Origin of the sequence: Anaerocolumna chitinilytica (genome assembly GCF_014218355.1) — a bacterium.
GTDB classification, from domain to species: domain Bacteria; phylum Bacillota; class Clostridia; order Lachnospirales; family Lachnospiraceae; genus Anaerocolumna; species Anaerocolumna chitinilytica.
Genome location: NZ_AP023368.1, coordinates 961,372 through 1,422,744, shown reverse-complemented (window position 1 = coordinate 1,422,744; position 461,373 = coordinate 961,372). Strand labels below are relative to the sequence as shown.

Here is a 461,373-nt window from a genome sequence, read left to right as displayed (position 1 = left end):
TCATTATCTGATTCGGTAAATGGAATCCGCAGGTTTTGTGCAAGTTTCTTCCATGCCAGAAAATGATATTTTGCAGTGTCTACAATTACACCGTCCAGATCAAATATCAATCCTTTTATTTCCTTCATCTTTTGCCTCCGTCTAAGTATGCTTAAGTTGTTTGCACCTTTGTTTGGACAGCCATTTAAATAGTGTTACTGGCTCTCCGTCTAGGTAGACAGGTTTATTATTATAATCCAGAATACATTCATTATTTAAGGCAGGAATCCAGCTGAAATGCCCATTATATTCATAAGGTGTCCGATCTTCTTTCACATACATGCCGGTACGGTCTGTGACAGAGTGAAAACAGGAGAAATGCACATCTTCTGCACCTGAGTTTATTAACCTCTTATAAGTCGCCTCGCTATGCTTATGTACATCAACAATTGGATCACTGACTGCATGGGTAAACCATATAGGTACGTTCTTAATCCGTTCAATATCATTTTCTGTTATAAAGTCGTCATTCAAAGCCTCACAGATTGGGAATGCTGCCGCAAATATACTTGGATAAGCAATAATCATTTTAAGTGTCATAAAGCCGCCATTGGAACAGCCGCCTATATAAATCCGTGTTCTGTCTATGTCATCGTGTGCAGCCACATACTCCTCAATTAAGGTCCTTAAGCTTTCAACGTACATGGAACTGCCATCCTTGTTATACTCTCCTGTTCCGTCATCCATCCACATGGTAGGTGCCTGGGGAGCCAGAACATAACTGCCGTCAAAATAGTCCTGAATGGCATCCGAGATTAAGTTCACAACTTTATTACCGCTGATTGCAATGATAGGATCATCACCGCCTTCCCCTGCGCCATGAAGCCATATCAGTAACGGACGCTTTTTCCCGTTGCTTTCCGGCTGAAAAGAAGCATAGCCTAACCCTATTCCCTGATATATTCCGTTGCCGGTAACAAAATCGTCTGCTAATATTGTTCTTTTTGTATTTAACTCAGTAAATTCCAGCCCATCTATCCTGCTATCCCGGCAGATAATGGCTTTCCTTTGGGTAATTGTATAATCACTCTCTACCTGTACATTAAAAGTTCCATTAAAGGCTATGGCTGCTCCCAGTGGATTTCTTGGGTCCACCTCTAAAACAAGTGTTATAAAGGAACCACTTTTCCGGATATTTCCTTCTCTGTCTGATACATAAGCTGCACATACCTTTCTTTCCCCCTCGGAGGGGTATACCTCATCAGAATCCCAGGACTTTCGAACCTGAATCGTTTTTCCAGTCTTTATATCCCTTCTTACTACCCTTACCTGGAAGGTTTCACAGTCAAGGCTGCATTCCGACAGTGGTTGGTCCAGTTCTAAAACTAATTTAGTAATAAAGGGCCCCAGATCATAGACTCTGCTATTGTATTGTATTTCATCTGCTTTTCCTCCATAAATTTAGTTTAATACCTTCCTAAAATCTATTATAACATGGAATATTTTACAAAGATATATCACCGGTCCGGAATAGACTTCTTTATTTGTATGATTTTCTATTCCAATGAAGTGGAATCCTTCCAATGTAATATCTTGTTTTTATACCATTTCTGCTTCTTCTTTCAGATAATCCGTCTCCACCTTCTCCTCAAAACGAATTATCTTTCTTTTCCATCTACCGGACAAAAAGAAACATAAGCTGATAATGACCGCATTTAGCGATGCCGCCGGTGCTGCCAGTCCCACACCAAACAATCCGTTATCAAGAAGTGTATATAACAAATACGCCATGGGAATTCTTACTACAATTCCTGACAGCATATTATTAATCAAGGTAAATCTTGTATGTCCTGCACCGTTAAAGAGCCCGTTCATCGTAAAGGTTATCGGCACAAATAAATAATCCAAACTAAAAGCTTGCAGATAAGGGGTTCCAATCCGAATTAGATTCTCATCATTTGAAAAGATACTTAGAATCTCTCCAGGGAAAATAATAGTCAGGATAAAGATGATATATGAAATGACGCAGGCTATGCCCATTCCATATAACCAGGTCTTTTTCGCCCTTTCCACTTCTCCCGCGCCAAAGTTTTGAGCACACATGGTAGATATTGCGGCACTCATAGCTATTGCAGGTAATATTGCAAAACCATTGTATTTTCCTACTGCTCCCACTGCCGCAGAAGCTGTCACTCCGATTGTATTTACCAATGCCGTCATAAATATAAACGATAAATTGGTTATAAGGTTTTGAACAGACATTGGTATACCAATTTTTAATATTGCTTTTAATTGTATACTATCTATCAAAAAGGAACGTAATTTAAAATCAAATACAAATTTCTTTTTCATCAAATAAATCACACATAATAACATACTGATTCCTTGAGAGATGACTGTTGCAATTCCAGCTCCCAAAGCACCTAACCCTAAACCCCCAACAAGGATAAAATCAAGGATTACATTAACTATACAAGCTATGGTTACAAAATAAAGAGGATTCTTACTATCTCCCATACCTCTCATGATGGCACTCAAAGCATTATAGCCAAATATAAATACAATACCTAATGCGGTAACAATTAAAAAGTTTTTGGCTTCCTGAAAAGATTCTGCCGGGGTATTTATCAGTTCTAGAATAGAGTTTGAGAGCAGTAATATCAGACCTGTCATAATAACTGAGACGATTCCAAGTACTGTAAACAAGGTCCCGATAATTCTTTTCAGTTGATTCAGCCTTCCGGCTCCAACAGACTGGGCAATTAATATTGTTGTTCCTGCACACAGGCCGATTGCAATATTCATTACCAGATTTGTTACCTGCCCTCCGATATTCACCCCTGACATACTATCAGTCCCGCAGAACTGCCCAACAATAATCATATCGATAACACCATATAAAGTCTGAATTATATTGGTAATGATAAAAGGAAAGGCAAAACTTAACAATTGTTTTGCAACATTTCCCGTTGATAAATTATTATATTTATACATATTTATTTTATCCCGACTTTCTGATTATGTAACACAAGCTGTTCCAAACCATTTCCTAAAGTCCCCTCTTTTCCGTCCTGTAATACTTCTTCCATAGCGGCATCCTTGTTACATAAACGTTCCTGTTAACCCTTGACTCCTCCCAGGGTAATTCCCTTTACGAAGTTCTTTTGAATGAAGGGGTAGATAACAACTACAGGCAGAATACCAAGTGTTGCCATGGCCATACGCACAGTTGCTGTTGGTATCTGAGCCAGTCCCTGGTTAGCGTTAGTCAGATTCGATGCATTCTGGGATAGCGCCTGGATATTCTGCATCAAACGATTTAAGAGATTTTGAATACTATATAAATCCGTGTGTTTTACTAAATAAATATATCCGTTATTCCAATCGTTCCAGTATGCAATCCCTACAAACATGCCAATGGTGGCAATAATCGGCTTCGCCATTGGAAGTGCTACAGAATACAAGGTTTTAAACTCTCCTGCCCCGTCAATATAAGCAGCTTCAAGAATCTCATCCGGAACACCGGTGACAAAGTAACTTTTCATAAGAAGTACATTAAAAGCATTCATTAAAAGCCCCGGCACTAAAAGACCAGCAAAAGTATCCTTCACATGAAAAACATTGGTATAATTAATGTAGGTAGGTACAAGACCTCCGTTAAATAGCATGGTAAAAAACACCAGAAAGGTTAAAAGCCCTCTGAAAGGAATTCCTTTTTTGGATAAGCCATAGGCCAGCAAGGTTGTTATTATCAAACTGGAGGTTACTCCAACTGCTGTTAACAAAAAGGACATTCCATATGCACGCATCACCACGCTGCTGTTGGATTTAAAAACCCACTCATATGCAAAAAGACTCCATTTTTTAGGGAAAAAGGAATAACCGTTCTGCAACAGAGCAGCATTGTCCGTCACAGAAGAAATAACCATTAATATAATTGGTATAATTGCTAACAAGGATAGGATTGTCATGATCAGATGACCAACCCCATCATATATTCTTGCTTCCTTCGTTTTCATATTCACCTCCGCAATACCGCTTAGCGGCATCTTAAACAATCCTGTATGAGAATTTTCCCGCAATCTATGCCTAAATCAATGCACTGTCCTTATCAACCTTACGAACCAGCATGTTTGCACCTAATACCAGGATAAATCCGATAACAGACTGGTATAAGCCTGCTGCAGCGGACATGGATATATTACCAAGCTGTAATAGGCCGCGGTATACATAGGTATCAATGGTATTAGTAGTAGAATACAAAGCACCTTGGTTCATTGGCACCTGATAAAACAGTCCGAAATCGGAATAGAAAATCCTGCCGATTGCCATCAGGGTAAGCATTATTATCGTTGGTTTCAATAACGGCAGAGTAATATACTTAAATTGCTTCCACCGGTTTGCCCCATCTACCAAAGCCGATTCATAATATGCTCTGTCAAAGCCCAGGATTGTTGCCAGATATACGATACAATTATAGCCGACACTTTTCCAAGCACTTACAAAGATAATAATGAAAGGCCAATATTTTGGTTCACTATACCAGTCAACTGGTTTCAGACCAAATGCGGGTAATATTGAGTTATTTACAAAACCGTTTTCAACGCTGAAGAACGAAAACACCAGGTAGCCTATGATAACGGTTGAAATTAAGTTTGGCAGAAGTATTACGCTTTGATATACTTTTTTTCTTTTTCCATTCAGCTCACTTAATATCACCGCAACTAAGACCGCCATTACGGTATTAACAACAATAAAAGCAAGGTTATACAATATCGTATTTCGGGTAATAACAAAGGCATCACTTGTCTTAAATAAATACTCGAAGTTCTTAAAGCCGATCCAATTGCTCCCGAATATTCCTTTTCTGGCATTATACTGTTTAAATGCAATAACCAGCCCGGGAAGAGGCATATAATTATTGATAAACAAATATAGGAAGCCCGGCAGCATCATAATATAAATAGGAATAAAACGCTTCCACTTTGCCAATTTCTTAAGTAAGTGGGTTTTATGTAACTGTATCGTTCTGTTTTCTCTCACATCAGTCAAGCCATCATCTCCTTACTAGTCTGATAATTGGCAATGGTCAATATCTGTTGACCATCGCCAATTATCAATTATAAAACCAATGGTTTATTTGTTATTGGCAGCAGCCCAAGCATCCAGCTGCTTTTGTTTTTCATCAATAATCTTATCGATGCCGGCTTTCTTCATTTTTGCATTCATTTCGTCAATTCCCGTTGCCGGATCTACAAAGCCATACTCAATGCTCTTTTGGAATTCATCATATACATTCTGAACACTGGTCATTTCAGTCGCTACATTTGTTGTGTCGAAGCTAAAACCAAGAGCAGCGGATTTTTTAGCATTCTCATTAAAGTTCTTGATATTTGTCCATAAATTAGGATCATTTCCGTTCCATACATGGGTTATATATTGATTTGGCATTAACCAGCCCACGGAATGACTCCAACCGGATTTTGTGGCATCCACACCATCAGCAAAGTCAATCAAGCCACTGTCCAAAACCTTATAATGCTGTCCTTCAATTCCCCAGCTAAGCAGATTTGCCAGGTCGGCATCCGTATAAAAAGCATTTAATAAACGCATGGAAGCTTCTGCATTAACGGTATTGATAGATATTGCCCAAGGGAAGGATGCAACAGCAGAAGAACTTATAAAGTCATCCATTGTCTGAAAGATTGTCATGGGACGTCCGCACAAATTACTTTCCTGTGCTTTAATTCCGGGTTTACCGCTGGTATTATAGCTTATTAAGGTTCCGGCTTTCACAAGCTCTCCAACTGCAGTTGTATCAGTTATCGCATCCTTACTGATGTAGCCTTTTTGATTGTAGCCATAGATACGGTTACATAATTCTTTATATACATCACTGGTAAACACATTTTCAACCTTAAGCTCTTTTCCCCAATTCATTAATACACCAAATGCATTACCGCCAATTAAGTCAACATCGGTTAACTGGGATATACCAAGTGTGGTAGGTCTGTATAATTCAATATTAGGGTACTTTTCGTGAAGCTTTGCATATATATCATCCATCTCTTGTTGTGTTACTTTGACAATTTCTTTGCTTTCATCCACCGGATATCCGATACCTTTCAGATATTCCGTAGCTACTGCTGTACTGCCGCGGCCCTGAGCCATATCACGGTTATTGGGAACACCATATAACTTGCCGTTGATTCGGCATGCATCAACATATTCTTTTCCTACTGCATCAACTATTCCGGAGCCAAAGTTCTTTAACAGGTCATTCTCCTCCAGATCCATTAGATATCCCTGCTGCACCATTGAATTATAGCCGCTTAATATTGTACTTAGAATGTCAATCTGCTCTCCGCCGGATAAAGCAAGGGTCATATTTTGCTTATAAGAGCTGCTGTCTGAAATTTGGAATTCAACTTCAATTCCGTAACGTTCCTTCGTAATTGCATTAATTGCATCCTGAACCTTTTTCGTGTCGGCCGGAGCACCTGTCCAGGTCATAAAACTCATTACAAGATGTGTAATTTCCCCATTGCTTTTTGTATCCTCTGTTTTCTGGGTAGATTCGGTTTTGTTTCCACTGGAAGTCTCGGTATTTCCAGTATTTGCATTATTGGTTTTGCTGCATGCGGCTAAACTAATTAGCATCACAACCGTTAAAATTATAGCCAGTCCTTTTTTCATAACTATCCTCTCCTTACACAATATATTTTAGAATGATTTTCTGTAACAAATTCATTATAGTTGAAATCACCTATCCAGCAAAAGAATTATCCTGTTGTGAATTTGCACAATTATGCTATGATTTATCACCATTCTTTGACATCTTTGCAAACAGTTGCATAGCATTTTTCTATATGATATCATTATGCATAGGCAATATCCACAACACTCTACTATAGGGGGTACTCAATTGAAGCATCTTCAGCTCCGCTCCTTGCGCGTTCGTCTGGGAGCCTTTATTATCTTAATATTTCTACTGCTTATAGTTCTAATGGCAGCAAATAATATTATTGCCTTTCGGGAAATCCAGAATAAAATATATGATTCTATGAAAGAGACTCTTACGATATATCAGAACCGACTCAATGCAAGTTTCAGTACAACAGAAAAATATCTGAAGAATTTTGCTTACGATGACGGTGACATCCGTATCATTGATAAAAGTGATTTCTCTTCCGAACAATACTTTTCTTCTGTGTACCATGTACAAAAAAGCTTCCGGTCGGCTTTATCCATCTATGCTATAGATGGTTTCTTCCTTTACTCCTTAAGCGGCGATACCTTTATAGAAGAGACCCAATCCGACTCGGCGTATAATACCTATAAGAATATACAAAATGAGATATGCCGGAAATTAAAGCTTAATACATTCCTGACAAGCGAAAATAAAGGCAAATGGTTTCCGGTAAAGATAAGCGGCAGATATTACCTGTTTCGTGTAATTCAAATACACGACAGTTATGTCGGAGCCTGGATTAGTACACAGAATGCACTCCAGCCCTTAGTAGGTAATAAATTAAACCAGAGTATCTTCCTTATCAATGATCAAGGATTAGTCGTCAGCGATAATCCCCCCCTAAAGAAGCTATCCATGGAGGGGCTTTCGGAAAATGATAGCTATCAATACACAGTAGTCAATAAAATAAAGAATCTAATCGTTTCCTGTCAGGTGGATTTTGGCAAGCTTTATATCATATCGCTTATTCCTGAAAATCAGTTTTTTATGGATATTAATAAATATATTCCGTTTTTAATCGTGATTTTTATCATTGTTATAAGTCTGATGACACTTACAGCCTATATAATCAACCGATGGGTACTCCATCCCCTTAAATTATTAAATACTGCCATATACTCACTTAAAAGCGGAAATTTGGAAGTACAAATTAAAGCAGATGGCGTATGTATTGAATACGAAGAAGTGAATAATGCTTTTAATGAGATGGTAAATGAAATTAAAACCTTAAAAATAGATGTTTATGAGGAAAGCTTATCCAAACAGCAGATTCATATTCAATATTTGATGCAGCAGATTGCTCCTCATTTTTTAATCAATTGTTTAAATATGTCCTACCAGCTGGCAGAAATTAACCGGACAGATTTAATGAAGACCATGCTCAAAGATCTAAGCCAATATTTGCGCTACACCCTTTCCTCAGGGCAAACCGTAGCGCTAAAACAAGAGATCATGCATGTACAAAATTATATCGAGCTGTCAAAAATCCGTTACCCGAACAGTATTACCTTATATACGGACTTCATTCCTGAAACCATGCAAGCAACGGTTATCCCTCTATTAATTCAGAATTTTGTAGAAAACACTATAAAATACGAAGTCGTGCCGGGAAAAGAAATTGCTATCCACATCAGTTCAGCTCTTATACAAAGAGATAATGGAACATTCGTACATTTTACTATCTGGGACACCGGCTGTGGATTCAACAGCGAAGTATTAGAGCGTTTACAGGATATCGGTGGGTATTCAAAAGATGCTTCGACAATGCATATAGGAATCAATAATGTACTGCAACGGGCTTCCCTGATTTTCGGCCCCGAAAATTGTTCCTTTCATTTTTCCAATCGTTTGCATGCAGGTGCTCAGATTGATATTGAATTACCGTTTATACCGTTCTTTATTAAGGAGGAATTATTTTGAATTTACTATTAGTTGATGATGAATATTACAGTATAGAAGGTTTACGGACTTCTCTAGACTCCCTGCAGCTTGGGATGGAACAGATCTATTGTGCCTATAATATGCAGCAGGCCCAGGAATGCTTTCAGTCACACAAGATTGACATTATGATAAGTGATATTGAAATGCCCAAAGGCAGTGGTTTAGATTTATTAAAGTGGGTTCGAGACCAGGGGTATAATACAGTAACAATCTTTTTGACATCCTATGCAAACTTTAATTATGCAAGCAATGCCATCAAATTACAAAGTATCGACTATCTTCTAAAGCCTGTAGATAACACACAATTAAACGATTGTATGATGGTTGCCATCGACAAGGTAAGGCAGTTGGAAATTCAGGAATCATACCGGGAAAAATCCAAATACTGGGATACCAGTAAAAAGAAATTGGAAGAACAGTTCTGGAGTGATATCTGTACCCAGATAATTCCTTCAGAACCGGAACAAATTGCAAAAGAATTAAAACAATATCACTTACCTCAAGCAGTCTTAAGTCAACATTTTTTTATTGGACTCCTTCAGGCTTACATGAAAAACTCAGAAAATCGCTGGGAAATAAACTTATACGAATATGCAATCAAAAATGTAGTCAGCGAAATTCTGGCAGCAGAAAATATTTCGCCTTACCTGGCACGAATCAGTGAAAAACAGTTCGCGGTTATTATTAATCAAGAGGCTGTTACTGACCGTTCCCACTATATGCAGGTGTGCGGTAAGATACTAAAAGCCCTTACTTCCTCCCTGCCTGGTTTATTCCAGTTATACATTGGAAATGAAACCCCTCTGGAGCATACCGGACAAGCCTTTAAGGCTTTATGCGACTTCGCCCGTAATAATATCAGTGAGGATTGCAAAGTTATAGATACCATGAAACCTGCAGTGATAAAATCTTATACCAGCAGCCCCTTTCTGAATGAATGGACCAACCTGCTAATGCAGCATAAAAAGAAAGAAGTGAAGGAACAGGCTCTGCATTTTTTATATCAGATGCAAAAATCCGGTGTGGCAAGCCGAAGTGACTTAATACGCTTTAATCATGATTTTATGCAGGTCATCTATTCAATTCTTGAAAAAAACGGGGAGTCTGCTAATCGGCTATTTGATAATAATACCTCCGAGCAAATATTCGAGCAAGCCTGCAATTCCGTAGCTTCCATGGAAATCTGGTTAAACCACGTAATAGATGTATTTGATAATTGTCTCTTAGCCATAAAACAATCTGATTCCTCTATTGAGCAAATTAAAAAATATATCAGAGAACATCTGGATGACGACTTAAACAGAAAAAAACTGGCTTCCCTTGTTTATTTGAGTCCGGATTATCTCTCACACGTATTCAGTGAAAAAACAGGTGAATCCCTTTCAACCTACATACTGAATGAACGCATAAAAAAAGCAAAAGAATTATTGTTATTAAGTAAAAATAGTATCCGAGATATTGCTTTGCAAAGCGGTTTTCCGAATATATCGTATTTTTCAAGACAATTCAAGAGTTTAACCGGAAAAACACCTCAGGAATTCCGGAAGAAATAAATAAAAATCCATGAAATACAGGTTGGCCCTTTTAGCCTTTCCGTATCTCATGGATTATATTTCTAACTCTTTATTTTCTTAGTATGCCATCTAATCGCTTTCCTATTTCTAACGTTAGAAACTACTTCTTTCCGTATTTAATACAATTGCTACCGCTTTCTTCCATGCTTCATATTTGCTCTCTCTTACTTGAGGGCTCATCTGAGGACTATATCTATTGTAGGATAAATTCTGAAACACTTCTTCTTTCTCATATAGACCTGCTTTGATTCCTGCCATATACCCGGCTCCGATTGCCGAAAGTTCCTCACTGCTTGCCACGCAAAGGACTGCCTCTGCCATGTCACTTTGAAACTGCATCAGATATTGATTGCCGGTTGGTCCGCCGTCAGCTCGCAGTTCTTTGATATCTGTCTTGCTTATCTGCTCCATCATCTTTATTACATCGGTAATCTGATAAGCTATACTTTCAACAGCAGCTTTTATAACCTCTGCTCTTCCTGTAGTACGGGTCATTCCATACAACATAGCCTTGGCATCTCCCCTCCAGTAAGGTGCTGATAATCCGGTAAAAGCAGGTACCAGTATAGCAGAATCCTCTTCCTTTGCCAGTTTTAACTGCTCCTCCAGTTCTTTTGGTGTCTCAATCATGTGCATGTCATCCTGCAGCCAGGCAACTACGGCACCGGTATAATTAATATTTCCTTCTAAGACATACTCCGCTTTACCGTCAATACACCAAGCTAAGGAAACCGCCAAGCCGGAATCCGTTTCCAAAGCTTTTTCACCAATATTCATCATAATAGAGGAGCCTGTTCCATAAGTGGTCTTAACCATTCCTTTCATATGACAGCCCTGTCCGTATAAAGCCCCATGAGAGTCACCAAGAACTGCATGTATTGGTATTGCCTCCTCTAAAAATCCTTCAAAATCCGTGTATCCGAAGCAAGAATTACTGTCGCAGATTTCAGGCAAGGATTCTAGCGGTATTCCAAATAGAGCGCACAGTTCTTCATCCCATGCTAAGGTATGAATATTAAATAACTGTGTTCTGGAAGCATTGGAATAATCCGTTTTAAAGCTTTTTCCGCCTGTCAGCTTAAACAGTAACCAACTATCCATTGTGCCAAGATGATATTCCTCTTCCCTGATTTCATTCTCGATTAACCAGGTCATTTTAGAGGCTGAGAAGTAAGGTGATAAGGGAAGCCCTGTCTTCTTATGAATATCTTCCGCTCTTTCTTTCAGTCGTTCTGCTACTTTTTCCGCTCTGCTGCATTGCCATACCACAGCCAGTCCCAGAGCTGTGCCATTCTTATCCCAGGCAGCTGCTGTTTCTCTCTGATTGCTGATGCCAACTGCTATCAGATCACTTTTTGCTATACCGGAGGCTTCTACTGCATCTCTTACAGCTAGTAGAAGATTTTGATAGATTTCTTCCTGGTCATGAGAAACCCACCCCTTATCATTAATAATCTGCTTATGTCTGCGGTCTGCTCTTTTAATAATTTTCCCTTTTTCATCAAGAAGAACCGCTTTTGTTGCCTGGGTACTCTGGTCAATACTAAGTATATATTTCATGTACTACTCCAATTCTTTCTCAATAGCTTTTACGATTCCTTCATCATCAAGCCCGTAATATTGAAAGATTTCGTGATTATTTCCTGCAATGATATGACCATCGGGCAAGGCAAGATTGATTACCTTTCTGGGACAGTTTGCAGATATAATCTGTGCTATTATACTTCCCAAGCCTCCAAAAGGTGAGTGCTCCTCTGCTGTCACCACAAGCTTTGTATGTTGAGCAGCTTTGATAATTGCCTCTTTATCAATTGGTTTAATACAGTACATATCAATTACGCCAGCACTTATACCTTTTTCCTCCAGCTTCTTCTGTGCTTTGATAGCATAAGGCACCATTTCCCCACAGGCAATAATCACAGCATCTGTTCCTTCTGATATGACATTGGCTTTATTCAGAGTGAACTCTATGTTCTCCTCGTTTACATCTTCCGTAGCGGAACGGCTTACTCGTACATAAGCAGGCTTTTCATCCATTAACAATGCTTTGATTAGCCTCGCTGTTTGAAAACGGTCACTTGGAAGATACACTCTCATTCCGGGCAAGGCTGCCATAGCAGCAATATCCTGGCAGGAATGATGGGTCATACCTAAAGCTCCGTAGCTCACTCCTCCGCTGATACCTATCAGTGTCACATTGGTTTCTGAATAAGCTACATCCACCTTTGCCTGCTCATAGCTTCTGGTGGATAAAAAACTTGCAGGAGATGCCGCAAATACTTTTTTCCCGCAGGAGGCAAGTCCTGCCGACACGGTAACCAGGTTCTGCTCTGCAATGCCAAGCTCGATAAACTGCTCCGGATACTGCTCCGCAAAAGGCGCTAAAGAAGCGGAACCTCTGGAATCGGAACATACTACCAGAATGTCTTTATCCTTCTTAGCAGCTTCTAATAATACATCACATATTACCTGTCTATTGGTTATATTATTCACAGTAACACCTCCTCAATCTCTTTTACTGCCTGAATATACTGCTCCTCAGTCATAACCCCGTGATGCCAGCTTTTTTTATTTTCCATAAAGGAAACGCCTTTTCCTTTTACCGTATGAGCTATTACAATACTTGGCTTTCCTTTGAACTCCTCTGCCTTTTTGTAACCTTCCAGAAGCTCGGTGCAATCGTTGCCGTCTGGCACCTCTACCACATTCCAGCCAAATGCTTGAAATTTCTCACTGATGTCATCACTGGACATTACATCTTTGGTCCGCCCGCTTATCTGCAAGCCGTTTAAATCCAGAGTGGCACAAAGATTATCAAGTTTGTAATGACTGGCTGCCATCATAGCTTCATAGTTTGACCCTTCTGCCATTTCGCCGTCTCCAAGGACTACATAAGTGCGGTAGGCCCTCCCATCCAGTTTAGCTGCAAGAGCCATTCCGACGCCAAGGGAAATTCCATGTCCGAGAGAGCCGGAATTCATCTCGATACCCGGAACATCGGTATTGGGATGCCCGATAAACCTGGAGTTATAAGCACTGAAATTCTTAATAGCCTCCTCTTTATCAAAATATCCCCTGTTTCCAAGTACAGAATATAAAGCATCCACACAATGACCTTTACTCATGATAAAACGGTCACGGTCCGGATCCCTCCTGTTCTCAGGTGATACATTCATAACTTTATAATAAAGAACAGTCAGGATATCAATTACACTTAAATCTCCTCCCACATGACCGGCTTTTGAGCGATAGATCATTTCAAGGATGTCACGCCTTAGTTCATATGCTTTCTTTGTAAGACTGTCCATATATACCTCATTTCTGCGCTGCGCCTTAATTTACAATCCCAACAGTTAGCAGATTTATGTGCCAGCGCTGTCACAACTCTGTCTTCTGCTATTCCGTCAGGTAAGTTCTCTACTTATTCACCGCGTATATAAGCTTTTACCTCTTCTTCGTTGTCATCATATAAATCCGGTTTTACCCCGATATACTTACAGGCTTCATAAAGCACCGGTACAACATTCTCATGAATACCAACGCAATGATGGATATACGGGCCTTCCACGATCTTTGCTTCCAGCTTTTTCAGATTCTTTACCTCTACCCATACATAAGTACCTTTTGTATAAGGGCCTGGAATACCTTTAGCATTTCCCAGCAATAGGGAGTATTCACCATTATCACCGTCAAATCTGCATAACGTCATATCTCCCTGCTTTGCCTCAGCTTCCACAGCACCCGGATGACGAAAAGCCAGCGGATATCCTATTTTAGGCTTGCAGGCTGCACAGGATATCGGCCATGGACCGCAGTGCTGCAACAGTTCCCCGTTTTCATTGTCCGGATGTCTTACGGTCCAGTCCGCAAAGAAAGTGCGGGCTTTATCCATCCCGGCCGCTTCACACATAATTGCCGTAACCGCACCATGAATATCGGTTTCACAGACCACCGGAAGTCCTTCCTCGTTCAGTAGACTGTTTGCCGCACAGGGCATGATTCCAAGCTCACCCTGGAGTGCATTCCAGCATTGTATTGCAACTGCATTACAGCCATATTGATTCGCAAGCTTTCTCATTGCTACTTTTAGAGCTGCGATACTTTCCAGCTCACTGTCTTTGACAGCTACTTCAAAGTTTTCTTTACAATACTCCATTACCTTAAGAACTTCCGCCTTCTCTTCCTTGGCTTTTCTAACTTCCAGTGTCAGTTCCGGTATGGGTATAGGTGCCAGTTGTATATTAAATCGTTCCAGCAATTCTCCTTCGTTGCACATGGTGGACCAGAAGTCATAGGGCCTTGGTCCGATCTGAAGAATTCGGATGTTACGGTAAGCTTTTACTACGTTACAGACGGCTATGAAATTTCGAATTCCCCGTTCAAATTCAGGATCCTCTAACCGGCAGTTTGTCAGATATGTAAATGGTACCTGAAAGCGGCGCAGTACCTTTCCGGTTGCAAAGAGTCCGCACTGGCTGTCCCTGAGCCTGATTCCGTTCTCATCCGGACTCTCATCTCTGGGTCCCCACAAAAGCACCGGAACATTCAATTCCTTGGCTAACCTTGCCACTTCATACTCCGTTCCGAAGTTTCCGTGTGGGAAGAATAATCCGTCAATCTTCTTTTCTTTGAATTTGGCAGCAATTTTAATTCTGTCAGCATCATCATGAAGTAATCCGTCCTCTGCAATATCATTGATATCTGTAAAACAGACACCCAGCTCTTTTAGTTTACTCCTGGTCAGTTCCGCATATTTCACTGCATCCGGTGCCGAAAATATACTTCTTCTTGTTGGTGCAAATCCCAAAACAATATTCTCCATATTCTTTCACCTCAAAGTTAAATTTGATAATACTATTATTAAGTGAATTTAACTTAATTACAATGAATTATTAAGTGATTATCTCTGTGTTTGTTGACTTAATTCACTTAATCGCCTATACTTGTCAGTGAAAGAAACAAAAGACTTTTTCAACTACAGATCAGGAAAGAGGTAATATGGCTATTACAGCAAAAGAACTTGCTAAATTACTGAATTTATCAGAAGCCGCTATATCGATGGCTCTAAACAACAAGCCAGGTGTCAGTACAAAAACAAGAAAAAAAGTAATGGAAGCCGCGAAACAGCAAGGTTACGACTTTACCCGCATTAACGAGGATAATGCTACCCCGGTAACCACCAACGGCACCATATATTTTATTAATTACCGTAAACATGGAGCAGTCGTTTCCGATACTCCCTTTTTCTCACAGCTCTCAGAAGGAATCGACTGGGGATGTAAGAAGGCAAGGTATTATCTGAATGTCTATTATTTGTATGAGGGTGATGATATTGACAGCCATTTAAGCCAGATACTGAGCCAGGGCTGCAAGGGTATTATCCTTCTTGGCACAGAAATGAAGGAAGAAGATTTCAGACCGTTTTCTATATTAAACATTCCCCTTGTTTTATTGGACAATTACTTTGAAACAATTACCAAGGACTGTGTGCTTATCAATAACGTACAGGGTTCCTATCAGGCAACCGCATACCTGATTTCAAAATGCAAAGCTCAGCCCGGATATCTGCATTCGGCTTATCCCATTAATAACTTCAATGAGCGTGCTGACGGCTTCTATAAAGCAGTTCGTGCTAATGGTATGTCCACTTCTAAGTCAATCGTACATTTGCTATCCCCTTCGGTAGAAGGTGCCTATGCTGATATGCTGGCGCTACTCGACCAGAAAGAAGAAACAGCAAGATGTTATTTTGCGGACAATGACTTAATTGCTGCGGGGGCCATGAAAGCTTTCAGAGAACGGGGCTTTCGCATACCGGAGGACATAGCTGTAATCGGTTTTGACAATATGCCTGTCTGTACTTATGTTGAACCGCCTTTAACAAGCATCAATGTACCGAAACAATACATGGGCGAGATGGCAGTTCAAAGATTGGTATCTATCCTCGGTTCCAAAGAATATACTCCCGTTAAGATCGAAATATTAACGAATTTGATTAAACGTAAATCTGTCTGATTGCAGAGCAAACACTTGAAATCAACTATAGAAATGAGGGTCTGGGACCTAATATATGGTTTCAAGCATTTGCCGTGTGTTTAATAACTTGTTACATTGATTTTCAAAATGCACAGGAGTATAATTAACTATGAATGGTATTTTTTGTACATATACCAATACAGCGGGCAAAGAAATAAATATCAGAAAGGATGCCGCAGAGATTTTTTGCTCCTGTTTTTACGGCAATACTGCAGATCATTGCAGAAGGAAGATAAAAATATGAAATACTTAAAGTTTCTTTTAGTTTGTATCCCCTTGTCCATTGCAGGTTATTATCTGAAATGGAACTCCACACTTACCTTTTTCCTGATATGTTTTGCTATTGTTCCTTTGGCAGGGTATCTGGGCAGTGCTACAGAAGAAATTGCGGTTTATACCGGCCCCAAATTCGGTGGTTTTCTCAATGCAACTTTTGGTAATGCAACGGAACTTATTATTAGTTTCTTTGCCATAAGAGCGGGCTTATATGATGTCGTAAAGGCCTCTTTAGTTGGTTCCATACTGGGAAATATTCTTTTGGTACTTGGCTGCAGTATTTTTGCAGGAGGACTAAAACACAAAAAATTAACCTATGACTCCGGTCTCGGAAGCTTTACGGCAACTATGCTGCTGTTTGCGGTTATAGGGCTTTCTGTTCCGGCTGTATTTACTTACCATGTTTCTGAAAGTTTGGTTTCCTCCAAATACGAGAATCTAAGTATTATTACCAGTGTTATAATGCTGTGTATCTATGTGCTTGGTATGTTTTACTCCTTTAAGACACAAAATGACCTATATGGTGTTGAACATGCGGAGGATATCGATTCCAAATGGAGCCTTACCTTAAGCATTGTTATCCTTGCTGCCTGCACGGTATTTATAGCTTATGAATCAGAACTTTTAGTTGATACCATCAAGCCAATGACTTCCTCAGCCGGTATGTCACAGATGTTTGTCGGTATTATCCTCATTCCTATCGTCGGAAATGCAGCAGAACACAGTACAGCAGTTATTATGGCTCTTAAGAACAAGATGGATATTGCAATTGAAATTGCTGTGGGTTCAAGTCTTCAGATTGCCCTCTTTGTAATTCCTGTCTCCGTCTTAATCAGCTTGTTCTTTACTCCCATGAGTATTGTATTAAAGCCGATTGAATTGTTCTTATTATTCTCCAGTGTACTGGTGGCCAACCAGATTGTAAAATCCGGCAGTTCTAACTGGATGGAGGGCCTAAAGTTAGTCTCTATCTATATCATTGCAGCAGCGGGATTTTTTATAATCGGCTGAGTAAGAATTATATAAATATATAATTCTTACTCAAGATTTCGCCTGCGAAATCCTCGGCTCAATCTTGAAGCTAATTGAATAGGTTTTACTTCTTGTAAGAATTATATAAATATATATTTCTTTCACAAGATTTCGGTACTAGTATATTTTCTTGGAAAGGATTACGATTGATATGACAGAAGAAATGCACAATCTCAATACAGATATGAAAGAACTTTTTACAGAGAATAAATTGGAGGAACTTGCAGCTTTATTGGATAATACGGGTTCAGAAATTGTCCTTACCATAACCAATTTTAATTATTCAATTATTAAAGGCTATTTGGATTCGGAATCTTTTGAATTATTAAAACAATATATCCGTTTTGTAGCATTTGTAAGTTTTCTTTGTGAGTATGCCGGTAAGAGTCAGCTTGTTTCTGAATCAGATTATCAGGAAATGGCACAAAGCTTCCAAAGAATCCTGGAATATGTCCACCAGAATAAAAACGTATAAGCTCGATTACTTCGAATATTTTTCAGTTCTTTGTACATGCTAATCAAAACAAGGAACAAAAGGAGAATATTATGGGTATTAATAAAAACAAAGTCGAAGCTCATACAAAGAGTAAAAAAGATGGTACCTTAAAGAGTGCCCCAACAGATAAAATAAATCTTGATTATGACTTTAATACAGAGTATGGTGACGGTGACATCCCGGACATTGACAAACCCTCCGGCTCCAGTAAGTCCGAAAGTGAATAATAAAAGCTTTAGTTGACCAAGTGTTGATTTTAAAATAAAATCCACCCTTGGTCATCTTTCACATATTCAAAAAAATTGTTTCCCTGATATCCACCGACGAATATATATTTTACTTGCCCGTCCACAACAGATATCGTATAATGAAGTCATTCTTAATTCCTACACTTTTAAGGAGTACATAATGAAACAAATCAAAAAAGCAGCGCTTGCGCTAATAATGGCAGCAACTCTTGCGGTATCACCGGTAACACTTCCTGTTGTGCCGGCTATAATTCATGCAGAGGCGGCCACCGTAAAACTGAATACTACAAAAGCAACCATATACACCGGAAATACCATTACTTTAAAGTTAATCGGTACTTCCTCTAAAGTAACCTGGTCATCCAGTTCAGCTAAAATTGCAACTGTATCCGCAAAAGGAGTCGTAACCGGCAAAAAAGCCGGTCAGGCAACCATAACAGCCACTGCCGGTAAAAAGAAATATACCAGCAAGATCACGGTAGTGAATAAAGTATCAAGGCTCTCTGCAAGTGCTTCTTCCATTACCTTGAATCAGGAAAGCTTTGTGACGGTCACACTGAAAAACTCCACCTTAGATGATGTGGTACTTTATGATGTATCCGATGAAAACATCGCAACCTGTAAATGGGGTGATTGGGCTGATAATGAGGACAGTCTAAAACTCTATATCATCCCTAAGAAGTCCGGTACCGCTACTATTACGGTAAAGACCAAAGACGGAAAAGAGAAAACTTCATTCAAAGTAATCGTTGCCAAAGATTCCCGTGCAATATCTTCAGCACCTGATTCCGCTAAAATCGCAGAAAAATGCACCCCTTCCGTTGTGGAAGTAACCACTGACTTAGGACTTGGAACCGGCTTCTTTTTAGAAAAAGGTGTGATTGCTACGAACTACCATGTTATTAAAGGAGCGTCTTCCATCTCCGTTACGCTTAACAACGGAAAGGAATATAAGATTGAGACGATTCTGGGTTATAATGAAGATCTGGATATGGCTCTCTTAAGCCTTCCCGGTATCGGTACACCGCTTACAGTCAGCAAATATGCCCCTAAGACCGGTGATACCGCTTATGCTATCGGTAATCCCCTGGGCTTGGAAGATACTTTCAGCAAGGGCATCATATCCAATGCCTCCAGGATATCAGAGGATATTAAATACATACAGACAGACGCCGCCCTCTCTTCCGGCAACAGCGGAGGACCTCTCCTAAATGCATTTGGCGAGGTAATCGGCATGAATACCATGCAATACACCGATGGTCAGAACCTCAATTTTGCCCTTAACATTACACAGATTTACAGCATTAGTACTCTTGCACCTGTTTCTGTTGGCAGTATTGATGACTCCGATGATACGGACTACTCAAAGATTACCATACAGGAAGATTCAACTAAAAGCGGAGCTACCGCTACTGCTCAGGATATACCCGATGGATACTATGTCACAGGAAGCATTGATCCATCTACAGACCCGGCAGGACTTGGAACTGATTCTTACCGAATTACGATTGATAAATATTCCCGTATCAGTGTTTTGGCCACTACAACAACTTCCTATCCATCTGATTTGAATAATATGCACCTGATGATATTAAACTCCAGCAACAAGACCATACTATATGATTATACCGATGAGGATGATGACGGCTACCTGAATATCTTTGCTGATCTACCCGCCGGAACCTATTATGTTCAGGTGAATGCGGTACCAGGAAAGGTCTATGCCTCCTTACCGTATTTCCTCTATTTCAAACAAGTTAAATAATACCCTTATGAAAGCCCCTCCCATTGTCTGAAGACAGTGAGAGGGGCTTTCTTGCATTTGTCTTTATTCTATTATTTTAGCGAGCACCAGCTCCCGTTAACACTTCTCCTTACGGAAGAGTTTTTAATTTCGCACTTACCGTATTGGCAAAATCATAGTTATTGCTGGCATCCCAGTTAATAGACCAGGTCATAGCACCGCGAATTGCAGGATATGTCCTCGGAGGTTTATAGGACCCGCCGCCGGTACCGTATGCCAGACAATCAAGGGCAGAATTTACTACACTTGGAGCTACATATCCGCTGCCGGCTGCTCTTGAAGTAGCAGGCAGGCCAAGTCCCACCTGATCGGGACGAAGCCCATTCTCCAGCTGGATAGCTGCCAAAGCTGTTAAGAAGTCTACAGAACCCTGATAATATACTTTTCCGTCCTGTCCTAACATACTGCCTGAATTATAGTACTGGGTATTAACTACCGTTAAGATGTCCTTGATGTTTAATGCAACCTGGAAATATCCTGAACTGACAGACTGCATGTCAAGAGTCTGAGGAGCCATCGTAATAATTAATCCGCTGCCGGCTTTTGAAGAAAGCTGACGAAGTGCTGAGGTCATATAGGTTGCATTAATACCGTTCTCTAAGTCAATATCAACACCATCAAATCCGTATTTTACCATAAGTGAATATACGCTATTAGCAAAATTAGTAGCAGATGCTGTACTGTTTACACTTACAGAACCTGTCTCACCGCCTACGGAGATGATTACCTTCTGCCCTTTAGTCTTCGCTGCAGCAATATCATTGATAAACTGCTGCTCCGTATAACCGCCCAGTTTAGAAGCAAGACTGGAATCCAAAGAAAAAGTAACTTCACCCGGATTGGCAGTTGCCATTGCAAAGGCTACTGCGATAATATTATAGGTCTGAGGTACTTCGCTGATCTTTAGGCATTTAGCACCATTATCAAAGTTCTGCCAGTAACCTGTCAGGATATGTGCAGGCAGTCCTGTCTGACTTGATGATATGGTATATGTTGCAGTTACAACAGAGGAATCCTTCAGTCCGGATGCTGTTGCATAAGCTTTAATCGTAGTTGTAGCTGTAAGTGCTATTGCCGAAGTATAAACTTTAGAGGATGATGTGGGGGTGGAGCCGTCTGTTGTATAACGAATGGTTGCATTGCTTGTTGAACAGGTTAAGGTTACGTTCAGATTTCCATAATAGGTTCCTGCTGCCGGTGAGAATACCGGATTTGCTGTGGTATCAGCCTTGTTGATTGTATAAGTAGCTGAAGCAGTCTGAGAATCCGTCATACCGGATGCAAAAGCCTTTGCTTTTACAGTAGTGGTAGATGCAATCGCAATGGCACCTGTATAGGCTGTGGAAGAAGAAGTGGGTTCACTGCCATTCAAAGTATAGCGGATTGTACTTCCGGCAGTAGAACAGGCAATCGTCACATTTTGTGTAGTTGTGTAGGTCCCTCCTGCCGGACTAAAGGTCGGTGTGGCAACGGTTTGAGTTCCCCCTCCATTATAAAGTGACCAGAGAGCTGGTACAATCGGCGGCTCCCAGCCGGTCAGCGCTGTATGTCCCTGAATACATTGATAGTTACTGGAACCATAGGAAACAATGTCTCCGACCTTATAGGTTACTCCTGCCTGCCAGGCGGGATATGCAGCTTTTACAATCGCATTGGATGAAAAGGAAAATACCATGACAAACATTAATATAATAGCGGTTACTTTAACCAGCCTTTTTCTATTCATATAATCTCCTCCTATGAGTAAGCTTTTAGCTTGGATTTAAAATCAAAAGGACTATCGCTTTCGTAACAACATCATTTACACCAATTGCCACAAAGCCGGAACAATCGGCGGCTCCCAACCGGTCAAGGCAGTATGCCCCTGTATACACTTATAAGTCTTTCCGCCATAGGTTACCAAATCTCCTGCCTTATAGGCTGTACCGGCAGTCCAGGCTGGTGTCTGGGCAGAGTTGATAGTATAAGTCTGAGAAATGGTAGCAGAACTGTTCATACCGCTTACAAATGCTTTTGCTTTTACCGTAGTGGTACTGCTTATCGTAAGTGCAGCAGAATACAATGCAGAAGAAGCGGTAGGCTCCGTACCGTCAGTAGTATAGCGAATCTGGGCTCCTGAAGTGGCACAGGTTATAGTTACTGACTGGGTACTTGTATAAGTACCTCCTGCAGGATTAAATACCGGTGATGCCACTGTCTGAGTTGAACTTATTGTATAGGCCGCTGTTGCAGTTACGGAAGCAGTCATGCCGCTCTTAAAAGCTTTGGCTTTAACTGTAGTCGTTGTGCTTATTGTAAGCGGTGCAGTATACAGTGAAGAAGAAGTGGCAGGCTCTGTGCCGTCTGTGGTATAGCGGATTTCTGCTCCGGAAGTAGCACTGGTAATAGTTACTGATTGAGCACTGGTATAGGTACCGGCTGCCGGACTAAATACCGGTGCAGCCACTGTTTGAGTGGTTCCAATTGTATAAGCAGCTGTTGCAGTTGCCGAATTGTTCATTCCGCTCTTGAAGGCCTTTGCTTTTACCGTAGTGGTGGTGCTTACCGTAAGTGCAGCAGAATAAAGGGCAGAAGAAGTGGAAGGCTCTGAACCGTCTGTCGTATATCGAATTTGTGCTCCGGAGGTAGCACAAGTCATGGTTACTGACTGTGCACTGGCATAGGTACCGGCTGCCGGATTGATGACCGGGGTAGCTACCGTCTGTGTCTGATTTGAGCCTATCAGTTTATTATAAGCTACCGTTGTCAGTTCATAATCGCTGGTATCACCTGAGATTTCCCAGATAATAAGTCCGCCATATCCGTTGCTGTTGATGTAATCACATCTGGCACCTAAGGAAGTGGCATCCTCATAACTTAAAAGAATTCCCTGGGATGCATTATATAACCAAGGTGTTTTCGTGTAGGTATCATCACGGTATTTCACATAGCCGCCCTGATTCTCCATGGTCTTTAGTGTGAAATAAGGATACTGTCCGCCAGGGGACTGAGCATTATCCCAGGTACCTGTTGCGGCTCCCGTAGCAGTTCCGTACATGCCGTTTACTCCACCGGTAACCCCCTTCCAGCCTCTGGAATAAAAAGGTGAACCCACATACAATTTTTCTGCAGGTATATTATAGACCTGCTGCAATGTCTTCATGGCAGAGTCTGTATTATACTTGTTCTTTATATCAACCGGCGAAGTACCTGAAGGATCATTTGGATTGGCATAAAGCGGAGACTGATGATTTGTAGTCGTCTCCCAGGCTCCATGCATATCATAGGTCATAACATTCAGCCAATCGAGATACTGTGCATACACATTCGGTTCCTGCAGAGCAAGCTTGTCATAGCCTGAAGGCGCAGCAATCGTTAAGAGCTTACCGCTTAGACCATTGTTATTATAAGCCTGTCGTATCTCGCGAAGGAGAGAGGTGAAGTTCTGTTTATCCTCCGGACCTCCCGGGCATCCCCTATCATACTGGTCATTGGGATCTGCCGCCCTGTTAACACCGGGATATTCCCAGTCCAGGTCAATACCGTCAATAAAAGGATATTTCTTCAGAAAATCAATAACACTCTGGATAAACACCGCTCTGGAAGAGGTGCTTGCAGCCATAGCATGGAAATTCTGGCCCCTTGTCCAACCACCAACGGATATGATTATCTTTACATTAGGGTAGAGGTTCTTGTAATACTTATACTCACCGAAATGCCCTCTCAGCTGATTGGTATCCCATCCTTCCGAATGGTCCATCATCTTATCAAAGTCTGCAAAGGTATCTGTGGATGCCAATTTGAAGGAAGAATCTACTTCAAAAAAAGCATGGTTAATAACGGTTACCTTGTCCCATGGAATCATTCCAACTGTAATTGAACGGTGGGCAGCGTTGTAGATTCCCCAGTTAGGAAAATAAACAACGATATTTTTCCCCGAAGCTGCTTTTACAGTTTCGGAACCTGCCGGTGTCATTGTGACCAATAACGCAAGCGCCAATATTATACCTATTATTTTTCGAATATGTTTCATAAGTTAACCCCTTTCTCATGATATATACTCATCTTGGCAATTCACAACTTCCCCGATATGACCCGTCTTTCATACTTAGGTCAGAATCCCCTCCTTCCTTATCGCGTATTAGTTATTATGAATTGTCAGGTAAGCCGATATGACATGCTGTCCCCTCGTAAGCTGTCATTCCTCTATTTTAATCACCTGGTAAACTTAAACCTCCTTTATCAAAATTGATAGCTTGGCCTAAATTAGGCTGCAAAAAATAAACCTACGGGATAATGCTCTGTTAAAAACAAAGAAGCAATATCAAAGGATATGATACTTATATTTATAAATAGCATAAATTTGCTTTTGAATAAAATTGAAATAGAAATAGAATCAAGAGCAGGAATAAAAAGAAAACCTGCAGCCAAGCTTCTATATTAATTAACCATATATCCGTTTATTGAGAGTCCTTCTATATGCGCAATTCTCTCCTAAGGATCTGTCTATTCAACAAGGTTAAGAAGTATAATAACTGCTGCCGGTCCAGGAAAATACAGACAAAAATACTTTTAAATTAACTTCATTATAGTATAATCCTTCCACTTTGTAATTGTTTATATTTGTTGTTTTTATTCATTTTTTGGCATATTGTGAAATTATAGACTTGGTTCTGCACTTGACCTTCTATTTCAAAGAGGGTATAATTGTTTTTTGCACGGTCACTTTCGTCTCCGTAATAAAAGATTAAAGGTGATTAATAATGAAATTTAAATTTCTAAACCAAAACATGGAGCAGCGCAGAGAACTTATATTGCGGGGAAATCTGCTCCCGACCTTACTTATGCTATCGGTTCCGGCACTTATGATGGGCATAGTACAATCCTTAATACCGGTTATTGACGGTCTATTCCTGAATAACCTGGCAGGTACTAGGGCTGCCAGTGCAGTAACTTACTGTACGCCAATAGTTAACATGACCTCTGCCCTGTCTCAAGGCTTAAGCGTTGCCGGTATGGCGATTATTGGACAGTCTAACGGTCGTGGTGATTTCAAAGGCAGCAGGCGTATTACCGTTCAATTAGTAGTATTTGCTTTTATACTGGGTTTTATCTTAGCTCCTCTCCTGGTAGGCCTGGCTTTTCCAATATCCGCTCATGTAGACAGCGAGATATCACATAATGTCTTTTTATACCTCTCATTGAATGCACTGGTAATCCCATTCTCCTTTCTGGAATCCATCTACAATGCAATCAAGAACGCAAGCGGCAAACCGGAAGATTCCTTTATCCGGATGATTATTATGCTTATCTTTAAAATATTGTTTAACACCTTATTTGTTGCCGTTTTTTCAATGGGACTTATAGGTTCAGTTATGGCTTCCCTAGCCTCAAACATACTGATAACCTTTTGGATGTTTTATGAGCTGTTTATGAAAAAGAACGGAGACAGGCTGGAATTCAAGGGCTTCCATTTTGATAAGGATATCATAAAACAGCTGCTGTATATCGGCTTTCCTTCTATGCTCTCAAGTCTCATGCTCAACCTTGGGTTCTTCTTAATCAACAATGAAGTAGAAAAATATGGTGCAATCGTTCTAAACGGACAGGGAATTGCCAACAACATAACCTCCGTCTGTTTTATACTTCCTTCCTCCTTTGGTTCAGCGGTTACCACCATGGTCAGTATGAACATCGGTGCGGGGCAAAGTAAAAGAGCAAAGTATTCCTGTCTGGTAGGGTGTATTACCAGTGCAATAACTGCTATTATTCTGATAGCCGTCATCGTCCCGCTGTCCTCCCACCTGACAGTATTATTTACCAGAGAGCAGGATGTACTCTCTATTGCTAACAGGGCCTTACATATTTACACCTATTCTGTAGTAGGATTTGGTATCTGTATGGTGGAACAAGGTGCCTTTATCGGACTTGGTAAAACAAAGGTAACTCTGGTTATCAGCGTACTGCGTGTATGGCTGTTACGTTATCTGTTTATACTTGCGACAGAGCATTCTCTCGGTTACTTTTCTGTATTCTGGGGAAATCTATTTTCCAATTATATGGCTGCCTTACTCATAACTCTCTTAATATTTAAAGTAAAATGGAGATCCAATCTGCATTAATCCAAATAGCCTAACGAATATTTTCGAAGTCATGTTTACAAAAAAGCTTTGGAGCTATAAACTCCAAAGCCTTTTTAAACTCCAAAGCTTTCTAGAATGCTCCGGGGCATAAAGTTATTTTTTGATTACACAAAATGAAAGGCTATCCAAGCAACGATATTATCCTTATGGAGCCTCATTGCAAGACGCAGCAGTTTATCAGTCAGCTTATTTCCTTTAAAAGGTACCTGAGCTAATGTAGTCAGGCCGATTTGCTCTAATAGTTTTGTATCCTCGGCTTCTTTTGGCATGTGAAAGGTAATGGAAGTAGTCCCATTTCCTCTGATATCAAAGAAATTATCTGACAGAGGTGTATCCACTCCCGGGATATCAACAAAGACATAGCGGGCATAGGTATCTGCCTTTAGAGTAAGTATTCCCTTTTCACCTTCCCTTTTTAATTCCTTGGTTATTTTTACATTTTGCAGTAAAGCTTCCTTATCCGGTACTAATAATCGGTTTTGTGTGAAGATGATTTTTTCTCCCTTTAACAAGTGAATCACCAACACTTTATCTTCCTTTCTTTTGTCCTTTAGCACAGTTCTCAGGGGAATACTCAGCGCTTTTACAGATTGAACTGCTTTCATAGTAAGATTCTTTTCTTCCTGCCATATTAAATTTCCGCTAAAGTCTTCAATCTGGCACTGAAGCTTTACTTTTTCCTCTCTCTGATATTCATTGACCACATAGATCTCTGCGTTATCCTTTCGAAGATCTAAGGAAGCACTTAAAGTCTGGTTAAAGGTTCTGGAACTGTAGATAACCGCCTTATACTGTTTTTCATAATCAATACCGGCCCAGGATGCAACCGGCCAGCAATCATTGTACTGCCAATAGATAGCGCCATTGCACTTACCTATATTACGTTTCCATTCCTCAGTAGCTTCCCTTATCGTCTCAGCCTGTACAATCTGAGAAAGATACACAAAATCTTCAAATCTGACAGGGTTTCTGAACTTAGCCAGAAGATAGAAAAGCATCTTTTGATTTCCGCCCTTTGACTTCTGGTGAGCCATCATAACAGAATCAAAAATATCCGGTTCTTTTTTTTCTGTAAAAGTACGGACGGCTTTCATAGAGGGCAGGGATTCCATTCCGAATTCTGAACAGAATCTGGTTGGCATCTTGCGGAAGTGCTCAATAGGAAGCATGCCATGCCATACCTGCCAAAGATGTGTATCCCCTCGTTTAAAATCATTGGGTTTATCATACGGGGCACCGGAATTGGGTGACCCCGGCCAGTAAGGCGTAATTCCATCTTCTTTCTGTACCCAATTCTTAAGCGTATCATGAAAGAACGTTGCATTGGCCTCTTTTAATCTTGCACTCATCTTCATAAACATGGTAATTAACTCTATTTCATTGTTTCCGCACCATAATGCCAGAGAAGGGTGATGCTTGATTCTCTGTACATTGTCTCTTACCTCCAGTTCCACACTATCCAGAAAATCCTGGTTATAAAAGGGATATGGAAGGCAGGCAAAACCAAAGTCCTGCCATACTAAGATCCCGTACCGGTCGCACAAATCATAGAAGGTATCGGATTCATAATAACCTCCTCCCCAGACCCGGAGCATGTTCATATTGGCATCCTTTGCACCTGCTATATAGAACTCCAAATCCTCTCTTAAAGTCCGGGTTATGAAGGAATCACTCGGTATCCAATCAGCCCCCTTCACAAAGATTGGTACACCATTCATAAGAAATCGAAAATTATTACCAATATGATCTTTTTGGGTATCCAGTGCTATGGTCCGCAGACCGATATTCTTATGTTTCTCATCCAGAAGCTTGTCACCATCAAAGAGTTCTACCGTTATTCCGTATAAAGGTTGATCTCCAAGACCATTGCACCACCAAAGCTGCGGATTCTCTATTTTGATGCTTTGTTCCGCAATATCTCCCGAAATATTTGATTCTAATATCTCTGTCTTACCGGAAGGATAATGGATGCTTGTTTTTAGTAAAAAGGCAGGTGTAGTTTTGCTGATTTTTAAAGTATGACTAGTTTGATATGTAAGGATATCCGTACTAATATGTAATACGACGCTCTCTGTGTTATGTTCCTGTCTGATGGAAGTTTGCTGTATTCTTGCCATCGAATAACCTTCCAATTCAATACTACCGCTGATACCAACAGGCGGCAATACAGGACCCCAATCCCAGCCAAAGTGACATTGAACCTTTCGAATATGGGATATTCCTTCAATTCCCATTCCGGTATGAAACATAAGATTATCTTCTTTGTTCTTTTCTTCCAGAAAGGGAAGAGGTGAGAAGAAATGAATCCGTATCTGATTTCCTTCTTCTTTTAAAAACTCCTTAACAGGAAAACGATAGGTCCGATGAACATTGTTTGTTTTGGCAATGACCTTTCCATTTAAGCTGACCTCAGCCAGGGTATCAAGGCCTGATATAACAAGGTCTATACTATCATTGTCCAAAAGCCCTGAATCAGAGTCAAAAGCCCTGGAATACTCATAATCCCTTTCGATGTATTCCATCATATCCTTCTCGTTTTCCCCCCAGAACGGGTCCTTAATAACCCCATTTTCCATTAGGTCAAGAAAATTACATCCCGGCAGATGTCCTGAAATCTTAACAGCATTTTTACTATCCGTAAGCTCCCAGGCTCCGGACAGACTTTGCTTTAGCATAACAATACCTCCTTCTAAAGTAGTACCCCAAAGTAAAACTATCTTTCTATAGTTTACCAGTAATATAAGACTAATTCAATAGAATTACCTTGCGGCACCCTAGTATATATTGTATAATTTAAACATTAATATTCTAACATAATAAGCTCCACGCACTTTCCAAAGTGCCGGATACAAAGGAGAAACGAATGAGACGTATAAAAAGAACCATTCTTGCTATCATCACTGTTATGACTCTGGCAATATCACCTATGCACTTTCCAGGTACCCAGGTAGTAATGCAAGCTCAAGCTCAAACAACATTAAAAAGCCCTGCTATCAGCCAAGCAACATTAAAACTAGTAAAGGGTAAAAGCGCAGCCCTTTCAATTAAAGGTGCTAAAGGCTCTGTAACCTGGAAAAGCTCTGCTCCCAAAATAGCCTCTGTAAACAGCAAAGGCCTGGTTACCGGTAAAGCCGCCGGCACTGCCACTGTAACTGGAACTTATAAAAATCATAAGTATACCTGTAAGGTAACGGTAATACTCAAAACGGGAAGAATAGCAGTAAATCAGAACTCTATCAACCTTAACCAAGCAGGATTTATAACTGTATCGGTAAAGAACTCCACAGCTGATGACGAAGTTTATTATCGTGTTGCGAATTCTGACATAGCGGAGTGCAAATGGGGCTATTGGGCATCCGATGCAGATAGTCTGAATCTTTATATTTATCCCAAAGAAAAAGGCTCTACCTCGGTTACCATTACATCAAAAAATGACTCAGATAAACTTGTCATTAAAGTAAATGTTGCAGATGACAGCCGGACAGCTCCTCCAACCGCTACCTCAGTTGCAGAAAAATGTCTTCCTTCCGTCGTACAGATAACAACGGACAAAGCACTTGGTACCGGTTTCTTTACGGAAAAAGGGGTTATCGTAACAAATTACCATGTCATTGAGGGTGCTTCCCAAATTAAGGTCAAACTTAATAATGGTGAAGAATATAGTGTTCAAACCATATTAGGTTATGATAAAGATTATGATATCGCCCTGTTAAGTCTGCCGGGTAAAGGTACCCCTCTTACAGCAAGCCGCTTTGCTCCCAAAACAGGTGATACCGCTTATGCAATCGGCAATCCTCTAGGGCTTGACAACACTTTCAGCAATGGAACCATCTCTAACGCATCAAGAGTCTACGATAATGTGGAATATATTCAGACAACTGCCGCCATCTCTTCCGGTAACAGCGGAGGTCCTTTATTAAATGCTTATGGTGAGGTAATTGGAATAAATACCATGCAGTATGTTGACGGGCAGAATTTAAATTTTGCTCTTAACATAACACAGGTATATGATATAGACAGAAGCAATCCTACTGCAGTTAGTAAGATGCCCACCGATGAACCTGCTTCGGATTCCTCTGAACAGATATTAAAGGAGGATACAGCAAAAAGCGGAAATATTGCCACCGCCCAGGAACTTCCCTCGGGCCAATATGCCGATGGTAGTATCGATCCTACTGTAGACCGCACCGGAACAGATTATTACCGAATAACATTGACAAAGAATTCTCGTATTATGGTAATTGCAGCTGCAGATACGAAATACAGCAGTGACATTAATAACATGACTGCCAAAGTAGTAGATGCAGCCGGAATGGTTAATATAGACAGCGAAATCTATTATTATGATGATACTCCCTACTGGTATATCTCCAAAGAGCTTCCTGCCGGAACTTATTATATTAAGGTATTTACCGATCCGGGAAAGTTATATCTGCCAATGCCATATTATGTTTATTTTGGAATATCTGAGGATTAAATAAAAGCAAAAGGCGCGGTATTAAACTGACCTCCCATTATTTAAATTTTAATCTACCCGAAGGAGTCAGTTGATAAAACCGCGCCTTTATTCTTACCTATACTTTATCTTATCCTTAGTTTCACAAATAAAAACCGACACTCTGCAAACGTTTACAAAGTGTCGGTAAAATACTATTATTCTTTTTTAACTAGAAAGCTCAAATTAGTCCAATACCAAAGAAGGTGCTGTATAGACCCTTGCCTTCAGTTCATTATCCAGCATATATAATCCCTTCGGATCCAAGCCAAATAAATCATATCTTTTGATATTATCATCGGCATTCTTCTCTTCCTCGCCTTGCTCTTTGATAAACCAGTCAAGGAACTGCATCGTACGGAAATCTTTATTCTTATAGGCTGCTTCATATATCGTATTGATAGAAGCTGTTACAAATTGCTCATGCTCTAAGGCCTGTGTTAATGGCTCTCTGAAATTTTTGTAGCCGCTCTCCGGAGCTGCAATCTGTGTTAAAGTTACTTGCTCACCATTATTTAATAAATATTGACGGAATAAAAGGGCATGATCTCTTTCTTCCTGCATCTGTACAATAAACCAGTGCTCAAACCCATTCAGGCTCTGGTCTGCATAATAATTTGCCATATCCATATAAAGATAAGCTGAATAGAATTCCTTGTTCACCTGTTCATTTAATAATTTTGATACTTCCGGGTTTAACATATGCTATCATCCTCTCTGTTATTTTCTGTAGAATTATGTACAAACTGATTCTGCAGTATTCTATATGTTGTACACAAAATGATTATATCACATGTAGCCCGATTTGAAAACGGATTACAGGAACTCTCTGGTAATTTATCCATATATTTTTAATAAAGCACAAAACAGTATCAACTATATTGAGGGGTAATAGAGTCTTATCTGCCTTATGCTTTATTAAAAGTATATGGCATAATTTTTACTATGCTGATATTACTATTATAACCAATTTTTAACTATATGTCAAATATTATTGGAATAATTCCAGTATTAATAGATTCCTATTTTAAAAATTTATATTTATGTTACTATTTATTGGAGTGATTAAGTTGATAAACCAAAGTACTTTCAACAAACGATTATATCCAATCCAAGACTACATATTCAGGAAAGAGGTTATTATGGATATCGGTAAAAAGATTAAAACCCTTCGTCTGGCAAAACCCCTAACTCAAAATGAACTGGCAGGAATCCTTGGGGTCAGTAAGTCAACTATGTCTAATTACGAACGAAATATCAGCACCCCCGATCCTGACACTATTATAAAATTAGCTTCTTATTTTAACGTTTCCGTTGACTATCTGTTTAATGATGGTATGGATAAACCCAAAGATCTTATTAAAGAAGGGAATAGCTACAATACGGGGAAAGCGTTAGATAAAGACGAATGGAATGCTATTTACTATTACAGACGCCTTAGCGACGAACAAAGGGATTATATAAAGGGACAAATGATTCAATTATATCAAAAGAGCTCGAGTTCTAACAAGAGCTAAGGAGGAATGCCTTACAGGCATTCCTCCTGTTATTTACTTTGATATAATTCTATTAAAGCATCGTCAAATTCTCTTGCCAATTCCAAAATCTCTATGTGATTTACAGATCCCCCATAGAAATTCAGCAGTCTGTGTAACTCCTGCCTTTTCTTCTCAATGTAAAAATACTTTAATTTTGAACTTTCACCTTCCATAACCGGATTACTATACTTACTCTTGTAAAGCTTACTCTTTACTTCCATCATTTTATCCTCCTCCAACCGTATTTTTTACCCCATTCTCTCCCAAGCTTTCTGTAAATACTGTCGAACAACGATATGAAATTAGTACAATCCGTTTTTTATCACTTGCTTCCTAAGCAAATAATATATATTAATAATATACATATTTTGCTTTTTTTTCAAGTGTTTTCACTAAATATCTACACAAATTTACAGCTGCCAATTTTCTTCCTGCCAGAGTCTGTACAAATGTTTGTATTTGAGTTAGAATATTATTAATAATGTATTTTGGTAATAGAATCAGGAGGTACTTATGCTTATAACTTACATTCACCACAGTTGTTTCAGTGTGGAAACCGAGCAATGCGTGTTTCTCTTTGATTATTATAAAGGTAATATCCCCAGTTTTTCAAAAGAAAAACAGCTTTTTGTATTCTCCAGCCATTCCCACCAGGATCATTTTAATCATGAGATATTTAAACTGCTGGATGAATACCCACGGATTACTTATGTTCTTTCGAAGGATATCCACCTTCGAAAATCTTTTTTTGAAGATCCCGCCGCTTATGAAGTGATTAAGAATCATATTATTACTATTGATAAAAATGAATCCCTTACCTTATCCTCTTCTTTAACCATTGAAACATTTCGCTCAACGGATAAGGGAGTTGCTTTTTTGTTAACTGAGAATGGACGCACTCTTTATCATGCCGGTGATTTGAACTGGTGGGTATGGAAGGAAGATACAAAAGCTGAATATCAGAACATGACAAAGAAGTTTAAATCTGAAATGGAAAAGCTAAACGGTAGGAAAATTGATGTGGCTTTCCTGGTATTAGATCCACGGCAGGAGGAGAATTATTTCCTGGGCTTTGATTTCTTTATGCGAAATACTAATACTGCTGTTGCTTTTCCCATGCACTTCTGGCTGGACTACAGTATCATCGATAAATTCAAAGCTTCAGAAGAGGCTGCTCCTTATAAGAATAAGATTATGGAGATTTCAGAAGAGGGTCAGACCTTCCAGATAACCGACCACTAGATATTGCAACAAGTATGTAACCTTCCAAAAAGGGTTAACATGTATTATATCATTTCATTTCTGAACTATCATTGAAAGGAGCTATTATGAAATTTAAATTTGCACACAATAATATTAATGTTCTGGATTTGAATAAATCCATTAAATTCTATGAAGAAGCTTTAGGATTAATAGAAACCAGGCGTATTGAACCGGAGGATGGCCGCTTTATCATTGTTTATCTTGGTGATAAGGAAACCGCACATCTGCTGGAGCTTACCTGGCTAAGTGACTGGGATCATCCTTATGATCTGGGAGATAATGAATTTCACTTGGCTTTTGTTACCGACGACTATGAGAGCGCTTATAAAAAACATAAAGAAATGGGCTGTATTTGTTTTGAGAACCCCGGCATGGGTATTTATTTTATCAATGATCCGGATGGATACTGGTTGGAGATAATTCCGGCTAAATAGTTTTCAGGGAGGTAATACATGGATATCAATTATGAGCTGTATAAGGTATTTTATTATGTAGCGAAAACATTAAGCTTTTCCGAGGCTGCCGCTTCTCTCTATATTTCTCAATCCGCTGTAAGCCAGTCTATTAAAGTACTGGAGGGAAACTTAAATCAAACACTATTTCTTAGAAGTACAAAGAAGGTCTCCTTAACTAAGGAAGGAGAATTGCTATTTAAGCATATAGAACCGGCGATTAATCTTATCAGCCGGGGGGAAAATCAGCTGCTGGAAGCCTCCTCATTGGGTGAAAGCCAGCTCCGCCTGGGCGCAAGTGATACTATATGCCGCTACTATCTGGTTCCCTTTCTGGAAGATTTTCACCGGAAATATCCCAAAATACACATAAAGGTCACGAATGGCACCTCCTTTCAATGTGCAAAGATGTTAGAGAATAACGAGGTGGATATTATCGTCACCAACTCCCCCAACTCCTCCTTGATTAACAGCATGCACATAGAAACAGTTCTTGAATTTAATGATATCTTTATAGTAAATAAAGACTTTTTCGACGTAAAAGAAGAACCCCTGTCACTGGAAGAATTGCTTACCTATCCTATTTTGATGTTAACAAAGCACTCTACTACCAGTGAATTCCTGCACACTTTGTTTTTACAGCACTCCCTTGATTTGGTACCGGCTGTAGAACTTAGCAGTAATGATTTATTGATTGACCTGGCTAAGATTGGTCTTGGCATCGCCTTTATTCCTGACTTTTGTTATAGAAAAGACGGTTCTGAGCGATTAACACCCATTGCACTGGAAGAAACTCTTCCTACCCGAAGATTGGTAGCTGCTTATAACGAAAATATCCCCCTTTCCAATGCAGCCAGATATCTGATAGAACAGCTTACAATGGTGCCCTGATATAAAAGTCCCCCCTTTGCTGGTTTTGTCCAGTAAAGGGGGGACTTTACTAAATCCCATGCATTCCGCAGGCTTACCTGCGACACTATCCAAACTAATTGCCTTTGCTGCTTAAAGGATTACTTCTCTCTTCAAAGAAAGCACCATTGTCCGGATTGCATTCAGACTGGGGTTCCCAGGCAGCTTTATGCACCATAGCAGAACCTACACCAATATCTCTGGTCTGATTATATTTATCTTCTGTTTTTTTAGGTCCTTCTTTTGAAGTTATCTTAATGTTATTGTTTTTAGAATTATTCTTTTCCATAGGTTTACTCCTTTCCGCTACCAATAAATATTTCGCTTAGAATATTTATCCGTCCTTTGTAAATAATATCAAAGAACAGATAAATAGACATAATAATTGCTGCGGAATTAGTATCCCCCGGATTGCAAGGCATATCCTTATTTTTGAACCTTTAAGTTTATTTATAAAGTTAATTTATAGATTTATCCGACTTATACTTCTGAACCTTATAGTTTCTTTATTGCTCTTTCTGTTACTTTATCAGATTCTGTTATAGCTCCAATTAACAGGCTTCCCCTGACATCATGGATTTTTTGATTCTGTTTTGCTCCTTCCATACTGGTATTCGCATAACAATACAGGCACCCATTACTGCAGGTATCGTATGCCCCGATATCTACACTTTCAATACAGTTGCAGCCCTCTCTCTGACTGACAGCCTTTAACCGCTTTATGGGACGATTCAATATCCGTTCTACCAATTCAGGATCAATACAACTTCCTTTATAAATACCGGGTACAGTAAGAAGTATTTCTTCGCAGCAGCTTCTTATCCTCATACCATAATGTGCCCCGATTTCAGAAAATCCTTCTGCAATCAGTATCATTTCCACCTTGGTAATTTCCCGAAGGGCAGCTGTCAATGTTTGTTTTTTTATCTTCCGGTATATATCCACAAAGCTGATGTATACTGTCTGGGTATATCCGCAAAGCTTGCTGCAGAATTCTTCAAAGGCTTTAAAATGATACGGTATTGTATACTTTTCATTCAATATGATAGGGTCATAACGCCATACCATTTTGTCTGCCCCAATAAGTTCTGAAAGAGTAATAAATGTTTTGATTATCTCTGATTTTTCCCGTACATTTATCTCCAGCTCTTTCTCGTAAGATGTTAAGGTAAACTGAAAATAAAAGGGGTATTCCTTCTCAATGAGCCAGGGTATCTTAGATAGCATGGGCAAAGGGTCTTTCGTCCAAAAACAGATACAGTCTATACCCTCTTTCTTCAAACTAATACAGCTTACCTGCCTTGGGTTCATAGGGTTTCTGACATGGACGAATCCTTCTTCCAGCCTCCTAAAAAACCAGGGGGAATAAAATCTTGGTATATCTGTTCTTCTGGAAGCACTGATAATCATACTAACCACCAAACCCTTTCTAATGTCCGAATATTGTTCTATTTTACCTTTTATTTCGCTTTTAATACAAACATTCTGCTTCCAAAATCACCCCAGGCAAAGTCTTTCGGAATATTCAAACCGTAATTCATTAATTGCTGTCCGCTGATTTCCTGCTCCATTCCTTCTATTTCATATATTAAGTCTTCTGAAAGTCCTGCCAGGCGGAAACGGAACAGAGCATCATTGGGAATATTCATAATGCGGTAGAAAAATACCACTGCCTCCCTTTTTTCTTCCGAAACAAACATCCAGGCTGTATGATTTCCTTTGAAGGGACTTAACAGACGGTAGAAATCACCATATTGAATAATCCCTCTCAGCCTTTTGTAGTCTGCTATCTGAATTTTAATCTTTTCTTTCACCTCATCCGACAGCTTTGTGGCATCCAGCTCGTATCCAAAATTTCCTGCCATAGCTACATTTCCCCTGAATTCAAAGGGAGTAACTCTACCGGTCTGATGACTGGGTGAATCCGCTACATGGGCGGTCATAGCACTTACCGGATACACCATACTAGTTCCGTATTGTATTTTCAGTCTTTCTACCGGATCAGTATCATCACTTGTCCAGTTCTGCGGCATATAATGAAGAATGCCGGGGTCAAAACGTCCGCCGCCGCCGGAGCAGCTCTCAAAGAGCACTTCCGGAAATGCTGTTATAAGTTCTTCCATTACCCGGTAAACACCGAGAATATACCTATGGGCCGTCTCCATCTGGCGGTTCGCAGGTAAAAGCTCTGAACCAATCTCTGACATATTACGGTTCATATCCCACTTCACATAGGAGATAGCCGCACTGCTTAAGATATCCGAGACCATCTTAATAATAGCATCCTGTACATCTTTTCTGGAGAAATCCAGTACCAGCTGATTTCTTCCAAGATTACGGTATCTATCCGGCACATGCAGGCACCAATCCGGATGCTCTCTATAGAGCTCTGAATCAGGTGATACCATCTCCGGTTCAAACCAAAGACCAAACTTAAGGCCTTCCTCATTAATTGCCTTTGCAAGGTTATTCAGACCTCCGGGAAGTTTTTCCTCGTTAACAAACCAATCACCAAGACTGCAATTATCAGAATTTCTCTTACCAAACCAGCCATCATCAAGTACCAGCATCTCAACGCCAAGAGGTGCTGCTGCTTTCGCCAGTTCAATCAGTTTCTCTTCCATAAAATCAAAATAAGTTGCTTCCCAGTTATTAATGATAACCGGTCTTTCAGCATTTCTATACCTGCCTCTGGCCAACCGGTTACGGTATAGTCTGTGGTAGGTTCTTGACATCTCACCAATGCCATTACCGGAATAAACCATTACCACTTCCGGTGTAACAAAGTCCTCTCCTGCTTCTAATTCCCAAGTGAAATCAAAAGGATTTATACCCATTGCTACTCGGGCAGTCTTATATTGATCAACCTCTACACTTGCTAAAAAATTACCACTGTATACCAAACTGAAACCATAAGCCACACCTGACTCTTCTCCTGCATCTTTTGATACCATTGCCATAAAGGGATTCTCGCTATGTCCGCTGGCTCCTCTGCGGCTTTCAATGGACTGTGTTCCGTTCACCAGAGCTCTTCTAACCTCATGGCGCTCCCTAATCCAACTACCGGATAAGGTTATTAAATCATAGTCGCAGTGGTCAAAATCCATACTCATGCTCAATGCTCTAAGAAGTTTGAGCTTCTGCTGCCCTTCGTTCTTCAAATGAGCAGATCGAATAATAACATCATAGCCCTTCATTACTGTGTAGCTTAATATCACTCTAAGGCCAGTCAGTTCATCTTTTAAAGTTAGATGCAAGGTATCCGCCTCTGTATCGCTCTCTGTATAAACACTGGGGAGACCCTTAAGAGCCGGCTTTCCTCTTACAATTTCATAGGATTCATATACGAGATCTGTAATTCTGCTGCCATTTTCAAGCTGCAGCTGGTAAGCCGGCATGCGAAGGTCTGAATTGCCATAAGCCGGATATTCGTTTGGCATGGTATCCAGTGAAAACTCCCTGTCTCCATCTGTGGTGGCGTTAAAGGAAGCTCTTCCTGCGGACTTTATCATAGCTTCTACCACTGGTTCCTTAATTTTAGCCCCCCAGTACACATGGGATAGGAATTTCTCTCTTAACAGCTGAATTACATAAGTAGAATTCTCTGTCTGCAAGATGAAACTTTTACTCTTTTCCTCAAATTGAATGCTCATAATTACCCCTATTCCGCTACTCTTGGCAGCAATATTCTAATGAGTGAAAGTGTTTTTCCCTCTTATTTTTTTTCATTTTATCGGAATCCTAAGCCAAGTACAATGTATTATTTTCTACAATTTCCTTCCTTGTTTTTCAATATGAAAAATGGTATGATAGTATGAATTCTTGAAATCAAATTTCTAAACTACTGAAAGGATGTGTTTTTTTGATTAAATCTGTATTTTCTATTGACCTTCCGGTATTGGAGAGTATGCATATATGGAAAAACCGAATCGAACCTCTTCATAAAACTGGCAACGAAGAACGCATCTGCATTGTATCCGGTATTCACGGCGACGAACTTGAAGGCCAATACATATGCTATGAAATAATCCGTCGTATTAATGCGAATCTCCAACATCTCCACGGAATAATTGATATATATCCCTGCCTTAACCCTTTAGGTATTGAATCCCTAACAAGAGGTATTCCCGCCTTCGACCTGGATCTAAACAGATGCTTTCCGGGAAATAAAAATGGTGATATGGCAGAAAATGCAGCTCAGGCAATTGTAGATGATATCCTTGGCGCAAAGCTATGTGTAGATCTTCATTCCTCTAATATCTTCTTGCGTGAAATACCCCAGGTCCGTATGATAGAAGAAAATGCTAAGATGCTGTTACCCTACGCCAAACTCTTAAATCTTGACTTTGTATGGATACACCCTTCAGCCACCGTACAAAATGCTACCCTTACCCATGCCCTTAATTCAAGCGGAGTGCCTACCATAGCCGTGGAAATGGGTACCGGCATGCGTATAACCAAGCAATTCGGTGACCAGATAACCGAAGGTATTTTCTGCCTGTTAAAGGAACTTGGCATGTGGGACGGCGAGGTAATTACGCCGAAGACTCCCATCATTTCCTCCGAGGGGCAAAGTGAGGTTACTATGGTTCATGCAGATGCCTCCGGTGTTTTTCTCCCAGCCGCCTCTCATTGGATGGGTATAAAAAAGGGAGAGGTTATCGGTGATATCGTTAACAGCCTGACCGGTGAGATTAATCAGCATATTCTGGCTCCCTGTGACGGTATGATATTTACCTTAAGGGAATATCCTGTGGTTAACAAAGGCTCTTTAATAGTCCGTATTCTGGGAGGTAACTTCTGATGATAAAAAGTACTATATACTCCAGCACCTCCCCCTTTCGCGGTGACATGGATATACCTGCCTATCACTTCGGTAAAGGAGAGAAATCTGCCTGCATCGTAGGGCCGACCAGAGGTAATGAAGTGCAGCAGCTCTATATCTGTTCACAGATAATTAAGACTCTCTCTCGACTTGAAAAAACCGGCAATATAGTTAATAACAACGAGATTATGGTTATCCCCTCTGTCAATCACTATTCCATTAATGTGGAAAAACGCTTCTGGGCGATGGACAATACCGATATTAACCGAATGTTTCCGGGTGATGCCGAAGGTGAAACCACAAGAAGGATAGCTGATGGCATCTTTGAAGCTGTTAAAGGGTATAATTACGGTATCCAGTTTGCCAGTTTTCATACCCCCGGAGACTTTATTCCCCATGTACGAATGATGGAGACCGGTTATCAGAACACCAGTCTTGCCAACCTCTTTGGGCTTCCCTATGTAGTTACCAGAAACCCACGGCCGATTGATACGGCAACCTTAAACTACAACTGGCAGATGAATGGGACTAATGCATTTAGCGTATATACCTCTGCTACTGACCATATTGATGAAAAGTCCGCCAATCAGGCAGTATCTTCCGTTCTTCGATTTCTTACCAGAATGGGTATTATTAAATACAACTGCCACAGCGGCTTTATTGCAACGACCCTGGAAGAGGAAAGCCTGATGTCCATCCGTGCGGACGTATCCGGTATCTACAGACGCTTTAAGGAACCGGGTGAGGAGGTTACTTTTGGAGATCTTTTAGCAGAAGTGGTTGATCCAATCGAGGGAGAGGTGATTTCCCAGATAATCTCCCCCAGCGATGGTATCATCTTCTTTGCTCACCGAAAACCTCTTGTAATTGAGAATTGTACTGTTTACAAACTTATCCGAAGGCTCCACGAATAATCTTAGTTAAGAATTTATACCACAATTAAGCAAGAGAAATACCACAATATATCCAAAAAATATAGGATATAACTTGACTTATATGGAAAAAGTATTAAAATGTTAATATGTGCGTCCTATTAATTATTACGCATGAATCACATATAATGGAGGAAACACCGTGAAAAATTCAAAAAGAATCATTTCAAAGCTGTTAGTTTTTACTCTGATAGCAGGAATGATATTCGCTGCCGGCTGCAGCAAGAAGACAAGCTCTACTGGTGACTTGGTAGTAACCATTAACGATGAAAAACTTTATATGCAGGATATGATGTATTTCATATATGCCATGGAAGCACAGGGACAGATGTATGCCCAGTATTATCCTGGTTATTGGGATATGGAGTATAAAGAAGGCGTTACTATGAGACAGCAGATGAAACAGAGCGTAATGGATGCCGCCGTTATGTGGGAAATCCTTTACCTTAAAGCACAAGAAGCAAAAGACACCCTTACTGCTGATGAGAAAACAACAATAAAAACAAATGTTGAATCTATCATGACTTCTTTAAAAGACAAGAAAGAACAGTTAAAGCTTACCGGATTCACTACCGAAAATCTAACTGCTGCTCAGAATAAGCTGCAGCTTGCAAATCAATACTACCAGACAGTTATTGATGGCCTGGGCATAAAAGAAGACGATGTTAAAGCCACTGTTGACCGCGATAAATACAGAGAATATGATACAGAATATCTGTTTGCAGCAACAACTAAATATGATAAAGACTCTAAGGTGGTAGACCTTTCTGATGAAGAAAAAGCTGCTGCTAAGGCAAATATCAACAAGGCCTTAACGGAAGCAAAAGCTGGAAAAGCATTTGCTGATATAGCAAAAGAATACGATAACCTGACTACAAGTACTCTTAACTTTGTGAAGGATGACAACAAGGCTGATAAAGAGTACCAAGCCGCTGCTTTAAAGCTTGATAATGATGCTTTGGCTGATGGTGTTGTTGAAACTACTTCCGGTTACTACATCATCAAGATGAAAGATAATAACAGTTCTGCAAGCTATGATGCTGCTGTAAAAGAAGCATTATCACAAGCTCAGAATGACGCTTTCACTAAGAAGTACGAAAATGAAATTAAAAAAGACTATAAAATTACTGTTAATGACAAGGTATGGGATAAGATCGTTATGGGTGAAACAACAATACCTGTAGCAGAGAGAATAACCTCAACTCCTACACCTTCCGGAACTGATGCAACCGCTACTCCTACGGCAACAGCTACCCCTACACCTACAAAGAGCGGTAAGTAATTACTTCGTATAAAAACAATTAACAAAAAGAACTTCTGTAATGATACAGAAGTTCTTTTTTATTTCTTTATTGACTTTATATTTAACTTTATAGAAACATCTAGATTAACTTTTCGAAATCACCAACCGGTATTGGCCGGGAATACAAATATCCCTGTGCCATATCGCACCTTACACTTCTTAAAAAGTCTGACTGATTCTGAGTTTCCACACCTTCAGATAATACCTTCATATTAAGCTGTTTTGCCATACTGATAATACTGGAAACAATTATCTGCTCTTCTCTTTGCATATTATCATGACCAAAAAATTCTTTATCCAGTTTAATTACATCTGTAGCCATGTCTTTTAATAGATTTAAGGAAGAGTATCCCGCCCCAAAGTCATCAATAGAAACACCAAAGCCTAAACCTCTTAACTGCCTCATGGCTGTAAGTGCTGCTTCCGTATTACTTAAGAAAATACTCTCCGTAAGCTCCAGTTCCAGCAGATTATATGGTATTCCATAGGAATCCACTAATGATTTTATGTTGTCCACAAATTTCTCATCATGCAGATGCACCCGAGAAACATTTATAGATATCGGAACCAGCTTCTTGCCCTGTTTCATCCATTCTTTCAGAATCTTACAGACTTCCTCATAAACAAAAAAATCCAGATTAACTACAAATCCATTATTTTCGAATATAGGAATGAAATCTCCCGGCATAATGATAATACCGTCACGTATCCAACGAACCAGTGCTTCTGCCCCTACAAGACTGTTATCATGCAGGTTTACCTTGGGCTGCAGATAAACAACAAATTCTCTGTCCTTTAATGCCTGTTCCATTGTATTGTTGATTTCTGCTTCTCTTTGCAGGTTCAGCTGCATATTAATATCAAAGAAACAATAGGTTGAGTGGGGGGCACTCTTTATTGTCTTACGAGCTATATTGGCATTATCAATTGCTACTGTAATATCTTCTTCCGGATTTATGTATGCAATTCCACTGGCTACAATAAATTTTGTACCGGGATATTTTGCTTTTTGTATTTGATTGAACTTGTCATAGATATTCTGAACATAAGCTATAATATCCGCTTCATCCTGATACGCTAAGCATACCGCAAAATTATCATCCGATATTCTTGCAATTCCTTCGCCATTGGTATTACCGCTTGCTATAATAGAGGCAAAATCACATAAAATCCGATCTCCCGTTTCATACCCGAGGGTATTATTAAGGTATTTGAATTTCGTAATATCCGAATAGATAATCGCACACTTACTTTTTGTACTGTTTACAATATTTCTGGCATCTTTTTTTAATTTATGAAGGGTCGGAAGACCGGTAAGTGCATCGAAATTCTTTAGGATATACAATTGCCTGCTGGCACGCTCAGAGGCTCTTAGTTTCAATAAATAAGACGATATAATTTTTGTAATAGTAAGGAAGGAATCTAACTCATAATCGCTCCAATTCCTTAATTTTTCATAATCATGGACGCTGATACAACCCTTTAGATTATCATTTTCAAAGATTGCACATTGCAGCAATGCCTTTACGCCAAGCTTCTTTAGAATAGCTTCCTTCTTATCAGCCTCTGTTAATTCTGTCCGGGAATATACTCCGGATTCACTAAAGGTAAACTCATGCTCACCTAAATAATGAAAAAACTCTTCCTTTTCCTGCTCATTTGCCTCCATCCTGTCATTGGAACAAAAATAAGTCATCGCAAAATCAGGAGATTCCGATACATATTCAAAAATACATATCTGAGTACAATCAAATTGCACTCTTACTTTATTTAGAAGCAGATTAATAGCACTGTTTACATCCTTTGTTCTGGACATAATATCAAAAGCAAATGCAGTAATCTCCTTATCAAAATTATTACTGCCAAAACCTTTTGTACGATTAATCTGGTATTTATAAAAGCATTCTGTATCCAAATACAAACCGGGGTTTGGAATTTCATGATAAAAGCATCCGTAATCAAACTTTTCATTCCCGGTTTTATTCTCTCGGTCATATAAAAGTGCAGCATCTGCTTTTAAGAAAAGTTCCTCAAAGTTCATACCATCTTTGGGATAGGTTGAAATTCCAATGCTGCAGGATAACTTGTAGTTCTTGTTCTCTCCGGTGTAGGTATTGGCAAAAACGGAATAAATAATTCTTGCTTTTTCTTTCAGAAGTTCAATATTGGAGACATTCTTAATGAAAATCAGGAATTCATCACCGCCAATACGACCGGCTATATCGGTATCATAGAAATTTTTACGCAGAGCTTCGGCAATATTAACTAAAACTGTATCACCAAAAAGGTAGCCCAGATTTTCATTTACTGCATCAAAATTGTCGATGTCTACCAGCATTAGAGCATGATAGTGATTTGTATCAGAAGTCTTTAGGAATTCTTCTATCACCTTTTTACTGTACTCCTTATGGTACAGCCCGGTAAGCGTATCCAGCTTTTCCTTTTCCATTATTCTGTTTTTCTCCATCACTTTTAACTCTTTCCGATGTGTCAGCTCCCGTTTGATCTCTTCCCAATTACTTCCATCAATTAGTACACAATAAATCGTGTCATTACAGATAAATTCAATACAATTATCTTTCTGTACATAATTGCTGATGATACCATCTGGCAAAGGGGTCTTAATAAAGAAATCCATTAGTTGCTCTCTCGTATATATGTACCTTTTGGGAAAGGCGTTTTCTCTTATGTCAGACATATTTAATTTTTACCATCCATGTTGTAGATTACTGTCATCCTTGATCATTTACCTGTAGAATTGTACTTATTATAACATAATTTACGGGTTTCCACAACCGCAATTTCAAACATACATAAGCGGGATTAAGTCGAAACTTAGGAAAATAGTCCTAAAATCACCTCTGCCTGATTGATTTAAGATACAAGTGAATATTACTGATATTTGCTCATATATTTAGTTAGTAAAACTATTTTAGGAGACGGACCATGGACCAGGATTGCAGACAATATATCATTAGTGATGAGTACGCTGACTTCATTGTGGAAAATGGTTCACCGCTGAGTCGATTTCTTGCAATAGAAAATACCTGTCAGACCCCTTTAACCAATAGTCATACGGCAGTATATGTACCTATAGCAAATATTCCTGAAAACATGATTCAAACTTTTGGGTATGGCGTATTCCCCAGCTGCTTCGGACTTATGGACACTGGAAGTCTGGAAAGTTCTGGTATTACAAAAATACGTAATATACCTGTGTTTAATCTGAGAGGAAACGGCACTCTGGTTGGTATTATAGATACTGGAATTGATTATACTCACGAAGCCTTCCGAAATGCAGACGGTACTTCCAAAATCGTTGCCATATGGGATCAGACTATTCAGACAGGTCCTCCTCCCCAAGGATTTCTATACGGTACGGAATATACCAGGGAACAGTTAAACCAAGCACTAACGAATCCAAATCCCCTGTCTGTAGTTCCCACGAATGACGAAAGTGGTCATGGTACCTTTCTAGCCGGAATCATAGCTGGCAATACCAATGAATCTCAGAACTTTTCCGGTATTGTGCCGGATGCAGCTATTGTTATTGTCAAATTAAAACAGGCCAAACCTTATATCAGGAGTTTTTTTCAGATTCCTGATAATGTTATCTGTTATTCCGAAACAGACATTATATTTGGCATTAATTATCTAATGGCTATGGCAAGAACTCTTGCCGTACCGGTATCAATCTGTATTGGCTTTGGTACCTCACAGGGTGCTCATGACGAAAGGGGAATCTTAAGCAGTTATATCTCTCTACTTGCTGATTACAGCGGTGTTGCAATTACTGTCGCCGGTGGAAATGAGGGAAATACCGGACATCATTTTCAAGGTAATATACAAAATACTACGAATTATGTTACCGTAGATCTTCATGTAGGAAGTAATGTAAATGGATTTTCCATGGAATTATGGGGTGAGGCTCCCAGCACCTTTTCCGTTGATATCTTATCCCCCTCCGGAGAATATATACCGCGTATTCCTGCAAGAATTGGAGAAACCAGGGTTATTCGTTTTATATTTGAAAAAACAGTTATTTATATCGATTATCAATTAGTGGAATCTCAAACCGGTGATCAGCTGATATTAATGCGATTCTCTTCCCCTTCCGAGGGTATCTGGAGATTTCGTGTTTATTCCAGCAGTGATTTGCAGTCAAGCTTCCACATATGGCTGCCGATTTCTCAATTTCTGGATCCGACAACCGCTTTTGTGGAGCCGAACCCTTATACTACTTTAACTTCTCCCGGTAATACCTTAATCCCTATTGTAGTGACAGCCTATAATTACACCAATAACAGCTTGTATCTGAATGCCAGCAGAGGCTTTACCAGAACAAATGCAATAAATCCGGATCTGGCAGCACCTGGTGTGAACCTGGTTGGTCCGGCTCCCGGCGGGGGATATACAACTATGTCAGGTACCAGTGTCGCGGCTGCCCATACAACAGGGGTTGCAGCTATGGTATTACAATGGGGCATTATCGATGGTTATTATACACAGCTTGACAGTGTAGAAATTAAGAACCTAATGCTGCGCGGCGCTAGAAGAGATCCAAATCAGACATATCCGAACAGAGAATGGGGTTATGGTATTCTGGATATCTATAATTCCTTCAACAGTTTGCGGGGTGAAACAGTTCCCGGAGCAGTCCAATAATCATTTTTATACAGACGAAAGGAGCAGCCCATTTCTCTATACAATGGCTTTAAGGCATACTACCAGCTTATAAGTACGAATTGCTTATAAATATAAGCCGGCAGTATGCCTTCCAGACAGTGTAATGTAAGAAATCAGCTGCTCCCTTTGTAAGTTCAAGGTAGCAGGTCATTTCAGGTAGTAGGTTGCTTCAGGTAGCAGGTTACTTCAGGTAGCAGGTCGCTTCAGGCAGCAGGTTACTTCAGGTAGCAGGTTGCTTCAGGTAGCAGGTTACTTCAGGTAGCAGGTCGCTTCAGGCAGCAGGTTACTTCAGGTAGCAGGTTACTTCAGGTAGCAAATTACTTCATATTCGGAGGATTTTCTTATAATGCTGCAATATTAACCAGTGAAATATTTTTCATATCTGCATTTTCAAGACTTGTTACCAATGCTCCTGCTGTATCCAGCGAAGTCAGACAGGTTACTCCATTTTCAATAGATGTTCTTCTTATTAAGAAGCCATCTCTGTTTTTATCTCTTCCCTGGGTAGGTGTATCAATAACCAGATCAATTTCATGCCCCATAATCAAGTCAATAATCGTAGGTGATTCTTTATCCAGCTTATTTACAGGGATTGCTTTTACACCATTATCATTTAAATACTTAGCAGTACTTCTGGTGGCATAAATCTCGTAACCCAGATTTTTGAACCTTCCAGCTATCTCAACCGCTTCTTGCTTATCTGCATCTTTCACGGTCATTATCATCTTCTTATGCTTCGGCAAATTAATTCCGGCTCCCAGGAAGGCTTTATAAAGCGCTTCATTAAAGGTCTTTGCAATTCCTAAGCACTCTCCTGTGGATTTCATTTCCGGCCCAAGGCTGATATCTGCTCCATAGAGCTTTTCAAAGGAAAATACCGGCATCTTGATGGCTATATAACCGGCTTCTGCAGCAAGTCCTGTGCCATACCCTAATTCTTTTAATTTATCTCCCAGAATCACCTGAGATGCAAGCTCAACAATCGGAATACCGGTTACCTTACTGATATATGGTACTGTACGGCTGGAACGTGGATTCACTTCGATTACATATACTTCATCATGATATACAATAAACTGTATATTGATTAAGCCGATTACATGAAGGGACTTTGCCAGTCTTCTGGTGTATTCCACAATGACCTTTTGAATCTTTTCAGAAACATTCTGGGCCGGATATACGGAAATACTGTCTCCGGAGTGGATACCTGCACGTTCCACATGCTCCATAATACCTGGAATTAAGATATCTTCTCCGTCACACACTGCATCAACTTCCACTTCCTTCCCCATCAGGTATTTATCTACCAGAATGGGATGTTCCTGTACATTTAAGTTGATGATGTCCATAAATTCGTGGATATCATCATCGCTGATAGCAATCTGCATTCCCTGTCCGCCTAATACATAGGAAGGTCTGACCAATACCGGATACCCGAGCTCACCGGCTGCTTTAATTGCCTCTTCCGTGGTAAACACAGTCTTTCCGGCAGGTCTAGGTATGGAGCATTCCTCTAAGATAGCATCAAAGAGTTCTCTATCCTCAGCTGCATCCACATCTTCCGCACTGGTGCCAAGGATTGGTACTCCCATTTTAAGAAGGGCTTCCGTTAATTTGATAGCAGTCTGACCGCCAAACTGAACAACCGCTCCGTCAGGCTTCTCAAGGTCTACGATGGATTCTACATCTTCCGGTGTAAGGGGTTCAAAATAGAGTTTGTCAGCGATATCAAAGTCTGTACTTACTGTTTCCGGGTTATTATTTACAATAATCGTTTCATAACCTGCTTTTGACAGTGCCCAAACGCTGTGCACCGAACAATAATCGAATTCGATACCCTGACCGATACGGATTGGACCGGAACCTAGAACCATAACTTTTTTTCTTCCCTTTGTCTCCTCTACTTCATTAAAGCTCTTATAGCAGGAATAGTAGTAAGGAGTACTGGCTTCGAATTCTGCAGCACAGGTATCTACCATCTTAAAGGCCGGGAGTATCTTATATTCTTCCTTACGAAGTCTCTTTATTTCTTCCGGACTCTTACCGGTAAGTTCAGCAATAACACGGTCTGGATATTCCAGTCTCTTTGCTTCCTCCAGAAGCTCCTTGGTAAGTGGCTGAGTTTTAAGTTCTTCTTCCATTTCAACCAAAATAGCTATCTTATCTAAAAACCACCTGTCAACCTTTGTAATTGCAAATATTTCATCATAAGAAATTCCTCTCCTGATAGCTTCTGCGATTACAAATAATCGGCGGTCATCAATGCGGTGCAGAAATTCTTTGATATCCTCCATTGAGTACTTACTGTAATTACCATAATTTAAGCTGTATATATTCTGTTCCAGTGAACGTAATGCCTTCATAAGAGCACCTTCAAAATTGGTGCAGATACTCATAACCTCACCGGTGGCTTTCATCTGAGTGGTCAAGGTTCTCTTTGCCATAATGAATTTGTCAAAAGGCCACTTTGGTATTTTGACTACCACATAATCAAGGGCAGGTTCAAAGCTGGCATAGGTCTTGCCTGTAATTGCATTGGGGATCTCATCCAGATTATAGCCTAAAGCGATTTTAGCTGCTACTTTTGCTATGGGGTATCCGGTAGCCTTAGAGGCTAATGCAGAGGAACGGCTTACCCTTGGATTTACTTCGATTACACAGTACTCAAAAGAATCAGGATTTAAGGCATATTGTACGTTACAACCACCTGTGATTTTTAGCTCAGTTATGATATTTAGAGCTGAAGTTCTAAGCATTTGATATTCTTTATCAGATAAGGTCTGTGAAGGTGCCACAACAATACTATCTCCTGTATGAACACCAACGGGGTCGATATTTTCCATATTACAAACGGTAATGCAATTTCCTTGATTATCTCTCATTACCTCATACTCAATTTCTTTCCAGCCTGCAATACTTCTTTCAATCAGGCACTGGCCCACACGGCTTAATCTAAGTCCATTCGAGCAGATTTCTTTTAAAATATCTGCATCAGCTGCAATACCGCCGCCGCTTCCACCAAGAGTGTAAGCCGGTCTTACCACTACCGGATAGCCAATAGTTTCTGCAAAGCTTAATGCATCTTCCACTTTGGTTACTACGGTACTTGATGCACAAGGCTCACCGATTTTCTCCATTGTGGATTTGAATTCCTGGCGATCCTCAGCCTTCTTAATTGTCTCTGAGGTAGTTCCAATCAACCGAATTCCATTATCCTTTAAAAAGCCGGATTCCTCTAATTCCATAGCAATATTTAACGCTGCCTGACCACCAAGAGTAGGAAGTACACTGTCCGGCATCTCAAGAAGTAGTATCTTCTTTACCATATCCGGTGTCAGAGGCTCAATATATACCTTATCCGCAATATCTTTATCTGTCATTATGGTTGCAGGATTCGAATTGACTAATATTACTTCAATTCCTTCTTCTTTTAAAGAGCGGCAAGCCTGTGTACCGGCATAATCAAATTCTGCTGCCTGACCAATAATAATTGGACCAGACCCTATCACCAGTACTTTTTTGATATTCTCTATTCTTGGCATCCCTGCACCTCCATCATTTTTATAAATTCATCAAACAGAAACTCAGAATCCTGAGGGCCAGCACAGGCCTCGGGATGGAATTGCACCGTGAAAATATTCTTTCCCAGATAATGATAGCCTTCATTGGTCCCGTCGTTGGCATTGATAAAATATTTTTCCGCAATCTCTTCTTTTAAGGTACCGTCTTCAACTACATAGCCATGATTCTGAGAGGAGATATATACACGGCCTGTCTTTAGGTCCTTAACCGGATGGTTAGCACCTCTGTGTCCGTACTTTAACTTTCTGGTATCTCCACCGCAGGCTAATGCCATAAGCTGGTGTCCCAGGCAGATTGCAAAGATGGGAATATCGCTTTGATACATTTTCTTTATCTCTTCAATTACTTCCACGCATTCCTTCGGATCTCCCGGTCCGTTTGAAAGCATAATACCATCCGGCTTATCTCCAAAGACTTCTTCAGCCTTTGTGAGCGCTGGATAAACAGTCACGTCACAGCCTCTTTTCAGCAGACAGTCCTTTATATTATCTTTGGAGCCATAATCCATTAATGCGACCTTATAATGACCTGTTTTGTAAGGATTAACCTTTAAGCCGCTTCTTGCAAGGTCTGCGCTGGTAGGTGTAAAATCTTTCGCCTGGTAGCTTTTCTTTTCCAAACAAGTTACCTTATTTACCACACCTGTTACCTTATGTCCTTTAAGTTCCTTTATTACTTCCTGAATATCCAGATCTTCCCTGCAGGTAATCATACCGTTCATGGTACCCTTTTCCCTTAATATCTTCGTAAGAGCTCTTGTATCAATCCCTGCAATTCCTGGGATATCATTCTGCTTTAAAAAATGTTCAATGGTATCCTCGCTGCGGAAGTTACTGGGTCTCCTTGCAATTTCTCTTACAATATACCCGTCAACCCAAGACTTTTTAGATTCCATGTCTTCATAGCATACTCCATAATTTCCAATCAAGGGATATGTCATAACAACAGCCTGTCCTGCATAGGAAGGGTCTGTCAATACCTCCAAATAGCCTGACATTGAGGTATTAAATACGATCTCACTGATAGCATCCCTTGTTGAACCAATACTTGTTCCTGCAAATACATTGCCGTCTTCCAGTATTAAGAAAGCTTGCATAACTTCCACCTGTTCCTTTCAAAGTCTTACATTTAACAGTTTCTCACCTGCTTTTGCCCGAAAAAAAAGAGTAGATAATATTCTTTACCATACTACTCCCACGCATACCGCAATCCCACTGTAGACTTTAACAAATCTACAATCATGTCTGCAGACTGCGATAGTGTTTAACAGGAAGTTTGAAAAATGTATTATTAACAAACAACTCTCTCCCTTGAGCCTACAGATACCCAAATTGCTAAAATTCTATCACATCTCTTTTTAAAACACAAGAAGTTTTTTATTAGAATTTTACTGCTCATTTATAAGGAGTTATTATTTATTTTTATTCATAGTTTTTATAATTATACATTAATACGAATAAATAATCAAGTCACCTGGGTTAAAATTTATTTTACTTTGTTATACAGCTGGAAGGTAGAACATTATAAATTTACTACCGATAAATACTAGTTCAGAATAATTTAAAGGATAATTGTCCGTATCAAAACAAGAAACAAGGAGCAGAAGTGTAAATTTCTGTTCTTTGTTTCTTATTAATTGAATTCCTTTTTTCTGATTAATGTAATATTAATTTTTTTGCCCGAATTTCTCCATCAACGTTCATTTATAACTACGTTATACCTACTTATTTGTCTTGTTAACAAGTAATTCTCCAATACTATATGAATAATTTAACTTTTTATTTTTAGAAGTAACTATATTAATTGTTATTTTATCTTCTAAGTAGCATTCTTTTAATTGCTCAAATGTTAAACCCTGCATATCAAAAGTAATTTTACCGATTGACCATGCCTTGGCTGAATTTGAATTATTTATCTCTGATGTACTGGCTTCTTTACTTCTTACCTTATCAATCTTATCTATTGAAAGTAAATTAGGTATCTCAATTTTACGGATACAGTTTTTAGCATTTGAGATACTTGCTTCAATATATATTTCTTTCATGAATTTCTCGTTCGGTACATCTCTTAATTCAGCTAAGGCAGTAATTTGTGGCTCGACACTAATTATTTGTTTAAATATTATAATAATAATAAAAATCAAAGCTATTGAAATAGTTAAAATAAGTAATTTTTGTTTCATATAGTTAACCTTCACTATCTAATAATTAAGCAAAGTATTCCTCTCTATATTCATCAGCTACTATGTAAATATTACCACCATATATTTCCTATGTAAACTATTGTATTAGTTGTTTTATTACTTTTTTGTTTGCATTATTTTGCTGATAATCGGATACAAAAAGGGACCTTCCAGTATATCATACAAGATCAGTCCCTCATAATCATTATATTCTATTGATTTAATTCACCGATTCTAGTTACTGCAACATAAATTCCAGATATTCTATACCAGGTAGGCAGGTCTACAATACCATTCGCCGGGAGACCGAAAGCCTGCTGAAATGCCGTAACCGCAGCCTGTGTTTGAGGCCCAAAGGCACCATCTACAGCGATTACCGGAATGGAAGTATAAACTCCCGCAATGGCATTTAACTGATCTTGCATCTGTCTGACACTGTCTCCTCTGGAACCTATGGTAAGATTAGCGCCCGGCCAGGAACTGGGAACTCCAGCCACTTCAGAGGCAGAATTAATATATATATTTGCTCCATAGAAATTCCGTAAAATCTGTATAGCCGAGAGCCCTTGGTCACCCAGTGCTTTAGAACCCCATTGGGTCAACCATATTGGTATAGGGTATATACAGAATCAAGGTTGCCAAGCCAGAAAGCGTATGTATATCTATCATAATTATTATTCTTCATATAGTTTCTTGTCTTTTATTTATAATCGTTAGAAATACGGGTTCTAGATTGCCTAAATGAGCGCTTTTTAGTTTAGAAAAGTCTTTAAGTCTCTTCAGGTAATCCGAAAAGCATGCTTGTAGATATACATTATCTAGTAATTTATTATCATACAAAGGTTTCAGCAACCTAAGAATACTAGGTAGATCATACTCTATATCCTCATATCTATCTATAATACTTGAAAAAATTATCTCATCATTCTTAAATAATTCTATAACTTTATTAATACCGGATTCTCTTACCTTTATCAGATATAATACAACTTCTTCTAGAGTTTTGGGAATAGCTAAATCTATATCATTACAATATGCATCGTTAAAACTATTATCAAACGAACTAATTTTATTTCTTAAATCCTCAATGTTTACTGTTGATTGATTACCAGTTAACCATTCTGTTGATATTTCATTACCACACCATCTAAATTTATTTTTTTTATCATTTTTATTCATAATATTATTTATTGTGGATTCCTCTAGTCTTCCACCATAATAAAGTTCCATTTTATTGTAAAATAAAATTGGATTTTCTCCTATAATGAATTTTTCAGTATCTCTATTTTTTTGATGAGCCAGAAAAATACTGATTAGAACATTGTCACATAAGTCTTCGTCATCGAATAAATCATATTTAATAACAGTGCTAATAAATGAAAAAATTATATAATTTAATCTTCTTAAATTTTTTATTTTTGTTTCATTCCACATATAACTTAAACTATTTATTTTATTAAAGAGTATTACTTTTATTATATTAGCATGTTCATTCGATGTATAATTAAATGACTCTAACTGAGCTTGAACCAGATTCAAAATACTTAGGTTTTTATTTTCTAAATTAAACTTTTGACAAGATAATTTATCTATAAACTGATTCTGAAATATACTTGGAGGTATTTTATCAATATTTGCTATAATTATTACTCTCATTTTATATTGTTCAATTAATTCATTAAGGAGACCTGTTATTATATTAAATCTATCAGCAATATACATATTAATTAGTTCCTTTGCTGTACCTATAGATTCAAATATTTCTTCGTTTATTACTGATATACGTTCCAAGTCATCAAAAATGAAAATAGAGCGTTTTTGAATATTATTTAACTCATAATCCTTTTTACATAACGAATATATTAATTCACCTATAACTGGTAAGCTTCGACTTATATTAACTATTTTTTTATTGATGCTTTTATCTTCAGCCTCACATACATTTTTTATTTCTTTTAATATTTCAGATCTATTAGTTAATCCAAAGCAAGAAATTCTATAGAATCTATAAGAACCACATTTATTCATTTTTTCCATAAATTCATTTATTCTATGGCTTTTCCCTGAACCCCAATTACCGTTGAGTAAAAATGCAGTCATGTTAATAGAATTTATATAATTAAATAGAGCATTATCTAAATCATCTTTAATATTTTCCTTGAAAATATTTTTGATATACAATTTTCTTTTATAATTATTCATTATATATAAACATATCAAAATAAATGATAATACTATCCACATTATATTAATTGCTGGTTTTAAAAATTGAAATGCTTGATATAATATCTCTAAAATTTCTTGACCCAAAAATGAGATAATAATGCCCTTTAAAATATCTCTACACCATTTAAATGAAAATAATAATAATAATATGAATAATGAAAGCCAGCCTATATAAAAAACTTTATAATACCATTTTTGGATCCAAGTTAATAAAGACTTCATATTTCACCCCTTATTTCTTCCAATATTAGAGATTATAAGTTATAATCCGTCATTACACAACTATATTTATGCTAATTTCACCATATTATTCTATATATTATTTCAATAATAATGTAATAAACGTGACAAAATAAGTAACTAATATAGTATTCCAGAGAAACATGTTATAAAGGCGGCTCTTACATATTTCTGTGACACTTAGTTGCACTTAAGTACAGGTTTTTCTTATATTAATTAGCATTACTGGTCCTTATTTAATTTTAGTAGTACTAGCACGGACAAGATGTTTTCATTTCCCAGCTCTCGCTGAATAGTTCTATTTTACTATTGTAACTTTGTATTAGTCTAATATATTATATAATAAGAAATGTTTTAGCAAGCAATCATCCCCGCTCTAAAATCAATCCCCTAGGTAACGTAAAGTCTTGGGGGATAATATTAGCCTTATAATTATTTAACTTCTTCTAAATATGTAAGTATACTCTTATTTAGCCTATTTTGATTTATAAAACCAATTGATGAAAGTAAAATCCCTAATATACCAATCATGAATAGTGCATTAACAGCACTCAAATATTCTTTTACTCTTTGACTTCTATAATCATCTAACATCTTTTCAAATTTATCATTTATTTCTTCTTTGGTCATTTTATTACTAATCATTTCAGTAATTAATCTTTGTTCTGCTACTTTATATTGAATAGGACTATATGTAATAAATTCCTTGTTAGCAACTGCAATATTAAAACAAGTTATGATACAAGTGAGAACAAAGGGTATTATAAATTCATAGCCTAATCCAGATTTTATCTCTGCCTTAACGGCTACTTTGTCACTGTAACATAATAAATTTATTATTTCATATCTAATTTTATTTACTTCTTCAGATTTTTTTGCTCGTACAAATTTTATTTCAATTTCTCTAAGTTTGCTTTTCTTATCATTTTTATAAGATTTAAAGCCTGATATCACTCTTTTAATAATAATTATAGTTAAACAAGCTCCATAAATTATTAAACTTGAATCTTTATTAAGCATTAATTGATTCGTAAGATAAATTAGCGGTGATAACCACAATATTATATCGAACAATATGTGCCTTATTTCATAAGCTAACACCCTTCTTTTTAAAACTCCATTATATTTTTTTTCACCAGCTTTATGCTCATTTATTCTTTTCCTCATCATTTTCCCTCCTTATTTAACTTTAATCGTATATATTTTACAGTAAACATCCAATAAAAACAATATTTTCCTTATTTTTAATCATTTATTAATTCCCGAATATATCAGATGGAGGTCTTTATGTTCAATTCACAAGAACTATCCTTAGTTCAAACTCGTTATTTTTCCGACTACTCATACATAAATGGAGTTATCGAGATCCGCTCTAAAAATACCGGGCACTGGTGGCAGATTGTAAAAAAGGACATGCCCAGGGCTAAAATGGTTATTGTTCGACATAGGTATCCCGGGGTAAAGAAGTATCATTTACAATGCCATGTACATACTTTTGAAAAAACAATACGCATGATTATTGAACATGATAAATACGTACTTTCAGATTCAATCACTCTCACCAATGCAATAAGCGTCTAAAAAGTTTTTTCGTCTTGCTTCAGAACATATGTTCTGTTATAATGACCTCATAATTCTTTGAAAGGTGATAAAACAATGAACATACCTGTAGACATAATAGCGTACTTTCACAAAGATGGAACAGTCCGGCCTAATTATATCCGTCTGGAAGATGAAGATCATACTGTTGTTACCCATAAAATTACCAATACTCTTTTAAATGAGACTTGCTTTGCGGGAATTCATTCCATGGACTTTCAGTGTCAGTTGGAGAATGAACGAACACTTAATCTTTCATTCCTCTTAGACCGACACATATGGGTTATGCGGTGATTTACAAATATTTCATAGGAAGGCATAATAAAGGTATTATTTTACATAGGAGGAGCAAAATAACCTTTTTAAAAATACCCGGTGAATTAATAACCCTCCGGGTATTTTATGTAATATACTTGTTATTTTATGTAAAACTTTCATTGTATAATGAAAATTTTGGTATTAATAGACTGTTTCTTTGTACTCCTCCGGACTATAATTTAGGCATTAAAAGATAAATCTCACACGGAGGAAAATAATATGAAAAGACTTAAGTATTTATTTATGGCATTAGTTATGGTTACATGTTTAGTTAGTCCAAGTGGTATTGTTTCAGCAAGTAGTTATAGTACCGGAAAGGCAGTTATACCTTGGTATGTTCAAAGTAGTAGCACAATGTGCGGCTTTTCAGTCTCGAACATTACTGATAAACCTATAAATGTCACCATAACACTTTATAATTCAGACGGAACAATTTTATTAGATGATAATAGTGCTAGTACAGGTTTCATTACAGGAACATCAGAATTACTGAATTATTGTGATCAAAACACTGACTCAACATTAACATTTACCTTAAATGCACATAGCACAGGTACTTTCCAGACATACTATAATACTATAAGTAAAAGTGGATATGGAGTAATCAAGTGGGAACAAGATGGAACTGCGATACAAGGGTTAGTAGCTCATGGTGGCTATCAAAATAAAGTTTCAAATACTGTGAATTCTGCTTTTGCCATTCCGATTAATGGAGGATTACCATTTTAATTTAAAGCTATCACATTTTATAAATAACAGATTAACACCCGGAGGAGCATATCATTAACCCTCCGGGTATTTTTATTTATATATCTCCTATAGCATCTTCTCTACTATATAAAAAGAATTATTTACATATTTAGACACAAAACCAATTGACTATTAGATTAGTTAATGGTAATATATGTATGTATTAAAACCCCTAATCCGGATAGAGCTTATTAATACCTAACTTTACAAATTATATAATGCGCAAAAGAAAGGTGGTTTATCTATGAAAAAGGTTTTATCACGTATTTTGGCTGTGGCAATTGCTATTGTACTATTTTCTTCACCATCAATTGTTCAAGCAGCATCCAATCCTGTATTAATTTATGATGAATATGATCTTAAAGTATTTGAACTTCAACCTGATCCTTACAAGTTAATTGCAGGACAATCAGTTACCCTAGAAAACACAACATCAGGAAATGGTTGGTGGTACGTACCTGCTGGTTACACTGTGAAGTTAGGATATTTTTTAGATAACCCAGGATATCATCAAATGAAAGTTTTCCGATCTGGTGTCAATGGAGAAAACACAATGGTATATTATGATAGCCAAATGACAAATGATGGTTACCCATCGGTACTTATACCACCACAATCAGAAGGATATCGTTATCTTGTAACAGCAACAGCTTACTCGAATATAACAATTTCACAGTATTGGGGTTATGTAAAAGTTGAATAATATTAATTGGGTGTCCAAATGGGCAACTATTTATTATTTATACACCTATATTTATATACTTTAAATTATATATTAAAAATTAATTCGGATTTAAGTATATGAAAACTTCACATAACTATAACAACAGTTTAACAAAGAAAGGTGGTTATAATTTATGAAAAAGGTTTTATCACGTATTATAGCAATGGCTATAGCAGTAATACTTTTCGCAGCTCCTACTGCAACTGTCTCTGCTGCTACTTTACCAACATTGGTTATGAATGTAGATGGGATTAAGGTTTACAGGTATATACCAGATCCATATTCTTTATCTGCAAATCAATCCTTAATTTTAAATGATACAACAACCAGCGATGGTTATTGGAAAGTTCCTGCCGGAAATAAATTCACTTTTAATGTTACTCTCTCTGATAACGCAGTAAATCAATACCAACGTGTACTGGTAGTTGGTAAGAAACAGGGAATGATTACATATACAGATATTAGCTCATATAAATATCCTCAGTTTAATCTTCCTGCTCTTCCTTATGATGAGGAATATCAATTCTGGCTTGTAGCAATAACAGATTTATCTGTAGCGGGATATGATGGGTATGTTAGAGTTGATTAATTAATTATTAGGCTACTTCGGTGTATTATCGAAGTAGCCTAATGACTTTTATAGATTTGCTAAAGGGATCTCTTAATATATGATTCTAAACTATTTTTCGATTTTTCTTCCAGCCACGAGTGCTTTTTTAGTATTTACTCCTACACTCCATCCTGTGCTTTTATTCCAACCTAACAAGTCCCAGTACAACAGTACTGCCGCCCTGGTCTTTACTCCGTAATCTCCGTCAACTTTTAAGGTATCAAAACCCTTGACTCCAGCCAGACATGTATTAAGTCCGTTCTGTAGCCAAACAATAGCCAGGAAATTAGTGTCTGGTGTAATATTTCCCAGCGGTCCTTTCGGATATATTGCCTGTAGATCAAACTTCCAGAGCTCATTATCCTTAACCAGTGTAACGAGCTTGGAAGTATAGGATAGGTCCGTAGCCCAACCATCCTCTCGAATAAGTCGGCAAGCTTCCCTATAATCTGTCTGCCCTTTTAAATTTTTATACCTGGTATAGTTCAGGAAATCATAGTACCCCTTAATTCCCTCTATAACTCCTGGATACTTTCGAAATTTTGCCTTAATCGTGTACCATGTACCATCTTTCTTTTGCTCCTTAGTAGAATACTCTTCGTAATCTACCCCGCAGGAGCTCGTCCATTTCATACCAAAAAAATTATTACAGTCTTTCGCAAGGCCAGTCTTTCCCCAAGCGGACTCCAAACAAGCCTGGGCAATCGTCATGCTGGGAAGGATTTTGTATGTAGGATAATATTTTAGTGAGGCAGCTGCAATCTGCTCAATAAATTTTCTATTTGCCATTACTGGAATCCTCCTCTTCTGTTTTCTGTTTTAAGATGTCTATAGCTTTTTTTAAAGGCGGAGGAATAGGTACTCCCATAAGACCGGCATTTTCAGTAATGCTAACAGTCTCGTTCGTTATGTATGCAATTATCACAGCATCTTTAATGAATGTAGTCCCGACTGCCAGATCGAGCCGGTAAGCAATCAAAACGATTAAAAGTGTCATCCCCTTCCTGAATAATCCTGCCCATCCAGCCTTACTTTCCAATGCTCCTGTTTTACTTTTAGGTGACTTTTTAAAGATGCCAGCAACCGCCAGCCCACTTATGTAATCCACCGCCATTACAATGATTAGTGTAGTCAATGCTGTACTCCATCCCCCGAATAATGTTGTTATAAATCCCCCTGTTATACCGATAATTGTTAATACAAATGCTCTTAATCCATCCATTTTCATTATCCTTTCTCAATAAAGAAAAGAGAGCTTTCGCCCCCATATGATAAATTTGCTAATATTTCTATTTTCTCTGTTTCGGTCAACTTAGTATACTCTGTGATAATATCTTCTGCTGTCCTGTTTTCCTGTATCATCCTGGCTTTTATGGCATTAACAAAGATAATTTTCTTCCAACTCGGCATAATTTACACCCCCATCATTTCAGCAAGAGCAATCTGTACTGCTGTAAGCTGTTCTTTTACATCGTCAATCTCTGTTTTTGGCACCTCTTTGTATATCGGTGTGTGAATGGGCTTTGATGTATCAATGCTCTTAAGAATCTTTCCTGTTGGGATTTCTAGCCAAAGAAATGGAATCCCAACAGGTTCCAATACATCCCCGCTACCCAGATAAATTATCCTACCTGTTGTATCATAAATTACTAATGTTTTCATGTTTTCTCCTTCCTTACTCCCATGCAAACCAATCAAATAATGAGTTATTCCATGCAGGTATATATCCATTGTAATAATCCCCTGTACCTCTGCAATAATCGTTATTAAAGGCTGTTTGATAAACAATTCCATTACCAGCGTCAGTAAATATACCTTCACTGAAATATACACCGACATAAACACTAGAACTACCAGAATTTCTAAACATTACGATTTTAGGGACAAAAGTTAATCCGAGGTTACTAATGGGTATCATGTAATAAGTGTTATAATTATAATGAAATGAGCGGCATTGTACCAACGTAGCACTGCTAAGATTTATTTGTCCGCTTGCAAACCTTTTACCAGATATAGCCGCCCCAGCAATCCCTAAAATATTTTTCCCACTCAAAATATTTTGAGGTAGTAAATCTGGTGCTTGAGCAGTTAGATACATATCCCCATCAATACACTGTCTTGCATTTGCAAGACCTGGGCGAAGATATATTCGATTTATTCCATCGGGACTATAATTTCCAACAGTTGCTCCTGCTGAGGCAATATGACCAGTTCCGCTAATAAGACCGGGATTAACCGGGATATTTCCGGTTACCAATGCTCCATCAACATATGCTTTTTTTCCGGAAAGAATATCGCCTGCACTAGCATCTCCGGCACTGGTATCTACAACATTCGCATTGCCAGCAACTCCAAAGATATTTACTCCGGCTTTGATATTCGCTGAAATCAAATCAGCATCGCCGACAACTTTTCCTGACCCATTATGATAACCGGCTGCAATCACCTGGTCTGTTGTCCCGGGTGTTATTGTTACTGCTCCTCTATCTGTCATTGTTCCGGTAATTCCTGTATCACTGTCATTGCTGAATTTTTTTCCTGCTAGTACGTTCGCAGCAACGGCATCCCCCTCCGCACTAGCCTTGATAAAAAAACTTGTACCATTATACCAGACTGTAACTACCTTTCCCGCTGTGAGGGTAGGTGCTGCCGTTCCTCCAAACTTATATAAATTCTTTCCATTAATGGTAGTTGTAGCCCCGTTATTATTGGAAGCAACAAGAAAAGAAATAGTAAATCCATTAACCAGATTCACATTAGTCAATGTAATTGCTGTCGCACTACCTCCAGCCGTTTGGATTATATTTATTTGCTCTAACATATCCTCTACGGTACTATCACCAATTTTCACTACGGAGGCATCTGTATGGGGATAATAGATATTTCCATCACTATCTTGTATTTCGATTTTATTAATTGCCATATGATGTCCCCCTTAATTAGTTACTTTAAAGAATAGCTTTGCCTGGGTGCCGGTTGCATAATCTGTTCCAATTCTTACTGAGTCTCCGGCATCCCCTTTAGGTCCGGTTGCTCCGGTAGCTCCAGTGGATCCAGTTGCACCAGTAGCCCCGGTTGCGCCTTTTATAGATCCGCTATATACCCACTTTGCTACAGATGCAGTTCCGGCAAGTGTACAGGTATATACATATCCCGTACTATTGTTTAAGTACATATCATTTTCAACAGCAGAAGTCACACCTGAACTAGAAAATACAGTCCCTGTTGTACTCGTCCCGGTTACTCCGGTTCCGGTATACCACTGGCTGCCTCTTTGCCCTGTTGCCCCGGTAGCTCCCTGGGCTCCGGTGGATCCAGCTGAGCCTGCGGGCCCTTGGTCACCCTGAATTCCCTTAATCGAACCGACATAAGCCCATTTTGCTACGGATGCAGCTCCGGCCAAGGTACAATTATATACATATCCGGTCGATGAATTAAGAAAATAGTCTCCTAAAAGAGCGGAAGATACACCAGAACCAGAAAACACAGTACCTGTTGTACTAGTCCCGGTTACTCCAGTACCGGTAAACCATTGACTACCTCTTTGACCAGCTGCACCTGTACTTCCGGTATCACCTTTTACTCCTTGGGCACCGGTTGCACCTGTGTCACCCTTTTGCCCTTTTAGTGTACCTGCATCTAACTTCTGTTGAAATGTTTCTCCATCTGAAAAAAGCACGGCATCCGCACTGGTCAAAACATCAACTTCTTTTATTACCGCACCGGAATTTTCATCTAAGAGCTGTACTCTTACTTTGTCTAAAGCCATTAATCCTTCCCCCTCTAATTTATTTTAAGTCCCATATTGGGGCTTACGATTATATTACTATTAACACCTTGTGATATAGTATCTGTAATCTTAAAGTACAAGGTATTTTCCTTTCGCTGGCTGACTTCCGGAATTACATTTGAGATATAGATTTCCCATTTTGTCAGAAGTTCTAATTTCGTTGCATAAGCTGCCGGATCAGTTTTTATCGTAACATTTGCAGCATCACCAATAATCACAGATATACTTATTACCTTTTCAACTATCTCCGTTGTTTGGGGCGGTATGTATTCTGCCAACGAACCAGCATTTCCATAGCAATAAAGAATCTCACCAAGGTTTGGATCTTGAGCGAAAATTCCTATTTCTCTCCAAGAGAAGCCTGTACCTACATCAGCATTTGTGAAGTATCCCTCAACTGTGGCATAGGTACCTGCTTTCTTTATCTGAGATATTGTTATAAATACCTTAGGATCAATTAGATTATTAAGTGTAATCTGAGATTGCCCTGTTAATGTACCAGCTCCCATCCCTATCCGGGTAAAATTTAAGGCCATCCCTGCTAATGCTTTTGATTGCAAGGCTCGACCTTTTTCTGTGAATAGTATTGTACTAAAACTCAATTTAACCCTCCTGTCTTAATGAAACATAGGAACCTGTGCTTAGTTTGAAACTATAATATGTGTTCATAGTTGCTGTAAGAGATATTTCAATGGTATCCAATATTGCAATTTTTCTTTTAACCTGTTCTATTACTGCATTAAATTGATTAATAGCATCTGATTGAAGCTGTGGGTTTTTACTAACAATCTTGAAATGATATGGATCACCTTCATAATCAAACCACTCAATTACTTCAGCTTCACCTAAGGTATCCTTTATAACGCTCTCAATTGCAGATATAGTCCCTAAATTCCAAAAGACACTTTCAGAATTTTTTATCAAATCAATTTTACTACTCATGGGTGCTGATTTTTTATACCATATTATCTGATTAGCATCTGCTATGTAATCCAATTCTGCTTCCCCAAGCATGTCTAAGTTCTCAAAAAAATTAATTTTTGAAATCTCATCATGTAACTTCTTGTAAATAACATCTGCAGCTGCACACAATCCTATTACGGTTTGATCATCCTGCATATAGGGAGGTAATAGTTCAAGTAGACTAATTTTATTTAATTGCATTTTTACCTCCTACACTATACCAGTATATGTAACCTCTGGTTCTCCTGAAATCTGTGCTATGGATTGCTTATTAACTGCTATATAGCTTGGTGAATTGATCGTACAGGTATATGCTCCGGCATTAAGGATATATTTTCTTAGAACATCAGGATTAATAGCTTTTCCAAGTTCAGAACTTTGATATATGACATACGCCTTAATCGCAGCTTCCACATTTGTCTTGATACTATTCTCATTAGACCTATCTTCTTCGCTTACTGTAAAGTTTATATTTATATCATAGCTTACTGTTGTAGGTTTCTGAATAATTACATTATCGGTAAGCGGGCGTACTTCCTTACCATTAAGGGCATTCTGAACACGATCAACAACGAGGTCGCTGGGAATAGTACCATCTTTATTTAATATAGTAATTATAACTGTCGCAGGTTCAGTCGTTACGGTTACACTCCCTATACTGCTGTCCGCTGATTTTGTATGATAGATATAGGCTTCTTCAGCTCCTGCCGTGTTATAGCCAAAGGGCTTTAATAAAATGCGTTCCCTGTACGATTCTGTATCTTCCGTTTCAGAACCTCCGGAGCTAGTATCAATGTTTGTTACATTGGAAATATAAAGTACATTATCAACTAATGTATTAATAGTACCGGCTATAAAACCATTATGCCCTTTACCAGCTACAGTTGCTTCACATATAATATCTGTATATAAACTGTTCTGAATGATTATTCCTGCGTTTTGAGTTGCATAATAATGAATTCCATCTGGTGTAACTCGAATTCCTGCAGGTATAGCTATATCAAATGTTTGTAGAGCTGCAATACGAAAGCGCATTGTGACCAAGGATTTTTCCGCCTGAAGGATATAGACATTCCTTCCTTCACCAATATACTGTAAAAAAGGCATTTCGGCTGTCTGAGCAAAATATTGATTTGCCAAATAATTTGCTTTTTCAGCAATAAGCTTTGCAGGATACATAAAACTATTTATTAATATTCTTCTTTCATCTCCTGCATAAAGCGTAGTCTTAGTTGCCTCTTCATATTTTGCAATTGCTTCTTCCAATACTGCACTTTCATCAAATTTAATAAAATCATACACTGCTAATCACCGCCTTAAAACTATATTCCCCATTCTCATTGAAAGTAATAAGATTGCCCACACTCACAGCTGCTCTTGGTTCTTTTTCTGACAGCATTTCTTGTATTTCAGTAAGCATTAGTGAGGTTATTTTATTCTCAGTTTTATCAATATAGTCTGCGGATACTCCCATATCTCTATCAAAACACACTTCATTTTTACGTATATTTAGTAGATTCAACACATTCTTTTTTATACGTTCTGATTCTGACAGGTTACTATCCCATTTAAACATTCACTCACCCACCCTTAGTATTTCTTGTCTGTTTGGCAGTATTAGCCTTTTTGGATGTGATACTTTCTTTGAAGCTAAGACTTAATGTAGCTTTTTTTAAGATACCACCGGCAGCAAATTCCTGATTGGATATTTCTACCCCTACCAGTTCCCATTTATTTAAGCCGTATGTCTCTTTGCCTATGATAAAGAAATAAGCTTTTCCTTTCATCTGTATCCATTCGTCTATCTCTCTTCTGACATTTGAAAAATCAGATCTAAGAGAGATTTCAAACGACATAGATTCAAGTTCCGGAGCCTTATTTTTAAGTCTCGGTTTACTGCCTCCGTTTTCCTGCTCTTCTGTGTTATAATTTGCAGATCGTGATATATTACCAAATGTATTTATTTTATTATCACTAACAGAGAATACTTTTGAGCCAAATGTTCCAATTTTCATTAAATCACCCCTATCACTGTACCTGTACGAAGGTCATTATCATAAATGGCTACAATGACGATTGAATTCATCTCAAGGTTAGTAACATGCCTTGCTACATCAAGATAAGGTGTCATTATCCCCTCATTCTCATAAATGACTTTAACCTTATCCCCCGAAATCTCTGCTATCTTTCCTCTCTTATTCATCAATAATCACCTTCTATCGGTTTCCTAAATTTAATAGCCTTAGTATCATTTATCAAATCATGATTCACTTCATAAATGAAGTTAACACCACTCCAATTAGCAAAATTACCATCAATATTAATAGTAATACCTGCTGCTATGTTCTTATTCGTAATTACTCCACTGCCTGTATATTCATACTTATTAAAATACCTTAACATACCTTTACAGAATCTTTCACCTTCGCCAAGAGAGCTGACAGGAAAATAAAACCGAAGCTTCTTACCAGTGAGGTTCGAACTAACTTTACTCTTAAAATTTGTACTACCTGACTGATAGGTATTCTCTATTGAGGAAACAATATCTGCATCACTGGTTGAGAAATTGGGATAACTTATAAAATCGTCCTCTGTAATCGTAATTCCAGGTAGAGCCTGCTCCATTTTCTTTTCTGAATATACAATGAGCTTCCCATTATAGACCTTTTGTATATACCCTTCTCTTCGTAACAGCTCTTCCAAATATTCAAGCGGCTTCCTGTCTATTCTCTCTACATAGGAATACAGATAGTTTACTAAATCGTATGTACTTAACTGCAGTCCGGCTTCTTTGCTGATTTCAGAGCATATCTCATACAATTTGATATTCTCACGTATGGTCGAAATTTCGTTAAAAGCTTTTTCAGAGGTTGATAACGCTCGGAGCTTGTACATACCATAATTTAACGAGATGCCGCTTATATACATATCACCTGTATCAATGTTATCCTTAACTACTCTGATTTTATCGTTCTTTGTTAATCCCCAAGTTCGCCAGAGGTCAAAAGTATCATTAAAAGTAATCTGGAGGACATCAGCATGTCCTCCAGCATAATCAATATAATTGCAAGCCCTAATAGATTGATCAGACTCCGTAATATCTACATCCTTTATAAACAGCTTCATGATAGCCTCCAAGGAGGAAGGAGGGAGCTTTTTTCTATAGCTAGTTCCGGTATGATTAACACCTCTCCACCATCAAATACAACAGTATTGATATATTGATAATTCGCTAAGACTAATTCTGTAATGTGATATTCACTCCCATAGGAACGATAGGATATTAAATCCCAGGTATCTCCTTGCCTTGCTACATATTCATTACCCAAAGACCTCTCTCCTTTCCTCTTCATTCATTTGCTTTACCCAAGCTTTGAATTTCTCAAATTCGTCTTCTAGTACTTCTTTCACACCTTTCGCATCTTTGGCATTTACTACTGGCTGATAATAATAATTCACAACCCTGCTATTGTTTGAATTGTCACTGTTCTGTTGAGGAATAGATGCACTTTTATTGTTCATCTTAAAGTAAGAAAGAGCTTCTGTTATTCTATCAATAACCGGTAGGATAGATATTTCTTTAACACCTACTCCCCTTGCTGCTTCACTTAATAATGCTCGTGATCTTGGATTATTATTATGAGGTACTACTGTTTCAGGGACCCTACCTTCACCAATCATTGCAAGTGTAGGACTTGTTACCGTAGCTCCCTTTGCTAAGTAGGGTATCTGTGGTATTTTCCCTATCTCAACACCTGGTATTTTGTTGATTATCCCTGTTAAGCCATTAATACCTCCAATAGCTGTATTTATAAGTCCAATTACTATATTTAGCGGTGACTTTGCATATCCTACAAATCCCCTAAATACACCTGCAAAAATATCCTGAACATTTTGCCAAGCTGCTGACCAATTTCCAGTAAAGATATTTACTATGAAATCAACAATTGAGCCTAAAGTAACTACTACATTGTTAAAATAGCTTATTATTCCTTGAATAATTGGAAGAATTGAATTCAACGCCCCTCCTAATATAGATACAAATACCTGAGCTACAACAGAAATCACTGGTGCAAGCTTTGTTAAAAGACTAAACACCGAATTAATTAACTGTACAACTACCGGTAATATAGAGGTAATAACCTGCATTACTATAGGAATGAGTGCACTTATGGCTGGCATAAGGGCTTTTAAAAGTAAGGCAACTAACGGAGCAAATTGCTTAATTATATTTGTTATTTCTGGAGCTAACATATTAAAAAGCGATATTAAGACCGGCAATAAAGTGCTTATAATATCTGTTATTGGAGGTATAAGTGTCTCAAATGCAGGTATCAACATAGTAATCATTTTACTTATCAACGGAACTAAAGATTTTATAAGCATTTGAACAGATGGTGATAGTTTTCTGATTAACTCCAGGATCACCGGCAAAATCTGCATGAAGAGTCCCATTGGTACTTTTAGTTGTGTAATAATAGGTAAAATGTCTGATATTGTACCCATTACATCCGGAAGAATGTCTGATAACTTAGCAAATCCCTTATCGATGATTCCTTGAAGTACCGGTCCAAACTTTGCGGATGCTGCCTGCAAACTTTGTAATCCTTTCGTAGCATAAGGCAGAATACCTTTGAATAATTTATTCATTAAAGGTAATATGAAATATCCAATTTCCTCATGAATTGCATCAAAAGTATTCTGTGTCTGGAGTAACTGCCCCTGATCTGTCTCTCCTAACGCCTTATTTACTCCACCTACATTTTCTTGTAGTACCTGTGCAATGGTGGCAGCTCTTAACGTTGCATCACCAGTTTTAATAGCTTTTGCTTGAGCTTCATCAAACGTAATACCTACACGAGATAGAGCCCCCACATTACCCATCATAGCCTTACCAATAAGGTTTCCTATTGCAACGCCATCACTCTGGGAAGCATTCAATCCTTTTTGCTGTGCAAGGAGATCTGTCATACCGGTTGATAAAACAGATATTTCTTTTTCTGAAAGCTGATATGTAGCCAACTGCTGCATTCCGGCCATTGTAATATCTGCGCCTATTACACCGTTCTGCTCTATCTTATCTGCTACATTACTAAGCACTTTTGCTGCATCTGCTGCAGCGTTAGGCCCTCTAATTTGAATTGACTTTACATTTTCAAGAACAGAGGCAAGTTTTGTTTGAACTTCTATCTGTGCCTTTGCAGCCGTTACTGTTTCAGAAGCAAAATCCTTTAATTTTGATATAGCTTTTATGGCACCAAAAATCTTTAAAGCACCTGTAGCTACAGAAGTCAAAGATTTTGTCATAGCCTTTGCAGCTACTTTCGTCCCTTCTCCCATTGCTTTTTGCATTGATTTTGCAGTGTTCTGCGTTTGATTCTTGGTCTTATTCAAGGCTTTTAAGAGGGTTCCATCCACTTTACCGCCAAGTGAAATAACTGTATTTAGAATTTTTCCGCTCACTTCTCACCTCTTTTGCTCTTTTCAAGGCTATTTCTCATTTCCTCATTTCGCTTTTCTGAAATAAAAACAAGGGTACTATAACAATCCAGAAATATGCCCATTGGCATGTCCAAAGCAGTCATATAATCAGTCGAGGTATCCATTGTAATAGTACCTGCTACTAATTTTATATACTCTATTCCTCCTCGCTCTCCATATCCGATGTTCCTAGCAAAAAATTACGCACCAACGAGCAAGCCGCTGTAAAGTCCTGTGTACTTGGCATACGCTTAAGCTCAGATACCGGGATACCGGATGCAAGTGCAAAATAACCGATCTGAACGTTGATGTTAAGCTCCGGTACTGATATGGACTCCTTTTTACCGAGTCTTGTAACCAAATTAATGTATTGAATAGGTTTCACAAAATTCAAATCATAAGAGATTTCTTTGGTAAGTTCTCCATTGATTTCATATGGCTTTGTTAATTTCAATACCCCTGCAGCTTTTTCTTCCTTTTCACCTACTTCTTCAGCATCCTCCTGCATTGTTTCTTCAATAGTCTCAGCTTTTAATTCATTGCTATCTTCATAAATATTCATATGAGTCCTCCTAAATTAAGATAGACTGGATTATTGTCCAGTCTATTTATTTAATGCTTTATTCAATTCCTTTGAGTAATCCTTACCATTAATGATAAGAACTCCATTAAGTGGATCTATTTCAAAGAGTACAGAACCATTTTTAACCAGCTTATAGTAAGTACAAGCTATATTAATCGTCATTTCAAGCCCCTCACCCTTCTTCGCTTCCGCTGCTGGTATATTCTTAGGCCGTCCCTTTATCGTAGCGGTATAAGCCGTATAAGAAGTATCATATGTACCACCTATATTATCTACCGCCCAATTAAGCCTAAGATCAACCCCACTGGGATTAATAGCAGCTATAACACCTGAACTAAAAGATTTTGCAGTAATGGAGGCTTCCATTGCTTCGATATTATAGATATCCGGGATATTTACTGTCCCAAAGATACCGGCACCAGAGACTTCTCCATCTGCAAAGGATATTTCCGGTGTAGCAAAAGCTGTTACATCCTCAATCTCGATATATTTTCCACTCTTTTTAATGGTTGGAAATAAATCAGCGACTTTATTTGCATAATATTTCATCTTACTCCTCCCCGAAATATGATTCTAAACCGGCTGCTGTATACTTAACCTTTCCTGTAATACTCTTGCCGGGAGGTGTGCTAGTTTCAGCAATATTAAATACAAATTCTCCGTCTGCAAGTGAACCTATTGGATTTTCAGAACTTGTAAAGGTTATAACTCCATACAGCAATGCTCCGCTATTGACAAGGTTATTTAGTTTCACCTGGTAATCATCTACGATTTCTTTTGCTTTTCTGGTAGGAATAGGCTTATCAATGTAATCAAAATTTTCAACTTGAAAATCATTGCATACATAATCCCTCATCTGAACCGCTACATCACTTAGATACTCCGGAAGAATATTGCTTTTATTACTCTCCAGATAGTTCGCCATGCATACACCCCAAGTTCGCCAAGAGCCGGAAGCAAAATTACATGTGGCAACTCCGATTTCATTTAATGAATTGGCTGCCTTTTCATTCTGTAAGATTAGATTACCGTTGCTATCACATAAGCCTTCAATATCAAGTATTTCATTGGATGCAGATTCATACGGTATATTGTCGTTAGCAATATCAACCTTCATCTTGGCAACAATAAAAGCTACCACCAGACTGTATATCAGTCCTCTTTTTCGAGTATACGGCCAGCAAACTTTCATTTTAGGGCTGTCATATCCTTTTGTAGCTTTCTCTGAAGCCACGTTTGAATGGTCTGCAGATTTTAGTTGAATATATGACTGTGTATACCAATGACTATTAATCTGTCCTTCTGAACACTCCTGTAACTTGTCCGCAACAGTTGTTCCAGCTACGCCATTCACAGCTTCATCTTCCCACCCAGGTGCTGCAAGAACAGATGGAACTGCTCCAATAGTTTGTTCAAAATAATCTATTACACTAAAAGTTTGAGATGTCATAACCAAAGTACTCAGATTAGAAACGACTGAATATGTAACACTGGTACTATTTCCAAGGCTCTTCTTTAAATCTGTAATGATGATATACCTTCCATTATCATCATAAGCTGCAGTATAATCAACGCCTCTTACTTTTCCGGTAATTGCAACGGAATTAAGGATAGCAAGTCCATTAACATTAATAGAACCTACACCATTTGAAATTGCAACAGTCTGAGTAACTGAATCTTCTGATATCTCAATCTCTGCAGCATTTACTAGTAATATAATTGGTCCTACAGCACTTAATTTGTTTCCGAAATGGGCATTTACTGCCTCACACAGGCTGTATTCCCTAGGCCATTTTCCCGATACCGGCTCATAATATCCTAGAGTATTTCTGGCAGCTTCTAGGCTACTGACAATATATGCTTTCCCTGCGATATCAGCCCAATTTGCTACATCAACCTGCCAATAAGGGGTGGACCCGATATAGCATGGTATAAGAGAGCTTTTTTCTGCATCCAACAACTCACTATCCTGTTGGATAGCATTAATACCTCTTGCCATTGTTATTTCCTCCTAATAATTTATTTTGTTCCTGTTTATATCATGGGAAGCTGAGTTGATTTGAAAGCTCAAATACCCAAAACTATAGGGGTAAGTAAGTTCCTTTGTATTGTACGATCCCAGTTTAACAGGCCTTTCTATTGTAGTTCCGCCCACTCCTCCCACAAAAAGCAGTCTATCTTTCAACCATTCCAGCAAATTAATCACATCTTCATATGCCTTATTATCTGGAATATCCAGGTCATTTTTTGGATCTTGCAGATCATTCACATATGACTCAGATGGATAACAACAAGTTTGAATAAGCAGCTGCGTACTGGAATTTTCAAAGTCCGAAACATTCTCATCAAATCCAATCATAATATAAGGAGCCTGAAAAAATTCATTTTCGGCTCCATATAATGAAAAATTGGCATGTGGGAGATTTCCGGTTGTAACTGCAGGTATAACCAAACAGGGCTTTTCAATTCCCTGTTTATTTAACGGAGGTGCTTTCGCAAGCTTATAATCTGCATCCACTAATTCCCGATGAATAAATTCAGTATATTCATGTAAAATCCTTAGTACTGTTTTTGCCATATTATTTCCCTTTCATCCTCTCTAAGGTGCGGTTCCTGTAATGCTCGAAACGTTCTAAATACTTTTCCTGCATGTTCTTTTGCATCGGCTTATACACTTCGGGATTGGATACCATCTGCGGAATAGATATTGTCTTTAACGGTGCAATCCCACCATTATTATTAAGTTTAATCCATAACATAGTATTTCCTCCCTTAATACTTGCAGGATTCGCAATAAAGGCATGTTTTACTTTTTCTTTCCCTTTCTTCCGGATGGTTGCAGTAGCTGTCTTTCTCTTAGTACTCTTAATCCCCTTTTGAGATGTATACTCTCGTGGTGTGATACTAAAATGTGTACTGGTTCCAACCGTAAGCCTCCGGCTTGAAACTGTTATTTTTCCATTTTTCAAGTTTGAAAATGTTGCTCTCTGAAGCTTGGTATTTTCTACTATTTCTTTTTGTTTTAGATTATACCGAAGACTTACTTCTCTTTTTTCAGTTGTAATGCCGGCTCTTAGAGCATCATTAATAGCCATGCTCATGTCCTTCTTCCCATTAACTGTGGAAACTGTTTTTAACTGTTCAAAGAAAGGAGTATCAATTTTGGTATTAATCTTAATCACTTAACCACGCCCCATACGTAAGAATATGCACAGCATACCAGCATCTGTTTTAACTTCATCAATGGTATAAGTATTATAATCAAACACAACAACTTCGTTCATGATGGGAAGCGTAGTAAATTGCTTTTCGGATACAAATACCATCCGGCCACCTTGCCCAAGTGCTTCAAACTCAGAGGAGTATTTTCGTATTAAGGAATCATCATCAACAACTGCTGTAATCTCCTTCTTATTCCATTGATATTTATCTGCAAACTCATTTGTATTGAAGAATACCCGGTCAAGATCATCTTCTAAACTTTCCTTAAACCCCATTGCCACCTCCAGTTAAATGTTCCTCAGTATAATTAGCAATGGCATCAATCAAAACCTCTTTTTTATCCTCTTCCTCCAAAGTATGCAGACCGATTGACTGAGCATATTCAATTAATTCTTTTTTTGTCCTCATTCTTTTTAGCTCTTCAAAAGTTTTAAACGGAGCTTCTTTTCCATCATCGGTATCTGCTTCACCAAGCTCATCAACATATTCGGCTATCTTTTTATTTACCAGAATTTCTTCTTTGCTCGGATCCAGATTAAGGACAGTTCCTGGGCCTAAAAGTTTAGGCCCATACCTTCCAGAAATTATTCTTATCATAGAATCCCTCCTACAATACCTGGGCAACTACCCAAGCCTTCTTATCGTTTGGTACCGGAACAGGTGCCGAAGCTACACGAATTTCTCTTACTTCATTCTTTGCATCGGAGAGATATTTCGGAATCTTCTTTCCACGATATGTATGGAATTGGTTATCCTCCTGTTCAATCTGTGATACAGCACCATACAGCATTCGTCCCATACCGGGAGCTGTAATAAAGAGCGTTCCTGAAGGCATGAAAGGTTCAATATCTCCATCTTCATCTTCATATACTTCATCATAAACGAAAATATCAAGTTTCTTACCTCTTATGATAATCGTTCCAACATGAGCAACCCCATCCGGAGTTTCGATAGGATCTATATTACCAATGTTAATGCTCTTATTATCAAGCAGTTTCTGAATCTTGGGATCATTTATGAATCTGGCATAAACATCTGCTGCCATATTCAAATCTTTCGCAGCACACCCTTCCGTTGTCAGCATAAAGACCATCGCATCCAAATCTTCATACAAGTCCGCGGTACTTTCATCCCACTGAGCAGTTGGTGTATAGACATTCTGAAATCCATCCTGGTTATCGTAGTATCTTAATACCTTCTCAACCGGTTCACCTTCCCCATACTTTTCAGCATAATGTTTCATGATAACTTCACCTGTCAGAAGCAACTCCCTGCACATCCATTCTTCTCTCCGGTCAATCATAGCAGAAAGGTCTGCCAAATCTTCTCCCAGTACCTGCGCTTGTCTTTGCTCCGGTGTCATATCAGAATACAGGTCCTCTCCAAAGCCTTTATCATTTAAATCATCAATGGTAAGTGGTCTCTGTGGTGCAATATAAGGCGGTATATATTCTTTGGCAGTGTATCCTTCCCTATCAATTGTAATTCCACCTTTTCTTGGTATTACAAAAGGTGCGAGTTTTCTGTTTCCTTGCTTGTATTCAATTAAAACTTTCTTAGTAGGAAAAATATCCTGATCGGATGTGGGAAAGTAACGGTTTCTGAACCAGTTTAGCACCGGGTAAATCTTCTTAACTGTTTTAATAAGTGTTCTGGTATCGTAAATTGACATATAAAAAATCCTCCTTCGATTATAGTGAACTTGATAAGAAAATACCTACAGCTCTTAAGGTTTCTTCATCGGTTAAACTCAGTTCGTGGCCAGCTGCTACTATCAGCTCATTGCGGTTAAAATGCCCTGAAATATAGACAACTGCTGTTACATCTCCCGTTGTTGATGTTGTATCCACATCATCTGATATGATACCGTTGGCTTTTGAAGAATCCTGGCCAGAGGTAAGAGTTGTACCAAAAACAATATAGTCATTGGTAGGGGATACCAGCGAAATAACTGTTCCTCGCTTTACAATCCCCTGGTTAGCCTTCAATTTAATAGTTTTTACATCAATAGGATGTTTGCTGTCATATATCAGCTTATCCGGCTTCACTTCATAACTATCCTGATTAAGAAGTTCCATCATTATTTACCTGCCTTTCTTTTTGAATTAGCGGTATTCGCCATAAGGTTAATCAGCTCTTCATCATCATCTTCCTCTTTTACATCAGATGGTTCTGATTTTACGCCGGACACTCCGGATTCCTGATTATCTTTTAAAGCATCATTAAAATACTTATTCCCACTGGCTGCATTCGCAGTTATAACCTGAAGAGCCAATTCAGAAGCTGTTATTGTTTCGGTATACTTCGCCTTGTTCACAAGGTCTTTTGGAACAGAACCTGCAATATTATCAATTGCCTGTAATCTGTTTCTTTCCTCCGTCACCCCTTCCTGTCGTGCTGTAACCTGAAGAGTATTAATTTCATTTTGCACTTCCGGATGTTCGTTGAGAATTTCTTCTAAGGTCATTTTAGTTCCTCCTTGATTAATATTATTTTTATTTATATTAAAAGCCTGCTGCTCTTCTGATTTATCCAGAATGGCATCAGGCTTATTATCAAGTAATGGTTTTCCTTTTACTTGTACCTTAAGTGTACTTCTTAATTTTTCAATCGTTTCTGAGCTTAATTGAGGTGTATTATTGAAAATACCAATATTACCAGAAGCTGAATTACTAAACTGATTTTTTACAGTATCTTGAAACATTACTGAATCTATGAACCCCTTCTCAACTGCTTCTTGTGCTGTCATCCATGTTTCTTCATCCATAAGAATTGTCAGCTCCTCTTCTGTCAGACCAGTTTTTTCGATATAAGCATTCATGATAGAGCGATCAACCGTCTTTAAGACTGAGGATTGCTTATCCATGTCCCTATAATCCCCTTGTGCCCAACTGGATGCATTATGTATCATAACAATTCCAACAGGAGTGATCTGGCTCTTTCCAGCCTCCATAATAATCGTTGCTGCACTGGCTGCAAAAATTACAGTGATAATAGCATTTCCTTTATACGCCCTTATAGCTGTATAGATTTCATAGGCTGCCATAACATCCCCGCCACCAGAATTGATTTCCACCTCAATATCTTGGTTTCCAGCTGCCTCTAATACCGCAGCTACATCCCCTGGCGATGTGGCTTCATAACCTAACCAGTCATATATCCACTTATCGTCATTCGATACGATAGTACCTTTTATATTAACTTTCATAGTTTGTAGTACCTCCATCTAAATTTATTATTTTACTCATCTTTTGATTTTCAAGAGCAAGTTGTTCCACATTACTATCAAAATTACCTCCGTTCATTTCGATGGTTTCTTTTTCTCTCGTAGAAAAACCCTTTTCAACCTTAAGTGCCGCTGCCTGAACTTCTACTACAGGATTTAATTGCCCTTGTGCCGGCCCATTCCATTCCGCTCTGCAGTATGCTTTTTTAATAAGCGGATCCAGGAAGAATCCCGGAGCATTAACTCGACCCTTTGCTACAGCTTCTGATAGCCATAGTTCATATATTGGCTGACAAAATCCATTCGCAAACCATGTCCTTCTCATTCGAAATGACTTCCAAGCTTCAAGTAATGCAGCTCTCGAAGCAGAATAAGAAGCTGTAAAATTCTTTGTCAGTAATTCCACCGGTATTTCCAGTGCAGCTCCTATGTATTTTGTCATGGCATTTACAAATCCATCAAAGTTGATGTTTGGTCTTTTGGCATCTACAACCTCAATGTCTTCACCTTGTTTCAGAAAATTAATCAGCCCGTTTCCTAATTCATAAGAGGATTTATCTAATCCATCAACCAGTTCCTCTTCCACTCCTTCAAAGTCAATATCATCCTCTCCTTCCGTGGTTTTTACAAACACAGTAAACATCCCATTAATAACTGCTGCCATTATTTCAGCTTCTGTATACCTGGTTAATTGTTTTAGTGTTTCGATAACTGGAGCTAAAAAAGGAACGCCTCGATATTGTTCACAGCGTTCCGCTTCAAATATGTGAATAACATTTGGATTTCCTGTTAATTCTCCGTAAGCTTCAACTCTTGTCCACTCTTTATGCGTATCATAATCATCAATATAAGAATTCGATACATAATAAGCAATAACCGCACCATCATCATCTACTTCTATACCATTAACTATTCTATTACTGTTCTTTTCATTGGTTAAGCTTAAGTCAATGGAGTATCCATAGGAATTTGGATTAGAAATCTTATCTCCTTCAATTAGCTTAATCCTGAGTTGGTATGGCATGTAGGGAGTTGCATCTTTATATTTAATCAACCCAATGCAATCACCATTCATTAACCATGAGACTAACGCTATCTGCTGAAGTTCTACAAAAATATGCTGCCTGTTATTATCACACATCTTCGATTCAGACCAGAGTGCCCATTCTTTCTCAATTTGCTTTTCGAGTATATCAGCTTCTTCATGAGATATCCCAATTACTTCATGATCTATACGTGATTTTAAGACTAGGCCGGATCCAATTACATTTGTACGGTTTGTCTTAATAGCTGAAGTCGCAATTGGAGCAGTCATATATAAGCTTCTTGCCCTCTGTCTTAGAGTATTCAGATTCAGATCAATATCTTTTTGTGGAGATTTACTTTTAGCGGGCCACCCTTTCATACTATTTTTTCTTTTACTGGCACCGCCTTCATCATATCCGCTATTTTTAAATCCCATATCCCGTAGCATATCAACTTTATATCTAGCTGTTTCCCTTTTTAATGCCTTTTCAGGATTAATGTTATAATAAAAATTATCTATAATACCCATTTAACATCCCCCTATAAATCCATAGGAATAATCCGAGCTACTTTCCTTTTCGTAGTTCCCCTTGTCTCCAGACTATTAATCTTAGCTTCCAGCTCTCTTATCATATTTTGGACTTCTCCTAAATTTGTCCTTGTTAAGCTTCTGGAACCTAAAGAATATGATTGTCCTTCAAGAATCTTGCTTTCTGCTTCGTAATACTGCGCCAATCGTGTCCGCAATGTATCCAATTTCACTTTATTCCTGTCCATTTACACCTCTATTCCCCGGTTTACTACACCGGACTTTCTTTTCTTTACCTGGGTAGGTCTTTTCTTCATGTAGTTAATACCATTTTCAATTTTAGTCTCAAGACTTGACCAATTTGGGTTCAGAAGTTCAACCGCTGCATATGCATAATTTCTAAGGTCAAGAGGTTCATTTCTTACCCCTGTCTTTTTCACCCAAACAATCTTAAGCTTATTCTTAACAAGCTTCTGAACCTTTTCCTCCGAAGTAATACCTTGCATATAAGTCTGGTTATATCCTCTTTCCTTATTAACAGGAAAATGACAATATCCAGGCCCGGGTTCCGTCAGCTTCAGCCAGCCTGTAATATCTTCTTTACCGGCATCAACTCCTAATATCCATATTTCTGTATAATCAATGACTCTTCCCTTATCATTCTTAATTTCTACCTTGGTCTTTTTATAAATTAAGGGTATTCCAGGAGTGTTGGAATACCCTTTGACACCATATATTCTTTTGTTTTTCTTTGCCATTGCTTTAATAAACTTATATGTCATATTAGTATGATGCCCACCTGTATCAATGCACATGGCAGCTATCATAAGGCCGGTACCATTCTGAAAGAACATTTCTGTATCAAACAATTCTTCAAGTTCATTCCACGCACCTTGCTTCTGAGGATCACTGTTGATGACTTTTTTATATATACCCCAACTTTCATTCCCTCTAGTCCAACCAACGATTTCACATTCCAGACGATCATCCTGCACATCCACACCAGCAGTGATAACGAGCACTCCATCCGGTATTTCTGCAGTATAAGGTTCTCTTCTTTTTAATAGATCATTCTCATCTGCTCCATCCCCTTTTTCTTCCCAGGTCTCTCCTAATGAAGTATTGATAAAAACTTTTAATGCTTCTGTAGAACCTGTCTTTTTTAAGTCCTCATTTGCATTAACAAAATCTTCAATGATTTCCTCCCATGTCTTCCACGGTGAACACAGCTCGTTTAAATGAAAACTCCTTCTTCTCTTTACATCCGGATTACCCGCTATCCATTTATGCGGTTGAGCTTTCCAATCTCTTTCTGAAAATCCTTCATTACAATACAAGCAATGCATTTCTACTGTATCAAAGACAATCCTTTTGAATTCATATGGCTGATATTTACCACAACATGGGCACTGTACACACCATTCTTCTTGCGTACCAAGTTTGAACTCCTTTTCAATTTTAGAATGTCCTGCTACTGTCGGAGTCGATACCTTAATTCTTTTTCTATTCCAGAAGGTTGTTGTTCTTTTTTCCGCTAATTTAACTGGATCACCTTCAGAACCTGCACTATCAGGGTATCTGTCTATCTCATCACACAATAATATCTGTATTGGTCTAGATGCTAAACTGGACGGTGAATTAGCTCCTGCTATAGTGATATGACCACCAGGAAATTTTTTATGTAATATGGTATTATCACTGTCTTTCGTTCTTGGTTCCTTGACTTTTACCTTTAATACATCCGAATCTCGAATTGCTGGTGCCAATCTATCTTTTGAAAAGGTTTCACCCATTTCTATGGTAGGTTGAAGTACCATTATTGGTGCAGGGTTGTAATCCATGAAGTATCCACATACATTTAGTATTATCTCAGTTTTGCCCACCTGTGCGCTGGACTTGATCACAATATCCTGTATTGTAGGATCATTTACGGAATTCATTATTTCTCGCTGAAATTCCGCTCGGCTAGTATGCCATTGTCCTGGTTCTGCAGATGCTTCAGGAGAAAGCTTACGATAAGTATCGGCCCAATCACTCACAAGGAGCTGTGGAGGCGGTGCTAATATCTTCGCAATATTATGAAAAAGTGTGATGGTCTTAAAATCAACTTTCATCATCTTCATCATCCTCACAAACATCGAATATCATTTCTTCTTCCTTGCCTTCCTCAGTGATATCAATATAATCATCACTGTAAAAATCACCTGCATTGTAATTAGACAGTTCATTTAACGCTTCGTAAAACTCATTTGTTAATAATTCGAGTATATATTTCTTATCAGATCTATCTACGAGAAGAGGAGTTAATTTTGAAGGAAGGTTCATAATCTTTGTCTTAAAGTTCGTAAGCATGTTAGTCATTACGGCTTCCACGTCTTCTGACTTATGGACATTACCTTTCATCAAAGCATAATGAAGCTCTGTAATATGCCGCTTAACCCTCTCATGCATAGCCTTCTCTAAGCCATAATCTAATTCATCCTCCAAGTCTTGCTGACTCTTAGCAGCATCGTTAGCTACTCTTAAATTAAGAATATAACTATGCAGGCTTTCTTGTAAGTTATACCGGCCAGATGATACCTTTGTCAGAATCCCTTCTTCAGCTAACCCACGAATTCTACGATCACCAACACCGATAATTTTACCTAACACTTTAGCTGATACCGTAATCTTAGATATATCATCTACTTTCTCATTTTCTGCCATGTGCAACACCTCCCAACTTTATAAAAACGGAAATGGCAATTTAAAATTTTAAAAATTAGTCTCTAGCGGAATTCTGGGCTCGACAGAACCGCAAGGGTTATTGTATTTTTGGAAGAACCTAATATATAATTAAAACATTGAAAAAAGCACAGACATTATCTGTGCTTTATTTATATAATTATTGTTCCTCAATAACTTTATGATCTTCTTGCCATTTTATAAACTTACTTGTTTGCTCCAATAATTCACTGTAATCTATCATTGATTTTGGAACAGATAATTTTTTATTTGCATAATTTATTTGAACTTTGTGAACTTCATAATTCAAATCAGTTAATTCTCTATATGTTTCTTCACACCAATCATAAATATTCAATAATGTTTTATATGTACTTTCTTGCATATATAAATAATACTCTAAAACCTTAGGTTTTGGAATGCCTTCTCTCTCATCAACTCTTCTAATAATTACCGTATTACGCATAGAATCAAACAGAAGGCTGTCATTAAGAAGATAGTGTAGTTCTTTATATAGATTGGGTTCAAGATATATAAAATAACGATTTAATATAGCGTTACATCTATCTTGAAATTCCTTTCCATTACTTTCAAACCAATTCCACCATGTAGTTTCAGGATATACATTAGCATTGCTATCCATATTTAGATTTATACGCATCTTTTGAAAACAATCAGCATTAAGTAAATCTCTTACATTTTGTGGATTATCTCCAGGTACTGAACAATCATAAACTTCAGCCCAAAACCCTATGATTCTAGACATCAATACTTGAATCTCTCTGTACACAGCGGCCTTAACAGGTATCATTTCTTTAGATTTTTGTTTGCTAATTATTCTTTCTACTAATGCTACTGTAATGAAAATACCTATTAGCTCAGTAAATAAATTCAACCCAAAGTCACCAATATTTCCACTCGGACCATTAAGCTTCCATAATAAAAATGCCATTAAAATTAGGATTAATAATACCAGGTAAAGTTTGTATTGCTTGTAAAGTTTTTTTATCATAACTCTCCCCCTATATTAGTTTATATATATTTTATACACTATATTTTTACATAAATCTATAATATTGGATAATAATTTTACATTATACAGTCCATGAATTTGTCATATCTTAATATTGTGTAAAACTCATTATTTTGTGTTGCTTCTATATAATTCATTAAATTCTTCATATTCACTTTAACACTCGCTCAATATGTCAAACTCATAAGTATTCTTATTTGGGGTTCCGTTTTTATAGATAAAAGGTAAAAATAAAAAGCCTACTTTTTCTTAGTAGGTTTAAATGATAATCGTTTCATTGTGGAATCCTTTATATCTTGATTTATACCGATATATCTCAAGGTTATTGATATATCGCTGTGATTCAATATTTCTTTAATAGTAACAATATCCTTTGTTTGCTGGTACATATGATAGCCAAATGTTTTACGGAGCGTATGTGTTCCAATTGCCATTAATCCAAAAGCAGCTGCAGCTTCTTTTAGAATGTTGTAAGCTTGTTGTCTGGTAATAGGTTCATTCTTACCTTGCCTAGATTTAAATAAATATTCATAATCTTTTTTATCTTCTATATATTCATCAATAATAGGGATTAGTTCATCATTCATAGCAAATTTCTTTTCTTTCTTAGTCTTCTGTTCTCTTATCATGAGATAATGCTTATCCCTTACATCACGTACTCTAAACTTCAATATATCTGAAATACGCAATCCTGAATATATACCAAACATAAACATTACGAAATCCCTTTCACTTCTTATCTTTAAGAAATCAGCAATGTCTGAGATCAGGTTAATATCTCTTATTGGCTCTACAGTATTAATGGCGAACACCTCCTCACTAAAAGAGAAATATCAATAACTGATATCCCTCTCAAGAATAAATCATAAATATGTTAATAACAGACTGTTAAATTGTAAAATATAAGATTATAGCAATTTTTTCTGGTTGCCATGGTGGCCTTAGGGTCTATCAAATATTCATCTGCAAATAACTTCTGTTATTTTTTATGTATCAGGTCCCACCTCGTTTCCAACTTATTAATAAAATATCCTACTAAAAATCTTCAATGTTATTTTAGTAGATATGAGTTAATTTTATTAGTAATTGTAACAATATTCTTTCCTAATAAATTAGTAATACTGTTGTATTTAGCAATAGCTTCTTCAGTTAATTGTCTTACTTTTTCATCCTTATTATCATTTTTATACTTAATAATTTCTAACAACTTATTATTGATTTCAGTAAACCTTTGCTCTATAACTTCTCTTTGTTCATCAACATCTATATCTATTTCCAATATTATTTTTGAACAATTGTAATAACTTAATAAATAATCGCTCTGACAATACATCTTAATTTGCATTTCGCCACTTAGATTATAATGATTCATATTCTCTTCTTTACTCAAATTTGATGATTCAAAAATGAATATTTCTTTACGCCATTCATATAACATTTGCAAGAGTATATTGTATTCGGTCAAAAGTTTACTTAAAAATTCTCTTCTAATCTCATCAGATTTATACTTGTTTTCCCTTTTTTCGGTTTTTCTAGATTCATAATATACTGTTAATACTGCTATCAATGACGCAGTCACTATGGACAATAAGCCTATAATTGCTTCTCCTATATTTATTTCATTAATTATTGTCATTAGCTGTTCCTCCTACATTACACATTCTTATATTAGCATTTAGTCACATTTTTGTGGTAGAAATATATTATCTTAAAAACTGTAAATACAATTAGAGAAAAAGCACCCCGAAGGATGCTTATTACTATACTTATATTAAAATTTTCTTAACTTTTTCAACCGCTGTTGGTGATTCAAGTAAACCTGTTATATTTAATAATTTAACAGCTGACCATATTATTCCAACATTAAATAAATCATTTAATACATCAACATTAATTAATTTTCGATAAAAATCAATAAATGATTCAAGAGTAACTTCACCGACACCTCTCGCCTCCCTTGTTTCAATAACATACAAAATCGATTTGTTAAGAACATCTAAAGCAGGCTGTGAATTTGCAAGAAGTTGTATGTTTTTTACTAATCTTATATATTCATCATCAGTATATTGTTCACTAGTATTTTGTTTAGACAATGTAATTTTATTAAAGTCAAACGCTTCTTGCACGTACTCTTTAGTTGAAACCACCTCACTTTTTACACTTTCCAATTCCAAAACAACATTACTAAATTCAGTATGAATATTTTGTATAGATTCCACTTTTTCTTTAAAACTTTTATCAAATGTTTTATTAATATCCTGTACATTTATTACTGCATTATCTAACCTATCAGTAGCATCTATTATTTTGGTTTTGATTTCATTGGTTGTACGTTCTCCAGATATACTCATCCAAATAGCTACAACAGAAAGGACTATTGAAGTAATTGTACTTGCAAAGGAAAATTGTCCTACAAAAGATTGATTATCATAACCTGCTAAAACAAGTGACCCTAAAGTGATTATTATTGCTATTATAACAATATATCTAATATGTAATCTGCTTTTTTCGTCCATTAATACGCCTCTGATTATTTTTAGTTTGCACTATTCATTTATAACATTTTTTTCTTTTAAAATTCTTATTTCTCTATCCCAACGATTTTGTACTAAATGGTCAACCTTAGTTATTAAATTTTTTGTTCTTTCGTCAATTAAATTTGTATTTTTTTTATCAAAGAACATTATTCTATCATATTTTTGGGCCAATTCGTTGTTTGTAAGTAAATCTATTGAATCAATTACCTCTCTACAAAGGGAATAGATTTCATCCTCTTGTGCTCTAAATGTAATGTTTCTATTAGTTTCCTTTATTTGCTGTAGATCATTTTTTATAGAATTTAATATTATTTGTAATTTCTCATCTTGTGTTATGGCATCTGCACTTACATTAGCCACTCCAGCTTTTACTACTTTAACAATTGATCCGCCTAATCCTTGACCATCTCTTGTCGCAATTATTGCATCTCGAATTTTATTCCTTGCATCAATGACATCTTCGTATAATCTGCTATCATTATAAAAAACAGTATTTATGCCTCCAACATCAAATATTTTTTCAGTTCGTGTATCTTGAAGCAAAACAACTGGTTTATCATAAGCTTGCCGCAAACCCAATTCATATAATACATTCGGATTTTTAGAGCTTAAATCACATATAGCCATTTCACAATTTTGAATAGCATCAAATATTTTGTTAATTATGGGGTCGCATATCTTATTCTCATCAACTCTATATGCAACGTACCCAGCTTCTTCTATAGCTGGTTTTAATATCTGGTCATACACCTTTTGGAAATGCCCTGAAGGATACCCCTCTTGATCACTTATTGGCATAATAACGAAGCATTTCTCTTTCGATTCCCTTATCTCTCCCATAAATTCTCCTAATTGGTATTTTCCCCATTATATACCTATTTACAATTTTTTTCAACAGAAAGACAAATACTATGTTTCAGACATGTTCTGATTAATAAAGTTTATTGATTTTCTAATAAGCCCTGCTAGCATTAAGGTCTATCAAATATTCATCTGCAAACAACTTCTGTTTATCTGTTAATGCCATCAAGGCTCACCTCGTTTTCAATTATTGCATTCAAAAAGGTACTTGAAAATAACACTCAAGTACCTAAATTATACTTACTCTTTTTACCAAAAAGTATCTTTAAAAATTATCTTAATCCTCCATATTAACAATATACCATATTATATTGTGATTTGTGTGACATCTTAAAGAAATCTTTTGGTCAATTCCACTACACGAGTCATTTCAATTTCTGCGATATTTGCACCTTTACGTTCATAATATTTATTATCATAAAAAGCAGGTTCATCTAAAGCATTTATTTTAAAAATGATAACTTTTTTATTACCATATGACATAAACCTAACTAAATTTCCAATTGAGGATTTGTATTTAGGAGAAATAGGTTGCTTATCTAACTTTTGTATTATATATTGGTAATATTTATCATCAGTAATATTTAAAAATTCCATATCATGATTAATTCCTGTGATTTTAAAATTTCCACATTGTATAGATTTTTCACCAGTGATTTTTTCCAGTTCTTCAGCATCTATATTTTTATCAGCTACACCTATTATTACATAACCGACACTTCCCTTCCCTTTATTAGCCATTGCAGTCAATGTTTTTACAACTTTATCAAAAGTTTTATCTACAAACTCTCTTTTAGATAAGGATGTAAAGCCAATCTTAAAATCAAAACAAGTTTGCTCAGTAGTGGATTGTCTTAATATTGTCTCTAACTCAGTGCTCCATTTTAACATAGCAGGATCTTCTAAATTCTTAATAAAACATTTATTTAATATACCTACAACACCTTCAATGTTTGTTTCTCTTTCCTTGGCGCTCCAATTGCCACCTCCTTGTCCTAAGCTTATATGATTACCTATGCCCTGAAATACTTCAGCTAATCTGGCAATTGAGCTGACTTTTTTATTTTGAAATACAGCCAATTGGTACAGTGCTAAAAATACTATTTGAAAATATCTAGGTATTTGATCTGAGCTTTTCTCTTTAAACATAAGTTGTTGTAATTTTTGATTTGAAAAATTTACGACACTTTTGATTATATCGTATACTGTAAAAAATTCAGATTTTATTTTATCTATACCTCTAATTTTTATTTTTTCGTCTAACTCTTTACTCTTTTTGTTTTCAGAATTAAATCCATAAAAGTCATCAAGAGCATTACTACTAGATAAGGGTTTCTCATCCAGTAAGACATAAGCTAAAATATCTGCAACTATTTCTTCATCCTTTGATTCTCTTACTTTTTCACGTCTAATTATAGAATTAGTTACCCAAAAAACATTATCAACATTTATTCCGTACTCTAAATCTTTATTTGTTATGCTTATTTTTTTCATGTCATTTAGTAATAATCTATTTTCTAATGATACATCTCCTCTGATTTCAGATGATATTAGTCTTACTAATTCAGCAAACTTTGACACTGAACCCGCCTGCCTTATTTCTTGTCTTGATAGATGCTTCCCATTAGAATTTATTCTTCGGAAAATTTCATCTATTTGTTCTTCACTTTCTTTTTTATAAATAGATAATGGAAGCACATATGATGCGAATATATTAGAACATATATTCCTTTCTAACTTAGGGGTTTTCTGTATAAGTCCTCCATTATCTAAAAGTAGTTTACTCTCTGCCATAGAGTCCAGATCAAAGTATTTCCCTTCTACAGAAAACTGCCCTTCTATAAATGATGTAATTGCATCCAATCTTTGCATGCCATCGATGATCTCAAATATAGATCCTTGCTCTTTTGTATCTTCCGCTAATAAAAATAAAGGCACTGGATATTCTTTAAGTATAGAATCAATGAAAGCAGCCTTCTCATCTATAGTCCAAACAAGTTTTCGTTGATATCTTCGATTCACTAATAACTTATCATTAATATAAAAACTATAAATTCTTTGTATACTTTCTGAACGCACAGTCAGATCTTGCATAAAAGCCTCCCCAAAGTTAAAATATATAAATAAGTTTAATACAAATGTTACCATTTATCAATATTATTCTACTATTTTTGGGATAATACTATATTTAAATATCGTCTTTTTTTTTGAGATATGGTACTTCTTTCATACCCTAGCTTCTTAGCTATCTCCCACTGACTTAGCCCATCAATGTAAAACATCCGGAAGATTGTCCTAGTTGTACTATCTTGAATTCCTATTATGTACTGCTCTATCTCTACCTGTTTCTTTAGTAATTCATCCCTCTGAATCTCACGCAACCTTAACAGCTCTGATATTTCTTCCTGCCTCTGTTTGGCGTCCGCAGGATCTATCCCTGCAACCTTGAAGGTCTGGGGAGTATATGGAAAATACTTGCTCGATCCCTTCACTGTCCCGAACGGTACAATCTCAGCTTCCTTCGCTTCAGCTATGCGCCGGTTCAAGTCTGCTATTTCATTCTTTATAGCCTTATACTGGCTTAATTCCTTTTCTGTCAATAAACCCCCTCCTTCTGTTCACAAACTTTTCAATAACCGGTCATACCCCGTACACATATGAACGGTATACTATATCCATAGCGTAAAACAAGGTTCCCCACCTTGCTAACATAAATTTTTTTCATAAATCGGCCAGTAGGATAACCTGCTGGCCACTCCTCTGTCTTAAAGGAGCTTTGCCACAGCTGTTATAATAGTCATTCCAATCATTACTCCTGCGCCAAGTAAAATAGCCTGAAACAACAGTTCTATGTATCCTTTGATTTTATCTTTCATGCTTTCCTCCTTAATTCTGGGTACAAAAAAACTACCAACTGATTTGATAGTTGGTAGTTTTAGTTAATTCTTATTTATAAACCTATATGTAGCCAATGGACATTTCTTACCGCATTCTACATAATGACACTCTTGACATTGATATAAATCCCCAAACCATTTATTTAAGTCGCTCAACCCTATTTTATACAAGCTTGTATTTAAAAGTCTATATCTCCTATTGTTAACTTTAATCGTATACTTGATTGATTTAAGTTTTCTTATTTTTCCACCATAAATATCCTCCTGAATTATATTATTCACGCTAATATAAAAATTAATCAATTCCTGATGCAATACAATTCCTAAAATTTTCAGATCATCGTCACTTCTATCTTCAACTATCTTCCAGATATTAAGTAGATAATCATTAATAAAGTCCAATTCAGCGGACACTTTATTATCTATCCACAAAACATTTTTACTACAACATTTTTGTAAATTTATAGAGTATTCAATCAAATCACTTTTTGTCATAAAAATATATGGTATAGCAAGGCTTATCCTAAGATTTTTCTTTTCATTTAAGAATATGCACTGTGAAGGTAAAGTATTTACATCAGTAGCTGTTATTGAATGACCTAATTCAGATATAGTATCAACTATATCTTCATAAGCTTCAAAACGTTTATCAACAACTTTCTGATTATAGCTCATTCCTTGATTTTTAATATTTAAAAAATATGTGAACATAAATGTAACGATAGCTCCAAGGAAAACATTAAATACATTACTATTTATTAGCCCGCTTATTAATGCCATAAATCCCCCCTATTTGTATAATATATATATACACCATTTTCTACCAACTATCAATATTCAGTTGTCAATGTTCGTCAATTATTTACATCATTGGCAATAATGCCGGCATATTCCCGGAACTGTATACCTGCTCTATCTGCGGCCTCATGAAATTACCTACCAGGGAACCATCAGGAAGGACGATATTTGCCAAAAATTCATCCTCGAAGCAGCTTATTCCGGATTCTACTGCCTCCAGTTTAGCCTTAATCACCAGATACAAAGCTCTCCACTTCTGCCTGCAGGCTTGTTCCCATTCCTTCAAAGCAGCCTCATCTGTCCGTCGCATGTTCTTACCAGGTGTATAAAGGAACCTATTTTCTGACTTGTCCGGTAACTCTATGATAAATCTAACCTGTCGATCATTTAATGTGAATCCAATAGCTGCTCTATTTCCCTGGTATCCGGATACAAACTGATCGGCTCCATATTTTTGAATTATCTCTTCTATATCAGCCTTTGTCTTTACAACTGGTACTGAAGTTGTTTCTGCATATTTAGGCATTATGTATTACCTCCTTTATCCCTTATTCCATTTTCTTCTCTTATCCGGCGGGTCCTTCTTTTCATCTTCCACCTGGCAGCTGTACTTGTTTATTCCTACCTAAGAAAGATTTAATCATATTTTAACTTCCATTATTAACCATTATCTGCTATTATTAAGTGTACAAGGAGGCGTAAAGTGAACGATAGTATAATAAATGAAACACTTAAAAATTTTGCAATTGACCTTAATCGATTAATCTTTGAAAGCATATTCCATTCATTCAGTGAATTAATTAAGGCTATTTGGCTGTACCCTGTTACCAGGACTCTGATTATAAGTTTAATTATTTCTGGTATTATAGGCTGTATTATTTCCAATGCTACATATGGTTTAAGTAGATTATCTGGAAAGTCTGTTAGGTCATCAAAGAAAGCAGCACGTTTATTATCTGGCATATATGATCTTTTTGGTTCATTAAGTGATTTATTTAAGAAATAAACTCACTTATAACCCTTTGTCCGGCCGGAACTTTTATCCTTTCTTTTATGCCAATTAATTGTTTTATTTACAAATCATGCTATAATATTAATATAATCAGTTTAGGAAAACCTTGGTCGTTGGTTCAAATCCAACTATCACATAATAACCAATAATATTTTACTTTTGTCCGTTGCGTACTATATTTCATTTTGTTTACTAGAAAAGGAAGTGGTGCTTATGAAGTTTATTGGAGCAGTTATTTATGTTTTAGTATCTTCTTTGGTTAGTGATATAGCTCAGCTAGGTAGAGCAAGGGTCTTCCTAAGCTGATTATTTTACTCACATTCCTACACTATTTCATGAACATCTGCCGATTCCCAGTAAGTATATCCAACCTCTCCACCTTCCCAGTGACAACTCTTACAGGGCTCATCAAACAATGATAATTTTCTATATTTACAGTCCTTGCATTCCTGGTCCTCTACATTCATTACTTTTACTCCTTCCCAATAATTTCTGCTCCATAGTGGAGTAATCTTCCATTGAGTAATCTCTTTGTGGGAACTGATTAAATCTATTAGCTGCAGGCTTATTGCTGCTTTTTTTAGTGTGCTGCTCCTTTGGTGCTGCTGCCTTTTGATTCAGATAGCTTTCAAAGTTCTTACCGAAAAGAGTGGAAGGCCGGAGAAATTTCTGCATTTTATCATCACCAAGCCATTCAGCAGCTTTTATATCAATAACCTTTATAAAATCCTCATAGTTAAAACCTCTGCTTAACTTATCAAGGATGAGCTGTATAGTCTCTATGGCGGTGTTTTGATATTTAGTACCGCATTTCTGATTCAGGTAGTCTACAATAGACATATATATATTATTATTTTCTTTACTTTCCTTTTGTTGAATATCCGATGCAGTAACCTCGGTTTCTGTTACATTAATTTGAGTTTCTGTTACAGAAACCTGCGTTATAGGTGCATTTAATACAGGTTGACCATTTTTATCAATCAACCAGTATTTTTCTTTTTGAACCTTGTTCCTAACAGTCACTTCTTGATAGCGTCGCTGAATTCCTATAGAGGTTATAACATTTTGCATCAGGAGGTCATTATGGAAAAGTCCTATATCCGCGCAATAATGAATAACTTGTAACACAAGGTTTTTGTCTTTAATCCACCGGTTCCCAATAATCCGGATGATTTTACTCACCAGCTTATCCAGAGGCACTTCCAGGTAATAGCCTTCGTGATACACCATGGATACTACAATATCGTAGATTGTCTGCCCTAAGGGTCCATACGTATTCAGCAAATCCATGATTTTGAAATCTTCGTAATAGTCAACATCTTTCGGAAAGTAGTCTAGCCCTTGCTTTGGAGGTCTCCCCATGGTAAGCCACCTATCTTCCTATTTTGGTTTATTCTTTTCAGCCATCTCATATAATTCCATCCAATATTTAAGAGGCATTGTAACAAGCCATTCTTTATTATTCCTACGGTGGAATACTGCCGGCAAATCATAATCGTATGGTAAATCTTCGCACATACTATCTTGCTTTGACTGGTCTATCGCATCATATAGGTTTAATTTCTCTACCCTTTTGCATTCAATATGTATACCAGGAAGGCCGACAACGTCATCTCATTCTATACCACTATATTGCTGCCCTCTGCGCGCCTTATAGTCGTATTCTTTTAATTTATTCGCAAGTTCACGTTCGCCCCTGGCACCTTTTTCTCTACTGTTTTTCATACCTATCCTTTCCCTGGTACCCAGTCATTGGATACCAGGAGGTCTATGTCATGCCATTACATCATTGTGATATGTTATAATGGGAGGTACTGTGGTAAATTATCCGATAATTGTGATATTCGGGAACTCTTCCAACTCTTCCAGAAGGTATGATTTAATTTCTTTCACTGCATCATACTTCCACATGCCGCCGTCAGCTCCTACAAGCTTGAAAACAGGTTCACCGCCTCTTCCTTCGCCAATACGGAAAATGAAAGCACTGAGAGGTTGCTGTACTTCCAAGAAGGTACGATAAGGAGCTAATAATACCGGATTAGGAACAATCACATCCACCTTGGACGCTATTCCTTTCTTGATAGTTGTCTTCTGAGACACACCATCGTCTCCATAACTGGCAGTGGCATTGTTTTCTACATTACCGGCCACCTGCAGGATTAGAACAAGATCATCATTCTTCTGGAAACCTGACTGCAGGTTGATAATGAAATCTTCCTGATCATAGTAATTATCAAAACGGAAACCGTTAGGGTTAATACCGGATTTAAACAGGCATTCCCTGTTTCTTTCCTTAGTAAGACCAGATATCAGTCTGACTTCTTCAGGACCGACAATCTGTAAAATCATATCTCCCTTGAATTCAGAATATTTATTCTTGATATAATCAACCATAGCAGTCAAGGAAGCTGCCTTTAAAGGTTCTGCCATTTCTTCCTTATCATATCTGGTAAGGTTCTTCGTGCAGTAGGTTTTTCCATTAATCTCAACAACTTCAGGCTTTGAACCTTCTTCCCCTAAACCTACTAAGTACTGCAATGCATCTTTTAAATTACCATATTCCATGTTCTTATCCTCCATATAATAATGTAATATTTGTTTATCTGGCAGCCCTGAGGTCTACCACCTTGTTATTAGGCTCTAAAACTTCAGGTTCTTCCGTATCAAAGAATTCTCCAGTTGACTGGTCATATCCTTTTTTCTGTCTATCTGAACCAGTAAACTCATGAGCCTGTTCGGATTCAGTCTTTATATCTTGGATATTCATCTGGCCCTTTACCTGCTTGCTGTACTCCCTGTAATCAACTTCATTCGTTGTGATGTCCTTACCCATGACAAAAGCAGTAGCAATACCCATTGAAGGAGCTAAAGTTGATTTCACATCAATACTAGTTGCGACAAGGTCCCTCTGTTCACTTGGACTAAAGGTAAATGTACAGGTGATTTTTCTTTTTGCGGTTGCCTTGGTATTCGGGTCCTGTACATTCTCCGTAACCTCACGCAATGCCTGATTGATCTTTTCAGCAAGCGCACCACCAGCAAAGTCTTCTAAATTGATTTTTTCCATAGTCTTTTTTCCTTTCTTAAAACGGTGCCAAGTCCAGATTGACTTTTAATCCTGACTCAGCTATGTATGTAGGTTTTTGAGTTACTCTCTGACACTCTTCAATCAAGCCTCTATAATTGCAGCACCAACTTTTTCAGCGCAAGCATGGCATAGTTTATGACCATTAACCTCTATTAAATCCTCTGTCTCATCGCACCATTCGCAGCCGTATCTCCGAATGCAGACTTCTTTACCTTCCATGTAAATGTCAAGTGCTTGTCCAATGTCCCAACTCTGTGTACGTCTGACCTCCATTGGAATTGTATATCTTCCAAGCTTGTCCAGTTTACGGCCTTTCCCTTTTGATAATGTCATTGTCCCGTTTACAAGATACATATCTAAGGCATCTCTATTCATAATTTCTGCAGATCTTCTCAATTCAATCGGGATTACGATTCTTCCCAGGTCATCTATTTTTCTAACAAATCCTCTTGCCATATTGCAAATTCTCCTTATTCCGTGCTACAATAGCACTATAGTTTATTTTCTATTTGGCTTTCTGATATTCGCAGTATCGGAAAGCTTTTTTTCATTCTCTTTTACAAATTCAATAACTTGTCCATCGTTAATAACTGCAGCAACATTCTTCATAAAATAGTTATCCAAACAGTCCTGTATAGTAATGGCTTCATAGTTCATAAACGCTCTGCCTCCTTAAGCTCTAGTATAGGATTTTTTGAATCCTTCAGCTTCGCTTAAATCATCAAAGAGATCTATCCAAACATCACAGGTTCTGGTCTCTGTGCAGCCTTCCATGTCATCCGTTCTAGCCGGTCTGACTCTGGCTACTATTTGACCGCTATTAAAAATCTTTGCTTCTACTGCATAGCTCATATGCTTGTCCCTCCTTTCCTGACCGCTTAAGCGGTTTTATCAGGTGTTATTCTTACAGGTTCGTACCCAATAGCCCGTAGTGATCTGTCATTAAGAGCCTGGCCGAATTCCATTTGTTTTTCTTTCTCGAGCTCTTCCCAATTCACATAATTATCTTCAAGCTTAAGAAAAATCCTCACCTTTATTTCATCCTTAATAACTATCACCTCCAGTAAAGTTTATGTTGTACTGGTTGTACATGTTGCGAGCTTTTAAGTAATAATTTAGGGTACCGCCTAGCCATTAACTAGGCGGTTTGTCTTTCTCTTTCTTGTTGCTCTGCCTTAATTTCCATTCCTTCCCCAATCCCAAGCAGTCTTGCTTTTTGAATGTCATTTAGGTTAGGTATTACCCTACGGAATGTCTCGAGTATTTTCTTTTCTGTTTCACTCATATGGGTTTCTCCTTTCCTGTGTTCTAATCACATTATAATGTGCTTCTATATCATTGTCAAGCATTATTTTGTGATTGACACACATTTTTAATTGTGCTATTATTTACTAGATAGGAGGTGATTGTTTCTTGGATGTAAATAAGAGAATTAAAACATTGAGAAAAGATTATTTGAATTTGACTCAGGAGCAGTTTTCAGATGCTATATCTATAAGCCGAGCTAATTTAGGAAGTATAGAGGTTGGTAGAATAAATGTTACTGATAGGGTAATTCAGGATGTGTGTAGAGAATTTAATGTTAACGAAGAATGGCTTCGATCTGGTATCGGCAATCCTATTATAGAAATGAGCAGAGATGATGAACTTGCAGCTTGGACCGGTGCTGTTTTAAATCCAAATAATAATAATGAGTTTATGAAAAAATTTGTACATATGCTTAGTAAATTAAAAGAAGAAGACTGGAAAGTACTTGAGAAAATGGCATTGTTAATGGCTGAAGAAAATAAAGAAAGCTAGGCATAAAGCCTAGCTAGATATTGATTGAATAAATATATAAATATGTTTCAAAAGCTTTACATCTGTTATTTTTTCAATCAATTCAGTAATTAGTTCTCGATAATTTTCCTCCATATGTACGCCCTCCAAAATATGCAATCACCAAAGTAGCTGATTCATATTATAGAACGTTTGTTCGTATTTTTCAACCCAAATTTGAAAATTCTTACATAATGCGTATTTTACAACTATCTTTTTAGTTGATAAACCAAATAAAAAAAACCGCTTCTGTTACCAGCAGAAACGGTTTGCACTTAACCAGATTAACTGATATATGTGCCCTCGACAAGCATATTATATCATATTCGGTATGTCTTAAACAATACCGAACATACGCTCTGGTTTGGCAACCGGGGTATTTTTTTACCCTGACTATCATAAGATTAAATATGATAAGGAGCTGAGAGAAAATATGCGAAAGCTACAAATAGCAGCACTCTATATCCGTGTTTCTACGGATAAACAGGAGGAGCTTTCTCCTGATGCGCAAAAAAGACTACTTCTTGAGTATGCATCAAAAAATGATATGTCTGTACCTGAAGAGTTTATATTTATCGAGGGGGGTATATCCGGAAAAAAAGCAGACAAGCGTCCTAAGTTTCAGCAAATGATAGCTTTGGCCAAATCGAAGGATCAACCGATAGATGTTATTCTCGTATGGAAGTTTTCTCGTTTTGCACGTAACCAAGAAGAAAGTATTGTCTATAAGTCTTTACTAAAGAAAAATAATGTTGATGTTGTAAGTATATCAGAGCCGCTTATTGATGGCCCGTTTGGATCGTTAATTGAGAGAATTATCGAGTGGATGGACGAATACTACTCCATTCGCTTATCTGGTGAAGTCTTTAGAGGTATGAGCGAAAATGCTCTACGTGGCGGATACCAGGCAAGTCCACCTCTCGGATATAAAGTTCTTCACTCTGGAGAACCTCCAGTTATTATTCCTGAAGAAGCTGAACTAATAAAACTCATATTTCAGAAGTATGTTTATGAAGGTTATACTTTTTATCAGATTGCCAAGTACATGAATTCTCTAGGATATAAAACAAAATCTGGTGGAGACTTTGAAAGACGATCTATAGAATATATAATTCAGAACCCTACATATGCGGGATATAGTCCCTGGAACCGTACTGAAAGTGAGACTAAAAAAGCTAAAGATAAATCTGAATGGATAATTGAAAAAGGCGAACATGTACCCATAATTTCTGAGGATCTTTTCGAACAGGCGATGCAACGATTTACAAAGGAGTACATACCAAAGAACGCACGGCCAGAATCTGAATATAAACATTGGCTATCCGGGGTAGTAAAATGTGCCCACTGTGGTCGCAGCATGATTGCTTCAAAAGTAAAACATTCTCAATATATGCATTTTTCCTGTAACGGATATGCAAAAGGTAAATGTAAATACTGTAATAGTATATCTGAAAGTAAGCTTCTTCCCTTTATTTTCGATACCTTAACTAAAGTAATTACAACTGGAGATGTGGAATACTCAGTCATACGCAAGCGTGAGGAGATCCCGGAGTATCTATTACTTGAGCAACAATTACTTAAACTCATTGAGAAAGAAAAACGAGTAAAAAATGCTTATTTGAATGGAGTAGATACTCTAGAGGAGTACAAGCAGAACAAAACACTGATTCAGAAAGAACAGGAGTCCATACAAGCTCAGATAGATGCAGATAAGGCAAGATATACAGAAGATACAAAGCCTGATATGCTCTCAAGAATACGCAGCGTAAATGATATCATACATAATAACAATATTGATAATATAACAAAAAACAAAGCTATTAAGTCAGTTATAGAAAAAATAATATTTAACAAAGAAGAAGGTCTGCTGGATGTTTACTTTTACTACTCGTAAGCATCCGCAAACCGCGGAATATAAAGGTTTTTTATTGTATATACCCTGTTGTAATATGGTCATCCAGCCAGGACAAGTTACATTCCTTCCATCACAATACTGGGTCAGGATAGGCTGAACTACATTCGGTCTGGATAAGTAATTATTAAATACCTGATCAACAGCTGCGGAGATTGTATCATATATATTCCTTCCGTTCATCCACTTATGATCAAATGCAGTAGAGGATGTTATCGTGAAATTATATCCTTTATTTCTATACCACTCTGTATATACACGGTTTAGAGTAAAAGACATAATAGCTAGTATATTTGCTGTTATGGTAGAAGCAGGCCATGTAGCATATATTTCACTGGAAGCCACATTTTTTACATAATCCCTGTATCGTACGTAGTGATTTTCTGCACTGGTATCAGTAGGAGGGCCGTCATGTACTATTACAAATTCCGGAACAACTACTCTTGGTAGAACTATTTCGCCGCTTTCACTGGTAGGCTTTATTTCAGATTCTGCTATTTTAGGTGGATAATCACCATAAAGAGTATGAGGAGGTATGACATATAACTGATTTCCCGGCTGGGCTCTTAAACTTATAGGTTGAATAGCTGTAACATCCGGCAATATTTGTGAGCCATCTACATCTACATTATCAAAACCTTCCGAAGAAACGGTAATGTTATATTCTGAGTATGGCTGTGCATCGGAAGTTGCATCGAGGCTGTAATCAAGTGAAGGTGCCGGCAAGTCAACCTGGGGTGTTCTGCCTTGACTATCCGTAGTCAATTCCTCTACGACGGAATCGGGATTACCGGTATAAGTAATTCTGACTTTGGCACCCGGAATCGGGCGAAACCCCTGCTCTGAGGTTACATCAACCTGAAGTTTTCCAAAGTTCTGAGTTCCCATCTGTGCCGGATATACTTTTATCTGATTATACTTATAGCTTTCCATTTTTCACACTTTTATACCAAAGATTAATTCAATATATGCAGGAGTAACAGGAAAAATACGATGCATTTTTATTTTTTCTTATATTTTAAATACAACAAGAGGCCCGGTACAATCTTCTTCCCACTTGCACCGCAGCCTCTTATTGTAATTATTAATATTTATACAGTAGACAAATCCCATTCTTCATATATCTTGGGCACATCACTTATTAGACGTTTTGTATAATCTGCCTTGGAATGAAGAATCACATCATCTGCAGTACCTCTTTCAACGAACTTACCGTGCTCCATAATATAAACACTATCTGATATATAATAAGCAAGGCCGATGTCGTGGGTAATGAATATAATTGTCATACCCGTTTCATCTCTAAGATGCAGCAACATATCCAAGATTGTAGCACGTGAACAGGCATCAATCATGGAAGTCGGCTCATCTGCAAGCAAAATCTTAGGTTTTAATAAAAAGATACGAGCAATCATAAGGCGCTGCATCTGCCCTCCGGAAAGCTCGAAGGGATATTTATTCGTAAGCTCAGCGAATTTCAGATTTACAAAGCTGCAGGCTTCTGTCATCATCTCAATCTTCTTTTCCATCGGATAATTTCTTCCGCCACGCATATTGATGCAATCAATAAGAACCGTATCTATTTTAGAAAAAATATTATAGGAAGAAAAGGGATCTTGAAAAATTGCCTGGATATCCTTCCAGTATTCTTTTTTCTTCTTTCGGCTGCCGATATCTCGCGGTTTTCCTTGAAAAAAGATCTCGCCTTCTGTTTCATTGTTAAGACCCAGAAGTAACTTACTAAGAGTAGTCTTACCGCTTCCGGATTCCCCAACAATTGAAATTAATTCTCCTTCATGAAATTCAAAATCTACATGGTCTACAGCAACTGTTTTCTTGTTTCCATAACCAAATACTTTGGTGACACCTTTTCCGCTTAAACATAAATTCTTTTGAACCTTATTCTCTCTCGCCTTTTCACTCATTGCCATACACCTCCCTCAGCTTCTGGACATCATAAATGCAACGGTAGCTGCGTCCTTCTCCAAAATCTTTAGAATCAATGGTGGTTGCACGGCATTCAGTTGTGGCATATTTACATCTCTCGGCAAAACGGCAACCCGAAGGAGGCCTCTTTAAGTTGGGCGGAGTTCCAGGAATAGCTGTAAGTTTTACATCGCGGCTTCCTGCTTCCGGAACAATAATAGAACCCATAAGTCCTTTGGAATAGGGATGAATAGGATCAAATACCATTTCTTTGGCCAAGCCTTTTTCAACAATCTGTCCGGCATACATTACCATAATGTCATCTGTTACATTATATAACAACGGCAACTCATGGGTTATAAATATCATGGATTTAATATATCCCTTCTCCATGAGATTCTTTAACATCTTAATAACCATCTTCTGACTGGTTACGTCAAGAGCACTGGAAGGCTCATCAGCGATTAATACCTTTGGTGAAAGAATGGTAGATATAGCAATTACAGTCCTCTGTTTCATACCACCGGATAACTCAACCGCATGTTTTTCAAGAACGGAGGAGGGAAGCCCAAGCTCTTCAAATCTAGCTTTTGCCATCTCATAAATTTCTTGCTTCGTCTTCTTCGGTTCATGAACATGTATAACGTCTTCGATAAAACGAATAATCTTCTGAGTGGGGTTTAATGCATTCATGGCAGCCTGAGGTATATAAGCAATTTCCGTTCCCAATATGTTTCTTCGTATATCATCCGGATTCATCTTAGAGATATTATTGCCTTCTACAATAATATCGCCGCTGATGTAATGAAGCGGGGGGAAGTAATATCCCATAAGACTTAATGCCAAGGTGGATTTTCCACAACCTGATTCACCTGCAATACCAAGGGATTTTCCTTCTTCAATCTTTAAGGATACCCCGTCAACAGCATAAACATCTTCCCCGAATCTTGTAATATATTTTGTCTTGAGGTCTCTAACCTCCAGAATTGTCTTTCCCATAGCGGACCTCCTAATCTCTTAAAGTGGGGTTGAACACCTGATCGAGACCAGTATTCATCAAATTCAGTGAAAATGATATCAAAGCAATAACTAATATTACAGGGAAATATGCCCACCAAGCACCATTAAGATGAGCGGAGTAAGACATTGCCCAATCCATCATTAACCCCAGAGTGGAAACATCAGCAGTTTTAGGGCCTAAACCAATCATGGAAAGTGAAGCTTCTGCCAGGATTGCTGAAGATATCTGTAATATGAATGCCATTACTACATAGGAAGCTATGTAAGGTAGAATATCCTTGGTTATAATACTAAAAAGGCTATGTCCCGAAAGCTTGCTTAGATTAACGTGATCTCTGTTACGAAGAGAGATAACCTGCGATCTTACGGACCTGGTAGTCCATACCCAGGAAGTTATACCGATTACAATAGCTACTGTAGAGGCACCTCGTTTATCCTGCCCGATACTATAGGATATTAATATTAAGAGTACAAAGGAAGGAATTACTGTAAAAAGGTTTGTGATAAACATAATAAAATCATCAATTACCCCGCCAAGATATCCGGCCAATAAGCCAAGGGTCAGACCAATTAAGGTCGCAATGGAACCGGCTATCAATCCGATTATTAATGAGGTTCTTGTTGCTGATACCAGCTTCTTCAGTACATCATCACCAAAGTTATCCGTACCTAACGGTAATACTTTTACATTTGGAACATCACTCAGATTTACATAATCGGTATCAGAAATCTTCTTAATTTCATCCAGAGACTGGGTCTCTGTATTCTGTGCAGAAACTACTAATGGCTGTTCATTTAACGCATTATCAAGACTCTTGTCAAGTCTCTTATAGAAATTACGCTGCGCCATAGTCATACCTTCGGGTTTCGCAGTGGGATCATATTTTTCCTGCCAAAGTTTTATCAGGCTGCTGGAATCCTGCATATCAATATCCTCTGCAGGCACTCCCACCGCTGTAAGCCACTGAACCATGGATACTTTATCCGTATCACTTAATTTATTGGTAAGGCGCTTTGCATTGGCATCAGGTAAATCTATGGTTTTAGATTCTGTATTAATACTATCATATACAGAGAAGTATATTCCAGGTTTTAAAAAGCTTCCTTTGCTTATCATCTGCAGGGGATCTCCCGGAGAAATGATAGGGTAAATAATAATTGTCAGAAGCATAAACGCAAAGATTACAAACCCAACAACAAATTTAGGGGAGTGGAACACCTGTTTTAACGTATTTTTCATCCTGTCTACCTCCCTTAATCAAATTGAGCCGCTTTTACACGGGGATCAATAAATCCATAAACAATATCAACAATAAAGCTTGCCAGCAATACCATGATAGTAATGATCAGAGTAGTTGCTGATAAAAGCGGATAATCAGAATTTGATACAGCCTTCAATATTGTAGAACCAAGTCCCGGATAACTAAAGATAACTTCGGAAACCAAGGCACCACCTACCATAGTACCGATAGAAAGTGCAAGTCCAGTAATCTGGGGAAGCATGGCATTACGAAATACGTATCCTACGATCTTTCTGTCCTTTATACCAAGGAAGCGGCTGTATTTCACATAATCGGCATTTAATTCATAAATTGACATAGAACGCATACCTATAGCCTGGCCGCCGATAGAAATAAGTACAATGGACCAGAAAGGTAATTGGTAATGGGCTATTACTGAGCTCACAAATTGCCAGCTAAACTGAGGAATCAGATCATATCCATATCCGCCGGAAATAGGTGCAACTTTTAATTTGATAGCAAATATAATCATTAGAATTACTGCAAGTCCAAATGCTGGAAGACTGCTGAAAAACAACGTAACAGGCATTAAAACCCTGTCAAATCCCTTGCGGATATAAGCCGCTAATGCTCCTAAAACATTTCCGATTATCCAGCCTACAATAATTGCCGGAAATTGCAAAGCTAGAGTCCAAGGAAGTGCGGAGCCTATAATATCAGATACTTTACGAGGATATTGGCTAAAGGAAAGTCCAAAATCACCTCTAACCGCATTTTTACAATATGTGAAAAACTGAACATACATAGGTTTGTTGGTACCAAACTGTTCAGCGTAATGGTTATATATTTCTTTTGCCGCAGATGCATCTGTCATACCCTGAGCCGATTTAGCCGTAATGGCTGCAACAGGATCTCCTGGCATTAGCCTTGGAAGAATGAAATTAAGCAGGATAGCAGCAACGAACGTAATGAGGAACCATATAATCTTTTTGCCGAAATATTTACGATAGCCTTTCATTGATTACCTCCATAATCTATCAGCCATGTTCCGGATCTTCCGAAACATGGCTGACCGTTTGTATTCAGGTACTACTTAACCAGATCAATTTTATAAAGACCAGCAATACTGTAACCATTTAAAAGTACTAACGGAGGTATGTTATTGCCATCGTCTTTTTCGGGATAACCGGTCCATACGGATTCATTTACAACATGGAACTGGTCAGGTCTGTACATTAAGGAGAAAGAAGGAACATCTGTCAGATAAATCTTAACAGCTTCTGTATAATATTCTTTCTGCTTATCAGGATCTGCGCCAGGGATTAACTTAATCAGCTCATCCATACGTTTGTTGCTGTAATGTCCCCAGTTACCGGCCCAGTTATTGTCATTACCGTTGAATTCGGAACTTGTTAACATTCTTAAACGTCCCCAAGGCTGTGTAGGACCTGCGGAATCCGTCCACATCATGAAGATATCGTAATCTGTCTGTTTCTTAGAAGTTACAGTTGACTGGAATACGTCAGCCTGAGGATACTGTGTAGTAATATCAATACCAATGTTCTTACCAGCTGCTGCTACGATTTCAATAGCTGCCTGCCAGTCAGTCCATCCATCGGGGCAAGCTGCAACGAAGGAAAGTTTCTTTCCGTCTAATTCACGGATTCCATCTCCGTCTTTGTCTACGATACCGGCAGCATCCAATAACTTCTTAGCGCCTTCAATATCATTTCCTGTCCACTGGAGATCTTTTACTGCATCATGGTCATATTTAGCCTGCTCACCATCAGTAGGATTCATAACAGAACGAGGAACATCCTTAAAGCTGGGTGACTGGCCTGTCATAGCATTTGCATTAATCGCATCATAGTCAACTGCCATAGCAATTGCTTTTCTGATGTTAACATTCTGAAGTAATTTGTTATCCATGTTATACCAAGCAGTAGGCATATTTACACAAATACCATAAGGTGCATCCTGAAGGTAGGTAGAGATAGGAAGGCCATCTTTCTCCCACAGATCCTGAACATTGGGAATAAACTGCTGGTCAACATCAACTTCACCTGCTTTAAGTGCTACTTCGGTAGCAGGGTTATCAGCATAAATAGTATGGCATAAGTACTTAGGTGAAGGAAGTTTTCCCCACATGGAAGCATCCTGGCCCCAGTAATTATCATCACGAACTAAAACAACTTTCTGATCGTCATTATAGAAATTGTGGTAAGGACCGGACCATACAACATCTTCGCCGGCATCCTTCTTAATAGCAGCAGGATCATTATTGCAGCGAGCTTCTACCTTCTGAATCCAAGCTTTCTGAATAACATAAGTCTGGCCCAGGTAAGCTACAACCAAAAGGGGATTAACTGCTTTGCCCTTATCATCAAGTTTAGCTTTAATTAATACGGTAGAGGGATCTACTGCTGTTACGCTTTCAATATAAGGTGCAAGGCCAACGCCCTGTCCGTTCTTAATTTTAACATCTGTGTCAAAAGTATAAGCAACGTCATCAGCTGTAACTGGTGTTCCATCGCTCCACTTTGCAGCGCTCTTGATCTTAACGGTTATTTCTGTTTTCGCATCATTCCATTTATAATCGCCATCAGCTAATAATGGAGTCATGGAATCATCAAGCATATTGTACATATAGAGTGTTTCAAACATAGGAGTACGTGAACCGCTACCGGACTGTGTAATTGCCAATGCGTTGTTCATATCATCGGAAAGAGGATTCCATCCGTTAACTGCACCCCATTGCAGACCGCCATAATATAAGGTTTCAGTTCTGGGTAATTCACCACCGGGTTTTACTTCCTCCGTAGGTGTTGCTGTTGCTTCCGGTGTTGCTGTTGCTTCTACCGTTGCAGTAGGTGTCGGTGTATCTTTTGTGCTTGTTTCATCTGATTTGGATTTACAAGCTGTCAGCATGCTTAATACCATGACCGTGGTAAGAAGTAGCGACATAAATCTCTTTACATTCTTTTTCATAATGCTTCCCTCCTGTTTTTTTTATCGCAATAACCACTTTGGTTAAAAACGAGCTTTTTATGTAAAATAACGTTTCTATTTACATATGATAATATATGTTGTAGAATAAAACCATGCTAATTTCTATTTATTTGTATATATTTTATACATGATTTAGCTTTATTTGGAATTTGAATTTATATATTATTACCTAAATAAGCAATATTGCACATATTTTTGTGTGATTTATATAAATTTTATTCCATATGCAAAACAATGTGTCTTTATATGCGCTTATTGCATTGCTTGCTTATATTTTTTGCATCAGTTGTGTACAAATCATGCATTTTTTCGCATTAAAATGGTAATATGTTAAAATGAAACGTTTTTTCTAAAGTATCACAACAGTTTCGAGAGGAGTATGTTATGGTATCAAAGCACGAAATAATCGATTACAGCAATGAAATGCCGATTAAAATCAGCATTCAGAATATGGAGGATATGTCCAGGCACTGGCACAGCAGCCTTGAAATCTATCTGATATTGAGCGGTAGTTTGACAGTTATGTTTGAGGAAGGGTCTTTCAAGCTCAAAGAAGATGATATTATTCTTATTAACAGCAATCAATTCCACGAAATTAAGAGCAGCAATACGGTTGCTGCCGTTCTTCAGATAAAACAAAGTTTTTTTGAACGGTGGGTCGATGAAAACACCTATTTCGAATGTAACTCCGTACTTTACCACTCAAGGAATAAGTATCTTAAATTAAAAAAATTAATCGCCAAGCTTGTACATGCAAGCTATAATGTGACAGAGCATAAAAGTCTGCTTATCATTCCCTTGTCCTATAATATCTTATATGAGCTGATTTATAATTTTAGAAGTTTAAAGACCAATACTACGGAAAAGAATTCAAAGAATCTGAAAAGACTGAAAGGAATTATTCAATATTTAAATGATAATTATACTGAGAATATAACTCTTGAGGCCATTGCTAAAAGAGAATATCTATCTGCCTCCTACCTGTCACACTTTTTTGAAAAAAACATGGGAATCAGTTTATTTAACTATTTATCAGGCATTCGTCTGCGTCATGCTGTCTCAGACCTGCTCCATACCGACCTTACCATTGAACAAATAGCTGTAAACAACGGCTTTTCCAACAGCCGATATTTTGTAAGTTTATTTAAAAAAGAATATGGAGTACTTCCCAAGCAATATAAAAAGGAGCAAAAGGAACCCGCGGTCTCAGACAATGGCTCCAAATCCCTTCAGCCTTCCATGCTTCTTTTAAAACAGCAGGATTTCTTAAGCAAGCTGGGAGAATATCTTGATAAAGAATCTAAAAATGATCTCCCATCGGAAAAATATCCTACAAGATTAATCGTACACAGCATTAATACTACTATAAAAAAACAGTTTCTTCATCATTCATTTAAAACCTTTACCAGCGTCGGAAGAGCAAAAGAGCTTATGTATAAGAATGTCAGAGATAATTTACAGGAGCTGCAAAAAGAAGTGGGCTTTCAATACATCAAATTCCACGGCATCCTAGATGATAGTATGATGTTATATAACGAAGATAGAAACGGTAATCCCTATTTGGTTTTTACTTATGTCGATGAAGTACTGGATTTTCTTTTGTCTCTCGGCTTAAAACCACTGATTCAATTTTCCTTTATGCCAAAACAACTTGCAGATGACACAGACAGGACACTTTTCTATAATCCTGTCATATTAAGTAAGCCTAAGGATTATAAGAAATGGGTCTACCTTATTACTGAATTCACCAAGCATCTGCTAAAGCGCTACGGCTCCAGTGAGGTCAGATCCTGGATGTTTTCCTTTTGGAACGTCCCTTTCTTATCCTATATCTTTTCTTTTGAAAACAACGAAATTGCCTATGATCTTTACCGAATAACCAGAAATTGTGTCAAAGAGTGCGACCCTTTGCTTTCCTTTGGTAATCCTTCTTACGGCTCCTTAGACTTTAGCAATTCTGAATTCTATGATTTTTTAGAATACTGTAAACAGCACGATTGTTATCCTGACTTTTATAATATCCACTGTTATCCGGTTAAAACCTCCTCCATCGGAACCTTTGTCATACTTGGTAAGAGTCATACGGAAAACAGCGATAAGGATGCGATAATCCTCTCTGATGACCCGGATTATATGGCTCATAGTATAGAAGGCTTTAAGAATAGTATTGCAGCCTATCCAAAGCTTCCTATATATATAACAGAATGGGCTTCCACCTCCTCCCACTCTGATTGGTTGAATGATACCTGTTACCGTTCGGCTTATATCGTAAAAAACATACTGGAGAACTATGACGAAGTTGAAAGCTTCGGCAACTGGTGTCTTACGGATATCCTGGAGGAAATGCCCATGGACAATGATGAGTTTCATGGAGAACTGGGATTATATACCTGCCACGGAATCAAGAAACCTGCTTACCATGCGTTTACTTTCTTAAATAAATTGATGGACATTCTGGTAGACAGAGGGGAAGGGTATTTTATAACTACAAATGGCAAGGGTGATTACTCCATCCTTCTTTATAATTACCACCATGTTTCTCCTCTTTATGCTCAGGGCGTACTGTTTAATGTTACTTTTACAGAACGTTATAATGCTTTTGTAAATCCTTCTTCCCTGGACATCCATTTGACTTTGACCCATGTAGAAAATGCAGAATATACCGTTACCCACCATGTGGTTAACAGAGAAAGCGGAAGTGCTTTTGACGAGTGGGTACGTATGGGAGCAGTACCGCTTACTACGGAAGAAGAATATATAACGTTAAAAGGCCGATCCATGCCTAGAATAATGAAAGAACAGGTAACGGTTACGAATAATACCATGGCACAGTTTGCACTGCTTCTACCACATGAAATACGTCTGATTCATATTAAAAAAGTGGAATACAGCCCTTCTGTTTACCGTTGACATTTAATAATAGGTATTATAGAATACTTACGTGAATTTAACTTATATATTGGAATCAAAAGTCAGTCTATCTAGGTGGGACGGCAATTTAAAACTCATGTAATTTATAAGAAATAACAGAAAATAAGAGGCATCTATGATTAATTCAGATAATTATTATAAAGCACTGCTAGACAATGTATCCTCCACTGTTTCAGAAGGAATCTTAAAGCTTGGATTCACAAAAGGCGAGAGCTTTGGAATCTACTACGAACAGGATTTAATTCATTATTTATTAGGAAAAGCTTATGAAAGCCCGGAAGAAACAGAAAGGGAATTAAATGATTTCATAACCTATGGAAGGGAAAACCATATTCCCCTTTCTATAACCCACGAAGGCCGCCGGTTCCGTTTTCTTGTGTCTCCGGAAGGTGTGTCTTATATCAATGACTGCTGTTCTTCTTCTGTCTTTTTAAAAGAATTGATATCCCTTGTAAGTACACATGCTTTTAATCTGGAGAAAGTACTTAATGTTTTCACCGATTCCGGCAAAGAATACACGGTAAGGGAAGTCGAGAATCCCGAATTTGAATATGTCATTTCCTTTGAAGACAAAGTCTTTGATCCCTATTTTTACTGCTTTCATTTTGAACATGGACACGGTCATTACCACCGACTGTTAGAATACAGCTATAAGAAGCTGTTTGAAGAGGCTTAAGAAAGATTTTCTTCCCACAGGCTACTGTACTTTAGCTTGCCGGCAATTCTCTCTGACTTCATCAGATGAACACTATTTACCGGCAAGCTTAGCTTAGGAAGATAAGAAGAAAGTACTTCCGGTGTAACTTCCTTTTGTAATACCACACCTCTTCCTATCGTAAGATGAGCTTTGAACTTTTGCTCTTCTATGAAGAAACCTTCTGCTCTTAAGCTTTTTGTAATTTCTTCATTAAGCTTTATTAATTCCGGTGATTCCGTAAGCCCTACCCAAAGGATATCTCCTCCCTTGTTTTGAAAGCGTCCAAGCTTTTTGGTCTCTATCGTAAATGGAGGTACCAAACTATTTTTTACTCCTATCTGTAAGGCCTCTTCCGCTTCTTTTATCTTTCTGGTTTCCCCAATAAACGCAAGGGTCAGGTGAAGATTATCCTTTTGTGTAAAATTTCCTTTTACCGAGTTTTCCTTCACTTTCATTGCAAATTGATATAAGGTCTCTTTATCCCTCTGTGAGAAATCGATTGCTACAAAAATCCTATAGAGTTTTTCCATCCTCTTCACCATCCCTTCGATAACAGATTATATTTCATCCACGGTAATAACATCCTCCAGTCCGCTAAGCAATAGAAGGACTTTCTCATGGTCGTGCTTTTCCTGTTGTTTTATAGTGATAAACAATCCAACGGAATCTTCTACATTTCTGGTCTTACTGATTTCCACATCAGAAATATTCATATTATTAAGTCGAATCGTCTCAAACACTTTACTTATTGCATTCACCGTTGTAACCTGCACATATACCTCTACCAGCTTTGTTCTGGACATAGAATATACGTCAAAGCGGTGTAATATGGTATTACAGATATAAATGAATACACAGGCAATGATAGCTCCTTCGTAAAAACCAATTCCAAGAGCAAGACCCATACAGGCGGAAGCCCATAAACCGGCTGCTGTTGTAAGTCCCTTTACCTGCTGCTTAAGAGTTATTAATATGGTACCTGCACCCAAAAAACCGATACCACTGATGACTTGTGCCCCGAGTCTGCTGGGGTCTGTACTGTAATGCCTGACTTCCATCATATACTGACTGGTTATCATAACGAGGGCGGAGCCGATGCATACAAGGATATGTGTTCGAAAGCCTGCAGGTCTCCTCTTTCTTCCTCTCTCATAACCAATGACACCGCCAAAAAGTATGGCTAGTGTCAGCCTTGTTATGATAGAAAGCGTGTTAATGTCCTGCAGCGATACTGCTAATTCATTCATAGGAACCTCCCTTATGTTTTAATATTCCTTGGATAAATGAAGGTGCTTTACCGCCATAAACCCTATTATAGAATCTATTCAAAGTTCCTATAATAAAAACAGGATTGTTGAAAATAAGCCAAGCTTCAAGCTTTTTTACAACAACCCTTATGCTGTTCTAATCTCTTAAACTTCAACTGTCCAATGCAGGGTATCCTCTAATTTACCTAATTGAATTCCGGTAATGGTATCATAAATCTTCTGGCTGTATTCACCGATTCCGCCATCCTTTACCTGCATAATATTATTCTCCCACCTTAACTGTCCTACGGGAGATATAACAGCAGCTGTACCGCTTCCGAATACCTCTTCTAAGGTTCCGTCATCAAAAGCTTTCTTAATCTCTGCAATATCAATTCTTCTCTCTTCAACTGGAAGGCCCCATTTCTTGCAGAGACTGATAACAGAATCCCTTGTAACACCAGGGAGGATACTTCCGTTTAAGGCAGGCGTTACAATTCTACCGTCGATCTTAAAGAAAATATTCATAGCACCTACTTCTTCAATATATTTTCTATGAACACCATCCAGCCATAATACCTGGGAATATCCCTCTTCATGAGCCTTTACCTGGGATTTTAAAGAAGCAACATAATTGGCACCGGTCTTTGCTTCCCCAATTCCCCCCTTCACAGCTCTGACAAACTCATCTTCAATCCAGATCTTAACCGGGTTCAGTCCCTCCGGGTAATAAGCTCCAACAGGACTTAGAATAATAAGAAATTTGTACGTATCAGAGGGTCTTACGCCTAAGAAAGGGTCTGTTGCAATAATAAAAGGTCTGATATAGAGAGAAGTACCTGGCTTGGTAGGAATCCATGCCTCATCCGTTTTCACAACTTCCTTTATAGCCTGCAGAAAGTCTTCCTCAGGTATTTCCGGTATACAGATTCTTCGATTGGTATTATTGGCTCTTTCAATATTTTTCTCCGGACGGAACAATAATACTCTTCCATCCTCTGCTTTATAAGCTTTTAATCCTTCAAACATTTCCTGCCCATAATGGAATACCATGGCAGAAGGCTCCAGACTAATAGGTTGATAGGGTATAATTCGCGCATCATGCCATCCTTTACGCGTCTCGTAATCCATCACGAACATGTGATCCGTAAAAATGGTTCCGAACTTTAGAGGATTATCCTGGGTTGGCAGTTCCTTGGGGGTTAATGTTTTTTCATATCTGATATTTAACATGATGCATACCTCTTTCCTTTTCCTATTTTTGATTCCTATGTAAAAGTAATTACAGCAACTGAATCATTTTTTTGTATAGCAACTATATTAGCCTTTCGGAAGAGGTTTTTCAAGTGTTTTTGAGAGAATTTTTAACTTTCCTTCCAGGTTATCTCAGGAACCTGCAATGGTGCTTCCTGGCGAAAGAAGAACACCCCAACACCACCGATTCCAAGATGGCTTCCTAGTACACCACCTATTTTATTAATTATAAATCGTGAAAATCCAAGTCTTTCTCTTATTAAAGAGACTAATTCATCCGCTGCTGCTTTATCATCAGCATGGCTGATTCCGATAATCTGGTCCTTATTCTTACCGGCTCTCTCTTCCAGTAAATCAACCACCATTGCAAAGGCTTTTTTTCTTCCTCTGGTTTTTCGTATTACTTCCATCCGCCCATCATTTACATCCAATATGGGATTTATACCAAGGATATTTCCTATCATTCCTTGAGTCTTACCAATACGGCCGCCTTTTATTAGCCAATTCAAATCGGAAATTGTAAAGATATGTTCAATACAGCTAGTCAGGAGCTTCATATACTCTAAGACTTTATTAAATTCATCATTACATTTTTTCATAAATTCAATGGTTTGTATTACAATTAGACCGGTTGCAGTGGAGCCGCCCATAGAATCCACAACCGCCATATTAAGAGCGGGGTGCTCTTCTTTTATTTCATCTAGAATAGTTGCCGCTAGCTGAAAGGTACCGGACATAGCGGAAGAAAAAGCTAGATAGATGAATTCCTGTCCCTTTACTGCGTAGTTCTTAAAGATATTAAATATTGTTTCCGGGGCAGGCTGAGAGGTCATTGGCATAATACCTCTCTTCATAGCAGTGTAAACTTCCTCTAAACGAATTGTCTCACCATCCAAATATTCCTTCTCTTCTAACAAAATCTTAAGGGGCAATACCAGGATATCGTTTTCTTCTAAATATTCCTCCGGCAGATCGCAGGTACTGTCTACAATCAATTTTAACATAACAATCTGGCTTCTTTCTATATTTGATATCATATCATGTAGTTATTATTACTACTTTATGCAAATTATACCACTTTCACTGCAGATTGCAACTCTTCCGGCTCCCAAATTACACCCCCAAATCAACCTATTGCCTTACTTTCATATATTTATAGAAAGCATATTCAATGTCATAATACGTACGCTCTTCTGATTCCGCAACAATCTTCCAGTCCTTCCTCTCATCCAGATTCGGAAAATACGTATCTGCATGGTAGGCATAATCAATCTTTGTAACATGAGCGGTATCGCAGTAATCAATCATCTGGTTGTAAATACTCTCACCACCTATTACATAAACATCTTCTGATTTATATTCCTTTACTGCTTCCAAAGCTTCTTCTATGCTGTGAACTACAATAGCATCATTTATCTGAATATCTTTTGTGGTTATTACGACATTCAGCCGGTTCTTTAAAGGCTTACCTCCCTGAAAGGTCTCCATAGTCTTACGTCCCATAATGACTGCTTTACCGGTAGTCTCATCCCTAAAAAAACGCATATCCTCAGGGATACTGATTAGCATATTATTCTGGTAACCTATCGCCCAGTTTTTATCTACTGCAACAATTAAATTCATTGTAACCTCCATATTACGGCACACCTTCTATTCAGGTGCCGTATAAATTTATCATTCTATATTGCCACAGGTATATCCATTATCTGCGGTCCGGTTATATAATCTTTCAATTCAAAGTCGCTTGGTGTAAACTCATAAAAATTCCTGATATCTGTGTTGATTATAAATTTTGGTGCCTCATGCACGGGTCTGTTTATTAATTCTTCCACCAGCGGGATATGCCTGTCATAGATATGGGCATCCGCAATTACGTGAATCAGCTCACCCGGAAGCATATCTGATACCTGCGCCAGCATATGTATAAGTACTGCATACTGGCAGACATTCCAATTGTTTGCTACCAGAACATCCTGTGATCGTTGGTTAAGAATTGCATTCAGTTTAAGCTTACCGTTAATCTGATCTTTCGTAACATTAAGCGTAACACTGTAAGCGCAGGGATAGAGATTCATCTCATAAAGGTCCTGGTGAACATATAGATTCGTTATCATTCTCCTGCTGAAAGGATTTGTTTTCAGATCATATAGCAGCCTGTCTACCTGATCCATCATGCCTTCCTTATATTGATGCTTCACGCCCAGCTGGTACCCGTAGGCTTTTCCGATAGACCCCTTATCATCCGCCCAACTATCCCAGATATGACTGTTCAGCTCCTTTATATTACTGGACTTTTTCTGCCAGATCCATAAAAGTTCATCGATGCAGCTTTTGATTGCTGTCCTTCTAAGTGTGATGGCCGGAAATTCCTCCGATAAATCATAGCGGTTAACTATACCGAATTTCTTAATGGTATAAGCTTCTTCTCCGTCTTCCCATCTGGCACGGACTGCTTCACCTTTGGTACTGATTCCATCTTGTAATATTTCTTTACATGTATTGATAAAAATATAATCTGCCTGACTCATACTTACCTCAATTCCACCGCCCTCTGCGGCACAATATTCTCGAAATGAAGGGGAAACGTTAAGGATAACAAAAAATAAAAAATCCGGTATCAATAATTATTAACCCTTTTCTAATAATTATCAATACCGGGTTTACTGCTATTTATTATTTACTGCAACATCATCTGTAAATCTTTTGATATTAGAGGCATTAACATATTTTCTAACTTTACCTTCATCCAGTATTACCAAGGTAGGTGCCTGCATAATTCCATATCTATTTGCAAGGTCGGCATTTTCCTCTGCATCTACTATCTTTACAGGATAATCCTTTAAATATTCTTTCGCAATCTTACAGTTAGGGCAGGTCTTGGTGGTAAAAAGCAGCGCTTTCTTTTCTTGAGAGACTGCTACTTCCTCTTCTGTTATTTTACTGCTGTTAATTACTGCGCGAATACCTGTTATCTTTCCTGCCTTGCTCATTTCATAAACTTTACGATTCTTGTATTCCTGAGATTTTCCTTCATTCCAGTTCTGAACAGGCCTATAATAACCTGTGATACGGGAGTAAACTTCTGCATTCTGGCCGCAGTGAGGACAGGTGTACTGCTCTCCGCTCAAATAACCATGATCCTTACAGATAGAATAAGTAGGAGAGAGGGTATAATAGGGAAGCTTATAATTCTCCGCGATGGTCTTTACCAGCTTCGCCGCTGCCTGCCAATCAGGGAGCTTCTCACCTAGAAATGCATGGAATACAGTTCCGGATGTATAAAGTGTCTGAAGCTCATCTTGAATATCCAAAGCTTCAAAGACATCTTCTGTAAATCCTACAGGAAGATGGGAGCTGTTGGTGTAGTAAGGTGTATCTCCTGCTTTACCTGCAGTCTTGATATCTGAATAATGTTTTTTGTCATGCTTTGCCAGACGATAGCTGGTAGATTCTGCAGGGGTTGCCTCCAGATTAAAGAGATTGCCGTACTCCTCCTGATAATCGGACAGGCGTTCTCTCATATGGTTTAGTACCTTTATACTAAATTCCTGGGTTTCTCTGCTGACCATATCTTTTCCCAGCCATTTTGCATTCAATCCGACCTCATTCATTCCCAACAGACCAATCGTAGAAAAATGATTGTCAAAGGTTCCAAGATATCTCTTTGTATAAGGATACAGACCTTCATTTAACAACTTCGTGATTACCTGGCGTTTTACATGTAGGGAGCGAGCGGATATATCCATCATCCTGTCAAGGCGTGCAAAGAAATCTTCCTCGGAATCAGCCAGATAAGCAATACGAGGCATATTAATGGTTACAACCCCGATGGAACCGGTACTTTCACCGGAGCCAAAAAAACCACCGGTTTTCTTTCTAAGCTCTCTAAGATCAAGACGTAATCTGCAGCACATGGAACGTACATCGCTGGGTTCCATATCACTGTTTATATAGTTAGAGAAATAAGGAGTTCCGTATTTCGCTGTCATCTCAAATAACAGGCGGTTATTCTCCGTGTCGGACCAATCAAAATCCCTGGTAATGGAATAAGTAGGAATCGGATACTGGAAGCCTCTTCCGTTGGCATCACCTTCAATCATAATCTCAATGAAAGCTTTGTTCACCATATCCATCTCTTCTTTACAGTCTTTATAGCAGAAGTCCGTCTCTTTTCCGCCAACAATACAGGGAAGCTCTGCTAAATCCGCCGGTACGGTCCAATCCAGAGTAATATTGGAGAAAGGAGCCTGGGTACCCCAACGGCTGGGAGTATTAACGCCATAAATAAAGGACTGTATGCATTGCTTTACTTCTTTATAAGAAAGATTGTCTATTTTAACAAAAGGTGCAAGATAGGTATCAAAGGAGGAAAAGGCTTGCGCACCAGCCCATTCATTCTGCATAATTCCCAAAAAATTCACCATCTGGTTACAGAGGGTGGAGAGATGGCTAGCAGGAGAGGAAGTAATCTTCCCGGGAATTCCCCCTAGACCTTCTTTAATAAGCTGTTTTAAGGACCATCCGGCACAATAGCCTGTCAGCATGGATAAATCATGCAGATGAATATCAGCATTTCTATGAGCTGCCGCAATCTCTTCATCATAGATTTCAGACAGCCAGTAATTTGCAGTAACTGAGCCGGAATTGTGAAGTATCAGTCCTCCCACAGAATAAGTAACAGTGGAATTCTCTTTTACTCTCCAATCTTCTTCTTTTACATAACTATTAACTATCTCCTTATAATCCAAGATTGTGGATTTCATATTACGAATCTTTTCACGGTTTTTACGGTATAGAATATAAGCCTTTGCCACATCGGTATAGCCTGTCTGCTCCAGCACATGCTCCACACTGTCCTGAACATCTTCAACCGATATCTTCTCATCTTGTACCTTCTGCTGGAAATCCGCCGTCACTCTTAACGTCAGTAAATTAATAATATCCCCCGTATAAAACTTATCAGTTGCCTTAAATGCTTTTTCAATTGCAGCAGAAATCTTGGAAAGATTAAAGTCGGCTATCTCGCCATCTCGTTTTACTACCTGAATCATAATTAGCTCCCATCTGCGTACTTTAACACGCTTACAATTCAAGGAATGTGAAAAATAAATCTTCCTTAGAAAGTTTTATCTTTCTCCCCTCTTTCTTAAACCATACAATTTCATTTCAAAACAGCTTCCTATATAGACTACAACGTGATACTATTAAACAGCTTTTAGCCCCTTTGCCTCTGCTGTCAATACAGTATCACGTAGTCCGATTCTTAAAAGCTAATTTTCAATTGTTATGTACCACTGATCATCCGTTCCCCTGGTGTCAAATCTCTGCCCATAGGGTTCTGGCCGTTTTAACTAGGCTCACTGACCGTTAGTTAAATGATAGCAAATTAATCTTTTCTAGTCAATAAAAAAATACTATATATATTATTTAATTATAATACCTAAACTATATATAGTATTTTCGTATAGTGCCTTTTACCTATATCTTTCGACGATATCAGACACTTTTTTTATGCGTTATTCAATTATTTCATATCTCCTGCAATTGCTTTTGTTACTCAAATTACTTATAATATTTTAGCAGTTTAAACAATTAAATCATTAATTTTCCATGTACCTCCTTCGGTACATAAGCTTTTATATAGATGCCATCCTCTCTGTAGTCTTCACATAGAAGCTGTCCATATTTACGAATCATCTGGATTTTCCCGGCATCCTGATAGGAAAATACTTTTTCGATTAACACCTTACGCTCTCTAAGAAGTTCTTCTGTAATATTTAGAAGTTCTTCTAATCCCATATCGGCTTTTGCAGAAATCTTCAGTGTCCTTTCTGCTTTAAAATCTTTAATAATGTTATCTGAAATAATTAGATCCTGCTTATTAAACAATGTAATAATCGGTTTTTCCTTAATACCGAGACTCTTTAAAGTTTCATATACAACATGCATATGCTTATAAGCGGAAGGATTGGAACTGTCCACCACATGTAGTATAATATCTGCATATTTAGCCTCTTCCAGCGTACTGCGGAAAGCATCTATCAGATGATGGGGAAGTTTTCTTATAAAGCCTACCGTGTCCGTTAATAGGATCTGCTCACCCCCGGGTAATACTACATTTCTTGTTGTAGGGTCTAATGTAGCAAAAAGTTTATCTTCTTCTAATACCCCTGCACCGGTCAAATGATTTAACAGTGTGGATTTTCCGGCATTGGTATAACCCACGATAGCAACTACCGGAATAGCATTTTTATTTCGTAATTCCCTGGTTGTCTCTCTGACTTGTTTTACCTCGGCAAGCTCTCTGTTTAACTGTGAAATCCTGTCTCTGATTAATCGTCTGTCTACCTCCAGTTTTTTTTCACCTGGACCTCTGGTTCCAATACCGCCTCCCAAACGGGATAGAGAATTTCTCATACCTATAAGTCGTGTGGAGCGGTACTTTAACTGTGCCAGCTCAACCTGAATCTTACCTTCTTTTGTTACTGCATGCTGAGCAAAGATATCGAGTATCAGCATTGTCCGATCCATAACTTTCATCTTAAGGGCATCCTCCAGATTCTTAAGCTGTGCCGGTGACAATTCATCATCACATACCACACCGGTAGCTCCAAGGCTCTCTGCCAGTTCCCTCACTTCGTCTATCTTACCTTTACCTATATAAGTACCGGGATGGACACTTTCTCTGTTTTGAATTACCATCTCAAGAGTAGCTGCTCCCGCAGTAGCTGCAAGCTCCTTTAGTTCTTCTAAGGAGTCTTTGGTGTCGTCTCCAGGACCGGTTTCTACTCCGACTAATATCAGTCGCTCTTCCTGTTCTTTTATTTCATATAATTCACCCATGCCTTTAATGATATCTCCTTTATTGATCTGTTTTGGGAATAGTTACCCTATCGGCAAGCCGGCTGTTTAAGAATATTTCTTCTTTCTTCGCTTCTTCGTCCTCCGGGTATTCTTTTCGGTATTCTTTGATTAATTTATATGCTTCTTCAAATCTGTCAAGATGTTCATAAACGATAACCTGACTGCGTTTTAACATCTGATTCACATCTACATCATTAACCTTTATTCCGTCCTCTATTAATCCCAAGGCTTCTTCGTATTTTTTAAGCTTAATCAAACATTGTGCAGCCCGGTTATAAGCATTCGCATTGTCTCTTCCTTCTTCGTCTTCTATATACTTACTGTAATTTCCCGCAGCATTTTTATAGTCCTTATTTTGCTCATAGATTAAACCAAGATAATAATAGCTCTCTGCAAAACCGTTGCCAAAGGCTTCTCCGAACATCTGCTTTGCCGTATCATAATCTCCTTTATAATACTTGACCTTTGCCATATTGAATTTATCTTTTTCAGTAGTTCCATTAATAGCTTCGGCCTTGGCTAGTACCTCCTTTGCTCCTGCCTTATCATTTTTTGCAAGCAGCAGAAAGTACTTACCAAAGTATAGATCATAATTACGAGGCTCCAGCTTTATGGCTTTATCATAATCTGATAAACTCTTCTTATCTTCTCCAATCTTGCTGTAGATATCCCCTCTGGTCTTATAAGCCTCCGCATTATTTTTATCCTCCTGGATTAATTCTGTATAGGTGGCAGCAGCTTCTTTGTATAAGCCTGATCTTGCCTGTGCCATACCTTTATAGGATAAAATATCCGAATTGATCTCATCTGATTCTTTTATTGCAAGAGCTTTATCAAATTTATCAATTGCTGTTTTATAGTCATGGGCTTTATAATATGCAATTCCTTCGCCTCTATAAGCCTGTTTATTATTTTTTCTTACAATTGCATTGTCTTTATCCAGTATACTGCGTTCAAAATAAACAACCGCATCCTCATATTTTTTTTGTTGTATCAAATTCATGGCATACCCGATATAGTATTCCGCTCTATCCTTCTTTCCCTCAACAGCCTTCTTAAGACTTTCACCTGCCTTTTCATAATTGCCGCTGTGAAAATAGGCCATTCCTTCCTTATAATAATCTCCCGCAGACTTTGTACTGCAGCCGGTAATAAATAACGCTGCGGTAAGAATCAGTATCCCATATTTTATTCTTTTGAAATTCGTAGAAAAGGTACAGCTCCTTTTCTGATTCTTTATTTGATATCTCATTCGATGCATCGAATTTCCTCTTTTCTGAATGATCTAGCTAGTGTACTTTCATATGGATATTTTGTCCATTGCATCTGCATACTAGTACGACATTTCATAATCTATACAAATTATCTAAAAAGTACCACCATTTGTCAAGTAAATAAGACGGAAACACCACGAAAAAGAGTCCGGCAGGTTTCATGAAAACCTGCCGGACCTTTTGTTATCCTTATATAATATTACTTAATTTTAATCAAAATATACAGTCTTTCCTGTTCTGCCGGCTTCATAAATAGCTTCCAGCACCTGTGTTACAACTAAAGCCTGCTCCGGTTTTACAACCAGCTCTTCACCCTTTGTAATGGCATTATAGAAGGTTCTCTGTTCAACATCAGAATCTTTCTCGGATTTGCCGTCATAAAAAGCAACTCCGCCGGAACCCAAATCAGGTTTCTCTACACACTGCTTGTTGTACTGTACTCTATTAATTCTTAAACCATCTTTCATGTCTGCACCGGCTTTGGTTCCGCAAAGGCTTACTTTTGCTTCATCCACATCCAAAGTATTTAATGCCCAGGAAGCTTCCAAATGGATAGTAGCACCATTCTTCATCTTAATGAAGCCAAAAGCGGAATCTTCAACAGTGAAGATAGAGGAATCCCAGTCTCCCCAAGCATTGCCCTGTTCCTTCTGGTCAGCCAGCTTGCGGTATACGGAACCACTTACAGACTCCACTTCATAGTTATTCATCATCCACAGGGTCAAATCAAGTGCATGTGTTCCGATATCAATTAAAGGTCCTCCGCCCTGCTCTTCTTCGTTTAAGAATACGCCCCAGGTAGGAACTGCTCTTCTTCTAACCGCATGTGCTCTTGCATAATAGATTTCACCTAAATCATCATTTTCACAAGCTCTCTTTAAGTAAGCGGAATCAGAACGGTATCTGTTCTGGTATCCGATGGTAAGAATCTTGCCGGTTCTTTTTGCAGTCTCTACCATTTTCTTTGCATCAGCATAAGTCTTTGCCATAGGTTTTTCACACATTACATGCTTATCAGCTTCCAGCGCATCAATGGATATAAAAGCATGAGACTTATTAGGGGTTAATACATAAACCGCTGTAATATCCTTTTCAGCAAGAAGCTCCTTATAATCTGTAAATACTTTAGAGTTTTCTGTGCCGTATTCCTTTTTCGCTTTTTCTGCTTTTTCTTCCACTAAATCGCAGAAAGCAACAATTTCAAAATTACCATTTCTTTTAATTGCCGGCAGATGTTTTCCGTTAGCAATACCGCCGCAGCCAATAATTCCAATCTTTACTTTTTCCATTGTTAATTTCCAATCCCTTTCAAGTATATGTGAATGAAGCTTAAATTTTATTTATTCGAAGTCGATTACTTGTTTCTTTTCAGCTGATTCAAAAACAGTTTCCATCAGTCTCATAACTCTGGCCACCTCGGGAAGTTTTACTATAATCTCTTCTTCTCCTCTGATTGCCTTCATTACATTGCGGTAGAAATCTCTGATATCACTCTTTACAATCGGAAGCTCTGTCTTTGCTATGGTATCGTCTCTTCTGGGTGCCATTGTTTTTGTAAGACCTGCTGCTGTTATTACCGGAACGACATCTTTCTCGTTCTGACCCTTTGCACTGACAATTTCACCTTTCAGATTCCAATCCTCAATAATCGCTGTACCATTGGCGCCAAGCATATACCATCTTGGAAGATTTACAAAATTACTGGTTCCAACTTCTACAATAACTTCAGTTCCATTCTCAAAGAGCAAGCTTGTGGTAAAACCGTCGTCAACCAGCTGGTTGGTGATATGTGTTACGGTTGAATAAACTTTCTTTAACTTGATTCCTTCCATCATAAGAAGTATCTGATCCAGTAAATGAACACCCCAGTCAAGAACCATGCCGCCGCCGTGTTCTTTCTCCTGTCTCCAGTCTCCCGGTATTCCTCTGGAACCATGAACTCTGGATTCAATTCTAAAAACATCTCCCAACAGATTCTCTTTATAGATCTTTTTCATAGTTAGGAAATCTTCATCCCAGCGTCTGTTCTGATGAACGGTAAATAACTTGCCGGTCTCCTTTGATGCATCTATCATTTCCTGTAAATCTGCTGAGCTTAACGTTACAGGCTTCTCACTTACCACATGCTTACCAGCCTTCATAGCTGCAATGGCAAGAGGTTTGTGAAGGTCATTGGGTGTTGCAATAAGACAAAAGTCAACTGACTCATCCGCTAAAAGTTCCTCAAAGCTGTTATAAACATGAACCTTCTTTTCTCTTGCATACTCTTGTCTTTCTTCTTTGATATCATAAATTCCAGCCAAAGTAAGACCGTCAATGGATTCGATAAGCTGTCTGTGCCAGTCTCCCATTCCGCCAAGTCCTACGATGGCAATCTTCATTTCCTGCTGTGACATACTATACTGTTCCTCCATGCTACCGGCACCTGCATAATTGGGTGTCAGCACAAATTTATGCAGAAAAAGCTTTCCTCTTTCCTGCCATTTTCTTTCTGTAAAACATAATAGTTTAAGCCCAGAACATCTCTCCGCGCTCTTCGTAAATCAAAACATTCTGAAGGAACTTGATTGCTTTATTTAAGCCTTCTGTTCCTGTCATAAGACTGTCTTCATGTTCAATGCTGATTGCATAATCATAGCCTGCCAGTCTTAATTCTGAAATCATTGCCTTCCAGTATTCTTCTCCATGACCATAACCTACGGAACGGAATATCCAGGAGCGGTTGATTTCATCGCCGTAATGGGTAGTATCAAGAACACCATTTACGCTGCAGTTAGGTCCGTCAATTTTTGTATCCTTCGCATGGAAATGGAAGATTGCTCCCTGCTTACCAAGTTCTCTGATGCTGGCACAAGGATCCATACCCTGCCAGATTAAATGGCTGGGATCAAAGTTTGCACCGATTTCAGGGCCGGCTGCTTCTCTTAAGCGAAGAAGTGTCTTTGTGTTATAAACACAGAATCCAGGATGAAGTTCTAAAGCAATTTTAATTCCGTGTTCTCTTGCAAAAGCAGCTTTTTCCTTCCAGTAAGGAATTAATACTTCCTCCCACTGATATTCCAAAGCATGCAGGTAATCTTCCGGCCAAGAGCAGGTTACCCAGTTAGGTGTCTTATCGGAAGGACTTCCGCCAGGACAGCCTGAGAATGTATTAACTACAGGAACACCTAATTTCTCTGCTAGAAGGATAGCATTGGTAAGATCCTTATCAAAATCTGCTGCAATTTCCTTCACGGGATGTACCATATTACCGTGGGCACTAAGAGCACTGATCTGTAACTCATATTTTGCTATCGTATCTTTGAATTCCTGTAACTTTGTTTCGTCATTCAAAAGAATCTCCGGGTCGCAATGTGCTTTGCCAGGATGACCGCCGCATCCGATTTCAATCATCTGAACACCTTTACTATGCAGGAATTCACAGGCCTTTTCTAAGGGTAATGCTCCTAATACCACTGAAAATACTCCTAATTTCATATGTTTCCTCCTTTTTTACTACATTCCATGTATTATTTTTAAAGCAATTTTGTCCCTACTACTTGTATCTTATACCATCATACAATTTATCCTTTAAAAATGATATAGATGTATTGCTGAAAAGTCATATTATTTTGCTATTTCATGTTCTGGAAGGTGGAAAACCATAGTATTTCCGAAATAACCTTCCGAAATTATTATAATCCGAAAATCCTACCATAACCGCTATCTCTGAAATACTATTATCTTTTCCTTTTATCAGTTCATATGCTTTCTTTAACCTGACTTCATTAATATAGTTAATAGGGCTCTTCCCCATGCTTTCTTTAAACAGATGGCAGAACCGGTACTCACTGAGATGGATTAAGTCTGCCAGTTCTTTATTGGTCAAAGGCTCGCTGTAGTTTTCCTGAATATACTGCACCACCGTGTTCAATCGTCCGAGATTGTGAAGACGCAGGGTATTTTCCCTGGGCGAAAGGCTTTCTGTTACATAATTGCGGAACAGATAGGTAATAAGGTCGTATAACTTTCCTTTAATTGCAAGACGGTACCCATGGCTTCTTTCCACATCTTCCTTATAGATAGACAGCATGATATCTTTAATAATTTCATCTTCCTCAATCAAATTCTGAAAGATTACATTATAATCTGCAATTTCTTTGGAAAAGGAACTCATTTCAAATATGATAACCAGAGCCTCAAAATTATCACCTTCGCTGACACCTTCATGAAGCACATTGCTGTTAAAGATCACAAGATTCCCTTCCGTGACCGGTATCGTTTTCCTGTCACAAATAAAGGAACCTTTCCCATTTAAGATATAATGCAATTCCAGATGCTCATGCCAGTGAATTCGAAAATAAAGCCCAGGTTTTCGTATATGGTTCTTGAACATCTGCACCGGGAATTCTTCATCTTTTATAATCTTCTTTTCGTATAAACTTAAGTCACGCATTTCTACCTCATTCCTGCTAGATACCCTGTACAGAGTCCTTAATACAACCAAGAAAAACACTTTATTTCTTTATTATAATAATAGAAAAAAGCCTTGTAAAGCCCATCCTAAAAAACGGCTGTGTATAACGCAGCATAACCTGAATTCCGGTCTGCTACCTATACACAGCCTATAGAAGTTATTTCTCAAGCGCTGTTCTTAACAATTCCTAAATCACTTTAAAAGATATTGTGATTGGTGAATATCTCACTGATTTTTGCAATCTGCTCAGTATCAAGCTTAAGTGTAGGAGAATTCAGGTCAGAGGTATCCCTGTTCTCAACAATCAGTACAGTTGCTTCTTTATCAAGGGTATGAGTATGCCAAACTCCTCTCTTTACATTGTAAAGCTTCATGGGTTCCATCGCTATTCCGTCCATATGATTGATAACATCTCCGCTGCCTCCTGTAAAGAGCGTACAGTTTCCCCCAAGGAGTACAAATACTTCATCGGACTCATTGTGCTTTTGCATGGTTTTTAGATTCTGAACCTCCAACTCCTCGCAATACCGAAGAATGGCAACTCTCCAGCTCATGTAATCAATAACCGGTTTGTATCCTTCTCCTTCATAGGAGGTTATATCAATATATTGTTTTTCCATGTCCCTGTCACCTTTCCTTTTCTTATGGGCTATGCCAACCTGACAGTTATCTTATGCTGAGAATTATCAAGTTTCTCAATAACCTCTTTTGAAAGAAGGAATCTTCCTTCCGGAAGCATAAGTTGTTCTTCCTCCAGAAAAGCTTCGAGAATACGGTAATCTCCGACTTCCTTTCTTTCCTTATTCTCATAAGTCACTGTAAAATTCTTTCCTTGGAATACAAAGGATACCGCTGCCTTTCCCTCTTCGTCAAACTGTTCCTTTACAAGCTTAGGTTCTAGGAGAAGACTGCCGTAATCGCCTTTAATTCCGAATATTTCTGTCAGAACAGTAAGCAGCAGCCAACTTGCGGAACCAGTCAGATAATGATACAATCCTCTTCCGTTATCACCGATATATTCCGGAATTCCCGGATAAATCCTGCTCTTTGTGAAATCACTTAAATGGGAATAGAGGCTGTTTATTACTTTGTAGCCTTCCTCCGCAAAGTTTCTCTGATACAGGGCATTGGCATACATAACAGCCATATGGGCAAATACTGCTCCATTTTCCTTACTGCCATAGGCGAAGCCGAACATTCTGCCAAGGTCTGTCTTTAATTCATGGAAGTTCGTGTTCAGCTTATAACCTCCCAACTCCGGTGCATAGAGATACTTATCTGCGGCGGCTGCAATCTCTGTAACCTGTTCATCCTTGGCAATACCGGACATAATGGCAAATACCTGACCGGTTAACATCATTCGAAGACCCTGTTCGTGATCTCCCTCGACTCTTCTTCCGTTATTATCGTAATAGCTGTTATACCAGGAGTAACCTTCTTTACTGTTAACCCACTCGGTATTCCTTATATGCTCCTTAATCCAGTTCCCTTTGCCTATAAGATTTTCTGCAAGCTCTGTTAAAGTAATTTCTTTCTTTATACCGCTTACCGTATGTCTGACCTTATCACAATAATCATGAAGCAGACTAATTTTTGCTTCCGTATTTTCATAGATATTCCTATCCTCATTAAGAAGCAGGAATACTTCTTCCAAGAGGGATACTTTCTCCATACCTTCTGCTTTTAAATGTAAGAGCATCTCCCCCAACTGTACCAGATTCTGCCCGTAAAGAGCGCTAAAGGCTACGCTTTCTCCACGATCTTTTGCCATATCAAGGGCATCATTCCAGTCGGCACCGCGAAGTCTCATATGATTATGCTCACCTACATCATAAAAAGCTGTTAAGAGCTGAATTAAAACATGCTCTAATATGGTCCCTTTGTAATCTTCCTTTTCTTTTGTCTTAAGAAGATTGCCGTCTTCCGCTTTCCATAGAAGATCTTTTTCTTCCCCGCGTACTGCCTGAAGATCTTTAAAATATGTACTCTCTTTGAATAAAAGCCCGGTATCCCCTGTCTGCATGATATAAAGTCTGGTTGTCAGGAAAGGCCATACACCATGATCCATCCATACTCTGGTGATATTATTCCGGTCTGCTATGAACTCTCCCTGCTTTGTACCGATAATAGTCGCATTACTGCCATCAGCTCTAACGCCTCCATAATTAGCCCATAGCATCTCTCTGACACCGTCCGGGTTCATAATAAGGAGGGCCAGACAGTCCTGCCATAGGTCTCGCCAGCCTCTGCCGCCCTTTCCGTAATCATGGTGAGGAAGGAAGGAACAGCCATATATTCTCCGAAGAATCGGTTGAAAGTCCACCCACTGCATCCATCTGTCAAAATCTTTGGAGCCTGTGTGGTATTTAATATTTAATTTCTCAAGCCAGTATTGCTTCGTTTCTTCCAGTGCTTTCTCACAGCGTTCTTTGGAAAGATAGGGTCTTGCCTGGTTAAGAAAATCTTCTTTGCTCTGAGCATATCCAAATACTACAAGGTAAGTCTTTTCTTCTCCCTTTTTCAGAGTACAGGTATTATACGCCAGACCACCTAAGGTCTCATAACCATCTCTGGTAAATCCCTTCTTTACAGGTTCTTCTTCAAAAAGCAGTGCCTTAGGATTGGTAAGAGAACCGCCTTCTCCAATAAAGTCTTCTATTACAGGATAAAAGCCAATGGGCAGCTCTGTCTTTTTAGTTTCCTCTGATTCTAAAGTGAAGGCTGATGCCCCTCCAGCTACACCGTATATTACTTCATTCTTTCTATGTCCTCTTTCATCAAAGGTAAGGGTAGGGTTTAAGATAATTCCCTCCTCAACGGTTTCCATACGGTGAAGCAAAGAGGTCACATGCCTGTGATCTCTTATATTGTCTGCTGAACGGCCGTATAAAGGAATCGCTGCGGTAGGTGTTACCGTAAGCTCATCCTCCAGAGCTCTCAGGGTTACCATCATGATTTCAAGAGTTTCTGCTAAAGGTACAAAAGAAGTAACTTCTGCTTCAATTCCATTTTTCTTTGAGGTTCTCTTTAGCGTTTGCCACATCATTCCGGCTGTAAGAACAGTCTTGTCCTTTTCTTTCCCAAAAAGTTCTGCCTCCTGCCAGGCAGAAGCACCTGTAACGGACCATAGACCTTTTCCTTTTATATTTACCCAAAAATTCCTGGTACCTCTTTTATCATGAAGTTCCTCACTGCTTACCGGGGCCAGCAAAAATGTATTCTGACCCATTTTATTATCTCCTGCGAGAGTCGGTGTAATGCTTGCCATAACACCTTTTTCATTGGCGATGGGAAAATACAAATACCCTGTTAATTCAGGATCTTCCAAGCAAAATGTTCCATTCTCGTCTAAATACTTATATCCCTTCATGTTCTCTCCTATCCGCCCTCCTTGCATTGGGCCGCGACCTAGTACATGTAAAATGTCAAAAAAACGTTTCAATTAAAATTCGTGTCAATTTACACAAATTTCATTTTTACTTGTCCATTGTCACCTAATAATAAAGTTTTTTTTCTGTTATAATAGAAATTATAAACAATATCTCTAAAAAAAACAACCTTATTTTTGCCTTCTGTGATCATTTTGAAATTGTTTCGTTTTTATTGATGTCCACAGTAACAACAGGCCTTAGAGTAAATCTTATAATTTTTTTATAGATAAAAAAGCCCTGCGAAGTAGTTATATTACTCCGCAGGGTTTTATTTTTGTGATAACTCTTTATGATGCTTTACGGTATGGATACTTTTACTCTCACTTACCTTAATTTAAATTCTCCATAAAAGGTCTGTCCGTTGATATTTTTAACCAAACGGTATTTTCCTGCGTCCAGTGAAGGCTTAATCTGGCTTAAATCCGCGGTAAATTCCTGTTCACTTCCCGGTGCGACAGAGTAAGCAATATCAATAAAGGCCATGTCCTTCATGCCCGGAACAACTACCCATTTGCTGCCCTTTAATTTCTCCAGACTGTAATCTGCGCCAAAGAATACATCTTCGCTGCCATTATTTTTAATAGTAGCCTTTAATTCCTTCGTTCCTACCGGCAAGGAGCTTTCCGATAAGGTTAAAGCCAAAGCTGCATTCGAAGTATCACCGTTTGAAACAGAACCATCTGCTGTGTCAGTAACCGGCATAGTATCCCAGAAAGTCTGGAATGCTTTGTCATCTACTTTAAAGAAACCTATCTGTGAATCATATACATAGCCACTCTTAAAAAGGCGCAGAGTGGTTACCAATTTATCCTTCGTTTTAATATCTACGAACTTCTGACCGTCATAGTCCGTATTTTCCGTTAACATATCAAGATTCTCACCAAGGGGCACTGCCGTATTCAAACTATCCAAGAAAGCTTCAAGAGCCTTTGTATCTTTACCCTTTTGGATATCATTCACACCATTATTCCAGCTGTTAAAACTCTGCCACTGGTAAGAAGCAACATTACCATTTAAATTCAGCAGTTTAAAATAATCTTCACCGGTTTTGATTGTCATACCTCCAAAGCTGTCATACAACTCACATCCAAAACCGCCGCCCTCATATTCATAATAAACCATTAACCTATGGTCACTGTCATAACCCTTAACCGTATATACATCTCCTTCTCCAATGGTAGACGCAAATTCCTTATCGTAATCCTTCTGGCTGCTCCATTCATTCAGGCTACCCTTGGTTTTTCCAAGGAAATCACCTCTTAAAGCTAAAACATCTTCCTTATCTAAAGTCATACCATCGGTAGTTTCAAAGGCTGTAGCACTCTGAACATATATATGCCCTTTATAAACGAAAAGGGGCAGCATCCTAGCCGTAACAGCGGAGTTGCTATCAGGAAGCTTTACCGTAGGTACGGTAATTCCGCCAGTAGCCTCAGCTCCTGCAGGAGTTGTTGTTCCTGCTGCTGTCTTTTTACCGGTATCAATACTCTCAACTTTTAAGCTATTTCCTTTCTCTGGGGAACCATTGCCCGGCAGATGAAAAGCAACAGTGCCTACAGCAACCAGTACTGCAAGGCTGGCAGCAGATACTGCAAATCTTCGAAATACAACGGAATTCTTTCCGCTTTGTTTATTGTCCTTAGGATTTATTTTCATAGTTGTCTCTTCCTTTCTTGCTTCCTTCATTTTAATAGTTGTTCTATCTATAAAATCTTCCGAGATTCTCAGTCCGTTCATTGCTTTTTTGTAATCATTCTTATTCATATTCAAAACCTCCGATTAACTCTGATTTCAACAAGTTACGTCCTCTTGACAGCCAAGTTCCTATGGTTGCAGGCTTTTTGTTTAATATTGACGCTATTTCATTTATAGAGTAATCCTCATAGTAATATAAATGAATGACAGTTCGGTATTTGGAGGGCAGATTCAGTACCGTGTTAAGAACTTCACTCTCTTCTTCCGGCATATAGCTGACATCCTCCTCCAAAGGGACCTTTAGCTTGTTCCAGGAGGACTTTAAGTAATTCTTTGCTTTATTTATCGTAACCCTTATAAGCCAGGCTTTCTCATGCTCTTCACTTTCGAAACCATATCCTCTCTTAATCAGACTAACAAAGACATCCTGTGCAATGTCTTCTGCATCTGCTGTATTTTTCACATAGGTGAAGGCAAGCTTAATTATCATTTTTGAGTATTTATCTAAAACATGCTGTATAAATTCATCGGTACCAAATGAATTCTCCATTGTTTCAACTCCTTTCACTTATAATACAATTGAAATATTGAAAATTTTTCATGTAAAATTTATTTTTTCATTTTTTTCTATAAAATATATCGGAGAATAAAAATCTGCCGTAAAAGAAAAAGTCATGGCATATGCTCCATGACTTTTATAAAATAATTTTAGTTAAACAGTTTACTTTTTGCTGATTCTAATCTTTTTAAAAAAGTTCATAAAATAATCCTTTGATACAGTCCTTCCGCTTTCTGTCTTTAAAGCCTCTTCAATAAAACTCTGCTGTGAATCCAAAGGTGTAACGGTCCCCTCCAGTTTCTGATACATTCCTTCGCTGTTTAAGACTCTTGCCTTTACTGTATCTGAAAACATAACCTCCAATATATGAAAGAGCCTTTCTCTGATATCCACATCCAAAATAGGGCAGGCAATTTCTACTCTTCTTCTGGTGTTTCTGGTCATCATATCCGCTGAAGAGATATAGATTGCTGCATCCTTTCCTGTACCAAAGCAATAGATTCTGGAATGTTCCAAAAATCTGCCTACTATACTATAGACCTTTATATTTTCTGTCCTTCCTTTAATTCCCGGAAGGAGACAGCAGATACCTCTTATTATAAGTTTGACCTCAACACCGGCATTGGAGGCTTCAGAGAGCTTCTCCATAATTTCTCTATCCGTAAGAGAATTGGATTTCATAATAATACTGGCTGCTTCTCCTCTTCTGGCCTTATCTGTCTCATTATCAATCAAAGCTATTATATTATTTTTGAAAAAATACGGGGCAACAAAAAGGTTGTTATAGTTTCCCTGAAGGTTGGCAATAGACATGTTCTTAAAGAATTCATTTGCTTCCTGGCCGATTTGCTGGTTAGCAGTTATGAGAGACAGGTCTGAATAGAGCTTGGCAGTCTTTTCATTATAGTTTCCTGTACCAATCTGAGTGATATAGAATACTTTGTTTCTGTCTCTTCTTGTTATCAGGCAGATCTTGCTGTGAACTTTAAAGCCCTCAAAACCATAAATCACCGTACAACCGGCATCCTCTAACCTCTCTGCCCATTCGATATTATTCTTTTCATCAAACCTTGCCTTCAATTCCATGAGCACTGTGACTTCTTTATTGTTCTCTGCTGCATTGCATAAATAATCAATTATCCTGGAATTACTGGACAAGCGATAAATGGTAATCTTTATGGATATTACGGTAGGGTCCTGAGCACTTTCCCGAAGCAGCTGCAGATAAGGTTCCATTTGGTCATAGGGAAAGAAAAGTAAGATATCCTTTCGCTTACACTGAGCTGTGATATTTTCCCCACTGCTTAAACAAGCCGGGAACTGAGGTCTGAAGTTAGGGTAACTTAGCTGCTTCATTACAGTCTGCGGCAAATGGTTATGCAAATCAAAAACATAACTTAATACAAGAGGGATTTCACTGGTAAAAACCTGCTCTTTGGATAAATGAAGCTTTGAAAGAAGAAAAGCACTCAATCCCTTTGTCATGTGTCCCTGGACTTCCAGTCTTACAGGGGATAGCCTGGATCGCTTTTTAATAACCTTCTTCATCCGTTCCCTGAAATCATCGTCAACATCGAAGTTCTCATCCTCCGGACTGATATCTGCATTTCGTGTTACCGATATAATGGCAGCACATTCTATTTTGTACATTCCAAAAACATCAGAAACACGCTCCAAGACAATCTTTTCCGTCATTATGTAGCCGGATTCCGTTCCCTGCAGCATATAAAATGCCGGAAGAGACTGTGATATTGGTATTAAACCAAATTTTGTCGTCTCTCCTGTGAACTCACAGATAATATAGATTCCTTTATTGACAAGATGCGGAAACGGGTGTCTGGAATCAATGACCTGAGGGGAAAGAATAGGCGCTATTTCATCTTCAAAAATTCTGTCCAACTGCTTTTTGTCACTTTTTTTCAGTTCCTTGATATCCAGATGACGAATTCCAAAACGCTTTAATTCATCCTCTACTATATGAAAAATCCGGTCCCTTTCCTTATACAAAGGCACTACTGCCTGGAAGATAAGTTCTAATTGCTGTTTAGCAGTCAGACCTGTCTTATCATCTACATTATTATCCATAAACATAAGATCAGTAAGGCTCCCGACTCTTATCATAAAGAATTCATCGAGATTGCTTGTGAATATAGATATAAATTTAAGGCGTTCATAAAGAGGTACTGATTCCTCTTCCGCTTCCTCTAACACTCTGCGGTTAAAACGAAGCCATGACAGTTCCCTATTTTGCATAAAGGAATTCTGGAAATTATTTTCCGGACGGGGCATAGACATTCTCCTTTATTATTCTTTCGTATAGATATCCTTCTCTAACACCAAATTTGCTGACAATTATCTGTTCGGCTCCATAGAATTCGGCTATGGTATCAACAGCAATTAGCCCCGGTATTATGGTGTGAATTCGGTCCGGTATAACCTGCAATATAGGAGCTATCGTCTGTTTCTTACTATTGTGAATCATCTCAAGGATTTCCTTGATATCTGAAGTCTTTACCGTAATATTGTCTTTGGGATAACCAAATATCTGATTGCTTAACTTGGCAGAAGCACGCATAGTTCCCCCGACTCCGCAAATACAGGGTATCGTCTCCTTATTAAGCTCCAGAGATTTCAGAACCTCTTTTACATGATTTCTGATTTGATCTCTCTCCTCACCCTTGGGTATAATCTTCTTGACATAATTTACATACAAGTTAAGTGAACCTACCGGCATACTGGTTGCATATTGTATCTGCCGGTCCTTAAAAGAAACCAGCTCAGTACTGCCGCCGCCAATATCCACTAAGGCTCCGTTGTTTCCCTCAAATAATTTAATGGCACCCATAAAATCTAGGGTAGCCTCTTCTTCACCGGACAACAGTTCTATTGACAGTCCGGTGACGGATTTAATATTATCAACAACCTCACGGGTATTAACAATATTTCGAAGGGAAGCAGTTGCAAAAACATGTAAATCTGCCGCATTCAAGCCAAAATTAGCAGCATATTGCTTATATTCCTCCAGAATTGTACAAGTTCTGTTAATACCGGCTGTGCTCAGTCTTTCGTTCTTTATATAATTTACAAGACCGGCCATGGTTTTCTTTTCATAGATTGACTTCAGGCTATTGTCTTTCTGCTCATAGATACATAATCTCATAGTATTGGAACCTAAATCTACAATTGCATACAGCATATCAGACCTCCTAGGCATGTTTACTTACCAAACTTCTGCCTGTCTGTCAGTCTACAATCTGTAACCATTGTATCCTGACATTGTTTTCTTTATGTAAAGCATATATTAAGGCAGTGTAAAATTGGTAGCTTAAACTAATCTTTTTCTCTTATAACGTCATATCCCTTTGTAAAAACTAATGTTTTAATGTAACGAAAGGTTTCTTCTTCTCCTTTTTCCTTTAACATAAGGAGAAGCTTATCCAGGAGTTTTTCTGTATCGGGGTGAATGAGTAAATGTTTCTTATTTGTACTAAAGTAAATATACGGGTCGCTGTCTTTATACGCTTTTTTGTTGTAAGTTCTGCAGGCAGCAATCCTGTCACAAAACATTTCTATCACAAATTTAACCGGCATCCGCATACCCGCCATAGGAGCACCTTCATTTAAGCTATAATCAATCCAGTATTCCAGATGATGCTTGTTTCTCCCCTTATGATGAAGCCAAGCCGAACTGTAACCCTTGACTTCTCTTTCAGCATTATTCGGACTTCGATTTCCCTGAAAATATTTTGCACCTACAAGAAATTCCACAGGACTATATTTTGACATATCATGCAAGAGTCCTTGTTTATATAAGCCGGCTTTAAAGCAGTATTTCATAACCAGACCTTTATGATGATTAATTGTCTTTAAATGTTGTAACCATTTCATAATTCCAGAGACCTCTTTCGATTATGTCAGCAAGTTATCAGAGATCACAGCAAAACATGCTATGACCTCTGCTTTTAAGTTTGGGTTAATTATATGCCCTAGACCTTTCTAATGCAACTATTAATAGGTAAAAACTTAAGAATCTTCACGTTTTTTATTCTTATTTGCTGAATTATCTGATTCCTTATCCGTCTCAGATAATTCTTTTGATATTTCATATTGAAACCTCTGTTCTGGCCTATATGAGCTTTTCTTTTCCCCTCTTGCTTTTTGGAACAACTTCATAAAGAAATATGAAATTCCATAAAAGCCTAAGATGGCAAGCCCTGCAATTAATCCGTCGCCCTGTCCTTTGATAAAAGGCATACAGGCAATGGCAGCAATCAGGCATAGCAGTACAAATAGAGAAGAATAAGGAAATCCGGCAAGCCTCAGCTTATCCTCCGGTTTACCATGTTTTTTTCGGAAATGAATATGGGAAGCCATAATCATTGCATAGGTAAAAAGGGAGGAAAACCCGCCTGCACTAATTAAAAACAAATAAACCTGAGGCAGCAAAAGCCCGATAAACAGCCCCAGAAGCATACATATACCGGAAAAAACAATTCCTTTATAGGGTACTTCCTTTTTATCCTTCAAAAACCCGGGTGCCTGGCCTTCATCCGCCAAGGAACGTATCATTCGTCCCAAACCAAACATTGATGCCAGCATGGTTGACAGGATAGCAGTGATCAAAACAATATTCAACACCGTCCCGGCCCAGCCAAATCCAAAGCGGTTTAAGACTGCCACCATAGGACTGGTATCTTCACGAATGTCATTTGTCGGAATCAGGAATAATAATACTCCAACTGATATAATATAAAGACTGAGCAGCAGAACTACAATTTTACGGATTGCTTTTGGAACAGTAACCTTGGGCTGCCTTGCCTCTGAGGCTGCTAATCCTACAACTTCAAAGCCGGCATAGGCAAACATGATGATTAACATACTGCCGGCAAGCCCACGAAAGCCATTGGCAAAAAACGGCTCAGACAGAAAAGCCGGACGTGTATAATTAACTGTTCCTCCTGTCGTAGTACCTTTTATCAAACCAAGTATTAAAAGCAGTGCCATTAATATAAAGGCAACAATCGTTATAAGCTTTACGCCAGCCAAGCTGCTCTCTAACTTACTCAGTCTGCTGGCTCCCAATAAATTAACCAGGGTAACTCCAACTATAATGGAAGTTCCGACGATGGTTGTTGAAATATTCGGAAACCAGTTCTTTACCAAAATAGAAATTGCAGTTGCCTCACTGGACATTGCAAGTATCATACCTGTCCAGTATACCCAGCCTGTTATAAAACCCGCTCCTTGTCCATAAGCTGCTGCCGCAAACCCTTTAAATGATCCGGCTCCCGGATTATTGGCAGTCATTTCAGAAAGGGCAAATAAGATAAAATAGACAAGAATTCCTCCTAATATATAAGAAATAATAATGGAAGGCCCGGCAGAGTGTATGGCTACTGAAGATCCCAAAAAGAAGGAACCTCCGATAACTGAGCCGATGGCCATCATTGTCAGCTGCGAGGCCGATAAGCCTTTTTCACGTTTTTCTTCCATATTAACCTCCATGGTGCAAATCAATCTATCGCGGAAATGTTAAATAAAATTATTCTTTTATAGTATCTCACTTTACAGTTAATAGATGCATGGACGTATTTTCCTTTTGATTTTTTGGAATTTATTTTTTGACGAACGGACGATGACCGGAAGGTATGTGGGGGAGTTGGGTTACTCGAGAACCTTATTCCACTAGAGCTGCAGAAAATGTAACTGACAGTCAAAATAGTGCCAAACTCGCTGTTACCATTATGTACGCGATAATTTTCTGCGCTCAAACATGGCACTATTTTTCCTAGTTACATTTTCTGCGGCTTTAGTGTCATTATGGTCCTCTCGAGACCCAACTCCCCCACATACCTTCCGGTCATCTGCTTGTTGCATGTATTATTTAAAATTATACTGTGAGTTTACTTTCTTTATAGTTTTATGAATTTATAGCTTTATGGATTTATAGCTTTATGGATTTATATTCTGTATAGCTTTATTTATATTGTTTGTTCTGTTAGTCATTCTTATTTTTTCTACTTTTTTATGTTGACTTTTTTTACTATAGTTTAAACTACAAACCATTTTATTTACTGTTGTTTATTCTTACAAATTTATTTTTTTACATTTTATTATATTTATTACTTTGTTCTACAGCCTATTACTTTTCCTTATAGTTATTTATCACTTTATTAAGTATTCTTCCGTTTTTTTCCATTTCACTTCTATATTTTTTAGTTATATAATCTATCTCTTTCTTGTAAAATCTTTCACTTTAAAAAATTCTATGCTACAATAAAAAAATCTCATATATTTACCTATATGGAAAATGGTATCTACGTATTCAGGCATTGAATTATAGTTTTACACTGGATTTTCTTTTTAGAAGGTTTATAAATATCTGCAATTACTAATTATCTTAGACAGAAGAAAGAAGAATTACTTTGAAAAAATTTGGATCAGGCTCCAGAAAAGAGCAGGTAATCAATGATTTTACAAAAGGAAGCGTGGTTGAGAATATTTTAAGGCTTGCGCTTCCCATGACTCTGGCACAATTGGTTAATGTTTTGTATAGCGTTATTGACCGGGTGTATATCGGATTGATTCCACAGAATGCAACTCTTTCTATGACGGGTATCGGCCTTACACTTCCCATCACTACTATTATTATAGCTTTTGCCAACCTCTTTGGTATGGGTGGTGCCCCTCTTTGCTCTATTGCCAGAGGCAGAGGTGACAGGGAGGAGGCGGAACGGATTATGGGCAACTCTTTTGCCCTACTGTTATTATTTTCTGTTTTTCTGACTATTCTTGGGTTTATGCTGAAGCGTCCTTTATTATATCTTTTCGGTGCAAGCAATGAGACTTTTCCCTACGCCAATGCTTTTATCAGCATATATCTTCTGGGGAATCTTTTTGTAATGGTAAGCCTTGGCATGAACAGCTTTATCAATTCCCAAGGTTTTTCCGGTATCGGTATGGCAACAGTACTGCTTGGTGCTATTACTAATATTATTCTTGATCCGATTTTTATTTTTGTTTTTCATATGGGTGTTACCGGTGCTGCTCTTTCAACGGTAATTTCGCAGTTTCTGTCCGCCTTCTGGGTCTTTCGTTTTCTTATCAGTAAAAAGGCTCTGATTCGATTAAAGTTCTCAAATATCCGTCTTCAGCTCTCCACCGTCAAAAAAATCTCCGCCCTTGGCCTGTCGGGCTTTATGATGGCAATCACAAATAGTATTGTCCAGATTGTGTGTAATAAAAGCCTTCAATTCTATGGGGGAGATTTATATGTAGGTGTTATGACAGTATTAAATTCTATTCGTGAAATCATATCCATGCCGGTATCCGGTCTGACAAATGGTTCCCAGCCGGTTATAGGTTATAACTACGGTGCGGGAGCGTATAGCAGGGTGCGCAGGTCAATCAAGTTCGTATCCGTTACCTGTATTTCCTATACCCTTGCTGCCTGGGGATTATTACATGCATTTCCTCATTTTTTTATTCGGATATTTAATCATAACCCTGCCTTGGTTCAGGCTGCCATGCCTGCTGTTCGGATTTATTTCTTCGGTTTCTTTATGATGTCCCTGCAATTCGCCGGTCAATCCGTCTTTGTGGCCTTGGGAAAGGCCAAATATGCGGTGTTTTTCTCTATCTTAAGAAAGATTGTAATAGTAGTTCCTTTAACACTAATACTGCCTCACTTTTTTAACTCCGGTATTACCGGTGTTTTTTTAGCGGAGCCTGTTTCCAATTTTATTGGCGGAACTGCTTGTTTTCTGACTATGTTAAATGTTGTATTAAAAGAGTTAAAAGAGAAGGAGCAAAACTGATGCCCCCCTAATATCACTCTTGATGATTATACATCGTAAAATAAAGGTCCTTATTCGCCATAAGCGTCTCATGGGTTCCTGATTCTACAATTTTACCTTCCTTTAAAACATATATTTTATCAGCATTTTTTATACTGCTTAATTTATGAGTAATGGTTATTACAGTACGATTCCTTGATATTCCATCAATAGCCTTTAAAACCATATCATCAGCCAAAGCATCTAATGAAGAGGTCGCTTCATCCATAATTAGTATTGGGGCGTTTTTTGCAAATTCTCTTGCTATACATAACCGTTGCTTTTCACCTCCTGACATCGATTTTCCCTTTTCGCTAACAAGCGTATTGACGTCTAATTGCCAATCTGAAATAAAAGAATCCGCATATGCATCATTAAGAACTTTCTCTATTTCCGAAAGTGTTAAAGCTTTACCTTGAGATATGTTTTCATAAACAGTTCTGCCAAACAAATAACTATCTTGCTGTATATAGCTAAAAAAATCTCTTACTGTATGTAAGTCAAAGTCTGTTATTGGCTTTCCACAAAGATAAATACTACCCGTGGAAGGCTCTTCAAGCCTCATTAAAAGATTAGCAAGAGTACTTTTTCCAGATCCACTAGGACCTACAATAGCTATGTGTTCATTAGGATATACTGAAAAAGTAATATCTTTCACTGAATATTGGTCATCGTTGTTATATGAAAATGATACCCGATTAAACTGAATAATCGGCATAGTATCACATTTTCTCAAACTGTCTTTATAATCGTTAAAATTACTCTCATTAAAAGATGCTGACTCCTCATCTCCTGGTATGTTAAGAAATTCCTGAATCCGTTCCGCTGCTCCAACTGAAATGTTAAACTGAGGAAAAAAGGTTCCAATCGTCATACAACTTGATGCAAAGAGGTTATATAGCATGATAAATGCAACAATTATACCAACTGTACACTGTCCCTTTAGAATTAATATCCCACCTACAAAATAAATCACTGGTGTTCCTAATGCGTAAAGATAGGAACTGGCTGTACGTCTGAATATATCTGCAAATTCTCGCTTATTTTTCACCTGAATTAAGTTTGAAATAATACTTTCAAATCTATCCTGCTCATATGCCTGACTATTGTGTACTTTAATCACTCTTAATCCCTGAAGAGTATCAAAAATATCTTTATTATACTTTGAACGTACTTCAGCAAAATTTTTATATAATTCTTTTAGGGGATAAAAAAATTGAACGCTAACATAACCTATAGCAATTATAATCGCGCAAATCGCCAAAATCTGATTCATACGAATCATTAAAATCAGCACCCAAATTCCTTGTATTATTGAAAAAACGAAACCTATCAAGTTATCACACATCAGACCGTCCAATGAGTCAGCATCATCATTCATTCTAGAACTGATATAACCTGTCCCCATTTCTTCTGCTTTTCTTGAAGATAATTGCATGCTTTTTCTGAATATTTCCTTCTGGATGTTTTTTATTACTCTGCCTCTATGAATAGTGTATGTTCGTTTTTTAATATATTCAGTAATGGATTTTACAGAAAAAACAATTATCCAAAGTACACCATAGAATAAAGTTTTTTCATTTTTAATTGCATATATAACTTTATTAATAAACATTTGAGCTAAAATAGGTTCCGACAGATTAAAAAACAAGATAAGTACAGATGTACAAAAAAGAATAATAATATATATTTTTTCATAATAAATAATTCTCATTATGCTTTTTATATCAAAGTAATTTTTATTCATTCATTTACCTATAATTAACTGCATTTTGAATTTTCTTTCCCAGTTACAATGAATTAATAAACATGAATGGTTCTCTGGATCAAGTCAATATTGTTTGCCAATTATCCTCTGAAAGTGTATACAAATGTTAGTAGAAATTTTTTTGTGTTCTTCTCAATATTGTACCAAATTATTCCTTTTAATATATGCACTATTTTACTATGCTTTATGAATTATTTACTTGTTTCCTTCCTTAAGAATTTATCGGCAAAGCCTAGTACTAAGTGGCAAATTTATATTAAATAAAACTATGTACTTAAATAGCCAGAGGAACATTTATCAATGTCTCCTCTGGCTATTATATATTTTAAATATTACTTTACTCAAACCTCGCAATGAATAAGTACCTATGCACCTTGATAATTCAACAAATACTAGTTTTAAAATAGAATAATAATAAAATTACTGTAACTATCCGAAGATTTTTTACAAGATTTCATCTTTCTTTGGCTCTCAATATTGCCTACTTTGCATAATCCTGCCAGATACTCAGCTTTCCTGAGCTCCTCGTGCACTTTTTTCAGACAGTATGACCATCAGACAAAGGAAGAAAAGCAGTGCTGCCGGATAAAGCAGGAAAGTAGTAGCATTGGCTATTGCTCCGAAAAGCGGAGGCATGAAGGTTGCCCCGATATAAGCAAATGCCATCTGCATTCCCATCAAAGACTGGGATATTACCTTTCCAAATCGCCTTGGAGTCTCATGAATCAAGCTGGGATAAATAGGCGCACAGCCAAAGCCCATCAAAAGAAGACCAGCCATTAAAGTGAAGCTGCCGCCAGGAAGGAACAACAGCAATATACCAATGAAGATGATTCCTTCTCCAAATCGAATCATAGTATGATTGCTAAACTTCATAGTAACAAACCCTGCCAGAAACCTTCCTATCGTAATACCCAGATAAAAAAGAGATACATACTTCGCAGCTGTTTCCGGAGCTATTCCCTTCGAGAAGACAAGAAAACTGCTTCCCCAAAGTCCTGACGTGGATTCCACCGCACAATAGCAAAAGAAGGCAAATAGAGCCGGCAATACCCCTTTCTTTTTCAGAATCTCACTTCGGCTTAATTCAACACCATTTTCCTCTTCCTCTGCTTCTGCCTCCTGTTTCACTTTTTTCCAAAGGGGCAGGGAAATAAAAAGAATCACGGAAAGCCCTAACTGAATCAGTCCAATAGTCCGGTAACCCAAGTCCCATCTTCCCTGCTCCTTTATAAAGGACGCCATAACCACTGGTCCTAAAGTAGCCCCTACTCCCCAAAAACAATGGAGCCAACTCATATGCCTTGCTTCATAATGGATGGCTACAAAATTATTCAGAGCTGCATCTACAGAGCCTGCTCCAAGCCCTAAGGGTACCGCTAAGAGACAGAACCAAATGAAATTATGAGAAGCTGCAAAGCCTAGGAGTGCAGCAGCGGTCATAATAACACTGATTGCCGTTACCAGTCCTGTTCCAAGCCTCTTTATAATTGTTGAGCTAAAATAACTGGAAATAATGGTTCCTCCGGAGACTATCATGGTTACAATTCCAGCATAGGATACCGGCACATGAAGTCCCGGCTGAATGGCAGGCCATGCGGACCCAAGGAGGGAATCCGGAAGACCGAGACTGATAAATGCAAGATAGATAATAATTAGTAATAGTAATGTCATTTTATAAACCCTTTCTTGATAAGATATATTTATTGCCCGTCTGCTCTAAGATAAAGCGTATCATTCCCTGTTCAAAGTCTTCTTCAAACTGCTCGGATACCACCACATAGGCATCAAATTTTCCATTTAAAAGAATCCTGACATACTCTTTTATTCTTATAGCATCGCCTTCTTGAAAGAAATCACCATACAGAACAAACTGCTCCGGCGCAATAACGCATGCAAAGGAAGCGACTAATTTGCCGATATTCTCTGCTGTCTCTTCTCTGCTGCTGTAATTAAGTTTAGGCCAGTCAATTCCTAAGGGCATTGTTCCTATCTCACCGGCAAAGCTTTTATAACCGGTATAGACTTCTCCGCTAAGCACTAGTCCCGCTCCCGGATTATAGAGTCTTGGAAAATAAATGCCGGCAACATTTCGAATACCGCCAGCCCCTTTGTAATGAAAATAACCGTTCACAGCTGCATTTACATCATTTACAAAGATAACAGGGACCTTATATCTCTCCTTGTAATGGGACATGAACTCTTCACCGATTAATCTGCTATAATCATTTATCGTAACAATTCCTTCCTCTTCTTCTCCCGGCAGTCCAAAACCGATGATTGAAACAGATTCTACTTTTTTAATACCTCGGTCTATCATCTCTTCAAAACTGTCGATATGAATATCTTCTATAAATGTCTCTTCACGATAAACAATCTCTCCCGACAAATCAACAACCGCCAGGTGAATGCAGTTCTTATTCTCTTTCTGATGGCCGAATACTACAATCCCATGACTAAAGTTAACATTATAATGGTAACTGAGAGAAGGACGTCCTCCATTGGATGGAACCATCTCTCCTTCAAATACTTCGCCTTCTTTTATCATATCTGCCAGCAGCGAATTGACTGTTACGACACTAAGCCCGGTCTTAGCCGCAAGCTCCTGCTTTGTTGCCTGACGGAGCAATTTTAAGCTCTCCCTGACTAGATTTTTATTCACTTCTTTAATAAGAAGGGTATTGCCGCTTAACATTATCTCACCTCCTTGAAATCACTAGTTATAATTAAAGGTAAATTTTATATTTAAAGTACTTTTTAAAAGATATTTAATAAGTGTCTTTAGTATAATATTTATTGCAGCAAATGTCAATCCAAAAAATTTACCTCAAATAGTATTTACCATACACATCAAAAAACTACCTTTGTGATAATTCAGTAAAAAAGTAATAGATCTTAATGTCTAAATTCATTATGAAATCCCAATACACTATATCCTCTCGAATAAGTACCTTAAAAATAATACCCTGCATATATTGGAACTAATAAAAGAAAGCAGGTTCATGCTATGCCTAATAGCGGAAAAGCAGACAATCAATTGAATCTGGCTCTAGATGTTCCGGAAGATGTAAGGGCCAAAACCCTTGACTTAAATGTCGGTTTTATACCGGAGGTTAAAATATGGGAGCTAATTGTAAAATACAGCGGTGATCTCTCCCGGGTTGCCAGTGATTTAGGTGCTACCGTAGTTCCTCTCCAGAATGAGTATGCGATTATCACTCTCCGTCAGGATCTCATCCCCAAACTTACCGGTTATCAGGAAATCGAATTTATTGAAAAACCAAAGCGTATATTTTATTCCGTAAACCAGGGAAGAAGCGTCTCCTGTATCAATCCCTTACAGACTGCCCAATATAATCTCTTTGGGAACGGAGTAATCGTTGCTGTTATTGACTCAGGAATTGATTACTCCCATCCTGACTTTCGAAACCCTGATGGAACCACTAGAATTATCGAACTCTGGGACCAGACAATAGAAGGAACTCCGCCAGCCGGTTATGCCATAGGTACTCTCTATTCCAGAGAACAGATTAATGAAGCCCTGAAAGCTCCTACCCAGGCAGAGCAGCTTGCTATCGTTCCCAGCGTTGATTTGTCCGGTCATGGAACACATGTGACCGGAATCGCTGCCGGTAACGGCAGGGCAAGCAACGGGGTGTATCGGGGTGTTGCATCCCAAAGTGATCTGCTGATTGTAAAGCTTGGTTCCTCCATCAGTAATTCCTTTCCCCGTACCACCCAACTAATGCAAGGAATTGACTTTTGTGTGAAACGTTCTCTGGAGCTTAATAAGCCTATGGCAATTAACATCAGCTTCGGTACCAACTACGGCTCTCATACCGGAAATTCACTTCTGGAAAATTACATGAGCGAAATTGCAAACAGAGGAAGGATTAATATCTGTGTCGGTACCGGAAATGAAGGCACTACCAGCAAACATACCAGCGGAATCCTGTCTATGGCTCCTGGAGCAGCCCGAGAAATCGTAGAGCTTGGTGTAGGTGAATATGAATTCACCTTTAACCTTCAGATATGGAAGAATTTCTATGACAAGTTTGATATTACCCTTATATCTCCCGGAGGTACGAGAGTTGGCCCTATTCCCGAGAGACTTGGCACCCAGCAGTTTCGAATTGGCCCAACAGAGATATACTTATTCTATGGAGAACCGCTTCCCTACAATGCCCAGCAGGAAATCTACCTGGAATTCATTCCTGTAAACGATTATGTAGAAACCGGTATCTGGTCGATTGAGCTGGTTCCAAGAAGTATTGTTGTGGGAAATTATGATATGTGGCTTCCCTCCGGCGGTGTGCTAAATCCACAGACTGCTTTTCTGCGCCCGACTGAGGTAACTACTCTTACCATACCTTCCACCGCCGAGAGGGTAATTTCGGTAGGTGCTTACGACGGCTCCAACGATAGTCTGGCTTTCTTTTCCGGACGGGGATTTCCAAGAAACGGCTTTCCAATTAAACCTGATCTGGTAGCTCCCGGTGTAGGTATTAATTCCTGTGCTCCCGGTGGCGGCTATAGAGTCCTTTCCGGAACCAGTATGGCAACTCCTTTTGTTACAGGAAGTTGTGCTCTTATGATGCAATGGGGTATTGTGGAAAATCACGACCCGTATATGTACGGAGAGAAAATGCGTGCTTACTTAATAGCCGGGGCAAGGCAGTTAAGCTTTGAGCCTACGTACCCTAATCCGACTTTTGGTTATGGTGCTTTGTGCTTGCGGAATTCTTTTATGTTGACACAGTGATGTTTTACACAGAGAAACAGGGGCTGTTGCAAAATTAAATACTTTATTTTTTAATATATAAAACTATTCCGATTATTATCCAAACAATTCCTCCAATTCTATATATTATTAGGGATGTACTACTAGGTTGGGCGCTATCTTGAAATTTCCAAAAATTCGAGATATACCATGATACTTTTGGAAAAACAGTAAAAATAACGCCCAATATCAACAATAAAATCCACATAGTATGACCCCCTTACAATCATTTCCCTTGTTTAGCAATTCTCCACTCAAAAAGCATCTTTAATTTTCTCTTCTCCAATCATATACATCTTTTTTAACCATCAAGGAATGTCCATTTATAACAACTGTATCTTTATCCTTCCATTCTACTTTAGCTTCTGTTTCTCTATAATTCCAGTATATAGTTTTAGGTTTTTTATTCCCTATATTATATTTCAATTCACCGCGTATACAATATGCAACTGTAGTGCCACCATTGACCAAATAAGCTTTCAATGTGTATTCACCATTTGGCGAAACTACCTCTGATATTAATTCTCCCTTGGGTAGTCTGTTCATATCATAGAATGCCCAGTATATACCATATAATGCTATTACACAAATGATTAATAAAATAAATCCAACTCTTACAGGTTTTTTCAGGTTAATCCACTCCATTTAAAAATATATGATCTTAGCGAACAGTCGGCTCCAATAATTTACTTAAGACCAATTTTGGGGTTTTTATATATGGTTATAACTGTTACGTATGTTTATTAGTAGGTTAATTAAAATCAAATTCAACTACACCGCAATAGTCAACAGCGTCTCCACCTGCTAAACATCGAATTAACTCGCCATGTGCAACAACAATAAACTTGCTATACCTAGAGCTATAACTTTTTAAGCATTCGGTTGCCCTATTGAGCACCTGTTGTGCTGTTTCCCAATTTTTCTTTTCATTTGCAGGATATAATCCATTATTTAAGCGATAATCTTTATATGCATTACTAGCTTCTTTATGTGATTTATATTGGAAGGTCAAATCCGGTTGCCACTCACGCAAATCCATCTCAACAATTACATCAAGTTTTGTTTCAATAGCGATATAGGACGCGGTTTGTAGTGCTCTTGGATATGGAGAGGCCAATATAATCTCAGCATTATCGAAAAATCTACTCTTAGCAACATTCTTAGCTTGTTCTATACCCATAACAGATAGCGGAGCAAGCTCCATGCCTTGTCCAATAAAATTTCGCTCTTCGCATGGTCGGTAATTAGGTTCTCCATGTCTTACCATTATTAATTTCATAATAACCTCCCGGAATTGTTCGTTTAGATTTATTTCGCTTTCATAAGAGAATATGAATTAAAGATTATGCTCATTTTACAGAGCTAAACATTAGAATAATGTATTAAATCAAGTTCAAAATTGTTTCTTTTAAACCCATTTCTTTCTATATATGTTTGTTTTAATCCAATTTTTTTCAATACAGCTGCACTTGCTGGGTTTTCAGATACTGCTTCTGCTTTAAAAATGGCATTTGGGTATTCCTTTAAAACATATTGTACTATTACACTGGCTGCTTCACTTGCATAACCGCACCCCCAGTGAACACGAGAAATCTGATAATAAAGCCCGTAAACCAAATTTTCTTTATCCATACAAATACAACCAATCATACCAATAGCTTTATTATTTAGCAGAATAACAAATCGGTCCATGAAGTCTTTGTTCGTTCTTATTATCTGTTGTTCAATTAAGTTAATACATTCATCAATGGTGGTCAATAAAGGTGTAAATGTGTATTTTATTACTTCAAAATCGCTCCATAGTTCAAAGAAATCCTTTGCATATTTAACATCAAATCCAACCAAGTCAAGCCGTTTTGTTTTCAACATACTATGCCTCCAAGAACAAATAATCTTACTTCGCGATAGCAAACATTAATGAGTTACCAACCCCATACAAATTCATATTGTTTAATTTAATATTGCTATTTTACTCTTTCCCATTCATTTGTTCCGCTTATTTTTTGCAATTTCAACTTGTATTCATCATTTCCGCTGTAAAAATATATTTCTTCACAGAATGGATCTAATTTAACCTGAAATTCATTTTTAGCACCGATAACACTATTTAAGCCGTATGTTGAATAAAAAGTAATAAGTTTTTTATTTCCGTCTTCCGTCGTTTTAAGCGTTCTAATATATCCCATACTACTTGCTAAACCAACCTTAAGTTTAATTACATCTCCACCTTCGGCTACCGAGTAATCAGTTATCATAACACTTGTAACTTTTCCCCCGGTACTTATTAATAGCAAACCAAATACTATTATTAATGAAAGTACAGCAATAACTCCAATTTTCTTTTTCACCGATAATCCTCCATCAACATTTTTGGTGTCAGTATGTAAGTCATACATTCAATTCAAATATGCTATTAAAGGCTTTACTATATAAATGAACTTAATTAATAATTTTTTGCCTAGCAATTGATTAAGTGCTTAAAATTTATACTCTAAATAATATTAATGCTGCTCCTAATGTAAATAACAAGAGATATATTGCCCACCCAACACTGGTGAAACGCTTCCCTTTAATCAGAATTTTTCTGCCACACCAAGGACATCTAACATCCCTGAACTTAACCTCAGCATCACAATATTTACACGTATATAATTTCATTAGACATACCTCAAGTCTGTTTTGTTAAATTATACCATAAACCAATACTGGATTGCTATCATTAACATTATGTAATCTACGGTGGGTTATATTTGTAGTCCGGAAATCTCAATTATTATAGTGAAATACATACTTCTCTTATTTAATATCACCAGTTGCACCTAATTTTCTTCACGAATTACGCGGCGAATCCTGCTAAGAGAGACCGGAGTAATGCCGAGATACGAAGCAATGTGTATTTGGTTTACTCGTTTCTCTATACCGGGATACATTTGTTTGAAGTCAATATAGCGTTCAGTGGCGTTTTTATTGACAAGACTCGTTTCACGAATAATCTTATGTTTCATAGCTTCTTCCAGCTTTTGGACATACAACCATAAAAGCTGGTTATTTATTTGCATGCTTTCCCTTAATTTCCTTGTATTAATGGATAAAACTACGCAGTCTTCCAGAGCCTCATAGCTGCATACTTGTGGCTTGTCTGTTGTCAAGAAGTTCGATGCATAGCTCTGATTCTCAAAAATGAAGTGATGAGTTATATCATTGCCTTCTTTGTCAAGATAGAACCCACGAAAAATACCAGAAAGCAAAAAGAAAGCTTCCTCTTCTGCAACAATAAGTTTACCCTTAGGAATCGTTATTGGGTGATTAACGTCGACAATACTGCCTAGAGTATCAATATCTATATATTTCGTGTATTTAATTATGTTTTCCTGAATCCTAGCCTGAATTGATACGTCCATATTAACCTCCATATGCTACACATTAGCGTATATTTAAAATAAAAATGAAATTGTTCTTTCATTTTCATACATCATTCATTCTAAAAATTATAGCTTTGATATATCTGCTTAAATATCAAACATTACACCGGTAAGTTCTTCACTCAGCTGCCAGAGTCTCTTCGCATAATCTGGATTAATAGCCCACGGACGTACACCATTGGCTTTTAGACTGTCTTCCGGGACTTCTTCTGCAATGTTGCAATCTTCACAATAAACACCACCCATTCCTTTTAGTTCATCACTAGTTGCACACCATACGGAAGTTGCTGCACCTTGTTCAATGGTTTTAAATTCATTAGCAAGCTCATTCACAGAGGTCTTTTTTTCCTGAGAAGTTTTATTCGATTCCACTTTTATTTCTTGTTTGGTAGCTTTTCCGTTCTCAGAAAATCTGCCAAGGTTAGTAGTTGGAATTAATCCGGGGTGAACTGCGAAAGCTCTCACGCCATACGCTTTACCAAGCCTGTCAAGTTCGAGGGCAAAAAGGATATTCGCTGTTTTAGACTGTGCATATGCTTTCCATTTATCATATTCTGTATGTTCAAAGTTCAGATCATCAAAGTTGACACCGCCAAGTCTCTGAGCCCGTGAAGAAACAGCAACAACCCTGGCATTACCAGATTTTTTGAGTGCCGGCCAAAGTTTTGCTGTTAATTGAAAATGCCCTAAGTGATTTGTTGCAAATTGGGATTCATAGCCTCTCTCATCTCTCATCAGGGGCGGAGCCATAATACCGGCACTGTTAATTAAGATGTCTAGCTGCCTTCCGGAAGAAAGGAATCTATTTGCGAAATCATTAATAGAAGAGTACTTCATAAGATCTAAGGCTTCTAATTCTATATTAGGGATTCCAGCTAATGCCTCTTCCGCTTTTTCAACCGTTCTTGCCGGGACTATGACTGAAGCACCTGCTTGTGCTAATACCCTGGCTGTTTCAAGGCCAATCCCTGAATAACCTCCGGTGACGATTGCGGTTTTCCCCCTTAAATCTAAATTACCGATAACATCTGCTGCTGTTGAAAAAAAGTTAAATCTTGAGTTTATAGGTGCCTGAATTGTATTTTTCATATATTTTAATCCTTCCAATCTGATGTCGAGAAAAATGGATTTACTTTTCTAAATACCACCTCGCATAGTAATTGTAGCACTTTGGTGGTTTTAAGTATTAACATATGATAAGAGCATGTATAATAACAAGAACGTATCTCACTATTATATATTACACCTTTTCTTACTCTTAAAGAATATTAACCCACCACAAATAATATAAAAAACGAAAACTATAATCCCAATTGGTATTTCATTGATAATTTGTCCTGTATCCTGTGTTCCCATATAAATCATATGAATTGCAGGTAATACACCTAACAAACTACCCCAAAAAATATTTTTACTTAAAAGAATACCACTTATTAAAAAAAGAATTAACCAAACAGCTGCAACAGATGAAATAATGCTAATACCGCCACCGATCACTACTAAGCCATAAAAAACTGAAAAGATAATTGTAGGTATAAAATATACTGATTTTCTCACTTTCATATCCTCCAACAATAAAAATAATTCGAAGTTATCGTACTCTTTTCAGATAAACCATATCAACCAGTTGTTTTCCTTCCTCAAACATTGGGTGGTCATAATTATCTATAAAAAAATTTTTTATTCTATGCGATTCTGTAAAACCGCAGATATTATAAAAAGAAAGGATTGAATGACAGTCGCCAGTACCGCCAAACATAACATTGCAGTCAGAATAATGGACAAACAGATATTCTATCAGGCTTTTCCCATAACCTCTTCGTTGATACTCTGGTAAAACAGCAATGTTTTTAAGCTCATAAATACCATCGGCTTCTTTGGTTACCACACACTCTGCTTTTATACCATCATCCTCCAAAACAAACATATCACCATTCTCAAGGTATTTATCTATCATGTTTTCCTGTTCGTCAGCCAGTAAAAGCAAATCCATATATTCTTTTTTGACACCCATAACCTTTTTAATAACCACTTTTTATCTCCTCTGCAGATAATAGTCGATATGTATATTTTCTATATTGAGTATTGAGAAAGCTGTTTTTATTCACCATCCAGGTAATTTACTTCAGATTCAATTTTAAATGATTTCTGCATGTCTCCTGTCATAATACGTACGTTACCTGAATCGGGATATAAAATTACATCTGGTGAGGCTATTGTATCAATATCAAGATAATAAGTCGGTTCATTTGAATTATTGGTCAACATATGTGCACCATTTTCATTTGGTGGTATTGTAATTACATCACCCTCACATACTTCAATATCACCTTTTGGTGTTTTTAATGTTGCAGTTCCAGATATTATATAAAAAACTTCTTCTCTTCCAAAATGCTGATGATATGGATAATTACTTTTTCCGGGTTGTAATGCATAAAAATTGATATTGAGATTCCCTTCTCCGCTTCTATATGGTGAAACAACGTCGCTTCTTTGAAATTCAAAAGATTGTTTGTGCTTTCCATTCGGATCATAAACCTGATTCAAATTAACATTCCGGTATTGTGCTGTCTTTACATTCTTAATTACCATATCTTGCATGTTAAAACCTCCTTAAATAAAAACTCTCAAGATAAAACCCCACCATAAGTTATAAATGTAAACTATATTCTGAAATGTATATCTAATCAGTTTACTTATAATACTGTGGTTATAAAAACTGGAATGGCTACCATTAAGTTCCCCACAATTAATTAGATTACCATTAACGACCGTATAGACTGTGTACTAATAAGCAGCCTCACAGTCACCTGTCTTTAATATAAATTCTGGAAATCCATCTTGATTCATATCATATAAACAATACTGACAATTTAAAAGATAAACACCATATTTATGGTTGTTAGTGCCGTCACCTAATGTAATTGTATCGGTAGCTATCCCCTTGGAAACTCAAAATCCAATGTAAATTGGATTTATATAGATCTCAGGTCATCCAATTTTTTCGCCATTCTATATGCATTACTAAGAAATTCTTGAATTGATAATTTTTCATATCCCCAATTCATAGGTTCTAGAGCAGTCGCACCTTTATAACCAATAGATACAATTTTTTGCATGACCATTGTCCATTCTATATTCCCATCAAAAGGTAATTGATGCTGATTTCTCTCACCACCATTATCATGTAAATGAATTGCCATTAAACGGTTTCCGTATTTCCCTAGCAAGTCATCTTCATTAGCATAATTTGCATGATGGCAGCTGTCGTAGCAAAACCCTATTTTTTTAGAATCGCTAGTATCTAAAATATGAGATACATTATGGATATTCCTTAGATTTTCAAATGCAATATTCACATTATTTTCTTCTGCCCGATTTGTTATTCTTTCAACTCTTTCCATCCCCAATTTATTTATTGGATATTTATCATCTGGTAAATGTATGACCATTGAAGGTATATCATATTCTGAACAATCATTAATGCATTGTAAATAACATTGAAATACACTTTCTCCATCCAAATTATCCAATGAAAAATTATTTTGATACTGGACTGGTGTATGTATATTCTCTATAAACAGTCCTACATTTCTTGCATAATGCACGCCCTCTCGATAACCAGTTCCTCTTCCGAACCCCTCACTCCACCATAGCATAACACAATCAAACCCGGCCTCTTTTATGAGTTTATATCTATCTCTGATAGATACATCATATCCCAACCAATCATATATTCCCACCATCACTAAATTTCTCCATAAATTATGATTTGTTTAATCTTTATAACCTTCATATAAATACAACATTTGCTCCATGTAACTTTCTGAGTGAGCATTAAAAATCTCTGCACCAAAGGATTCGCAATACATTTCTGCGTTTAAAAACTATTTTTCACGTAAAACTTGAGTATAATTTTTCATGACTTCCCTCCTACAAAAATAAAAAATCCTCAGTCAAAACTGCTTGATAAATTCAAATTTGTATACGCACCAGGCTTTACTTCATAAACATAATGGGAAGTACTAACGGAAGCATAATATGTAAATAACATATTTCAATCTACAATAAACAACTTAGCACCTTTTTCTGTGTATGAACGGTGCGGATTGCTATCTTCGGCAACTTGATAACTCATCCCTGGCATTAATGTGAATTTCCTTCCATCATCAAGTTCCGTTTCTAATTCACCCTCCAGGACTAGAAGTACATGTCCGCGCTTACACCAATGATCTGCCAAATATCCAGGTGCATATTCTACCATACGAACCCTTATATTTCCCATTTCAAAAGTGCGCCAATAGGCATCCCCTGTAATTCCTGCATGCCTGGTTGGTTTTATTGTATCCCAGTCAACTGTACAAAATGGTACCTCTCGAATTTCCATTTGATTTTCTCCCTTTCATTCTATATTTTATTCATGTTTTACAACACCACAACATACATAATATCCGAACAGTCTCATATACTATTCGCTTATGTGCCTCCGCAAATTATAACATTGCATTTTACCAGTTTATAAATTAAACCAATAAAATGGTCTTTTCTTAAACAATTGAAATCCACATTTCTCTGCAACAGCCTGTGACTTGACATTGGATTCAACGCAATCCCATTGTACAATGCAACCGATACGAATACACGCATTAACAAAATAAGCCGTAAGTGCAGTAGCAACCCTTTTTTTCTATGCTCTTCCAGAACTTCAATATCAACATCAATGATATTTGAGAATCTTGCAGAACCAAAAATAATACCAACGATTTTTTTCTCTTGTATTGCAACAAAACATTTACTATATTCTAAGAAATCCTCCTGACAGTACCATGAATTATTTAAACGTTCAAAGAGCATATCCTCATTTTCATATTTCTCTCTCTTTTCTAAAAAACTTCTATCTACTTCTAAGATTGTATACGACTGCAAAGTGACATTATAATTACATTTATCTAATTTCCTATATGAATATTCTTCTTCTGAATGTAGTTTCTTATCTGAAAAAATATCCAACATTGCTTTACGTAATTCAACATCCTCTGTGGAAAATTCAAATTCAAAAATATTCTTTTTCTTTAATGAAGAAAACACTGATTCAAAGAATATTCTTGCTTGTTTCCTTTTTTCATTAGGAATTCTACCAACAACTCCACAGCCACCGACACAATAAGAGTACATTATATCCAAGGCCAGCGGTTCATCCCTATAAGACCATGTTTCACCTTTGCATATGCCAGTTAAAATACCATACATACTAGGATTTTTCCCATCTATCACATTATCACTGTCGTCATTCATCCTACATACTCTCCACAAATTTTAGTATATTTGCATTCTTTTTCTAGTTTGTATATTTTTCTAACTTATCTATTATAGATATAATAGGAAGATTGTTCGCTAGTATGTGTGTAGTTTCTATTTACTAACAAGCATTTTATTACTCGTAACTCTTCGTATTTTCTTTTTTAGTTAATAGGAACTCTAAATGTATGTCAGCTGGACTTTGTTCGTATAATGATGGTATAAGTTCCGTTGTATACACACATCCTAATTTACGGTATATTTTTTGGCTTTCTTCTGACGAACTAGCTACTATATATATTTTCTCACATATATAAGATGAGGCAGCTTCTACACATAAATCGAATAATTTTCTCCCTATGCCCTTACCTCGATATTCGTTTGATACATGAAATTCGACTAACTCTATATACTGATTATTCGATCCCAGCAATGTACCATTTATTGCGGAAAATCCAATAAGTTTATCACTATCAAAAGCACAGAATATTCTACCACCGTTTTGAAGAAGATTACTTAAACAACTTACTTTTCTTTCTTTTGCTTTCTCATTCCAATCTTCTATATGAGGTTGCAGTACTAGTGCATATTCTCCATTTTGCATCCGACACCAATCATTTGTAACTTCTTGGTATCTATTAAAATCTTTTAATAAATCATTATGTATATCCTGTTCGTTAAGTTCTCTGTATGCTATATCCATAGTAATTTTCACCTTACTTTTATTTTAAGTTCTGTTTCTTTCTATCTATCCCTATTTGTGAACAAATGAAGCATTCCAATCTTTCGGAGCCTGGAAGTGCCAATACCACCCGAATATATCAATGAAAGCGCAAATGATGTCCCCTCAGGTTTCACTCCTGAGCATGGATTTCCCTCTTTGTAAAAAAGCCCAAATGCCCTTCGTAAATCGTCTTTATTTTCAAAATATACAATATACAACATCGTTGCTTGATTGGCATAAGCTTAATCAGAACTTTCTAAATAAATTATTTCTTTTCCTTTTTGTTTAGCATATTCTATTTCTTTTTTTACACTTTCTCCAATATAACCATCAACATTTATAACAAAAATTGCATCTGACAAATCGATTTTTATTTTATGTAATTCACCTAATGTATTTTTTTCATATTCTGTTAAATCTCTATCCATAACATGGGGTATAATTCCTATTACAACATATCCATTTTCTAATTCTAATCTTTCAGACATCTCCTGTATTTTGTTCCAAAACCTTACTGATCCACATAATGTTACTACCTTTCTCTTCATAGCTATTTCTCCTCGCCTGTTCATCTAAAATTTAGGCAGCTCTATGATTTCACCAACAATTGTTCTTTCATAAGCTATCATCCCAACGTTATCTCTACAGATTCATCTTCTTCTGTATTATAACTTTTTCCCTACTTACTCAGTTATCTCTGTATTACTGATCTTCTCTGCAAAAATGACACGATCCAAACAGGCTTTCTCTCCGTCCTCTACCATCCAGCACTCTGCCATAGCCATTTCTATATAAAATGTTTTCTTTATGATCTCAGTTGGAATTTCCAGCTTATCTCCAATTACTGTGATTGCATAATTGATTTTTTCAAATAAGTCCTGATTGATTTTTTCTTCCATCTCATTTAATAAGAAACGAGGAAGATCAAAAATCGGGTCTCCGATGACTCCCTTCGGATCAATTAATGTATACCCGTTATGATTATTTTGTAAAATATTATGGTGGTGTAAATCGCCATGCAGAAGCATTTTACGCGGATAAAGGGTCATAAGTTCATTACAAATCTTCTCTGCCTTCTTCATATGCATACATAATACTTTATGATCTTCTCTCGTCTCCATGTATCTAGAGATCTTATCCACCCAGTCATAATACGTGGAATATTGGTACTGGTTAGTGGGCTCGATATGAAGGTTTTTGTAAATAGAACAAAATACTGCCAGACGCTGATCAAGAGAAGTCTCTTTAATCAATTCCGTACCCGGTTGTATCTGTTCCTCCAGAAAAATGCCATTTTCCAGTTTCGCCTCATAGACCTTGCAAAAATGTCTTCCGTTATATTCTAATAAGGTGTTGAATTCATCTTCAATGACTTTTACTGTCTCGCGTTTTTTTAGTATTACATTTCCATATTGCTTCGAAATTGCTTTCAGGACACAACTTTCGCGACCATCATCGATTACTTCCAGTTGACTTAATGCCCATTTTCGGGCATATATATTAAGTTCTGATTTTATTTTGTTATAATAGGAGTGGTTCTCTTCTTTCTCCTTTTTCTCCATGATTATTCTCTCATTTCTTTTTTGTATTAATTTTACATTTACAACCGATTATGTATCGCAATTCTTTAACACTGATCTATTTGTCTAAAAAATTAAGGGAAGTTCAGCTCTTGAAAATTGGTATTTATATAAATCTTTTTACTATTTCTAAATTGTATTCCAAACTGTCATTTCCATCTAATGTAATGTTTTTACACCGGAGCAATTTCTCCCATTCGTCATGTTTTGCTTTACTTCTCATCCCTAAGTCTCCATTGTCATAAACATTCGCATATTCTAAAAAATCTATATGGTCTTGATACATATCTCCACCAAAATCAATTCTCGAACCAAAATGTTCTCTTTCTCTTCTTTTTAATCGCTCCATACGAATATTAGTATCCGTTTTCAACCGGATAGCAAGTGTAAATAGAGGTATAAGTTCATCTCCCCAATCAACAAGTGAACCGGATATAACTACATTATCAGCTTTTCCAAAATCGCTTTTTATCATTGCTAATCTTTCAGCAATATTTCTTTTTTTAGTATAAGGCGGATTTGTTGGTTGCCAAAAATAATCATCTGTATCCATAAAAAAATATCCCAACATATCTCTTATATATTTTCCTAATGTCGATGTTCCAGAACCAGATGCTCCATATATATGAATAATTTTGTTTGCCATAACGTTTTCTCCAAATTCAAATCATTCTAATACTCTTTTATTTGCTTCATAAACATAATAGGTAGTTCCTTGATTTTCTAAAGACAGCGAAGCCAGCAAATTTATTCCTGATTAAAAGTTGATTGATATGAATTGATTTCATTCCATTATCACACCAATATGGGGTAATGAGCGATCAAGTCCAATTTGAGAAAATGTTTTATCAGACATAAATATTTCCTCTCTTAAAAAATTAGTTTCACTTCGTTCTTTGTAACGATTGTACCTCTGCATTTGAATTTAAAAGCAATACTTGCAATTCATAAGATAAACACCGTGAAAACCAAACGTTTTCTAATTCGTAATTAAAATGATTGCCAGTAGTAATATCATTAACGCAGTTCCGATTGCTGCAAATACATTAACAAATTTATGGGCTTTATCCCTATTATTAAATATTCTGACGATTACCTTGAATATCAAAAAGCCTATAATTCCTCCCAACGTATTATTGATGATATCTGTAATATCAGAAGCTCCTAAAGCAAATATATATTGTAATATTTCACATACCAAACTTATAATAAAAAATATTGAAAACTTTTTCGTAGTGGACCATTTCGAAAATATTATCTCTACGTAAATACCTAGAGGCATAAAAATTACCATATTCATAATAATTTCAGAAAAATCAATTTTTCCGTTTAGTATTAATGATTCATTAAATGGGATTAAATTTATACTTCTAAGATTACCTATATTACTAAACGGCAGTTCTAATTTAAATAAAATAATTTCAAACACAGCAATTAAATATATGATAAATAATATATTTGTTAACTTATCAGTTTTATTTATTTCATGTTTCATTTCTTCCAATCAATCCTCCTGTTTTATATACATTATTCGAATAGAGCTGCCTTCCAAGCGGTACAAAATTCGTTTATCGAGGCATACCGTTCAGACCTTTCTACAGAGACAGATTTTAGTGCAACATCATAGCACGCTTTACTTATTTCCCAGTTCTCAAAAGAACAAGGAGTAAATGCATTCATTTCATATCTCATTCTTACTTCAGCATTTGTATAATTACCGAAAAAACTGTCAAATAGTAACGCTCCAAGTGTAAAAACATTTGTTGCTTCATCAATAACAGCACCATAAACATATTCTTCAGGTGCTTTTAACCTCTTTGTACCCCAGTAATCTTCACCCATATCATTTAATGTTGGCTTTTTCCTAAAGAAGTCGATATCGCAAATTGTGGTAGTATTCCGTGCAAAATCATACATTATGCTACCGTCATAAAAGTCTACTGCAACATATCCGTTTTTAGAAACGGTATCCAAAAATGAAAACAACACATCTGCTGATTCAATTCGCTTGGAAATTGGCAGTTGCTTGAAGCGCTTTGCAGGGGGTAGAACATGTGGATTTTTTTTATATTTCTCAAAATTCCAAGGGTCGAATAAGCAATCACCGTCAGTCCACTTAAATACAGCAACATAAATCTCTCCAAGAGAATAATGCTTGACTAGTTTAATCAAATTTTTATGCTTGATATCTTCATATATAGGCATTGCTGCTTTTAAGGCAGCTATTGCTTCTTGCTGCGTCCGCACGGATTCAGTTGTTTTTAATCCTGCCACCTTAATGAAATATTTTTCTTCACCATTATCAACACCAAAACTTATATTCCCTGAATCGTTTTGGGCAAAGACAGCAAAAACTTTGCCAAATGATTTAAGCCATGAAAAATTGTGTTCTTCTTTTAGACTAAAGTAAACACTATCTATTTTTACATTTACCATTATTTCCTCCAAGTTTTAGGAGGGCTACAATACTGTCACCCTCCACATTTTGTTGTATAACATATTCATATAATCGACTCCTTTCGAAATCCAGCAATTAGAAATAATCAACTCCATATTATTCTTATATGTTTTCTTCAAGCCAAATACGAACTGTTTCTATATCCCCTTTTTCCATAAATGGATGTTCACTGTTTTGAGAAATTGTCAGTTTGCAGTCATGTGCTTTCACAAATTTTTGAATAACTTCTACTGATTGCAAATTGTCTTTTCCTCCATAGAGTATTGAAGTTGGGATGTTCCATTTTTTAATCGGATGTTTTTTTATGTATTGATAATAGTCCCAACGCAATAAATCCACAGGCGTCTGAATTTCTTTTTCCGTATATAACTTTTCCTCTGTTACATTAAACCAACAAAACATTTGCTGAACAAGGTATTCCATGTCTAACACAGGCGATTGAAAAAGACAGTTCTTAAATTTCCTGTCTGCATAAGTATTTAAACTGAAGTATGCCCCAAGGCTGCAAGCAAACAACGAAATATCACTCCACATTAAAAATGCATAGTTACCAATCTCAGTAAGGTCGTGTATGCCATTCCAGATGTCACAACGATAATCACTCTCTTTTCTTTCACCATGTTCCGGCAAATCAAAACTAAGTGTTTGATAGCCTTTTTCTTCCGCTATTTTAGCAAAAAACTCTGCATGTTCTTTGCAAGACATTTTTCCATGAACATTAATATATACCTTGTCTGATTTTTCACCCCAAATAATGGCAGGGATGTTGTTAATTCTAATGCTTTGCGTTTTCATTTTTGCCTCCAACTATCGAGGTATTCCCCCATAGGTTTTAATAAATAGAATGGGATGTTTATTTTCCATATCCTGCATATTTATATAGAAAATATTTCCTATCGATATTATAGCATCAACTACTATTTTATGTCTAGGTTTGAAATATTATGGATAATCCAATAGTAAACCTTCAACCACTATTACTATTCCATCAAGTTTTTTCTTTATATTAAACTCAGGAATTATTTCTTATCATTAAAATACAAAAAGACATAATCTCCAATAAGCATCATGTCTTTCATAAACCATAAAGTTATATTTTCATTTGGATATCACATTAGTTAACACGAATCCGCTTTTCGGATAGGTCGGTATTCTTGTCATATCGTAGCTTAAATCCTGATCCGGTACTTTGTATTGGATTCTATTAACAAGAAATTGAAGGGTTGCTTTCATAATTTCAACTGTTATGCTCTCTCCGGGGCAACGGTGTCCATTGGCAGGATCACCTCCGCCATGGGGAATAAATTCAAAGGGATTGTATTGCCAATTTCTAAAACGTTCCGGCTGAAATTCAAAAGGCTTTTCCCATATGCGTGAATCGTGATTTATCCCGTATACATCAAGAATAACAAGCGTTCCAGTTTTAAACTCGCAGCCATTCCAGGTAAACTCTTTTTTCACTTTTGCCCCGACAAAGGGGGTAAAGGGATAAAAACGCCGAACTTCCTGCACAAACAGGTGGGCGGCATCGGAATCGTTAAGCAACACATCTTTATAATCCGAATGTTCATACAGCGCCAGCGCCATAAATGTGATATAAGTTGAAATGGCAACTATTGGACGAATTAGATTCATCAGTTCTTTTGCCGCCATGTTCGTCTCCAGCAGATTACCGTTAAGCTCTTTATGATTTGCTACCATAAACAGAGCCGAGTCTTCAGGTGCTTTTAATCTGCCTGCCCGTAAATTATCAATAATATTTTCTATCCACTTTTCCGTTTTCGTCCTTGCTGTCTTCCCTTTCCAATGTCTCAGTCCAACAGCTCCGAAAGCGTCAATCATTTCTGCAAAATCATCTGCATATTCCTTCGTTTCAGCTTCCAATAGCGGAACACCAGCCCACTGGCAGGCAACTTTACACAAGACAAGCTTTCCTTCATCAAAGAGGTTAATCTTTTCAGCTGTTTCCCATCTGGGTATAGCCGCTTCCCATTCCTTCGTGACTAAATCAGCAAGGGTCCTTGGATTCGGATCAGTTGTAAGTGCCATGAAAAGGGATTTTCGATGAATATGTGCTTCACCATCCATGCCCTGAATTGCATTTTCTCCGGTCAGGGTTTTTTGTACCCTTTTAGGTGCCGCACCACTGCGTGCAAACTTTTCCGTATCGTAGAATAACTCCGCTGCTTCTTTTCCGGTTATACATATTGCTTCCTGTCCAAATAAGTGCGTCTGAAACAAATCGGATTTATGTTTATCCATCCTATTCTTTATATACAGATACCCGTCATGTGACAGGGCAAGGGTTTCATCAAGATCTTTTTCATGCGGTGTATTATTATTTGGCATTATTGAATCTATTCCTTTCTGTATCCTAATTAAATACATTAGGTATGCAACTATAGTATTTACCAATCAAATACAATTATTACAATTAATAGTGGAATTTAACATTATTATACACCCAGTCCTGTTTTAGAGTTTATTATGGCTATTTTGCAACAGCCCCTTTTCCATTATTCATTATCAGACTGGTAACCTTTCAATTAGGTGATTTTCTCTAATCAAAGAACCGTAATAACTTTAAAAACAAGATAAAATATATACGCTAGCAAGAGAAAAACACCGGTTTTTCTTTTTATACTTTTCCTGAACCATGATATAACAAATATAAAAACTGTTAATGTTATCATAATAGCAACATCAACCCATAGACTAAAATCCACTCTAATCGGTGATATAAGTGAAGAGCATCCAAGAACTAAAAGTATGTTAAAAATATTACTGCCAATACAGTTGCCAAGGATGATATCCGGCTCTTTTTTCTTAGCAGCAATTATACTGGTTATCAGCTCCGGCAATGTCGTAGCAATTGCAACTACAGTAAGTCCGATGAGTGTTTCGCTAAGACCTAGATTTGATGCAATATTTGAACTGCTGCTTTCTGTTAGTCTTCCTCCAATAAATAACCCAGCAAGGGAAAGAATAGAATAGATCCACAACTTCCCGAGTTTTTCTACTTTTTTAAAAGCATCTAGCGGCACATGATTTCCATCTGCATCCGTATCAATATCTCCTTCTGCATCAATTTCTATCTCTATGGAATCTTTGGAATTCTTCATAATGTATAACATAAAACCTATAAAACCAATTAATAATATAATTCCATTGATTCTGGAAAGTAGTCTATCGTCAAAAAGCATAACCGTCAGTAGTATCTGTATCCCAATCAAAATCGGAAGCTCCCGTTTTACAACAGAGTCCCTTACCTGTAATGGCATTATTATTGCGGATATACCAACAATTAAAGCAATATTTGATAAAGAACTTCCTATAATATTACCAAGTGTAAGTTGGTTAGAATGGGATATTCCTGACATTATTCCAACGGCAAGTTCTGGCGCACTTGTACCAAAAGCTACTACCGTTATACCAATAATAAAGGAAGAAACACCATATCTTCTTGCTATTTTTGAAGTAGAATCTATTAAAACATCCGCACTTTTAACTATCATAACCAACCCCAGAACTAATAAAAAATACTGCATTATCATCATCCTTTCTACTCACAATAAAAAAGCAGAGAACTTCTAATAGAAGCTCTCCACCCATAAGCTTATCATCTTGAAGCAGTTACCTGCCCAACCGGATTAACATATATTATTATTTTTAATTATTGTAACTACTCCTTCCTTAAATGTCAATATTTAGTTTATAACATTTTTACGAAGCCTAATAATTACCTAATTCTTCGTATTTACATACAATTTTTATTTATAACTTTCAGCATATCTTTTATAGCTTTGATTACCTCTTTCGGTTGGTCCTTCATAATATAATGCCCTGTGTTTTTGACAAAAATCAGCTTGGAATAATCTGACCATGTTGTCCATTCTTTCATAATATCATCTGTCATTTTCTGATATTCAGGACCATCTCCGCTATCTGAGGGATGAAGGATTGTAAATGGAATATTTCTTAATACATCACCTGCATTCTGTACCTGCAAGGAACTTTGGATAACTTCACTTAAAGTACCGTCATACTCTTGAAACTGATTTAAAAATAATTCTTCTACAGAAGGAGCATAAGTTCGAAAGAACTCAATATTTTTCTGAAAAGTATCTGCTGAGGTACCATCCACACTGACTATTCCAGCCACTTTCCCTGGATATTCTTTAACAAACTCTACTGCTTCTAACATTGAAATAGAATGAATCACCAGTAAATACGGCCCATCTACATCTGCAGCTTTTAACAATGCATATAAATCTCTTGCTCTGTCAAGGGCAGTTTTTCCGGAGCCTGTTTCAAAAACTGATGCATCATAGGGTATATCATTACCATTCAGAAAGGAATGAATCATTTCATTGCTTAATGGCGCCCTGTTAACACCACTATCGCTTTTCCCCAAGCCTGCTCGGTCATAAGTTATTGTTTTGGCATATTTTGATACTTGGGATTGAATGTCCCCCCAAGTCTCATAAGTTGGATCCTCGGAATAAGTATAAATTCCATCTCCATAACCCGAGTCAAAAACAACTGAAACTTTACTGCTATTACCCATTATTTGAGCATAGAGCCGCTTATCTCCGATATCAATTAAACCTTTGTCTACGGTGACCTTTGCTGCTGCAGAAGCGACAGATGTTAGAAATAGTGTTGTTGCAAGTAATGTTGTAATGACTTTTTTAACAAAATTTTTTCTCATATAATCCTCCATGTGTGATGCGCTTTAGCGTACTAAATAAAAGTGAAAATTGTTCTATCATTTTCACACTATCCTCCATGTGATACGCTTTAACGCATGCTTAAATCAAAAGTGAAAATTGTTCTATCTCTCTTGACTCATTATTTATGCTGATTAGTTAGCATATATTTCCTATTATAACACAGATATAGATTATGTCAAATTTTGTATTATTTTTCACTTAATATCCGTCCATCATCCCATTACACTACAATTCAAAAAAGTATACACCGGACTGTACCGTTAGTTTTACTCCATCTTCTTCCAAAGAGTAACCTGCTATCCCTTGTAGTTCCTTCCATAATTTCTCCTTCTGGAAGATAGGTATTCCACTTTCTGTTATCCGTTCTAATTCCTTTACAGGCAGATACACATCCGCACTGCAGTTACAGGGAATTTCCAGATGGATTGCCTTCTTAGCGTCCGTTCTTTCCCACCGAATCCCTATATTCCCCCTTATAGATTCATAGGTAACTTCCGCATAGTCAATATCAGAAAACAAACATGGCCGAACTATAAGCTTCTTAAATCCCGGCTTGTTCTCATCTATCCTCAGACCGGCAACATACTGAAAGAACCAGGCAGCCACACTTCCAAACATCGGATGATTATGAGAACCCTGGTCTTTCTCCCAACACTCCCATAGAGTGGTTGCTCCTTGAGACAGCATATATCCATACCCCGGATAACTTCTTTGGTTCATTATTCTATAAGCTATCTCCTGAAATCCATGGTCAGAAAGAGTCTTAAGCAGCAGCGGGGTTCCAAATATGCCGGTATCAAAATGTCCGTCATTCCTTTCCAGGATATTCTGTAGCAGATTTTCAATCACCTTAGGTTTCTTTTCTTTCGGTACACAGCCTGCTGCCAATGGGAATACATCGCATCCTTGAACACCTGCTCCGTAGGAGCCGGTTTTCTCATTGTAGAATCTTTTATGCATTCCCTTCTTTAAATCAAAACTAAGAGCTATAAAATCACACTCCTTTTCCTTATCTCCAAGAAGCTTGGCAACTGTACTCATTATGGTTGCAGATTGCAGATAGTAGTAGGTATTTACCAGTTCCGGTGGTATATCAATATTGAACCCCTCTTTTTTCCCTTGAACTTTATCAAACTGATGAGGCACCACCCATTCTCCAAGGCACCAGGAGCCAGGCTCCTCACTGGTGATTATGTAGTCCTCATCCCTGTGTCTTTGGAGGTATTCCATCCAGGCAAGCATCATTTCATAATGCTGTTCCAGGATTCTTTTATCCCCATAATACATGTACATATACCAGGGCAGTAAGACCGCGGCACACCCCCAGCCTCCAGGACCACCGCCTCCCCCATAAAAAGGTACTGTGTGCGGGATATATCCGGACTTCAAATCTCTGGCATAGTCAATATCCTCAACCCATTTTGTATAAAAGGCTGTCATATCAAAACTAAGCATGGCTGATTCGGCAGTTATCTGAGCATCTCCGGTGTATCCGAGCCGTTCACGATGAGGGCAGTCACTGGGTACCCCTCCATGCAAATTCGATAGTTGACTCCATTTGTATGCTTCATATATCTGATTAAACAGACTGTTCGAGCAGGAAAAAGAACCAGCGCTTTTAACATCCGCATGGACCACAATTCCCAGGATGCTTTCCATACTGACCCCGTCCTCTATCCTTACCTCAATATACCGGAAGCCATGCCAGGTAAAATGAGGTTCATAGGTTTCTATTCCTCTACCGGAAAGAATATAGACGTCTTTTTGCAGCTGCTCTATAGAGCCGGAACTAATATAATCCAGATGACCATTCTCATCAAGCTCTTCTGCAAAACGCAGCTCTACTTTTTTACCGGAACTTCCGCTGACCCTTATTCTCGCCCATCCGGAGATATTCTGCCCAAGGTCATATATCATACTGCCGGCCTTACTAAGGGCTATACTGCAAGGCTCAATCGCTGAGATAACCTTATCCGCCGGTGACATCTGAGCCCTTAGGCATCCAGACACCCCTGGAACTTCCTTTGCCCTCTTCCAGCTTGCATCCTCATACTCCGGGTTATTCCAGCCTGTCTGCTCCATTCGTGCATCATATATTTCACCATAATAAATGTTATTGAAAACAATTGGTCCCCTGGAATACTTCCACTCTCTGCCGCTTCCGATGACTTTTTCGCTTCCATCCTCGAACTGTATATGAATCTGCAGCCAGAATTTTGGCTTCCCATAAGCCATCTTACCTTCGACATTTCTCTCCCTTTGGTTATACCAGCCATTTCCAAGCATAATACCTGCTGCGTTATACCCGCTATTTAAGAGGGAAGTAATATCATAAACAGCATAGAGAGCACGTTTTCTGGTGTTATCCTTGTAAGGGTAGATCAAATCATGCAGGGTACGGTTATCAAAATCCGTCCAATTGGGGTCAAGTACATGATCTCCTGCCTTATGCCCATTTATGTACATTTCGTAATAACCTAATCCACATATATAAGCTCGTGCCTGTGCTGCCTTTTTCTCCAGACTGAATTCTCTTCGAAAGATGGGTGAGCTTAATTCTTCCTCCGTACCTGTCCAGCCACAGATAAAGTCTGAAGATTCTAATAGAGCAGTTTCAAATACAGCCGTCTCGCTGTTATTCCCCGTCTCCTCTGCATGGGAATAACAACGCACCTGCCACCAGTATCTTGTGCTGCTTAGGAGTTTCTTTCCTGTATATTCTATATGTATATTTTCATCGGAGACCACCATACCACTGTCCCACATGTCCCCAAGACCTTCTTCAAGCATTTCCTTACTGGTGGCAACAATTACCCTGTAGGCGTACTGCCTCATCCCTCTTGTCTCCGATTTTAATAGCCAGCTAAACCGTGGATTTGGTACATCGATGCCCAGAGGATTTGTCAGGTATTCCGTTTTCAAACTGTAAGGAATGATTGCCGTCATTTCTATCATTGTGCTTCCCAACCTTTCCAAGTAATATTTTTACTATACAATAAAAGCCCTGTTTCAAACAAGGCTTTTAAAGTCAATTTATTTTATTTTTCCATATCCTTCAAAGGGGTAGTCTATTACAATTCTCCCTTCCATGCAATCACCAATCCCGCTGTATAAGTCAGCCCTGCCGTCCTCGCGCATTACAATTCCGGAAGTAAAGGCACAATCTGACAAATGGGGCAGCTTAGCCGGTCCATCGGGATAACAGTCCCTGGTGCCGATAATTTTATAATCATGCACGGTTAGCGTATCCGGCTCTAGTACAAAGGAAATATTCATATAGGAAGATTGTTTCTCACCGGTAGTGTCTACATAACTATAACTTAGATGACCGATTACACCGATGTTTCCGCTGTCAAGCAGATACGCCTGATTACAACCTCCCCATTCTCCGCCGGCAAATAAGCCTTCAATAAAAGGTGCATTTTGAATAACTTCTGCCGTAAGCTCTTCCAGGGAATGAATAACGGAGAAGCCTATCATAGATTCACTGCCGTGCTTTTTCAAGATATTATCATTCCTCGGTCTTGAAAACACTCCAATTCTACCGTCGGCAAGTTCTACCAAACGAATATCTTTCATATATTCCGGACCGGTGGTAAAGTAATAGAGATCCTCCAGTTTTGTGCCACGGTAGAAATAACCATAATAGGTATCCAGCTTTCCTCCGCTTATTCGGACATGGGTCCCTCCCAGAATCAATTCCCTGTTAATGATGCTGATATACGGATCTTCTAACTGGTATACCATAGATTCCGGAACAAGACTCCATTCATCTTTTCCTGTCTCTTCAAATAACCTTACCAGAGAACGCATCCATTCCGCTCTTCGTTCAACTCTTCCATATATGTATCTTTTACCATTCCATATAAATGGAACAGAACAATTATAAACATCATATCCGTCCACTCCACGGAACTTTAACAGAGCTGCTTCCCGGATATTCCGGGTTTTATGAAACTTATTCCGTTCTTCAAGTATATTCATTACTTTCCTCCTATTAATATCGTATTGATTTCATAAGGTTTTACTTTCAAATATTATTTTATAAGTTTTTATTTCAAAGGGTTTTATGCTAAACTGAAATTGATCTCCCTGATGGGCGACCTCAGAAATATTATTTTCCAAAAGGTCACATTCAAAAACGCTGTTAATATTCTGATTGAACCTGCAGCACCCTTTCGTAAGCTGATTGTGATTCTCATACATACGTACAATGTATTCATTACCGCTCTCTGCCTTCTTAATCGTATCAATGAATACATTACTCTGCTCCACCGATACAAAGGATAATTCTTCCGGCAGGGTACCGGTATGAGGTTCTTGCAGTACACAATAAACCGGGCAGTTTAAGCGGTATGCCATCTGGTCAACCTTTGCCTCTTTAAAATTACCGGCATGAGGATAAAGGGAATAGGTGAATTCATGCACTTCCTTGTCAGCATCCGGGTTAGGATGTATAGCAGATTTCAGCAGAGAAAGCCGCATAACGGAATCCTTGATATCATATCCATACTTGCAGTCATTGAGCAGTGCAACACCATAGCCGCCTTCTGATAAATCCGCCCATTTGTGTGCACATACTTCGAACTTCGCCAAGTCCCAGCTGGTATTCCAATGGGTGGGCCGTTCCACATTACCGAATTGAATATCATAGGTTGCTTTATCTGAGTTTATTTCAACAGGAAAAGCTGCTTTTACAAAAGCCTGCTTTTCTTTCCAATCGATTTTCGTATTAAAGTCTATCCTGTTAATCTCTGAATAGATGGAAATCGTCTGAATCAGAGTGGATTTCAGATAATTCTTCTTAATCTGAATTATCTTTCTGACCGGACCTTCCTCCAATAATCTGATTTCAGTAACATCATTCATCTCCCAGGATTTCTCCTGATAGAATATATCCAGATTCCAGGCATCAAAATCCATGGGCTTATCCTCAAATACCTGCAGTACATTACCGAAGGCATTCGGTTTTAAGACTTGCCTTTTATTCTGTTTGTCATAGAGAGAGGTAATATTACCCTCCTTATTGAATTCCAGTTCAAAAAAGCCATTTTCCATTCTGCAGCCCTTTTGATAAACCACCTCAAAAATATTCTCCTGAGCAGGTGCTTCCTTAATGATAAACTTCTTATATCCCTTAGCCGGTAGTTTCCTGGCATAAAAGACAAGCTTGCCGTCATAGGAACCCTGTGCCGGTAAAAGCTTAGCGCCATCATAAACCTCAGCATTCTTCCAGCCTTCCGGCATATCCACTGTCACAATATCATCCCTCATAAATCCCAGCTGATTAAAGATTACGAAAGAATGTTCTTTGATATCCATGCTTTCTGCCATCGATAGAAGTGACCTATGAATCAATTCCTTCCCCTCCTGCAGCAACTGCTCATATTGCTCCTTTGAGGTCTCATATACTTCCTTTATGGAGGAACCTGGGATAATATCGTGAAACTGATTAAGCAGCGTTACTTCCCAGCTGTCATGAATCCTCTTTGCAGGATATTCCAGTCCGGTAAGCTGTTCTGCCATAACCGAGAGCCATTCCAGATCCTGATTCATAAACTCTGCTTTTCGGTTATATTTTTTATTTCTTGCCATAGAAGTATAGGTTCCTCTATGGAATTCAAGATAAAGTTCACCAACCCATTTGGGCAGCTTGGGATTGGTAAGGGTATTGTTCTCCAGCTTTTGAAAGAAGTCGATTGACTTGCCAATTTGCACCTTTGGCATTCCCGGCAGCCCCTTTTCCATTCTTCTTGCATGTTCAAGCATCTCACGGGTAGGACCGCCGCCGCCGTCTCCGAAGCCAAAGCAGTTAAGTACCTCATTATTGATATTCTTTTGCTGGTATCTCTGCCAGCAGCCAAGTACATGGCTGGGATTGATAATACCGTTATAAGTAGTGCCATTGATGGACTTCTCACCATGATACTCCTGGGTTGTAATAAATTGGGTCAGTACTTCTGTCCCATCAATACCTCTCCACAAAAATGTATCATAAGGAAGCTTGTTAAATTCATTCCAGCTGATTTTTGTAGTCATAAAATACTCTATGCCGCTCTTTTTCATGACCTGAGGAAGTGCGGCACTATATCCGAATACATCAGGAAGCCAAAGTATCTTATTTTCAACACCGAATTCCTCTTTGAAAAAGCTTTTTCCGAACATAATCTGGCGGACCAGCGATTCTCCCGAAATCAGATTACAGTCCGCTTCTACCCACATTGAACCCTCAGGCTCCCATCTTCCTTTTGCTACCATATCTTTTATTTCTTCATAGAGCTCAGGCTGGTCTTGCTTCACAAATTGGTATAGCTGAGGCTGACTTGACATGAATATGTATTCCGGAAATTCCTTCATTAATGAAATAACCGTAGAAAAGGAACGTACCGCCTTCTCTCTGGTCTGACGCAAAGACCATAACCAGGCAACATCAATATGGGTATGCCCCACACAAAGCTCCGTGATATTCTCATTTCCTATGAGTTCAGAATGATAGAATTCTTTCTCCAAATAACGGATTGCATCCTCTACGGAACAATAAAAAGCTTCGCTGCCGTCCTCTCTTAGATCCAGCAGATTGATTGCTTGTTCAAGGTAAGCCAAGGTATCTATTCTTCTTTTATCTTCCTCCGGCAGGAGGCAGACAGCCTCTAAGGGAACCGAAATATCATAGTACAGCTTTTCGACACGGCGATTTAATACAAACATCTCCACTTGTAATCTGCTATACCCCTCTTCTGTACCTCCATAGGCATACAAATCCACACAGAATTCTCCTCTGCCTTGACTATCCTGGGGAAGAAGAATCCAGGTATGATTTACATCCAAACCATGCTGGAGCTTTTTATCTACCCAGGCGATAAACTGTGGATTTGTTGCATCCCAGCCTTCTCTGTCTGTTTTTATCTTAATAATAACCGGGCTCCCTATAAATTCCTCCGGAAGTATTACCTGAAATCGAAACCAACTGTGCTTATCTCTTCCTCCCCAGGTCAGTCTGTCCGAATAGGCTTCCCAATCCGAATCCTTCTCCTCTAAGAGATTTAACTCACCGTATTCGCATTCCTTCCACTTTATCCCGTGAATCGGCAGGCTGTATTCCATGGTTCTGCGGTGCAATTCTTCCAGTATTTTTTTAATGCGTCCTTCTATGAAAAACATGTAAAAACTCCTTTAATATAATTATTTCAGGAAACCTTTTTAAGTCACCTTGGCACTAACACTTCGTTGCGATTACCGGGCGCTTTTGTAACTCCCATCCTGTCTTATCGGATATAAAACCGGCAAGTTCCAGACCCATTCTATAATGGGTCTGGTATCCCGGGTGAAAACCACCGCCCCAGCCTTCAACCTCAGGATGAATCAATCCCAGATCCACTAAGTATACTTTTTTATTTCCACTCCGATTAAAATGGGAAACTACCTTTTCTACGCTTTCAAGATAATTATTATTCATTGTTCCAACACAACAGAAAACATAGGGGTCTGTATATCTTGCCAGTATGTCCTCAATAAAATCAATGTAGGCGTGGATGTATTTCTGATGATCGATAGTATTAGAATAATCGTTCTGTCCCAGATTAATCACAATTCCATCTGCCGGATATTGCGAAAAATCCCAAGGTGTCGTATCCTTGCCAAGTGTCCCTGCAAAATGCACCGGTAATCCGTTAATATTACCTCTTGCATCCTGCAGCACACCGATACCGCAAATAGCCATCGTATGGTATTCTGCATTTAACATCCTTGCACTGATTCCCACATAAGACATGTAACCATCATCCAGATTCGTAGCTTCTGCCACCTCATGAGGATGTCCGATTCCTGCTCCGTCGGTGATAGAATCACCAAAGTATTCAAGGCGGAGATTTTTGCATTTGGGAGGATTCAGAAAGCATCCGCCTTCCGGTAAAGAGAACTCATGAAATGATATACTGCCGGTTAAGATACCGGTTCTTTTATGAATCTCCAGTATATGCTCCTCCTCCGTTAAATTACCTTCAACCACATACTCGTGAATGCCCTTTTTCAGGTTAATCCAGTTGCGTGCGATGCCATCCAAAACAATTTCAACATAATCGTTTCCCTCTGAATCCTCTGCTGTCATACTAATTGACCTTCCTTTGAAGGCAACAAATACCGCGCTGTTGACCCATGCACATTTTACACTACTATCTTCTATTTCAAATCTTCCCATTAATCTCGCGTTCTCTTTAAAACAAAAACCCATGATTTAATTCCTCCGTATACACAGGTAATTATATTTTATATCAATGTTTTAATTTCCAATTTTCCTATTGAATCCGCTTCTCTTCCATCGGAAGTTCCGTATAGATCGGCTGAAACTCCCTGAAAACCCGGAATAGAACATTTTAAAATAAGTTTTTCATTCTTATGGCTGTTATGGAACAGGCGTACCTGTGATTTTCCATCGCAGCGTATTATCGATACGGTTTCCACTGACTTATTTTCACAGCTAAATACATTTAATTTAATAGAATCAGGTTTACCGGGCAGGCGTTCTGCCAGCAGCGGTTCTCTGAGCAGGGAATCTTCATAAGGAACATAAGCCTCTTCCCAAGTAAGCCCATGTGGCATTATGGAATATTTCATTTTGCATCTTCCTCTAAGAGGCTGATATCCCCACCAAAAATTACTATGGTATCCAAACCCCAAGGTAAGTGTAAAAAGATTATCTACCAGAGAATAACCGTTTACATGGTCACAGAATATTGCCAGTCCTGAGTTGGAGCTCTCTTGATAGATATCTGCATAACCATTTACTATGTTATGTTTTATTGTATCCCAGGAATCAAAACGAGTGTCAGTCAATCTGCTCTCATATATATCATAAGGAGCGCTTTTTATAACTTTAACCGGACTGTTTCCCAAAGGAAATTGTACTCCGATTTTGTAATCTTCCCTGCAAGAGGACCTTTTCCTTCCATGATACCTTTCCTCCACGGCAGGTTCATAAGGATATCCTATTTCTGTATCTTTCATAAAGTTTATCGATGTTTCAAAATCAATTCGGCGTTCATGAAGAGTAATCTTTACCCTATTCTCAAATTCGATTTCATGAAATTCTCCGCTAAACACAAGTTCTGTGTATAAGGGACCATTGGATTTTATATTGCATTCAACGGTCAAATCCAGTGTATCAATAAATTTCTCTTCCTTTACCAAGTATCCCCTTAAAGAGCCAAAACCCGATACTCCTTCTGTATAATCACGCTTTGTTTCCCTGTCATACAGCCGTACGATAGAACCGCCTTTTTGCAGGTCAAAAACCATCTGAAAATAATCGTTGGTTACTTCAATGGTATTCTGTGCCGTCTTTACCGCCATGCCTTTTCCAATTGACACCGTATCTGCCGGAACAACGCGGTAGGAAGTATATCCGATGCCCTCGGAATTTACATAGAATCTTAATACGGCCGCTCCAATGCTGCCATCTTCGTAATATCGGATTGGGTCTAGCTGGGAGGTTAAGCTGTTATTCTCTTCATCATATACTTTGACATCACGAATGCCATAATCAAACCCCAGTGTACACTCCACCTGGGAAAGGCGGGGATTACCAACCGTATTATATACTCTCAGCCATTGTTCATTTCCAGGGTTAATTTCCTGCGGTCTCCTTCCGGATACCGCTAGCATAGCACGCTCAGTAATCTCGTCTATCATTGAACAGCAATCAGTTACAAGAGCATTGGATTGAAAAGCCCACATACGGGTTCCCTCTCCGCAGGTAGCACAGATATAACCATCGTGGTGCTGTGCCTGCATCAGCTTTTTCCATGCTTGCTCCAGCAGAGAATGGCACTCCTCCCTTTCGCCCCTTTCCGCTTCCGCAATGGCAAGTAATTTTTCAGCTTGCAGTACCCGATTCTCAGCATGGCGGACATTCCGAAGCATCTCCTGCAGAATACGGTTACCCCAGGGAAGAGCGGTTAGCACATCTTCCTGTGATAACAAGACTTCTCCCTTGATGCGGTCTCCAAACCTGCTAAAGTACTCACGCCAGGTAACATATTCTACATCAATATCTTTTACCAATGGTTTCGAAGACCATCCAAGGTCCTGGAGGCACATTCCTGCCGGGGCACTAATTCCATGAAGGCTGCACTTCTCTGCGAAGCCTTCAATGGATGAGAAGTCATAGCCGGAAGCTTCCGTTGCATTACAGCTGATTAATTCTTCCCCTTCATACCGTGGAACAGCAGGAAGAAACGAACCGTCCTGACTGAACAGACGTATTATCTCTCCTGGCATTTTAGCCATATACCCGCCCCATGCCGTTGGGTTCTTTAAGCTTATTCTTGCATAACCAAGCTGCCTTAATATTTGAGGGAGCGAGGATGTAAAACAAGGTTCCTGCACCGCATAAGTATCAACGACTACTCCGGGAAAATGCTCCTTGATGACCTTGACCCCATAAAGCAGCTGGCGAATATTGCTCTCACCGTTTACTGCCCAGCAAAAGGGCTGAGCGTAGCTACCGCTGATAAATTCCAGACGGCTTCCAGATATCGGATCGGATACCATTTTTTCTATTTTTTTGTATGTTTTATAGTCATGGTTTTTTAGATATTTCCAGGATTCCGGTTCGATTTCCAGACTAATCTTCCATTCCGGATAGCTTTCCAGGGCATGGAGGATATCCTGCCAGGAGCCCTCCGGCATATGTCCGCGGATGCCCCCATGATATCCGTCTATAAAGTATAATTTGCTCATTCCTTCCGTACCTTTCTATAATAAGAAGATTGAAACCTATTTCTGGTCACCGTCATAATACACCCAACGGTTACTGGTCTTGAAAATAATCATAGAAAGCACCAGCGTGATTACCAACAGTACCCAAGCCAGAGCTGAAGCATATCCCATGGAATATTCCGTAAATGCCTTCGTGTATAAATGATAAGCAAAGAAGTATGTCGAGTATGCCGGCCCACCGTTTGTCATAATGAAAGCCTGGTTAAACACCTGAAGTCCGCCGATTACGCCGGTAATAAGATTAAAAAAGAGGGTGGGTGTAATCATAGGCAGGGTAATCTTAAAGAACTGTTTCATAGCGCCGGCTCCGTCAATGGATGCCGATTCGTATAAGGATTGGGGCACATCTTGAAGTGCGGCAAGATAAATGAGCATACCTCCGCCGACAGTCCAAAGACTCATCAAGATTAAGGAAGGCTTTGACCATGCCGGATCACTTAACCATCCGGGACCTTCGATTCCGATTTTACCTAAGAAGGTATTAAAGAGACCAAAGTTGGGTTCCATTAACCACAGCCATAAAAGAGCCGTAGCAACCGACGAGGTTATTGTAGGCAGATAAAAAAGTGTACGGAATAAGCGCATACCTTTTACTTTCTGATTCAGTAATATTGCAACCAGCACTCCGGCAGCGATTCCGAGGGGTACGCTTATAATTGCGTAATATGCGGTATTTACTAGGGACTTCGTAAAAAGAGGGTCCTTTGTAAACATATAGATGTAATTATAAAAGCCTATCCACTTCGGCGGCTTTAAGGTATTATAACTGGTGAAACTGTAGTAGAGCGAGGAACACACGGGATAAAGTGTGAAGATTAGAAAGCCTAAAATCCAAGGTGATGCAAATAGATATCCCAAGATTCCTTCTTTTGTCTGCATGCGCAAACCAGAGCGCTTATTCGCAGCTGCTGGTTTCATATTTTTCTGGTTTGTATTCATATTAAAGGACTTCCTTTCATACTTGGCTCCCATTTGCGTGTCATTAGCACCTCTTAAAAATGCCAATGCCCAGTACAAATCAGGGGAAGTAAAAGCGTTCGTTTCACTCTTTGCTTATTTCGTCAACCAGCGAAGCATGTACGAATATGCTCCGCTGGTGAAATCATTTATTTATTCGTAGCTTCGTATTCCTGAATCTGAGCTTCAACTGCCTTCTGTGCATCGTCTAAAGCCTGCTCCGGTGTTTTCAGACCGTTCTGAGCTGCTTCAATTTCTGGTGATATTGCATTCCACCAGTTCTTTGCCTTTGGAATATATCTATTCGGTACAGCATAGGGCATATCTGCAACGATTGTCTGCCAATTGGGATCTGCTTTAATCTCTTCGCTGGTTTCCATAGCCTTTTGATTCGCAACCGGCCATTTATTCTGTACAGCCCAGTATTGCTGATTCTCAACATTGGTCATATAAGAAACGAACTTCCAGGCAGCTTCTACCTTAGCAGGATCGCCGTGGTCAAATACCTCTAAATCAAAACCATCGCCTGTAGCAGCGCGAACACCTCCGTTTGCAGGAATCGGGATGGAGCAGATGCCGTAATCAATATCTGATTCTGATAATTTCTTATAAAAGTCATTTACGTTAACTTCCATTGCAACATACCCTGCAAGGAATGGATCAATACCGGTGGTTGCGGATGAGGATTTCAAAGACTGAGCTTGTTTTACACCGTATTTATTCGTCATATCAACATACCACTTTAAGGTATCTAATACAGTCTGGCTGGTGATAGTAGGATTATCCTTGTCATCGAAGAAGGAGCCGCCGCGTCCGTCAAGATAATCCATAAAGGAAGCATTGCCTAATGAAGGATGAAAGCCCATAACTTTAATATTTCCCTTTGCATCTACCTTTGTCAGTTTATCTGCATATTCCTCCAGTTGTTCCAGTGTCTTAGGAGGATTTTCCGGATCAAGTCCTGCATCACGGAACATCTGCTTGTTATAAACTAACATACGGGTTCCCCAAATCATGGGCATACCATAAATACCGCCATCATAAGTAACATCTTTTACTGCATATTCATAGTACTGGCTCATATCAAAGCCTTCCTTATCAATATACGGCTTCAGGTTGGCAAGGACACCGGAAGATGCTCGGAAATTATTATCTCCCAGTCCCATGAATCCAACATCAGGGCCGGTTCCTGCCGGTATTGCTGTATCCATTTTAGATAAGAAATCAAAGAAACTGATACCTAAATCCTCTACATAAACCTCATCCTGTGATGCATTAAAGTCCTTAATTAATTTGTCATGCACCTTTTTAAATACGTCCCCTTCGGGAAAAATGTGCCAGTATGTAATTTTAACCTTTTCCTTCGGCTTCTCTCCCGCCGTTTCTGTTCCTGTACCATTCCCTGTAGCAGGAGCTTTTGTATCGGTGCTCTTACTGCATGCCCCAAGTGATCCTACCAGTAAAACAACCAGTAACATGGACAAAATCTTTTTGCTAAACTTGCCAAACATTTTTGTTCCTCCTCTTAAATATTATTATTTATTTTCTTCAGCCCTTGACTGAATAAAATACGCAGATAAATATCATCCCTTAATACCTGTAAGGGTAATACCTTTGACAAAGTAATTCTGAAAACTAAAAAATATCACCAAGGTAGGCAATGCGGTTACAATGGAGGCAGCCATTAAAAGATTCCATTGTACTCCCGAATAACCCTTAAAGGCACGAAGTCCTAGTGCAATGGTATATAACTTAGGGTCTGTCAGATATATCAACGGTCCAAAGAAATCATTCCAAGAGCCCATAAAAGTAAATATTGCAATGGTTGCAATAGCAGGCTTACATAACGGCATCATGATGTTAGAGAAGATTCTAATCTCAGAGCAGCCATCAATTCTTGCAGCTTCCGCTAATTCCGTAGGCAAAGTCTTGAAGAACTGTCTTAAAAGAAAGATATTAAAAGCACCGCCGCCGAAAAAAGAACCCGCAATTAACGGCAAATATGTATTCAACCAGTTTAATTTCTTATACAGTACAAACAACGGTATCTGTGTTACCTGACCGGGCAGCATCATAGTCGCTAACATCACGACAAACCAGATATCTCTTCCCTTCCAGCGAAGCCTAGCAAAAGAATAGGCCACAAGAGAGGAGGACAGCACCGTACCAAGCATATTAAGGCTTGTGATAATCAATGTATTTATCGTATATCTGCCAAAAGGCATCGATGTCATCGCTTTTACGTAATTCTCAAGATGAATTTCGGTGGGAAAAAATATCGGGAGAATCATTTCCTTATTGCTTTTTAGTGAAGTCATGAGCATCCATATAAACGGAAACATGAATAGAATGCTTAATGAAATCAGGAGAAATAAAACGATAGAATTTTTAATTACTTTCCCTCTCCCTCTTTTGTGTAAATACCTTTTCTGATAACCTGCTTGTTCAATACGAGCACCTTGACTACTCATGTTGTTACCTCCAGTAATTAAAGTATACTTTATTTGTTATTTAAAACATGTTTATATGCTAGCATAACATTCGTATTTCGTCAATACATTAAATTTATTTTTTGATTCAATGTTTGTTTTGTACATTTTCACAAATTATCTACCTAAAATTCATATTAACATTTTTAACATACGATATACTTTATCTGATTATATTTTATAAATTAACATAATACACAATATTATTATAGACAGGTTATTTCTTGAAACCGGCTAAAAACAGCCCTTTCAGACAATTTTCAAATTACTCTTCTATTAATACAAACAACTTTTTGCCCTTACAAAAGAGTATAATTATATTATCTTGACTTTTTTAAATATTAATGTATACTTTTATTAGATTTTAAAATCAAAAAGTTTATATAACTGCATTTTATGACTTTATTACCAGAAAAGAGGGGGTTATATTTTGGAGAATGAGTTAAAATACGAAACCGTAAAACATGCTATCTTGAACCAAATACATACCGGTGAGCTTCATACCGGCGATAAATTGCCGAATGAAGAAGACTATATGAAGCTGTTTAATGTAAGCGGAATAACAATTCGAAAAGCTTTGACAGAGTTGGCAAACGAAGGATACATCGTCAGAATTAAAAGAAAAGGTTCCTTTGTAAATAATCCAAAAATAACAGAAAATCAAAGCCATTTAATAGCTTTGATTTTATCTGCGGAAGATTATTATGATTCCTCTTATATGAAAATCATTAAAGGTGCCCAGCGAATGGCGGCTGAATTCAATTACTCTTTAATTGTTGAATGGAGTAATGAAAATCTTGCAATCGAACAGGCATCTATCCAGAAAATGCTGGACCGGAATGTAGATGGCTTTTTGATTTATCCCTTCGATCCAATTAAGAGCATTGATAATTTTAAATTAATCGAACAACGAAATATCCCCTATGTACTGGTGGACCGCTATAATCTGAACCGCCCCTGCTATTTCGCAGGCTGTAACAATCATGATGGAGCCGTATTAGCTACCAGGGAGCTGATACGCTTAAAGCATACCAAAATCAAGTTCGCAGGCTATCATTTTTTTCTGAATTCGGAGCAAGAGCGATATGACGGTTATTGCAGTGCAATGCGTCATGCCGGCCTTCCTGTAAATGATGATAATTTGTTAACCAGTATTAATTACGATTCCCTGGCAGAGAGTATCCTTAGACATGACATTACAGCATTATTTTGCAGTAATGATAAATTAGCTGTCAAGGTAATGAAACAATTGCATGAGCGGGGTATAAGAATCCCCCAGGATGTTTCTATTATGGGCTTTGATGACTGGGATAATTCCCGTGATCTGCCTGTTGCCTTATCCACAGTAAAACAGGTCTTTGAAGAGATCGGTATTAATGCAGCCAACTTACTAATCAATGCCATCCTAGGCAAAATACAGGGCGGCAATACCAAAGTATTATCCGGTGTTTCTTTGGTTATGAGGGATTCAACCAGTGAAAATCCATATTCTTAACACCAAAGCTTTACAAAAATGAAAGGAAGTATTTTATTATGTCATTTGATTTTATTCATAATAGTCTGCGCCATGGGCTCTTTCATAAAGAACCGGACGGAATCTCCTGTTTTCTTCCCGGCAGTGCTATCAGTGTATGCTTTCAGGGGCAGGAAGTCACTCTCTCCGTAGATGACATGAGCAAAAGTGGGAAAAGCTGGCTTAACATCTACATAGACAACCTTCCGGTACGGGTCATGCGAATCGATCCAGACAACCAGATATACCAGCTTGCCGATGATCTTGAGGATGTACCTCATACCCTTACGCTGCAAAAACGGACCGAAGCAGGCTTTGGAACCATCAAGTTTACAGATCTTACTACTGAGAACGGAACTTTTTTACCTCCTCCTTCCCCGAAACCTCATAAACTAATGATCATTGGTGACTCTATTACATGCGGTTACGGAAATGAAGCTCAGATTCCTTGCGACTGTGATGCATCCAGAGAAAATAACGCTCTGGCTTACAGCGCTTTGCTAGGGGATTTTTTAAATGCTGAAACCTTAATCGTAGGTGCCTCCGGAACAGGCTGTTATCAGAATTTTGGCGGTTCAAAAGAAGGCCGTATGACAGATTATTTTATGGAAAATATCTGTCCGGACCTAGACCAGAAAGCACTTGACCCCTTCGAGCCAGAGGTAATTGTCGTTAATCTCGGAACCAATGATTGGTCAGCACCTATTGAGCCCACTGACTATACTAACCGCTATCGTAATCTGACAGATTTTATCCGTAGCAGATATCCGGCTGCCGAGCTGTTCTGTGTCATCGGCCCAATGAACCTTGGTCCAAGCCCTTATCTAGAAGCACTGGTTAGAACTTTGCAGGAAGAGGGAGACACACATATTCATTTTATGGAGTTCCCTTTGATTAAACGGCCGGAAGAAGGCATGGGCGGCTCCGGGCACCCCTCAATAAAAAAGCATCATCAAATGGCTGTACAATTATCTGAGTTTATTAAGCAGAAATGCAGCAATTTTTGAAATGACAGTTTGTTATAGATTTCTATAAAAAGCAGGCTATCTATGATAAAACAACATCATAGATAGCCTGTGTTTAGTGATTCTTTACCTCATAGATATATCATATGCAGTCCTTGTCCTCACCGCTTTCGTAATTTGTTATCAGATTAGCTGCACTACTTGTTCTCATGGAGTCTCCAAACAATATAATACTTCAGATATATCCTTCCGGTTAAAACTTTTTTCCCTGAAGAACCATAGAATGTATAAGCATTTCCATTTTGCTCTGTAAATTTCACTTTATAAGCTTCTTCTATATGCTTAAAAAGGTTCTCTTTTTCACTTCTTTGGGTAAGATATACTATTTCTTTGCCCTCTTCTGTGCCCTTTATAGAAACCTCTGTATATTCCTTGCCTGTTGCCAGCAAAAACATGGGTTTTATAAAGACCAGAGGATTTCCTTCGGCAAAAATAACATCCTTCTCCATTAGCAGAAAGGCACAGATGCCAACAAGCAGTAATATAATAATATCATTCCTTTTCCATTTACCAGATGTTCTTTTTACTTTTGTATTACCGTACATCCTTTACTCCCATCTGTATTTTAGCAACCCAAAGGTCTGCGAAATACTCCTGCCATTCCAAGCAGCCTGATTGTATCTGCCCGCTTGCTTAATTTTCATGTTCCTATCAGTTCTTGCCGTGTTACTGCATTCTAACTTGTATATTACCACTTCTTCCCTTATAATGGAACTACATAAACCAGCATTTACCCTTATCCTACAGCATGTGCTCTTTGGCCCTGCTGTAACCAAAAGCGGAATTTGCGAAAGGAGAACCCCTATGCTGAAATTTACTGTAAGAGTAAGAGATCTGGATTTTAATGAAGCGGCTGATAAATTTCTGCCGAATGATCTTAAAAATATCTTTTTAAAAGCAGGAATTCGCATGATTCCTGCCAAAGAACAAATAACCTCTTTTCTTGTTAATGCCAATAAAGATAAAATCATAAGGGAAATCAATGCCGGCACTGCCAAAAAATCTCTTCCCTTAAAGGTCAATCACATCTACTTAAAACATTTGTAAATAACGGTTCACAAATCGAATTTCGTAACTATTTACTTGTCAAACCAAGTCTACAGACAATAAGTAAGAATAATTGGTTGAAAAATTCCAAAAACAGTTCTTTCAACTATGATTTAGAAATATCCAATAAAAGATTGGATATTTACGAAAGGAGTATATATGTTAAAATTAGAAGTCACTTTTGACGAGATTAATTATGCTGAGCTGGCAGCAGGCTTTCTTCCCATGCTGCTTGAAAATCTATCCAATAAGGATGTCAAATCCAAGGAAGTCGCTCTTTTACTGGAGAAGTTAGGGGATGCTCCTAAAAGAATGCTGGAGGCTGCTTTTAGAGAGCTGCCTCAGCAGGATATGAACAATCTCCTTGCAGGGATAGTTTCTATCTATAGAGAAGACCTTATGAAGTTAGCAAATGAAAAGTTGAGAGAACAAAATATCTCCGGCGGAGTGACAGATATCCACCTGGAAAATGTTTAATTTTCCTCCTTGAAGCAATTCCTGTCCTGCTATGGATGCAAAAATACGGATTATCCGGGATAAAGCCTGGGTAATCCTTTTTTTGTACCAGTATACACCAGTAGATAATTTACATTAGCCACCTTATAATAAAAACATGAACCAGGTGAAATCCTGATTTCTAATTTTATTAAAGGAGATATTTATGAAAAAAGCTGGAGTTATACTTTTGGCATTTGCTCTTATAGCATGCCTGTTCCCCCTGTCTGTAAAAGCTTCTGAAACAACTGATTTTTCTACAGACTTAACTGCTTACCTTACACTTCTAAGCGAGGAAAGAGGAAAAGAAGTTACAAAAGATGATATAGAATATGTGTTGAATATCTATTCCGAGAGCCTCACGGATTTTGATTCGGTTGCCGGTCTGAAAGACTATCTGGGAGAGGTTGTTAAAGCAGATTACAGCAATCTTACAAACATCTATGAGAAATACAGTCTGGATCAAAATTCCCTGACAGCTCTTTTAGAAGATAACGGAGAAACACTTGACGATTATATTTTTCTGAATGAACTTGAGGCAAGTATTGCTTTTTATCAAGATAGCAAGACAGAGCAGGAAGCAGGTTTTGAGGACAAGTTAAACACTTATTTAAGTGATATCAGCGCCATCCGCGGTTTTACCGTAAGCCGTGATAGCATTGAAGCATTTCTTTCCAGATATGAAATGTCACTAAGCGATATGGAAACAGTTGCTGATTTAAAAGATTTCCTGGGCGATGTTATTAAAAGTGATCTTAGCAATCTGGACTATTTCCAGACAGAATATGGTCTGTCAAAATCTGATATTGAAAGCCGCTTAGGTACCATAAACAAGACTCTGAATGACTATGTATTCATGGATGATCTGGAGTACGATATTCTGGATAACGATGATGGTAAAATTACCTATAAGTACATGATGGATATGTTTGAAGAATACTATCCCGGTATTACCGATAAACTTGGCCTGACAGAAGAAGAATTTACAAAAGCTTATCAGTATTTTACTACTCTGAAGGATTATTACAGCAGTGAAGAAACCATGAACAAGATGCTTACCCTTATGGGCCGCCTTCAGACAATTATGGAATCACTTCCGGAATCCGAAGATAAAATAACCCTTGATCAGATTAACGAGATGCAAGATATTTATAAGGAAATGCAGGATATCCTGAAAATAAAGATATCCTATAGCATTCTGGAAAATGGCAAAAAAGTCCCCCTTACATTACTTGATCTAATAAACGGAAAAGATTTAGAGAATGCCGTTCTGAGTGTAGATATTTATACGGACTCTAATGATCTTCTCATGGATTTCAACCTTAGCGCCGATATGTTTGGCGAATTGTTAGAAGATGTGAAAGATACACCGGTTACCGATACTGATTCTACCGGCGGCAAGACTATCTCTACTGCAGTTAAAACTATTACCGGCGGTAAACTTCCAAAAACCGCTTCCAATTATACTGCCATGATAATTATAGGTGCCCTTCTTACAGTTGCCGGAACTGCACTTAAACTTAACAGGAAAAAGGGAGATGAAGCAAACGCTGCGTAAGAATATTATTTCTACTATCTTAATTTCAACCGGATTATTGGTACTGGCTCTTGGTCTGACGAAGATGTGGCAGGGGCAATCGGTTAAGGTGCCTCTTCCCGTTTCAACAGAAAATATTACGATAGCGAAGGAAGACGAAGTTCAAACATCAGCCCTGAATAAAAATAATCTTTTTGAGAAACTAATGAAAAAGAAATCACCTCTATCTAAAACCTCAGAGAATGATGTAAAAGCCCTGTATTCCAAAAGGCCGGAGTCAGGAGAAACCATAGGCTCCGTATCCTTTCCTTCTTTAAACATGTCCCTGCCAATTTATGAAGGTACCGAAGAAAAAGAATTAGAAAAAGGGGTGGGGCATTATTCAGGAAGTGTTCTTCCCGGGGAAGCGGATAACTGTGTTCTGTCCGGTCACAGAGATACTGTATTTTCTGATCTTAAAAGTTTGAAGAAAGGTGACCAAATTGTAGTTCAGACAACGGCTGGTACTTTTACCTACCGGGTGCATAAATTTCGTATCGTAGATAAAGAGGATACAACAGTCATTGTACCAAAGCCCACAGCTTATCTTACATTGACAACCTGCTATCCCTTTAACTATATTGGTTCCGCTCCAAAACGTTATATTATTTCCGCTTATCTGATATCGAAATCGTAAACAACAAGCAGGGATATACCCCTTTAGGGGTATATCCCTGCTTTCTTTCTCTATTCCCCCCTAACCTTGGTAATCTTGTTGATAATTGGATGGACTTCCAATAATCTTACATAGCTTTAATGTTACGAATATATTACAATAATGTTAACTTGATGACACAAGCACATCTGACTCACTAGGAAGAGTGCTCATTCACGAATACCAATTCCTACTCTTGATATTCACGAAAGGAGTTCTTATGAACAAACTTAAATCGGTAAGAATCGTGCTTACGGCATCACTCTTATCCCTCACAATTTGTTCGACAACTGTGTCGGCTGCAACTTATAAAGTTGTGAAAAATGATACATTATTTAATATCAGTAAACTATTTAAGACTTCTGTTACCTCAATTAAAAAAACCAACAACTTAAAGAGTGATAATATAAATCCCGGACAAAAGCTCAAAATATCAGCCAAGATTTACACCGTTAAGGCAGGGGATACCCTTAGTAAGATTGCCAAAGCCAATAAGATTACCTTGGGAGCCTTAAGAAAAGCCAACAGTAAATGGACAGATTCATTAAAAGCCGGACAAAAATTAATAATACCCGGTGTAAAGCCAGGAACTACCGTAAGCCAGAAGGTAGAAGCAGCCAGCACCATGAGAGCAGCCAGTACCATGAAAGCAGCCAGCGACGGGGTAATCCCTTATACAAAGGAAGAAAAGGACCTTCTGGCACGACTTATTACTGCAGAAGCTACCGGACAGCCTTATAATGCAATGGTTGCAATCGGAGGCGTAGTTGTTAACAGGGTTCAAAGCAAGGAATGGCCCGATACAATCAACGATGTTATCTATGATGTTCCCGGCGGATATTATCAATTCACACCCGTTAAGAATGGTTATATTAATAAGCCTGCCTCCAGTATTGCCATAAAAGCAGCCGGAGAAGCCCTTCGTGGTGCTGACCCTTCAAAAGGTGCTATGTTTTACTTTGATGACAGTTCTACCAACAAGTGGTTATGGTCAAAGACAAAAACTGCTCAGTATGGAAAAATGGTCTTTGTAAAATAATATAGGAAAAGATATTTTCGGATTTGCCATATTATAAACCAAAAAGGTTGCAGCAAAGTGATAGCTTGCTGCAACCTTTTTTCTACGAAATTTTCTTTGAAATTTTCTTTGAAATTTTCTTGAATTTTTCTTTGTAATTTTTTTGGAATTTTCTTTGATTCTTTTTTTGATTCTTTTCTTGATTCTTTTTTTGATTCTTTGTTTGAAATTTTCTTTGAATCTTTCTTTGAATCTTTCTATTAATTTATTTCTATAATTTTATCAATTTATCTATGAGTTTAAGAAAGAATTCATTCGAATATTACCATATTGCTCTTAATTATCTCTTAATATTAAATGCATCGAATCCCGGATACTGTGCACTTGCACCCAAGTCTTCTTCAATGCGAAGTAACTGGTTGTACTTTGCTACACGTTCTGTTCTGCTGGGGGCACCGGTCTTAATCTGGCAGGTATTCAATGCTACAGCCAGATCTGCAATGGTGGTATCCTCCGTTTCTCCTGAACGGTGGGAGGAGATTGCTGTATAACCAGCTTTATGTGCCATCTTAATTGCTTCCAGAGTTTCTGATACAGAACCAATCTGGTTCAATTTGATTAAGATTGAATTACCGCAGCCAAGTTCAATGCCCTTCTTTAATCTGGTGGTATTGGTAACAAATAAATCATCACCTACCAACTGTATCTTATCTCCCAGTTCTTTTGTAAGCAGCTGCCAGCCTTCCCAATCCTCTTCGTCCAATCCATCTTCGATAGAAACAATAGGATATTTTTCGGTAAGCCCTTTCCAATGTGCAATAAGTTCTTTGGAAGTAAAGTGAGTTCCTGCTTTCGGCAGAATGTATTCTCCCGGCTTCTCACCCTTCCATTCACTGGAGGCTGCATCCATTGCAAGAACAAAATCCTTACCGGGTACATAACCGGCTTTTTCTATTGCCTGAAGTATTAACTGGATAGCTTCTTCATCACTGGCAAGGTCAGGTGCAAATCCCCCTTCGTCACCAACAGAAGTTGCAAGGCCTTTCTCTTTCAGGATCTTTGCAAGAGCATGGAATACTTCCGTACACTGGCGAAGACCTTCTTTAAAGCTTGACGCTCCGGCGGGCATAATCATGAACTCCTGAACATCTACAGTATTGGCAGCATGAGCACCGCCATTTAAGATGTTCATCATAGGGACAGGAAGTTTATTCCCTGCGCTGCCGCCTAAGAACTTGTATAAAGGAATCATAAGAGAGGTAGCTGCTGCTCTTGCTGCTGCAATAGATACGGCAAGGATAGCATTTGCGCCAAGCCCTGATTTATCCTTTGTACCGTCAAGAGCTATCATTGCTGCATCAACCCCGTAGATATCGGCTGCGTTAAGACCTGTTAACGCTTCACTAATAGGTCCGTTAATATTAGCAACTGCCTTTAATACACCCTTTCCGCCAAATCTTGATTTATCTTCATCTCTTAATTCCAATGCTTCAAATATACCGGTAGATGCTCCGCTGGGTGCTGCTCCTCTACCGATAGTACCATCCTTTAAAATAACTTCTGCCTCTACTGTTGGATTTCCTCTGGAATCAATAATTTCTCTTCCTATTACTTTTTCAATCTCTAAATAATTCATTTGATGTTCCTCCTTTAACAGTAATTCAACTTTTTATATTCGTAATGACCTTAAAGTCTTCCTCGATCCTGCTTAAGATTCGGGGAGGACTTCAGAGGCCAGAACTTATGTGAAGTATGCTTTTATATACTTCACATAACTTACCCAAATACTACCACAAAAGGAATAAGAATACAAGATATGTCCTGATAATGATTATCACTATTTCTACATTTTGTGACTGAAACAAAGATTTTTTAGTAATAGGTGACTTTTTCCTTCCTCTTAAACTCTTGCACTCATTAGATTTCCGGAGGAATAACGCCTAAGTCCTTTATAAAATACCGCAAAGGCAATGTTGATGATAATAACAGTAACCAGGAATACCAGTCCTAAGTATATAAGATTTAGATGCAGCAATATGCTAACAGGCAGATAGATATAAAAACCAATAGGAATCAAGGTATAAACCAATACTTTTATAAGGCCTTTAAATATCCCGTCAGGATAAGTGGAGAAGTTCACCATAGTATTCGTAAGATTCATCGCAATGAGATCTCCTCTTGTAATCCAAAAAGAAATACTTCCGGTTATTACAGCAAAGGCTGAATATAAAAGTCCTCCGGTTATGGTAAACAAAGTAAACAACAGGAATTTTAAAGGCGTGATTCCCGTAAAAAATATCAATACAAATCCGTACAGCAGATCTCCCATAGCCGGAGGGCTGGTGGACGAGGATATTACTGATAATAACACACTTTTCGGCTGTACTAAAAACGCATCGAGCTTCCCTTCCGTTATGAGATCAGATAAACTAAAGGCCTTATGAAAGAAGATATGTGCGAAACCATAAGAACTGGCGGCCAGCGCCCAAAGTAAGATGATCTCTTTCATACCATAACCACCAATTTCCTTCTTTAGATGAAACAATACCGCCCACTGTATAATAAAAGTAGAGTTATTCAACATCATAAACAGAACATTGGTTATAAATGCCGCTTTATTTGTCATCTCTCTCATGATATTATACCTGACGGTTAATAGCAGGATTTGAATTTCACTTTTAACCTCCGTTAACATTTAATTTCTTAACCCCCTTCCTATAGCCTAAAACCAAAAGCAAAGAAAATGTAAAAAGATATCCCATTTGTACCAGAAGTACCTGGCGGTACACCCCAAAGGAGAAATCCACCAAAAGCTTAGCCGGCCCATAAGTAACCGCATAGATAGGGGATAGCCGTATTGCAGGCTGTAATATCTTTGGAAATACCTCCACCGGAAACATAATACCAATTACGATTAAAAGCTTATCATAAATCCACTGGAAGGGAAGAGAATCCTCCACCCAAAAAGCCAGCAGACTGATACAGATTCTTATAAGACTGTTTACGAGTAACCCTGAGAGTATAACCGGCAGCACCCATACAACAGTTGCAAAACGAAAGGCCGGTATATTCCCGAGCATGACTACCCCCATAATACTTCCCATAATAAAATACAACAGAAAACGGAAGCCGATTTCACCAAAATACTTTGATAGTATATACAATGGATACCTGTATGGCTTATTCATGGCATAAGCAACCGTTCCGCTCTTGATATCTCTGCTCATTCCTCCTGTCAGGGTGGCATTTCTCGTACCGAACCACATGATTTCAGTAAATATAACATACCAGATCATCTGCGTTCTGGTATATCCCGCGATTAACTTAGAGGCATCTCCATAGATATAATTCCATAACTGAAAGAATAAAAATATCATAATAAAATAACTGAGAAAGCCCAGAATGCAATTTAACGGGTATTGAAGATTTTCCATAAAGCTGACCCGAAAGATGTAATAATATTTTTTAGCCGGATTTTTTACCACAATTCTCTTCCTTTCTATGCAGTTATCAAACCACATTCATACAGGCTGCTGTTACAACCCAATTCATCTCATCTATGTGCTGATTCCCTATCTCTTATAGATTTCTGTGATTATTTTCTCCAGAGGTATGTTTGAGATATTAACATCCATAATGTTATCTCCGTCAATGAGACTTAGAAGTTCATTTACCTGACACTTTTTCGTATCCACTTCAAATCTTCTTTCAAGGCCTTTATTCTTTATAAGCTGCACACCTTCTTTTCGTTTAATCTCTACATCTTCCTTCAATCTGACTTCCACCTGCTTTCTGTTCAGATAATTGTATTTTAGGTTATCCATAGCATCATCCATAACAACTATGCCATTATTGATAATTATCATACGTTTGCATAATTTCTCAATGTCACCAACATCGTGGCTGGTTAAGAAGATGGTGGTATTATATTGTCTATTCAACTTTTTGATAAATCCCCTGATATTTTCCTTTACAACGGGGTCAAGGCCTATGGTAGGCTCATCTAAAAAAAGTATCTTAGGTCTGTGTATCAGAGAAGCAGTAATCTCACAGCGTATTCTTTGACCAAGAGAAAGATTTCTCACCGGTGTATTGATGAAGCTTCCTAATTCAAAGCTTTCAGCCATCTCCTCAATGCGGCTGACGGTTTCCTTTTCACTCAAATCATAAACCTTCCCAAAGAACATAAAGTTATCATAGGGGGTTAGATGTGTCCAGAGCTGTTCTTTCTGCCCGAAAACAGTACCGATTTCATAGGCCAGTTTCTTTCTGTCTCTGGTAGGTGACAGTCCAAGTACAGACATTCTCCCACCATCCGGATAAAGAATCCCTGTCAACATCTTAATTGTAGTACTCTTGCCTGCTCCGTTAGGTCCGATAAACGCCAGTACTTCCCCTTCCTTTACCTGGAAGCTGATACCCTTTACAGCCTCCACCTCCTTATACTCTGTCTTTACAAAAGCGGCAAGGCTCGCTTTTAGTCCTTTTTTCTTCTGTTTTACCTTAAAGGTTTTTTGCAGCTCCTCTGCAGTAATAGCCTCCATACTGTTAACTCCTCCCTTAGATATTTAAATCATCTTTTTTAGTTTCAGCTTCCGGTCTCCAGAGCAGCCTTCCTCAATCACCATATAATGCAGCCAAAGCTCCTATGCAATGCAATACTAGAATAAGAATAAAAAAAGACCGCATATAATGATTTTCCAAATAGGAAATATTATAATGCGGTCTTTCATTTATCTTCATTCACCGCATAGATGCAAAGAAAGCTAAGTCCTGCATCTATGGGTATTAATCATAGTTACAGGAATTAGCTTTCGATGATAATAATTGGTAGACAATGCAGTGAACGATTCATGGTAGTTTTCTCCAAAAAAGATTTTTTGTAGTTTATCACAGATGGCTTCCGTTTGCAACTACTTTTTTTATAAATGTTAAATGCATCTTGACTTTTTAACTGGATACTATCATACTATCTTAGGGCTAAAACGATTATTAATCTATAAAAATAAGCCATGAATAGTGTCTGCCATTTTAATCACGAATGAAAGGCATTAGAATTACAAATGCTAAATACACAGTCAGTATCTTAAATTTACAGCTATGCTCTCTGGGTAAATAAAGGAGGATCTTGTGGCAATCAAAAAGAAATTAATAGATATCTTAAAAGAATATCTGTTTATATCCGCAGGTGTAGAACTAGTCGTAATTGGAGTTTATTTCTTTAAATTCCCCAATAACTTTTCCATCGGCGGTGTAACCGGTCTTGCTATTTTGCTAAGCAATGTGCTGGGACCGAAAATAAGCTCAAGTACAGTTGTATTTGTAATTAATATGATTTTACTTTTGGTGGGATATATTGTTATCGGAAAGAGTTTCGGTAATAAAACCGCTTACGGAAGTGTCTTAATGTCTGCCTCCTTAAGCTTCTTGCAGTATATCTTACCCATGAAAGCACCTTTAACGGATGAACCTGTATTAGAACTGGCATTTGCCGTATTACTGCCGGCTGTTGGTGCCGCAATGCTCTTTAATATTGGAGCCTCTACCGGTGGAACAGATGTTATAGCCATGATACTGAAAAAGTATTCCAATATCGATATCGGTAAGTCCTTGTTCATGTCAGACCTTATTCTTACCCTGGCTTCCTTCCTGATATTTGATGTTAAGACTAGTTTACTGTCTCTGCTGGGTCTTTTGATTAAGTCAACTATGGTTGATACTATTATTGAAAACCTGAACCTCCACAAATACCTGACGATTATATGCACCGACCCGCAGCCCATATCTGATTATATCTTAAATACACTCCATCGAAGTGCTACCATCAGCGATGCCAAAGGTGCCTTCAGCAATCAGGAAAAGAAGATTATATTTACCGTTATGAACCGCAGTCAGGCTGTACTGCTTCGCAGATTCATCAAAGAAACGGAACCGGATGCCTTTATCCTCATAACCAATACCAGCGAAATTATAGGCCGGGGTTTCAGGGCTTAACCTAATAGATAAGTTATAACAAAAAACTTCCGTAAATTCAGGATGAAATTGCTATATCATCATCCTAAATTTATGGAAGTTTTTATCTTTCTAATGTGATTGGTTTGTATCATTATTTAATATTTCTAGCATTCTTTGTTTCTTACACTTTTTTCTTTCTGACACTCTTGGTTTCTTACACTTTTATCTTTCAGACACTCTTGGTTTCTTACACTTTTTTCTTTCTAGCATTCTTTGTTACTTAAATTTTTATCTTTCAATCAACAGGGTTACAAACAATAAAGCCAGCACCAGCACCATAATTGGTTTTACAATCTTATAGCCTCTTTTTAATACCAGCCCGGAACCGATATAATGACCGGCAATGCTGAACACCGCTGCCGTAAGGCCTAATATCAGTACCAACTTTCCATGTATAAGAAAGGTAATCAATGCTGCAATATTGGAAGACAGGTTGACCACCTTTGTATTCCCGGATGCTGTTTTTATATCCATTCCTGCCAATGACGTATAACTAAGCAGTAAAAATGTGCCCGTTCCCGGGCCATAAAAGCCATCATATACAGAAATAATCAAAGAAGCAGCACAGGCTATCAGAAAAGCTTTCCTTTCTGATATTATTTTTGCAGCATCCCTGTCCTTTTTATTTTTCAGCACGAAAATTGCCGTAAAGGGAAGTATAAACAACAGCAAATTCTTAATTATACTTTCACTTACCCTTAGTGCGAGATTCGCTCCAAGAAAGGAACCGGTGAGAGCTAATACAACGGAAACCATAGCTATTTTATAATTAACAGACTTATTTTTTATGTACCTTGCTGTCGAAGCAAAAGTTCCAATACAGGAGGACAGCTTGTTTGTGCCCAGCGCAAAGTGGGGTGGTACTCCTGCAATCAAATATGCCGGAAGAGAGATTAAACCGCCTCCTCCTGCGATGGAGTCTATCACTCCTGCCAGAAAGACCAGCGGGCAGACTATGAGAAAGATTGTTATATTGATATCCATGTTATTTACCTGTCTTTTCTTATGTTTTTCTATACAATCCTATAATCAGTAAAGCATTCTCATAATACAGAATATTTCAGAATACTACATGCTCCTATATGTCCCGAAACACTTCTTTCATTATAAATTAAAACCTTTCAAAGTCAAGTGCACTCTTAGGATTTGAATTTTACCTTTTCAAATGCTAAAATAAACAAAACATATAGTAACAGCCATACGTTACGCACAAAATACCTTACCTTATGTAATCGGTATTGTAATTTACATATGTTCTACTATAATGTGCTTATGGCGCCTACATAAACAGGATTATTGAGGGAGTACAATGATTCGAATTGCAATCTGTGATGATGAAACAGCAGTCTTACAACAGACGAAGTTATTATTAAATGAATACCCGGGAGCAGCTTTTACCATTGATGAATTTACACGAGGCGAGGATTTACTTCTTAGTGAACATAACTATGAAATAATACTGCTAGATATTGACATGCCCGAGACAAATGGAATAGAAACAGCCCGTTTAATCAGGCAAAAGGATAAATCAGTTAAAATAATCTATGTAACCAATTACAGTGATTATACTACGTTTGCCTTTGCCGTCCATGCCTTTGCTTATCTTCTGAAACCTTTGAGCAGAGAAGAGCTGTATAAACAATTGGAGGAAGTATTTGAATATATGCAGCCTGCTGCTGATTCTTTGCTGGAGTTTAATACCTCAGAGGGTATTCTTCGGGTAAATTCAAAGGATATTCTTTACTTTGAATATCAGTGCCGTAAGGTCTATCTGCGTACCCATACAGATACTTACATTCTCAAATGCAAGATTACAGATCTGGCTGGTGAGCTTAGTGATAAAGGGTTTTATATGCCCCATAAAAGTTTTGTTGTAAATCTGTACTCTGTTAAGAACATTAAAGGATATGATATCTATCTTATAAATGGACTAACGATTCCGTTGTCCCAGAAAAAATCAATGGAATTTCGAAGAGCCTTAAACCATTACCTATCGGAAGGAATGAATCTGACCTTATGACGAGCACTATAATTTACACTATTCTACCTCTGCTTGGCAGTATTTTCATTCTTTATGCCATATTTTTCTGCATGGAGCGGATCGGCACCAATATTACCACAGGGAAACTGAAAAAGAATCTGATTGTTGCTGGCTATATTACCATATCCATTGCCTTTTCCTTACTTGGCAACGGTATCATCAACCTTCTTATTCTTTTAATCATTCCGGTAATTGGCCATTACCTGTATAATAACCTTCGCCTGTATATTGTCTATTACACCGGATTTGTAGTTGCAGAGTATCTGACGGATATTCTGTCTATGATGCTTCTCTCACTGTTGTTCCAGCACAATATACTATATTTTGTAAGCGGGCAGGCTTATTATATAACCTTTCTGATTACTGTACGTTTTATTGAATTTATCATTTTAAAGATATTGACAGCTATCATACGAAGAAGGCATCATTATCAGATTACCTGGAAGCAGATGGCCAGTTCCTTTGTTCTTCCGGTCTTTAGCATCATCAATCTTCTTTCTATGATATTCTTTCTTCAGGTATATATTTCAGAAGAAATTTTACTTCTCCTGCTGTTGAATATTTTATTGTTGTTAGCTCTCAATATTTACTTTACCAGCGTTTTCGATATCATAACCAAAAATAATCATTTGGAGAATGAACTTAATCTCTTTCGCCAGCAGGAAGTGATTCAAGCCGGTTATTACTCAACTCTGGAGCAGAAATATGATAATACCAGAAAGCTTATTCATGATATCCGAAATCATATACAAGCTATGGAACATCTATATGAAGACCAAAAGAACGAGGAAGGCTGTCAGTACGCCAAGGATATCCATACCATGTTAAATCAGCTTGGGCAGAAATATTACACTGACAACAAGATACTCAATATCATTTTAAATGATAAAGTGCAAACCATGGAGGCTCTTGGCATGAAACCCGATATTAAAATATCCATGGTTGATCTTCACTTTATTCGGGATGTGGATATCACAACCCTCTTCGCAAATATACTTGATAATGCCATAGAAGCCGCTGCATCCAGCAGCGAAAAGCAAATTATTCTCCGTGTTGCCATGGTGCATGATTTTATCTCAATCATCCTGAAAAACTCAGCAACTCTTCCTCCGGTAAAACAGGGAGACACATTTAGATCGAACAAAGAAATGCACGAGGGACTTGGACTAAAAAATGTTACAAGAGTGGTAAAAGATTATAAAGGAGATATTCAATATGAATGGGGTGAACAATATTTTATTACAAGAATTATGCTTGCTGTTTAATGCCCTTATATGCTTTGGAATTCCAATTATCGGCTTACTGCTGCTTCGCAAAAGAGCTGAGTTTGTCATCCGTCCTTTTCTATTCGGTATGGCTGCCTTTTTTGTAAGTCAGATACTAATAAGAATTCCTTTACTGCAGTTTGTATTACCTAATTTTAAATGGTTTTTAACTTTGCAGGTGAATACCTATGCTTACGGATTATTCTTAGGAATAAGCGCGGGAATCTTTGAAGAAACCGCCCGGTTCATCTGCTTAAAATATTTTCTACCTAATCGCACCAGATTAGGGGACGGACTGGCTTTCGGTCTTGGTCATGGCGGAATTGAAGCGATGCTTCTTGTCGGTATTAACAGTCTGGCTGCAATGATATTGTACCCTCTCGGTAACCTTGATTTATCAGGCAGCGGATATTTAACTATTTTGACCGGAGGTATTGAAAGAGTTTTTGCTATCTCCTTCCATATAGGTGCGACCTTAGTAATACTGTATGGAATCAAGGTAAATAAACCTATTCGCTTCCTCGCACTGGCAATTCTTTTGCATGGACTAATAGACGGCACAAGTGTAATTCTCCCCGCAGCCTATCACGTAGGAACCCTTGGTCTCGAAACTGTTATTATGATAAGCTCCTTTCTTGTACTTTCCTTGGGATTATGGCTATTTAAGCGCAAAAAGGAGACAAATCTAGAATATAAATCTAAAATGGAGGTTTGATATTTTATGAAAAAGTTAATTGTGTTACTCTTAATGGCAGCTATGACTACTACTCTTTTAGGTGGATGTTCCTCTACCAAATTATCCGATTCTTTTGATAAGGATACTGTTGAAAAATCAGCAAAGCAAGTAATAGAATATCTCAATAATGCTGATTACCAAAGTGTAACAAATATGTTTCGGGAGGACCTGCAAAAAGATTTATCTGCTGATACCCTAAAAGATGCTGTGGAAAAAACATATGGCAGTGCCGGTAAATTCAGCGAATATAAGAGCACAACCATCTTAGGGCAAAAGATCAAATCCACCAAAGAAGACAGTGCCGTAGCCATTATAATTGCGAAATATGAAAAAAAGAAAGTAACCTTTACCATATCTTTTGATACGGATATGAAACTAATCGGATTGTATATGAAATAAAGCCTTTTGCTATAACCAAAGCTTCATGACTTTACGTTATACATTACACAATCTTTTGTGTAATCTAACATAAAATCATGAAGCTTTTTGTTTATTATTCTTTTAATCGCTGTCTGATGTTTAATAATTTACAAAAAAGGAAAACTTAACCTATAAGTATTATTATAATATCATACCTGAAAGGATAATATCATGCCAAGTAATCGTTATTTATCTATCTGGGAAAATGGCGCATTCTTCGAAGAGAGACCACAATGGAAAGGGGAAGGCACCGCAGAGGCAGTAATTATCGGAGCCGGAATAACTGGTATTCTCACCGCCCATATGCTAAAGAAAAAAGGAATTGACTGTATCTTACTGGAATCAGGGCGTACCGCTTCCGGACAGACCAGACATACAACCGCTAAAATAACTTCCCTTCACGGGTTAATGTATGATCAATTAATAAAGGATTTCGGAAAAGAAAAAGCCAGCCTTTACGCATCGGCAAACGAAGAGGCGATTTCTCAATATGCCTCTCTTATTAAAGACAATGGAATCTCCTGCCACTTTGAGAAGCTTCCGGCTTATGTGTATAGTACGGATGACCTTCTTTCGATTGAACGAGAAGTTGAAGCAGCGAAGGAATGTGGAATTCTTGCGAGCTTTACTGATAAAACATCCCTTCCCTTTCCTGTAAAAGGTGCTGTACGCTTTCCGGAGCAGGCGCAATTTCATCCCCTTGAATTCTTGTCTGTATTGGCAAAATCTCTGACAATTTACGAGAATTCCAGGGTAATCGGGATAGAAAAAGATACTGTTATAACAAAAGAAGGAAAGGTAAAAGCAAAGCATATTATATTGACCTCCCACTACCCCTTCCTGATTACCCCAGGTTATTACTTTGCCAGGATGCACCAGGAGCGTTCCTACTGTCTTGCACTTAAAACTCCTTATTCCCTTGATGGTACTTATAAGGAAGATAAAAAAGACGGTTATTCATTTAGACGCTTTGAGGACATGCTGATCCTGGGTGGGGGCGGACACAGAACTGGTGAAAATAAGACAGGCGGACAATATGATTCTCTCAGAACATATGCCAAGCAGTATTTCCCTGAAGCGGAAGAGAAGTATAGTTGGTCTGCTCAGGACTGCCAAACATTAGACGGTGTTCCTTATATCGGGCAGTTTTCAGACCAGACTCCCAACTGGTACATTGCCACAGGTTTTCATAAATGGGGTATGACCACCTCAATGGTAGCCGCTAATTTGCTTAGCGATATGATTACCGGTAAAGAAAATCCCTACGAGCAAGTGTTCACGCCTCAGCGTTTTAAGTTAACAGCTTCTATTACAAGTCTTCTGGATGAAACGAAACACAGCGCAGTTGGACTAGTTCTAAAGAAATTAAAACCGGTACCTCAGGATTTGTCTGCTATTAATCCGGGAAGCGGCAGAGTTATTGAATTAGAAGGTGAAAAGGTAGGAATCTATAAAACGAAAGAAAATCAGATATTTGCAGTTGATCCTAAGTGTACCCATCTTGGCTGTCAGCTGGAATGGAATGAGGAGGAAGAAACCTGGGATTGCCCCTGCCATGGCTCACGATTTAATTATGATGGAACACTCCTAGACGAACCGGCCGGAGAACCCATAACGAGGAGGGAATTTCATGAAGAATCTCCTGAAGCAGAGACCATACTTTGAGGGCTGGTATTTTAAACATCAGCAGGATAACAAAGTACTTGCCTTTATCCCCGGCATAAACCGCGAGAAAGGAAAAAGTATCACTCCCTTTCTTCAGATTATCGCAGGAGAAAAATCCTATCAGCTGACTTTTCCTTTAGAAGAATGCTTTATTGACCGAAAATCCAGTTATATAAGGTTGGGTAATAACGTCTTTACCAAAGAAGGTATTATGATTGACATTCATACAGAGGAACTTACACTAAAAGGTATTATTCTGTATCATAAGCTTCATCCGATAGCCTATAATATTATGGGAGTCTTTCGCTATTTTCCCGGTATGGAGTGTAAGCATAATGTAATCAGCATGTCCCACTCTCTTTCCGGAAATCTCACTTATAACGGTAACCTGCTGCCCTTTCATAAAGGTATTGGCTATATTGAGAAAGATTGGGGACACTCTTTTCCAAGTTCTTATCTTTGGCTCCACTGCAATGATTTCACGGAGGATATCTGCTCTGTAATGGTCTCCATAGCCCGTATTCCTCTTTGGGGCAGTCATTTTACCGGCTGTATCTGTGCCATTCATTACAGAAACAGAGAGTACCGATTGGCTACTTATCTGGGAGTAAAGATACTAAAAGCAACACCAACTCTTATCATACTACGGCAGGGAGATTATTTCTTCCGGATACGGATAAAAGATACTTCTTCCCCTTCCGCTTATAACCTGGCAGCTCCTACGAAGGGGAAAATGAACCGTGTTATAAAAGAGTCTCATCTTTGTCAGGGAAGTTTTTTCCTCTCTTACAAAAAACAGATTGTTTTTCATCTGAAAAGTCAGGGTGTAAGCTTGGAATCCGTAACAGATAAAGCAGACCAATGAAGTTTACCAATCTTTAGGCGGCTTAGGAGTTCATTGCCTAAAGATTGGTTCTTTTTGTTTTAAGCAGCCACCAATAAATAATATTCAGGGGAAGAGTCCAGAACAAGCCGGTATGTGAATGATTCAGGCGTTTTAGAATATGTGGCAATCTGTAGAATTCGCGGTTCACATAGTTAAAACCCTCTAAAAGCTCCTGGGTTGTCATATGCTTTGGAGTGAAAACAACATCCGTACGGGAGTTATATTTAGTCCAGTCTTCGGTTAGGATTCGTCCTTCGGATTTCAAACGGTCAAACAATGGGGTTCCCGGATAAGGTGTCAGGATATTAAAGGTGGCATTCTGGACACCGTTCTCTATCAGAAATTCCAGTGTTCTGTCAAATACATCCCTGGTATCACAATCAAAGCCAAAGACAATCCCCGCCTGAACCGAGATACCGTGGTTATGAATGTTTTTGATTATCTCTTTATACCGCTCGACCTGATTAAATTCTTTCTTTGCCAAATCCAGCGACATTTGGGATATACTCTCAAAACCTATGAAAAGATGACGGCAGCCGCTCTTATAGGCAAGCTCTAAAAACTCATCATCCTCTCCGGCTTTTATACTTGCCTGACTCGTCCACCACTTTTTATATGGCGTTATCGCCTTACAGATTTCTTTCGCATATGCCATATCCGCACAGATGTTGTCATCCCAAAATACTACGACTTTTCCTTTAAACTGCGCAAAGTCACGTGCAACCTCAGACGGAGGACGCATTCTGAATTTGTGCTGATACATACAGGAAACAGCACAGAATTCGCAATTATTGGGGCATCCTCTTGAAGCGAACATTGTTCCGGCTGCATGATCATGCCGGTGAAAATGCTCTGTTGTAAGCAACGGAATCTTTGACATATCTACTGCTTCATTGCTTTCATACCGTTTCCTGAGCTTCCCCTTTTCAAAATCAGTGAAGAAGACCGGAAGCGTGTTCTCAGCTTCGCCCACAAAAATACAATCCGCCTGTTGTTCCGCTTCCTCCGGGCAGAGCGTAACATGAGAGCCGCCCATAATAACCGTTATTCCCCTCAAACGGAATCTCGCTGCTATTTCATAAGCATGTTTGCTGCAGGGTGTATGAAAGGTCAGCCCGACAAGGTCAAAGGACTTCTCATAGGGTATCTGCTCCTCTTCTTCGTCAATGTGAAGCACATTCCAGTCTTTCGGGAAGAAGGAAGCCAGATATGGCATGGTACATTGCTGAAACTTGATATATCTGGCACGGCGGATCTGCTTCATGTCATTGGAGGATACCGTAATAAGAAGAGCATTTTTCATATGGATTTCTCCTTACTAGGACGGTACTCCAGTACATCTCCCGGCTGACAATCCAAAGCTTCACAGATTTTATCCAGCGTTTCCAGCTTAATTGCCTTTACCTTACCATTTTTAATCAGTGAGATATTCGCCATTGTCATTCCGACTCGCTCGGTAAGCTCTGTAACGCTCATTTTACGTTTTGCCAGCATAACATCAACATTAATTATTATCATATCATTCCCTCACTGATTTCCTGTAAGTCAGCGGCTTTTGAGATATAGCGGGATAATACCGCTGCAAGAACACCGAAGACTATCAATAGTAGCACACCGGCCATAATACAAAGCACGATTCCCGGATGATTGATATTCATTAAGAAAAGTACGATATTACCAAGAAATACATAAATGGCATCTGAAAATAACCAGATCGCCGCCGTATGAATCGTCTTAGCTGTTTCCTCGGTGAATACCTTTTCAAAGCGGATAGCTCCTGCAACACGCCAAATAAGGCATAGTACTGCAAAGCAAGGCACAGCGCTAAGTAAAACATACCCAATCCATAAATAAGACCCTTGGGTACCATAAAGTTCACTAAGAATATTTTTCATCCAAGACGGAAAAACGAGACATAAGAAACCTCCGCATATTGCCGCCGCAATTACGGCGAAGCGCACCCATGCACATAAAGTTTTAGATGACATAAAAAATCCTCCTTAGAAAAGATAACTATAGATTACCACAATCACCGGAAAATTTCAATGCACATTTATTGTTTTACGATAAATATATTAATCATTACTATATATTTATCAAATTATCCAATAAATCAACAAATTCTTCGGTTAATTGTAAAGCGAGATGCCACTTTGTAAAACGAGACGCATTATTTATAATTGACAATTGAATATTTGTAAACGAAATGCCACTTTTGTAATCGAGATGCAGTTTTTGTAAACGAGAAGCCACATTTGTAACCCAAATGCAGTTTGATTTTCGACTTTTATTGGAGTATTATAATAATTACAGGCATGCCAAAGGGAGTTCGACTCCCTCTCGATTTTTTTGTAATCGGAGAATCCACCCCTTTATTCCTTAGACAGATAAATGGTTGGCGGTATGCAGATTTTATTATTCACTCATATTTAATTTCAAATCCTATAAGGATTTGAAATACTACTTGTCCGACTTTATACCGGGATTGTATATCTGTTTATAGATTACCTATAAGGATTTGAAATTTGAATTGATAAAAGAAGCAGAAAAGAAAGATAACGTTTATAGATTACCTATAAGGATTTGAAATTATGTTGGCCTGCAGTGAGGCGGCTTGGATAACTCAGTTTATAGATTACCTATAAGGATTTGAAATTTGTTCCATTTCCGCCAAGTGCATGATATTGTTCATGTTTATAGATTACCTATAAGGATTTGAAATTCCCCAGACTCATACTTTTCCAGCTTAACAACCCTAGTTTATAGATTACCTATAAGGATTTGAAATTACCATTTTCCATTTGTATAATCATAAACATCTTCTCCGCTTTTAGATTACCTATAAGGATTTGAAATGTAGTAAAATCAACAATATTGCCACTGGCGCTTACTGGTTTATAGATTACCTATAAGGATTTGAATAACTTCTTATTGCCTTAAAAATAGAATGCTAACTTCGATTAAAGGATGATAAAACTTCTTTCCAATCTTGATGAGCTTCATGTATATATCAGAAATCGTGATTTAGAGATTTATAATAACATAAACCCCGATGAGAAGAAAGCTGCATTGGCAATCCAGGATATTACTGAAATTGCCAATGCAAGCACAAGAGCTATCTATCGCATCCTAAAAGATAGGGTGATTTTATTTTATTTTCAAATAAAAACTAAATTTTTCTTCAATATGTAACCTTATTGCATCTCCACATGATATCTTCCCTTGGGTACAATAAAGGGAGAACCGGATACCGGGTCCTTAATAACTGCACAATCCAGTCCGAATATCTGATTCATCAGCTCTTCTGATATAATATCAGAAGGTGCTCCCTGGGCGATAAGCTCCCCTTTTTTTACAGCAAAAATATAATCCGCATAACGAGCGGAAAGATTAATGTCATGGAGCACCATGACAATAGTAGTTCCTCTCTTACGATTTAGATCCGTTAATAAATCCAGAATCTCAATTTGATAAGTAATATCCAAAAAGGTAGTCGGCTCATCCAGCAGCAGGATATCCGTCTGCTGGGCAAGTGCCATGGCAATCCATACCCTTTGACGCTGCCCTCCGGACAATTCATCCACACTTCGATTGGAAAGCTCGGTAATTCCCATGATTTCAAGAGCTTCTTCCACCGCCTCATAATCCTTTTTCCCAAGCCCCTTTAAGAAGTTCTGATAAGGGTACCTGCCTCTGGATACCAGGTCTGATACTGTAATCCCCTCCGGTACTACCGGTGACTGAGGCAGCAGCCCTAATATTCTAGCCAGTTCCTTCGGTGGGATGCTGCTTATTTCTTTTTCGTCAAGGGTAACTTTTCCCGATACCGGCTTTATTAATCTGGCAAGGGTTTTTAACAAGGTCGATTTACCGCAGGCATTGGCCCCGATGATTACACTGATTTTATTCTTTGGTATCACTACATTAATGTCATTGATTATTATCTTTTTATCATAACCGGCAACAATATTACCGGCTGAAAATGCAGGTGTTTGATTCATGCTGCTCCTCCGGTTTTATTCATACGTATCAATAGATAGATAAGGTAAGGGGCTCCGAGTATTCCTGTAATGATTCCCACCGGAAATCGGATATCAAAAGCATATTGCCCTATAATATCTGCCAAGAGCACCAGGATTGCTCCCGTGAAACCTGCCGGTATCGTATTGGAATTGCCCGCTCCTGCCATCCTGGCAGCTATAGGACCTGCCAGAAAAGCCACAAAGGATATAGGTCCGGTTACCGCAGTCGCAAAAGCGATCAGGAAAACAGAACTTAAGACCAGTATAAGCCTCGTTCTGTCTGTTTTCAGACCCAGTGTAACCGCCGATTGTTCTCCCAGTTCCAGTACTTTTAACTGTCTGCCGCAGAAAACTAAAAGGCATCCAAAGATGAGAACAACCACAAACAGCCCGGGAATATTTTTCATTTCCATACCGTTTAAATTTCCGCTTAGCCATCTGAGAGCTGCCGGTACATCATATTGGTTTGCTCTTAAAAGCATATAGGATATCAGTGCATTTAGCATAGCCTGCACACCAATTCCGATAAGAATCAGCCTGCCTCCGGAAAAATTGCCTCCCCTGGAAAGGGCATAAATCAAAAACGCTACACAAAGCCCTGCAATTACTGCTGATATAGAAACAAATTTTCCGCTAATTCTTAAAATTAGGATACACATAACTGCTGCCACACTGGAGCCGGAGGTAATACCTATAATATCCGGGCTTGCCAGGGGATTACGAAGCATGGTCTGGAAGGTGTTTCCGGCCATTCCAAAGGCCATACCGGCCAGCAGTCCCGCTAGCATCCTTGGAAGTCTTATGGTCCCGATGGCAAAAGTGGCTCCCTTTATCTGTTCCCCAAAGAGAACCCGAAGTATTACATCCAAAGAGTACTTCGTATTTCCCAGATATAGCATGATACCGCAAAGGATAAATGTTAATACTGCTAATACCACCATGACTGAGATATAGCGCAGCTTTCTTTTATAAAAACCTTCTCTAACAATATTTAAATTTGTATTTGTCATAAGGAACGTACCTTCGCTCTCATTGCAATCAATATCAGAATAGGTGCTCCGAAGAATGCTGTTATAATACCTGCTTCCAGTTCACCAGGATACCCGATAAGCCTGCCTGTGACATCAGAGACCGTTAAAAGAACAGCTCCGCCGATAGCAGACATAGGCACGATATAACGCATATTAGGGCCGCAAAGCAGCCTCATAACATGAGGTATCATAAGTCCTACAAAGCCGATAGGGCCGGCAATGGCTGTCGTTGCACCACATAAGAGTACACCAGCCAGTGCTCCGATTCCTCTTACTAACACCGTATTTACACCTAAACCGGTTGCCACATCATCTCCCAGCGCAAGAGCGTTTAGAGCCGGCGCAGAAAATATCCCTAGTAATAAGCCTATAATCAGAAAAGGAGCTACTGCCCCTATCCCTTCATAGGTAGCTCCGCCTACACTGCCTACCTGCCAGAATCGAAATGCATTCATAACCTCAGTTCTTGGCAGGATTACAGCACTTACTAACGAAGAAAGGGCAGCAGTAGTTGCCGCTCCTGCCAGCGCAAGTTTAATAGGAGTAGCTCCTCCGGACCCCAGGGAACCGACACGGTATACAAAAACTGCAGTAACTGCCGCTCCTGCCAGTGCAAACCATATATACTGATTCGCTGTACTGATATGGAAAAAGGCTATTCCGCTAACCACAAACAGGGAAGCCCCGGTATTTACACCTAATACACTGGGATCCGCTATTGGATTCCTTGTAATTGCCTGCATCAGCGCACCGGAGACCCCAAGGGATGCTCCGGCGATAATACTGAATAACGTTCTTGGAATTCTTTCACGAGCCACCAACATATTAAAGGAGTTACTATCTGATTGGAAGATTGCTCCCATAACATCTTTTAGCCCTATACTTCTGGAACCCAGCGCAAGGGATGTTAAGACAGATAATACAAGTACAGCTGCACTGACACTTATCAGTATTATTATTTTTTTTGCTCTCATTGTACTTTATCAGCTGCCTCTCCTATGAGCTTTAAGTAATCATCAATGGTTGCAGGGATGGACAGAGCGCTTGGAGTACCAGAAGCAGCAAGCGGTGTACCATCCTGAATCAATACTACAGAGCCTCTTTGAACTGCAGGAATAGTTCCGACAAGCTTATCTGCCTGCATAGCTTTTAATAATGTATCATCACCATATGCAACAATAATATCAATATCTTTTAAAAGATCTGCGTTTTCAGCGCTCATTTCAAGAGCAAAGCTGGTAGAAGTCTCTGCTAATTTTGTTACACTATCCGGCACCTTCATACCTAAATCATACAAGTAAGCTGCACGAGGATCAGTTGGAAGATAAACATAGAATTTACTAAGATCCGTAGGAGTAAAATAACAGAAAGCTGCGGTTTTTCCGGCTATCTGAGGGAGGGCAGCGGTCTTGTCTGCTATAAGCTTCTCCAAATTGGAAACCAGTTTTTCGCCTTCTGCCTTCATTCCCATTCCTTCCGCATTCATAATAATATCATCACGCCAGTAAGTCTGCCATGCAAGCGTAGGATATGCCACAACGGGTGCGATTTTACTCAAGGTGTTGTATTCATCTTCCGTAAGACCGGAATAAGCAGCAAGAATAACATCAGGCTGTGCATCACTTATTGCTTCATAATCCAAACCGTCTGTATCTTTAAATAAAACAGGATTCTCAACACCAAGATTTTTGAAAGCTTCTTTTGTCCAAGGTAATAAACCACTGCCATCTGTTACACCATAATTAGCTTCCGAGATACCTACAGGTACTACACCTAATGCCAAAGGAACATCCTGATTAGACCATGATATAGTAACTATGTTCTTAGGCTTACTTTCAATTACAGTCTCACCAAAAGCATGCTTTATCGTAATTGGATACTGTGTTTCTGTTTCAGCAGTATCTTTAGCTCCAGTTTCACCAGGTTCAGCCTGTTCAGTCTCTTCGGTAGGAGCAGCAGTTACTGCCTCCTTGACTGCTCCAGCGTTATTTTCTGATTTGCCGGCGCATGCTGTCAGAGTCAAACTCATTGCTATTACCAAAATAGAACTTAAAGTTTTCAATTTCATCTTTTAACTCCTCTTCTTTCCTCTATGTAACGATAGTTGCTATGAAGTTAGTCGTTTCTAACTTCGCATAGATTATCAAAGGAGATTGTCTTTGTCAAGTGATTGAAAATCGTATATGAGAATCATATTCAATTGTAATTTAGAAGTTTTTTATTACTCTAAACTCGTAGAACCCCAATAAATAAGCCATTTTATGAAATAATCAGAAATTATATTTTAAATATTACGAGTGTATGTATTGAGAAATATTATCATTTTCATTTAATATAAAAATACTGTAAATCCAGAATGATTTCTAGACCTACAGCACTTTTATATTTGTGAAATATCTTTTAATGAGATTCCTTCTGCTCTGTTAAAAGAAGTTTATCCAGAACATTCTTATAAATCAGAACAATCTGGGCATCAATATAGCAGTATTTATTAATGATATATTCATAGGTCTTCTGAAGCAGAGTCAGACTGATTAGAACTATTCCTGCTGCTGTTACATAAGGATTCATTCCAAGGGTAACCAGGTATAAAACTGCTGCCAGAACATACACCACAAATATAATATACGTTTTTATAATACGAACTGCTATTATCAGAGAATCGTTAAGACGCTTCTGCATCTTCTTCAAATCCCCTCTGTCCTTTCTCTCAACTCTCCTGTAAATATCCTGATAGATCTCATCACTGTCAAAGAACTTTTCCTGCAGGCTTCTCTGACAAACATAAAAGTATTTATAATAAATATTCTCTCCGAATTCCTTGCTTATCAATTTTTGAAATATGCTAGCCACAAATAATTCCTCTCCCTGATAAAATTTCTTTTTAAAACGAATGTTTTTACGAAATAGTATCTGTAAGTTCCCTGATTGTAGCCTTGGTAAATTCTGATAATTGGAGAAAACCACAAAATTCAATATTCACAAATTGTTCATAAAACAGCCATACTATCAACATATATGTCCGATATAATAAAACCATAGCAAATAGCTAAAAAGCAATTGCATTAATAATTTAAATGTCACACCTAATACGCTAACAAGATAATTTTTTTCATAAAACTAAGCCTGGTAGTAACCCTCCCCCCTCTACCGGGCTTCTCCTCTGTCTATCGATAAAATTCTATAATATTCCATAACATATTTCCCCTTTTAATTGTTCTAATTTCCAGCCATAAAATATAAATTTCTACTTTTCTTAAGCTAGGTTTTTTGATATAATGGCAGGTAGAGCAAACAAGGCCCCTCCATGGGACAACCTTGAAAATATAAAAATTGGAGGCAAAATCATGTCAAAAGTTATAGTTATGGATCACCCGTTGATTAAGCATAAAATCGGTATCATGAGGCGTAAACACACTTCTACAAAGGAATTTCGTGATTTGGTATCGGAAGTAGCAATGCTAATCTGCTATGAGGCTACCAGAGAGCTCCCCCTTACTGACATTGAAATAGAAACTCCCCTTGTGAAAACGATAGCCCAGGAAATTGAAGGTAAAAAACTCTGTATCGTTCCTATCTTAAGAGCCGGTCTTCATATGGCAGACGGTATCTTAAATCTTATTCCCAATGCGAAAGTCGGACATATCGGCCTCTACCGCAATGAAGAAACCTTAGAACCTGTTGAGTATTTCTGTAAACTCCCTGTTGATGCAAGTGAAAGAGAAATCTTTGTTGTTGATCCTATGTTAGCTACAGGTGGTTCAGCCTCTGCAGCAATTACTCTCTTAAAAGAAAAAGGAATATCAAAAATTCATTTCCTATGTCTGATTGCAGCTCCCGAAGGTGTAAAACGTCTCTCTGAAGCTCATCCTGATGTAGACATCTTTATCGGTTCTCTTGACGAGCGCTTAAATGAACATGGCTATATTCTTCCTGGCCTTGGAGATGCCGGTGACAGAATATACGGTACGAAATAATTATATACAAAGAATTAAAAAAAGTGCTTATTCCTTTTGTTTTCTGAAAGGAATAAGCACTTTTTTTGAATTTTACTTTAAACCGAATTTGTACACTGTTACATAATCATATTCATTGGCAGCTTTTAAGAAGCTGGAAGAAAATTCGGGTTTATGGCAGGCATCCGGAAAGAACTGTGTCTCAAAACATACTCCTGCACGTTTCTCATAAACAAAATTTTTCTTACCTTCTTCCTGACCATCTATAAAATTACCGGTATAGAGCTGTATTCCCGGAAGATTCGTAAAGACTTCCATTATTCTGCCGCTTTCATCACTTACAAGCTCTGCTACTTTCTCAACCTCTGTACCGCTGATATTTAAAACATAGTTATGATCATAACCGCCGGCTATTTTTAAAGGTTCATAATCAGCATCTATTTCTGCTCCGATTGTTTTCAGCTTACGAAAATCCATAGGAGTACCTTCTACACTCCTGATTTCTCCGGTAGGAATCAACTTATCATCCGTTGGTGTAAAGCTGTCAGCATTCAGCATAACTTTATGATTTAAGATGGAACCGGAAGCATGTCCGTTCAGATTAAAGTAGGAATGGTTTGTCAGATTACAAAGGGTATCCCTGTCAGAAACCGCCATATATTCAATTACCAGTTCATTTTCATCGGTTAAGGTATATGTTACGCTAATGTCCAGATTCCCGGGAAATCCCTGTTCCATATGAGGACTTAATCTTGAGAATTCAACAGAATCCGCATCCTCTTCCTCAAAGATTTCGGTCTCATACATAAATTTATTATAACTCTTGGAACCGCTGTGAAGATTATTCTCTCCGTCATTTTTCTCAAGGGGATATTCCTTACCGTTTATTAGTGCGGAAGCTCCGCCGATACGATTAGCGTTACGTCCTATGAAAGAGCCATAGCCAGCCTTATTGCCTTCATAACCGGTTACCGTTTCATATCCGAGTACCACATCATCATACTTACCCTCTTTGTCAGGCACGATTACATTTACTATATTAGCGCCGTAATCAGTCAGGCTGACTGACATACCTTTTTTGTTAATTAATGTATAAAGAGTGGCTTCTTCCCCCTCAGAAGTCTTGCCAAAAGAATGTTTCTTTATGCTCATAATGCTTCTCCTTCTGTTCTGTTTATATTTATAAGAATAGCCTATCTCTGCCAAAAGTTCAAGTATATCTTTCATAGTTTACCAAGTAAAAGTTACTGGAATAGGTATGCAGGATATGTAATTTAAATGCCTAAGAGCTATTATGATATCCCATCTTTCTGATGCTTATACTTATCTAAAAGTTACAGAACAGGAATTGACAGCTTTCCTTCTCAATGATATACTTTATAAGTCTTAAAGACAGTAAGTTGTCATATTGTAATGATGTGACATAATAGGGAAACAGGTTCAAATCCTGTGCGGTCCCGCCGCTGTATGTGAGGAGTCTGCTATAAGTGTGTCAATCCTTTTGGGTTGCGCAGTCACTGGGTGTCTGCCTGGGAAGATGTATAGCTGATAATGATCCACAAGCCAGAATACCTGCTTATTGTCTGTACCGCTATATTTCCACGGAGGATGGAAGATGAGGTATTATTTTCTTTGCCTTTCTTTCCCCTTTTTAATAAAGGGATTTTTTTATGCCCTTTTTCATCACATATTTTATTAATAGGAGGGAACTATGGAAAATAAGAAATCCATGAAAAAGCCGATTATCGGCGTCATTATCTTTGTAGTTGTTATTGCTGCTATGGCCATTTTATACAATGTCTTTAAGCCCGAAACTACAGAAGGTTCTAAACATATCGTAGCAGAAGTTATTTTAGGTGACGGCACAAGCAAGAACATTGATATTAATACCGATGCAGAATATTTAAGACAGGCACTGGAAGAGAAGAAATTGATTTCAGGTGAGGAATCTGATTATGGATTATTTGTTAAAACGGTTGACGGTGTTACCGTTGATGACAGTAAACAGCAATGGTGGTGCTTTACAAAAGGCGGAGAACAGATTACTACCGGCGTTGACACAACTCCTATCGCAGATGGAGACCATTTTGAAATCACTTTAACTACAGGCTATTAAAATGCGTATCAGTATCAAGAACATTACCCTTATCGGCATGCTAAGTTCCATCCTTTTTGCACTGCAGTATATATTACAGGGAATTCCAAATGTGGAATTGGTATCACTTCTGATTTTGGTTTATACCTGTGTGTTAAAGCGTAAGACCCTTTATATTATAGCAGTTTTTGTTTTACTGGAGGGATTTTTTTATGGCTTTGGAATCTGGTTTATCGGTTATTTGTATATATGGTTTCTTCTATATCTGATAGCTCGATTATTATGCAAGAATCATGCTCCTCTTGAAATTCACCCCCTGACCTGGGCATTGGCATCCGGTGCTTTTGGTTTAGGTTTTGGAGCTTCCTTTGCCCTAATCAGCTTCTTCTTGGGCCTTGCAAGCGGTGGAATAAGCGGTGGTCTTACCAGTGCCTTTGGTTATTGGGTAAGTGGAATTACCTTTGACCTGATTCATGGTATCAGTAATTTTATTGTAGCACTTTTTTTATTCAGGCCTTCGTATAAGGTATTAAATATGCTTACCAAAAATTATGGACAGCTTTAATATAACTATTTATTACATTAAACAAGTACTAATAACCAAAATATTAGAGGCATAGAAAGCGTTTTATTTACGCTCTATGCCTCTCAGTTTTACCGGAAACTTAAGTTAATTCCGGAAATGTCATGGCTTTTATGAATAATTCGCTAAAATCAGGTTCCAGTGCAAGTTCTATATGCTCAATCCGTTGGCTTATCTGCTCCGCTTCTCTTGGCATAATTTCTTCCATAAGGATTCTGGCACTGCCTCTTAGGGAACCATTTCCAATATATTCAATGTTATCTTCCGGTACCGGTGGCAGCAATCCTAATGCGATTGCCTTTTTTATAGAGAGCTTTCCGCCAAAATTCCCTGCAAGATATACTTTATCCAATTCTGTTGGTTCTAAACCGGCTTTTGCAAGCAACATAGCCGTTCCGGCAGCAATGGCTCCCTGCGCCAGCTGAAATTCTCTGATATCCTTTTGAGTTATAGAGACTTCCTTGCCTGCTTTTCTCCATAATCTATAGAGATTTTCCTCACCTGCTCTGCCTAACAGCCGACCGGTCTCGTCTATCTTCCCATTCTTATAAAGCTCATAGATGCACTCGATAAGTCCGGAACCGCATATACCTTTTGGAGATGTAATTTTATCTCCCTCCCTAATAAACTCTACCTCTAAGGACTCCTCCTTATAAACGGCTGATATAATTGCCCCAGCTTCTGCCCTCATACCGCAGGAAATATTTCCTCCTTCAAAAGCAGGACCGGCTGCTACCGAACAGGCTATCAGCTTCTCTCCGTCACATAGAATAAGTTCAGCATTCGTACCGATATCCAAAAGCAGAATCTTTCTCGTTTCCTTCTGTAAATCCTTTGATAAGATACAAGCCAGTGCATCTCCGCCTACATGACCGCTTATGCCGGGCATAACATAGACAAGTCCCTCCGGGTTAATATGAAACCCTGCCGTCTGGGGCTCTAGAAACTCTCCACTGTAGGATTCACTTTGAAATGGTGCTCTGGATAGGCCCATCACAGACTGCCCAAGAAAGAGATTTGTCATTGTAGTATTTCCAGCTAATACTACTCTGTCAATCTGAGACATTAATATTCCCGCCTGGCGGCTTAGTTCCTCTAAGAGTAATTGAATTGCTTTTCTTACTGTTTCTTGCAGTTTTTCAGAATGTTCATTTCCTTCCAAAGCATAGGTAATGCGGGAAACTACATCAGCGCCATAGAGTTTTTGAGGATTGGATAAACCTTTTGTGACAAGGGGATTTCCCAGCTTTCTGTCATATAGCATACCTTCTATATTCGTGGTGCCAATATCAATCGCTGCTCCATAGACACCTTTCGTGAAAGTATCCTTTTTTACAACTATTTCTTCTTCTCCATTTCTCTCACTATACCCATTATCAAGGATTACACAGGTATCCGATGTGGGATAGAAGCAACAGGCAAGTCTTACTCCCCTGTCTTTTTCTTCCTCTGTCAAATACAGGTTTTCTTCCGCGGAGAATATTCTGTTGTTTCCTTTGCTTACCAGAACCTTGCATTTACCGCAGGTCTTCTTACCTCCGCATAATGCACCTGTATCAATTCCTAAATCAAATGCAGCTTTTTGAAGGCTTATGCTCTTTTCAGTGACAAGCTTTTTATTAAAGGGAAGAAAAATAATCTCCATACTGATAACCAACCATGCCTTTCATAGTCTTTTCAGGTACAAAAAAAGGTTATCCCGAAGGATAACCCTTTTAATCACTCTAGTCATTACAATATAGCTATTTTCTGTATAAAAATTCTTAAAAATAAAATTCTTAAAATTTATATATCAAGAAAAAGGTACACTGAAACTGATGATTATAATTTTGTTACGTTGGTTGCCTGAGGTCCCTTTGCTCCCTGAACAACATCAAAAGCAACTTCTTGTCCTTCTTCTAATGACTTGAAGCCGTCCATGTTAAGTCCTGAATAGTGTACGAATACATCGTTACCCTGCTCATCGGAAATGAAACCAAAACCTTTTTGATTGTTAAACCATTTAACTGTACCTTTGTTCATGTTAATTCCTCCAAATAAAATAATCTACATTTATAGTACATTGCATCTTCTGCAACAAGCTTATAATAACACTTTATTATGTTTATGTCAAACATTTTTTTTGGAAATTTCTTTACAGTTATCCCATAAATTATCTCCTACTAAAGTTTAAATTGAGATAATAATGGAATTGTTATATAATTTTAGCAGTATTACAATTCTATAAATCGAACTACAAATTCACTAAATGCGGGGGATAATAAGGCGAAAAAACTATACAATTTGACTTAACCTAGAAAAGTTACATGATTCCGGTAAATAATCCTGTTGTACTGTTACAATGATACCCAAAAACGAAAAGGGGAGTTTACTATGTCAGAATTATTACTTAAGGACAAATTAAAGGAATTAAGAACGTCAAGGCGTTATACCCAGACTAAAGTAGCAGGCTACCTAAGTATGACCAGGCAAGGGTATGCTCATTACGAGGCCGGAATACGCACTCCCGATTACAGAACCTTATTAAAACTATCGAAACTGTATGATGTTGACATAGATATTTTTATTAATTCAACTACAGTGCCCATGTATGATGAGTTTTTTCATGAAGAATCAAATTATCATAAATTTGCCGTCAATGAGACGCAGCTGCCGTATAAATCCCGAATTTTACACCTCTCTTCGGAAGAAAAACGGCTGTTTGCACTTTTTCGCAGACTTAATGATTGTGAAAAAAAGCAGTTATTGTCTTTCTTGGAAAAGAAGGTCGCTAAAAAAAATAATAAACCACGGTAAGGAGGTTTGGATTACATTGCATTTTTTTTATTTACTGCTTAGCTATTTCATATTTGTAAATATTCTCTCATTCCTGCTTATGGGAATTGACAAATATAAGGCTAGAAAACATCAATGGAGAATAAAGGAGAGTACACTTTTTCTCTCCTCTGTAATCGGAGGCAGCTTAGGTTCAATCCTTGGTATGTTCTTTTTCCATCACAAGACCAAGCATAAAAAATTTATTATTTTTATGCCTTGTATTTTACTTGTGCACATATCCATCTTGCTATATCTGCTATATTAATACAGATAAGCTGATTACATTAAAAAGCAGAAGCTGCATGCTCTCCGGGGTTTTTTAACAAACAAATTCCCCGGAGGGGTATGAAGCTTCTGCAATTCTGGTCTATATAGCACTTACTTATTCTGTTTCAACAACACCAATTCCCAGCTCATCTAACTGTTTTTTCTCTACGATGTTCGGAGCCTCTGTCATAAGACAGGATGCATCCTTTACCTTCGGGAAGGCTATAACGTCTCGGATACTATCTTCCTGTGCCATAAGCATAATGAGGCGGTCAAGTCCATATGCCAATCCGGCATGAGGAGGTACTCCGTATTTAAATGCATTTAAGAGGAAGCCAAAACGATCATAGGCATCTTCCTTGCTAAATCCTAATACCTCAAACATCTTTTCCTGTACATTATTCTGATAGATTCTTACACTTCCGCCACCGATTTCTGTACCGTTTAATACGATATCATATGCTTTTGCACGGACCTTTTCAGGATGAGTATCAAGAAGGTCTAAGTCCTCTTCCATGGGCATGGTAAAAGGATGGTGTTTAGCGGTATATCTGCCTTCTTCCTTGGAGTATTCCAAAAGAGGGAACTCTGTTACCCATAAGAATTTATATTCGTCTTTTTTCAGAAGCTCAAGGCCTCTTGCAAGCTCTAATCTTAAATTACCTAACACATCAAAAACAACATCATCTTCGTCTGCAGCGAAGAATAATAAATCACCAGACTTAGCCTGCATTGTATCAGCAAGAACTTTTAGTTCTTCTTCTGTCATAAACTTTGCAAAAGAGGACTTAAAGGTACCATCTGCATTAATACCAAGATAAGCAAGACCCTTGGCACCAAAATCCTTAGCAAACTGAACCAGTGCATCTATCTTCTTTCTCGGCATCTCAGCCTGTCCCTCTGCGTTGATTCCTCTTACGGAACCTCCATTTTTAATCGCATCGGTAAATACAGAGAAACCACAGTCTTTAACAACTGCAGACACATCCTTTAATTCCATTCCAAAACGAATATCAGGCTTATCGGAGCCGAATCTTTCCATGGCTTCCTTGTAGGTCATTCTCTGAATTGGAAGGGGTACTTCAATACCGATAGTCTCTTTAAACATTCTCTGGAGAAGTCTTTCATTTACACCAATAACATCATCCACATCAACAAAGGAAAGTTCCATATCTATCTGTGTAAATTCCGGCTGACGGTCAGCACGTAAGTCTTCATCACGGAAACATTTTACAATCTGAAAATACCTGTCATAACCGGAGCACATTAGGAGCTGCTTAAATATCTGAGGTGATTGAGGCAGAGCATAAAAATTACCAGGATGTACACGGCTTGGTACAAGGTAATCTCTGGCACCTTCCGGGGTACTCTTAGTCAGCATTGGGGTTTCGATCTCTAAGAAGCCTTCTTCAGAAAGAAACTGTCTTGTAAGGGTTGCTACCCTACTTCTCATAATTAGGTTTTTCTGCAGATCCGGCCTTCTAAGATCAAGGTAACGATATTTTAAACGTAAATCTTCTTTCGTTTTGCTGTTCTCTTCAATAGGAAAAGGAGGGGTGTCTGCCTCTGAAAGTACACGAATGCTTTCAGCTCTGACTTCTATCTCACCTGTAGGAATATTTTCATTTACTCCGCCGGAACGAAGTTCAACCTTTCCTTCTACTGCAACCACGAATTCACTTCTTAACTTTTCAGCCTTTGCAAAATCCTCTGAACTTATCTCCCCTTCTTCAAATATTATTTGAAGAAGTCCTGAACGGTCTCTAAGATCGACGAATATAATACTACCTTTATTTCTGCTTTTTTGTACCCATCCCATAACCGTTACTTTCTCGCCGGTCATAGCCTTTGTTACTTCGGTACACCTGTGGCTCCTGTGCAAGCCCTTCATCGACTCTGCCATGATATCCTCCTGATATTTCTTACTTCATTACTTGATTTATTAAAACTTACTCTTCATAATCCACACAAATACGGCTTCCTACAATGCTGCGTACAAAGGATGCAGCTTTTAAATGTTCTTCATGGTTCTGGTAGAAGTCCAGCGCTTCTTGATTGATAAAAGTACTATCTAACATAAAATCGCAATTATCACTTCCCGTAGGCAGTGTCTTAGTTATTACTTTCAGGGACAGTATGCCGGGTATTACTTCCTTTATAGCTTCTAATTTAAACTTTGCTTCTAATACCAGATTATCTTTCTCTACCTCTGTCAGACCTTCTTTGTATTTCCATAATACCAAATGTCTTACCATGTAAAGCTCCTTTCCGCTTATATACAGCCTCTGTGCAGCCATAAATCAGGATTATTTTCTTACATATCCTTTAAAAATGCAATATAACCATTATAGGTTTCATAAATGTCTACTTTGCTGGTAATTTCCCAGGGTGCATGCATGTTTAATACGGCAACACCGCTGTCTATTACTTCCATGTTATAATTAGCCATGATATATGCTATGGTACCGCCGCCGCCTTCATCTACCTTACCAAGCTCTGCCGTCTGGAAAGTTACCTTATTATCTTCCATAATCTTGCGAAGCCTTGCCATGAATTCCGGGTTAGCGTCGTTGGAATTAGACTTTCCTCTGGAGCCGGTATATTTATTAAATACCATACCCTGCCCAAAATAAGCGGCATTCTTTTTCTCCATTACTGCCGGATAATTGGGGTCAAAGGCAGCACTTACATCGGAGGAAAGCATATGGGAATTCGACATGGTACGTCTTACCTTTAATTCTGAATATTCGCCGGTTAATGCCAAGATTTCAGCCACCGCATTCTCAAAGAACTTGGAATGCATACCGGAAGCTCCGACACTGCCGATTTCTTCTTTATCCACAAGAATGCAGGCACAGGTTCTGTCTGTCTCTTTTACATTGAAGATTGCTTTTAAGGAGGTATAAGAGCATACTCTGTCATCCTGACCATAGCCCATAACCATGCTCTTATCCAGTCCGTAATCTCTTGCTTCTCCTGCCGGAACTATCTCTAACTCTGCAGATAAGAAATCATCCTCTTCAATGCCGTATTTATCCTGTAAAATCTTCTTTATATTGGCTTTAACAGCGTCCTTTTCTTCTCCCTTTAAAGGCATGCTGCCGATAAGGATATTTAAGTCCTCACCTTCAACTACTTTAGCACCTTTCTTCTCAAGCTGAGCTCCGGAAAGATGTACTAACAGGTCTGTTACTCCGATAACCGGATCATTCTTATCTTCTCCGATTACAATATTTACAACGGTTCCGTCCTTTTTCACTACAACACCATGTATTGCTAATGGAAGTGTAACCCACTGGTATTTTTTTATTCCGCCGTAATAATGAGTATCAAACAATGCCAGTTCGGCATCCTCATATAAAGGAACCTGTTTTAAATCCATTCTGGGGGAATCAATATGAGCACCCAGAATCTTTAAACCTTCTTCCAAAGGCTGACTTCCAATTACGAAGAGTGCGATAGCCTTCTCCATATTAGATATGTACAACTTATCTCCGGCTTTTAATTTTTTGCCTGTACGGATGTATTCTTTTAAATCCTGAAAGCCTTCATCTTTTGCCTGTCTGATACTTTCTCTGACACATTCTCTTTCTGTCTTACAATCAGTTATAAACTTCTTATACCCTTCATTAAAGGCAGTAATGTCTGCTAACTGATTTTCTTCATATTTTAACCATGCATTCTTATTGCTCATTTATTTTTCCTTTCTTTCCATTATTATCCTGTTTATAATAACAATAATTCACTTGCAGCGTGTGGAATATTACGAAGTATTCACACTGTCCGTGGTTCATTATAATGCTTTTAAAGGGAAATTTCAACCGCAGGTGCCGCTAATATATAACAAATACCGATTTGTGAAATAGCTTTCTTACAAGACAACTGTCCTGCTATGCATCCCTACAGGATAACAATTATATTATCGGTTTCTTTAATAGGTTCCGTCATGAAGGATATTCTTCCAGGTAAAACCCTTCTTATTAACTTCACTGGCATAATGATCGATTTCTTTAAAAGGTTCTGTATAGATAATTCCAAGGAAATGAAGGAATAATTTCATATCAAAATTCTTAACCTCTTCAATCATCAGCTGGATTGCAGCTTCCTTCTGATAACAGCAGCGATACCTTCTATCCGAGATAAGAGCCGCATATACATCACAGATTCGAAGAATTCTGGCACCTAAGGGAATTTGGTTCCCTTTAAGATTCTGGGGGTACCCGGAGCCGTCATAATTTTCATGATGATAAAGAATCGCATTTAAGACTTCATCGTTATAGCCGTATTTTTTAAGAATATCAAATCCTATATCCGAATGCATGCGGATATACTTCATTTCTTCTACTATCATTGTATTTCTGTCACTGGCATAAAGGTATTTTCCAAGCCTTAATTTCCCGATATCATGCACCAATCCGGCATTTGACATGGTGTAGCAGAAATCTTCTTCACAGCCTGCCTCCTTTGCCAGCAAATAGGCTAACTTGCTTACCAGAATACCATGATCTATTGCTTCTTCTAAATCATCTGTCAAAATATCATTTAATACTTTGGCTGCTTCTGACATAGATACCTCCTTTCTCTATAACAAATGTTCGTTTTCTGTTAGGAATTTGATTTTTCTCTCAATCATTTCATCTATTCTTTCCACATAATCTTTGAGACTCTTCACATTCTCCACTCGTTCGATCCGGTTCTCGTCATGAAAAACAAATTTTGATTGTCCTCCTGCGCCAAGAGCAATAATCGTCTGTTTTTCTTCCATAATGAGAACATTATAAAGACCTTCCTTCCCTTTTCTGGCATAGCCGGTATTTTCCAGATTTCCAGCCATATTCTTTTGGCGGTAGAGATAGTAGGGCTGATATTCCTTACTATGTGCGTATTCTTCCGTTAACTCTGCCATGCTGCCCGCTTCTTCTACATCAGCAGATTCATATTCGACTTTTTCTGTATTCAACCTTGCTGCTCTCTTTAATGCCAGGGCATGAACGGTGAGGCTGTCCGGGTTAAGCTTTTCTATCTGTTCAAGGGTATTTGCAACATCATTCTTTCTCTCACCGGGAAGGCCGATAATGATATCCATATTAATATTTTCATGACCGGTTTTCCTAGCCAGTGCAAAAGCTTCTTCTATTTGGTTCACCGTATGTTTTCTTCCGATTAAATCCAGGGTCCTTTGCTGCATGGACTGGGGATTAATGGATATCCTGTTAACTCCATGTTCTTTTAATATCCGAAGTTTACCTTCCGTAATGCTGTCAGGTCTTCCGGCTTCCACCGTATATTCCATGGCCAGTCCAGGTTTTAAATAAGTATCAATATAAGTTAACAGTTTATCCAGCTGCACTTCATTTAAAGTAGTAGGGGTACCGCCGCCGATATAAACCGTTGTAAGCTTTTTATTATTAAACACCGTTGATGCATACTTAATTTCTTTCATAAGGGCTTCCAGGTAAGGCTCTGACATATGCCCGTACCTTTCAATTGAGTATGAGGTGAATGAGCAGTATAGACAGGTACTTGGGCAAAAGGGGATACCTATATAAATACTGTAGCCATTCCTGTAGTCCATTTCCTTTAGAAGCTCATGCTCTCTTCCTGCCACCATAAGGCTTAAGTCCGCCTTTCTTACCGAGCAGTAATACTCTTCCAGCATAAAGCGGCGAATAGCTTCTCTTTCTTCTCCCGCTTCCAGCTTTTCCAAAACAATCTTTGTCGGTCTGATGCCGGTCAAAGTTCCCCAGGGAAGCTCTTCTCCTGTAAGACCTCTTAAGCAGCGGTATACAGTCCTTTTCAGAAGATTTCGGATTTGCTTCTTTTTCTGTAGAAGCAGTTCCTGTTCTTTCATGGCATTAAGCTCCTCTTCTTTTTCAAGCTCTTTGGTACTGATATGCTCTTCCTCTTTATATAACTGCTTTTCATCCTTTACCGCTGCCACGCAAAGATAAGAATCCTCGATAACCACCATAATGGCCAGGGATTCTCTCGTTATTTCCATATTTGAATTATGTCGGTGAACCTTTACTTCCTCACCGGGATAAAAGGCTTTTATCAAAGGATATATGTCATTTTCATAATCCTCTCTGTCCAAAATTAAGTGAATCACCATTGCCTCCTAACCTTCATACCTTTCCCATTGCAGGATATTCATTTCAATAATTCCTGCTAAGATAAGGATTATTCTTCTTTTCATAACCAATGGTTGTCGCCATCCCGTGTCCCGGATAAACATGAGTCTCCTCCGGGAGGCAAAGAAGCCTCTCACTTATGCTTTCCAATAACACTTCACTATTACCCGTAGGCAGGTCTGTTCTTCCTACTGACTTGCAGAATAGTGTATCTCCTGAAAAAAGCGCTTTCTCATCCTCGATATAATAGCAGACACTGCCTGCCGTATGTCCCGGAGTATGAAGCACTTCCACCACACAGCCTGCTAATTCTAATATTTCCTTGTCCTTTACCAGCCGGTCTCTTCTGACGGAAATATTTTCTCTAACCAGGAAGGCTCCGTTTAAATCAGGCTGCTCCATTAACTCTGCTTCTGAATCGCAGATATAATAGGGAATGGAATAGGTGCGCGCTACCTCCTCTACTGCCATTATATGGTCAAAATGCCCATGGGTCAGTAATATCGCCACAGGCATTAGCTGTTCCCCTGAGATTTTAGCAATAATTTGATCTGCTCTATCTGCAGGGTCTATCAGTATTGTTTCTTTTGTCTTTGAATTAATTAAAAAGTAACAATTTGTACTTACAGGTCCTAGTATAAGGCTTTTTATCTCCACTTTAACTCCTTTCGTGAATACGTAGTTGAAAAAACTCCTTTTAGTTTTTTCAACTTAACCTCCGTTTTTTCAAGGAAATGCGAATTTATGTCTAAGGTTTTCCCATGCATTTAACCGGTTGTACGCTCAATATCCAATACACTTTCGATACTTCTAAGCTTACCTACAATATAACGAAGCTGCTCTACACCATTGATTTCAAACCCAACGCTGATGGTAGCAGTCCCCTGCTTACTGGTTCTTACGGTCATTGAGGTAACATCTATCTTATTTTCCGTTAAAATCTTAGATACGTCCACCAGAACACCGCTGCGATTATTGGCATATATCTTAATTTCTGCGGCATAGAGTTCTCCCTGTGCTTTATCCTGGGGCACATTCCACTCAGCTTCAATAAGCCTTGCTCTGTCTTCTTCCGAGAGATTCATTAAATTTACACAATCCGTTCGGTGAATGGAAACCCCTCTGCCCCTGGTAACAAATCCTACGATTTCATCGCCGGGTACGGGACTGCAGCATTTTGAGAAACGTACTGCTACATCATGAATACCTTCTACTACAATTCCACTCTTGTTCTTCTTAACATTGGGCTTATTGTCTTTTATCTCAGTTACGGATTCCAGAACCTTTTCATCGGTTATTTCTTTTTTGTGTTTTTTATCGTATTCATCTTTCAGCTTGTTAATGACCTGGCCTTCCTTTAATCCGCCGTGTCCGACTGCTGCATAGATAGAATCCCAGTCTCTGAAACCGTACTTCGACATAACCTTATTGGTATATTCCGGTTTCATTAGATCACTTAATACGATACCCTTGGTCTTGCAATAGGAAACTATCATTTCCTTCCCTTTGACAATATTATCTTCTTTTAACTCTGTCTTAAACCACTGGTTAATCTTATTCTTCGCCTGGGTGCTCTTAACAAGAGACAACCAGTCTCTGCTGGGTCCCTTGGAATTCTGAGAAGTTATGATTTCAATTCTGTCTCCGTTTTGGATGACATAATCAATATTTACTAACTTACCGTTGACTCTCGCTCCTACCATCTTATTTCCCACCGCACTGTGTATGCTGTAAGCAAAATCAATTGGCGTGGAACCATTCGGAAGATTTTTAACATCTCCGGTTGGGGTAAAACAGTATACACTCTCGGAAAACAGATCCAAGTCGCTCTTTAGAAGGCTTAAGAATTCCTTATTATCAGACATATCTTTCTGCCATTCCAGTATCTGTCTTAACCAGGTTAGTTTAGCTTCCTCTGTATCCTGGCTGTTCTTGCCGTCTTGACCCTCTTTGTACTTCCAATGGGCTGCAATACCGTATTCTGCGGTGCGGTGCATTTCATAGGTTCTTATCTGTATCTCAAAGGGCTGTCCTCCGGGGCCGATAAGAGTGGTATGAAGAGATTGATACATATTAGGCTTTGGCATGGCAATATAATCTTTAAACCTGCCGGGAATCGGCTTATACATCTCATGGATCACGCCCAGTGCCGCATAACAGTCCTTTACGGATTCCACGATAATACGTACGGCAAATAAATCAAAAATCTGGTCCAAGGTCTTATGCTGATTAACCATTTTCTTATAAATACTAAAGAAATGCTTTACTCTGCCATCGATCTTTGCTTCGATTTCTGCCTGCTCTATATGAAAGCGAACTTCCTCTACTATCTGGTTAATCGTCTCATCTCTTTCGCCTTTTTTAGAGTTAATCTTTTCCGTTAAATCATTGTAAACATCCGGCTCCAGATATTTTAAAGACAGATCATCCAGTTCTATTTTAATTTTGGAAATACCAAGACGCTGTGCTATGGGTGCATAGATATCCATAGTCTCTCTCGCTTTTTCCTTTTGCTTTGTAGGCGTCTGGTACTGAAGAGTACGCATATTGTGAAGCCTGTCAGCGAGTTTTATTAAGATAACTCGGATATCCTTCGCCATCGCTAAGAACATCTTTCGCAGATTCTCTGCCTGAATCTCCACTTTATCTTTCGAATAGCTTAACTGAGTCAGTTTCGTAACACCATCTACCAGGAGTGCAATCTCTTCATTGAATTCCTTGGCCAGTTCTTCTACCGTACATACAGTATCTTCAACGACATCATGAAGCAGACCCGCTACAATCGTTTCCTTATCCAATTCAAGTTCAGCCAGTATGATAGCAACACAGAGAGGATGTATGATATAAGGCTCTCCGGATTTTCTCATCTGATTCTGATGGGCTTTTGCCGCTACCTGATAGGCCTTAGCAATAATGGAAATATCTGCGGAAGGATGATAGCCTTCCACGATTTTGATAAGCTGCCCGTAAAGCTCATCAGGACTCGTAAAATCAGCAGGAATGATTGGTTCGGCGTTCTTTTTTCTATATAAATTTTCATCCATTAAATTTGTATTCGCATCTTTTTCCATGTAATCACCACCAGCCTATAAATTTATCTTTTAATTATAAACAAATAAAGAGAAAAAATCAATTCCTTTATTATTATGTCGTATTCTGACAGTCATTTCTGATGTAACTACGGTATAATTATAAAAAAGGACCTTTGCAAATAGTCTTCACGGTTTCAACCAAAAGATTCAACTATTTACAAAAAGTCCTCTATTGTCAAGCCTGTTTCTAGGCTAACAGTACCTTTTACTTGCCCTCATATTTGATAACGGTCTCAATATCATATCCCTTTAACTTATCGCGTCCATGAAGTCCTTCCAGTTCCATCAGGAATATAATCTTAACAACAATGCCGCCTAAGCTTTCAATTAACTTAGTAATTGCTTCAATGGTTCCGCCTGTAGCAATCAGATCGTCTACGATAGCAACTTTCTGGCCGGGTTTAATGGCATCCTTGTGCATTTCAATGGTAGCTGTACCGTATTCCAGTGCATATTCCATCTCTATTGTCTCGCAGGGAAGCTTTCCTTTCTTACGTACAGGTACAAATGCTTTGTTCAGGTTATAAGCAATGGGTACACCAAATATGAATCCTCTGGATTCAGGGCCCACAATAACATCAATGTCTTTTCCATCTAATAATGCCTGCATCTGGTCGATTGACATCTTTAAGCTGTCCTTATCCTGCAAAACACTGGTTACATCCCTGAAAACTATTCCTTTTTCCGGAAAATCAGGTATACTCCTGACATAATCTTCTAACTTTTTCATGGTATCTGCCTCTTTCTTATTATATTAAAAAATGTTAAATAGGTGATATTTTTATCTGCCGGTAAGTATCTTCTGCTAATACTTAACATAAAGCGCCAAATATGGATAATCAAGTCTGCTATTTTGACACTTGAAACGAAATATGCTTAAAAACCCAACTTATATTATATCATTTCAGGAATTTCTTTTCAAATAAAATATAAGGTCATTCTATAAAAAACCCAGGAACTTTTCTTGCCTTTTTCAAAAAGATGTAATCTCCCTGCTCTGGTACCTATTATCCCTTCATCATGGTTTCAGTAGCAATGTCTATTTTTTCGACATAATATATATAGGAATATGGAGTCCATATTCTTTGCTTATAAGCAATACCTTATAACTGAAAGGTGGTTTATATGTCCCAACTTGTATTAGCCAGATCCTATGAACTTGGCTATTCCTCTATCACAAACGGAACAATTCAGAGCACCAATGGTGATTATGTCCTTGCTGGCAGGTTATTTGATGTAAACTCAAAATCCTCCGCCTTTGCCCTGCGGGCAGCAGGTGATGGAAACCTAATATGGTATAAGGAATATACTTCCCAATATTCCGATTTCTTTCAAGCTATTACCCAGATTTCAGACGGTAATTTCATTGCTACCGGTTCTTACTTTTATTCAGAATTTGCAGGAGACGAATATCTCTGGATAGTAAAATTGAATGAAGCAGGAGAAAAAATCTGGGAAAAGCAACTGGGAAATGTAAATGAACAAACAGACGGTTATGATGTAACCGCCACTGCTGACGGAGGCTTTGCCGTTACAGGGTTAATCAGAGAAAAGGAGACCTCTAATTTATTTACATGGGTATTGAAATTTGATTCCGACGGCAATCTTCAATGGGATAAAAAATTCAGCAGCGGTGTCGCATACTCTATCAATCAGACAAAAGATCTCGGCTATATATTATCCGGATATCATCTTCTTCCGGGTGGATTAAACAGTAATATTTATATTCTCAGGCTGGATCCTGCCGGGAATATTATATGGAGTAAAATATATGATGAGTACGAGATATATGTACTGTTAGACAGCGATATTAAAGAAACGGCAAATGGTCATTTTATTGTTGCCGCCAAATCTGTGGTAATGGAAATCGGCGCCTGCGGCAATATTATATGGTCTTTCCAGAATGAAGCCTTTAATATGAGTTCTGTACTGCAGACTCCGGAAGGTAATTACGGTCTGGGCGGAAGCCTTATTGTAAATAACGTGGACCATGCTTATATTGCTGTAATTGACAGATGCGGAAAACAGATACTCTGGGACAATACAGAATTATTATACCCCAGCGGATTAACTCAAATCTTCGTGAATCAGGCAGGTTATACTACAGCTGGAGGCTATGTACCTTTAAATAGCAATCAATACCAAAGCATCCTGGCAATTTTTAATCCGGCAGAAAGTGTAAATTAGTCTACGAAAAAGGAGCTGCTTTAAACAAATTAGCTTAAAACAACTCCTTTTCATATTTATCTGTGATACTGCCTAAATGAAAAAGATAACAGTCTTTTCATGTATCCCTGTCTTACTCTGCCTTTTCATAAAGATAATTCTGTATAATTATTTGAATACTACGGTTTCCATTGTATTCATTTATAGTAGGATAATAAGTCAGTGACAGCTTTATCTTGTTTTCTCTATGTGTAAAGGCACGCTCCACTTCAGTTTTGCCGTAATTATCATAAAGGCCTTCAAGAAACCCTGATGTATCACCAAAATACATAGCTTCCATTTCTTTTCCATATTGGTTTCTTACCAGCAGCTTAATAACATTTTTATTTTTTCCGATTACTGAAAGTTTTAACACAGATAGACTTCTATCCGCAAACAAAGGTTTTTCATTTCCTTTTCCAAAAGGCTCTAAGACCTTTAGCTCTTCAATCATTTCCTCTGTAATTAATCCTAAGGGCAGTACTATATCAATTACGACTTTGGGAATCAAGTCTTCCGCAGTTAAAATTGTATTCTTATTTAGACTGCTTCGAAAAGGTTCTATCGCTTCTATGGTCAATGACATACCCGCTGCCATAGGATGACCTCCAAACTTCGTGAGATGTTCCGCCACTCTGGTAAGTTCTTCGTGCATATTATACTTTTCGATAGAACGCCCGGAGCCTTTTACCATCTCATGAGCCTTGGTTAATACAATGGCCGGTTTATTGTACTTTTCCCTTAACCTTCCTGCTATAATTCCCGCGAGACTTTCATGACATTCCTGAAGATAAACAACTAATACCTTATCTTCTTTTAAACCGGAGCCTTCTATCATGGAAACGGCTCCAAACAACCCTTCCTCTGTCATCTGCTTTCTCAAATCATTCAGATTCTTTAACTCTTCTGCTTGCTTCCTGGCATCTTCCCGGCTCTCTGCCAAAAGAAGCCTCAACCCCTTTTTAGCTGTGTCCAGCCTTCCGCCTGCATTGAGACAAGGACCGATGACATATCCCAAGTGATAAGAAGTTAAATTCTCCAAGGCAATTCCGTTCATTTCCATAAGTGCCCGTAAGCCAAGATTTTCGGTTTTTCTAAGAAGTTCCAAACCCTTTTTTACCAGGATACGGTTCTCTCCTGTTAATTCCATTACATCACAGACTGTGGCTATAGCAACGATTTCCCGCAAAGGTATTAGTTCTGCTTCGTCTATCCCGTTGCTTTTAAACAGAACTTCCATGAGCTTATAAGCGACAGCTGCCCCACATAACTGCTTAAACGGATACTCACACTCCTCCTGCTTCGGATTAACTACTGCATCTGCTTCCGGCAGCAGATACCTCTTCTTCTCCTCCTCCATTATGTAAGGAATATCATGATGATCGGTTATAATAACTGTCATTCCAAGCTGCTTTGCCTTTTGTACCTGTGCTAAGGCAGCAATTCCGTTATCACAGGTTAATATGGTATCTATTCCAGCTTCAAAGGCAGCATCAATTATCTGCTCATTTATCCCATATCCGTCTTTGATACGGTCCGGTATCTCATAATCCACCCTGGCCCCGCAAAGGGTTAATGCCTTATAGAGTATGTAAGTGGAAGAGATTCCATCCACATCGTAATCCCCTACTATCCGAATTGGAAGTGAACGATTTATTTTATCCTCTAATATTTCACAGGCCTTTGTAATATCCTTCATACCATAAGGTGTGCAAATCCTGCTGTAGTCTGGATTTAGGTATAAATCGATATCCCCTTCCTGAAGCAGCCCTCTGTTTACAATCAACCTCGCAAGACATTCACTGATACTATGCTTTTGCATAATAGATTCAAAATCTGCTTTTTTATTCCTTAGTACCCACTTTTCCATAGAGTCCTCACTTCTGTAAAACCTATTCGAAAATGCCTGTCCGGCTGCCCGTTATTTCAGGCGGTCAGACAGGCATTCTTTCTTAAAAGTCTTTGTCCGATTTCTAGAGATCTGCTTCCGCAGCTTTGATCATAAGGGCACACTCAACACGTTTTCTTTCCAGTTGGCAGCCGATGTCATAGGCATCATGAATGCTTCCGTGGAATTTATAAGAGTTGGCAGCACAACCTCCGCTGCAATAGAACTTGGCAAAACAGTCCTTACATTTCTCTTTGGAATATACGTTACAGCACTTAAATTCTTCCTGCAGTTCCGGTGTCTTCACTCCCTCAAAGACATTTCCCATGAGATATTTCTCTTCCCCTACAAACTGATGGCAAGGGTACAAGTCACCCCAAGGTGTAACTGCCATATATTCCGTACCCGAACCGCAGCCGGAAAGACGCTTTGCTACACATGGACCGCCGGACAAGTCTATCATAAAGTGGAAGAAATTAAAGCCTTCACCTGCCTTTTTTTTCTGAAGGATATAAGCTGCTAATTTATCATACTCTTCATAAACCTTCTCTACATCCTCTTCTTTGATAGCGTAACTCTCCTCCGGAAGTGCCACAACAGGCTCTACGGATATCTGCTTAAAGCCCAGCTCAGCCAGATGAATTACATCTTCTGAAAAGTCCAGATTATTATGGGTAAATGTTCCTCTTACATAGTAGTTATTTTGGTTTCTGCTTTCTGCTACCTTTTCAAATTTCGGAAGAATGATATCATAGCTTCCCTTTCCGTTTCTGGAAGGGCGCATCAAATCGTTGATTTCCTTTCTTCCGTCAATGCTAAGTACTACATTGGCCATTTCTTTGTTGGCAAATTCCATTACTTCATCATTCAGAAGAATTCCATTGGTAGTAAGCGTAAAACGGAACTTCTTGTTATGAAGTTTCTCCTGTTCTCTGCCGTATTCTACGAGCTTTTTCACAACTTCGAAGTTCATCAGAGGCTCACCGCCAAAGAAATCCACTTCCAGGTTTTTTCGGTTGCCGGAATTGGCAATGAGGAAATCCAAGGCCTGCTTTCCTACTTCATAGCTCATAAGAGCACGTCTTCCCTGATATTCTCCTTCTTCTGCAAAGCAGTATTTACAGGCAAGATTACAGTCATGTGCAATATGAAGACACAATGCCTTCACTACGGTTGAACGGGATTTAAATTCTGAAATATAATTCTCATAAATATCTTCCGTAAACAAAGCTCCGTCATTTATCAGCTCTTCTATGTCTGAAACAGCTTCTTTTACTGCCGCACTAACAGCATCTGAAGCTGTATTTCCTTCCGTTATGTATTCTGCAAACAGGTCGGTATATTCTTCTTTACTGTATTTTTCGGTTATTTTATGTATGATAGCCTCTTTCGCCTGCTCTGCGGCCAGATGCTTCTCATTTCTATCTGCTTGATTATACAACTCTATAATATCATAGATTAAATCATCCACTACATGGACCATACCGCTATTCACATCCAAAACAATATTATATCCGTTGTTTTTATACTGATGAACCAAATTTTCCTCCTTCTATCTGTTTATGAGTAATCTGCAGCTAATGGCAGTTGCCGTGAGTACAAATCTTACCCATACACAAGGAATAAGCAGCGACTATAAGACGCTGCTTAGTTTACATGATTGCTTATTGATTTTAAAGCAACTATTCGTTACTATGTACCTTTGGTAGCGTGAAATTATTGGTTTTCACAGCTCTGGTTTCCTACTGTGCAGGATGTTTTACATGCTGACTGGCAGGAAGTCTGGCACTCACCGCAGCCGCCTTTTTTCATGGATTCTTTAAGGTTTCTTGTATTTAAAGTCTTAATACGTTTCATGATTTTCCTCCTTCTTATTCCTTGATATTTCTTAACATCAATATCCGCAACCATTATATCATATCTGTCCCAAGTTGAAAAGATATTTTTTACCATAACTGCTAAGATACCATACCGCCAAGCATACCGCCAAACAAGCATAGAAGCATTACTGTAAAGACTCTGGACATCTCCATCCCCATTAGAGAGCCGGTAAGTATGGAGATCAGAAACAGAATTATGAAGTACAGACCTCCGATTAAAAGGCCCCATAAAAATCTTTTCTGAGAAGCACCTTTACCAAAGAGAAATCCTCCTAAAAAGGTAGAGAGTATGTAGGTCGCTATTATTCCACCACTTAATACCTTATTGGAAACATCCAGTTTCAGCATAAGAAAGGACAGTATAAACAGCATAAGCCCTGTTACAATGTAGGATAATACTAAATCTTTTAATATGACGGTAACCCTGGAATTACGATTAAGTACTTTGTCCATGAAATACCTCCGTTTACTTTATACAGTAGTATATTATCACAAGGTTCTTTCTATGCTTCCAAGCAGTAAATTTAAGGTTGTAAAAGGATAGGAAAAAGGGTAAAATGCTTGTAGAATTGTTTTATGATATGCTGACATTCAGATTTGCACTCAATGGTAGATTAACGAATTACCAATCATAGACGCGAAAGGGGTTATTATGAGATATATTGACCTGCATGTACATTCCAATGCCTCAGACGGCACGTTAACTCCCACAGAAGTGGTCAGGCTTGCTGCTACCTTGTCTCTTTCTGCTATTGCATTGACCGACCACGATACCTTAGCCGGAATCAGAGAAGCTCAGACAGCGGCATTACTGCTATCTGACTCCGAGAACCCTTTGCGCATTATACCAGGTACAGAGATTTCAGTGGCTTACAATAAAAGAGATATCCATATCCTTGGACTTTTTCTTGATATTGATAATAAAGTTTTAAATGATGCACTGCAAGAAGCACTTCAAAAACGCAATGAACGCAATGAAGAAATGACTGCCAGACTTCGTGGCGCCGGTATTAATATTACCGTTGAAGCTTTAAAGGCTGCTGAAGGTGAAGCTGTGTTAACCAGAGCACATTTTGCCAAGTATATGACCGAGCATGGATATACCAAATCCAATAAAGATGCTTTCGAAAAATACTTAAACGACTCCTCTCCTTACTATGTTCCAAGAGAATATCTCTCCCCTGAAACAGCCATTTCTCTTATACACCAGGCAGGAGGCCTGGCGGTCCTTGCCCATCCCTTATTATATAAGTATAACCTGGAACAATTGGATGAAATTATCTCTCTCTTTGCCGGTTATGGTTTGGATGGTATTGAGGCTATCTATTCCATGAACACCGGTTTCGATGAGGGTATTGTAAGAAGATTTGCCAACCGTTATAATCTAATGATAACCGGTGGTTCTGATTTTCATGGCAATAATAAACCAGACATTGCTCTTGGCACTGGAAAAGGAAATCTGTTGATTCCTGAAACTCTTTTAGAACCTATGGAAAAACGCTTAAAAGAAAGGTCCCTGTAATAAGGGACCTTTTCATTATTCCTATTGAAGTGATTACTCTTTATCCTTGGAAGCTACTGCTGCCTGAGGTTTCTCGATTTCTACAATTGCGGTCTTTTTCATAGGTATACGGCAGTTTTTATTATTACCGAATTCAACAATTACCACATCATCCATCACATCAATAACAACGCCGAAAAAACCACCGGAAGTCAGAACACTGTCTCCGTTTTCAAGTGTTGACATCATAGCATCCATTTTCTTCTGCTGCTTTTTCTGGGGACGTATAGCCATAAAATAAAAGATACCTACCATAACTACGATCCACATGATAAGTGTTGCCATAGATGTAAGTCCACTGGCCTGACTTGTTAAAATTCCAAATTGCATATTGTTCCTCCTACAAATAAAATATTATTTACTCTTCGCCTACGGCGAAATTGCCTGCGGCAAAACCGTCCAGCTTAGCTTTCTTATATTCCGCATACCTTTGTTCTTCAATGGCACCACGGATTTCTTCCATCATATTATTATAGAAATACAGGTTATGAGTTACCAAAAGCCTTAAGCCCAGCATTTCCTTCGCCTTTAACAGATGCCTGATATATGCTCTGCTGTAATGCCTGCATACAGGGCAGCCACAGCCGGATTCAATCGGTGCGCCATCCAGTTCGTATTTGGCATTCATCAGATTCATTTTACCATGGTTTGTATAGGCGTGTCCATGTCTACCGTTTCTTGCCGGATAGACGCAATCAAAAAAGTCAACTCCTCTTTCAACGGATTCCAGAATATTCTCGGGCGTTCCCACTCCCATTAAATACGTGGGTTTTTCTAAAGGCAGATAAGGAACGGTTTCCTCCAGAATATAATACATTTCCGCATGGCTCTCGCCAACCGCCAAGCCTCCCAGAGCATACCCATTCAGGTCAAATTCGGATATCCTTTTGGCATGTTCAATTCGAATATCTTTATAAGTACCACCTTGATTGATGCCAAAAAGCATCTGGTTCTTATTGATGGTATCCGGCAGACTATTCAGTCTGGATAACTCATCTTTACACCGAACAAGCCACCTGGTAGTTCTGTCCACAGAATTTTGCATATAGCTTCTTTCTGCCGGATGAGGGGGACATTCATCAAATGCCATTGCTATAGTAGAAGCCAGATTGGATTGTATTCTCATACTTTCTTCCGGTCCCATAAATATCTTCTTCCCATCGATATGGGAATTAAAATAAACGCCTTCTTCTTTGATTTTTCTAAGCCCTGCCAGGGAAAACACCTGAAACCCACCGGAATCAGTAAGTATTGGTTTATCCCATACCATAAATTTATGAAGTCCGCCCAGTTTTTTTACCACTTCATCTCCTGGTCTTACATGTAGATGATAGGTATTGGATAATTCCACCTGCGTTTTTATCTCTTGCAGGTCCTGGGTAGATACTGCACCTTTTATTGCCGCTGCTGTTCCGACATTCATAAAGACCGGGGTCTGTATCACGCCATGAACGGTATGAAATTCTCCCCGCTTGGCTCTTCCGTCTTTTGCCAGTAACTTGTACATTATATTCTCCGATCTGTTTTACCGCATAAATTACTTTTCATTAAAAAAGCTGATTGCTACTGTACAAGTATACCTGTTGGCGAACGCTTTTTCAACTAAAATTTATAGTATTATTACCAAATTTGTTGCTTTTTTCTCTTACTTTTGATAATATGTTAAATAATTACATTAGAAAGAAGACCGTTATGTCTATCAGGAATAATCTTAGGATTACGCTATTCGTACTGTCTCTTCTGCCAATTATTTTTCTGTCGGCACTATCCTATCATATGATGTCCGGCAAGCTGATAGCAGCAGAGAAAGCTGCTTTAATGCAGACGGCAGTAACTAACAGTCAAGGTCTGAAGGCCCTCTTAGAGAGCAGGCAAACAGAAATCAATCTTCTGGCTCAGGACAGCAGTATTTATGACTATATGTCCTTGGCTTCGGAGAAGTCTGCTTCAAGCACGGCTTTAAAGAATACTCTCTTTAAAGCTGCAGCTGCTTCACTGTATAACCATAGTAAAACCTTATCCTATTATCAGAACATAAAAGTGTATGACCGGGATAATACTGTGATATTAAGTACTGATGGACAGGAAACGAATAAACAGGTATCGGACAACCTGACTCTCACTTATATGAGGGCAACATCAAAGGAAGCAAATGCCGTTAGTGGTATCTTAAAGAAAAAACAGGCTGATGGTTCTTCTCGCTTCTACATCGAAGTAGGCTGTCCCGTTAAACAAATAAATAATTCAAAAAATATCTTAGGTTATCTGGTAGGTACCCTTGATATATCAAGTTTTTATTCTTATCTAAGCTCCATGACTGTAGGCAGTAAGGGTTATGCTTTCTGTCTTGACAAGTATGGCAATTATATCTTTCATCCCAACAGCAGATACATTGATACCAATATAAAAGACGATCGGCTAGGAAGGCTTGTCACCGATTACTATAGCGGAAAAATAGAAGAATCCGGCAGCTTTCGGTACGCTTTTGAATCTCTGGATACCATCTATGGCTATAGCATCTTAAAAGATACGGGATGGGTTGTTGTTATGAAGCAGGAAGCCAATTCCGTAACCGGCCTCGCACGAATTATATTATACATATTTATGGCCGGTATCGTTCTATGTTCTCTTATTATGTTATTTGCAAGCGATAAGGTAGCTACCTTCTATACGGAACCTATTATGGAACTTAAAAATACTCTTAGGACCGCATCTGAAGGAAACTTAAGAGCCCAAAGTAATATCCGGTCTAAAAACGAATTCGGGGAACTCTCCAGAAACCTGAACAAGATGCTTCATATCGTAAGAAGCAGCTACAATGAGTTATCCGCCATGCATGAAGAGCTCATTACAAAGGAAGAACAGCTTCGATTAAATTACAATCACATAGAATATCTTGCTTACCATGATATTCTAACAAACCTTCCCAATAAGATGGCTTTTATTGAAAGGGTTAATCAGGCTATTTCCTCTTCGCCGGGCTCTAATAAGATCCATGCCGTATTCTTTGTAGATATGGATGATTTTAAGACAGTCAATGATACCTTGGGACATGAATGCGGTGATAATCTTTTGTCACAAACGGCAGCCCATTTGCTTTCCCTGACTACCAGCGACGATATTCTTGCAAGAGCCGGTGGAGATGAATTCCTGCTATTTCGTGAGGATTTGGAGAATGAGCAGGAGGCTTTGGATTTTGCCGAGACAGTTATTGACTCACTTAAAGTTCCTTTTCATATTAATGAGGAATATATCTACGTATCCCTAAGCATCGGAATTGCCCTCTATCCTAAAAACGGGCTTACACATACTTCTTTGATAAAAAATGCCGATATCGCTATGTACAAGTCAAAGGATACCGGAAAGAACAAATTTACACTCTTTGATGTAACCATGGAAGAAGAATTAAACCGTAACTCACTTATTACCGAGGTTCTGCGCCATGCTATAGCTAACAAAGAAATCTATGTTATGTACCAGCCTCAGTATAATATCCGCAAGGAAGAAATGACCGGATTTGAGGCTCTTATGCGTATCCATAATCCAAAACTGGGAGAGCTGACTCCCCAGGAATTCATTCCCGTAGCGGAAGAAAGCGGCATGATTACGGAATTAGGGGAATGGATCTTAAGAGAAGCCTGTTTATTTAATAAAAGATTAATTGATTGCGGTCATGACTCACTCTCTGTCTCCGTAAATATATCCAGCGTACAATTAAGTAAGGCCAACTTTAAAGATATTATTCAAAACATTCTGGAGGAAACGGGCTTACCGGCAGCAAACTTAGAATTGGAAGTCACAGAAAGCACCCTCGTATCTTCCTTAACCAATGCTTCCGTTCAATTATCCTCTCTAAAAGAACTTGGAGTATTGATATCATTGGATGATTTTGGTACAGGCTATTCTTCCCTGAATTACCTTACAAACATGCCAATTGATACACTTAAAATGGACAAGTCCTTTGTTAATAACATCTGCAGTAATGCAAAAGACGCCAGAATAGCCTCCGGCATTATTAATCTGGCCCACAGCATGAAGCTTGAAGTTATTGCAGAAGGTGTTGAAAAAGTAGAACAATTGGAAGTATTAAGAAGAAATAAATGCGATATCATCCAGGGTTATATTTACAGCAAACCGATATTACCTCATGTACTATTTGAAACATTAATTCCAGCCTCCGAGGATACAGGGAATGATACAACTGAAAAAGTCTATCAAAATGATGTGAAATCCATAAAATTTTCTTAAAATTTTCTTGACAATTGACACAATTTATAATAAACTAAATAAGCAGTGCAGAGAGCATGGCCAATAAATAGGGGATTGGTCAAATGGTATGACAAGGGTCTCCAAAACCTTTAGCGGGAGTTCGATTCTCTCATCCCCTGTTAGAACACTATCGATAGTCGGTAGTGTTTTTTTTATTGGAATTACAGGGAGAATCCCAAAGTTTATGTAAACCCTCAAACTGATGTAATATAAATTACTCCGTTTGGAAGTTTTATTTTATGGCAAAGAGAAGAAGGGACGAATCTCCCTAAAGACAATCTCTTTCCTATTCAGAACCAAAAACGGATTTGATTTATTAATTAACCACATCTTTCAAAATTTCAATTTATTTAACTTATTATTTCTACCATAATCTTTCAAATTATTATGTTTATCCAAATATAATTTTCCTATTTTTATCCATATGTGATATAATTATGTCAGTAATTTGTAATTAATTTACGAAAGGAGAATGATTATGCAACAATATGTAGTATTACAGGTAACATTGAAAGAAAAGTTTATTGGAACAGGATCTGGAAATTTAACAGAGTTAGAAGGAGTAATTAATGCTCAAGCAGCAAAGGGCTATCGATTACATACGATAACTACAGCTTCTGCTGCAAGTAAAGGATTTATGGGTGGAGATAGGATACAGGCTACTCTAGTGTTTGAGCTTATATAAAACAAACAAATTGGCTATATTTAAGTTTCCAGTAATGAAATAAAGGCATATTTTATGAAACTTGAGAGAATCTAAACGACGGTTCTCTCTGTTTTTTAGTTGAGTAGTTATAAGAAACTATGGCATTATTATGAGAGGTCTCGAAAAATTGACTTTTTATTATGACGCTAAATGGTCTAGCTCTGACTATTCTGTTTCTGGAGAAACAAATACTATAAATCTTCCGGATGTGGAGTTACATGTGCAGCGATTATAATTGCATCACTAAAAAATACTTGTTGAACCTCACATTATGCTCATTTTATAACAATCTATTTACTCATAAAGTCCTTCGGTTGATTTCCCACTTTTCCCACTTATTCCTATAACTCGTGGCCATTTATTGGTTTCTATTATAGTTGTAGCGTTTATATTACCTAAATGAGCATAAAAATGGCGAAATTGCGAAAGAATCAAACTTAATCGGTTGGATTTACAACCAGATGGGATGTCATATAGCATTTCATCCGTTAGTGTATCTAAATAGTTCATAATTTTCGTCTTAATGCTCTCAAGATATCGTAATAATTCATCTCTTGTGAGTTTTTTTTCGCTTTTTATGTCTAAAGAGTTTAAATTGGGTTCGTGAAAATCAGGCTCTTTATACTCGGTTGGATTTATATACCATTGATCACAGGAATGTAGCATATGATATACATGTTTCCATATAGGCATATCACAAAGAATGAAATCAAGGTTACACGTTTGCAACATAATACTTACATTTGTAAACAAAACCTCTGTATTAAGTTTTATAGCATTTATTAATTCTGACTTCATAATTGCACCTCCGTAAAACATAATAATCTGGATTATAAATTTATATACCTAAAAATGCTAACCCTCACAAATGTAAAAAGGGCGTCGCATAATTTATTACGACAGCCCCTTTCCTCATTCTAAAGCAATACTCAATATCCGTTCATAACTGCAAAAATACAATTGTGTGTCTTTCTAGGAATCTTTTTTGTTACTACTCCCACCCGCATCATCCGAATTTGAACCATTACCTTTTGCTTGAGCATCTGTACAATTACTTTTGTTCTTTATATTCCGAACTAACTCAAAAGCTCCGGTGCTGGCCAGACCGCTTGCAAGTCCTCCAAGGAAAATCTCCGGTGAAAAAGTCCAATTATTCATCCAGATATTTAAGAAAGTACCCAGAGCTCCCATAATCAATGGTATATATTTGTTGGGTATTACCGTAATGCTATGCTTTATAATATAGCCCAGACAATAGCAGATGCCGACTATTATCAGTACTACGTATTGATTTAAGAAATCCATAGCTTCCTCTTTTTCCGGTGCTCTTATTGTGGCACCACAAACAAACTGTCGACAGATAAGGTAAGCTGTCAGGAAAACAGCTCCCTCTAACCTATTATATTCTAATCGTTTGTTTTTTTTCCTCTTTCAGGCTTATACGGTCACTCTTCCGTCCTTTCGATTACTATCTATCTTTTCTGTCTCAATTTTTACTTTTATATATATAGCGCTGCCAATTAATATAAGAAAACCTAAACCATTTAATATCTGCTGTGCATAGATGAATTTACCTCCGATAATTACCGGATTGGCCTCTAAGACATTAAGTATCTTTCCTCCTACAATGGATACCAGAAAGCCTAATACACCGGAGATAGAGGAAACAAGGGACAGCCATATCATTCTTTTCTCACCCTGGAAGAAATCCAACTGAACACCAAATAGTCCAATTCCTACAAATGCCCAGGCAGTAGAAGACAGTACCGCCCCAAAGATGAAAAAGGGATAAGCATTTCCGGGTACGGTTAAGGCTATTACCAAAATATTCAAGGCCAGAATCGTTAAACTGTATCGCAATATTTTTGCCATACCATATTTATCAGCCATTCTTCCGAACTTGGGAGTTATGTATATTCTGTACAAATTACAAATAAAGCCAACCAGCATCATAAAGGTATATGGCAGTTTCAAGATATTGACCTGATAACTTGCCACAAAAGGTGCCGAAATATAAAAGCCTGTGATATATAGGCTTTGCAGTATAAGAGCTTTTCGGAACTTATTGTTTCGAAAGGCATGCGTCAGCTCTGAAAAGAGGTTATTGCTCTTATTGCCTTCGGTATCACTTTCCATTTCCTTTGCTTTTTTAGCAAGGCGCCCATGCATTTCCTTTCCTTCCTCATTCAGATAGGAAACTCTTGGTTCCTTCATTTTGGACATTGCTACCACATTAATTATTACAAGAATAAAAATTAGCACTCCAACTATTAAGAAACCTGTCCGAATAGCACTCGCTTTAAAATAATCCAGTATCATACCTGCTATCAGCATTACTCCGGATACTATGAAAACGGCGATAGAATCTTTGATGGAGAAATATTTTCCTCTCAGCCGGCTGGGGACCAGGCTTGCTATCCAGTCCTGTGAGGCAGGCGTTCCCACCTGGACAAATACTTGCCCTATAAAATAGAGAAATATGATTGCAATTGCTTTCCATTTATTACTGATGTCTAGAAAAGGAATAAAATAAATAGCAGAAAATAATATTCTTTGAAGGGAGGTAAAACATACCAAAAATTTATATTTTTTAATACGTCCCATAAATTGTATCAGAAAAATCTGCGCCAAAGCTGCCAAACTGGCAAGTGAGGTTATAATTCCGATATTGGCATCCGAAATCTTGCAATAAGTCATTAAGCTGGCAATAAAAGCACCGCCGGCAAGCTGTCCGATTGTCTGAGCCGCACTATCCCCTATTGTAAAATTTACTCTGCTTTTTTTATAATCTTCTTTGCTTTCAGGAAGTGCCATGAAGTATATCCGGCGAAGCTTCGCAAGCAGGTATTGATTTGTATAATGTAAACCACAAGACATGAAAAATAAAGTCCTCCATACACTTTCTGCATACTTTTGTTTATAGTGTCAGAAAATTATTATATCGTAGGAAAGACCCTTTTGTAAATTGGTTTCATTTGTTATTCTGTATAAATAGCATGTAGTTTCTTATATAGTTCTCTTGCAGAAATTCTTACAGAGTGGTGTCATATACTTGGTAATACCCCTGTGGAAATCCACAAATAGGACATATGGCAGGTGCACAAACTCCTCCCAAAATATTTCCGCAGTTTACACAAATCCACAAAACCTCTGTTTTTTTGCAGAAAACCTCATTTTCCTTAATATCATCTGCAAAATTTTGAAAAATCACATCATGATTTAATTCGATATTTGCGACGCCATCAAATAAAGCTGCAATCTCATTAAAACCTTCTTGTCTTGCAACTTCTGCATATTGTCTGTAACTTCCGTTTCCTTTCTCATCCTCAGCTGCAGAGGCTTCTATAAGATTTTCAAGGGTGCTTGGAAGTGTTCCTTCGTTAATAAGACGTAGCCATATAATTGCATGTTCTCTTTCAAAACCTGAGATTATCTCAAAGACATTTCCTATTTGTATATAGCCATCCTGCCTGGCTCTGATACCATTAATCTGATATCTGGTACTGCTCATTAATTCACCATGAAAAGCCAGCTGCAGATTTTGGTAAGTCTTGCTTTGCTTAAAATCCATTCCCTCTCCTCGTTTTCTCTAATCTACTAAATACTATGAGAATAATATTGTATTTATGTAAAAGGATAATTATTATTAATAAGCGAATAATTTTTACTTCAATGGGAACAATGATTTTGATAAATCAGAAAATTTCTTAGAAAAGAGGTTCTTATGTCACACGTAGCTCCGGCAATTAAAGATAAGTTTGAATCGCTGCCTATTGAATTAAAGGACGCTATCCTAAGGCGCAATGTAACATTAAATAATATGCAGGATTTAATTAAGATTTTAGAGCAAATCGTAGCAGAAGGAGAAGGGGCTTAAACCCCTTCTCCTTCTCCATTTTTCTATGTATTATTATTCTCCCAAATCGATTAACATTTCAAGGGCATTTCTTGCATTATCCGTTATATCTCTCTGGTATGCTATCTCATGCTCCATATTCCTGGATACATCATTGGAAATATAAGCTGCTTCCAGGATTTTCTGAAACACCGTTTTTACATCACTTACCATATCATTTTGCATTTTAACGATGTCATAAATACTATCGATGGCTTTTACCGTTTCTGTAACAAAGGTTTGAATGGAAGCAATGGTTTCTGATATTTCTTTTGAGGATTTAGCAGACTGTGCCGCAAGATTTCTGACTTCTCCTGCTACGACCGCAAAACCTTTTCCCTGCTCACCGGCTCTGGCAGCTTCTATGGAAGCATTTAATGAAAGCATGTTGGTCTTATTGGAAATGCTGCCTATCACTTCAGCAAATCCTACGATCATATTGGATAGGTTTTTCATCTGGTTAATATTATTGGAGGAATTCTCAACTACCTCATTAAGTGAATTTATTCTGTCAAGCATATCATCTACGCATGTAATTCCTTCTTTTACAAGATTTAAAGAAGTATCTGAGCTATTAATGGCATCAAAAGCATTCTTTTCAACCTTGAGCTGGGAAGTATCGAGGTTTTTGACAATATCGCCTAAACTATTAATGAATCCTTCCTGTTTTTTTAGTAGTTTACCAATTTCCATACATCCATCTGCGCAATCCATTTTTTACCTCCATTGCTGTGTATTCAAACTTTTATGCAGTTCTCGCAATCTCCGGACTCCGGGAGGTTGTTCTATTAATCATGTTTTTACTACACAGGCTATACTTTGTACTAGAATCTTAGTAGTGTTTACTTGGTAAATAATCTGTTTAATTCCTTTAAATTCTTAACTCCAATCAACTTTATATTAGTTCTTTTAATATTTTCTGCATTGGTTTTGGGTAAAATACAAGTGTGAAATCCCATCTTTTCTGCTTCCAGTACACGCTGCTCCGCCATACTGACTCCGCGGATTTCTCCGGTCAAACCAATTTCACCAAAGCAGATCGTATGCTCATCCAGGCTAAGATTACGGTAACTGGATAAGAGGGCCAGCACAATCGCTAAATCCAAAGCCGGTTCATTTATTTTCATGCCTCCCGCCACATTGACATAGGCATCCATTCCGGACATCTGTATACCAATTCTTTTCTCCAGAACCGCCATCAACAAATTAACTCTGTTATAATCTGTTCCGGCTGCAGTACGTCTTGGCATATTAAAATTGGTCTGGCATACCAGTGCCTGAACTTCTACAAGAATTGGTCTGGTTCCTTCCATGGAAGCAGCTACTACAGAACCCGGTTCATCCTCCGGTTTCCCCTGAAGCATGAATTCGGAAGGATTCAGTACTTCCCTAAGTCCCTTATCCTGCATTTCAAACACTCCGATTTCGTTGGTAGAGCCAAAACGGTTCTTAACTGCACGAAGTATACGGTAAGAAGCCTTATCCTCTCCTTCAAAATAAAGCACGGTATCTACCATATGCTCTAACACTCTGGGACCTGCCACTACGCCTTCTTTGGTAACATGTCCAACTATAAAGATGGTAATTCCAAGGCCCTTCGCCAGATGCATTAAAACTCCGGTAGTCTCCCTGACCTGACTTACACTGCCGGGGGCTGCTCCAATGTCTTCCTTATACATTGTTTGAATGGAATCAATGATTACCACCTCAGGCTTTCTGCTTCGTAAAATCTCTTCAATATTATCCAGATTGGTCTCGCTGAGCAACAACAGGTCTCCCTGGAAGGTACCAAGCCTGTCCGCCCGCATTTTAATCTGCTGTAAAGATTCCTCACCGGATATATAAAGTACACTATGCTGTTTATCGGTTAATTCTCTGCAAATCTGAAGTAACAGGGTCGATTTTCCTATACCGGGATCACCGCCAACCAAAACCAGTGACCCAATAACGATTCCTCCGCCTAATACCCTGTCCATTTCTATAAGGCCGGTTGTTATCCGGTTGTTTTCTGTTGTGCTAACCTTGGCTAATAGCTCCGGTTCCATGAAAAGGCCGCGTCCTCTGGCTTTTTCCTTTGCTTTTAATGGAGGTTCTTCTACAAAGGTGTCCCAAGCCTTACAAGCTGGGCACTGTCCCATCCATTTAGAGGCTTCATATCCGCATTCCTTGCAGAAAAATACATTTTTTTGTTTTGCCATGTTATCCTCATTATGTATAAAATCTTGAATAAATTTTTAATTGTAAGAAAGGAGAGGTCTTCGCCTCTCCTTTGTGTCTCACTGTGTATGCCTCTTAGCTCATGAATATATCCTGTTACAGCTTTATAATTTTTACTTCAGCTTTACTTGTATTGCTGAGTTCAACGCTGAAATTAAGTTTACCGCCAAGATTTGTTTTCATTTTTCCTACGTTGGTATCATCGATGAATATCTTATATTCCTTCTCAGCTTCTAATTCCAGAGTAATCTGAGAATCTTCAAAGCCTTCGACAATAAAGCTAATTTCTCTTTCTGTCAGCTCAAGACCTGTTACTGAGGTTCCCGGAACAGACTCATATACGATCATACCGTTCTTTTCAAGTTTTGTAATTTCCTTAAAGGTCTTTACCTTATACAAATCTCCGTTGTGCTCGAAATCATTCACTTTGGATTTCTCACTTAATTCATAATTGCCGAAACTGATTGTCCCATTGCCTTCTTTTCGAATTAATTCTTTTACAACTGACATGTAGAATCCTCCCAATTGATAAATGCTTGCCATGCAATATAAGACATATATGATAATCATCCGGAAAGAACGGTAAGTGAAAACAATCCTACAATTTTCACTTATTGTCAGCAATATCGCAAGCAAGCTTGCGATATGTGCTGGCTAACCTCTCTTTATAGCAAGGGGTTCCTTATTCCGCTTCATGAAACATTTTATGATTATGTTTCATATTATACTATATTTTCTAAGCAATTTCCACAGGATAATGCATAAGTTTTGAATTATTTTTTGGAAATTTTGATTTCTTTGTCGATTAATTCGACAAGCGCGGTATCTCCGCTTTTAATATTACTGTCCAGGATTTCTTCCGCCAGTTTATCTTCAATATTAGTCTGTATCGCTCTTCTTAAAGGTCTTGCACCGTAATTCTGGTCAAAGCCTTTCTCTGCGATGTGGCTTATAATATCATCATTGATCTCAAGGCTGATATTCATCTGCTGCTTTGCTCTCTTCGTAATGGAGGAAAGCATAATACCAACGATACTCTTGATATCTTCTCTGGTCAGAGAGTGGAATACAATCATCTCATCAATTCGGTTAATGAATTCCGGCTTAAAGATTCGTTTTACTTCCTCTAATACTCCTTCTCTCATCTTCTTGTAATCTTCCTTCTCATCACTCACAGAAGCAAAACCAAGTCGTTTCGGTGCTATAATATTCTGAGCTCCGGCATTGGAAGTCATGATAATAATGGTATTCTTAAAACTTACTTTTCTTCCCTGGGCATCTGTAATATGTCCGTCGTCCAACACCTGCAAAAGAATATTAAAGACATCCGGATGGGCCTTTTCTACTTCATCAAAAAGGATAACAGAATAAGGATTCTGTCTTACCTTTTCACTTAACTGCCCGCCTTCATCATATCCAACATATCCCGGAGGGGAACCGATAAGTTTTGATACACTGTGTTTCTCCATATATTCGGACATATCAACACGTATCATGGAATTCTCACTGCCAAACATCGCTTCAGCAAGAGCCTTAGACAACTCCGTCTTACCGACACCGGTCGGCCCTAAGAAGAGGAAGGAGCCAATGGGTCTTCCCGGATCTTTTAATCCTACACGACCTCGTCTGATGGCTTTTGATACGGCAGATACGGCATCCTCTTGGCCAATAACACGCTCATGGAGTATTTTCTCCAGATTCCTTAACCGCTCGGATTCTTCTTCGGCAAGCTTTCTCACAGGAATCTTAGTCCAGCTTGATATGATATCTGCAATTTCATTTTCTCCTACTACAAGCAGATTATCTTGCTTTTCTTTTTCTGACTTCACCTGAAGTGCATTCATCTTTAAGGTTATTTCTTCCTGTTGTCTCTTTAAATCTCCGGCTTTTTCATACTCTTCACTCTTAATAGCCTGTTCCTTCTCTTCTTCAAGAGCTTGAATCTGACCTTCCAGATCTTTTATCTCTGGGGATGTGATATAAGTACTTAATCTTACTTTAGAGGCTGCTTCATCCATTAAGTCAATAGCCTTATCAGGAAGATAGCGGTCATTGATGTAACGGCTTGACATCTTTACAGCAGCTTCTAAGGCTTCATCTGTAATCTTTACCTTATGATGGGCTTCATAGCTGTCTCTAAGCCCCTTTAAGATAAGAATTGCTTCCTCTTCGGAAGGTTCTTCCACCACTACCGGCTGGAATCTTCGCTCAAGTGCCGCATCCTTTTCTATATATTTACGATATTCTTCTCTGGTAGTGGCACCGATTAACTGAAGTTCTCCTCTGGCTAATGAAGGCTTTAGAATATTAGAGGCATCGATTGCTCCCTCTGCACCGCCGGCACCAATGATGGTATGAATCTCATCAATAAAGAGAAGCACATTGCCATCACTCATAACTTCGCTGATAACTTTCTTAATACGCTCTTCGAATTCTCCTCTGTACTTAGAGCCTGCAACCATTCCGGATAAATCAAGGGTTAAGACTCTCTTATCCTTAATTACTTCGGGAATATTTCCTTCTACAATCTTTCTGGCAAGACCTTCTGCAATAGCAGTTTTACCAACTCCCGGTTCTCCTACGAGGCAGGGGTTATTCTTCGTTCTTCTGCTTAATATCTGTATAACTCTCTGAATTTCAGTTTCTCTTCCGATTACCGGGTCAAGCTTTCCTTCTCTTGCGTATTCTGTTAAGTCTCTGCTGTACTGGTCAAGAGTAGGTGTATTGGATTTGGCTTTTGATTTGCTTTTATTCGCTGAATATTCGTTCTTAGCAGTGTTCATATCCGCACCGATTGCAGTAAGCAAATCAACATAAAGTTTTTGCAGGTTAGTGCCTAAGGTATTAAGCAGTCTAACCGCAATACAATCGGATTCTTTGATAAGAGCAATTAAAATATGCTCTGTTCCAACTGCCTGGCTTTTTAATCTGACCGCTTCCTTGAAACTCTGATCTAAAATTCTCTTAGATCTCGGTGTAAATCCATCAACTTCAACAGCTTCCATGGTGGAACTTGGTGCAATAAGCTGATTTACAAGTTCCAGCACTTTATTCACATCTACTCCATTTTTCTCCAGTACTCTGGAAGCCACGCCATCGGATTGTAAAAGTCCGATGAGCAGATGTTCCGTCCCAACATAATTATGGGATAATTTATAAGCAATTTCTGTGGCGTTATTAATGGCACGTTTTGCTTCCTCTGTATATCTCTCGTTCATATTATACCTCCTGCATAACGCAAATCTGTCTGCGTTACTGCTTAATAAGTGGCTTGAAAGGAACTTTCAAACTTACCCCTTTCGTGAATATAAATCTCCGATCTAATATTCCAAAAAACGTAGTTGATAAAAGCTTCATGATTATAAGGTTTTATTATCATATTCATGATTGCGTAGTTGAAATGCTTCATTTTAAACCATATCGGGAAGTTTTTCCCTGATATAATCTGCCCTGAACCTGTCTCTTTGTGCACTACCCATATTTTTATCCAGTAGGCATTGCAGGTTTCCCGGCTGAATTTCCATCATCAATTCATGAACATTACAGTCATCCTCTAGATGCAATAATTCCAAATCTATTCCTAATTTAACTTGTGAAAGCAAGGTCATAGCATCTGATGATGACAATTGTTTTGCATACTTTAAGACTCCAAAGGAACGGTGAACTTTATCTTCAAATTCATCATAATTGTGAGTCAGTATATATTCCCTGTACCTGCGTTCCTGCTTCATAACCTGCTCTACGATACGGTTAAGGCTTTCTATAATTTCTCTCTCTGTACTGCCAAGGGTCTTTTGGTTGGATATCTGATATAGATTTCCTACGCTTTTCGAAGCTTCCCCATAGGTACCTCTTAGTGCAATACCGTATTGTGAGAGCTCCTCTGCCAGCTTTACAATCTTACCGGTTACATTAAGTGCCGGCAAAAACATCATGTAGGAGGCTCTGAGTCCTGTTCCGACATTGGTAGGACAGGAGGTCAAATATCCGTATTTTTCATGATAAGCATAATCGAAGAGTTCGCTGGCGACATCGTCAGCCGCATTTGCCTCTGCAAATGCTCCCATGATATTCATTCCGCCGGTAATGGATTGTATCCGTAGATGATCCTCTTCGTTTAACATAATGCTGATTCTTTCATCCTCGGAGAGAATCAAACCGGTACTTTGCTCTCTTGCCAGCAGAAGGGGACTTATAATATGCCTTTCTACCATCGCTGTTTTTTCAGAATCGGTAAGTCCATCTATGTTACAGCTATAAAATTTCTTTTCACTCTTACTCTCAAGAACAGGCGTTGCTGCTTTAAGATTCTCTACCAATTCAAGAGCCTGTTCTTCATTTAACTTCGCCGAAAAAGGGAAGGATTTCAAATTTCTTGCCAGGCGTACACGGCTGGAAATTACAACATCGTTATTTTTACCAATTTCCTTATACCATTTAAGCATTATTAATCTCCTCCTTTTTTAATTGACGGATTCGATCTCTTAACCTCGCTGCTTCTTCAAATTCTTCTTTTTCGATGGCATCCTGGAGTTTTATAGAGAGTTTATCTATCTCTGACAACTCTTTTACAATCTTTTCTGTCCCTGATTCAAATCCCTTTGGTTTCTTCCCGGTATGAGTATCTGAGCCTTGGATATTTCGAAGGCTCTTTTCCAATCCTTTTTTAAAACTATCGTAGCAATCTGCACAGCCAAAGCGCCCTTCTTTTAGAAATTCAGAATAAGTCATACCGCAATGATCGCATACAGGTTCTTTCTCTGTCTGCTCTGCCCCATGAAGACTTCCGGGAGCTGCATAATTACCAAGAATGGAGGATAAAAGACTTCCCAAGGTTATTTCTTGATTTGACATACCTGAACCCATTGAAAAAGAGGTATATTCCAAGGCACAATCTTCACACAGATGCTGTTCTTTCTTTTCACCGTTTATGATTTCAGTATAATATACTTTGGCTTGATTTTTTTTACATTTATCACACAACATAGCTACATCCTCCTGTCCGGATGTGATTTCGGTTACGGTCACTTCTCTTTATCAACGGAACAGAAATCACAGAATATACGATCTACAATTTCATGGACTTCGTCACTGCTGATGTTCTTGCAGACTGCTTTGGCAAGAATCACTCTAAGCTCTCCTGATAGTTCTTCCATAGCTTTATATTTATCGGCACTTACTGCAATTACCGCACCCTTTCTACGATCCAGCTTTAAATACCCCTGCTGTCTTAAGATAGTATATGCCTTATTCACAGTATGCATGTTAATACCGATATCATCTGCTAGATCTCGAACAGAAGGCAGATTGTCGCCCTCCCTGTACTCAGCATTCGCAATACCAAATATAATCTGATTACATAGCTGGATATAGAAAGCTTCATCACTATTAAAATCAATAGTTACTATCAAATTAGCCACCTCCTGAAATGTTCGTTATATTTGTTATACTGTCAGTATAACAAATATCTTCTTAAAGTCAAGTTTTTTTTATTGATCTTCTGTGCTCTTATTCTTTAGAACCATTCGTATAATTCCAATTGCCAGTGCGCTGCATATTCCGGTTAAGACTGCTGCCACAATTCCAAGAATCATAATTTGGTTCTGATAATGTTTTATGTTTCTGGAATTCTTAGGTATCACCAGCTTCTCGCCACCATTTAAGGAAACGGGATTAAAACGTTGAATCGTATTTTCTCTTCTGTCTAATTGGTAGAAACCTTTAAGCCCGCTTTTATTCTCACCATAGATTAAAAGGAAATCACTCTCTAAGTCCGATTTATTTGCGTATACAGTTATCGTTGTACCATTTACGATTAAAGAGGTCTTTTCAAATCCATCCGGTATTTCAACATCCTCCCCCGGTGTCAGCAGTTTTAGGTAGAAAGCCCCTGTAAGATAAGTATCTTCTGCATCTTTTTCAAGCTGCAATTTACCGATTGCGTCCTCATTAATACCTGCATTTTCTTCTGGCTTTGTTTCTTCCGGTGCTGTCTCTTGTGCCGCTTCCTTGATTACATCTAATGTATAGATCTTTGTCTTACCGGATTGTGCCTTTACTCCGATTTCAACTGTATTATGCCCGGTTTTAAAATCTTTATTTCCGGTTATGGAAACTGTAGCCAAGGCATCCTCAGAAAGAGCACTGATTACCAGCTGATTGATATCGGAAGCTACCGATACTGAGTAGTTGGTAGTATCCTTTGAGAATACTGTTGATAATGTTCCCGGTGTTATTTTAAGTTCTTTTAAATCAGCATTATCAGAAGTGGATTTATCCGAGACTACCTCGATTTTTAGTTGATTCTGGGAGACTGACATATTGTCACCTGCATCAAAGGTGTATACACTTGTCTCATCACTCAGAGAAAGTGTTGTTTCCCCATAATTTATTGCGTGAAATTTAAGAGCATATTTTCGTTCGGAATCACCCTGTGGGACTCCCGTATCGGTAATTTTTACAAGGCCTTCTCCTCCGGCAGCTACTTTGCTTTCATTGTCAAATTCCAGTATATCAGCATTATATGACAGATAGCCTTCAAAGTCTCCTATAAGGTCATCAGAAGTCAGATAGATACTTACAATCACAGTATCACCTTTCTTCACTGACTTATTATCTGCTGTGATATCAATATTAGCACTGGCTGCCTGGCTTACTTTAAATGGCAAAAAAAGCAATGCCATTACAAAGGCCAGTTTTATTATTATCTTATATTTGTTTTTCATAGCTTCCTCCATTCCGCCTCACATGCCGGGAATCAATTTACTAAAAGCCCGAAGGCATGGTTTTTATTTAGGCTTTACGTATTTTTTTGTTTTTAAAAAAGCCGCATTGCGGCTTTTTATAAATAGTCTGCTGTATGGATTTATTACCCTTAAGGTGTAACAGCAGCTTCTCTGAATACATTGATAATATAACTTCTTATGTTGCCATTCTCTGCAGTAACATTTACTGATACTGTATTCATTCCTTCATTCAGCAATACATTTCCTGTACCGGAAACTGTTGCTTTGGAACTAACGGCTGCGGCAGACACATTGACCGAAACTACCGTATTCGGAACAATAATGGAATACTGTTGGTCAACTTTTAAATCAAAGGTTGGAGATAGGGTATATCCGCTTACGGTAAGTGACTTCAGCCAGTTATTAGGATTATAAGCTTTTGCCGGTACCGAACAAACGGTGGACGGCATATTAAGATATACCGGTATGGAAAAGACCAAAGGCATTGTGCTCATATTGCTGTATGCAGCATAGGTTTTTGCAGCTTCTGCATTGGGTGCTTCTATGTTTGACATGTACTGGTGAGAGAACGTGGAGGTTGAAGTCAAATTAAACTTCTGAAGATATATGGTATCCTGTCCTCTCTTGATATATGTACTTCCGATTATATAGGATCCGCCTACAATAGCTTTATATGGATTGTTCCAGGGTATAAGGTACAGACTGTTCAAGCTGCTGCTTGTAGTACCGCTCTTTGCGTATTTTAAACCATTAAGAACAGCTCCCCCGGAAGATGTACTGTTATATGCTCCGATATTAAAGAAGTTATACAACCCCTCATAGCCGGATACTTTACCGCTTACACTGTTACTTAATGTAGTGGTACCGGTTACCACTTCCTGCTTAGAACGGCTGGCAAGATGATAAGGGCTTACCCCGGAATAACTGGCGGCATCCATAAAAGTCTGAGAATAAGTCTTTGTCATAGCATTTCCGTTATCATCTGTGTAGTTGTAAGCTGTATTGTAAAGAGGCGTATTATAAAGAATATTTTCTACCCCTGCTGCATTCTGATATTGGGCATTAAATGCAAGGGTTTCAAATTGAAATATTCCCTTTTCCGTCAGAAAATTCCTTGGATCCATATAATACTTTAATCCATCGCTTGAAGGTGTAACCCAGGTAGATCCGTCAAAGGGTACAAAAGAATCTGTTTCCCACTTGTAAGCTCCTGCTGCAAAGGACAGCCATTCAACACTTTTTGATTTTGTTATCAGATTTACTCCCAACGTACTTTCCTTTGTTACAGCGGTTTGCCAGTCAATTCCTGTCTGAATTGCATTAAATACCCAGGTAGGATGTGTTTGATGAAGTATTCTTAAATTCGCTTTATAGCTTTCCGGAAAGCCTTGTGCTGTTAGATATCCTTCAAAATCAGTATCACTCATACCGCTTCCCGGGGTTGTTGTCGGAGTAGCTGCGTTATAATTTAAGAAATCCATAGCCGTGGAATCTACAAATCCTCCGGTACCATTGGCGATATAAGCTGCCTGTACATATCCTCTTGCTTCTTTCCCGCCTTTGGTAAAGCTAACGTAATGCCAGGAAACAGAATTCTGAACTGATGAATTTAAAATGATAACTTTTTCGCCGGGTGAAAGGGTCACCGGAGCATAAGTTGTTGTTAGCAGTAAATCCTGACTGTTTGTTATATTCACATATACATAAACCTGCCCTGTAAACTGCACAATCCCCTCTGTCCCAGATGTAGTAGGGGTTGGTGTCGGGGTACTCGTGGGGGCCTTCGTGGGCGTCGGCGTTGGTGCTTTTGTCGGCGTTGGCGTTGGTACTTTCGTTGGGGCTTTTGTCGGGGTCGGGGTTGGCGTTTTTGTTGGGGTAGGGGTTGGGGTATTAGTTGGTGCTTTCGTTGGCGTTGGGGTAGCGGTCGGCGCTTTCGTTGGCGTTGGGGTCGGGGTTATGTTGTTCTTTGTAAAGGATATCAGATTAGCAGGAATATAACCCGTATACTTAACGGTACCTTTCTTATAGGTTACCCGAAACCATTTCTTTCCTTTAACATCGACTGTTTCAGAAAGGATTGAAACAGCTGATTTCGCTGCAATAGATATTCCTTTCTTTTTCCCATCCGTTATAACTGCCGAGTTATCCGCCGCTGATTTCTTAAGGCTTACTGCGGCTGTTACTGTTCCGCCTATAACTTTGTCCCCTGTCAGTTTCACATAATCACTGATGGTATAGCCTGTACCTGTCTTTTTATTCACAGTATAGGTAATCTTATACCATTTCTGAGAGTTTTTAATTATTTCATCTATTATTGTAACCTTTTGATTCTTGCTTAATGCGATAATTTTTGTAGCAGTAGTACCTGCACTGCTCCTTACATTGACATTAGCAGCGGTAATAACAGCGTTTATTTTATAACTGCTGTTACTGGGAGGAGTAGTATTGCTTGTTCCCGGAGTTGGGGTTGGGGTTACAGTTGGAGTAACTTTTGGCGTTGGAGTTACAGTTGGTGTAACTTTTGGTGTTGGTGTAGGAGTAGTATCGTTGGTGTTTTGTTTCACATATGTACCAAGTATGTATCCTTCCGTCTTTAGACCGTTAAAAGTGAAGGATATAAGATACCAGTCTCCCACTTTCTTTACTAAAGTTACTGTTTCTCCTTGTTTTAGGAAAGCATTACTCCCCTTTACTTTTACAATGTCATAGCTTGTCCCAGGGCCTGAACGGATATTCAGACTTGTGGCAGTAACTGTTCCTTTGCTTTCAGCATGTACTTCTAAATTATACACCGGTATTAGCTGTATTATAAGGACCACCATGCATAACAGAAGCCCTATCATTCTTTTATACATATACTTTCTCATCATAATTCCCTTTCTTTTCCTAAGACACGGTTTCCACATTCTCCCTATTTGCCCATAATTGTACATAATACCTATGTCACTTTTGTGACATATGGGCACTTTTGTGACATATGGGCACTTTTTGACATAAGCACATTTTTTGACACAAGTCCATTTTTGACATAGATTCCTTTTTTGACACAGGTCCCTTTTTGACATAAGCGCACAGGTCCCTTTTTGATATAGGTCTCTTTTTAGACACAGGTCCTCTATTGTACAAATTCTCTTTTCAGGATGAATATCGACACAAAAAAAGAAAAGGATGAATACCAATATTTTCATCCTTTTCCTCATTTAAATCATGTAACTATGCTCTTTCATAATTGTGTTTATGCCTCATCAATTGCTTTACCAATATCATTTCGATGATATTTATTGGCAAACTTTACAACTTCGGCTGCTTTATAGGCATTTCTTCTTGCTTCTTTCAGATTGCTGCCCGTAGCCGTAATTCCAAGCACACGTCCTCCAGCCGTTACGACCGCGTCATTTTCCTTTTTGGTACCGGCATGAAAGGCAAAAACACCTTCTGTTTTCTTTAATTCTTCCAAACCATCTATCCTATAACCCTTTTCATAGGCAAGAGGATAGCCCTTGGAAGCCAGTACTACACATACCGCTGCATTGTCTTCAAATTCCAGCTTTAGCTTTGAAAGACATCCATCGATACAGCTTTCAAAAATATCAATAAGATCGGTTTTCAGCCTTGGCAATACTACCTGTGTTTCCGGATCACCAAATCTTGCATTATACTCCAATACTTTCGGCCCGTCTTTTGTAAGCATCAATCCGGTAAATAAGATACCGGTAAAACTTCTGCCTTCCTTTTTCATTGCATCCATTGTAGGCTTATAAATATATTCCATGCAATAATCATTGATTTCCTGAGTGTAGAAAGGGCTAGGAGAAAAGGTTCCCATACCGCCTGTATTAAGACCTTCATCGTTGTCCAGAGCTCTTTTGTGATCTTGGGCACTCGTCATAACAGCAATATCGGTTCCATCACAGAATGCAAGAATTGATACTTCTCTTCCGGTCATAAATTCTTCAATTACTAATACATCCCCTGCAGCTCCAAACTGTTTATCTTCCATGATACTTTTAACACCATCCGCTGCTTCTTCCTTTGTATTGCAGATTAAAACTCCTTTTCCAAGAGCAAGTCCATCTGCTTTTAATACTATGGGATAGGAACAGTTTTCAAGATAATTATAAGCCTCTTTGGCCGTATGAAATGCCTCAAAGGAAGCTGTAGGAATATGATATTTTTTCATTAATTCTTTTGAAAATGCTTTCGAGCCTTCAATCATTGCCGCATCTTTTTTGGGTCCGAAGATTCTTAAGCCTCTCTCAAGAAATACATCTACAATACCGCCTACCAAGGGATCATCTGGCCCTACTACTGTCAAATCAATTCCTTCCTTTAGGGCAAAATCGGCAAGTTTATCAAATTCCATTACACCGATTGGCACACAGACTGCATATTCTTCTATACCGGCATTCCCCGGTGCGCAGTAAATTGCTGATACCTTCTTGCTTTGTGCGATTTTATAAGCAATGGCATGTTCTCTGCCACCGCCTCCGATTATAAGTACTTTCATATTCTTTACTTAACTCCCATCTGCTCGCTCATTCGTTCCTATTCTCAACTCGAACCTTACCATCCTTATACACTACCTGGCTGTTGGCAATTAAATTAATAGCTTTGGGAAGAATCTCCCATTCCGCTTCTTCCATTACGCGTTTTTGGAGACTTTCAGGTGTATCATCTTCCATGACTTCCACTGCCTTTTGAAGGATGATAGGTCCGGTATCAGTCCCTTCATCTACATAATGTACGGTTGCTCCGGTGAGTTTCACCCCTCTGTTAAGAGCAGCTTCATGGACCTTCAGCCCATAATAACCGCTGCCGCAAAAAGAGGGAATTAATGAAGGATGAACATTAATAATGCGTCCCGAATAGAATTTTATGATAGATTGGGGAACCACAACCAGATACCCTGCCAATACGATAAAATTCACTCCATATTCCTGTAACTTCTCAAGTAATGCCTGGTGGAAGGCTTCCCTGCTCTCATATCTTTTAGGGGACACTACCTCCGCATGGAGATGGTTTTCTCTGGCACGGGTCAAGGCATAGACCCCTTCTTTATTACTGATTACTACATTTATTCTGGCATTGGTAATTTTGCCATTGTTTATGCTGTCAATAATCGCCTGAAGATTGGTTCCGCCGCCGGATACCAGTATCCCTAAGTTTAGCATAAAGTTACTCCTTTATCCCCTTCTTTGATTTCTCCAACGATATAGGGGGTCTCACCAGCCTCTTTCAGCAGCTCGATAGCTTTGTCAGCATTTTCTTTATCAACTGCAATCAGCATTCCAATTCCCATATTATAAGTATTATACATTATCTTCTCCTCAATAGAGCCATCCTTTGCAAGCATGGAGAAAATGGGAGGTATGGGGTAACTGTCTTTTTTTACGAAAGCGTGAACTCCCTCCCTTAACATTCTGGGAATATTCTCATAAAAGCCGCCTCCGGTTATATGGGAGCAGGCCTTAACTGTTACTTTTCCGTTCTTTAAAGCTGCAAGTGCCTTTACATATATGCGGGTAGGTGTTAACAGAGTTTCGCCTAAGGTACCGCCAAGGATTTCATAATGGGTATTTAACGCCTCTTCTTTCATATTGAAGACTCTTCTTACGAGAGAATAACCATTGCTGTGAATACCGGAAGAGGTCAGACCAATCAATACATCTCCTGCTTTTAAATCTTTGCCGCCGGTCATATCCTTACGGTCAACAATACCAACAGCAAAACCTGCCAGATCGTATTCATCCACAGGATAAAAACCCGGCATTTCAGCCGTTTCTCCGCCTATTAATGCCGCTCCTGCCTGTCTGCAGCCTTCTGCTACACCACTGACAATTGTCGCTATTTTCTCAGGATCGTTCTTGCCGCAGGCTACATAATCCAGGAAGAATAAAGGTTCACCGCCGGCACAGGCAATATCGTTGACACACATGGCAACACAATCAATACCGATGGTATCATGCTTGTCCAGTAAAAAGGCAATCTTGAGCTTCGTTCCTACTCCATCGGTGCCAGAAACCAGCGTAGGCTCTTCCATGTGCATAAAATTCTTTAAGGAAAAGGCACCTGAAAAGCCACCAATACCAGTCAATACTTCCTTTCTCATAGTCCTATCGATATGCTTTTTCATCAACTCTACGGCCTTATATCCAGCTTCTATATCCACTCCGGCGTTTTTGTAATCCATCTTTACCCCCGTTCCGCCGCTCTGGGCGGCAATCAAATGCTGTAGTATTGTTTCTTATTTATTGCTTTCTTTTAAATATTCCTGGTAACCTATTTTAGCCAGCTTCTCTGATTTTGCTGCCACTGTTTCCTTTAATCCGGCTGCATATTCTTTGATACGTCCAAGTAATTCTTCATCAGAAGCTGCAAGTATTTTAGCGGCCAGTATACCGGCATTTTGAGCTCCGTTAATGGCTACCGTTGCCACCGGGATACCAGCAGGCATTTGTACGATGGAGTAGAGAGAATCTACACCGCCAAGAGATTTTGTCATGATAGGTACACCAATTACCGGAAGAGAAAATATAGCCGCCGTCATTCCCGGAAGATGAGCAGCACCGCCGGCACCTGCAATTATAACTTTGTATCCCTTATCTTCCGCACCTTTAGCATAATCATAAAACACATCCGGCATTCTATGGGCGGATATTACTGTAATATCATATTCAACTTTTAATACCTCTAATACCTCTGCTGCCTTACTCATAATTTCCAAATCCGAATCACTGCCCATAACAATTCCAACTTTAGCTGCCATGTTAAGTCCTCACTTTCCATCAAAGGTTTATATTTATAGTGTAATGTAAACTTTTTAATGCTTACATTTTATCATAGCTGCGTGCTTTTGTCTTATGGTTTCCTGTTATTAATTTCTTATTGTATTTATTAACACAATTAATAAAAACGTGCTATTATGAAGAAAATCATATAAATAAAATAACCGGGTACGTTATCCATACCCGGTTATTTCTTATCCCCTATCTATTATTTTATCCCGATAAAAGGTCTGTACATTATTTATTGTGAAACAAAAGTTGAGAATAATTTATCTTTGTCCGTTCCACTCACAGTAATGTCATAACCGACAAGTTTGAAGGTATTATCACCGGTCTTAACCGCTGTGGCTTGTACTGCATTCACTGCCAATGCTGCGTTGATTTTACTTACAAGCCCATCCATCGTTGCTACATCCGTATTCAAAGTAATATTAGCCGTATGAATCCCGTCACTGACAGAAAAACTGCGGTTTGCGGAAGTATCAAGGTCAGTCCCCTGGGCAGTCAGTGTGTTAAAGAAATAAGACGCATCATTTCCGCTGATAGTAATTCTATTCTGCAAGCCCTCATAGAAAGTACTAAGGGTAAAGGTATCTCCGGAAAAGCTCGCACACCAGAGAGTACGGTTCATCAGCGCATCCGCACCACCCTTTTTGTAAAAATAGTCCTGCAGAAAAGATTCTATAGCTGAGCCAACCAAGGCTGCTGTTGAAAATCCCTGGTCAGATGTAATATTCCAATTCAATGTAATGGGTATTACATTACCGGCTCCGTCTGTTATGGTAAAACTCTTGCTGTTGCTTCCGCTGAAATCACTGGTAGTCATTGATTTACTAACAAGAGAAGCTGTTGAACTGTTAATTGTATCAAAGTTAAAATTTGAAATAATCAGGCTGTTGATTATTTCAGGAGGTACATACACTGCAGCTGTAATATTCATCGTTAGCACATCTGTTGTGTCAGTTACCCTCCGATCACCATCTCCTTTGGTAAGAGTTACCTGAAAGGTGAAGCTTCCGTTTGTTCCGTTCGTATTTTCTTCACTTCCGGGAACCGGGGCCATATAGGAAGTTCCGGTTACTGTTACCGTAATGCCCTCTAAACCAAGAGCTGATATCAACGCTTCAACCTTTCCCTGGGCTTTTGCTTGGGTGTCCGCTTCAGTCTGTCCGGCTGTAAAAACAGTCTGAGCTAGTTTAGTGCCTGCACTGGCTATTGCAGCACTATTTTCAGCAATAGCAGCCTGCCAGTCTATAAAAGCTTGTACCGTATTAAGTCTGTTTACCAGTTCTGTCTTTTTCGTGCTTTCCGGCAAAACATTCACGAGGGAACCCGCTGCATCAACGTCTGCCTGGAGCTTACTTGTTTCTGCTTTCTCTATAGCAGTCTCTGCCTGTATTACTTTTATAACAACGTTTAGCCGGTTCTGAAGACCGATTTTTGTAGCTCCCAAATTCAGCAGGTTGATAAGAGCCTGTGCTGCATCTGCATCCTCCTGGCTGTAGCTGGTTTCAGCTTTTATGACTGCTGCCTGCGCCTCTAATTCAGCCTTGGCGGCAGCAATAACAGCTGCTCTGGCAATCACTCTCTGCTCCAGCTGTGTTTTCACAGGAATCTCATTTACATATCCAATAGCATCTTCTGCAGCGGCTTTTACTCCGTTCGAAAGCATAATATTCATCAATGAATCAATAGGAACTGTTTCATAAAGCTTAACTGCTGCCTCTGCTGTGAGCTGCGCCTTTGTTTCGGCAATGATAGCTGTTTTTTCAGTAATTCTTTGTAAAAATCCTGCCCGTACTGTTTCATTAACCACAGCATTCGCCTTATTCTCAGCGTCTGTGCGTTTTGCCTCAGACAATGTAATCTCAGAAAGATTAGATATCGGTGCAGCCTCATAGAGAGCTACGGCCTCTTCTGCGGAAAGCTCTGTTTCCGCCGCTGTTATCCTGGTATCTTGCTTTGTAACTCTATCCAAGAGCTTCGTCTTTATCTCTGCATTAGCTACCAGATTAATGGCAGCCATTGCCGCATCCCTTAAATCTTTGGCAGCTTCAATATCCGCCGTGGATACAAGGTTTGCAGTTTCGTAAGCATGAACCGCCTCCTCTGCCAGTAATTCTGCTTTGGCCTCTGTTATAGCAGTTGCTTTTGCTGCGATTCTTTGTAATAAAGCCGTCTTGACAGTATCATTTCCAATGCCGTTTACTGTCAAAGTTACTGTTTCTTTCAGACTCTCCGCTGCTAATATTTCATCTTTGGTCGATAAAGAAGCTGCTTCCAATTCTGATACTGCCTTTTCACCTTCCGCTTCTTTTCTTGCTTCTGCAATCTTAAGCGACCTGTCTTCTATTCTTTGCAGTAATCCAGCCTGAACTAAAAGGTCTGATACCTCCCTAACTGCATTCTCGGCAGATGTTTTCAAATTCTCTGCCTTTGCTATTTCTGCCAGGGTTGTCAGAGGGGCTGTTTCATATACTCTTACGGCTTCCTCCGCAGTTATCTGTTTTTCAGCCTTTGTAACGGCAAGTGATCTCGTAAGAATACGCTGCTCTAACTGGCTCTTTTGGAGCGGATCCTTTACACTGCTTACCGCAGTTTCAGCAACTGTCTGCAGCTGCTTTGCAGCCGTTATCTCTGCACTTACAGTAATCGGTGCATCTTCATAAGCTTTCACAGCAGCAATAGCTTCTTCCAACAGTTTACTATCAGAAGCTTCTATCCTGCCGGTAGCGGGACTTAGTAGTATTCCTGTGTATACATTCTTACCGGTTACTTTTACCTTAATATATTTACCGGCATCATTGTCTGAGGGAGTATAGGTCCCTGTTACAGCACCAGCTATTTCCTGAAAGGTTCCGCTGGCAGTATCCCCTATCATCCACTGATACGCTATATCAGCATTCTCTGGTGTTACAGGACCAGCTTTCAGTTCTTTTCCAGCCTGATAATCACCTGTTATATTACCAAGAGCTGTGATTGGGATGTATTGGATTTGTTGTCCTCCGGATGGGTTATTCTGAGAGGATGCCGAACCGGAGATACCGGTCTCACCCGCAGCTACATTCATTCCTCCTTTACTGTCCGTTGTAATAACGACAGTACTGCTTGTCTTGTTTTCCACCGAAGCTACAACAGACTCTGACTTTTTATCAATAGAGGATGTTTCCGCACCTTTCTCCAGTTTTACCTCTGCATCTGAATTCAAGGACAAATTTAAGGGTATGGAAGATGTAATTTTACTTCCCTTGGCAGTATCCTCAACCGTAACAGGTATTAAATTACTATTGCCGGATAATGTAAGTGTGGAAGGATATAAGACCTGTACCTGTTCTACAGTTCCCATTACATTCAGATTCAGTAATGTATCTGATCGGTCGATAACAATTCTCTTTACGGTTACATTGCTGTCTATTGTAACACTTGCAATATCATCCTTTAAATAAATAATATTCCCGTCTGCCAATTCTATCCAGGTATGATCCTTAATAGCTTGTATGATAACTTTCTTAAACTGACCATAATTCTTTACATCAGAATTTGCTGCATTTACGTACAAGGTGGTATCGGTATAGTTACCCTTTGGTATTACAAATTTCATGTCCTTATCCGTAGAAATAGTAAATTCTTTGGCTCCGCCGGAAAGAAACCTTTCCAGTTCATCCTGAGTAGCTGCTGTTGAGCGGCCGCTCTCAACTTTGATTGTTACCCAAGCACTTGCTGCTGTAATATAGTTCTTGTACTTTTCTTTGTCTTTCAACCATAAATTATATTTGGCATCACTCTGAAAGCTGACCGCTCTTACCTGAAAGCTTCCTGCTTTTACCGGAAATACACGGCCTTTTTCCGAAATACTGCCAACGCCTGCTGTATCCTTTGCTATTTCCCAACGTGTTACTCCCTTTGTCTTCTTTCCTTTTCCTCCTGCCGTGTTAAGGACAGTATAATGAAAATCCGTATAATAACCGGTCTTTACCGTATTATCAGAAGGTAAACTGCTAATTCCAACTTTCGTTATATTATTAAGTACGGTAACACTGGCTTCTGATGAAACTGCTTTCCCGCCTTTATCTGTTATTCTGCAAATGATATAGGCTGTACCTGCCTTAACCGCTTTTATAGTACCGGTTTTATTATCAACCTTAACCGCCTCCGGTACCCCCTTTTCGGTATTAACGTACCAGTAAATTGTTGTTCCCTGCTCTTTTAACTTATCTTTTACAGTGAGCTTAACGGTATCCTTGCCGCCTAGATACAAATATACTTTTGGGTTATTCAAGTACTGTTCCGTATTCTTTACAAGATTCGTTTTAGCCTGTACGGGTATATACACGGCTGTTAACCCAAATACCATAGCAGCCATAATAAATATAGCTAGGACAAATATTCTATTCTCCAATCTTCTCATAATTTACCTCCTTTTGAGTCATTTGTTAATTTTTGTAATAAATTCTCATCTATATAAAAACAAATCTTAATGAATTTGTTAATATTTTCTTCTAAAACAGCGAATGCGAATGGTTTTTACACTATTCGCACTGGTTATATCACATTATTTAATTTATATCATTGGATACCGATGGATTCTTCTCTGCCCGCAGAGTAAATATAATCGTGGTACCTTCTCCCGGCATACTTTCAGCCCAAACGGTTCCGCCCATACCTTCAATACAGCTTTTCACAATATATAAACCGACTCCTCCCTCACCGTCTTTTTCACTTCTGGAGCGGGATACCTTGTAAAAACGGTTAAAGAGATAAGGTATATGTTCTGGGGCAATACCGGTACCCGTATCTTTTATTCGTATTTCAGCCTTGTTCTCAGGCATCAGCTTGCCACTGACCGTAATATTGCCGCCTTGTTTTGTATATCTTACAGCATTATAGATAATATTGTCAAATACACTCCAGATCCGCTCATTATCAGCGGATATATAAAACTCTTCCTTCAGATGAATAGATAAGGTTAAACCAAGGCTCAGGATATAATCATTATACTTTTGATAGACTGTTTCCATTAATTCATCTGCTCCAATCCAACTAAGTCGAAAAGCCAGCTGCCCTGTTTCGATACGGGTCACATCAAAGAGATTTTTAATAAGCCGGCTTATGGTAAGGTTCTTATTATATGCCACATTCAGGCAGGACTGCTTCTCTTCTTCGGTCAGGTTTATTCTGTCACTTAGAAGGGATTGCAAATTAAGGCTCAATACGGTAATCGGTGTTTTTAAATCATGGGATATATTAACAAGCAGCTCATTTATAGCACTTCTTGACACTGCCAGCTCTTCATTGGCTGTAATTAACTGCAGATTTGCCGTCTGCAATTCATGAGTACGCACATTTACCCTATTCTCCAGGTCCATATTCAATACTTCCACCTGTCTGAAAGCCTCTATATAACGGGCTGAGAGCATGATACTCTGGACTATCATTAATAACAGGAAAGAGGAAATAGCCATCATGAAATAAGTATCTACCAGAAAGATCCGATATGCATAACCCATAAAAACAAAAAATATAAAAGTAAATAGATACAGGTTAAAATAATAATTCTTTCTTCTTTCCGGAGACCGCCATAATAAGAATGCACTAATAATAAATACTGCCGGTGCATAGAGGCACAAAAACAAAATTAACAGCATCAGATTCTCGGTAGAGGTAAAAAGTACCGCCAGGGAGGTAACCACCGGAAGAATATGCCACTTAAAAACAATGTGTGACAATGCTTTCGATTTCGTTAATATCAAGGTAAAGAAAAGTATCAAATAATCGTATAGAAAGTATGAAATAAAGTAAAAGTTATTCTTCATCTTTTGAGATAAGAAATCATAGTGGGCCATTACTCCGCCATTCTCAAAGATAAAACGTGTAAATCCAAAGAGACAGATCAGTGAAAAAACAAGGTAAAGCTTTTCTTTTCGTTGAAGGTATAGTATTAGGTGGTGAATCCCCATCATAAACAATATCCCCAGAGAAAATGCATAAAGACCAAAGCGTCTGATAAAATCACCATATAAAACATTTTCTCTGCCGAGGCGGAGAGAATTAATAATGCCGCTTTTGTAATTATAGAAATCACTGATTGCAATGACAATTTCGGCACGATTATTTTTTGTGGTAAAAGTATAAAAGGTTTCTTTTTCGCCAGGACTTGTGGAAGCTTTCGTATTTCCTGCAAGGCCATAAGCATAAGCTGTTTTATTATTAACCCATACTTTGGCAGCATCTGAAATGGAGGGAATCAATAAAGTCAGGCGTTCTGGCTTATCGGTATGAATTGTCAGCCGGTAAGTTGCACTGCCAAACCTTGGATAATTAAACTTCGTCCATTCTTCCGGCAGATTTATATAGTTGGCTTCTTTCCCCTCAAGTTCCCTTGGTGTTAGGACTTGTCCAAAATAAAATTCCCATTGTCCCTGAAGATTAATGATCTTCTTATCCAATTTCACTTTGGAGATATCCAGTTCTCCGTTTTGAGCCTGCATTACCGTATCCTTTATCGGAAAGCTCATAAAAACTGTCAATATTACAAGACCTGCCACACAAAAAATAAACAGCAGAAAGCTTTTAAGAAATTCCTTTTTTCTCTCCTCCACCTTCATATCCCATCAGCTCCTAACAAATTTGTAGCCTTGTTTATAGGCTGATTGAATAGTACCAATTTCCAAAGACAGCCCCTCCAGCTTGTCCCTTAATCTCTTAATATGTACTGCAACATTATTTGCCTCATTGACCTGTTCCTCTTTCCAAATCTTGCGGCCAATTTCCTCAACAGTAAAAAACCTGTCAGAATTCTCGTATAGCAGCATAAAGAGTTCAAAATCCTTTTGTGATAGAACCATACAGCGAGTTCCTGCCACGATAGTCCTATTATCCATATCTATGGAAAAGGTCTGCTTTGCATTTCTACGGATTCTTGCATGGACCCTGGCTTCAAGCTCTGCCAGAAAAAAGGGTTTGGTCATATAGTCATCGCCTCCCGACATCAGACCGTTAATCTTATCTTTTACTTCATCCTTACAGCTTAAAAAGATTATGGGTGCATCACTCTTCTTACGGATGCATTCACAGACGGCAAAGCCATCCATGTCCGGAAGCATGACATCCAGGACAATGCAGTCCCAATCATTGCTTTCCGTAAATTCAATTGCATCCTTACCATTCTCAGCCATAAATACTTCATATCCTATTGCCTCAAAATACCGTCTGATTGCCTGCAAGATATCTTTATCATCATCAATTAAGAGAATTTTTGACATAAAGTTCCTCCTTATCTTATGTAAAAGGCGAGAATATTAATGAATCTATTAAGAATTTCTCTTTAAACGACAAATGTGAACAATAGAATTGTTCACATTTATATTTCGAGTTATTATATTATTAGCATTATATTCCAAAGCTTACGAAACGTCAACAATAAGTTTAATTTCTAAGCTCCAGTAATTTCTTTTTCAGTTCACCCTCTATACGATTTAACTCTACTTCTGCTTCTTTTCTCTTCTGACGTCCTTCTGTCTGAATTCTAAGTACCTCATCCAATGTTGTGATTAAAGAATCATTGGTCATCTTCAGGGTTTCAATATCAACAATACCTCTTTCGGATTCCTTCGCTGTCTCAATAGTAGCCATTTTAAGAGTTTCAGCATTTTTACGAAGAAGCTCATTGGTCATATCCGTAACTTCTCTCTGGGCTCTGGCTGCCTGACCGGAATGAGCTACCCCAAGTGCTAACACCATCTGGCTCTTCCAAAGAGGAATGGTATTTACAAGGGTGGATTGTATCTTTTCTGTCATCAGGGTATCGCTTCCCTGAACAAGACGTATCTGGGGTGCCATTTGTATTGATATCATTCTGGTTAGTTCCAGGTCATGAATTTTCTTCTCGAAACGATTAATGACAGCAACCAAATCATTCACTGCCTGAGCATCCTCCGGAAGATTACTTTTGTTGGATTTCTCTACAAGCTTTGGCAATTCTTCGTTCTGAACCTGCAGCAGCTTCTTTTTTCCTGCAAGAATATACATGGATAACTCTTTAAAATAGGTTTTATTGAGCTCATACATCTTATCCAGCATGGAGATATCTTTTAACAGCTGAATCTGATGTTCTTCTAATGCCTTGCAGATTTTATTGATGTTGACATCTGCCTTATCGTATTTTGTCTTCATGGCATTAATCTTATTGGCACCTTTTTTGAAAAGTCCTAAAAATCCTTTTTCATCGTTATCCGTGTCAAAATTCTTTAACTCTAATACAACTCCTGAGAGCATTTCACCGATTTCACCCAGGTCTTTTGTCTTAACATTGTTGATAGCAGTCTCTGAAAAGTCTGCAATTTTTTTCTGGGCTCCGGCACCATACTGCAGTACCAGATTAGACTTCGTCAGATCAATTTTATCTGCAAAATCTTCCACCATTCTCTTTTCTTCCAGTGAAAGACTGCTTTCATCAAATTCTGCCGGCTCCTGTTTTGTTTCTACCGTCTTAGGATATGCCGGTTCAGTTGCCAGCTCCAGGGAAGGTTCAAAGGTTAAGGTAGGTGTTTCCTGATTCATCTGTTTTTTCCTCCATTTATTCTTTTGATACAAAATCCTTCTTTGTCAAACCTTCCTGAGCGAGGAGGGTTTCCAGGACAGATATGTCACCGGACACATCCATAGCCGCATCTTCAAAAAGGCTGTCCAATAAATTCTCAAAGGCAAGATTGATGGTATCTAGAGTTTCTTCAATCTCCTTTTTTGCCGAAGTAATATTTTCACCTTGTATGGACTGCTTATCAAACTCCTTATAAGCATGAACTAATTTTAATGTAGTAGGAAGGTAATACTCCATGAACTTTCTGATATCATCCAACTGATCCGGATGCTGCTCAATATGTCTGAATATCTTACCGATTACATCTTCCAGCCGGTCTAATTTTCTGGATATCTCTTCACCCGGTATGGCATCATTCGCTTCTCTGATTTCTTGTATACAGGCCATTCCCGCATCAACTGCCTGCTTTACCTGCTGGTTCTGTGCTGTCTGATTAGAAGATGCTTCTTGATCACCTTTATTCTCCTGGTTGTTTTGTAATTTTCCTTTGTCTTCAGCCTGTATACGCAGGTTTTTCTGCAATTCCAGGTATTGACTATAAGTTTCTCTGTTTAACATTACACAGGTACCCTGATCATCTATACGCCCTTCCGGGAACATTCCGATAGTTATCATTCGCCTGAGATCTTTTAATACAAACTTCGGACTCTGACCAACACTTGCTGCCAGCTCCTTTATGGAGTAATAAGCATGCCCTCCGAATAACCCGATATAACGACGATATCTGGCTAAGCGTTTACGAAGCCTTCCACCTATGGCCATCATGCCCCAACTGATTCCAAAGAAGAGTAGTAACCCCATTGATATGGTTCCGAACACTCCCCACTCCGAAGTAACCTGTCCTATGATTGCTAAAACAGCTGCTCCTATACCAAAGGCTCCAAGTCCAATACTGCCAAAAACCGTCAGTAATATGCCGGATACTCTGCCAACCGGGACACAGGGGAACGGCTTTGTCTGCTTACTTACAGCAGTATTAGACTGCACATATGCAGCTCCCTGCGTATATGCAGTTCCCTGCATAGATGCAGTTCCCTGCATAGATGCACTTCCTTGCATAGATGCACTTCCGTTCATAGAGGAATTCTGAGATGTCCTATTGCTCTGTTGGTTGTAAGATTGCTGCTGATTCTTTGAATTTGTGGAATTAGCTTGGCCGTTCTGATAACTGGCATCCCATCTGTAGTCTCTATTCTGATGTCTGCTCTCCCGGCGGTTTTCTCTATCCCATCGGTATTTATCATCCCGGCGGTATTTGTCATCCCATCGGTATTTATCATCCCGGCGGTAATCTTTTCCGCCATTGTTCGGATTCCAGTTGTCTCCGGCACCGTCAGGATTATTCGGTCTATAACCGCCATACCCTGTACCCAGCGAATGGCGCACTTCATCCAATGCTCCTCTAACCGTATTTCCAATATCTCTATTCAATTGGTGAAAGTCCATTGTATTTACTGCACTTTGAACAATATCTCTGATTTCTTCACCTAAATCTGAGTAATTCCTTCTATCCATGGTATCCTCCGATGTAATTCCAATATACTGCAGAAACCAGTACCTACAAATAATTGGTACTATGCTAGCCCTATTATATCGTATTCCTTTCAAATTAACAATTTAAATTATCATTAAAAACTACTATAAAAATCTATATAAATTGTATCTTTCAGCGTACATCTACTATATTTTACCATATGGCGATAATCTTGCAACTAAAATAGAATTTAAATTTGAGAAAGGATGGGCTGTTACTTTAGAGATTGAAAAACATGAAGCAACAGCTTGAACAAGGTACAAAATGATTGGTATTTATCACACCACACACAAAAAAAGCAGGAAGTTATTATCAACTTCTCTGCTTTTTGTATACCTAAATGTAATAACCTTCACTAATGTGAAAAGGACGCCGCAACATTACATAAATGCTTCATTGAGTTTCTCCGTCCCCGCAAGAACAAATCTACCGTCTTTAATGATTACGGTCTCTTTTCCACTCTTTTCAACCACTGTAATCTCAGCCAGTTCATCGTAAGGAATAGTAATATCTGTATGACAGTTAAAATAAGCCTTCTCTATCTCCGACTTACGAAGAATGGAGACCTCATTATCCTTGGCTACGATTTTTTTACCATCAGGATTAAACAAATCAAGCTCTTCGCTCATCTTATAACAAGTATCTCCTACCGCAAAATGAGGTCCGGTCTTCTCAGCAATCAGTATGGGAAGTTTATCCCAAATACCATATTTTCCGGCCATTACATAGGCGGTGGTATTTGTACCGATCGCAAACTCACCAATTGGCAGTGTATCCTGGTTATACAGAATATTTTCCTTCATATAACGCTTATTTTCTTCCTCTGATTTAAAATTTCCGCAGCTATAATCAGTAATCATACCATCTTTAAAGGTGATAGAGAGATCCGTATATTCCAATCCATTCAAAAATATTCTTGATACATGCAATGTACCATTTGTGCCGGTTAACTTAGGAGAAGTAAACACCTCACCAACAGGGATATTTACATCTGCGGTGCAATTCTCAAAGATGGTTTCTTTTTCCGGGTTTTTCAGTTCATAGAGCATAACGGAGAGATCTGTATGATTCCTGCCGCTTCCCTTTACGCGTACATACTCCCCCTTATCCAGACAATCAATTATCACTTGTTGAATTCCTTTATAAGTGTCATTATCCAGAGTGTTTACCCTGACTGTCTCACGAAAGATTTCTTCAAATTTATCACCAATCTCTGTAATCGGATAAGCAATTATGGTAAAACTGGTTTCATCTCCCTTGATATATTGATAATATACCATGTTGGAATCTCGTTGAAATGCTATGGAAAGTTTCTGCTGCCTCTTATCAAGTTTTATAACTTCCTCTTTTGCTTTTGGTGCAAAATTCTTTTCGCCAAAGACCTGTATCAACGCAGGTCCCGCATATAGAGCCGCCTTATCCTTATAATTCTCAAAAGCCGCCTTATAGGCCTGAAGTCTGCGGTCATGAAAGGCTTTGTCCATATAAAGGCCAATATCGAAACGGTGATCGTAATCATACTGATAATTAGGGCCACTGGAATGGTAGCCAATTCTTAAATGCTGCTTTCGATTGATACTATCTACAGCCGTCCGATAAATAACCGGTTTCAACCCCATCTGTGCAAAATTATGGATTGCATATTTGACCATTCTTTCAAAACCGATGTTGTAACGGATATTAACTGTTCTTTTCCTTGACAAATCAATTTTTGCCGCCATAAATCCTCTGCGATAGCCATCTGTATAAGTAAAGGCCATGGCCTTTATCTCTTCCTCCGGGAGGCTATTTAAAAATGAAGCAATCTTGATCTCATTTTCTCCAATATATTCTCCGAATTGATAAAGATATCTTAAGTCCGTTAAATCCCAGCTTTCTATGATATCCGCAGCAAAAGAAAGATCCTCATCCAATAATTCTCTGGTACGATAATCTATGATATCACTGCAATAATCCATATTAAAGTCATAGATTGCCCGTTTCACATCCTTATAGGTATATTCATCTTCCTCTTCAAAATAATTATATACCTCAATAAAAAGTTCTGAATAGATCGTTATTGGGAAGAGTCTGCCTTCCGCTGCATAAACAATCATACCTCTGATTTCTGCATAGAGATATCCCAAAAGCTTGCCAATCTTACCAAATTGCTTAACTATATAAGTCGGATTGGCATAGGATTCTTCGTAGTTATCCGGCAGAATATCCTCATATAAATCGTGGTTTTTCTCTGCTAATTCTTCCAAGGTAAGTTTACCAAGGCTGTCCTCTTCTACAAGATTCAGATACAGCGCCACTTTATCAATAAAAGCTGCCACTGTTTTGAAATAATCCCTATATGGTTCTTTTACGCTATCTTCTGTTTGTATACTCCTAATACGTTCCAGTGCTAATTCATAGCGTTCTCTGGTATCATCATTTTCTTCCTTCATAAGTTCTCTGTATCTCAATTTATTAATCCTCCTTCACTGTTTCAAAGCCCTGGAAAACATACATCATTGCACCTTTAAGCTCCTGTTAAAAATGAATGATATTCTGAAATTTTCTTTAAAGAAACAACCCTGTTATATATAGGATAAATAGCACGATTGAAAGGATACCGTTAATTACCATCCCTGTAATTGGTGCCGTATAGTAAATCTCTTTCTCCATACAAGCCCTGACTCCCAGGATAAATCCCGTTATTGTCAGAACAAACACTATCATTCCCGCTGCTCCTAAAAGGATTGAACCCTCTCCTCTATAGACACTGGAAAGGATAAAAAGCACCAACAGGCCTGCTGTGCCAAGCCCGCCGATAACCGCTGCGGCTATTCCCTTTACGGAATGGCTTCTCCCTGTAAATTTAAAAACTTCTTTCCGTTTTTTTAACATAAATCACCCCGATATTATGTGTCTTTCAATAATTTAATACTATCTTCGTATAGATCTTAGCAGCTTTCTGGCAATAAGAAAGCAAACTCCTCCGATAAGACCTCCCAATGTGTTCATCATAAGGTCATCCACGTCAAATATTCCTACTTTAAAGATAAGCTGTAATAATTCAATGGTCAAGCTGAATTCCAGACTTAGAAGAGTAATATTCAGAAGTTTTCTATTTTCAGGACTTATGATGGGAAGTACAAAACCAAATGGGGTAAAAGCCAATATGTTCCCAAAGATATTTACAATAAAGCCTTCCGGCCCAATAATATTTCTATATTCAATAAAGCGTTTTACTTCTTTAAAAGGTGTTAAGTTATATCTATATTGACCGGAAATAATCGTTCTTCCATAATGCTCACTAAAAAACAGGAAATATGCCAGTAAGATAAGATATAACGCAAATAATATACGGCTGACGGACATAATAAATTTATTGCTGACATTTTTCACTGATAAAGCCCTCCACTGCAGGTTTCAATTCCCAACTATTATAAAACAAAACCGTAGGCTCGTAAAGGGGGTAAAGAACAAGAAATAATATAAGACCTCCGCAGAAAAATATGCGGAGGTCTTTGTTGTTAAGAACATACTAGCAACTTAAGCAGCTGATACCTGCAGGTTTTAATTAATAATTCGGCGTAACTCCCACCGTCGTTATAGTGGTTGCATTACCCATCATATCAGTAATGGAATTGCTGGTCGTAGGTTTTAATGTAAGCGGAATGCCCTTATCCGGTGTCCTTGTAAGAAGAATCACAACCTTATTGTCTGTAATCGAACAGCTATATACTGCCAAACCAGCATTGGTGCTGCCGTTCTGAACTATATCAAAGCTTGGATTACCCTTTACATTCTCGCTAAAGGTTACTGTAATCATATTCGGATAAGTATAGGTGGCCCCTGTTAAATAAGGTCCGACATTCTCATTTAGGGCTATCGTATTATTATACACTGCCATAGCTGTATAGGTATTATTATATCCGGCGATATTCCTGATTGTAATCGGGTACATAGTAGAATAAGGAATACTTCCCGTTGCCAATGTTAAAGTAATGGTTGCTCCTGTATTGGTATTGGTGGTTAATTCTGCCTTCGTAATAGTTGCTCCAGGTATATAGTAATTACTTACTGTCTGGGCAGATACTTCATCTACCTTATCAGCAAAGGTTACATAGATAACACTGGGGTTAACCGGTGACTGAGTAACTGCTTTCGGCGCTGCAAGAACGGAGGAAGCCGTTGCTGTCTTCGTTATCTGAATACTTTCATCGGCATTTGTATTATAATATTCATCCTTTACAAAACCGGTAGGTACCGTTATTGTGTATTGTCCTGCTTCACTGAATTGAGCGGAGTTCAATATTACTGTTACAATACTTCCCTGAACAGATGCTGTGTAAGAAAGGTTTCTGTTACTGTAAATATCGTTGTTAGAGGTAATGATCTTGGTAGCTATCAGGCTTCCTACCTGTGACATCAGACTTACATCTTTACTGTAGGTTAAGTACAGCAAATAGGTATCCGTACCATTATTGGTTTCCATCTTAAGCTCAGATTTAACAATAGTCGGTCTGGCACTGACGATTGTAAAGTCTACACTATATGAAACAAAGCTGCGTCCCGTAGAATCGGAAGGATTTACGTTATAGCTATCCCACATACCGATGCTGACCTTCTGAACACCACTAAGAAGTGCTCCATTGGATGACATAGTATAGTTAACCTTTGTGGGATCCTTTGCATCCACTGTACCATTACCGATGGACTCTCCGTTACTTAAAATAACCATACCTGGTACACGGATATTTCTGCTGAAAGTAGCAGTTAAAGTATTGTATCCGGTTCTTTGAATATTAATAAGCTGTGCCTGAGGCTTGTAAGTAGTATCTGTTCCTAAGATAGCTGATACCGTATAGCCTGCCGGATAATTGCCGGATAAATCCTTAATTCCTGACATAATTACGGTGAACTGTTTATTCTTATCATAGGAATCCATATTCGTTAAATCTATTACAAGAGATTTGTAGTCTGAACTTACCTTGTAATTGGTTTTTCCTTTTAAGAGAGCTATGGTTGCAGGAAGGGCCTGGGTTGCGGTTGAGGTTGTATTCAGTTTCGCATCTACGATAGTCAGGCCGGAGAAATCCATTGCCTCGGAAAAATTGATAGAAGCCTTTAAACCAGTATCGTCTACTGTATAGCCCACATAATAAGGTGCAACCGTATCTTTATAAGTAACATCTGTATAATAATTTTGAAGCGCAACACCTGTAGTTGATGCTATTGATGCAGATACATGAATGGTGTAACTGCCGCTGAATATCTTTGTGGTAGTTATTGTTAGAACCTTGGCATCGGAGGAGAGTACTCCTGTCATTGTGCCTACCGCATTGGCAGGGTTTCCGTTTGCATCATATTTTGGTGTAATGTCAACAACGTTCAGGAGTTTCTTTTTCGTATCGAAAATTGTTGCAGCATCAACGGCGCTGTCAAAGGTAATTGTCAGTGTCGTACTGTCTGTTATGACAGCAGATTTCACTTTCGCCGACTTAGCAGCTACTTCAATAATGATCTTATCGTTTATGTAGCTTGTGGATGCTCCGGCAGCTGTTAAGGAAGCTGTTGCTGTAAGGATTGCAAAGCCGGGGCTGACTGCAGTTACAACACCATTCTGGTCCACGGTAGCAACACTGGTATTATTGATACTGTATGTAACAACACTGTTAGAATTTGATGGTGTTACGTCCACATTAAAATCATATTTTTCCCCAACCTGCATCAGATGCCTGCTGTTATTATCAGGTGTATCTGTTGCATTGTTAATAACAATCTTGGTTGCAGGTATCATAACGGTAACCTTACATTTTAAAGTGGCGGTCTTTTTATTCTTATAGGTTATCTTAAGATTTATATAGGTGGTACCTTTAGCTACTGCTGTAACATAGCCTGTACTGGGATTTACGGTAGCAATCTTGCTGTTGGATGAAGACCATTTCTTTGTCTGTACGGTAGAACTGTTCAGGTTCTTAACGGTTAAGGTAAAGGTAGAGCCAATACCCACCAGTGACCTCTGTGTGGTAGACAGAGTAGGTGCGGCGGCAGCCTTAACAGTCAGGGACCCGGCAGAAGTAAGTATTGGCAATATAAGCGCTGCTATTATGAATACTGCCAGAACTTTTCTGATCCCATTTTTCATATATAATCCTCCTGTTCTCATATAAATGTGACTACTGTTACCTTACATCATAATGGCTTATTTTGTCAAAATGTTGTCAGATTCGTGTCAGCTCTCTTGTAAAAATATAGGATTGCTGCACTGCAGAGCTTTGCTGAAATATTTCATTCGCTCTGTAAAGGTACAGCAATCCCATATCCTCTGGAATCTTACTGTCTTAATTCAATTCCCATATTACTTAAATTCTTTAATATCTTATTCATTACTTCCGTAATATCTTTTTCTTCCAGGGTACGTTCTTTTGCTCTAAAGGTAATGGAATAAGCCATAGACTTATGCCCTTCCTTAATCTGAGCCCCTTCATAAATATCGAAAAGTTCACAGTTCTCTAAGATATTTCCGCTGCTCTTTCTGATAACCGCTTCTACTTCTCCTGCCAGTGTATCCTTGCTTACCAGCATGCTTAAATCTCTGGTTACCGCAGGATACTTTGCAATTCCCTGGTACTTCATATCAAAGGAGGCACGGCTTACGATTTCCGGCATATCCAGTACTCCGATATACGCCTTATCTCCTATATCATAAGCTTCCAGAACATCCGGGTGAACCTCTCCCAGATAACCTATCACCGTTCCATCATATATAATATCTGCCTGTCTTCCCGGATGGAGATAAGTCTTTGGGTTACCGGGATCATAGGTTACTCTGTTCTTTAAACCAGTTTTGACCAGTATTTCTTCCAGCACTCCCTTTAATTCGAAGAAATCTCCTTCGCCGTAAAAACCTAATACCAACTGCACTCTCTCATCCGGAAGTTCTGTCAGTGGAAGAGCCTTTGGCAGATAGGTATTGCAGAGTTCATATAAACGAACATTCTTATTTCTGCGGTTAAAATTCGTTGACAGGGACAGCAGCATACCATTTAAAGGCAGGGTTCTCATAATACTGAAATCCTCACCCAAAGGATTGGATATTACGATAGCCTGTCGTTTTACATCTTCTTTTGAAACTAACAGCTTATCAAATACCTTAGGGCTTTCGAAGGAATAGCTCATTGCTTCGGAGAAACCGCACTGCTCTGCTACATTTCTTGCTACATTTTCAATACGAAGCTTAAAAGGCAGCTTTCCTGTGGTTGCTTCACCGGTAGGAAGGGTTGTGGGAATGTTATCATAACCGAAGAATCTGGCAACCTCTTCATCTAAATCAGCCTGTAAATTCACATCCTGTCTCCAGCTCGGAACAATTACTTCATCTGTAGCTTCATCGTATCCTAGGTCAATTTTCTTAAAGTAAGTTAACATAGTTTCCTTGGAAAGGTCTGTTCCCAGTACTTTATTAGTTCTCTTATAATCAAAAGGAACTCTTGTTTCCTTTCTGATTACAGGATAAACATCGGCAGCACCGCCAACTACTTCTCCAGCTCCCAGTTCTTCGATGAGCTGGCAGGCTCTGTTAATGGCCTCCATAGCTGTATTGGGGTCTAAGCCCTTCTCAAACTTGGCAGCCGCATCTGTACGAAGACCAAGTTTCTTACCGGACAAACGGATGTTAGTGCCGTCAAAGCAAGCCGCCTCAAATAAAAGTGTTGTAGCTTCATCGGTAATCTTGGAGTTCTCACCGCCCATAATACCGGCTATCCCTACAGGCTTCTCACCATCGCAAATCATAAGGATAGAAGAATCAATCTTTCTTACCTGACCGTCCAGAGTAGTAAATTCTTCTCCGTCCTTTCCTCTGCGGACAACGATCTCTCCGCCGGCAATCAGTCCTAAATCATAAGCATGCATAGGCTGTGCATATTCTTCCATCACATAATTTGTGATATCAACGATATTATTGATAGGGCGGATACCGCAGGCTGCAAGTCTTCTTTGCATCCACTGGGGAGAAGGTGCTATCTTTATATTCTTTACGACTCTTGCTACATATCTGGAGCATAGGTCACTGTCTTCAATTGCCACTTTTATATAATCGGAGGTCTTTTCGCTGTTCCCTGTTTCTTTGATAACAGGAGGCACGAACTCCTTCTGAAAGGTTGCTGCAGCTTCTCTTGCGATTCCAAGTACCCCAAAGCAATCCACACGGTTGGAGGTGATTTCATATTCAAAAACCACGTCCTTTAATCCTAAGGCTTCTACGGCACAGGAACCGATTTTGATATCCTTATAAGCTTCATTGTCACTGAAAATATAGATTCCGCTCTCAGGAGCGTCAGGATACATTTCCCTGCTGGAACCCAGTTCTTCAATGGAACACATCATTCCGCAGGACTCAATTCCACGAAGCTTTCCTTTCTTAATCTTAATGCCTCCGGGAGTTTTGTTTCCGTCATGCCCTCCGGCTACTCTTCCGCCGTCTAACACAACAGGTACCACATCTCCTTCTTTCACATTGGGAGCACCGGTTACAATCTGTACGGTTTCCCCTTCTTCCGTAATCTGTACCTGACATACGATTAATTTATCCGCATCGGGATGTCTTTCAATCTTTATTATTTTTCCTACAACGATCTTTTCCAGATCTTTATCAAGTTCTTCATAGCCTTCTACCTTCGTACCGGTCAAGGTCATTCTATCGGTATATTCCTGAGGGGTAACATCCAGTTCAGGAATATATGCTTTAATCCAAGACAATGGCGTATTCACTTTAAATTCCTCCAATCAATTGAAAATACTTATATTTCCATGCATTTCATCTGCCGATTTTACTTTTCGATTCCTCTGTCTTAAAACTGTCTTAAGAAGCGGATATCATTTTCGTAAAGCAGTCTCATATCATCTATTTCATATTTTAAGAGTGTAATACGCTCCAAGCCCACACCAAAAGCGAATCCTGTGTATTCGTTCGGGTCAATTCCGCTCATTTTAAGCACATTGGGATGAACCATACCGCAGCCAAGAATTTCAATCCAGCCGGAACCTTTACAGAAACGGCAGCCTTTACCGCCGCATTTAAAGCAGGTTACATCCACTTCCGCACTGGGTTCTGTAAAAGGGAAATGATGAGGTCTGAACTTAACCTTGGTTCCTTCTCCAAAGAGCTGTCTTGCAAATTCAGCAAGGGTTCCCTTTAAGTCCGCAAAGGTAATATTTTTATCAATTACAAGTCCTTCTATCTGGTTAAAGCAGGGAGAATGAGTTGCATCCACTTCATCAGAACGGAATACCCTTCCCGGTGCAATCATACGAATAGGCAGCTTTCCTTCTTCCATCATTCTTACCTGAACGGGAGAGGTCTGGGTTCTAAGAAGGATATTGCTATTTACATAGAAAGTATCCTGTTCATCCTTTGCCGGATGGTTGGCGGGAATATTAAGAGCCTCGAAGTTGTAGTAATCATACTCCACTTCCGGTCCTTCCACTACTTCATAGCCCATTCCAACGAAGATTCTCTCTACCTCTTCCAGCGCAATGTTGTTGGGATGACGGTGTCCCAGAAGGGTCTTTTTAGCAGGAAGAGTAACGTCTATGGTTTCTCTCTTTATCTGCTCTTCCTTCATTTTCTTTACAAAACCCTGTCTGGCTTCTTCTAATTTCTCTTCCAGTACATTTCTGGCATCATTAACCATCTGACCAACCTTGGGTCTGTCTTCGGGAGATACCTCCTTCATGGATTTTAATATCTCTGTCAGCTCACCTTTCTTACCCAGGTAGGCTACCTTAATATCACCCAGACTCTCAAGCTTATCAGCTGACTTCATTTTCTCCAGGGCTTCTTCTACAATTGCTTTTAATTTCTCCTGCATATCCTGTCTCCTTTCCTATTCCTAACATTACATGGACGCAAAAAAACTCCGCCCCATAAAGGGACGGAGTAATATCTTAATTTTAAGTTTTCCTTAAAACAGGAACCTTCCGCGGTACCACCCTAATTCCGTATAAAAGACTGTACAATAATCAAGTTCTCGGTTACTTGTAGTCTGCACACGGCTCTTAAGAATGCGTAACGTGCACAAAACGTCATCCCCTACTAAGGTTCAAGGATGCGGCTCCGGTGTGAATATCAATAATTATCTGAACTTAAGGAAGCTTTCAGCCGGTGACTTCCTCTCTCTGAAAGAAAATAACTATCTGGTCAGGGATATAGGAAGTGTCTTATAACTTCCTGGTAGGAAATGCTTTATAATTTCCTGGTAGGAAATGCTTTATAATTTCCTGGTAGGAAATGCTTTATAATTTCCTTGTAGGAAATGTTTTATAATTTCCTACTCTCCTGTCACCTTCATAGCCTTTGCATATATATGCTAATAATTTTAACACAATTTTATTTCTTGTCAAGGATATAAAAAACAGAACTTTAAGAAAGTTCAAAACCATTAAGAAACTTTTCTGATATTTCCATTCTTGATATTTCCTTTGCTGCTTTTTACATTCCTTTCTTTATGAGTTTGAAATATAACAGCACTTAAGGCTGCGACCAAGGGAGTTGTTGCAATGATGCCTATGGAACCGGCAATTCCCTGGAGTATTTCGATTACGATCATGTCACTGTTTAATATTTGTATCATCGGATATTTATAGACCTGGAATAAAATCAAAAGGTTAAAAGCAGAACCAACAAAGGCAAGTATAAGCGTATTTGCCATTGTTCCCATCGTATCTCTGCCGATGTTCATTCCGGAACGAAAAATCTGCTTTCTTGTTAAGGAGGGATTTTGCTCATACACTTCGTGGAGAGCAGATACGATGGACATGGAGGTATCCATTAGTGCTCCCAGGGCTGAGAGCAGGATCCCGCTTATAAGCAGGCCGCTTATTTTTAACGGCAGATCCGATGCCCTCAGAATCAACTCTTCTGCTTCAGACATATTAAATCCATTCATTGGCGTCAAAGTTGTGACAATCCATGCAAAGATTCCAGCAGCCATAACCCCGCCGACACAACCAAGGAACGCACATAGTGTTTTCTTTGTAAAGCCTGTCAGCACAAGCAGCGCACCGGCACTGGTATAAGCAGAGATCAGAATTGCCGCAAAGATGGGAGAAACACCTCTTAGAACGAGGGGGATTAAAATAAACCACAGATTAAGGAGAGTAAATAAAAGTCCGAGCAACGCCCTTACTCCCTGCTTTCCTCCTGCCACCATGATAAATGCAGCAAAAACAGCAAGTGCTATGATTAATACAGTGCTTCTGTCATAATTAGTAACCGCAACTACATACAAATCTCCTTCATCATTATAATCCAGCCGGACGATAATCCGGGTGCCAAGTTTTGCATCTACATTATAATAGGCATCTATGTAGTTTATAGTATCCAAAACAGCTCCTTTATGCTTGCCTGTCAGAATCTTTATTTTAAGCTCCTGATTACCTATACGCCTGCCCTCTGTCCATGTATCCGGTGCTGCATTATCGTTTGATATGCCGGTTACCTTAGCGACTGCAAACATACGTTTTTGAGCGGATGACAATACATCCTTTGTATTCGGGCGGTTCAGCACCACTGCTGCTCCCAGAAACACCAGCAGCATCAGCATTGTGGTTATAATTTTAACCTTAAGGTTCTTTTTCATTCCGTATCCCTCTCTTATTACGAAGCAAATAATGTCAAAGGAATACCACACTTTATCTGTGTGGTACCCCTTTATCGAATAAATTTAATTTATTACTGCAGGCTTCTTACTTTACTGTAATGTTCTTTCGAAAACTCTTTCTTTCACCGTTCTCTAAAGTGACTACAACCGTTAGCTTAACAATTCCCTTCTTTTTGCCGGTAATCATTCCATTACCTGATACAGCAGCTATTGAATTATCACTAACTGAAAAGGTCACCTTAACCTCTTCCTGACCAACCGGATCACCTTTTGTAAATGCAGTAACCTTTGCTAATTCCTTGGGAAGATCTACCTTAATTCTTAGCTTTTTCCCAATCACCAGGGATGTTCCTACAGATACGGTTGCTCTGTCAATTAATGTAACCGCCTCTTCTGCCGGCTCCGTACATATTACGAAGGTTCCTCCGCTTAAAGTAGATAGCCTTAAGCTGCCATCCTCTGCTACCATCTGCTTGTTATTCGGTACTTCTTCTAAGGTACCGGTTCTGCTGTTCTTATAATAGAGGTATACCTGATTGCCAGGCTGCAAGGGCAGTGCACTAACAACCGGTACTGTAACCACCAAACCAATTGGCAGATTTCCCTCTGTGCCAAGGGAAAGAACCCCGGAAGAATTCTTTGCTGCAGTTATATCTTTTACCAGTTTAACCGCTAGATTCAAAGCTTTTGAATCTGCCGTAACTTTTTTAAATTCAGAAGCCGGGATACCAACTGTATATCCTGCAGCAGTTCCATTCTGGATATGAAGAGTAAGGCTTTGACCGGATTTCTTTACCAAAAGAAGAGCATCTGTCTTTAATTCTATTGCATTTACTGCCGCATCTTTTACTTCAGGTATTACCAGATCGATAGCAATCCCTTTCTTGACCGGCTTATCCGTTAGGATTTTAAGTGAATCTTTATCCAGAGAAAGTGTAAGATTGGAACCGCCTTCCTTTGCCGTTTCTGCCAACAATTCTTTGCTGATTTCAATTTTAATACTTGCTTTTCCGTTCACTACGCTGCTCACAGGCTTATCTATCTTTATTACATTTTTACCCTCCTGGGTTGGAGTCGGGGTGGGGGTCGGAGTTGGTGTACTCACTGGCCCGCCTGAGGAATCTCTGACAGTGCATATAATATCTTCACGGTCTCTAATACGGATACGTGCTGCCGGACCTTTAAACGCATCATCATAAGAAGATAGCCCCGTCGCTGTAATCCAATTTCCAATGGAAAGATTTTTAATTTCTTTACCTGTAGTAATATAGCCATCTATAAAGATTCTGGCGGTATCCCCGGCATTATCCTGCACAAGAATTGTCTGAACAGCTCCGTTAGCAAATTCAATATCTGTTATTATTCCAGACAGCTTTACGAGACTTCCCAGGTATGTCTTATCATTGATTTGCTTTGCAGTTACTGCCTTGGGTTCTACCTTGGCAATATTACTGTCAATCAAGGAAATGTTACTTACCTTTAGCTGCCGTTCTCCCAGATAAGAAGAAGTTGTTCCGGTTATGCGAACCTTTTGTCCGGCTTTAAAGTTACCGGATACCGGGAAAGCATTAATACCGGCGGTTTCATCCTGCAGGTAAATACAATCATAGAACGCTGTGGACTTATCATAGCCGGATGCGTTGGAGGTAACAATACCTTCTACCGTATATTTTACACCTTCCTGTGCTTGATTCTGCACATCCGCAATTTTATCTATACGTACAGGATTTACATACTGAATCAGATTTTGCAGTATCGTATAATTTGAGTAAGTAAGCTCAGCATTAGAGTCTACATCACTGCTGCCGGCCTGGATTTCAAAATTACTCATAAATGCCGCTCCATCAGCAATTACCAGTGATTGTGTACCATTGGCGTGGGTGACAGTCTCATTTGCAAGCACCATTAACCTTTTATCCTCTTTTGCGTATTCATATTTTGGTACCTCTGTTCCAAGACCGTCATTATCGCAATCTTTAGAATAGGTAGAACTATGTCCATATACAATGGGAGACACATTGGATGGTAATGTATTAACGGGTTTTCCGTCTTTATCCACTGCATACACAGTGCTGCCCCCGTATTGACTGAATCGTTGTGTGTATTTAATGTCATTAGGATGCTCTGCATCGTATACAATATCCTTTGTCAAAGGATTATTAAAATTATAAGTAGTCAGGTAAAGTCTCGCTTTATTCGCTTCACTACCACCTGCATTTAACACATCATCGTAAGCTCCTCCGTCTGCAATACGTAAGGATGAGCCGATAGCTTCCAACATCTTATTCTGCTGTGCAGCCATATGATCCTGTGCCGGAAATGCTTTATAGCTTTCATACAAATCCGACCATCCGCAGAGAAGTAAGCTTCCTCCCGCTTCCGAGAAGCTTTTTATTGCAGCAATTTCTGCATCTGAATAAGTATCATAGGGTTCTCTTAAGGCAATACCATTTCGGCGGCTTGGTGCTGTTAAAATCAGCATCTTATATTTGCCGCTTTCATTTTTTGCTGCATTTATCAAGTCTTCGCTGGTATTTAGAATAACACATCTTACATTACTTTTTGCGGCAAGGGAACTGAAATTGCCCATGGAATCTTTATAATTTCCAGCTACATATTCATTGTGATGACTTCCGTCAATTCCGATGTACACTAACTTATTCACATCTGCAACGTCTAAGGTAAGATCCTTTGTAAAGCTGTAATCCTTTCCGTCTATGGTTAGCACTGCTTCCGCCGTTATTGTTTGTACTTTCGCCACAGAGGGAGTAAAGTCATAATTTAATACCGTACTGGTACCTTTTGCAACACTTCCTGCATTGGTTACCTGCCCTATAACAGTGCCATCCAGCTTGTAGGTCAAGGATTTCACCGCAGCATCGGAGGACTCGCTGTTAAAGAGTGTTGTCTTTACTGTCAGCTTCTCCCCGGTAACCGGTGTACTGGTACTGCTTTCTACATTCGAAATTCCAAGTAATTTTGTATTGCCAACCCATACCGGAGCTGTTACTGCCAGGTCTCCGTCTTTTTCCGTTATTCGGATGTAGTAATAGCTGTAATCGGGTTTCAAGGTCACACTCAGCTCTTTACTCTGAGCGTTTACATCCCAGGTATAAACAACCCTCCCGCTGTTTGCTACAACCTCTGCTTTTTGGATGTTATCTTCTACTATATTACCATCTTTATCTTTCGCTCCCGGGTCGCTCAGCATTACCTGCAAATTTAAGCTGTCCGGTACATCTTTTATAATCGTTCCCATCAATTCATCATTCAACGTATAGGTAATTTCCAGGTTGTTATCTTCTGAAGCATATACACGTCGTTCTTTTAATGCATTATAAATTCCCTGTTCCGTAAAATCATCCGTTATGATAACATCTCTGGCATCATTGGCATTTCCCCATTTACCCTTATGGTTATCCTGGTTATTGGTAGGTGCCACATGCCAGCCCTTATCCAGTGCCATTGTGTAATAATTATAGGAAGGGAAATATCCGCCGCTTCCGATTGCGCCTTCTCCGTTACCAACTTCCACTAAAGTAATACGGGAGTCAATGGTTGGATCCCAGTAAGCAAAATCACTGAAAGTGCCAAAGGTCTTACCAGGGTGGTTAAACTGGCTGACAGTAGCTGCTCCCTCCGGTTTACTAAGCAGGGTGTAATAAGCTTTCAGACCGGCATCGTTTGACTTGTTATTTAAAGTTGTATTGTTACGGCTGACAATGCCATCTGTATTCCAGGTGTTAATATGTCCCGGCCCGCCGGACCAGGTCATTTCAAATCCAGCCAGAGCAATTACTCCTCTGTTGGTGGAAGAAGCATTGTAGGCGTCAACTTTACTCTTGTATTCCTTCCATATCTTCTGGCTCTCAGGAGTCATAAGACTCTTGTCATATAACGAAGTTTCAGGATTTGCAGCAGCAGGTGTATCAAAATAATTGGAGTGGTCCGTAACTGCAACGAAATCTACATTATCGCTTTTGCTTATACTGTTTACATAGGCAAGCGCATCATCCAGTGAACCGGAACCGTCTGAATATGTAGTATGGCTATGCAGCTGGCCGAAGTACAGGCTATACTTAGGTGTCCCTACGGTAAAGGACCATTCATAGGTTATGTATTTACCATCTTCACGAGTAATTATTACGGATGCAGTATAATGACCATCTGCCAAGTCTACAGCTGGTGTATAAGAGAAAACTCCTTCTTTATACCCCATTGGAACAGCATCTAATATACCTTTTTCCCCTGCTTTTAGAGTAAGCTTAGCGTTCGGATTCGTTCCAAGATTCGTTGCGGTCACACTTATCAAAGGCTTCTTATCATCACCGGTTTTAGCACCTCTTAAGGGTGTGACAGCGGCAACCTGGGGTTCATCACTTATTAGAATTTGCTTTGCATCACTTGTTACTGAATTACCGGTTTGATCTATTGCTTTTATACTGATTGTAAAGTTTGCAACATCTGACGTGAGAACCTCTCCCGGTATTGTCGCTTCCCACTTAGTCTTATCAGAGGTATTTTGCTGTAGTTCAAGCTCCTTGGATGTTCCATTAATCGTATAGGTTAACGTTGCTTTGGAGACACCTACATTATCCGTTATGGTCACAGATATTTTGTAATCCTTTCCTATCGCTGCATTCTCAAAAACCGGCAGGGTAAGAACAGGAGCTTTGGTATCATTGGTGACAACATAATCCGCAGAGGTTCCGGTTCGAAGCTGCTCTGATGTGTTGTAAGCAGAAAGCACCGCATACAAGTCCACTTTTTCACCGGCCTCTACACCGGTGGGATAAGGTGCTCCCTGATACAGTGTCATTGTAACACCGTTTTTATCCGTTAATATCGTATTAGAGGTGCTATATGTTCCAAGAGTTACATCTTTTATGTATATATATTCGGAAAGCAGGTAATCTTTTGCAGCCTTTACCCCGTCAAAGGATTCGAATTTCTGAGGCTGAATTACAGTAGACGCATCAGCTGCCTTTGTAATCACTTCCGCAGCGGGACTTGTCAGCTGAACCACACCGTAACGTTTATATACTTTACCGCTGATCTTAATAATATCACCGGTATTATAGGACAGACCACCGACTTGGTATACCTGCAAGGCATATATCTGACCGTCGATTACATCTTCTAAAATAGCGGAGTCAATGGAACCTTTACTTCCATACTGATATACGAGCTGCCCTACCGTTGTAAAATTCTGAGCAGAATTAGTATCTGTGGCAGTTGTATTTGCCAGCACATCCTTAATACTTACCGCACCATCCGGCATCGTGGTAATAGGATCTTTCAAGGTTGGCTCTGTATCCGGTTCCTTTGCAATGGTGTAATGGTATTCTACAACATCGCTCTCGGTATATGCATCGGCACCCGAACTATCTCCCAGTGTTTTAGCATAGATAGTAGTATCCTGTGTAATTGGGATTGGGCTGGTATAATCCGTCCATGTATCGGAAGAGGATACCGTCGTATACTGAATAGCTGCTCCGGATACCGCACTGGCAAGTGTGATAGCTGTTCCGGAAACAACGGTACCGGAGGCAGGACTTGCCTGAGGCGGGGCTGCTTTCGCCGGACCGGAGGGAATGCTTTCATCTAATTTATAAAGGGTAAATTTTATATAATAATTGGATCCTGAATTTACCGTAGTATCTTTATAAGCTCTAAAGCCTCCACCTTGAATTGTTGTATTATAAGCTAAGTAATTATTAACCCCGCTTATATTCTGAGAAAAAGTAAAGGTACCATCTATAAAACTTTCTACCCAAGGGGATGAACCTTTTGCAATTGCATTGGAGCCTGCTACAATAGCTACCCCATTAGGGTCGGTCAGGACAACACTATTACTCGAAACAGAAAGATCCCAGATTGTACTACTTTCAGGGTTTGTTAATGTTCCAGTATCATTCTTAACAGACGTCCATTTAAGGGTTTTTGTACCATCATAAATACTTGCTGCATACTCAGTACCTGCTATCATTATGTACTTGCCGCTAGTTAGTTCACTTTCACTATTGACTTTAATGAAAGTACCGGTAGCCGCTGCTACCTTCACATTGACAGGACCTACTGAAAATACCATTATGATACTTAACAGCACTGCCAAATACCGCTTTAACTTCTTTTTCATTCCCTCTCCTCCAACTTTGATAATTATTCGTGAAATATATCATTTGTAAAAGCTTAGAAAATTCCTTCTTTTAACATAATATCTTCACAGCATTTAAGTATTGATAGGATTTCTATAAATAAAAGATTTCTTTCGCCTCAAGGCTTGTTGAGGTCCACAAATCTAATATTTTAATGCTTGTCTTTAAATTTACTTTAATCTAAAAGCTTTTTCTCTTCTTTTGTAATGCTTTCGATACATTAGATATCATATTAGCTTATTACTTTTAAGTAAGTTTTTAGTTTTTGTAAATTTTCCCATAATACTATTATATGCTTGTACATATTCCATAATGACTAATATATATCAAACAAGGAACTTGTCCCCTTTGTTCGCTAACACCCTATCAGGGCCCTAATAATATCCAGAAGTTAAATCATTATTTCCTCATTTCCTTCAGCTTCATCTCATCCTTTATAATTAACAGCCATTTATAACACATAAACTAACCTTATCTTGGTTGTACTTACCAATTTAAGATGGTATAATGTTCCTAAACATACGCATATAATAAACTGTACATAAGCACCTTTTGGTGCCTTTTACGAGGTAACGATGAACATTATCATATCAATTTATAAAATAATACGAGCTTTCGGGAGAAAGGTGAAAGAAGATAATATAGCTGCTTTCTCAGCACAGGCAGCTTTTTTTGTAATTATCTCCTTTTTCCCTTTCTTCATGCTGTTCTTAACCTTAATACAGTATTTTTCCATTGACCCTAATGTGTTTAAGAATGCTATCTATCAATTATTCCCGGACAGTATCGATCAGATGGTTATCGGTGTGGTAAATGAAATCTATGCCAACGACTCCGGAACCCTTATCTCTGTAACAGCAGCAATCTCTGCACTTTGGGCAGCTTCCAGGGGAATCCTTGGTATTGTAAAGGGTCTGAATGCCGTTTACGGCATAAGAGAGAGCAGAAACAGCTTCCTTTTAAGAATTATCTCCGCCTTTTATACCCTGGCCTTTTCCATAATCCTGATTGTGAGCATCTCCATACTGGTATTCGGTAATCAGCTCTATCACTGGGTCATTCAAAAAATCCCGGTACTCTCACATCTGGCTTTGGTTATTATCAGTATTCGTACCATTGCAGGTCTTTTAATCCTGACCTCCTTTTTCCTTATGGTATATATGGTGATTCCCAATCGTTCCACCAAGCTATACCGGGAATTTCCCGGGGCTTTAATTGCCGCTATCGGCTGGATGGGCTTTTCTTACCTTTATTCCTTTTATATTGATAATATGAGTAATTATTCCAAGACCTATGGCAGCCTTACTGCTATCGTGCTTTTCATGCTGTGGTTTTACTTTATTATGCACATTCTCTTTATCGGAGGTGAGATAAATACCGTATTATCCTCCGGTGATCTGGTTTATTATATGAAATATTTATTCAGCCACAGAAAAGAGATCAGCCTGGAGAAGAAAAAGGCAGCAGATCAAATATATATGCAGGAACATCCAAAGAAAGGAAATATCCCAGACAAATCATCAAAGAAATAACATGAATTGATCATAAAACAAGAGCAGCCTGATTGATATGATTTCTCTAAAGTAGACGTGGTAAATAACCAAAAACTACTTTAGGTGAATCATTTCAAATCCTACTGCTCTTTTGTTTGTTAACCTGATCTATCTGTTTTTCATTTGTTACTTGTGTCATATCCTGTATAGTCTTTAAAATAGGTTCTGAAGCAGGACTCATGATACTATAAATTTCAACCTTTTGATGCTCATACCCTTTAATATATAAATCCAATATCCACACCGGTATAGTAGTGTTTTAAGATAATGTCAAAGGTCTTACCTGAATCCGCCATTGCTTTTGCACCATTCTGGCTCATACCTATTCCGTGACCATAACCGCCGCCCTTTATAGTTAAGCTCTTCTCTCCTTTATTAAAACAAATATACGCGCTGGGCAAAAGATTCAAGCTGGAAACCGTACTGCCATCCCCTCTTTTAATCTTTGTGGTTCCGGAGGCTAACAGACTTCGTATATTATATTCATTCTGAACCGATATCGTAGCTTTGCTTCCAATTAGATAAAGTTTTGAAACCACACCGCTCTTTTCTCTGGTGGCTACCTTTATGTCTTTTAAATCCCCAATGGTACTGATTTCTTTGCTTTCAAATACCGGTTTATCGGAAAGGCTGCCTCCCGTCAAGGTAAGTATAAAGGATGGATTTGCAGTGTAACGGCTGCTGAGATTTCTATTGATGATCTCAGTAAGCTCTTTCCAGGTAAGAGTGGTACTCCAGCGATACCATGGAAATTCACTGTCATAGGTTTTATAATCCGGCTTCTCAAGGAAGCTTCGAAAGGCCGTTTCTCCGGAATAATCTACGGTGTCAGGATGGAATGATGCAGCATACACTGCTTTTTGATTCACCAAATCATACACTGCCTGAGCTTTCCCTACCAGGTAAGGTACAGTGGTATCACCCGCCCATACATCGTTTATAGATGCCGTATACCCCCAGGAAGTGGAGAAATAGTACGCATTAATAACATTACCTTGATATTTTAATACTTTTCCGTAAGTGTCCTTTACCGCTAAAATTGACTGCTCATTTTCCGGCAGATTATTATATACCTGATAATTTACACTGTCATCCACATGGGCTCCATATTCGCTTAAAGCACCTTCCATAAGCTGGTTATAAGCATAGCTTCTGGCACAGACTGCCTGAGCCTTCAAGGCTTCCATGTTATAAGAAGTAGGCATCTCACTTGGCACCACCGCATAGAGGTATTCCTCCAGCGACAGTTCGTTGACAATCGTAAGTCCTCCCTCTTCCTTGGCAACCTCAATAACTCCCCGGTACTTCGGATTCTCTCCCTGGCGCAGTACCGACAATAGTGTAATCTTGCCGTTCTCACCTTTCGTTTCAATCCGAAGCCGTCCTTCCTTAAACAGTGAATTGGTCGGGTTGATGGTTACTTTATCTCCGGCTTTATGTTTTTTTACAATCTTTCCTGCAGTTACAGTAAAATCTTTATTTGCGGTTAAAACCACCTTATCATGCAGCATACCGGAAAAATTATCGGTCTTAATCAGAACTCTGATATTCTCTGCCTTAATTGGTGCTGTAATAAGGGCTGCCGCTATCTTACCATTTGCTACAACAAATTCTGTTGTACTGTAACCTACCAGGATACTGTTTGTTACTTCCATCGCCAGCTCATCGTATATCTTATAGATACGGTAGTTATCTTCCAGCGCAACCTTGCCATAACCCTGAATTTCTATGGATGATTTTCCTGCAGAAAGTACCTTACCGGTGATAGTGTCCGGTTTCATGGTAATCTTTATGATTTTTTTGTCCTTTACCGTAATATCACAGACAGTCTTTCCAATCTCTTCAGACAATGGATATTCTGTCTTGAATTCCTTTGTGATACCGTTAATAAAAGTCTTTACTGTGGTATCCTTCCCGTCAACAATCCACAGATTGGACAGCAGTGTCTCTTCCTCTGAAACACCTTTTATATAAATAATTTCATTTCCCTTTATGTAGGCCGTAACACTTTTATCTTCATAATCTTTCGGTTGAAAGGTAAGTGAGACCGCTTTTTTACTTCCGCTTAACTTATCCTTCTGATAAAATTCTTCATAACTTACTATATTATTACAGGAGAAGTTCCCTCCATCGGTCACCGCAACGGTCCGATCATCAACTACACTTCCTGCCAGTATATATAAGCTTTCTTCTGATATGGTCCTCTTCTCCTTTGGAATGCTATTCAGCAGTGCTTCATAGAGTTCAAGGAATTCAGCCGTAAGGATGGCCTTATCAGCCTCTTCCGTTATTAGCGGAAAGGATAGTTTATCCGTTATTTCTTCTTCCTTAATATCCAGTGTACCTGCAATATCCTTAAGATAGGAGCTTGCCTTTCCAAAAGTTAATACGCCGGAAGCTTCCCCTTCTCCAAGGAGTTTGTCCTTATCAATGCCAAGATAGGACAGAAGCTTTAACGCCTCCTCTTCTTTCATCGTTTCCCCGTCTCTTGGTATGATGTCTGCCTGTTCACTCTTTTTATCTGAATTGTATGTATTTTCCGATGATTTTTTAATTACACTTCCTACAAATATAATTACCAAGGCGGCTGCACATATGCCTAACAGCCACAGCTTTTTCTTCATGTCATTCCCCATTCCTGTGCTGATATTGCTTGTTTGCTCCAAGCAGGCTTGTATTACATTATATACAAGCCTTTCAGGATTATGTCAAACTCTTGATTTTTTTATCACAGGACTATTGTATAGCAATATCCTCCACTTTTCCATAGTATAAAATAAGGATTCTTTTCCTGCCTCGTAATACCGGGCAGAGAAAGAATCCTCTTTGCAAATGTATAACTTTATGAAATTCTGGTAAACTAAAGCAGAACAGCCGACTTTTATTACCGATATTCCACCGGGTCTCCGGATGGAATGAAATCAATGCTGTACTCCGGGAGCACCTGCTTTAACCAGACGGGTAAATGTTTCATGCCGGCCTCTTCCGTACGGTTATGACCAAGTACAATAACCGCCTTTTCTCTTCCCTGCATCACGGCATCCCTTACAAAAGCAAGAGTCGTCCATTCAAGGATTTCACCGCATACCAGGGTATCAACATCATCTCTGGAGATCATCTTGGCAGGCATATTCTCATCCCCAAGCCCAAGGCTGCCGCCTCCTACCAAGACTCCTATATCCTTACATACCATGGAAGGATTTCCGATTACACGAATGGAATCCATGGAAAGCTTCTCCTTAAAGAATCCTACCAGTTTATCAAGGGTTATTTCAGGGATACAAAAATGATGATCCATACCGCTCACATCGTTTTTAACCAAATATCCTTCCCAGTCCATTTCTTTCTTCCAGCCTTCATAAATCAAATCCGGACGATAGCAGTGCATATAATCATGAAAGCGCCAGATGCTGATGCCTGCTTCCTCCAGAAATTTTTTCTTCTCCTCATACACAGGATTTCCCTCGAGCCACTTATAATCATCAAGGCTGCTGTAGTAAGTAGGTTCATGGGTTATGATGAGATTGATTCCTTCTTCTTTTGCTTTACGGATTACCTCCATATCTGCCATAAAACAGACGCCTATCTTCTTAACCTCCAAACTGTAATCACCAGCATGAAGGATATCACAGGTCTGAGGAAACGGCAGCTTGACGGCACAAGCTTTTATTATCCTGTCGGTTACTTCCTTTACTGTCATGAACTTAACCTCGCTTATTTATCATTTTTTATTCTAATGTTCCTTTAAATGCCTTTTTGGTCCAAGAGCCACGCAACGGAAGCCTCCAGGTGTTTATTCCAGTAAGCCCAGTTGTGAACTCCTTCCCCTTCTTCATAGTAATGGGGAATTTCTTTCTCAGCCAGAAATTGATGTAGTTTACGGTTTGGTTCTATCAGGAAGTCCTGTTCTCCGCACACCAGATAAATCTCCGGCATTTCTTTTTTCTTTTCTTCCAATGCTTCAATACAGTATCTTGGGTCCTTATCAGATTTTCTTAGTTTATCCGGAGCTCCGAAGATTCTGTTCTGATATTTTTCATCGGAGATACCATCAGGAAGAAATTTGATTTCATCGGCTATGCCTAATTCTATATAGGCACCGGACAGGCTGATAATCCGTGAAAAGGTATCCGCGTACCGAAGACCGTTGATCATAGCTCCATAACCTCCCATGGAATATCCTCCAATGTAGGTATCCTCTTTGCTATCAGAGAGGTGGAACAGGCTTCTGGTATAGTTGATAAGCTCTTCTCCTATGAATCTGCTGTAATCTTCTCCTTTATCCGCATCCTCCAGATAAAAAGAATTCTCTCCGCTTGGGAATATCACTGCCAGATTATTGACAGCAGAAAGAAAAGAAATATTGGTATTCATCAGATAATCACTGCAATCACCGGAATAGCCATGCAAAAGATAAAGTGTCCTATGCTTTTCCGTTGAAAAGCTTCTTTCTTCACCGGGCAGAAAGCCCCTTTCATTTGGTATTAGTGCCTTAAAAGTTACCATTCTCTTTAAACAACCGGACATAAATGTAATTTCCGCAAGTGACATAATCTCTCCTCCTTCAATATAGCAGCGGCTGTTGCATAATAAAACTCTGTGCCTATATCAGCCCGCAAACTTACGGCTGCCGGACAAGCCTTGAATAAGACAAGTCAGCCCAAGGCTTACCTTTGCAACAGCCTCCCATCTCTATATTAACCCTTAACGGCACCTACCACCACACCTTTTATAAAATATTTCTGTACAAAAGGATAGATTATTACAATCGGCAGTATTCCGATAACCGCCATAGCCATACGAACCGCTGTTCCCGGCAGGTCCACCGAGGCGGTCCCCAATAGATTGGAGGCCGAACCGGACTTTAAGAACTGGATGTTATCCATTATACGGATTAGCAGGTTTTGAATACCATACATCTTCGGATTCGTTATGTAATACAAGCCGTTTATCCAGTCATTCCAATATAACAAGCCTGTAAAAAGGCTTATGGTAGCTACCGTCGGAACGGCAAGGGGAAACATAATCTTACGAAATATGGTCAATTCCCTGGCACCATCTATCTGAGCAGATTCAATAAGAGAATCCGGCACACTGTTGGCATAATAATTTCTTACCAGAAAGATATTAAAAGCTGTAACCAGATAATTAGGAAGCATCAGCGCCCATACCGTATTCTTAATGTGAAAGAATCTGGACCAGAGCATATAGGAGGAAACAATTCCGCCGTTAAATAGCATGGTAAAGAATACAAAGAAAGCCAAATGGTTCCGGTACTTAAAGTTCTTCCTGGACATAGGATAGGCTATCATGGCAGTAATAATAACACTGAGTACCGTCCCGCCTATGGTTACAATACCCGATATCCCGTAGGCTCTGGATATCATAACCCCCTTTTGTACCATATAGTAATAAGCATCCAGACTCAGTTTCTTGGGAAGATAAGAATACCCATTAGTCAAAAGTGCCTGTTCGTCGGTAAAGGAGGCAATCACAATAAGAGCAATCGGCAGTAATGCAATCAATGTAAGGACTGTCAGTACAATTGTTGAAACTATCTCGAATTTTTTTTCACTGGTTATTTTTTTATTTTTCATGACAGCCTCCTCCTAAAATAATGCATTTTCTTCATCTGTCTTACGAACTATCCCATTGGCGGTGATTACTAAAAGGAATCCTACCGTAGACTGGAATAGCCCTGCCGCAGCCGACATACCGATGTCATTCAGCTTCATCAGCCCTCTGTATACATAAGTATCAATGGTCTGGGTAACATCATACAAAGCACCTGAATTCATAGGCATCTGATAGAATAATCCAAAATCGGAATAGAATATCCTTCCAACCGACATCAGCGTCATAATAATTACCGTCGGCTTTAGCATAGGAACCGTGATATAGAGGATTTGTTTCAGTTTTCCCGCTCCGTCCAGCTTCGCCGCCTCAAAAATACCTTTGTCGATACCGGCAATGCTTGCCATATATATGATAGAAGCATAGCCTGTATACTTCCATAGGTAAACAAATACAAGAATAAAAGGCCAATACTTTCCTTCCGAGTACCAGGCAATCTCTTTCCCTCCCAATAATGGGATAATCGTATTGTTGATAAAGCCGCTGTCGGAGTTTAAGAAAGAAAATCCGATAAAGGCAATAATTACCCAGGACATCAGATTGGGAAGAAGAAGGGCGGACTGAAACAGCTTTACTCTTGCCTTTACCCCCAGTTCATATAGTAAAATCGCAACAAAAATTGCCATTACCGTACCGATAAGGATAAATGCCAGATTATACAGCAGGGTATTCCGGGTCATAATCAGTGCATCCCTGGTATGAAAAAGGAATTTAAAATTATCAAAACCTACCCAATCACTTCCAAAAACTCCTTTTACATAGTCAAACTGCTTAAACGCAAGGAAAATACCAAACATGGGGATGTAGTTATTTATAAGCAGATACACTATGCCTGGAAGGGCTATTAACAGCAGAGGCGCGGATTTTGCATATCCTCTCTTTGCCTTACTTTTCTTTGCGTTCATATTTTCTACACTCCTTATTTTTCAGCAGTTGCAAACCATGCGTCCAGCTGTTTTTGTTTTTCTTTTATAATCTTATCAAGCCCTGCTTCTTTCAGTCTTTCAGTGAATTTTGGCAGTTCTGTTGCCGGGTCAACACTGCCGCAGGAGAGAGCCGGAAGATACTGGTTGATAACATTAACAACAGAGGTATATTCCACCTTTACATTAGCAGAATCGAAGGTAAAGCCCATGGCAGGAGAGGTCTGAGCTTTCTGATTCTGCTCCATTTCCCATTTAAGAGATTCCGGGTCTACTCCTTTCATATAATACTGAATAAATTGATTTCCTACGATACCGCAGCTAAGCTGGGCGGTATAAGGTACAGTGGAAGCATCCTTTCCCTCCGGATAGCTGACAGAGCCATCTTCATTCTTTACATAATCAGTTCCTTCCACACCATAAATAATTAGATTGACAATATCCGGGTCTGTAAAGGTCAGATTAAGGAATTTTAATGCCTCTTCCGGGTGCTTGCTGGTAGAGGAGACCATCCAGGTTATGGCATTGATAGCGGTGGTGTCAAGATAGGGTTCTCCAATGGCTACTGCTCCTAACTTCTTTCCTACCTGGGATTCCAGGGAAACAGCCGTATCTTTTGTCGGATAGCTATACGATGCAATATAACCGAAAGCATTGCCGGCGGACATCAATTCTGTGGAAGTACTGGTAGTAGTTGCCGCATCCTTTAAGATATATCCGTTGTTGAACCAGTCTCTTGTAAGACCGCAGAGTTTCTTAAATTCATCCGAGGAATAATAGTCGATTACTGTTTTATCACCGTTCATGAGTACCCCTTTGGGTGATAAATAATTATCCGTTAAATAATCCACCTGGGATACACAGCGAGTCATACCGGAATCTCCTGTGTTTACAGGAATTAAGGGTACCATATCGGGATTTTTGTCTTTTACTGTTTTGAATACTTCACTCAAATCATAAATGCTTGACACCTTCGTCATATCAATTCCCAGTTCCTGTGCAATATCACTGCGGTAAATGAACATAGGCTGCAATGCGATAGGTTTATAAGCCGGTATACCATATATCTTGTTATCTTTGCTGGTAGCCTTCAGCCAGGTATCCCCAATCAGTTTTTTTGTTTCAGGGGCACTGCTGTCAAGGATACCCGTCAAATCATAAGCCTGGTTACTTGCAACACTTTGGTTAAAGTCTCCCAGGGAATGGAATACGTCAATCTGGTCTCCTCCCTGTAAGGCAAGGCTTACCTGCTGGCTGTACTCGGATATGGATAACGGCATCAGTTTCACCTCAGCCCCTATCTTCTCTCTGGTAATCTTATTGATTGCTTCTTCTACCTCCGAAGTATCCTCCGGAATGTTGTTAAAGGATACATAAGCATAAACAATTTTAGGATAAGTCTTACTTGTATCTCCTTTGCTGTCTTTGCCGGACGAGTTCCCATCGGATGAACTGCCGCAGGCTGTCAGCCCAAGTACTAATGCAAACACCAATACTGCTGAAATAAACTTTTTTACTACTTTCATAGTAAATACCTCCCTTTTTTGATACTCCAAGTATAGCAGTCCACGTCTGTTTTTTCTTGCAAAAACAAGCCAACCTTTATTGATTTTGAGACCTTTTCGTACTCTTTTCCAGCTTTCGGTATTCCACCGGTGTCTGCCCGGTCAATTTCTTAAACAAGGTAGAAAAATAAGAAAAATTATCAAATCCAACCGCCTCCGCTATATCACTGATTCTGGTATCATCCTTACGCAGCAGCAGTTTTGCCTGTTCAATCCGGTATTCGTTGATATAATCATTCAGATAGACACCGGTCTTTCGCTTATACAGTTTAGCCAGATACTCCGGCGCCAGAAAAAATACTGCTGCTATTTCATTCCTTCCGATTTCTTCTTTGTAATGACTGTGAATATATTCATTAATCTTTTCTATAATAGTGTGGGATTTCTGTACTTCCTCTTCATACTGAAAGGTTCTCTCCAAAAGGTAGTTAATCCAGCGCATCATATCCATTGTGGACTGGGAGGCTTTCTCGGACAGACCGATAGAAATTTCATCATGAAATAATCTTGTGGCATGGATTCCCCTCTTTAGGAGATGGGCATAGACAACCTGCAGCATTTCCTGCTTCACCAGATAAAGTACATGCTCATTGAGCTTTTTATTCCCCGCTATTTCCTCGTATAAAGTCTTATGGTAATTCAGGATCTTATTTTTATCCCTGTCGGCAAGCAGCTTTGTAATTTTATCCAAGTCCATTATCTGACTGTTCTCCGCCGTGTTTTCAATAGCCTCCTCTTCCGTAAATACCTGTCCGTAAAAGGCGATATTCTGCTTTACCAGCTGTATTATTTTCATCCTTGAACTCCCCAGTTCTTCCAAGGGATATAATTTGCTGATACAACAGGTAATGGTGGATTTAAAATGTCTGCTAAGGGTATGTCCAAGCCGCCTGCAATTTTCCTCCGCCCTTTCTTTCTCCTGCTGTGTGCACACCGTAAGTAGAAAGTAATTACTGCCGTCAATATATTTGATTACGCTTTCGTTTTGAACCTGATTGTTTAATATTTCAGAGTGTAAGCCCTGGAGTACAAATTCAAAGAGACCTTCTCCGTATTTCTCCTTTTCCTGCTCATAGTTGGTCAGTTTTGTCACTATAAGATAATATTTTTCATCCGGACTAACGGAGAGCTTTCGATTCTTTATAGCTTCCTCTATCCTTTGCCTGTCTCCGGCCAAAGGGCCATTTAAAACAGAGGTCCAAAAATCCAGCTTCAGCAGCCTGGAATTTTTAGAAAGCCACTCTCCATACTGGCTTTTCTTCATTATTTCATGATTCTTGATTATCTTCAGGATAAGCTTCTTCAGGGTAAATTCCATAACATCCGTGTCAAAGGGCTTGGTCAGATAGGCTGCCGCATTATAACTTATGGCATTGGAAGCATAATCAAAATTCTCATGACAGGTAAGGAATAAGAATTCACAGTTAATCTCCTGTTCTCTTACCCAGCGAAGCAACTCAAGTCCATTTCCCTGAGGCATCTCTATATCGCTGATTACGATGTCCGTTCCTTCCTCTTCCTTTAATATTATTTTTGCATTACTTATATTATAGGCGGTAAATACCTTGTCCACTCCCAGCATGTCCCATTTTACCGTATCCCGTATTACCTCTACTGTTGCTATATCATCATCTACTATTAATACCTTCAACTTTGCATCTGCCTTCCTATATCATCTCTTTTTCAGAGACGGTTTTGTATGGTCTCCGTATCCAGCTCATTCACCGGATTTTTCGGTACGTATATTTTATTCAGACAGCCATGGGGCTTGATATTCTCCAGAATAAAAAGTCCCTCTCTGTCATACATCAGCTCCATCATCCGTTTAATGCTCCAAAGCCCCACTCTTCCTCCATCCTCATCGGGCTTCTTCCCTTCTCTTCCCATATATTGCAATACATAATCAGGATACCCTTTTCCGTCATCTTCTATCTCCAGAAGAAGAAACTCCTCCTCCTCTTTTATCACCTTACTGCCTTTTATAAGAATAGACAGGGTAGCATCTAAACTGATAGCGTATTTATACTCATTTTCAATAATAGTGTGGATTACCATCTGAGGAATCTTCCATTCTTCCAATTCCTTCGGTATATCAGTATAATAAAAGACACACCCCGGATATTTCATCTCCTGCATTTCAAAATAATTCTGCACGTGCTGGACTTCTTCCTTTAAGGTTACGGTGTGAAAGCCGGATTTAAACATATATCTTATGTTTTTGGACAATGCCTCAATATACTCCTTAATTTGCTTTGCTTTTCCCTGGCTGCTTAAACTGGAGATGGTAGTCATGGCATTTAAGAAGAAATGGGGTTTGATCTGCAGGCGTATGCATTTTAATTCTGTCTCCTGCAGCTCAATCCGTTTTTCATAAAATTGTATTTTAAGACCGATAATTTCATCCATCAGCTGGTTAAAGGAATCTTTTAACAGGCTGAACTCCTCATACCGGTATTCTCCTTCTATTCTGTGCTCATAATCACCTTCCCTTATCCTTTCTATTCCCTTCACCATCCGGTTCATAGGATAAATCAGCTCTTTTCTGGTGTATAGAATATAAAACACAGCAAAGGCCAGTGTTGCCAGTATAATTACCATAGCGATTATCATGCTTAACTGGGTCTGACGAATGACGCTGTTCTTGCTTACAAAGCAATATAACAGTGCCTGGTTTTGAAGCAGTCCGTATTTAACCCGGAACACCCGGGTTAAAGGAATAGAATCTGCCATACTTTCGGTCTTTGCTCTGATGATGTCACTTCCGAATACACCTTTTACCTTTCCGTCTGCATCCGCAAGTACAAAACCTCTGTTTCCATAGTCTCCCGCAGGGATGGAATGCAGAAATTGGCTAACGCGCAAAAACACTCCGATTACCCTGGAATCATACAAATATATCTTATAAAGATAAGTGGTCCCCGCAAATTCACCAAATTCCCACAGCGCTTTATGGTCTTTATTGTCCCTGGCAGTTTCCTCGACGAACTCCCGAATCTGCATTCTTTCCTGATAAAGAATGTTCAGACTAAAAGAATCGAGATAGATATCATATTTGCTATCCGCTATCGTAATCAGGTCTGCACTGCCATCATTGGACTGGGCCTCATCCATAAAGGAACGTAATTTCAGGGCTGCATAGACCCGGTCTGCCTCACTGTCACTCTTTAAGATAGCCAGATTGGTACGCTGAGTCATCAAATTCCTTAGCAGTCCGTCCATCTTTCCCGCCCTGTTTTCCAGTTCATTTCCATATACCTTCAAAAAATTCTCTGAAGACTGTTTGATTTCACCATTTAGTGTATTATAGGTAGATACACTGAATACCAGCAAGGTCAGCAGGAGGAGGACCATAAGTATTATCATATAGGATATTATTTTTTTAATAAAAGACTTTTTTTTCATAGGAACTACCTCATCCTTTCCAACTCGCTGCTGGCATGCGCCACTTTACAAAAGCCTGTAAATTCTTATCACCACGGATATCTTTCCTTCTCCCGGCTGCAGGCTTCCTGCATAAACGCCCTGGTTTAACCAAGCATATTTGCCGTTTTTATCGGCTGTAAATCTGGGGGAGGTTTTGATAAAGCTATCACTGCCGTGGGCTATAATACCTTCATTCTCTATAGCGATATACTCGCCGTCATCGGTACGCAGCAGATACTTTGCAAAGGCATGGCTGCATTGCCCTGCTTTTTCCGTATTCCAGTCTGCACCTCCGCTTATGACTTCTCCCGTTATTTTTCCGCTTACGGTTCCTCCTGTTATGGGAATTACCCTTAAGTATCCGTCCAATCCATCCTTTACAGGTAAAGGTTCACTGCATTCCACTTGTATATGCAGGATTTCTTCTGCTTCTAATTGTACCATTTGCTCTCCTTTTGTGAATATCAAATCTTCGATTTGATATTCCTGAATACGTAGTTGAAAAAACTGCTTTTTGTTTTTTCAACCTATCTCCTTTTATGAATTTCATTCTTTTTTATTATACCATTTTTCCACGAAAGCTTTTTTTAATTATGAGATATTCTTTTTTAAGAATAAGTCTAAAATAAAAAAGCTCCTTGACTTTCTGGCGCCGCTCCGTTGTAAGGCAGTTCCAAAAAGTGAAGGAGTTTATTTCAATATTGTTATGATATGATTTGAGCGTCGAAAGGTCTGTTTTTCAAAATGGGACGGCAATTTGCACAAAACAGAAAGACTCATGCGCTGGTTCCAAGGCGCATTCGTTCTTTCTGTTTTGTGCAAATTGCCTGTTTGTATTATTGAAATAGGCCTTTCGACGCCCAAATCATGATACTTCTATAAGTTAAGTTCCCCTTTTTTACAATGATAATTTTAATAGATCGTTCTTCCCTTTTCATCCGCAATAAAGGATTTTCTATAAAAATAAGAATTAATTTGGTCTCTCCACTCAAGAGAACTCTCCAACTGATGTTCCATACGAAGCTTTACCCGGTCAAATATCTCACCTGGCACCAATTCTCTCAGCCCTTCCCAAAGACCTATTATTTTCTCCACATCCTCCACGCCTTCAAAGTGGGAGTCATAGATATGCTGTATCAATGTCTTTCCACTCTTTAGCATATAGGTATAGGGGATATAGTGGAAGAACAGCAGCAGCTCCTCCGGACAAGTCTCTGCCTCCTCATAAATGGAAGCGTTGGGCTCCAGATAGGTCTGAGCAAATCCTGTTCCCGCCTTTCCTCTCTCCACTCCGATTCCCAGATGATCTGCCCTGTGATAGGTCCCCCATCTGTCATATTCGTATCCATCCACACTGGGGCCGTAGTGATTGTTCGGATTTACCATCCATCCTATCCCCAGGGGAGAAGTGTATTTTTCATAAGCTGGCCAGGACATCATCAGTATTTTGCACACGGCATGAACCACCTGTGCGTTTGTACCGAAGGTGCATTCACACCACTCTCTCGCAATATCCTCTGCTGAAAGGGAGGGCTCAAAGGCAAGGCGCCCAAAGCCATACCAATTGGCCGCCGCCAGGTCATGACCCGTCCAGTTGGAATCCGAACCGGTATTGGCTACTGCCGCCATACCGCAGTTCCTGCGGGAAAAGCAGCGCCCGCTTATGATATCCGCAACCGTGTCTCCCTCTTCCCTGCAGCGGGTGTGAAAGCCAAGAATCTCCTTGAACTGGGGAATCAGATAGCATACATGCTTTTGCTGCCCGGTATACTCCTGAGCAATCTGCACTTCTAATATCTGATTTGTTTTGCTCAACGCTCCGAAGAGCGGTGAGACAGGCTCCCTTACCTGAAAATCCATGGGGCCGTTTTTTATCTGAAGAATCACATTCTCATGAAAGTCACCATCCAAGGGCATGAAATAATCGTAGGCTGAACGTGCCCTGTCTGTTTTCTGGTCCCTCCAGTCCTGGGTACAGTTATATACAAAACAACGCCATATAATAATACCTCCATATGGCTTCACCGCTTCCGCCAGCATATTGGCTCCCTGTGCCTGCGTCCTGTCATAGGTAAAAGGCCCGGGTCTTCCTTCCGAATCCGCTTTTACCAAAAAACCTCCCAGTGATGGGATATTCCGGAAGGTCTCTTTCATTTGGGCCTGCCACCATTCCCTTACTTCCATAGCCTCCGGATCCGCCGTAGCAAGACCACCAAGCTCTATAGGAGCCGCAAAATTCAGGCTGAGATAAAGGCGTATTCCATATTTCGAAAAGACTTCACCCATTCTCTTTAAAGAAATGGCATATTCACAGGTAATCAGTTTTGTAGCCCTTTCTGTTACGTTCACATTGTTAATTACTACTCCATTAATCCCGACAGAAGCTGCCAGTCTGGCATAATCCTCCGTTCTTTTTCCTACCAGAACCTCATTATCCCGGAAAAAGAAGGACTTACCCGAATATCCTCTTTCTATACTGCCGTCAAGATTATCCCAATGATTCAGCATCCGCAGCGGATTCTCCGGTATCCGAAGCAGCTCAAGACCTTTTAGAGTTCTTTCTCTTTGTACCTGCCGTATCAGTTCAAAGCTTCCGTATAAAAGCCCTTCGGGCTCTGCAGCAGTAATCCATATTACTCCCTTTTCCTCAAAAATGCGGTATCCGCCGCCAGAGGGGCCATTGCTGTCCAAAAACAGATAAATTCCCTCTTTCACTTCAGACTTTTCATTTCCCACAGAAACCGGAAGTCTTACTATCTCAGTCCTTATCCCGAGTATTTCCTCTGCCCCGCGGCAAATCTCATAAACAGCCGAGCTTGTAATGCCGTCTTCCCCCTGCACATATAGCTTCTGAAAATACTCCTTTTCCTCATAGAAAGGAAGTCTGCGGTAAGAAAGCCATGCCAGACTATAATCCATAATTCTCTCCATTCTGCTATCTGGTTATCCTCTATTTACTTTAGTAAAACCGGAACCGCTTTGAGTGACCTTAATCTACACAAATATCTGTTTGCATAGAAATTACCTATCCACTCCTCTAATCCACTCTGGTTTATATCCTCTGTCCGCCTTGGCCTGTACAGGTTTTATCTCAAAATAACAAAGTCCGTTGGCTGAAAGTTTGATTTCTACCTTCCCTTCCTTATCCATCACTTCAAAAGTTTTTGTACTAACCTGTGGCAGGGCTGTTTCCTTTATTAACTTAAGCTCCTCTGCGGCAGGATTAGCCGGCATCCCCATATTCACCCAGGTCTTAAGCGGATTGCAGGTATCTTCATCCACCATCTTCTGTATCAGGACATATTTGCCTTTCTCAAGCTCCAGAGAAAAATCAAGTGTTAGATAAGATGGTCCCTCCTCCTCCGCTATGTTCCAGCAGACTCCGCGCAGAATTCCTTTCCCGTCCTTCGTTATGACGGCATGCTCATTCCTGAAGATTGCATTTTCCCCCAGTTTCTGAAAGAAAGAGAAGGCCCAGTAAGTAGGTTTAGGTATCTTTCCGTTGGCTAAAAGTCCAAAGCAGCCGGAAAAGGGTGTAAAGGAAACACCTGCCTCTTCAAAAACATCTCCAAAAGTCCAATAGGAGTAAGAGGCGCAGGTATCTCCCATTTCACTTAAAAGACGTGCCACATATGCCGCATTTAGGTTGGTATCATGTATGGGGTTCAATGGCGTATAGGAAGTATTAAACTCCGTAATATGCATCTCCATACCAGCATACTCTGTAAAGCTGTCAATGATACTGCGGCTTGTATTAAGTTCGGCAATAAATGCTTCCGGGGTTCTTAATTTCTGGTATTGATAATGTCCTTCATTTTGCGGTGCCTCCGTGGCATAGGCATGCCTGGTCACAAAATCAAGAGGTACCCTGTTAGCAGAACAGTATTCCAAAAAGGAACGCAGCCAGCGCTCATCATCTACTCCGCAAATAGCCGGTCCTCCCACACGGATTCCGGAATCACATTTCTTTACCGCTTTGCTTGTCACCTCATAGAGCTTAAAATACTCCGGCATATCGGCACCCTTCCAGAAGCCGCCAAGATTCGGCTCATTCCATACCTCAAAAGGCCAGGTAACCACCTCATCCCTCCCATAACGGTTGATCCAGTGTTCAATTACGGCGGTCACCAGATCGGCCCACTTGTCATAATCTTTTGGAGGAGTCACATTTCCTTTCCAGTAAAATACCGTCTGGTCTCCTGAAGCCAGCTTTTCAGGCATAAAGCCCAATTCAACAAAGGGCTTAAGGCCCATTGATCTGTAATCATCAAATACCATATCAAGATAAGTAAAATTATATTCCGCTTTTTCTTCCCCGTCTTCTTCATAGGTATGATAGACAGCCATGTCATCGCAAAGCAGTCCATGTCCTCTGATATGGGAGAACCCAATCTCCTCCTGAACCTTCTTTAACTGCTCATGGTATTCGTGTCTTAAAGCAAGATTCATCCGCCCGGTACCAATGCAAAAGCAGGCATTATTGTGGAATTCCACTCTATCCATAGGATCGACTTTATAGTTTAACCTTGTATCCAAACCCTGTACCTCCTTATCTGTCATTCTGTTTTATTTTTACTTCAAAAGGTGAGGCCGGGAGGCCTTCCCTATTGTACAGCAATGCCTCCTCTGTACTGCCAGAATAGGCATAACGAACATATTCCGGTCTCTGCACCATTGTTTCTCCCTTTGAAATCTGCCATCTTAAGATAACCTGATTGCCTGAGATCACAGCTTCCGCCTTTTGGTATTGCTTATTCTTACCGGCTATCAAAAAATTACCGGGATTAAGGCTGCCGCTTTGTGTAACCATACCCGCCTGCGCATGGGAAAAGGTCAGGACTATCTCCTCCCCCTTTAGTACCGCTTCCATTACCTGGGGACCGCTATATTCCAATTCCTCCAATCCTGTCAGAGCTCTTGCACAAAGTGAAAGACGGTAGGCAATTTCTTTCTTCTTTGTGGGGTGAATATCGTTATCTTCCCCCAGATCAATGGACACAACCATAGCTGTGTTTGGAAGCTTCAGTGCCTGGCGTTGCGCTTCCCGTATCTTTTGCCACCCCATATCTCCAGCCGGTATATCAATCGAAAAGTTTGGTAATTGAACAAAAAGAAAAGGAAAATCTCCCTGCTTCCAATTTCTTCGCCAGCCTCCTATCAGTTTTTGGAACAGTTCCTGATAATTATCCGGGCTGCCAGTGTTGGATTCTCCCTGATACCAAAGAGCGCCGGTTATGGTATAATCCAGACAGGGTGCCAGCATCCCGTTATAAAGTCCTGTGGGCTTCCAACTGATAAAGATTGTTTCCGGTCTTTTGCCGCATACACCGCCAACCCGGTATTTCCATAAGCCCTCCAGGGAAATCTCTTCCCTTTCTGTTATAAGGGCATATCTCTTTCCTGGTGTGAATCGTCCATTTCCCGTATCGCACACCACCCTGACAGTTAGTGTATTTTCTCCTGCTCTTAAAATTCCTTCCGGCACCGTGTATTTTCTCGGTGGATACTGATAAGGGGTACTGCCGACTAATATGCCATTTATATATACTTCGTCACTGTCTACGATGGTTCCCAGCAAAAGAGTGGCTTGTTTTCCTTCTGTGTCTTCCGAAAGATATATTTTTTTTCGAAACCACAAACTCCCTGTAAAATCTTTAAGTCCCGCTTCGGCGAAAAACCCCGGGAGAGTAATCTCCTGCCAATCTTCATCCCGCAACTGCGGATGATACCAGGGCTGGCCTTCTCTGCCTAACCCTTCATCCTGTCCCTCCAGATAATTGCACCATTCCTCCGAAAGGGTCTCATTTCTGCTCAGCTGGGCCGTTATAAAGTCATCATTTTTACAGGCTGTTATATCCTCTTTATATACTAAGAAATCTTCCAGCATTTCTTCACTCATCCAGGCCTGTGCAGGTGATCCGCCAAGACTTGCGTTTATGATACCTACCGGGATAGAAGCCGCCTCATACAAATATTGTGCAAAGAAATAGGCCACTGCGGAAAAATCCATAATAGTGCTTTTTGCGGCAGCCTGCCAATGACCGGATTCCAATTCCTTCAAGGGTCCATGAAAACTATACTTTTCATTAATCTTAAAGACACGGATATTTGTATTCCCCTCATCTTCTCTTACCTGGGGATACCGATCGGCCACACGGCTTATAGGCAATTCCATATTGGACTGGCCCGAACAAACCCATACCTCCCCAATCAAGATATCCTTTAACCGGATTTCTTCTTCGCTTTCGCAGGTGATAAGCATCTCATAGGGTCCTCCGGGTTTAAGGTCATATAACCGCGCAATCCACTTGCCATCTATTCCGGTGACAGTTTCTGTGTTCTCTCCCAGAAACCGTACGGCAATTCGCTCTCCCGGACTGGCATATCCCCATATATTTGCCGTTCTTCCCTGTCTCAGTACCATACCATCACTTATTAGCCTTGGCAGCCTGAATTGTTGTTCTGTGTTCACTGTCCCTGACCTTCTTTCTTTTTACTTCGTCGGTATCGAATTTATATACTTCGAGGGTCAAAACTCCTGCTTTTGTGCAAAGACAAAGTTTTAGACCCTCGAAGCATTTTTTTATATAAAAGTTTACCAGTCGGTCTCTGGCGGCCTGGATTAGCAGCTTAACTCATTCATACATTTAATTTCAAAAGCTGCCGGCTCTCTTCCCGTAAGGGCACGGCTTCTGGTATCCGGCTGAGAGGTTCCTACATATACGGTATATTTTCCGGGTAATACTTTTCCGATGCCATTCTCATCACAAAGGCTAAAAGCCGTATGAGGGAGTTCTATGTTAAGCTCCTTCTTTTCCCCTGGTGCCAGGTATACCTTTCTAAAAGCTTTTAGCTGAGGATTAGGAGTGGCTTCCCGCTCCGCCTTCACATAAATTTGCAGCACTTCTCCTCCCGGCAATTTACCGGTATTGGATATATCCAGCGAGATATTTACCCCTTTTTCTGTTATAAGGGCATTATCCGGACGGATATTGGCTATCTCAAAGGAAGTATAGGATAATCCATAGCCAAAGGGATATAAGGCTTCCTTTTCCAAATAGCGGTAGGTTCGGTTCTTCATGGAATAGTCCGTAAAGTCCGGCAGTTCCTGCTCCGTATGGTAAAAGGTCACAGGCAGTTTTCCCTCCGGGGAATGTTCGCCAAAGATTACTTCCGCAATCGCTCTGCCTCCCTCTGCTCCGGGATACCAGCCCTGAATAATGGCGGGAATATGTTCATCTGCCCAGCTAAGTCCCATAGCACTTCCGCTTAAAACTACCAGAATAACGGGTTTTCCGCTTTCATAAGCTGCCTGCAATATATCATGCTGCAAGCCCGGAAATCTCAAATCCAGTTTATCTCCGCTGGCAAATTGATTGCCGGTATCGCCCTCTTCTCCTTCCAAATCAGCATCCAATCCGAGACAAACGATTACTGCATCACTTTCCTTGCAGACCCCCTTCACCTCTGCAATTCTATCGTTGCTGGCAGAAAGACCGCTTATTCTATCTTTATACAGATGACACCCTTCAGAATAGAATACCCGGACATCCTCTCCCAAATAATCCTTTAATCCTTCCAATACAGTCACATATCTGGAGGCTGTTCCTTCATAGTTACCAACCAAGGCCTTTCTGCTGTCTGCATTTGGCCCTATTATCCCGATAGTCTTCACCTTTGATTTATTCAAAGGTAGAAGCTGATTCTCATTTTTGAGAAGCACCAGACATTCTCTGGCAACCTTTCTGTTAAGCCTTCTCATCCTATCAGAGTCCACCAGCTTATAGGTAATCTCTTGATAAGGCATTTTTTCCTTTTCTTCAAATAATCCAAGCTTCATTCTGGTAGTAAACAGTCTGATAACCGCTCTATCTATCTCTTCCTCGGTAACCAACCCCTTTTCCACCGCCTGAAGCAGGTAAACAAAGATATTGCCGCAGTTTAGGTCACATCCCTGCTTTACTGCCAGTGCTACGGATTCCACCGGGCCTGCCGTGACCTTGTGGTTTTCATGAAAGTCCTTAATAGCCCAGCAGTCAGACACTACATGTCCCTCAAACCCCCAATCCTCTCTTAGGATTTTCTTCAAGAGAAGACTGCTGCCGCAGCATGGTTCTCCGTTGGTACGGTTATAGGCTCCCATTACAACTTCAACACCTGCCTCCTGCACACAGGCTTTAAAGGCCGGCAGATAGGTTTCGTATAAATCCTGCATGGATACTTCCGCATTAAATTCATGCCTTAAAGCTTCCGGTCCTGAATGTACTGCAAAATGCTTGGCGCAGGCAGCCGCCTTTAAGAAGTTCTCGTCATGTCCCTGGATTCCCTGTATAAAACGTACCCCCAATCTGGAGGTCAGGTAAGGGTCTTCTCCATAGGTCTCATGCCCCCTTCCCCATCTGGGATCGCGGAAAATATTGATATTAGGCGACCAGAGGGTCAGCCCTTTATAAATATCCGTATCGCCGAATTCCTGCTGCATGGCGAATTTTCCTCTGGCTTCCGTTGAGATGGCATCCGCTACCTCTTCCAATAAATCCTCATTAAAGGTTGCGGCAAGGCCGATTGCCTGGGGAAATACCGTAGCCACTCCTGCCCTGGCCACTCCGTGAAGTCCTTCGTTCCACCAGTTGTAGGCCTTTACCCCAAGTCTTTCAATAGCTGGGGCAGAGTGAAGCATCTGAAATACTTTTTCTTCCAATGTCATCTGTGCGACCAGCTCTTCTGCTCTTTTTCTGTACTCTTCGATTTTTATACTGTTATGAACCAATTCAGACATAGATTCTCTCCATTTATTTATTGATAGTTGTTAAATGGTTTATATTTCCACCGAAAATAATTATAAACCTTTCTACTGCGTCTGGCCTGTCACCTAGTGCTCTTCTGCCCTCATATATTGCTCTTTGTTAATACACTTATCATTTCAGAAGGAATCACTGCCAAATTTCAGCCCTTTACGGCACCAACGGTAACTCCGTTTACAAAGTATTTTTGGAGAAATGGATATACCACCAGAATCGGCAGGGAGGCCACTACGGTTACCGCTGCTCTCATAGATGTAGGGGTAACCGTCTGGGTAACGGTGGTCTGACTGAAAATGGAGGTTGCATCCTTCGAAGCACTTCCCATGGCGGAAGAAAGCAGCTTCATCATTTCATACTGTAATGTAGTAAGACTATCCTTGCTGGAGCAGTAAAGAAAGGTGTCAAACCAGGAATTCCAGGCTCCAACCGCACACCAGAGAGTAACCGTCGCCAGCACAGGCTTACAGCAGGGCAGTATAATCTGCCAATAACATCTGAAATAACCGGCCCCATCCACCTTAGCGGCTTCTGAAAGGCTTTCCGGAAGGTTTTGCATAAAGGATTTAATAATAATGACATTAAATACGCTGATTAGTCCGGGCAGAATATATACCAGGAATTTATTGATGAGGTTAAGGTCCTTCATCAGGAAGTAGGTAGGTATTAAGCCGGCTGATATGTACATTGTAATAATAAAGTATCTGGTTACGAACTTTCTCCAGACAAACTCAGGACGTGACAGCACATACCCGATTAAGGAGCAGATAAATACGCCAAGAACTGTAGCAAGAGCAGTTCGTAAGATGGAGTTTAACGCAGCTCTGGCAAGGAGAGGATTCTTAAAGACCATCTCATAGCTGTAGGTTGATATTATACGGGGGAATAAGGTAATTCCGCCTCTTAAGGAATCCTGAGCATCGTTAAAGGATACTGCCACGGTATTCCAGAAAGGATACAGCATGATGACAATGATAATAAGCATGAATAGACCATTCAGAGAATGAAATATCAACGGTTCCAAACCACGCTCTCTTTTTTCTTTTACTTTTATTTCGTGAGTCATATTCTTTTCCTCCCTGATTATATTAGGTTATCTTCACCAAACTTGCTGGCCAGGTAATTTGCAGACATAACCAGTGCAATGGAAATTACAGATTTAAAGATACCGGCAGCTGTTGCAAGGGAATAATTCCCGTTGCTGATGCCATATTTTAATACGAAGATATCCAAGGTCTGAGCCACATCCTGAACAAGGCCCCTGCCTAATAAGTACTGTACCTCAAAACCGGAATTGAGTATCCAGCCAAGGTTCATAATCATAATAACAATAATTGTGGACCGGATACCCGGAAGGGTTACATGCCACATTCTGCGGTAACGGTTCGCACCGTCGATTTCTGCTGCTTCATAAAGAGCAGAATCAATTCCGCTCATGGCAGCAATATATATAATGGAGTTCCACCCCATTTCTTTCCATACGTTAGAAAATGCTACAATCCACCAAAAATACTTTTTTACTCCCAGCCACAATATGGGCTTATCAATTATGCCAAGTCCCAGAAGCAGATTATTTAACATACCATCGGAAGATGATAAAATATTCGTTATTAAGGAACAAACAATAACCCAGCTTAAAAAGTGGGGTAAATATGAAATTGTCTGTGTCAATTTCTTAAATCCCAGCATACGAATTTCATTTAATAAAAGTGCAAAAACAATTGCACTGATAAAACCAAATACCAGGCTCAAGATGGACATGCCCAGGGTATTCCGAAAAGACAACCAGAAATCCGGCTCGTTGAACAAGAACTTAAACTGTTTCAGCCCGACAAATTCCGAGCCGTTGTAACCCTTAGCAGGTCTGAAGTTCTGAAAAGCCATAATCCATCCCCGTAACGGCCAGTAGCTGAAAATAAACGTAAATATCATACAGGGTATAATCATGAAGAGCAGAGACCTCTGCGCCTTTAATTTTTGAAAACTCTTTTTGTACCGTGTCATTTTTGCCTCCTGCTTTCAAAGGTTTTAAGTGAAGGGGCTGCTGCAAAATAGCTGATTTACTCCTTTGCAACAGCCCCTTATATAAGTTTTCCTGCCAGGTATATTATTTTCCCATAGCTTTTGCAATCTGTTTATTTACTTCATCCAAATATGGCTGAACATTACCATTTTCTATTTCCTTTAAGAATTCATTCCATAATTTATCGTAATCGGAAGGATTGCATAATACCAGCTGAGGATAGTATTTTCTGCAGATATCTACCATCTTGGTATTGGCAACTTTGGCATCACTGCCATCTGGAATGGTCATGGACCAAACCGGATAATAAGTGGGGCGCTCTACCGGATCTGACATTAACTGAGCGGGATACTGGATATTGTATGCTGCCAGGAACTGCTTATCATAATCGGACTGGCTTGCAAGGTATTCATCCTTGGAATCTCCAGGGCCGCAAGGTGTTCCATCATCATAAAGTCCCTGAAGCTTCGGTGTATACTGCCACAAAGTGTCACCCGTAAGGTCACGTTTCTTCGCTGTATCATTGTTGATTGCACGTCTTTCTGCAGTAAGTACTTTTCCGCCGTCAGCAGTCAGTGTGTAATCTTTTCCTTCTTCTCCCCACTGTAAGTAGTTCTGAACAGAAGGCTGTAAGAGCCAATCATAGAATTTTAATAATCTTTCAGGATTCTTGCACTTAATCGTAATACCAAGACCATTATTTCCGGTTATGGTATTGTTTGGAGCATCCAGATAACCATCTTTTACACCGGGATTCGTAATCGGTACGCTTACATAAGTACGGTTATATTTTCCATCATTCTTTAATACATTTTCACCGGAGGCAAAATCCCACTGCTGATCAAAGAAACCTAAAACAGCGCCGGTGGAAATTCTTGATATATATTGGTCATAGCTTTCTGTAAATGTTTCTGCTTCAATAATACCTTTCTGGTATTCGTCATTTAATTTCTTGTAATAAGCCTTCGCTGTATCACTGATCTGGTACAGAGAAGCCGTATAATTATTCAAATCAACATAAACATCACCATCATTACCAGCGCCCATCAAATGCTGAGCCGGGTTACGAAGGCAGAAATCTCTCCAGCCATCAGACAGAACTTCGAATCCGACTGTCTTAACACCGTCAATATCAGGATGTTTTGTCTTGTAATCTTCAATCAGTTTAAAGTATTCATCAAGGGTCTTAGGAATAGGATATCCGGCCTCTTCCAATACAGCTTTCTGTATAAAGAAGCCTGAACCGGTATTGTTAAAAATAGGTGCTGCATTTTTTCTGGCACCATACAGTTCCAGTATGTATTGATGTCCGTCAGCTGCTGTCATCTTATCGGCATAAGGACTATAGTGGTCATTCAGGTTGGGATAGTCTTTTAGTTTATCCTCCAGAGGAATAAAAGCACCTGCATCGGTAAATTTAGCATTGTCGGCAAAAATTGCATCGGGATAATCCTCACCGGCAATCATAACACCAACCTTAGAATCTAAATCTCCTACCAAAAATTCAAAATCAATGGTAACACCGGTTAATTCTGTGATTTTTTTCAGAACCGGATTATCCTTAGAGGGAACAGTTCCCGGGTCGCGGACAAACATTGTGAAAGTAATCGGGTCACCGGCATCCGGTAATGCAGTTAAACCTCCGTAGATATCTCCCGGAGCAGTTGCTGTAGTATCAGGTTTGCTGCTGTCATCCGTAGCGGCAGGTGTTTCTGTGGCAGCAGGTGTTTCAGTGACTGCTGCTGTGTTCTTCGCCTTGTTCTCCCCAGTTTTACCGCATGCGGTCATTGATACCATAATGCATACGATCATTAAAATAGCCATAACTTTTTTCATACTCAATAGCTTTGCCACCTTTCTTTATTTGGTGTCTTTATCTTACCATTCCGCTGCTCTTAACTCACTCCGAAAACTATAGCTCTCATTCCAATTTTTTTATACAATCCAATAGACTAAACGATTGCTTTCCGATATTCGGTGGGACTCATTCCCACATGTGCTACAAACTTCTCAATAAAATACTTGCTTTCTACGTATCCCACCTGGTAAGCAATTTCATAAATCAGTCCGTCAGTCTGTTTTAGAAGCCTTTTCGCTTCTGCAATGCGCAGATTATTTACATACCTCTTAAAAGATTCTCCCGTAGCCTTTTGAAAGATCTGTCCCAGATAAGCAGAGTTCATATAGAAATTTTCTGCTACCTGCTGCAAAGTGATAGGTTCTCTGAAATGTCTGTGGACATACTCAATGATATTGCCGCAGACGCCAAGATTTGCAATACTTCTCCGGCTTTCAATATACCGGAAGGCTTCTTCTATCCCGCTTAGCTGCAGCATCTTCCATTTGTCAAAGGTATAAAAATAAATATATTCCAGCCACTCAGGAGGGGTTAATATCGGTTCCTCCCTGCTGTTACTGCTTTCTGAAGCAATTGTATCCGCCAAAAGATAATAAATTCTGAAATTGATTTCCTGGATATATTCAATCCGAAGGCGAATTCCCTCTATTTCTTCCATGAGGGCATCAAATTCTCGTTGGATAGAGGCTTTATCCAGTTCCAGCAGATATCTCCTCAGCTGTTCCATAAAATATTCTTCCCGGTTCAGTCGTTCCACCCGGTTATTTTTAGCTAGTTTTGTAATATCGATAACACCGGTTTTTCCGTAGAATACTTCCGTCATCATGGTATACAGGTTAGCATTGTAGTCCTCACGAAAAGCGGAGTCACTGTTTCCAAATACCTCTTTATCCAGTAAAAGGCTGCACTGAAGCTTTTCCTCCCTTAACAGGTACAGCAGATGTTTTGCAAAAATTTCTTCACTTTCATCATAATAATGAAAGATTTCTTTTGGTATCAGATATGTTAAAATACAGCCCTTTGTTCTAAAAAGGCAGTTTCCGTATTCCTTTAGCAAATTTTCCATACAATTCTGAACAATACTATAGGGATTATCCTCCCCGTCATCCACAGTAGCCTTCAATATTATACAATGCACTAAAATATATTTACCAAATATACTTCTGTCCCAGCTTTTTCCGTTATAGAGCATATTTAGCAGCCTTAAGTCATCCATTTGTGTTTTCATGAGCCTCTGGTAACTGCTCTTTCTAAGCTCCTGATTCATTTCCGTTAATAAAGGCAGAATTTCCTCATCCACCGGCTTAGTTACATAGCCTTTCGCACCGTATCTCATAGCCTTTTTCGCATATTCAAAATCGCTGTAGCCGGAAAGCATAATTACAATTGTGTCACTGTATTCGGTTTTTTTTAGTTCCTTTAAGAATCCCAATCCATCCATTACCGGCATGCAGACATCTAACAGTATCATATCCGGTTTCAGTACAGGTAGCAGTTCCAATGCCTCAGCACCGTTAGCAGCCGTACCACCAATAAAAAAACCATATTCATCAAAAGGTATCGCTTTCGATAGATTTTCTCTTATCGCTTTTTCATCATCCACAATTAAGATAGAATACATTACTCTGCCCCCTCCGCATATTTTATTGGTATATGAATCCTAAATTCCGTCCCTTCTCCCATAGCACTTTCAATGAGGAAATCAAAATTCTCCCCGTAATACAATAAGAGCCGTTGGTACACATTATACAAACCTATGCTTGCCGGTTGTTCCTTTCCCTTTAAGGCCAGTCTTATGGCCTGTAATTTCTCCGCCGGCATCCCCACTCCGTTATCCTTAACTTTAATAACGAGTATTTCTGCTTCCCTTTTAGCAGATACTTTCACCTGCCTGCCTCTTGGTATGGCACCTACGCCATGAACACAGACATTCTCCACCAGTGGCTGTATAATCATCTTTGGAATCCGGCAGTTTCTGACTTCCTCATCAATTTCAATTTCATAGGTAAATTCATCTTCAAAACGATATTTCTGAATAATCAGATACTCCTCAAGGAACTTCATATCATCCTGAAGCATCACGATATCATCTTTCCAGTTGATTAGCTGGCGGAACATCCTTGCCATATACTTAATCATGGTCGCCGTTTCTTCCTCCTCCTTGGACAGGGCTTTTAACCGGATACTCTCCAGAGCATTAAACAGAAAATGAGGATTTACCTGGCTTTGCAGAGCTGAGAGCTTAGCCTGAGTCGTTTCCTTTTCCAACTCTACTTGCAGAAGCTTTCTTTGGTATTCCTGCTCAATAAGCTCCTTTAACTGGCAGCTCATCTGGTTCATACTGTTTTCTAAAAGGCTGATTTCATCATTTCCATTTACCGGATATTTCGATTGCACAAAATTACCCATTGCGATATGTTTTGACTGCTTTACCATTAATCGTATACGTTTGGTTATATTCAAAGTTATGGCAAAACAAAAGAGAGTAGCAAGTACTACGGCAATAAAGGAGGCATACAGACTATTCATCCTGCTTTCTTTGAATTCCCCCGCTATTACTTTTGCATCATAAAAGCCATAAACAGAAAGGGGAAAACCATTAATCTCTTTTTTTAGGACCACAATTCCTTCCTTCACCTCATCCGGATTGTAGATACTGAATCCCCCGCTGACACTGTAGGTATTGGCTGCCATCACCACCCGCCCGTTACTGTCAGCCACAATCATATTTTCAAATAAATTACTTTCTTTTAAAATGTTAATAAAATAAGGAATATACAAATCCACCTTTATTACTTTGTTATAATTACTGTATTGGTTATAGTTATTCATATAGCTGATAATACTGATACTGCGGTCACCTGAGATGCCCTCTTTGGAACTAACTGCAATACGCAGCTGTGATTTGCCCTGACTGGTAGTAATCCAAGCTTCCTTTATATCCAGTAATTCTTCTCCTAAAAGAACATCATTAAAAGGAATAACCTTCTTTACATAAATACCATTTAAGACACTGGGATTGTCCGTATATACTGCTAATCCCCTGATCTGTTGATAATAGGGAAGATTTAAGGATAAGATCTGTTTTATTTTATTTTGATAGGTTTCAAGGTAACTTTTCTCGTCATTAAAATTCGTATCCATCATTCCCTTGAGGGAGTCATCCTTGGCAAGTCTTCTGGACAGAGCAAGTGCTGTGGACAATTCTCCTGAGAGCTTATAAGCTTTGTCATCCAGTGTTTCACTTACCTTTTGCAGCATATTTTCCTGAATGCTTTTCTCCGTATCAATATAATAAAAATATGCTTGGGTAGTAATCGGAATAATGGCGCATCCAATGAATAAAATCAACATTTTTTTGAACAGAGATATTCTGCTCAAAAAATTCTTTCCCCAAAGATAATTATTTTTTCTCTCCACAATAAACCTTCCTCCTCCTTCCATGATAATTTATTTTTACCATAACATCTACTTTATTATTGCTATCTTATGGTCAAATATTATTATTTTTCATGTTTTATGGCACAAAAATAGGGCAATATTACCAAATTTCCAGTAATATTGCCCTATCTGCTTTACTCTATTACTTTATAGAGTTTTGCACCATGAGCAGCTATCCGAACAGAAAAATTATTATCTGCTGCCCGGATAGTTTCTCCGGTCCATAGTTCCTCATAGGCTTTTCCTTTAAATATAGATTCTTCCAGCTCTGTTTCCTTGAACTCTATAATACCCTCTGTGTCCTCCAGATTAAAGAGTGCCAGATACCAGGCGTTCTCCTCCGTGTCCCTGGACAACCAGGCAGCCTTTTTTGAATCTCTGTACATCTGCTTTGCTCCTATAGAATGAGTAAGAAGCCTTAATACGTCCTTATTGGTCAAAAGCCCTTTTGTCCATTCATCCAGCTTCGTTAATTCTGCTCCCAGCATAAGAGGCGAACGGAACATGCACCAGAGGGTCATCATGGTTACCTGCTCTTCCTTCGTAAAACCTGTGTATCGTTCTTCTCCAAAACCTTTTCCCACATAGCCCAAAGGCAGCATGTCGCAATCCGGATAACACCCCTCAGACACATGGTTCTGCCATAGTTCACAGCGTTCAAACATATTCTTAAGCAGTGGCCAGCTATCCCAAAAATCATCGGTTATCCGCCACATATTTGCATACTTTTCATAATGCCAGGCTTCATTGATCAAGGCCGGCCCGGGGGAAAGACTTAATACTATCGGTCTTTTGCAGGCTAGGATGGCATGATGCAGCATCTCGATCTCTTTCTTTGCGGAGGGCATGTCATAGCGGCAAATATCATCACATTTTACAAAATCCACTCCCCACTGTGCATATAGTTCGAAAAGAGAATTATAGTATGCCTGGGATTCTTCCCTGTCAGCCCTTAATCCATACATATCCGGATTCCAGAAACAGATGGAGGAAGGATCTGCAATTTCATTGGCCGTTGCATCGCTGCCAAAGACCTTTCTGTGTTCATGAGCGGCAGCTCTTGGAATTCCTCTCATAATATGAATACCAAATTTTAAGCCAAGACTGTGGATATAATCGGCCAGAGGCTTAAAACCCTGTCCGTCCTTTGCCGACGGAAACCTGTCCGTACAAGGCACCAGCCTAGAATACTCATCCATAGCCACTTCCCAAAACGGAATATATTGGTATCTGTCTCTCTGGGTACCTGCATCGAGGGCATACCATTGGATATCCACTACCACATACTCCCAGCCATACTCCTTTAGATTAGCGGCCATATAATCTGCATTAGCCTTTACTTGTTCCTCGTTAACTGCCGTATCATAATAGTCATAGCTGTTCCATCCCATAGGTGGTGTAAGAGAAAAATTATTCTTATTCATCTGTCGCTCCTTACGCTTACTTTTTGTTATAGTATTCCTTTACTAAGAAGCTTACCAGTTCTCCCGGCTCTTCTTTTGCAAATTCAGCTTTATCCCCAAATACCATGCCATAGGGGTTCTCCTCGGTATAGGGCTCCCATAAGGGCAATTCCTCTCCGGTTGAATCTATACCGTTAGGGTTTCCGGTTTTAATGAAATTAGACCAGTAATTGCACATCTGGCGGGCCAGATCATAATGCTTTCCGGTAAAGGGCCGCCAGCATTTCGCCAGGGTCTCAAAAAAGAACCAAAGATCCACCGAATGGAAGGTTCCCGGATTATCCCAGCCGGGAATCTCAGCATCAAAATTATAGTAATAAAACGGCGTATTAATACCGGTCTTGGAATTTGCATTGGCAGCTATTCGAATTGCGTATTCTATTCCGCGGATTCCGCTCTTTTCAACTGCCGTCTTCACATCGTCATCTTCTGCTTTGCATATCCTTAAGAACTCATGGGCACGGTCCCCATAGCAATCAATAGCAGTCTTCTCAAACTCCTCCATACTCTCAGCCTTCATCCATTGGATAAACTCCTGTGAGGTATGCCCTGCCATTACCGGAACCGGAAGACGTTTATTGCTTACAAATAATTCAAGGGAATCCCCGATACAATAAATATTATCTACTGCCGGTCCCCAAAAGTGCTTATACTCCAGTGCTTTTTTGTTGATATATTCTGCCTCCAGTCCCCTGGCCGCCTGTAAGCTCTCAACCCCCAGGAACTTAAAAAATTCTACTCCCTCCTGCTCTGCTTCCGAAAGAGTCTTTCCTGAAAAGGGATTAAAGGCCTCCGGGTAAACCACACCAAAAAATCCGCTTTGGACGATGGCTCTTTGAAAAAGGCCCTCGTTTTGAGGTGAGGTGAGCTGGCTTAAGACACTGCCGCCTCCCGCTGACTGGCCTCCAATCGTAATATTAGTAGGATCTCCGCCAAAAGCAGCGATATTCCTCTTTACCCATCTTGTAGCCGCCTGCTGGTCCAGATAACCAAAATTAGCCGGAGCCTGAGGGTTCTCACTTGTAATCTCCGGATGGCATAAAAAGCCGAAGACATTGAGTCTGTAATTAACGGTTACCACAACAATCCCCCTGCGTGCTATACGTTCCCCGTCAAATTCCATCTCCGCAGTGTGCCCCACCTGAAGGCCTCCTCCAAAATACCAGACATAAACAGGAAGCTTTTCCTCTGCAGAGCAGGCAGGTGTCCATACATTTAGATAGAGACAATCTTCACTCATAGGGATATCCGGGTCCACTGCCCATTCTCTGGTATAAATATTATTTACATCAATCACGGTAGGTGCTTGCATGGAAATAGGGGCGAATTCAAATGCTTTTAATTCCCCCTCCCAATCCTTCGCCGGCATAGGGGCATGAAAGCGGTATTCCCCCACGGGAGGTGCTGCAAAGGGTATCCCCTTATAACTGGTTATCCTTGGGTCCGCAGCCGGAAGCCCACGTACTATTCCATTTTCTGTTTTTGCTGTTCTTAACATAACTTCTCCTTTCCTGTATAAAGCTATCAATTATTTTATTCGTTAATCATCCTGCCTGAGCAATCTCAATTGCTTGCAGTGTGGATTGCGATGACACTGGTGTCTATCTGTTATTTTCTTACTATACGCCATAAAAAGGAGGTCCTGCCGTGTCTAAAAGACAGCAGGGTCTCCTTCTTACTATTTTTATCCAAATGCCTTCATTATTCCTTCACTCCGCCGATTGTCATACCAGTTACAAAATACCGCTGTAAAAAGGGATATAATGCCACAATGGGTATACAGGTCAGAATTGTTGCGGCGGCACGAACTGATTTTACGGTAACCTGAGCTCCGCTAACAGAGCTGGCAGCTCTTGCCGTATCCGCATTTCCGCTCAGCTGACTCACAGAAGACAAAAGTTTCATTAATTCATACTGCAATGTCGTCAGATTCTCTGCCATTCTGTTATAAAGCATAGTATCGAACCAAGAATTCCACTGGCCTACGGCAATGAACAGCGCTACCGTCGCGAATACCGGCTTACAAAGGGGCACGATAATCTTTAAAAAGATTTTAAAGTACCCTGCTCCGTCAATCTGGGCAGATTCCTCCAGACTATCCGGCAGTCCGTTCATATAGGTTCGGATGACCAGCATATTAAAAGCACTTACCATTCCAGGTATAATATAAACCCAGAAGCTGTTTGTAAATCCCAGTGTTTTATTCAATAAAAATCCCGGAATTAGACCTCCGTTTACATACATAGTCAATACATAAATAATATTTACGGGTTTTGCAAAGACAAAATCTCTTCGGCTTACCACAAAGGAAAGCAATGCTGTCACAGAAAGCTGCAGTATGGTACCTATAACGGTTCGCAAAACCGATATGGCAAGTCCTGTTACCATACTATCCTTATGAAGTACTGTAATATAATTATTCATCGTCCATTTACGGGGTATCAGATAGATACCGCCTCTTAAGCTGTCCATGGCATCATTAAAGGAGATTGCCAGAGTATTTATAATCGGATAGATTGTAACGATTACAAATACTGTTAGGATTAATCCTATGATAAAATAATAAACCGCATCCTTTATCCGGTATCTTTTATGTTTTTTTGAAATTACTGTACTGCCGGTGCTCATTATCAATACCTCCCTAGAAAAGTCTCTCTTCTCCGGCTGCCTTTGCTGCTGCATTTGCCAGAAGAATCAGTATAATGCTCACCACACTCTTAAAAATACCCGCTGCCGTACCAAGTGAATAGTTGCATTGGCTGATACCAAATTTCAACACATAGATATCTATGGTCTGGGATACGCTTTGAACCAAACCGTTGGATAGGAGATATTGTATCTCGAAGCCGGCATTCAAGACATTCCCGATATTAATTAACAGCAGGATAAAAATCGTTGGTTTAATGCCCGGTAAGGTTATATGTAACATTTTACGGAGTCTACCCGCTCCGTCAATGGATGCCGCCTCGTATAGGTCAGGGTTAATTGCTGTAATTGCAGCAAGATATATAATACTGTTCCATCCAGTTTCTTTCCATACATTAGCAAAACCTACAATCCACCAGAAATATTCCTTATGGGTAAAGAAATTAACCGGCTGCTTTAAAAGATGCAGGTTGATAAGAAAATCATTTATTATTCCATGATCCGTTGACAATGCATCCTGAAGAATACCGCATACGATGATCATGGACAGAAAATGCGGCAGGTAAGATACTGTCTGCACAAATTTCTTAGGTGTTTTATGAACAACTTCATTTAAAATCATCGCAAACCCAATTGCAAAGAGGAAGCTTAATACCAGGTTAATTACTCCCATAGCAAGGGTATTCCGGATAGTTCTTATAAAATCAGGGTTATCTACAAATAAGAATTTAAACCATTTTAATCCTACAAATTCAGATCCAAAAAAACCGTCCTGGGGCTTATAATTCTGAAATGCCATCAGCCATCCAATAATCGGCACATAATTAAATATAAGGACATATATCATAAAAGGGATGGTAAGAAGAATCAGCTCTTTTTGCCTTACTATTTTTCTCCAGGTTATATCAGAGTTTCGTCTTTTTACCCTTTCCCCTTTCATATGTTTCAATCCAGCCATAAACATACCATACTTTCTTTTAGTCATGGCAGACGGCTTTGCAATCTGTCAGCTGCCGTCTGCCAACTTTTCAGCCTATTTGCCTGCAGGTCTTACATCTTTACCGGTAACCAGCTCAATTCTATGGTAAACCGCCTCCTGAACCTCTTTCAGGAAATCCTCCGGTTTTGCTTTATTGTATGCCTTCTGGTAGGTATCCCAGGCTTCTTCAAAGTTCCCTGAAATTACTACCTGAGGAAGCTGTTCCTTCTTAACCTGGTCCATCTTCTCCCAAGCAAGACCTCCGGGAGTTGCCGTTGTCATCTCTCCTACGAAAGAGTAAATCGGATACCAGGGTTCCTTCATACAGTCAATTTCGTTGTAATCCAACATTCCCACATAGGTCTTAGCACCATAAGCAGTAAGGCATTCCTGAACTTCAGGCCTTAAGCTCTGGAAAAATTCATTGGGCTGGGTATCCGGTGTAGCCGCATTCTTTCCGTCCGGATTCATACCGCTATAATTAGGGAAATAACTATAAGTGCATAAGTGTGATGCCTTGTATTCTGCGTTTACCGCATTATCTCTCATCTCCTGAGTTCTGGTAAAGAGTCCGTCAGATCCAACATTATAGTCCACATCCTTAACTCCCCAGCTGCGCAGGGTTGAGATTTCAGGATCTAAGAGATCGTTTACAAACTGAAGTGCTCCTTCTACATCCTTACAGCTCTTTGTAATACTTAACCCGCCGGAAAGCACTGTGGATTCCCCGGTGGTATAATACATTTCATGCATTCCCTTATCAATCGTTAAGCCTAAAGGAACGTAGGTACAGCCATCAAGCTTCTGTGTTTTAATAGAGTCTTCTGCTGTCTGGAAATCCCAATGCTGCTCTACCATACTAAGGACACGTCCGGAAGCCACTTTCTCCAGGAACTGATCATGGTTCATTGTCATGAATTCTGAATCTATAATTCCCTTATTGTACTCTTCATTAAGCTTCTGGAAATATCTCTTTGCGGTATTGGTTGTATTATAGTCCTGTACCAGATAAGTCTTAGGATCTACAATGCAACGGCCGTTATTAGGCCATCCGTCCAGGAACTGAGGCGGATTCTCAAGGCAGAAATAGTACCAGTCATAATCCAGAATTTCAAATGGTATAACGGAAGAGCCATCTGCCATGGTAGGATTAGCTTTGGAATAATCCTCTAAGAGTTTAAAGAGCTCATCCAAGGTTTCAATCTTCGGATAATTTGCCCACTTAAGAACTCTTGTCTGAATCCAGAAAGCTTCTCCGCTTTGTTGGGTATCCATTGCCTTTTCATTGATTTTGCCGAACTGCGGAATGGAATAGATATGTCCATCCTTTTGCTTTAAGGAATTCCATTGTACATCACTCCAGAAGTTCTTAATATTCGGATACTTATCAAGTAATTCGTCAATGGGAACCAATGCTCCTGCATCCTGCAGCTCCGGTGTCCAGTCGATAAAGTCCGGATATTCACCGCTGGCAATCAGCATACCGACAGCTTCTTCTCCGGTCTGTCCCGTTAACCAGGTTTCCTTGCATTTAGCTCCTATTTTGTCTGCTATAATCTGTTGGATTTCATTATCCTTATTAATCTCCGAGCCCTGTCTGTCAAAAAAAGCTGTAAACTCCTTGATTTTCTTAGCTGTGGGAGTATCCCCGCCCGATGCTCCTTCTGTAACTGTGGTGTTTGCTGATGCATTTTTACTGTTTTTGGAATCATTCTTACCGCAGCCCGCGAATAAGAGTGAAACCATAGCAACACACATCAAACCTGCAATAAATTGCTTTTTCATAATGTCCCCTTTCCTGAATTTCCAGACTTTGTCTGGTAATCGTTGATCAGCTGCTGTAAAAGAACTGTCTTTTTCAACCTGACCTAATATGTTTTGCTTCACTTAAGCGACATCTTATTTTAGCATAATTGCACAAAGCAAAACTCATACAAAGTATATATAAAATCATTGCAAAGTATATATGTCTAATTTAATAAGTCTAACCAGTATTAAATTGTGCATTTTGACCTTCTAGTTATATTATACTGAAATTTTCTCCGCTTCGCAGTTCCTCTTACGGAATCTGGCAGGTGTTACTCCATAGGTGCTCTCAAACTTATTGATAAAATATTCCGTATTCTTATATCCAACCTTTTCCGCAATCTCATATACCTTTTCTTCCGTACGTAAGAGCAGCTCTGCGGCTTTTCGCAGACGAACTCCGTTAATGTAATCTTTGAAGCAGCAGCCATAACGCTTTTTAAAAATCTGTCCCAGGTATACACTGTTAAGATAATACTTTTCCCCCATAGACCTCAGACTTAAGTTATCAGAATAATTGGCCTCAATTTCTGCTTCTATCAGGTTCATAATCCCTCTTGCTGAATTCTGCCGAAGCTGCAGCAGATATTCGGAATAATCCTCTGCAAACTTTCGGAACTTAACCTCGTTAATCCAAGGCATACCGGAGGAAAAAACCTCTTCCTGTATATATTGCATTACCTCTTCCTGGTTAATGTCATTTTCAATTTCATAAGCAAGGCCTAATAAACGGTAAACATAGTACTGAATATTCATTCCAATCAACTTCGAATCCAAGCCTTTATCCATCATTTTCCGGTAAAGTTCTCCTGCATTCTCTTTTATAAATTCCTTATCCCCGGTCTCAATCCCATGAATCAATGCGTCCAGCTCTTTTCGGAGGTACTCATCCTGTTGATTTTTATTTTGTATAGCTTTTTTCCCGGCTCCTTGGGCAGGTTCTTTTTTGATATCCTTCTTTGGAATTTTGTAGAAACAGAATGATCTGGCCATTGCTGCTTCTCTGTAGGAATAAGCAATATCCTCCAGCTTACTAACCCAACCGCCTAAAAATGCTGTAATTTCAAATCCCATGCGTTCCCGCAATTCCTTTAAAATCCAGTCAAGCCATTCCTCATCTGTCATATTCTTTTTATCCGGCATGAGTTCCGAGTAGATTATTCCTATATCGTAGCACTCTCCCTCTTTTGTAACACCAAAAATCACATGATTCGATAGTCTTTTAAAAAGCAATGCTGCATAATTATAGAGCTGCCGGTGCAAAACTCTTTTTTTCTCCTCGGAGAGACTTAAAAATCTTTCATCCAGCAGGCTGATCTCCAGATGTATGTACTTGATTCTGCCCTTTAACTCAAGCTTTTCCTTGGCATATCTTAAATTGATCTCATCATATTTACCCCAGATTAATGCTAACAGATTACGATCCAGATATGCTTTTTCAAAAATACTCTTATCTCTTCTGCCACCTGCTTCTTCTCTTATCTTTTTCTGTATTCTTCTTAGGACATTAAGCAGTTCTTCCCTCTGTATGGGCTTTAGGACATAGTCACTGCAGCCGTAAAGAATAGCAGACTTTGCATATTGGAAGTCATAAAATCCACTCAAGAGTACAAACTTCGCATCTGATATTTTCCTTGTCTTTACCTCCTCTACCAGCTCAATTCCTGACATATCCGGCATTCTGATATCTGAAATAACAAGCTGGTAATCTTCCTCGGAAAGTCTGAGTACCGCCTCACAGCCGTTTTGTGCTTCCCCTGCTATAACAAATCCTTCTGCTTCCCAATCAATAAGAGCTGCCAGTCCTTTTCGAATAAATGGCTCATCATCCACTAACAAAACCTTAAGTAACATATCCTTCTCATCACTCATATATTTACCCCATTTCAACTAAATATCCTTTCATAGGAAGCCTTATTACAATACAAGTCCCTTCACCTGTCTTGCTTTCTATGAATATCCGTGTTTCCTCACCGTTAAATTTTCGGAGTCTGATGCTGGCATTGAGCATGCCAAGACTGCCGGACTTCTGTAAACTGCTGATATCTCCTTCATTCAGTTCCCTTTCAAGCTTTTCCACCTGCTCCATTTCCATTCCTATTCCGGTATCCTCAACTTCCAGGTACAAATAATCCTCCTTTTGATAGGCGGACACAAAAACAGAACCATAATGTCCTGCTCTGTTAAATCCATGAACACAGGCATTTTCCACAAAAGTGACCAGTACCAGACTCGGTATTTTAAAAGAATAAAACGTTTCATCTATTCTAATCTTGTAATGGAAATCATCCCCATAGCGATATTTCTGGAGTTCCAGGTAATCCTTCATAAAACCTATTTCCTGCTCTAGTGTGATATAATCCGTCCCCCAATCGGCGCTTTTTCTCATTAGCTTCGCAAGGCTTTCGATAACGCAGCCGGTCTCTTCCTCCCCTTTTAAAACACTGCGCATGCGTATACTCTCCAGTATATTGAATAGGAAATGGGGATTAATCTGACTGGTAAGTGCCAGAAGCTCCGCCTGCTGCCTTGCTAATATGAGTTCCTGCTGCTCCAGCTTACTTTTCAGCTCCTGTTCAATCAGAGCCTTCATTCGAAGGGACATATGGTTATAATTTTCCAGCAGCTCTCCGATTTCATCCTTCCCTTCTTCCGACTCTATCAGCTCAAATTTCTCACCCTTTATTTTTTCAAAATATTGCCCCAGCAACAATATCCTTCTTGTAATAGAATTGCTGAACAATGCCAGCATAATGGCGGGAATTATGGCATCAGCCAGAAAAAGTACAGACATAAGCAATAGATTATGCTTAAAGGATGCCATGAAGTTGGACCTATAACCAGTGACATAAACCTTCCAATCGCTTCCATAAGCCACTACATCCCGGCATGCCTGTATATCCTTTTTATTGATTTCAGAGGTTTTTAAAAAATCCTTGTTTATTCCTACTTCCTCTTTGGTATTTGTGAATATGATACGATCTCCATGGCACACATAAACGGTAGTATCATAAGCCGAACTGCCCACTGACTCATTAATCTGCGGATAATTTAAGTCCAGCTTCACCAGCTTTTCTTTTCCTTTAAGTCCGATATAATCTAGTTTTCGAATAACTGAAACCATACGCTTTTTGTTATTTATGTTCTTATTGTTTTGATAATAGGAATAAACAAAGAGATCTGTACCAGCCTGATGAAAGGCTTTATACCACCCTTCCTCCTGAACCGAATCAATACGGTAATATTTCCCGCCGTTTATCATTGTGGAATTATCCGAGTAAAAGGTAATGTCACTGATAAGATGTTTGGAACTGGCGTAAAATACAAAATTATTAAAGACAGCACTATATTTATCGAAATAGTCGCCATCGGTTTCATATTGCCTGTCCAGAAAGTCATTCATGGAAATACTGGTGTACAAATCTACCGTTACATATACCGCGCTTTCCAGGGATTTTACAATCTCACGGCTGACAGAATCCGCAATATTATTAATGTTGGCTTCTCTCTCCCTGGCCGATATCCTGATGCTGCTTCCCAGGATAATTACGTTGGTTACAATGGTCGGAAGCAGTACGCACAGTAAATATACATATGTAATTTTCTTCTGGATGCTTTTGTTATTGATTATGAGGAGGAGACTATTAAAAATCTTTTGGTACCATCTCTTTTCTCTGGCATCTGCATCACTGGCTTTCCTATTCCTCACCATAACTTGACTCCTTTAAAAAGGTACTGCATTTTTATAGCTAAAACTAATATACACTGATTTTCTAATTTTTACCTGCCAATTTTTGCTCAACTGTTTTCATATAATGCTCCAAAAAAGACTCCACAGCCTCTAACACATTTTTATCGTGTAAAAAGCTATGAAGTCTTCCTGAATATTCTTATATCCTTACTTAAAAGTATTCACCTGCGGTTTTTTCAATGGACAGCCCTCTTACATACCGTTTCATAAATTCCTCAAAACCTGCAACATCATCCGCTCCGGGTTTTATTGTATCTCCCTCAACACCTGCAAATATTTTATTGGTAAGGAACTCTTCCAAGGTTTCATCCTCTTCTCTGTTACTCATGTAGGATGCAAGAAGTGCAATACCCCAAGCACCGCCCTCACCGGCTGTTTCCATAACAGACACCGGTGCGTTGATTGCGGCAGCCATAATACTCTGTCCCACCTCTTTGGTTTTAAACAAGCCTCCATGCCCATACATCTTATCCAGCTGTACGCCTTCTTTTTTCAAAAGAATATCAAGACCTATTTTAAGAGCACCAAGAGCCGTATAAAGGTTTACTCGCATAAAATTGGCCAAATTAAATCTGCTCTGAGATGACCGGAGGAACAAAGGCCTTCCCTCCTCAATTCCGGTAATATGCTCACTGGAAAGGTAGCCATAGGAGAGCAGTCCGCCGCAATCCGCATCACCTTCCATTGCCTGCCGGTAGAGTGTTCCATAAAGCTTATCCGCATCCAACTCCACCCCAATTAAACGAGTGAATTCATCAAAAAGTCCGACCCAGGCATTGAGATCAGAAGTACAGTTATTGGAATGAGCCATTGCGACCAGGCTGCCTGTCGGTGTAGTGACAAGGTCCAATTCCGGATATACACGGGATAACTCCTTCTCCAGTACTACCATAGCAAATACGGAGGTTCCGGCAGATACATTCCCTGTTCTTTTCGCCACACTGTTGGTAGCAGTCATTCCGGTACCTGCATCTCCTTCCGGCGGACAAAAAGGTATTCCCGCAATAAGTTCTCCGCTGGTATCCAGTAAACTTGCTCCTTCCTCCGTCAATACACCGGCTCTTTCACCGGCTACCATTACCTTCGGAAGGATATCTCTTAACTTCCAGGAGAATTTCTTCTCCGCAACCAGACTGTCAAACTGCTCTGTCATGCGGTTGTAATAATCCTTGGTTTCAATATCTATCGGAAACATACCGGAAGCTTCTCCTATGCCGACCACCTTTTCTCCTGTCAGTTTCCAGTGAATATAGCCGGCTAGAGTAGTCATATAAGAGATTTCTCCCACATGCTCCTCCCCTTTCAGAATTGCCTGGTATAGATGGGCAATGCTCCATCTTTGGGGAATGGGATAATCAAAGACTTCCGTCAGCTTCTTGGCAGCTTCCTCGGTAATTGTGTTACGCCAGGTACGAAAAGGAACCAGCAGTTCACCATCCTTGTTAAAAGCCATGTAGCCATGCATCATAGCACTAAAACCAATTGCTCCGATTTTTTTTAACGGGATACCATATTTACTCTTAACTTCCTCTGCCACCTTTTGATAGCTGTCTTGCAATCCTTCCCAAATCTCCTTCAGGCTGTACGTCCATATGTGATTTTCATAGCTGTTCTCCCAGTCATAGCTTCCTGATGCAATTGTTTGATGTTTTTCATCGATTAGAACTGCCTTGATTCTGGTAGATCCAAGTTCAATACCAAGAACTGTCTTTCCATTTAAAATGACTTCTTTGACATTCTCATGGGCAAAGCTCATCCACTCTTCCTCCCTTATTTTTTTTGATAACCTTAATTGCCTTTGCTCTGCCCATAATAGGCATTGGCACCATGCTTACGCAGATAGTGTTTATCGGCAATTACCTGCGGTGCCGGTTTTACCTGTGAATTAATCATTTCTGTATGGCAGGCCATCTTAGCCACTTCTTCTAAAACAACTGCATTATGCACTGCCTGAGAAGCATCTTTTCCCCAGGTAAAGGGTCCGTGATTGGTCAGCAAGATACCCGGCATACTTGTTGGACTAATATTTCCTTCCGTAAGAGTCTCTATAATTACCAGCCCGGTATTCTTCTCATACTCTCCGTTTATTTCCTCTTCTGTCAGGCTTCTGGCACAGGGTATGGGACCATAAAAATAATCTGCATGGGTGGTACCATAGAGCGGAATACTTCTGCCCGCCTGTGCCCAGGAGGTAGCCCAGGTAGAATGGGTATGGACAATACCTCCTATTTCCGGGTATTTCTTATATAATTCAATGTGAGTGGCTGTATCCGAAGAGGGGTTATATCTGCCTTCAATATGATTCCCCTCAAGGTCCACCACTACCATATCTTCTGCTTTCATGGTTTCATAATCCACTCCGCTGGGCTTAATCACCAGGTATCCGCTCTCACGGTCCATAGCACTTACATTGCCCCAGGTAAAGGTCACAAGACCCCGCTTTGGCAGCTCCATGTTAGCCTGGTATACAATTTCCTTTAATTGTTCAAGCATCTGAACCTCCATTTTATAAACACGCCTCAAATATGGGCCATTACGCCGCAAATATAGGTGTCAGCACATATTTGTGTATGAATTATACTTTTCAATAATTCGTTTATGTTAACGGTATACAACAGAATTCCATTTTAATTCGTTCTTAAAGTTTCTGATGGTGGTATCCTTATCGATATAAACCGCTTCAATTCCCATAGCTGCAGCCCAATCGCCAAGCTGTTCTGATGTAAGGTCATAGGAAAATGCTGTGTGGTGTGCTCCGCCGGCTAATATCCAGGCTTCTGCTCCCGTTGCCAGATTCGGTTCCGGACGCCAGAAAGCGGAAGCTACCGGAAGTTTTGGCATAGGAATATCCTGAGGCAGGCACTCTACATCATTGATAATCAGACGGAATCTGTTACCAAGGTCAATCAATGAGGCTGCAACGCCTTTGCCGGGCTTAGAAGTAAATACAAGACGTGCCGGGTCTTCCCTCTTACCCATGGAGAGAGGATTTACTTTTATCCCGACTCTGCCCTCTGCAATAGTGGGGCATACTTCCAGCATATGAGCCTGAAGAATGCCTTCTTTGCCCGGTGCCAGATGATAAGTGTAATCTTCCATAAAGGATGTACCCTTTGCTCCCTTGACATCCTGTGTCATAAGCTTCATAAGGCGTACCAGGGCGGCTGTCTTCCAGTCACCTTCCGCACCAAAGCCATAGCCCTTTGCCATTAATCTCTGAATAGCAAGTCCAGGAAGCTGCTTTAATCCTGACAGCATCTCAAAATTTGTAACAACTGCATGGTAATTCTTCTCTTCCAGGAATCTCTCAAAGCCGATTTCAATACCTGCCTGTACTGCAACATGCTCACGGAATTCCTTTTCGTCACGTCCTTCTGTAAGAATGTCATAGGATGCATAGTATTCCTCTACTAAAGCGTTGATATCTCCCTGGGATACCTGTTGAACATACTCCGCAATATCTGTTATATTATAAGCATCAATTTCCCAGCCGAATTTAATATGTGCTTCTACTTTATCCCCTTCTGTAACTGCTACATTTCTCATATTATCGCCAACACGGACAACACGAAGATGGCTGCTCTCAATAATTCCGATTGCTGTAAGCATCCAGCTTGCAATACGCTTTTGAACATTTTCATCTTCCCAGTAACCTACGATAACTTTGCGTTCAATTCCCATACGGCTTACAATATGTCCGAATTCTCTGTCCCCGTGGGCAGACTGGTTGGTATTCATAAAATCCATATCAATGGTATCATAAGGAATGTCTCTGTTGAACTGAGTATGAAGATGAAGCAAAGGCTTTCTGTACTCCTGCAGACCTAAAATCCATGATTTTGCAGGGGAGAAAGTATGCATCCAGGTAATAACACCGGCGCAGCGTTCGTCTGCATTGGCATCGTTAAATACTTTCCTTATGGATTCATTGGAGATTAAAGTAGGTTTTAAGACTACCTCAAAAGGGAGGATACCGGATTTATTTAAGCCCTCCACAATTATTCTGGTATGTTCTGCTACCACTGCAAGGCATTCCTCGCCGTATAAATCCTGTGAACCTGTTGCAAACCAAAACTGGTAATTCTTTTTTTCTAACATATCATATTCCTCCTTCTACATTGCTTTCAGTTTTTATTACTCATTGCGCCGGATATCTTGAAGCTTTACTTTTTTTGCATAGTTTTATACTCCTATAATAAAAAAACGGCAGGTTACAGGCAATTGCCTGCTCCTACCGTTTCCATAAAAAAGTTACCTATTCCGACCGCGTTTTAAAATGTCAATTCATAAGCTGCTTGACCGCATCTGTTTTTTTGCGCACCTTCGCCGGAGTCATTCCGTATCTGTCCACAAATATCTTATAGAAATATCCTTTATTCTGATATCCTACCTGTTCAGCTATTTCTTCCACGCTTTCATCTGTGGTCCGCAGCAGCCGATGGGCATGCTTAAGCCGTACTTCCTGGAGGTATTCCAGATAAGTTCCACCTGTTTTCTCCCGAAAAAGCCGATTGAAGTAATCCTCATTGAAATGGAACCGCGTGGCCAGTTCCTTTACTGTGATATTCCGGTAGTTTTCACCAATGTACTTGGCTACTTCCTCAAAAATCAACCATTTCATCTTTTTACGTTCTTCATTGGAAAGGTTAAACTCATACTCCGTGCTAATATGATGCAGAATCCTCATAATGATACCTTTGCAGATATAAGCTGCTGCCGTATCATTTGTCTCCAATTCCTGTACCAGCCCCAGAAGATATCTCTCCAGCGTTCCATCCTCCTGGTTCTTCGGTTTGAAATGAAGATACTGATTAATATTCTTCTGTTTCATTAAGGCAGTCTGCAAGAAATTCAGAATCTTCTCTTCCTCAATGTTTCGGACCATAACTTCATCAAATATTTCATTTGCTAATCCAATAAACAGGACAACGCTGTCAGCTTCCTCCAAAAAGTCCTGATGAGGACAGTTCTTGTCAATAAGACAGAGTTCTCCCTTCTTAAAGAGTATATCCTTTCCCATGATTCTCTGACAGAATTTTCCTTCAACTATATAAGCCAGTTCTATATAATCATGGGTATGAAGCTGGGTGGTAATCCCTGGTGTATATTCACACTGATAGATAAATTCCTGAGGGTAAGGCTTTATGGTAGCCGCAAGATGACCTCCTGCCTCTATATTCCAGAGGAGGATAAACACTTCTCCTCGTTCCTCTTTTGGAAAACTTTTCACATCAATCTGATTGATAGAATACTCGGGACACATAACACGGCGCCCCATATTTTTATCCGACTCTTTGCATTCAGTTGTCTTTCTTGTGATATCCATGCAGTACTCTTTTAAAAACATGACGCCCTCCCTTTCTCCAATATTATATCATAGGTGCGGGATTTTTACACTGTAAAATAGAACGTCCGTCCAAAGTTGTATGGTAAAATAAGCATAGATTTCTTACAAGTTTAGAACACGGAAAGAATGTGATTGTCCTTTTTCACAAAAGCAATAAAATGTTCTATATCTGCTTCCATCGTTACAAAAGTTCCGCCTTCATACTCCTTTTTCTCATTTATATCAATCCAAGTGCCCTTAGGCAGATAAACTTTTCTTTCTGTCTGCCCCTGATTTACAATCGGTGCAAAAAGTATCTCTTCCCCAAACATGTACTGATCCCCCAGGGTATAGCAGAACTCATCTTCCGGATATTCAAAGAACATAGGTCTCATAATGGAAGCACCGGTCTTACTGGCTATGTCCATGTATTTATGGATATAGGGGCGCAGACGCTCTCTCAGTTCGATTAAGTTCTTCAGAATGGGATAGACCTTCTCTCCAAAGCTCCAAATTTCATTGTCTCCGCCGCTTCTTTCCAGAATGCCGGGATTACGTTCAGCCTGGTTGGAAGTACGTTTTCTGGAACCATGCAGTCTGGTGACAGGACAAAAGATACCGAACTGGAACCAGCGAACAATCAGCTCCCTGAAATAGTCACTTTCTATATCCCCTCCCCAGAAACCTCCTATATCACTGTTCCACCAGGGGATTCCGCACATCGCCATATTAAGTCCTGTCTTTACGCTCATACGGAGGGCATCAAAGGTCGATGGAATATCGCCGGACCAGACAAGTGCTCCCACCTTCTGACTTCCAATCCAGGCTGCCCTGGTCAAGGAGATAACTTGTTCTTCCCCCGCCTCCTTTAATCCGTCGTAAAATAGTTTATTGTAGTAGTAAGGATAGATAAGCCCAACTTCTGCCCCATTCCCTTTATGAAATCTAAGATTTTCAAACTGAACCGGCAGAATTTCCGGTTCTGCTTCGTCCAGCCAGAAGCTTTTAATACCATTTTTATAATAGTTCTCATAAACTTTTGACCATACAAACTTTGCGGTCTCCGGATTACTGGGATCAATATAGGTCTGCTGTCCGTAAAAGGGAAAGATACCATACTGCCCTTTATCCGTTCTTATTAACATATTCCGCTCATCCATATAACTGAAATTTTCACTGTTTGGATTAATAGTGGGCCAGATTGAGACAATGGCCTTTACTCCCATATTCTCCAGTTCATCACACATTTCCTTGGGGGAGGGCCAGTATTTCGGATCCATCTTATACTCTCCCTGCTCTGTCCAATGAAAATAATCTATGATAATCGCAGAAAGGGGAATCCCACGTCTTTTATACTCCCTGGCTACTGAGAGCAGTTCCTCCTGGTCCTCATAGCGCAGCTTGCACTGCCAGAAACCTGAGCCCCAAGAAGGAAAGGCAGGTGCATGTCCGGTTAGGTCTGCATACTTTGCCATTACTTCTCCCGGAGTATCTCCCGCTACTACCAAATAATCTATCTGTTTTGTGGAATCTGCTTCCCATAGGCTGTGGTTATTAGTCAGCTCACAACGGCCTATAGCAGGGTTATTCCAAAGAAATCCATATCCATAAGAGGAATATACAAAAGGAATGGAGGATTTGGTGTTTTTATGAATCAGTCTGCTGGAAGAGCCCTTTAAGTCAAAGCAGTCATTCTGCTCCTGTCCCAAACCATAGAAGTGCTCTCCTTCCTTTGGCTGAAAAACTACTGTCATACGATGATTATCCGCACCTAAGGAACTATATTCTCTGAATCTGTCAAGAAAAGCCATTTCTGAACGTTCTGTCAGGATTTCCTTCCCGTGCTTAAAATAGGTCACCTTCCCGTTATTATAAATCTTAGCTGAGAGAATGCCATTTACGATAACTGCTGTGTTATCTTCCTGTTTCACAGTACACTTTGTTTCTTCCTGTATCAGAAGATTCCAGTTTTCCTCTGTCAGTGAAGAATTGGGTGTCGAGCGAAACCGCAGCGTATCCTTGCCCCAAGCTTCCAGTACGGCAATCTCATCCCTTTTCTGAAAATAAATCTTATTACCCTGAACTGATAAAATACCCATCTTATCTCCTCCGGAAAATATTTATAGTAAAATAATTATACTATATTATTTTGATAAAACTTTCATAATATAGCTCAATTTTAATACTATTTTGATATTTCTGCATTTACAGGAGGTTCAATTCCACTCTCATTTCTTTCCACGTTCTTTCTATAAACGGAGGGTTTGACTTTCATATAACGGAGAAATTCCCGGTTATAAAAACTGATATTATTATAACCGCACAAAAAGGCTATCTCTGCTATCTTCTTATCCGTCCTGACCAGATATTCACAGCTCTTAATAATGCGGCAGCGGTTTAAATAGGCAAAGGGAGAAAATCCGGTCAACTGCTTAAATAGTCTGCAAAATTGCCCCTCACTAAGATGAGACTCTGATGAAAGCCTCTTTAGGGTGATATCCTCATTAAAGTAATTTTGTATGAAATCCAAAGATGGTTTTAACTGCTCTGTTAACCGTGTAAGATTCTTAATAGAATCTATGGCGGACAAATGATAATTGTAAAGACACTGCCACATAATAAGCAGCATCCCGTGGAGCCTAAGTTCCCAAGTCTTTTGAGCTCCCAATGGAAACTCAAAGCTTTCTTTTAAAAGAGAAAGGATTTCATGGTGCCATTCCACTGCCGGCTTTAGATGCAAAGAACAGCGAAGCCCATAATGCATCACAGGGTATAGATATTCGGCATAATGCAGATTCATAAAATAATCCGAAAGAAACGATACTGAAAAAACAAGAGCATGGAATTCACAGCCTGCCTTTTTTTCATCCTCCGCCCTGTGCAAAAGACCTGGCGGTATAAAAATACCCTCTCCTGCATTCAAAAGATACTTTTCCTCCTCAATATAAAAAGAAACAGCTCCTGTCCCTAAATAGAAAAACTCCATCTCATTATGCCAGTGCAAATATAATACGGAGGCCTCACCGGGAGATATCATAGTGTGATGAATGGAATAAGGCTGTGTACCGGTAATATGAGTCACTTTTTCAAACAAGAGAGCTTTCTTTCTGTCGTTCATCTAACCTCCTCCTTTTCTGCTGTACTATCTTAAGACAGCTTATCCTTTGCGGACATTGAGCTCTTCCGTCCGTTTCTTTCTGTATTCTCTTGGCTGGCAGCCGCACAGAGCCTTAAATTCCCTGTTAAAAGTACGCGGATTATCATAGCCGCACATAAGCCCTATTGTCAGAATATCATGACTGCTGCCTTGAAGTAACAGCTTGGCATTGTCTATTCTTAAGGTATTAATATAATTTGAAAAACTGGTATGAAGCTTTTCACTAAAAATCCTCGATACACTGTAACGGCTTACACCCAAATGTTCCGAAAGTGCCGTAAGAGTCACCGGTTCCTTATAATTCTCGGACAGGTAGGCAATTAACTGCGCTGTTGAATCGGAAAAGTTGCTTTCCCTGTTCTTAACCAATTTCATTTCTGAAAGACTTCTGGCAAGAACCAGCTGGACATAAGCACTGATCACCGGAAGTTCTTCCTGCCTGTCCGGACGTGTTACCATAATAGAATTTAGTGCATAAGGAATATCCGGATGCACTTTCTCATTCGTGAGAAAGGGTGTAACCGGATGATTCGACATGATAACAGACAGAAAGTCCCCACCCATCCTGGCCGGACAGAGAATGAGAAGCCCTCTGTTTTCTCTAATATCTTTGTCGGTTTCATAGCTATGAATCCTGTTAGGAAATGCTATCCCTAAATCTCCCTTCCTTAACACTCTTCTCTCCTCCCCAACCGTCATCCATATCTCCCCTTCCTGTACCAGAAAAATCTCCAGTCCAGTATGCAAGTGTGCGGGAAAAGAGAAATTATCCAATATCTGAAACATAAAACGCTCTGAATTATCTTCGTATATAACTTTCATTCTAACCTCCCTTAAAGGTTTCATACTCTTATCAGGTCCGCAATAAATGTCTTATATTATCTCTTCGTTGGCAAGTATTATATCATATGCAATGTTATAATACTATTAGTTTAAAGCTTAATTCATATAATATATTACAGGAGGTATGTTACATATGGAACACAAGATGGCTATTATCGGCTATGGAGGAATGGGAAGCTGGCATGCAGAAAATGTCTCATCCCGCATAGACAATATATCTGTGAAAGGAATCTTTGATATTCAAAAGAATGCCCAGGAGAAAGCTCAGTCCCAGGGACTCTATATCTATAAAAGTTTAGAGGAATTACTGGCAGATACAGAGATAGATCTTGTTACGATCGCAACACCCAATGACTCCCACAAGGCATATGCCATCTCCCTCTTAGAGGCAGGTAAAAATGTAATCTGTGAAAAACCGGTAACGATGAATGTGGCAGAGCTGGAGGAAATCATCGCTGCTGCCAAAAAGAGCGGTAAAGTATTCTCGGTTCATCAGAACCGAAGATGGGACAAAGATTTTGTTATTATCAAAACCATATTAAACCAGGGCGGTCTGAATAACCCTTACTTCATAGAAAGTCGTGTTCAGGGTTCCAGAGGGGCAATGCATGGCTGGAGAGGTCATAAAATCAACGGCGGCGGTATGGTCTTAGACTGGGGCGTTCATCTGCTGGACCAATTTCTTAATCTGATTGATTCCCCTGTTGTATCCGTCTTAGCACACCTCTTTAATCTCTACTCCGATGAGGTGGAAGACAATATTAAAATTCTTCTGCGTTTTGAGAACGGTGTATCCGCACTTTGTGAAATGTCTACTAACTGCCTAATAAACAATCCCCGCTGGCATGTGTCCTGTATCGACGGAACTGCTGTGATAGAGGATTGGAGCTGCGCTGGAAAAATAGTGAAGTTAAAGTCAGATTCCCAGATGAATTGGTCTGAAGATATTGTGTATACGGAAGCCGGTCCCACCCGTACCATGGCTCCCAGACCGGAATATACCACTGAAGTCCTAGCCTTGCCGGAAGTAACCACAGATTGGAGTGATTACTACAAAAACATCGTAAACGTAATAGACGGCTTGGAAGAATTGATTGTAAGACCGGAGCAGTCGCTGAGGGTAATGAAGGTGATTGAAAAGGTATTTGAATCAGAGAAATCCGGTATGGGAGTAAAATGCCATATCTAATGAGATTTTTCTATTATTTTCTATTATCATAAATGTTATTGATAGCGAAAGGAGTTATCTATGAAGAAAGCATTAATATTTCAGGGAGGCTGGGATGGACATGAACCGGTATTGGTATCAAAACGGTTTGCAGACCTCCTGCAAAAACACGATTACGAAGTCAAGATCAGTGATACTCTGGATTGCCTTGCAGATGCTGAGGAACTTAAGACCCTTGACTTGATTGTTTCCTGCTGGACAATGGGAGAAATCGACCATAAGTATGTAGTAAATTTATCGGAAGCTGTTGGCAGCGGTGTTGGTCTGGCAGGTTGTCACGGCGGCATGTGCGATTCTTTCCGTCAGAATACGGAGTGGCAGTTTATTACCGGCGGCCAGTGGATCAGCCATCCGGGAGGCGATGGTATTGAATATACCGTTAATATCTGCCACGGCTCCAGTCCTATTACTGAAGGTCTTGAAGATTTCCCTGTATGCAGTGAACATTACTACTTACATATAGATCCCGCAATTGAAGTTCTGGCAACCACCCGTTTTCCGTCGGTTAACTATTATCATATTTCCAACAAACCTGTGGATATGCCGGTGGCCTGGACAAAATTCTGGGGGAACGGCAGGGTATTCTACACTTCCCTTGGGCATCACGATGACGTCTTTGAGAAATCTCCCCAGGCTCAAATCTTAATGGAACGAGGCATGCTCTGGGCTGGAGAAGGCAAGCAGTATGCCATCGATCATAACCTTACTACCGAACGCTTCATCAATAACGCAAAAATGTATTAAAGGAGGAAACTGCTATGTTAAAGATAGGAATGGTAGGTGTGGGCGATATCAGCGGCATCTACTTAAAGAATCTCACCCAGCTGTTTAAAGAAGTCGAATTGGTTGCTCTCTGTGACCTGGTAAAGGAAAAAGCAGAAAAAGCAAAAGCACAATATAACATCCCTAAAATTTATGACACCATGTACGAATTATTTGCAGATGAAGAAATCGATATCGTGCTAAACCTTACCCGTCCCAATGAGCATTTTCTGGTATCCAGTGAAGCATTAAAAGCCGGAAAGCATGTCTATTCTGAAAAACCTCTGGCGGCTTCCCTTCCGGAAGGTCTTGAACTGGTGCGCCTAGCACAGGAGAAAAATCTCTTCTTAGGCGGAGCCCCTGATACCTTCTTAGGAGCCGGAATACAAACCTGCAGAAGGTTAATTGATGACGGTTATATCGGAAAACCTGTCGGTGCTGCTGCCTTTATGATCTGTAGAGGACATGAAGGCTGGCATCCGGATCCTGAATTCTATTACAAACGCGGCGGCGGACCAATGATGGATATGGGGCCTTATTATCTGACTGCACTTATCAATCTTTTAGGCGGAATCCGTTCTGTGACCGGGCTGGCGAGGACTTCTTTTCCCCAAAGAACTATAAAGAGTGCACCAAAGGCCGGAACAGTTATTCAAGTAGAGGTGCCGACCTATGTTACCGGTATGCTGGAATTTGACAGCGGCGCTGTGGGTACTCTTTTTACCACCTTTGATGTTCACTCGGACGGCCAGGCCAGATTTGAGATATATGGTTCCGAAGGTACACTGATCGTTCCTGACCCCAATACTTTTGGAGGCCCTATACGACTCCTCCGCCAGGAAGAAAAGGAATACAAAGAGCTTCCTCTTATGTTCGGTTATGCAGATAACAGCCGTGGATTAGGTCTTGCCGATATGGCAAAGGCTATTGAAACAGGGCGTAATCCCAAAGCCGGATATCTGCAGACATTACATGTCTTGGAAGCTATGACAGCTTTTGAAACCAGCAGCAAAAGCCGAGCTGCTGTTGATTTAGCATCCCATTTTGAACGGGAAAGTCCAATGGAACGGGACAATTGATTCTGTTATTAACATAAACATATAAAGAGCTGTTTCTAAAAGAAGCTCTGGGGATATGACCTGCCAAGCAGTGTATTACATGTCATATTCCCAGAGATATTTTTTGCGGCAGTTGCCTAATAAATTCGATATCTTCCGCTTAACATCAAAAGGCTGAAGAAATAAAGGCAATTATCATAGTACCTTCTTTCACCTTTTCTTAAAGGGGTATTCAGAAAAAGTCTTACCCATTCCATTCTATACTTTCCCTTTGCTGCAAGAGACCCTGCTGCATTCGTAGCCACAATGGCCGTCGGATGCAGAGCTGCCTGTTCCAGTGCAGTACCATCTATCATATAATTATGGTACTGATAAAACTCTGTCTGCTCACGAAAGAAAGTTTGTAGTCTGTCAATAATGCCCCCCAGTTCTTCCTCTGTATGAAACCAGGCAGCATCCAAACCAATATTCATAGCAACCCGGTAGGCATCGGAGTAGAACTGTCCGTCATGAAACAGACGCTTTGGTGTTCCGTCAAATTCTGCATACTCCGGTGACATACCGGTAACCGGATGAGCACAGAGCTTAAGATAAGCACGGCTTCTCATAGCTGCCTCTTTCCAGAATTCACGGTCTTCTGCATTCGCTCTTTCTCCGAACAGCTCGTAGAAATGCGGCAAATGGTAAGAAGGATCGGAGAAAGGAGCTTCCGGTACGAATTTGATGTAATGATTCTTAGCCTCCCACATAGGTGCACCTTCTGTAACCAGCTCTGCCTGGTGAATACAGTGTTTCAAGATATCCTTTGCTTGCACACTGTAATCAAAAGGTGCCTCCCCGTCCCCAAATCGACTGGAGGCAAAGAAAAGTGCCATAGCATAATACTCTTCTCCGTCCGGTGCCGGACCCTCCGCATTTTTCTTGCCATTTGGTGCCACAGACCAGGCAAAATACCCCTCATATTTACCGCTGTTCTGATACATATAAGATTTTGAAAAAAGCCAAAGCCTGTCAAAGATATCTTTCCTGTTCATCTGGACAGCCATCATCATACCATAGCTCATGCCCTCCGTTCTGGCGTCCAGATTACCGGTATCCAGCATATACCCCATATCCTCACCCATCTCAAAATAGAACTTCTCCTTCTCATCAAAGAAGATGGTATGAAAGGCCTCCTGTATTCTGCTATCAATCTCTTCCTCCGATAAACCGGCTTCCCTTAATAAATTCGGGTAGTTCCCTGTAAAATATGCTCCATCTGCCATGATAATCCCCTTTCCTATGTACATCCTATTATCATTATTTGTTCGTAACTACTACCCTTATCTTTATAGCATAGATCAGCCTTTCCTGCTTCTTGCTTGTTGCTAAACCCCAATCAAATATTGCTGAGTTTACAGATTTGTTAGTTTTACACAAAGAATGCGTTTTTCTATTTACATTTTTACCTATTCAAACTATAATATCAATAAGGATATTGTTTAATATGTATACTAATTCATACCGTACTGTTTCATAATCAAACAAATGGCTGCGATATTTGCATAATTTATTGAAAAGGAGGCATATATGATTGAAAAGCTAACAGGTACCAAAGAAACTGTTTTTCATCCTGAGAATCTGCAGGTACGCCTTCATATTAATGTAGAATATGAAGATTATCCAATGCACTGGCATACGGACACAGAGATTATTATGCCTATTGAAAACACCTATACCGTTCTCATTAACAAGGAGAAGTACCTTCTAAATCCAGGGGATATTATGATTATTCCTTCCGGTGAAATACACCAGTTATATGCTCCTCCTACAGGGAAGCGTTACATTCTCCAATGCGACAGTGCTTTACTGGGTGGATTATATGGAATTGATTCAATCAGCAGTGATTTCTATCCTTGTGTTTATATTCAATCTATAACCGGCCAAGCATATCAGAAGCAGCTATCAAACATACTTCATCAGGTGGCGGATGAATATTTGACCCATCCCCCTCTTTATGAAGCTTCGATTGCCTCCCTTTTAACATCTTTTTTTGTGATAGTGGGAAGAAACTGCTTGAACAGAGAACGTCAGCATACCAGCAGTGTCAAAAAAAAGCAGCATCAATATATCGATAAATTCCTTCATATCTGTCAATACATCAATGAACACTGTGCCGAGGACCTTACCATTGATGAACTGGCTAGATTAGCAGGATTTAGCAAATACCATTTTTCAAGGCTTTTTTATAATTTTACCGGTGTAACTTTCTATGATTATCTTATTAAAAGGAGAATTATCTTTGCCGAAGGACTTTTAGCCGATCCTAATTTATCGGTTATTGAAATTGCCATGCAAAGCGGCTTTAACAGTCTTTCTACCTTTAACCGGAATTTCAGAGCGGTTAAGAAATGCACCCCTACGGAATACAGAGGCATGCATTCTTCCAGACAGATTCAATGTCCTGAAGAACTCGATGTCAAGATTACGTCTATTCTATAACTTGATCTATGCATATCATTTGGGCTCATTCGTAATGGAAGAATACTTCATTTTATCACAATATACAATTATTACCAATTATCGGATATAACGGAACTAAAACAGGGGACAGGCATAATCTTGTTCCCTGTTTTAGTTTACTAAGCTCTTAGGGAGAAGGACGTATGAGAGAAAGTAATCAGTAATATTTCTTTCGTTATTTTGTACAAAATATACAATTTTTTTCTTGCTTCACCGTGGACTTATTCAACAAAATTACTAATTTCAGTAAGGTTTTACTTGCCAATAATACCTTATACTGATACACTGTTCTCAGTTAAGTTCGGCCGGACTTCTCAAAAATAAATGCTATTTCGTACATTTTGTATTTAAGCTATTAAAGTGTGTGATAATAGAGAATAAAATCAAACCTACCCCAATTTTGAATCATTATTTTTTAACATAGAAGGAGATTCCTATGGAGCATGATTATATTGAGATTGTTGGTGCGCGAGCAAATAATTTAAAGAATATCAGTTTAAAAATTCCCAAAAAGAAAATAACCATTTTTACCGGAGTATCAGGCTCCGGTAAATCCTCTATCGTTTTTGAGACAATTGCTCAGGAAGCCGGCAGGCAGTTAAATGAAACCTTTAGTAAATTTGTACAGACCTTCCTGCCTAAGTACGGGCATCCGGATGTGGATGAAATTAAGAACCTGTCTTTAGCCATTATTGTAGATCAGAAGAGGATCGGCGGAAACTCTCGCTCAACCCTTGGAACCATAACAGATATTAATCCATTGATAAGGCTTCTATTCTCCAGAATCGGACAACCTCATGTAGGTCCTTCTTCCTTTTTTTCTTTCAATGATCCTAATGGCATGTGCAAGACATGTGAAGGCATCGGAAGAATTGTCACACTGGATATGGAAAAGGCCTTGGATAAAGAAAAATCCCTAAATGAAGGGGCGATTCTGTTACCAGGCTATAAACCAGGTTCCTGGCAATGGAAAGGCTATGCCGCTACCGGTTTTTTCGACTGTGATAAAAAGATAAAGGATTACACGGAAGAGGAATATGAAAAACTTGTTTACTGCAAACCCGTTAAGCTTAACTCTACCGTCATGGAGGGTATTAATACTACCTATGCAGGACTTGCCGAACGATTCATCATGCAATACATTAAAACCGATTATGAAAAATCAGAGGCGTCCCAGAAAAAGATTTCTCCATTCACTACCGAAATGCAGTGCCCGGACTGCGGCGGAAAGCGATATAACGAAACGATATTATCTGCAAAGATTATGGGGTATTCTATTTCAGATTTCACAGCCCTTCAAGTGGACGAGCTCCTTCGCTTGATTCAACAGATAAAGGATGATGGTGTAAGACCTATTATTGTTAACCTGTCTGAACGTTTAAAGGACCTTATCGATATCGGACTGGATTACGTCAGTCTTGACAGGGAGACTTCTACCTTATCCGGCGGAGAATCCCAGCGGGTTAAGATGGTAAAGCACTTAACCAGCAGTTTGACGGATGCTATGTATATTTTTGATGAACCCAGTATTGGGTTGCATCCAAGAGATGTTCACAGGCTGAATGAACTTCTGGTGAAATTAAGAGATAAGGGAAATACGGTGATTGTAGTTGAACATGATCCCGATGTAATAAAGGCTGCTGATTATATCATTGATGTGGGGCCAAAAGCCGGGACCAAAGGCGGAAAGATAATGTTTGAAGGAAGCTTCCAAGATTTATTAACCTCCGGAACGCTCACCGGTGAATATCTGGGCCAGCATCTGCCTATAAAGAATCCACCAAGGAAAAGCACAAAATTCTTAGAAACGAAAAAGAGCAGCCTGCACAACCTTAAAAATGTCAGTTTAAGAATACCAAAAGGAATCTTCACAGTTGTAACCGGTGTAGCCGGTTCTGGCAAATCTACTCTGGTCAACGGCGTATTTGCAAAGGAATACAAGGAAGCCGTAAATATCGACCAGTCGGCTGTCAGTGCGAATCTAAGGTCTAATCCAGCTACCTTTACCGGGATCATGGATCAGATACGTAAATTATTTGCTGATGAGAATAAGGTGAGTGCCGGATTATTCAGCTATAATTCTGAGGGTGCCTGCGAGGCTTGTAAAGGACGAGGCTTCATCGAAACAGATCTGTCTTTTATGGACTCTGTTGAAACTGTCTGTGAAGTATGCGGCGGAAAACGGTTTAAGTTAGAAGTCCTCCAATATAAATACAACGGTAAATCCATTGTCGAAGTATTGGATATGACCATAGCAGAAGCTGTTGAATTCTTTCCGCAGAAAGAAATATTAAATAAGCTAAAATATATCGTCGAAGTTGGACTTCATTATATGACACTTGGTCAGCCTCTGGATACTCTCTCCGGTGGAGAATGTCAGAGATTAAAACTTGCCAAGGAGTTAAGCCAGAAAGGTAATATCTACATCTTGGATGAACCGACCACAGGTTTGCATATGTCAGATATTACTGGTATCTTAAATATAATTGACCGGCTTGTAGAAAAAGGAAATACCGTAATAGTCATTGAGCATAATCTGGACGTTATTCGGCGTGCCGACTGGATTATCGATGTCGGTCCGGAAGGCGGCAGCAAAGGCGGAAGGATTCTTTTTGAAGGAACACCGGCGGATTTAAAAAACTGTAAAGAATCAATAACTGCTAAATATTTATAAAAAATGTCTTCGACACTCTCAACTCCCCTAACCCCTCACTCATGAGGGGAATCAGGGCGTTTCACAATACCTCCTATTCGGCCGCGGGAGGTTCCATACCATTTACCTGCCGACCTCAAGGGACCTCCCTACTGCCGTTGATTCATTTTAACTTGGGTCCGCCACAGTTTGTGAAGGCACATAAAATGTCCTATGGTATAATGGTTTATCTGAGAATAGCAGAAAATGTCATGCAGTTCCTCCACAGTTTCAGTAAACTAAAGAAAACGAATACAAGGAGGAACAAATACTATGCTAAAAATACAAACCTATACCGCAGAGCTTGCTGGGACGAGCTACGAAATCGGATATCAATTTGGAAAAATGATCACTGGAATCCCACTTTTACAAAAAGTACATACTGCCGGAATGGAGGGCTTTGGTTCCGAGCAGGTTGAGGAAGCGACAGAGCTTTTTGACCACTGGTGTCCCGGTCTCACCGAAGAACTTTGCGGCTTTGCCGATGCGTTGATGGTTTCACCTGAGCAGGTGTTCTTTTACGGAATGACCTATCTGCTTCCCCGGTGCAGCCATATCGCGCTGCTGCCAAGCACCACCGCCGAGGGAAGACCCCTGCTCGCTCGCAACTACGAATTTAGTCATGAAGCTGAGGACTTCTGTCTGATAAAAACCAGTGTGGCAGGAAAGTATTCGCATATGGGTACCAGCGTACTTCACTTCGGGCGGGATGATGGTTTTAATGAGCACGGCCTCGCCGTCACCATGAGCTCCTGCGGTTTTCCGGTAGGGGCACTCCCCTATATGCGTGCACCGAAGATCAAAGGTCTTCAGTTTTGGGCAGTTACCCGCGCTCTGTTGGAAAATTGCAAGGATGTAACGGAAGCGCTCAAATATCTGGAGGGTATGCCCATCGCCTACAACCTCAACTTGCTTTTACTGGATAAGGCGGGCAATGCTGCATTGATAGAAACGATGGATGGCCTCACCTCTGTCAGGCAGATTAACTCAGATTCTAAGGAGCAGATGCTGTATGCCACAAACCATGCGCTTTTTCCTGAGCTTCAAGCAAAGGAACCTCAGGTAATGGCGCATTCAGCAAAACGGTATGCCTATATTGAAAAACAGCTTGCTCATCAAAGTGGAGTAACGCAAGCACAACTCAAAGAAATGCTGCTCGCCAAGTATCCGGATGGTTTGTGCTGTCATTACTTTGAGGAGTATTTTGGAACCACAAAGAGCATGGTGATTTCTCCATCAGAGGGTATCATTGATCTTTGTTGGGGTGGCCGGGCAGAAAATGGTTGGCACACTTATGATATTACCAAGCCATTGGGGAATGGCGTGCAAGATGCTCTGATCAATTTGGAGAAAGCAGCACCGGGTACCTATGATTGGCAGCCACTGACATAAAAACGAAAGGAGGATTACCACGAACTATCGAAAAGCATTGGAGCAGGCGGTTGTATATATTGAAAATCACTTAGGGAACAATATCAAGGTCGAGGATGTGGCAAAGGCTGCCGGGTATTCTTATTATCATCTAAATCGTCAATTCACAGCCATCCTTGGTGAGAGTATTGGCAGCTACATCAAGAAGCGCCGGCTGGCAGACGCATCCAAGAAGCTTCTCTATACAGACCTTAAAATTATAGATATAGCGATTGAATATGGCTTTGATTCACCAGAAGCCTTTAGCCGTGCATTCAAGGCCATTTACAAAACCAGCCCTCAGAGCTATCGTCAAAACCGTCTGGACACCTTCATTGGCAGCAAAGAACGCTTGGACAAAGGACTACTGAATCATCTGGTCCGCAATGTGACGGTCCATCCGAAGATCGTGGAGCTACCAGAGATCAAGGTCGCAGGGATTCGGGGAGAGACCACCTTGCGAGATAACCGTCTGCGAGAATTGTGGAATCAGGCTAATTCTTTATATAAACAAATTCCCAACCGAATCCCCAATGCGAGAGGTTTCGGCATCTGTGAAGCATGTGCGGAAAACACACTATACACTATGAATGACGATATCCTCTTTACCGAGGTGGCAGGTACAGAAGTATCGTCTTTTGAAGGACTAACGGAACCCTTTGTGCCAAAAGTAATCCCTGGGGGACGTTATGCGGTGTTTACCCACCGGGGCTCTCTACAGATGCTGCCCCAGACCTTTGACTACATTTGGGGAACGTGGTTTCTCACCACAAGAGAAGAATTGGACTGGCGGGAGGACTTCGAGCTTTATGATAAACGTTTCCTTGGGTATGATCATCCGGATTCTGAGGTGGATTTGTATATTCCAGTAAGGCATCAGAGGTAAGTCTGGATTTTATTGCACCTAATAATTGTATTAAAAAGGGTATCTTTTGGCATGAAGAATTTCGAGAGGTTCCGTACAAGGATTATACATAGTTCTATCTAAATAAAAAGAAGACGGCAGGAGGTTTATTTCTCATGCCCTAAAACATGGATTATAGACCAGTACATTAAAATAGCTCTAAACTCAGTGATGGAGTGGGATTCAAATGAATCCCACCCCCATCATTGACAAAGAGCCAAAAAAAGTCCCACAGCTTTTACTTTAACAGAAAAGCAGTGGGACTTCCATTTATTTGGTACTGATTGCGCTAAGAACTGTCTGAATATCTCTGGAATCCATTAGGAATAGTTCCGTTCCATTGGAATTTACAATATCATAGCTGTCATCATAGGGCTTGAATTCCACCACGAAAGGTGTATCCGTAGTAGTCAGATGGAAAGTTAAAGTCATGTCAGGTGTTTCATTTTTACCTTTACCCAAATCTGCTTGCGGGATTTCTCTTTGAATCTTTGGAGTAATCACTTGAGCATAAATCTTCTTAAAGGGATCTTCCTCTACTTTTTTATTGTCTATATAATAAGTAGCAGTGGTAACATCTTTCTTATCTTCTTTCTTGGTTTCCCGTTTAATGGAAAGAGTATGAGTTACACCCTTTGAAACAATATCAATACTGTTTACATTGTCAATATTTATCAAGTTCGTATATTTATATACATTACTGAATGCATCAACAGTTACAATCTTATCTACTGTTGATTTGCTCATAACATTTACAGCATTGGAATCCGAAGTTTTAACATAATAATCTCCATCCTCGTTGGCCTTTCCAATTAATAGAGTCAGACTCTTACTTACTTTGGTGGCTGTCTTGCTGCTATCGGTACTGTCAGTACTGCTGGCATCCTTGCTGCTGTCCGTTGAGCTGGAATCTTTCTTCTCTTCATAATACTTAATTGCTACTGTATAAGCCGGCTTATCAAGGCCATATTTACTTAAGTCTGCAGCATTATAATCCTCACAGGATTGATAAGAAAGAGAAGCATAGTTTCCAAATAAGGTGGTTAAGCTGTCACTGTCAGCAGCTACCGGTGTTGCATAAGGCTTCTTCATAATATAATCGCTGAAACCTGAATAATCATAGGGTGAATCCGGCTCATATTCAACATCAAATTCCTTGCCGTCTTTTGCTGCTACACTAAGGCCTGTAATATTTGCGGCAGTGATAGAAGGAAGTGTCTCTACCGTAATCATTTCTGACTTTGTGTGTGCGAAATAGCTGTAGTAAGACGCATTAACAAGGTATACTGCTTTATTGCCCTTTACCTGAGCATAATACTCGCCGCCTAAAGGTGATTCGTTGCCTACAGTTATGGTTACTTCTTTCCCATCTTCTGCTGTAGCGGTTGCTGTAATAGCAGGATTATCCAAACCAAAGGCGGACAAATCACTGATATCATCCGTCAGAGTATTCGTAGGTGTTATTGTTGTAAAGAGACTCTGCATATTGCTGGCATAGGTCTGATTTACAGGGAAAGAAGCATTATCTTTATCCTCCCATACACCCTTACTGTTAAGCTTCATTGTCATCTCGAAATCTTTATTTTTAAAGTAAATTGTCTTAATAGAGGCACTATCCATAGTAACAATTGCTTTGTTCTTATCTGCTGTGTCATCTGCCGCATCTTTCTTCCCGTTGTTATTTTTAGCCACCCAGAAATATACACCTAGCAAAAGAATCATCACAACGAGCAGCAGCAGTAATCCAAGATTTTTTTTGCGCTTACTGCCAGCCATTATTTCTTCCTCCTTCTAAGTACCACATAACCTCCTGAACAAAGAACCAGAATAGGTAATACACCGACAATTAAGATACTCCAAAGAGTTGCCTTTGATGCGGTAACATTCAGATACTGCTGTTCTGTACTTACAGTTCTTACGGAAAGAGTATCCTTCTTATCTGTTACATAGTTAACAGTATTTAGGAATAAATCAAGATTTCCAAGGGAAGAAACGGATACGGTGCTTTCATCAATTAATACCGGTGAACCGTACACAATCAGTTTTGCTTCCTTATCGTTATATTTTTCAGTTACTGCAAGGCCGAGATTAAAAGGTCCGTCAATATCTTTACTCTCTTTTTCAGCCTTGGTTGAACTGACATCGGTCTTAGAGTATGCCTTGTCTGAAGTTGTAAGTAATGGTGATACTTCAATTGTACTTCTTGCAGAATCACTTTTCTTTAAACCTGAAGCCTGAGGTGCTACAACATAGGTGCTTCCGGTTTTTAAGGAAGAAGTAATATCATGGGTTTCAATATTAGGTACAAGATAGTTGATGTATTGTCCCATGTAATGATCTCTGTCGCCTTCTACTACAATTCCCGGTACTGTACTTACTCCATAATACTCTAACAGTCCATTGAAGTTATCAAGACTGCTTGCCTGATAATCTGTGTAAATGATAGCATGACCGCCATTTGAGAGGTAATCTTTTATCATCTTAACTTCATCAGCAGAATAGTCCTTCTGAGGAGCATTGATTAAAAGTACGGAACAGTCCTCCGGAATCTTCTCGGTTGTAATTGTATTTAAAGTGTTTTCAGTTACATTAATCTTTTTAAGGGCTGTTGTTATGCTAGCGGAAAGATCTGTTTCACCATGACCTGTAACAGCATACATAACAGGTAAATTATCAGTGGTTACATACTGAAGGGCGGAAGTTACCTGGCCTTCCACATCAATACCGGTTTGGTAACTTTGGTAGGTCTGATAGTCCATCTGGGAGACAACCATGCTGTTAGAATCCACATATTTCACACGGTTATTAGTATTATTCACCACCAAAACGCTGTTATTGGTTACTTTATCATCCACATATTTTGAAGCAAAATTAGGATAGAGAATAGGGTCTTTATATACCACTTTTATATTTTTTGAGACTTGGGGATACTGTTCTATAATCTGCTTTGTGGTCTTATTCTCCTGTCCGGTCTGTACCAGGTAATAGATTGTAATATCGTCTTTAACACCTTTTACATAATTCTTTGTCACACTGGTCAATGTGTATTTACTATCCTTCGTAACATCAATTTTAAGGTCCAGCTGGGATATAATTACATTCAGTATAATTACGATAACAATTACAACAGCAGAAACAGCGGTTGCATAAGCTCCGCCTCTGAATTTTCTGGATGTAAATGATGCTTTGATTTTATCCATCGTACCAGGAGTTTTAGCTGTTTCGGGATTATAATTCTGTTCTGTCTCGTTTGTTTCCACAACAACATTTTCTGAATCTAAGTTCTTGTTTTCATTTAAATCGCTCATTATTTCATCTCCCTTCCTTAATTCCATCTATGTTTCTTAATTGCCTGGACAGTTAAGAACAGGAAAATAAACACGATGCTGATATAGTAAACTACAGAGGATAAATCTAACAATCCACTTGAAAAGTTATCAAATCTGGCTATAACAGAAAACCAACCCAATACCTTGGTAAGAAGGCCATCATATAATGCCGGCTTTACAACATAAATCGCTGTCAAAGCTGCTTCTCCGATGACTCCCACCGTTAGTGAAACTGTAATATTGTGCATCATACTGTACAAAATCCAGCAGATTAAGATAACAAATACCAGGAAAATCACATAGCAGGTTAAATTATCTGTAGGCAGAAAGCTTACAAGGCTGTCCATAAGCGCTGTAACCAGAATAACTACGAAGGATACAACTGCTGATACCAGCTGGCTTTCTGTTAATGAGGATATGAATAATCCAATGGAGATATAAGCTGCTCCTAATAGAGTAAACCCTAAGATAGTACCGTAAGCAGTTTTTAAAGGAACGCTGCCAAATTGCAGTAAGATCAGAGGATAGAAGCAAATAACTACCATAGCAATTAAAAATACTGTAAGTACTGCGAAATATTTACCGGATATAATCTTGCCTATAGAAACCGGTGAAGTAAATAACAACTGATCTGTCTTTTGCTTCTTATCTTCTGCCATTAATCTCATTGTTAAAATGGGCACCAGCAGAACAAAGATAAAGGATACGCCTGACAGTACATATTCAAAGTTTGCCACACGATTTAACAAGTTATATACCGCAAAATAAATACCTACGATAATCAGGAAAAATGCTATAAACACATATCCTGTCATAGATGTAAAATAGGATTTCAGTTCTTTCTTAAAAATAGCCAGCATCCTAATTCTCCTCCTTATGTTCAGATTCCTGATTATTAGCTCCCGCAGCATAAACCTCTTCATTCTTTTGTTTATTCTTACGGAAAAGTCTGTTTGAATTCTTAGTTGTATTTGAATTCTTGTTATCCTGTGTCAATTCCAGGAATATGCTTTCCAGAGACATCTTCGTGGAATGCATATCATATATAGGACATCTTGCATCACTTAAGGCATAGAATACAGCTTCTCTGATATCGCTTTCTTCGGTACTGTAAGCAGATAATTTCACAATACCGCCCTTACTATTCTTTTCGAATTCCAGTTTTGTAATACCTTCAATCCCTTCAAGAGCTTTTTTAACCGTCTCAGTTTCACCTTTAACTTCCAGATGAAGTCCTTTGGAGCCACCAATATGCTGTGAAAGATTATCCGGTGAATCAGATACTACCAGCCTGCCCTTATTGATAATCATAATCTTATCACAGATTGCACTTACTTCAGAAAGAATATGAGAGCTAAGTATAATGGTATGACTCTTGCTAAGTTCCTTAATAAGGTCTCTGATTTCGATAATCTGCATAGGGTCAAGACCTACGGTAGGCTCGTCTAAGATAATTACCTCAGGAAAACCTACGATAGCCTGGGCAAGCCCCACTCTTTGTTTATATCCTTTTGACAGTTGTTTAATCAGACGTTCGGATACATCTGTGATCTTCGTCATCCTCATAATTCTGTCAATCATTTTTCTCTTTTCATTTCTTTTCACGAATTTGATATCCGCTACAAAGTTTAAATACTCCCTTACCGTCATGTCCTGATATAGCGGCGGAAGTTCCGGGAGATAACCAATACATTTTTTAGCTTCCTCCGGTTCATCGAAAATATCGTGTCCGTTAATAGAAACAGTTCCTTCGGTAGCTGATATATACCCTGTGAGAATATTCATGGTAGTAGATTTTCCTGCACCGTTAGGTCCAAGGAATCCTAATATCTGCCCTTTTTCAAGAGTAAAGCTTAAGTCATCTACCGCAAGATGTTCCCCATACTTTTTTACCAGATGTTTAACTTCAATCAACCTTTTCTCCTCCTTATTATATAGTAACTATTTTTCCTAATCCTTGTCTGCTGTAATCGATATTTTATAAAAGCAGACCAACAAGGATATGTTACTATTAGTTTGCGAAAAATTTGTGAACTTTTTCATAATTTCATGGAAAATTTTAAACTTTATGAAATATATCTATAAAAAGAGAGCAGCCCATCTTAAACTTGGCTGCTCTCTAACTATTGTGTACGGGATCTGTAAGTTTCATAAACCTCCTGCTAGAACTTTATTTATTCTCTAGTGTTTTTTTCGATTGCTTTTGTTTTGCATTAGACCGAATATTGCAATAAGTAACATACCAAATTGAAGCATCAAAAACAGGGAATCATAAGTAACCATTCACTCACCCCCCCTCTGTCTTTTTTGTCATTTCCGCTTGTACGTCGTCAATAACATCATTCATACTTTTCATGAGCTCTCCCTTCCAATCACTACCAAAAGATAGTATTTATTGTTACAGTTACATTATAATCTATTGGATATTTTTTACAATACTTATTGCATATTCTACATGTTTTTTGTCTATTCTACCATTTTGTCTTCTAAAATCAGATTTGCTCTTCCGCTGCTAATAAATGTATTGTATTACGTTGTCTGTGCCTGACCCAGGCACATAAAAAAGCGGGTATATCAAAGTTATTCTCTGATAGCCCGCTTCCACATTTAAAGATACTAATATAAAAATACTGCTTATACTCTTATAAAATTATCTTTCGTTTGTACCGATAACATCCTGCATACTATAAAGCCCAGGGTTCTGTCCTTTAATAAACTTCGCCGCTGACAAAGCTCCTTTTGCAAAAATTGCTCTGGAATAAGCAATATGCTTAACCTCAACCACTTCATCCAGTCCTGCAAATATTACCTCATGATCTCCTACGATACTTCCTCCTCTGACTGCAGCAATACCGATTTCATTCACCCCGCGTTTTTCTCTGACATCCGTACGGTCGTAAACATAATCGTAATCCCCGCCCAATTCCTCATTCATAGAATCAGCCAGCAGGAGTGCTGTTCCAGAAGGAGCATCCACCTTCTGATTATGATGCTTTTCTACGATTTCAATATCAAAACCTCCGTTACTAAGTACCCTTGCCGCCTCTTTGATTAATTTAATCATCGTATTAACACCCAAAGACATATTTGCAGAACGAAGAACTGCCACTTTCTCTGCCGTTTGTTTTACCGCCTGGATATTTTCTTCCGAAAGCCCGGTTGAGCAAAGGATAATCGGAGTACCGGTACTAATACTATAATCTAACATTTCCTGTAAACCATTTGGAGAAGAGAAATCTATGATTACGTCCCCTTTTTCCTTTAACTTCGAAAAGGTATCATAAACGGGATAAGCATTTTCAAAACGATTGCTTACATCCACTCCCGCGATAATCTCGGTCTCTTCGTCGCTTTTTGCAAGCTTGGTAATTTCCTGACCCATACGGCCGTTACAGCCGCGTAATATTATACGAACCATTTTAAGTCTTGACCTCTTTTCTTTCAGTACCTTTTTTTCACTCATGTTCCTATCTGTTAATAAATGTTTATCTTACCGATTAAGACAGGATACTAAGATATTTATGCTTCATTATACTGTAATTATATAATAAAATACCCATATTTTCCATTATAATTATCTTTTTTTACACTACTGCAATACCGCAATCCTTCATAGCCTTCATCAGCCTTTCTGCGTTGGCTTCTTCCATCTCAGTTAACGGACTTCTGAGGCTGCCTACCTGAAAGCCCATCAGATTCAATGCTTTCTTTACCGGAATTGGATTCACTTCACAAAAGAGTGCTTCAATTAAAGGTATCAGCTTTAACTGTGTTTCCAGACTTTTTTTGATATCACCTTTTAGGAAGTCTGCTACAATATCGTGAGTCTGTCTTGGGAGTATATTGGAAAGCACCGAGATAACGCCAATTCCTCCTAAGGACAGCAAGGGTACTACCTGGTCGTCATTTCCTGAATAAAGATCAATCTCTCCCTTTGTACGATGCATCAATTCCACAACCTGTGAGATATTTCCACTGGCTTCCTTAATTCCTACAATGTTATCCACATTTTGAAAAAGCTCTGCCACCGTAGAGGGCATAAGATTACAGCCTGTTCTGCCGGGGACATTATAAAGAATGATAGGCAGATCCACTGCCTTTGCTATCATAGTAAAGTGTTGCACCAGCCCTTTTTGTGTTGCTTTATTATAGTAAGGTGTCACTAAGAGAAGCCCGTCTGCCCCTGCCCGCCTTGCATCATCTGAAAGCTCTATGGCTGTTTGTGTACAGTTAGAGCCGGTACCCGCTATTACCGGCACTCTTCCTGCTACCTTGTCCACTGTATAACGGATACATTCCATATGCTCTTTTTCAGTGAGAGTAGAGGATTCACCGGTTGTACCGCAAATGATAATACTGTCCGTACTGTTTTCAATCTGGTAATCAATCAATTCTCCCAGTTTTTCATAGTTCACATTCAATTTCTCATCAAAAGGGGTTACAATTGCAACTCCTGCTCCTTTAAATATTGCCATAGAGGCACCTCCTATTTTTTACTCATTTTCTTTTGGCAAAGAAAAGGGCAAATGTGTGTCCGTCTTCACTGGACTCACAAATAAAAAAAGCCGGCTAACGAGCCGACACCAAAGAATCACATGAAATTCCTCCTTGCAGGAGAAATAAAGTTAACAATTCTTCAGGCAGCACTCCATCAAAAACTTGATGACAGTCATACAGCTCTTAACTGTATGCCCAACAAAGAAAAAGCATAATTCTTCTTCATTTCGGCACCTTTTCCTTTCCACAGCAATCCTCTATGTTCTGCCATATCCTGCTATGTACTCTTAAAAAATGCACCTCTACCAAAATTACGTTATTGAGTTTAATACACCCTTATATTAACATTATGATTTTTTAATGTCAAATATAATTTTATGTATGGGGGAGTTTTTGGGGGTGGACGATGACCAGGGGATGGGATTGGGAGGATTTGATTGCTCGGGAACCCTTACTCCACTAAAGGTGCAGAAAATGTAACTGACAGGCAGTCCAGTGCCAAACTCGCCGTAACTATTATGAAAGCGGATGACTTCTGCGCTCAAACATGGCACTGGCCTGCCTAGTTACCTTTCCTGCACCTTAAGTGTCATAAGGAACCCCTCGAGACCAAATCCTCCCAATCCCATCCCCTGGTCATCTGTTTACCGGTTAAAGTTTGGTACTGCTTTGACTGTCAGTTGCATTTTCTGGCACTTTAGTGGAGTTAGGTCTCCGAGCAATCAAGCACCAGAACAAATCTTCTGACCCTCGTCCGTCCCCATTAACTGCCCCTTACAATATAACCCTTGACTTTACCTAAAATCTTTCGTATCATAAACTCAGGTAAATTACATAGCAGAAGTTTTATAGGGTTCCGCAATATTCGTGTATTGGTCAGGTCCAAGATAAAACGCGCAGTTTATGCGTTCACGGAAGGATAAAAGCCTGGGAGATATTTCTTAATATCATCCCGGGCTTTTCTTTTTTGCTTTTTTACCTGGTAAATGTTCTGTCGGATATCCGCCAGAGATTAACCCTTAAGAAAAGGAGCGATTGTATGAAATGGTTCTACTTAGTTATTGCGGGCATTTGTGAGGTATGGTGGGCTGTGGGGTTAAAATATTCTCACGGGTTTACAAGACTTGTCCCTAGTTTTTTGACAATAGCCGGTATGGCGGCAAGCTTTTATTTTCTTTCCCTGGCTCTAAAAAGCCTTCCCTTGGGAACTGCCTACGCCATATGGACGGGGATTGGCACAATCGGAACTGCAATTCTTGGAATTATACTGTTTAAAGAACCGGTTGATATACTTAGGATATTATGTATGGGCTTCATTTTGACTGGAATTATCGGTTTAAAACTGGTCTCTTCCCATTAAGATCAAAAAACCTGGGACTTCTTACAGCCCCAGGTTTTTTTGTTTGTATTGTAGGAGTTTACTAATAATAATCTATGTCCGGACAAACATTTTAATATTCATCCAGATATTCTAACTTGCTTACGGATACCTCATAAGCAATACGCTTCTCGAAATCACTTTCATTTAATTTTTTCTGATATTCTCTGCTCTGAATTCTTCCCCACACCTGAATGTGTCCTCCAACAGTGAAGTTCTCTGCAAATCTTGCATTTCTTCCCCAACAGATACAGGGTATGTAATCGGATTTTCCATAAGGTCTGTTTACTGCAAGTAATATATCTGCTATTTCTCTGCCTAAGGGAGTTTTTCGATAAATAGGTTGCTTGCAGACGAAACCGTCCAGGAATATGAAATTAGGGCGTATACCTTCCGTATCCTCTTCACTTATTTTGATTTCTCTGGCAAATACGGATAAAACTAATCTGTTCTTGTTGTCCTCATGGCGGTTATAGGAACGGAACTGCCCATTCACCTCAACATACTTGCCCTTAAAATCTGCTTTTACATCGATTAATCTCTCCGATATCATAATAGGAATGATATCATAGGAATTACTTAACCGGCTTACCTGCACATCCAGGACATAAAAGCCTTCCCCAAACACATCGTGACTGAATTCAAAATCACTCATTACCTCGCCTGCAATGCTTACTTGATTGTTATCAAATACTTTATCTGTCATTTTGTATGACTCCCTTCTCTTTACTCGTGTTCTGTACAATTTTAAATTGGTATCCCAATTGTGTATTGTCCTGACCTTCAAGATAAAAAATATTCTCCACTATTAAATTTATGCATCTTCAAAATAATTTAGAACAAAAAAATAAAATATTTCCAAGTTTTTATCATTATTTTTTTTGTTGATAAGCATAATGCTGAAAAATAAAGCCCTTCAAAGAAAGACCTTGTAAATTTTCCGTAGTATGATACAATATTCAGGTTAGAGTGTTCCGTGCGTTTCTTGGAATTTATTGCCGTTTTTATAACTTATCAGAAATTTCTTTTCTTAAGTTTTTTTGATAAAAGGTAATGTTTAACATTACCGTGCATCCGATTTAGGAATATATCAATATTCCTACTATAAATCTATATCATTTTATGGAAGTCCGTTATCAATTATGACACTAAAATGAATACCAGCCGCATCAGCAGATTCTAATTTCTTATAAATTTGCAGCTTTAAGACAAAATATTAATAACTAATCGGATTAAGGGCTTTTCACAAGCCGACTCTTTAATCGGATTGAATGCCGCTGCCAGCGGCAGAATGAGAGGAAAATATGCGTATCAAAAGAGAAGATATCAGAAATATTGCAATTATTGCGCACGTTGATCATGGTAAGACTACCCTGGTGGATGAACTTTTAAAACAAAGCGGTGTTTTTCGTTCCAACCAAACTGTACAGGAGCGTGTCATGGACTCCAATGATATTGAAAGAGAACGTGGCATTACCATTCTTTCCAAGAATACCGCTGTATTCTATAATGGCGTTAAAATCAATATTATCGATACACCCGGCCATGCTGATTTCGGAGGCGAAGTAGAACGTGTCCTTAAAATGGTTAATGGTGTAGTTCTGGTAGTGGATGCTTTCGAAGGTCCCATGCCCCAGACAAAATTCGTTTTAAAAAAGGCATTGGAACTGGAATTACCGGTTATTGTCTGCATCAACAAAATCGATCGTCCTGAAGCAAGGCCAAAAGAAGTAATTGACGAAGTTTTAGAGTTATTTATTGAGTTGGATGCAACAGATGACCAGCTTGACTGTCCATTTATATTTGCCTCTGCAAAATCCGGCGTTGCTATTTTAGAACTGGATGATTCCCCTGAGAATATGATACCTCTTTTTGAGACTATAATAGATTATATCCCTGCTCCGGAAGGAGATCCTGAGGAGAGTACCCAGGTACTTATCAGTACCATTGACTACAATGAATATGTTGGACGAATCGGTGTCGGTAAGGTTGACAACGGCATTATTAAGGTAAATCAGGATGTTGTTCTTGTAAATGCCCACGACCCGGAAAAGAACCAGCGCGTTAAGATCAGCAAACTCTATGAGTTCGAAGGCCTTAAGAAAGTAGAAGTAACAGAAGCTTCCGTAGGTTCTATCGTAGCGATCTCCGGTATTGCTGACATTCACATCGGAGATACCCTTTGCTCCCCTGAGAATCCAAGCCCTATCCCTTTCCAGAAGATATCAGAACCTACTATCGCTATGCACTTTATCGTAAATGATAGTCCGTTAGCAGGTCAGGAAGGTAAATTTGTAACCTCCAGACATTTAAGAGAACGTTTATTCAGAGAGCTTAATACAGATGTAAGCCTTCGTGTAGAAGAAACCGATGTTACTGAGAGCTTTAAAGTCTCCGGTCGTGGAGAACTTCACTTATCTGTTCTCATTGAGAATATGCGTAGAGAAGGTTATGAATTCGCCGTAAGTAAGGCAGAAGTACTCTATCGTAACGATGAAAAGGGACATCTTTTAGAGCCCATGGAACGCGCAATTATTGATGTTCCAGAAGAATTCAGCGGAACAGTTATTGATAAATTAAGCCAGCGTAAAGGTGAACTTCAGGGAATGTCTAATGGAAACGGAGCTTATTCAAGGCTTGAGTTCCTTATTCCATCAAGAGGTCTTATTGGTTACAGAGGTGAATTCTTAACAGATACGAAGGGTAATGGTATCTTAAATACCCTCTTCGACGGATATGGTCCATTTAAGGGTGATATTCAGTATAGAAAGCAAGGCTCATTAATTGCCTATGAATCCGGTGAAGCAATTACCTATGGTCTCTTTAATGCTCAGGAGCGTGGTCTTCTCTTTATATCTCCCGGCGTAAAGGTATATTCCGGTATGGTAGTAGGACAGAATGGCAAGGCTGAGGATATCGAAGTAAATGTCTGCAAGAAAAAACAGCTGACCAACACTCGTTCCTCCAGTGCCGATGAAGCCCTGAAACTGGTTCCGCCAAAGGTATTAAGTCTTGAACAAGCCCTTGAATTTATTGATACTGACGAACTCTTGGAAGTTACACCAAAGAACTTAAGAATAAGAAAGAAAATTTTAGACCCTACCTTAAGAATGAGAGCAAAACGTAATTCACAGAGCAAATAGTAGGAATTATTCTAAACCAACAGGAGATATGCTTATGGGAATAGAATTAAAAAAACTGACGCTTGCCGACTGTATGAAGCTGGACCGTTACTCTACATTAAGACCGGTCTATCTCTCCGAACGCCAGCCGGTAAACCAGTTTATATGGGAAGAATTTTATAATACCCATTATTATCAGAACGATACTTATATGATGTGCGTTATACAAACCAACGATATCAGTGGTCCAATGATGCCTTTGTGTAAGACGGAAGATATTCCTGCTGTATTCCAGGAGATTAAGGCCTATTGGAACCAGGTCCTTGGGAAACCCTTGAATATGTACCTTCTAGACGAAACCTTTATTAACGCCCTTCGTACCATACCGGGTTTTGAGGAGGAGTTCAAAATAGAAGACTGCAGAGATAATTACGACTATCTATATGATGCGGAAAAATTAAGAACTCTAAGCGGTAAAGCTTATCACAAAAAGAAGAATCATCTAAATTCATTTCTAAAGGGCTATGAAGGCAGATATGAATTCAAGATTCTTGATTGTTCCAATGTAGAAGAGATTGAGAGCTTTCATGACAGGTGGCTGGATAACAGAGATTATGAAGATAAGCATGGAAGTATGAGAAGCGAGGAAAACGGTATTCACAGGTTGTTTAAGTATTGTGGCTTAGTAGACTGTCAGATTGGCGGTGTCTATATAGACGGTAACCTGGAGGCTTATTCCATTGGAAGTTATGCACCGGAGATAAAATGTGCTTTTATTCATATTGAAAAGGCAAACATTAACATTCCCGGACTTTATAACTTTATCAACCAGCAATTTTTGATACATTGCTTCCCCGAAGCAGAACTAGTAAACCGGGAAGACGACCTTGGTCAGGAAGGCTTAAGAAAAGCCAAACTATCTTATCAGCCAATACGTCTGGAATCAAAATATCATATTTTCCAGAACAGTTAATAAGTTATATGCAAGTAATATAAAATAAGGGTACTATGAGTGAATAAAATATTCACTCATAGTACCCTTTAGTTTACTGTTTTGGTGTAGGAATTATGCTTTTCATTCCATTCTCTTCCCCAATACGCCGCAAGTTTACGCCGAGGATTTCGCAGGCGTAAACTTGCATAGGAATTATGCTTTTCAATCCATTTCACTCCCAATACGCCCCAAGTTTGCGCCGAGGATTTCACAGGCGTAAACTTGTGTAGGAATTATGCTTTTCAATCCATTTCACTCCCAATACGCCCCAAGTTTGCGCCGAGGATTTCACAGGCGTAAACTTGTGTAGGAATTATGCTTTTCAATCCATTTCACTCCCAATACGCCCCAAGTTTGCGCCGAGGATTTCGCAGGCGTAAACTTGCGTAGGAATTATGCTTTTCAATCCATTCTCTTTCCCAATACGCCGCAAGTTTACGCCGAGGATTTCGCAGGCGTAAACTTGCGTAGGAATTATGCTTTTCAATCCATTCTCTTTCCCAATACGCCGCAAGTTTACGCCGAGGATTTCGCAGGCGTAAACTTGCGTAGGAATTATGCTTTTCAATAATTCCTACTCAGATGCCCTTCAAATCAAAAAATCTGCTGTCAGGATATTTATGTATATCATTAAGTCCCTTAATTCCGTAGAGAGCCACTACATCTTTAAACTGACTTTTTATTAAATCTTTTGATATTATTCTTCTGCCCTCTTTGTCTCTTGAAATACGATAGTTTGATTTTTCGAAAGCAGACAGAGCTTTTAAGGTCTTAGGGCCATACCAGCTAAAGGTATCAAGAATCTTAATAATCAGATTCTTTTCATTCTCCGTCAAACGGTTTATAGGAACCTCAAACATATTCACCCCATGTTTTTTCATACTGTTATATAGTTTTATATAAGGAGTATTTTCTGTATTTACGTAATAATCATCTTCAAATAATTCCTTATCAAACAAAGCCATAGAAAAGCCTTGTGCATAGTATAGCAACCACTGAGTATACCCCGGCGACAAATCTCCCTGGGTATAATATATCATATACTGTGCTATCAGATTAATTTTCCGTTCTGTCATTTTTTCCAGAACTGCTTGCAGAGTCTTTCGGTAAGCAACATTCGTTAAGTTATCTTTACTCTCCAACAGCAGCTCATAGTAATATATGGGGTCTTCCACTATGTTTTTTAGCTTGTTAGAATATTCCGCAGTAGGGATGTCGCCTTCAATATATCTTATTATTGTAGTCTCACCCCACCCTAATAATTTAGCCAAAGGTTTCTTACCTATGCGAAAGTCTTTCAATATTGTTTGAATTTCTTTTGCGGTTACAATAGTATTTTCCTGACTCAGCACTTTGTTCTCACACATAGTCTTATCCCCTTTCGTACAATGGCCACATAAGGTTTCCGTCAATGTTGCTACTACTCTTACTATAATATATCGGAACAATTCAGGTCAATAGGTTTTCCATATTTTTTACCATTTTGCCATTTATTTCTACATTTTTCTAAATTCATTAATATCATGTATAATAATACGGAAACCTTTCATTAAACCATCAAACATACCGGCCTTATAGAAATTCACCAGAATCATTCCAACCGGAATGCCGATTATTAAACCAAACACTCCTAACAGCCTATAACCGATAAACATAAATATAAGTGTTGCAAAGGGACTGATACCTACGCTGTCTCCCACCATCTTAGGCTGCAGTACTTGTTTTATAATAGTGCAGACAAGATATATAATTACCAGCATAACTGCTTTAAAATAATTTCCTGATAAGATCTCAATCAATGTCCAGGGCCATACAACAGCTCCCGTCCCAAAGAAAGGAAGGAAATCTAAGAATGCAGTAAGCAAGGCAAACAAAAAGGAATATTTTACATGGATAATTTCAAAACCGGCAAAAAGTATAACCGTAAGCACCAACATGATCTTAAACTGTGCCTTAAAATACCCTCCTACAGCAGTTTTAAAATTAGAAACAACCAAGTTATAGCTCTTCATTAAAGATGCCGGTGTCATTCGGTGGACTGCTGCTGCCAGATTATCCCTTTCTGCAATAAAAAAGTAAGCGGACATAATGGTCACGATGGAATACAATAAGATATCCATAAGATTCTTCATATAATCCCCGGCCGCACCAATGTTAAAATTACTGGTGTCTGCCATTATCCTTGTAGCATAATCCGTAATATTAGCGCCTAGTTCATCCAGCTTAACGGTTACATTGCCAGGAAGTATCTCATATATCTTAGACAGTTTTTGAGATATGGTGTGAAATTGAATCTCCAGTCCTGTGTATATATTAGGGAAATCCTTTATTAAATTGCTGATTTCATTTACCAGAATGCTGATGATAGCATACAAGGCTCCTACAACCGCTGCAATTACCAGGATAATAATAATCGCTGAACTGTGTTTTCGTACTATCTTTACTCTCTTCTCAAGAAACTTGACTAGAGGATTTGCTATAGCCGATACGATAAAACCGATGACAAATGGCATAAAGAACCGTATCAGTTTTGGCACGATAAAGATAACCGCCAGTACACCAAGCACAAATATTAATACGTTAATAAAAATCTTCGTGTAAATCAATAGCTTCTTCATTTATCCAACTCCAATGGTTCATATTTACTACGATAGTAAAATTATTGGTTATACTCTAATTATAACTGTTTTCTTTTATCTGTAAATAATATTTTCACCAATTAAACACATATCAAACTAAAATCTGTCGAATCGGAAAATAAGCCTGTCGCTATTAAATAATTAACATGCAAAAAAGAGCAATTCCATTTCATATGCCCTGGCTTTAGAACCCCCGATTCAAATGTTAGTCCTTCAAAAATATCCGCTTAACATTCACACCTGACAGTATGTTTTAAACCAGAGCCTTCTTGAAACAAATTGCTCCTTTAAATCTTTAAAATCAGCTTATTGTAAACTATTCGATCTATTGGCTTTTCTCTTCATTCTGTTTTAGCAGCATACTGATATGTTTCTTATACCGAATAAACTCATCACTTACAAGAAAATCCTCTGATCTGGGCTTTTTCTCTTTCATAATCAGTTCCTCCACTATATGTCCCGGTTTTCCTGCCATAATGTAGATTCTGTCAGAAAGAAGAATAGCTTCATCAATATCGTGGGTTATAAAGAGAGTGGATAATTTTATACTCTCCATAACCCCAAGATACCATTGATGCATATTACCTTTTGTTATGGTATCAAGAGCACTGAAAGGTTCATCTAACAGTGCAACCTGATCGGAGAAAAGATAAGTTCGAAGCAGAGCTGCTCTTTGCCTCATACCTCCCGAGAGCTGCTTGGGATATTTGCTCTCGGTTCCGGAAAGGCCAAACTCTTCAAAGAAGGAAGCTGCGACAGCTCTTGCTTCTTTTTTCTTTTTCCCCTTTATGACCAGGGGAAGGGCCACATTATCAACAATCGTCTTAAAAGGCAGAAGCATATCTTTTTGCAGCATATAACTTAGCTTTCCGGTCTTGCCGGTAATATTCTCACTATCAATTAGTACAGCTCCTTGATCCGGTATTAAAAGACCAGAGAGAACATTAAAAAGTGTTGTTTTTCCTACACCGCTTGCTCCAAGGAGGCTTACGATTTCTCCTTTATGCAGTTCTATGGATATATCATCGATAATCTTAATACCACCATAGCTTACACTTATGTTTTCAGCTGTTAATCTTTCCATACCTCTAGTCCCCTTACATTTTTAATCTGCCAGATAATCGTTGGAAAATCCAGTGCCGGAAGGTATTTCCTTCTCAATTAATTTATTATCATAGAGCCAGTTATAAAAACCATCCCATCTGTCCTTATCAATGTAACCCCATCTGGTAACTTCTGCCTTATATTTATCTGCCAGCCATTTCTGACTTTCTGTTACCATCTTAGAATCCAGCTCGGGAACTGCCTTAACTAAGATATCCGCTGCCTTTTCAGGCTCGGAAATTGCATATTCATAACCTCTTCTAACTGCATTTAAAAATTTCTTGGCAGTATCCGGGTTCTTCTTTAGAAAGCTGTCATTTGCTATAATTACCGGACTATAAAAATCAAGTTCTTTTCCGTAATCGGCAAAGTTCAGGTAATTGGTATCCAGGCCGGCTACCTTTGTAGCAATGCCGTCCCAGGCATAATATACCCAAACAGTATCAATATTGGTCTGAAGAGCTGAAACTACATTGGTTACGGTATTTGGTATCATCTTAATCTTACTGTAATCGCCGCCGTCATCCTCAACAATTTTCTTAATAATGGCCTGCTCAATAGGAGAATCCCAAGTTGCGTAAGAATGACCCTCCATTTTCTTTGGGGAATCAATTCCAAGTTTCTTTAAGGAGATAATACCGGAAGTATTATGCTGAATTACTGCTGCAACTGCCGTTACCGGCATGGGATTATCCGTCGCATAAGCGGGGGCTAGGGTATCCTGAAAAGAGATACCGAATTCTGCTCCTCCTGCTCCAACCAGAGAAGTTGTACTTCCTTCCGGTGGCTGCATGATTTCAACATCCAATCCTTCCTCCTTAAAATAGCCTAATTCCTGAGCAACATAAAGCCCTGTATGATTGGTATTAGGAGTCCAGTCAAGTACAATTCTGACCTTTTTTAATTCAGAGCTTTTGTCCCCGTTGTCATTTCCTGCCGGTGCTTTATTGGTGCTCTGGCAGGCAGTGAGTCCCCCTATTACCAATACCAAGCATAAAAATAATGCTGTTATTTTCTTTTTCATCATAACTCCTTTCGTACTACGTTATTGTTAAACCGCTTTTCTTTTTCCTCTCTGTCCCATGGTGTTATCCACTTCTGCAGCAGTTTCACACCGGACATCAGTAAAAGACTGATGAAAGAAATAAAGAATATTACCGCGAACATCTTATCATAAGAGTAGGATTTGATTACTCTTGTCATATAAACTCCAAGTCCGTTAAATCCACCCAACCACTCGGCAACTACCGCACCGATTATTGAGTAAGCTACGGATATACGAAGCCCTGAGAAGAAATGGGGAATTGCCCCCGGAAATTTGATGTGAACAAAGCTTTGAAACCTCGTTGCTCCCATAGCCTTCAGCAGGTTTAAGGAATCTTTATCCACATTCCGAAAACCGTCTAACAGTCCAATGGTTATAGGAAAGAAGGAGGTTATAATAATGAGTGTTACCTTAGGCAGTATACCATATCCCAGCCATAATACCAAAAGAGGAGCTATGGCTACTGTGGGAATTGTCTGGGTTATAACAAGAACCGGATAGATAGCTTTGTAAGCAAGTTCAAACCGGTCCATAGCTACTGCCACCAAAAATCCAAGGAGGATTCCCGAGGTTAATCCCCAAAAGGCTTCTGCCATGGTTGTTTTTGCATGAGACATTAAAAGCGGGAAGTCACTGATAAAGGCTTTTACCACTTCTTTTGGTGAGGGCAGCATAAATTTTGGTACCACTCCCCCGGAAGACAATACCTGCCAGATAATTAATATGGCAGCTATTGCAAATACAGGGGATATTTTATAGATGATGCTTTGTAACTTTTTGATCAATTGTTAGAACACCACCCTCCGGTGCAAAGGTTATTTTTACATAGGCAGCGACTTTGGGGCAGCCTGCTTTGACGGCAATATACTGGCAATTCTTAACAATTTCCATGAGTTCTTCATATTCACCTTCGATAGCTGTCTCACAGGGTCCTACATAGTATTTTAAACCTGTGCTTTTTATGTAATCTATTACCTCATCTACTATTCTGATAACTTCCTTATCACTGTCCACATGGGGCAGTACCTGTATTGCTACGCTTGCATTCATCTGTCGATTCATCGACTCTCCTCCTTTTTATATGGTCAATTTATGGGTAAAAGAAAACCTTCCCGTCACCGGGAAGGTATGTATACAGGCAAAAGTATTACGCCATCAACTCCTATACATCCCTACGCCGGCATTATCCGGATCAGGTACGAAACAGTTCTCACTGTTTCAGGGTTTAAACATTCTGGTAGTTTTCTCTCAGCCTGATTCATCAGGCACCCCTAGTTCATGGCAAGTGTAGCACAGATAAGTTTAGTTTGTCAAGAGTCAGCGTGAATAAATAATATGCAGAATATACCACAAACCGAAAAGAAGAAAAGCACAGCTGCAGTTATCGTATCTCACAATAATTTCCAGACTGTCGTTTACATTTCTTCTTAAGCAGGGCAATATCTGTAGAGAATTCTTCCATACTCTGATATTTCTTGACTTTATTGGAGATGCCGGCAATGGAAAGGCTTGCTATGGAGAAATTTTCTGTCCTGCCGTGCCGGTTTTTCGATACAATATATCCGTTTAGAAGATCCTCTTTCCGATAAAGGGCTGTGACTCTCAGGATAAAACGTTCTATAACTGCTTTACAGTACTCTTCCCCCTCTTGATAATCACAAAGGACGATAAAATCATCTCCCCCTATATGGCCGATAAACTCATTCTTTAAGGCGCATTCCTTTAAAATATCGGCGACCAAAAGAATCATCATATCTCCATTTTGAAAGCCATAAGCATCGTTATAGGCTTTGAAATTATCAATATCATAATAGATAATGCAATAAGGTGAATTTTGAAAGACACGGCTCATGATTTCCTTTTCTATTAACAGGTTGCCGGGCAGCCCGGTAAGTGGATTACAATGCATAGCGGTATCCACTTCTACCTTTGTACAGGCATCCAATAGGTCCTTGATGGTCACGATACCAAAGTATTTACCCTCTTTCTCAACCACAATAGGATCATAGAGCTGTTCAAAGGTTCTTTGCATCGCAAGACCGGAGACTTGATCAACAGGAATATTATAATTTACCCGTAGGAAATCCCCCTTCATGAGTTTTCGGATTTTTTTCCTGGAATAGAGAGAAAAGCCGTACCTTCCGCCAAGTATTTCATTAAAGGACATTTTAGTCATAAAACCGATGGCGACTTCATTTTCCAGTATAGTAAATCCCTTAATGGAAGGATCATGCCGCAGGATTTCATAGACATCTTCCGCAATCTCATCGGAGGAAAATGTATGCCCTGCCCTTGCCAGATAACCCGCAATTGGATAGGCAGAGCTTTTGATATTATCGGCATATATTTTAGCCCGAAGTGCCTTTATTAATTCAATCTTATGAGGTGCAAGGTTCTGAAAGGTCCTCTCCGGCATACCAAGAAAATACCCTTGTCCAAGATTGACATTCAGCTTAATGAGCGTATTCAGCTCCTCCTCTGTTTCAATCCCCTCGGCGATTACCTGAATCCCTGCATTGGCACCAAAATCAACCATTGCCTTGCATACCATCTGTTTAATTTCTTCTTTGTCGATGTCTCTGATGAGATTCATATCCAGTTTGATAAAATTAGGCTTAACACTGGCTATGATATTAAGTCCGGAATAACCTACACCAAAGTCATCAATGGCTATTCCATAGCCCTGACTTTTATAGTGGTTGATAGAAGCCAAAAATGCATTCATATCATTAACGGCAACCCGCTCTGTAATTTCAAAAATAACATCATCTGAATATAGACCGTATGTAATCAGGCTGCTTTTTGTAAACCCTTCTATGAAATTCTTATCGTAAATAATATTGGAATTGACGTTAAGAAAAAGCTTTTTCCCCTCCGATAGCTGCGTAGCGTGTTCCAGCGATTTTTTTCTGCATAGCGTTTCTAACTCCCAGGACTTGTCCATCCGGTCTGCTACCTTAAACATCTGCTCAATATTCATTTCAAGTTCTTTGACAGATATTCTACTAAGGGCTTCATATCCATAAATATGTCCGTCAATCAACGATACAATGGGCTGATACACCGGTGTTATATATCTTCCTTCCAAGATTTTTTCTAATAACTGAAATTGTTCTTCCAAGGTTCTTCTCCCTTCACAGGTAAGACTTCTCTAATATACAAGATTATTCATTATAGTTCTTAAATACTAGAAGATTATTGTAAAATTCATGTAATATTTTATCTTTGGCTCTTTCCTTTCCTCTTATTGCATGGAAAATAACAGCATGATATAATTACTTTGATGCAATTTTTTGGTTTTAGTTCTTGCAGCAGAAAGGATACTCTATGAAAAAGCAAAGTTTATATCTGGAATGTTATTCCGGAATCAGCGGTGACATGACAGTAGGTGCTCTTATAGACCTTGGAGCAGATAAAGAAGTACTAATAAACGGTTTAAAAAGTCTTAATGTTGACGGTTATAGAATTGAAATCACCAGAAAAACAAAGAATAGTATAGATGCCTGTGACTTTAATGTAATACTGGCAGAAGATAATCACGACCATGATATGGATTATCTTTTCGGTCATGAGAAGCCGATAGAAACAGAGGAACCCAAAACAGCTTCTGTTCTGCCTCTTCCTAAGGATATCCCCTCTCTCAGGCTAACTGCTCCCAAGCTGGATGGATATAAAATGAAAAAAGTACACTCAGCTCTGCACCATGCGGATACCCATGAACATAGCCACAACCACAGTCATGGCGGCCACAGTCATTCACACACCGCAGAAGGCTCCCTGCACTTTGGACATCATGAACACAGGAACTTAAATGATATTTATGCTATCATTGACAGCTCTGCCATAACAAAGAATGCCAAAGACATTGCCAAAAGAATATTTTATATTATTGCCGAGGCTGAATCAAAAGCTCATGGAAAATCTGTTGATGAAGTACATTTCCACGAAGTAGGTGCTACGGATTCCATCGTAGATATTACAGCCGTAGCTATCTGCCTGGATAATCTGAATATCGGAGAAGTTTATATTTCTGAACTTTATGAAGGAAGAGGGCAAATTACCTGCCAGCACGGTGTTCTTCCAATTCCGGTACCTGCGGTTGTCAATATTTCCTCGAAGTATAGCCTTAAACTTCATCTTACCCAGGTTAAAGGTGAGCTTGTTACTCCCACCGGAGCTGCCATTGCTGCGGCTATCAGGACCAAAGAATCACTACCCTCTGACTTTACGATTAACAAAATCGGTCTGGGAACGGGAAAAAGGGACTATGAACAGACCAGCTTCTTAAGAGCAATGTTGATTGAAGAAGCCCTTCCCACATTGTCTGCTGCCATACCGGATACCGTTTGGGTGCTGGAGGCCAATGTAGATGATTGTTCAGGCGAGGCCCTTTCTGCCGCCATGGATATTCTATTAAAAAATGGAGCTAAGGATGTGTATTACACTCCTATCTACATGAAAAAGAATCGTCCTGCCTATCTTTTGGGAGTGATTACTTCTGAAAAGGAACTTCCCCTTATGGAAGAGTTAATCTTTACCCATACCACTACTATCGGTATCCGCAGGCAGGAAATGAAGCGCACCACCTTAAGGAGAAGCTTTCAGACAATAAAGACTCCTTACGGAGATGCAGCTGTTAAGGTCTGTTCCTTCCAAAACAAAACCTTTTATTATCCGGAAGCTGACAATATCCGAAGCCTTTCTGAACAGTCGGGACTGGATTATACCACTCTGTACAGTTTGGTTCAGACTTTGGCAGGTAAGCTGTCGGAGTAAGTTATTACGTATTTTTCTCTATGTCTTAACATGCAGAATGAGCAGCCCGTAACCGGACTGCTCATTTTAATAATTAGTATAATTGAATAGCTTTTCTTACTCCTTACAAAGCCTGTTAATTTGTGTTGCCATGTAGCCGGCTCCAAAACCGTTGTCAATATTAACTACTGCCAGACCTTCCGCACAGGAATTCAGCATGGTTAAAAGTGCTGATACCCCCCCAAAGCTTGTACCATAACCAACAGAGGTGGGGACAGCAATCACCGGCTTATCTACCAGCCCTGCCAGCACTCCTCCAAGAGCTCCCTCCATTCCCGCAACTGCTACGATACAATTTGCTTTTCTGATATCTTCCAGCTTGGAAAATAATCTGTGAATACCTGCAACCCCCACATCATAAATACGAACTACATTACTGCCAAAGAACTCTGCTGTTCTGGCCGCTTCCTCTGCTACAAAAAGGTCTGCCGTTCCTCCTGTACAGATAGCAACCAGGCCTTTTTTCTCCTGCTTCTCTTTTTCGATGGAGAGTATTCTTGACAGCGGATCATAGGTTACACAATCAATTACCTTTTTTACTTCCTCATATTGCTCCTTAGTTGCTCTGGTTCCAAGTACATTGGTATCATGCTGATAGAACCTGCGGTATATTTCTGTCAGATGTTCCAGACTTTTCCCCTGGCAAAAGACAACTTCGCCAAACCCGCTCCTTAAATGCCTATGGTGGTCTAACTTCGCAAAATCCAACTCTTCATAAGGCAAATTCTTTAATACTTCCGCAGCTTCATCAAGCTGCATTTCACCGGATTTTACTTGCTCCAGAAATTTATAGATATCCATACTGCACCTCTTTTATCACATGTTTATTTTATTTTCATCGTTATCTTATTCTCGTCCATTCTGGAAATACTAATCTGGCACCATTAATTAATCCAATACTGGAACTTCTAATCATGCCAATTATAGCTTAAAGTAACTAAAAAGAAAACCACCAGGAGGCATCATGAATAAAAAATTAATTAACCTAATACTCTCAGCACTGATGGCTGCTTTGACTTGTATTGCAACCATGATAATCCATATTCCTACACCTGCCTTTGGGTATATCCACTTCGGAGACGGAATGGTCTTGCTTAGCGGGATTTTTTTAGGACCCTTTTATGGCAGCGTGTCCGCAGGAATCGGCTCCATGCTTGCAGATGTATTCTCCGGCTATATGGGCTTTGCACCTGCAACTCTTATCATTAAAGCTCTGGCAGCCTTAGCCGGCGGTATAGTCTATCATCTAATATTAAAATTACCTTTACCCAGAGGCGAAAATATACTGGCAGTTATTCTAGGCGGAATCAGCGGAGGCATTATAGTGGTTGCCGGTTATTATCTATTCTCTGCTTTCGTTCTCGGTATGGGACCTGTTGCAGCCTTAGTGGATATTCCTTTTAACGTGGTACAAACTGCTTTTGGTATCATAGGCGCCGCACTGCTGCAGCCTGTCATGGGGAAAATCCCCCTGTTAAGGGAAAGCCTTTATCAAACCCGCAAATAATTCTTCCAGAATTTCATCATATCACAATTATTTTATTATTACAATCTCAGTAAAACACTGACGAATCATTTAGAAGAACCTATACGCACCTGACAAAAATAGCCGGTAATCAACCGGCTATTTTTTATCAGGTGTTTGTTGTAAAGAAAATTAAGGAAATTCTTATAGATTTTTCAAAGTTTTTGTCATTATATTATAATTTCCATTTATTGCCATATATCATTGTACATGTTATAATAGGAGGGATTTTAAAAATGGGACTACAATGGAGTATTCCTACATATATCAGGCAAATGGTGCACATAAGCTTACGTTGTTCCCGTTCTTAAATCGCTCCCTCTCTTTCTAATGATAAAATCAGCTGTGATTATCATCATGACCTGGCAATCTTATTAAGAAAGAGGGATGAATATGAAAAAGAAAGTCACAGCGGTACTTACAGCTATTGTGCTGACAGTTACCTCAGCGCTGGCAAATCCTTTTGCTTATCCGGTAATCTTAGCGGATACCATGGAAGGTATTTCTGCCAGTCAAGGAAATGCCACAACCGCCGCTGCCGTCACCGGCAGTAAAAAGCCAAATACCATACCCGGTGGTCTGAAAGGGTATCATAACAGCGATATTCCTGACAAGAATAAGCTGGTCACTGTCATTGTTGAGCTGGATGGTTCTCCTCTCCTGGACCGGTATATTGGAAGTGATGTACAGATGCGAACCGGCTCTTATAGCAGCTTTGATGAATTTAGCAAGTCTGCCCAGGCAGATGCCATCACATCTGAACTAAGAACCCAGCAAGATAATGTAATCAATCAAATATCTCATAAAAAAACATTGAACACTGCATCAGATGTACTGTATCACTATACTACCATAATGAATGGTTTTGCAATTCGAATAAATTATGGTGCAATTGATACCATAAAAAAGATAAGCGGTGTAAAGACAGCCTATGTAGCTCCTCTCTATAATAAGATAGATCCCGTTATGGATTCCAGCACCAATACAATTGGTGCCAGTGCGCTCTGGGACCTAAATTATAAAGGCCAGGGTACAACGGTTGCAATTATTGATACCGGTCTTGACGTAAATCACCCCGGATTTTCTGTTATGCCGGTAAGTCCTAAATATGCGGATGCCTCTTTCTTGCAGGAAAGGCTGACCAACAGTGCAAACGGTCTTTTATCAGGTATTACCGATGTGTCAAACACCTTTGTTAATACCAAGATTCCCTATGCCTATGATTATGCGGATAAGGATATTAATGTTGTCCCAAGCCCTGAATCTATTGTGAAAAATAATAATGAACATGGTACCCATGTAGCCGGTACAGTTGCAGCTCCCGAAGGAGACTCTGATAATATTACAGGCGTCGCACCGGAAGCTCAGCTTATGATAATGAAAGTCTTCAGCGATACGATTGGAGATACCGGCGCTTCTACCGAAAATATCCTGGCTGCCATCGAAGATTCTGTGGTACTAGGTGCTGATGTTATAAACATGAGCCTTGGTTCTTCCAGCGGCTTTACGGATGAAGGTGAGGCCTCTGTTTCGGATGTATATAATCGGGTTGAGAGTGCCGGCATAACCATGGCAGTTTCCGCCGGCAATAGTTATAACAGTACTTATCAAAACGGTTTTAATGGATCTGCTTTCTCGTCGAACCCCGATACTTCAGTTGTCGGATCTCCTTCCACTTACATGACACCTCTATCCGTTGCCAGTGTAGTAAACACCAGTTATCATGCTTATTACTTTGAAACTGATGGTACTAAAATAACCTATACGGAAACCGCAGCCGGCGACCAGCCCTTATTCTCTTCCCTTTCAGCAGTTTCCGGCGGTGCTATTGAATATGTTCCTGTCCCAGGCATCGGTAATAACAGTGATTATGCCGGGATAAATGTAGACGGTAAGATAGCTCTTGTTAACCGGGGCGGGATAGCTTTTAATGATAAACTAATTTATGCCAAGGACCATGGTGCTGCTGCAATCGTTGTCAGCAACAACACCTCCGGCACCATAAGTATGGCTATTACAGACTACAGTATACCTGCAGTCTCCATTACCCAAGCCGATGGCAATTTTCTTAGAAGTGCCCAAAACAAGATTCTAACTATATCAGGGGAAACCGCTGTATTCCCTGACAGCCGTGGGAATACTCCTTCGGACTTCTCTTCTTTGGGTGTAACACCGGATTTAAAATTAAAACCTGAAATAGCCGCTCCGGGAGAAAATATTTACTCCACTCTGCCTGATGGGAAATATGGTTCCATGAGTGGTACTTCCATGGCATCTCCTCATATTGCAGGTGCTTATGCTTTAATGAAGCAATATCTGAATGAGAAGACCGAGTATTTCTTGACCTCTCCGGAAAAAGCTGTTATTGCTACTGATCTGCTTATGAGTACAGCAGTACCCTCCCATAACAGTGAAGGAATTCCATATTCACCACGTAAACAGGGCAGCGGTATTGTCAATGTATATAATGCGATAAATTCCGGAGCATATCTGTACACAGATGAAGAAGGGGACGCCAATGGCAGGCCGAAGTTAAACTTAGGGGATGATAAAGAGAAAGCCGGCACCTTTACAAAATCCTTTCACATTCGAAGTATCTCAGGTTCTGCAATCACCTATGTTCCAAAGAATGTTGTTTTATCCGAGTCTGTTACCCCTACAGCATATGGAAATGTTCTGAATGATACCCCAACTGACATCAGTGACTATTCGGATGTATCCATTTCTGTAAACGGTGCCACAGTAGTATCCGGTAGCGCAATTACGCTTAATTCGGAAGCAGATTTAACTGTTGATGTTACAATTACCTTGAAGGAAGAACTCAAGCAGCAGCTTAATGCATCCTTTGAAAACGGAATCTTCATTGACGGGTATTTAACACTAGTTTCAGATGGTGTAGATTTATCTATTCCCTTTATGGGCTTTTATGGAGACTGGACCCAAGCGCCTCTTTTTGATTCTGGTTCCGCAACAAATCTTCAAGGTTACCAGCAAGATATACATGCTCTCTATTCCAAGATTGATGAAGGCTACAGTTTTCTTGGTGTGAATCCCTTCGATAATAATGCCTATTCTCTCATTGGAAAATATAATCCTTACATGTATTCTGATTATTATGACTATTATGCACCTTGCGCTGATACCGATAAGATTGCTATCTCACCAAATAAAGACGGGAATTTCGACAGTCTTGATATTGCAGCCTTAAGTCTTCTGCGAAATGCCAAAGCCTTAAATTACCAGATAACTGATGCAGACGGAAATTCCTTGCTGTCAAAATCTCTGCCTTATGAAAGAAAAACCCAGTATCAATCCAGTGAAAAGGCAATTGTTCCTACCTATCTATCCTTATCTTATGATGGTTGGGACAGTAAAGGTGCCCCTCTGCCAAATAATTCTGTCGTTACGTTAACCGTTAACGGTGAACTGGATTATTCTAATCATAGCCAGAACAATACCAGAAGCCAATTAACCTTCCCAATAACCATAGATACACAAAATCCGACTCTCCTTGCCGTTAACAGTACAGAGGATTCCATAAGCCTCACCGTACAGGATAATCAATATGTAGCTGCTGTTATGCTGTATAACAAGACCGATGAAGAAAACTCTCCGGCAGTATTTTTATTGGATGAGGATTCCAAGGGAAAGGATACTGAACTTACCCTTAGCAAGGAAGATCTTCCTTTTTCCGATCTTTCTTTATCGAATCTCACCGTTACTATATACGATTATGCTATGAATAGTGAGAGCTTTGACCTTGGGAACTATGTACCAACTCTATCACCTACTGATACAGTAACTCCTTCACCTACTGATACTGTAACTCCTTCACCTACTGATACAATAACCCCTTCACCTACTGATACTGTAACTCCTTCACCTACTGATACAATAACCCCTTCACCTACTGATACTGTAACTCCCTTACCCACTGTTACAATAACTCCTGCACCTACTAATACTGTAACTCCTTTACCCACTGATACAGCAACTCCCTCACCCACTGATACTGTAACTCCTTCACCCACTAATACAATAACTCCTTCACCTACTGATACAGTAACTCCTTCACCTACTAGTACAATATCTCCTTCACCTACTAGTACGATAACTCCTTCACCTACTGATACGATAACTCCTTCACCTACTGATACGATAACTCCTACCCCTATTGTAACGGCTACCCCTACACCAACTGTAACAACCGTACCTACACCCACTATGACACCAGCGCCGACAAAAGCTCCAGATTACTCCAAAAATGCTAAGGTATCACTTACCTCTGCAAGCGTATTTCCGAAGGAATCAACCTCTGTTAAAGTAAAATTATCCTCTAAAATTACAGATAAGGATACCCTGCGTATTACTTACAGCTCAACGAATAAAGCAGTTGCAACCATTTCACAAAAGGGGGTTATAAACGCACTGTCTTCCGGCACGGTAACTATTAATGTAAAGGTTACGGTTAATAATAATTCTACCACCTACAAGCTGAACCTTACCGTTAAGACACCTTATATCACATTTACTAAAAAAGCTTCCCTACTGAATACAGGAACTAGTTTTACTTATAAGGCTAGAGCTTATGGTATAAAGCTGCCTGTGACTTACTCCCTATCTAACACCAATCTTGCGGTAATTGATGAAAAAAGCGGTAAACTAACCGCTATAAAGCCAGGTGTTGTTTATATAACTGCGAAAGCAGGTACTTATACCAAAAGATATAAATTAAGAATTAAATAATCCTACAGATAATTGACAGTTTCAGAGCCTGTGAGAAAACTCTGTAAATTCATAAATGTATGATGTAAAGGCCTTCTATGATAAAATAAATTCATAGGAGGCCTTTAATCATGGCAAAACAATTTAGAAGTTTCTCTTTTCTTAATGAATCTTGTATTCCTGGCCTGGTGCCAGTACAATTACGCGCTCTGGATTGACTACATGATCGATGATATTCTGCGGATTGCCATTAAATGCTTTCTCATTCGGTGCATCTATTGTTCCCCAATGAATCAGCACAAGCTTCGCATCAGGATACGTATTGGCTAGTTTGTATGCATTCTCCAAACCAATATGTACATAATTATCTGAGAAATCAAAGAGTATTACATCCGGCGAATCCATGTGTAGCTGACATTCCATTAATCTAGAATCTCCAACATACCAGATTTTTGCATCTCTTGTACGCAAATAAAATCCACAACATTCTCTGTCTTCCCATACTCGGTAATTATAGCTTTCATACAATCTCTGCCAGGCGTGATCTGCAGGTGTCAGTTCTATGTCTATCTCTCCCACTTGAATATGTTCTGCTATATCATGCCCATTTCCATCAATGTCACACTCTTCCTTCATTAATGAAGCCACATAGAGCGTTGTATGATATGCTTTGCACACAGATTTCAAGTTCTTACAGGTAACTCTGGAATAATGATCACTATCTGAATGGGAAACCAGAACCGCATCCACCTCGGGTACTTCTTGTGGTAAAATCGGTATATCAATTAATAACGGCATATCAAACCCTTCCAATACGGGATCAATCATGATGATTGTGCCCTGACTGTTTATCATGGCTCCTCCACCACCTAACCAATATACACTTGTTCCATCTTTATTTTCAAAATCTTCGGCTGTCATCCTACAGGTAGCCGGTGCTACCATTTGGCCTTTTTCATTCATTTTCATTTCTATTAACTTTCTTTCTTGTCTCTTTTTTCATAAATTGTACTCGATATCATTACGGCTCTTTTTGTTTGTATGCTTGGAAACATAAGTATATCACTTATTTTTATGATCATGGTAAAAATTCCCATGTTCTATCATTAAGCTATGTTTTTTATCAAGTGCATCAGCTCGGTCAATTCCGATTTGTCGTTTTCTTTATTTTACCAAAATACTCGAATAATACAATCCTATATTGACAATGAACACTATTGAATATATATTCAAAGAGCAGATGGCACTCACATAAGTCTCCATCTGCTCTAATAATTATCATAGAACTCCTAATTTACAGAAAAATTTCACAGGCTCTAATCCTGACAAATAATTGGCTGTTTCATAACAAAAGCTGTTTCAAAACTAATTATTCTTAGTTTGAAACAGCTCTTGCTTTAGATCTTATATTTTAATACTATTTGTGCTGGGGATTCTTTTCCGATTTTGAATCGGAGGATTCACTGCTTTTGTATTTACCATAGGATTCTCCATTGGACTTATTACTATTACCCTGGTCATCCTGTTCCTCCTCATCCTTAATGTCTCCGCTGTATTGTGATTTCTCTGTATCTTTTTCATACTTTTTCTGATCTTTTGTCTCGGCTTTTTGCTCTTTCTCTTCCTCTTTCTTAGCCTTGAGTGCTTCTTTTGATTGTTTTTTCAGTTCCTTTTTTTCAATTTTATCTGAAGCTTTTTCACTCTTTACATTTTCTTTTTTATCTTGTGACTTGATGGTATCCTCTTTGTCTTTATCACTGTTTGTGATATTTTCTTTATCGTCTTTCTCTTTCTTGACCTTTTCTTTTTTCACTTTTTTGTTATCTATTTTATCTGTATTCTTTTTTTCTTCCTTCACTTTATCGATATCTGTGTTGCCGCTGTCAGTATCCTCCTGAGTTTTCACCTCGGCTGTCTCATCGGCAGTAACTGCTGCTTTTTTATTCTTCTTGATTTCTTGCATAATAACTTTTACAGGCTTATCTAACCATTCCTCAATGACAATGCTTTCAGGGTCAGCTGCACTCTTCTTTAATTTTTCAACTAGATTTAATTTACCCGGTGTCACTCCAAGTTCTCTTGCTTCCTTTACACGGTCTAGTCCTACACTAGAAACCTCAACCACAACATTTTCCTTCACAAAATCTTTGACTGACTTACGTATATCCTTAACAAGTCCATGGGATAATTTTGCATTACCACTGGAAACAGTAATTACGATACCTCCATCGATGGAGATTGCTGAACCGGTAACTGTATTTGTACTTCCCGGAACCTGAATGGCTGAACCGGTAACTACGTTTGTTCCGGTGTTTGTACTGTCCGGAACCTGAATAGCTGAACCGGTAACTGTCTGGGTATAGTCTCTTGTAAAATAACCTTCTTTTGTAATTTCTTGTACGGTGGACAGAATTGCTTTTTCAATAGATTTATATTTCAAACCTGATATATTAATTTTTTCTAATATGACTTTTCCATCATCATTTACCGCTTTTACATTGATTACCTGGTCAAAGCGATTTAAGGTGTAATAGATTGAGGGATTTACATCCAGGCTGACATAGGAATATGGTGATGTATATGCCCATGCCACGGTGCCGGAACATAATAGTAATAATACCACGCAAGCCGCGCATACTGCCAATTTTTTTGTAATATGTAGTTTGTTCATGATCATACCCTTTTCCTTTTCTTGCAGCAGTAAGCCGTTATCAGCTTTGGGCTGATAGCCTGCCTTTTCCAGCAGAACTTCCTGACCAACTGCATAATTATGGTTTCTGATTTTCGTTACGCTGCCATCATCAGACAGTATTGCTGCATATTTACCTTTTATTTCAACTACTATTGATTTCATTGTATTTTCTCCTCTCTGATGTAACGCAGATATTCTGCAAGTTCAAGATACTCTCCGGAAAGTATCACTATGGCTGCTATTATATATTTTCGATGCCGCTCTATAATTTTTCGGGGTACTTTCGTATTTTTTTCAAGAATTTTTACGGGCAGTAATTTTGTATTCTTTAAGACAGTTATTATCATAGGGTCTTGAACGCAGAAATGAATAACCCTTGCACAGGCGCTTTTTGTTTTTGCGGCTTTGGGGGAACATTTTGTTAAATCAAAAAAAGAAAAACCATATTCTTTCAAATTCTCATTAACTGTATTGATTTCCAGCACAAGGCTATCCTTGCCGCCGGTCTCCATTGATTTTTTCGTAATTGCATATCGAACTTTATCGTCTTCTTCCTCTTCTGAATCCATATCAAAAGTTACCGGATTTACCGTTACTTCCGGTTTGTATTTCATCTGCTGCCGGATATAATCGATTAACCGCCTTTGGACAACCAATTTAGCAAAGCTTATAAAATTCCCTTTATTCAAATCATACTCTTTCACAGCCTGTACAAAAGCAGTTAAGGCTATAGCCCATTCATCGTCGCTTTTTGTAATGTAATGCCCTGAAACCTTTGACGCCACATGCAAAATAATTCTCTCATTCTGTTCAATGAAAGAATTCAATACTTCTTCATTCTGCGCGGCTTCCAAAGCCTTGTAATCTAGTTCTCTCAGGACTATCCCTCCCTTTATCCGGTTTAAACTACCGTTTTTTATTGTTGCATTATTCGTTAACTTTTTATGCCGGAATATGTATTACCATTTTCTTATAAATTTATGTCAGATATATCATAAAGTTATTTAATATCATGAAATTCCTTCATCAGATAAATCACGAGATTCTTATTATTATAGCATTTGGCAAAAGGCTTTAAGGGCTCACCTTCGTACCAGACCCCGGTTCCGTCAGGGATATATCCTCTCCGTGTATATATTCTGTGTGCCGCACTATAACCGCTGTGAAGACCAATACATACGGAGATAGCATTACTGAAGCCTGCTGCTTTCTCTTCTGCCGCATCCAATAATATATTTCCAATACCCATACTTCTGTATTCCGGGAACACATGAAAATCTTCCAATTCTGGGATATCCTTCTTGGCAAACGGACCTTTTTCACTGTTTAGATTCAAAGTGATATAACCGGCAGTTTTTCCGTTAAGTTCTGCGCTAAATACATATTTTTTATGTTGCTCTTCTACCTTTTGAGAATTCTGATAATAAAATATCATTTGGGTATTCACAAATTCCATTGTTCTTATATTTATCTGTCTATCTGGAATGTAAATCATAGTCTTCGCTCCTTTATTGGATGATCGCTCTCTAGTGGTAAAATACTCTTCTATATATATTCGTCAGGCTTATCGATTTTTTTGGGGTAGCTGTATAATTTTTATGCAGGAAGATACAAAAGACAGCGAACCAATTGACAGGTTATTCCCATTTTCTTATAATAAACATATTAATGATTTTCTCTTCCGGCTGTGGCAGTGCAATGACACTCTAAGCAGCAGCACTTTTTATTGTAAAAGCAGAATGAGAACTATTAAGAATAATATGGAAAGGAAATTATCATGAAAGTTAAATCAAGTACTTACTTACAGCAGGTAAAACCGCTTTTAAAGGAACTCCTTGACAGCCTCCTGGTCAAGTATCGCTATGTATCAATCCTGGCCTCCGATTCCAAATCAATGATTTACAGCGTATCCAAGCGTGGAACCGTAGTCTCTGAGGACTCTTTATTAAGCGGAAGAGGCTTTGTAGCAAAGATATATGACGGAAACAGTTATGGTGAATATTCTTTTAACGCAATAACCAAAGAACTGCTTCCTGAAATTCTGAAAAAGATTGAGGACAGCCTGATACCCCTAAAAGACAATTTACCCGAAGGAATCGAGGTTATCTCATATGATGAGCTAAAGGATGAAGCATTATCCTTTCATGAAGGCACCGAATATCAGGAAAGTCTGTCTGATATGGGCAGCGAAAAAGTCATTGCCCAGTTAACGGCTCTTAGTGAAGAAGGCAGAAATTATAACTCTGCTATTCTTGATTGCTCTGCAGGTTTAAGATTTCAGGAATACCACAAGCTTTTTCTCTCCCGCGGCAAAGATATGGAACAGGATGTTTTATGGACCACCGGTTCTATTATGGTTATGGTATCAAAAGGAGAGGAAATTAAGTACTACTTTAACGGCTACTCCAATCTAGGCGGCAGTGAGTTGTTAAAAGGTATGAAAGAAGGCTTAAAAGAGACTGCTGACTCTGCCCTGACTTTACTTGACAGTACTCCTATTACTCCCGGAGAATATGAATGCATTTGCACTCCCGAAGTTACCGGCATGATTGTTCATGAAGCATTCGGACATGGTGTGGAAATGGATATGTTCGTTAAGAAAAGAGCCCTTGCTGAAAAATATATCGGTGAGTATGTTGCCTCTCCTCTGATTACCATGCATGACGGCGGTACTGCTGCTAAGGAAACAGCTACCTATTTCTTCGACGATGAAGGTATCCCTGCAAAAGACACTGTTATTATTGAAAAAGGTATTTTAAAAAGAGGTATCAGTGACAGCCAGAGTGCTATGTACCTGGGTACAGAGCCTACCGGAAACGGAAGAAGACAAAGCTATGAAAGAAAAGCTTATACCCGTATGACAAACACCTTCTTTGAAGAAGGTCAAGATAAAGTAGAAGATATGATAGCTTCTATTAAATATGGATTCCTTTTGGATAATCCCAGCAGCGGAATGGAAGATCCTAAGAATTGGGGAATTCAATGCATGGTAAATGTTGCAAAAGAGATAAAAGACGGTAAATTAACCGGCAGAATCTTTTCTCCCATCGTACTTACCGGTTATGTTCCTGACCTGTTAAAATCCATTACCATGGTTTCTGAAAAGAAAGCCCTGGGAGGCGGCGGTTTCTGCGGTAAGGGTTATAAAGAGTGGGTTAAAGTATCCGATGGCGGCCCTTACATAAAAGCAAAGATTCGTCTGGGTTAGTAGGAAAAATTTGAAATACAATTTTTCCTACACAAGATTATGCCTCCGTTATCCTCGGCATAATCTTGTTTGGCACTTGCTAGTATAAGGATCTATGTAGGAAAAATTTAAAAAGCAATTTTACTACACAAGATTATGTATCCGTTATCCTCGGCATAATCTTGAAAATGCACTTATCGTTCAAAAAGCAATTTGTCCTATTAAAAAAGAAAGGAAGTAACACTGTGCTTGATAAAATCCAAAAGGCTCTGTTAAAGAATAACATAGAGCATTATCTAATAAATGAAGAAACAACGGAAAGTGTTGAACTGTTTTTTATACGTAAGAAGTTAGACATCCGCAGGGAAAAGAATGTTCACAATTATTCTCTTACTGTTTATCGTGACTTTGATAAGGATGGCAAAAAAATGCGCGGTTCCTCTGCTATTGGTATATATAACGGCATGACGGAGGAAGAAATCAACGAAGCAATTAAAGAAGCTTATTATGCAGCTTCTTTTGTATGCAATCCCTTTTATGAACTTCCAAAGGGTGTGAAAGAAGACTTTATTCCATCATCCTCTAAGCTCTCTTCCCTCACTCTTACCGAAAGTGCTATGTTAATGACAGAAGCACTATTTGCTGAAGATACCCATGAGGATGTATATTTAAACTCTGCGGAAATGTTTCTTGAAAAGTCCCTGATACATATATTGAATTCAGAAGGTATTGATGTAAGCTATGATAAATATACCGCCAAAGGTGAGTTCGTGGCTCAGTGCCCGGCTCCCCAGGATGTGGAGACTTATCAGAGCTTCCATTACACCGAGCCGGATACAGATGCCTTAAAAGATAAGGTAAGATATACACTGGATACTACAAAGGCAAGGGCTGTTGCCACTGAAGCTCCAAAGAGCGGAGAATATAAGGTTATCATCTCCGGTTCCTTTGTAAGCACCATATTCGATTATTATCTGGACCGTTCCTCCGCTTCTTTAATCTATCCCGGCTATTCCAGCTTTACAAAGGGCAGTAAGGTACAGGGCGACGAGGTAAACGGCGACGCTCTTACAATTGAGCTGATTGCAAATGAGCCTTATAGCGGTGAAGGTATAAAATTAGTCAATCGTCCTTTAATAACAGCAGGAGAACTTAATACTATCCATGGTAACAGCCGCTTCTCCTATTACCTTGGTACGGAAGCTACCGGTATCTACTCTCAGCTGAAGGTACATGGAGGAAATACCAGCTTTGAAGAAATGAAGTCCGGTAAATATCTTCATGTTGTAAACTTCTCTGATTTCCAGATGGATAGTCTGTCAGGACATTTCGGTGGTGAAATCCGTTTAGCCTTTCTCTGCGACGGCGAGTCAATTACTCCCGTAACCGGTGGCTCAATTAACGGCAGCATATTAGAAACCCAGGGTAAACTGACCTTATCCAAAGAACTCCAGAGAGAAAAGGGATACGAAGGACCTTTTGCAATTGCTTTTGAAAATGTTAATGTAGCAGGTATATAATCTCAAGTGGTTTTATCTTTGAGTTAATAGATTACAAAAAAAGATTTGGAATACACTTATTTGTATTCCAAATCTTTTTTATAACAAATCATCACCTGGCTTTTCTGATTGGTAATGACTTTTACGAACATGGCAGCTTTGGCAGTTTTTCAACCTTCAGAACTTTCCGGTCATAAGTCATCAGACCGTTAATCTCATCTTCCACATCGGATAACTGTGTAAAGACCGCCGCAGAAAGTCCTTTTTTGATAAGGGCAGGCAGCTCTTCTTTATATAACTTATACAAAGCTTTCTCAAGGTCTTCTCTGTTTTTATATATTTTATATCCATATATGTTTTTGGAAAACATATGATCGGAAACCGGACAGGCAAAGCCAGCGAATTCAGATAGAACTACTGCACGCTCTTCCGTAACGATGCGAAGCTTTCGAAAGTAGTTATGAATGCTTTTAAAATCTCCGCCTTTCTGGTCAAACCAACCACTGGCCTGGTCAACCAATCTTGTAGGATCAAGCTTCTTTATCAAGTCTACGGCCTCTTTCGCATCGAACTGCCCCCAGCCTTCGTTAAAGGGCACCCATACTACGATGGATGGACAATTATACAGATGCTCAATGGTTCCAACCATATCTTCCTGCCACTCTTGTCTGCCTCTCTCATTCTTTCTGGAAAACAAAGAATACCTGCTGTCTTTTATTCTATCTGCTGCCTTTGGAAAGAAATTCGGCAGATAACCAAGAAACAGCATATTATATCGGCCTCCTCCGTTTACCATATCCTGCCAGACCAGCATACCAAGCCTGTCACAATGGTAATACCACCGAAGGGGCTCTACTTTAATATGTTTTCGCAGCATATTAAAGCCAAGTTTCTTCATGGCAAGAATATCCTGCACCATAGCCTCGTCACTTGGCGACGTATAAAGCCCATCCGGCCAGTAGCCCTGGTCCAAAACTCCGTTTTGAAAATAAGCTTTATCATTTAAAAAGATTCTTAGGGTTCCTTCTTCATCTTTTTTTACTTCCACTTTTCGCATAGCAAAGTAACTATCAATCTTATCTTCTCCCACCACTACTGTCAGTCCATAAAGGTAGGGATTCTCAGGGCTCCAGGGAATAAATCCCGGCATTGGTATTAAGAATTTATTTCCGCTTTCTTCTTTGCTTATGATAATTTGTTCTTTGTCTGTCACCTGTATCCAGACGGGTACATCCGCCTCTTCCTTCCGGCCATTCATAGTGATCTCTAGCTGCACCATAGATTTCTCATAGAGAGGTGTGATTCGAAGACTTTTGATATAATAATCCGGTACCCATTCCATCCATACGCTCTGCCAAATACCGCTTTGTGCCGTATAGAACATACCGCCCCGAAGTAATTTCTGTTTTCCCCTGCAATGATAGGAAGTATCGCTTAAATCCCTTGCCAATACATGAAGTTCGTTCTTGCCTTTTACGAGCATATCCGTAATATCTACGGAAAAAGGCAGATAACCTCCCGTGTGACTGGTAACCTTCTTCCGGTTAACAAATACTCTTGCATATTGATCTACAGCTCCGAAATGAAGAATCAAGCGACTGTTCGCTTTTAATTCCTTTACATTGAATTTTCGTTCATACCACAGATAATCTTTTGGCATTATCTGTTTGTTAACCCGTGATAATATACTCTCCGGAGAAAAGGGAACCACTATCCTGCCGTCGAAACGACCAGGAAATTTAGCATTCTTAGTAATGGCATAATTCCAGAGTCCATTTAATGGAATATAGCTGTCTCTTTTTAATTGAGGCCTTGGATACTCTGTCAGAGTCTTGGTTCTTTGTTCTTCTCCCCATTTGGTATAAAGCTGATTAGTAGAGGCTTTTTTGCTCTTAATTATAAACATTTTAATATAATCCTGTATCATAAATTAACCCTCTCCTGCAGTAAGTTTTATAGCCAGGGTAAAATTCTTTCATCTTCTATCCTAACTCATAGTATACTCCTAAAAAACTCATCTGTATATTGTCCATACAATTGTTTATATGTTACTAATCGTTCATATTTAACTTTAACTAATATTATATACCTATTCAGAAGATATAAACTTCTAAGGTGAAGCAATCTATCATAAAACCAATTTCATGATACAAGATTTTCGCAAGAAAAAAGCTTTGTAAGGTGAGTATATCCCACTTACAAAGCTCTGCAGCTAATCTTCCTATTCTACTCTGAGCAAATTGTAACGGCTATCCCAGTCATATTCAAAGTTCTCAACGGTTAATTCGGAAAAAGTCATATCCAATATAAAATATTCGTAATTCGCAATACATGCAAATGCAAAGCGATATTTTCCTTCGGATATTTTTTCAAATGTATCGGCATACCCTCTCGCTCCCTTTAGGAATTCAAAGTCAAAGCATCCCTGAAGTTTTAAACTTTGGATATCCTTAAAGGTAATTATGACATTTACACCATCAACTGTCTCTTGTATAGGGTCACTATAGAGAGCATTATAGAAAAAAAACTTTCCTTCCTTTTTTCTGTCATTTAGTTCAAATCGCAGCAACTGGCTGTCTGCAAAACTATAATTTGAGAATTCCTCCCTCTCCTTCTTCACAGTGCCATTTCTATGTAGGTCATAAATATAAGCAGCCCTTTTATTCTCTAATACTTCAATTTGGCCGATATATTCAAACAGTGCTTCCACCCTGTCATCTGTTGAAAAATCGTAATTTGTGCCACCTTTTAATATTTCCACCATAAGGTTTACCAAATCCTCTTGAAAGCTGAATTCTACCTCATTCTTTATATGGCGGTTTTTCCAATATTCTTCATAACCTGATTTAAACTTCTGATTCAAATTAAGAAGATTTAGACACAAAAATCCAAGATAATCTAGTTCCATCATAGTATCCTTTCTATGCTGTCAGTTAGGCATCGCATATATGTTGACTGATAACTTGTTTTATTTTACCATATTTTTAGCATACAATCTTTAATCCCTTATTACAAATACTTACATTTCGTTTACGTTAAATTTTGTTCTTCCTTTTTTTACTTATCTATGATAACATAAATAAATTACTTTGAGGTTCGTAAACAATAGGGAGGATTCGTGCGAAAATGAGAAGAAAAGACAGAGAAATAACCGATATCAATGAAATACTATCCATCGTAAAAAAATGCGATGTCTGCAGGGTTGCACTTTTTAATAAGGAATATCCTTATATTGTGCCTCTGAACTTTGGCAGCAGCTATGACCCCGACTGTCTGGAACTTTATTTCCATTGTGCCAATGAAGGACTAAAGCTTGATTTAATAAATGAAAACAACCACGTTGCATTTGAAATGGACTGCTCCCATAGACTGGTAACAGGAGAAACTGCCTGTGAGTATACAATGGAATTTGAAAGTGTATGCGGAGAAGGAATTATCGAAGTCTTAAATACCGAGGAGAAACGGGCTGCACTTGTTCTATTGATGAAGCAGTATTCTGATGCAGAATCTTTTCAGTTCCAGGAAAGTGTATTGGATAGAGTCACTGCTCTAAAGTTAAAAGTACAGAATATAAACGGAAAGAGATTGGTAAAAAAGTAATAAAAATAGTAAGCATACTAAAAAACCTACACAGATAAACGTACATTTTCAATTACAGAAATTACAGCCAGTTCTATGGTGTATACAGAATTTCTGCTAACAGAGCGGCTTTATTGGAGCGTGTACTGAAAGAGTAATTATTTAATCGATAGCAAAAGATATACTTACTATTCTCGCATTTCAGCAGAGCATTCCTTTGAAATCCGGAATTACTTACCCAAAAGCTCCATATCCCTTATAAATCATGGCATTTAGAGGGATCTGGAGCTTTTTCAATACTAATTACTATAAATCGTTCTTAAATATACTAGCACAGCATAAAATTGGCAACACCAATATTCTTTAAAGTAACCTTAGGTTTGCACCCTGAACACATAGTTGCTTTGTCAGCCGGACACACTTCCAAAACATAGCATGCATTATAAGGAACTTCAAACTTAAAGCAGCCATAACGGCTTATGGTTTCACAATAGAGAAGATTCTTGCAATCATTGCAGACGGAGTAAAGCTTAATATCCCATTCGTGAGACTTACTGCAATCGCATCCCCAAATACAGCCAAAGATAACTCCCGGTGTTATTAGGCATTCTTTGCAATCAGGACATATAGGGCATTCTATCGGTTCTGCCGGAACCGGAACTGGGATTGGTACCGGGAAAGGAATGATTTCAGGTTCTGTTTCCGGACAGGCAGGGCATTCCGGACATGTCATAGCAGGCATTGTCTGGGCTGGAGGTGTAGGTCTCGGTGCTGGTAGTGGTGTAGGCCTTGGCGCCGGTAGTGGTGTAGGCCTTGGTGCCGGCTGTACCGGCGGCGTAGGTCTTGGTGCCGGTTGTACCGGTGGTGTAGGCCTTGGTGCCGGTTGTACCGGTGGCGTAGGCCTTGGTGCCGGTTGTACCGGCGGTGTAGGTCTTGGTGTCGGCTGTACCGGCGGGGTTGGTATTGGTGTTGTAGGCAGTGTCTGTGCCGGTGCTGGTGTAGGCGCGGGCATAGAAGGTACTGTTGGTACCGGTGGTTGAGGTGCCGTACTCCCGCAAACAACGCCGCCTACGAAAGGATAAAGATGAAATTCAAAACCACTGTTAGCATTTACAGCAAAACTTCCAAGTGCTACACTGCCACTAACATGCCCGCCGGTCTGATGTCCATGGAACATTGCCTGAGGTGCTAAAATACTTCCCCAAATATCTGACGGCTGTTCCATATGAATATGCTGCGCATCTTCGAATACATATAACGTGCGGTTAGCTTTACTTTCTTCACCCATAACTCCATATTGCAGATGAGCATGGTCGCCGGATACTATACGTACGATAACAAGGCTGCCCTCCGGAACTTCGGCTCTGATGCCTTTTGTGATGAGACCGTTAGGCCGTGCATCAATTCGGAATACATTCTGAACCGGATCATTTCCTCTTAAAATCCATTCATGATAGTTATCCGTGATAGTTCCATTTACCGGTAAATCTTGAATACACTGTTTAAAAGCATTCACACTTTCCCTTGCACTGCGGAAGAAACCTGTGACATCTGCTTCTATCCTGTCTGCGGGGATATAACGGGGTACATCATAGCTGGATATTAGATAATGATTTCCTTTATCTGCAGGCTCCCAATATTTACTGCCGCCGTTTGCCTGATAGAGATAACTTAGCTCCTGCTTCTGGTTTGTCATTCCATCTTTTCCAATCAGGTAAGTGCTGCCTTTAGCAGCATGGAAGCTTCCATTTCCCACAACATGGCCAACAACAACGAGCGGCCCCATAACAGTAGTATTTCCGCCTACCATGAAACGAACCAAGTCCGGAGAATATCCTATCTCCATCTGGCCATTTTCTCTTTCGAAACCTACGCTTATACCTCTAGGACTATAGAAATCCCCTCCGACCGCCATAGCCCCTTCAACATCTACAATATTATTGGCATCGCCAAAAACAATTACATTAAACCCCGACGCCAGACCGAAGGGACTGCCTTCAATATCAAACCATTTGATATCATCATAAGGAATACCAACGCCTGATATGGCTCCGTTGTAATAGTACTGATTATCCATAAATTCTCCTGTACAATAATACGGTTACATATTCTCCATTTATTTTATTCTGCTGGAAGAGATATGTTCCAGTCCTAGGTATAATACTGCTAATAATCTGGTTCAACATTAATGAGGAGTCCCCTTACTTAATCAAACACAGAAAGTTTCTATTCAACTCCAATTGACACACTATCCATACAACGTATATAATTAAATCATTAAACTATATAAAATGTGTTATACTTTAATCCATATCTTTTATATTTACTCCCCATAGAAAGGGCATAGGTCCATGAACATACAAAATAGATTCTTACAGGCATTCAGTAAGGTCAAAGTACGAAAACAGCTGTTTTTTATTTATTTCTCTGCTTTATTAATTCCTGTGTTTTTTATATGTCTTTTTGTACTGAATAATGCCAGGCATATTATTTATGACCATTATGAGAGTATCGCAAGCTCTGATAATTTAAGAGTGAAATCTATTATGTTTGATGCTACTACCAACTTCTATAAAATATCCGAAGATTTATGCAACGACAAGCAATTGCATAAGCTGCTGCAAACCAACTTTGAAAATACCAAGGAATATCATACGGCCTATGACAAATATACCAGCCGGATTTCAACCTTGATTTCAAATGACACCTCCATCAATTCCCTATACATCTACACTACCAATAACTCCATAACAGATTACAATAATATCAAGTATGCTGACGTCAGTATCAGGGATACAGAATGGTTCCAGACAGCCGTGAAAAAACCAGGAATTTTCTGGGAAACAGTTAAGCGGACTGACAAATATAATAATAATTATTGGGAACTGACCCTCTATCGGAAGATTCCAATGGCTACTGATAAAAATTATGCGATTCTGGTAATAACCATGAGTACCAATTACTTAAATAACCGTATTGAAAATAATGACTTATATACTATCCTGATGTTAAATGAAGACCCGGCATTTTACAGTACCAGCAGAGAAGTAATGGGAACCCTTCCGGATTTATCCTTTGACCGTACTTCAAACTATTATAAAAACGTAGGTGTAATTCAATATAAAAATAATTCTACCATGAGTGCAATCTCCACGTTAAAGCCCTATATGTCGGAGAACAGATTATATATTGTAAGCCTGAATTTTCAAGCAATTCCTTATATTAAGAAACTTACCCTGACTTACGCAGTCATTATTGCCTCCGTTATTTTGATACCCTTTGTCCTAATCTTCTTATATACCAAATACTTCAGTGCCAGAGTGGAAATTTTACGAGGTACTATGCATAAAGCCAGTAACGGGGATTACAATATTATAGACGCTTTTCACGGAGATGATGAGATTTCAGAAACCTTTTCCGATCTTAAGATAATGATAAGAAAAATAAAGGAAAAGGAAGCGGATATTTATAAGTCACAGATTACAGAACAAAAATTCATCAATCAGCAGCAGGAAATGGAGTTTAAAATGCTGGCAAGCCAAATAAATCCGCACTTTTTATACAATACCCTGGAAAGCATACGTATGATGGCATTCACCTCCGGCAATCGAGATGTTGCAACCGCAATTAAACTTCTTGGAAAATCCATGCGCTATGTGTTGGAGAATACAGGAACTTCCTCTACTACCTTAAAAAAAGAGCTGGATTATATCGAAATCTATATTGCAATTCAGAAACTCCGATTTGACGATCGGATTCAATATATCTTAAATGTACAAGAGGGTTTTGACCTGGGGAAATATCAGATACTTCCGCTGCTTTTACAACCGATTGTGGAAAATGCCATTATTCATGGTCTGCGGGAAATGGAAGAACCGGGAGAAATAGTTATATCTATTAAAGAAGAGGAGAAGGAATTCCTGTTAATCAATATATCAGATAACGGAACCGGTATGACTGAAGAAGAAATGAAGCAATTAAATTACAATATCTATAACAAGAAAAATGATACATCAAACATTGGGTTCTATAATATTAATCAAAGAATTAAGCTTTGCTACGGGGCTTCTTACGGTATGATAATACAAAGCCATAAAAATGAAGGTACCCTGGTAAGTCTTAAACTGCCTTTGCAAAATATCCAGGAAGAATGACAGCCAAATAAAAATTACTGAAAACACTTCACAGAAATGGAGAAATTGTATGAAAGTTTTTATAGCTGATGATGAGTCCTATGTTTTAGAAGGTCTGAAAATGATTATTGATTGGAAAGCCCTTGGCTTTACTATCTGCGGCGAAGCTCAAAATGGTGAGGATGCCTTAAATAAAATTCTGGAACTCCAGCCTGACTTAATATTGCTTGATATTCGCATGCCGAAATTAACCGGTATAGAAATTGTAAAGATTGCCAGAGAGAAGCAATTTAACGGCAAATTTATTATAATCAGCGGTGTTTCTGATTTTAAATATGCACAGACAGCCATGCGCTATGGTGTTGATTACTATCTTACCAAACCTATTGATGAGGACGAACTGGCCAATGCCGTTATCACGGTAAGGGATGATTTAAAAAAGGAAAGAACGAATAAGAGCACTATGCTCCACTACAGGGAAAAGGCAAGGGATACTATTCTGCGGGATTTACTGACAGGTAAGGCTGACTTCCTAAATTTTAACTCCTCTGATTTTCATTTAAATGCCCCGATTTATCAGGTTGTTGTCTATGAAAAATACAAACAGGACGATTTTCATGCCATCTGGAGTTTTGCAGATTTACTTCGTGTTACGAATAAAGACAATAATTCCTTTGATAATATACATTTTCAGGAACGGGATATTATCTTATTGAAGGGTGACTTTGCCATCGATCATTTTAATCAATTCCTTCAGCATTATGATATGGGCCCTCAAAAACTCTCTCCTCTGGATTCACTCTTTCTTACATATGGGCGTAAAATTTATTCCTTGGAGCAGGTTCATTATTCTTACGAGGATGCTTGCAGTCTGTTAAACCGACGTTTCTTCTGCGAACAGAACCAGCATTTTTTAAGCTTTGAGGATTTACCAAAAGAGGAAGAGTTCACTTATTTTCTTCATTCAGAGGAATGTAAGGGCTATTACCAGTTATTTGCGGATTATATTCAGTCCTATAACCGAAGAATGGTTGCAGAAACTTTAAAAGACCTGGAGAAGAAACTTTATTATGCAAAAGACAATGTAATGGATATAAAGTATTACTTAACTGATATCTATCTTCAGGTAAAACAGATTATCTCACATGTATATAATACACTAGATATACCTTTTCCTGCCAACTCTACTGTTATCAACCTGATTGAGAGCAAATATTATTTATACGAAATTATTTTATTCTTCTCTGAACAATTTGAGATATTTATGAAAGCGATAGGAAATTCCTCCAGCGACAGTGTTCTAAATGACATTCTTCATTACATTAACCATAATTACAAGGAGAATTTAAAGCTGGAGGGGATTGCACCCTTATTCGGATACAACAGCTCCTATCTTGGTAAGATTTTTACCAAGAAAACCGGTGAAAGCTTTAATTCCTATCTGGATAAAGTTCGTATTGAAAAATCCTGCAAACTGCTGCTGGAGGATAAATTAAAGGTATATGAGATTGCCGAACAGGTCGGTTATAAAAACGTAGACTATTTCCATAAAAAATTTAAAAAGCAAATTGGTGTAAGTCCGGCGGAGTACCGGAAAAAACAGAATTAAGCCACTTTAACTCTTATTACTACCGGATAGTTACTATGGACTGTATGTGTCTTTACATGCAGTCCTTCATAATCTTCCGTCCACTCCGGCACTTCTTCGCTGCCAAGAATTGATACTTCCTTTATTATACCGTGAAATTCCGGGACATTCTGGTCTTTGGATTTTGCAAGTGAAGTTATGGTAACCTCACCGTTCTCCGGATAATTCAGAACAAACGCATAAATGCTGTCTCCTTTTACGGTAAAGCGCATATCCTTCGCAGTATACACCATGGATTGATTGTCTGTAAACTGCCCTTCGTTTTCTTTGGTAGGACCTTCACCGGACTTACGAAAGATCTTACTTCCATAGACTGCTTCTCCATTAACCTTAAGCCAGGAACCGATTTCCTCCAGTATCTTTTTATCTTCCTCCGCGAAAGAACCGTCTGCCTTGGGACCGACATTAAGGAGCATATTACCATTTTTACTGATAATATCCACCAGGTTATAGATAATATCTTTTGCAGTCTTATATTCCAGCGTATCCGTATAGCACCAGGAATTCTTTGCAATAGACGTATCCGTCTGCCACACATAAGGCTTTACCTCTGCAAACTTTCCTCTTTCAACATCAACGATACCTGTACCGAACATAAAAGCATCATGCTTATAACAGATAGCCACCTTGCTTCCCCATTCAGCTCCTCTGTTGTAGTAGTAGGCAGCGACTTTTTTAAGATAAGGCTTAAAGGCTTCATGTTGAATCCACCAGTCAAAATACAAAAGTCTTGGTCTGTATTCGTCAATAATCTCACAGGTTCTAAGAAGCCAATCCTCCAGATATTCCCGCGTCGGATATGGATTACTGGTAAGCTCCTGATGATTGGGCTCTTCCATGGAAGGCCAGTAGAAATCACCTCTTTCTAAAGGTTCCTTAATATCACTGTCAAATTCCTTTCCATGACACATAAAGAACCAGTGCTCGGCCCTATGGGAAGAAGTACAAAAACATAAGTCCTCTTCTTCGCAGGCTTCCTTTAATTCACCTAATAAGTTTCTCTCCGGTCCCATCTCATAGGCATTAAAATGTGACAGGCTGCTCTTATACATCTGAAAACCGTCATGATGTTCTGCTACCGGAAATACATACTTTGCTCCGGCTCCTTTTATAATTTGCGCCCATTCCTTTGGATTGAAGGCTTCCGCTTTAAACAGAGGAATAAAATCCTTGTAACCGAATTCTTTCTGGGGTCCAAAGGTCTTAACATGATGTTCAAATTCCTCTGTCCCCTGAATATACATATTTCTGGAATACCACTCATTGTTGAAAGCCGGAACGCTGTATAATCCCCAGTGTAGAAAGATTCCAAACTTGCTCTCATGAAACCACTTAGGTGCTTCAAACTGCTGCAGGGACTCCCAGTTATCCTTAAAAGGCCCTTTCTGTATCACTGTTTCAATTTTTTCCAGGTAGTTCTTTCTCTCGTTCTCTCCCATAATCTTTTGCTCAGGCATTAAAGACCTCCTTTAATATCAATACATCTTTGGCATTTATATTTATCTCATCATTTTTATGATAGAATACATCCTTTAAGATGTCCAGATAATCTTTTTCAAGGACTACCTTATTATCGGTATCACCATGATTTAGATAAAAGAGGAAGGTTCCCTTTTCATTCTTTCGTTCTGTCGCCTCAATATTATCAGGAGTAGCGCAAACAGGCATAACACCTTTTTCAAGGCAGATATCCTTCATGAATTCCTCATAGAATTCACTGTTAGAACTGCTGCCAAGGTAATATGCTAATCCTTCTCCCAATTCGTTCTTTACGATAACCGGAGTTCCTGCATAGAAGTCTTCTTCATATGAGCTTAGGACCTTGGCACCTTCCGGATGCATAATGTCACACAGCAGCTTTGCAGGATATTGCTTGCCTTTATAAGTAAAAGAATTCTCACTGCCCTGGGGAAGAGCATCAATTTCTTCCACCCAGATACCCATAATATCCCGTAAGTTACCAGGATACCCGCCTGTAATGACCAGATCATGTTCTTCCACTATACCGCTTAAGAAAGTAGTAATAAAAGTTCCGCCCTTCTTTACATATTGACGAAGCTTCTCATCATACCCATTCTTAGTCATATATAAAACCGGTGCAACAACTACTTTATACTCATTCAGATCATCCTCTGTTCCGATAATATCCACAGGTATATTATTGGAATGCAGCGCTGTATAAAAATGAAGCACTTCTTCGTAGTATTTCAGCTCACAGCTTGGTCCGGCAGATAACTGCACAGCCCACCAATTATCCCAGTCAAAAAGCAGCGCGACTTTCTTCTCAGACTTGGCTCCAAGGGTCATATCCCCTATCTTCTCAAGCTCCCCACCAAGGGCTGTTAATTCTCTGAACACTCTGGTATTTTCATGTCCGGCATGATCAATGACTGCTCCATGAAATTTCTCACAAGCTCCGATACTTCTTCTCATCTGGAAGAACATTACCGCATCCGCTCCATGGGCAACTGCCTGATAGCTCCAAAGGCGCATTACTCCCGGACGTTTTAGGGCGTTATAGGGCTGCCAGTTCGTAACACTCGGAGTCTGCTCCATCAGTACAAAAGGGTCTCCTCCCTTTAATCCTCTGATTAAATCATGGGTCATAGCCATTTTTGCCATAGAATCACCATTAGAGGGATAGCTGTCCCAAGATGCGAAATCCATATATTTTGCCCATTTCTGATAATCCAGCACAGGATAAAAGCCCATAAGATTGGTCGTTATGGGTAGGTTCGGCGTAATATTCTTTAACACTTCATACTCTTCCTGAAAGCACGCTAGCATGCTGTCGGAATTAAATCTCTTATAATCCAAAGATATTCCCTGAAACATAGAACGATCGGCTGCAAAATGCTCTGACAACAGATTAGGCAGAACTACTTCATCAAATTCATAAAAGGTATGTCCCCAAAAAGAGGTATTCCATACACGGTTTAATTCCTCTATAGTTTTATACTTATCCTTCAGCCATACCCGGAATGCTTTTTCGCAGTTTTCACAGTAACACTCTCCGCCAAACTCATTGGAAATGTGCCAGGATATGATATTATCATAATCCTTATAACGGCTAGCCAGCTTTTCTACTAAGCGAAGGGAGTATTTATGGTAAGTAGGGCTGTTAGGACAGGAATTATGCCTTCCACCGAATTTTCTCTTCATACCATTCATCTCTGTTCTTAAGATATCCGGATATTTCTTTGCCATCCAGGCCGGATGAGCTCCTGTTGAAGTTGCAAGACACACCTTCAAATCATTTTTCCGAACCAGCTCCATAATCTTATCCAGCTTTGAGAAATCGTAAGTATTTTCATCCGGCTGGAGGCTGGCCCAACTAAATACATTCAATGTTACAATATCAATATGAGCAAGTTTAAATAGACGCATATCTTCTTCCCAGATATCCTCACTCCACTGCTCCGGATTATAGTCACCGCCGTACACAATCTTATTAACCTTATTGCTATAAGTCATGGTACTTTTCTCCTTTTAATGTTTATACGCCGTATATGGCGAGATAAGAATATGACAACAGCAGGAACCCCTGCTGCTGTCATATATTATACTACATATTTTTACCGGCTGGTTTAACTGCCAATATATTTTAGTAATTCTTATTTGCTTTCTGCTAAAGATGCTTTTCTCGCTGCATCCTGATCTTTTGCATTCTGCATATCAACTTTTAATACATCTGCATATCCAAGACCATTTACAGTATCCTGCATTTCTTTTAACAGGCTGTTGAATTCCTTATCATCTTTTGCAAATACCATTAACCAGGAGTACTGAACGATGGAAGCCTTAACCTGATTTCTTAAAGTTGTAATATCAGAAGATTCCTGAGGTGCTACATAAGTACTGCCAGGTGCAACTAAAACCTGATCTTTGCTCTTTAAATAATCAAGAGTCGTCTTAGCATTCATCTTAGTCTGCCAATCTGTATCAAGCTTTGTCTTATTTAATTCAAGATATGATTCCCAAACGGTATGTGTATAAGGGAATCCTGAGTTCGGGTTAACATCTAAGAGGTTAACTGCTTGATAGTTCAACTGGGAAACACCATCTTTCCAAGAACCGCCGCCCCAGGAATCAGGCATGGTAGCATCTCCGTTGATTAAAGCTTCCTTACCAAAATCAGTTAAAACAGGTTTGTTATCCTGCATATCCCATGTTAAGCCCTGAGGACCAGCAGAGCCGGAAGTCTGAGAAGCTGACATTGTGATTCCTTCGGGTGAATATAACCAATCAATGAAATCTGCAAGTCTCTGAGGATCTTCTGCTTTGCTGCCGATTGCTACAGAATACTTAGGATTACCTTTTGGCTGGCATCCATAAGAGAAAATCTTCATATCATCAATAGGTGCTAACATAAAGCCTTTTCCAGCAGCTTTGTTTTCTGCTGTATTGTAAGCTGCCTGACCTAACCAAGGCCAAGGAGAATATAAAATCTGACCGTCTTTATATTTATTGTATAAAGTATCATAATTCTGAGTAGTTGATTCAGGATCCATAAGACCCATCTGATTTGCTTCATAGTATAATTTTAATACGCGAACATACATAGAGTTGTCATCAATGATGCTTTGATAATCGGAACCATCTGCTTTTGCAAGAACAAAACCTAATTCATCATAACCATAAAGGCAGGTAGGCTGTTTTGCAAGACACATCATGTTGCCATCCCAATCTTTAAATAAGGAGAAAGGATAGGTCTTCTTACCGGTATCACTGGTAGGTACTGCCTGCTGCATTTTCTGAAGTGCAGGAAGTAAATCTTCCAGAGTCTTTATCTGAGGATATCCAGCTGCACTATAAGCATCCCATCTTACATAAGGACCAAAGGTTAAGTCAAGTCCTTCACTGGGGGTGTCAGGAGAGCTTGAGGATACGGCTGAAGGTATAGCATAGGTACCTTCTTCCTTCACTAAGCTTTTTGTATTATCAATAGCTGCCTGATACTTTGCTAAATTCTGTTCATTCTTTAATAAATCTGTCATGTCAACAACCAGACCTGCAGTAACCAAATCCTGTAATCTACCATTTTCAGTACCAGTGAAGATTAAATCGCCTAAGTCACCGGCAGCAGAACGTGTCTGGTATAAAGTATCGCCGCCACCTGCAACATTGGGAGCAATGATATTTAATTCCATGTTAAACCTATCTTTTACAACTTTTGCAAACCATCCGGATTGGATACCCTGATAATTTGCCTGGGTGTCGAATACATCAACTGTAATAAAATTTTTGTATTTACTTGCTCCAGTTGCACTGGAATCCGTTGTCGGGGTAGCAGTTGCTTCATTGCTTCCGCTATTTGTACCTTCATTTGTGTTAGCTGAACCCTCGCCCTTGTTCGTCTTACCGCAGCCAGATAACATAGATGCAGTTAAAACTACACAAAGCAATACACTAAGTAGCTTTTTTTTCATAGTATAACCTCCCATAATGAAATATCTAAAATCAGGCTTAATGCCAATGATTTTCAAATGAATTACGGTATTCATCAACCCTTTACAGAGCCAATCATAATACCTTTTACAAAAAATCTTTGAAATAAAGGATAGATAAATAGTATTGGTAGAACGACTACTACTGATACTGTCATACGGATGGAAGTCGGCGTCTGAGTAGTTGCCAGTGCTGCCATATTCATCGCTGTTCCTGTACTATTTTTCACCAGCGTTGCTAAAGAGTTCGCCTGGTTGATATAAGTATATAATAAATACTGCAGGGACCATAATTTCTGGTCTGTAATATAAAGCAACGTATCCTGGAAAGAATTCCACTGCGCAACAGCTGCAAAAATTGCCACAGTTGCAAGAATCGGTGTGCAGGTTGGCAGAATAATCTTATAAAAGATTCTGAAAAATCCAGCACCATCAATTTCCGCTGCTTCTTGTAAAGACTTCGGAATTGACTCCACATAGGTCTTTACTAAGATGATGTTAAAGGGCTGCACAATTGCCGGAATAACATAAACCCAAAATGTATTTGTAAGATGCAGTGCTCTCATGGTAAGGAAAACAGGTATAATACCTGCATTAAAATACATCGTAACTACTAAAAAACGGTACCAGAGCTTTCTTTTCCACATCTTCTCCTGTGTAAACATAAATCCGAGATAAGCGGAGGCAAATACGGTACAAGCCGTACCAATGACCGTTCTTGCAGCGGAAATACCTGCTGCTAAGGAAAGTCCTTTTAACTTTAATACCTGCCTATAGTTTTCCAAATGCATATCTTTCGGAAGAAAATTAATTCCACCATTGGCACTTAAATTATTGTTACTGATAGTATTGATTATCATATAATAAAACGGATACACACAAATCAACGTTAATATCGCAAATATACCATAATTTACAGTGTTAAAAACAATATCCGACTTTGTATACTTTTTCTTTTCTTTCATGTTAAACCTGCCCTTCCTTGAATATCTAATCTTTGATTGGGTATTCTTTGATCCGTAGTTGAAGCTGTCTTCCTATCGTAATTAAATGATGGAATTACCACGTGTCTTCTTGGAAATTACATTAACCAATACCAACAAGGTTACGCTTACCAAACTTTTCAACATACTGATGGCGGTTGCCAGCGGGATACTGTTTCCTGTCATACCAATGTTGTAAACGTATAAATCTAATACCTGAATATGTTCTTTGTTAAATGAATTCTGAAATACGTAATACTGGTCCATACCATTATTTAAGAAGTTGGCAACGGAGAGCATTAACAATACGATGTAGGTTGGCATTAAAGCAGGTAACGTAATATGTCTCATTAACTGGAAGCGGTTAGCACCATCAACCCTTGCGGCTTCATACAACTCCTGGTCAATTCCAGAGATTGCTGCCAGGTACATAATAGCCCCCCAACCAAGACCCTTCCAGGTATTCCATAATAACATCTTTATATAGATATGGGAATTGTTATCGAGAAACTTAATCGGCTCAGATATCAGTCCCAGATGCTGTAAGATGGTATTAAACATACCGGTATAGGAAAAAAGACTGAATGCAACGGAATAAACTAAAACCCAGCTAATAAAGTTTGGTAAGGTTGTAAGCGTCTGAACAAAATTCTTATACTTCTTAGCCTTAATTTCATTTAAGAAAATAGCAAACCCTACCGGTAGAATAGATGTTGCAATTCCCAATAAGCTCATGGCAAAGGTATTTTCCATAACCTGAAGGAGCTGCCCTACCTGAGTTTTGTTAGCAAATAAAGTTTTAAACCATTTAATTCCTACATAAGCACATTGGGACAATTTTAACGGGGATCTATAGTCATAAAATGCATATATCCAACCATGCAGCGGATAGTATGAAAATAGAAAACATAATATAAGAAACGGAAGTACACTAAGGAACATAATCATTCCCTGCCTGTCAAATTTCCTTTTCTTATTTTTTGATTTGATAGCGTCTTTCTGCATTTTAACTCCTTTCGTGAACATCAAATCTCCAATTTGATATCCCTGAATACGCAGCTTAAAACTAGTCTCGGCGTATTCTCCTGACATTCCAAGCTGATTACCCAGTTGCCGGTTATACTTTCGTGCTGATTAGCTTGCATTTATAGTAACATTTTTTTACGCACTCTAATACCTCTTAAATTGAACATAGTATATGGATAAAATCAGACTTTTACAGCATCTTGCATGAAAACATCCAATTTTTACAGTATTTTATATGCATTTTTTCATGTTGTTTTTTAGCAGGGGATTGATTATAGCTGAGAAATTAGATAACAGACTTTTAAGAATAAATGCAAAAATTACATGAGATTTTGAATGATATGTAAGGAAGGGTAAATATAAGAAAATCATCCGTATAAACATGTAATGTGTGTAGATATTAGTTATAAATTTTGATTCGAAAGGTTCATCATATAAAGATAAACCTGTTGCAAAAGGATGCAATGTTCAGAGGGCGGCCTCACATAGCGCTTCTTTTTGCAACAGTTCCTGTGTTTTTCTAATCTATCGCAAATGTATTGATAGTATGGGCTTCTATGTTAGCGGATGCTTGCTTCTTGCCATGCAAAAAGGTAAAGCCTCTGTCCTTATGGAAAAATGCTTCATCAGATCTTTCCTTTCACATTATACCCTGATATGTGGTATTCCTCCTTTTATAACGCCTGAACAGATATCTGATAATGATAATATCCTTTCCCAATTAAATACTCCGGATGAATATTTTTCATCCAGCCCGTATCTCCTCCTACACCTGTATGAATATAGTCCACATTCAGATAAATCTTTTCATCCCTTATTAAGTCTTCCTCATAATCTGCGTTATCACAGGAAGAAACCGAATAATCATGTATATCAAAATGAAAAGGTACTGCGCCTGATACACAGATTCCATGGTTTGATTTATCTTTCACGGTAAGATATCTGACTTCTTCTTTTCCCCCGCACTCCACCGGTCTGATATAAGGTGTATACTGCTCTGTAACCGTACTCCGATAGCAGCCAATGTGTGCTGCCATTTTCCTGTCTCTGTAATTTTCCCATGGACCTCTGCCGTACCATTCAATCTGCTCTTTATCTTTTGGGAGAATAAAAGTCATGCCGATTCTGGGAATAGTATTTGTATTGCAGTTATTTACTACTGTTTTATTTATCTCAATGCCTTTACTTCCTATACGGTATTGTGTGGTCACTATAATATTTCCATTATTATAAGATACTTCCGTAAAAATAAAAATCTGTTTCTCCGATATTGCCGTATTGATATTTACTGTTTGTTTCTTCAGGTTGTCTAATCCTTCCGCTTTCCATTCCTGGGCATAATTTGTTCCCGCGTCTCCGGTTCCTTCGTCAATTCCTGTTACCGCACGGTAAAAATTATCCCCGCCGCCTATGAATCTTTCCTGGCAATTAAGAATTACCTTTGTAAAGATGGCTTTCTTTTTATCAAAACAGATATCTGTGCCTTCTCCTGTTATGAAAATCTGATTCTCTGTTTCATGAAACGCCAGCCTCTCTTCTGCAATCGTTACCTCTGTTCTGTAGATTTTAGACTGTTCCAGCGGCAGCTGATAAATGTAGATTACATGACCGGCAGCTGCATAGGCAGTCGGTTCCCGCAACGAAAATCGGAAGTTAACAAAAGCCTCTCCCTTTATCTTTTCTTCCTCAAGAGCTAATTGTAATTCCTCTGACTGCCCTGGCACTGTAAAATACTGCTTCAGCTCACCGGAATCAACCACTTTTCCATCACATTGAAGTTCCCAGGTAATCCTAAGGTGACTAAGATCCAAGAACTGATAATCATTGCGTATCTTGTATACGGCCCTGTCAGAAAACATAGATGTACCACGGTATAACTTTACCGGTGCCTGAACATTTCTTACTTCATAGGCTGCCGGCTTCCAGCTTAAGTCCGGCAGTACAACTCCGTTTAAGCACATGTCTTTTACCGGATCCACTATCGCCTCGTCAAAAGCTCCGCCGTAAACATATTTAATTGAACCGTCTTTTTTAATTCTGGTCAGGGCTTTATCCTGGAAATCCCATAAAAAGCCCCCTTGAAAACGAGGATATTTTTCAATCAAATCCCAGTACTCTGAAAAATTACCGTTGCTGTTACTCTTGGCATAAGCATATTCACACATAATGAACGGTCTGATGTCCTCTAAGTCAGCCATTTTATCTTCTATCCAAGCTTTAGAAGGATACATAGGTGCAATAATATCCGTAATATTTGCTTTCGGATCCCCGGATTCATACTGTACATACCTAGTCTTGTCATATTCTTTTATCCAGCCGTACATTGCAGCATGGTTCATACCTGCACCAGACTCATTTCCCAGCGACCAGAGGATGACACAGGGATGATTCTTATCTCTTAGAACCATTCTCGACCCACGCTCTATGTAAGCTGCACTCCATTCCGGAGAAGAACTAAGCTGACCGCCATACCCATGGGTCTCCAGATTGGTTTCATCCACCAGATAGATTCCCAGTTCATCACATAAATCATACCAGTCATTCCCATGTGGATAGTGGCTATTCCGAACAGCATTAAAATTTAATTGCTTTATACAGCGAAGCTGCTCTCTCATATAATCCTTTGATACATATCTGCCGGTTTCCGGGCAGAATTCGTGTGAATTAACTCCTCGGACAACTAGTCGTTTTCCATTCAGATAAAGCACACTGTCACCTTTTATCTCTATCTTGCGAAATCCCACCTTTGTACTTTCAATATCTGTAATATTACCGGAACCATCCACTGTTTCTAATACCAGGGTGTAAAGATAGGGATCTTCTGCTGACCATAGGTGTGGATTTGTTACCTTCGCAGAAGGGAATGCAACGAATTTAGGCATCAGATAGTAGCCACAGGCTAAATAGGGCTCACTGCTAAAAGCAGTAATAAGTTCCCCCACATTATTATAAAGACTTAACCGAACTTTGCATTCTCCATAGCCTGCCACCGTATTATTGGGGTGAAGCATCACTTTTAGCTCTGCTTCATTAAAATCATTTCCCTGAAAAAGGGTTTCGACCTTATAATCCAGTAACCTTTGTTTTGCTTTTGCATAAACTCTGACCTCCCTGTGAATCCCGGATAAATGCCAGTAATCCTGATCTTCCAGGTATGTTCCGTCGCAAAACTGAAGGACCTTAACTGAAAGCTCATTGCTTCCCACTTTTACAGCATTCGTAATATCAAAGGCAGCCTCCAGTTTACTATCCTGGGAATATCCTATTTCCACACCATTTACCCAAAGATAGAAACAGGATTCAACTCCGCCGAACTCGATAAAGATATCTCTTCCCATAAAATGCTCCGGTATCTCAAAGGTAGTACGATAATAACCTGTCAGATTTACTTCTGGTACATAAGGAGCATTCAATTCCACTTGCCCCTTTGCAATTTCCAACTCAAAATGGGAAGTTTTATCCCCTCTCTTAAAAGGATAAAGTATGTTGGTATATACGGGTTTCCCATGTCCTTGCAGCTCCCAATTAGATGGCACCGGAATATCCGACCACTCAGCCTCGCTAAAATTAGTGGTTCTAAAGTCTTTCGGCTCCTTCAACGGGCTATCGGTTATCTGAAATTTCCAGGTTCCATTTAAGCTTTGAACATATTTGGATATACTGCGGTCACCTGTCAGAGCCTGTTGAACAGATTCATACACGCCGTATACAGAATGCATCGGATAGCGGTTTTGCTGTGTTATATACTGATTCTCCCATAAATACTTCATAAAAAATCTCCTTTTCTTATATCAGGTATCAACAATTTTCTTTTTTTTATTGTGTTAATTCTGTACATATTATACAATGAACAAGAAGTATAGAAAAATGGTTTATATGGTTGAATTTTTATCCGTTTTGGTAGTCGAATCGGGATTTCAGAAAAATGATGAGGTGTATTTATGAAGCTTGAAATGAAAAAAGACGTCATTTACCGTTGTATCGGTTCTGACTTTGACAATGGAATTATTGCATGCGGTTTTATGACAAAACCCACCGCTAACCATTCCCAATATAACTTGCGTATTGATTACTACAGTTGTTTTTTACTTCTCTCCGGCGGCGGTATTTATCATACAGCAGAAAATAAAAAAATCCCCATAAATACAGGGGACTTTGTGCAGCGCCTTCCGGGAGTCTGTCATTCAACAGAAATTATACCGGACGGAAACTGGCTGGAATTCTTTATCAGTTTCGGTCGTTCCACTTATGATTACCTGTGCAGTCTTAATCTGCTTCCCATAAATACACCTGTTTGCAGCGTATTTTATGATGAGATAACTCTTCAAACCTTCAACAGTTTTTTGAAGAGGCTAAAAGAGGTTAATGACGATAATCTTCCCCATATGTTAATACAAGCCCAGGATATCATATTATCCCTGGTTTCCCTGAAACCAAAAGCATCATTTACTGACTCCAAAATAAAAACACTGGAAGAAGCATGCTACTTATTATCTTCTAATATAAATAAAAACATTTCTTTGGAAGAAATCGCAGACATACTAAATACCAGTTATGATAACTTCCGAAAACAGTTTCTCAAATATACAGGAGTCTCCCCCAACAAATACCGTATTAACCAAAAAATGAAACATGCAAAGCTTATGCTCCTATCCGGTATCTCCATCAAGGAAACTGCTCTGCTTACCGGTTACAGTGACACCTACTCCTTTACAAAACAATTTACAAATAACGTTGGTATATCACCAGGACGGTATATAAAAGAGAAACAGTAATGATAATACATCAGACGTTACTGCCCCCACAGGAAAAGGCTGCATTTTCAATGCAGCCTTTTCCTTCGATTTATATTTTAACTATTCCCCTCAGTTAAAATTATGATTATTTTTATTTATAAATATTTGTTTCCCGTATATAGCTTTGTATCAATTATTATTCTGTTATATCAGTTGAAACAGCTTCATTTGTTACAGAATCTTCTGTTCTAATCGCTGAAGCGTTCTTGGAAAGGACTACTGTTGTAAACTGGAAGGAACCAATTATGGTAGTACCATCCTGTGCATAAACAGGAATAGAAGGATTCTTTGCGGCTTCTGCATTCAATGCAATTGCTTCCTCAGGATTAGCAGGTGTATCAAACTGTAAATCCTGGGCATATGCATATCCCAACTGCCCATCAGTAGTGATGACACTAACTAAGTCAGGCATATTTCCTGTAGCTTCTGCTACATATGCACTGCCTAAAGTCAGTCCCTCGTCATTCTCCTGTAACTGTGGTGCCGGTGCTGATAAAGTAGCTGTTAAACCAGAAACCAGATATACAGTAGATGTTGCCGTTGTAAAGTAATTATTGTAGCTGCTACCATTATAATATCTTGCAATACCTGCACTATAAAAAGAAGACGGTCCTATGTATCTGCCGCTTCCCACACTTAATGTTGAAGTAGCACTGGTATTATAATATGTAGTTGAAGACTGACATAATGCTCCTGTACTTGCGTTGAATAATTGGGCTGACGCTCCCATATATCCCGTAGGTACACTAACAAATCCGGTAGTATAAATATCCGTATATGCCCAGCCGGCAACCGTATCAGTATTTACTGCCGCTCTGTCATTATAACTGTAAGAACCGACTGTTCTCTTGGAATAACTACCCAAAGATTCTCCTGCCTGTGCGGCTGATACATTTCCTAAAACAAGTGCCGTTACTGCAATGATAGAAAAACATAACCTGAACTTTTTATTAAACATAGAATTTCATCCTCCAAGTGTATTAATTATTATTACTCTGTTCTTCCATATTTTCAAAGTTATAAGTCCCTATTATTGTCTCCCCATCACTCAGATATATATTACAGCTTGCGGACTGTTCCTGATGTACATCCTTATCACTGGCAGTGTGTTGTACTTCAAGACTTGATTTGCTATAAAAATTAGCATTTAAATAATCATCGGCATAGACATATCCGCCATTCTTACTGTCTATGCAAATCAAATCCGGCATAATCCCGGTCTTACTATCATAATTTCCATAGGTATAGCCATTTTTATTTACTGGAAAATATGATACTGCCTCAGCATTCTTTGCATGTGCAGTACCGGTCTCCCCTCCGGTAACTGCAGGTAATTCAAAATCCCCAAATTCATCTGCAGCTGCCACTGTAGTGAAAAAGGCCATCGTAGACATTAGTATAACTGTTATGGAAACCGCGATGCTTTTCTTCGTAGGATTTCCAAGTTTCATTATGGATTTAATTCTCTCTTCCACCGGTTTTTGACCAAAACCACTGTACATGAGTGAAGCATTGGGCTTCCTTTCCATCAGCTGTATGATTGCATAAGCATAATCCGGCTTTGCGTCATTTCCATAGATTTTTATTACCTTTTCATCACAAGCCATCTCAATATCCTGGTTAAATTGCTTATACATAAGCCATACCAGGGGATTGAACCAATTAAGGCACAATATTATCATAGATAATAACTTCCATACAATATCAAACCTCTTTATATGCACCATTTCATGGCTTAATACATATTCAAGACGTCTTCCTCTGTCCATTTCCATATTCTTTGGAAGTATTATCTTAGGATTTAGTACTCCTATGGTTACGGGTGACTCAATTCTGTCAAAGGTAAGAATACGTACCTGACGCATCATATCCTGCCTGCTTAACCAATTATTTGCATAAGCATTCTCCGATGGCAAAGCTTCGTTTACTTTCCTTCGGCTATTTCTATATTTGAACAAAAAAATACAGAATAAGATTAATGCTATTACAATCCAAACAGCTGTCAATATGTATGCTCCTGATACCTTATAAGAACCAGTGGCAGCATGGTATTCCGTCCCCTCTGGTCCTCCTGTTAAAGCAAGATTCATTAGAGTATTACCTGCTATGCTGACCTTCTTTTTGGTATTAACCAAAAAATCAGGTAATGGTATCTTAATAGTAAATGGTATCATAAGCCTTACTAAAACAATCTTCCACAATAATGTAAAAGTCTTTCTGGGCAGTTTATAACCGCTAAAGGCTTTGAGCAGCAAGATGAAAACAATAAGCATGGAAGACGAAAATGATATATGATATATATCCATGCCTGCTACCTCATTTTGTTTCGCCAACTATTTTCTTAAGTTTTTCAATTTCTTCCTGAGATAAATATCCTTCATTTAAGAATGCGGCAAAAAACTTCTCATATGAGCCGCCAAACATTTTCTCTACCAGTTCATTGGTTTCACTCTGCTGAACTTCCTCACGGCTTATGAGTGCCTTGCACATAAATTTGGTACCATATCTTGAAATAGCGCCCTTTTCTATACACTTCTTAATTACTGTATAGGTAGTATTGCGGTTCCATCCAGTTTCTTCTTTCAAAACTTTGGCTAACTGCCCTGCTGATTGGTCCCCCCTCTTCCATAATGCATCCATAACTTTTAATTCTGAATCAAATAGCTTCATTATACTCAATCTCCTATAATAACTATTGCAATAGTTTTACATAAAAACGATATCACATAAGGTTATAATTGTCAATTGGTTTTTTCATAAAACTGTAAGATTTATATAATATTTTTATATTTTTTGTCATATAAACTTAACATTTGTCCAAACATAAATTAGTTTCCGCATTCAATGCTGATTTGATTGAATTTTTCAAGAATATTTTCTATTTTCAAGTCCTTTTTTTCATTTTCTTTCTTATCAACAACTATCTCTCCTTTATGAAGCATTAAGAGGCGGCTGCCATATTCAAGAGCATATCTTAAGTTATGTGTCACCATAATTGTTGTTAATCCCTTTTCTTTTACAATCCGACCGGTAAGTTCCATAATTGTCTCCGCTGTCTTCGGATCCAGCGCTGCTGTATGTTCATCTAATATTAGAAACTCAATGGGCGTCAGCGTTGTCATTAAAAGTGACAGTGCCTGCCTTTGTCCCCCTGACAAAGAACCTACCGTTAGGTTTAATTTATCTTCAAGTCCCAATCCCAGTATTTTTAGGTTCGTTCTGTAATAGTCTATCCGCTTTTTATCTGTCCCTCTTCCAAGATGAAAGCTTTTTCCTTTGTTATCCGCTAAGGATAAGTTTTCAAGTATAGTCATAGATGGACAGGTTCCCATCGCTGTATTTTGATATACTCTTCCAATACTCCTGCTGCGTTTATGCTCCGGACTTTTTGTAATGTCCCTGCCGTTAATTCTTATTGTCCCACTATCCAATGGGATACTTCCGCAGATAATATTTAACAGAGAGGTCTTACCGGAACCATTACTTCCTACGACTGACAGAAATTCTCCTTTTTCTGCTTTCAGATTAAAATTCTGGAACAGGCACATTTCATTTATTGTACCAGCATTATAATATTTGGATATATTATTTAATTCAAGCATGGGCATTCACCTTCCTCTTCCTAATGTTGCTAAGTATCAGAATGGTAAGAAACAAAACTGCAGTGATTAATTTCATATCCTTAGGAGATAACCCCAATGCTATGGCGGCGGATACGCAAGCTTTATAGATTATGGTTCCAATAACAACTGCCGTGGTAGCTTTGACTTTTTCTCTTCTTTTAAAGAGGTTTATTCCGATAATTACACTGGCAAGTCCGATTACGATAGCACCGGTTCCTGAGGAGATTTCAAAGAAGCCGCTTTTTTGCGTATAGATACAGCCTGAAAGTGCAACAAATCCGTTTGCCAGAGCTAACCCAATAATTTTTACTCTTCCTTTATCTTTCGCAAGAGAAGTAACAAGAGTTTCATTGTCCCCCACCGCCCGAAGTAAATAACCTGACTTTGTTTTTAAATAAAAGTCTAAAAGCAATTTCATTAGGAGCGCTATTATCAGTAATATTACTAATGTCTCATACCGCTTTATAGTTTCATAATGTTTTATGGATTCCGGCAAAAGTTTCTTTAAAAATCCATTTTCAAAGATGGTCTCTTTATCAAATATAGCAACATTGTTCCTGCCAGCTATCCTTAGATTAACAGAATATAGAGCAGTCATCATGATAATACCGGATAGTAAATCTCTTACTTTACACTTTACATGGATTAAACCCGTTAAGGTTCCTGCCAGCATTCCTGCTATAAAGGCAAATAATAATGTCAGCAGAGGATTAAATCCTTTTAGCAAAAGGACTGCTGCTACGGCACCTCCCAATGGGAAAGTGCCGTCCACGGACAAATCCGGAAAATCCAGTATCTTATAGGTAATATAGACACCAAAGGCCAAAATTGCATATACAAGCCCTTCTTCTGCGACACCGACAGCAATATTGATTATAGAATTAATAAAGTATGCCATTTTATTCCCTTTCTATTGTCTATTCAGCTATGGAATCAAACATTTCTCCTGCTGTATCAGTAAGGTCTTTTGGTAAATCAATTCCAAGATTTTTAGCAACGGCACTATTTCCATAAAAGGCTGCCTTGTCTATTATTTCAAAGTTCATATCAGATGCTTTTTTCTCTCCCTTTAAAACCTGTGCTGCCATCTTACCGGTCTTAACTCCAAGGTCATAATAGTCAATGCCGACTGTAGCCAAGCAACCTGATTTTACCTGTTCTACTTCACTGCCAAAGACGGGAATCTTTTTCTCTGCTGCTTTTTTTAAGATTAGAGGCAGAGAGCTTACTACCGTATTATCCGTAAGATTATTAATGCAATCTACTTTTGTTAATATATTATCCGTTGCAAGTGGGATATCCGCTGTTGCGGTGATTCCGCTTTCTACGATTTCAAAACCATAATTCCCTGCTAAGGCTTTATACTCCTCGATGGCAGATACAGAATTTACTTCACCGGTATTGTAAAGGATTCCGATTTTCTTAGCTTCCGGAAGTATCTTACGGATCATTTTTAGCTGTTCTTCTACGGGAAGTTTATCGCTTGTTCCAGTTATATTCCCAACCGGGGTCTTATCGTCCTTCGCTAATTTTGCTAAAATCGGATCTGTTACCGCGGTAAAAATTACCGGTATATCCGTATCTTTGGCAGCACCATAAGCACTTTGTGCCATGGGAGTTGCAATGGCACAGATCAAAGCGACCTTCTTAGAAACAAAACCATCTGTAATCTGTCCGGCCAGTGAATTGTCAGCCTGAGCATTCTCATATTCAACTTTGATATTCTTTCCTTCTTCATAACCTTCACTTTTTAACCCTGCCAGGAAACCTTCCCTGCAATTATCAAGTGAAGGGTGCTCTGCATACTGGCCGATTCCAATTGTTATCATATCTTTGTTGCTTCCTTTACTGCACGCGCCAAACATACTCATCATAAGTACCAAAACAATCATTCCAGCAATTTTTCTTTTCATAAAAAACCATGCCCTTTCTAATTCACTTCACGATGCACCTAGGATTTCCCAGGATTAAACATGTGTGTGATCTATTGCAGGCTGTGTTGGCAACCTTGGTTGATAAGTAACTGTTAACGAAAGCAGATAAGGGTTTTTTATCATTTTGGACATAAAAAAAGCCTCAAGTTATAATAACTTGAGACGAATATTAATCCGCGGTACCACTCAATTTGACAAAAAGTCCACTTTCTCATATACCAACATATATGCCATACTGATAACGACTATGGTCGCCGTCAACGCCTACTATTACTTCGGGTTGCCCTCGAAAGCCCATTCAGCATATGTCTTCATACCCTCTTCCACCAATAAGGGCTCTCTGAAATGAAATCCAATTGCCTACTCCTCTTTCTCAACGGTTTTGCTAATTTATGATTTTATAATAAATGGATTAGTGTTATTTGTCAAGAGATTTTTTTCTTCTACAATGTACTATATTCCCCCGTTACGAAAACTCCGGGAGTTCGGCGAAATCAACTATTTAGAGACACAGGAAGAGTGAATTTTCTGAGGCTCTCAATATACGAACTTAATATTGAGAGCTCCAGATTGACATTTTCTATACTAGATAAGGATTATGATATCTAGTGGGTTCCGGAGGATTTATAATCTTCCTGAACACTATGATTGGCATAATACATAACATAATCACCATCCTGGAATTCAAAATCAACACTCGGATAACTGGTCTTCCGGTATTGGAATCCTTCTCTCTTCCACATATTACAGTAACCCTTCCCACTGTTTTCTGGATTGATATAGCTTAAGTTAGGAATGCCGTCTTTTACTGTGGTGATATCAAAATTGATAATTATATACCCTTCGTCTAACCAGAAATCCTCATGATAGTTTACTCCTCCATGATGAAGGGAATATGTCATAACATCAAAATCTTTCGGTGTAAGATGAACTTCGGCAGGGAGATAGTATTCGCCATACCAGCGCTGTACGCTGGAGGCTATTTGTTTTTCAGTCACAGTTTGAGGAACTGGAGTTAGAAATCCAATGAATGTTCGAAGAGAAAAGGGTATCATTATATTAAGAAAATTATATACTTTCTTGATTTGGGCCTTCCATTTTGTTAGGGGGATTCCTTCATAGTAAGCAGTTCTTTCTAGTTCATTACCGGGGATTCCAAGATAAGGGTCACCGGTTTTAAGGGATTTATCATTTTCCAAATCCAGATTACTTCCCATTTTCACAAGCAAATGCTCTTTTCCCTTAAAACTTTCGGTATAGTAGACATCCACTTCCTGGCGATGCTTCCCATTCTTATCTACAAAATAGAACTTTGGCCGGATACGTACATAGTCGTCACTGTCTGCCATACTTCCAACAGTAGTAAGTGAAAACCTCGTCATATAACCCGTCTTTAAGATCCCTTTTGTTTTATAGTCCGGATGACTTCCGTTAACCATAGTGATGGTATATCTTGGGTTCTGCCCATTGCTTTCCCCATTCTGATTCTTTGTCCCTAATGTATAATGAAAACCTGTTAATTTGAGAGAATTGGGAAGACGAAATACCTTTTCCCATATTGGATAGTCTGTTACATCATAAATGTTCAGACCATAGATTCTTCCGGATATTTGCACGATAGTGCTATCTTCCGCCGCATAATTATTTAGATTTAAGTTTGCAAGAGTTTCAGTGGCTTCTGTTCCATCATTTGCAGCGGCATTAATCGCAGTACTCCGAAATCGGATTTCATATCTGCCCTCAGGAACCCAAGTAGGCAGGAAAAAAAGTGTATTTTCTGAGACGCTGGTCCATGTGTTCTTTGGAATAAATATCCCAGCAGTAGAGCTGCCTTTATAGGTATCAAATGCGAATTTGACCTGCCGGCTCGCAAAGTATTTGCCGTAATCCCGGTATCCATAGCCAAGAATATCCCTGTGACTTCCTATAGTGGGAAGAGTAACATAAAAGGGCCTGTCCAAAACCAGCGAAGCTCTTACAGCATCCGGCGTTATCATTTGATTGTCACTACGATTATCTTGTACCATACCATCACAAACCACCGGTGTGTGAACAATTACCGGATTGATATCATCTATCTCATACTCGGTATCCACTTCCATGGACTCACTATTGCTGATATTAACAACGGGTTTATAGATAACAGCACCGGAGCTTTCATACTCTCCATTTGCCTTTGTACCAGGTATCACAAGATTGGACTTATACAATACATTATCTCCTACCTCTTCGGTACCTTCCGGAATAGCTAGAGGGATATCCGCTGCTTCTTCTTTTTTGACATCTGACATTATTGTTAATCCATTGATAATCAGCTTATCATTTTTACAACGAATCTTTTCAACAGCCGCTTCAGCAAATGATTTGAAATCTTCGTTCGGTACGGACGGTTCGGAGTACCCTCCATCTATGGAGCCGAACAAAGGTGCAGGTGTTTTGATAGTAGGTTCAATTAAATGTACAGATTCTGAAGTAGAATTCGTATAGCTCACGATAGGTGCCGTATAACCGTAAGGAGTAATTGTAAGGTTACCGCCTGGAAGGGCATCATTCTTCATAATCGCCTTATCGATACCATATATCCCAAGGTAATCAATGTACCAATAAGAATACTTCCGCTCTATGTAATATGTTTTGGGCACGGCTCTGACAACGGTATGAGGTATATCCGGTTTCCCCTTTTCCCCTTTATCTTTCCAAGTTAGAGTATAAGTCTTTGTAACCGTTACCGGATATAATTTTTTACCCTCCTTCTTTATGAATATATAACCGGATAGGTACTTACTTGTTATAATATTGGCATAAAGACTTTCTGTACCTGGTATTCCCTCAAGGACATCAAAAGCTTCATTCCCTCTACTATCTGCTTTTATGACAGCTGTAGGATCTATGGTCTCAAATTCTCTTACCATGGTACTTTCAGTTGCTGTTGGTTTTTCAGTAAATCTGCGATACATAGCTACAATCTTTAGCCCTTTATCTTTTACCGTATAATCCCTGTCCCTTAAATAGCTTAGAGCGTCCTTATACTCATCTGGTGTTAGGTAAGGATTGACACTGGTCTTACGATTCCCCAAGATTATCGCTGGATCACGGAGGTTAATGTAATATAAACGATAGAGATAATACTCTTTTCCATTGGTATTGATTTTATTAGTTACATTAGTCCAGGAGGTTTTAAAGCTGGTATTTTTCGTTTGTTTGGGATAGTCTGTGCTGTCGTAGACTGTACTGGTGTTATTGCTGTATATACGACGTTCTATTGTTATGGGATTTTCTGATGGTCCAGGACTATATATCGACCACCTATCAAACCTATCCGCAAAATCTTTAACATTGTTCCAGTATTCTGCATCTGCAATTGATCTACTTGTTCCTGTTAAATCCCAATAGTCATAATTTTCTTCCTTATCTCCCCGGACAACATGAAAAATTCCATTAAAATAAAGAATTTCACCTTCTATAACATCATCTAAATTTGTACCTTTGAATGATTTATTTACCTGTTCTTTTGAAAAGGTAAAAGTTACCTTTAGATGCGTTGAATCATAGGGTTCTTCATGCATCTCTCCATCCGATAACATTAAAATTGCATAATTTTTATTTTTTCTTGGAAGCCCCTCTGTTGCATCTTTTCGAACAGTAAACCCCACAGTTTTCCAACGGGTTGTAGATGATGCTTTTGTATCTATCGTTGTAAATTTAAACTCACCTGTTTCAGGATAAAATCTTATCTCTTCACCGTATCCATTTTCTGTATTGACAGCATAAACAATCTGTTTAAATATACTCAATAAAAAAAGAAATAAGATTATTAGTACACCACTTTTTGTAAACCGTTTATACATAACCAATAGTACCTTTTTCCTTTATTTACTTTTATAATAATAATCATTTAATGTATCATCAATGATTGCATAATCACTTCCATCAGTACCAATATTCTTTGTTGATAATTCAACATCATATACTCCATCAAACCACTTACTTTTTGCTAAGTCAACAAAACGTGTATTACCAAAAAACAAATCTTCTTGAGGCTTGTTTTTTTCAGAAGTTATTTTGAATTTTATATATGACCTAACTAAAAATGCTCCATCAGAAGTATAAAGTGTTGAAGGCTCAACCGAAATAATAGAACTTTTAATTATAACTTTACTTTCTTTGGCAATTTTTATATAATTCCTAATTCTATCAGTTTTTTGTTTATCTAATAATGCTACATTAGCTACAAAATATGTTTTACGAAGATTGTTCAACCAATTATTGTCAATTGTGTTGAAATCTACGTTTAGCCTATATTTCAAGTTATCTTCTACTTTTTTTATCCATTCATCAACATATATACACATTCCATTTTCATCTACATTCAATTTACTCATTGTTTCCTTCACTCTTACAGGTCTTGCATAGTCCTTACCTTCTACTGGCTTCCATGAATACGTTCCGCGTTGATAACTAAACTTCATCTCATAAAAAGAGTTTGGAAAAGCTTCCAGAATATAAGGATAATCCTTCGCATTTTTAGGAAGATTCTTTGTCCTGATCAGCTGACCATCCGGGCTAATCTTTGCTCTATCCTTGGCATTCTTTAAAAGCCCAAGGACCTTTTTTGCATCGACAGCAGCCAGATAATCATTCCCGTTAAAGGAACGGTTCTGTACGTACATGCCATTGCTCTTTCCGACTATAAAACCTTTCGCATAAATCTTAGCCACCGCTTCCCTTTTTCCTGCCGGTATCTTTTTGATATCCGAAATTCTTTTTGCTATTACAGTCTGCAATAAATCTTTGTCTACTGTATCACCATGCATATATTCGTCAGCTCTGTTTAATAGTAAGGCTGCATCTATTCGAGTCAGATATGCTTTATAATCTTCAAAGTCTCCTTCTTTCACAATGCCTGTATCCATAGCGGCTTTTAGATATGGATTGCTCTGTGATGTATCAATCTCAATACCTGCAGCCGGTACCAGAAGTTTAATAAAATTATAAATTTTGATGTTACTGTTTGTGGCCGCCTCAACTGGTTTTTGAGGTATTACTAAACTTAATGCCATAATTAGTATAATTACCAGGCTAATCCCCTTTTTTACTGTATTATTCTTTTTCATTTGCAGAACTCCCCTATTTTTATTTTTTTAAACCTTACTGCTGATTTAAGTCCAAGTTATTACTAATAACTTTCTACAGCTATTTCTTTCATTATTTTCTTTTGAAATTTATTTTTTATAAATTTATCAGTATATATTTTTGATATACACAATAATAGGATTGGGATAATTTCGATTCTTTGTTACAGATTCAGATTATTTATAAGATCGGAATGAGATTTTTTTCAGCAGATTTTGTTGGTAATGAACACAGAAAGATATAAATATTGTAAAAGTTATTGATTACTAGTAGTTTGTTGATTTCATTTCTTTGACAGACAGGTGATGAGCCGATGAAAACGGAAGATTTTTCTTCCAATGTAGACAGCCAACTGGAACAGAACAATTCCTATGACTAAGTAATAAGGTATTAGAAAAAAGTACATACTATTTGCTCCCTCCCCAGGAATCTCAGTCTTTATCTCCCCAATAAATTACTAATTATTTACTCCCTATTATAAACCACAATATACCATATCCTTTTTACAAAATCAAGAAGATATTTCCTCCTAATTCAAATCCCCTTCTAATAAGCTCCCTGTACCTTCGCCTTAATACAGATGTAAAATGCTGCTATAATAGTCTTCCGGTGATATTTATACATATTATCCTCTCCTTGCAAAGGCTTCTCATTCGAATTATAATAAGTATAATTTCCTAATTTATTTAACTATACAAACAAGGAAAAATTGATATAAGAAAGAGGTAAGGTATGAATTTTAGCTGGTGTACCGTTAATGTTATTAATTTGGAGGAATCTCTTCGTTTTTATCAGGAAATCGCTGAACTTCCTTTGGACCAACGGTTTATGGCAGGTCCCGACCGCGAAATTGCTTTTTTAGGCTCTGGTGAAACAAAATTAGAATTAATCTGTAACAAGGCTGCTGCTTCAGTTACCTTCGGAGCTGATATTTCCATTGCTTTTTCAACAGAATCCTTGGAGGAATTGATGAAGAAACTGGAGGAAAAGAACGTTCCAATCATAGCAGGTCCAATCCAGCCCAATCCTTCTACCCGCTTTATTTTTGTAAAGGATCCAAATGGGCTTACCGTTCAGTTTAGTGAACATATCAATAATTAATGATGGAAAGAAGCGGAAAGCAATCACCTGCTTTCCGTTTCTTTACAAATTACCTCTAATCATCTTCATAATACTTTCTGATAGCTCTATAGATATCCAACGTACCAAATCCCCACCCGGGTTCCGGATAAGTGATGGTCGGAAAACGCCTTGCTCCATTTATGATAATTCTTCGAATGAGAATGTTATTTAATTTCGTTATATTTCCACGTAAGATACCCCACTCTAATAATAACGCAATCGCGCCTGTCGTATGTGCTGCCGATTCACTGCTTCCAGTGGAATCATAAAAGCCGTTCTCAAGAGATGGTGCAGTTAAATTAACGCCCGGTGCGGCAACGTCGGGTTTTAGCCCTCCACTTTTCGTAAACCCTCTTCCACTGTAATAATAGAGGCTTTGATTTTGGTGGTTATAGGTGGAGATTGACAGGGCATTAAGCGTATTTGCAGGTATTGATAAAGTGGTATCTTTATTTCCATTGAGGAAATAGGTTTCTGCCGTAAGAAAATTGCTGATGGGAAGCCAAACGTGGTAACGCAGCATTAAATCACCGCTTCCTGAAACAACAAACCGCCATACACCGGATATTGGATTAAGAAACCGTACCATAATGAGCTGATTTCCGGTCCTTTCCTCGCTGAACTGATTATCAATATAAATAGTGGAACCTCTGTAATTGACTATCTGCGTACTTTTCTGCAGAAAGATTCCTGATATTTTTGCCACAAGACTTCCTTCCGGTGCATACACATCTACTGCAACTATATTCGGTGCAAAGCCCCATAACTCCATGGTAAATCCTTTTTCATCACTCCCTATATTCAGTGAAACCACATCAAAATCCGTACTTGGATTAATCTCTCCAAAATAGTGATGATTGGTGTTTCCCTCATTCCCCCCGGCAACCACAATTGCTTTTCCCGGAATCTTACAAATATCATTTAAAAAATGGCAGATAACTCCTTCTCCTTCATGGGCACCTTGAGAAGAACCTACACCTATGCAAATAGCTATTGGACGATCTAATTGTTCAGCTACATTAACCAGATATTGAATGCCAAACATGATGTCATTTTCCTGATAGCATACTACTCCTGAAGGAATTCGAAAAAAATCCTTGATATTCTGTTTCGCCTCTTTTAGCTTTACTACTACAATTTCTGTATCCGGTGCAACTCCTGAAAAAAGAGGATCCACTGCATCGCCTCCTGCAGCGATTCCCGCTAACATTGTACCATGTCCATTCTCATCCCGGCTTGGCACTACCCTATAAGGGTCATTTGCAAGCAGGGCTGTGTTTATTTCCAATTGGCTATATTCTGTGCCATAGTAAAAATCTTTCGGGTACTTATCACTGTCTATCCCTTGATCCCAAATAGAAACTATTCTCGTGGTATCATCCGCATACCGGAACACCGGATTAGTATATTCTATTCCGGTATCAATAAATCCGACAAGCACTCCCTGGCCCCTAAGTTCAAGCCCCGGTTCACTACGAACTCTACTCACTCCGGATGCCTCATTACTGGATATATTCATAAGTCCATAGCACTTTGGTATGTATTGATATCCAAATTTTTGGGTACTGTCTATTGTCAGCTCTGAAGCCGGAAGATAATACACAGCATAATTACTATTGATCGAATTAACTGTTTTATTCGAATTTATCAGATTCGTAATCTTATCATACCCTTCTGCCAGGATATCTGTATAATCATTGCTGATTATTTTATACCTATCCGCCTCCGTCATATACCCCTCCATGCTACCAACGCACCAGTAATCATTATTCTTCTGCTGCCAGGCTTCCGACAACCGGAAGCTGTTCAAGCATAGCCGCCATTCCCCTATGGCAGCTGGCAAATTGACCTGACAAATCATTTCCCGCCCGAAGTCCCGCAAAATGTGTCCCTCCGGCCCAAGCTGCCTTATCACTTACATCATATACGGTTCCGTTAACTGCTACATAAGCTGGTTTTCCATTACTTCCATCAAACTCGGACAGCTCTGCCACAGTAAATACCCTTTGCACATCAACCGGCAGTTCTTCCTCACCTTCAGGCATCTCATTATTTTCATTATTCTGCACTGAACTTATCTGTACAAAGATACCTTCCAATTCATCTGACAGACTGTCTGTTTTGCTTTGAATAAGATTCTGATAATAGTTCTTTTCGTATGGATTTCTGCTAAAGGTTTGTAGTTGGCTGTAATGCACAATCTCGCTTTGATAAGCTAATAATTTATTTCTAATTTCCTTTGATTCCAATTTATTGCCACCTTTCCCTTATGCTATATAAGCTTGATTCATTATATTAGCTGATAGCAGGGAATATTCTAATGACATCTCACATAAAAAAGCTGCCGCCATTGAGATTCCCTCATCTGACTGCAGCTTTTACTTTTAGGGGTTTTATTCCGACAACAGGGAAAGAATTGCATTCTTGGGTTTAACACCTACGGAGCTTTCTACGATCTTACCGTCCTTGATTACTACCAATGTTGGTATACTCATAATACGGAACTGTTCTGCTAATTCTCCCTCTTCATCAATATTTATCTTACCAACTTTTATTGTATCTTTCTTTTCTTCTGCCACTTGATCAATAATAGGGGATACCATCTTACAAGGTCCGCACCAGGATGCCCAGAAGTCCAGCAATACTGGCATTTTCGATTCCATAACCTCTTTTTTAAAATTTTCTCTTGTTATTTTTAATACGCTCATACAATACTCTCCTTTTTTGTTTATACCCTAATTATAGCCATATTCTTTTTTTCGTCTGTGACATAGTTACATTTTTTGTAAATTTATTATAGGAGAATATTTTATATTATTTTGTACATTTGCATCTTAAATTGTCACATTATGTTCTTCAAACCATATTATAAAGTATGGTTATAACTGATTGTAAATCAGATGACCTAATATATTAAGGAGGAATTCATATGGCATGTGGAGGTTTTAACTCAAACCAGAATTTAGTTTCTACCCTTTGCAGATTTGTAGGTGAAACAGTTACAATATTTACAAAGAGCGGTGGTGTATCAGGATGTGGCTTTACCGGTACTCTCTTTGGAATAAACAATGAATTTTGTCAGTTGGTAACAGATTTCGGTACTGCTCCCGCTAATCCTCTTGGCGGACCTAACAGTTCCTGCTGTACTAATCTTTATCCTGAGCATAATTGCCACAGGCAGACTTCAGTAGGCTCTGTATGTGATATCCCTATTGATAAAATTGCAGCTTTCTGTCATAACGCTGTATAATCAGAACAGAATAGGAGGATTCCTTATGTCATTCAATAATATTAATGGAATTAACAATAACCAGAGTTTTTGCAATCATATTTGCCGCTTCATTGGGCAAACAGTTATTGTCTTTACTACAAGCGGCGGTGTTTCCGGCAGCGGTTTTACAGGTGTTTTACTATCCGTAAATTGTAATACCGTTCGTATCGATTCCAGACGTGGCGTAGCTCCTGCTTGCCCGCTTGGTGATTCTTTTGGTGGCGACACATTTAACAACGACTGCGGACATCATAACAACCATCATAACGGCTCCCGTTCCGTAGGTTCTGTTTGCGACATTCCCCTTGACAGCATAGTAGCCTTTTGCCACAACGCAATTTAATATTTTAAGATAAAAATTAAGACTGCTTTAGCACATTGTGTAAGGGCCTCCCTCTTAACGCATCCACATGCTAAAGCAGTCTTATTTAATTATTCTCTATTCTTATCCGCATCTATTAGCTTCTGTACCAAAACACTGTTACGGTATTCATTGGCTGATAAACCTGTAAGCTTTTTAAATACTTTTGAAAAATGAGCGATGTCCGTAAAGCCCACTTCCCATGCAATATCCCCGATACGCATGGAAGAGTTCATAAGAAGTTTCTTCGCTTCCTTTACACGGATATTATTTAGTATCTCAGAGAAATTAAGCCCCTTGTGCTTATTCAATAGCTTACTTAAATGCCACTGGCTGATATAAGTTTTTTCTGCCACCTCAGAAAGAGTAATTTTTCTATTATAATTCTCCTCCATGTATTGAATAGCATTATATACAATAAAACTTCCGGCTGCTTTCGTTTCGCTGTCTTCTTCTCTTTCCTGATTTTCTTCTATTTCCGCGGGTTCCTCATCTGCTTTGAGTTCCTTCAGTCCTGCCGTCATAACAGCAATAGCTTCTTCAATTTCAACAAGGTTGGAAGGCTTTAACAAATACCTGCTGACCCCAAGACTGATTGCTTTCTGTGCATAATCAAAGTCCCGATAGCCGGTTAATATACATATCTTTATTAAAGGAAATTCCGACCGCAGGCCTGCTACCATTGTAAGCCCGTCAATCCCAGGCATAGAAATATCCGAAAATAGAATATCCGGCTTGAGTTCCCTGATTAAACGGCTTCCTTCAATACCATCATTGGCAGTTGCAATAATTTGGCATCCATACTTTTCCCAGGGTACAATCTTTTTGATTCCTTCCACAATTATGGGTTCATCATCTATAATCATAACCTTAAACATTGTAGTTCTCCATTCGGATATTTTGTTAGTTTATTTATTCTATAAGGATTAGTTTCGTTTTGAAAGGTATAAAAATATTCTATTCCTTGAGAGCTCCTGCTGTCAATCCTTTCATGATGTATTTCTGCAAGAACACATATATTATGAGAACCGGAACAATAATAAGCGTCACACTTGCTGTCATCAGCCCATAGTCTGTTCCGTACTTCGAACTGATTTCATTTAATAAGGCACCTACCGGGAATTTTGTACGCTTTCTTATCATAATAAGCTGAGTAATTAAATCATTGTAAGACCATAAAAAGCAAAAGATAGCTACAGTAGCCATAGAAGGTCTGCATATTGGTACGATAATATGTATAAATACTTTCCGCACGCCTGCTCCTTCCATATAAGCTGCTTCTTCCATCTCAAGGGGCAGCCCCCATAAAAATCCCATCATTACCACTGTTGCAAAACTTAAATTGCCGGCAATCTGGGGAAGTATGACACTGATTGGAAGATTTAGAAGGCCAAACTCTCCCATCCACTTAAATACAGGTATTATAGTTGAAAAAACCGGAATCATAAGACTCGAGAGAAGAATCCCGCTTACAATGGCTTTCCCCCTAAAGTGATATCTTGTCATGGCAAATGCCATCATAGTACCAAGAATCATAGTAACTACCATAACTGTACCAGATATTACAAGGCTGTTTTTATAAGATTGAAGTATGTCCTGTTTACTAAAAGCATTGGTATAGTTGGATATCGTAAATTCCTTGGGCAGGCTAAAAGAGGTATTAACAACTTCTGCAGAGGGCTTAAAGGAATTGCCGATAACCCATACAAAGGGATATATCGTGGTGACTGTCCATATCGCCAGTATTAGATATATTATTATTTTCCCGATATGGAGCTCTTTCAGGAGGTTCTCCTTATGGGCGGAGTCCTTAATTTCCTTTATTTTCGTCCCGCGCTTCAAGCTTAGTCCTCCTACAAATTTGCATCAGGTTTAAGAAGTTTACTAACAATCAACGATACTATAAATCCAAATATAACGATAGTAAATGCAATGGCAGACCCATAATCAATATTTCCAATTGAAAAAGTCTGTTCATACATATAAGTTCCAAGAAAATGTGTCTTCCCTTGTGGTGCTCCCTTTGGTGCAATGACCCAGGGAAGGTCAAACACTTTTAAGGCACCGGTTACAGCCAGCATAATACAGGTGCATAGTACTCCCCGTAATAAGGGAATGGTAATATGTATAACCTGTCTTGCCTTCGAACAGCCGTCTACTCTTGCCGCTTCATACAAGTCCTCCGGAATATTGTTTATTCCAGTTAAGAGAATTACAAAATAAAAGCCCACATAACTCCAAAGTGTTGGAACTGCTATCATAAAAAAAGCCCTGCCAGGTGCCAGCCAGTTAACCGGCTCCTGTCCAAAGACTGCTAATACCTGATTGAACATTCCCCCGTTATAATTATAAAAAAGCTTAAATATCAATCCTATGGCTGTCGCTGAGATTACGATGGGAAAAAAATATACCGTACGAAAGAAGTTCTGTCCTCTTTTCAGCCAGCTCACCAATATTGCAAATATAAGAGCTATTCCCACCTGAAAAGTGACAGTCAGCCCCATCATCTTTATAGAATTCAACAAAGAAATGCGGAATCTGTCCTCCGTAAGCAGTTTCTTATAATTCTCCAGTCCGATAAATTTCCACTCACTTCCTGGAATTTTAACAAAGGAGGTCATATCGTAGAAGCTGTTAATAATATTTTCCAGAAATGGTTCATATAAGAATATGAGTATCAGGGCAAGTCCCGGCACCAGAAAGAGGAGCAGGGGCAGTTTCTTCTTGTAGAGCATCTCTGCCTCCTATAAAGCTGCTTAAAATTACAGGAGCAATTGATTCCATATGCTCCTTTGCAATGGATAAAAAAAGAATACTGCAGGCAGCCAAAGGTACTTTTAGCTATCTGCAGCACACCTTACTGTTTACATTATTTATTGCTTCACATTGATAGCAAATACTTCTTTCAGAAGTTCTTCCGGTGTTTTTACTCCGGTAGAAATATCGACAATACCGGCAATCAATGTATTATAAGCTTCCTGAGACAGTCTGGAATCAATGGGTGTTGAAACACTTGTTGCTTCACTGCTGTACTTAAGTCCTGAGCGGGATAGAGGTGTCAGATTCTTAATAGGGTCGGCTGCTACGGCAGCACTTCCATTACCTCCCCAATACTTTGTAACCGCTTCCTTACTGGTATTTGCCATCACAAACTTGACAGCAGCATCTCTCTTATCTGTATCAAGCCAGGCTTTCTTTGTAATATAAAAGCCCGATGAGATACCCCCCACCATATCTGTACTTCGTGCCCTCCCGCCGGGTATTACCGGATATGCAACCACAACGGTATTTTGCTGATCCGGGATACTGCCAAGAAACCATGAGCCATCTACCTTCATAGCTGCACGCTTGGACTTAAAAAGTTCGCCGGCAAGGTCATTGTCAATGGTGTCGGTATCTTTCGGGAATGCTCCCATATCCCTTAAGGTCTTAAACATTGCAAGTCCTTCACACCATTCTTTGGGTACGGTCTTTGGTATCTGCCTATAACTGTCAGGACCGGCCGCTGAGAGAATTAGATATTCCACCAGATAATGGGGTACATTATTCAAAGACACCGCAATGGGTACAATATTATTTTCTTTAAAGGTTTCAATGGCTCTTAACATATTGAACCACGTTGTAGGAAGCTCAAGGCCATATTTTTTAAATAAATCTTTATTGCAGAATAGTCCTTCCCAATAACCGGTTGTGGGTACCGCCCGTTCAATACCGTCAGGATTAGCCGCCGCCTTTAAGGCACTTGGTAATGTGTCTTTGGCATAATCAGGATATTCTGTTCTTACTTCATTTATCGTTACGAATTTATCAGCTGCCAGCACATCACTTGCATTGGCATCCGTAAAATACTGTATTACATCCGGTTCATTTCCTACAGCAAAGTCGGCTGCAATTCTCGTCTTCCAGTCCTGATCGGAAACCTGGGAATCATCCTCCACGGTAATATAGGGATAATCCTCCATGAACTTACTGATAATTGTCTGGTAATTGGATGCATTAGGGTCCGTCCCACCATACATTGATACCGTAGTTAGAGTTACCGGATTATTTTCATCAGCCGGTGTTGCCCCTGTATCTCCGCTGATATCCGTTATGTTGCTGCCGGTGTTGCTGCAAGCAGTACAGAAAAAGGTTAAAACCATGGCTAAAAATGATACGGACCATTTAGCCCTTTTTTTCATAATCTTCCTCCCTAATAAAGTAAATTTCACAAGTTAAATCAGTAAATTTTACTTTACAAAAATTATTATATCTTTTCCGGTGTCATTTTTCATTCTACTATCTTGACATTATTTGTTCCGTCTTGCCCTGTTCATCTGTATCTATAGAATCTATTTTACTGTTTGGTGAAACAGTGTAATGTAAAAACTATATACTCTTATCCTCCTCACTGCTCCAGGGGATTGTAATAGCTGAAATTACTTTGCCATCCACCGAATGGATGCTTAAGCCGTAATCCTCCCCAAATATAAGTTTAATACGTTCGTTGACATTTCTTATTCCAAGAGAGGTATGCTTACCCTTTCCCTCCACGGAACCGGTATTATCACTGTCTAAGAGTGCCTGCACCTTCTTTTCCTCTTCCTCTGAGAAACTGCCGGTGTTAATAATCTTTAAGATTACCTTATCTTCCTCCTGGTACACATAGAAATTAATGACTCCCCCCTGCACCGTGTAGGCACCGTGTACCACAGCATTTTCAAGAAGAGGCTGTAATATAAGCTGCGGCAGCTGAACCTGCATTAATCTTTCGTCAATATCTTTTTCGAATCGAATGCGGTCTCCAAATCGCATGGAGGTAATATAAATATAAGCTTCTGCTCCCTTTAATTCCTCTGCCAGGGATATGAGCTTCCGGTTCTCTCTGCCCATGCTCTGGTTCAATAGAACCGCCAGGGCTTCTATCATTTTGGATACGGCATCGTCTCCTGCCATTCTTGCCTGCCAATTCATCATCTCTAAGGTATTATTAAGAAAATGAGGATTTATTTGGGACTGCAGGGCTAGTATTTTCGCTTCCTTTCTGGCCAGCTGTTCCTTATATGCATAATCAAAGAGATATTTTACTTCCGAAGACATCTTATTAAAGGAATCTGAGAGATATTTAAATTCCTGATTAGGCATAACATCGCCCTTAATCTGCCAGCCAAAATTACCGCCTTCGATATTCTTTGATGCCTTTACCATCCTCTCCATGGGTTTTGTAATGTTATGGGATATAAAGTACAGCATATATATAAAAACAGGTATAATAATCAGGATATTTAAAAGGATAACGCTGTTCATAACTCTTATCTCACTGAAGATAACATCTTTGTTGGCTATCAGAACTATTCCATAATAGTAATCATCAAACTTCTGCTGGTATAGGATTCCCTGATATACTTTATCCTCAGCTTTTATAGTTCTCCTATTATTCTTTCGTAAGAACTCTTTTTTCAGGTCCTTTAAGACTGTCTTCTCATCCGGTTCCTTCAATTGATTATTATATAATATCATCTCATCTGTATCGTCTACAAAAAACCCCAGATCATAATTCTTATTAATATTAATTCCATCAAAGAATTTATCCTCGTTCAACTCCAGTACCAGTGTTCCAAATTTCGTATAATTTCTGGTGGTATAGAGATTCCGGATGATATAGATTTTTCCGTTCATTATCTTTACATGAGCATCGGATGAATTCTCACTGGTAATCGTTTCTGCATACCGTTTCACATCTCTGATATAAATCTGAACGGTGCTTGCCTGTTCCCTTGAAGCATAATAAAGCTTATCTGTATTATCTGAAAGATAAAAGGTTGACATGACAAAGCGGTTATCATTTATATACTTGCTCTTTAAATTTCCGATTACTTCTTTATAGAAACCTGCCTCCGTGAATTCACCATTTTTATATTTATTCCATGCCTTTTCCAGTACCAGGTCATAGGATATCTTCTTAGAGCTTTCGATTGCTTCGTTGAGCTTCTGACTATGAAAAGTGGTATAGTTCTTAAGACTTTCCACCATCAAAGCCTGGGTTTTCTGTATAATATTATTCCGGTAATAGGATAACATGAACACCATAAAGACAATGATAGGAACCGTCCAGCATACAACGGTCACAAAAAGCAGTGCTTTCTTTAATGATATGGGCTGATTCTTTTTCACTGTAAACGGCATGAATTTCCCCTCCTAATGTTATCTTGTCTTTCCATTTTAGCATAGGGATACAGGGGGTGCAATATTTGTTTCATTCAAAAAAACATTGACTTTTTCCGCTAATCAAGCTATAATATTAACAAAGTTAATAGATAAGGATTGCGACTGTTTCGACAGGCAAGACCGGCTTAGTATTTCATTTTTTTTACTAGTTGGGTCTTTTTATTTTGTTTATGGCCAAGAAACAATCATGACCTTACCGAAAGCTATGAATAAAATGAAACGATGGATTGTGACTGGTAAGGCAGGCAAGACCTGATTAGGAATAATTAGGTCTTTTTTTATTGCTTTATCGCAAATATATTAAGAAATACTTTTCGTTTTACATGAAGTCAATGGAATAGACAGATACTAAAATAATTATAATTGGAGGATACTACTATGAAAACATTCGATTACACTGTTAAAGATGAATTGGGAATTCATGCAAGACCTGCAGGTTTATTGGTAAGAAGTGCGTCAACGTTCAAATCATCCATCACTTTAAAAAAAGGTGACAAAGAAGCTGACCTAAAGCGTCTTTTTGCCGTTATGGGCCTGTCCGTTAAGAAAGCTGATACCGTAACCGTAGTCATTAACGGCGAAGACGAAGACGAAGCACTAAAAGCAATAAAGCAGTTTTTTGAAAGTAATTTATAAACAAGAAAAAGCAGCATTGTATAGCTGCAATATATAGGTAAAAGTGACACAAACTCTTTTAACTCCCATTGAATATGTAAGGATAGATATGCTGATGGGAGCCAGGTATGAATTAATAGAAATGGCAATTCATACACAATATGGAGGTTAGAATGCTAGTAATAAAAGGAAAAAGTGTATTCGGTGGAATTGCAATAGGAAAGATCAGCTATCTGAAAAAAACAAAAGAAACCGTGAAACGTACCAGGGTAACCGACACAGGAAAAGAACTGGAGCGCTTTGAGACAGCCAGGCAGATTGCTATCGAACAGCTTGAGGATCTCTATCAAAAGGCTGTTATTAAGGTTGGTGAAGCAAATGCCATGGTAATGCAGGTACATCAGATGATGTTAGATGATCTTGATTATGTGGAGTCTGTTAATAACATCATTACTGCTCAGAGTGTGAATGCAGAATATGCAGTAGGCGTTACCGGGGATAATTTTGCTCAGATGTTCTCCTCCATGGAAGACGAATACATGAGAGAACGCTCTGCCGATGTTTTGGATATCTCCGACCGTCTTATTAAAATCTTAAATAACACCGAGCACAGGGAGCAATTCCTGGAAGAATCCGTAATTATTGCGGCAGATGATTTGGCTCCCAGTGAAACCATCCAGCTTGAAAAGGATAAAGTTCTCTCATTTCTTACAAAGTATGGTTCTGTGAACTCTCATACAGCCATACTTGCCCGTACAATGAATATTCCGGCTGTAATCGGTCTGCAGGAGGATCTAAACGAAAACTTTGATGGGAAGCTTGCCATTGTAGATGGTTTTACCGGTACTGTTTATATTGAACCGGATGAAAGAACTATGAAAGACATGCTGGATAAGAAACGACAGGACGATGAGAAAAAAGAGCTTTTATTAACCTTAAAGGGAAAAGAAAATGTCACTCTGGATGGAAAGACCATTCATATCTACGCAAATATCGGTAATTCCTCCGATATCGGTGCTGTGCTTAAGAATGATGCGGGTGGAATCGGTCTATTCCGCAGCGAGTTTCTTTATCTGGAGAAATCAGACTATCCTACGGAAGAGGAGCAATTTAGCATTTACAAATATGTAGCCGAAAGTCTTGCCGGAAAGAAAGTAATCATTCGTACCCTCGATATTGGTGCGGATAAACAGGCTGCCTACTTTAACCTGCCAAAAGAAGAAAATCCGGCCTTAGGTTACCGTGCAATCAGAATCTGTCTAACCAGAAAGGATATCTTTAAGACTCAGTTAAGAGCCCTTTACAGAGCTTCCGCTTTTGGGAATATCTCTATTATGTTTCCCATGATTACTTCTCTTGGAGAGGTTATAGAAATCAAGGAAGTGGTCGCCGAAGTCAAAGAGGAACTCAAAAAGGAAGGTATTCCTTATAATGAGAATCTGGAGCTGGGTATTATGCTGGAGACTCCTGCTGCCGTACTAATCAGTGATATATTGGCAAAGGAAGTTGACTTCTTTAGCGTAGGTACCAATGACCTGACTCAGTACACCACGGCCATTGACAGGCAGAATCCTAAGCTTGATAAATTTTATGACCCTCACCATCTTTCCATCCTAAGAATGTTAAAGTTTGCTGCAGACAATGCACATAAGTACGGCAAGTGGATTGGCATCTGCGGAGAGCTAGCAGGGGATTTGACTCTGACGGAAGCCTTCTTAAATATGGGAATCGACGAACTATCGGTTTCACCGGCTCTCATACTTCCCCTTCGTAAAAAGGTTCGGGAAAGCAGGATTAAGGCTGCAGATACCGACTGGAATTTGCCCGTATAAATCATATCCTCAACCCTAAAGCAGAAATATCAAGTCTTCGTAATTTGATATTTCTGCTTTATTATGTTACAATGAGCCGGAATCAGAACACATTAAACAGGAAAGACGCAAAGGGAGCAGACATGGGTACAGAAATATTACTGATACGACACGGTGTAACTGAATGGAATAAACTAGGCAAATTCCAGGGTAAGGCAGATATCCCCCTGTCCGATGAAGGAAGAAGTCAGGCAATGGCCCTGAAGGAATTTCTTCATGGAGAATTTCAGGCAGTTTATGCAAGTCCTCTGGTTAGAGCTATGGAAACAGCAGGAATTCTAAGTCAGGACACCAAGCAACAGGTAATTCCCTGTGAGGGAATGAAGGAAATTGACTTTGGTGCCTGGGAAGGGCTCACCCTTGATGAGATTAAAAATACTTACCCCAAGGAATTTGCAGCATGGAGAAGTGATGAAAAGGAGGGACCTTTTATCGGCGGAGATATATCCATACGTAATGCCAGTATGAGAGCCGCAGAAGCCATTCGTAGAGTTGCAGAAAATCATCCCGATGAAAAGGTACTCATTATTGCCCATGGCGGAATAATAAAGGCTGGCTTAATTGGTCTTTTCCAATGGAAAATGACGATGTACCATCATTTTTATCTTGGTAACACCGCCATCTCAAAAGTAAGTTTTAGAAATTCTAACTATCCGATTCTGGAATCATTCAACGATACACATCATTTGAAATAGATACCTTATCTATTATTAATAAGTTCCTTTAAAGTAGTACTAAGCTTGCTTAAATCATTCACAGATGAACTAATCTCAGATATCAGGCTATTTTCATTTTCAAGGGTTGCCAGGATTTCCTCCGCTGAAGCAGAATTGTCCTCTGCAATTCCGGTAACCCCATTAATTTCCTTCTGGATACTAAGGAAATTACCGGTAGCCTGGTTTATCAGCTCCATATTCTTCTCTAACATTTGATTGGAGTGGCCATAGGAGTCCATAAATTCTTTAAAACTGTCACTTACCTTCTTTAAGGCAGACTGAATCTTTCTAACGGCTTCTTCTCCCTCCAAGGACTTCTCATCTGCCATCTTCGCTTTCATAGACAAGGATTTCGTAACTTCTGAGATATTTCCTGCGATTTGAGCGCTTTGCTCTGCGAGCTTTCGAATCTCATCCGCTACAACAGCAAAACCTTTCCCCTGTTCTCCGGCGCGTGCAGACTCAATGGCTGCATTTAAAGCCAGCAGATTCGTTTGTCCTGCAATCTGCTTGATACCTTCTAACAAAGAGTTTACAACTTCCAGGTTATTTCTTAAATCAGAAACCGTTTCCGTTGTGCTCCCCATTGCTTCATTTACGGTAATTGCATAAGCTGCAGCCTTGCTGAGACGATTATAATTATCATCCACCTTATTGGTCATTTCCCGTGTACCGGAAACAATATCCTGTGACACTAAAAGCGCATTATCTATTTCCTTCAAAGATTCATCCATTGTAGTTTTTATCTTACTGACGCTAACTGCTTCTTCCTGGATCGATTCCGATATCTGCTTCACCGTTCCAACAATTGCATTACTGGATTCATGAATGCTCCCGGTATTTCGGGAAAAGTTGGTCAGATTCTGGTCCAGAGTTGCAATACCGCCTTCCAGAGAGGTAAAGGTTGTCTTAAGCTGACCGACTAAAGCCGTAGCATCTTCCTCTTTCTTTACGGAGTCTTTGATCAGGTCTCCGCCCCATTTCGTCAATAGAAATAACAAAAGTAATATCGCATTCAAAGAAGTCATAACAATAATAAATTCACCTGACCCTGCTTTCTCTCCCATAACCACAGAAGCTTTAAAATAATAGGATAATATCATACCGATATCAATGAATATCCAGAAAGCAGTTAAAACTTCTTTTTTAAAATAGAGTGCAGCCATCATAATTGTTATCATTATGATGTAATGCTTATTTAAGGCATACTTATCGATAAAAAATAAGAAAAACATAACAAAACCAGGTATAGCCGCAAAATTAAAACCTTTCACGTAATCATTAATCGGTATAAAATAATTAAGGGTTGACAATGCAATGATTACTGCTCCGACACCTAAAAATTGTTCTTGCCCGTTTAACCCACGATATGCGATTACCTGTCCCACCAGAATAAAAACCAGAGCTACTGTTATACCCAGATTGATCCTGTTGATTTTTTTTAAGCTAAAAACGGATTCTTTTTTTCTTTTGTGCATAAAAAAACCTCTCTCTTTTGCAGTTATTTACATTCTGTCATCCATCTTATATTATTTCTCGTTTTTTCTCAATAGGACTCTATAATCACCTCTGCCAGGGAGCGTTTCGGTACATGATGGATGGTTTCTTCATCTCTCCAGTACTTTACATTCCCCTCCTTCAATTCTTCTAACACCACTTCTTCTTTTGGATAGCCAAGGGCAATTACTAATAGAATCTCATATTTTTCAGGAATGGAGAGTTTCTCTACCAATTCTGACTTCTTAATATTTCCGAGAAAGCATCCCTTTATCCCTAAAGCTGCTGCTCCAAGAAAAATACTTTGGGCTGCAATTCCTTCATCCACTTCTGCTTTCGCTGCAATTTCACTGTCCCTTAGCATAATGATATAACCCGCCGGTCTCTCCCCCTTTACCGGTCCGTTCCAATCTTTTAAATAACCTGCCCAGCCAAGACAAGAGAATACTTCTTCCCTAACTGCTTCCTGGCTTACCAGTATATATTTAAGGGGTTGTAAATTTGCCGCACTTGGAGACAGTCTGCCCAGGTTCGCTAATTCCCTTAGCAGTTCGGCGGTAATCTCCTTTTCCTCCTCAAAACGTCTGAAAGATCTTGCTTCTGTAACCAGTTTTGTAAATTGCTCGTCCATCATTTTTCTCCTATCCAGATATTCATCTTATACTCAACGTCTAAACCTTATTTAACACCGAAACATGATTTATGTGCTTACAATTCATTTCCTTTTGCTCAACTGAACTGAATTATTTTTATAATTCTTCTACATAGGAGGGATTATAAAAGTCCAGTCTTTGTATAACATCTTTCAACTTGCCAGTCATCTCATCCACGGTGTACAATACTACCTGATTGGACTTCTGATTCGCTATCATCAAACATTCATCATCCTTTGCAAGGGCAATATGTCTCGGATGTTCTCCCTTGCAGCTGATATCCTGCTTCTTAGCAAGTAACCCGTCCGGATTAATATCATAAACTGCGATGGAATCCGCTCCTCTGTTTGCTGCGTACAAAAATCTCCCATCCCCTGAAATAACCAGACTGGAGCCATAGCTTACCCCTTTAAACATATCCGGAAGGGTGCTTATTACCTGTATGCGGGTAAAATGAGGCTTTCCCTCCTCCTTTTCAAAAAGGTAGACATATATTTCATTGGAATATTCCGTTATGACATAGAGATAATTAAGTATTGGATGAAATTTAAGATGTCTGGGACCTGCTCCCGTATCCAAACAGATTTCAGCAGAAGGTATCTCCGATAGAATTCTTCCCTTCTCTGTCTGGAACACAAATACTTTATCCTGTGCTATTCCAGCGAATAGCACATAAGAACCCTCAGGTTCCTTTTCACAGCAATGGGCTCTTGCTATACCACTCTCCTGATTAGCAGGCAGCCTAAAGAAATTCAGCACCGTCGCGAAATGATAATCTTCCACCTTAACTGCCGCTACATGTCCGGTTCCGTAAAAAGAGCAATATAAGACGCTCTCAGCTGGCTCATAGAGTATATGGCAGAGATCTCCGCCCTGTAATTCCAGTTCATGACGAAGTACATAAGTCTCACCAATTCTCTGGAAACAGAGAATACTTCCGCTTTCCTTCTCTTCCCGGATGCCAAAGCACATATCCTTCCAGGTACAAAGATAAGAGGGCTCTTTTATATGCTCTCTCCAGATGGTACTTTCCACCTTATAATCCTCCGACACCTTACAGAGCTTAACGGATGGTTCTCCATTTACCGGTCCGTAACCCGACACCAATAGTTCTTTCTGCTTTTTGCTCATACTATTCGCTCTCCATTTCTTTGTGTGTTTTAAATATTTCGGTGGTACTATGACAATACCAACTTTACACTCGGGTAACCACTAATTGCTATTTTAATACTGCAATGTGAAGATAGCAAGAAAATAAAGAATGCCACTGTGAATTTATTTCACAGTGGCATTCTTCTAATATTGTTAAATCAGTATATTCATTACCTCTTCTATCGTTCCTAGCTTACATACTTCATCCGCCAGACCTATAGCTTCTTTATAGGAAATTCTTCGAAGATTATATTTAATCTCTGCAAGCTTAGCAGGTGTCATACTAAGTTCATCCAACCCAAGACCTATCAGAAGTTTTGTAGCTTTCTCATTGCCTGCAAATTCGCCGCACATTCCTGCCTCTATCCCATGCCTATGGGCAGCCTGAGCAACCATACGAATACTTCTTAGAACCGCAGGATGAAAGGAATTATAAAGCTTTGCTATCTTGGCATTTCCCCGATCTACTGCCAGAAGGTACTGTGTAAGATCATTGGTGCCGATGCTGAAGAAATCTGCCTCTGCCGCCAGTTCTTCCGCACAGAGAACACTGGCAGGTGTTTCAATCATAACACCAGTCCGTATAGCAGTATCGTAAGCAATACCCTCTTCTGTTAATTCACCCATACATTCCCTAAGAATCTCTTTTGCCTTTAAGAGCTCCTCCAGAGAAATAATCATGGGTAACATTATTCTTATTTTACCATAAGCACTTGCTCTTAGTATTGCCCTTAATTGGGTTTTGAATAAATCCTTCTCTTCAAGAGAAATACGGATCGCCCGCCAGCCAAGAAAGGGATTTTCTTCCTTCTCCATTGGTAAGTAAGGCAGGGTTTTATCCCCTCCGATATCCAGGGTACGAATGGTTATTTCCTTACCGCAGAGTACTGCCGCTTCTTTGTAAGCCATAAACTGTTCTTCTTCCGTAGGCAGATGGGTGCTGCTCAAATAAAGGAATTCACTGCGGTACAAGCCGATACCATCAATCTGAAAAGACATCGCTTTTTTAACATCTTCCGTACTTCCTACATTGGCAAACAGATGGATTTCTTTTCCATCAACAGTGATAGAGGGAAGCCCCTCCTCCTGTCTTCTAATAGTATCTTCCTCCAGGTGTTCTTTCAGAAGCTGCCTGTACTTCTCCAATGTTTCATCATCAGGATTTATAAGTATCTCACCATTATAACCATCCAGTATCAAATAATCTTCTTCCTGTACTTCCTCCATGATTTCTTTTACCCCAACCATGGCAGGCAGAGAGAGACTCTTAGCCAGAATAACTACATGGCTTGTTGCTCCACCATCCCTGGTGATAATTCCTTTAATCTTATTCAAATCCAGCGCCGCTGTATCAGAAGGGGTTAGGTCTCCTGCTATTAATATGGTGTCTTCAACAAACTCCATAGCAGTGTACTGCTCTCCGCCAAGGTTATTTAGAAGCCTTTCCCTGATATCCTTGATATCGGCAGCTCTCTCTTTCATGTACTCATCATCCATTGAATCAAAGATAGTAATCAGCTCTTCGCAGGCCTCATATACCGCCTTCTGGGCATTCATGCCAGACTTGCTTATTTTGAATATAACAGCTTCATGAAGAGTAATATCCTTCACCATCTCCAAATGTGCTCCAAAGATAGGATTTGCTTCTGATAACTCCTGCAATTGATGCTCTGCAGCTGAAACGGATGCTTTAAAATATTCTATTTCCTGAGGAATCTCATTTGTACCTACGGTATTTTCAGCTATTTTTCTAACCGCAGGCTTATACAAGCCTGCTCTTCCCATAGCTATACCGGCAGAAGCTGCTATATTAACTTTCAGTACGTTCATGGGTTCTCTCCTTATTTTATTCACCATTCGTGTTAAAATCATCCTTACATTTTAACATGAACGGTCGGCTTAATTTATGCTATTCGCCTAAGCCCTGCTCAAGGGCGGTGCAAATCTTCTTTAAATCCTCTGCTTCCGTTTCTCCGTTGCATTCAATTTCAATCTCAGTTCCGCAACGTATGGCCGCTGCCATAATATTTAAGATACTTTTCGGGTTTATTCTTTTCTCTCCAACCCTCAAAGTAATATCCGAACTGCAGGTACTTGCTATCTTAGCCAGCTCACTGGCTGGTCTGGCATGTAAGCCGTTTTTATTTGTTATAGTAAATATCTGACTGACCAAGTTTCGTCCTCCCTTTATTCAATACCGTGATGGGCAAAAAGTATTTTCTCTGCTTCATTGTTCCATAAACCATTATGCTTCTTCACAGAATCTGATAACTTGCTAAAAAGCTCATCCTGCTCTCCAAGCTTTTCAAAATCAGAAATGGCAGTTAAAGGCATATTAAACTGTGTATAAGTTAACTTCTTTCCGCCCGGTATGGAAGGAAGATTAATGGTAGCTTCCGCTATGGAATCAATTCCTCCGATATGCGTTACCATAACTGCCGGCCTTATCTCACCTTTTGCCGATAAATCAAGTGCTTCCAGTAAATCATCATTATTTCCGCCGGTTGTTCCCAGTATATGTGCACTGGTATAATGAACATTGTACAGATTGATTCCGGAAGTAAAACCACTATCAGAAGGGCCTGCAAAGAAATTCATGCAGCCGTCAAAGGCTAAAAGAGCATCTCCCATTTCTACCACTGCCTTGTTGGGAACATATACGAATACATCATCATAGCCATGGTTCTCTGTTATGGCCATTAATTCCTTTATCGGATCCTCTAATTTGCTGGTATTAATATATAATAACTCAATCCCTTTTTGTTTTGCTTCTTCTCTTGTAATTCTTTCTTCCGCTTCCCTTATTCTGTCCTCACTGATATCTGTAACCACAATACGCTTCGGCTTATTCTCGGTATAGAGACCGTAGCTAACCGCTCCAAGTCCCATAGGTCCGCAACCACCAAGTATTAAGATATTGCCATCGGTCTTAGTTCCCATGTCATGATGATAATTCTGCTTATTGGTGTGATAATTGGCATGATATCCTCCGATAATACAGCTCATAGGCTCTCCCAGAGAGGCTTCAAAATAGCTGTCACCGTTATAGGGAAGCAGACAACCCAGTTCCATTACCTCATGAGGCATAATGCAATAAGTGCAGGCACCGCCGCAGAATTCATAGGAATAACCGGGGGAATCCAGCTTTCCCATATAGTTTAGTGCCGGCTGTAAAGCAAATTTACCCCCAACTTTGTACTTTCCTTCCCATTTCTTCCCCACCTCAACAATAACACCTGCACATTCATGGCCGATAATTACCGGATTGGTGTCTATATTCTGAGGAGCTCTCTTATGTTTCTTACCCTGTTTAACCAACTTATAAGTAGACATGCAGATACTGTCACTTAGAATTTTTACCAATATTTCATCTTCCTTTATTTCCGGAAGCTCAAACTCTTCCAGACGCAGGTCATCTTCTCCATACATTCTCACCGCTTTTGTTCTCATATTTGACATCCTTTCTTATCATTCACTTTTCACTGCCTGAATCAGCGCGTGTTTCTAACAGCCATACTGCAACAAATCTGTCTTATGGCTTCTATAAATAAATGATTTCAACTTTCTTTTTGAGTTCTTCGATTAATTCTTTGCTCGGTGGCTTCGTACCCTGGGTAGTTACGGCACCGGCAGAAGCTGCCATGGCAAGTCTTACGGATTCTGCAAAATCATCTTTCTTATCCAAGCTAAAGGATAGGGCTGCTACCATAGCGTCTCCCGCACCAACGGTAGAATGGGCATCTACTTTTAATCCCGGGCATTTTACGGACACTTCCCCGGTAAGAAATAGAGCTCCCATCTGACCTAAGGATATGGCAACAAGACTGCTCCCCTTTGACAACAAATCTTTCCCCATTACCAGAAGTTCTTCTTCTGTTACTCTATAATCCTTGTTATAATATCCTTCCAGCTCTGCTCTGTTTGGTTTGATATAATCCGGTCTGCCTTCTAAGCCGTGAGCAAAGAGCTCCCCATCAGCATCCAAAAACACTTTGGCTCCCTTACTTTTAACCAGGGGGATTAACTCCAGATAAATATCTTTTTCTATTCCCTTAGGGATACTTCCTGCGAATACAAACAAAGTATCCTCACTTGCATAGGAAACCAGTTTTTCTGTTAACTCCTTTAATTCCTCTTTCGTTACAAGAGGTCCCGGCTCGTTAAGCTCTGTTACAATTCCTTTACCTTCTACGATCTTAAGGTTTACTCTTGTTTCATTACTAATGGAAATAAAATCACTTTTGATACCGAGCTTTTCTAGAGTGTCTTCTATAAGCTTTCCGGTACTGCCTCCGCAGAAACCAGTAGCAACGGTTTCACCGCCCATGGCTTTTATTGTCTTTGACACATTAATCCCTTTTCCGCCTATATCGGTAAGACAATTATTTAAACGATTCAAGCTTCCCTTTTCCAATTGGTCCAGTTCTGCCGTTTTGTCTATAGCAGGATTCATTGTTACTGTTACTATCATAAAGGTGCTTCACTTCCTTTTCTTATTTTTCCGTCAGGATTTCATAAATCTCATCAACACTGCTGTTAATTACGCGTATGACATTCTCAATATCAGAAAGTTTCTCTGCAATATTGGATAGAATTTCAAGGTGTTCTTCTCCGATACCCGCAACTGCTATAATAAGTTTAACCTTTTCGCTGCCCCAATCCGTACCTTCCGGAAACACCATGACAGCTATACCGGATTTTTTAATCGTCTTTTTGGCTGCTTCTACACCATGGGGGAGAGCAATTCCATTACCAATGTTTGTAGAAAATGATTCTTCTCTTAGAAGCATTGCTTCAATGTAATTTTCCTCAACATATCCGCTGTCACATAATTTCTTACCGATATCACGGATTACCTGTTCCTTGGGTCTAGCTATACAATTAATCTCAATATTTTCTTTTAATAATAATCCCACTGCACTCAATCCTTTCCTGTATGAACTGTTTCTGTTTTTATTATAAGCCTTCCCGTATGGCTGTTCAATGAAAGCAAATATGACTTTGTCATCATACTATGAAGACATTTTCTTACTTCTTTCTTGTAGGTCTATTTCACATAATTTTTTCAGACTGTCTCCAGGTATTGCTTAAAATACTGACGCAGAATCTTTTCCAGATACTCCTTGACCCTTTCCTGTTCACCGGTAAAAATAAGTCTTAAGAACTCTCCGTCTTCAATCAACTGACTGCTGACATACCCCATAATATCTCCATTCACTTTCGCTTCATCATCTTCCGGAATCAGCATAATGACAACCGCCCGTATCCCTTTAAAATAATTATCAGCAAAAGGAGTTCTGTCCTTCGTAACGCAGAGAGAGAAATTAGGTTTGACCACTCCCCTTGTTCTGGAGTGAAGCAGGGCAAAGCCGTATTCCGGAAATACCTGAGAAGAAATCTTCTCACGCCTTTTTATGTCTTCCTGAATTATCAGGCGGTTTGCATTAAAAGGTGAAATCTTCTCGGTCACAGCAACTAATAACTCCTCAAAAGAAATTTTTTCACTCACTTTCATGAACTGAAAATCCTTTAAAATCCCCTTAATCTGATTAATAAAGAAATTAATATGCTCAAGCTGCTTAGAAAAGGCACTGTCTTTACTGTTTTTCTTCGGTGTCTTTGCATATAGCTTTACCTTCTCATCAATCTGTTTTAACTCTTTTTCTGTCAGCAAAGGACTTACCATTAACACATCTGCCCGTGTTTCATCAATATCCACATTGGAGATCATAAAATCCAGATTCTTTAGGACTCCCGGTGATAAATCCTCTTTTCCATAAGTGTATATCTGAACCCGGTCTTTGAGAAAATTCTTAAGTTTGGAATGCATCAGTCTTGAAATTCCGATACCGCTGACGCAGATGATACCTAAATCCACTTTACGAATACTCTCTTTCTTATCCTGAAGTCTTACCCCTGCGGCCCCAAAGTGCATAACCAGGTACCCGACTTCGTCTTCCGGCACAGTAAAGCCATATTTCTTCTCAATGTACTTACCTACCTCCTGGCATTTCCCATAAATGTCAGGATAAGTCTCCTGAATTTGTGATAACAGGGGATTGGTAATGGATAGCCCATTTTTCAGCCGTATAAAGGTTGGTTTTAAATGTGCTAACAGCCCAATAACAAATTCTTCATCCTGCTTTAACTCGTAAGCATTGTCTTTATCATAGATATCTATTAATTCATTAATAAGCTCCAGTAATTCCTCACTGACCACTTTTCCTTTATCCATATCTGCATTTATGTCGATGGATTGGAGTTTGGAACCACTGATGTGGAGCAGGATATAAGCTATTTCTGCTTCCGGTATCCTTATATAAAACTCCTTTTCCAGGGATTCTGCGATTCTTAAAGCAAGCTCATAATCCTCATGATATATTATTTTATCAGTTTCTTTTGCATCAGCAGAAAGGACATCCTGACTTTTTATTCTCATGATAGCTATGGTGATATGAAGCACCAGGGAACAGTAGGAACTATTCGTAAGCTTGATAAGTTTTTTATCCATGATGCTGCTAAGACACTGTACTACCTGCTCTAAAACCTTATAATCTATTAATTGAAAAATACCTTTATTTTCTTTCTCATAAAATTCTCCCAGAACAGACCATTTTCTCTCACCGATTGCCACTCTGATATCTAAGTCATCTGTGTTCTCGTCTAGAAAACGCTTCACTGCCAGGCGATAATTTCTTTCCGTACCTTCAAGGGTTACTCCGTATCCCTGTTTTCTGATTAGCATCAGATCAAATCGTTCAAACCATTCCTTAATCGCTTCCATATCACTGCTGATGGTTGCTTCACTGACACCAAGTATGTTGCTGTAGTAATAGAGCTTTTTTGGCTCTCTGTCTTTTAGAATCTCCAGAATAAGGCTTGTTCGCCTTTTCTCTTTATTGATAAAATCTATGGTTTCATTTGACTCAAGTTCTTCCATTAGTAAGTCTTTACTGTGTTTCTCTCCCTCAAGCCATATACCGGTACCTGCTTTGGTACTAAGGCGAAGTCCGTACTTTTTTAAGAAACCTTCGGTATTATCCAATTCTCTTTGAACGGTTCGTTTGCTTACCTTCACATCTTCTGCCAGTTTTTGAACAGGGACTGGCCTTTCTTCTTTCAGAAGTATCGTAAACAATTGTATGAGGCGCGGAGATAACATCATATCAGACCCTCTTTTCCATGACTTTTTCTTATTCCACAACTGCTGTATAATTACAATTCTATAAACCGGAACTAAGGGTTTGCAAAATACCCCGAAAGATATCCTGCAATCCCCTGTCCGTTTCTTTATTTCAATTATTAAGCTTTTAATTCTTCCACTAACATATCATACTCAGGTGCTGCCATGAAATTCTTGATTAACACCAGTCTTGCTTTCGGGCAGCTATGAGCTGCACGCTCTCTTAATTCCTCATGAGTAACAACGATCTGTGCATCCTCCGGTATGGAAGAAACAGATGCGTGAACTACATTGATAGAACCAAGTCCTGCTGCTGCAAGTTTTTTACGTAATATGGTTGCTCCCATTGCACTGGAACCCATTCCTGCATCGCAAGCGAATACGATATTTTTTACGCCTTTTATAGCTACAGTATCAGCTGCCGGAATGCCTTTGGAAGCATTCTTCATTTCTTTCATCATCTTCTGGGCAGCTTCCAGATCTTCTTCTTTGCCAAATATCTTTAACAGAGGAACTGCAACTACACAGGATACCGCACACGCAATCAATACGGAAAGAATAACACCTACATAGCTGTGTTTTTCTGTCATACCAAGAACGGCAATGATACTTCCGGGTGAAGCGGGTCCGACAAGACCTGCTTTTGTAAGTGTTAAAGTTGCTACTCCACTTGCACCACCTGCGATTGCTGCCAGAATCAAAATAGGATTCATTAATATATAAGGGAAGTAAATTTCGTGAATACCACCAAGGAAATGGATGATTATTGCTCCAGGAGCGGAACTCTTAGCATTTCCCTTGCCCGCGATACAATAAGCAAGAAGAATACCAAGTCCAGGACCAGGGTTAGCTTCCAGTAAGAAGAAGATAGACTTACCGGTTTCTGAAGCCTGCTGCATACCCATAGGTGATAAAATACCATGATTTACTGCATTATTTAAGAATAATATCTTTGCAGGTTCAATAAATATACTTACCAAAGGAAGAATTCCGTGATTTACAAAGAATCCAACACCTGCTTCCATTACAGAATTAAGTCCTGCAACGATGGGGCTGATACCAAGGAATCCAATAACAGCCAGAATACCGCCTATAATACCGATGGAAAAGTTATTTACCAGCATTTCAAAGCCAGCTATTACTTTACCTTCAATTAGTTTATCAAATTTTTTGATTATGTAACCGGATAAAGGTCCCATAATCATTGCTCCTAAGAACATAGGTACATCTGCACCAACAATAACACCCATGGTTGCAATAGCACCCATTACACCGCCTCTTATTCCGCCAACATTCTTACCGCCGGTATAAGCGATCAGTAAAGGTAATAGATAGGTTGCCATAGGGCTTACAAGCCCTGATAATTTTTCATTAGGTGCCCAACCGGTGGAAATAAACAGTGCTGTTATAAGACCCCATGCTATAAAAGCACCGATGTTAGGCATAACCATACTACTTAACGCTCTGCCGAATGATTGAATTTTTTCTTTCATCTCATACCCTCTCTTTAAATCGTAATGGATTTCGCATATGACATTAAGAAGCGATTGGCCAATCTTTTCTTAAGATATTTTTATTATAAAGGATTCCCCTATTATTATTCAACTTAATAAAAATACCTTTTGTCACTAATCAATAATGACACGGTTAAAAAGCAAGATATTTTGTGCTTTTTGCTTAGGATAAAAGCACTATATACAAAAAAGAATAATTGAAATTCATATTCCTGCTAAAGTGTATCCCTGCAAACTGCAGACATTCTGCACTACTGCATAAAAAAAGTGTGAAAAATACGATGTATTCTTCACACTTTTTCATACCGAAAGCCCTGACAGTCCAGACAAACTGAAAGCCAGCTACAATTTGTACATACTTCCGGCAGTTTATTTTTATCCAAAATATATTCTTTCACAAGACTGACAAATCCGCGCCAGGTTACAACCTCATTCTCATGTAGTCCGCATAGCATTAAAACCTTTCTGTCATACTCCATAACCTTCTGACCCGAAGTGCAGCCTTCTTCCTTTAAATGAGGGCAGCTGCTGCAGATACAATCTCCTGTCACTACCAGTCTAACCAATGTCTCAGGGTTTTCAAAAAGCATATTCACAACCGCTGTCATATTCCTGACGAAATCTTCGCTGTAGCCATAGCCTTTGAATTGCCCGATACACATACCATGATGTGGTCTTAAGTCTATCACTTCTTACCCCTACAATTTCAAACGGAAAACATTCTGCAAAATTGCTTTTCCTGTTTCCGTTCTGAAAATATTCCGGTATACATTATTAATCGTAACCTCTGAAGCCTTATCTTCATCCAAATTTACAAGAAAATCTGCTTCAACCAATATCTGATAATCCTTTTCTGTAATATTAGTATAGGTATGATGATGTGCTATCAAATAACATACCCTCTTAATAAAAGCTTTTTCGTATCCCAGCTTTGCCAGCATTGGCTCTGCTACAATAGGGCCTTCAATCTGTTGATAATTTCCCGCACTGCTGTTATATTTTCTCTCACTTACCTTAATACCGATATCGTGGACAACTGCTGTAACCTCCAGTATTTCTCTGGTTTCCTTGTCAAGCTCCTCTAGTTCTCCTATGGTTTTCGCATAAGCATACACTTTAAGAAAATGATTGATTCTCCTTACATCTCCTGCATAATATTCAATCATTTCATGAATAACATCACCGATTTGTTTCATAGATTCTCCTTTTTGTATCAAAAATAATGCAATAAATGCCCATTCCCTTTAATTTGCTGGCAAAAAAAGGAACAGGCATTTATGACTAATTATTAAACAAATTCATTATCGGAGCATTGTAACTGATTGCTTTGGAAAAATAATTATTCGTGTTGTCTTCCTTCTCATCCTTATTCTCTTCCATGAAAATCTCCATAAACTTCATATAGTCGTCATAAGAAAAGAGCTCTTCAAGGATATTATTATCTTCCGTCTCATCTTCTGTCTCCGTTCTAACCAGATTACTCTTTATCGCAGCAATATCCGGAAGATTTGAAGTAGAATTCGTGCCTTGTTTCACAGTCACGGTACCACCTGCATTAACACCTTCCTGCATATATCCTAAAACCTTTTTTACATAGTTTTGTGTTTCTTTAAAGGGAGGTATCCCGCCGTATTTCGCAACGTTATTACTGCCTGCATTATAGGCAGCCAGTGCCAATGAGGCATTCCCATCATACTTATTAAGAAGCTGTGATATGTATTTCGCACCGCCCATGATATTTTGCTTTGGATCAAAGGAGTCATCAACACCAAGGGAAGCTGCGGTTCTTGGCATTAACTGCATAATCCCCTGGGCTCCGCATCTTGAAACCGCATCAGGATTAAAATTGGATTCCTGCTTGCCTATAGCCTTTAATAAATCCACCGGTACATTATATTTTTTAGCTGCTTCATTAAATATCTCATCCAGGCTCACAGTCTCACCCAGATAAGAAGAAAAGCTCTTTGAAGAAGCCACCTTCTTTTCATTAGCAGCTGTGGTTCCGGCAGTAGTTGTAAGACGATTAATTCCCTGAATTTCTGACATAAGTTTCTCCCACGCGTTTGTAAATCGACAAAATATACAGTTACTTCCTGTTAATTATAACGTAATCCCCCACAAAAAAGCAAGTGCTTTTCTCTGGGAAATCTGTAGGAAAAACACTTGCAATAAAACTATTTTATGACAGCTGTTACAATTGAACTCTTCGGCACTTGAAACTCTGTATTTAATCCCTGTATTCTAATGGATACAGGCAGTTCCTCATCCTGTTTGTTAAGGACCACCAATACCACTGATTTGTCCGGATTCTTAAAAGCTGTCATTTCCAATCTGTCAGTATATTTGGTAAGTGCAATTCTCTTGGCCTCACGGTCAATGTAGCGGCTGAAATGCTTGATATAGTGGAAGGAAAGCTTTTCTTCATAGCTTCCGTCCTCTGTATTTACCATAACAGGAGCATCACAGAGATTCCCAACGTGATTCGGCCCGCCCTTTTCATCCAGCAGAATATTCCAGTCAATAAAAGCAGTCATTCCTGCATTCAGGTTGCCAATGATATCATGGGCATACATCTGTGCATTTCTCAGCTGTCCGGCATCAAATCTGCTGTATTCCACGCAGCCTTCCGTAAATATTAACTCTTTACCGGGAAAGGTATCCTTGGTAAGACCTACCGCTTCAAAATGGTCCCCTGTATACCAATGAAAAGCAACTCCGTCAATCATCTTATCAGTTTCTTCATCTATTATCGCGTTAGCTCTTTCGTATACCCGTTCCTTATTATGGTCCCAGATATTAATTTTCACATGAGAAAGTCCATTCTTAACAAGTGCCTTATATAAGTAATCTCTTAAGAATTCTTTCTCCTCTGCCGGATTAAAGCTGCAGGAATCCCAGGTCTGAATGGCGTCCGGTTCGTTCTGGACTGTTATGCGATTTACCGGAAAGCCCAGTGTTTCATATTCTTTTATATAACGGCAAATGTATTCTGCCCAAAATTCTTTGTATTCCTCTTTTAATTTTCCGCCATGATTTCTGTCATTGTTTGTCTTCATAAAAGCCGGAGGTGACCAGGGAGTTAACATCAGGTCAAAGTCCTCTCCCTTTAATGCTCTTGCCCTTCTAAGCAATGGAAGTATATATTCTTCGTCCCGTTTTAAAGAGAAGGATTTCATTTCTTTGTCCTCCGGGTCCTCCATAGCGGAATAGTTACCCAAAGAGAAATCGCAGCTGTCAATATGGGTTCGTATAAAATGATATCTTAATCCGTCTTCTCCAAAATATTTCGCCAGGATTTCTTCCTGTTTTTCCTTTTCCAGCTTTGAAAAGGAATAACCTGCCGCCTCCGTTACTGCTCCGCCAAAACCATGAAAGGTTTGGTATTCAATCTCCGGATAGAGATTCACAACGTTCATTGCAGCGCCTTTTTCCTCAGGCAGCTCACAGGTCAGAACCTTCGTTACCCTTTCCTGATTCTCATAGGTGGTAATAATTAAATCCATATTGATGTATCCTCCTGCTTGTGATTATTAGTGGGCGAAATATACCGTAAGCTTCTTTATACTTCCTTCTCGGATTGCCTCTGCTGTCTTGCCTGCTATTTTGCTTCCTTCAATTCGCTCACCCTCTTCAGTTATGATGTGAGATATTTCAGCTCTGTCTTTTCCAAAAGTAGGCCTTCCCGTAGGATTCTTATAGGTGATGGTACAGCCGGATAAGAAAGTAAAGGAGGCTTCCTGTTCTTCATTAAAGAACCATGCAGGAAGTTTAGGTTCCAGGTGAAGAGTTAATCCTTCCGGTTCCTGGGTAAATACTCTGTTACCGATAAACATCTGGCTCCACATGGACAGAATTTCAGTGGTAGAGCCGCTTAATCTAGCCACATAACCTCTTCCATGAATTTCCTTATTGGGATTCGCAGAGGAAGCTATGAAGGAAGAGTTCTCGAGAATGCTTCTTCCATACATTTCAGGGGGAAGGAACGGAATCAGGGTGGTCTTTATCTCTTCATAAAAATCTTCCCAAAGACCTGCTCTTTGCATTCCATATAAATATTTATATTCCATATGTAAAAAGATACTTTCTCTTTCAAGCCACCCGGGAGTAAAGGCCCTAATTCTGCCGTTTTCCATAGATATATGCTCAAGGGATTCACTGGTCTTATACATCTTAAGCTCTTTATCATAAATACCGCTTTCCTTCACTTTTCTATGAAGTGCTTCGGCTTCTTCCTCACATTCTTCTGAGGCCAGATATCTTGCAGGTCCTTCCAAGAAGAAAGGAAGCATTACCGTCTTAAAGCTTAAGGCTTTACCGGCGGGAAGACCATAAGGGGTAATTAGTTCTTTCCCCTCTTCGGTTTTTACAGGAATAAAGGAATCAGCATAGAAAGTGAAATAGGTAGGCATCATGCCGTTTCCCATATATTTCGCCCTGTCAATGCCGTTATTTACAATTTTTAAGAAACTTGTAAGAACAGTTTTTATCTCCTCCGTATCCATTTGAACTTCTCTTCCATCCAGTTCAAAACGGACAGCATCTCTAAACTCTTCTCTTAAAGAGGTAACCTTATCCCAATAATCAAACTGACTTAGAGTACCCTCCAGGAGCTGTGATGCCAACTCTTTAGTCTTTATAAGAAGCTGGTATACTTCTTCCGGCAGGTTCACATGCTTTTCTAAATTCAGTGCACCTATTACGAATTCCAAAGTTCTTTTTAATTCAAGGGTTTCCGGCATACCGCTTCCAAAGAGTCCAGGTAACCCGTTCATGGCATCATTCCAGCCAGGTTTGCCGCCTTCCATCTCAACTCCCATACCCTCCGGATCAAGTGTTGAAAATTTAATCAGAGAAAGGTTAATTAGCTTTGCCATTAAGGTTGTGGAAACATATTCCCCTTTCTTGTTCTTAAGCCAATTGGTACCGTTCTTTACAAACCCGGGTTTATTTTCTTTCTCAACATCATGAACAAGAGCACCGTATTGTCTTAACTCTCCCTTTGAGATTATCACATACTTTTCACTGCGGGGAAGAACTCTGGCCGGACTGTTGTAATAACGGTAAGTCTTGTCACCAAAGAGCAGAGCTTCTTTCTTCTCAGGATAAATCTTTAAATAATTCTCAATCAAATCCAAATTGTAATCCCAATGGTCGCTCCAATAACCTTCACCAAAACCAGCTTCTATATTCTGATTACAAAAAGACAAAAGCTTAGTAAGGAATTCATCCTCTGATATGGTAAGCTCAATGGAATAACGTGCCAGCGTACCTGCTATCTGGCCGGGGGTAAAAGGCTTCTTTCCGGTACCAAGAAGCACTTCCCATTCTTTTGGTGCCGCTGTCTTTAAGAATTCTTCTGCAGCACTTTCCTCTTCTGCTTTTATACGGAAAGTGGAAGGTCTTACTTCCAGTGGATTATAACCGTCTATCTGTATCAGCTGATAGAAGGTTTTAACATTAAAATCTCCTACTTCTTTGTTAAAGAGCAGGTCATTTCTTCTATTTTGATTTACATCCCTGAAATTACCGTTACCCTGGGAATAATATTCACCGTTAATAGAGAAGAAATTATAGTCTCTCTCCGGGTCTCCATGTTTTCTGCTAAAGAGATGTATAACAGACTTGTTATCTTCCTCTCCGAAGACAAAGGGATATCCGCCTCTTAAGAAATTATCCATATAGCTGTATTCTACATAACTGTCAAACAAAGGCACACCGGTTACAGTCTTCACATCCTTTGTAAGCTCTTCGCAGCATTTGGCAGCCAAAGCTTCCTTTTCTTTAAAGAAGCCTTCTTCTTTCATCTTAGCAAGCTTACTGTTTATCTGCTCTGGCGTTTGTGAAAACCCTACCATTGTATGGAAAGTATAGGTCGCTTTGGATGAGAGCTTTACTTTTAAAGGAGTGAATCCGCATGGAATCTTATTAGCGAAACACTGCTCCTTCTCCAAAACTCCCTCTAACCCCTCTGCTTCAAAGCGGACCGGCTGCATAAAAGTTGTATCATAGGAAAAGACAGCTTCTGCATCATAGATGATCGGAATGACCTCTCCGTCTGCTATACTAAGGTAATAATAACCGCCTTCCACTTCGGAAACCTCCGCAGAATCATCGCTGGAAGAGCGCATTGCATAATAAGGTACATTATTCTCTATATTCTTAATATCAGACCAGCTCTTTAACAGGTTGGACATTTCCTTATATTCATTGTTCTTCATGCCAAAGGGCAGAATCTTAGGCAGACCGTCCAACACCTCTAAATCCTGCTCTGTTTCTGAAAGGTTTGTTATTTCAACTTTTCGAACCAAAGCACCGATATTCTCTAAAGGCAGTACATAATATGTAATATGAATTTTTAATTGCTGTTCCTCATTTATTTCCTCAATCTCAAAACTGTTCTGATGTATGACAAACCTTCGCTTTGCATTTGTTATGCCAGAAAAGAAAGGTTCAAAGAAACTGCCTCCTCTTCGTATAAAGGTTCGAAAACCCTTTATTGCTGTATTTTCATAAGCTGTATTGGCAGGATTGAACTCCATTATGGCATTATTTTTGTGATGTATTCCAAAACTGTTTACTCCTTGTCCTCTGTTGGTGTAATAAACCCACATAGGAATTCCCTTAATACCTGCTAGTCCGGGAAGAAAGCTTGAAAATGGTGGAAGCTTATGATAATCTTCCAGGATATAAGCTTTACCGTCTAAATAGTAGTTCTTCATTGAAATATCCTTTCCTTTCCCATAATTATGCGATGATAATGCTATTATGATTATAGTATTCTTTTTCCTGAAAGGCAATAATAAAAACATTTTTATTTGTCATTAACGATAGGCTGATTGTAATGATTGTGCAATATTTTACTTGGATTATTTATATTTTGTGCATATTATATGTTTTTTAAAATTAATTATAGTTTTTTCTCAAGTTAAAAGAACGATAGTTCTATTATTCCTTAAGTTTCAGCTCAAAAACGTTTTTAAATTCTATAGAACACCGCAAAAACGGACAGGATGGAGTAAACCATTCTGTCCGTGCTTATAACAGTATTTTATAATATATTATTTATTATTTATTGTAAATCCATTATCTGCTTCCAAGATTTACTGCTTATTATTTACAGTCTCTTTCACCTGAGCTACAAGCACTTTTATCTGTGCTTCGATTTTTTCCATATCCTCAGAGCTTGGTGTTCCTTTGAATTCAACCGGTTCTAAGAACTCCCAGCCCATGTTAAGTCTTGTATTAATGTCTGCAAGTTCTCTCTCCGCACCGCCGGACCAGCCAAAAGAACCAAAGCGGAAAGCCTTTCTGTTAAGTGCTTTCTTCTTACCGATCTCTTCAAGAACTGCTCCCATAGGCGGAAACATCTTAAATTCATAGGTAGGCATTGCAAGTATAATTCCTGTAGAGGTCCAGACTGAGGTCAATACCGTTCCCCAGGAATCCTCCGGTACTCTATGAACATGAACGGTAATATCTTCCTTCTCCAGTACCTTTAACGCGTGCTTTACTGCAGCCTCCGTCATCCCATACATAGAACCCCAGATAAAAGTGATTTCTGCTCTGGCAGGTCCTTTCTGGTAATCTGCATAAGCATCATATGCATCCATAATTGCTTTCGTATCTTTCCATACTAATCCATGACCAGGCGCAATGAGCTTGGCAGGGATTTCTCTTACCTTTTTAATCGCTGATTTAACCTGAGGAGAAAAAGTTGCTACAATATTGGAATAATATCTTATTGTATCCTTCTCATATTCTTTTAATTCTTCTTCGCTGAATTCTTCTGCATAGATTCTGCCATCGCATTTCCCAAAGGAACCAAAGGCATCACAGGGAAATAAAACACCTGTTGCCTGATCAAAAGTTGCAATGGTATCAGGCCAGTGAACATTAGGAATCTCAGCAAAGTTAAGCAGATGTCCATTCCCAAGGTCAAAGGAATCCTTGTCCCCCACTACCGTAACATTCTCTGTTAAGTCGTAGAAAGCTTCCAGTAGTTCCTTTCCCTTCTTACTGCTAAGGATTTGAAAATCACTGTTTATCTTCTTAAAGGACTCTATCCAGCCGGAATGGTCCGGTTCCACATGGTTTACCACAAGGTATTTGATGGATGCAGGTTCAATCTCAAGCTCCTTTAATAGCGAAAACAGAGTCTCGGGAACACCGTCCCATCCGCATACACCATCTATAATAGCAGTTTTCTCACCCTTAATAATATAGGAGTTTAAAGTTACACCGTTAGGTATTTCCCATAAACCTTCAAACAGTATATTTTCCACATCAACAGATAATTGATAGGTTGACTCCGCAATTTCAGTTATTTTCATTTTTTGCACCTCATTTTATTATTTTATTTTCTACCCGGCTCCCATTAGTACTTCAAAGCCTATCAAATCAGGGAACGAGAATGCTTCTAGGAACATTTTAGCTGTAAAGTAGCAGATAGTCAACTGTTAAAGAGCCATTTCTCCCGAATCTGACTTTAATATTTATTTTTTTATTTACATGTTTCCTAAAAAATGCTATAGTATAGTATATCATTTAGATTGTGTACAATCAAATACATAATTACATTAAATTTGTCCTATTATATAAACAAAATATACAATACCATTAAGAGAAAGAAGGTATATACTATGAAGCACGTTATTATGTTTGAAACCAGCTGGTGTCCTCACTGCCGCAGAGCTCATTCCTTGCTGGATGATTTATACCATGAAAACCCGGCTTACAAAGACATAAAAATTCAATATATCGATGAGGAGCTTCATCCGGATGTGGCAAATAGCTATGATTATTTTTATGTACCTACATTTTATGTAGATTCCGATAAAATCCATGAAGGTGTCCCCTCAAAAGAAGCCCTTAAGCAAGTTTTGGATTCTGCTCTTGCCTAAGGTATAAAATATCTTAAGCCAAGGGGCAGTTGCAAAATAGCTAATTTACTCTTTTGAAAGGACTGGGTGTATAATAATACACCCAGTCCTGTTTTAGAGTTTATTATGGCTATTTTGCAACAGCCCCATTTGTGGTACTCTTCTATTCTATGGGACTAATTCCCTTAATTTCTTCTTATCTATTACCTTTACTCCGCCTCTATACAACTCCACGATTCCTTCATCGGCAAAGTATTTCATCATTCGTGAAACTACCTCTCTGGCACTTCCCACATATTTTGCTATCTGTTCATGGGTCAGCTCTATATTATCCTGTCCGCTTCGTGCTGTTTCATCCAGTAAAAAGATTGCAAGCCGTTTATCAAAACTCATAAAGAGAATCTGCTCCATTGCCCACATGACTTCTGAAAATGCATCAATTATCAGCTTATTCGTAAAGTTATCCGCGTAAATATTCTTAATACATACCTGCTGATAAGCAGCGGCATCCACTAAGAGTACTTCACTGTCACATTCCGCATCTATATGCACGTCAAAGGTAATATTCTCTAATATACAGGAAGCAGATAATATGCAGATATCATTATCCCTCAAGCGGAATAGCGTTACCTCTTTTCCTTCCTCTGAGAGAATATATACTCGTAATTCTCCCTTTCTGATTAGCAATATACCAATGCAATCATAGCTGCCGCTGTGAACTCTGGCACCTTTTTCATACTGTACAGGAAGCGTACCGTTTAATAACCGATTCTTTTCGCTTTCACTTAACTTATCCCAAAAGGTAAATGATTGGGATATGTATTCTACATCCTGTTCCTTCAGCATAGTTCCCTCATTTCCTGCTCTATTATAACTCTATCTCTATAATAGTAAATTCATAAAAGTATATGACGGTTAATTGCAGTCTGTTCTAAATTCTTCTATTTAAAATGCCGGCCATTCGTTTTTCGAAGGCCGGCTTGGTTTCGCTCACTACAGCACTGTTTTCCAGAGTCCATGAAGATTGCAATATTCATAAGCTGCAACCGGCTCTTCGTCTGATAAAATAAATGTTGCCTTGGGCTTCTCACCGGGATTTAAGAAACGAGCCTGTAAGCCTTTTGTAGTTTCAAGATAAATCCACTGAATAGAATGCTCTGTTGTCATAGGATGCTCTACGCTTCCAATACAGACAGTAACAGTATCGCCGTCTCTTTCTACAACCGGAAGATGTTTTTCAGTGGCAGCTTCCGTGGTATTAGCAACCAGTTCTGTCATTTTGTCACCACAGCAGGTTAAGGGTGCTCCTGATTCATTTAAGAAAGTAACAATATTTCCGCAATGCATACATTTAAAGAATTTAGGTTCATTTTTCATATAAAACTCCTTTCAGCCGTACAAACGGCGCAAAAAATCTATTAATAGTTTGTTGCCAGTATTCTAAAATATGCCTGAGGATGTTCACAGACAGGACATTTTTCCGGAGCTTTTTTACCAATATGGATATGTCCGCAGTTGCTGCACTGCCATACAGTGTCTCCATCCTTTGAGAATACCAGGCCATCCTCTAAATTAGCCAGTAATTTTCTGTATCTCTCTTCGTGTTCTTTTTCAATTTTAGCTACATTTTCAAATAACCAAGCTATGCGGTCGAAACCTTCTTCCTTTGCTTCTTTTGCAAATTCCGCATACATCTGTGTCCATTCATAGTTCTCTCCAAATGCAGCATCCGCAAGGTTCTGCTTCGTATCACCGATGCCCTCATGAAGAAGTTTATACCAAATCTTAGCATGTTCTTTTTCGTTATTTGCTGTCTCAAGGAAGAGCTCAGCAATCTGCTCGTAACCTTCTTTTTTCGCCTTGGATGCGAAATATGTGTATTTGTTCCTAGCCTCGGATTCGCCTGCAAAGGCTGCTTTTAAATTTGCTTCTGTCTTTGTTCCTTTTAATTCTTTCATATGTATTCCCGTTGCACATTACAGTCTTTATCATTGTAATTTGCACCGCTGCCATATTGAGGCATCCTTTCTCTATCAATTTTTCATTCGCACAGGTTTATACACATTGAAAAAAAGAGCACATACTTATAGCAAGCAAGGGCTCTTTTTCCTATGTCAATTAATCAATTGGTGTAAATGAATCTTTGCTTAAACCACATACAGGGCATACCCAATCTTCCGGAATATCCTCCCATGCAGTTCCGGGTGCAATACCACCATCAGGATCACCTGTTTCAGGATCATAAATATAACCGCAAGGACACTCGTACTTCATGTAAAACACCTCCTTCAATTTGTTTTCTATCTATTTAACTATTGTATAAAGCACCTAAATTATAGCATAAAATGAAATTGATTACAACCTTGATTTAGAAGCATCTGTTCTTTTCGTTCTTGTCACAATGGTCAATTTTTGTACAACGATAACAAATTTCATTGGGAAGACCTTCCCCTGAGACAAAAGCTTTTATGTTTTGAAGAGTCACTTCTGCAATATTGCTAAGAGCTTCTTTTGTCAAAAATGCCTGATGGGAAGTTACAATGACATTCGGCATTGAAATTAATCCTGAAAGAATGTCATCCTTTATAATCTCACCGGACAAATCTTCATAGAAGAATTCTGTTTCTTCTTCATATACATCAAGTACTGCACCGCCCAGCTGTTCTTCCTTAATAGCATGGAGCAGATCTTCGCTGTTTATCAAAGCACCTCTTGAAGTATTAATAATATAAGTCCCTTTCTTCATCAGATTTAAGGTGTCCTTATTAATCATATGCATTGTATCTTTTGTAAGAGGGCAATGAAGAGAAATGATATCGGAGTTCTTACATAATTCTTCCACCGAAACATAATGCAGTCCCAATCCCTCCATTGGATATGGGTCATAGGCCAATATCTCCATCCCAAAACCTTTGCAGATGTCAATAAAAATCCTCCCTATCTTTCCGGTTCCAATAACTCCCATGGTTTTACCATGCAAGTCAAAGCCGGTTAAACCGTTCAGGCTGAAATTATGTTCTTTCGTTCTATTATAAGCGCGGTGGATCTTTCGGTTTAAGGTAAGCAAAAGAGCCATAGCATGCTCTGCTACTGCATAGGGAGAGTAAGCCGGAACTCTGACAACATGGATCTTATTAAAAGCTGTTTTAAAATCTATATTATTATAGCCGGCACAACGCATGGCTATCAGTCTTACGCCTTCATTATAAAGGATATCAATTGTTTTTGCATCAATCGTATCATTTACAAAAGCAACAACAATTTCATAGCCTCTGGCCATAATTGCTGTATGAGCATTTAACTTCGGTTCAAAATAATCAATTTCAAATCCAAACTGTTCTTTATACTGATCAAAGTAAGTCTTGTCATAAGGCTTTGTATCAAAAAAGCATATCTTGCTTATAGTAACCACACCTCTCTGCCGTTTTTACTTTTCTTCCGTGAATTTCTCAAGTCTTTCCTTCATATTTTTGTTGAAGTTTTCAACTTTCCTGTCATATTCCTCATTCATTAGAGTGGAAGCAAGAAGAAAATCTGCTGTTGCAAGATTATTTGCAATGGGAATATCATATACCACCGCAATTCGAAGAAGCGCTTTCACATCCGGGTCATGAGGCTGGGATTCCAGAGGATCCCATAAAAAGACTACAAAATCAATTCCGCCTTCTACAATTCTGGAACCAATCTGCTGGTCACCACCTAAGGGACCGCTGTTATAACCTCTTACCGGAAGGCCTGTCTGATCAGATATCAGTCTGGCAGTGGTTCCGGTGCCGCAGAGAAAATGGTTCTTTAGGATTTCCTTGTTTTTGTCAGCCCATTTTACCAATTCCTGTTTTTTGCCGTCATGTGCAATTAAGGCAATGTGTTTGGTTTTTCCTATTTTAAAATAAATGTAATCGTCTAATAGCATGCTGCCTCCTGTCAATTTTTATGCATAGAAGTCATAAATTTTATATTATTCTTATTGATACTACCTCTCTATCATACTTGCTTTGCCATAAAAATGCAATGGCATTCTCAGCAGAAGTTTATGAGGAATGTACAAGCCTCTGGCCTTGGTATATCACTATTAATTTCCAGTTTAGCGACATTTATGTGGAGCTATTCTCTTTTTGTAAACAGGTTTGTTAAGCGAATGTGGAAGAGATGCGAATGAAAATGTATAATTATTAACAGTTTAGTATTAGTTTTTAACTGTACCTCCTTGTGATCTTTCCCTATTTGTGCTAATATATTAATTATTATCTGACTATGTATTATGAATTTAATTAAGAAGACTTCTTCCCTACTTGAATTTATACTTTATTATGCAAAATAATACATAGTGTTACAGGAAATATCACCCAAAGGAGGCTGTTATGAATACTACGAACTTTGCAAACATTACACCTGAGATTATGGCACTTTCTGATTTATGCACGAAGCACAGTGTAATTGATCCCTCTCTTTATTCAAAATATGAAGTAAAAAGAGGACTGAGGGATGTAAGCGGTGCCGGCGTTTTAACTGGCTTAACTGAAATTGCGGATGTCCGCTCCCATGCAATCATAGAGTCGGAATACGTTCCTATTGAAGGACAGCTTTTTTATAGGGGAATTGATGTAAAACAGATTGTACAAGGCTTTATTGAGGATAATCGCTTTGGTTTTGAAGAGGTTACATACCTATTGTTGTTTGGTGTTCTTCCAAATAAAGCAGAGCTTGACAACTTTCAGAAGCTTCTTACCGAGTATCGCTCCCTTCCTACCTCTTTTGTCCGGGATATTATTATGAAAGCTCCCAGTAAAGATATGATGAATACTCTTGCAAGAAGTGTACTTACACTATATTCCTATGATGATAAGGCCGACGATATATCACTGCCCAATGTCTTGCGCCAGTCACTGCAGCTTATTTCCCTGTTTCCGCTGCTGTCTGTTTACGGATATCAGGCATACAGCCACTATCATGACGGTCAAAGCCTATATATACACACACCCGACCCGAATCTCTCCACTGCCGAGCTGATACTGCACCTCCTGCGCCCGGACAGTAAATATACCCCTTTGGAAGCTAAAATACTGGATGTGGCTCTGGTACTGCATGCAGAACATGGCGGCGGTAATAATTCTACTTTTACGACCCATGTGGTAACCTCTACCGGCACAGATACTTATTCCTCTGTAGCGGCTTCTTTAGGCTCCTTAAAAGGTCCAAAACACGGCGGTGCTAACATCAAGGTAATTCAAATGTTTGAAGACATGAAAAACGAATTAAACGATTGGGAAGATGAAGATGCCGTTCGCGGTTATTTAACCGCACTCATCAATAAGAATGCCTTTGATAAATCCGGACTTATCTATGGTATGGGGCACGCTGTTTATTCTATTTCTGATCCCAGAGCTGAACTGTTCAAAGGCTTTGTAGAAAAGCTTTCCGAAGAGAAGGGCAGAAAAAAGGAGTATATGCTTTATAGTATTGTTGAGAAACTGGCTCCGGAAGTTATTGCCAAAGAACGCCAGATTTATAAAGGTGTAAGTGCTAATGTGGACTTTTACAGCGGCTTTGTATATAGTATGCTGGATCTTCCACTGGAACTTTATACCCCTATTTTTGCGATTGCCAGAATTACCGGTTGGAGCGCACATCGACTGGAAGAATTGATTAACGCTGGTAAGATTATCCGACCTGCCTATAAGAACGTATCTAAAATAAAAGGTTATACTAAGATTAGTGATAGAACATAATACTTTATCAAAATAGAAGGAGCTTTTCACAAATAAATGTGAAAATGCTCCTTTTAAAATGAACTATTCTTTTTGTTTAAAGAGGCCTATGATAAAAAGTAATATTACAGCACCAACGATAGATACAATAAAACTCCAGATATTCAAGCCCGTTGCAGGACCCCAGCCGAATATACCGGCAAGCCAACCGCCGATGAAAGCACCTACGATACCAACCAGAATATTCATTCCGGCGCCCATCTGACTGTCTTTTTTCATTATCTTACTGGCTATCCAACCGGATATACCTCCAAGGATAATCCAAACAATTATATTGCTGATTTCCGGCATATCATCACCTTCCTCTCTCGTTTTTTATTTTATCAATAATTCCATTAGCTTTATTAGCAGCCTTTTCTTTTATTTCTTCCCCTTTTTCACTGATTTCACTCCCCATAACCTGAAGCTTTCCCTTAAGCTCCATCTGGTCGGAGTGAACCATCTTCCCTGCGGTCTCTTTTATCTTGCCGGACCACTGGTTTAGTTGATTATTTATTTTATTATCCATATCTACTTCTCCTTCCTTATCCTTAGTATGTTATAAAGAGTTGTAAAAAATACAGGAAAAGAAAGGATGGTGTTTAATAAAATTTTATAAACGTCTAAAATTGTCTTATTAAAAAAGCTAAAAAGATCAAAATCCAGATCTTTTTAGCTTTCCCTTATATTGCATAGATATATTATATCTTTATATTATTTTTATATTATTTTTTATATTGTTTTTTATATTATTTTTTTATATTATTTTTTATATTATCTTTTATATTATCTTTTAGAGATTATTACATATTTCGAAATCTATCATACCTTTGTGAAGTGATTTCTTCTATACTTTTTTCTTTGTAGGTATGAAGGAACTGAAGGATATCTGCTTTTAATCCATCTGTAATATTCATTATATTCATCAGATTGACCGGTTCTTCTTCTGGTATAATCTTCTCAATTATTTTTAATTCTTTTAAATCCTGCGCAGTAATCTTCATAACCTCTGCGGCTTCAGAAGCCTTTTTGCTGTCTTTCCAAAGAATAGAGGCAAAACCTTCCGGGGAAAGTATGGAATATACTGCATTCTCAAGCATCCATACTTCATTGGCTACAGCCAGAGCTAAGGCTCCGCCGCTTCCTCCTTCACCGGTTATGATACTTAGAATAGGGACTTTTAAACCGGACATCTCAAACAGGTTTCTGGCAATTGCCTCTCCCTGCCCTTTTTCCTCCGCTTCAATGCCAGGAAAAGCTCCCGGTGTATCTACAAAACAGATGACAGGTCTGTTAAATTTCTCTGCCTGTTTCATAAGCCTTAAAGCTTTACGGTAACCAGAAGGATTTGCCATGCCATAGTTTCTTCTGACGTTTTCTTTTATTGTACGGCCTTTTTGCAGACCGATAACAGTAACATACATTCCTTCTATTACAGCTATTCCGCCGGTAACGGCACCATCATCTCTTCCTTGCCTGTCTCCGTGAAGTTCTATGAATTTATTAAAAATACCACTTATAAAGTCAAGACTTGTTGGTCTCTCATTTCCTCTTGCTATTTCAACACGTTCCCATGCTGTGAGTTCGGCTGCCATGTTTTCTACTCCCTTTCTTGCCTTTCTTTGAATCTGAGTTTAAATTCTTGCTATATTTCTGAAATCTGCACGCTCCTGATAAGGAGAGACAAAGTCTGTTTTAATTTATTCCGCTTAACCACCTTGTCAATAAATCCATGCTCCAACAGAAATTCAGCACTCTGAAAGCCTTCCGGGAGTTTTTGGCCTATGGTCTGTTCGATTACTCTTGGCCCTGCAAAACCAATTAAAGCACCGGGTTCCGCCAGAATAATATCTCCGAGCATAGCAAAACTTGCCATAACCCCTCCTGTGGTAGGGTCCGTTAAAATAGGAATATATAAAAGTCCGGCATCATCATGTTTTTTTATTACACCGGCTGTCTTTGCCATTTGCATTAATGATATGATACCTTCTTGCATTCTGGCCCCGCCGGAACAGCAGAAAAGTATAACCGGCAGTCTTTCCTTGGTGGCTGTTTCTATCATACGGGTGATTTTTTCGCCTACGGTTTCTCCCATACTGCCCATTAGAAAAGTAGAAGCCATTACTCCAATAGCCACTTCCATTCCTTCGATGGTTCCTTTACCGGTAGCGATTGCATCATCCAGGCCGGTAGCCATTCGAAGATGATTCAATTTATCTTCATATCCAGGGAAATGAAGCGGATCACTTACCGGCAGGTTAACATCCCACTCTGTAAAGCTTCCTGTGTCCAGCACCATACTAAGTCTCGTCCTTGGGCTAATACGGAAGTAACTGCCGCATACCGGACAAATATAGTAGTTCTGAACTACATCTTCAAGATAGACTATTTCATTACACTTATCACATTTATCAAAAAGACCTTCCGGTACCTGTGCATCGTAAAGGGAGTCTTTCCGTTTTTTATCCTGGGTGAGTTTTCTTTGCTCCCCGTTTACAGCAAGATTCTTTTTAAACATTTCCTTTAACATGATGACCTCTTTCTTAGATCGCTCCTATTGCTATTCTGCGCCTCAAGAGAATGCCTGCCACAAGATTATGCCGAGGATTTCGCAGGCATAATCTAAGTGAATTATTATTTTCAATAATTCACTACACGGCTTTAGACATTTCTTTTTTGTCTTTTAGCAGTTTTTCCACAAAGGCTGTATCTGTATTTCCTTCTTTAAAATCTTCTTGATTTATAAGAGTATATAAAAAGTCCAGATTCGTATCAATACCTTCAATTACAAGCTCACCAAGTACTCCCTGCATCTTTCTGATTGCCTGTTCTCTGTCATTGTCATGCACCATGAGCTTCACTAAAAGGGAATCATAAGCTGACGGAATCTTGTAGCCGGCATAGAGAGCGGAATCTACCCGCACACCATTTCCTCCCGGAAAATGCAAAGAGGTAACCGTACCGGGACAAGGCATGAAATCCTTTAGAGGATTCTCTGCATTGATTCTGCATTCAATTGCATGACCTTTAATTACTACGTCCTCCTGGGATATTGACAGCGGTCTCCCTTCTGCAATCTTTATTTGCTCCTTTATCAGGTCTATGCCTGTTACCAGTTCGGTAATACCATGTTCTACTTGAATTCTGGTATTCATTTCAATAAAATAGAATCTGTTCTGGTTATCCATAATAAATTCAATGGTGCCCGCATTCTGATAGCCTACTGTTTTAGCTGCTTTTACCGCTGCTTCACCCATTGCTTTTCTGAGTTCGGCTGTCATATGATGAGCCGGAGCCTCTTCGATTAACTTCTGATGTCTTCTTTGAATAGAACAATCTCTTTCACCAAGATGTATTACATTGCCGTAATTATCAGCGAGAATTTGAAATTCAATATGTCTGGCACCTTCTATATATCTTTCGATATAAAGAGTATCATCACCAAAGGAGTTCTTTGCTTCCTGGCCGGCTGTCTCAAAAAGCTTTACAAATTCCTCTTCTTTCCGAACAATACGCATGCCTTTTCCACCGCCGCCGGCACTGGCCTTGATAATAACCGGATAGCCAATATCTGCTGCGATTTTCAAGCCTTCCTCTGCTGAAGCTACTGCCTGTTTCGTTCCGGGAACTACCGGTACACCTGCTTCGATCATAGTTCTTCTGGCTTCTGATTTGTTACCCATTCTATCAATAACATCTCCCGTAGGACCGATAAAAATGATACCGCATTTTTTACAAAGATCGGAGAATCTGGAGTTTTCCGATAAAAAACCAAATCCGGGATGTATTGCATCAGCACCTGCTGCACAGGCTGCGCTAATAATTCTGTCCATCTTCAAATAGCTGTCTTTTGAAGGTACAGGCCCAATGCAGATAGTTTCATCTGCTAGTTGGGCATGGAGGGCATCTTTATCGACATCCGAGCAGATGGCTACTGTGGATATGCCCATTTCTCTGCAGGCACGTATTATCCGCACTGCGATTTCTCCTCTGTTGGCAATTAAGATTTTACTAATCATTGCAAACCTCCGTATTATGCGCTTTTGTGCGCAGAGTATTTTTTACAGTGAAATTTCTTTTTTTTGATTCCACGCTGGTTCTAACCTAACTTATAGCAAATATAAGCTCCGCTTCTGCAAAAATCTTCTTACCATCAAAGGCTTTTGCAGTGGCAACTCCAATATTTCCTTTGCTTTTTATCAGTTCTACTTCTAAGGTCATTACATCCCCAGGTATTACCTTATTTCTGAATCTGGCTTTATTAACTCCGCCAAAGTATGCATTTTTTCCTCTGTTTTCCTCCAGGGAAAGGCAAACTACCGCTCCGACCTGCGCTAATGACTCTAATATTAAAACTCCCGGCATAACAGGTTCTTCCGGAAAATGCCCTGTAAAATAAGGTTCATTATAACTAACACACTTTTTTCCTACGGCACGTTTGCCGGGTTCCAATTCATCGATTCTGTCAATTAATAAAAAGGGACTTCTTTGGGGTATGATCTTCTTTATCTCGTTTATATCTAACATTATCATTCCTGCTCTTTCGCTTCTAAGCTGCCTGTTCAGATTCAGTTACCAGTACTATTTCTGTTTATCTTATAGTGGCTTAAGATATATCAATGCCTGACCATATTCCACCATATCTTTGTTGTTAACTTCAATCCGTTCTACAATGCCGTCATATTCTGATTCAATCTCGTTCATAAGCTTCATGGCTTCTATAATACCAACTGCCTGCCCTTTTTTTACCCTGTCGCCAACGTGTACAAAAGGGTCGCTTTTCTCTGATTTAGCTGTATAAAAGGTACCTACCATGGGAGACTTAATGATTAACAGATTTTCATCCTTTTTGGCCTCAGATACCTCTGTTACTGGTATGCTTCCACTTGTAACTACCTCGGTCTTAATAACTCTATCGCACTCAAGCTCTAGTGACACCTCGTTGTCTTTATAGCGGAACGCTGTTACATTACTTGCTGAAACCGCTTTAATCAATTCAAGAATTTCTTCTTTATTCACAGGTTTCCTCCTAATTTCAGGCTTAAAATTATGCCTCTTACTTGATAATCAATCATTTTTGTATTTCTTTACAAGAAGACTTCCGTTATGCCCGCCAAATCCTAAGGAGTTTGATATGGCATAATTTATCACTCTGTCCGTTACCGGATTCTTAGCATAATTCAAATCAAGTTCTTCATCCGGAATTTCATAACCTGCTGTAGCATGAACATAATTCTCCATTACGGATTTTACACATACGATGAATTCCACTGCTCCTGCTGCACCAAGCATATGTCCTGTCATTGACTTAGTAGAATTTACTACCGCCTTGTAAGCATGATCTCCTAACGCCAGCTTAATAGACATGGTTTCATAAAGATCATTGTGATGGGTACTGGTTCCATGGGCATTGACATAATCCACATCCTCAGGGGTAATTCCAGCTTCTTTTATAGCCAGTGTCATAGCTCTTGCAGCACCTTCACCATCTTCAGAAGGAGAAGTAATATGAAAAGCATCACAGGTAGCACCATAACCGGCTATCTCAGCCAGGATAGTAGCTCCTCTGTTAACCGCATGTTCATAGGATTCCAATACAACAACTCCTGCACCTTCACCCATAACAAAGCCGCTTCTTTCTTTATCGAAAGGAATAGATGCTCTCTTGGGGTCAGTCTGAGTAGTCATAGCGGTAAGCGCTGAAAATCCTGATACTCCGATGGGGCTGATAGCTGCTTCCGTACCACCGGCAACCATTACATCCGCTTCGTTACATTGAATGTATCTCATAGCTTCTCCAATGGAATGGGTTCCAGTAGCACAAGCTGTAACCACGTTAGTACATTTTCCTTTCAGACCAAATTGGATTGCAACGTTTCCGGCAGCCATATTGGATATCATAAGTGGAACTAATAAAGGAGCAATTCTTTTAGGACCTTTTTCTAAGAGCTTCGTATGTTCTCTTTCCACAGCCTGTAAGCTTCCGATACCGGAGCCTACACAGACACCTATTCTGGTTGCATCTTCTTTTTCCATATCAAGTCCGGCATTTTTAATTGCTTGACCTGCTGCAGCCACTGCATATTGGCAGAAATCCTCCATACGTTTGGCAGCTTTCGGATCCATATATTCCTCTGCATGAAAGTCCTTAACCTGTGCTGCTAATTTAACTTTATACTCTGTGGTATCAAAATAAGTGATAGGTGCAAATGGAATCCTTTGCTCCTTAATTCCCTGCCAGAAATCTTCTATATTATTACCGATAGGTGATATAATTCCCATACCAGTTACAACTACACGTTTACTCATTTTAACTCCTTTCGTGAGAATCAAATCCCTGATCTGATACTCATAGGTTCAGCTATGCCTATCCAACGCGGCTCATTTTCCCGCTCAGAATATCCAAGGCACTAACATCTATGTGAAAATTGTCTCTTCGTTTTTACACTAACCTCAATGCTATTAATCATTGTAACAACATTTATATGCTTTTGTTTAAATTCCCATACCGCCATCAACGGATAACACCTGACCGGTTATATAAGAAGCTTTATCCGATGCCAGAAACAGAACGGCTTCTGCAATATCAGAACCCTCTCCGAATCTCTTTAGGGGAATCACCTCAAGTGCCTTACTCTTGATTTCCTCTTTCAGATTAACCGTCATATCAGTATTGATATAGCCGGGAGCTACTGCATTAACATTTATACCTCTGGATGCCAATTCTTTTGCCAGGGTCTTTGTCATACCAATTACTCCTGCTTTTGCCGCGCTGTAGTTTACCTGTCCGGGATTGCCATGAATTCCGGAAATGGAGGATATATTAACTATTTTACCGTATCTTTGCTTTAACATCACACGGGAGGCCTGTTTCAGACAATAGAAAACACCCTTTAAATTTGTATCAATCACCTGATCAAATTCTTCATCACTCATCTTTAAGATAAGATTATCTCTTGTAATACCTGCATTATTAACCAGGATGTCAAGTCTCTTATATTCCTTCAAAATGAATGCAAACATATTCTCTACATCTGCAGACACAGATATATTACCCTTTAGAAGAACTGCTTCTCCGCCTTTCTCCTTTATCTCCTCTGCTGTTTGTCTTGCGGCTTCTTCTGAGCCATTATAATTAATAATAACTGTGGCACCGCTTTCTGCCAGAGCAAGAGCAATCGCTCTGCCGATACCTCTACTTCCGCCAGTTACCAGTGCAATCTTACCCTCTAGCATGTATTGTCTCCTTTAGCTTCTCTAGATCTGTTGTTTTTTCTATATTAACAACGATAGCTTCTTTCTCTATCTTCTTAAGAAAACCTGCCAGTGTCTTACCCGGACCAATTTCAACAAAAAGGTCAACTCCCTCTGCCAAAAGAGTACGCACGCATTCTTCCCATCTGACAGATGAATACACTTGACGTGATAAACTCTCTCTTATGGTGTCAGCGTTTCTTACAACTTTCGCATCTATATTTGCGGTGTATGGAATAACAGGTGAATTCACCTGAACCGTACTCAATTTCTCGAGAAGAGCTTCTCCTGCTTCTTTTAACATAGAAGAATGAAAGGGTCCGCTGACATTTAAAGGAAGAACACGTCTAGCTCCTGCCTTGGTCAACTCTTCCGACATCTGTGCCAGAGTTTCCTTTTCTCCCGATATTACAATCTGACCCGGACAATTATAATTCGCTATTCCTACTGCTCCCTGTGCTTTTACTAAAACCTCTTCTATCACCTTTGTATCAAGACCAAGAACCGCTGCCATACCGCCTTTACCTCCTGGGACAGCGCTCTCCATCAATTCTCCCCTTGCCTTCACAAGCGGAATACCTTCCTCGAAGGATATAGCACCCGAAGCTATGACCGCCGGATATTCGCCAAGACTAAGACCTGCATAATAATCTGGCAGGAAGCCAAGCTCTTTGACCGCAGCCAGCATGGCTAAACAAGTTACCGCCATAGCCGGCTGTGTATATCTTGTAATATTTAACTGTGGATTTTCTTCAAAACAAAGATTCTTTATATCCATACCAAGAAGTTCTTCTGCTTTATCATATATTTCTTTTGAAGTATTAAAATTATTATAGAAATCTTTTCCCATGCCGGCATATTGAGTGCCTTGACCCGGAAATATAAAAGCTGTTTTACCCATAGAACTTATAACCATCCTTTTTTGATTGCACTGACAGCTTCTGAGATCATTTCTTCCATAATCTCTTTACAGGACTGTTCTTTGGATACAAGTCCTGCTATCTGTCCTGCCATAACGGAACCTTCCGTTATATCTCCTTCCATTACCGCTTTTCTTAATGAACCAAGAGTTAAAAGTTCTAATTCCTCAAAACTTTTCCCTTCTTGTTCCAATTTAAGGTAATTTCTGGTCATGTTATTGCGCAGAGCTCTTACCGGGTGTCCGGTGGAGCGCCCTGTTACAATAGAATCAATATCTTTTGAACTTATGATACGTTTTTTATAATTATCATGTACAATGGATTCATGGGATACTACAAAACGAGTTCCCACTTGGGCTCCTTTTGCACCAAGCATTAAGATTGCCGCAAGACCTCTGCCATCCCCCACTCCGCCTGCTGCTATAACCGGAATAGAAACTGCATCTACAATCTGTGGGATCAATGCCATGGTGGTTAATTCCCCGATATGTCCTCCGGCTTCACAGCCTTCTGCTACCAGCGCATCAGCACCGCTTCTCTCCATCCTCTTTGCCAGTGCTACTGAGGCTACCACCGGAATTACAATAATTCCGGCTGCCTTCCAGTCTTTTAGATATTTCTCGGGATTGCCGGCTCCTGTTGTTACTACCGGAACCTTTTCCTCAATAACAACCTGGGCAACCTCAGAAGCATTTGGGCTTAGAAGCATAATGTTAACGCCGAAGGGTTTATCTGTTTTTTCTTTTGCTTTTCTGATTTCATTTCTGACAACATCTGCAGGAGCATTTCCGGCTGCAATAATTCCAAGCCCTCCTGCCTCCGATACACCGGCAGCCAGATTATGTTCTGCAACCCATGCCATACCACCTTGAATAATTGGATACTTTATATGGAGCAGGTCACAGATATTTGTATGCAATGCCGACTCTTTTTCCATTTATTCCACACCCTTATTCTTAAGATAAGTAATTAAGTCTCCTACTGTTTCCATGGTATTTAAATCTTCTGAAGGAATTTCGATATCATATTCCTCTTCAACAGCCATAATTAATTCAAATAATTCAAGGGAATCTGCTCCTAAATCTTCTTTAAAAGATGAACTTTCGCTGATTGTACTGCTCTCTACTGTAAGCTGTCCTGCAATGATTTCAATAATTTTTTCTAACATATTTTATTTGTCCTCTCGTTCCGCCGCTTATCTCTAATCTGCCGGCATTATAATTTTATTTTTAGTAGCTTATCTGCATTTTCTTTAATGCACGTTTGATAAACTTTCTCCTCTTTATTATTACAAGAAGGAGACCTATTATTACAACAAGTGCTGCAATTACTGCTGATATCAATTTAAAGATATTTGAAATACCACGTTTAAATACACGAATGGAAAAATCGAACTCCGAACTATTATCATCCTTCGTTTGATTGATATCCTCGTTCTTTTCATCAAAATCTTTTGAGAACTCTTCCCAGTGATCCATAAGAATACTGTCACTTAGGTTTTCTTCTTTTTTATAGATTGACCTTACATAAAAATATGCTCTTTTAAAGATGTTCCCTTTTTTGTTTCTAAAATCTCTTTCTGTGAAATTCTCATTTAATGCGGCTGCATCCAGTTCGCTTAACATGTTGATAAGTGTTTGTTCATTCATACTGTTACCTCCCAGCTAATTCCTGTCCATATCTTTCGATCATCAGACTGCAGGCAGTCTGCAGGTCTTTTTTTACACCGGACCTTCTACCCATCTTAATTTTTGATCAAAGGTAAGCTTCATTTTACTTCGTAGTCTCGATAACCTGCTGTCAATAGCTGTGACACTCATCTTCATTGCTTTTGCTATATCCTTAGAGGATTGCAGATAATAATACCTGCGCAAGACTAACTCTCTGTCTTTTTTGTCCAGTTCCTTGATTATTTCATTTAAAAGATTGATATCCTCTTTACGAAATATCTGGCTCTCTACATTTTGACTTTGGTCAACGTAGTACTGGGCAATATCCGAAAAGTCATCATTGTATTCCATTCCTTCTCTGCGGCTTAAGTCCCGAAGCTTATTTATTGCTGTGTTTCGGACAATTACCTTTAGATATGTTTTTAAGGAGGCTTTTTCCATGTCATAACGTTCTATATGCTTCCATAGCTTCATGTAGGTATCATTTACACATTCTTCAATGTCTTCCCAACGTCCGCCCAGAATCGTACCCGCAATATGGATTAAAAGCCTTTCATACTTTTCAGACAATTTTAATAAACCCAAATCATTCTTTTCATAAAGCAGGTTTACTATTGCCTCATCCTTCAAGTTATTAGCCTCCTTTCACATGCTCCCATACTTATACACGATAAAAATAATAATCTTGCAAAAGAATTTAATTTTTTTCTAAAGCTGTTTTTGTATAGTTATTACTGCCATTCCATAACAGCCATTCTGTATAGCCCGCATCATAAACCGCTTTAATCTGATCTCTTATCTCAGCTGTCCCATACTTAATATGATGCGGTACCCAGGTTGCGGTAAAATCCTGCAGCCAGGGCCTCACGATTGCCAGCTTCTTACCGGAAGATTTTTGATTCTTTTGTAATACTTCCTCTGATTTTTTTAGTGCTGCCAGAATTGTCTCATAGGGTTTCGTATCCGGATAGGAAATCCCAAAGGAACCTTCTCCATAATGGGAGGGGTATATCATAGGGCAGATATAATCCAGGTATTCTGCCATTTTCACATAATCCTGTCCAACGATTTCAGCATCCACCTTACTATCAATAATGGTACCAAAGACATCTGCTGATACCTTTACCCCAAGGGGCTTTAAACTGTCACAGGCATACTTGGTGAATTCACTGATAGCTTCTGTCTTAGTCTTACCCTTTGCCTCCGCTCCAAAGTTCACCTGCTTCATGCCTGTATCTGTAGAAAAGCGAATATAATCATATTGAATTTCATCAAAACCTAAATCAGCAGCCTCTTTTCCGATGTCCACCAGGTAGTCCCAAACTTCCTTTTTGTAAGGATTGACCCAGCGGTCCCCGTTCTTATCCTGAAAGATGGTTCCGTCTTTTTTCTTTAAACATAAATCCTTTCTTTTCTTTGCCAGCAACGGATCTTTAAATGCAACAACCCGGGCAATCAGATAGACTTTATTTTCTTTTAATTTCTTTATAAGTCCGGGCATATCATTAATATAAGCTGCGTCTGCACCGATTTCTTTTGCCAGAGGCTGGTCCATCTTATAGGTAATCTCCCCGTTGTCATTCTTAACATCGATAACCATTGCATTAAGCTCGGTATTATCGGCTAAAGAAATGAAATCTTTCATATAATCAGATATACCTGCTCTATAACCGGATACATAAATACCTTTGACCGGTTCTATTTCAGCATTTGTTTCTGACCCTGTTTCTGATCCATCTGCATCCTCTCCGGTTACAGGCCGCTTAACCGAACCTTCGGTGGTTTCTTCTGTAGATTTCTTCCCCTCCTGCTGCAAATCTTTATTCTCTGCAGATGATTTTACATCGGCAGCCTCCGTCGGTGTTACAGACTTTTGTATATTGTGTTCAATAGGGTCCTGATTATTATCAAACACTTCATGTGATGACCTGGTATCCGCTGCTGTATCCTTACTGTTGCCAGCTTTTACATTATTGTTATCATCTTGCAGCAGTCCTTTGTCTACAACTTTCTTATTGATATTAAACTGGGGAAGGGTTATCACATGTAAATATTGCATAACAGGAACAGATGCCAACAAGAAGAATAGTACTATTGCAATAACTGTTATATACGTTTTTCTCTTTTTTCTGTTCTTCCTGTTTCCGTCTTTTTCGTATTTAATATATAAGTCTTTTTTCTTCATAATTATCTTTTGTTCTCCTCCCAATTATACCCAATAAATAGTTGCATAATTTATATTATCAATTAAATCTCTCATTTGTATGGAAAGTAATTGCTTCCTACTTCCTACTCTCATTATATCGCTCCTTTGAGAGCATTTCATTATATTTTCTGTTTTTCTTCCCGAAACATACGCAGTAATTCAAGTAATCTGCAGAAAATTAAAATTCTTGTCTTTTATTAGTATTATCGGGCAATTCTCAGCATTTTGAGTATTTTAATTTGACACTTTCTTAATATAGATATATAATTTTATAAAAATAATAGTTACTAATGTTACCAATTGCATTTCAGGGGGGAGAGATATAATATGTCTTTTAATGACCGTCTTAAATTCTTGCGCCAGAAATTCAAGTTAACACAGGGAGAACTGGCAGCAGTTATAGGTATAAGACCCAGCGCCGTTGCTAATTACGAAGCAAAGAGAAATGAACCTTCTTTTGATAAGCTTATAGCCCTATCCGATTACTTTAAAGTATCCTGTGACTACCTGTTAGGTGTCTCTGATAACACTCTGCGTATCGGTTATGGTGATTTTGTGAATGAAACTGCTGATTTCATCAAAAGATATAATGAATTAATTCCTGATAATAAAGAAGAATTAAATAATTATTTAGATTATTTACTATATAAGCAAGAAAATCAAAACCAGTTACAATGATAAATG

393 protein-coding genes, 1 tRNA gene, 1 pseudogene, 1 CRISPR repeat array, 3 riboswitches and 2 other annotated features (1 of these 401 only partly in view) are annotated in these 461,373 nt (G+C 39.0%); of the genes and pseudogenes, 84 read left to right on the top strand and 311 right to left on the bottom strand.

All coding sequences use genetic code 11. From position 1 onward, the window contains the following. The 6 genes from pgmB to bsdcttw_RS06210 all read right to left on the bottom strand — a co-directional run. Nucleotides 1-128, bottom strand: the beginning of a protein-coding gene (gene pgmB / locus bsdcttw_RS06235; RefSeq protein ID WP_185258521.1) for a beta-phosphoglucomutase. 544 nt of this gene lie to the left of the window's left edge; 128 of the gene's 672 nt are visible here — the first part of the coding sequence; the start codon lies at nucleotides 126-128; its stop codon lies off the left edge, out of view. A gap of 13 nt (nucleotides 129-141) precedes the next feature. After that, complete coding sequence (locus bsdcttw_RS06230; protein WP_225903857.1) at nucleotides 142-1,389, bottom strand: prolyl oligopeptidase family serine peptidase; 1,248 nt, start codon at nucleotides 1,387-1,389, stop codon at nucleotides 142-144. A gap of 189 nt (nucleotides 1,390-1,578) precedes the next feature. After that, nucleotides 1,579-2,973: an MATE family efflux transporter gene (locus tag bsdcttw_RS06225; RefSeq protein ID WP_185258519.1), complete on the bottom strand. Its 1,395-nt coding sequence runs from the start codon at nucleotides 2,971-2,973 to the stop codon at nucleotides 1,579-1,581. A 125-nt stretch (nucleotides 2,974-3,098) separates the two neighbouring features. Beyond that, on the bottom strand, nucleotides 3,099-3,998 hold the full coding sequence (locus bsdcttw_RS06220; RefSeq protein ID WP_185258518.1) for a carbohydrate ABC transporter permease: 900 nt from the start codon (nucleotides 3,996-3,998) through the stop codon (nucleotides 3,099-3,101). Between the two features lie 70 nt (nucleotides 3,999-4,068). Continuing rightward, entirely contained in the window at nucleotides 4,069-4,935 is an 867-nt protein-coding gene (locus tag bsdcttw_RS06215; protein WP_185259730.1) for an ABC transporter permease, read from the bottom strand. A gap of 180 nt (nucleotides 4,936-5,115) precedes the next feature. Beyond that, complete coding sequence (locus bsdcttw_RS06210; protein ID WP_185258517.1) at nucleotides 5,116-6,675, bottom strand: ABC transporter substrate-binding protein; 1,560 nt, start codon at nucleotides 6,673-6,675, stop codon at nucleotides 5,116-5,118. Between the two features lie 229 nt (nucleotides 6,676-6,904). On the opposite strand from bsdcttw_RS06210, the gene bsdcttw_RS06205 reads away from it, so the two are divergent. Then, nucleotides 6,905-8,650, top strand: a complete 1,746-nt coding sequence (locus bsdcttw_RS06205; RefSeq protein WP_185258516.1) for a sensor histidine kinase — start codon at nucleotides 6,905-6,907, stop codon at nucleotides 8,648-8,650. Then, nucleotides 8,647-10,224: a response regulator transcription factor gene (locus bsdcttw_RS06200; protein WP_185258515.1), complete on the top strand. Its 1,578-nt coding sequence runs from the start codon at nucleotides 8,647-8,649 to the stop codon at nucleotides 10,222-10,224. Before bsdcttw_RS06205 ends, bsdcttw_RS06200 begins: the two co-directional genes overlap by 4 nt. A 114-nt stretch (nucleotides 10,225-10,338) precedes the next feature. Here the strand turns inward: bsdcttw_RS06200 and bsdcttw_RS06195 are convergent, their stop codons facing one another. The 4 genes from bsdcttw_RS06195 to bsdcttw_RS06180 form a co-directional block, all read right to left on the bottom strand. Beyond that, complete coding sequence (locus tag bsdcttw_RS06195; RefSeq protein ID WP_185258514.1) at nucleotides 10,339-11,805, bottom strand: FGGY-family carbohydrate kinase; 1,467 nt, start codon at nucleotides 11,803-11,805, stop codon at nucleotides 10,339-10,341. Nucleotides 11,806-11,808: 3 nt separating this feature from the next. Next, nucleotides 11,809-12,738 (bottom strand): transketolase family protein, encoded by a 930-nt coding sequence (locus tag bsdcttw_RS06190; protein ID WP_185258513.1) that lies wholly within the window; start codon nucleotides 12,736-12,738, stop codon nucleotides 11,809-11,811. Next, nucleotides 12,735-13,553, bottom strand: a complete 819-nt coding sequence (locus bsdcttw_RS06185; protein WP_185258512.1) for a transketolase — start codon at nucleotides 13,551-13,553, stop codon at nucleotides 12,735-12,737. Before bsdcttw_RS06185 ends, bsdcttw_RS06190 begins: the two co-directional genes overlap by 4 nt. A gap of 113 nt (nucleotides 13,554-13,666) precedes the next feature. Further along, nucleotides 13,667-15,067 (bottom strand): L-fucose/L-arabinose isomerase family protein, encoded by a 1,401-nt coding sequence (locus bsdcttw_RS06180; RefSeq protein WP_185258511.1) that lies wholly within the window; start codon nucleotides 15,065-15,067, stop codon nucleotides 13,667-13,669. A gap of 176 nt (nucleotides 15,068-15,243) precedes the next feature. On the opposite strand from bsdcttw_RS06180, the gene bsdcttw_RS06175 reads away from it, so the two are divergent. The 5 genes from bsdcttw_RS06175 (at nucleotide 15,244) to bsdcttw_RS06155 (ending at nucleotide 20,098) form a co-directional block, all read left to right on the top strand. Further along, a complete protein-coding gene (locus bsdcttw_RS06175) occupies nucleotides 15,244-16,260 on the top strand; it encodes a LacI family DNA-binding transcriptional regulator (protein WP_185258510.1) in 1,017 nt (338 codons plus the stop codon). A 261-nt stretch (nucleotides 16,261-16,521) separates the two neighbouring features. Continuing rightward, on the top strand, nucleotides 16,522-17,568 hold the full coding sequence (cax, locus tag bsdcttw_RS06170) for a calcium/proton exchanger (protein ID WP_185258509.1): 1,047 nt from the start codon (nucleotides 16,522-16,524) through the stop codon (nucleotides 17,566-17,568). 172 nt (nucleotides 17,569-17,740) lie between these two features. Further along, complete coding sequence (locus bsdcttw_RS06165) at nucleotides 17,741-18,064, top strand: hypothetical protein (RefSeq protein ID WP_185258508.1); 324 nt, start codon at nucleotides 17,741-17,743, stop codon at nucleotides 18,062-18,064. 71 nt (nucleotides 18,065-18,135) lie between these two features. Further along, a complete protein-coding gene (locus bsdcttw_RS06160; RefSeq protein ID WP_185258507.1) occupies nucleotides 18,136-18,312 on the top strand; it encodes a hypothetical protein in 177 nt (58 codons plus the stop codon). 181 nt (nucleotides 18,313-18,493) lie between these two features. Continuing rightward, nucleotides 18,494-20,098 (top strand): trypsin-like peptidase domain-containing protein, encoded by a 1,605-nt coding sequence (locus tag bsdcttw_RS06155; protein ID WP_185258506.1) that lies wholly within the window; start codon nucleotides 18,494-18,496, stop codon nucleotides 20,096-20,098. Between the two features lie 109 nt (nucleotides 20,099-20,207). Here the strand turns inward: bsdcttw_RS06155 and bsdcttw_RS06150 are convergent, their stop codons facing one another. Beyond that, nucleotides 20,208-21,863, bottom strand: a complete 1,656-nt coding sequence (locus bsdcttw_RS06150) for a chitinase (protein ID WP_185258505.1) — start codon at nucleotides 21,861-21,863, stop codon at nucleotides 20,208-20,210. A 75-nt stretch (nucleotides 21,864-21,938) separates the two neighbouring features. Then, a complete protein-coding gene (locus bsdcttw_RS06145) occupies nucleotides 21,939-24,149 on the bottom strand; it encodes a glycosyl hydrolase family 18 protein (RefSeq protein ID WP_197979828.1) in 2,211 nt (736 codons plus the stop codon). Between the two features lie 730 nt (nucleotides 24,150-24,879). Between bsdcttw_RS06145 and bsdcttw_RS06140 the strand changes: the two genes are divergently transcribed. After that, on the top strand, nucleotides 24,880-26,238 hold the full coding sequence (locus tag bsdcttw_RS06140; RefSeq protein ID WP_185258504.1) for an MATE family efflux transporter: 1,359 nt from the start codon (nucleotides 24,880-24,882) through the stop codon (nucleotides 26,236-26,238). 125 nt (nucleotides 26,239-26,363) lie between these two features. Here bsdcttw_RS06140 and bsdcttw_RS06135 read toward each other — a convergent pair whose 3' ends face one another. After that, nucleotides 26,364-28,934: a beta-mannosidase gene (locus bsdcttw_RS06135; protein WP_185258503.1), complete on the bottom strand. Its 2,571-nt coding sequence runs from the start codon at nucleotides 28,932-28,934 to the stop codon at nucleotides 26,364-26,366. A gap of 188 nt (nucleotides 28,935-29,122) precedes the next feature. On the opposite strand from bsdcttw_RS06135, the gene bsdcttw_RS06130 reads away from it, so the two are divergent. Next, entirely contained in the window at nucleotides 29,123-30,736 is a 1,614-nt protein-coding gene (locus tag bsdcttw_RS06130; protein WP_185258502.1) for a trypsin-like peptidase domain-containing protein, read from the top strand. Between the two features lie 204 nt (nucleotides 30,737-30,940). Here bsdcttw_RS06130 and bsdcttw_RS06125 read toward each other — a convergent pair whose 3' ends face one another. Continuing rightward, on the bottom strand, nucleotides 30,941-31,456 hold the full coding sequence (locus bsdcttw_RS06125; RefSeq protein WP_185258501.1) for a ferritin: 516 nt from the start codon (nucleotides 31,454-31,456) through the stop codon (nucleotides 30,941-30,943). Between the two features lie 440 nt (nucleotides 31,457-31,896). Between bsdcttw_RS06125 and bsdcttw_RS06120 the strand changes: the two genes are divergently transcribed. Next, nucleotides 31,897-32,271, top strand: a complete 375-nt coding sequence (locus bsdcttw_RS06120; protein WP_185258500.1) for a helix-turn-helix domain-containing protein — start codon at nucleotides 31,897-31,899, stop codon at nucleotides 32,269-32,271. A 29-nt stretch (nucleotides 32,272-32,300) separates the two neighbouring features. Here bsdcttw_RS06120 and bsdcttw_RS06115 read toward each other — a convergent pair whose 3' ends face one another. After that, nucleotides 32,301-32,516: a hypothetical protein gene (locus bsdcttw_RS06115; protein WP_185258499.1), complete on the bottom strand. Its 216-nt coding sequence runs from the start codon at nucleotides 32,514-32,516 to the stop codon at nucleotides 32,301-32,303. A 289-nt stretch (nucleotides 32,517-32,805) separates the two neighbouring features. Between bsdcttw_RS06115 and bsdcttw_RS06110 the strand changes: the two genes are divergently transcribed. The 3 genes from bsdcttw_RS06110 to bsdcttw_RS06100 all read left to right on the top strand — a co-directional run bounded on the left by bsdcttw_RS06110 (nucleotide 32,806) and on the right by bsdcttw_RS06100 (nucleotide 34,898). Then, complete coding sequence (locus bsdcttw_RS06110; protein WP_185258498.1) at nucleotides 32,806-33,534, top strand: MBL fold metallo-hydrolase; 729 nt, start codon at nucleotides 32,806-32,808, stop codon at nucleotides 33,532-33,534. Nucleotides 33,535-33,620: 86 nt separating this feature from the next. Continuing rightward, on the top strand, nucleotides 33,621-33,989 hold the full coding sequence (locus tag bsdcttw_RS06105; RefSeq protein ID WP_185258497.1) for a VOC family protein: 369 nt from the start codon (nucleotides 33,621-33,623) through the stop codon (nucleotides 33,987-33,989). 18 nt (nucleotides 33,990-34,007) lie between these two features. Then, nucleotides 34,008-34,898, top strand: a complete 891-nt coding sequence (locus bsdcttw_RS06100) for a LysR family transcriptional regulator (protein ID WP_185258496.1) — start codon at nucleotides 34,008-34,010, stop codon at nucleotides 34,896-34,898. A gap of 94 nt (nucleotides 34,899-34,992) precedes the next feature. On the opposite strand, the gene bsdcttw_RS06095 is transcribed toward bsdcttw_RS06100, so the two are convergent. The 3 genes from bsdcttw_RS06095 to bsdcttw_RS06085 all read right to left on the bottom strand — a co-directional run bounded on the left by bsdcttw_RS06095 (nucleotide 34,993) and on the right by bsdcttw_RS06085 (nucleotide 38,569). After that, nucleotides 34,993-35,205, bottom strand: a complete 213-nt coding sequence (locus tag bsdcttw_RS06095) for a hypothetical protein (protein ID WP_185258495.1) — start codon at nucleotides 35,203-35,205, stop codon at nucleotides 34,993-34,995. Between the two features lie 206 nt (nucleotides 35,206-35,411). Further along, nucleotides 35,412-36,326 carry a DUF1848 domain-containing protein gene (locus tag bsdcttw_RS06090; RefSeq protein WP_185258494.1) on the bottom strand — a complete coding sequence of 305 codons (915 nt, stop codon included), beginning with the start codon at nucleotides 36,324-36,326 and terminating at the stop codon, nucleotides 35,412-35,414. Between the two features lie 50 nt (nucleotides 36,327-36,376). Beyond that, a complete protein-coding gene (locus bsdcttw_RS06085; protein ID WP_185258493.1) occupies nucleotides 36,377-38,569 on the bottom strand; it encodes an alpha-galactosidase in 2,193 nt (730 codons plus the stop codon). Between the two features lie 209 nt (nucleotides 38,570-38,778). Between bsdcttw_RS06085 and bsdcttw_RS06080 the strand changes: the two genes are divergently transcribed. The 3 genes from bsdcttw_RS06080 (at nucleotide 38,779) to bsdcttw_RS06070 (ending at nucleotide 41,955) form a co-directional block, all read left to right on the top strand. Further along, nucleotides 38,779-39,720 carry a M14 family metallopeptidase gene (locus bsdcttw_RS06080; protein WP_185258492.1) on the top strand — a complete coding sequence of 314 codons (942 nt, stop codon included), beginning with the start codon at nucleotides 38,779-38,781 and terminating at the stop codon, nucleotides 39,718-39,720. Next, on the top strand, nucleotides 39,720-40,655 hold the full coding sequence (locus bsdcttw_RS06075) for a M14 family metallopeptidase (protein WP_185258491.1): 936 nt from the start codon (nucleotides 39,720-39,722) through the stop codon (nucleotides 40,653-40,655). The genes bsdcttw_RS06080 and bsdcttw_RS06075 overlap by 1 nt, the downstream gene beginning before the upstream one ends. 160 nt (nucleotides 40,656-40,815) lie before the next feature. Next, the gene (locus bsdcttw_RS06070) at nucleotides 40,816-41,955 is read left to right on the top strand and encodes a peptidylprolyl isomerase (RefSeq protein WP_185258490.1); all 1,140 of its coding nucleotides are present in this window, start codon (nucleotides 40,816-40,818) and stop codon (nucleotides 41,953-41,955) included. A 100-nt stretch (nucleotides 41,956-42,055) separates the two neighbouring features. Here bsdcttw_RS06070 and bsdcttw_RS06065 read toward each other — a convergent pair whose 3' ends face one another. Beyond that, nucleotides 42,056-44,614: a bifunctional diguanylate cyclase/phosphodiesterase gene (locus tag bsdcttw_RS06065; RefSeq protein ID WP_207726497.1), complete on the bottom strand. Its 2,559-nt coding sequence runs from the start codon at nucleotides 44,612-44,614 to the stop codon at nucleotides 42,056-42,058. A gap of 308 nt (nucleotides 44,615-44,922) precedes the next feature. Here bsdcttw_RS06065 and bsdcttw_RS06060 point away from each other — a divergent pair, with 308 nt between their 5' ends. Beyond that, nucleotides 44,923-46,641 (top strand): S8 family peptidase, encoded by a 1,719-nt coding sequence (locus bsdcttw_RS06060; RefSeq protein ID WP_185258488.1) that lies wholly within the window; start codon nucleotides 44,923-44,925, stop codon nucleotides 46,639-46,641. 362 nt (nucleotides 46,642-47,003) lie between these two features. On the opposite strand, the gene carB is transcribed toward bsdcttw_RS06060, so the two are convergent. From carB to bsdcttw_RS06030, 6 genes and pseudogenes are all read right to left on the bottom strand, one after another. Continuing rightward, complete coding sequence (carB, locus tag bsdcttw_RS06055; RefSeq protein ID WP_185258487.1) at nucleotides 47,004-50,204, bottom strand: carbamoyl-phosphate synthase large subunit; 3,201 nt, start codon at nucleotides 50,202-50,204, stop codon at nucleotides 47,004-47,006. Further along, nucleotides 50,192-51,340: a carbamoyl phosphate synthase small subunit gene (locus tag bsdcttw_RS06050; protein WP_185258486.1), complete on the bottom strand. Its 1,149-nt coding sequence runs from the start codon at nucleotides 51,338-51,340 to the stop codon at nucleotides 50,192-50,194. The genes carB and bsdcttw_RS06050 overlap by 13 nt, the downstream gene beginning before the upstream one ends. Before the next feature lie 624 nt (nucleotides 51,341-51,964). Then, on the bottom strand, nucleotides 51,965-52,426 hold the full coding sequence (locus bsdcttw_RS06045; RefSeq protein ID WP_185258485.1) for a hypothetical protein: 462 nt from the start codon (nucleotides 52,424-52,426) through the stop codon (nucleotides 51,965-51,967). A 212-nt stretch (nucleotides 52,427-52,638) separates the two neighbouring features. Next, nucleotides 52,639-53,037: pseudogene (locus tag bsdcttw_RS06040) on the bottom strand (peptidoglycan-binding domain-containing protein); the annotation flags it as partial. A 70-nt stretch (nucleotides 53,038-53,107) separates the two neighbouring features. After that, nucleotides 53,108-54,874 carry a P-loop NTPase fold protein gene (locus bsdcttw_RS06035; protein ID WP_185258484.1) on the bottom strand — a complete coding sequence of 589 codons (1,767 nt, stop codon included), beginning with the start codon at nucleotides 54,872-54,874 and terminating at the stop codon, nucleotides 53,108-53,110. A 450-nt stretch (nucleotides 54,875-55,324) separates the two neighbouring features. Further along, on the bottom strand, nucleotides 55,325-56,062 hold the full coding sequence (locus bsdcttw_RS06030; protein WP_207726496.1) for a hypothetical protein: 738 nt from the start codon (nucleotides 56,060-56,062) through the stop codon (nucleotides 55,325-55,327). A 117-nt stretch (nucleotides 56,063-56,179) separates the two neighbouring features. On the opposite strand from bsdcttw_RS06030, the gene bsdcttw_RS06025 reads away from it, so the two are divergent. The 5 genes from bsdcttw_RS06025 to bsdcttw_RS06005 all read left to right on the top strand — a co-directional run bounded on the left by bsdcttw_RS06025 (nucleotide 56,180) and on the right by bsdcttw_RS06005 (nucleotide 58,872). Next, entirely contained in the window at nucleotides 56,180-56,473 is a 294-nt protein-coding gene (locus bsdcttw_RS06025; protein WP_185258482.1) for a hypothetical protein, read from the top strand. A 75-nt stretch (nucleotides 56,474-56,548) separates the two neighbouring features. Continuing rightward, nucleotides 56,549-56,785: a hypothetical protein gene (locus bsdcttw_RS06020; RefSeq protein ID WP_185258481.1), complete on the top strand. Its 237-nt coding sequence runs from the start codon at nucleotides 56,549-56,551 to the stop codon at nucleotides 56,783-56,785. A gap of 243 nt (nucleotides 56,786-57,028) precedes the next feature. Next, a complete protein-coding gene (locus tag bsdcttw_RS06015) occupies nucleotides 57,029-57,538 on the top strand; it encodes a hypothetical protein (RefSeq protein ID WP_185258480.1) in 510 nt (169 codons plus the stop codon). 265 nt (nucleotides 57,539-57,803) lie between these two features. Next, complete coding sequence (locus bsdcttw_RS06010; RefSeq protein WP_185258479.1) at nucleotides 57,804-58,262, top strand: hypothetical protein; 459 nt, start codon at nucleotides 57,804-57,806, stop codon at nucleotides 58,260-58,262. Nucleotides 58,263-58,416: 154 nt separating this feature from the next. Then, nucleotides 58,417-58,872: a hypothetical protein gene (locus tag bsdcttw_RS06005; RefSeq protein ID WP_185258478.1), complete on the top strand. Its 456-nt coding sequence runs from the start codon at nucleotides 58,417-58,419 to the stop codon at nucleotides 58,870-58,872. 90 nt (nucleotides 58,873-58,962) lie between these two features. Here the strand turns inward: bsdcttw_RS06005 and bsdcttw_RS06000 are convergent, their stop codons facing one another. From bsdcttw_RS06000 to bsdcttw_RS05805, 40 genes are all read right to left on the bottom strand, one after another. Beyond that, nucleotides 58,963-59,682, bottom strand: coding sequence for a glucosaminidase domain-containing protein (locus bsdcttw_RS06000; RefSeq protein WP_185258477.1), 720 nt, complete (start codon nucleotides 59,680-59,682; stop codon nucleotides 58,963-58,965). Then, nucleotides 59,672-60,115 (bottom strand): phage holin family protein, encoded by a 444-nt coding sequence (locus bsdcttw_RS05995; RefSeq protein WP_185258476.1) that lies wholly within the window; start codon nucleotides 60,113-60,115, stop codon nucleotides 59,672-59,674. Before bsdcttw_RS05995 ends, bsdcttw_RS06000 begins: the two co-directional genes overlap by 11 nt. A 5-nt stretch (nucleotides 60,116-60,120) precedes the next feature. Continuing rightward, complete coding sequence (locus bsdcttw_RS05990) at nucleotides 60,121-60,303, bottom strand: hypothetical protein (protein ID WP_185259960.1); 183 nt, start codon at nucleotides 60,301-60,303, stop codon at nucleotides 60,121-60,123. Nucleotides 60,304-60,306: 3 nt separating this feature from the next. Further along, nucleotides 60,307-60,555, bottom strand: coding sequence for a hypothetical protein (locus bsdcttw_RS05985; protein ID WP_185258475.1), 249 nt, complete (start codon nucleotides 60,553-60,555; stop codon nucleotides 60,307-60,309). Between the two features lie 13 nt (nucleotides 60,556-60,568). After that, on the bottom strand, nucleotides 60,569-61,816 hold the full coding sequence (locus bsdcttw_RS05980) for a hypothetical protein (RefSeq protein ID WP_185258474.1): 1,248 nt from the start codon (nucleotides 61,814-61,816) through the stop codon (nucleotides 60,569-60,571). A gap of 12 nt (nucleotides 61,817-61,828) precedes the next feature. After that, on the bottom strand, nucleotides 61,829-62,662 hold the full coding sequence (locus tag bsdcttw_RS05975; protein ID WP_185258473.1) for a collagen-like protein: 834 nt from the start codon (nucleotides 62,660-62,662) through the stop codon (nucleotides 61,829-61,831). Between the two features lie 14 nt (nucleotides 62,663-62,676). Further along, a complete protein-coding gene (locus tag bsdcttw_RS05970; RefSeq protein WP_185258472.1) occupies nucleotides 62,677-63,285 on the bottom strand; it encodes a hypothetical protein in 609 nt (202 codons plus the stop codon). 1 nt (nucleotide 63,286) lies between these two features. Next, nucleotides 63,287-63,847: a phage tail protein gene (locus bsdcttw_RS05965; RefSeq protein ID WP_185258471.1), complete on the bottom strand. Its 561-nt coding sequence runs from the start codon at nucleotides 63,845-63,847 to the stop codon at nucleotides 63,287-63,289. A gap of 9 nt (nucleotides 63,848-63,856) precedes the next feature. Further along, a complete protein-coding gene (locus tag bsdcttw_RS05960) occupies nucleotides 63,857-64,948 on the bottom strand; it encodes a baseplate J/gp47 family protein (protein WP_185258470.1) in 1,092 nt (363 codons plus the stop codon). Beyond that, nucleotides 64,941-65,222 carry a hypothetical protein gene (locus bsdcttw_RS05955; protein WP_185258469.1) on the bottom strand — a complete coding sequence of 94 codons (282 nt, stop codon included), beginning with the start codon at nucleotides 65,220-65,222 and terminating at the stop codon, nucleotides 64,941-64,943. The genes bsdcttw_RS05960 and bsdcttw_RS05955 overlap by 8 nt, the downstream gene beginning before the upstream one ends. A 4-nt stretch (nucleotides 65,223-65,226) precedes the next feature. Next, nucleotides 65,227-65,661 (bottom strand): phage tail protein, encoded by a 435-nt coding sequence (locus bsdcttw_RS05950; RefSeq protein ID WP_185258468.1) that lies wholly within the window; start codon nucleotides 65,659-65,661, stop codon nucleotides 65,227-65,229. Beyond that, the gene (locus bsdcttw_RS05945) at nucleotides 65,661-65,849 is read right to left on the bottom strand and encodes a hypothetical protein (RefSeq protein WP_185258467.1); all 189 of its coding nucleotides are present in this window, start codon (nucleotides 65,847-65,849) and stop codon (nucleotides 65,661-65,663) included. Before bsdcttw_RS05945 ends, bsdcttw_RS05950 begins: the two co-directional genes overlap by 1 nt. Continuing rightward, nucleotides 65,849-66,772, bottom strand: coding sequence for a hypothetical protein (locus bsdcttw_RS05940; RefSeq protein ID WP_185258466.1), 924 nt, complete (start codon nucleotides 66,770-66,772; stop codon nucleotides 65,849-65,851). Before bsdcttw_RS05940 ends, bsdcttw_RS05945 begins: the two co-directional genes overlap by 1 nt. Next, nucleotides 66,769-66,975 (bottom strand): tail protein X, encoded by a 207-nt coding sequence (locus bsdcttw_RS05935; RefSeq protein WP_197979827.1) that lies wholly within the window; start codon nucleotides 66,973-66,975, stop codon nucleotides 66,769-66,771. Before bsdcttw_RS05935 ends, bsdcttw_RS05940 begins: the two co-directional genes overlap by 4 nt. Further along, entirely contained in the window at nucleotides 66,968-69,109 is a 2,142-nt protein-coding gene (locus bsdcttw_RS05930; protein WP_185258464.1) for a phage tail protein, read from the bottom strand. The genes bsdcttw_RS05935 and bsdcttw_RS05930 overlap by 8 nt, the downstream gene beginning before the upstream one ends. Continuing rightward, the gene (locus tag bsdcttw_RS05925; RefSeq protein ID WP_185258463.1) at nucleotides 69,106-69,252 is read right to left on the bottom strand and encodes a hypothetical protein; all 147 of its coding nucleotides are present in this window, start codon (nucleotides 69,250-69,252) and stop codon (nucleotides 69,106-69,108) included. Before bsdcttw_RS05925 ends, bsdcttw_RS05930 begins: the two co-directional genes overlap by 4 nt. Before the next feature lie 32 nt (nucleotides 69,253-69,284). After that, nucleotides 69,285-69,689 (bottom strand): hypothetical protein, encoded by a 405-nt coding sequence (locus bsdcttw_RS05920; RefSeq protein ID WP_185258462.1) that lies wholly within the window; start codon nucleotides 69,687-69,689, stop codon nucleotides 69,285-69,287. 42 nt (nucleotides 69,690-69,731) lie between these two features. Then, the gene (locus bsdcttw_RS05915) at nucleotides 69,732-70,259 is read right to left on the bottom strand and encodes a phage major tail tube protein (RefSeq protein WP_185258461.1); all 528 of its coding nucleotides are present in this window, start codon (nucleotides 70,257-70,259) and stop codon (nucleotides 69,732-69,734) included. A gap of 1 nt (nucleotide 70,260) precedes the next feature. Then, the gene (locus bsdcttw_RS05910) at nucleotides 70,261-71,709 is read right to left on the bottom strand and encodes a hypothetical protein (protein ID WP_185258460.1); all 1,449 of its coding nucleotides are present in this window, start codon (nucleotides 71,707-71,709) and stop codon (nucleotides 70,261-70,263) included. A gap of 12 nt (nucleotides 71,710-71,721) precedes the next feature. Then, on the bottom strand, nucleotides 71,722-72,288 hold the full coding sequence (locus bsdcttw_RS05905; protein ID WP_185258459.1) for a hypothetical protein: 567 nt from the start codon (nucleotides 72,286-72,288) through the stop codon (nucleotides 71,722-71,724). 1 nt (nucleotide 72,289) lies between these two features. Then, nucleotides 72,290-72,892 carry a phage tail protein gene (locus tag bsdcttw_RS05900; RefSeq protein WP_185258458.1) on the bottom strand — a complete coding sequence of 201 codons (603 nt, stop codon included), beginning with the start codon at nucleotides 72,890-72,892 and terminating at the stop codon, nucleotides 72,290-72,292. Beyond that, nucleotides 72,893-73,207 carry a hypothetical protein gene (locus bsdcttw_RS05895; protein ID WP_185258457.1) on the bottom strand — a complete coding sequence of 105 codons (315 nt, stop codon included), beginning with the start codon at nucleotides 73,205-73,207 and terminating at the stop codon, nucleotides 72,893-72,895. It lies immediately after the preceding gene. Continuing rightward, entirely contained in the window at nucleotides 73,197-73,529 is a 333-nt protein-coding gene (locus bsdcttw_RS05890) for a hypothetical protein (protein WP_185258456.1), read from the bottom strand. The genes bsdcttw_RS05895 and bsdcttw_RS05890 overlap by 11 nt, the downstream gene beginning before the upstream one ends. A 10-nt stretch (nucleotides 73,530-73,539) precedes the next feature. Further along, nucleotides 73,540-74,604: a major capsid protein gene (locus tag bsdcttw_RS05885; protein WP_185258455.1), complete on the bottom strand. Its 1,065-nt coding sequence runs from the start codon at nucleotides 74,602-74,604 to the stop codon at nucleotides 73,540-73,542. Between the two features lie 19 nt (nucleotides 74,605-74,623). After that, nucleotides 74,624-75,013 (bottom strand): head decoration protein, encoded by a 390-nt coding sequence (locus bsdcttw_RS05880; protein ID WP_185258454.1) that lies wholly within the window; start codon nucleotides 75,011-75,013, stop codon nucleotides 74,624-74,626. Further along, the gene (locus bsdcttw_RS05875) at nucleotides 75,013-76,140 is read right to left on the bottom strand and encodes a head maturation protease, ClpP-related (RefSeq protein WP_185258453.1); all 1,128 of its coding nucleotides are present in this window, start codon (nucleotides 76,138-76,140) and stop codon (nucleotides 75,013-75,015) included. Before bsdcttw_RS05875 ends, bsdcttw_RS05880 begins: the two co-directional genes overlap by 1 nt. Further along, nucleotides 76,130-77,713, bottom strand: coding sequence for a phage portal protein (locus bsdcttw_RS05870; protein WP_185258452.1), 1,584 nt, complete (start codon nucleotides 77,711-77,713; stop codon nucleotides 76,130-76,132). The genes bsdcttw_RS05875 and bsdcttw_RS05870 overlap by 11 nt, the downstream gene beginning before the upstream one ends. 11 nt (nucleotides 77,714-77,724) lie before the next feature. Further along, nucleotides 77,725-77,961 carry a DUF6148 family protein gene (locus bsdcttw_RS05865; protein ID WP_185258451.1) on the bottom strand — a complete coding sequence of 79 codons (237 nt, stop codon included), beginning with the start codon at nucleotides 77,959-77,961 and terminating at the stop codon, nucleotides 77,725-77,727. Beyond that, entirely contained in the window at nucleotides 77,962-79,830 is a 1,869-nt protein-coding gene (locus bsdcttw_RS05860; protein WP_185259728.1) for a phage terminase large subunit family protein, read from the bottom strand. Further along, nucleotides 79,817-80,419, bottom strand: coding sequence for a hypothetical protein (locus bsdcttw_RS05855; protein ID WP_185258450.1), 603 nt, complete (start codon nucleotides 80,417-80,419; stop codon nucleotides 79,817-79,819). The genes bsdcttw_RS05860 and bsdcttw_RS05855 overlap by 14 nt, the downstream gene beginning before the upstream one ends. A 178-nt stretch (nucleotides 80,420-80,597) precedes the next feature. Then, nucleotides 80,598-81,449: a hypothetical protein gene (locus bsdcttw_RS05850; protein WP_185258449.1), complete on the bottom strand. Its 852-nt coding sequence runs from the start codon at nucleotides 81,447-81,449 to the stop codon at nucleotides 80,598-80,600. A 260-nt stretch (nucleotides 81,450-81,709) separates the two neighbouring features. Next, nucleotides 81,710-82,186 carry a tyrosine-type recombinase/integrase gene (locus bsdcttw_RS05845; protein WP_456298245.1) on the bottom strand — a complete coding sequence of 159 codons (477 nt, stop codon included), beginning with the start codon at nucleotides 82,184-82,186 and terminating at the stop codon, nucleotides 81,710-81,712. Nucleotides 82,187-82,521: 335 nt separating this feature from the next. Beyond that, entirely contained in the window at nucleotides 82,522-83,106 is a 585-nt protein-coding gene (locus bsdcttw_RS05840; protein ID WP_185258448.1) for a hypothetical protein, read from the bottom strand. 130 nt (nucleotides 83,107-83,236) lie between these two features. After that, entirely contained in the window at nucleotides 83,237-83,986 is a 750-nt protein-coding gene (locus bsdcttw_RS05835; protein WP_185258447.1) for a hypothetical protein, read from the bottom strand. Nucleotides 83,987-84,016: 30 nt separating this feature from the next. Then, complete coding sequence (locus bsdcttw_RS05830; RefSeq protein WP_185258446.1) at nucleotides 84,017-84,847, bottom strand: hypothetical protein; 831 nt, start codon at nucleotides 84,845-84,847, stop codon at nucleotides 84,017-84,019. A 112-nt stretch (nucleotides 84,848-84,959) separates the two neighbouring features. Next, nucleotides 84,960-85,034: a terminase small subunit gene (locus bsdcttw_RS25380; protein WP_225903856.1), complete on the bottom strand. Its 75-nt coding sequence runs from the start codon at nucleotides 85,032-85,034 to the stop codon at nucleotides 84,960-84,962. A 164-nt stretch (nucleotides 85,035-85,198) separates the two neighbouring features. Further along, nucleotides 85,199-86,962 carry a GmrSD restriction endonuclease domain-containing protein gene (locus bsdcttw_RS05820; RefSeq protein ID WP_185258445.1) on the bottom strand — a complete coding sequence of 588 codons (1,764 nt, stop codon included), beginning with the start codon at nucleotides 86,960-86,962 and terminating at the stop codon, nucleotides 85,199-85,201. 71 nt (nucleotides 86,963-87,033) lie between these two features. Continuing rightward, nucleotides 87,034-87,468, bottom strand: a complete 435-nt coding sequence (locus bsdcttw_RS05815; protein ID WP_185258444.1) for a DUF1492 domain-containing protein — start codon at nucleotides 87,466-87,468, stop codon at nucleotides 87,034-87,036. A 339-nt stretch (nucleotides 87,469-87,807) separates the two neighbouring features. Beyond that, nucleotides 87,808-88,545 (bottom strand): hypothetical protein, encoded by a 738-nt coding sequence (locus bsdcttw_RS05810; protein WP_185258443.1) that lies wholly within the window; start codon nucleotides 88,543-88,545, stop codon nucleotides 87,808-87,810. Between the two features lie 82 nt (nucleotides 88,546-88,627). Then, on the bottom strand, nucleotides 88,628-89,089 hold the full coding sequence (locus tag bsdcttw_RS05805; RefSeq protein ID WP_185258442.1) for a hypothetical protein: 462 nt from the start codon (nucleotides 89,087-89,089) through the stop codon (nucleotides 88,628-88,630). Nucleotides 89,090-89,266: 177 nt separating this feature from the next. Here bsdcttw_RS05805 and bsdcttw_RS05800 point away from each other — a divergent pair, with 177 nt between their 5' ends. Next, nucleotides 89,267-89,569, top strand: coding sequence for a hypothetical protein (locus bsdcttw_RS05800; protein ID WP_185258441.1), 303 nt, complete (start codon nucleotides 89,267-89,269; stop codon nucleotides 89,567-89,569). A 438-nt stretch (nucleotides 89,570-90,007) separates the two neighbouring features. Here bsdcttw_RS05800 and bsdcttw_RS05795 read toward each other — a convergent pair whose 3' ends face one another. From bsdcttw_RS05795 to bsdcttw_RS05755, 9 genes are all read right to left on the bottom strand, one after another. Beyond that, nucleotides 90,008-90,937: a conserved phage C-terminal domain-containing protein gene (locus bsdcttw_RS05795; RefSeq protein ID WP_185258440.1), complete on the bottom strand. Its 930-nt coding sequence runs from the start codon at nucleotides 90,935-90,937 to the stop codon at nucleotides 90,008-90,010. Between the two features lie 18 nt (nucleotides 90,938-90,955). Further along, nucleotides 90,956-91,093 carry a hypothetical protein gene (locus tag bsdcttw_RS25305; protein WP_330602385.1) on the bottom strand — a complete coding sequence of 46 codons (138 nt, stop codon included), beginning with the start codon at nucleotides 91,091-91,093 and terminating at the stop codon, nucleotides 90,956-90,958. Nucleotides 91,094-91,399: 306 nt separating this feature from the next. Next, nucleotides 91,400-92,140 carry a hypothetical protein gene (locus bsdcttw_RS05785; RefSeq protein WP_185258439.1) on the bottom strand — a complete coding sequence of 247 codons (741 nt, stop codon included), beginning with the start codon at nucleotides 92,138-92,140 and terminating at the stop codon, nucleotides 91,400-91,402. 34 nt (nucleotides 92,141-92,174) lie between these two features. Then, on the bottom strand, nucleotides 92,175-92,642 hold the full coding sequence (locus bsdcttw_RS05780) for a hypothetical protein (protein ID WP_185258438.1): 468 nt from the start codon (nucleotides 92,640-92,642) through the stop codon (nucleotides 92,175-92,177). Nucleotides 92,643-92,744: 102 nt separating this feature from the next. Further along, nucleotides 92,745-93,119, bottom strand: a complete 375-nt coding sequence (locus tag bsdcttw_RS05775; RefSeq protein ID WP_185258437.1) for an AbrB/MazE/SpoVT family DNA-binding domain-containing protein — start codon at nucleotides 93,117-93,119, stop codon at nucleotides 92,745-92,747. A gap of 42 nt (nucleotides 93,120-93,161) precedes the next feature. Further along, complete coding sequence (locus bsdcttw_RS05770) at nucleotides 93,162-93,320, bottom strand: hypothetical protein (RefSeq protein ID WP_185258436.1); 159 nt, start codon at nucleotides 93,318-93,320, stop codon at nucleotides 93,162-93,164. Nucleotides 93,321-93,335: 15 nt separating this feature from the next. Further along, nucleotides 93,336-93,515, bottom strand: coding sequence for a hypothetical protein (locus bsdcttw_RS05765; RefSeq protein WP_185258435.1), 180 nt, complete (start codon nucleotides 93,513-93,515; stop codon nucleotides 93,336-93,338). A 26-nt stretch (nucleotides 93,516-93,541) separates the two neighbouring features. After that, a complete protein-coding gene (locus tag bsdcttw_RS05760) occupies nucleotides 93,542-93,694 on the bottom strand; it encodes a hypothetical protein (RefSeq protein WP_185258434.1) in 153 nt (50 codons plus the stop codon). Nucleotides 93,695-93,801: 107 nt separating this feature from the next. Next, a complete protein-coding gene (locus bsdcttw_RS05755; protein WP_185258433.1) occupies nucleotides 93,802-93,948 on the bottom strand; it encodes a hypothetical protein in 147 nt (48 codons plus the stop codon). A gap of 128 nt (nucleotides 93,949-94,076) precedes the next feature. Here bsdcttw_RS05755 and bsdcttw_RS05750 point away from each other — a divergent pair, with 128 nt between their 5' ends. Both bsdcttw_RS05750 and bsdcttw_RS05745 read left to right on the top strand, forming a co-directional pair. After that, nucleotides 94,077-94,463 carry a helix-turn-helix domain-containing protein gene (locus tag bsdcttw_RS05750; protein ID WP_185258432.1) on the top strand — a complete coding sequence of 129 codons (387 nt, stop codon included), beginning with the start codon at nucleotides 94,077-94,079 and terminating at the stop codon, nucleotides 94,461-94,463. A 451-nt stretch (nucleotides 94,464-94,914) separates the two neighbouring features. Then, nucleotides 94,915-96,375 (top strand): recombinase family protein, encoded by a 1,461-nt coding sequence (locus tag bsdcttw_RS05745; protein WP_185258431.1) that lies wholly within the window; start codon nucleotides 94,915-94,917, stop codon nucleotides 96,373-96,375. Here bsdcttw_RS05745 and bsdcttw_RS05740 read toward each other — a convergent pair. The 6 genes from bsdcttw_RS05740 to bsdcttw_RS05715 all read right to left on the bottom strand — a co-directional run bounded on the left by bsdcttw_RS05740 (nucleotide 96,307) and on the right by bsdcttw_RS05715 (nucleotide 103,568). Then, the gene (locus tag bsdcttw_RS05740) at nucleotides 96,307-97,326 is read right to left on the bottom strand and encodes a carboxypeptidase-like regulatory domain-containing protein (protein ID WP_330602384.1); all 1,020 of its coding nucleotides are present in this window, start codon (nucleotides 97,324-97,326) and stop codon (nucleotides 96,307-96,309) included. The two genes, bsdcttw_RS05745 and bsdcttw_RS05740, sit on opposite strands and share 69 nt — an antisense overlap. Nucleotides 97,327-97,484: 158 nt before the next feature. Next, nucleotides 97,485-98,318 (bottom strand): ABC transporter ATP-binding protein, encoded by an 834-nt coding sequence (locus bsdcttw_RS05735; protein WP_185258430.1) that lies wholly within the window; start codon nucleotides 98,316-98,318, stop codon nucleotides 97,485-97,487. Beyond that, a complete protein-coding gene (locus bsdcttw_RS05730) occupies nucleotides 98,311-99,318 on the bottom strand; it encodes an ABC transporter ATP-binding protein (RefSeq protein ID WP_185258429.1) in 1,008 nt (335 codons plus the stop codon). The genes bsdcttw_RS05735 and bsdcttw_RS05730 overlap by 8 nt, the downstream gene beginning before the upstream one ends. A gap of 10 nt (nucleotides 99,319-99,328) precedes the next feature. Beyond that, nucleotides 99,329-100,579, bottom strand: a complete 1,251-nt coding sequence (locus bsdcttw_RS05725) for an ABC transporter permease (RefSeq protein WP_185258428.1) — start codon at nucleotides 100,577-100,579, stop codon at nucleotides 99,329-99,331. A gap of 14 nt (nucleotides 100,580-100,593) precedes the next feature. Further along, nucleotides 100,594-101,598 carry an ABC transporter permease gene (locus bsdcttw_RS05720; protein WP_185258427.1) on the bottom strand — a complete coding sequence of 335 codons (1,005 nt, stop codon included), beginning with the start codon at nucleotides 101,596-101,598 and terminating at the stop codon, nucleotides 100,594-100,596. Nucleotides 101,599-101,669: 71 nt separating this feature from the next. Further along, nucleotides 101,670-103,568, bottom strand: a complete 1,899-nt coding sequence (locus bsdcttw_RS05715; RefSeq protein ID WP_185258426.1) for an ABC transporter substrate-binding protein — start codon at nucleotides 103,566-103,568, stop codon at nucleotides 101,670-101,672. Between the two features lie 405 nt (nucleotides 103,569-103,973). Here bsdcttw_RS05715 and bsdcttw_RS05710 point away from each other — a divergent pair, with 405 nt between their 5' ends. Beyond that, the gene (locus bsdcttw_RS05710; protein ID WP_185258425.1) at nucleotides 103,974-106,499 is read left to right on the top strand and encodes a GH39 family glycosyl hydrolase; all 2,526 of its coding nucleotides are present in this window, start codon (nucleotides 103,974-103,976) and stop codon (nucleotides 106,497-106,499) included. A gap of 136 nt (nucleotides 106,500-106,635) precedes the next feature. Then, nucleotides 106,636-107,196 carry a DUF3877 family protein gene (locus bsdcttw_RS05705; protein ID WP_185258424.1) on the top strand — a complete coding sequence of 187 codons (561 nt, stop codon included), beginning with the start codon at nucleotides 106,636-106,638 and terminating at the stop codon, nucleotides 107,194-107,196. Here bsdcttw_RS05705 and thpR read toward each other — a convergent pair. The 21 genes from thpR to bsdcttw_RS05600 form a co-directional block, all read right to left on the bottom strand. Further along, the gene (gene thpR, locus bsdcttw_RS05700) at nucleotides 107,193-107,747 is read right to left on the bottom strand and encodes an RNA 2',3'-cyclic phosphodiesterase (protein ID WP_185258423.1); all 555 of its coding nucleotides are present in this window, start codon (nucleotides 107,745-107,747) and stop codon (nucleotides 107,193-107,195) included. The two genes, bsdcttw_RS05705 and thpR, sit on opposite strands and share 4 nt — an antisense overlap. Nucleotides 107,748-107,774: 27 nt before the next feature. Then, nucleotides 107,775-108,464, bottom strand: coding sequence for an MgtC/SapB family protein (locus bsdcttw_RS05695; RefSeq protein WP_185258422.1), 690 nt, complete (start codon nucleotides 108,462-108,464; stop codon nucleotides 107,775-107,777). A gap of 165 nt (nucleotides 108,465-108,629) precedes the next feature. Continuing rightward, complete coding sequence (locus tag bsdcttw_RS05690) at nucleotides 108,630-109,697, bottom strand: branched-chain amino acid aminotransferase (RefSeq protein ID WP_185258421.1); 1,068 nt, start codon at nucleotides 109,695-109,697, stop codon at nucleotides 108,630-108,632. Between the two features lie 131 nt (nucleotides 109,698-109,828). Continuing rightward, on the bottom strand, nucleotides 109,829-110,722 hold the full coding sequence (locus tag bsdcttw_RS05685) for a DegV family protein (RefSeq protein ID WP_185258420.1): 894 nt from the start codon (nucleotides 110,720-110,722) through the stop codon (nucleotides 109,829-109,831). A gap of 127 nt (nucleotides 110,723-110,849) precedes the next feature. Continuing rightward, nucleotides 110,850-111,341 (bottom strand): dihydrofolate reductase, encoded by a 492-nt coding sequence (locus tag bsdcttw_RS05680; RefSeq protein ID WP_185258419.1) that lies wholly within the window; start codon nucleotides 111,339-111,341, stop codon nucleotides 110,850-110,852. 56 nt (nucleotides 111,342-111,397) lie between these two features. Further along, a complete protein-coding gene (gene thyA / locus bsdcttw_RS05675; RefSeq protein WP_185258418.1) occupies nucleotides 111,398-112,246 on the bottom strand; it encodes a thymidylate synthase in 849 nt (282 codons plus the stop codon). A gap of 138 nt (nucleotides 112,247-112,384) precedes the next feature. Then, a complete protein-coding gene (locus bsdcttw_RS05670; protein ID WP_185258417.1) occupies nucleotides 112,385-114,769 on the bottom strand; it encodes a ribonucleoside triphosphate reductase in 2,385 nt (794 codons plus the stop codon). 541 nt (nucleotides 114,770-115,310) lie between these two features. Continuing rightward, nucleotides 115,311-116,561, bottom strand: coding sequence for a GTPase HflX (gene hflX / locus bsdcttw_RS05665; RefSeq protein ID WP_185258416.1), 1,251 nt, complete (start codon nucleotides 116,559-116,561; stop codon nucleotides 115,311-115,313). A gap of 19 nt (nucleotides 116,562-116,580) precedes the next feature. Then, nucleotides 116,581-117,843 (bottom strand): tetratricopeptide repeat protein, encoded by a 1,263-nt coding sequence (locus bsdcttw_RS05660; protein WP_185258415.1) that lies wholly within the window; start codon nucleotides 117,841-117,843, stop codon nucleotides 116,581-116,583. Nucleotides 117,844-118,065: 222 nt separating this feature from the next. Further along, nucleotides 118,066-119,145, bottom strand: coding sequence for a Gfo/Idh/MocA family protein (locus tag bsdcttw_RS05655; RefSeq protein ID WP_185258414.1), 1,080 nt, complete (start codon nucleotides 119,143-119,145; stop codon nucleotides 118,066-118,068). Between the two features lie 51 nt (nucleotides 119,146-119,196). Next, the gene (locus bsdcttw_RS05650; RefSeq protein ID WP_225903804.1) at nucleotides 119,197-120,270 is read right to left on the bottom strand and encodes a Gfo/Idh/MocA family protein; all 1,074 of its coding nucleotides are present in this window, start codon (nucleotides 120,268-120,270) and stop codon (nucleotides 119,197-119,199) included. A gap of 94 nt (nucleotides 120,271-120,364) precedes the next feature. Next, nucleotides 120,365-121,333: a sugar phosphate isomerase/epimerase family protein gene (locus tag bsdcttw_RS05645; protein ID WP_185258413.1), complete on the bottom strand. Its 969-nt coding sequence runs from the start codon at nucleotides 121,331-121,333 to the stop codon at nucleotides 120,365-120,367. Nucleotides 121,334-121,475: 142 nt separating this feature from the next. Next, on the bottom strand, nucleotides 121,476-122,291 hold the full coding sequence (locus tag bsdcttw_RS05640) for an AraC family transcriptional regulator (protein ID WP_185258412.1): 816 nt from the start codon (nucleotides 122,289-122,291) through the stop codon (nucleotides 121,476-121,478). A gap of 218 nt (nucleotides 122,292-122,509) precedes the next feature. Beyond that, nucleotides 122,510-122,932 carry a hypothetical protein gene (locus bsdcttw_RS05635; RefSeq protein ID WP_185258411.1) on the bottom strand — a complete coding sequence of 141 codons (423 nt, stop codon included), beginning with the start codon at nucleotides 122,930-122,932 and terminating at the stop codon, nucleotides 122,510-122,512. 29 nt (nucleotides 122,933-122,961) lie between these two features. Further along, on the bottom strand, nucleotides 122,962-125,682 hold the full coding sequence (locus bsdcttw_RS05630) for a GH36-type glycosyl hydrolase domain-containing protein (RefSeq protein ID WP_185258410.1): 2,721 nt from the start codon (nucleotides 125,680-125,682) through the stop codon (nucleotides 122,962-122,964). A 385-nt stretch (nucleotides 125,683-126,067) separates the two neighbouring features. Next, on the bottom strand, nucleotides 126,068-127,507 hold the full coding sequence (locus bsdcttw_RS05625) for an immunoglobulin-like domain-containing protein (protein ID WP_185258409.1): 1,440 nt from the start codon (nucleotides 127,505-127,507) through the stop codon (nucleotides 126,068-126,070). Beyond that, nucleotides 127,500-127,988, bottom strand: coding sequence for a sigma-70 family RNA polymerase sigma factor (locus bsdcttw_RS05620; RefSeq protein WP_185258408.1), 489 nt, complete (start codon nucleotides 127,986-127,988; stop codon nucleotides 127,500-127,502). The genes bsdcttw_RS05625 and bsdcttw_RS05620 overlap by 8 nt, the downstream gene beginning before the upstream one ends. 171 nt (nucleotides 127,989-128,159) lie before the next feature. Continuing rightward, nucleotides 128,160-130,286, bottom strand: a complete 2,127-nt coding sequence (ppk1, locus tag bsdcttw_RS05615) for a polyphosphate kinase 1 (protein ID WP_185258407.1) — start codon at nucleotides 130,284-130,286, stop codon at nucleotides 128,160-128,162. Beyond that, nucleotides 130,267-131,193 carry a Ppx/GppA phosphatase family protein gene (locus bsdcttw_RS05610; RefSeq protein ID WP_185258406.1) on the bottom strand — a complete coding sequence of 309 codons (927 nt, stop codon included), beginning with the start codon at nucleotides 131,191-131,193 and terminating at the stop codon, nucleotides 130,267-130,269. Before bsdcttw_RS05610 ends, ppk1 begins: the two co-directional genes overlap by 20 nt. 134 nt (nucleotides 131,194-131,327) lie before the next feature. Then, nucleotides 131,328-131,885, bottom strand: coding sequence for a DUF5662 family protein (locus bsdcttw_RS05605; RefSeq protein ID WP_185258405.1), 558 nt, complete (start codon nucleotides 131,883-131,885; stop codon nucleotides 131,328-131,330). Nucleotides 131,886-132,020: 135 nt separating this feature from the next. Then, nucleotides 132,021-133,490 carry an amino acid permease gene (locus bsdcttw_RS05600; RefSeq protein WP_185258404.1) on the bottom strand — a complete coding sequence of 490 codons (1,470 nt, stop codon included), beginning with the start codon at nucleotides 133,488-133,490 and terminating at the stop codon, nucleotides 132,021-132,023. 932 nt (nucleotides 133,491-134,422) lie between these two features. Between bsdcttw_RS05600 and bsdcttw_RS05595 the strand changes: the two genes are divergently transcribed. After that, a complete protein-coding gene (locus tag bsdcttw_RS05595; RefSeq protein ID WP_225903803.1) occupies nucleotides 134,423-135,814 on the top strand; it encodes an MATE family efflux transporter in 1,392 nt (463 codons plus the stop codon). A gap of 13 nt (nucleotides 135,815-135,827) precedes the next feature. Here bsdcttw_RS05595 and bsdcttw_RS05590 read toward each other — a convergent pair whose 3' ends face one another. From bsdcttw_RS05590 to bsdcttw_RS05580, 3 genes are all read right to left on the bottom strand, one after another. Continuing rightward, the gene (locus tag bsdcttw_RS05590; RefSeq protein ID WP_185258403.1) at nucleotides 135,828-137,579 is read right to left on the bottom strand and encodes an ABC transporter ATP-binding protein; all 1,752 of its coding nucleotides are present in this window, start codon (nucleotides 137,577-137,579) and stop codon (nucleotides 135,828-135,830) included. Nucleotides 137,580-138,107: 528 nt separating this feature from the next. Continuing rightward, complete coding sequence (locus tag bsdcttw_RS05585; protein ID WP_185258402.1) at nucleotides 138,108-139,274, bottom strand: MFS transporter; 1,167 nt, start codon at nucleotides 139,272-139,274, stop codon at nucleotides 138,108-138,110. A gap of 1 nt (nucleotide 139,275) precedes the next feature. After that, nucleotides 139,276-140,295, bottom strand: a complete 1,020-nt coding sequence (locus bsdcttw_RS05580) for an ROK family transcriptional regulator (protein WP_185258401.1) — start codon at nucleotides 140,293-140,295, stop codon at nucleotides 139,276-139,278. Between the two features lie 312 nt (nucleotides 140,296-140,607). On the opposite strand from bsdcttw_RS05580, the gene bsdcttw_RS05575 reads away from it, so the two are divergent. Continuing rightward, the gene (locus bsdcttw_RS05575) at nucleotides 140,608-142,362 is read left to right on the top strand and encodes a S8 family peptidase (RefSeq protein WP_185258400.1); all 1,755 of its coding nucleotides are present in this window, start codon (nucleotides 140,608-140,610) and stop codon (nucleotides 142,360-142,362) included. A gap of 43 nt (nucleotides 142,363-142,405) precedes the next feature. Here bsdcttw_RS05575 and bsdcttw_RS25465 read toward each other — a convergent pair whose 3' ends face one another. From bsdcttw_RS25465 to bsdcttw_RS05425, 31 genes are all read right to left on the bottom strand, one after another. Next, the gene (locus bsdcttw_RS25465) at nucleotides 142,406-142,588 is read right to left on the bottom strand and encodes a DUF6199 family natural product biosynthesis protein (RefSeq protein ID WP_408626502.1); all 183 of its coding nucleotides are present in this window, start codon (nucleotides 142,586-142,588) and stop codon (nucleotides 142,406-142,408) included. Between the two features lie 59 nt (nucleotides 142,589-142,647). Further along, nucleotides 142,648-143,025, bottom strand: a complete 378-nt coding sequence (locus bsdcttw_RS05570; protein WP_185258399.1) for a DUF5412 domain-containing protein — start codon at nucleotides 143,023-143,025, stop codon at nucleotides 142,648-142,650. Nucleotides 143,026-143,131: 106 nt separating this feature from the next. Continuing rightward, a complete protein-coding gene (locus bsdcttw_RS05565) occupies nucleotides 143,132-143,659 on the bottom strand; it encodes a histidine phosphatase family protein (protein WP_185258398.1) in 528 nt (175 codons plus the stop codon). Between the two features lie 83 nt (nucleotides 143,660-143,742). Beyond that, a complete protein-coding gene (locus bsdcttw_RS05560; protein ID WP_185258397.1) occupies nucleotides 143,743-144,249 on the bottom strand; it encodes a GNAT family N-acetyltransferase in 507 nt (168 codons plus the stop codon). Nucleotides 144,250-144,344: 95 nt separating this feature from the next. Beyond that, nucleotides 144,345-144,728, bottom strand: coding sequence for a YxeA family protein (locus bsdcttw_RS05555; protein WP_185258396.1), 384 nt, complete (start codon nucleotides 144,726-144,728; stop codon nucleotides 144,345-144,347). A gap of 471 nt (nucleotides 144,729-145,199) precedes the next feature. Further along, nucleotides 145,200-145,781 (bottom strand): Crp/Fnr family transcriptional regulator, encoded by a 582-nt coding sequence (locus bsdcttw_RS05550; protein WP_185258395.1) that lies wholly within the window; start codon nucleotides 145,779-145,781, stop codon nucleotides 145,200-145,202. Between the two features lie 108 nt (nucleotides 145,782-145,889). Further along, nucleotides 145,890-146,891, bottom strand: coding sequence for an oxidoreductase (locus bsdcttw_RS05545; protein ID WP_185258394.1), 1,002 nt, complete (start codon nucleotides 146,889-146,891; stop codon nucleotides 145,890-145,892). A 144-nt stretch (nucleotides 146,892-147,035) separates the two neighbouring features. Beyond that, entirely contained in the window at nucleotides 147,036-147,359 is a 324-nt protein-coding gene (locus bsdcttw_RS05540; RefSeq protein ID WP_185258393.1) for a hypothetical protein, read from the bottom strand. Between the two features lie 34 nt (nucleotides 147,360-147,393). Then, a complete protein-coding gene (locus bsdcttw_RS05535; RefSeq protein ID WP_185259723.1) occupies nucleotides 147,394-147,816 on the bottom strand; it encodes a GNAT family N-acetyltransferase in 423 nt (140 codons plus the stop codon). 86 nt (nucleotides 147,817-147,902) lie between these two features. Beyond that, a complete protein-coding gene (locus bsdcttw_RS05530; protein ID WP_185258392.1) occupies nucleotides 147,903-148,403 on the bottom strand; it encodes a cupin domain-containing protein in 501 nt (166 codons plus the stop codon). 374 nt (nucleotides 148,404-148,777) lie between these two features. Beyond that, a complete protein-coding gene (locus bsdcttw_RS05525; protein ID WP_185258391.1) occupies nucleotides 148,778-149,548 on the bottom strand; it encodes a sugar phosphate isomerase/epimerase family protein in 771 nt (256 codons plus the stop codon). Nucleotides 149,549-149,859: 311 nt separating this feature from the next. Then, on the bottom strand, nucleotides 149,860-150,189 hold the full coding sequence (locus bsdcttw_RS05520; protein WP_185258390.1) for a DHCW motif cupin fold protein: 330 nt from the start codon (nucleotides 150,187-150,189) through the stop codon (nucleotides 149,860-149,862). 89 nt (nucleotides 150,190-150,278) lie between these two features. Beyond that, the gene (locus bsdcttw_RS05515; protein ID WP_185258389.1) at nucleotides 150,279-151,097 is read right to left on the bottom strand and encodes a GNAT family N-acetyltransferase; all 819 of its coding nucleotides are present in this window, start codon (nucleotides 151,095-151,097) and stop codon (nucleotides 150,279-150,281) included. Nucleotides 151,098-151,236: 139 nt separating this feature from the next. After that, the gene (locus bsdcttw_RS05510) at nucleotides 151,237-151,803 is read right to left on the bottom strand and encodes a GNAT family N-acetyltransferase (protein ID WP_185258388.1); all 567 of its coding nucleotides are present in this window, start codon (nucleotides 151,801-151,803) and stop codon (nucleotides 151,237-151,239) included. 263 nt (nucleotides 151,804-152,066) lie between these two features. Then, complete coding sequence (locus bsdcttw_RS05505; RefSeq protein ID WP_185258387.1) at nucleotides 152,067-152,372, bottom strand: hypothetical protein; 306 nt, start codon at nucleotides 152,370-152,372, stop codon at nucleotides 152,067-152,069. A gap of 135 nt (nucleotides 152,373-152,507) precedes the next feature. Beyond that, the gene (locus tag bsdcttw_RS05500) at nucleotides 152,508-153,386 is read right to left on the bottom strand and encodes an aminoglycoside phosphotransferase family protein (RefSeq protein WP_185258386.1); all 879 of its coding nucleotides are present in this window, start codon (nucleotides 153,384-153,386) and stop codon (nucleotides 152,508-152,510) included. A gap of 124 nt (nucleotides 153,387-153,510) precedes the next feature. After that, nucleotides 153,511-154,050 (bottom strand): AAA family ATPase, encoded by a 540-nt coding sequence (locus tag bsdcttw_RS05495; protein WP_185258385.1) that lies wholly within the window; start codon nucleotides 154,048-154,050, stop codon nucleotides 153,511-153,513. 333 nt (nucleotides 154,051-154,383) lie between these two features. After that, the gene (locus bsdcttw_RS05490; RefSeq protein WP_185259722.1) at nucleotides 154,384-154,899 is read right to left on the bottom strand and encodes a VanZ family protein; all 516 of its coding nucleotides are present in this window, start codon (nucleotides 154,897-154,899) and stop codon (nucleotides 154,384-154,386) included. A gap of 32 nt (nucleotides 154,900-154,931) precedes the next feature. After that, entirely contained in the window at nucleotides 154,932-155,840 is a 909-nt protein-coding gene (locus tag bsdcttw_RS05485) for a hypothetical protein (protein WP_185258384.1), read from the bottom strand. A 124-nt stretch (nucleotides 155,841-155,964) separates the two neighbouring features. Beyond that, nucleotides 155,965-156,657 carry an alpha/beta hydrolase gene (locus bsdcttw_RS05480; protein ID WP_185258383.1) on the bottom strand — a complete coding sequence of 231 codons (693 nt, stop codon included), beginning with the start codon at nucleotides 156,655-156,657 and terminating at the stop codon, nucleotides 155,965-155,967. Nucleotides 156,658-156,960: 303 nt separating this feature from the next. Continuing rightward, entirely contained in the window at nucleotides 156,961-158,211 is a 1,251-nt protein-coding gene (locus tag bsdcttw_RS05475) for a cytochrome P450 (protein WP_185258382.1), read from the bottom strand. Between the two features lie 215 nt (nucleotides 158,212-158,426). Continuing rightward, a complete protein-coding gene (locus tag bsdcttw_RS05470) occupies nucleotides 158,427-159,410 on the bottom strand; it encodes a calcium/sodium antiporter (RefSeq protein WP_185258381.1) in 984 nt (327 codons plus the stop codon). A 50-nt stretch (nucleotides 159,411-159,460) separates the two neighbouring features. Next, nucleotides 159,461-159,509, bottom strand: a sequence feature (sodium ion sensor (DUF1646 type); this cis-regulatory element may regulate processes involved in with the transportation of sodium ions). Nucleotides 159,510-159,619: 110 nt separating this feature from the next. Beyond that, nucleotides 159,620-160,573 (bottom strand): alpha/beta fold hydrolase, encoded by a 954-nt coding sequence (locus bsdcttw_RS05465; RefSeq protein WP_185258380.1) that lies wholly within the window; start codon nucleotides 160,571-160,573, stop codon nucleotides 159,620-159,622. Nucleotides 160,574-160,820: 247 nt separating this feature from the next. After that, the gene (locus tag bsdcttw_RS05460) at nucleotides 160,821-163,550 is read right to left on the bottom strand and encodes a family 78 glycoside hydrolase catalytic domain (RefSeq protein ID WP_185258379.1); all 2,730 of its coding nucleotides are present in this window, start codon (nucleotides 163,548-163,550) and stop codon (nucleotides 160,821-160,823) included. A gap of 78 nt (nucleotides 163,551-163,628) precedes the next feature. Beyond that, nucleotides 163,629-164,579, bottom strand: coding sequence for an MTP-1 family protein (locus bsdcttw_RS05455; RefSeq protein WP_185258378.1), 951 nt, complete (start codon nucleotides 164,577-164,579; stop codon nucleotides 163,629-163,631). Between the two features lie 30 nt (nucleotides 164,580-164,609). Then, on the bottom strand, nucleotides 164,610-167,756 hold the full coding sequence (locus bsdcttw_RS05450; RefSeq protein WP_185258377.1) for an alpha-mannosidase: 3,147 nt from the start codon (nucleotides 167,754-167,756) through the stop codon (nucleotides 164,610-164,612). 55 nt (nucleotides 167,757-167,811) lie between these two features. Beyond that, complete coding sequence (locus bsdcttw_RS05445; protein ID WP_197979826.1) at nucleotides 167,812-168,825, bottom strand: SGNH/GDSL hydrolase family protein; 1,014 nt, start codon at nucleotides 168,823-168,825, stop codon at nucleotides 167,812-167,814. Between the two features lie 35 nt (nucleotides 168,826-168,860). Beyond that, nucleotides 168,861-171,332 carry a glycoside hydrolase family 38 N-terminal domain-containing protein gene (locus bsdcttw_RS05440; RefSeq protein ID WP_185258376.1) on the bottom strand — a complete coding sequence of 824 codons (2,472 nt, stop codon included), beginning with the start codon at nucleotides 171,330-171,332 and terminating at the stop codon, nucleotides 168,861-168,863. Nucleotides 171,333-171,368: 36 nt separating this feature from the next. Further along, a complete protein-coding gene (locus bsdcttw_RS05435) occupies nucleotides 171,369-172,310 on the bottom strand; it encodes a carbohydrate ABC transporter permease (protein ID WP_185258375.1) in 942 nt (313 codons plus the stop codon). A gap of 167 nt (nucleotides 172,311-172,477) precedes the next feature. After that, a complete protein-coding gene (locus bsdcttw_RS05430; RefSeq protein ID WP_185258374.1) occupies nucleotides 172,478-173,839 on the bottom strand; it encodes an ABC transporter substrate-binding protein in 1,362 nt (453 codons plus the stop codon). 72 nt (nucleotides 173,840-173,911) lie between these two features. After that, the gene (locus bsdcttw_RS05425) at nucleotides 173,912-174,799 is read right to left on the bottom strand and encodes a carbohydrate ABC transporter permease (RefSeq protein ID WP_185258373.1); all 888 of its coding nucleotides are present in this window, start codon (nucleotides 174,797-174,799) and stop codon (nucleotides 173,912-173,914) included. A gap of 448 nt (nucleotides 174,800-175,247) precedes the next feature. Here bsdcttw_RS05425 and bsdcttw_RS05420 point away from each other — a divergent pair, with 448 nt between their 5' ends. Next, entirely contained in the window at nucleotides 175,248-176,312 is a 1,065-nt protein-coding gene (locus bsdcttw_RS05420) for a GntR family transcriptional regulator (protein WP_185258372.1), read from the top strand. 38 nt (nucleotides 176,313-176,350) lie between these two features. After that, nucleotides 176,351-177,337, top strand: coding sequence for an SGNH/GDSL hydrolase family protein (locus tag bsdcttw_RS05415; RefSeq protein WP_185258371.1), 987 nt, complete (start codon nucleotides 176,351-176,353; stop codon nucleotides 177,335-177,337). Nucleotides 177,338-177,492: 155 nt separating this feature from the next. Here the strand turns inward: bsdcttw_RS05415 and bsdcttw_RS05410 are convergent, their stop codons facing one another. Beyond that, a complete protein-coding gene (locus tag bsdcttw_RS05410; RefSeq protein ID WP_185258370.1) occupies nucleotides 177,493-177,900 on the bottom strand; it encodes a hypothetical protein in 408 nt (135 codons plus the stop codon). Nucleotides 177,901-178,159: 259 nt separating this feature from the next. Here bsdcttw_RS05410 and bsdcttw_RS05405 point away from each other — a divergent pair, with 259 nt between their 5' ends. From bsdcttw_RS05405 to bsdcttw_RS05385, 5 genes are all read left to right on the top strand, one after another. Then, on the top strand, nucleotides 178,160-178,402 hold the full coding sequence (locus tag bsdcttw_RS05405; protein ID WP_185258369.1) for a hypothetical protein: 243 nt from the start codon (nucleotides 178,160-178,162) through the stop codon (nucleotides 178,400-178,402). 159 nt (nucleotides 178,403-178,561) lie between these two features. Continuing rightward, on the top strand, nucleotides 178,562-178,879 hold the full coding sequence (locus bsdcttw_RS05400) for a hypothetical protein (protein WP_185258368.1): 318 nt from the start codon (nucleotides 178,562-178,564) through the stop codon (nucleotides 178,877-178,879). Between the two features lie 184 nt (nucleotides 178,880-179,063). Next, nucleotides 179,064-180,455, top strand: coding sequence for a processed acidic surface protein (locus tag bsdcttw_RS05395; protein ID WP_185258367.1), 1,392 nt, complete (start codon nucleotides 179,064-179,066; stop codon nucleotides 180,453-180,455). Beyond that, nucleotides 180,436-181,110: a class D sortase gene (locus bsdcttw_RS05390; protein ID WP_225903802.1), complete on the top strand. Its 675-nt coding sequence runs from the start codon at nucleotides 180,436-180,438 to the stop codon at nucleotides 181,108-181,110. Before bsdcttw_RS05395 ends, bsdcttw_RS05390 begins: the two co-directional genes overlap by 20 nt. Nucleotides 181,111-181,348: 238 nt before the next feature. Then, nucleotides 181,349-182,167, top strand: a complete 819-nt coding sequence (locus bsdcttw_RS05385) for a cell wall hydrolase (protein WP_185258366.1) — start codon at nucleotides 181,349-181,351, stop codon at nucleotides 182,165-182,167. Nucleotides 182,168-182,486: 319 nt separating this feature from the next. On the opposite strand, the gene eno is transcribed toward bsdcttw_RS05385, so the two are convergent. The 4 genes from eno to bsdcttw_RS05365 all read right to left on the bottom strand — a co-directional run bounded on the left by eno (nucleotide 182,487) and on the right by bsdcttw_RS05365 (nucleotide 186,690). Next, entirely contained in the window at nucleotides 182,487-183,782 is a 1,296-nt protein-coding gene (gene eno / locus bsdcttw_RS05380) for a phosphopyruvate hydratase (RefSeq protein ID WP_185258365.1), read from the bottom strand. A gap of 264 nt (nucleotides 183,783-184,046) precedes the next feature. Then, entirely contained in the window at nucleotides 184,047-184,841 is a 795-nt protein-coding gene (locus tag bsdcttw_RS05375) for an ABC transporter permease (RefSeq protein ID WP_185258364.1), read from the bottom strand. After that, a complete protein-coding gene (locus tag bsdcttw_RS05370; RefSeq protein WP_225903801.1) occupies nucleotides 184,825-185,631 on the bottom strand; it encodes an ABC transporter permease in 807 nt (268 codons plus the stop codon). Before bsdcttw_RS05370 ends, bsdcttw_RS05375 begins: the two co-directional genes overlap by 17 nt. Before the next feature lie 87 nt (nucleotides 185,632-185,718). Beyond that, nucleotides 185,719-186,690 carry an ABC transporter ATP-binding protein gene (locus bsdcttw_RS05365; protein WP_185258362.1) on the bottom strand — a complete coding sequence of 324 codons (972 nt, stop codon included), beginning with the start codon at nucleotides 186,688-186,690 and terminating at the stop codon, nucleotides 185,719-185,721. Between the two features lie 586 nt (nucleotides 186,691-187,276). Here bsdcttw_RS05365 and bsdcttw_RS05360 point away from each other — a divergent pair. Next, on the top strand, nucleotides 187,277-188,140 hold the full coding sequence (locus bsdcttw_RS05360) for a YitT family protein (RefSeq protein WP_330602380.1): 864 nt from the start codon (nucleotides 187,277-187,279) through the stop codon (nucleotides 188,138-188,140). Between the two features lie 249 nt (nucleotides 188,141-188,389). Here the strand turns inward: bsdcttw_RS05360 and bsdcttw_RS05355 are convergent, their stop codons facing one another. Continuing rightward, a complete protein-coding gene (locus bsdcttw_RS05355) occupies nucleotides 188,390-189,145 on the bottom strand; it encodes a TSUP family transporter (protein ID WP_185258361.1) in 756 nt (251 codons plus the stop codon). 325 nt (nucleotides 189,146-189,470) lie between these two features. Here bsdcttw_RS05355 and bsdcttw_RS05350 point away from each other — a divergent pair, with 325 nt between their 5' ends. The 6 genes from bsdcttw_RS05350 to bsdcttw_RS05325 all read left to right on the top strand — a co-directional run bounded on the left by bsdcttw_RS05350 (nucleotide 189,471) and on the right by bsdcttw_RS05325 (nucleotide 195,153). Beyond that, nucleotides 189,471-190,181: a LytR/AlgR family response regulator transcription factor gene (locus bsdcttw_RS05350; RefSeq protein WP_185258360.1), complete on the top strand. Its 711-nt coding sequence runs from the start codon at nucleotides 189,471-189,473 to the stop codon at nucleotides 190,179-190,181. Further along, nucleotides 190,178-191,467, top strand: a complete 1,290-nt coding sequence (locus tag bsdcttw_RS05345; protein WP_207726495.1) for a sensor histidine kinase — start codon at nucleotides 190,178-190,180, stop codon at nucleotides 191,465-191,467. The genes bsdcttw_RS05350 and bsdcttw_RS05345 overlap by 4 nt, the downstream gene beginning before the upstream one ends. Next, nucleotides 191,418-192,182, top strand: a complete 765-nt coding sequence (locus tag bsdcttw_RS05340; RefSeq protein ID WP_185258358.1) for a YhfC family intramembrane metalloprotease — start codon at nucleotides 191,418-191,420, stop codon at nucleotides 192,180-192,182. Before bsdcttw_RS05345 ends, bsdcttw_RS05340 begins: the two co-directional genes overlap by 50 nt. A 6-nt stretch (nucleotides 192,183-192,188) precedes the next feature. Beyond that, on the top strand, nucleotides 192,189-192,602 hold the full coding sequence (locus bsdcttw_RS05335) for a DUF3887 domain-containing protein (protein ID WP_185258357.1): 414 nt from the start codon (nucleotides 192,189-192,191) through the stop codon (nucleotides 192,600-192,602). A 192-nt stretch (nucleotides 192,603-192,794) separates the two neighbouring features. Then, the gene (locus bsdcttw_RS05330; protein WP_185258356.1) at nucleotides 192,795-194,288 is read left to right on the top strand and encodes an FAD-dependent oxidoreductase; all 1,494 of its coding nucleotides are present in this window, start codon (nucleotides 192,795-192,797) and stop codon (nucleotides 194,286-194,288) included. Then, nucleotides 194,254-195,153 (top strand): tocopherol cyclase family protein, encoded by a 900-nt coding sequence (locus bsdcttw_RS05325; RefSeq protein ID WP_185258355.1) that lies wholly within the window; start codon nucleotides 194,254-194,256, stop codon nucleotides 195,151-195,153. Before bsdcttw_RS05330 ends, bsdcttw_RS05325 begins: the two co-directional genes overlap by 35 nt. A 37-nt stretch (nucleotides 195,154-195,190) precedes the next feature. On the opposite strand, the gene bsdcttw_RS05320 is transcribed toward bsdcttw_RS05325, so the two are convergent. From bsdcttw_RS05320 to bsdcttw_RS05280, 8 genes are all read right to left on the bottom strand, one after another. After that, entirely contained in the window at nucleotides 195,191-196,477 is a 1,287-nt protein-coding gene (locus bsdcttw_RS05320; protein WP_185258354.1) for a B12-binding domain-containing radical SAM protein, read from the bottom strand. Further along, nucleotides 196,474-196,692: a helix-turn-helix domain-containing protein gene (locus bsdcttw_RS05315; RefSeq protein ID WP_185258353.1), complete on the bottom strand. Its 219-nt coding sequence runs from the start codon at nucleotides 196,690-196,692 to the stop codon at nucleotides 196,474-196,476. The genes bsdcttw_RS05320 and bsdcttw_RS05315 overlap by 4 nt, the downstream gene beginning before the upstream one ends. After that, nucleotides 196,689-197,162 carry a DUF2975 domain-containing protein gene (locus bsdcttw_RS05310; RefSeq protein ID WP_185258352.1) on the bottom strand — a complete coding sequence of 158 codons (474 nt, stop codon included), beginning with the start codon at nucleotides 197,160-197,162 and terminating at the stop codon, nucleotides 196,689-196,691. The genes bsdcttw_RS05315 and bsdcttw_RS05310 overlap by 4 nt, the downstream gene beginning before the upstream one ends. A gap of 507 nt (nucleotides 197,163-197,669) precedes the next feature. After that, nucleotides 197,670-198,098: a CRISPR direct-repeat array (repeat unit 31 nt; unit sequence GTTTATAGATTACCTATAAGGATTTGAAATT). A 270-nt stretch (nucleotides 198,099-198,368) separates the two neighbouring features. After that, the gene (locus tag bsdcttw_RS05300; protein WP_185258350.1) at nucleotides 198,369-199,175 is read right to left on the bottom strand and encodes an ABC transporter ATP-binding protein; all 807 of its coding nucleotides are present in this window, start codon (nucleotides 199,173-199,175) and stop codon (nucleotides 198,369-198,371) included. Next, on the bottom strand, nucleotides 199,172-200,206 hold the full coding sequence (locus bsdcttw_RS05295) for a FecCD family ABC transporter permease (RefSeq protein WP_185258349.1): 1,035 nt from the start codon (nucleotides 200,204-200,206) through the stop codon (nucleotides 199,172-199,174). The genes bsdcttw_RS05300 and bsdcttw_RS05295 overlap by 4 nt, the downstream gene beginning before the upstream one ends. Next, complete coding sequence (locus tag bsdcttw_RS05290; protein ID WP_185258348.1) at nucleotides 200,203-201,201, bottom strand: FecCD family ABC transporter permease; 999 nt, start codon at nucleotides 201,199-201,201, stop codon at nucleotides 200,203-200,205. Before bsdcttw_RS05290 ends, bsdcttw_RS05295 begins: the two co-directional genes overlap by 4 nt. After that, on the bottom strand, nucleotides 201,198-202,295 hold the full coding sequence (locus bsdcttw_RS05285; RefSeq protein WP_185258347.1) for an iron-siderophore ABC transporter substrate-binding protein: 1,098 nt from the start codon (nucleotides 202,293-202,295) through the stop codon (nucleotides 201,198-201,200). The genes bsdcttw_RS05290 and bsdcttw_RS05285 overlap by 4 nt, the downstream gene beginning before the upstream one ends. Nucleotides 202,296-202,627: 332 nt before the next feature. Further along, complete coding sequence (locus tag bsdcttw_RS05280) at nucleotides 202,628-203,080, bottom strand: hypothetical protein (RefSeq protein ID WP_185258346.1); 453 nt, start codon at nucleotides 203,078-203,080, stop codon at nucleotides 202,628-202,630. Between the two features lie 494 nt (nucleotides 203,081-203,574). Here bsdcttw_RS05280 and upp point away from each other — a divergent pair, with 494 nt between their 5' ends. Beyond that, a complete protein-coding gene (upp, locus tag bsdcttw_RS05275; RefSeq protein WP_185258345.1) occupies nucleotides 203,575-204,204 on the top strand; it encodes a uracil phosphoribosyltransferase in 630 nt (209 codons plus the stop codon). A 72-nt stretch (nucleotides 204,205-204,276) separates the two neighbouring features. Here the strand turns inward: upp and bsdcttw_RS05270 are convergent, their stop codons facing one another. After that, nucleotides 204,277-205,335, bottom strand: coding sequence for an aldose epimerase family protein (locus bsdcttw_RS05270; RefSeq protein ID WP_185258344.1), 1,059 nt, complete (start codon nucleotides 205,333-205,335; stop codon nucleotides 204,277-204,279). Between the two features lie 228 nt (nucleotides 205,336-205,563). Further along, a riboswitch (cobalamin riboswitch) is annotated at nucleotides 205,564-205,777 on the top strand. 117 nt (nucleotides 205,778-205,894) lie between these two features. On the opposite strand from bsdcttw_RS05270, the gene bsdcttw_RS05265 reads away from it, so the two are divergent. Continuing rightward, nucleotides 205,895-206,299: a DUF4430 domain-containing protein gene (locus bsdcttw_RS05265; protein ID WP_225903800.1), complete on the top strand. Its 405-nt coding sequence runs from the start codon at nucleotides 205,895-205,897 to the stop codon at nucleotides 206,297-206,299. Between the two features lies 1 nt (nucleotide 206,300). Further along, nucleotides 206,301-206,843 (top strand): hypothetical protein, encoded by a 543-nt coding sequence (locus bsdcttw_RS05260; protein ID WP_225903799.1) that lies wholly within the window; start codon nucleotides 206,301-206,303, stop codon nucleotides 206,841-206,843. Nucleotides 206,844-206,943: 100 nt separating this feature from the next. On the opposite strand, the gene bsdcttw_RS05255 is transcribed toward bsdcttw_RS05260, so the two are convergent. Both bsdcttw_RS05255 and bsdcttw_RS05250 read right to left on the bottom strand, forming a co-directional pair. Next, nucleotides 206,944-208,506, bottom strand: a complete 1,563-nt coding sequence (locus bsdcttw_RS05255; protein ID WP_185258343.1) for an ASKHA domain-containing protein — start codon at nucleotides 208,504-208,506, stop codon at nucleotides 206,944-206,946. A 176-nt stretch (nucleotides 208,507-208,682) separates the two neighbouring features. Next, complete coding sequence (locus bsdcttw_RS05250) at nucleotides 208,683-208,883, bottom strand: cold-shock protein (protein WP_033165096.1); 201 nt, start codon at nucleotides 208,881-208,883, stop codon at nucleotides 208,683-208,685. Between the two features lie 351 nt (nucleotides 208,884-209,234). Here bsdcttw_RS05250 and bsdcttw_RS05245 point away from each other — a divergent pair, with 351 nt between their 5' ends. Together bsdcttw_RS05245 and bsdcttw_RS25300 are read left to right on the top strand one after the other, a co-directional pair. Beyond that, complete coding sequence (locus bsdcttw_RS05245; protein WP_185258342.1) at nucleotides 209,235-209,657, top strand: helix-turn-helix domain-containing protein; 423 nt, start codon at nucleotides 209,235-209,237, stop codon at nucleotides 209,655-209,657. Further along, nucleotides 209,584-209,943: a DUF1294 domain-containing protein gene (locus tag bsdcttw_RS25300; RefSeq protein ID WP_185258341.1), complete on the top strand. Its 360-nt coding sequence runs from the start codon at nucleotides 209,584-209,586 to the stop codon at nucleotides 209,941-209,943. The genes bsdcttw_RS05245 and bsdcttw_RS25300 overlap by 74 nt, the downstream gene beginning before the upstream one ends. Nucleotides 209,944-210,060: 117 nt before the next feature. Here bsdcttw_RS25300 and aspS read toward each other — a convergent pair whose 3' ends face one another. From aspS to bsdcttw_RS05200, 8 genes are all read right to left on the bottom strand, one after another. Continuing rightward, entirely contained in the window at nucleotides 210,061-211,848 is a 1,788-nt protein-coding gene (gene aspS, locus bsdcttw_RS05235) for an aspartate--tRNA ligase (RefSeq protein ID WP_185258340.1), read from the bottom strand. A 46-nt stretch (nucleotides 211,849-211,894) separates the two neighbouring features. Further along, nucleotides 211,895-212,200: a Dabb family protein gene (locus tag bsdcttw_RS05230; RefSeq protein ID WP_185258339.1), complete on the bottom strand. Its 306-nt coding sequence runs from the start codon at nucleotides 212,198-212,200 to the stop codon at nucleotides 211,895-211,897. Between the two features lie 59 nt (nucleotides 212,201-212,259). Continuing rightward, a complete protein-coding gene (locus bsdcttw_RS05225) occupies nucleotides 212,260-213,639 on the bottom strand; it encodes an aminopeptidase (protein ID WP_185258338.1) in 1,380 nt (459 codons plus the stop codon). Nucleotides 213,640-213,876: 237 nt separating this feature from the next. Continuing rightward, on the bottom strand, nucleotides 213,877-214,512 hold the full coding sequence (locus bsdcttw_RS05220) for an HD-GYP domain-containing protein (protein ID WP_185258337.1): 636 nt from the start codon (nucleotides 214,510-214,512) through the stop codon (nucleotides 213,877-213,879). 15 nt (nucleotides 214,513-214,527) lie between these two features. Continuing rightward, nucleotides 214,528-216,057 carry a coproporphyrinogen dehydrogenase HemZ gene (gene hemZ / locus bsdcttw_RS05215; RefSeq protein WP_408626501.1) on the bottom strand — a complete coding sequence of 510 codons (1,530 nt, stop codon included), beginning with the start codon at nucleotides 216,055-216,057 and terminating at the stop codon, nucleotides 214,528-214,530. A 43-nt stretch (nucleotides 216,058-216,100) separates the two neighbouring features. After that, nucleotides 216,101-216,733 (bottom strand): MBL fold metallo-hydrolase, encoded by a 633-nt coding sequence (locus tag bsdcttw_RS05210; RefSeq protein ID WP_185258335.1) that lies wholly within the window; start codon nucleotides 216,731-216,733, stop codon nucleotides 216,101-216,103. 110 nt (nucleotides 216,734-216,843) lie between these two features. Next, a complete protein-coding gene (locus bsdcttw_RS05205; RefSeq protein WP_225903855.1) occupies nucleotides 216,844-219,120 on the bottom strand; it encodes a RelA/SpoT family protein in 2,277 nt (758 codons plus the stop codon). A gap of 253 nt (nucleotides 219,121-219,373) precedes the next feature. Further along, nucleotides 219,374-219,898, bottom strand: coding sequence for an adenine phosphoribosyltransferase (locus tag bsdcttw_RS05200; RefSeq protein WP_185258333.1), 525 nt, complete (start codon nucleotides 219,896-219,898; stop codon nucleotides 219,374-219,376). A 395-nt stretch (nucleotides 219,899-220,293) separates the two neighbouring features. On the opposite strand from bsdcttw_RS05200, the gene bsdcttw_RS05195 reads away from it, so the two are divergent. Beyond that, nucleotides 220,294-221,355 carry a hypothetical protein gene (locus bsdcttw_RS05195; protein ID WP_185258332.1) on the top strand — a complete coding sequence of 354 codons (1,062 nt, stop codon included), beginning with the start codon at nucleotides 220,294-220,296 and terminating at the stop codon, nucleotides 221,353-221,355. Between the two features lie 112 nt (nucleotides 221,356-221,467). Here bsdcttw_RS05195 and recJ read toward each other — a convergent pair whose 3' ends face one another. From recJ to bsdcttw_RS05175, 4 genes are all read right to left on the bottom strand, one after another. After that, nucleotides 221,468-223,243 (bottom strand): single-stranded-DNA-specific exonuclease RecJ, encoded by a 1,776-nt coding sequence (recJ, locus tag bsdcttw_RS05190; RefSeq protein ID WP_185258331.1) that lies wholly within the window; start codon nucleotides 223,241-223,243, stop codon nucleotides 221,468-221,470. A gap of 103 nt (nucleotides 223,244-223,346) precedes the next feature. After that, the gene (scfB, locus tag bsdcttw_RS05185) at nucleotides 223,347-224,801 is read right to left on the bottom strand and encodes a thioether cross-link-forming SCIFF peptide maturase (RefSeq protein ID WP_185258330.1); all 1,455 of its coding nucleotides are present in this window, start codon (nucleotides 224,799-224,801) and stop codon (nucleotides 223,347-223,349) included. Nucleotides 224,802-224,977: 176 nt separating this feature from the next. After that, the gene (scfA, locus tag bsdcttw_RS05180; protein WP_073275699.1) at nucleotides 224,978-225,118 is read right to left on the bottom strand and encodes a six-cysteine ranthipeptide SCIFF; all 141 of its coding nucleotides are present in this window, start codon (nucleotides 225,116-225,118) and stop codon (nucleotides 224,978-224,980) included. Between the two features lie 101 nt (nucleotides 225,119-225,219). Further along, on the bottom strand, nucleotides 225,220-225,594 hold the full coding sequence (locus tag bsdcttw_RS05175; protein ID WP_185258329.1) for a TIGR04086 family membrane protein: 375 nt from the start codon (nucleotides 225,592-225,594) through the stop codon (nucleotides 225,220-225,222). A gap of 199 nt (nucleotides 225,595-225,793) precedes the next feature. Between bsdcttw_RS05175 and bsdcttw_RS05170 the strand changes: the two genes are divergently transcribed. Beyond that, complete coding sequence (locus bsdcttw_RS05170; RefSeq protein WP_185258328.1) at nucleotides 225,794-226,663, top strand: PHP domain-containing protein; 870 nt, start codon at nucleotides 225,794-225,796, stop codon at nucleotides 226,661-226,663. Nucleotides 226,664-226,696: 33 nt separating this feature from the next. On the opposite strand, the gene yajC is transcribed toward bsdcttw_RS05170, so the two are convergent. Both yajC and tgt read right to left on the bottom strand, forming a co-directional pair. Continuing rightward, nucleotides 226,697-227,032 carry a preprotein translocase subunit YajC gene (gene yajC, locus bsdcttw_RS05165; protein WP_185258327.1) on the bottom strand — a complete coding sequence of 112 codons (336 nt, stop codon included), beginning with the start codon at nucleotides 227,030-227,032 and terminating at the stop codon, nucleotides 226,697-226,699. 28 nt (nucleotides 227,033-227,060) lie between these two features. Then, on the bottom strand, nucleotides 227,061-228,209 hold the full coding sequence (gene tgt / locus bsdcttw_RS05160) for a tRNA guanosine(34) transglycosylase Tgt (RefSeq protein WP_185258326.1): 1,149 nt from the start codon (nucleotides 228,207-228,209) through the stop codon (nucleotides 227,061-227,063). A 185-nt stretch (nucleotides 228,210-228,394) separates the two neighbouring features. Between tgt and bsdcttw_RS05155 the strand changes: the two genes are divergently transcribed. The 3 genes from bsdcttw_RS05155 to bsdcttw_RS05145 all read left to right on the top strand — a co-directional run bounded on the left by bsdcttw_RS05155 (nucleotide 228,395) and on the right by bsdcttw_RS05145 (nucleotide 231,656). Continuing rightward, nucleotides 228,395-230,950, top strand: a complete 2,556-nt coding sequence (locus tag bsdcttw_RS05155; RefSeq protein WP_185258325.1) for a bifunctional diguanylate cyclase/phosphodiesterase — start codon at nucleotides 228,395-228,397, stop codon at nucleotides 230,948-230,950. A 69-nt stretch (nucleotides 230,951-231,019) separates the two neighbouring features. Then, nucleotides 231,020-231,090, top strand: a tRNA-Trp gene (locus tag bsdcttw_RS05150). A 359-nt stretch (nucleotides 231,091-231,449) separates the two neighbouring features. After that, nucleotides 231,450-231,656, top strand: coding sequence for a DUF4177 domain-containing protein (locus bsdcttw_RS05145; protein ID WP_197979825.1), 207 nt, complete (start codon nucleotides 231,450-231,452; stop codon nucleotides 231,654-231,656). A gap of 315 nt (nucleotides 231,657-231,971) precedes the next feature. Here bsdcttw_RS05145 and bsdcttw_RS05140 read toward each other — a convergent pair whose 3' ends face one another. The 4 genes from bsdcttw_RS05140 to bsdcttw_RS05125 form a co-directional block, all read right to left on the bottom strand. After that, entirely contained in the window at nucleotides 231,972-232,475 is a 504-nt protein-coding gene (locus bsdcttw_RS05140) for a hypothetical protein (RefSeq protein WP_185258323.1), read from the bottom strand. Nucleotides 232,476-232,649: 174 nt separating this feature from the next. After that, entirely contained in the window at nucleotides 232,650-232,982 is a 333-nt protein-coding gene (locus tag bsdcttw_RS05135) for a phage holin family protein (protein ID WP_185258322.1), read from the bottom strand. Nucleotides 232,983-233,114: 132 nt separating this feature from the next. Then, nucleotides 233,115-234,554, bottom strand: coding sequence for an MFS transporter (locus bsdcttw_RS05130; RefSeq protein ID WP_185258321.1), 1,440 nt, complete (start codon nucleotides 234,552-234,554; stop codon nucleotides 233,115-233,117). Nucleotides 234,555-234,708: 154 nt separating this feature from the next. Beyond that, a complete protein-coding gene (locus tag bsdcttw_RS05125; RefSeq protein WP_185258320.1) occupies nucleotides 234,709-235,248 on the bottom strand; it encodes a rubrerythrin family protein in 540 nt (179 codons plus the stop codon). Nucleotides 235,249-235,401: 153 nt separating this feature from the next. On the opposite strand from bsdcttw_RS05125, the gene bsdcttw_RS05120 reads away from it, so the two are divergent. After that, nucleotides 235,402-235,554 (top strand): hypothetical protein, encoded by a 153-nt coding sequence (locus bsdcttw_RS05120; RefSeq protein WP_185258319.1) that lies wholly within the window; start codon nucleotides 235,402-235,404, stop codon nucleotides 235,552-235,554. A 33-nt stretch (nucleotides 235,555-235,587) separates the two neighbouring features. Here the strand turns inward: bsdcttw_RS05120 and bsdcttw_RS05115 are convergent, their stop codons facing one another. The 26 genes from bsdcttw_RS05115 to bsdcttw_RS04990 form a co-directional block, all read right to left on the bottom strand. Next, a complete protein-coding gene (locus tag bsdcttw_RS05115; RefSeq protein ID WP_185258318.1) occupies nucleotides 235,588-236,286 on the bottom strand; it encodes a methyl-accepting chemotaxis protein in 699 nt (232 codons plus the stop codon). A gap of 128 nt (nucleotides 236,287-236,414) precedes the next feature. Further along, nucleotides 236,415-237,770 carry a DNA repair protein RadA gene (gene radA, locus bsdcttw_RS05110; protein WP_185258317.1) on the bottom strand — a complete coding sequence of 452 codons (1,356 nt, stop codon included), beginning with the start codon at nucleotides 237,768-237,770 and terminating at the stop codon, nucleotides 236,415-236,417. Nucleotides 237,771-237,885: 115 nt separating this feature from the next. Then, the gene (locus bsdcttw_RS05105) at nucleotides 237,886-238,299 is read right to left on the bottom strand and encodes an endosialidase (RefSeq protein WP_185258316.1); all 414 of its coding nucleotides are present in this window, start codon (nucleotides 238,297-238,299) and stop codon (nucleotides 237,886-237,888) included. A gap of 263 nt (nucleotides 238,300-238,562) precedes the next feature. Beyond that, nucleotides 238,563-241,007 (bottom strand): ATP-dependent Clp protease ATP-binding subunit, encoded by a 2,445-nt coding sequence (locus bsdcttw_RS05100; protein ID WP_185258315.1) that lies wholly within the window; start codon nucleotides 241,005-241,007, stop codon nucleotides 238,563-238,565. 192 nt (nucleotides 241,008-241,199) lie between these two features. Beyond that, entirely contained in the window at nucleotides 241,200-242,234 is a 1,035-nt protein-coding gene (locus bsdcttw_RS05095; protein ID WP_185258314.1) for a protein arginine kinase, read from the bottom strand. Further along, complete coding sequence (locus bsdcttw_RS05090) at nucleotides 242,227-242,775, bottom strand: UvrB/UvrC motif-containing protein (protein ID WP_185258313.1); 549 nt, start codon at nucleotides 242,773-242,775, stop codon at nucleotides 242,227-242,229. The genes bsdcttw_RS05095 and bsdcttw_RS05090 overlap by 8 nt, the downstream gene beginning before the upstream one ends. Nucleotides 242,776-242,813: 38 nt before the next feature. Beyond that, on the bottom strand, nucleotides 242,814-243,200 hold the full coding sequence (locus tag bsdcttw_RS05085) for a GntR family transcriptional regulator (protein WP_185258312.1): 387 nt from the start codon (nucleotides 243,198-243,200) through the stop codon (nucleotides 242,814-242,816). A gap of 78 nt (nucleotides 243,201-243,278) precedes the next feature. Beyond that, nucleotides 243,279-244,514, bottom strand: coding sequence for a cadherin-like beta sandwich domain-containing protein (locus bsdcttw_RS05080; RefSeq protein WP_185258311.1), 1,236 nt, complete (start codon nucleotides 244,512-244,514; stop codon nucleotides 243,279-243,281). Nucleotides 244,515-244,663: 149 nt separating this feature from the next. Further along, nucleotides 244,664-247,390 carry an SH3 domain-containing protein gene (locus bsdcttw_RS05075; RefSeq protein ID WP_207726494.1) on the bottom strand — a complete coding sequence of 909 codons (2,727 nt, stop codon included), beginning with the start codon at nucleotides 247,388-247,390 and terminating at the stop codon, nucleotides 244,664-244,666. Nucleotides 247,391-247,770: 380 nt separating this feature from the next. After that, nucleotides 247,771-249,042, bottom strand: coding sequence for a phosphoribosylamine--glycine ligase (gene purD / locus bsdcttw_RS05070; RefSeq protein ID WP_185258309.1), 1,272 nt, complete (start codon nucleotides 249,040-249,042; stop codon nucleotides 247,771-247,773). A 28-nt stretch (nucleotides 249,043-249,070) separates the two neighbouring features. Then, complete coding sequence (gene purN, locus bsdcttw_RS05065; protein ID WP_185258308.1) at nucleotides 249,071-249,706, bottom strand: phosphoribosylglycinamide formyltransferase; 636 nt, start codon at nucleotides 249,704-249,706, stop codon at nucleotides 249,071-249,073. Then, nucleotides 249,700-250,725 (bottom strand): phosphoribosylformylglycinamidine cyclo-ligase, encoded by a 1,026-nt coding sequence (gene purM / locus bsdcttw_RS05060; RefSeq protein WP_185259716.1) that lies wholly within the window; start codon nucleotides 250,723-250,725, stop codon nucleotides 249,700-249,702. The genes purN and purM overlap by 7 nt, the downstream gene beginning before the upstream one ends. 54 nt (nucleotides 250,726-250,779) lie before the next feature. Then, a complete protein-coding gene (purE, locus tag bsdcttw_RS05055) occupies nucleotides 250,780-251,301 on the bottom strand; it encodes a 5-(carboxyamino)imidazole ribonucleotide mutase (protein WP_185258307.1) in 522 nt (173 codons plus the stop codon). A 260-nt stretch (nucleotides 251,302-251,561) separates the two neighbouring features. Further along, on the bottom strand, nucleotides 251,562-255,728 hold the full coding sequence (locus tag bsdcttw_RS05050; RefSeq protein WP_185258306.1) for a hypothetical protein: 4,167 nt from the start codon (nucleotides 255,726-255,728) through the stop codon (nucleotides 251,562-251,564). A 148-nt stretch (nucleotides 255,729-255,876) separates the two neighbouring features. Then, a complete protein-coding gene (locus bsdcttw_RS05045; RefSeq protein ID WP_185258305.1) occupies nucleotides 255,877-257,925 on the bottom strand; it encodes a sensor histidine kinase in 2,049 nt (682 codons plus the stop codon). Nucleotides 257,926-257,931: 6 nt separating this feature from the next. After that, on the bottom strand, nucleotides 257,932-258,582 hold the full coding sequence (locus bsdcttw_RS05040; protein ID WP_185258304.1) for a response regulator transcription factor: 651 nt from the start codon (nucleotides 258,580-258,582) through the stop codon (nucleotides 257,932-257,934). Between the two features lie 163 nt (nucleotides 258,583-258,745). Continuing rightward, nucleotides 258,746-259,879, bottom strand: a complete 1,134-nt coding sequence (locus bsdcttw_RS05035; RefSeq protein WP_185258303.1) for a toxic anion resistance protein — start codon at nucleotides 259,877-259,879, stop codon at nucleotides 258,746-258,748. A 16-nt stretch (nucleotides 259,880-259,895) separates the two neighbouring features. Next, nucleotides 259,896-261,434: a 5-bromo-4-chloroindolyl phosphate hydrolysis family protein gene (locus bsdcttw_RS05030; protein ID WP_185258302.1), complete on the bottom strand. Its 1,539-nt coding sequence runs from the start codon at nucleotides 261,432-261,434 to the stop codon at nucleotides 259,896-259,898. A gap of 399 nt (nucleotides 261,435-261,833) precedes the next feature. Next, the gene (locus tag bsdcttw_RS05025) at nucleotides 261,834-263,885 is read right to left on the bottom strand and encodes an aminopeptidase (RefSeq protein ID WP_185259715.1); all 2,052 of its coding nucleotides are present in this window, start codon (nucleotides 263,883-263,885) and stop codon (nucleotides 261,834-261,836) included. A 115-nt stretch (nucleotides 263,886-264,000) separates the two neighbouring features. Continuing rightward, the gene (locus bsdcttw_RS05020; RefSeq protein WP_185258301.1) at nucleotides 264,001-264,327 is read right to left on the bottom strand and encodes a DUF6142 family protein; all 327 of its coding nucleotides are present in this window, start codon (nucleotides 264,325-264,327) and stop codon (nucleotides 264,001-264,003) included. Between the two features lie 39 nt (nucleotides 264,328-264,366). Continuing rightward, on the bottom strand, nucleotides 264,367-264,828 hold the full coding sequence (locus bsdcttw_RS05015) for a VanZ family protein (protein ID WP_330602377.1): 462 nt from the start codon (nucleotides 264,826-264,828) through the stop codon (nucleotides 264,367-264,369). Nucleotides 264,829-265,003: 175 nt separating this feature from the next. After that, the gene (locus bsdcttw_RS05010; RefSeq protein WP_185258300.1) at nucleotides 265,004-267,574 is read right to left on the bottom strand and encodes an Ig-like domain-containing protein; all 2,571 of its coding nucleotides are present in this window, start codon (nucleotides 267,572-267,574) and stop codon (nucleotides 265,004-265,006) included. Between the two features lie 188 nt (nucleotides 267,575-267,762). After that, a complete protein-coding gene (gene pheT / locus bsdcttw_RS05005; protein ID WP_185258299.1) occupies nucleotides 267,763-270,201 on the bottom strand; it encodes a phenylalanine--tRNA ligase subunit beta in 2,439 nt (812 codons plus the stop codon). 80 nt (nucleotides 270,202-270,281) lie between these two features. Continuing rightward, nucleotides 270,282-271,301: a phenylalanine--tRNA ligase subunit alpha gene (gene pheS / locus bsdcttw_RS05000; RefSeq protein WP_185258298.1), complete on the bottom strand. Its 1,020-nt coding sequence runs from the start codon at nucleotides 271,299-271,301 to the stop codon at nucleotides 270,282-270,284. Between the two features lie 570 nt (nucleotides 271,302-271,871). After that, entirely contained in the window at nucleotides 271,872-273,071 is a 1,200-nt protein-coding gene (locus bsdcttw_RS04995) for a YibE/F family protein (RefSeq protein WP_185258297.1), read from the bottom strand. Between the two features lie 106 nt (nucleotides 273,072-273,177). After that, nucleotides 273,178-279,231 carry a chitobiase/beta-hexosaminidase C-terminal domain-containing protein gene (locus bsdcttw_RS04990; RefSeq protein WP_185258296.1) on the bottom strand — a complete coding sequence of 2,018 codons (6,054 nt, stop codon included), beginning with the start codon at nucleotides 279,229-279,231 and terminating at the stop codon, nucleotides 273,178-273,180. Between the two features lie 594 nt (nucleotides 279,232-279,825). Between bsdcttw_RS04990 and bsdcttw_RS04985 the strand changes: the two genes are divergently transcribed. Further along, entirely contained in the window at nucleotides 279,826-280,782 is a 957-nt protein-coding gene (locus bsdcttw_RS04985) for a YihY/virulence factor BrkB family protein (RefSeq protein ID WP_185258295.1), read from the top strand. Between the two features lie 239 nt (nucleotides 280,783-281,021). On the opposite strand, the gene bsdcttw_RS04980 is transcribed toward bsdcttw_RS04985, so the two are convergent. From bsdcttw_RS04980 to bsdcttw_RS04825, 32 genes are all read right to left on the bottom strand, one after another. Further along, nucleotides 281,022-283,427: a SpoIID/LytB domain-containing protein gene (locus tag bsdcttw_RS04980; RefSeq protein WP_185258294.1), complete on the bottom strand. Its 2,406-nt coding sequence runs from the start codon at nucleotides 283,425-283,427 to the stop codon at nucleotides 281,022-281,024. Nucleotides 283,428-283,687: 260 nt separating this feature from the next. Beyond that, nucleotides 283,688-284,503 (bottom strand): Nif3-like dinuclear metal center hexameric protein, encoded by an 816-nt coding sequence (locus bsdcttw_RS04975; protein WP_185258293.1) that lies wholly within the window; start codon nucleotides 284,501-284,503, stop codon nucleotides 283,688-283,690. 44 nt (nucleotides 284,504-284,547) lie between these two features. After that, entirely contained in the window at nucleotides 284,548-285,354 is an 807-nt protein-coding gene (locus tag bsdcttw_RS04970) for an alpha/beta hydrolase (protein ID WP_185258292.1), read from the bottom strand. A 146-nt stretch (nucleotides 285,355-285,500) separates the two neighbouring features. Continuing rightward, nucleotides 285,501-286,400 (bottom strand): carbohydrate ABC transporter permease, encoded by a 900-nt coding sequence (locus tag bsdcttw_RS04965; protein WP_185258291.1) that lies wholly within the window; start codon nucleotides 286,398-286,400, stop codon nucleotides 285,501-285,503. A 12-nt stretch (nucleotides 286,401-286,412) separates the two neighbouring features. Next, entirely contained in the window at nucleotides 286,413-287,342 is a 930-nt protein-coding gene (locus bsdcttw_RS04960) for an ABC transporter permease (protein ID WP_185258290.1), read from the bottom strand. Nucleotides 287,343-287,356: 14 nt separating this feature from the next. After that, nucleotides 287,357-288,886 carry an ABC transporter substrate-binding protein gene (locus bsdcttw_RS04955; protein ID WP_185258289.1) on the bottom strand — a complete coding sequence of 510 codons (1,530 nt, stop codon included), beginning with the start codon at nucleotides 288,884-288,886 and terminating at the stop codon, nucleotides 287,357-287,359. 76 nt (nucleotides 288,887-288,962) lie between these two features. Further along, entirely contained in the window at nucleotides 288,963-290,576 is a 1,614-nt protein-coding gene (locus bsdcttw_RS04950; protein ID WP_185258288.1) for a response regulator transcription factor, read from the bottom strand. 32 nt (nucleotides 290,577-290,608) lie between these two features. Next, a complete protein-coding gene (locus bsdcttw_RS04945) occupies nucleotides 290,609-292,327 on the bottom strand; it encodes a sensor histidine kinase (protein ID WP_185258287.1) in 1,719 nt (572 codons plus the stop codon). Nucleotides 292,328-292,372: 45 nt separating this feature from the next. Next, on the bottom strand, nucleotides 292,373-292,792 hold the full coding sequence (locus tag bsdcttw_RS04940; protein ID WP_185258286.1) for a DUF3237 domain-containing protein: 420 nt from the start codon (nucleotides 292,790-292,792) through the stop codon (nucleotides 292,373-292,375). Between the two features lie 468 nt (nucleotides 292,793-293,260). Next, on the bottom strand, nucleotides 293,261-295,267 hold the full coding sequence (locus bsdcttw_RS04935; RefSeq protein ID WP_185258285.1) for an alpha-glucuronidase: 2,007 nt from the start codon (nucleotides 295,265-295,267) through the stop codon (nucleotides 293,261-293,263). A 102-nt stretch (nucleotides 295,268-295,369) separates the two neighbouring features. Beyond that, a complete protein-coding gene (locus bsdcttw_RS04930) occupies nucleotides 295,370-296,884 on the bottom strand; it encodes a GH39 family glycosyl hydrolase (RefSeq protein ID WP_330602376.1) in 1,515 nt (504 codons plus the stop codon). Between the two features lie 13 nt (nucleotides 296,885-296,897). Next, entirely contained in the window at nucleotides 296,898-298,820 is a 1,923-nt protein-coding gene (locus tag bsdcttw_RS04925; protein WP_185258284.1) for a sialate O-acetylesterase, read from the bottom strand. Nucleotides 298,821-298,970: 150 nt separating this feature from the next. Next, nucleotides 298,971-301,127, bottom strand: coding sequence for a glycoside hydrolase family 3 C-terminal domain-containing protein (locus bsdcttw_RS04920; RefSeq protein WP_185258283.1), 2,157 nt, complete (start codon nucleotides 301,125-301,127; stop codon nucleotides 298,971-298,973). Nucleotides 301,128-301,294: 167 nt separating this feature from the next. Then, nucleotides 301,295-302,215: a carbohydrate ABC transporter permease gene (locus bsdcttw_RS04915; RefSeq protein WP_185258282.1), complete on the bottom strand. Its 921-nt coding sequence runs from the start codon at nucleotides 302,213-302,215 to the stop codon at nucleotides 301,295-301,297. Between the two features lie 17 nt (nucleotides 302,216-302,232). After that, entirely contained in the window at nucleotides 302,233-303,153 is a 921-nt protein-coding gene (locus tag bsdcttw_RS04910; RefSeq protein ID WP_185258281.1) for an ABC transporter permease, read from the bottom strand. A 103-nt stretch (nucleotides 303,154-303,256) separates the two neighbouring features. Further along, nucleotides 303,257-305,008 (bottom strand): type 2 periplasmic-binding domain-containing protein, encoded by a 1,752-nt coding sequence (locus bsdcttw_RS04905; RefSeq protein WP_207726493.1) that lies wholly within the window; start codon nucleotides 305,006-305,008, stop codon nucleotides 303,257-303,259. Nucleotides 305,009-305,124: 116 nt separating this feature from the next. Beyond that, nucleotides 305,125-306,651 (bottom strand): response regulator, encoded by a 1,527-nt coding sequence (locus bsdcttw_RS04900; protein WP_185258279.1) that lies wholly within the window; start codon nucleotides 306,649-306,651, stop codon nucleotides 305,125-305,127. Further along, entirely contained in the window at nucleotides 306,651-308,450 is a 1,800-nt protein-coding gene (locus bsdcttw_RS04895) for a sensor histidine kinase (RefSeq protein WP_185258278.1), read from the bottom strand. The genes bsdcttw_RS04900 and bsdcttw_RS04895 overlap by 1 nt, the downstream gene beginning before the upstream one ends. A 155-nt stretch (nucleotides 308,451-308,605) precedes the next feature. Beyond that, nucleotides 308,606-309,895, bottom strand: a complete 1,290-nt coding sequence (locus bsdcttw_RS04890; RefSeq protein ID WP_185258277.1) for a glycoside hydrolase family 27 protein — start codon at nucleotides 309,893-309,895, stop codon at nucleotides 308,606-308,608. 16 nt (nucleotides 309,896-309,911) lie between these two features. Then, nucleotides 309,912-311,432, bottom strand: a complete 1,521-nt coding sequence (locus tag bsdcttw_RS04885) for a carboxylesterase/lipase family protein (RefSeq protein ID WP_185258276.1) — start codon at nucleotides 311,430-311,432, stop codon at nucleotides 309,912-309,914. A 203-nt stretch (nucleotides 311,433-311,635) separates the two neighbouring features. Next, complete coding sequence (locus bsdcttw_RS04880) at nucleotides 311,636-312,562, bottom strand: carbohydrate ABC transporter permease (protein WP_185258275.1); 927 nt, start codon at nucleotides 312,560-312,562, stop codon at nucleotides 311,636-311,638. 13 nt (nucleotides 312,563-312,575) lie between these two features. Further along, nucleotides 312,576-313,538, bottom strand: a complete 963-nt coding sequence (locus tag bsdcttw_RS04875; protein WP_185259712.1) for an ABC transporter permease — start codon at nucleotides 313,536-313,538, stop codon at nucleotides 312,576-312,578. A gap of 75 nt (nucleotides 313,539-313,613) precedes the next feature. Next, complete coding sequence (locus bsdcttw_RS04870) at nucleotides 313,614-315,344, bottom strand: extracellular solute-binding protein (protein WP_225903797.1); 1,731 nt, start codon at nucleotides 315,342-315,344, stop codon at nucleotides 313,614-313,616. Nucleotides 315,345-315,584: 240 nt separating this feature from the next. Beyond that, nucleotides 315,585-317,237, bottom strand: coding sequence for a response regulator transcription factor (locus tag bsdcttw_RS04865; protein WP_185258274.1), 1,653 nt, complete (start codon nucleotides 317,235-317,237; stop codon nucleotides 315,585-315,587). A gap of 4 nt (nucleotides 317,238-317,241) precedes the next feature. Further along, complete coding sequence (locus bsdcttw_RS04860) at nucleotides 317,242-319,077, bottom strand: sensor histidine kinase (RefSeq protein WP_185258273.1); 1,836 nt, start codon at nucleotides 319,075-319,077, stop codon at nucleotides 317,242-317,244. A 190-nt stretch (nucleotides 319,078-319,267) separates the two neighbouring features. Continuing rightward, the gene (locus tag bsdcttw_RS04855) at nucleotides 319,268-320,872 is read right to left on the bottom strand and encodes a xylulokinase (protein WP_185258272.1); all 1,605 of its coding nucleotides are present in this window, start codon (nucleotides 320,870-320,872) and stop codon (nucleotides 319,268-319,270) included. 32 nt (nucleotides 320,873-320,904) lie between these two features. Then, entirely contained in the window at nucleotides 320,905-321,609 is a 705-nt protein-coding gene (locus bsdcttw_RS04850; protein WP_185258271.1) for an L-ribulose-5-phosphate 4-epimerase, read from the bottom strand. 108 nt (nucleotides 321,610-321,717) lie between these two features. Next, nucleotides 321,718-323,214, bottom strand: a complete 1,497-nt coding sequence (gene araA, locus bsdcttw_RS04845; protein ID WP_185258270.1) for an L-arabinose isomerase — start codon at nucleotides 323,212-323,214, stop codon at nucleotides 321,718-321,720. Between the two features lie 181 nt (nucleotides 323,215-323,395). Next, a complete protein-coding gene (locus tag bsdcttw_RS04840; protein ID WP_185258269.1) occupies nucleotides 323,396-324,463 on the bottom strand; it encodes an AraC family transcriptional regulator in 1,068 nt (355 codons plus the stop codon). 110 nt (nucleotides 324,464-324,573) lie between these two features. Beyond that, entirely contained in the window at nucleotides 324,574-326,541 is a 1,968-nt protein-coding gene (locus bsdcttw_RS04835) for a glycoside hydrolase family 31 protein (protein WP_185258268.1), read from the bottom strand. A gap of 86 nt (nucleotides 326,542-326,627) precedes the next feature. Next, a complete protein-coding gene (locus bsdcttw_RS04830) occupies nucleotides 326,628-327,560 on the bottom strand; it encodes a helix-turn-helix transcriptional regulator (protein ID WP_185258267.1) in 933 nt (310 codons plus the stop codon). Nucleotides 327,561-327,599: 39 nt separating this feature from the next. Beyond that, nucleotides 327,600-328,421, bottom strand: coding sequence for a helix-turn-helix transcriptional regulator (locus bsdcttw_RS04825; RefSeq protein WP_185258266.1), 822 nt, complete (start codon nucleotides 328,419-328,421; stop codon nucleotides 327,600-327,602). Between the two features lie 154 nt (nucleotides 328,422-328,575). Here bsdcttw_RS04825 and bsdcttw_RS04820 point away from each other — a divergent pair, with 154 nt between their 5' ends. The 3 genes from bsdcttw_RS04820 to bsdcttw_RS04810 are packed head-to-tail and all read left to right on the top strand — an operon-like array spanning nucleotide 328,576 to nucleotide 331,511. Further along, the gene (locus bsdcttw_RS04820; protein WP_185258265.1) at nucleotides 328,576-329,631 is read left to right on the top strand and encodes a Gfo/Idh/MocA family protein; all 1,056 of its coding nucleotides are present in this window, start codon (nucleotides 328,576-328,578) and stop codon (nucleotides 329,629-329,631) included. A 60-nt stretch (nucleotides 329,632-329,691) separates the two neighbouring features. After that, a complete protein-coding gene (locus bsdcttw_RS04815; protein ID WP_185258264.1) occupies nucleotides 329,692-330,414 on the top strand; it encodes a ThuA domain-containing protein in 723 nt (240 codons plus the stop codon). A gap of 14 nt (nucleotides 330,415-330,428) precedes the next feature. Next, entirely contained in the window at nucleotides 330,429-331,511 is a 1,083-nt protein-coding gene (locus tag bsdcttw_RS04810) for a Gfo/Idh/MocA family protein (protein ID WP_185258263.1), read from the top strand. Nucleotides 331,512-331,627: 116 nt separating this feature from the next. On the opposite strand, the gene bsdcttw_RS04805 is transcribed toward bsdcttw_RS04810, so the two are convergent. Beyond that, nucleotides 331,628-332,755, bottom strand: a complete 1,128-nt coding sequence (locus tag bsdcttw_RS04805; protein WP_185258262.1) for a glycosyl hydrolase family 8 — start codon at nucleotides 332,753-332,755, stop codon at nucleotides 331,628-331,630. 304 nt (nucleotides 332,756-333,059) lie between these two features. Between bsdcttw_RS04805 and bsdcttw_RS04800 the strand changes: the two genes are divergently transcribed. The 4 genes from bsdcttw_RS04800 to bsdcttw_RS04785 all read left to right on the top strand — a co-directional run bounded on the left by bsdcttw_RS04800 (nucleotide 333,060) and on the right by bsdcttw_RS04785 (nucleotide 338,980). Continuing rightward, on the top strand, nucleotides 333,060-333,971 hold the full coding sequence (locus tag bsdcttw_RS04800) for an AraC family transcriptional regulator (protein ID WP_185258261.1): 912 nt from the start codon (nucleotides 333,060-333,062) through the stop codon (nucleotides 333,969-333,971). 457 nt (nucleotides 333,972-334,428) lie between these two features. Beyond that, nucleotides 334,429-336,666 (top strand): ATP-binding cassette domain-containing protein, encoded by a 2,238-nt coding sequence (locus tag bsdcttw_RS04795; RefSeq protein ID WP_185258260.1) that lies wholly within the window; start codon nucleotides 334,429-334,431, stop codon nucleotides 336,664-336,666. A 291-nt stretch (nucleotides 336,667-336,957) separates the two neighbouring features. Then, a complete protein-coding gene (locus tag bsdcttw_RS04790; protein WP_185258259.1) occupies nucleotides 336,958-338,076 on the top strand; it encodes a C45 family autoproteolytic acyltransferase/hydolase in 1,119 nt (372 codons plus the stop codon). A 37-nt stretch (nucleotides 338,077-338,113) separates the two neighbouring features. Next, on the top strand, nucleotides 338,114-338,980 hold the full coding sequence (locus bsdcttw_RS04785; protein ID WP_330602374.1) for an AraC family transcriptional regulator: 867 nt from the start codon (nucleotides 338,114-338,116) through the stop codon (nucleotides 338,978-338,980). 288 nt (nucleotides 338,981-339,268) lie between these two features. Here bsdcttw_RS04785 and bsdcttw_RS04780 read toward each other — a convergent pair whose 3' ends face one another. The 7 genes from bsdcttw_RS04780 to dapA all read right to left on the bottom strand — a co-directional run bounded on the left by bsdcttw_RS04780 (nucleotide 339,269) and on the right by dapA (nucleotide 346,802). Continuing rightward, nucleotides 339,269-340,774 (bottom strand): DUF4340 domain-containing protein, encoded by a 1,506-nt coding sequence (locus tag bsdcttw_RS04780; RefSeq protein ID WP_185258258.1) that lies wholly within the window; start codon nucleotides 340,772-340,774, stop codon nucleotides 339,269-339,271. Continuing rightward, the gene (locus bsdcttw_RS04775; protein ID WP_185258257.1) at nucleotides 340,774-342,306 is read right to left on the bottom strand and encodes a GldG family protein; all 1,533 of its coding nucleotides are present in this window, start codon (nucleotides 342,304-342,306) and stop codon (nucleotides 340,774-340,776) included. The genes bsdcttw_RS04780 and bsdcttw_RS04775 overlap by 1 nt, the downstream gene beginning before the upstream one ends. A gap of 17 nt (nucleotides 342,307-342,323) precedes the next feature. Beyond that, nucleotides 342,324-343,187 (bottom strand): ABC transporter permease, encoded by an 864-nt coding sequence (locus bsdcttw_RS04770; protein WP_185258256.1) that lies wholly within the window; start codon nucleotides 343,185-343,187, stop codon nucleotides 342,324-342,326. 1 nt (nucleotide 343,188) lies between these two features. Further along, on the bottom strand, nucleotides 343,189-344,241 hold the full coding sequence (locus tag bsdcttw_RS04765) for an ABC transporter ATP-binding protein (protein WP_185258255.1): 1,053 nt from the start codon (nucleotides 344,239-344,241) through the stop codon (nucleotides 343,189-343,191). Between the two features lie 267 nt (nucleotides 344,242-344,508). Next, on the bottom strand, nucleotides 344,509-344,610 hold the full coding sequence (locus bsdcttw_RS25460; RefSeq protein ID WP_225903796.1) for a putative holin-like toxin: 102 nt from the start codon (nucleotides 344,608-344,610) through the stop codon (nucleotides 344,509-344,511). Between the two features lie 367 nt (nucleotides 344,611-344,977). Continuing rightward, nucleotides 344,978-345,745: a 4-hydroxy-tetrahydrodipicolinate reductase gene (dapB, locus tag bsdcttw_RS04760; protein ID WP_185259709.1), complete on the bottom strand. Its 768-nt coding sequence runs from the start codon at nucleotides 345,743-345,745 to the stop codon at nucleotides 344,978-344,980. Between the two features lie 166 nt (nucleotides 345,746-345,911). Further along, entirely contained in the window at nucleotides 345,912-346,802 is an 891-nt protein-coding gene (gene dapA, locus bsdcttw_RS04755) for a 4-hydroxy-tetrahydrodipicolinate synthase (protein WP_185258254.1), read from the bottom strand. A gap of 158 nt (nucleotides 346,803-346,960) precedes the next feature. Then, nucleotides 346,961-347,137: riboswitch (Lysine riboswitch) on the bottom strand. A 124-nt stretch (nucleotides 347,138-347,261) separates the two neighbouring features. Between dapA and bsdcttw_RS25215 the strand changes: the two genes are divergently transcribed. Next, nucleotides 347,262-347,390, top strand: coding sequence for a hypothetical protein (locus bsdcttw_RS25215; protein ID WP_269140614.1), 129 nt, complete (start codon nucleotides 347,262-347,264; stop codon nucleotides 347,388-347,390). A gap of 271 nt (nucleotides 347,391-347,661) precedes the next feature. Beyond that, nucleotides 347,662-347,760: riboswitch (guanidine-I (ykkC/yxkD leader) on the top strand. Between the two features lie 103 nt (nucleotides 347,761-347,863). Continuing rightward, entirely contained in the window at nucleotides 347,864-348,184 is a 321-nt protein-coding gene (gene sugE / locus bsdcttw_RS04750; protein WP_185258253.1) for a quaternary ammonium compound efflux SMR transporter SugE, read from the top strand. 91 nt (nucleotides 348,185-348,275) lie between these two features. Here sugE and bsdcttw_RS04745 read toward each other — a convergent pair whose 3' ends face one another. Further along, nucleotides 348,276-348,908: a single-stranded DNA-binding protein gene (locus bsdcttw_RS04745; RefSeq protein ID WP_185258252.1), complete on the bottom strand. Its 633-nt coding sequence runs from the start codon at nucleotides 348,906-348,908 to the stop codon at nucleotides 348,276-348,278. A 598-nt stretch (nucleotides 348,909-349,506) separates the two neighbouring features. On the opposite strand from bsdcttw_RS04745, the gene typA reads away from it, so the two are divergent. Together typA and bsdcttw_RS04735 are read left to right on the top strand one after the other, a co-directional pair. Next, on the top strand, nucleotides 349,507-351,345 hold the full coding sequence (gene typA, locus bsdcttw_RS04740) for a translational GTPase TypA (protein ID WP_185258251.1): 1,839 nt from the start codon (nucleotides 349,507-349,509) through the stop codon (nucleotides 351,343-351,345). A gap of 34 nt (nucleotides 351,346-351,379) precedes the next feature. Further along, on the top strand, nucleotides 351,380-352,297 hold the full coding sequence (locus tag bsdcttw_RS04735; protein ID WP_185258250.1) for a DUF2156 domain-containing protein: 918 nt from the start codon (nucleotides 351,380-351,382) through the stop codon (nucleotides 352,295-352,297). Nucleotides 352,298-352,896: 599 nt separating this feature from the next. Here bsdcttw_RS04735 and bsdcttw_RS04730 read toward each other — a convergent pair. The 7 genes from bsdcttw_RS04730 to bsdcttw_RS04700 all read right to left on the bottom strand — a co-directional run bounded on the left by bsdcttw_RS04730 (nucleotide 352,897) and on the right by bsdcttw_RS04700 (nucleotide 360,227). Then, the gene (locus bsdcttw_RS04730) at nucleotides 352,897-353,685 is read right to left on the bottom strand and encodes a Panacea domain-containing protein (protein WP_185258249.1); all 789 of its coding nucleotides are present in this window, start codon (nucleotides 353,683-353,685) and stop codon (nucleotides 352,897-352,899) included. A gap of 129 nt (nucleotides 353,686-353,814) precedes the next feature. Further along, nucleotides 353,815-354,936 carry a sporulation integral membrane protein YtvI gene (ytvI, locus tag bsdcttw_RS04725; protein WP_185258248.1) on the bottom strand — a complete coding sequence of 374 codons (1,122 nt, stop codon included), beginning with the start codon at nucleotides 354,934-354,936 and terminating at the stop codon, nucleotides 353,815-353,817. A 346-nt stretch (nucleotides 354,937-355,282) separates the two neighbouring features. Further along, nucleotides 355,283-356,041, bottom strand: coding sequence for an ABC transporter ATP-binding protein (locus bsdcttw_RS04720; protein ID WP_185258247.1), 759 nt, complete (start codon nucleotides 356,039-356,041; stop codon nucleotides 355,283-355,285). Between the two features lie 21 nt (nucleotides 356,042-356,062). Next, entirely contained in the window at nucleotides 356,063-357,085 is a 1,023-nt protein-coding gene (locus bsdcttw_RS04715; RefSeq protein ID WP_185258246.1) for an ABC transporter substrate-binding protein, read from the bottom strand. Continuing rightward, nucleotides 357,085-357,891 carry an ABC transporter permease gene (locus bsdcttw_RS04710; protein ID WP_197979824.1) on the bottom strand — a complete coding sequence of 269 codons (807 nt, stop codon included), beginning with the start codon at nucleotides 357,889-357,891 and terminating at the stop codon, nucleotides 357,085-357,087. Before bsdcttw_RS04710 ends, bsdcttw_RS04715 begins: the two co-directional genes overlap by 1 nt. Beyond that, on the bottom strand, nucleotides 357,860-358,156 hold the full coding sequence (locus tag bsdcttw_RS04705) for a thiamine-binding protein (protein ID WP_185259707.1): 297 nt from the start codon (nucleotides 358,154-358,156) through the stop codon (nucleotides 357,860-357,862). The genes bsdcttw_RS04710 and bsdcttw_RS04705 overlap by 32 nt, the downstream gene beginning before the upstream one ends. Nucleotides 358,157-358,487: 331 nt before the next feature. After that, a complete protein-coding gene (locus bsdcttw_RS04700; protein ID WP_185258245.1) occupies nucleotides 358,488-360,227 on the bottom strand; it encodes a GGDEF domain-containing protein in 1,740 nt (579 codons plus the stop codon). Between the two features lie 206 nt (nucleotides 360,228-360,433). Between bsdcttw_RS04700 and larC the strand changes: the two genes are divergently transcribed. Beyond that, entirely contained in the window at nucleotides 360,434-361,882 is a 1,449-nt protein-coding gene (gene larC, locus bsdcttw_RS04695; protein ID WP_185258244.1) for a nickel pincer cofactor biosynthesis protein LarC, read from the top strand. 96 nt (nucleotides 361,883-361,978) lie between these two features. On the opposite strand, the gene larB is transcribed toward larC, so the two are convergent. Further along, the gene (larB, locus tag bsdcttw_RS04690; protein ID WP_185258243.1) at nucleotides 361,979-362,722 is read right to left on the bottom strand and encodes a nickel pincer cofactor biosynthesis protein LarB; all 744 of its coding nucleotides are present in this window, start codon (nucleotides 362,720-362,722) and stop codon (nucleotides 361,979-361,981) included. A 163-nt stretch (nucleotides 362,723-362,885) separates the two neighbouring features. On the opposite strand from larB, the gene bsdcttw_RS04685 reads away from it, so the two are divergent. Together bsdcttw_RS04685 and bsdcttw_RS25295 are read left to right on the top strand one after the other, a co-directional pair. Then, a complete protein-coding gene (locus tag bsdcttw_RS04685) occupies nucleotides 362,886-363,428 on the top strand; it encodes an ECF transporter S component (protein ID WP_185258242.1) in 543 nt (180 codons plus the stop codon). A 411-nt stretch (nucleotides 363,429-363,839) separates the two neighbouring features. Then, entirely contained in the window at nucleotides 363,840-368,192 is a 4,353-nt protein-coding gene (locus bsdcttw_RS25295) for a S8 family serine peptidase (protein WP_185258241.1), read from the top strand. A gap of 141 nt (nucleotides 368,193-368,333) precedes the next feature. On the opposite strand, the gene bsdcttw_RS04675 is transcribed toward bsdcttw_RS25295, so the two are convergent. The 4 genes from bsdcttw_RS04675 to bsdcttw_RS04660 all read right to left on the bottom strand — a co-directional run bounded on the left by bsdcttw_RS04675 (nucleotide 368,334) and on the right by bsdcttw_RS04660 (nucleotide 372,358). Further along, the gene (locus tag bsdcttw_RS04675) at nucleotides 368,334-369,140 is read right to left on the bottom strand and encodes an MBL fold metallo-hydrolase (RefSeq protein WP_225903795.1); all 807 of its coding nucleotides are present in this window, start codon (nucleotides 369,138-369,140) and stop codon (nucleotides 368,334-368,336) included. Nucleotides 369,141-369,588: 448 nt separating this feature from the next. After that, entirely contained in the window at nucleotides 369,589-371,025 is a 1,437-nt protein-coding gene (locus tag bsdcttw_RS04670) for an anti-sigma-I factor RsgI family protein (protein ID WP_185258240.1), read from the bottom strand. Further along, nucleotides 371,022-371,648: a sigma factor gene (locus bsdcttw_RS04665; protein WP_207726492.1), complete on the bottom strand. Its 627-nt coding sequence runs from the start codon at nucleotides 371,646-371,648 to the stop codon at nucleotides 371,022-371,024. Before bsdcttw_RS04665 ends, bsdcttw_RS04670 begins: the two co-directional genes overlap by 4 nt. Before the next feature lie 215 nt (nucleotides 371,649-371,863). Beyond that, on the bottom strand, nucleotides 371,864-372,358 hold the full coding sequence (locus bsdcttw_RS04660; RefSeq protein ID WP_185258238.1) for a GNAT family N-acetyltransferase: 495 nt from the start codon (nucleotides 372,356-372,358) through the stop codon (nucleotides 371,864-371,866). 282 nt (nucleotides 372,359-372,640) lie between these two features. On the opposite strand from bsdcttw_RS04660, the gene bsdcttw_RS04655 reads away from it, so the two are divergent. Both bsdcttw_RS04655 and bsdcttw_RS04650 read left to right on the top strand, forming a co-directional pair. Continuing rightward, nucleotides 372,641-374,071, top strand: coding sequence for a TldD/PmbA family protein (locus tag bsdcttw_RS04655; RefSeq protein WP_185258237.1), 1,431 nt, complete (start codon nucleotides 372,641-372,643; stop codon nucleotides 374,069-374,071). 224 nt (nucleotides 374,072-374,295) lie between these two features. Then, entirely contained in the window at nucleotides 374,296-375,570 is a 1,275-nt protein-coding gene (locus tag bsdcttw_RS04650) for a metallopeptidase TldD-related protein (RefSeq protein ID WP_185258236.1), read from the top strand. Between the two features lie 121 nt (nucleotides 375,571-375,691). On the opposite strand, the gene bsdcttw_RS04645 is transcribed toward bsdcttw_RS04650, so the two are convergent. Together bsdcttw_RS04645 and bsdcttw_RS04640 are read right to left on the bottom strand one after the other, a co-directional pair. Then, a complete protein-coding gene (locus tag bsdcttw_RS04645) occupies nucleotides 375,692-377,476 on the bottom strand; it encodes a glycoside hydrolase family 2 protein (RefSeq protein ID WP_225903793.1) in 1,785 nt (594 codons plus the stop codon). 294 nt (nucleotides 377,477-377,770) lie between these two features. Further along, entirely contained in the window at nucleotides 377,771-378,460 is a 690-nt protein-coding gene (locus tag bsdcttw_RS04640; RefSeq protein WP_185258235.1) for a hypothetical protein, read from the bottom strand. A gap of 215 nt (nucleotides 378,461-378,675) precedes the next feature. On the opposite strand from bsdcttw_RS04640, the gene bsdcttw_RS04635 reads away from it, so the two are divergent. Then, nucleotides 378,676-379,149 carry a pyridoxamine 5'-phosphate oxidase family protein gene (locus tag bsdcttw_RS04635; RefSeq protein WP_185258234.1) on the top strand — a complete coding sequence of 158 codons (474 nt, stop codon included), beginning with the start codon at nucleotides 378,676-378,678 and terminating at the stop codon, nucleotides 379,147-379,149. Between the two features lie 307 nt (nucleotides 379,150-379,456). On the opposite strand, the gene bsdcttw_RS04630 is transcribed toward bsdcttw_RS04635, so the two are convergent. Further along, nucleotides 379,457-381,205: a choice-of-anchor A family protein gene (locus tag bsdcttw_RS04630; RefSeq protein ID WP_185258233.1), complete on the bottom strand. Its 1,749-nt coding sequence runs from the start codon at nucleotides 381,203-381,205 to the stop codon at nucleotides 379,457-379,459. Between the two features lie 274 nt (nucleotides 381,206-381,479). Here bsdcttw_RS04630 and bsdcttw_RS04625 point away from each other — a divergent pair, with 274 nt between their 5' ends. Together bsdcttw_RS04625 and bsdcttw_RS04620 are read left to right on the top strand one after the other, a co-directional pair. Continuing rightward, nucleotides 381,480-383,282: a sensor histidine kinase gene (locus bsdcttw_RS04625; RefSeq protein ID WP_185258232.1), complete on the top strand. Its 1,803-nt coding sequence runs from the start codon at nucleotides 381,480-381,482 to the stop codon at nucleotides 383,280-383,282. Between the two features lie 49 nt (nucleotides 383,283-383,331). Continuing rightward, a complete protein-coding gene (locus tag bsdcttw_RS04620; protein ID WP_185258231.1) occupies nucleotides 383,332-384,870 on the top strand; it encodes a response regulator transcription factor in 1,539 nt (512 codons plus the stop codon). Here the strand turns inward: bsdcttw_RS04620 and bsdcttw_RS04615 are convergent. The 6 genes from bsdcttw_RS04615 to bsdcttw_RS04590 all read right to left on the bottom strand — a co-directional run bounded on the left by bsdcttw_RS04615 (nucleotide 384,867) and on the right by bsdcttw_RS04590 (nucleotide 396,135). After that, nucleotides 384,867-386,366, bottom strand: coding sequence for an alpha-L-fucosidase (locus bsdcttw_RS04615; RefSeq protein ID WP_225903792.1), 1,500 nt, complete (start codon nucleotides 386,364-386,366; stop codon nucleotides 384,867-384,869). The two genes, bsdcttw_RS04620 and bsdcttw_RS04615, sit on opposite strands and share 4 nt — an antisense overlap. After that, entirely contained in the window at nucleotides 386,359-388,383 is a 2,025-nt protein-coding gene (locus bsdcttw_RS04610) for a beta-galactosidase (RefSeq protein ID WP_185258230.1), read from the bottom strand. Before bsdcttw_RS04610 ends, bsdcttw_RS04615 begins: the two co-directional genes overlap by 8 nt. Nucleotides 388,384-388,523: 140 nt before the next feature. Continuing rightward, nucleotides 388,524-390,338, bottom strand: coding sequence for a type 2 periplasmic-binding domain-containing protein (locus tag bsdcttw_RS04605; protein WP_185258229.1), 1,815 nt, complete (start codon nucleotides 390,336-390,338; stop codon nucleotides 388,524-388,526). Nucleotides 390,339-390,412: 74 nt separating this feature from the next. Beyond that, nucleotides 390,413-391,321 carry a carbohydrate ABC transporter permease gene (locus bsdcttw_RS04600; protein WP_185258228.1) on the bottom strand — a complete coding sequence of 303 codons (909 nt, stop codon included), beginning with the start codon at nucleotides 391,319-391,321 and terminating at the stop codon, nucleotides 390,413-390,415. 81 nt (nucleotides 391,322-391,402) lie between these two features. After that, the gene (locus bsdcttw_RS04595) at nucleotides 391,403-392,344 is read right to left on the bottom strand and encodes an ABC transporter permease subunit (RefSeq protein ID WP_185259703.1); all 942 of its coding nucleotides are present in this window, start codon (nucleotides 392,342-392,344) and stop codon (nucleotides 391,403-391,405) included. A 695-nt stretch (nucleotides 392,345-393,039) separates the two neighbouring features. Next, nucleotides 393,040-396,135 (bottom strand): glycoside hydrolase family 2 TIM barrel-domain containing protein, encoded by a 3,096-nt coding sequence (locus bsdcttw_RS04590; RefSeq protein WP_185258227.1) that lies wholly within the window; start codon nucleotides 396,133-396,135, stop codon nucleotides 393,040-393,042. A gap of 171 nt (nucleotides 396,136-396,306) precedes the next feature. On the opposite strand from bsdcttw_RS04590, the gene bsdcttw_RS04585 reads away from it, so the two are divergent. Continuing rightward, the gene (locus bsdcttw_RS04585) at nucleotides 396,307-397,140 is read left to right on the top strand and encodes a helix-turn-helix transcriptional regulator (protein ID WP_185258226.1); all 834 of its coding nucleotides are present in this window, start codon (nucleotides 396,307-396,309) and stop codon (nucleotides 397,138-397,140) included. A 157-nt stretch (nucleotides 397,141-397,297) separates the two neighbouring features. On the opposite strand, the gene bsdcttw_RS04580 is transcribed toward bsdcttw_RS04585, so the two are convergent. The 8 genes from bsdcttw_RS04580 to bsdcttw_RS04545 all read right to left on the bottom strand — a co-directional run bounded on the left by bsdcttw_RS04580 (nucleotide 397,298) and on the right by bsdcttw_RS04545 (nucleotide 407,832). Further along, nucleotides 397,298-398,119 (bottom strand): hypothetical protein, encoded by an 822-nt coding sequence (locus bsdcttw_RS04580; protein ID WP_185258225.1) that lies wholly within the window; start codon nucleotides 398,117-398,119, stop codon nucleotides 397,298-397,300. Nucleotides 398,120-398,141: 22 nt separating this feature from the next. After that, nucleotides 398,142-399,467, bottom strand: coding sequence for a M56 family metallopeptidase (locus tag bsdcttw_RS04575; protein ID WP_185258224.1), 1,326 nt, complete (start codon nucleotides 399,465-399,467; stop codon nucleotides 398,142-398,144). Nucleotides 399,468-399,477: 10 nt separating this feature from the next. After that, the gene (locus bsdcttw_RS04570) at nucleotides 399,478-399,831 is read right to left on the bottom strand and encodes a BlaI/MecI/CopY family transcriptional regulator (RefSeq protein ID WP_185258223.1); all 354 of its coding nucleotides are present in this window, start codon (nucleotides 399,829-399,831) and stop codon (nucleotides 399,478-399,480) included. 158 nt (nucleotides 399,832-399,989) lie between these two features. After that, nucleotides 399,990-400,763, bottom strand: coding sequence for an ABC transporter ATP-binding protein (locus bsdcttw_RS04565; RefSeq protein WP_185259701.1), 774 nt, complete (start codon nucleotides 400,761-400,763; stop codon nucleotides 399,990-399,992). Then, entirely contained in the window at nucleotides 400,756-401,682 is a 927-nt protein-coding gene (locus bsdcttw_RS04560; protein ID WP_330602369.1) for an ABC transporter permease, read from the bottom strand. Before bsdcttw_RS04560 ends, bsdcttw_RS04565 begins: the two co-directional genes overlap by 8 nt. A 19-nt stretch (nucleotides 401,683-401,701) precedes the next feature. Further along, nucleotides 401,702-402,658: an ABC transporter substrate-binding protein gene (locus bsdcttw_RS04555; protein ID WP_225903851.1), complete on the bottom strand. Its 957-nt coding sequence runs from the start codon at nucleotides 402,656-402,658 to the stop codon at nucleotides 401,702-401,704. Between the two features lie 215 nt (nucleotides 402,659-402,873). Then, nucleotides 402,874-403,104: a binding site (T-box leader), on the bottom strand. A 219-nt stretch (nucleotides 403,105-403,323) separates the two neighbouring features. Continuing rightward, nucleotides 403,324-406,566, bottom strand: a complete 3,243-nt coding sequence (locus bsdcttw_RS04550) for a DUF5704 domain-containing protein (protein ID WP_207726491.1) — start codon at nucleotides 406,564-406,566, stop codon at nucleotides 403,324-403,326. A gap of 21 nt (nucleotides 406,567-406,587) precedes the next feature. Then, the gene (locus bsdcttw_RS04545) at nucleotides 406,588-407,832 is read right to left on the bottom strand and encodes an S-layer homology domain-containing protein (protein WP_185258220.1); all 1,245 of its coding nucleotides are present in this window, start codon (nucleotides 407,830-407,832) and stop codon (nucleotides 406,588-406,590) included. Between the two features lie 751 nt (nucleotides 407,833-408,583). Between bsdcttw_RS04545 and bsdcttw_RS04540 the strand changes: the two genes are divergently transcribed. Next, entirely contained in the window at nucleotides 408,584-408,952 is a 369-nt protein-coding gene (locus tag bsdcttw_RS04540) for a VOC family protein (protein WP_185258219.1), read from the top strand. A gap of 55 nt (nucleotides 408,953-409,007) precedes the next feature. On the opposite strand, the gene bsdcttw_RS04535 is transcribed toward bsdcttw_RS04540, so the two are convergent. The 3 genes from bsdcttw_RS04535 to trxA form a co-directional block, all read right to left on the bottom strand. Then, nucleotides 409,008-410,705, bottom strand: coding sequence for a S8 family peptidase (locus bsdcttw_RS04535; protein ID WP_207726490.1), 1,698 nt, complete (start codon nucleotides 410,703-410,705; stop codon nucleotides 409,008-409,010). Between the two features lie 34 nt (nucleotides 410,706-410,739). Then, the gene (locus bsdcttw_RS24970) at nucleotides 410,740-411,222 is read right to left on the bottom strand and encodes a cytochrome b5 domain-containing protein (protein WP_225903791.1); all 483 of its coding nucleotides are present in this window, start codon (nucleotides 411,220-411,222) and stop codon (nucleotides 410,740-410,742) included. A gap of 144 nt (nucleotides 411,223-411,366) precedes the next feature. Beyond that, entirely contained in the window at nucleotides 411,367-411,681 is a 315-nt protein-coding gene (trxA, locus tag bsdcttw_RS04525) for a thioredoxin (RefSeq protein WP_185258217.1), read from the bottom strand. Between the two features lie 221 nt (nucleotides 411,682-411,902). Here trxA and bsdcttw_RS04520 point away from each other — a divergent pair, with 221 nt between their 5' ends. Then, complete coding sequence (locus tag bsdcttw_RS04520) at nucleotides 411,903-412,223, top strand: hypothetical protein (protein ID WP_185258216.1); 321 nt, start codon at nucleotides 411,903-411,905, stop codon at nucleotides 412,221-412,223. A 25-nt stretch (nucleotides 412,224-412,248) separates the two neighbouring features. After that, nucleotides 412,249-412,587: a hypothetical protein gene (locus bsdcttw_RS04515; RefSeq protein ID WP_185258215.1), complete on the top strand. Its 339-nt coding sequence runs from the start codon at nucleotides 412,249-412,251 to the stop codon at nucleotides 412,585-412,587. A gap of 89 nt (nucleotides 412,588-412,676) precedes the next feature. On the opposite strand, the gene bsdcttw_RS04510 is transcribed toward bsdcttw_RS04515, so the two are convergent. From bsdcttw_RS04510 to bsdcttw_RS04490, 5 genes are all read right to left on the bottom strand, one after another. After that, nucleotides 412,677-413,483, bottom strand: coding sequence for a response regulator transcription factor (locus bsdcttw_RS04510; RefSeq protein WP_185258214.1), 807 nt, complete (start codon nucleotides 413,481-413,483; stop codon nucleotides 412,677-412,679). Between the two features lie 79 nt (nucleotides 413,484-413,562). Then, entirely contained in the window at nucleotides 413,563-414,447 is an 885-nt protein-coding gene (locus bsdcttw_RS04505) for a carbohydrate ABC transporter permease (protein WP_225903790.1), read from the bottom strand. An 11-nt stretch (nucleotides 414,448-414,458) separates the two neighbouring features. Next, a complete protein-coding gene (locus bsdcttw_RS04500) occupies nucleotides 414,459-415,340 on the bottom strand; it encodes a carbohydrate ABC transporter permease (RefSeq protein WP_185258213.1) in 882 nt (293 codons plus the stop codon). 138 nt (nucleotides 415,341-415,478) lie between these two features. Next, nucleotides 415,479-416,786 (bottom strand): ABC transporter substrate-binding protein, encoded by a 1,308-nt coding sequence (locus bsdcttw_RS04495; protein ID WP_185258212.1) that lies wholly within the window; start codon nucleotides 416,784-416,786, stop codon nucleotides 415,479-415,481. A gap of 187 nt (nucleotides 416,787-416,973) precedes the next feature. Further along, entirely contained in the window at nucleotides 416,974-418,770 is a 1,797-nt protein-coding gene (locus tag bsdcttw_RS04490; protein WP_185258211.1) for a sensor histidine kinase, read from the bottom strand. Nucleotides 418,771-419,190: 420 nt separating this feature from the next. Here bsdcttw_RS04490 and bsdcttw_RS04485 point away from each other — a divergent pair, with 420 nt between their 5' ends. The 3 genes from bsdcttw_RS04485 to bsdcttw_RS04475 all read left to right on the top strand — a co-directional run bounded on the left by bsdcttw_RS04485 (nucleotide 419,191) and on the right by bsdcttw_RS04475 (nucleotide 421,993). Beyond that, nucleotides 419,191-419,448 carry an HPr family phosphocarrier protein gene (locus tag bsdcttw_RS04485; protein ID WP_185258210.1) on the top strand — a complete coding sequence of 86 codons (258 nt, stop codon included), beginning with the start codon at nucleotides 419,191-419,193 and terminating at the stop codon, nucleotides 419,446-419,448. Nucleotides 419,449-419,600: 152 nt separating this feature from the next. Beyond that, nucleotides 419,601-421,259: a phosphoenolpyruvate--protein phosphotransferase gene (gene ptsP / locus bsdcttw_RS04480; RefSeq protein WP_185258209.1), complete on the top strand. Its 1,659-nt coding sequence runs from the start codon at nucleotides 419,601-419,603 to the stop codon at nucleotides 421,257-421,259. 122 nt (nucleotides 421,260-421,381) lie between these two features. After that, on the top strand, nucleotides 421,382-421,993 hold the full coding sequence (locus bsdcttw_RS04475) for a histidine phosphatase family protein (RefSeq protein WP_185258208.1): 612 nt from the start codon (nucleotides 421,382-421,384) through the stop codon (nucleotides 421,991-421,993). Between the two features lie 5 nt (nucleotides 421,994-421,998). Here bsdcttw_RS04475 and bsdcttw_RS04470 read toward each other — a convergent pair whose 3' ends face one another. The 16 genes from bsdcttw_RS04470 to bsdcttw_RS04395 all read right to left on the bottom strand — a co-directional run bounded on the left by bsdcttw_RS04470 (nucleotide 421,999) and on the right by bsdcttw_RS04395 (nucleotide 442,343). Beyond that, a complete protein-coding gene (locus tag bsdcttw_RS04470; protein WP_185258207.1) occupies nucleotides 421,999-423,492 on the bottom strand; it encodes a methyl-accepting chemotaxis protein in 1,494 nt (497 codons plus the stop codon). A gap of 68 nt (nucleotides 423,493-423,560) precedes the next feature. Continuing rightward, entirely contained in the window at nucleotides 423,561-424,142 is a 582-nt protein-coding gene (locus bsdcttw_RS04465) for a nitroreductase family protein (RefSeq protein ID WP_185258206.1), read from the bottom strand. A 118-nt stretch (nucleotides 424,143-424,260) separates the two neighbouring features. After that, nucleotides 424,261-425,295: a lactonase family protein gene (locus bsdcttw_RS04460; protein WP_185258205.1), complete on the bottom strand. Its 1,035-nt coding sequence runs from the start codon at nucleotides 425,293-425,295 to the stop codon at nucleotides 424,261-424,263. Between the two features lie 174 nt (nucleotides 425,296-425,469). Further along, complete coding sequence (gene ptsP / locus bsdcttw_RS04455; protein WP_185258204.1) at nucleotides 425,470-427,146, bottom strand: phosphoenolpyruvate--protein phosphotransferase; 1,677 nt, start codon at nucleotides 427,144-427,146, stop codon at nucleotides 425,470-425,472. A gap of 79 nt (nucleotides 427,147-427,225) precedes the next feature. Next, the gene (locus bsdcttw_RS04450) at nucleotides 427,226-427,489 is read right to left on the bottom strand and encodes an HPr family phosphocarrier protein (RefSeq protein ID WP_185258203.1); all 264 of its coding nucleotides are present in this window, start codon (nucleotides 427,487-427,489) and stop codon (nucleotides 427,226-427,228) included. Between the two features lie 14 nt (nucleotides 427,490-427,503). Further along, entirely contained in the window at nucleotides 427,504-428,766 is a 1,263-nt protein-coding gene (locus bsdcttw_RS04445) for a zinc-binding dehydrogenase (protein WP_185258202.1), read from the bottom strand. Nucleotides 428,767-428,857: 91 nt separating this feature from the next. Further along, the gene (gene pfkB / locus bsdcttw_RS04440) at nucleotides 428,858-429,787 is read right to left on the bottom strand and encodes a 1-phosphofructokinase (RefSeq protein WP_185258201.1); all 930 of its coding nucleotides are present in this window, start codon (nucleotides 429,785-429,787) and stop codon (nucleotides 428,858-428,860) included. A gap of 22 nt (nucleotides 429,788-429,809) precedes the next feature. Continuing rightward, complete coding sequence (locus tag bsdcttw_RS04435) at nucleotides 429,810-430,232, bottom strand: PTS sugar transporter subunit IIA (protein WP_225903789.1); 423 nt, start codon at nucleotides 430,230-430,232, stop codon at nucleotides 429,810-429,812. 149 nt (nucleotides 430,233-430,381) lie between these two features. Continuing rightward, a complete protein-coding gene (locus bsdcttw_RS04430; protein ID WP_185258199.1) occupies nucleotides 430,382-432,481 on the bottom strand; it encodes a BglG family transcription antiterminator in 2,100 nt (699 codons plus the stop codon). A gap of 137 nt (nucleotides 432,482-432,618) precedes the next feature. After that, nucleotides 432,619-433,992 carry a PTS mannitol transporter subunit IICB gene (locus tag bsdcttw_RS04425; RefSeq protein WP_185258198.1) on the bottom strand — a complete coding sequence of 458 codons (1,374 nt, stop codon included), beginning with the start codon at nucleotides 433,990-433,992 and terminating at the stop codon, nucleotides 432,619-432,621. Nucleotides 433,993-434,303: 311 nt separating this feature from the next. Beyond that, nucleotides 434,304-434,702, bottom strand: a complete 399-nt coding sequence (locus bsdcttw_RS04420; RefSeq protein ID WP_185258197.1) for a DUF1284 domain-containing protein — start codon at nucleotides 434,700-434,702, stop codon at nucleotides 434,304-434,306. Between the two features lie 9 nt (nucleotides 434,703-434,711). Continuing rightward, the gene (locus tag bsdcttw_RS04415; RefSeq protein WP_185258196.1) at nucleotides 434,712-435,209 is read right to left on the bottom strand and encodes an HD domain-containing protein; all 498 of its coding nucleotides are present in this window, start codon (nucleotides 435,207-435,209) and stop codon (nucleotides 434,712-434,714) included. Between the two features lie 85 nt (nucleotides 435,210-435,294). Next, the gene (locus tag bsdcttw_RS04410) at nucleotides 435,295-436,059 is read right to left on the bottom strand and encodes a lytic transglycosylase domain-containing protein (RefSeq protein WP_185258195.1); all 765 of its coding nucleotides are present in this window, start codon (nucleotides 436,057-436,059) and stop codon (nucleotides 435,295-435,297) included. 128 nt (nucleotides 436,060-436,187) lie between these two features. Next, entirely contained in the window at nucleotides 436,188-437,516 is a 1,329-nt protein-coding gene (locus bsdcttw_RS04405) for a glycoside hydrolase family 30 protein (protein ID WP_185258194.1), read from the bottom strand. Between the two features lie 27 nt (nucleotides 437,517-437,543). Next, the gene (locus tag bsdcttw_RS04400; RefSeq protein ID WP_185258193.1) at nucleotides 437,544-440,732 is read right to left on the bottom strand and encodes a cellobiose phosphorylase; all 3,189 of its coding nucleotides are present in this window, start codon (nucleotides 440,730-440,732) and stop codon (nucleotides 437,544-437,546) included. Between the two features lie 381 nt (nucleotides 440,733-441,113). Further along, entirely contained in the window at nucleotides 441,114-442,343 is a 1,230-nt protein-coding gene (locus tag bsdcttw_RS04395; RefSeq protein WP_185258192.1) for an FprA family A-type flavoprotein, read from the bottom strand. 309 nt (nucleotides 442,344-442,652) lie between these two features. On the opposite strand from bsdcttw_RS04395, the gene bsdcttw_RS04390 reads away from it, so the two are divergent. Next, a complete protein-coding gene (locus bsdcttw_RS04390; protein WP_185258191.1) occupies nucleotides 442,653-442,913 on the top strand; it encodes a thioredoxin family protein in 261 nt (86 codons plus the stop codon). Nucleotides 442,914-443,060: 147 nt separating this feature from the next. Here bsdcttw_RS04390 and bsdcttw_RS04385 read toward each other — a convergent pair whose 3' ends face one another. From bsdcttw_RS04385 to bsdcttw_RS04360, 6 genes are all read right to left on the bottom strand, one after another. Then, a complete protein-coding gene (locus bsdcttw_RS04385; protein ID WP_185258190.1) occupies nucleotides 443,061-443,738 on the bottom strand; it encodes a Crp/Fnr family transcriptional regulator in 678 nt (225 codons plus the stop codon). 147 nt (nucleotides 443,739-443,885) lie between these two features. Next, nucleotides 443,886-444,269: a desulfoferrodoxin family protein gene (locus tag bsdcttw_RS04380; RefSeq protein ID WP_185258189.1), complete on the bottom strand. Its 384-nt coding sequence runs from the start codon at nucleotides 444,267-444,269 to the stop codon at nucleotides 443,886-443,888. Between the two features lie 41 nt (nucleotides 444,270-444,310). Next, entirely contained in the window at nucleotides 444,311-444,850 is a 540-nt protein-coding gene (rbr, locus tag bsdcttw_RS04375) for a rubrerythrin (RefSeq protein WP_185258188.1), read from the bottom strand. A 160-nt stretch (nucleotides 444,851-445,010) separates the two neighbouring features. Then, on the bottom strand, nucleotides 445,011-445,166 hold the full coding sequence (gene rd, locus bsdcttw_RS04370; RefSeq protein WP_073275358.1) for a rubredoxin: 156 nt from the start codon (nucleotides 445,164-445,166) through the stop codon (nucleotides 445,011-445,013). Nucleotides 445,167-445,260: 94 nt separating this feature from the next. Then, on the bottom strand, nucleotides 445,261-446,304 hold the full coding sequence (locus bsdcttw_RS04365; protein ID WP_330602368.1) for a 2-hydroxyacid dehydrogenase: 1,044 nt from the start codon (nucleotides 446,302-446,304) through the stop codon (nucleotides 445,261-445,263). Between the two features lie 15 nt (nucleotides 446,305-446,319). Next, entirely contained in the window at nucleotides 446,320-446,805 is a 486-nt protein-coding gene (locus bsdcttw_RS04360; protein ID WP_185258187.1) for a methylglyoxal synthase, read from the bottom strand. A gap of 448 nt (nucleotides 446,806-447,253) precedes the next feature. On the opposite strand from bsdcttw_RS04360, the gene bsdcttw_RS04355 reads away from it, so the two are divergent. Continuing rightward, a complete protein-coding gene (locus bsdcttw_RS04355; RefSeq protein WP_185258186.1) occupies nucleotides 447,254-448,621 on the top strand; it encodes a citrate/2-methylcitrate synthase in 1,368 nt (455 codons plus the stop codon). Nucleotides 448,622-448,684: 63 nt separating this feature from the next. Here the strand turns inward: bsdcttw_RS04355 and bsdcttw_RS04350 are convergent, their stop codons facing one another. The 15 genes from bsdcttw_RS04350 to bsdcttw_RS04280 form a co-directional block, all read right to left on the bottom strand. Beyond that, the gene (locus bsdcttw_RS04350) at nucleotides 448,685-448,951 is read right to left on the bottom strand and encodes a GlsB/YeaQ/YmgE family stress response membrane protein (protein ID WP_185258185.1); all 267 of its coding nucleotides are present in this window, start codon (nucleotides 448,949-448,951) and stop codon (nucleotides 448,685-448,687) included. A gap of 4 nt (nucleotides 448,952-448,955) precedes the next feature. Continuing rightward, on the bottom strand, nucleotides 448,956-449,168 hold the full coding sequence (locus tag bsdcttw_RS04345; protein ID WP_185258184.1) for a CsbD family protein: 213 nt from the start codon (nucleotides 449,166-449,168) through the stop codon (nucleotides 448,956-448,958). A 274-nt stretch (nucleotides 449,169-449,442) separates the two neighbouring features. Beyond that, the gene (locus tag bsdcttw_RS04340) at nucleotides 449,443-450,234 is read right to left on the bottom strand and encodes an acetyl-CoA carboxylase carboxyltransferase subunit alpha (RefSeq protein ID WP_185258183.1); all 792 of its coding nucleotides are present in this window, start codon (nucleotides 450,232-450,234) and stop codon (nucleotides 449,443-449,445) included. A gap of 50 nt (nucleotides 450,235-450,284) precedes the next feature. After that, on the bottom strand, nucleotides 450,285-451,169 hold the full coding sequence (accD, locus tag bsdcttw_RS04335) for an acetyl-CoA carboxylase, carboxyltransferase subunit beta (RefSeq protein ID WP_185258182.1): 885 nt from the start codon (nucleotides 451,167-451,169) through the stop codon (nucleotides 450,285-450,287). A gap of 121 nt (nucleotides 451,170-451,290) precedes the next feature. After that, nucleotides 451,291-452,658, bottom strand: a complete 1,368-nt coding sequence (locus bsdcttw_RS04330) for an acetyl-CoA carboxylase biotin carboxylase subunit (RefSeq protein ID WP_185258181.1) — start codon at nucleotides 452,656-452,658, stop codon at nucleotides 451,291-451,293. 85 nt (nucleotides 452,659-452,743) lie between these two features. Further along, nucleotides 452,744-453,166, bottom strand: coding sequence for a 3-hydroxyacyl-ACP dehydratase FabZ (gene fabZ / locus bsdcttw_RS04325; protein ID WP_185258180.1), 423 nt, complete (start codon nucleotides 453,164-453,166; stop codon nucleotides 452,744-452,746). Nucleotides 453,167-453,235: 69 nt separating this feature from the next. Continuing rightward, complete coding sequence (gene accB, locus bsdcttw_RS04320) at nucleotides 453,236-453,658, bottom strand: acetyl-CoA carboxylase biotin carboxyl carrier protein (RefSeq protein ID WP_185258179.1); 423 nt, start codon at nucleotides 453,656-453,658, stop codon at nucleotides 453,236-453,238. 48 nt (nucleotides 453,659-453,706) lie between these two features. Continuing rightward, the gene (gene fabF, locus bsdcttw_RS04315; protein ID WP_185258178.1) at nucleotides 453,707-454,948 is read right to left on the bottom strand and encodes a beta-ketoacyl-ACP synthase II; all 1,242 of its coding nucleotides are present in this window, start codon (nucleotides 454,946-454,948) and stop codon (nucleotides 453,707-453,709) included. 186 nt (nucleotides 454,949-455,134) lie between these two features. Then, nucleotides 455,135-455,875 carry a 3-oxoacyl-[acyl-carrier-protein] reductase gene (gene fabG / locus bsdcttw_RS04310; RefSeq protein ID WP_185258177.1) on the bottom strand — a complete coding sequence of 247 codons (741 nt, stop codon included), beginning with the start codon at nucleotides 455,873-455,875 and terminating at the stop codon, nucleotides 455,135-455,137. After that, entirely contained in the window at nucleotides 455,862-456,794 is a 933-nt protein-coding gene (gene fabD / locus bsdcttw_RS04305) for an ACP S-malonyltransferase (RefSeq protein WP_185258176.1), read from the bottom strand. The genes fabG and fabD overlap by 14 nt, the downstream gene beginning before the upstream one ends. A 5-nt stretch (nucleotides 456,795-456,799) precedes the next feature. Then, a complete protein-coding gene (gene fabK / locus bsdcttw_RS04300) occupies nucleotides 456,800-457,750 on the bottom strand; it encodes an enoyl-[acyl-carrier-protein] reductase FabK (RefSeq protein WP_330602367.1) in 951 nt (316 codons plus the stop codon). Continuing rightward, nucleotides 457,751-457,981 carry an acyl carrier protein gene (gene acpP, locus bsdcttw_RS04295; RefSeq protein ID WP_185258175.1) on the bottom strand — a complete coding sequence of 77 codons (231 nt, stop codon included), beginning with the start codon at nucleotides 457,979-457,981 and terminating at the stop codon, nucleotides 457,751-457,753. A gap of 61 nt (nucleotides 457,982-458,042) precedes the next feature. Then, the gene (locus tag bsdcttw_RS04290; RefSeq protein ID WP_185258174.1) at nucleotides 458,043-458,462 is read right to left on the bottom strand and encodes a hypothetical protein; all 420 of its coding nucleotides are present in this window, start codon (nucleotides 458,460-458,462) and stop codon (nucleotides 458,043-458,045) included. Between the two features lie 72 nt (nucleotides 458,463-458,534). Then, complete coding sequence (locus bsdcttw_RS04285) at nucleotides 458,535-459,113, bottom strand: RNA polymerase sigma factor (protein WP_185258173.1); 579 nt, start codon at nucleotides 459,111-459,113, stop codon at nucleotides 458,535-458,537. 67 nt (nucleotides 459,114-459,180) lie between these two features. After that, nucleotides 459,181-460,668, bottom strand: a complete 1,488-nt coding sequence (locus tag bsdcttw_RS04280) for a putative glycoside hydrolase (protein ID WP_225903788.1) — start codon at nucleotides 460,666-460,668, stop codon at nucleotides 459,181-459,183. A gap of 348 nt (nucleotides 460,669-461,016) precedes the next feature. Between bsdcttw_RS04280 and bsdcttw_RS04275 the strand changes: the two genes are divergently transcribed. Next, on the top strand, nucleotides 461,017-461,367 hold the full coding sequence (locus tag bsdcttw_RS04275) for a helix-turn-helix domain-containing protein (RefSeq protein WP_185258172.1): 351 nt from the start codon (nucleotides 461,017-461,019) through the stop codon (nucleotides 461,365-461,367). The last annotated feature ends 6 nt before the right edge of the window (nucleotides 461,368-461,373 follow it).

Bases quoted from the DNA above. Each gene is read 5' to 3' on its own strand.
- bsdcttw_RS06225 (WP_185258519.1), bottom strand. From the start codon at position 2,973: ATGTATAAATATAATAATTTATCAACGGGAAATGTTGCAAAACAATTG.
- bsdcttw_RS06220 (WP_185258518.1), bottom strand. From the start codon at position 3,998: ATGAAAACGAAGGAAGCAAGAATATATGATGGGGTTGGTCATCTGATC.
- bsdcttw_RS06215 (WP_185259730.1), bottom strand. From the start codon at position 4,935: ATGATGCTGCCGGGCTTCCTATATTTGTTTATCAATAATTATATGCCT.
- bsdcttw_RS06210 (WP_185258517.1), bottom strand. From the start codon at position 6,675: ATGAAAAAAGGACTGGCTATAATTTTAACGGTTGTGATGCTAATTAGT.
- bsdcttw_RS06195 (WP_185258514.1), bottom strand. From the start codon at position 11,805: ATGAAATATATACTTAGTATTGACCAGAGTACCCAGGCAACAAAAGCG.
- bsdcttw_RS06185 (WP_185258512.1), bottom strand. From the start codon at position 13,553: ATGGACAGTCTTACAAAGAAAGCATATGAACTAAGGCGTGACATCCTT.
- bsdcttw_RS06180 (WP_185258511.1), bottom strand. From the start codon at position 15,067: ATGGAGAATATTGTTTTGGGATTTGCACCAACAAGAAGAAGTATATTT.
- bsdcttw_RS06175 (WP_185258510.1), top strand. From the start codon at position 15,244: ATGGCTATTACAGCAAAAGAACTTGCTAAATTACTGAATTTATCAGAA.
- cax (WP_185258509.1), top strand. From the start codon at position 16,522: ATGAAATACTTAAAGTTTCTTTTAGTTTGTATCCCCTTGTCCATTGCA.
- bsdcttw_RS06165 (WP_185258508.1), top strand. From the start codon at position 17,741: ATGACAGAAGAAATGCACAATCTCAATACAGATATGAAAGAACTTTTT.
- bsdcttw_RS06160 (WP_185258507.1), top strand. From the start codon at position 18,136: ATGGGTATTAATAAAAACAAAGTCGAAGCTCATACAAAGAGTAAAAAA.
- bsdcttw_RS06155 (WP_185258506.1), top strand. From the start codon at position 18,494: ATGAAACAAATCAAAAAAGCAGCGCTTGCGCTAATAATGGCAGCAACT.
- bsdcttw_RS06150 (WP_185258505.1), bottom strand. From the start codon at position 21,863: ATGAATAGAAAAAGGCTGGTTAAAGTAACCGCTATTATATTAATGTTT.
- bsdcttw_RS06145 (WP_197979828.1), bottom strand. From the start codon at position 24,149: ATGAAACATATTCGAAAAATAATAGGTATAATATTGGCGCTTGCGTTA.
- bsdcttw_RS06140 (WP_185258504.1), top strand. From the start codon at position 24,880: ATGAAATTTAAATTTCTAAACCAAAACATGGAGCAGCGCAGAGAACTT.
- bsdcttw_RS06135 (WP_185258503.1), bottom strand. From the start codon at position 28,934: ATGCTAAAGCAAAGTCTGTCCGGAGCCTGGGAGCTTACGGATAGTAAA.
- bsdcttw_RS06130 (WP_185258502.1), top strand. From the start codon at position 29,123: ATGAGACGTATAAAAAGAACCATTCTTGCTATCATCACTGTTATGACT.
- bsdcttw_RS06125 (WP_185258501.1), bottom strand. From the start codon at position 31,456: ATGTTAAACCCGGAAGTATCAAAATTATTAAATGAACAGGTGAACAAG.
- bsdcttw_RS06120 (WP_185258500.1), top strand. From the start codon at position 31,897: ATGGATATCGGTAAAAAGATTAAAACCCTTCGTCTGGCAAAACCCCTA.
- bsdcttw_RS06115 (WP_185258499.1), bottom strand. From the start codon at position 32,516: ATGATGGAAGTAAAGAGTAAGCTTTACAAGAGTAAGTATAGTAATCCG.
- bsdcttw_RS06110 (WP_185258498.1), top strand. From the start codon at position 32,806: ATGCTTATAACTTACATTCACCACAGTTGTTTCAGTGTGGAAACCGAG.
- bsdcttw_RS06105 (WP_185258497.1), top strand. From the start codon at position 33,621: ATGAAATTTAAATTTGCACACAATAATATTAATGTTCTGGATTTGAAT.
- bsdcttw_RS06100 (WP_185258496.1), top strand. From the start codon at position 34,008: ATGGATATCAATTATGAGCTGTATAAGGTATTTTATTATGTAGCGAAA.
- bsdcttw_RS06095 (WP_185258495.1), bottom strand. From the start codon at position 35,205: ATGGAAAAGAATAATTCTAAAAACAATAACATTAAGATAACTTCAAAA.
- bsdcttw_RS06090 (WP_185258494.1), bottom strand. From the start codon at position 36,326: ATGATTATCAGTGCTTCCAGAAGAACAGATATACCAAGATTTTATTCC.
- bsdcttw_RS06085 (WP_185258493.1), bottom strand. From the start codon at position 38,569: ATGAGCATTCAATTTGAGGAAAAGAGTAAAAGTTTCATCTTGCAGACA.
- bsdcttw_RS06075 (WP_185258491.1), top strand. From the start codon at position 39,720: ATGATAAAAAGTACTATATACTCCAGCACCTCCCCCTTTCGCGGTGAC.
- bsdcttw_RS06065 (WP_207726497.1), bottom strand. From the start codon at position 44,614: ATGGATTTCTTTATTAAGACCCCTTTGCCAGATGGTATCATCAGCAAT.
- bsdcttw_RS06060 (WP_185258488.1), top strand. From the start codon at position 44,923: ATGGACCAGGATTGCAGACAATATATCATTAGTGATGAGTACGCTGAC.
- carB (WP_185258487.1), bottom strand. From the start codon at position 50,204: ATGCCAAGAATAGAGAATATCAAAAAAGTACTGGTGATAGGGTCTGGT.
- bsdcttw_RS06050 (WP_185258486.1), bottom strand. From the start codon at position 51,340: ATGCAAGCTTTCTTAATACTGGAAGACGGCAATGTATTTGCAGGAACA.
- bsdcttw_RS06045 (WP_185258485.1), bottom strand. From the start codon at position 52,426: ATGAAACAAAAATTACTTATTTTAACTATTTCAATAGCTTTGATTTTT.
- bsdcttw_RS06035 (WP_185258484.1), bottom strand. From the start codon at position 54,874: ATGAAGTCTTTATTAACTTGGATCCAAAAATGGTATTATAAAGTTTTT.
- bsdcttw_RS06030 (WP_207726496.1), bottom strand. From the start codon at position 56,062: ATGATGAGGAAAAGAATAAATGAGCATAAAGCTGGTGAAAAAAAATAT.
- bsdcttw_RS06025 (WP_185258482.1), top strand. From the start codon at position 56,180: ATGTTCAATTCACAAGAACTATCCTTAGTTCAAACTCGTTATTTTTCC.
- bsdcttw_RS06020 (WP_185258481.1), top strand. From the start codon at position 56,549: ATGAACATACCTGTAGACATAATAGCGTACTTTCACAAAGATGGAACA.
- bsdcttw_RS06015 (WP_185258480.1), top strand. From the start codon at position 57,029: ATGAAAAGACTTAAGTATTTATTTATGGCATTAGTTATGGTTACATGT.
- bsdcttw_RS06010 (WP_185258479.1), top strand. From the start codon at position 57,804: ATGAAAAAGGTTTTATCACGTATTTTGGCTGTGGCAATTGCTATTGTA.
- bsdcttw_RS06005 (WP_185258478.1), top strand. From the start codon at position 58,417: ATGAAAAAGGTTTTATCACGTATTATAGCAATGGCTATAGCAGTAATA.
- bsdcttw_RS06000 (WP_185258477.1), bottom strand. From the start codon at position 59,682: ATGGCAAATAGAAAATTTATTGAGCAGATTGCAGCTGCCTCACTAAAA.
- bsdcttw_RS05995 (WP_185258476.1), bottom strand. From the start codon at position 60,115: ATGGATGGATTAAGAGCATTTGTATTAACAATTATCGGTATAACAGGG.
- bsdcttw_RS05990 (WP_185259960.1), bottom strand. From the start codon at position 60,303: ATGCCGAGTTGGAAGAAAATTATCTTTGTTAATGCCATAAAAGCCAGG.
- bsdcttw_RS05985 (WP_185258475.1), bottom strand. From the start codon at position 60,555: ATGAAAACATTAGTAATTTATGATACAACAGGTAGGATAATTTATCTG.
- bsdcttw_RS05980 (WP_185258474.1), bottom strand. From the start codon at position 61,816: ATGGCAATTAATAAAATCGAAATACAAGATAGTGATGGAAATATCTAT.
- bsdcttw_RS05975 (WP_185258473.1), bottom strand. From the start codon at position 62,662: ATGGCTTTAGACAAAGTAAGAGTACAGCTCTTAGATGAAAATTCCGGT.
- bsdcttw_RS05965 (WP_185258471.1), bottom strand. From the start codon at position 63,847: ATGCAATTAAATAAAATTAGTCTACTTGAACTATTACCTCCCTATATG.
- bsdcttw_RS05955 (WP_185258469.1), bottom strand. From the start codon at position 65,222: ATGTTTAAATGGGATAGTAACCTGTCAGAATCAGAACGTATAAAAAAG.
- bsdcttw_RS05950 (WP_185258468.1), bottom strand. From the start codon at position 65,661: ATGAAAATTGGAACATTTGGCTCAAAAGTATTCTCTGTTAGTGATAAT.
- bsdcttw_RS05945 (WP_185258467.1), bottom strand. From the start codon at position 65,849: ATGAATAAGAGAGGAAAGATAGCAGAGATTTCGGGGGATAAGGTTAAA.
- bsdcttw_RS05940 (WP_185258466.1), bottom strand. From the start codon at position 66,772: ATGAAGCTGTTTATAAAGGATGTAGATATTACGGAGTCTGATCAATCT.
- bsdcttw_RS05925 (WP_185258463.1), bottom strand. From the start codon at position 69,252: ATGGATACCTCGACTGATTATATGACTGCTTTGGACATGCCAATGGGC.
- bsdcttw_RS05920 (WP_185258462.1), bottom strand. From the start codon at position 69,689: ATGAATATTTATGAAGATAGCAATGAATTAAAAGCTGAGACTATTGAA.
- bsdcttw_RS05915 (WP_185258461.1), bottom strand. From the start codon at position 70,259: ATGAAATATTATGCAAATAAAGTCGCTGATTTATTTCCAACCATTAAA.
- bsdcttw_RS05910 (WP_185258460.1), bottom strand. From the start codon at position 71,709: ATGGCAAGAGGTATTAATGCTATCCAACAGGATAGTGAGTTGTTGGAT.
- bsdcttw_RS05905 (WP_185258459.1), bottom strand. From the start codon at position 72,288: ATGGCAAAAACAGTACTAAGGATTTTACATGAATATACTGAATTTATT.
- bsdcttw_RS05895 (WP_185258457.1), bottom strand. From the start codon at position 73,207: ATGGGGTTTAAGGAAAGTTTAGAAGATGATCTTGACCGGGTATTCTTC.
- bsdcttw_RS05890 (WP_185258456.1), bottom strand. From the start codon at position 73,529: ATGATAAGAATAATTTCTGGAAGGTATGGGCCTAAACTTTTAGGCCCA.
- bsdcttw_RS05885 (WP_185258455.1), bottom strand. From the start codon at position 74,604: ATGTCAATTTACGATACCAGAACACTTATTAAAACAGTTAAGAAGATT.
- bsdcttw_RS05880 (WP_185258454.1), bottom strand. From the start codon at position 75,013: ATGATGGAACTTCTTAATCAGGATAGTTATGAAGTGAAGCCGGATAAG.
- bsdcttw_RS05875 (WP_185258453.1), bottom strand. From the start codon at position 76,140: ATGAAAGTTAATATAAAAGGTACTATCGTATCGAATGACGATAAGTGG.
- bsdcttw_RS05870 (WP_185258452.1), bottom strand. From the start codon at position 77,713: ATGGGTATTATAGATAATTTTTATTATAACATTAATCCTGAAAAGGCA.
- bsdcttw_RS05865 (WP_185258451.1), bottom strand. From the start codon at position 77,961: ATGGACAGGAATAAAGTGAAATTGGATACATTGCGGACACGATTGGCG.
- bsdcttw_RS05860 (WP_185259728.1), bottom strand. From the start codon at position 79,830: ATGATGAAAGTTGATTTTAAGACCATCACACTTTTTCATAATATTGCG.
- bsdcttw_RS05855 (WP_185258450.1), bottom strand. From the start codon at position 80,419: ATGGCAGAAAATGAGAAAGTAGATGATATATCTAAGATTACGGTATCA.
- bsdcttw_RS05850 (WP_185258449.1), bottom strand. From the start codon at position 81,449: ATGATAAAAAAACTTTACAAGCAATACAAACTTTACCTGGTATTATTA.
- bsdcttw_RS05845 (WP_456298245.1), bottom strand. From the start codon at position 82,186: ATGTTTATGTTTGGTATATATTCAGGATTGCGTATTTCAGATATATTG.
- bsdcttw_RS05840 (WP_185258448.1), bottom strand. From the start codon at position 83,106: ATGACAATAATTAATGAAATAAATATAGGAGAAGCAATTATAGGCTTA.
- bsdcttw_RS05835 (WP_185258447.1), bottom strand. From the start codon at position 83,986: ATGGACGAAAAAAGCAGATTACATATTAGATATATTGTTATAATAGCA.
- bsdcttw_RS05830 (WP_185258446.1), bottom strand. From the start codon at position 84,847: ATGGGAGAGATAAGGGAATCGAAAGAGAAATGCTTCGTTATTATGCCA.
- bsdcttw_RS05820 (WP_185258445.1), bottom strand. From the start codon at position 86,962: ATGCAAGATCTGACTGTGCGTTCAGAAAGTATACAAAGAATTTATAGT.
- bsdcttw_RS05810 (WP_185258443.1), bottom strand. From the start codon at position 88,545: ATGGCATTAATAAGCGGGCTAATAAATAGTAATGTATTTAATGTTTTC.
- bsdcttw_RS05805 (WP_185258442.1), bottom strand. From the start codon at position 89,089: ATGCCTAAATATGCAGAAACAACTTCAGTACCAGTTGTAAAGACAAAG.
- bsdcttw_RS05795 (WP_185258440.1), bottom strand. From the start codon at position 90,937: ATGGGGAGACCTCCAAAGCAAGGGCTAGACTACTTTCCGAAAGATGTT.
- bsdcttw_RS25305 (WP_330602385.1), bottom strand. From the start codon at position 91,093: ATGTGCGAAGATTTACCATACGATTATGATTTGCCGGCAGTATTCCAC.
- bsdcttw_RS05785 (WP_185258439.1), bottom strand. From the start codon at position 92,140: ATGGAATATGGTAATTTAAAAGATGCATTGCAGTACTTAGTAGGTTTA.
- bsdcttw_RS05780 (WP_185258438.1), bottom strand. From the start codon at position 92,642: ATGGAAAAAATCAATTTAGAAGACTTTGCTGGTGGTGCGCTTGCTGAA.
- bsdcttw_RS05775 (WP_185258437.1), bottom strand. From the start codon at position 93,119: ATGGCAAGAGGATTTGTTAGAAAAATAGATGACCTGGGAAGAATCGTA.
- bsdcttw_RS05770 (WP_185258436.1), bottom strand. From the start codon at position 93,320: ATGAACTATGAAGCCATTACTATACAGGACTGTTTGGATAACTATTTT.
- bsdcttw_RS05765 (WP_185258435.1), bottom strand. From the start codon at position 93,515: ATGAGCTATGCAGTAGAAGCAAAGATTTTTAATAGCGGTCAAATAGTA.
- bsdcttw_RS05755 (WP_185258433.1), bottom strand. From the start codon at position 93,948: ATGAGTGAAACAGAAAAGAAAATACTCGAGACATTCCGTAGGGTAATA.
- bsdcttw_RS05745 (WP_185258431.1), top strand. From the start codon at position 94,915: ATGCGAAAGCTACAAATAGCAGCACTCTATATCCGTGTTTCTACGGAT.
- bsdcttw_RS05740 (WP_330602384.1), bottom strand. From the start codon at position 97,326: ATGGAAAGCTATAAGTATAATCAGATAAAAGTATATCCGGCACAGATG.
- bsdcttw_RS05735 (WP_185258430.1), bottom strand. From the start codon at position 98,318: ATGAGTGAAAAGGCGAGAGAGAATAAGGTTCAAAAGAATTTATGTTTA.
- bsdcttw_RS05730 (WP_185258429.1), bottom strand. From the start codon at position 99,318: ATGGGAAAGACAATTCTGGAGGTTAGAGACCTCAAGACAAAATATATT.
- bsdcttw_RS05725 (WP_185258428.1), bottom strand. From the start codon at position 100,579: ATGAAAAATACGTTAAAACAGGTGTTCCACTCCCCTAAATTTGTTGTT.
- bsdcttw_RS05720 (WP_185258427.1), bottom strand. From the start codon at position 101,598: ATGAAAGGCTATCGTAAATATTTCGGCAAAAAGATTATATGGTTCCTC.
- bsdcttw_RS05715 (WP_185258426.1), bottom strand. From the start codon at position 103,568: ATGAAAAAGAATGTAAAGAGATTTATGTCGCTACTTCTTACCACGGTC.
- bsdcttw_RS05710 (WP_185258425.1), top strand. From the start codon at position 103,974: ATGGTATCAAAGCACGAAATAATCGATTACAGCAATGAAATGCCGATT.
- bsdcttw_RS05705 (WP_185258424.1), top strand. From the start codon at position 106,636: ATGATTAATTCAGATAATTATTATAAAGCACTGCTAGACAATGTATCC.
- thpR (WP_185258423.1), bottom strand. From the start codon at position 107,747: ATGGAAAAACTCTATAGGATTTTTGTAGCAATCGATTTCTCACAGAGG.
- bsdcttw_RS05695 (WP_185258422.1), bottom strand. From the start codon at position 108,464: ATGAATGAATTAGCAGTATCGCTGCAGGACATTAACACGCTTTCTATC.
- bsdcttw_RS05690 (WP_185258421.1), bottom strand. From the start codon at position 109,697: ATGTTAAATATCAGATATGAAAAAACATTAACCCCCAAGGAACTGCCA.
- bsdcttw_RS05685 (WP_185258420.1), bottom strand. From the start codon at position 110,722: ATGTTAAAATTGATTGTAGACAGTACCTGCGATCTGCCGGAGGAATAT.
- bsdcttw_RS05680 (WP_185258419.1), bottom strand. From the start codon at position 111,341: ATGAATTTAATTGTTGCAGTAGATAAAAACTGGGCGATAGGTTACCAG.
- thyA (WP_185258418.1), bottom strand. From the start codon at position 112,246: ATGAGTCAGGCAGATTATATTTTTATCAATACATGTAAAGAAATATTA.
- bsdcttw_RS05670 (WP_185258417.1), bottom strand. From the start codon at position 114,769: ATGATTCAGGTAGTAAAACGAGATGGCGAGATAGCCGACTTTAATCTT.
- hflX (WP_185258416.1), bottom strand. From the start codon at position 116,561: ATGGGTGAATTATATGAAATAAAAGAACAGGAAGAGCGACTGATATTA.
- bsdcttw_RS05660 (WP_185258415.1), bottom strand. From the start codon at position 117,843: ATGCATCGAATGAGATATCAAATAAAGAATCAGAAAAGGAGCTGTACC.
- bsdcttw_RS05655 (WP_185258414.1), bottom strand. From the start codon at position 119,145: ATGGAAAAAGTAAAGATTGGAATTATTGGCTGCGGCGGTATTGCTAAC.
- bsdcttw_RS05650 (WP_225903804.1), bottom strand. From the start codon at position 120,270: ATGGAGGAACAGTATAGTATGTCACAGCAGGAAATGAAGATTGCCATC.
- bsdcttw_RS05645 (WP_185258413.1), bottom strand. From the start codon at position 121,333: ATGAAATTAGGAGTATTTTCAGTGGTATTAGGAGCATTACCCTTAGAA.
- bsdcttw_RS05640 (WP_185258412.1), bottom strand. From the start codon at position 122,291: ATGCGTGACTTAAGTTTATACGAAAAGAAGATTATAAAAGATGAAGAA.
- bsdcttw_RS05635 (WP_185258411.1), bottom strand. From the start codon at position 122,932: ATGGAAAAACAATATATTGATATAACCTCCTATGAAGGAGAAGGATAC.
- bsdcttw_RS05630 (WP_185258410.1), bottom strand. From the start codon at position 125,682: ATGAAGGGATATAAGTATTTAGACGAGAATGGAACATTTTGCTTGGAA.
- bsdcttw_RS05625 (WP_185258409.1), bottom strand. From the start codon at position 127,507: ATGAATAAGAATGATTACAAAAAAGCAATGAACGGACTGAGAATCTCG.
- bsdcttw_RS05620 (WP_185258408.1), bottom strand. From the start codon at position 127,988: ATGGAGAATTCATTTGGTACCGATGAATTTATACAGCATGTTTTAGAT.
- ppk1 (WP_185258407.1), bottom strand. From the start codon at position 130,286: ATGCCCCGTCCGGAAAATAATTTCCAGAATTCCTTTATGCAAAATAGG.
- bsdcttw_RS05610 (WP_185258406.1), bottom strand. From the start codon at position 131,193: ATGCTGTATGCAATTGTAGATTTAGGTTCCAATACTATGAGATTATGT.
- bsdcttw_RS05605 (WP_185258405.1), bottom strand. From the start codon at position 131,885: ATGAAATGGTTACAACATTTAAAGACAATTAATCATCATAAAGGTCTG.
- bsdcttw_RS05600 (WP_185258404.1), bottom strand. From the start codon at position 133,490: ATGGAAGAAAAACGTGAAAAAGGCTTATCGGCCTCGCAGCTGACAATG.
- bsdcttw_RS05590 (WP_185258403.1), bottom strand. From the start codon at position 137,579: ATGAATAAAAATTACTTTGATATAAAAAGCATAATGAGAATTATTTAT.
- bsdcttw_RS05585 (WP_185258402.1), bottom strand. From the start codon at position 139,274: ATGACATTACTATTACTAATTATTATCTATCTTGCATTTATCAGTCTC.
- bsdcttw_RS05580 (WP_185258401.1), bottom strand. From the start codon at position 140,295: ATGTTAAGCGGCAATACCCTTCTTATTAAAGAAGTGAATAAAAATCTA.
- bsdcttw_RS05575 (WP_185258400.1), top strand. From the start codon at position 140,608: ATGCCTAATAGCGGAAAAGCAGACAATCAATTGAATCTGGCTCTAGAT.
- bsdcttw_RS25465 (WP_408626502.1), bottom strand. From the start codon at position 142,588: ATGTGGATTTTATTGTTGATATTGGGCGTTATTTTTACTGTTTTTCCA.
- bsdcttw_RS05570 (WP_185258399.1), bottom strand. From the start codon at position 143,025: ATGGAGTGGATTAACCTGAAAAAACCTGTAAGAGTTGGATTTATTTTA.
- bsdcttw_RS05565 (WP_185258398.1), bottom strand. From the start codon at position 143,659: ATGAAATTAATAATGGTAAGACATGGAGAACCTAATTACCGACCATGC.
- bsdcttw_RS05560 (WP_185258397.1), bottom strand. From the start codon at position 144,249: ATGTTGAAAACAAAACGGCTTGACTTGGTTGGATTTGATGTTAAATAT.
- bsdcttw_RS05550 (WP_185258395.1), bottom strand. From the start codon at position 145,781: ATGGACGTATCAATTCAGGCTAGGATTCAGGAAAACATAATTAAATAC.
- bsdcttw_RS05545 (WP_185258394.1), bottom strand. From the start codon at position 146,891: ATGAAAAATACAATTCAGGCACCTATAAACTCAAGATTTAACTTTTTT.
- bsdcttw_RS05535 (WP_185259723.1), bottom strand. From the start codon at position 147,816: ATGGGTGTCAAAAAAGAATATATGGATTTGCTTTTACTGGCTGACGAA.
- bsdcttw_RS05530 (WP_185258392.1), bottom strand. From the start codon at position 148,403: ATGCAAGATATGGTAATTAAGAATGTAAAGACAGCACAATACCGGAAT.
- bsdcttw_RS05525 (WP_185258391.1), bottom strand. From the start codon at position 149,548: ATGGTGGGAATATATGATTGGTTGGGATATGATGTATCTATCAGAGAT.
- bsdcttw_RS05520 (WP_185258390.1), bottom strand. From the start codon at position 150,189: ATGGAAATTCGAGAGGTACCATTTTGTACAGTTGACTGGGATACAATA.
- bsdcttw_RS05515 (WP_185258389.1), bottom strand. From the start codon at position 151,097: ATGAATGACGACAGTGATAATGTGATAGATGGGAAAAATCCTAGTATG.
- bsdcttw_RS05510 (WP_185258388.1), bottom strand. From the start codon at position 151,803: ATGGATATAGCATACAGAGAACTTAACGAACAGGATATACATAATGAT.
- bsdcttw_RS05505 (WP_185258387.1), bottom strand. From the start codon at position 152,372: ATGAAGAGAAAGGTAGTAACATTATGTGGATCAGTAAGGTTTTGGAAC.
- bsdcttw_RS05500 (WP_185258386.1), bottom strand. From the start codon at position 153,386: ATGGAGAAAAAGGAGAAAGAAGAGAACCACTCCTATTATAACAAAATA.
- bsdcttw_RS05495 (WP_185258385.1), bottom strand. From the start codon at position 154,050: ATGGCAAACAAAATTATTCATATATATGGAGCATCTGGTTCTGGAACA.
- bsdcttw_RS05490 (WP_185259722.1), bottom strand. From the start codon at position 154,899: ATGAAACATGAAATAAATAAAACTGATAAGTTAACAAATATATTATTT.
- bsdcttw_RS05485 (WP_185258384.1), bottom strand. From the start codon at position 155,840: ATGGTAAATGTAAAAATAGATAGTGTTTACTTTAGTCTAAAAGAAGAA.
- bsdcttw_RS05480 (WP_185258383.1), bottom strand. From the start codon at position 156,657: ATGAAAACGCAAAGCATTAGAATTAACAACATCCCTGCCATTATTTGG.
- bsdcttw_RS05475 (WP_185258382.1), bottom strand. From the start codon at position 158,211: ATGCCAAATAATAATACACCGCATGAAAAAGATCTTGATGAAACCCTT.
- bsdcttw_RS05470 (WP_185258381.1), bottom strand. From the start codon at position 159,410: ATGCAGTATTTTTTATTAGTTCTGGGGTTGGTTATGATAGTTAAAAGT.
- bsdcttw_RS05465 (WP_185258380.1), bottom strand. From the start codon at position 160,573: ATGAGAAAAAATTTTGTTAAAAAAGTCATTACAACATTACTTGCAACA.
- bsdcttw_RS05460 (WP_185258379.1), bottom strand. From the start codon at position 163,550: ATGATAGAAATGACGGCAATCATTCCTTACAGTTTGAAAACGGAATAC.
- bsdcttw_RS05455 (WP_185258378.1), bottom strand. From the start codon at position 164,579: ATGAATATACTTGAAGAACGGAATAAGTTTCATAAAACCCGGAATATC.
- bsdcttw_RS05450 (WP_185258377.1), bottom strand. From the start codon at position 167,756: ATGTTTTTCATAGAAGGACGCATTAAAAAAATACTGGAAGAATTGCAC.
- bsdcttw_RS05445 (WP_197979826.1), bottom strand. From the start codon at position 168,825: ATGGGTTTTTGTTTTAAAGAGAACGCGAGATTAATGGGAAGATTTGAA.
- bsdcttw_RS05440 (WP_185258376.1), bottom strand. From the start codon at position 171,332: ATGAGCAAATTATACTTTATAGACGGATATCATGGGGGCATCCGCGGA.
- bsdcttw_RS05435 (WP_185258375.1), bottom strand. From the start codon at position 172,310: ATGAATACAAACCAGAAAAATATGAAACCAGCAGCTGCGAATAAGCGC.
- bsdcttw_RS05430 (WP_185258374.1), bottom strand. From the start codon at position 173,839: ATGTTTGGCAAGTTTAGCAAAAAGATTTTGTCCATGTTACTGGTTGTT.
- bsdcttw_RS05425 (WP_185258373.1), bottom strand. From the start codon at position 174,799: ATGAGTAGTCAAGGTGCTCGTATTGAACAAGCAGGTTATCAGAAAAGG.
- bsdcttw_RS05415 (WP_185258371.1), top strand. From the start codon at position 176,351: ATGTCATTTGATTTTATTCATAATAGTCTGCGCCATGGGCTCTTTCAT.
- bsdcttw_RS05410 (WP_185258370.1), bottom strand. From the start codon at position 177,900: ATGTACGGTAATACAAAAGTAAAAAGAACATCTGGTAAATGGAAAAGG.
- bsdcttw_RS05405 (WP_185258369.1), top strand. From the start codon at position 178,160: ATGCTGAAATTTACTGTAAGAGTAAGAGATCTGGATTTTAATGAAGCG.
- bsdcttw_RS05400 (WP_185258368.1), top strand. From the start codon at position 178,562: ATGTTAAAATTAGAAGTCACTTTTGACGAGATTAATTATGCTGAGCTG.
- bsdcttw_RS05395 (WP_185258367.1), top strand. From the start codon at position 179,064: ATGAAAAAAGCTGGAGTTATACTTTTGGCATTTGCTCTTATAGCATGC.
- bsdcttw_RS05390 (WP_225903802.1), top strand. From the start codon at position 180,436: ATGAAGCAAACGCTGCGTAAGAATATTATTTCTACTATCTTAATTTCA.
- bsdcttw_RS05385 (WP_185258366.1), top strand. From the start codon at position 181,349: ATGAACAAACTTAAATCGGTAAGAATCGTGCTTACGGCATCACTCTTA.
- eno (WP_185258365.1), bottom strand. From the start codon at position 183,782: ATGAATTATTTAGAGATTGAAAAAGTAATAGGAAGAGAAATTATTGAT.
- bsdcttw_RS05375 (WP_185258364.1), bottom strand. From the start codon at position 184,841: ATGTTAACGGAGGTTAAAAGTGAAATTCAAATCCTGCTATTAACCGTC.
- bsdcttw_RS05365 (WP_185258362.1), bottom strand. From the start codon at position 186,690: ATGGAGGCTATTACTGCAGAGGAGCTGCAAAAAACCTTTAAGGTAAAA.
- bsdcttw_RS05355 (WP_185258361.1), bottom strand. From the start codon at position 189,145: ATGGATATCAATATAACAATCTTTCTCATAGTCTGCCCGCTGGTCTTT.
- bsdcttw_RS05350 (WP_185258360.1), top strand. From the start codon at position 189,471: ATGATTCGAATTGCAATCTGTGATGATGAAACAGCAGTCTTACAACAG.
- bsdcttw_RS05345 (WP_207726495.1), top strand. From the start codon at position 190,178: ATGACGAGCACTATAATTTACACTATTCTACCTCTGCTTGGCAGTATT.
- bsdcttw_RS05340 (WP_185258358.1), top strand. From the start codon at position 191,418: ATGAATGGGGTGAACAATATTTTATTACAAGAATTATGCTTGCTGTTT.
- bsdcttw_RS05335 (WP_185258357.1), top strand. From the start codon at position 192,189: ATGAAAAAGTTAATTGTGTTACTCTTAATGGCAGCTATGACTACTACT.
- bsdcttw_RS05330 (WP_185258356.1), top strand. From the start codon at position 192,795: ATGCCAAGTAATCGTTATTTATCTATCTGGGAAAATGGCGCATTCTTC.
- bsdcttw_RS05325 (WP_185258355.1), top strand. From the start codon at position 194,254: ATGAAGAATCTCCTGAAGCAGAGACCATACTTTGAGGGCTGGTATTTT.
- bsdcttw_RS05320 (WP_185258354.1), bottom strand. From the start codon at position 196,477: ATGAAAAATGCTCTTCTTATTACGGTATCCTCCAATGACATGAAGCAG.
- bsdcttw_RS05315 (WP_185258353.1), bottom strand. From the start codon at position 196,692: ATGATAATAATTAATGTTGATGTTATGCTGGCAAAACGTAAAATGAGC.
- bsdcttw_RS05310 (WP_185258352.1), bottom strand. From the start codon at position 197,162: ATGTCATCTAAAACTTTATGTGCATGGGTGCGCTTCGCCGTAATTGCG.
- bsdcttw_RS05300 (WP_185258350.1), bottom strand. From the start codon at position 199,175: ATGAATCAAACACCTGCATTTTCAGCCGGTAATATTGTTGCCGGTTAT.
- bsdcttw_RS05295 (WP_185258349.1), bottom strand. From the start codon at position 200,206: ATGACAAATACAAATTTAAATATTGTTAGAGAAGGTTTTTATAAAAGA.
- bsdcttw_RS05290 (WP_185258348.1), bottom strand. From the start codon at position 201,201: ATGAGAGCAAAAAAAATAATAATACTGATAAGTGTCAGTGCAGCTGTA.
- bsdcttw_RS05285 (WP_185258347.1), bottom strand. From the start codon at position 202,295: ATGAAATTGAAAACTTTAAGTTCTATTTTGGTAATAGCAATGAGTTTG.
- upp (WP_185258345.1), top strand. From the start codon at position 203,575: ATGTCAAAAGTTATAGTTATGGATCACCCGTTGATTAAGCATAAAATC.
- bsdcttw_RS05270 (WP_185258344.1), bottom strand. From the start codon at position 205,335: ATGAGCATAAAGAAACATTCTTTTGGCAAGACTTCTGAGGGGGAAGAA.
- bsdcttw_RS05265 (WP_225903800.1), top strand. From the start codon at position 205,895: ATGGAAAATAAGAAATCCATGAAAAAGCCGATTATCGGCGTCATTATC.
- bsdcttw_RS05260 (WP_225903799.1), top strand. From the start codon at position 206,301: ATGCGTATCAGTATCAAGAACATTACCCTTATCGGCATGCTAAGTTCC.
- bsdcttw_RS05255 (WP_185258343.1), bottom strand. From the start codon at position 208,506: ATGGAGATTATTTTTCTTCCCTTTAATAAAAAGCTTGTCACTGAAAAG.
- bsdcttw_RS05250 (WP_033165096.1), bottom strand. From the start codon at position 208,883: ATGAACAAAGGTACAGTTAAATGGTTTAACAATCAAAAAGGTTTTGGT.
- bsdcttw_RS05245 (WP_185258342.1), top strand. From the start codon at position 209,235: ATGTCAGAATTATTACTTAAGGACAAATTAAAGGAATTAAGAACGTCA.
- bsdcttw_RS25300 (WP_185258341.1), top strand. From the start codon at position 209,584: ATGATTGTGAAAAAAAGCAGTTATTGTCTTTCTTGGAAAAGAAGGTCG.
- aspS (WP_185258340.1), bottom strand. From the start codon at position 211,848: ATGGCAGAGTCGATGAAGGGCTTGCACAGGAGCCACAGGTGTACCGAA.
- bsdcttw_RS05230 (WP_185258339.1), bottom strand. From the start codon at position 212,200: ATGGTAAGACATTTGGTATTATGGAAATACAAAGAAGGTCTGACAGAG.
- bsdcttw_RS05225 (WP_185258338.1), bottom strand. From the start codon at position 213,639: ATGAGCAATAAGAATGCATGGTTAAAATATGAAGAAAATCAGTTAGCA.
- bsdcttw_RS05220 (WP_185258337.1), bottom strand. From the start codon at position 214,512: ATGTCAGAAGCAGCCAAAGTATTAAATGATATTTTGACAGATGATTTA.
- hemZ (WP_408626501.1), bottom strand. From the start codon at position 216,057: ATGGTGATTCACTTAATTTTGGACAGAGAGGATTATGAAAATGACATA.
- bsdcttw_RS05205 (WP_225903855.1), bottom strand. From the start codon at position 219,120: ATGGATGAAAATTTATATAGAAAAAAGAACGCCGAACCAATCATTCCT.
- bsdcttw_RS05200 (WP_185258333.1), bottom strand. From the start codon at position 219,898: ATGAAAAAGTTAGAAGATTATGTCAGGAGTATACCTGATTTTCCGGAA.
- bsdcttw_RS05195 (WP_185258332.1), top strand. From the start codon at position 220,294: ATGTCCCAACTTGTATTAGCCAGATCCTATGAACTTGGCTATTCCTCT.
- recJ (WP_185258331.1), bottom strand. From the start codon at position 223,243: ATGGAAAAGTGGGTACTAAGGAATAAAAAAGCAGATTTTGAATCTATT.
- scfA (WP_073275699.1), bottom strand. From the start codon at position 225,118: ATGAAACGTATTAAGACTTTAAATACAAGAAACCTTAAAGAATCCATG.
- bsdcttw_RS05175 (WP_185258329.1), bottom strand. From the start codon at position 225,594: ATGGACAAAGTACTTAATCGTAATTCCAGGGTTACCGTCATATTAAAA.
- bsdcttw_RS05170 (WP_185258328.1), top strand. From the start codon at position 225,794: ATGAGATATATTGACCTGCATGTACATTCCAATGCCTCAGACGGCACG.
- yajC (WP_185258327.1), bottom strand. From the start codon at position 227,032: ATGCAATTTGGAATTTTAACAAGTCAGGCCAGTGGACTTACATCTATG.
- tgt (WP_185258326.1), bottom strand. From the start codon at position 228,209: ATGTACAAGTTACTGGCAAAAGACGGAAGAGCCAAGCGGGGAGAATTT.
- bsdcttw_RS05155 (WP_185258325.1), top strand. From the start codon at position 228,395: ATGTCTATCAGGAATAATCTTAGGATTACGCTATTCGTACTGTCTCTT.
- bsdcttw_RS05145 (WP_197979825.1), top strand. From the start codon at position 231,450: ATGCAACAATATGTAGTATTACAGGTAACATTGAAAGAAAAGTTTATT.
- bsdcttw_RS05140 (WP_185258323.1), bottom strand. From the start codon at position 232,475: ATGAAGTCAGAATTAATAAATGCTATAAAACTTAATACAGAGGTTTTG.
- bsdcttw_RS05135 (WP_185258322.1), bottom strand. From the start codon at position 232,982: ATGGATTTCTTAAATCAATACGTAGTACTGATAATAGTCGGCATCTGC.
- bsdcttw_RS05130 (WP_185258321.1), bottom strand. From the start codon at position 234,554: ATGTCTTGTGGTTTACATTATACAAATCAATACCTGCTTGCGAAGCTT.
- bsdcttw_RS05125 (WP_185258320.1), bottom strand. From the start codon at position 235,248: ATGGATTTTAAGCAAAGCAAGACTTACCAAAATCTGCAGCTGGCTTTT.
- bsdcttw_RS05120 (WP_185258319.1), top strand. From the start codon at position 235,402: ATGTCACACGTAGCTCCGGCAATTAAAGATAAGTTTGAATCGCTGCCT.
- bsdcttw_RS05115 (WP_185258318.1), bottom strand. From the start codon at position 236,286: ATGGATTGCGCAGATGGATGTATGGAAATTGGTAAACTACTAAAAAAA.
- radA (WP_185258317.1), bottom strand. From the start codon at position 237,770: ATGGCAAAACAAAAAAATGTATTTTTCTGCAAGGAATGCGGATATGAA.
- bsdcttw_RS05105 (WP_185258316.1), bottom strand. From the start codon at position 238,299: ATGTCAGTTGTAAAAGAATTAATTCGAAAAGAAGGCAATGGGACAATC.
- bsdcttw_RS05100 (WP_185258315.1), bottom strand. From the start codon at position 241,007: ATGAACGAGAGATATACAGAGGAAGCAAAACGTGCCATTAATAACGCC.
- bsdcttw_RS05095 (WP_185258314.1), bottom strand. From the start codon at position 242,234: ATGCTTAAATGGTATAAGGAAATTGGTAAAAATAACGATGTTGTAATT.
- bsdcttw_RS05090 (WP_185258313.1), bottom strand. From the start codon at position 242,775: ATGTTGTGTGATAAATGTAAAAAAAATCAAGCCAAAGTATATTATACT.
- bsdcttw_RS05080 (WP_185258311.1), bottom strand. From the start codon at position 244,514: ATGAAAAACAAATATAAGATAATAATAAAACTGGCCTTTGTAATGGCA.
- bsdcttw_RS05075 (WP_207726494.1), bottom strand. From the start codon at position 247,390: ATGTATAAAAGAATGATAGGGCTTCTGTTATGCATGGTGGTCCTTATA.
- purD (WP_185258309.1), bottom strand. From the start codon at position 249,042: ATGAAAGTACTTATAATCGGAGGCGGTGGCAGAGAACATGCCATTGCT.
- purN (WP_185258308.1), bottom strand. From the start codon at position 249,706: ATGCTAAACTTAGGGATACTGGTATCCGGCGGCGGAACCAATCTTCAG.
- purM (WP_185259716.1), bottom strand. From the start codon at position 250,725: ATGGATTACAAAAACGCCGGAGTGGATATAGAAGCTGGATATAAGGCC.
- purE (WP_185258307.1), bottom strand. From the start codon at position 251,301: ATGGCAGCTAAAGTTGGAATTGTTATGGGCAGTGATTCGGATTTGGAA.
- bsdcttw_RS05050 (WP_185258306.1), bottom strand. From the start codon at position 255,728: ATGAGAAGATTGGAGAATAGAATATTTGTCCTAGCTATATTTATTATG.
- bsdcttw_RS05045 (WP_185258305.1), bottom strand. From the start codon at position 257,925: ATGAAGGTGGAGGAGAGAAAAAAGGAATTTCTTAAAAGCTTTCTGCTG.
- bsdcttw_RS05040 (WP_185258304.1), bottom strand. From the start codon at position 258,582: ATGTCAAAAATTCTCTTAATTGATGATGATAAAGATATCTTGCAGGCA.
- bsdcttw_RS05035 (WP_185258303.1), bottom strand. From the start codon at position 259,879: ATGAATCAGGAAACACCTACCTTAACCTTTGAACCTTCCCTGGAGCTG.
- bsdcttw_RS05030 (WP_185258302.1), bottom strand. From the start codon at position 261,434: ATGGATAGAAGGAATTACTCAGATTTAGGTGAAGAAATCAGAGATATT.
- bsdcttw_RS05025 (WP_185259715.1), bottom strand. From the start codon at position 263,885: ATGAAGGAAGAAAATGATGATACCAGAGAACGCTATGAATTAGCACTG.
- bsdcttw_RS05020 (WP_185258301.1), bottom strand. From the start codon at position 264,327: ATGTTAAAAAAACGGAAAGAAGTTTTTAAATTTACAGGGAGAAGCCAT.
- bsdcttw_RS05010 (WP_185258300.1), bottom strand. From the start codon at position 267,574: ATGAAAAATGGGATCAGAAAAGTTCTGGCAGTATTCATAATAGCAGCG.
- pheS (WP_185258298.1), bottom strand. From the start codon at position 271,301: ATGCAGGAGAAATTAAAAGCAATTGTAGAAGAAGCCCTGGAGAAAATG.
- bsdcttw_RS04995 (WP_185258297.1), bottom strand. From the start codon at position 273,071: ATGAAAAAGAACCTTAAGGTTAAAATTATAACCACAATGCTGATGCTG.
- bsdcttw_RS04990 (WP_185258296.1), bottom strand. From the start codon at position 279,231: ATGAAAAAGAAGTTAAAGCGGTATTTGGCAGTGCTGTTAAGTATCATA.
- bsdcttw_RS04985 (WP_185258295.1), top strand. From the start codon at position 279,826: ATGAACATTATCATATCAATTTATAAAATAATACGAGCTTTCGGGAGA.
- bsdcttw_RS04980 (WP_185258294.1), bottom strand. From the start codon at position 283,427: ATGAAGAAAAAGCTGTGGCTGTTAGGCATATGTGCAGCCGCCTTGGTA.
- bsdcttw_RS04975 (WP_185258293.1), bottom strand. From the start codon at position 284,503: ATGACAGTAAAGGAAGTAACCGACAGGATAATAAAAGCTTGTGCCGTC.
- bsdcttw_RS04970 (WP_185258292.1), bottom strand. From the start codon at position 285,354: ATGTCACTTGCGGAAATTACATTTATGTCCGGTTGTTTAAAGAGAATG.
- bsdcttw_RS04965 (WP_185258291.1), bottom strand. From the start codon at position 286,400: ATGAAAAATAAAAAAATAACCAGTGAAAAAAAATTCGAGATAGTTTCA.
- bsdcttw_RS04960 (WP_185258290.1), bottom strand. From the start codon at position 287,342: ATGAACGCAAAGAAAAGTAAGGCAAAGAGAGGATATGCAAAATCCGCG.
- bsdcttw_RS04955 (WP_185258289.1), bottom strand. From the start codon at position 288,886: ATGAAAGTAGTAAAAAAGTTTATTTCAGCAGTATTGGTGTTTGCATTA.
- bsdcttw_RS04945 (WP_185258287.1), bottom strand. From the start codon at position 292,327: ATGAAAAAAAAGTCTTTTATTAAAAAAATAATATCCTATATGATAATA.
- bsdcttw_RS04940 (WP_185258286.1), bottom strand. From the start codon at position 292,792: ATGGTACAATTAGAAGCAGAAGAAATCCTGCATATACAAGTGGAATGC.
- bsdcttw_RS04935 (WP_185258285.1), bottom strand. From the start codon at position 295,267: ATGGATTATAGTCTGGCATGGCTTTCTTACCGCAGACTTCCTTTCTAT.
- bsdcttw_RS04920 (WP_185258283.1), bottom strand. From the start codon at position 301,127: ATGTCTGAATTGGTTCATAACAGTATAAAAATCGAAGAGTACAGAAAA.
- bsdcttw_RS04915 (WP_185258282.1), bottom strand. From the start codon at position 302,215: ATGACTCACGAAATAAAAGTAAAAGAAAAAAGAGAGCGTGGTTTGGAA.
- bsdcttw_RS04910 (WP_185258281.1), bottom strand. From the start codon at position 303,153: ATGACACGGTACAAAAAGAGTTTTCAAAAATTAAAGGCGCAGAGGTCT.
- bsdcttw_RS04905 (WP_207726493.1), bottom strand. From the start codon at position 305,008: ATGAAAAAAGTTATGGCTATTTTAATGATCGTATGCATTATGGTATCA.
- bsdcttw_RS04900 (WP_185258279.1), bottom strand. From the start codon at position 306,651: ATGTATTCTATCTTAATTGTGGATGATGAAAAAGCGATAAGAGAAAAT.
- bsdcttw_RS04890 (WP_185258277.1), bottom strand. From the start codon at position 309,895: ATGAATAAGAATAATTTTTCTCTTACACCACCTATGGGATGGAACAGC.
- bsdcttw_RS04885 (WP_185258276.1), bottom strand. From the start codon at position 311,432: ATGTTAAGAACAGCAAAAACAGAAAATGGAATAGTACGTGGGCTTCCG.
- bsdcttw_RS04880 (WP_185258275.1), bottom strand. From the start codon at position 312,562: ATGAGCACCGGCAGTACAGTAATTTCAAAAAAACATAAAAGATACCGG.
- bsdcttw_RS04875 (WP_185259712.1), bottom strand. From the start codon at position 313,538: ATGGCTGGATTGAAACATATGAAAGGGGAAAGGGTAAAAAGACGAAAC.
- bsdcttw_RS04870 (WP_225903797.1), bottom strand. From the start codon at position 315,344: ATGAAAAAGCAATTTATTGCAGGTTTGATGTGTGTTGCTATGGTTTCA.
- bsdcttw_RS04865 (WP_185258274.1), bottom strand. From the start codon at position 317,237: ATGAGTGATGAGAAGGATATGTTACTTAAGGTTTTGTTAGTGGATGAT.
- bsdcttw_RS04860 (WP_185258273.1), bottom strand. From the start codon at position 319,077: ATGGTGAGGAATAGGAAAGCCAGTGATGCAGATGCCAGAGAAAAGAGA.
- bsdcttw_RS04855 (WP_185258272.1), bottom strand. From the start codon at position 320,872: ATGAGCTTTGCCCATGAGAATGTCAAAGAAGTCATTTTAAATGGAAAG.
- bsdcttw_RS04850 (WP_185258271.1), bottom strand. From the start codon at position 321,609: ATGCTTGAACAATTAAAGGAAATTGTATACCAGGCTAACATGGAGCTG.
- araA (WP_185258270.1), bottom strand. From the start codon at position 323,214: ATGTTAGAAAAAAAGAATTACCAGTTTTGGTTTGCAACAGGTTCACAG.
- bsdcttw_RS04840 (WP_185258269.1), bottom strand. From the start codon at position 324,463: ATGTTTTTAAAAGAGTACTGCATGGATATCACAAGAAAGACAACTGAA.
- bsdcttw_RS04835 (WP_185258268.1), bottom strand. From the start codon at position 326,541: ATGGGTATTTTATCAGTTCAGGGTAATAAGATTTATTTTCAGAAAAGG.
- bsdcttw_RS04830 (WP_185258267.1), bottom strand. From the start codon at position 327,560: ATGAACGACAGAAAGAAAGCTCTCTTGTTTGAAAAAGTGACTCATATT.
- bsdcttw_RS04825 (WP_185258266.1), bottom strand. From the start codon at position 328,421: ATGAAAGTTATATACGAAGATAATTCAGAGCGTTTTATGTTTCAGATA.
- bsdcttw_RS04820 (WP_185258265.1), top strand. From the start codon at position 328,576: ATGGAACACAAGATGGCTATTATCGGCTATGGAGGAATGGGAAGCTGG.
- bsdcttw_RS04815 (WP_185258264.1), top strand. From the start codon at position 329,692: ATGAAGAAAGCATTAATATTTCAGGGAGGCTGGGATGGACATGAACCG.
- bsdcttw_RS04810 (WP_185258263.1), top strand. From the start codon at position 330,429: ATGTTAAAGATAGGAATGGTAGGTGTGGGCGATATCAGCGGCATCTAC.
- bsdcttw_RS04805 (WP_185258262.1), bottom strand. From the start codon at position 332,755: ATGGCAGATGGAGCATATTTTACAGGGAACTACCCGAATTTATTAAGG.
- bsdcttw_RS04800 (WP_185258261.1), top strand. From the start codon at position 333,060: ATGATTGAAAAGCTAACAGGTACCAAAGAAACTGTTTTTCATCCTGAG.
- bsdcttw_RS04795 (WP_185258260.1), top strand. From the start codon at position 334,429: ATGGAGCATGATTATATTGAGATTGTTGGTGCGCGAGCAAATAATTTA.
- bsdcttw_RS04790 (WP_185258259.1), top strand. From the start codon at position 336,958: ATGCTAAAAATACAAACCTATACCGCAGAGCTTGCTGGGACGAGCTAC.
- bsdcttw_RS04780 (WP_185258258.1), bottom strand. From the start codon at position 340,774: ATGGCTGGCAGTAAGCGCAAAAAAAATCTTGGATTACTGCTGCTGCTC.
- bsdcttw_RS04775 (WP_185258257.1), bottom strand. From the start codon at position 342,306: ATGAGCGATTTAAATGAAAACAAGAACTTAGATTCAGAAAATGTTGTT.
- bsdcttw_RS04770 (WP_185258256.1), bottom strand. From the start codon at position 343,187: ATGCTGGCTATTTTTAAGAAAGAACTGAAATCCTATTTTACATCTATG.
- bsdcttw_RS25460 (WP_225903796.1), bottom strand. From the start codon at position 344,610: ATGGTTACTTATGATTCCCTGTTTTTGATGCTTCAATTTGGTATGTTA.
- dapB (WP_185259709.1), bottom strand. From the start codon at position 345,745: ATGGTTCGTATAATATTACGCGGCTGTAACGGCCGTATGGGTCAGGAA.
- dapA (WP_185258254.1), bottom strand. From the start codon at position 346,802: ATGGCAATATTTAAAGGAGCAGGAGTTGCAATTGTAACCCCTTTTGAT.
- sugE (WP_185258253.1), top strand. From the start codon at position 347,864: ATGAAATGGTTCTACTTAGTTATTGCGGGCATTTGTGAGGTATGGTGG.
- bsdcttw_RS04745 (WP_185258252.1), bottom strand. From the start codon at position 348,908: ATGACAGATAAAGTATTTGATAACAATCAAGTAAGCATTGCAGGCGAG.
- typA (WP_185258251.1), top strand. From the start codon at position 349,507: ATGCGTATCAAAAGAGAAGATATCAGAAATATTGCAATTATTGCGCAC.
- bsdcttw_RS04735 (WP_185258250.1), top strand. From the start codon at position 351,380: ATGGGAATAGAATTAAAAAAACTGACGCTTGCCGACTGTATGAAGCTG.
- bsdcttw_RS04730 (WP_185258249.1), bottom strand. From the start codon at position 353,685: ATGTGTGAGAACAAAGTGCTGAGTCAGGAAAATACTATTGTAACCGCA.
- ytvI (WP_185258248.1), bottom strand. From the start codon at position 354,936: ATGAAGAAGCTATTGATTTACACGAAGATTTTTATTAACGTATTAATA.
- bsdcttw_RS04720 (WP_185258247.1), bottom strand. From the start codon at position 356,041: ATGGAAAGATTAACAGCTGAAAACATAAGTGTAAGCTATGGTGGTATT.
- bsdcttw_RS04715 (WP_185258246.1), bottom strand. From the start codon at position 357,085: ATGAAAAAGAAAATAACAGCATTATTTTTATGCTTGGTATTGGTAATA.
- bsdcttw_RS04705 (WP_185259707.1), bottom strand. From the start codon at position 358,156: ATGAATGCAAGCGTAGCAATACAGGTACTGCCCCATGTGGACAGTGAT.
- larC (WP_185258244.1), top strand. From the start codon at position 360,434: ATGAAAAAGCAAAGTTTATATCTGGAATGTTATTCCGGAATCAGCGGT.
- larB (WP_185258243.1), bottom strand. From the start codon at position 362,722: ATGGATATCTATAAATTTCTGGAGCAAGTAAAATCCGGTGAAATGCAG.
- bsdcttw_RS04685 (WP_185258242.1), top strand. From the start codon at position 362,886: ATGAATAAAAAATTAATTAACCTAATACTCTCAGCACTGATGGCTGCT.
- bsdcttw_RS25295 (WP_185258241.1), top strand. From the start codon at position 363,840: ATGAAAAAGAAAGTCACAGCGGTACTTACAGCTATTGTGCTGACAGTT.
- bsdcttw_RS04675 (WP_225903795.1), bottom strand. From the start codon at position 369,140: ATGAAAATGAATGAAAAAGGCCAAATGGTAGCACCGGCTACCTGTAGG.
- bsdcttw_RS04670 (WP_185258240.1), bottom strand. From the start codon at position 371,025: ATGAAATCAATAGTAGTTGAAATAAAAGGTAAATATGCAGCAATACTG.
- bsdcttw_RS04660 (WP_185258238.1), bottom strand. From the start codon at position 372,358: ATGATTTACATTCCAGATAGACAGATAAATATAAGAACAATGGAATTT.
- bsdcttw_RS04655 (WP_185258237.1), top strand. From the start codon at position 372,641: ATGAAAGTTAAATCAAGTACTTACTTACAGCAGGTAAAACCGCTTTTA.
- bsdcttw_RS04645 (WP_225903793.1), bottom strand. From the start codon at position 377,476: ATGATACAGGATTATATTAAAATGTTTATAATTAAGAGCAAAAAAGCC.
- bsdcttw_RS04640 (WP_185258235.1), bottom strand. From the start codon at position 378,460: ATGATGGAACTAGATTATCTTGGATTTTTGTGTCTAAATCTTCTTAAT.
- bsdcttw_RS04635 (WP_185258234.1), top strand. From the start codon at position 378,676: ATGAGAAGAAAAGACAGAGAAATAACCGATATCAATGAAATACTATCC.
- bsdcttw_RS04630 (WP_185258233.1), bottom strand. From the start codon at position 381,205: ATGGATAATCAGTACTATTACAACGGAGCCATATCAGGCGTTGGTATT.
- bsdcttw_RS04625 (WP_185258232.1), top strand. From the start codon at position 381,480: ATGAACATACAAAATAGATTCTTACAGGCATTCAGTAAGGTCAAAGTA.
- bsdcttw_RS04620 (WP_185258231.1), top strand. From the start codon at position 383,332: ATGAAAGTTTTTATAGCTGATGATGAGTCCTATGTTTTAGAAGGTCTG.
- bsdcttw_RS04615 (WP_225903792.1), bottom strand. From the start codon at position 386,366: ATGCCTGAGCAAAAGATTATGGGAGAGAACGAGAGAAAGAACTACCTG.
- bsdcttw_RS04610 (WP_185258230.1), bottom strand. From the start codon at position 388,383: ATGACTTATAGCAATAAGGTTAATAAGATTGTGTACGGCGGTGACTAT.
- bsdcttw_RS04605 (WP_185258229.1), bottom strand. From the start codon at position 390,338: ATGAAAAAAAAGCTACTTAGTGTATTGCTTTGTGTAGTTTTAACTGCA.
- bsdcttw_RS04600 (WP_185258228.1), bottom strand. From the start codon at position 391,321: ATGAAAGAAAAGAAAAAGTATACAAAGTCGGATATTGTTTTTAACACT.
- bsdcttw_RS04595 (WP_185259703.1), bottom strand. From the start codon at position 392,344: ATGCAGAAAGACGCTATCAAATCAAAAAATAAGAAAAGGAAATTTGAC.
- bsdcttw_RS04590 (WP_185258227.1), bottom strand. From the start codon at position 396,135: ATGAAGTATTTATGGGAGAATCAGTATATAACACAGCAAAACCGCTAT.
- bsdcttw_RS04585 (WP_185258226.1), top strand. From the start codon at position 396,307: ATGAAGCTTGAAATGAAAAAAGACGTCATTTACCGTTGTATCGGTTCT.
- bsdcttw_RS04580 (WP_185258225.1), bottom strand. From the start codon at position 398,119: ATGTTTAATAAAAAGTTCAGGTTATGTTTTTCTATCATTGCAGTAACG.
- bsdcttw_RS04575 (WP_185258224.1), bottom strand. From the start codon at position 399,467: ATGGATATATATCATATATCATTTTCGTCTTCCATGCTTATTGTTTTC.
- bsdcttw_RS04570 (WP_185258223.1), bottom strand. From the start codon at position 399,831: ATGAAGCTATTTGATTCAGAATTAAAAGTTATGGATGCATTATGGAAG.
- bsdcttw_RS04565 (WP_185259701.1), bottom strand. From the start codon at position 400,763: ATGCTTGAATTAAATAATATATCCAAATATTATAATGCTGGTACAATA.
- bsdcttw_RS04560 (WP_330602369.1), bottom strand. From the start codon at position 401,682: ATGGCATACTTTATTAATTCTATAATCAATATTGCTGTCGGTGTCGCA.
- bsdcttw_RS04555 (WP_225903851.1), bottom strand. From the start codon at position 402,658: ATGATGAGTATGTTTGGCGCGTGCAGTAAAGGAAGCAACAAAGATATG.
- bsdcttw_RS04550 (WP_207726491.1), bottom strand. From the start codon at position 406,566: ATGTATAAACGGTTTACAAAAAGTGGTGTACTAATAATCTTATTTCTT.
- bsdcttw_RS04545 (WP_185258220.1), bottom strand. From the start codon at position 407,832: ATGAAAAAGAATAATACAGTAAAAAAGGGGATTAGCCTGGTAATTATA.
- bsdcttw_RS04540 (WP_185258219.1), top strand. From the start codon at position 408,584: ATGAATTTTAGCTGGTGTACCGTTAATGTTATTAATTTGGAGGAATCT.
- bsdcttw_RS04535 (WP_207726490.1), bottom strand. From the start codon at position 410,705: ATGACGGAGGCGGATAGGTATAAAATAATCAGCAATGATTATACAGAT.
- trxA (WP_185258217.1), bottom strand. From the start codon at position 411,681: ATGAGCGTATTAAAAATAACAAGAGAAAATTTTAAAAAAGAGGTTATG.
- bsdcttw_RS04520 (WP_185258216.1), top strand. From the start codon at position 411,903: ATGGCATGTGGAGGTTTTAACTCAAACCAGAATTTAGTTTCTACCCTT.
- bsdcttw_RS04515 (WP_185258215.1), top strand. From the start codon at position 412,249: ATGTCATTCAATAATATTAATGGAATTAACAATAACCAGAGTTTTTGC.
- bsdcttw_RS04510 (WP_185258214.1), bottom strand. From the start codon at position 413,483: ATGTTTAAGGTTATGATTATAGATGATGAACCCATAATTGTGGAAGGA.
- bsdcttw_RS04500 (WP_185258213.1), bottom strand. From the start codon at position 415,340: ATGCTCTACAAGAAGAAACTGCCCCTGCTCCTCTTTCTGGTGCCGGGA.
- bsdcttw_RS04495 (WP_185258212.1), bottom strand. From the start codon at position 416,786: ATGAAAAAAAGGGCTAAATGGTCCGTATCATTTTTAGCCATGGTTTTA.
- bsdcttw_RS04490 (WP_185258211.1), bottom strand. From the start codon at position 418,770: ATGCCGTTTACAGTGAAAAAGAATCAGCCCATATCATTAAAGAAAGCA.
- bsdcttw_RS04485 (WP_185258210.1), top strand. From the start codon at position 419,191: ATGAAAACATTCGATTACACTGTTAAAGATGAATTGGGAATTCATGCA.
- ptsP (WP_185258209.1), top strand. From the start codon at position 419,601: ATGCTAGTAATAAAAGGAAAAAGTGTATTCGGTGGAATTGCAATAGGA.
- bsdcttw_RS04475 (WP_185258208.1), top strand. From the start codon at position 421,382: ATGGGTACAGAAATATTACTGATACGACACGGTGTAACTGAATGGAAT.
- bsdcttw_RS04470 (WP_185258207.1), bottom strand. From the start codon at position 423,492: ATGCACAAAAGAAAAAAAGAATCCGTTTTTAGCTTAAAAAAAATCAAC.
- bsdcttw_RS04465 (WP_185258206.1), bottom strand. From the start codon at position 424,142: ATGGACGAGCAATTTACAAAACTGGTTACAGAAGCAAGATCTTTCAGA.
- bsdcttw_RS04460 (WP_185258205.1), bottom strand. From the start codon at position 425,295: ATGAGCAAAAAGCAGAAAGAACTATTGGTGTCGGGTTACGGACCGGTA.
- ptsP (WP_185258204.1), bottom strand. From the start codon at position 427,146: ATGAACGTACTGAAAGTTAATATAGCAGCTTCTGCCGGTATAGCTATG.
- bsdcttw_RS04445 (WP_185258202.1), bottom strand. From the start codon at position 428,766: ATGAGAACAAAAGCGGTGAGAATGTATGGAGAAGATGACCTGCGTCTG.
- pfkB (WP_185258201.1), bottom strand. From the start codon at position 429,787: ATGATAGTAACAGTAACAATGAATCCTGCTATAGACAAAACGGCAGAA.
- bsdcttw_RS04430 (WP_185258199.1), bottom strand. From the start codon at position 432,481: ATGATGTTATCTCCGCGCCTCATACAATTGTTTACGATACTTCTGAAA.
- bsdcttw_RS04425 (WP_185258198.1), bottom strand. From the start codon at position 433,992: ATGAAAGAAAAAATTCAATCATTCGGCAGAGCGTTAAGTAGTATGGTT.
- bsdcttw_RS04415 (WP_185258196.1), bottom strand. From the start codon at position 435,209: ATGAAACAAATCGGTGATGTTATTCATGAAATGATTGAATATTATGCA.
- bsdcttw_RS04410 (WP_185258195.1), bottom strand. From the start codon at position 436,059: ATGTCAGAAATTCAGGGAATTAATCGTCTTACAACTACTGCCGGAACC.
- bsdcttw_RS04405 (WP_185258194.1), bottom strand. From the start codon at position 437,516: ATGGATTTAATTATTACCACCTATGAGAATCAGGAAAGGGTAACGAAG.
- bsdcttw_RS04400 (WP_185258193.1), bottom strand. From the start codon at position 440,732: ATGAAGAACTACTATTTAGACGGTAAAGCTTATATCCTGGAAGATTAT.
- bsdcttw_RS04395 (WP_185258192.1), bottom strand. From the start codon at position 442,343: ATGAAAATAACTGAAATTGCGGAGTCAACCTATCAATTATCTGTTGAT.
- bsdcttw_RS04390 (WP_185258191.1), top strand. From the start codon at position 442,653: ATGAAGCACGTTATTATGTTTGAAACCAGCTGGTGTCCTCACTGCCGC.
- bsdcttw_RS04385 (WP_185258190.1), bottom strand. From the start codon at position 443,738: ATGCTGAAGGAACAGGATGTAGAATACATATCCCAATCATTTACCTTT.
- bsdcttw_RS04380 (WP_185258189.1), bottom strand. From the start codon at position 444,269: ATGAAAAATGAACCTAAATTCTTTAAATGTATGCATTGCGGAAATATT.
- rbr (WP_185258188.1), bottom strand. From the start codon at position 444,850: ATGAAAGAATTAAAAGGAACAAAGACAGAAGCAAATTTAAAAGCAGCC.
- rd (WP_073275358.1), bottom strand. From the start codon at position 445,166: ATGAAGTACGAGTGTCCTTGCGGTTATATTTATGATCCTGAAACAGGT.
- bsdcttw_RS04360 (WP_185258187.1), bottom strand. From the start codon at position 446,805: ATGCTATTAGACGATTACATTTATTTTAAAATAGGAAAAACCAAACAC.
- bsdcttw_RS04355 (WP_185258186.1), top strand. From the start codon at position 447,254: ATGAATACTACGAACTTTGCAAACATTACACCTGAGATTATGGCACTT.
- bsdcttw_RS04350 (WP_185258185.1), bottom strand. From the start codon at position 448,951: ATGCCGGAAATCAGCAATATAATTGTTTGGATTATCCTTGGAGGTATA.
- bsdcttw_RS04345 (WP_185258184.1), bottom strand. From the start codon at position 449,168: ATGGATAATAAAATAAATAATCAACTAAACCAGTGGTCCGGCAAGATA.
- bsdcttw_RS04340 (WP_185258183.1), bottom strand. From the start codon at position 450,234: ATGGCAGCCGAACTCACAGCATGGGAACGTGTTGAAATAGCAAGAGGA.
- accD (WP_185258182.1), bottom strand. From the start codon at position 451,169: ATGTTAAAGGAAATGTTTAAAAAGAATCTTGCTGTAAACGGGGAGCAA.
- bsdcttw_RS04330 (WP_185258181.1), bottom strand. From the start codon at position 452,658: ATGATTAGTAAAATCTTAATTGCCAACAGAGGAGAAATCGCAGTGCGG.
- fabZ (WP_185258180.1), bottom strand. From the start codon at position 453,166: ATGTTAGATATAAACGAGATAAAGAAGATCATACCCCAAAGAAGTCCC.
- fabF (WP_185258178.1), bottom strand. From the start codon at position 454,948: ATGAGTAAACGTGTAGTTGTAACTGGTATGGGAATTATATCACCTATC.
- fabG (WP_185258177.1), bottom strand. From the start codon at position 455,875: ATGCTAGAGGGTAAGATTGCACTGGTAACTGGCGGAAGTAGAGGTATC.
- fabD (WP_185258176.1), bottom strand. From the start codon at position 456,794: ATGGGTAAAACAGCTTTTATATTTCCGGGTCAAGGCACTCAATATGCC.
- fabK (WP_330602367.1), bottom strand. From the start codon at position 457,750: ATGGAAAAAGAGTCGGCATTGCATACAAATATCTGTGACCTGCTCCAT.
- acpP (WP_185258175.1), bottom strand. From the start codon at position 457,981: ATGTTAGAAAAAATTATTGAAATCATTGCAGGACAGCTTACAGTAGAG.
- bsdcttw_RS04290 (WP_185258174.1), bottom strand. From the start codon at position 458,462: ATGAATGAACAAACACTTATCAACATGTTAAGCGAACTGGATGCAGCC.
- bsdcttw_RS04280 (WP_225903788.1), bottom strand. From the start codon at position 460,668: ATGAAGAAAAAAGACTTATATATTAAATACGAAAAAGACGGAAACAGG.
- bsdcttw_RS04275 (WP_185258172.1), top strand. From the start codon at position 461,017: ATGTCTTTTAATGACCGTCTTAAATTCTTGCGCCAGAAATTCAAGTTA.